This window comes from Streptomyces sp. NPDC104309 (assembly GCF_055584025.1).
Map to the genome: position 1 here is coordinate 56,773 of NZ_JBVJMV010000005.1, position 390,795 is coordinate 447,567.

Consider the following 390,795-nt stretch of genomic DNA (forward strand, 5'->3'; position numbering starts at 1 on the left):
AAGAGGTCGAGGAACCCGTTCACCCAGATCCCGACGAACACGATCGCCAGGAGCGCGCAGCCCACGGCAGCCAGGGACCGCCGCAACGACCCGGCCTCCGGCGCGTCGCCCCGCACCTTGGCGAGGGTGTCCCACGTGACCGGGTGGCCGAGGGCCTTGGAGGCTGCGGTCCGAACGGTTGCCAACTGCTCCTCGACGAAGGGGGAGTCGGCCGCCGATTCCGGGCCTTGCCAGGCCAGGGCGCGCATCCGGCGCACCGGGTCGCCGTACCTCTTCTCGAAAGCGGCGACCTCGTCCGGGAGCCTGTCCTCTTCGAGGTACGTCCAACGGCCGGCCTCGGCCGGGTCGCCGTACATCCGGTAGATGTCGGCCAGGCGTCGGCGCGGAGCCGGGTAGTGCGGGTAGGACGAGACCAGTCCGCGCAGCCGTTGGCGCGCCATGGGTACGCGTCCCGCCGCGAGATCCGCGTCGACGCGCTCCAGTGTCTCCTTCAGTGCCATGCGTACATCATCGGATTTACCCGCCGGCGTGTGTAAGCGAATTTCAAGGTGTCCCGGGGAGCGGTCGGTTGCGGCTTCGGTCGAGGGTCGGGAATGCGCTCGACGTGACCGTGGACGGTCCGACGACGAGGGCGCACAAGCGCAGAGGGAGGTGGTCGGTGCGATGCCAGGGCGGCAGGACTTCCCGCATCGACTCGCGACGCATCGCGTCGCGCTGCCCAGAGACGTTCCTGGCGCACGTCCGTGACAGCGCGGCGGCAGCCCCGGTGATCACTGCCGCTGTCAGTCCCTCGTGCCAGGCTGTCGCCCATGAGCACTCCCGACCGCGTCATGCCACCCCTGGACGCCGATGAGCGGACTTCCCTGGCGAGCTGGCTGGACTTCTACCGCACCACCCTTGCCCAGAAGTGCGACGGCCTCGACGACGAGCGGTTGCGTGAGGCATCCGTGGAGCCCTCGCCGATCAGCCTGCTCGGCCTTGTCCAGCACATGGCGGAGGTCGAGCGGAACTGGTTCCGCCGGGTCCTGGTTCAGGAGGACGCGCCGCCGATCTTCACCCCCGACGCCGAACCGTCGGGGCACGACGGCGGGTTCGACCTCGTCGAGGGGGTCGGCTACGAAGAGGCGCTGTCGATCTGGCGGGCCGAGGTGGAGCGGGCCAGGGCGAACTGCGCCGCCCGGTCGCTCGACGACACCAGCCCGTTCATGGGCGGGCAGGTCACCCTGCGCTGGATCTACACGCACATGATCGGTGAGTACGCCCGCCACTGCGGGCACGCCGACCTCGTCCGCGAGCGCATCGACGGCCGGACGGGGGTCTGAATGCCGGCCTGACCGGCCGGGAGAAGCTGCCCGACGTGCCGGACGTGGTGAAGGTGGACTATGTGAAGCCGTACTGAAGCGGCGGTCCGGCCGGTCGCGGCGTGAGTGGGCGAGGAGGCGTGATGCGAACCAGCGACGAGATCTATCACCGGGTCCGCTGGGATCCGTGGTTCGACCCGGCCCGGTTCGTGCTGGGGATCAGCCAGCGCGGGGATGCCTGCAAACGCATCCCGCTGCCTTCATTCGTGCCCGGGGGCGACATCCCGTGGCACCGGGTGGTGTTCATCGAGGCGGACGGCGAAGTGGTCTGGGACCGGGCCACGGGCGTGGACCGCATCGATGCGTCGGGCGCCGGCCGGGTGCGGGACCCGCAGACGGACCCGAGCTTCGATACGAGCTCCGGCATGGGCGATCCTGTCGGCATCCTCGACGTGCCCCCGACGGCCCGCACTGCGGTGGCCTGGATCCCGCCTGCGGAGCTGTGGCCGCCGATCCAGGACATCCGCCGGGATTACGATCCGCAGATCCACCGATGGCCGCCGCACGTCAATGTGCTCTTCGGCTTCGTGCCGGAGTCCGACTTCGAGCGGGCCGCCCCGCTGCTTGCCGCGGCGACGGCCGAGACGCCGGTCTTCACCGCCCGGCTGGACGGGGTGCGCACCTTCCGGCACAGGGCGTACTCCACCGTGTGGCTCGACCCGACGGCAGCCGGCCAGGCGCCGTGGGCCGACCTGCACCGCCTGCTGCAGCAGCGGTTCCCGCGCTGCAGCGGGCCCGCCGAGAACTTCACCCCACATCTGTCCCTGGGCCGGACCCGGGATCCGCGGCGAGTCACCGCCGACTGTGTCACCCGGCTCGACACCATGGCGGCGACAGTCTGGGAACTCGTCCTGCTCTCACGCAGGGGCGACGAGCCGATGCGGCCACGGGCCACGGTCGCCCTGGGAACGGGCGAGGTCCGGCGGCTGCCCGCGCCCGGCCTCGGAGCGCCGGGCCCGGAGGACACGGCGTGGCTCTCCGGGATCACCGACAGATGAGGCCATGGCCGGCTGGGGCAGAGCGCCGCCGGACAGCAGCTTCCCAAGGCGTTCCGACAACGCGGCGAGGCGCCGTAGCTGTCGTCGTGCGCCCGCCAGGGATTACGGGACGGCCGCGACGCACCGCAACTCCGGGCTGAACCGGGCCGGCAGGCGGATGTCCGCCACCAGTTACCAGACCCGTGGCACGGCTGCCTCGACATGGACAACACTGTGCACGCTCGGACCATCGGCGGATGCCAAGGCGTCCTCCTCGCACCGGAGTTGCTGATCATTCCGATCCTGGACCCTGGTCGCAACAGGCCCTGGCCCGGATGTTTTCCCGGCGGTCCGGGCAGCGCCGCTCAGGCGCCGTCACCACAGGAAACGGGCGGCCTCCGAGGCCGGGGATGCGTTGTCGGTGGGAACCGATAGCGTCGGACCATGTCCAACATGGCCGTCCTCGAAGGTGTGCTGGAGCGGATACCACATCACCAAACCAACGTGACCTGCGTCACGAGGGGGTGAGATCCTCTCTTGGGGAGACGCTGGGAGACGGCACTCCTGCCGCTGTACACGCGGACTGCGGTTGGTTCTCCATGGCCAGTTCCCTGACGGTGACCGCAGGCTTTGGCTTGCCGTCCAGTGCGACCTCGAAGGCGAAGCACCCCGTCACAGATGTCTCGCTGGTGAGGAATACTCCCGGCCCGATGCCCAGCAGTTCTGCCGTCACCACGAGATCAGGGCCCTGCCGCTCGATGCTGACCAGGCCCTGAGCCGGCTTTCCCCGTGGGAAAATCCGAGCGATCTCGCTGTCGTCCAGCACACCGTCGGCCGCTGCCTCGACGAGCCTCTCCTGCCGAGTCTCAGCAGCACTCCGCACACCAGCGCGGGCCTTTCCCTCGGCGCGGTCATCCGCCGTGGCCGCCCAGACCCACAGTCCGATGAAGCACACAAGAAGCAGCACGAGCACAGCCAGACAACCGTTGAACAGGCATCCCCCGGCCGTTCTGCTGCGCACCCCGTCGCGTCTCCCCATGGCCCGAGCATGCCGGTGCCCGGACGGGCCAGGGGGTCACGAGTCCAAGCCGTTACTCACTCCACGTCTGCCCGAAACCACTCGCCCCGAGCTCGAACGATTCAGGAAGGGTCGCCGCTGTGCCCGAAGATGAGCGCGGCGTTGACCGTGCCGAGATGGTATGGGCATGAGAAGTAGATCTTGCGCTTCCTGAACAGGCCGCGCGAGGTGGATGTCCGGTGTGTGGCGCCGGCCGGGCTGTTCGTGAGATTCCTGACGTCAGCGTGTACGAAGGTGCAGCCGATGGCGTCGCAGGGAGGTGGGCCATCCGGTCCGGGTCGATCAGGTACCAGCCCATGGACAGCACGTCGCGGGGTGTGATTCGAGACGTCCTCATGTCCTGAGGTGACATGAGGACGATTTCCTGGGTGACGGCTGTGCGGCCGTGGGTGAGCTCTTGGCTGGGCGGACCTATTCACGGAGCGAAGCCTCGCGGAACATGATCGAGTCCGCTCTGTCGGTGGCGGGCGATAGCCTCCCAGGGACTGCGGATACCGGATGAGCAGGTGGGGCTGTGCCCAGTAGAGGAGCTGACGCCAAGCGGGGCGGCCGCGAAGGTGTTTGCGAAGTGACTGGTGTCCTTGAGCGCATCACGTACGCCAACGAGGAGAACGGGTACACGGTCGCGCGCGTCGACACGGGGCGTGGTGCCAACGATCTGCTGACCGTGGTCGGTTCGCTGCTCGGTGCGCAACCCGGTGAATCGCTGCGCATGGAAGGGCGCTGGGGTTCGCACTCGCAGTACGGCAAGCAGTTCGTCGTCGAGAACTACACGACGATTCTCCCCGCCACCATCCAGGGCATCCGCCGCTATCTCGGCTCCGGCCTGATCAAGGGCATCGGCCCGGTCATGGCGGACCGGATCACCACGCACTTCGGCGTCGACACCCTCGACATCATCGAGCAGGAGCCGAAGCGGCTGGTGGAGGTCCCCGGGCTCGGGCCGAAGCGGACGAAGATGATCGCCGCCGCCTGGGAGGAGCAGAAGGCGATCAAGGAGGTGATGGTCTTCCTCCAGGGTGTCGGTGTCTCCACCTCCATCGCCGTCCGTATCTACAAGAAGTACGAGGACGCCTCGATCTCCGTGGTGAAGAACCAGCCCTACCGGCTGGCCGCCGACGTCTGGGGCATCGGCTTCCTCACCGCCGACAAGATCGCCCAGGCCGTCGGCATCCCGCACGACAGCCCGGAGCGGGTCAAGGCCGGTCTGCAGTACGCGCTGTCGCAATCCACCGACCAGGGGCACTGCTTCCTCCCCGAGGAGCGGCTGATCGCCGACGGCGTGAAGCTGCTCCAGGTCGATACGGGGCTGGTCATCGAGTGCCTCGCCGAACTGGCCGAGGACCCGGAGGGCGTCGTACGGGAGAAGGTGCCGTCGCCCGAGGGCGGCGAACTGGTCACGGCGATCTACCTCGTGCCGTTCCACCGTGCCGAAGTCGCCCTCGCCGCTCAGGTGCAGCGGCTGCTGCGGACGCCGGAGGAGCGGATGCCGGCCTTCGCGGACGTGGACTGGGACAAGGCGCTGGCCTGGCTCGCCACGCGTACGGGGGCGAATCTGGCCCCCGAGCAGAAGGCCGCGGTACGGCTCGCGCTCAGTCGCAAGGTCGCCGTCCTGACCGGGGGGCCCGGCTGCGGGAAGTCGTTCACCGTCCGGTCCATCGTGGAGCTGGCCCGCGCCAAGAAGGCCAAGGTGGTGCTGGCCGCGCCCACCGGTCGGGCGGCCAAGCGGCTCTCCGAGCTGACCGGCGCCGAGGCCTCGACCGTGCACCGGCTGCTGGAGCTCAAGCCGGGGGGTGACGCGGCGTACGACCGGGACCGCCCGCTGGACGCCGACCTCGTCGTCGTCGACGAGGCCTCGATGCTGGATCTGCTGCTCGCGAACAAACTGCTGAAGGCGGTGGCACCCGGTGCCCACCTCCTGCTCGTCGGGGACGTCGACCAGCTGCCGTCGGTCGGCGCGGGGGAGGTGTTGCGCGATCTGCTGGCCGAGGGCGGCCCCGTGCCGGCGGTCCGGCTGACCACGATCTTCCGCCAGGCCCAGCAGTCCGGGGTCGTCACCAACGCCCACCGGATCAACTCCGGCGTACCGCCTCTCACTCAGGGCCTCAAGGACTTCTTCCTCTTCGTGGAGGACGAGACGGAGGACGCGGGCGTACTCGCGGTGGATGTCGCCGCCCGCCGCATTCCGGCCAAGTTCGGGCTGGACGCGCGGCGTGACGTACAGGTCCTCGCCCCGATGCACCGCGGCCCGGCCGGCGCGGGCACGCTCAACGGACTCCTCCAGCAGGCCATCACTCCGGGGCGGCCGAACCTGCCCGAGAAGCGGTTCGGCGGCCGGGTCTTCCGGGTCGGCGACAAGGTCACCCAGATCCGCAACAACTACGACAAGGGGGAGAACGGCGTCTTCAACGGCACGGTCGGCGTCGTCACCGCCCTTGACCTGGACGAACAGAAGCTGACGGTCCTCACGGACGAGGACGAGGAGATCTCCTACGACTTCGACGAGCTGGACGAGCTGGCCCACGCGTACGCCATGACGATCCACCGCTCCCAGGGCAGCGAGTACCCGGCCGTCGTCATCCCCGTCACCAAGAGCGCCTGGATGATGCTTCAGCGGAACCTGCTGTACACCGCCGTCACCAGGGCCAAGAAGCTCGTCGTGCTGGTCGGCTCACGGCAGGCGATCGGCCAGGCGGTCCGCACGGTTTCCGCAGGCAGGCGCTGTACGGCGCTGGATTACCGGCTGTCAGGGGGGCAGGGCGGAGGATCCCCGGAAAAAAATGATCGATCAAATCGGTGGGAAACATCACGGAGGCCTTCCGGAACCGGATTCGAGGGGGCAGGATGAGTAAGCTCGCGGCACTCAGTGCCGCGAGTAGGTCCAATGGACGACCCCGAGTGCACTCTCCTGAGCCAAATGGGGGAGGGTGGAGACAGTCAGGGAACCTCAAAGAAGAGGCACTACGTCGGTGAGGGATGACGTGAGCGACAACTCTGTAGTACTGCGGTACGGCGACGGCGAGTACACCTACCCGGTGATCGACAGCACCGTCGGCGACAAGGGCTTCGACATCGGGAAGCTTCGGTCCAATACCGGTCTTGTGACGCTGGACAGCGGATATGGCAACACCGCAGCCTATAAATCCGCCATCACCTACCTCGACGGTGAGCAGGGCATCCTGCGCTACCGCGGTTACCCCATCGAGCAGCTCGCCGAGCGCTCGACGTTCCTTGAGGTCGCGTACACCCTCATCAACGGCGAGCTTCCCAAGGTCGACGAGCTGTCGGCCTTCAAGAACGAGATCACCCAGCACACGCTGCTGCACGAGGACGTCAAGCGGTTCTTCGACGGCTTCCCGCGCGACGCCCACCCGATGGCCATGCTGTCCTCGGTCGTCAGCGCGCTGTCCACGTTCTACCAGGACAGCCACAACCCGTTCGACGAGGAGCAGCGCCACCTCTCGACGATCCGGCTGCTGGCCAAGCTGCCGACGATCGCCGCGTACGCGTACAAGAAGTCGATCGGCCACCCCTTCGTCTACCCGCGCAACGACCTCGGGTACGTCGAGAACTTCCTGCGCATGACCTTCTCGGTCCCCGCCCAGGAGTACGACCTGGACCCGGTCGTCGTCTCCGCGCTCGACAAGCTGCTCATCCTGCACGCGGACCACGAGCAGAACTGTTCGACCTCCACCGTGCGTCTGGTCGGCTCCTCGCAGGCGAACATGTTCGCCTCGATCTCCGCCGGTATCTCGGCGCTGTGGGGTCCGCTGCACGGTGGCGCCAACCAGTCGGTGCTGGAGATGCTCGAAGGCATCCAGGCCAACGGCGGCGACGTCGACTCCTTCATCCGCAAGGTGAAGAACAAGGAGGACGGCGTCCGGCTGATGGGCTTCGGACACCGCGTCTACAAGTCCTTCGACCCGCGCGCCAAGATCATCAAGGCCGCGGCCCACGACGTGCTGTCCGCGCTCGGCAAGTCCGACGAGCTGCTCGACATCGCGCTGAAGCTGGAGGAGCACGCGCTCTCCGACGAGTACTTCGTCTCGCGCAACCTCTACCCCAACGTGGACTTCTACACGGGTCTGATCTACCGGGCCATGGGCTTCCCGACCGAGATGTTCACCGTGCTCTTCGCGCTCGGCCGGCTTCCCGGCTGGATCGCCCAGTGGCACGAGATGATCAAGGAGCCGGGTTCCCGTATCGGCCGCCCGCGTCAGATCTACACCGGCGAGGTCCTGCGCGACTTCGTCCCGGTCGAGGGCCGCTGACCTCGTACCACCCCGCACTGCCCCGGCCGCCGAGGCCGGTTGTCTTCGCCCCGTGTACCGCGCCTTCGCACAGAGCGCGGTGTCCGGGGCGATTTGCATGCCCGGCTCTGCCGTGTTTGCGCGGTCGGCCCGCACGCCCCGGTCGGACCTGCGCGCCTCCCCGGCCCCGTACGCGCCGGGCGGACCTGTGCACGCCCCCGGCTCCGTACACCCGTGGACCTGCGCGCCTGCTGCCGCTCCCTGAGGCTCCCCGCTCGCCCCTCCCCGCGTCCCCGCGTCCCCGGTCCTGCCGGGGCGGACAGCGAGAAGCGCCCCGCCATCGATCCCCCCACGGGCCGACAGCGAGGCGCTTCCCATATCCCGGAGCGGATTCCCCCCACGGGATCCGGCCGGGCGTCTGTGGGAGCCGAAGCTCCTGGGCGTTCCTCACCCACTGCGAACTGCGCTCTTCACTTGTACTTCCAGTGCGGTCCGCCGGGGTACGTACGCACGGGAGGGCCGCTCAAAGCTCCCCGGTGCACGTGCCCCGGCCAACGCTTGCCCGAAGCATCCCCCAAGACACTTCGACGGACATCCCCCAAGACATCCTTGGCATCGCACTCTAAGACTCGCGAACCCGCCAGATGGTTACCCTGAAACCGGTGTGATCTAAATCTCTTTGTGGAAGTTACGTGAAGGCGCGCAACCGCAGGCTGTTCGTCACGACGAAGACCGATGAGAAGGCCATCGCCGCTCCCGCAATCATAGGGTTGAGCAGGCCAAATGCCGCAAGGGGTAGGGCAGCAACGTTATAACCGAATGCCCAGAACAGGTTGCCCCTGATGGTGGCCAGGGTGCGCCGGGAGAGCCGGATCGCGTCTGCCGCCACCTTGAGATCTCCACGAACGAGGGTGAGATCGCTCGCCTGGATCGCGGCGTCCGTACCGGTCCCCATCGCCAGGCCGAGGTCGGCGGTGGCAAGGGCGGCCGCGTCGTTGACCCCGTCACCGACCATGGCGACGGAGCGCCCCCGGGCCCGGAGCCGCTCGATGACGTGGACCTTCTCCTCGGGCAGAACCCCGGCGTGGACCTCGTCGATCCCGACGGCGTGGGCCACGGCGTCCGCCACGGCCCGGTTGTCGCCGGTCAGCAGAACGGGACGGAGTCCGAGCGCGCGCAGTTCGGCGACGGCCGACGCGCTGGACTCCTTGACCGCGTCGGCGACGGCGAGGACGCCGCGCGCCTGCCCGTCCCAGGCGACCGCGATCGCGGTACGGCCACGGGCCGCCGCGTCGGCCACGGCGCCGGACAGGCTGTCGGGGACATCGATGCCCGCGTCGGCGAGCAGCTGCGGACGGCCGACCAGCACTTGGTGCCCGTCGACCGTGCCGCGCACGCCGAGCCCCGCGATGTTGGCGAAGTCCTCGGGGGTGGGGAGGGGGCCGCCGGTGCGTTCGGCCGCGCCGGCGGCGACGGCGCGGGCGACGGGGTGCTCGGAGGAGTGTTCCAGCGCTCCGGCCAGCCGCAGCAGCCGGTTCTCATCGGTGCCGGGCACGGGCCGGACGTCCTGCAGGGTCATCCGGCCGGTGGTGACGGTGCCGGTCTTGTCGAGGACGATCGTGTCGATGCGATGCGTGGCCTCCAGGACCTCCGGTCCCTTGATCAGGATCCCGAGCTGGGCGCCACGTCCCGTGCCGACCATGAGGGCGGTGGGAGTGGCGAGGCCGAGGGCGCAGGGGCAGGCGATGATCAGTACGGCCACGGCGGCGGTGAAGGCGGCGGTCACGTCGTCCGTGATGAGCAGCCATGCGATCAGGGTGGCCAGGGCGAGCACCAGCACCACGGGGACGAAGACCGCGGAGATCCGGTCGGCGAGGCGCTGCACCTCGGCCTTGCCGTTCTGGGCGTCCTCGACGAGCTTCGCCATCCGTGCCAGCTGGGTGTCGGCGCCGACCCGGGTCGCCGCCACGACGAGCCGGCCCGAGGTGTTCACGGTGGCCCCGGTGACGGGGTCGCCCACGCCCACGTCGACCGGCACGGACTCGCCGGTGAGCATGGACGCGTCCACGGCGGAGACGCCCCCGACGACGGTCCCGTCGGTGGCGATCTTCTCGCCGGGACGGACGACGAAACGGTCGCCCACGGCGAGCCGGGCGACGGGGATGCGTACCTCCGTACCGCCCCGCAGGACGGTGACGTCCTTCGCGCCCAGGTGCATCAGCGCGCGCAGCGCGGAACCGGCCTTCCGCTTGGACTTCGCCTCCAGATAGCGGCCCAGCAGGATGAAGGTGACGACGCCGGCGGCGACCTCCAGATAGATGGTGGAGGAGGCTCCGGCGCGCGAGACGGTGAAGTCGAAGCCGTGCCGCATCCCGGTCATGCCCGCGTCACCGAAGAACAGCGCCCACAGGGACCAGCCGAAGGCGGCGAGGGTTCCGACCGAGACCAGGGTGTCCATGGTGGCCGCGCCGTGCCGGAGATTGGTCCAGGTGGCGCGGTGGAAGGGCAGCCCGCCCCAGACGACCACGGGGGCGGCGAGGGTGAGGGAGAGCCACTGCCAGTTGTCGAACTGGAGGGCCGGGACCATCGCGAGCACCACGACGGGGAGGGCGAGGAGGGCCGACACGAGCAGGCGTTGCCGCAGTGCGGCGAGGGCGAGGGCCGCGCTCCGTTCGGCGGGGTCGGTGCTCGGCTCGGAGAGGTCGGCGGCGACTGCGGTTTCGACTCCGACTCCGCCGCCGGTGCCTGCCTCAACGTCGGCCTGGACGTCGCTGCCGGTGGCGGTCGGGTTCTCGGCGGTTCGGGCGGCTCGGGTGTTGCCGCTGCGTGGGCTGCCGTCCTCGGGCATGTCCGCCACGGTGTCCGTGCGTGTGACCGGCGCGCCGCCCGAAGTGGCCGACACCGGCATGGCGGCCGACGCGGGCGTGGCCTGCGGCGGGGCGGGAGGCGCCGGGTCGGGACGGTGTACGGGCTGCGCCGTGTATCCGGTCTTCTCGACCGTGGTGATCAGATCCGCGAGGGCGATCCCGGGACCGAAGGAGACGCGGGCCTTCTCGGTCGCGTAATTGACGGTGGCGGTGACGCCGTCCATCCGATTGAGCTTCTTCTCGACGCGGGCCGCGCAGGAGGCGCAGGTCATCCCACCGATCGCGAGTTCGGTCCGAGAACTCCCCGCTGTCGGGGTCCCGGCATCTGTGGCGCTGTGCATGTCCGAACTCCTGTAACGCCGACCGGGCCGTACCCCACCAGTATCTACTGGTCGGTCCGGCCCGGCGATAAAGGGGGGTGATACGGGTGATACGGCCGATTCGGCGTATCTGGTGTATCTGGTGTATCGGGCGTGTCCCGATGGCGTTCAGGCCTGACCGGCGAGCTCGTAGCCGGCCTCGTCGACCGCGGCGCGCACGGCGTCCTCGGCCAGCGGGGCCCGGGAGGTCACGGTCACCTGGCCGGTGGAGGCGACGGCCTTCACCGCGGTGACCCCCTCGATGCCGGAGATCTCCTCGGAGACGGCGCCTTCGCAGTGCCCACAGGTCATGCCGGACACCTGGTAGACGGTGGTCACGCCGTCCGCCGCCCGGTCGCCGGTGTCCGCGCTGTCGTGGCAGGAACCGCTGGGCGAGCAGCAGGAGCCGGTGGCCTGGGGGAGCTGGGTCTCGGTGGTCATGGTGTTCTCCTCTTCGACGAGTACAAAAGGGTGTGGTGTCGGGGTCCGGGAGGCCCGGTGTGCCCGACGCTCATCACACTATACCCCTAGGGGGTATGAATGCGAGCGCCCCGCTCTCCCTTGCGAGCGCCCCCTTGTCTGCTGCGCGCGCTCCGCGCCAGTGATCGCAGCCAGGCCAGTGCGACGAGCGTGATCACGACGAGACCGCCCACCGAGAACAGCGTGAACAGATGCTGCTGCTCCTCGGTGGGGGCCGGGATGTACCCCTGCGCGAAGAGCGCGCGGCTCAGGCCGGTGTCGGTGACCCGGGCGACCAGCCAGATCGCGATGCCGTGCATCGAGTCCCAGAGCGAGTGCAGCACGGCGACGCCGAGGTAGGTGGCGATCACGGGGGCGGCGAAGTGGAAGCGCCCGTTCGGTCTCCGGAAGGAGAGCAGGACTCCACCGGCGATCGCCGTCCAGAGGCCGTGCCCGAACGGTGCGAGCACCCCGCGCAGTACCTCGGTCTCCAGCAGGGCGCGCAGATCGATGCCCTTCATGGTGACGGCGGCGTTGAAGGCGTAGCCCGCGCTCTCGAAGGCGGCGAACCCGAATCCGACCGTCGCGCCGAGCACCAGTCCGGCTCGCATGCCGTGGATGTGGGTGTGGCGGCGGAGTACGAACATCAGCGCCGCGAGCTTCACGGCCTCCTCGATCAGCCCGACGCCCAGGAACATCCAGAGCGACGGATTGACTAGGTAGTACTCCATGACGGAGGCGCCGAGCACGCCCAGGATTCCGCCCGTCAGGAAGCACCCGAGGATGAGGTTCACCCCGAGGTCGCGACCCTGCCGTTCGTACGCCCACAGGACGAAGGCGGCCGGGACCAGGAAGCTGCCGAGCAGGATGAGGGTCGGCAGCAGGGTGGTGTTCTGGGTGGCGTACGTGACGATCGCGGTCAGGATCCAGAGGGCTATGCCGCCCCACAGGCACCGTTTCCAGAGTCCGGGGCGCGGCTGCGGTGGCTCCGGTGGGGCCTGGGGGTGCGGTGAAGTGGGCCCTGGCTTCCGGTCGGAAGGGGTGGCAGGTGACGGGTTGCCGGGATCGGTGTGCCAGTTCACGCGTACTCCCTATACATATCTCCTAATTTGTCCGAATCTTATGGGGTGTGGGGTTATCGGGCATTCGGGGGAGTCGGGAGCGGGGCGTCACCGACCAGCGGCTCCAGGTAGCGGAGCAGCGCGGTCTTCAACTCCCTGGCGTACGCGTCCCGCTCCTCGCCCTCGTGAGCCATGATCAGGTCGAGCCCGCCCTTGAAGAGGATGAAGATCATGTTGGCGATGCGGGTGATCTGGGCGGGCGGAGTGTCCGGCAGGTAGCCGCCGAGGATCGTTTCGACGCGGTTGAGCATGGTCATGTGCAGTGCGTCGTGCCCCTGGGTGATCATTCCGGGCATCTCCGAGCCGTGCATCAGGACGTTGAACGCCGGGTTCTCGCAGTTGAAGGTGATCAGCGGGTCGAGGATGGCGTCCAGCATCCGGTCCAGCGGGAGCGTCAGGTGGTCGGGAAGGAACGCGGCGCCGTACGTCTCCCGCCAGCGGTGGAGGAGTTGGTCGCCGAGCTCGACGGCGATGGCCTCCTTGTTGGGGAAGAACTGGTAGAGCGTGCCCGGCGAGACACCGGCTTCGCGAGCGATGGCGTTGGTGCTCGCGGCGGTGTAGCCGGTGGTGCAGAAGACGCTGGCCGCCGCTTTGAGGAGCTGGGCGATACGGGCTTCACCGCGGGCCTGGCGGCGGCGGGGGCGGGGGGCGCCGGCGGTCGTTTCGGCGCCCTCTGCGATGGCTGCTTCCGCGGTCGCTCCGGGGGGTGCGGTGGAGGCGCCGCCCGTGTCGACTCCGGTGGTCCTGGCGCCTCTGGCGCCTCCGGCATCCCGTGAATCTCCGGCGTCCCGTGAACCTCCGAAGCCTTTCGCGTTCCTGGAGCCTCCGCCGTCCCTCGCGTCCTTGGCGCCTCCGGCGTCCTTCGTGCCTCCGGTGTGCCTCGCTCTGGCCTCCGACACGGTCCATCCCCAGCTTTCATGGCGCGGTTGACAAACGCGAGTGGTCGCTCGCATTCTTGATGAAACGCGAGCGATGACTCGTGTTTGCCAGTCTAATCGGCAACGACTGATCCATGCTGCCCTGCGCCGCCGCCCCGCGTGGCCGCCGCACGCCGTCGGATCCGGGGGGAAGGGGACACCGCGCCATGCCTGAAGTGAACGGTCCGCAGCGTCTGGGGGGCTGGACGCGACTCGTCACCGCGCGACCACGGCTCGCGCTGCTCGCGGCCCTGGCGATCACGATGCTCGCCGTGTTCGCCGGCAGTGGGGTGGCCGGCCGGATGGGCAGTGGGGGGTGGGAGGCACCGGACGCCGAATCGACCTATACGACCAAGGCGCTGGAGCGCGAATTCCCCGCGTCCCAGCCGAATCTGCTGTTGCTCGTGGACAGTGGCGGCACATCGGTCGACGATCCCGCGGTGGCCGCCGAGGCGGCCCGGCTGACCGAGCGGCTGACCGGCGAGAAGGGCATCACCGGTGTCGGCTCGTACTGGCAGACCAAGTCACCCGCACTGCGTGCCGAGGACGGGCGGGAGGCGTTGATCGCCGCCCGGATCGAGGGTGACGACAAGGCGACGGGCGAGGTCCTGGACCGGATAGCTCCCGCCTACCGGGGCGTACACGGGCCGGTGGAAGTCTCGGTCGGTGGCCCGGTCGCCGTTCGGCACGAGATGCAGACGATCATCCAGGAAGACCTGCTGCGGGCCGAGATGATCGCCCTGCCGGTGACACTCGTGCTGCTGGTCATGGTCTTCGGCAGTGCGATCGCCGCCCTGCTGCCGCTCGGTGTGGGCATCGTCGCGATCCTGGGGACCAATGCCGTGCTGCGCGGCATCACCGAATTCACCGATGTCTCGGTCTTCGCCCAGAACCTCACCACCGCCCTCGGCCTCGGCCTGGCCATCGACTACGCGCTGTTCATCGTGCGCCGGTTCAGGGAGGAGCTCTCGGCCGGGGCGGACACCCGGGAGGCCGTCGGGGCGACGCTGCGCACCGCAGGCCGCACGGTGCTGTTCTCCGCGCTGACCGTCGCGGTTTCGCTCGCCGCGATGCTGGTCTTCCCGCAGTACTTCCTGCGCTCGTTCGCCTACGCGGGGATCGCCGTGGTGCTGCTGGCGGCCGCCGCCGCGCTCGTGCTGCTCCCGGCCGCCCTGATGCTGCTCGGACCACGGGTGAACTCCCTGGATCTGCGCCGGCTGCTGCGACGTGGTGACGGGCGCGCGAGCGGGCGCTCGGTCGAGGGCACCGGCGGAGTCGTGCGAGGGCGTCCGGGCGGACATGACGAGCCGTCCGAATCCGCCGCACCGGCCGAGGCCGGGTCCGGCCGCGGGTGGGGCCGGTTCGCGGCCCTGGTGATGCGTCGGGCGCCGGTCTTCGCCGCCGCCACCGCTGTGGGACTCGTCCTGCTCGGGCTGCCGTTCCTCGGGGTGAAGTTCGGTACGGCGGACGATCGCCAGCTGCCCGCGTCCGCCGAATCGCATGTCGTGCAGCAGCACATTCGGGACGGATTCCCAGGCAGTCCGGGCGGCGGCCTCGAAGTGCTCGCGGAGGGTGCGGCGACGCCGGCCCAGTACGGCGAATACCGCAACAGGATCGCCGGACTTCCCGGTGTGCTGCGGGTCGACGGACCGGTCACTGCGGGGCGGTTCGGCTACTTCAGTGTGCTGCCCGAGGGCGAGGCCGTGGGCGAGGAGACCCAACGGCTCGTCCAGGACCTCCGGGCCGCGCCCGCCCCCTTTGACACCTCGGTGACGGGCACGGCGGCCGTCCTGGTCGATTCCAAGCACGCCATCGCCGACCGGCTGCCCTGGGCGGTGGGCATCATCGTCGTGGTGACGCTGCTCCTGGTCTTCCTGCTCACCGGGAGTGTGCTGATCCCCCTTCAGGCGGTCGTACTCAACGCGCTGAGTCTCACGGCGATGTTCGGAGCGGTCGTCTGGGTCTTCCAGGACGGGCATCTGTCCGGGCTGCTCTCCTTCACCAGCACGGGGGACATAGAGACGACACTGCCCGTGCTCATGTTCTGCGTCGCCTTCGGACTCTCCATGGACTACGGGGTCTTCCTGCTCTCCCGGATCAAGGAGGAGTACGACCGCACCGGGGACCACGAGCGGTCGGTGACCTTCGGGTTGCGGCACACCGGCGGGCTGATCACCGCGGCAGCCGTGATCCTGGCGGTGGTGATGGTCGCCATCGGCACATCACGGGTGGCCAACACCAAAATGCTGGGCCTCGGCATCGCCCTGGCCGTGCTGATGGACGCCATGGTCGTGCGCAGCCTGCTGGTTCCTTCCGTGATGAAGCTGATGGGCAGGGTCACCTGGTGGGCGCCCGCCCCGCTGCGGGCCTTCCACCGGCGGTTCGGCCTGAGCGAGGGGGAGTCCGTGCCGGTTCCGGCCGAGGAGATATCGAAGGACGCCCCGGAGCGGGACAGGGTCACCAGCGGAGCGTAGATTCGCCCGGCTGCCCGGCTGCCCGGCTGCCCGGCTGCCCGGCTGCCCGGCTGCCCGGCTGCCCGTGGCCCAAGTGAGCGGCCAGAGGGCGGAGATCCTCGCCGGCCACGGCATGTCCGCGCACACATAGCAGCCGCTGATGAACATGGTCCTGGCAGGGGGTCCTGGCAGCGGGTCCTGGCATGGGGCCTCCCGTCCAACCCCGCCCCATCCCGGCCGACCTCCCGGCACGCCTCATTCCGGCCTCCCGCCCAGCCCCGGCGAAGGAGCGGGAGTCCCGTGCGGCGGCGGGTGGGGACCGCTCGCCGTACGGGACCGGAGGCGTCAGTGACCGCGCCCTCGGTTGCCGGGTCTTGAGGCGACCCAGGCGCGGATGGTGTCCGCGTACCAGTAGGGCTTGCCGCCCTCCACATGGTCGGGCGACGGGAGGAGACCGTGTTTGCGGTAGGAGCGGACGGTGTCCGGCTGCACCCGGATGTGCGCGGCAATGTCCTTGTAGGACCAGAGTCTTCTGTCCGTCATAAGTGACACCTCTCTGCACCGCGGCGGCAGCCGGGGGAGGCCGCCAGGGGGAGCCGCGGTACGGACGCTGACGATCACTCAGTCAGTGTCCGGTGCAACGAAAGGGAGTGAGTTCCGGAGAGGGGGTGTCGAGCGCCTGTGACGGAAGTCCCGCGTACTGAAGACACATGTGACGAGGGTGGGATCTCTGTGACAGAAGAAGTACTTGGTGTTCGAAGGGATGACGAGAGAGGGGCCGGGCGTGTGGAGTTACGCCGGCGGATAGGGGAGAGGGGTGGTGCGAGTCGGTCCCGCGTGCTGGAGCGCCGACCAGGTGGCCGGGGTGACCAGGCCGTTCGGTGCGAGCGGCGGGTGGTCCGCCTGGAAGCGCTGTACGGCGAGGAGGGTCTGCGGTCCGAACGTTCCGTCGAGCGCGGACCACGGCAGATAGTGGCGGTTGGCCAGCACGCACTGCACCTGGGAGACCCGCTCGCCGCGCGCCCCGAAGAAGGTCGGTCCGTCACCGTCGTAGAAGGCGCAGACGGGGCTGGAGCCGGGCGGGGGCGGCGGGTTGTGCACGTCGGCGCAGGCGGCGTCCGGGGCTGTGGCGAGGGCTGCGGCCAGGGCGACAGCGGCCAGGGCCGAGGCCCCGGCCGTCCTGCGGAACGACAGCATCTTTCGGATCACGGTGAGTTGCTCCTCGTGCGGTGGTGGGGCGTGCGGCGGCGGGCGCGGCCGGGACCGCGAACCGGCGCCTCATCGAGCACAACACCGCGCACCGTCACTACGTCACTTCCCTGGCCCCTTCGGCGTGTCCGGGACCTGGCGGGGGTCAGCGGCGCGCGGGGCACCGCAGGAGCGGAGGAACTCGCGGGTGCGGCGGGCGATGGGGAGGGGCTTGTCGGGCGGGCACGGATACATGTCCTGCTCGACGATGGCGAAGAGGTCCACGTCCAGTTTGCGGGCGGCGGCGAGTACGGGTTCCAGTGCGGGTACCCCGCCCGGCGGTTCGCACATCACGCCGCGCGCCACGGCCGGCCCGAACGGCACCTCGTGCGCCACGACTTCGGCCAGGATCTCCGGGTCGACCTGCTTGAGGTGCAGATAGCCGATCCGTTCGCCGTAGGTCTCGATCAGCTTGACGCTGTCGCCGTCGCAGTAGGCGTAGTGGCCGGTGTCGAGGCAGAGCGAGACCAGGTCGGGATCGGTGGCGTCGAGGAAGCGGCTGACGTTCTCCTCGCTGTCGATGTGCGTGTCGGCATGGGGATGGACGACGATGCGCAGCCCGAAGCGGTCCCGTACCTCGCGGGCCAGCCGTTCCGTCTGGGTGGTGAGGTCGCGCCACTGCTCCGCGGTGAGGCTGCGGTCCTCCAGGACCTCGCCCGTCCTGTCGTCGCGCCAGAACGACGGGATGACCACCAGATGCCCTGCACCCATCGCCCGGGTGAGTGCCGCGATGTCGGCGACATGCGCCCAGGTCCGGTCCCAGACGGCCGGTCCATGGTGCAATCCGGTGAAAACGGTCCCGGCCGAGACCGTGAGTCCGCGGCGGCCGGTCTCGTCGGCGAGGCGGGCAGGGTCGGTCGGGAGGTAGCCGTACGGGCCGAGCTCGATCCACTCGTAACCCGCCGCGGAGACTTCGTCGAGGAAGCGCTGCCAGGGCACTTGCCGGGGATCGTCGGGGAACCACACCCCCCACGAGTCGGGTGCCGAACCGATACGGATACGGGCCGGAGCCAATGCGGAGGAGGTCATGCCGTCCAGCCTCCCGGCCCCGGGGGCGAGTGTCAATCATTCGTCCTTATGTCCGGACAAACCATTGACAGGGTTCCGGGGGAGGGCTAGACCTGGGAGCAGCCGCCCCGGTCGCCGGTCGAAGGGATGCGTATGCCTGAGCAGTACGACGTGATCACCATGGGCCGGATCGGCGTGGACCTCTACCCCCTGCAGACCGGTCTGCCGCTGGCCGGGGTCGACACCTTCGGAAAGTTCCTCGGTGGTTCACCCACCAATGTCGCCGTCGCGGCGGCCCGGCTCGGCCGACGGACGGCGGTGGTGACGCGCACCGGCCGGGACGCCTTCGGGGAGTATCTGCACCACCAGTTGCGGGAGTTCGGGGTCGACGACCGGTGGGTGACGCCCGTCGACGCCTGGCCGACGCCCCTCACCTTCTGCGAGCTCTTCCCGCCCGACGACTTCCCGCTCTACTTCTACCGGCAGCCCAAGGCCCCCGACCTGGAGATCCACGCGTCCGAACTGGACCTTGACGCGGTGCGGTCCGCCCGGGTCTTCTGGATGACGGGCACCGGTCTGTGCGCCGAGCCGAGCCGCACCGCGACCCTCGCCGCACTCCGCGCCCGCGACCGGTCCGGCATCACCGTCTTCGACCTCGACTGGCGCCCGATGTTCTGGGACACCACGGAGGATTCCGCGTCCCGCCCCGTTCCGGCCGCCCGTTACCGGGAGGCCCTGGCCCATGCCACCGTCGCCGTCGGCAACCTCGACGAGTGCGAGATCGCTACGGGTGAGCGCGAACCCTACGCGGCCGCCCGCGCCCTGATCGCCGCGGGCATCGAACTGGCCGTCGTCAAGCGGGGCCCCAAGGGCGTTCTCGCCGTCCACCGCGACGGCTCGGTGGCCGATGTGCCGCCGCTGCCCGTCGAGGTCGTCAACGGCCTGGGAGCCGGTGACGCCTTCGGCGGGGCGCTCTGCCACGGACTGCTCGCCGGCTGGGAGACGGAGCGCGTCATGCGGTACGCCAACGCGGCCGGTGCGATCGTCGCCTCCCGGCTCGCCTGCTCCTCCGCCATGCCGTTCCCGCACGAAGTCGAAACGGCCCTGGCCGAAGGCGCCGTCACCTCCCGCCCCACCGGAGCCACCCCATGACGCCCGCGGCCGCCTCGGTCTCCGAACTCGTCCAACTGCGCGTGCGCCACCCCGAGGCCGTCGCCGAAGCCGCGGCGCGACGCCGCAGACGCCCCCTCGTCGGCAGCGGCGGGCGACTGATGATCATCGCGGCGGACCATCCGGCCCGTGGCTCCCTGGCCGTCGGCGACCGTGAACTGGCCATGGCCAACCGCTTCGAGCTGCTGGAACGGCTCCGCCTCGCCCTCTCCCGCCCCGGCGTCGACGGAGTCCTGGCCACCGCCGACATCCTCGACGACCTGTTGCTCCTCGGCGCGCTGGAGAACAAGGTCGTCGTCGGTTCGATGAACCGCGGCGGGCTCGCGGGCGCGGCCTTCGAACTCGACGACCGTTTCACCGGCCACCGCCCCGAGGACCTCGCCCGTCTCCGCTTCGACGCGGGCAAACTGCTGCTCCGTATCGACTACGACGACCCCGGCTCGCTCGACACCATGCACGCCACCGCGCGTGCCATCGACGCCATGGCCGCGCACCGGCTGCCGGTCTTCGTCGAGCCGTTCCTCTGCCGCCGCACGGACGGCCATGTCCGCAACGACCTCGGTGCGGAGGCGGTCACCACCTCGATCGCCATCGCCTCGGGGCTCGCCGGGACGTCCGCGTACACCTGGCTCAAGGTCCCCGTCACCGAGAACCCCGACGACATGGCCCGGGTGATGGAGGCCTCCACGCTGCCCGCCGTGCTGCTGGGCGGCGAGGTGCGCGACGACCTGGACGGCGCGTTCGAGAAGTGGCGCACGGCGCTGCGACTGCCGACCGTCCAGGGCCTGGTGGTGGGGCGTTCGCTGCTCTACCCGGCCGACGGAAAGGTGGCGGAAGCCGTCGACACGGCCGTATCGCTGCTGGAGCCGAGAGGAACGGGACAGAGCCCGGCACCGGGTAGGGAGTGGGTATGACGACCGACAACGAACCGCGGTACCACCTTCGCGCCGGGAACGCGGCGAGCGGCCCCTATGCCCTCGACATCGACCCGGAGCGGGCCGGCTGGGACCGGTCGAGCCTGCGTGTGCTGGAGCTGGGACCGGGCGGAATTCACACGCTTGTCACCGGGGAGAGCGAGTGGATCGTTCTGCCGTTGACCGGTGGCTGTACGGTGCACACCTCAGGTGAGATCTTTGAACTGCTGGGCCGGGAAAGCGTGTTCAGCGGGGTATCCGACTTCGCGTACGTACCGCGTGACGCCCATGCACAGATCGCCTCCGGCGCAGGAGGCCGCTTCGCCCTGGCAGGAGCGAAGTGCGAGCGACGACTCCCCGCTCGCTACGGCCCCGCGCCGGAGGTACCCGTCGAGCTGCGCGGCACCGGGAACTGCTCCCGTCAGGTCAACAACTTCGCCGCAGCCGACACCTTCGAGTGCGACCGGCTGATCGCCGTCGAGGTCCTCACCCCCGGTGGCAACTGGTCGTCCTACCCGCCGCACAAGCACGACGAGGACCGCCCCGGAGTCGAGTCCGTGCTGGAGGAGATCTACTACTTCGAGCTGGAGCACGACGGGCTCGGCTACCACCGGGTGTCGCCGTCGAAGGACGGCGGTACGGACGTCCTCGCCGAGGTCCGCAGCGGTGACGCGGTGCTCATCCCCGACGGCTGGCACGGCCCCTCCATCGCGTCCCCCGGCCGCACGCTGTACTACCTCAATGTGATGGCGGGTCCGGGCGAGCAGCGGGAGTGGCTGATCAGCGACCACCCCGACCACGGCTGGATCCGTGACACCTGGCCCTCGCAGCCGGTGGACCCCAGACTTCCGCTGTACGGGAATGTCCCGCCGTACGGTTCGGAGGCGACCTCATGAGCGCACCACGCATCCGCAGGCTGACCACCGCCCAGGCCCTGGTGTCCTTCCTCTCCCGCCAGTACACCGAGCGCGACGGCCGGCGACAGCGCCTGATCAGCGCCACCTGGGGCATCTTCGGCCATGGCAACGTCGCCGGAATCGGTCAGGCTCTCATCGAGTCGAGCCGTGCGATGCCCTATCTCCAGGGCCGCAACGAGCAGGCCATGGTGCACGCCGCCGTCGGCTACGCCCGTCAGTCCGGCAGGCTCTCCGCGCACGCCGTCACCACCTCCATCGGCCCCGGCGCCACCAATCTCGTCACCGGCGCCGCGCTTGCCACGATCAACCACCTCCCCGTCCTCCTCCTGCCCGGGGACACCTTCGCGACCCGGCCCGCCGACCCCGTGCTCCAGCAGCTCGAAGTCCCGTCCGCCGGCGACCTCTCGGTCAACGACTGCCTGCGCCCCGTCTCCCGCTACTTCGACCGGATCACCCGCCCCGAGGCCCTGATCCCGGCCGCCCTCCAGGCCATGCGAACCCTGAGCGACCCGGCGGAGACCGGCGCGGTCACCCTCGCGCTGCCGCAGGACGTGCAGGCCGAGGCGCACGACTGGCCGGAGGAGTTCTTCGCCGAGCGCGTCTGGTACGTACGCCGCCCCGCTCCCGATCCGTACGAGCTCGACCGGGCGGTACGGGCCGTGCGCGGTGCCCGTCGGCCGCTGATCGTGGCCGGCGGCGGCATCCACCACAGCGCGGCGGAGGAGACCCTGGCCGCGTTCGCCGCCGCCACCCGTATCCCCGTCGCCTCGACCCAGGCCGGCAAGGGTTCCCTGCGCCACGACCACCCCGCCGACGTCGGAGGCATCGGCCACACCGGCACCGCGACCGCCGACGAGCTGGCCCGCACCGCCGACCTGGTCATCGGTATCGGCACCCGCTACTCCGACTTCACCACGGCCTCCGCCACGCTCTTCTCGAACCCGGCGGTCCGCTTCCTCAACCTCAACATCACCGGCTTCGACGCCCACAAACTCGGCGCACTCCCGCTCGTCGCCGACGCCCGTACCGCCCTCGAAGCCCTCACCGCCGAGCTCGCCGCACGCGGCCACCGCGTCGAGCCGTCCTACGAGACCGAGTACACCGAGGCCAAGGAGGAATGGGAGCAGCGGGTCACCGCCGCGTTCACCGCCGACGACCCGCACGCCCGCCCCACCCAGGCCCAGGTCCTGGGCCTCCTCGACACCCTGGTCACCGAGGACGACATCGTGATCAACGCGGCCGGTTCGCTCCCCGGCGACCTGCACAAGCTCTGGCGGGCCCGCTCCCCGCGGCAGTACCACGTCGAGTACGGCTACTCCTGCATGGGCTACGAGATCCCGGCCGCGATCGGGGTCCAGCTGGCCGCCCCCGGCCGCCCCGTCTGGGCCCTCGTCGGCGACGGCACGTACCTGATGAATCCCACCGAGATCGTCACCGCGGTGCAGCAGGAGCTCCCGGTGAAGCTGGTCGTCCTCCAGAACCACGGCTACGCGTCCATCGGCGGTCTCTCCGAGGCGGTCGGCGGCGAGCGCTTCGGCACGGCCTACCGTCACCGCGCCGCGGACGGCACCTTCACCGGCCCCCCGCTCCCCGTCGACCTCGCGGCCAACGCGGGCTCGCTGGGGATGCGGGTGCTCCGTGCCAAGACCGTGCGTGACCTGCGCGAAGCCCTTGCCGAGGCACGCGCCGCGGACCGTCCCACTTGTGTCTACGTCGAGACCGAAACGGCAGACACAGTGTCGGGGCCCCCTCCGGCGCAGGCATGGTGGGATGTTCCCGTAGCCGAAACGGCCACCCGGCCGTCGGCCGTGAAAGCCCGCGAAGAGTACGACCGACACGTCGCCGACCGACGCCGCCACCTCTGAAGACGCCACTGAAGGAGTTCTGTCATGAAGACCGTCAACCACTGGATCGGTGGCAAGACCGTCGAGGGCGCGTCGGGCAACTACGGCCCGGTCACCGACCCGGCCACCGGCGCCGTCACCACGCAGGTCGCGCTCGCCTCCCTCGAAGAGGTCGACGCCGCGGTCGCCGCCGCCAAGGACGCCTACGCCACCTGGGGCACGTCCTCGCTGGCCGCCCGCACCGCGGTCCTCTTCCGCTACCGCGCGCTGCTGGACGCCCACCGCGACGAGATCGCCGCGCTGATCACCGCCGAGCACGGCAAGGTGCACTCGGACGCGCTGGGCGAGGTCGCCCGCGGTCTGGAGATCGTCGAGCTGGCCTGCGGCATCACCACCCAGCTCAAGGGCGAGCTGTCCACCCAGGTCTCCAGCCGGGTCGACGTCTCCTCGATCCGCCAGTCGCTCGGTGTCGTCGCGGGCATCACCCCGTTCAACTTCCCGGCCATGGTGCCGATGTGGATGTTCCCGCTCGCCATCGCCTGCGGAAACACCTTTGTGCTCAAGCCCAGCGAGAAGGACCCGTCGACCGCCAACCGGCTGGCCGAGCTGGCCTCCGAGGCCGGTCTGCCGGACGGTGTGCTGAACGTCCTGCACGGTGACAAGGTCGCCGTCGACGGGCTCCTCGCCCACCCCGACGTGGCCGCGGTCTCCTTCGTGGGCTCCACCCCGATCGCCCGTCACATCCACACCACCGCCACCGCCAACGGCAAGCGGGTCCAGGCGCTCGGCGGTGCGAAGAACCACATGCTGGTGCTGCCGGACGCGGACCTCGACGCCGCGGCCGACGCCGCCGTCTCCGCCGCGTACGGCTCCGCCGGTGAGCGCTGCATGGCGATCTCCGCGGTCGTCGCGGTCGGCTCCATCGCCGACGAGCTCGTCGCCAAGATCAAGGAGCGCGCCGAGAAGATCAAGATCGGCCCGGGTAACGACCCGACGTCCGAGATGGGCCCGCTGATCACCGCCGCCCACCGCGACAAGGTCGCCTCCTACGTCACGGGCGCGGCCGCCCAGGGCGCCGATGTCGTCCTCGACGGCACGGGCTTCACGGTCGAGGGCTTCGAGGACGGCCACTGGATCGGCCTCTCCCTCCTCGACAACGTGTCCACCGACTCGGACGCGTACAAGGACGAGATCTTCGGCCCGGTCCTGTGCGTCCTGCGCACCGAGACGTACGAGGAGGGCGTCGCCCTCATGAACGCCTCCCCGTTCGGCAACGGCACCGCGATCTTCACCCGCGACGGCGGCGCCGCCCGCCGCTTCCAGCTGGAGATCGAGGCCGGCATGGTCGGCGTCAACGTGCCGATTCCGGTGCCGGTCGGCTACCACTCCTTCGGTGGCTGGAAGGACTCCCTCTTCGGCGACCACCACATCTACGGCAACGACGGCGTGCACTTCTACACCCGCGGCAAGGTAGTCACCACCCGCTGGCCGGACCCGGCCGACGCCCCGGCGGGCGTGGACCTGGGCTTCCCCCGCAACCACTGACCCGTAGCCCCACCCGACGGCCCGTACGGACACTGTGTCCGTACGGGCCGTCGCCGTGTCCGCGGCACCCCAAGGGCCGTCCCGTAACCCCTGGCGGGCGCGCGACGCCAGCTACTTCCCCAAGCTCTCGGCTGCGCTCGAACAGGGGAGGCCCCATCCTCGCCGCGTTGTCGGAACGTCCGCATACATCCGGTATGCGGACGTCCCTCCGCCTTGCGATGCACCGCACCCGACGCCGCGCGCTGCTCCACCAGGGATGACGGGACGGCCCTTGGCGCTGACGTGGCGCTGACGGCGCGGGCACATGGCCGTACCGCCGGTCCGACGGCGCTGGACTGCCCTCGTGCTCGTCGACTGGAATGGATCCGGCACCCACGAAGCACGGTACGGGGGCTCTTGCGGAGGCTCGACGTGGTGGAGGCGATGGCAGTGAGTGCGGTGGACGAACGCCCTTCGGGGCCCGAGACGATGGACGCCACCACGGTCGTGGACGACCTGCTCGATCTCGCCCGGTCCGAGCGGCGGCAGGCCCTGGAGGACCTCGTCGTCGCCGAGTTCAAGATCGCGCTGCTCATGGAGGACCATGACGAACTCCCCATGGACGAGAGCTATTTCGACCTGGGGCTCACCTCGCTGACGATCACCGATCTGAAGCAGAGCCTGGAGTCGATGATCGGGCACGAACTCAGCGCGAACCTGCTGTTCAACAGCCCCACCGTGGGTCAGCTGATGGACCACATCTGCGACGAGCTGCTCCCCGGCCTGTTCCGCCCCGCCCGCGCGTCCGCGCCCGGCGACGGGACCACGTCCGGCGCCGTCCCCGGCCCCCGCGCCGCCGCCGACCCTTCGGCGGACGATCTGGTCGACGAAGCCCTCAAGAACCTCTACCAGGGACAGGGGTAGGAGACATGGCAGACCTGGACGACGCGACCACCGCCGACGCCCTGGCGCAGGCCAGGGAGGATCTGCGCAGGCAGCGTGAGCTCCTGAAGGAGCTGCTGCGGGAGAAGTACGAACCGATCGCGATCGTGGGCGTCGGCCTGCGCTTTCCCGGCGGGAACAACTCCCTGGAGGAATTCACCGAGTTCCTGCGCGAGGGACGCAGCGCCATCGGCCCGCTCCCGAAGGACCGCTGGGACGTCGAGGCATACGCGTCCGGTGAGGGCCGCGGCGTCATCCGGACCACGGGCGGCGGCTTTCTCGACGGCCTCGAACGGTTCGACCCCAAGTTCTTCAGGACGGCCCCGGCCGAGGCGCACTGTCTGGACCCGCAACAGCGGCTGGTGCTGGAGACGGCGTGGGAGTCCCTCGAACACGCCGGAATCGACCCGACCGCACTGCGGCACGGCAATGGCGGCATCTACGTGGGCGCCAGCTCCCTCGACTACGTGATGGAGATGGACGAGCTCCCCGACGACGAACTGGACGGCCGGATCGCGGCCGGGGTCTCGCACGCGGGCATCTGCGGCAGACTCTCGTACTTCCTCGGCTGGCGCGGGCCCTCCATCACCGTGGACACCGCCTGCTCGGCCTCCCTCGTCGCGCTCCACCTCGCCGTCCAGGGGCTGCGCCGCCGCGAGTGCGACATCGCCCTGGCCGGCGGGGTCAACGCCATCCACCACCCCCGGAGCACCGCGCTCTTCTCCGATCTGACCGCGCTCTCGCCCGACGGCCTCTGCAAGACCTTCGACGACGCGGCCGACGGCTACGGCCGGGCCGAGGGCTGCGGCATGATCGTGCTGAAGCGGCTCTCGGACGCCCGGCGCGACGGCGACACCGTCCTGGCACTCGTCCGTGGCAGCGCCGTCGGGCAGGACGGCGAGAGCGCCGGGCTCACCGTGCCCAACGGCGCCGCGCAGGAGACCCTGTTGCGGCGGGCGCTCAGCAGCGCCCGGCTGGAGCCCGGCGACGTCCAGTACGTGGAGGCGCACGGCACCGGAACCCCTCTCGGGGACCCGATCGAGATCGGTGCGATCAGCGAGGTCTTCGCGGACTCGCACAGCAGGAACGATCCGGTGATCGTCGGCTCGGCCAAGACCAATCTCGGACACATGGAGCCGGCCGCGGGGATCGGCGGGGTCATCAAGGCCGTCGCCCAGCTGCGCAGCGGGGAGATCTTCCCCCACCTCAACTTCGAGAAGCCGTCGTCACGCATTCCCTGGGAGGTCTCCCCGGTCGAGATCCCCACGGAGACCCGCCCCTGGACGTCCGGCACCCGACGCGCGATGGTCAACTCCTTCGGCTTCGCCGGAACTCTGGCGTCCGCGGTCCTCGAAGAGGCACCCGCCGCCGCGGACGCCCCCGCCCGCGAGCAGGCGGTCCCGACCGGGGACGCGAGCCGAGAGGCCGATGGCGGCTCCGGGGACGCGAGCCGCGCCGGCCGGTCCGGGGACGCGAGCCGTGAGGCGGACGGGCGGCCCGACGGCAGCGGCCGGGAAGGCGGTCACGTCTTCACGCTGTCCGCGAAGTCGGCCCGCTCCCTCGCCCTGCAGATCGAGCGCTACCAGCGGCTGCTGGCCGACCGGCCCGACCTGCCCGTCGACGCCGTCTGCTACACCGGCAACACCGGTCGCGCCCACTTCGACCACCGGATCGCCGGAGTCGTCCGCGACCACGCCGGTCTCTCCGCCCTGCTCGCCGACCGGGCCGACAGGCCCGTGGCCGACAGGCCGGAGGCCGTACGCAAGACCGTCTTCCTGTTCACCGGACAGGGCGCGCAGCACCCGGGCATGGGCCTCGCCCTGTACGGGCGCCACCCGCTCTTCCGCCGGACCGTCGACGAGCTGGACGAGCTGTTCGCCCCGCATCTGGGCCGCTCCATCAGGGAGTTGATGTTCGGCCGTACCGAGGACGCCGAGGAACTGCATCGCACCCGGTACACCCAGCCCGCCCTGTTCGTCCTGGAGTACGCGCTGGCGCGGCTGTGGCTCTCCTGGGGCGTGCGGCCCTCCGCCGTCATCGGACACAGCATCGGCGAGGTGGTCGCCGCGACCGTCGCCGGACTCTTCACCGTGGCCGACGCGGTCCGGCTGGTGGCGGTCCGGGCCCGGCTGATGGACTCGGTCACCGCTCCCGGCGGCATGGCGGCCGTCGGGGCCGCCGCCGAAACGGTGAACGCCCTGGTGGAGCCGTACGAGGACCTCGCCGTCGCCGCGTACAACGCACCCACGCAGTGCGTCATCTCGGGAGGCGCCGCCTCGCTGGACGCGGCGACCACCGAGCTGGCCGCCAAGGGCGTGCGGGTCAAGCGGCTGCCCGTCTCGCACGCCTTCCACTCGCCGCTGATGGGCGCGGTCACCGAGGAGTTCCGTGCGGCCTTCGACGACATCGTCTTCCACGAGCCCGAGTTCACTCTGATCTCCAACCTCACGGGCCAGGTGGCCCGTTGGCGGGACATCTCCAAGCCCGACTACTGGGTCCGGCACATCGCCGAACCCGTGGACTTCGCGGCCGGGATGCGCACCGTGGCCCGGCGCGGCAGGCACACGTACATCGAGATCGGGCCGTCCGCCACGCTGTCCTCGCTGGCCCGGGAGAACCTCGACGCCCCGGGTGACATCTGGCTGCCCAGCCTGCGCCCGGCCCAGCAGGACGACCTGGCGCTGCTGTCGTCGGCGGCCAAGCTGTACGCCGCCGGATACCCGGTGTCCTGGACCGGCTTCCACGCGGAGCGGCGGATGCGGCGGGTGGTACTGCCGGGCTACGCCTTCGACCGCCAGGAGTACTGGCTCCGGTCGGCGAACCCGCGCCGCTTCTCGCCCGGGACCGGAGCGGGTGCCCGGCCGAACACCGCACCGGACGCCCCGGCGACCGGGCCCGTCGCCACCGCCCCGGCGGAGCTGGACACCGGGCGACTGCTCTCCATGGGCCACGACGAACGGCTCGCCGCCCTCACCGGACACATCCGTGCGCTGATGGCCGCCGAGCTCCAGTTCGACGACCCCGCGGAGATCGAGCCGGGCGCGCACTTCCTCGACCTGGGCCTGGACTCGCTGGCCGCCGCCCGGCTCAGCGGGCAGCTGGGCACGGCCCTGGGCCGCAGGACCACGGTGTCCGAGGTTCTGGACCACCCCAGCGCACGCTCCCTGGCCGAGTTCGCCGAGCAACGGCTGACCTCGGACTGAACCCCGCGCCGCACCCGGCCGGGCAGCAACCTCCCGATCAGCCGGACCTGTTGATGGAGAGATCATGGACGAGGCCACGCCAGAGACACTCGCCGCCATCCCCGGACACCACGCCGCCGTCCGGCCCGATCATGTCGCCATGATCCACCTCGACACCGAGGTGACGTACGCCGAACTCGACCGTGAGAGCAACCGCGCCGCGCACGCCCTGCTCGCCGCGGGGCTCGCTCCCGGCGACCGGGTCGCGTTCCTCGGCATGGAGTCGCAGTACTACTACGAGATCGCCTTCGCCTGCGCCAAGAGCGGCACCGTCCTGGTACCGGTCAACTGGCGGCTCACCGAGAGCGAGGTCGAGCACCAACTGCGCGACTCCTGCGCCCGGCTGCTCTTCGTGGAGGAGGAGTACCGCGCCACCGCCGAGCAGATCGAGGCCGAACTGCCGGAGCTGAAAACGGTCGTCGGCATGGACGCCCGGGGACGGCGCGGCGCGGGCTACGCGGACTGGAAGTCCGCCTTCCCGGACTCCGGCACCGGATACCGTCCAGATCCCGCCCAGCCCGTCGCCCAGATGTACACGAGCGGCACCACCGGACTGCCCAAGGGGGTGGTCCTGCCCCACCGGAGCTTCTTCGCGCTGGGCCGCGCCATGGACGACAACGGTCTGGACTGGGTGGACTGGAAACCCGACGACAAGAGCCTGATCGGGCTGCCGGGACTGCACATCGCCGGGCTCTCCTGGTCCATGCAGGGGTTCACCGCCGGTGTGACGAACGTGATCATGCGGATGTTCGTCGCGCAGGAAGCGGTCGCCCTGATCAGGGACGTGGGCGTCACCACCACGTTCGTCGCCCCGGCCATGCTCCAGATGATGCTGGCCGAGCCCGCCGCGTCCAAGGAGACCTTCGCGACGCTGCGCAAGGCGGTCTACGGCGGCTCGCCGATCGCGGAGGAGTTGCTGGTCCGCTCCCTCGACGTGCTGGAGGCCGATCTGGTGCAGGCCTACGCCGCCACCGAGACGGGCAACGCGGTGGCCCTGCTGCCGATGCCCGACCACATACCGGGAAGCCCCCGGCTGCGTGCCGCCGGGCGCGCGTGCCCGGGGGTGGAGATACGGATCGTCGCCGACGGCAGGACCTGTGCGACGGGGGAGACCGGTGAGGTGTGGGTGCGGTCGGCCGCGGTCATGCTGGGCTACTGGAACCTGCCGGAGGCCACCGCGCGGACCCTGACGGACGGATGGCTGGGGATGGGTGACGCCGGCTACCTCGACGAGGACGGCTATCTCTATCTCTGCGACCGGATCAAGGACACGATCATCGTCGCCGGGGAGAACGTCTACCCCGGTGAGGTGGAGGAGGCACTCGGCAAGCACCCCGCGGTGGCCGAGGTGGCGGTCATCGGTGCCCCGCACCCTCGTTGGGGCGAGGCGGTGCACGCCTGCGTGGTGCTGAACGAGGGCATGCGGGCGACCCCGAGGGAACTGATGCTGTCCCTGAAGGGGCGGATCGCCGACTTCAAGATCCCCGTCCGGTACGACTTCCTGGACGGCCTGCCCCGCAACTCGACCGGCAAGGTGCTCCGCCGCGAACTTCGGGACAGGTTCTGGGCGGGGCGGACCAGCAAGATCCACTGACGGCTGACGGCTGACGGCTGACGGCTGACGGCTGACGGCTGACGGCCGACGGCGGTACCGGTAGCGGTGCCGAAACCGAAACCGGCATCGGCCCCGGCATAGGCTCCTTCACCGGCCTCGGCACTGGTACCGAAGCCGGTGCCGGCGCCGGGGCCGATGCCGCTGTCAGCCCCGTCGCGGGCCCGCCGCGCCGCGCCGCAGCCGGCGTGCCAGATCCGCGCCCACCGCCATGGCCTGCTCGTAGATGTAGAAGTGACCGCCCGGCAGCTCGTTGAGCCCCAGGAACGTGTCCGCCCGGTCGGCCCACGCGCCCATGGCGCCCCCGCCCAGAAGCGGGTCCGAGGCCCCGCCGTAGGCCACCACCGGGCAGTCGACCCGTGCGCGGTCGTCCGTGTATCCGTTCACCACGGTGAAATCGGCGCGCAGCGTGGGGAGTACGAGGTCGAGCAGCTCACGGTTCCCGGTGACCTCCGGCGGCAGGCCCCCGAACTCCTCGACACGGGCCAGGAATTCCTTGTCGGGGAGCTGGGCGACGGGCACCGGGCTCGGCCGGTGCGCGCCCCCCTCCCATCCGGAGACCGCGAGCAGAGCGGGAGCGGGGGCACCGTCCTTCTGCAGGGCGAGGGTCAACCGGTAGGCGATCAGCGCCCCCATGCTGTGCCCGAAGAACGCGAAGCGACGTCCGTCGAGGTCGTCCTCCAGAGCCTCGTACACGGCCTCGACGAGGTCGTCCAGATCGGTGAACGCGGGAGTGGCGCGGCGGTTCTGCCGACCGGGCAGCTGGACCGCCGCGACCTCCACGTCGTCGGGCAGCATCTGCGCCCAGCGGGCGTACGTCGCGGCCGACCCGCCCGCGTGGTGGAACACGTACAGCCGGCACGCCGCGTCGGGCCGTGCCCGGCCGGTGTGGAACCAAGCGGCGCCGAGCCCCGCGTTCTCCTGGACCATCTGCCCCTCCCGCGCTTGTGCCGCGAGGGACGGGGACCTTGCCGCCACCGCCGCCTCGCGTCCTTACCACTCGACGCTAGGCAGCGGGCAGGGGCCGGACAATTACTTGCCAGGTAATCGACACCCTCTCCACCGCGCGCGGAAGGTGGCGGAACTTGTACTGGTTCGAGCGTGGGGAAGAGCGCTGTGAACGACGCCGACACCGCACCACCGAAAGCGGGCCGCGCCACCTCCGGGGGAACCGGCTCCCTGGCGCTGCCGGTGATCCTGGCCGGCACCTTCATGGTCGTCCTCGACTTCTTCATCGTGAACGTCGCGATCCCCGCGATGCAGACCGAGCTCGGCGCGAGTACGGCCCAGGTCCAGCTGATCGTGGCCGGATACGGACTGGCGTACGCCTGTGGCCTGATCCGCTTCGTGCATTCGCATTCGCACCCGCACCCGGATCCGCTGAGCGCACCCGCAGCCACGGGTGTGCTCAGCGGCCGGTCGGCAGCAGGGGGGAGCCCTCCGGAACCGCGGCGCGCAGATACTCGCTCCAGTGGTGGGAGTGGAGCGTGGCGGCCGTGTGCGTGTCGGCGGGATAGAACGTCTCGATGGTCAGCTCCGCCAGCGTGATGTCGACGGGCGCCACGAAGGCCGTCACGGCGCTGAAGAAACTCAACTCGGTCCCGAGCGCGCGGATGTGCAGCGGAATCGCGATGTGGTGGGCGTCCGCGGGGTCGGGGGAGCCCGGCTCGGACTCCAGCAGACCCGACGGGTACCGGTAGGCGCGGACCTCCTCGTACAGGGAGTCGAGCCGCTCGTCGTTGGTGAACGCGGCATCGCGTCGCAGCCGGCAGAGCAGATGCCGGCGCCACTCGGCGAAGTTGGTGATCCGCCGCGCCATACCCATCGGATGCAGCCCGAGCCGCACGACGTTGACGGGCGGCAGCAGCAGTTCCTCCGCCACACCGTCCAGCAGCGCCATCGCCGACCTGTTGGCGCGGCACAGATCCGAAACGGTGTCGAAGACCAGGGCGGGGTACGGCTCGTGGCCGGTGAGGAGCCGCTCGACGGCCTCATTGGCCTGATCCATGTGGGACGCGCCGATGGGAGTCTCCTCATAGGCCGGCGCATATCCGGCGGCCATGATCAAACGATTGCGCTGACGCACGGGCACGTCCAACTGGTCGCAGAGACGCAGGAGCAGTTCGCGACTCGGCCTGGCGCGCCCGGTCTCTATGAAGCTCAGATGACGGCTGGATGTCTCCGCCATCAGGGCGAGTGCCATTTGGCTCAGATTGCGTCGGTGGCGCCACTCCCGGAGCATGGGGCCGATTCGATTGGGCTTCGTGTGTCCGCTGGGCATCGTGTGTCCGCGCATTTGTCCATGGTAGGCAGGTGGACTTCACCCTTCCCGGCCCGGCCGTGAGCTGTAATAAACTTTGGCCGGAATGATTCGCCCATGGCCGCAGGGCTTTTAATCCCCTGCCCCGGTGTTGGCCTCCTCGTAAATAAACAGCGAATCGACGATAAGAATCCGGACTGTCCTGATCTCGGACGTGTGGCCTCGTGACCGTCCAGTATCCGGATGGGTCAGTCGACCGTCAGGGCCATATCAGTGCCCCCTGCCAGAATCGCCGACGTGCCGAGTCGCGCAGCTTTCGGCCACTTCCGTGTTTCCGCAGCCTTTGTCTCCGCAGCGTCGAGCATCCAGCACCTCGGAAGGAAGACGTCGAATCGTGGAATCTCCCACAGGGACCTTCGGACAAGTCGCCACGAGTGGTTCGCGGCCGTCCCGACCCGTGTTCCTCAGCTACGACTCGTATATCGCCGGACATGAGGTGCCAGCAGAAAGACACGTCTACACGGTGAAGACGTCGTCGATTCTTGACGATGTGTTCAGGAGCCTGACACTCAAGCGGAAACTGGAGCGTGGTAAAGCCGATCCGGCGGACGCGGCGGACTTTGTCGTGGGGCGCTGCGCGCTGGCCGACGACCGCACGGTCGAGGAGGCGTCCCGCGAAGCGGCCGCGGCGGCTCCGGTGTGGGCCCGGTTTCCGCTGGAACGGCGCCTCGCGCTGGGCCGGGGAATCCGCGAACGGCTGCTCCGCCGCCACCTGGAGTTCGTCGACCTGCTCATCGCCGAAGGAAACCCCAGGGCGCTCGCCGAGTGGCAGGTGGCCGGACTGCTGGAGATCTTCAGCGAGGAGACCCTCGGCTGGTGCGCCCGGCAGATGGAGCAGAGCATCGAGCACGCCGGCCGGCGGATGACCGTACGGCGCGTGGCGGACGGCGTGGTCGCCGTCAACCCGCCGCAGAACGCTCCCGCCAGCAGTGCCCTGTTCGGGATCACCCCGTTGATCGCCGGCAACGCCGTGGTCGTACGGGCGCCGCGCAGCGCACCGCTCGGCGTCATGTACGCGATGCGTGAGCTGGTCGCCCCGGCGCTCGACGACATCGGCGCTCCCCCCGGCACGCTCAATGTCTTCTGCTCCCGCCCCGGACCGGCCATCAAGAGCTGGCTGGAGAGCCCGCACATCAACGACATCTTCTACACCGGGGGCGTGACCACCGGCCTGGAGCTGGAGCGGGACTGCGTCGCGCACGGCAAGAAGCCCATCCTCGAACTCGCGGGCAACGACGCCGTGCTGATCTGGCACGACGCCGATCTGGAGGCCGCCTGCGAGGCACTCGTCGAGTGCTTCTTCGGCTCGGGGCAGATCTGCATGGTGCCCAACCAGGTGATCGTGCACCCCGCCGTCGCCGAGCAACTGCTGGAACGCCTGCGGCTGACCGCGTCACTGATCCGCCCGGGACTGCCCGAGGACCCCGGCGCGCTGCTCTCCCCCGTACTGCGCAGCGAGCGCTTCTACGCCTACGTCCAGGACGCACTGGACAAGGGCGCCACCCTCGTCCACGGCGCCCGCCGGATGGAGACCGACGGCACGCCGTCCGACACGGGCCTCTTCCTGGAGCCGACGGTTCTGCGGGTGGACGGCCTCGAACACTGCCGGGACATCGAGGCGGTCGCCGAGGAGACGTTCTTCCCGCTGCTGCCGGTCATCGTGCCCGAGCAGGCCCCCGACGGCGAACTGCTCGACCGGATGCTGGCCTATGTCAACAGCAACCCCTACGGGCTCCGCAACTCGCTGTGGACCAAGGACGAGGCCGTCGCCGACCGCTTCGTGAACGAGGTGTCCAACGGCGGCCTGCTCAAGGTCAACGACTCGCACATCGGTTTCCTGCCCTACCTGCCGACGCACGGCGGCACCGGACGCACCGGCGGCGCCTTCGGTGAGGCCAACTACCCGATGCTGCGCACCACTCATCTGCAGGGCGTCTCCCGCGCCACCGGAGTACGGCCGCGCGAGGCGGTGTTCGGCGCGTACGCCGAGCTCGCCGGGATGCGTCCGGGGCCGCTGCCGACCGCCACGCCGGAAAACAACTCTGAGGAGCAGTAATGCAGTTCATGCAAGCCGACCGCGACACCTGTGACGCGCTGCTGCCCGGCCTGCTGGACCGGCTGGCCGAAGTCCCTTTCGCCGAGCTGGAGTCCGGTGACAGCCCCGCCGTCGGGATCTTCCGCGACCACGGCGGATCCAATCTGCTGGTGCCCGCCGCGTTCGGCGGGGCGGACGCCACCGCGCTCCAGGCGGCCCGGGTGGTGCGCGCCCTGGGCGCCGCGGCCCCCTCCCTCTCCGTGGCGACGGCCATGCACCACTTCTCGATCGGCACGCTCTTCGGTGTCGCCGACACCTTCGCGGACGGCACGGACCTCGACGACCTGCTGCTGAAGCGGGTGTCTGAGGAACGCCTGCTGGTGGCCTCGGCCTTCGCCGAAGGGCGTACCGAACAGGGGATCCTCAGCCCCACCATGGAGGCCCGGCCGGTGGACGGCGGGTATCTGCTGACCGGGTCCAAGAAACCGTGCAGCCTGTCGAAGTCCATGGACCTGATCACCGCGAGCGTCGGGATGCGCCGGCCGGACGGCTCGGTCGACATGGGCTTTCTGATCCTGCCCGCCGACACCCCTGGCATCAGCGTGCATCCCTTCTGGAAGACCAGCGCGCTGCAGGGCACCGAGAGCAACGAGGTGCGTCTGACCGATGTGTTCGTGACCGATCGCCAGATCCTCCAGCCGCCGGCCGAACTGGCCGAGGAGCTCAGCGAGCTCCAGGAGGTCGGACTGATCTGGTTCCAGATGATCGTGTGCGCCGCCTACACCGGCATGGCCAGCTCCCTGGTCGACCGGGTGCTCAAGCGCGGACGCGGCTCCGCCGCCGACCGCGGGGCGCTCGCCGTCGGCATCGAGACCGCGGCCGCGCTCACCGAGGGACTGGCCCGGCGCGTCATGGACGGCGACACCGACAACGACGGGCTCGCGGCCGCCCTGGTCACCCGGTTCGGCGTGCAGAAGCTGATCGCCGAGATCACCTCACAGGCCGTCGAGATGCTCGGCGGCATGGCCTTCATCTCCTCCTCCGACATCGCGTACCTCGCCGCGGCGACCCACGCGATCGCCTTCCACCCGCCGTCGCGCACCAGCACCGTCGACGGCCTGCTCGACTACTACGCCGGCCAGCCGCTGGTCGTGGCATGACACCGGGAGCGTCCACGATGACCACCACGTACACCGACACCGCGCCTGCGCCCGCCAAGGACCCGTACGCCGACCTCGTCACCCGCTACCGCCGTTTCCTGAGCAAGGGCCGCGCCTCGCTCGGCGAGATGTTCGGCGGCGATGTGGAGGTCGCCGCCGAGGGCCCCTGGATCCACACCGCGTCCGGGGGCCGCATCCTCAACTGCGGCGGATACGGCGTCTTCCTGATGGGCGCCCGGCACCCCCGGGTCGTCGCCGAGGTGACCCGGCAGCTCAACACCAACCCGATCGCCACCCGGCTGCTCCTCGAACCCGCCGTCGTCGACGCGGCCGAGGCACTGATCGACGTCGTTCCCGCCGGGCTGCAGAAGGTGCACTTCGCGGGCTCCGGCGCGGAGGCTGTCGAAGGCGCCATCAAGCTGGCGCGCGCCCAGGGCCGCAGCCGTCTGATCTCCATGGACCTCGGCTACCACGGCAAGACCATGGGCGCCCTCAGCCTTACCGCGAAGGACGTCTTCCAGGATCCTTTCCGGCCGTTGCTGCCGCAGGTCTCGCACGTGCCGTACGGCGACGCGGCCGCCCTGGAGGCCGAGCTGGCGCGCTACCCCGGAGAGGGCTGCGTCATCGTCGAGCCGGTGCAGGGCGAGGCCGGTGTGATCGTGCCGCCCGAGGGCTATCTGCGGGACGTCGCCCGGCTCTGCCGGGAGTACGGCGCGCTCTTCGTGCTCGACGAGATCCAGACCGGACTCGGCCGCCTCGGCACCTGGTGGGGCGCCGACCGGGAGGGCGTCGTGCCGGACATCCTCCTGGTGGGCAAGGGGCTGGCCGGCGGTGTGGTGCCGGTCTCGGCGCTGGTGGCGACCCCTCAGGCGTTCCGGCCCTTCGACAAGGACCCGTTCATCCACACCTCGACCTTCTCCGGCAACCCGCTCGCGATGGCCGCCGCCCGCGGGGCGCTCGCCGCCATCAAGGAGGACTCCCTGGTCGAACGGTCCGACGAGCTGGGACGGCTGCTGCTGACCGAGCTGGAGCGGATCGCCCGCGAGGTGCTCGGCCACCGGCTGCTCGAAGTACGCGGAGCGGGTCTGCTCATCGGCCTGGAGTTCACCGTGCCGGGACTGGCCGGGGACCTGCTCCTGGAGCTGATCGGCGCCGGCGTCCTCGCCAACCACTCGCTCAACTCCTCCACCGTCATGCGGCTGACCCCACCGGCGGTGCTCAGCCAGGACGACGTGCAGTTCCTCCTCGACGCCTTCGAGAAGGCCGCCCTCGCCGTCATCGCCTGAGCCACCGGACCGTACGGCCGCCCTTCCCCCTCCGACAACTGGAGCAGAATCACCGTGAGAAGCATTCACCTCCTGGTGGCCCTGGACACCGAGAACCCCTCGGCGGCCTTCGAGACCATCGCGGACTTCACCCGCTTCGCGGACATCGCGGAGGACATCCACGTCGTCGAAACCCATCAGCCCACCGCCCCGGACGCACCCCGTGACAGCGACTGGGAGGTCAACTTCCGGCGCGGCATCATGCGCTGGAACGAGGCGGAGATCGTCGATCCGGAGAAGCTGAGGATCGAATTCGACCAGACCGACGGCGACTTCGAGGAGTTCCGGGGCAGCTGGCAGCTCACCCCGGCCGGTGCCGGCATCGAGGTCCGCTTCGAGGTCACCTACGACTTCGGCATCGAGAGCCTCGTGGGAATCATGGACCCCATCGCCGAACGCGTGATCAAGCGGGCCATCTGCTCCGTACTCGAAGGGCTCTTCGGCTCCATCACGGTGCTGGAGGGCGGCGAGGCGCTCACGGATCTGCCCGGTCCCGCTCCGGAGCCGGCCCACTCGCTCTCCGCCCGAGGAGGCGCCTGATGGACGCGCTCAACCGCTTCGACACCAGGACCACCTACCGGCTGATCCGGCTCGAATACCTCTTCGCCCTCGGTGTCGGCTTCTACTTCTTCTTCCGGCACCTGGGCGACATCCGCTGGTGGCCCTTCGCCCTGCTCTTCGTCTACATCGACCTGATCGGCTACATCCCCGGCGCCATCGCCTATCACCGCAGCAAGACCAAGCGGATACCGAAGGCGTACTACGTGCTGTACAACACCATGCACAGTCTGGCGACCCAGGGCGTCGTCGCCCTGCTCTGGATCCTGCTGATCGGCAACGAGTGGGCGCTGCTCGCCCTCCCCATCCATCTGTGCGGCGACCGGGCCCTGTTCGGCAATTTCCTGAAGCCGTTCGGCGTCAGCTTCGAACCCGTCGTCCACCCACAGTTCGCCGCGCTGGAAGCGGCCGTGGAGCAGGGAACGGGAAGGCCCCAGGCCCCCGCCCCCGCCCCGGCTCCCGCCCGTCAGTCCGCCACCTCATGAGCTCGCCGATCGGCACGGCGCACCGGCCGGTCGTCGAGACCACGGTGTGGAGCGCGGCCCGGAGGTTCCCCACCGGGGTGTCGGTGGTGACCGTGGGCAGCGGGGACGCGGTGCACGGCAGCACGGTCAGCGCGTTCTCCTTCGTCTCCCACGAACCTCCGCTGATCTCCGTCTGTCTGCAGAACGACAGTTCGCTGCTCCCGCGCATCACGCAGCACCGCGACTTCACCGTCAATGTGCTCGCCGCCCACCAGTCCGCGCTGGCCCGGCACTTCGCCAGCCGCTCCAAGAGCGCGGGACGCGCCCAGTTCCAAGGGGTGCAGTGGACACCGGGCGAGGGCGGTGTGCCGAGGCTGCGGTCCGCCCTGAGCTGGCTGCACTGCCGGGTGCACGAATGCGTTCCGGCCGGGGACCACATGGTCGTACTGGCCACCGTGACGGCCTGCGCGGCCGAGGGCGACGGGGCCCCACTGCTGTACTTCGCCGGGCATCTTCACCCCGGTCACATCCGGATCGAGGAGGAAACCACATGACCACGCAGATTCCCGCCGAGGCGGACTGGGACCAGGCCCCCGGGCTGCTCGAAGGCGCCATGGACCTGGAGCTCACCGCGGCGGACTGCAACCTCCGCTACTGGCTGCAGGCAGTACCGCAGGGCATCCTGCGCGGCCGGCCGGACGGACACGACCCCGCGCTCACCGTGGCCCCGTACATGCTGGAGGGGCCGTTCTTCGAGGCCATCACCCAGGAGTACGCCTTCCGGGCACTGGCCGAGGAGAAGGCCACCCGGGTGCTGTCGTACCTCGTCCCGATCGCGCCGGACAACGACACCATGGAGTTCTACGCCACCCAGGTGCTGGACGAGTGCCGGCACGCCATGGTCTTCCGCAACCACCTGCTGGCGCTGGGCATCGCCCCCGAGCGGCTGGTCGAGACCGTCGACACCTTCGCCTCGCCGTACAAGGACAGCGTGCTGAAGCCGCTGGAGCAGCGCAGCCTGGAAATCATGCGTGACGACCGCGACTTCATCGGCGGCGTGGTGATGATGACCATCATCCTGGAGGGCGCCCTCGCCCCCGCCGCCGAACTGAGCGAGCGCAAGTGGCGTCCCCTCGACCCGGCGGCAGCGGAGATCGACAAGGGCGCCGGCATCGACGAGATCCGTCATCTGACGGTCGGGGCGGACATCGCGCGCCGCCATCTGATCGACCACCCGCAGGACAAGGACCGGGTCGTCGAACTCATCCGCCGCGGCATGGACATGTGGGAGGAGCTCCCCACCCACGACATGGTGCACTGGCGCGAGGAGAGGTTCCAGGAGGGGCTGCGCCGCCACGGTGACGTGGTGGGCGACTACGAGATCTGGCCGGGCCGGCGGCTGATCGACACCACCCCGCAGGAGCGGCAGGACACCGCCGACCAGTGGTCCGACGACATGAAGGCCAAGCGCCTGAAGTACATGGGGCTGGAAGAGGCCCTCATATGACGGGCCCGGCCTCGGTGCTGTGCGGGCTCGGCGCCTGGCTGCCGCCCCGCGTGGTGACCAACGAGGAGCTCGTCGCCCGGCTGGACACCTCGGACGAGTGGATCCGGACCCGCACCGGCATCCGGCAGCGCCATGTGATCGAGCCCGGGATGTCCACCGGTTCGCTCGCCGTCGAGGCCGGGGCCAGGGCCCTGAAGTCGGCGCAGCAGGAATCCGTCGGCGCGGTGGTCCTCGCCACCACCACCCCGGACCGCCCGTGCCCGGCGACCGCCCCGGAGGTGGCCGCGCGGCTCGGTCTGGACGGCGTCCCGGCCTTCGACATCGGGGCCGTCTGCGCCGGATTCGTCTACGCGCTGGCGACCGGGGCGGGCCTGATCGCCTCCGGCACCGCGGACGACGTCCTGGTGATCGGCGCGGACACCTACTCGACACTGCTCGATCCCGAGGACCGCACCACCGGTCCGATCTTCGGGGACGGCGCCGGAGCCGTCGTACTGCGCCGTGGCGAGGCGGACGAGCCCGGCGCGCTCGGCGGGTTCGACCTGGGCACCGACGGACACCTCTCCGATCTGATCGAGGTGCCGGGCGGAGGTTCGCGCCAGCGGGGCAGCGGCGTACCGGCCGGGCCCCGTGACCACTACTTCGCCATGCAGGGCAAGCAGGTGTTCCGGCACGCGGTGCTGCGGATGACCGGCTCCGTGCGGAAGGTCGTCGACCGGGCCGGCTGGACCGTGCGGGACCTCGACCGGCTCGCCGCCCACCAGGCCAACTCCCGCATTCTCGACGCCCTGACCGAACAACTCGGGCTGCCGGGGGAACGCGCCCTGTCCAACATCGACCGGGTCGGCAACACCGCGGCGGCGTCCGTCCCGCTGCTGCTGGCCGACTCGGTGGCCGACGGCACCCTGCGCGCCGGCCAGTCGGTGGTGCTCACCTCCTTCGGAGGCGGCCTCGCCTGGGGCTCCACCACGCTGCGCTGGCCGCAGCTGGACGCCGTCTGACCGCAGGCACGAGCACACCGTCCCACCACCCGTCCCGTCCCACCCCCCTGCGTACATCGTTAAGGAGACAGAGATGACCAGCGTTCTCGACCGGATCACCGAGGTTCTCGTCAGCCGGTTCGGAGTCGAGCCGGAGGAGGTCACCGAGGACACCACGATGCGCGATCTCGACCTGGACTCGCTGGCCCTGGTGGAATTCGCCCTGGTCGCCGGTGGTGAGTTCGGCATACAGATCGACGACGAGGAGGTCGGCGCCGAATCGTCGGTCAAGGACCTGATCGCCCTCATCGACAGCAAGAGCGCCGTGCTGTGACCTCCGACCGCGAGAGCGCCGGGGCCTGTGACATCGCGGTCACCGGCCTCGGCCTGGCGACTCCCGCGGGCATCGGGGTGGCGGAGAACTGGACGCGGGTCCTGGACGCCGAACCGACCGCGGCCCGCGATCCCGGTCTGGCGGGGCTGCCGGTCGACTTCAGCTGCCGCGCCGCCGACTTCGACCCGGTGGCCCACTTCGGCAAGCGTCGGGCCTGGCGGCTCGACCGCTACGTGCAACTGGCCCTGATCGCCGCCGCGGAGGCCGTCCACGACAGCGGGCTCGACCCCGCCGACTGGGACGGAGCCCGGGTCGGCGTGGTCCTCGGCAACGCCCTCGGCGGCACCGCCACCTTCGAGCAGCAGGTCCGCACCCTCGACCGGCAGGGGGCGGCATCCGTCTCGCCGATGCTGGTGCCGATGTCCGCGGTCAACATGGTGTCCGGTTACGCGGCCATGGAGTTCGGCGCCCTCGGTCCCAACCTGGTCACCGCCACGGCATGCGCCTCGGGCGCCACCGCCATCGGCACGGCGCGGGACCTGCTGCGGTCCGGCACCTGCGACGTGGTGATCACGGGAGGCACCGAGGCGAGCCTGACCCCGACGGTGCTGACCGGGTTCGCCCGGATGGGAGCACTCTCCAGGCGGAGCGACGATCCGGCCGCGGCCTCCCGCCCGTTCGACACCGACCGGGACGGATTTGTGGCGGCGGAGGGCGCGGGGGTGCTGGTGCTGGAGCGGGAGGCCGACGCCCGCGCCCGCGGCGCCCGGGTGCGGGCCCGGCTGAGCGGGTACGGGGCGTCGGCCGACGCCCATCACGCCACCGCCCCCGACCCCGAGGGGCGCGGCGCCGAACGCGCGATCCGCACGGCGCTGCGCGACGCGGGGGTGGCCCCGGACGAGGTCGACCATGTGAACGCGCACGGCACCTCGACCCCGCTCAACGACCTCACCGAGGCCCGGGTGCTGAAGCGGGTGCTCGGGACGCGCCCCGCGGTGACCTCGGCCAAGGGCGTGACCGGGCACTCGCTCGGCGCCGCGGGAGCCATCGAGGCGGCGCTCACCGTCCTCGCCCTGGAACAGGGGACCGTGCCCCCCACCGCCAACCTCGACAGCGTCGACCCCGCCATCGAGGTCGACATCGTGGCGAAGGCGCCGCGGGCTCTGCCGATCGGAGTCGCGCTGAGCAACTCCTTCGGATTCGGGGGACAGAACGCCGTGCTCGTGTTCACCGCGGCCTGACCGCGGCGCCATTCGGCTCGACATGAAGGAGAACGCTCATGCCTGCCCGACAGGACTCGCTGACCATCTCGCCGACAGGCTCCTTCGAGGAGCTGTCCGAACAGGTCAAGCAGGCCGGGCTGATGGATCCCCGGAAGGACTACTTCACCTTCAAGATAATCTCCAACCTCGTTCTGTTCGGGGCCTGCTGGGCAGCCCTGTTCTGGTTCGGGGACACCTGGTGGCAGCTGGTGACGGCGGTCGTGCTGGGACTGGCCTTCGTGCAGACCGGCTTCATCGCGCACGACACGGGCCACAAGCAGATCAGCAAGGCCAAGGTGCCCTCCGAGGTGCTGGGTGCCATCCACATGAACCTGCTGATGGGCACCGCGTACGGCTGGTGGATCAACCACCACAACCGGCACCACAGCAACCCCAACAACCTCGACCGCGACCCGGACACGATGCGCCGTCAGGTCATCTTCGACGTGGACGAGATGCCGGCGAAGGCGACGAGCGGCTTCAGGCGGTTCGTCATCCGCTTCCAGTCGGTGATGTTCTTCGTGCTGCTGGGACAGGAGGCCTGGCGGCTGCACGCGTCCGGCTTCAAGGCCGCGCGCGCGGGCGGGCTGCGCCGCCCCGTCCTGGAGCTCGGGCTGATCGGGGTGCACGCCGTGGTCTGCCTGGCCGCCGTGTTCACCGTGCTGTCACCACTGACCGGGGTGGTGTTCGTGCTCCTCAACCAGGCGGTGTTCGGCCTGTATCTGGGAGCCGTCTTCGCCCCGAACCACAAGGGCATGGTGGTCTACCGCAGCGATGTCCAGCTCGACTGGCTCCACCGTCAGGTGCTGACGTCACGGAACATCCGGTCCAGCCGGCTGACCGACTTCATGTACGGGGGGTTGAACTACCAGATCGAGCATCACTTGTTCCCCGCCATGCCCCGTGTCAATCTTCGGCATGTGCGGCCGATGGTCATCGACTACTGTGCGGAGCACTCCATCCCGTACCGCGAGGTGTCGGCCTGGGCGTCGTACCGCGAGGTGGCCGCCTTCCTCGGGCAGGTCAGCGACGAGGCCCGCAACGGCGCGGAACCGCAGGCTGCGTGAGTGTCACGGCCGGGTCCGACGGTGCCGGACCGCGCGTCGCCGCGCGGCATCGGGCGCCGCCGGGCCCGTGCGCCGGATGGTACGCGGACGCTCGGTCGTACCGGCCGGCACACAGGTATTCTTGGCTGTTTTTTTGCACAACCCGCCGAGAATGGGTTTATCACGACCCCGGTGCGGCGTCAATTACTGAGTGGGTAATGGACTTCGCCAATTGCCCTCCTGCACAGTTGGTCGAGCGAGGGGCATGCTCGATAAACATTCAACGAGTGGCGGCCCTTCCCGACGGTCAACGGACGATTGGACGCGGGGGGATTCGTGACATTCAGGGTTCTTGGCTCAGTTGGAATAACAAGCGGAACCGGCCTGACCGCTTTACGGGGTGCCCGTCAGTGCACGTTGCTCGCGCTGCTGCTCCTGAAGGCGGGTGAGCCGGTGACCAAGGAGCAGTTCTTCGAGGAGCTGTGGGAGGAAGGAATACCGAGTCAGCCCGGAAACGCATTACAGGCCCAGGTGGCCCGGCTGCGGAAGGTGCTCCGCGCGGAGCTCGGCGACGAGTTCGTCGGCCGGCGGCTCATCACCCGTCCGTCCAGCTACGTGCTGGACGTCGATCCGCTGGAGGTGGACGTCCACCTCTTCGGCTCCCTGACGAAACAGGCGCGCGGGCTGATGCGGAACGATCCGGTCGCCGCGAGGGAACTGTTCGACCGGGCCCTGTCGCTCTGGCACGGTGCGCCCCTGGAAGGCGTCACGGGCGGCCCGATCTGCCAGAGCGCCGCCGCGCAGTTCGAGGAGAACCGGCTCTCGGCCGTGGAAACACGGATACAGCTCGACATCGCGATCGATGGATACGCCCAGGCCGTCAGCGAGTTGAAGATGCTCGCCTACCTCGCCCCTTGGCGGGAGCGGCTGTTCGAGCTGTTGATGGTGTGCCTCTACCGGCTCGGCCGTCAGGCCGAGGCCATACAGACCTACAACCAGTTGCGCAGCCGCTTGGTCGAGGAGTTCGGGATGGAGCCCTCGCCGAGCGTCAAGAGCTGCATGCTGGCGATCCTCAACCAGGACCCGGCGCTGGGCGGTGTCGAACGGCTCGTGGTGGCACGTGCCCCGCTGTGCGGTACCGCGGTCGCGTCCTGACCCGACGCCCCGGCACACCGCTCCCCGCTCCACGCACCCCGGAATGCGATTGTCGATGACGGAGGAATTTCTCGTGACGAAGTCCGACCGGTCCACTTCACCGGATGTGCCGACGACGGAACTCGACGATGTGCGCGATCTGATTCTGCGCTACCCCGGCGTCGCCCGTGCGCGACTGGAGCGGACGGCCGCGGGCCGGCTGACCGCGCGCGTCCAGGGCTGGGACCACGCGAATGACCTCTCACCGGCCGGGCCGCTGAGCGAACTCGCCGAGATCAATCCGCACGAAACGCGCTTTCTCTACGACGAGATATTTTCCGCCGAATCCTACTTGCAGGGCGGCATCACCCTCCGCGAGGACGCCGTGGTCTTCGACGTGGGCGCGAATATCGGAATGTTCAGCCTCTTCGTCGGTGCCCGCTGCCCCTCGGCCAGTGTTTACGCCTACGAACCGGTGCCCGACGTCTTCGACGTGCTGCGCAGCAACGTCGAGCGGCACGGCGTCTCCGCGCGGCTGCTGCCCTTCGGGCTGTCCGACCGGGAGCAGGAGATCGTCTTCAACTTCTATCCGGGCATCTCGATCATGTCGTGCCGCAGTGACTACGCGGACCTGGACAACGAGGTCGACCTGATCAAGCAGTACGTCGCGAACACCCGGGAGACCGGTGCCTCGGGCCGGGACGCCCACCTGGCCCAGGTGGAGGCGCTGGTCGCCAAGGACTTCGAACTCACCGAGCGGCACTGCCGGCTGAGGGCACTCTCCGATGTGATCGAGGAGACCGGAGTGGAGCGCATCGATCTGCTGAAGATCGATGTCCAGCGGGCGGAGCTGGACGTCCTGCGGGGCGTCGACGAGCGTCACTGGCCCGTGATCCAGCAGATCAGCATGGAGGTCCACGACGAGAAGGGCACCCCGACCGAGGGCCGGGTGCAGCTCGTGACGGACCTGCTGACCGAGAACGGTTTCCGGGCCGTCGTGGCCGAGGAGGACCTGCTGCGCGGCACCGGCCGGTACGCCGTACAGGCGGTTCGCCCCGAGTACGCGGACGATCCCCGGCCGGTGGTGGCCTCGGCCGATTCCGGCAAGCCGCGCCTCGACCCCCGGGCCATCCTCGACTGGCTGGCCGAGCACCGGCCCGCCGGACCGGTTCCGGACGAGATCGTGCTGGTCGACGGCCTGCCGCCGCAGGACTGAGTCACCCGGGCCGACGCCCGTACATCGCGCAGGGGCCCGCCGGACCGGATACGGCGGGTCCCTGTTCGACATGCCCGCAGTTCGTCGCGCGTGTTCGCCGCGCCCGCTGTTCGTCGAGCCCGTTGTCCGTCGCCCGCTGTCTGTTGTGTCCGCTGCCTGTCGCCCGTTGTCCGTCGAGCCCGCTGCCTGTCGAGCCCGCTGCCTGTCGTCCGCGGTCTGTTGTGACTGTCCGCCGTGCTCGCTGTCCGCCGTGCTCGCTGTCCGCCGTGCTCGCACGGCCGGGTGCTGGACGGGACACGGTGCGCACAGCGCGGAAGACCCCCTGGACCGGTGGGTCCAGGGGGTCCTGCGGACGGCGAGGGGTGACCGTCCGGCGGTGGTTCTTCGGTCGGCGGCCTGCTCGGCGCCGCGGCTCTTTCAGGCGGGGGCCCGTTCGGGCGCCGTGGCCAGCAGGGCGTCCAGCTCCGTCAGCGCCAGGTCCGCCGCGGCGGCGGCGGAGGCGCTGTCCGGGTCGCCGGCCAGGCCGAAGAAGGTGGTCAGCAGCTGGCCCTCGGCGGCTTCCAGCTGCTCTGGTGTCGGTGCCATGACAAGCTCCCGGGTCTCGGATCGGGTCGGACGGGTGGGGCACCGCCTCAGACGGCGTTGGCCGCCTTGAAGATGTGCAGGAGTCCGCTCAGCCGGGCCTCGCCCTGGAAGGCCACGTACTCCGGCAGCACCAGCGGCGCCCACTTGTGCTTGTAGGCCAGCTGCGTCTGAGCCGGGTACACGGCCGCGCCATTGGCCAGCAGCCACCGCATGAACCAGGCGAACCCCTTGCTGGCGCCCGGCACTTCGTACTCCTCGTCCAGCCCGGTGAACGGCGTGAACCCGAAGTGCAGCCAGTCGGCCCCTTCGGAGGCGAAGGTGTCGATGGCCGTCCTGTTGATGGCCTCCATGATGCCCGGCACCTTGTCCGGCAGCCGGCGGCTGAGGTCGTGCAGCCAGCCGCTGCGGCTGCCGTGGGCGGGGGAGTAGGAGATGTACCCGACGGGCTTGCCGTCGATCCGGCCCACGAAGAGACGGCGCAGTGCCTGTGCCTCACCGCCCAGTTCACCCACCAGGAACTCCAGCGGCTTGGCGTGCTCGCCCTTGCTGCCCAGCCAGGCGCGGTCGACCTCCGCCACCGCCTCCGCGCAGTCCGCCAGGGGACTCTCCGCCACCGTGAGCCCGGCCCGGAACGAGCGGGCGATCTTGTTCCGCAGCTGCATGAAGCGCGTGCCGCGCAGGCTGAAGTCGGCCAGGTCGATGGCGTACGACGCGCCCACCTGGTTCACGGTGAAGCCGTGCTCGGCGTACAGGCCGGTCTCCGCCCGCTGGAGCTGGACCGACACGACCAGACGATCCTGCGCGGCGGCGAACTCCAGAAAGCCCTTCAACAGCCGGCTCGCGGCGTCCGGGGGAGAGAAAGGGCCGCCGAACTGCACCAGATAGGGACCGGAGGTCCGGTACACGATCACTCCGGGTACACCCGGCAGTGAGAAGCGGGAATTACCGCTGCTGAGGGCCAGGAACGCGCTGGGATTGTCGCTGAACTCCGCCATGGCGCGGAGCGTGTTGTCGAAGTCGATGCTGTCTGCTGTGACACTGGAAGTCATCCTGCACGCCCCACGAGAATAGACGGGTAATGCGGTCTGCCGCCGCGCAGCGGGAAGTCAGACAGATCCGGCCCTGCTCCTGGTGGAGTGCAGGGCCGGATCCATTGCTGCGTGCTGCGGAGAGGGCAGGATTCGAACCTGCGTGGACCTTTGCGGGCCCGACCTTGCTTGCGCGCGGTCCCCGATAAACCACTCCGGGCACCTCTCCGTGTTCCCGGTCCGGTTTCCCGTCCCGTTCACAAGTAAGAGTCTGCCAGAGGGTCCTGACATGGCCCTGACGTCCCGCTGATGGTGTGCCGGCCCGGTCCGCCCCGGCCCGGCACACCCTCACATGCGCCGCAGACCCGCGTACTGGAGCGCACCCATGGCCGCCACCACCAGGCCCTGGAACACGATCCATCCGTTGCCGATGCCCGTCGCGCTCAGCGAGTCCATGGCGACCGTCGCGACGCTGAGCACGGCCCAGGCCACGTTCATGGTGATGATGACCGAGACCGCGCCGCGGTTGATGTTCTCCTGGCGGGAGACGACCAGCACCCACAGGGCGTACACCGTGAGGAACACGCCCACCGGGTACTGCACCGCGAGGCGCACGCCCAGGAACGAGTCCAGGACCGTGGCGAGTGCGAGGTAGCCGATGCCGTTCGCACCGGTGAGGACCACGTCCGCCACGAGGGCGAACCGCAGGAGGCTGTCGGAACGGGCGGCGCCCGTCGCCGGGACCGTACCCGCGTTCTGGGACGACGTCATGAGGTCTTCCTTTCGTTGTCGTGCTGCTGATCCGGAGGTGTGTGCAGGGTGGAGCCGGTCGTGCCCCCGGCGTCGGGGAACACCGGGGTGGGTGAACCGAGGAGGACCCGGGTCTCGGTGTTCGCCGGAAGGAACGATTCGAGTGCGATGCCGCTCAGCGGACCGCAGGGGAGATCGGAGAACAGGGTGCCGGGGCGCTCACCGAACGAGGTGACGATGTGGAAGAAGGTCAGGAGGCGCCCCTCCCGGTTCAGTTCGATGGGCAGAAGCAGACGGTCCGCCTCACCGGAATCGGTGAATTCCGACTCCTCGGAGGCGGGGAATTCCGTGCCCTTCTTCTCCAGAAGGCCTTCTATGGACGCTTCCAATTCCCGCAGGCGGCCGTCCCCGGTGATTTCGCTCCAGCGTCGGAGCATGCGTATGACGTGGTAGCGAACCTGGGCGAGATTGGTCAGGTGCGGCGCCAGTCCATCCGGGTGCAGAATGATGCGGAGGAAATTGGCGGGTGCCAGGAGATGGCCCGGGACATCGCTCATCAGCATTTCCATCGTGTGATTGAGGGCCACGATGTTCCAGCAACTGTCGGTGACCATGGCCGGATACGGTTCATGACCGGTCAGCACCTTCTCCAGAACCGGGCGGACGTCATCCGGTAGCGGAGGGACGCTGTCGTACCAGCGCAGCCTTCCCGCCGCGGCCGCGCGGGCGACGAGTTGCTGTCGGTGCGCGGGCGGCAGCCCGAGCGCCTGGGCGATGTGGAGAACCGTCTCGGCGTCGGGGGTCTGCTCGCAGGCCTCGATTCGCCTCAGATGGTTCAGGGAAAAACCGGCCCGCTCGGCAAGCATCTGCTTGCTGAGCGATTTCTGGCGCCGCAGGTCACGCAGAAGCAGCCCCAGGACGCCGTCGTCTTCGGAGGAACGCATGCCCATACGGGGACCGTAATGACCGGTGCGCGGCCATCTCAATTACCTCTCAGGTAATCGTCGCCCGCTCGGTCGAGGGAGTTCGGACCGGCTCGGCGGCACCGGCTCCCCTTCGTCGCTCCCTCACCGCCATGGCCGGAGCGGGAACACGCGGGAGCGGGCCTGTTCGCGGTGAGGGGCTCGCGGTCTGTGGCGGGCCCGTCCGCCGTAGCCGGAAAGCGGCCGGAAAGCAGCCGGAAGGCGGCTGGAAATCGGCCGGGGAACAGCAGAAAAAGGGGGAGCCGCGAAAGCGGCTCCCCCTCTCGGTCCCACCGTGTCACCGGGCGACGTCCGTGGTCCTCCCGGCGCCGACCGCCTCGTCGATCATCCGCTCCATGGGGACGGCGCCGACCCGCCCCGAGACCAGGAACGCGAGCACCAGCGTCGCCACCATGATCACCGTGCCGAGCCACACCATCGTGTCCACCGGAACCGTGTACGCGCCCACGGTCCGTACGACGCACTCACCCAGCAGCGCCGCGCCCCACACCGCCGAGAACCGCACTTCCGCCCGCCGGAACGCCGCCGACTCCAGCGAAAGGCGTTGCCAGGCGGCGCCCTTGGCCGCGTCACCCTTGACCAGCCACGGCCGCAGGCCCGCGCTCATCATCGGCTGCCCCTTCAGCGCGGTCACCAGGATGACGATCCCGATGATGCTGCTCACCCCGCTGTCCTTGGCGAGCATCAGCCGAGGGTCACCGACCAGCAGGCTCGTCAGCAGCCCGACCGTGTCGACCGTCACCATCAGCGCCGCCGGCCCGTTGAGCCGACGCTCGCGCACCACCCCCCACACGGTGCGCACGGCCGGCAGCACGCTGCTCCAGGCCAGCGCGGCGAACGTGCCCGTGCCCGCCGCCTTCAACGCGTAGTACGAGGCGAGCGGCACCCCCACATCCACGAGCAGCGGCATCATGTTGTCCAGCAGCGCCTTACGAGGAGCGAACGGGGCGGCGACCGGAGCATCTGCGACAGGGGCGGTGGCTGTGGCGGCCGGGCTGGTCATGACGGGTTCCTCTCCCGTACCGGCGGGCACCTTCGCGGCCCCGCTCCCGATACGCACAGACTGGCCGCCGGGCCCCGTTGCCCGGCAGAGCCGCGTGTACCGAGGTCCGTATGACGAATGTCAGCCGTCGCCGATGACGCGACCGCCGGCCGACGCGGCTCACCCGGAGGGGTGCGACCGCCCCAGGGCGTGCGCGCGCGACAGCCGCCGCTGCCCCGTCCGGTGGTGACTTCCTTATTTGCGTATCGACGCAATAAGCGGCACACTTCTCACGTCGGACCCCGGTGTGCGCCGCACGCCGAGGCGGAACCGCATCACGAACGGAGGCAGCCATGGGTGCAGACCCTCCCAGTCCGCGCTGCCCCCTGGGCAGCCACTGACGCTCTCCGTCCCCACACGCTCCCGGCACACGCTTCCGTGATGCCGCGGTGACCGCTGTCCCGAGCGTGTTCCACCCTTTCTGTTGCTCCACACTGGCGGGCCCGTCCTGCCTCGTTCCCGCGGCGTGCCGTTCGCGGGGCGGGGTGCGGCGGCATGCGCAGAGTGTGGGCGGAGGTCATTTGTGATGTCGTTCCGCACGAACAATGCCCCCTCGCGCACGGCACTGCCGGCCCCTCTTCCCGGGCGCAGGCCGCGCCTGTCCTGGGTGGACCTGGTGGTCGCCGCCGCTGTGCTGGTCCTGCTGTACGTGACGCTGCGCGTCGGGCAGGGAACCACGGTCTCCTTCCACCCCAACCAGTCGGTGGAGGTGGACACCGACCCCTCGCGGCTGCCCTACGACGCGGCGCGCAGCCTGCTGCGCATGTTCATCGCGCTCGCCGTCGCCACCGCCTTCACCTTCGTCTACGCCTGTGCGGCGGCCAAGAGCCGGCGGCTCGAACGCATCCTGATCCCGGCGCTGGACATCCTGCAGTCGGTGCCGGTGCTGGGCTTTCTGAGCGTGGCGGTGACCGGGTTCATCGCGCTGTTCCCCGGTTCGATGCTGGGACTGGAGTGCGCGTCGATCTTCGCGATCTTCACCTCGCAGGCGTGGAACATGACGTTCGGCTTCTATCACTCGCTGATCTCACTGCCTCGTGAACTCGACGAGCTCTCCCGCTCGTTCCGCTTCACCCGGTGGATGCGGTTCTGGAAGGTGGAACTGCCGTCCGGGGCGATCGGCCTGGTGTGGAACGGCATGATGAGTTTCGGCGGCGGCTGGTTCTTCCTCGTGGCCTCCGAGGCGATCAGCGTCAACAACAAGAACTACGCGCTGCCCGGCGTCGGGTCCTACGCCGGTGCCGCGATCGTCGACGGCGACCTGGGCAGGGTCGGCTGGGCGATCGCCACCATGGCCGTCATGGTCATCGGCGTGAACTTCCTGTTCTGGCGCCCGCTGACCGCGTGGGCCGAGCGGTTCAAGAACGAGCAGTCCGAAGCCACCGAGGTGCAGCGCTCCGTCGTGCTGGACTTCCTGCGCCGCTCCAACTGGCCGCAGCTGCTGGGCCGGGCGCTGCGCCCGGCCGGGCGGGTCATCAACCGCGCGGGCCGGATCTTCGGCACCGACGACCGGCCGCTGGTCATCGACGCAACACGGCGACGCACCGCCGACCTCGTCTTCGCGCTGCTGGCGAGCGGGCTGATCGCGTGGGGCCTCTTCGACCTCGGCCGCTATCTCCACGACCGTACGGGACTCGGGGTCTTCGGCGAACCGCTGCTGCTGGGCCTTGCCACCCTCGCCCGGGTCGTCGTCCTCGTGGTGGTCGCGACGGTGATCTGGGTGCCGATCGGGGTATGGATCGGCTTCTCGCCGAAGCTGACGCGCATCGCCCAGCCCCTCGTCCAGATCTTGGCCAGCTTCCCCGCCAACTTCCTCTTCCCGCTCGCGGTCTGGTTCTTCCTCAGGACGGGACTGTCCATCGACGTCGGCGGCATCCTGCTGATGGCGCTCGGTGCCCAGTGGTACATCCTGTTCAACGCCATCGCCGGTGCCATGTCGATCCCCAGCGACCTGCGCGAAGCCATGGACGACCTGGGAGTACGCGGCCGGCAGCGCTGGAAGCGGCTGATCATCCCCGGAATCTTCCCGTCGTACGTGACCGGTGGCATCACCGCCTCCGGCGGCGCCTGGAACGCCTCCATCGTCGCCGAGGTCGTCACCTTCGGCACCACCACGCTCACCGCCACCGGCCTGGGCGCGTACATCGCCCAGGCCACCGAGAGCGGCGACTTCCCGCATCTGCTGGCCGGGGTCGCGGTGATGAGCCTGTACGTCGTCGCGCTCAACCGTCTGGTGTGGCACCGCCTGTACCGGCTGGCGGAGACCCGCTACGCCCTCTGACCTCCCCCGTACCCTCCGCGAATTCCCTGGAGCCCCTCATGGTTCTCAACACGCTGCGCAACCTGCGCGCCCACCGCTCCGCCGCCGCCTTCCGTACCGCCGCGTCCTCGCGGCCCGCCGACGGCGACCTCCTGCTGGAGACCATCGGCCTCACCAAGACCTACGCGGGTGCCGACGGCGAACTCCCGGTCCTGGGCGGCATCGACCTGAAGGTCCGTGCCGGGGAGATCGTCGCCCTGCTCGGCAAGTCGGGCTCCGGCAAGTCCACCCTGCTGCGGTGCCTGGCCGGCCTCATTCCGCCCAGCTCCGGCACGGCCACCTATCGCGGCGAGCCGCTGACCGGCGCCAATCCCGGTACCGCGATGGTCTTCCAGACATTCGCCCTGCTGCCCTGGCTCACCGTGCAGCAGAACGTCGAACTCGGCCTGGAAGCCCGGAACGTCCCCGCCGACCGGCGTGCCGAGGCCGCCCTCCAGGCCATCGACCTGATCGGCCTGGACGGCTTCGAGTCCGCCTACCCGAAGGAGCTGTCCGGCGGCATGCGCCAGCGGGTCGGCTTCGCCCGCGCCCTGGTCGTCGAGCCCGATGTCCTGATGATGGACGAGCCGTTCTCCGCCCTGGACGTGCTGACCGCGGAGAACCTGCGCGGTGAGCTGATGGAGCTGTGGGAGTCGGGTCAGTTCCCCACCCGCGCCATCGTGCTGGTGACCCACAACATCGAGGAGGCGGTCCTGATGGCCGACCGGATCGTCGTACTCGGCTCCCGCCCCTACGGCACCATCCGGGAGACCTTCGAGGTCGGCCTGGACCGCCCGCGCGACCGTAACTCCGCCGCCTTCGACGAGCTCATCGACCGCGTCTACCGCACGATGACCGGACGCCCCAAGGAGACCCGGCTGCCCGGCCGCCCCGAAGGCGTCGGGCCGGACAAGCGGACGGCCGCCAACACCCCCCTGCCCACGGCCGGTGTCGACGGCCTGTCCGGTCTCGCCGAAATGGTGCTGCACCGGGGCGGCAGCTGCGACCTCGCCGACCTCGCCGACCGCCTCGGCCTGGAGATCGACGACATCCTGCCGCTGGTCGACGCCCTCGATCTGCTCGGCTTCGCGAAGATCAGCGGCGACGACCTGCTCCTCACCGACGCCGGCACCGCCTACGCGGGAGCCGATGTCCAGCAGTCCAAGACCATCTTCGCCGAGGCCGCCCTCGGTGCCCCCCTGGTGAGGCTGATCACCACCAGCCTGCGGCAGAACCCCGACGGCACCCTGCGCGCCGGATTCTTCCGCGACGTCCTGGCCCACCACTTCACCAGCGAGCAGGTCACCCGGCAACTGGAAGTGGCCACCGACTGGGGCCGCTACGCCGAGCTGTACTCCTACGACGCCGAACCGCAGGAGTACCACCTCGACGAGGACGCCCCGCACACCGGCGTCGCTCCTGGCGTGTAGTGCTGTGAGCGGAAAGGTTCACCGGTGCGGGGCGCGCCCGGACGGTGCGTCTACCGCCCGGTCGCCGGCCGGAGCCGGGCCGGTACCGGTACGGGACGAACCCGGGCCGGCTGCTCCTGCGCGGTCGCGTCCGGCGCCTCCTGCGGGACCGCGGAACCGGCCGCACGCCCGGTCTCGTCCACCACCAGCGACGCCTCCTCCAGCAGTGCCCGGACATGTGTCCCGGCCGCCCGGTAGAAGATGCGGGTGCCTTCGCGCCGGGACGTGACCAGACCGGCCGACCGCAGCCTCGCCAGATGCTGGGAGGTCGCGGCGACGTGCGCGCCCAGCATGGTCGCGAGCGTGCTCACCGGCAGCTCCCGCTGGCTCAACGTCCACAACAGCCGGTAGCGCGTCGGATCGGCCACCGCCTTCAGTACCGCCACCACCCGGTCGGCACCGGCCGCGTCCCACGGCGTAACTTGCGTTCCCATGCAAATAGCCTAACCGCTGGTTCCGTCGGGTGCCGGACCACGGTGACGGCCCACGGACCCCCGGCCGGGCCCGCGCGGGGCGCACCGGGCCGCGAGAACTCCAAGGCCCCGGTGACGGGGCCCGACTGCCGCGCGCGCGGTGGGGTGACCCAAGGCACGGAAGGCCGCCGCCGCGACCCGCACCGACTGCCGCGCGCACGGGGCGGTAACTCGCTCGCCGTACCCGGCCGGCCGATGCTGTGATGGGGTCATGACCGCCCCGACCAGGCCGCAGCACGAGATCCGCGCCCAGTACACGGACACGACCATCACCGTCTACCAGGCGTACGCCCCGCACATCGGCCTCCCCGCCGCGCGCGACGGGCGCTTCCCGGACGTCTGGAAGCGCGACCGCATGACATGGATCAAGCCGAGCTTCCTGTGGATGATGTACCGCTGCGGCTGGGCCACGAAGGAGGGTCAGGAGACCGTCCTGGCCGTCGAGATCAGCCGTGAGGGCTTCGACTGGTCCCTGGCCAACTCTGAACTGTCCCACTATGTAAGGGGAGTTCACCCCGACCGTGCCACCTGGCAGCGCAGCCTGCGCCGGAGCTCGGCCCGCGTCCAGTGGGACCCCGAGCGCGACCTCCGCCTGGACCGGCTCCCGTACCGCTCCCTCCAGCTCGGGCTCTCCGGCGAGGCGGCGCGGCGTTACGCGGACGAGTGGACGGTGTCCATCGCCGACGTCACCCCGCTCGCCCGGCGGATCCATGAACGGGTGTCGGCCGGGCGGCTCGACGACGCGGCGGGACTCCTGCCGCCGGAGTCGCCGTATCCGTCGGCCAACGCCCCGCTCCCCACGGGGGCCACGATCTGACCCCGTGACCCGGGCAGAAGAGTTAATGCCCGATAAGGGGCATATCCGGCGATACGCTCCGCGCATGATCCACCATGCCATCTCCCTGGCGGCAACCGGCCTGAAGATCGACTGGGCCAGGATGCCGACGTACAACACGATCATGTCGGTGGCCGCCGGTGCCGGGCTGTTGCTCGTGGTGGTGTTGGGGCGTCAGCTCCTCACGCCCGGACGCGTCATCACCCCCGAGGGCTGGGTGCTGGCTTTCGGCGCCATCGGCTTCACCCTGGTCACCACTGGCCTCCACATGACCCTGACCTGGCCGCTCGCCGGACAGGGCTTCCCGTTCGACAACGTCATCTTCGGCGAACCGGCACTCGCCTTCGGCGTCTTCCTTCTCGCCGCGAGCTTCTACCTCTGGAAACGCGGCGCCGAACTCAACAGCGCCGATCGCATCGTCCGTACGGCCCGCGTCGCCTCGCCCATCTCCGTCTTCGTGTTCGGCCTCGGGCTCGCATGTTTCGGGATCGCCGCCGCGGGCTGGAAGTACACCCTCTTCGCCGCTCCGCCCGAGGAACCCATCTCCGGGGAGTTCGCGAAGTGGCCGATGCTGGAAGCGAGCTTCATGTCCGGGCTCTACGTCCTGGTGGGCATCGGCGCGCTCCTGTTCCCGTTCGCGCTGCGTCGGCCCAGAGGCTGGATGAGCCCGGTCATCGGGGTCGTCTGGGGTCTGGCCGGACTGGCGTTCCTGCTCTTCGGGGGGCTGAACTACTTCACCCACATCGGACTCATCGTCAACACCATGTGAACCGCCCCGGATGCTGCTCGGACAGCGGACAGCGGACAGCGGACAGCGGACAGCGGACGGCGGGCAGGGGCCGGGTCGACCTGCGCACATGCCTTCCCTTCGTGGATCGCCGCCGGTACTCACTCACCGGCTCCCGGCGCGGGTGCGGCCCGGTGGTGCCGTCCGGCGAAGAGGGCCCGATGCGCGCCCTCTTCGTAGCGCCGCCTCGCAGGAGGGTGCCGCCTTCACGGCGAGAACGCAGTCCCGGCCGCCCCGGCCGGATTCGCCCATCCCGTCACGGCCACCACTTCGCGCGCGATGTCCGTGACCTTCCGGCCGTCCGTCGCCAGCCGGACCGTGTCCGCCGGTGAACGCTCGTCCAGGAGACGGGCCTTGCGGACGCTGTTCGCCACCTCGCGGTCGAGTTCCGAGCCGATCTCGCGGCCCGCGAGCCGGCCGTACGTCGTGGTGTCGGAGGCGGTGAGCAGGACCCGGACGATCCGTACGTCCGCACCCATCGCACGCTCGAACATCGCCGCCGACTCCGGCAGCACACTCACCGTGTTCGTATAGATCAGGCGCCGGTAGCCGAGGTCCGCGAAGTTGGACCAGACCGCCGTCAGGTTGCGTTCGGTGATCCCCGCCCGGTGCGGATCGCCCTCCGGCGCGGGATGGACCTGGCCCATCAGATCGCCCTCCACCACCGCGTGCGCCGCCTCGACGGCCCGTAGCTGCGCCGAAACCTCCCAGGCCACCGTCGACTTGCCTACGCCCGCGCGCCCGCCGATGAGCAGTACCTCTGCGTGATCCATGTCGGCAGGGTGCCAGCCCATGCGGTCTCCCGCGACGCGATTGCGCGGGCGCGCCGGGCGGGGCCGCCCGAACGCGCCCGCCCGAGCGGCACGGCATACCGCGTCCGGAGTACGGGGGAGGGACGCCCTACGCCGCAAGGAGGCGGGAGAGTTCGCCCTGGCGGCTGCCCGCACAAGGCGAACGCCCGCTTAGAGTCGGGAACCATGGAGACCCCTGATGCGCGTACGTCCCGGTGGTGGCGACCGCCGCCTCGTCAACGCGGCCGATGGGCCGCGGCACTCGCGGTGCTCGTCGTGCTGGCCGGTGCGGGGGTCTGGACCGCCGCGGCCGACGACGGCGGGCCCGCCGTGCACCGCCAGGACCGGATGATGCGGGTCGACGGGGTGTCCATCGACACCTCGTACTTCACCACCGGGGGCACGGAGCGCCGGCCGGCCGTGCTGATCGGGCACGGGTTCGGCGGCAGCAAGAACGATGTGCGGGCGCAGGCCGAGCAACTGGCCGGCGCCGGATACGCCGTGCTGACCTGGTCCGCCCGCGGGTTCGGGAAGTCGGGCGGGAAGATCTCGCTCAACGCCCCCGACCGCGAGGTCAAGGACGTGTCCCGGCTGATCGACTGGCTGGCGGACCGGCCCGAGGTGGAGCTCGACGCGGAGGGCGACCCACGGGTCGGGGTCACCGGGGCCTCCTACGGCGGAGCCGTCTCGCTCCTCGCCGCCGGGTACGACAAGCGCGTCGACGCCATCGCACCGCAGATCACCTACTGGAACCTGGCCGACGCGCTGTTCCCCGACGGGGTCTTCAAGAAGCTCTGGGCCGGAGTCTTCATCACCACCGGCGGCGGCTGCCAGAAGTTCGAGCCGCGGCTCTGCGCGATGTACGAACGGGTCGCCGCCGACGGAAAGCCGGACGCCGCCGCGCGTGCGCTGCTGACCGAGCGTTCCCCGAGCGCCGTCGCCGACCGCATCAAGGTGCCCGCGCTCATCGTCCAGGGTCAGAGCGACTCCCTCTTCCCGCTCGGCCAGGCCGACGCCATGGCCAAGGCGATCAGCGGCAACGGCGCACCGGTCGCCGTCGACTGGATCGCCGGCGGCCACGACAGCGGTGAGACGGAGACCGACCGGGTGCGGCAGCGGATCGGCGAGTGGTTCGACCGTTACCTGAAGGGCGACAAGGGCGCCGACACCGGCCCCGGATTCCGCGTCACCCGGACCGGCGGTGTCGACTCCACCGACGGGGCCGTGCTCACCCGCGGGGCCACCAGCGATACGTACCCGGGGCTGACCGGCGGCGCGGAGACCTTCGGCCTCGGACATCGGACCCAGACGTTCCGTAACCCCGCCGGGGCCAACCCGCCCGCCATCTCCGCCGTTCCCGGCATCGGCGGCGGGCTCTCCCGGCTGTCCTCCCTCGGCGTCGGCCTCTCGCTCGACTTCCCCGGACAGTTCGCCCGCTTCGACTCGGCCCCGCTGGACACGTCCCTGCGCGTCACCGGCTCCCCGACCGTGCGGGTCCGCGTCGATGCCGGGCGCGGCGACGCCGTGCTGTTCGGCAAGGTGTACGACGTGTCGCCGGACGGCAGACAGCAGGTGCTGCCCTCCCAGCTGGTCGCACCCTTCCGGATCACCCCGGACCGACAGGGCGGACCCGTGACCCTGACCCTGCCCGCCATCGACCACTCGTTCGACGCGGGACACCGGCTCCGCCTGGTCTTCTCCGCCACCGACCTCGGTTACGCCTCACCGGCCGAGCCGACGACGTACAAGGTGACCGCGCTCGGCCCGCTGACCGTCCCCACCGACCCCGCCCTGAAGACCGCGCCGGCCACCCTGCCCTGGTGGACCTGGGGGCTCCCGGCCGCCGCCGTAGTGATCGCCGCCCTGCTGCTGCTCACCGCCCGCCGCCGTACCGCCACCCCCGCACCCGACCCGGCGCTCGCCGAGGTGCCCCTCCAGATCACCGGCCTGTCGAAGAAGTACGCCAGGTCCGCCGACAGGTATGCCGTGAAGGAACTGTCCTTCCGGGTCGAGAAGGGACAGGTGCTCGGGCTCCTCGGACCCAACGGCGCGGGCAAGACCACGACCCTGCGCATGCTGATGGGCCTCATCACGCCCGACGACGGCGAGATCCGCGTCTTCGGGCAGGCCATCCGGCCGGGCGCGCCCGTGCTGTCCCGCGTCGGGTCGTTCGTCGAAGGGGCCGGCTTCCTGCCGCACCTGTCCGGGCGCGCCAATCTGGAGCTGTACTGGCAGGCCACAGGGCGCCCCGCCGAGGACGCGCACATCGAGGGGGCCCTGGAGATCGCCGGGCTCGGCGACGCCCTGGCCCGCGCCGTCCGTACGTACTCGCAGGGCATGCGGCAACGGCTCGCCATCGCCCAGGCCATGCTCGGCATGCCGGACCTGCTCATCCTCGACGAACCGACCAATGGACTCGATCCGCCCCAGATCCGCGAGATGCGCGACGTGATGATCCGGTACGCGGCCGGGGGCCGGACCGTCATCGTCTCCAGCCACCTCCTCTCCGAGGTCGAACAGTCCTGCACCCACCTCGTGGTCATGGACCGCGGCCGGCTCGTCCAGGCGGGCCCCGTCGCCGAGATCACCGGCTCCGGCGAGATGCTGCTCGTCACCAGCGCGCAGGACCTGGCCGAACCCCTCGTGGAGAAGGTCGCCGCACTGCCGGGGATCGGCTCGGCCGTCCGCACGGACGACGGCCGTGGGCTGCTCGTCCGGCTCGACGGCGCCACCTCGTCCCAGCTGATCGCCGAACTGGTCCGACTGGACGTGCCATTGACCGGTGTCGGCCCCCACCGCCGCCTGGAGGACGCGTTCCTCACCCTGATCTCCGGAGGCTCCGCATGAGTGCCGCAGCCGATCTCGCCGAAGCCGCCGAGGCCCCCGGCTACCGCGCCCGGCGCACCCTGCCGCTGCGCGTCGAGGCGGTGCGTCAGCTGCGCAGACGCCGCACCCTGCTCATGGGCGGGGTGCTGGCCGCGCTGCCGTTCATCCTGATCGCCGCGTTCGCGATCGGCGGCACGCCGTCCTCACGGGGCGGCGGCGACCGGATCACGCTGATGGACACCGCGACCGCGTCCGCCGCGAACTTCGCCGCGACCTGCCTGTTCGTGTCCGCCGGGTTCCTGCTCGTCGTACCGGTGGCACTGTTCTGCGGGGACACCGTCGCCTCCGAGGCCAGTTGGTCGTCGCTGCGCTATCTGCTGGCGGCGCCCGTGCCACGGGCCAGGCTGCTGTGGAGCAAGCTCGTCGTGGCACTCGGCTTCAGCCTGGCCGCGATGGTGCTGCTGCCGCTGGTCGCACTGGCCGCGGGAGCCGCCGCGTACGGCTGGGGGCCGCTCGAACTCCCCACCGGCGGCGCGCTCGCGACCTCGGCCACCGTGCCACGCCTCGCCCTCGTCGTCGCGTTCGTCTTCGTCTCCCAGCTCGTCACCGCCGGGCTGGCGTTCTGGCTGTCCACGAAGACCGACGCCCCGCTGGGGGCGGTCGGCGGTGCGGTCGGACTGACCATCGTCGGCAATGTGCTGGACGCCGTCACCGCGCTCGGCTCCTGGCGCGAATTCCTTCCGGCGCACTGGCAGTTCGCCTGGGCGGACGCGCTCCAGCCCGATCTGGAGTGGGGCGGCATGGCGAAGGGCGCGGCGATCTCGGTGACGTATGCCCTGATCCTGTTCGCCTTCGCCTTCCGGGGGTTCAGTCGTAAGGACATCGTGTCCTGAGCTTGACGTTCCGCCGATTTCCCGGCCTTCGTTGCCGCATCGAGATTCATCCGCAACGTCCTCGTCTGCTCCCCGGCACCGTCTCGCACGTCACATTCACAAGTGCTGACACGACGACGTTGGGGGCTGGGCATGGAACGCCGGACCGGGAAGTACGCGGTGAAGTACGTACGGGCATGGCAACGGGCACTCGGTGGGCTGCTGATGGGCGGGGTGCTGCTCACCGGGTGCTCGGGCACGTCGACCGAACAGCGTTCCGCCACCGACCGCCGGGGCGCACCCGCCCCCGCCCCGGCACCCGCCGCGTCGGGCGGCGCCGCCGACCGCGACGGCGCCAAGAAGCGGGACGGGCTGCGGGAGTCCGCTCCCCCCGACTACCTGTCCACCTTCGCCCTGGACGTCGACACGGCCTCGTACGGCTACGCGCGACGCACCCTCGCCGACGGCAACCTGCCGGATCCGGGCACCGTGCGGCCCGAGGAGTTCGTCAACAGCTTCCGCCAGGGCTACCGGCGCCCGGCCGGCAACGGGTTCGCCGTGAACCTCGACGGGGCCCGGGCCGGAGCCGACGGCTGGTCGCTGATACGGGTCGGGCTGGCCACCCGGGCCGCCCCCGCCCGTGCCGAACGCCCGCCCGCCGCGCTCACCTTCGTCGTCGACATCTCCGGCTCGATGGCCGAGCCGGGCCGCCTCGACCTGGTGAAGAAGTCCCTGGGCATCCTCACCGACGAACTCCGCGACGACGACTCGGTCTCTCTGGTCACCTTCAGCGACGAGGCGAAGACGCTGCTGCCGATGACGCGGCTGCGGGACCACCGCGGCACGATCCGCGACCGGGTCGACTCCATGGAACCCACCGACTCCACCAACCTGGAGGCGGGTGTCCGTCGTGGGTACGACGAGGCGGTCCATGGTCGCGTCGAGGGTGCCAACAACCGGGTCGTCCTGCTCTCCGACGCCCTCGCCAACACCGGTGCGACCGATGCCGAAGCCATCCTCGAACGTATCGGCACCGCCCGCCGCGAGTACGGCATCACCCTCTTCGGCGTCGGTGTGGGCAGTGACTACGGCGACGCGCTGATGGAGCAGCTCACCGACAAGGGCGACGGCCACACCACGTACATCGCCGACGAGACCCAGGCCCGGAAGGTCTTCGTCGACCAGTTGCCCGCGCATCTCCGACTGACGGCGCGCGACGCCAAGGCCCAGGTCGCCTTCGACCCCGAGACCGTCGAGCGGTTCAAGCTGATCGGTTACGAGGACCGGAAGGTCGCCGACGAGGACTTCCGCAACGACCGTGTCGACGGCGGAGAGGTCGGCCCCGGCCACACGGTGACGGCGCTCTACGCCGTACACCTCAGGGACGGCGCCGAGGGACATGTGGCCACCGCGACCGTGCGCTGGCTGGACCCCAGGACCCGGGCGCCGCACGAGCAGACGGGTTCGGTCGAGACGAACGCGATCGACGGGCCGCTGTGGGGCGGCGCCGGCAAGCGGCTCCAAGTGACCGCGGTCGCCGCCTACTTCGCCGACGCACTGCGCGGCGGCGGGCTGCCGGGCGAGCCCGGCCTCGCAGAACTCGCCGCGCGGGCGGACAAGCTGGCGTCCGCGACCGAGGACGAGTCGGTACGGGAGCTGGCGACCGCGATCGGACAGGCGGACCGGCTGAAGGGCGGCACGGACGGCAACGGGTCCGGGGGCGCGCGGGAGGGCGAGATGGACTGACCGAAGGGGACCACGGCCCTTCCGGCCCGCTGGACGGCCGCGCGGACGGGGGAGACGACGGCCCGTTCCGGCCCGCTGGACGGCCGCGCGGACCGGGAAAGGGGCGGTCCGGAACGGCGCCGGTCGCACAGACCTGCGAAAGTCGGCTGTGCGGCCCGCCCGCCGACGCCATGATGTGCACCATGTCCTCCCTGTTTCTGGCGCTCGCCGTGATCACGACCGGCCTCTACGCGGGATTCCTGCTGACGTTCCTGATCGCGGTCATGCCCGGCATCGCGGTACTGCCCGACGAGCGGTTCACGGCCGCGATGCGCCGCTTCAACGAGAAGGTGCCCGGACCGGTCTTCCTGATCCTCTTCCTCGGCGTGATCGCCTTCCCGGCCGCCGCGGTGGTCGGTGGGGGCGGCGGCACCGGCCGACTGCTCGCCGCGGCGGCGCTGGTCTGCGCGGTCGGCAGTCACCTGATCACGATCGCCGGGAACATCCCGCTGAACAAACAGCTCGCGGATTCCGAGGGCGGCGACGACAGCGCCGCCCGCGCGGCGTTCGAGTCCCCCTGGAACAACCTCCACCGGATCCGGACGGTCCTGTCCCTCGCCGCGTTCGCGCTGCTGGCCGTGGCCGCCGCGTAGGACGAGGGTCCCGTGCGGGACGGCGCCCGCGTAGGACGAGGGCTCCGAGCGGGACGGCGGGCCGGTCCCTTCCCGTGAAGGGGCCGGCCCGCCGTGTGTCACGCGAGGTGGAAGACCCTCGGTCGGCGGGACCATCGCCTCGTCCGCCGTCTCCGGCTGCTCGAAGAGGAGCTGTGATGGTTCATGCCGGGAACGCAACCCTCGGCCGCGCGCGCCGGTCTGAGTCTGCACGGTGCCCAGTGCGCCGCACCCCCCATCCCTGAACGAACGAAGGAGTCCACGTGGCACACCGTGTTCTCGGAACCACCGTGGTCCTCGCCATCACCGTGGCGACCGCCGTGATCACCCTCCCCACCGCCCAGGCGTCGACGCCCGCCCCCGTCACGGCCTCGGCGTCCCCCGCGGGGGCCGTGCCCGCCCCGGCCCCGCGACGCGACGACTTCAACGGGGACGGCTACCCGGACGTGGCGTTCACCGCGCCCGGTGCCACCGTCGGCGGGAAGGCCGGAGCCGGGTACGTGGGTGTGGTGTACGGCTCCAAGACCGGTCTGCAGACCTCCACCAAGCAGGTCTTCACCCAGGACTCGGCCGGAATCCCGGACACCGCCGAGGCCGGTGACGCGTTCGGCAGCTCGATGGTCTCCGCGGACCTGGACCGGGACGGGTACAGCGACCTCGTGGTCGGCGCCGGGACCGAGAAGGTCGGCACGGCCGACGCCGCCGGTTCGCTCACCGTGATCTGGGGCGCCCCGCAGGGGCTGTCCGGCGGCGCGACCCTGCTGACCGGCGACGAGCGGTACGCGGGGATCGGCGCCAAGACCGTCGTCGGCGACTTCGACGGCGACGGAGCCATGGACATCGTCACCCTCGGCATGGGCGACCTCCAGGTCCTGTCCGGTCCGTTCAAGCGCGACGGCAGCGCCGCGGCCCCCGTCCGGGTGATCCGGGACATGGACGATCTGCGTCATCTCGACTTCGCCGCAGGCGACTTCAACGGGGACGGCCGCGACGACCTGGCCGCCGTCGTCCACGACGGCGACGAGTTCGACGCCCGGCGCATCCACATCCGCAACGGCGGAGCCAAGGGCCTTGCCGAGAAGTACACCGTCGTCAACCGGCCGAACGGCTACCGCCTCCAGGGCGGCGAGACCATAGCGGCCGGGCAGATCAACGGTGACAAGTACGCCGACCTCGTCGTGGGCCGCACGATCGAGGGCTACGACAGCGACCTGGACTATCCGCTCGCCCTGGGCGGCATGATCACCTACGTACCGGGCAGCGCCACCGGCCCGCGGGGCGACCGGGCCAAGGTCTTCAACCAGGACACCTCCGGTGTCCCCGGTGTCGCCGAAGTCCACGACGGGTTCGGCGCGTCACTGTCGATCGGCGACGTGAACGGCGACGGCTACGGCGACATCGCCGTCGGCGTCCCCTACGAGGACCTGGGCACGACGAAGAACGCCGGCTCCGTCCTGGTCCTGCCCGGCACCGCGTCCGGCCCCACCGGGAAGGGCACCGTGGGCTTCAACCAGGACACGCCGAACGTTCCCGGCGTGGCGGAGGCGAACGACCAGTTCGGCGGAGCCGTCGGACTGGTCGACGCCAACCGCGACGGCCGCGCCGAACTGGTGGTCGGCGCCCCCGGCGAGAACGCGGACGCGGGCTCCCTGTGGGTCTTCCCGGCCACGGTCTCCGGTGTGACGGCCAAGGGCTCGTTCACGTTCGGCCACGGCGCGCTGGGCACGGTGGCGAAGGCCGCGAGGCTGGGCTCCTCCTTCAACCGCTGACCGGGCCGTGTCGGGCGCGCCGCGAGCACGGCCCGGGGGCCGGCCGGTCCCTGTCGTCGGACCGCCGCATGCCGTACGGCGTCCGGCGGCAGGGACCGGCCCCGTGCCGCGAGGCCGTTCACGGCGATGGAGGAGGCCATCGCCGGGCCGCTTCTCCCCGTTCCGCAGCCACGACGGCCGCCTTTCGGCTGTGCGTCGAGGGCGCTGTCGCCCTGGGGGAAGACGGCGTTCCGGCGTACCGCGACGACGCGGATCGCTGTTCACGACGCGACGCCATGCACACGGACTGATCACCGCCGCACCAGATCTCCCGCTGAGCGGAAGCTCTCTCCCGCCGCCCGGGTCCGCGCTGTTAGGAATGCCCGGTCGCCAACGGATGCAGAGGACGCGCCGATGAAGAATCCATCCACAGCACCCGATCCCTCCCGCCCTTCCCACGACCTCGACCTGACCGGACGGGTCGCCGTGGTCACCGGGGCCGCCCGTGGCCAGGGAGCACAGCACGCCCGCACACTCGCCGCCGCGGGAGCCTCGGTCGTCCTCTCCGACCTCGACGAGCGGGCCGGTGCCGTGCGGGCCACGGAGACATGCCGGGAGGCGGGACGCGAGGACGCGGCGTTCTTCGTTCCCCACGACGTCTCCTCCGGCGAGGACTGGTCCCGTGTCGTCTCGCTCGCGCGGGAGCGCTTCGGCCGGGTGGACATCCTGGTCAACAACGCGGCACTGTGGCGCACCGCGCCCGTCTCGGAGGAGTCCGAGGAGCAGTTCCGCACCCTGCTCTCCGTCAATCTCCTCGGCCCCTTCCTGGGCATCCGGGCCGTACTGCCCGCGATGCGCGCGGTGGGCGGGGGATCGATCATCAACATCTCCTCGACCGCGGGCCTGAAGGGCATCGCGGGCCATTCCGCCTATGGAGCGACGAAGTTCGGCCTTCGCGGCCTGACGAAGTCGGCCGCGCTGGACGTCGCCGCCGAGGGCATCCGGATCAACTCCGTCCACCCCGGCGTGATCGACACACCGATGATCGCGGCCGTGACGGGGGACGGGGACGCCGCTCTGCAGGAGTGGCCGCACGTTCCCGCGCGGCGGATCGGTACCCCGCAGGACGTCGCGGGCATCGTGCTCTTCCTCGCCTCCGACGCCTCCTCGTACGTGACGGGCGCGGAGTTCGCGGTCGACGGCGGGCTGGCAGCGCAATGAGCCGCCCTTCCCTGACTCCCGAGGCGCGCCGGATCGCCGACCTCCTGGCCGACGGCTTTCCCGTCCTCGGCCCCGACACGGACGTGGCGGCCGTCCGCCGCGCCATGGCCCACGAGCCCCTGCGCCTGCCCGCACTGGCCTCGGTCACCGACCGGACGATTCCGGGCCCTGCCGGAGCGCCGCCGCTGCCCGTGCGGATCTACCAGCCGCACGAGGAGACCGGCCGGGACCGGCGGAGCGGGGCGCCGCTGCCGCTCGTCCTCTTCTTCCACGGCGGCGGGTTCGTGCTGTGCGGGCTGGACTCGCACGACGGCCTGTGCCGCACACTGTCCGCGGGGGTGAACGCGGTAGTCGTCTCCGTCGACTACCGCCTGGCCCCCGAACACCGGGCCCCGGCGGCGGCGGAGGACGCCTGCGCCGCGCTGCGGTGGGCCGCGGCCCACGCCGGAGAGCTGAACTGCGATCCGGCCCGCCTCGCCGTGGCGGGCGACAGCTCCGGTGGAAACCTCGCGGCGGTGGCCTGTCTGCTGGCCCGCGAACGCGGTGGCCCGCTTCCCGCGGCCCAACTGCTGATCTACCCCGCACTGGACCCCCGGCTGGATTCCGAGTCGATGCGGACCTTCGGGGAAGGCCACTTCCTCACCGCCGCCCACATGCGGTGGTACTGGGAGCAGTACCTGGCCGGAGCCGAGGCGACGGAACATGAATCACCCCTGCTGGCACCGGACTTGACCGGTCTGCCGCCCGCGCTGCTGGTGGAGGCCGAGTGCGACCCGCTGCGCGACGAAGGCCGGGCCTACGCGGCCCGGCTCCCCGGGGCCGAGATCCACTCGGCCCCGGGGATGTTCCACGGCTTCTTCGACTTCACCGAGCAGCTTCCACAAGCGGCGGCGGCGCAGGAGTGGGCCGTGGGCCGGCTGCGGGAGCTTCTCGGCGGCTGAGGTCCCCGTTTCGGGAGCCCAGGACCGTGTCTGCCGGCCGCACTCGTTCGCGGGCGCTCGTTCGTGATGTTCGGCCCAGAAAACGGGGACTGTCTCCCCGAAGGCGTAAAGCCAACGGAGAGACAGCCCCTGCTATTTCGACGGGATGCCGCCCCGGCAGCGGCGGGGTCCGCGACCCGGTAGCGGGGACGCGCGTGGTCGATGCGGTGGACCTCGGCCGCGCAGCCGGCGTGGACGCCGGGTTGAAGAGCAGGGGCTGCGTGGGTATGGCGGTCACCTCCCCGCAGGCACGCGGAAGTGCGGGATGACCCGCTCGCCCCACTGCCGGATGGTCTCCATGCACGCCTCCTGCGGCACCGTGCCCATCTGCACGAGGCACATCACCTCGTCCACCCCGATCTCACGGAGCTGCTCGACGTAGGCGATGGCCGTCTCGGCGCTGCCGTAGGCGTGATCGGGGTTGTAGGTGCCGGTGCTGTTCGGCGTCACCGGGATCTCCGCCTCGTGGAGCCTGGCGACGAGGTCCTTCCTGCCCCGGTCCAGGGCGGCCCGGTCGTCGCCCGCGTCCGTGCGCTGGTCCGGCACCGGACCGTTGCCGTACCAGTGGGCGATGGACTCGGCGAAGAACCGCTGGCCGCGCAGACCGATCCGGCGGGCCCGCTCGGCGTCGTCGAGGACGATGGTGGGGCAGAGCGCGGAGAAGTGGTCGTTGATCTCGGTGGAGACCAGTTTCTCCCCGGTGCGGGCGGCGATGGCCTCGTCGTAGATGGCGCGCTTGGAGCGGATGTTGTCGGCGCCCGCGAAGCCGAGGACGAGGGCGCCGATCCCGTAGTCCGCGGCCGTGCGCAAGGTGTCGTCCTTCGAGCAGGCCATGAAGAGCGGCGGGTGCGGGTCCTGCACGGGCCGGGGGAGGATCGCGCCCGGCCCGATGTCGATCGAGCCGTGCCACTCGAACTGCTCCTCGCGCCAGGCATTCGCGAAGATCCGCAGGGCTTCCTCCATCTGCGGGTACGTGTCCTCGGGCCGGACGCCGTACATGGACATCTCCCGCCGGGTGGCACCGCGGCCGGCTCCGATGTCGACACGCCCTGCGGAGAGCACGTCGAGCATGGCCGCGCGCTCGGCGACCCGTACCGGGTGCTGGTAGCCGAAGGGCATGGTGACGACGCCGTGGCCGATGCGGATCCTGGATGTCCGGGCGGCGACCCAGGTCAGGAAGATCTCGGAGGCGCTCATGTGGGCGTACCAGTTGAGGGCATGGTGCTCGACGGCCCAGACGCGGTCGAAGCCCATCTCCTCGGCGAGGACGGCCTGTTCGACGCAGTCGTTGATCACCTGCCGCTCGTGCTCCGGTGTGGGGTCGGCCATCTGGGCTTCGAAGATCATGGAGAACTTCACGGTCGTGCTCCTGTCTCGGACGAGAAGGGCGAGAAGGGCGAGAAGGGCGAGGAGGGAGGGGAAGGAGGAGAGATGCGGCCAGGAGGGGGTGAGGCGGTGGTCGTGCGCCGGAAGCAGAGAAGAGGGCTCGCATCACGCAGGGCCTGGGCGCGGGTGACCCGGCCGATCGTGATCGTGCGATCGCCGCCCGGGAGTTCTTGCGCGCCATGCCGGCGACGCGGACCGAGGCGGTGCCGACCGCTGGCGGATCGCGACGGGGGTGCACCCGCGTCGATGGTTCTGACGTCCGCTTCCGTGGCGCCGTGAGCGTTCATGTGGTGTCCTCCACACGCTGGGATGACGGCTTCGGCCGGTGCCGGTGCCGCCGAGTCTCCGGCGGTGGCCGAGGGGCGGCCAAGAAGGCTCCCGCTGACCGGGAAAGAAGCGGGGGCAGGCTTCGGCGGGGGCACCGGCAAGAGGCGCGGGCAAGAGGCGCGGGCAAGAGATGCGGGCAAGAGATGCGGGCAAGAGACGCCGGCAAGAGACGCCGGCAAGAGACGCCGGCAAGAGACGCCGGCAAGAGACGCCGGAAAGAGATGCCGGAAAGGGGCGCCGGGCAGCCGACCGGTTCGATCGGACCGGCTTTCGGCGGTGCTTCCCGCGTGTGACGGGTTGCGCATAACCTTCCGACACGAGACGCCGATGCCTCGCCGGGTTCATGATGGGCGGTCGACATGGACAGAAGGACGCACGCACAGGCCCCGCAGGTCCCGCCGGTCTCGCAGACCTCGCCGGTCTCGATGATCGACCGGATCGTGAAGATCTTCGATGTTCTCGGGGAAGCGGACGGGCTCACCCTGACTCAGGTCGCACGCCGCACAGGTCTGCCGCGCTCATCGGCCCACCGGATACTCGAACACCTCGTGGAAGTCCGCTTCCTGCGCAGGGACGAGCACACCTACCGGCTCGGCATGCGGATCATGGAACTCGGCTCCTCGATGTACCACCGGGACCAGGTCCGTGTCGCCGCGGTGCCCTACCTCCATCAACTCCACGCGTCCACCGGCCTGGTGGTCCAGCTGAACGTGCTCGACGAGGGACAGGTCGTCTGCCTCGTCCAGGTCGGCAACTACTCCGGTGCGCCGGCGCACCCCCCGGCGGGCATGCGACTGCCCGCCTCCCGGACCGTGGTGGGCAAGGCGCTGCTGGCCCACGCGCCGTGCCTGAACCTGGGCGACCACCCGGACATCTCGAAGGAACTCCGGGCCGAGCTCGCCGACATCCGTGAGCGGGGGGTCGCCTGCGACCGCGAGGAAACCGTTCAGGGCACCGGCTGCGTCGCGGCCCCGGTCATCGGGGTCCGCGACACGTCGGCCCCCGCGGCGGTCTCGGTCAGCGGACCGATCGTCCGCATGCACTTCGCCCGACTGGCCCAGATGGTCCGACGGGTCGCCGCGAGTGTGCGGATCGGGGCGGAAGGCCTCACCTGACGCGTGCGGGCTCCGTCCTGTCCGGCGTCGCGGGGGCGGCGGCGTCGGTCCTGCGATCATGGCGACGAAGTCGGAAGGCACGGCAGAGGGGGGGCACTGTGATTTCTGAACCGGAGATGGCGGGGGAGTTCGATGCGGTCGAAACCCGAGAGGTGATGGGCGGCTTCGACCGGGAGCGCGCCGGGGGCCGTCGGCCACGAAGACCGTGGCTGTGGGCGCTGGGCGGGGCGGTGACGGCGTCGGCCCTCTGCGCGGCGGCGCTGTTCCTGTACGGCCAGGGCGACCGAGAGCCCGACCTGCACGGGTACCGGCTGGACCGGGACCCTTGCCCGTCCCTGCGGCTGAAGTCGATCGGCGCGGCGATCGCGCCGAGGGAGCGCACCACCGTGGCCGACTCGGAGGTGTTGCACCACGCCGTCCTCGATCAGACCCAGTGCTTCATCCCTCTCCGCTCCCGGGCCGGGGCGGAGCGGGACGGGGACGGGAAGGGCTGGTCCACCCACTACACCGTCGGAATCACGGTGGCGCTGCACAAGAGGACCGACCCCGGCGCCGAATTCGAGGCGCGGCGACAGGTGACCGAGATCGGATTCGATCCCGAAGCGAAGCTGGAGGCGGTTCCGGACCTCGGCGACAAGGCGTATCTGCTGACCGGGGACGTCGGCAACGCGGAGCTGCGGGTGCTGGAGGGCGGAGCGGTCTTCTCGCTGAGCCTCTCCTCCTTCACGCAGCAGCTGGGCGACGGCGCGGGCGAGGACGACGGCGAGGGCACGCTCGCCGACGGGCCGGACAACACGGACCTTTCCCCGTACCAGTCGGCCATGATCAGTGATATGCGCGACCTGATGTCGAGCCTCAAGCACTGAGTCCGGGGCCGAACCTCTGCGGTCCGCAGTCGGGTCGGCGCCTGCCGGCCTCACGCACGGGACTGCGGGAACGACCACGGGCGCGGCCCCCGACGGTTGCTGACACCTGCCGCCGACGGCCCCGGGCGCGGCCACCCCGGCCGGGCAGACCCCCGGCCGGGCAGACCGCACCCCCTACCAGCACGTCCACAAAGTCTTACGCCACCACTACGCCATGCTCGCTAGCGTGCCTCCGGCCGCGAAAAAGGCCCTCCGGGCGGAGGGCCTCGCAGTCGTACGGGCAAAGCGCCCCCGGCAGGACTCGAACCTGCGGCCAAGCGCTTAGAAGGCGCCTGCTCTATCCACTGAGCTACGGGGGCCGGATGGTGGCCTCGGCGGCCTGGAGCCCTGGGGCCGGGCCGGTCGGTGACCTGCCGGGACAAGGATAGGGCTCCGATCGCCTCGACCCGGTTGCTTCACCTGCGTGGCACGATGTGGAGGTTCGGTGAAGCGAACCGATAATCGCAGGTAGGTGGGATTCGCGCATCGCTTTTGACGCCTCGCGCCCCCGGGTGTTGTGCACTCGTTATGCCTGCGCCCCACTCGTCCCCTCTGTCCGGACTCCGTCCCAAGGGGAGAACCGGCGCGCAGAGGCGGCTATACGCTTCAAAAAGGCTTCAAAATTGGGCATTCTTCGCATGTGGTGACCTTGGACGTACGGCCTCAGCTCATCGACGCACTTTCCGCCCTGCGCGACCGTGTCGCTGCCGTGCGTCTTCCACTTCCGCTGCCGGGCGCCCCACGCGCTCGCCAGACCCGGAGCGAGCTGCTCGCCCAGCTCGACGACTATCTGCTTCCCCGGCTCAGGGATCCTGAAGCGCCCCTGCTCGCGGTGATCGGCGGCTCCACCGGGGCCGGGAAGTCGACGCTCGTCAATTCGCTGGTGGGACGGCTGGTCAGCGAGGCCGGGGTGCTGCGGCCGACCACGCGGACACCCGTGGTCGTCTGCCATCCGGACGATCACCACTGGTTCGCCGGGGGCCGTGTGCTGCCACAGCTCACCCGGGTCTGGCTGCCGCCGGAGGAGTCGGGGGATCAGGGCCGGTGCGACGAGCGGGACGACCTCGACGGGAGCGAGGACGAGGACGGCACCGTGCTGCGCGTCGAGACCGCCACCGGGTTGCCGCGCGGGCTCGCGCTGCTCGACGCTCCCGACATCGACTCGCTCGTGGTACGCAACCGGGTGCTGGCCGCCGAGCTGATCTCCGCCGCTGACGTGTGGGTCATGGTGACCACGGCCTCCCGGTACGCGGACGCGGTGCCGTGGCATCTGCTGCGTACCGCCAAGGAGTACGACGCCTCGCTCGTCATCGTCCTCGACCGGGTGCCGCACCAGGTGATCGCCGAGGTCTCGCGGCAGTACGGGGCGCTGCTCACCAAGGCGGGCCTCGGTGAGGTGCCTCGCTTCACCATTCCCGAACTGCCCGAATCGGCCGGCGGCGGCAGCGGGCTGCTTCCCACCACCGCGGTCGCCCCGTTGCGGGCCTGGCTCACCCACCGCGCCCAGGACCCGGCGGCCCGCCAGCAGGCGGTCGGGCGCACGGCGGCCGGGGTCGTCGACTCGCTGGACGTGCGGATGCCCGCGCTGGCCGGGGCCGTCGCGGCGCAGCACGCGGCCGCCGTGCGGCTGACCGGCGTGGTCGAGGACGCGTACCGCACGGAGGGCGCCCGGGTCCGGCGGCGTCTGGCCAACGGTGGTGTGCTCGCCGGGGACGCCCGCACCCGATGGCGCGGATACCCGCTGTACAGCACCTCCGAGGAACTCCTCGAAGCGCTGGTGGAGAGTCTCGCCGCACTTCTGCAGTGCGCCGTGGCAGCCGCCGACGAACAGATCCGCACGACCTGGCGGCGCGAGCCCGCGGCCGGGGTCTTCGGTTTCGAGGACGTCGGCCGGGAGGCCGGGGGGTGGGGGCCCGCCGAGGACATCCGGGGCCGGATCGCCATGGCCGTACGACGCTGGTGGCGGGTGCTGGAGGAACTCTCCGAGGAAGAGGTGCGCCGACTCGAACGCAACGCCGCGCCGGACGCCGAGACCGTGACGGCGCTGCTGGCCGCCGCACTGCTCGGCGGCCGGCGCACCCGCGGCGCCGGCGAACAGCTTGCCGAACGGATCGGTGCCCAGGGTGCGCTGCGGCTGCGCGACAAGGGCGGCGCCCTGCTCACCGACTGCCTCGACCGGGTGCTGGACGGCGAGCGCGACCGGCGGCTCGCGCCGCTCGACGCACTCGACGTGGCGCCGGAGCCGCAGGCCGAACTGATCGCCGCCCTGTCCGTACTGCAGAAGGAGAGGTGGCAGCGATGACTGCCGTCATTGACGAGGGGCCCGGCCGGGGCGAGAGTCCCGCCTCTCACGAGGACCGTGACCAGGACCGCCCGGCCCGGGGCCGGGCGCCCCAGGCGCGCGGCGACTGGAACGACGGGCTCATCGCCCGGCGCGCGGCCGTCAAGGCGGCGAACTCCGAGCACGGTGCCGCCCCGGACGACGACGTACGTCCGCCGCAGGTCGAGGCGTACGTACCCTCCGGCGGTCCGCTCGGGCCGCGGCTCGACGCGCTGCGTGAACTCGTCGGACTGTCCAGGGCCAGGCTCGACCGGGCCACCCTCGCCGAAGCGGGGCGCGTGCTCGACGAAGCGGCGGCCCGTCGGCGGCTCTCCTCCCGGCACACCGTCGTCGCCATCGCCGGAGCGACCGGCAGCGGCAAGTCGACGCTCTTCAACTCCCTCGCGGGCGTCCAGATCTCCGACACCGGGCTGCGCAGGCCGACCACCGCCGCCCCCATCGCCTGCTCCTGGACCGACGGGGCCGCCGGACTGCTGGACCGGCTCGCCATCCCCGGACGGCTCCGGCGCAGGCCGCAGCAGGGCGGTCCGGACGCCGACGAGGCGCTCCAGGGGCTCGTCCTCGTCGACCTGCCCGACCACGACTCGGCGGCGACCGGGCACCGTGATCAGGTCGACCGGGTGCTCGCGCTGGTCGATGCGGTGATCTGGGTCGTCGACCCGGAGAAGTACGCGGACGCGGCCCTGCACGAACGCTACTTGCGACCGCTCGCCGGGCATGCCGAGATCACCTTCGTCGTGCTCAACCAGATCGACCGGCTGCCCGGCGACGCCGCCGACCAGATCCTCGACGATCTGCGCCGGCTGCTCGACGAGGACGGCATGGCGCTCGGCGAACACGGCGAACCGGGCGCCACCGTCATGTCCCTGTCCGCGCTCACCGGCGAAGGCATGGGCGAACTGCGCGAGGTGCTCGGCCGGTTCGTCCAGGAGCGCACGGCCGCCGCACGCAGGCTCTCCGCGGACGTGGACGCCGCCGCGGCCAGGCTGCGTCCGTTGTACGTCGCCGAGGGGCGCCCCGGTCTGGGCGAACGCGCCCGCGAGGAGTTCGCCGACCGGCTCGCGGAAGCCGTCGGAGCGGGCGCGGCGGGCCAGGCGGCCGAGCGCGAATGGCGCAGGAACGCCGGACGGGCGTGCGGCACACCGTGGTTGCGGCTGTGGCGCTGGTACGAGTCCACCCGGCGACCGGGAAGCCTGGAGTGCCCGGCGCGGCCCGCACCCCCCGAGGAACGGCTCACCGCCCGGCAACGCGTCGAACAGGCGGTGCGGACGGTGGCGGACGGGGCCGCCGACGGACTGCCCGGTCCCTGGGCCCAGGCGGTCCGCGAGGCCGCGGTGAAGGGTGCCGAGGGGCTGCCGGAGGCGCTCGACGAACTGGCGGAGAGGGCCGGCGCCGCGGACGGGCGCGGACGGCCGCAGGGCGGTGCCGGGGACATGGGCGGCGGCGCCGGTGAGGCGGGTGGCGTGCGCGGTGCGGCGGGTCCGGGCGGTTCGACGGTCGTGGCGACCGGGGTGGCCGGGGCCTCCGGTGTGGCGCACAGCGGTCGCGTGGGCGGGAGGCCGCCGCGGCCCAGGTGGTGGCCCGCCGCCGTGCTGGCACAGGCATCGATGACGCTGCTGCAGATCTTCGGCGGACTCTGGCTGGTCGGCCAGATCGTCGGGGTACTCGCACCCGGGTTCCTCACGCCCGCCCTGGTGATGCTGGCCGGGGTCGTCGGAGGCCCGCTGGTGGAGTGGTCGTGCGCGGCCGCGGCCCGGGGGCCCGCGCGACGGTACGGACAGGAGGCCGAGCGGCAACTGCGCGAGGCGGCGGCGGCCTGCGGCCGGGCGCGGGTGCTCGATCCGGTGGCCGCGGAACTCGTGCGCTACCGCGAGGTGCGGGAGCGGTACGTGGCGGTGACGGAGTTTTCCACAACTGTCCGGTAGTCCACAGGCATCAGCGGCATTTCCGCCTTCCCTTCAACCTGGGACAAGCGACCGCACCCGCGCGGTCACTGGAGCCGAAGGCCGAAGGGGAGGCGGAGTCATGAACGACACCTTGGTGACACTGGTGGGAAACGCGGCGACGGGCGTGGAGTTCCGGGAGACGGCGACCGGCGGAATGGCGCGATTCAGGTTCGCGGTGACACCACGCCGTTGGGATCGCGAGAAACAGCTCTGGACGGACGGGCACACCAGCTTCTACACCGTGTGGGCCTGGCGGACTCTGGCGTCGAATCTGACCGCTTCCGTCTCGGTCGGGGAACCACTCGTCGTGCACGGCAGGTTGAAGGTCCGCGAGGAGGAACGGGAGGGCCGGCGCCGGACGTTCGTGGACATCGAGGCGGTTGCCGTGGGACACGATCTGACCCGGGGGACGGCCGCGTTCCGGCGGGTGGTGAGGAGCGAGCCGGGGCCGTCGGCACGCCGGGGGAGTGCGGACGGCGCGGTGGACCAGGCCGACGGACCGGGGCGCCCGGACGAGCCGGACTGGTCGGGCGGCCCCGCGCGGGAGACGCGGGAAGCACGGGAGGTGGGCGAGGCGCGGCCGGGTGGTTCGCGCGAGGCGTCACGGGGCGCGGGGGACGAGCGGGAGGGAGGGGGCGAACAGGCCGAGCAGCCCGAGCAGCCCGAGCAGGCCGAGCAGGCCGAGCAGGCCGAACGGGCCGAACGGGTCGGCCGACAGCGGGTGCGGCGGCCGACGGTGCGTCAGAAGCGTGCTCAGGAACTCGCGTCGGTGTCATGACCGGACCGGAGCGAGGGGGCGGATCTGACGGGAAGTCGGATCGAGGGGCGTCGAGGCGCCGCGCGCGATACCGGCGATAACGATTCCGATTCGGAATGGTTGTACGACGGTATGAAGGGGGATTGTTCATCTCTTCCTCCTTAGGATTCCCCCGTACTCACGGGGTACTTGAGTCGACTGGCGAGACAGTCCCCACACGCGCATCAGGCGCGGAGGGTCTCGCCCGGAGGGGAATTCTGTGTTTTCTGCTTCTTCAGCGACCGTTTCGTCGTCCATGGAGACGACCCGTACTCCACGGCGGCGGGGCATGGCCCGGCTGGCCGCATCGGTGGTGGCATCCGGTCTGGTCATGGCAGGCACCCTTGTCGGTGCGGGCAGCGCGGTCGCCGATGAGGCGCCGCAGCATCAAGGTGGCGCGGCAGCGGTCCTGGACGGGTTGAAGACCTACGACCGCGCCGTGCTCCACGCGGGCGGCAGGAACGAGCCGGTGCCCGCCGGGCTCTTCGAGATGACCGTCGACGGCGGCGGCAAGCTCAAGACGTACTGCATCGACATCCACAACCCCACCCAGGACCAGGCGAAGTACCTGGAGACCCCCTGGAACCAGACCTCGCTCGGCAGCAACAAGAACGCGGGCAAGATCCGCTGGATCCTGGAGCACTCCTACCCGCAGGTCGACGACCTCGCGGCGCTCGCCCAGCAGGCCGGCACCGGACCGCTCACCGAGAAGACCGCGGCGGCGGGCACCCAGGTCGCGATCTGGCGCTACTCGGACGACGCCGATGTCGACGCGACCGACAGCCAGGCCGAGAAGCTCGCCGACTGGCTGGAGCAGAACGCCGCCGACCAGGCCGAGCCCAAGGCGTCCCTCGCCCTGGACCCGGCCGCGGTCTCCGGCAAGTCCGGCGAGCGGCTCGGCCCGATCACCGTCCACACCAACGCGGGTCAGGTCTCCGTGACCCCGCCCGCCGACGCCGCCAGCGGTGTCAAGGTCACCGACAAGGCCGGCAAGCCCGTGACGGCCGCGGTCGACGGTGCCCAGCTCTACTTCGACGTTCCGGCGGGCGCCGCCGACGGCTCGGCCTCGCTGACCGTCCAGGCCACCACGTCGGTGCCGGTCGGCAGGGTCTTCGCCGGGGTGACCAAGAGCCAGACCATGATCCTGGCCGGCTCCAGCGAGTCCACGGTCTCCGCGACCGCCAACGCGACCTGGGCCAAGCAGGGCGCGATCCCGGCCGTGTCGGCCAAGAAGAACTGCGTCAAGGGCGGCGTGGACGTCACCGCGACCAACCAGGGCGACGAGGCGTTCACCTTCGAGCTGGCCGGAGCGGAGCACACCGTCGAGGCGGGCAAGTCCGAGACCGTGACCGTCCCGGTCGCCGAGGACCAGGCGTACGACATCACGGTGACCGGCCCCGGTGGCTTCAGCAAGACGTTCAAGGGCGTCCTGGACTGCAAGACCAGCGGCAGCGGCACCGGCGGCGGCACCGGCACCGACACCCAGACCGGCGGTGACAAGCCCGCCCCGGCCACGACCGGTGGCGGCTCGACCGGTGGCTCGGGTGACCTCGCCGAGACCGGTGGCTCCAGCGCCACCCCGGTCATCGCGGGCGTCGCGATCGCCCTCGTCGTCGTCGGCGGCGGCGCGGTCTTCATGCTCCGCAAGCGCAAGACGCAGTCCTCCGCCCAGTGATCAGCAGCTGACCACGGAGTGACGAACGGTGGGCGGACCGTCACACCCGCCCGACCTCGGCCCCGGTGCGCAATGGCGTACCGGGGCCGACGCGTGCCGGGACGCGGGAGGCGGCGCGTGCCATGAGCCGCGGAAGGCGTACCACGAACCGGACTGGTTTCCGTCCCGGGATGGACGTCAGGCAAGATGGGGTGTATCTGCCCACACATCGATAGCCGGACGGTTTCTCTTGGCTGAGTACATCTACAGCATGCGCAAGACGCGCAAGGCGCACGGCGACAAGGTGATCCTTGATGACGTCAATCTGAACTTCCTGCCCGGGGCGAAGATCGGTGTGGTGGGCCCCAACGGCGCCGGTAAGTCCACGGTGCTGAAGATCATGGCGGGCCTGGAGCAGCCGTCCAACGGTGACGCGTTCCTGTCGCCCGGTTTCAGCGTCGGCATCCTCATGCAGGAGCCGCAGCTCGACGAGTCGAAGACGGTCCTGGAGAACGTCCAGGACGGCGCCGCCGAGATCATGGGCAAGCTCAAGCGCTTCAACGAGGTCGCCGAGCTCATGGCGACCGACTACTCCGACGCGCTGATGGAGGAGATGGGCAAGCTCCAGGAGGACCTGGACCACGCGGGCGCGTGGGACCTGGACGCCCAGCTGGAGCAGGCCATGGACGCCCTGGGCTGCCCGCCCGGCGACTGGCCGGTCGTCAACCTCTCCGGTGGCGAGAAGCGCCGCGTCGCGCTCTGCAAGCTGCTGATCGAGGCCCCGGACCTGCTCCTCCTCGACGAGCCCACCAACCACCTCGACGCCGAGTCGGTCAACTGGCTGGAGCAGCACCTCTCGAAGTACGCGGGCGCCGTGGTCGCGGTCACCCACGACCGCTACTTCCTGAACAACGTCGCCGAGTGGATCCTCGAACTCGACCGCGGCCGTGCCCTGCCCTACGAGGGCAACTACTCCACGTACCTCGACAAGAAGGCCACCCGCCTCAAGGTCGAGGGCCGCAAGGACGAGAAGCGCGCCAAGCGGCTCAAGGAAGAGCTGGAGTGGGTCCGCTCCAACGCCAAGGGCCGGCAGACCAAGTCCAAGGCACGTCTCGCCCGTTACGAGGAGATGGCGGCCGAGGCGGACAAGATGCGGAAGCTGGACTTCGAGGAGATCCAGATTCCGCCGGGCCCGCGGCTCGGTTCCATCGTCGTCGAGGTCGAGAACCTCTCGAAGGCCTTCGGCGACAAGGTCCTCATCGACGACCTGTCGTTCACGCTGCCGCGCAACGGCATCGTCGGCGTCATCGGTCCGAACGGCGCGGGCAAGACCACGCTGTTCAAGATGATCCAGGGCCTGGAGACCCCGGACACCGGCTCCATCAAGATCGGTGACACGGTCAAGATCTCCTACGTCGACCAGTCCCGTGCCAACATCGACCCGAAGAAGACCCTCTGGGCCGTCGTCTCGGACGAGCTGGACTACATCAACGTCGGCCAGGTCGAGATGCCCTCGCGGGCCTACGTCTCCGCGTTCGGCTTCAAGGGCCCGGACCAGCAGAAGCCGGCCGGCGTCCTGTCCGGTGGTGAGCGCAACCGCCTCAACCTCGCGCTGACGCTCAAGGAGGGCGGCAACCTGCTGCTCCTCGACGAGCCCACCAACGACCTCGACGTCGAGACCCTGTCCTCGCTGGAGAACGCGCTGCTGGAGTTCCCGGGCGCCGCGGTGGTCATCTCCCACGACCGCTGGTTCCTGGACCGCGTCGCCACGCACATCCTGGCGTACGAGGGCGACTCCAAGTGGTACTGGTTCGAGGGCAACTTCGAGTCGTACGAGAAGAACAAGGTCGACCGCCTCGGTGCGGACGCGGCCCGTCCGCACCGTGCCACGTACAAGAAGCTCACGCGAGGCTGATCGTCTTGGCACGTCACATCTACAACTGCCCGCTGCGCTGGTCGGACATGGACGCCTTCGGCCACGTCAACAACGTGGTCTTCCTCCGCTATCTGGAGGAGGCGCGCATCGACTTCATGTTCCGGCTGGCGCCGGGGGACGGTTCGCCGTCCTTCTCGGGCGGGTCCGTCGTGGCCCGGCACGAGATCGACTACGTACGGCCGCTGGTCCACCGGCACGAGCCGGTGACCGTCGAGTCCTGGGTCACGAAGATCGGCGCCGCGTCGCTGACGATCGCGTACGAGATCAAGGACCCGGACCAGGTGTACGTGCGCGCCACGACCGTCGTCGTGCCGTACAACCTGACGGAGGAGCGGCCGCGGCGGATCTCCGCCGAGGAGAAGCTCTTCCTCCAGCAGTACCTGGCCGAGGAGCCCGCCGCAGCATGACGGTGCCCGTGAGGACGCTGGAGTTCGCCGACACGAGGGAGGCCGCGGATCTCGCGGGCTTCCTCGGTCGGCTGCTCCACTACGACCGCGCCGCCGCCGTGCGGATGCAGGCGGGCGGCGGCGCGCTGGCCGTGTTCGGCAGGCCGCCGTCGTTCGAGGTGCTGGCGATCCGGGCGGCGCGGCTGGCCGGATCGCACGAGTTCGACGTCACGGTGTCCGCCGGTGAGCTCCTCGAATCCCTCGACGTCGAGGGCGTGGCAGCCGGTTCGGGCGCCCTGCCCGCACCGGTCACCGGGCCGCCGTGGACGGGTGTCCTGCCGCCCCGCGGTGGCTGGCACGAAGTGTCCGGCCTGCCCGACCCGGTCTCCCTGCGCACGGCGGTCACCGGGGCGGTGGCGGAGTTCCGCTCCCGCGACGAGGCACTGCCCGAGGACCGCCGCACCCGGGCGGAGCGGGACCTGATCGGCCGCGAGATCTGGTCGCGCACGGTCGGCTCCACCGAGCTTCCGTTGAGGGCCGTCCACGCCGCCCAGTCCCTGGGCTTCCTCCGCCCGGCGCCGGACTTCCCCGTCGCCCTGCTCGCGGCCGGGTCCTGGCTGCGGCTGCGTACCCCGTTCGGCTCGATCGCCCTGCGCGGTCCGCGCAGCGGACTCGGCACGCTCGCGGTGACGGTGGGCGCGGGCTGAGCCCCGGCCCGACGACCGGAGCCGTCGCTCCCGGCCACCGGGCGCCAGGCGATGCCCAGTCCGTATCGGACCCCCGGCGCCGCGATCCAGCCCTCGGCCGCGACCGTCTCCTTCATCGCCGCCGGCTGCGCCGGGCGCAGCAGCCGGCTGGAGGGCGAGCGTGGCCGTGAAGGTCTTGGTGTCGCTGCCGATCCGGTAGTAGGCGTCCCGGGGGACCGGGTGGTGCGGGGCCCACAGGTCGGCGGAGCCGGCGCGGGCGGCCGTCCGGCCGTGGGCGCTCTGCACCCCGGCCAGTACGCCGGTGGCTCCGGTGGCCAGGATCGCGTCCACGTCGCTCTGGAGACGCCTGCGGAGCCCGCGGGCGTGACGGGGTGCGGCGGCCGTCGCCGCGGGGCCGGACGCCGCGGTGAACAGGGCCGCCGCCGTGGCCGCCAGGCCCGTACGTCTGCTGATCAGCGGTCCTCCCCGGTGCGCGGGCAGGTCAGGTCGGCGGCGGGCAGCGTGTTGTCGCGCAGATAGTCGTCGACGGCTGCGTCGGCGCAGGGGACGGGGGTGAGGCCGTCGAGTCCGCGCCCGTACACCCCGTGCGAGCGGATGTCCGCCGTCACCAGCCGTGAACCGGCCAGGCGGCGGTGCAGCGCCAGCGCCCCCTCGTACGGGACGTTGTTGTCGCGCCGGGCCTGGAGCATCAGTACGGGCACGTCGTTGCCGATCACCGTGGCGGGCTCGCGGGACGTGCTCGGCCAGAACGCGCACGGGGCCATCATGCTGTTGACGATCGGGCCGAAGACGGGCTGGACGGCGCGGCTGCGCTCCATGTTCTTCCAGTACGTCTCCGGGTCGCTCGGCCAGCCACCGGCCGGCCAGCCGCTGTCACCGCACATGAACAGGGCCCCGCCCAGCATGCTGTCCGCCAGCTCGGGCGAGGCGAGCAGCTCCAGTATGGCGGCGAGCTCGGGGCCGGGCTCGACCGGCCTGCCCGCGGCGGCGTCGGCCAGGTCGCGCACGGTACCGGCGAGCGCCGGGTCGTACTCCTCGTGCTGGATGAGCTGCCTCAGCACCAGCCGCAGCAACGGCGCGTCGAGCCGTACGCCCGAGACGGTGACCGGGCGCCGCTCCGCCCCGTCGAGCAACTGCTGCACGCTCGACCGCACTCGGGCGGGCGTGCCGCCGAGCCGGTAGGTGGCGTCGTGCCCGGCGGCCCACCCGGCCCAGGCGTCCAGGGCCTCTTCGAGCGGCTTGCCCGCCCGCTGGAAGAGTTCGTACTGGGTGGCGGACGGGTCGGTCGAGGAGTCGAGGACGACGCGGTCGGCGCGGCGGGGGAACATCTGGGTGTAGACGGCCCCCAGGTCGGCACCGTACGAGACGCCGTAATACGACAGCCTGCGCTCGCCCAGTGCCGCGCGAATCGCGTCCATGTCGCGGGCGACGTTGCGGGACGTGGCGTGCGGCAGGAGCCGTGCGTTGTCCCCGTGGTCCCGGCAGCGGCGCGCGGTGTCACGGGCGGACCGCACCGACCGCTCGAAGTCCTCGCGGCGAGTGGTGGTCGGGCCGGGCGCGGGCGTCGGGGCGGCGGGGTCGCAGGCGATGGGCGTGGACTCGCCGAGGAAACGGGGATCGAAGCCGATCAGGTCGTAGCGGTCGGCCACGTCCTTCAAGGCGGGCCGCAGAAGCAGGGTGCTGGCGAGTCCGGTGCCGCCCGGTCCGCCCGGATTCGACAGCAGGATGCCCCGCCGCTTCCCGTGCCCGGTACCGGCCTTGATACGGGAGACGGCGATCCGGATCGTCGCTCCGCCGGGATCGGAGTAATCGAGGGGGACGGTCACCTTCGCGCACTGCGCGCCCGCCTCGTTCAGCTCCCGCTGCTGCGGCGAGCAGGGGCCCCAGACGAGCCGTTGGTGGGTGGGGGTGGCAGGGGCGGCTGGGACGGCCGTCGCGGGCACCGTGCCCGCGAGTAAACAGGTCAGGCCCAGGCCGGCGGTGCCCAGTGCGGTGGTGCCGCGCATCGTGCTCCTCGGGATCAGGTGGATGACTCCCGCACGACGCTAGGGGCGTACGCGGCGCGGGAACATCGGGCCACCCGGCCGGAGCGACCTGGGGCCAGCACCACCAACACCCGTCACGGGCGCGGCTGGTCGTCCGGCCAGACCCCGATGTGGTCCTGCTCCAGCTCCAGCATCACGCGGTGCTCCATCCCGAGGGCCTCCGTGTAGTCGGCGGGCAGTTGCAGGCGGCCCGCGCGGTCGAGCATCGCGTACTCGCGCGCCACCTGGGACTCCAGGCCCGTCGCCGCGTCGACCTCGGTGCGGCGCAGCACCTCGGAGGACGTACGGCCGTCCCGGATGGCGACCGTACGACGGACCTCGCTCGCCACCGCCTGGTCGTGCGTGACGATCACGATCGTGGTGCCGAGCTCCTCGTTGGCACGGCGGAACGCGGCGAAGACCTGCTCGCCGGAGGCCGAGTCGAGTTCGCCGGTCGGCTCGTCGGCGAGCAGCACCGAAGGACGGTTGGCGAGCGCGACGGCGATGGCCACCCGCTGCTGCTGGCCGCCGGAGAGCTGCTGCGGGCGCCGGTCGCGGCACTCCTCCAGCCCCAGCATCCGGAGCAACGACTCGGCGCGTTCGGCCCGTTCACGGTTGCGGCCCCGGCCGCGCAGCTGCATCGGCAGGGTGATGTTCTGTACGGCGGTGAGGTACGGGAGCAGATTGCGGGCGGTCTGCTGCCAGACGAACCCGACGATGTCCCGGCGGTAGCGGAGCCGTTCCTTCGGGCCCATCGACAGCAGATCGCAGCCAGAGACCTTCGCCGACCCGGCCGTGGGCACGTCGAGGCCCGCCAGGATGTTCATCAGGGTCGACTTGCCGCTGCCGGACGCGCCGACGAGGGCCATCAACTCGCCCTCGGCGACCAGCAGATCGAGGCCCTGGAGGGCCTGCACCTCGACCCCGTCCGCGGAAAAGATGCGGACCAGACGGTCGCAGGCGATCAGCGCGTCGTGCCCGTACGAGGGCCGGTCGCGGCGGGCGGCGGCCCGCTGTTCGAGTTCGGCCAGTGTGGTGTCGGTCGACGGCGACGTCATCGGGGGTCTCCTGCCCTGAGTTCGGTGATCGATCCGCGGCGGCCGGTCCACCAGGCCTGGACGGTGGCCACCGCGGCGGTGAGGACGACCACGCCGAGCGCCGGGAGCGTCAGTGACCACGGGTCGGTCCGCAGCGGGACGGTGTCGGGTGCGGCGGCTGCGGATCCGGTGGAGAGCGCGAGGCCCACCAGGTCGATGCCCGGCGCCAGCAGGGCGGTCGTCGCCCAGCCGACGAGCAGCCCGCCGACGGCGGCCAGCAGCGCCTGAGGCATCGCTTCGAGTCCGAGGAGCCGTCTGCCCTGCCGGGAGGTGAGGCCCATGACCCGCAGCCGGGCCAGCAGGGCGGTGCGTTCCGGGGCGGTCTGCAGCAACGACAGCAGGACGGCCAGCAGGGCGTAGCCCGCCCCGGCCACGATCGCCGCCGCGTAGATCTTCCCGGCACCCCGCTGCACGGGGGTGTCGACGAACGTCTCGCGTTCCTCGGTGCGCAGCCGCACGGTGACGTCCTTGCCCGCGCGGTGCGCCGCCGTGCGCAACGCCTCCGCGTCCAGGGAGCCGCCGGTGACCAGCAGGGTGGTGGTCCGCGGGCGGCTGAGCGACGCGGCGTCGACGATCAGGAAGTCGCTGCCGGGAACGGCGGGAGTGCGGGTGACGACACCCGCCACCCGCGCGCTGAAGTTCCCGGCCGACGTGGAGAAATCGCGCGTCCGGTCACCGAGCCGCTGGGCGACGGACGGCGACGCGATGACGGGCAGCACCCGGTCCCGCGACGGCGCCGACGCCTTCCGCGCCGCGGGGCCGGAGGCCCCCAACCGGTCGGCGGAGAAAGCCCCGAGGCCGGTCGAGCGGGCCAGCCGGGCATACGTCGCCGGGTCGACGGCCACCAGGGTGGCGTTCTTCGTGTGCGGGTCCCCGGTCCCGTCGAGCGGCAGCAGGACGTCGTACTCGATCCCCACAGCCGCCACCTCCCGCACGCCGCCCGCTCCCCGCACCTCCCGGATCAGACGGTCCCGCAGCGGCACGGAGTTGCCGGGGCCGCTGATGCGGGCGTCCGCGCCGATCGCACGCACCGCCGCGTCGTCCCGCGCGTCCGCGATGCCCGCGAGCACCGAGCCGCCGAACGCCGTCGTGGTCAGCGCGAGCAGCAGCGCGAGCAGCGGCAGCGCGCCGCCCGCCGAGGCGCGCCCGGCACGGGCCAGTGACAGGAAACCGACCGTGCCGCGTCGCCGGGCGACGGAGCGCTGGGCCAGACGCAGCGGCACCGGCAGCAGCCGGACGAGGACCAGGGCGGCGATCAGACCGACCAGCACGGGGGCGGCGCTGATCAGCAGGTCGCCGTCGCCGGAGCCCGTACCGCGCCGGCGCAGGGCGACGACCGCGCCGACGGCCAGCACCAGCCCGGTGAGTTCGGCGACCGTGCGCCGCCGCGACGGGCGGGCGCTCATCAGATCGTCGCGGGCGCCGTGCGCCTGCGGTCTGCGGTGCGGCAGCGTCGTACGCAGCGGCAGGGCGACGCAGACGAACACGGCGACGGCGACCGCGCCGGTGACCGAGGGCCACGGCCGGGCGTCCCCGATGGTCAGTACGGCGAGCAGCAGACCCAGCGCCGCCGCGGGCACCGTGGTCACCGTCGTCTCGGCGAGCAGCCGGCCGCCGATGCCGCGCAGCGATCCACCGCGCGCACGCAGCAGGGCCAGTTCGCCGCGGCGCCGCCCGGCCATCAGCCCGACCGTCATCAGCAGGACGACGGCGGCGACCGCTCCGATGCCCACGGCGGCGACCGTGACGACCGGGCCGATCGCCTCGCGCAGGGTGTCGTACCTGCTGAGGATCGTGTCCAGGTCGGTCTTGAGCGCGGCGTTCTCGCCGGCCGCGGCACGCAGCTTCACCAGCCCGGGACCGCCCTCCAGCGAGGCGATCGACGAGCGCAGTGCCGGCACGTCGGTGGCGGTGAGAGGGGAGGCGTCCGGCGCGATCCGCCAGAACGCCTCCGGCTGACCGGCGGTGGCGAGCAGCGCGGGCGCGGCGTCCGGTGGCAGCAGGACGGCCGCGATCCAGTAGTAACGGGGGTCGATGGCCCCGGGTTTGGCCACGAGCGACGGGGTCCGGAGCAGTGGCTGGGCCGACCAGTAGGTGGCCTCGGGGCGCTCCGGGGCGACGATGCCGGTGACGCGTACGGTCAGCGGTGTGCCGCCCTGGGTCGGTACGGAGATGGTCGAGCCGACCTTGATCCGCAGCGCCTTCGCCGTCTCCTCGGTGACCGCGCCCTCCACCTGCGGTGTGTCCGCCGTGACCGTGCCGTGCGCGGTGGGCCAGGCCCCGGCGCGCAGGGTGGCGTGGTCCGGGAGGGCCGACACGGTCGAGTACGTCAGCTGCGGGTCGATGAGGTAGGGCCGCGGCAGCCAGCCCTCCCCGGCGGGGATCGGCGTCGTGGTACGGAAGCCGTACGCGGACTGGGCGGTGTCGGGCCGCACCACGCCGGGCAGCCCGGACAGCACCGTGCGATGGACGGACGCCAGCGACGCCGTGCGCACCGCTTCCTCGCGCAGCGGCTGGGGCACCTCCAGACCGGGCTGCGGTGTGGTCAGCTCCAGAACGCTGAGCCCGGGGTCCGCGGCGGCGATGGCACGGCGCAGTCCCTCGTTCTCGTAACGGTCGACGGCACGCGGGAAGGCGGCGGCGAGGAACGCCGTCAGCAGCACCAGCAGCCCGAGCGCCCAGGCCGTGCCGGGAGCGGTACGCAGCCGGGTACGGACCCAGGGCGCGCAGGCGGTCGTGGCGCGACGGTCTCGGACGAAGCGCGGACTCATGTCAGTTGTCCCCCTGGTGGCGCAGCGAGGTCGCGGGGTCGGCGCCGCGCCAGGCGAGGGACACGACGATCAGCAGCGGCAGCGCGGCGACTCCCGCCAGCAGCGCGGCGACCTGCCCGGCTGGCAATTGCACCAGCACCGGGGGCACCGGCGCGGTGGCCTGTCCGGTCAGCACGATGAGCGGCACGACGGCACGGTTCAGTACGGCCCCGAGCGCGGTCCCGACCAGCAGCGCGATCGCGATCAGCAGGCCCTGCTCGGCGGCGATCATCCGGGTCAGCCGTCGGCGCGGCGTCCCCAGTGCCCGCAGCACGGCGAACTCCGCGGTCCGTTCGCGCTGCGCGCCGGCGGCGTTCACCGCGAAGCCGACCGCGGCCAGGGCCGCGGCGACGACCGCCACCGCGGGCAGCGCGGACTGCGGCCCGGCGCCCAGCGGATCGCCGACCAGTTCCCGCGCGATCTCGTCGCGCACCAGGACCTGCGCCGGATCGGTGTACGGCTGTGCCCGCAGCGCGGCGGCGACCTTTCCGGCCTGTCCGGGGGCGGTGCTCAGCCACCACTCGACGGGGGTCAGCACCGCCCCCGGGCGGTGCGCGAGGACCTGGCCGACAGCCCTGAGGTCGAGCAGCAGGGCGCCGCCGTCCCGCTGCCGGTCGGCGCTGGTGACGACGGAGGCGTCGGGCCCGGTACCGGGGCCCGTGGTCGGCAGGCGGTGCACCGTCCGCACGATCTTCACCCGGACCGTCTCGCCGGCCAGCGTGACGTCGACGCTCTGCCCTTCCTTCGCCCCGGCGGCGCGCAGGTACGCGTCGGTGGCCACCGCGTTCAGCGCCGGAGCCCGGGGACGGGGCGCGGCGGCCCGTACGGAGAAGGAAGGCGTCGATTCCCCCAGGTCCGCGTTGGCTCCGGTGTCGTATCCGAAGGCCAGCAGACTCTTCGCGGAGACCCTCGCGTCCACCGGATCGCCGGGGCCCGCCTCACCGGATCCGGTGGCGGTCTGCGTGGCGTCCCAGCCGAACCCGTCGGGCACCGGGACCTGCTGCTCGGTGCCGTCGGCCGTCACGGTCCCGAGGGCGCTGATCTCGACCCGATGGGACTCGCTCCGGGCGGCCGGCCGGTTGCCGTCCAGCTCGAACCCGGTCACCGCGAGATCGCCCCCGGCCGCCACGGCGAACGTGAACGGGTGCGTTCTCCCGTCGACGGGGACGGTTCCGGCCGGTACCCGGTACGGAAAGCCGTAACGGTCCTCCAGCAGCACGGTGACGAGCGGCGCGGCGCCGGACGGCGACGTCCGCGCGGGTGCTCCGGCCGCCGTGATGCGCACGTCGAACCGGACCTTCTCGGCGAGCCGCGGCAACGGCAGTCCGGCCCGCGCGGTCCCCGGCGGGGCGAGCGATTCGAACAGCCGCTCCCGCGGCCGGTCACCGAGGTCGCCGCGCATCAGCATCCGCTCATCGGCGTGCGCGGTGTCCAGGGCGAGGATCTCGGCCGTGCGTTCATCGGAGAGGTCCGAGGTCGTACGGAACGCCGGCGCCGCCTCCCGCACGCCCGGCAGTCGCGCGTACGCGCCCGCCTGCGCCGGATCGTTCTCGACACTGCCCACCACGCGCACCGACGCACCGGCTCTGAAGTCCGCCTGGTCGCCCTGCGAACGGTCCCAGGAGGCGCGCTGCCCGACCGCCAGCATGCCCATGGCGACCGACAGCACCAGCAGCAGCACCGGTCCGGCATTGCGCAGCGGACGCCGGCTGAACTGCCAGCCGGCCAGTGCCGTGACCAGCCCCCGGCCGCCCGCCGCGCGGCGCTCCGCGAGCCTGGCCGCGGGCGGCAGCAGACGCAGCGTCAGCACGGTGCCCGCGAGCAGCAACAGGGCGGGGGCCGCGACAAGCAGCGGATCGACGCCGAGACCGCCCTGCCGGTCACCGCTCAGCGCACCGCTGCCGGAGCCCGTGGTCTGGCGGTCGAGCTGCCAGTACGCCACCGCCGCGATCACCAGCAGGCCGATGTCGGCGCCCGCCCGGAGCGGCGCGGGCAGCGCGGCGGCACGGCGGGGGCGACGCTCCCCGGCGCCGGCCGCCAGCGCGGGCGTCACGACGGCCAGCGCACATGTCAGCGCGGCGACGGCGGAGACCAGCCACACGGTGGCCGTCGCGCCCGCGTCGAGCCGCAATCCGATCCGGGACAGCGCGCCGCTGTCCGCGAGCAGCCGGGTCAGCGGCCCGGCGAGCAGCGGGGCGAGCAGCGCGGCGGGCAGCGCGAGCAGCAGCGCCTCGATCGCGGCGAACCCGGTGATACGGCCGCGCGACCCGCCCCGGGCCCGCAACAGCCGGGTCTCCCCGTCGCGTTCACTGCTCAGCAGCCGGGCCACCAGCAGCAGCGCGTAACCGGCGAGCATCACCAGCTGGACGGCCACGATCATCAGCGTGGAGCGGGAGACCAGCAGCGCCCGGTCGATCTGCTCCAGCACCTGGGGGAGCGAGGTCCGCACGGTGGCCCCGCTGCTGAACCCGGGGACGGTCCGCAGCTTCTTCGGAGCAGCCGTGGCGGCGTTGTGCAGGGTGTCCATCCGCCCCGTGGTGACCGCGCGGAACTCGGCGGCGGCCAGCCAGGACAGCGTGCCGGAACTCACCCGTCCCGAACCGAGCACCGCAGGGTCGGCGAGCAGCGGACCGTATGTGGTGAAGGCGACCGTGCGGATGCCGCGACCGCCGAGCTCGTCCAACTGCCAGTACGGGTCGGTCCGGTCGGAGGCCTCGTACACGCCCGTGATCAGGACGCGCACCGGCTTGTCGTCCAGCCGGTCGGTGAGGGTGATCCGTGAGCCCGGCCTCAGCTTCAGGACCCCGGCGGCGGTGTGCGGCAGGGCGACCTGGACGGGATCGCCGGCCCGTCCGCTCCCGGCCGCCGGCATACGGCCCGCGGTCAGCCGGACGCGGCTGCGGTCGAGTGAGGCGAAGTGGGTGAGGTCCAGGTCGCCGCCCCGGACGCCCGGAGGCCGCAGACCGTCCGGCAGCGCGTACGAACCCGACGTCTCCAGGGTCCGGACGGTCACGGGAAGGCCGTCGAAGGTGTCGCGCGCACTCTTGTGGACGGCCGCGTCGGCCGCGTCCCGCTGCGCGGACGCCACCTGGGCGGACACGACGAGCGAGGCGGCCGACGCCGACCGATGGGCGAGGGCGTGGCGCAGCGCGGCATCGCCGACGGAACCGGAGAACGCGGTGAGCGCGGCGAGTACCGAGGTGGTCAGCAGGATGGCGAGGACAGCGGCGGCGAGCAGGAGCCGGTAGGCCCTCACCCGCAGAAAGACGAACCCCGTCACACGTGCCCCCCTGAACCCTCACCGCACACACGCCCCCCGGCGTTCTACGGATGCTGTCAGGACATACACGCTCTTGGAAACCGCTTGTGCCTGCACCTTGATGGGATCGTGATCGTTAATCGGCGACGAGGGAACGCATTTCGCACCTGGCGCGGGGGAACAGCGGGCGTTCTCAGCCGTCGGTGTTCACCATCGAGGCGGCCGCGTAGGCGAGGTAGTCCCACAGCTGCCGCTCGTGCTCCGGCGCCAGTCCGAGCTCGTCGAGGGCGACCCGCATATGGCTCAGCCACGCGTCGTGCGCCGCCCGGTCCACCTGGAACGGAACGTGCCGCATCCGCAGCCGCGGATGTCCACGCCGCTCACTGTAGGTGCGGGGACCGCCCCAGTACTGCATCAGGAACAGCCTGAACCGCTCCTCGGCGGGCCCCAGATCCTCCTCCGGGTACATCGGCCGGAGCAGCGGGTCCTCGGCAACCCCCTGGTAGAAGCGGTGCACCAGGCGCCGGAAGGTCTCCTCGCCGCCGACCTGCTCGTAGAAGGTCTGCTCCTGCAGCGTGTCGCGCGGAATCTCAGTCACCCGTCCATGGTCGCAGACGCACCGGCCGAGGACCGGGGTCCTAGGTCCTGACCTGTCGATCTTCGTGGATCAGCCCGGGGCGTCTGGTGTGGTGCGTCGCGAGGCGGAGGTTCGTCCTCGTACTGGACGTACTTGGGCGACTCCGACAACGCGGCGAGGTGCCGTGCCAGACGCCCCGGGCCCGCGAAGACCGGCAGGACAGGGCCTGGGTCCTGCGGTCCTCTCGCCCACCGCGCGGTGTCCGGAGAGACGGCCCGGACCCGGCCCGGTTCCTGGCCCCGGGGCCCCCGGCGCAGCAAGGTGGAGGTATGGACGACGCGCAGCCGGATCCGTTCGCCGCGTCCGCCGCCGAGGAGCGGTGGGCGATGGTGCGCGGGATCGTGGCCGGCGGGGCGCTCGGTGCCCCGGAATGGCTGGCCGCGTTCGAGGCGGTGCCACGGCATCTGTTCGTGCCGTACTACTTCGTGGGCGGCGGACGGGACCGCCTGTGGTGCGAGGACCCCGACCCGGTCAGGCGGGCACAGTGGCTGCACGGGGCGTACGCGGACGGGGCGCTGGCCACCCGGATCCGGGACGGCGAGCTGATCTCGTCGAGCAGCCAGCCGTCGCTGATGGCCCGGATGCTCGAAGAGCTGGACGTACGGGACGGACAGCGCGTCCTGGAGATCGGCGCGGGCAGCGGCTACAACGCGGCACTGCTCGCGCACCGGCTCGGTGACGACGCCGTGACCACCGTCGACCTCGACCCGGAGATCACCGAGTCGGCCCGCCGGCACCTGACGGCGGCCGGATACCACCCGGCCGTGATCACCGGGGACGGCACACGGGGCTGGCCCCCGCGCGGACCGTACGACCGGATCATCGTGACCTGCACCCTGCCGTGCGTACCGCAGGCCTGGCTGGACCAGTGCACGCCGGGCGCACTGATACTGGCGCCGTTCGCCACCGGGCTGATCGTGCTGCGGGTACGGGAGTCGGCGCACGGGAAGTACGCCGAGGGCCGGTTCCTGCACACGCCCGCGTACTTCGTGCCGCTGCGCGGCACACCACCGGGATCCGCACGACGCCCGCACACCGGCGCACTGCCCAGGCGCGTCAGCGAGAACGAGCTCTTCCGGTTCCTGCTGACGCTGACCGAGGCCACCCTCGACCCCCGCGAGGCCCTCTCCCTCTGGCAGCGCGAGCGGCGCCCCGGGCGGGAGAGGTTCGGCATCACGGTCCGGGACGGGCGGCAGTGGGCCTGGCTGGACGACCCCGAGGGGCCGTACGCCTGGCCACTGCCCGACGGATAGCGCCGCTCAGAGCCTGTCGGGTGACCTTCGATCGGAGAGCGGACGCGGCGTGGTGCGTGCGATTCCAAGGCGCCGGGATGGCCTCGGATGGGGTCTCCCCTGCTCCTTGAGAGCTTGGGGAAGGAGCTACCAGGGCATTTCCGCAACGCTGGAAGCGTGCGTGCCACGCCGTGGCTGCCGATCAGAGGCTGCCCGACAGGCTCTCAGTCCCGGCGGATCGTGATCGTCGTCCACGCCCCGACATGGACCCGGTCGCCGTCCTGGAGCGGGACGGGGACATAGGGCTGGATCGGGTCCTCGGCACCGTTGAGCGTGGTGCCGTTGGTGGAGTTCTGGTCGACCACGGCCCAGGCGCCGTCGGGCTGCTGCACCAGCACGGCGTGCTGGTGCGAGACGCCCGGGTCCTCCGGCGGCACGGACAGATCGATGTCGGGGGACTCGCCGGTGCTCTGCCTGCGGCGACCGACGGTGACCTGGCCGCCGGTGAGCGGAAGCTGCTGCTCGGGGGAGTACGCGGGCAGATTGAGCCCGGTCGCCTCGGGACCGCTGCGCTGCATCATCGCCAGGAAGTACTCACGGTCGGGGGCGATGACCGCGGTCCAGCTCGCGGGCGGCTCGTTCTGCTCCCGGACCGGGAACGGCGGTTGCTGCTGCGGGCCCGACGGCTGGGGAGCCTGGGTGCGGGACGGCGGCGACAGCATCCAGTCGTCGTCGCCACCGGCCTGCGGCCCCTGCGGGGCGGGCGGACCCGGCCGCTCGAACGAGGGCGGCGCCGACTGCTGCTGGAACATCGGCGGTGCGGACTGCTGCTGGAACGGCGAGGGCGGCGCCGACTGCTGGAAGGACGGTACAGGCGGCGGCCCCTGCTGCTGGAACGGCGGCGGCGACTGCGGACCCGGCGCCGGGGGGCCGGGGCGGCTTCCCGGCTCGGGGGAGAGCGGCTCGGCCGGGCGGTTCATCTGCGAGGGCCGCGAGGCCTGGTACTCGAACGGATCGCGCTGCTGCTGCGGGCCCGGCGGCTGCTGCGCCTGGAAGCCGGGCGGCAGGTTGAGGCCGGGCGGAGGGCCGGGAACGCTGTGGGACGGGGCCAGCGGCGTGTACGACGTCGCGGTGTTCGTGAGGAAGTTCCAGCGGCACTCCTCGCAGAACGGCGCCATCGCCTCGCGCGGTGTGCGGCACTGCGGGCAGAGTTCGGCCTGCTGGGTCGCGTCCGGGCCGGGGCCCTGCGGGTGGCCGAAGCCGGGAGCGGGCGGCGGAGGCGGCGGCGGGGGGACCGCACCCGCGGGCGTGCCCGCCCCGGCCATGCGATGGCCACAGACCTCGCACCAGTCATCGGAACCCGACTGGTGTCCGTTCGGGCAGGTCGGCATGTCGGCGCTTCCCCCTCTCCTCGTCCGGCCCCGGGGCCGTCGTTCGCTGTTGCTCTTCGCCACCCGGCGGATCACTCCGGCGGGCGGCCCGACTGTGCGACTGTGCGGTTATTTCTTGACGCGGACGGTCTTGGTGGAGCGCGTTTCGAGTGTCATCGAGTCGGCCTCCGCGACCTTCGCCTTCAGTCGCACAGTACCGGTCGCGGCATCGACGACGTCCACCACCTTCGAAAGCAGTTTCGCAGTGTCCTCGTTCCCGGACGCCGACGCCAGCTGCACGGCACGGCCCAGTTTCGCGGTCGCGCCGTCGAAGTCTCCCGACTTGCGGGCATCGAGCCCCTGCTGGATGACTTGTGCCAGTTCCGCCTGGCCGGTGTAGTGCGCGACCTGTGGGTTGATCGAGGTGGACGCCACCATGTCCTCGGTCCACACCGCTCGTACCAGGCCCTGCGAAAGCGGCTGCGACGCCCCGCCCGACGGGTCGGGGAGGATCAGCGAGACCCGGGACGCCAGCATCTCCTGCCCGATCCCGGCCTCCGGCACCAGTACGCACACGTGGTAGTCGCGGGACTCGTCGCCCCAGGAACCCGTGGGGTAGTCCCCGGCGCGGGGACCCGCCTCGGTGCGGCGGCCGGTCAGATCGACGACCGTCGGGGCGACCTGCTTCACGAACTTGATCTCGACCCCGACGGGCGTCCAGAGCCGCAGCGCGACATCCGCGACCTCCTTGCCCATCGCGCTCTCCATCATCTGCGTGAAGTCCGTGGCCAGCCCCGCCGGGTCGGCGACGATGTCGGCCGTACCGAGCAGCGCGGAGGCGACGGCTGTGACCTCTTTCACTTCCCAGTCCGTGCCGACACCGCGGGCGTCACAGGTGAAGCGGCCCGCGCAGGATTCGAGCGCGGCCCGCAGATCCTCCGGTGCCTCGTGCTCGTTGCGGCCGTCGGTGAGGAGGATGCCGTGCCGGATCTCCACATCGGCGGCGCCGAGCAGCCGGTCGGCCAGCCGCAGCCAGGTGCCGATCGCCGTACCGCCACCGGCGCTGAGCGCGCGCAGGGCATCCTTCGCGCGGGCCCTGGTCCGGGCGTCGGCGACGGCGAGCCTCCCGTTGCCCGGGTAGACCTCCTTGGCGATGTGCGTACCGCCGACCACGGCGAACCGGGTGCCGTCGCGCAGGGTGTCGATCGCCGCGGCCGTCGCGTCGCGGGCGTTGCGCATCTTCGTCGGCGGATAGTCCATCGAGCCGGAGCAGTCGACCATGATCACCACGGCGGCGTCCGGTGCCTGCCCCGGCACGCGCGTGGGCGTCGCCGCCGCCCCGGACAGCGGGACGCCGCCGGTGGTGCCGCCCCCGGTCGAGGTGACCGTGACGATCGCGTTGACCTCGCGACCGCCTTCCGGCAGATATTCGTTCTGGTACACCTCGACGGAGAACTGGGGCACGTTCGACTTGGAGAAGTTGGCCATCTGATCGGCTCCTTGAGACTCCAGGTGTCAGATGAAGACAGCTGTGAGAGAAGAAAAACGGGTGAAGGCGGTCGAAGGCGGCGGGGGCGGAAGGGGCGGACGGAACTGGAACCAAGCGTTACGGAACGGGACTCATGTGGTGCCGCAGGCCGATCCTGCCCCCTGCGGCGGCACGGCGAACGGCAGCAGAGCCACTGTTACGTTGTCGTGGCCCCCACCGTCGAGTGCGTGACCCACCAGCACCTGGGCGCCGTGCAGCGGCCGCGACTGCGCGTCGGCCGGCACCGCCGCGGCCATCTGGGCCGCCGACTCGGCGTAGTTCCACAGCCCGTCCGTGCACACCACCACGAGACCGGACCGGTCCGGTTTGAAGGACGCGGTGTGCGGCTCCAGTTCGTACGCGTCGGCGCCGAGCCACCCCGTGATGGCGTGGGCGCGCTCGTCCGCGTAGGCCTCGGCCTCGTTCATCAGGCCCGCCGCCACCATCTGCGCGGCCCAGGAGTCGTCCTCGGTCAGCCGGGCGGGCGGGCTGGTGCGGTCGTCCGGCACCCAGTAGACGCGGCTGTCGCCGACCCAGCCGACGACCAGCAGACCGGCCGCCATGATCGCGCCCACCAGCGTGCACGCCGGGGCGTTCTGATGGCGGTGCGGATCGTGCTCCATGGCCCGACGGGCCTCCTGGGCCAGGGAGTTGACCGACTCGGCGGCGGCGACGATCGCCTCGTGCATCGCCTGCTGGGGATGAGTGCCGCGCGGCAGCGACTCCAGGAGCGCCTCGTTGGCGGCGCTCGCGGCCGCAGCCGACGCCTCGTCGGGGCGGCTCGACGAGGAGACACCGTCGCAGACGATCGCGACGACGGCCGGTGAACCGTCGGGCAGGGCGGTGGTCGACACCGCGAACGAGTCCTCGTTGCGGTGATGACGCAGACCCCGGTCGCTGACGGCGGCCACCGAACCGAGCTCCTGCTCCATGTGGTCGCGCTCGCGCGGCTGGGCGTGACCGCAGTTCTCGCAGTAGCCGTCGGTGTCGACCCGGCCGGCGCGGCAGGCCACGCACAGCTTGGTGCCACCCGGCGGCGGTGCGGAGAGGCCGGCGGCGGACGTACGGGGGTCCGGCGCGGGCACCGATGCCTCGGAGACCGGTGCGGGCGCGGGCGCCGCCCCGGGTGCGGCCAGTTCGAAGTCGCCCGATCCGCCCGGTTCATCGGACCGGACCTCGGCCGGCCGGGCCGTCGCGCCGTTCTCCGCCGGCACGGTCATGGCGACCGTCGGGCGGTCCTGAGGCGGCGCGGGCACGGCCGAGAGGTCGTACCCGCACGCACCGCAGAACAGGTCCCCCGGCTCCAGCGGCTCCTCGCAGCCGGGGCACTTCGACACGGCCGTCTCCTGGGGCTTCTGCGACATTTTCACACCCACGTCCGGGGGCGGAAACGGTTGGCCCGCTCCACCAGTTCGATCCTCTCGTCGCCGGGCTCCGCAAGCCGGGCGAGCATCCGGTACGAGCGCTCCAGCCCGAAACGCAGGCCGCGCTCGTCCACCTCACTGCCGAGCAGCGTTCTCGGCCCGTTCGACCCGGCAGGCGCGTGCGACTGCGGGGCCGAGGACCGAGCCGCGGGACTCCCGGAGAGTACCCAGTCGAGCGCCTTCCCCAGCACCTCGGTCGACAACTGCTCGCGACGCACCGCGTCCAGGCCGAAACCGGCCAGTCCCGAGATCTGTTCGGCGGCGGCCGTCAGATCGGTGATCAACGGCTCGTCCGGGGCCCGTTCACGCAGCCGCGCCCGTACCGCCGCGACCCGGGCCGCCGTGTAATGGATCGACGCCTCCGGCACGGACTCCAGCGTCGTCACGGCCCCGGTGCGGTCCCCGGCGGCGATCTGCACCCGGGCCAGGCCGAACGCGGCGCTGACGAAGCTCGGATCGGTCGTCCACACCAGGCGGTAGTACTCGGCCGAGTTGTCCAGCTGGCCCAGCACCTCCGCGCAGATCCCCAGCGCCAGCTTGGGCGCCGGCTCACCGGGGAACGCGTCGTACACCGCGTCGAAGGAGAGCGCCGCGTTCTCGTGGTCGCCGATGACCAGCGAGGTGATTCCGCGGTACCAGACGACCCGCCAGTCGTCCGGGAACCGGTCCTCCAGCTCCGCCAGTGTCTGCCCCGCGGCCCCGAGTTCGTTCATCTCCAGACGGGCGCGCAGTTCACGCAGCCGGGTCTCCAGCGACGCCGCGGGTACGGCGTCGAGCGCGGCGATCAGTTCGGCGGGAGCGGTGGCCATCAGCCCGGCGAGGAAGCCCGCGTTGGGGTCGCTCGCGTCGACCCGGGGCACGGGCAGCGCGAGCGAGGTGGCCCGTGCGTCGAGCCCGGCCGGCCGGGGGACGTCCGGGACGTACGGCCCCGACGGCGCACCGGGATCGGCGACCGGGACACGAGGGCCCGGAATCGCGGCCCGGGTCTGCGCGTACGGGAGTGCCGCGCCGCCGGGGCCCGTCCCGTTGCCGGACCGCACGTGTGTGGGCGGCGCGGCCGCGCCCGCCGCCGGATACCCGGGCACGGCCGGCGCACCCGCGGGCAGCGCGCCCGGCCCCGGCCCCACGCCCGGCACGGGGGCCGTGCCCGGCTGCGCGCCGGTCCCCGCCCCCTTCCGCCGCCGCCCGAAGCGCCCGGACGACGCGGGAGCGGCAGACCGCGCCCCCAGCCGTGACACATCGTCCGTCAGCTCGGCGAACAACTGCGTGTCCGTGACCCGCACTTCCGTGCCGAACAGCGTCGACAGCGCGGGCCGCGGCCGTCCGGTCTGCAGCGACACCACCTCGCGCAGCACACCCGTCAGCTGCTCCGCCATCTCCGCCGCCGAGGCGAACCGCCGCGCCGGATCCGGGTCGGTGGCCCGCACCAGCAGCCGGTAGAACGACTCGTAGCTCCGGAACACCTCGATGTTGTCCGGGTCCGGCAACGAGTCCACGAAGACGTTGGTGTAGCCCTGGAAGTCGAAGGTGAGCACCGCGAGCGTCCGCGCGACCGTGTACAGGTCGGAGGCGACCGACGGGCCGACCTCCGCGACCTCCGGCGCCTGGTACCCCACCGTGCCGTAGATGGCCGACTCCTCGTCGTCCATCCTGCGGACCGCGCCCATGTCGATCAGCTTCAGCTGGTCCTCGGTCTGGATCGCGTTGTCGACCTTGAAGTCGCAGTACAGCAGGTTGCGGCTGTGCAGATGACCGAGCGCCTCCAGCGCCTCGATGCCGTACGCGCACGCCTGCTCGACCGGCAGCGGATCGCGCTTCCCGGCCGGGGTGCGGCGCTCGTTCGCGATCTCCTTGAGCGCCTTGCCGCCGACGTACTCCATCACGATGTAGCCGTCGAGCGAGCCGGTGCGCTGGTCGAGATGCTCGACGAAGTTGTAGATCCGGACGATGTTGGAGTGCTCGATCTCGGCGAGGAAACGGCGCTCCGAGATGGCGGCCGCCATGGCGTCCTGGTCACCGGTGTCGAGCAGGCCCTTGAGGACCACCCAGCGGTCCGACACCGCGCGGTCGACCGCGAGATAGACCCAGCCGAGCCCGCCGTGCGCCAGACAGCCCGCGACCTCGTACTGACCGTGCACGATGTCGCCCTCGTGCAGCTTGGGCACGAAGGAGTACGGATGGCCGCACTTGGTGCAGAACCCCTCCGTGCGGCCCGCCCGTTCACCGCGGGCCCGGCCCACCGGGGCCCCGCAGTCGGAACGAGAACAGAAACGCTTGCGCTCCGGCACCTCGGGGTTCTCCATCACCGCCGAGCGCGGGTCGGGACGCGGCACGTCCGGCACCTGCACCAGCCCCGCGCCCAGCCTGCCCCGGCCGGACGCGCCCGAGGAAGAACCGGAGGAACGCACCGACACCGAAGGGGACGTGGCGCCACCGGACAACGCGCGCGAGAGCCGCCCCGAAACGGAACGCCGCGAGGTCGACGAACGGGACGAGGACCGCGAGGAGGCCCGGGAACTGTTGCTGCTGCTGCCTCTGCTGCCCCTGCTGCTCGCACCGCCGCCCGCGATCCCGGTGGGCGGCGAACTCACCATGCCACTCGGGGAGACGACCGGAGCGAGACCGCAGGTGTCGCAGTACAGCTCACCGCCGCCCACGTCCTCGTAACCGCCCTCGCACGCGGGGCGCTGGCACTGCGTACTCATGGTCCGTCCCCCTGTTCGCCCCGCCGCCGCGGCGGCCCGTCCACCTTGCGCACACCTGAACTCATCACCGGTCCTCCGGTCCCGGGGTCCGGCGCTGCGACAGCAGTTCGGCCGCCGCCTCCTGATAGCGCAGCACCGCCTGCGTGGCGACCCGCAGATCGCACGGCGCGCTCCACAGCATCCGGCGCGCCGCGTCGTACCGCTCGATCAGCAGCGGGTCCTCGGCCAGACCGTGCCGGGCGACCTTCGCCTTGTACGCGTCGAGCCTGCCGCGCAGCTCCGCCCGCACGGCCAGCGGCGCCGTGACCGCGGTCAGCGACTCACGGGCCCGCAACAACTCCTCCTCGGCCTCCCGTTCCAGCGTCTCCAGGAGCGGGGAGAGCCGGTGCCACTGGGCATGCCTGCGGTACTCCGAAGCGGCGGCCAGCCGCTCCTGGAGCGCGGTCGCCGGACCGCTGACCGCGGGCACCTCGGAGGCGGCGATCTTCGCCAGTACTTCGCCGCGCGCCGACCGGGCCTCGGTCAGGGTCCGGTCCGCGCGGGAGAGGACGTCACGCAACTGGACCAGGCGCTGTTCGGCGTCCTGCCGGACCGCGAGCACCGCCTCGATCTCGCGGCGTACGTCGTCCAGGGCGCGGGCCGCCCGGTCGTAGCGCGTCGTGTCGGGGCGCCCGCCGCCGGGCGCCGAACTGCCGGGGCCCGACAGCCAGAAGGCCAGCGGATCGGAGATCACCTGCACCCGCAGCGTGGTCAGTTCATGGGTGATCGCCTCCAGATCGTCACCCGCCGGGTGCTCCCCGGGCCGTACGCCGACGGAGTGCGCCAGCGAGCGGGTGCGGTGCAGCTCGGCGGCGAGCAGATCTATCCGGGCGGGCAGCGCCGACCACACCGAGTCGGAGGCGACGACCATGTCCAGCGAGCGGGCGTACAGCTCGTTCATCCGGGCGACCAGCTCCTCCAGCGTGAACCGCTCGGAGAGCTTGGCCGGGCCGGTGACCGACGGATCGGGGCGGCCGGCCGCGTGCGCCACGGTGACCCCCTGGCCGCGCAGCAGCTCGGTGAGGGCCACCAGATCGTCCCGGTTGGGGTGGCGCCGGCGGGCCCGCACCGCGCGGGCCTCGGCCAGCGCCCCCGCGTAGGCGTCGAAATACCCCCACAGCAGCGTGATCGACTGCTCGGTGGAGGCCCAGCGTTCCTTGGTGACACCGGTCAGATCGGCGCCCTCCAGGAGCCGGCGGCCCGCGTGGTCCTGCAGGGCGAGGAGCGAGGTCTCGATCGCCTCGTGCTCCGCGCCCAGCCGGGCCAGCGCACGGTCCGCCTCGTCCCGGTCCATGACCGGGCCGGGGAGCCTCCCCGCGTGGCCGGGGAAGGGGCCCGCGACGCCCATCGATCACCTCTCCGCTCTTCCTGCCGGGACGGGCCCGGCGGGATCAGTGCCACTGCCTCGCCGACCGGGACCGCGCCGTCGCGCACCCCGGCCGGCCCGGCACTAGTTGCTCCGGTACTTGGGTGCCGGCGGCGCCGATATCCCCGGCAGACCGGCCTCCAGCCACTTCCGGTACGACTTCATCCAGCTACCACCACTGCGGTAGTCGACCAGCACCTGGTTGACCCGGGCCACCAGATCGTCCGCACCGCGCTTCGTCGCCACGCCGTAGTACTCGGTGGTGAACGGCTTGTCGCCCTTGAGCTCGACCGCCGGGTCCTGGGCGGCCTGGCCGGCCGCCAGCGCGTTGTCCGTGACGATCGCGTCGACCTCACCCAACTGGAGCCGCACCAGGCAGTCCAGCTGGTTGGGGACGGTGAGCTGGTCCTCGTCCGCGTCGGTGCCGTCGTGTTCGTCCTTGAAGACCGCGCCGAACGACTGCTTCTGCAGCGCCTCGTACGCGGTGGAGCCCTCGGCGGTGCAGACCCGCTTGCCGGCCAGGGACTTGTTGTACCCGGTGATCGACGAGTCCTTCGGCGCCAGGACCTGCTGCCCGGCCTGGAAGTAGGCGGTGGAGAACGAGACCTGCTTCAGCCGGGCGCAGTTGATCGTCATCGTCCGGACGACGACATCGACCTTCTCGTTCTCCAGGGCGGCGATCCGCTGGTTGGTGGGGATGGCCCGGAAGATCACCGCGTCGGGATCGCCCAGGATGTCCTTGGCGACGGCCCGCACCAGATCGATGTCGAAGCCTTCGAGCTCGCGGTTCTCCGGATTGCGGTAACCCCAGCTGAAGCTGTTCTGGTCGACGCCCGCGATCAGCTTTCCGCGCGCCTTGATCTTCGCGATGCTCGGGCCGTCGGCGCTCGACGGCGGCAGGCTCGCCTCCGGGTCCGTGCAGTCGCCGGACCGGGTCTGCACGGCCTGTGCCGTACCCGGTCCCGCGGTGTCCCCGACGAAGGCGTCGGCGCCGCCGCGGGAGAGCGGCAGCAGGGTGAGCGAGGCCGTCACCGCACAGGCCACGGCCATGGCCGTCACCCCGCCCCAGCCGCGCAGCCTGCCGCGGGCGGACCCAGGTCCCGTGCCGAGCTTCCCACCGGGCTCGCGGAGTCCGGGGCCTCCGCCTGTGCGCTTCCTGGTCATCGCTCCCCCTCTCACCGGTACTCCGAGAGCCTGCGGTTGACCCCGACGATCGCGGCGAGGGCACCCAGCGCGGCGAGTGCGGCGGCCCCGGCCGGAAGCCCGCCCAGCGCCCCGCGCCCGTTCTCCGCGGCCCGGCTGAACTGGCCCTGCTCATGGGCGAGCGCCTGCTTCAGCGCCTCGTCCACCCGGTTGAAGGACTCACCCGTCGAGTCCTTCGGCCCGATGATCTGCTTCAGCGCGCCCTCGTAGTCGCCGCTGTCGTCGGTCGTGCGGGCGGTCCGGTGGCGGCCCTGCCACTCGGAGACACCGTTGATGGCGTTCGCCACCGGCCCGCTCCCCTGGGAGTCGTCGGCGAGCTTCCTGGCTTTCCCCAGCTCTTCACCGAGGGCCTTTATGCCCGTGTTGTAGTCGGTCTCGTACTTGTCGTTCCTGCCGTCCGGGGTGAGCACCGCGCCGCGGGCGACGAGAGTGAGGTTCTCATTGGCGCGCGCCTTGAGCGAGTCGATCCGCGCGTGGTTGAGAACATCGAGTGACTGCTGTCCGTGCACATCGGCGCTGCGCAGTTCGGACCGTGCCACCGTGTGCCCCACCGCGAGCCACAGCAGCACCACGGTGGACGAGGCCGTCGCGACGAGCAGCCCGTGGTTGAAGACCCGGTTCGTCCGGCGGTAGTTGCGCCGCTGCGCCCAGAGCAGTCCGCCCAGTGTCACGACACCGAGCCCGAGCGAGAAGAACGGCCAGGCCCTGGCCGAATCGTTGTCCTGGCCCAGCCGGCCGGTCTCCGCCGTGTACAGCCGCTCGGCGGCCGGCAGCAGGACGCTGGTCATCTTCTGGTTCGCGTACCGGAGATAGGCACCGCCCAGCGGCAGGCCCTGCCGGTTGTTGGCACGGGCCCGCTCGATCAGCCCCGTGTACCGGGGGAGCTCCTCGTTGAGCGTGGTGATCTCGTGCCCGGACGTCGTCGAGGCGTCCGTGTTGGCCGCGGCCTTCACCAGCAGGCGGGAGGCCTCCTTGATGTCCTTGTCGTACCGGTCGTGGACAGCGCGCGGCTCCTGCGCCCCGGCCAGGAAGCCGCTCGCCGCCGCGGTGTCGGCGTCGGCCAGCGAGCGGTAGATGTCCGCAGCGTCGGCGCTCAGCGGCTGGCTGCGGCTCACCACGTCGTCGGCGGCGGCCGCCCGGTCGGCGATCTCGAAGGCCGTCACGGCCCCGAACGCGACGACGAGCAGGGCCAGTACGGCCCCGATGATCTGGAGCCTGCCCGGTTCGGTCGTCGCCGCGGCCCGGAGCCGTTCGGACGTCACGGACCAGGTGCCGCGCCGGGGCGGAACGGATGCGGTCGCGGGCGCGGGCGGTTGCGACCGCGCGTGGTCAGGCGCCGTGCGCACATTCGGCGGGTATGTCACTCGACCTCCCCCTCGGTCATGGACGGTGGCCCGGCCCCCGGCCGATCGGGGGACTGGTACCCGGCCAGAAGTATGGCCGCAGGGACCGACCTCCACACCAGGAACGCCTGGATCCTGCGTCGATCCACGGATACGTCCCTTCGCATTCGATCAAGGCCCGCGCCGCCGATCAAGCCGATCGGCGGATCAATCCCCTGAGCGGACCGAACTCCCCACCCATGAACACGTCCGGGACAACTGATCGGTTCCCTTGCACAAGGGGCGTCCGCGGCGCGAAACGCCGCGGACGCCCCTGGGAGGAGACGGGCCGGATCAGCTGTACTGCGCACGCAGCCTCTCGTGCACCGGGGAGCCCGCCCCGATGCGGTCCAGGCCGAGCAGCGCGGCGCCGAGCACCGGTGGCTCCGTCACCACCCGGACCACCGCCTTCGGGGCACGTACCGCGAGGAGTTCGGCGATCCTGCCGTCCAGCTGCGGGTGACGGGCCGCCAGCACCCCGCCGCCCAGTACCACCGGCGCCTCCTCGTCCAGCAGACCGAGCCGGCCCAGCGCGACCGACGCCATCGCGACGACCTCCTGCGCCAGCCGGTCCACCAGCGCGCCCGCCACCGGGTCACCGGCCGCCGCGGTCGCGAAGAGCACCGGAGCCAGCTCGTGCCGCCGTTCGAACTCGACGTGCCCCAGATGCAGCGCCTCGATCAGCGCGTACATCGAGCCGAGGCCGAAGTGTCCGGGCAGCGTGCGGGCCAGCTCGGTCGGCTCACCGCGGCCGTCCTCGGCCCGCGAGGCGAACCACATCGCCTCCTCGGCCAGCCCCGCACCGCCGCCCCAGTCACCGGATATCCGGCCTATGGCCGGGAAGCGCGCGGTCCGCCCGTCCGGCACCATGCCGACACAGTTGATCCCCGCGCCGCAGACGACGGCCACACCCCGCGGCTCGTCCACCCCCGCCCGCAGGATCGCGAAGGTGTCGTTGCGCACCTCGACCGTGGCACCCCAGCCACGCGCCCCCAGCGCCTCGGCCAACTGCTCCTCCTCCACCGGGAGGTCGGCGTTGGCGAGACAGGCCGAGACATGCGCGACGGCACCGGCCGGTACGCCGGACAGCTCCAGCGCCTGTCCGACGGCCGCGCCGAGAACGTCGACGGCCGCCTCGATCCCGACGACCGGCGGCTGGAAGCCACCGCCTCGGCCCGTCGACAGAATGGTCCCGTCCGCACCGATCAGGGCCACGTCGGTCTTGCTGTTCCCCGCGTCGATCGCGAGGACCGAAGCGTTCACGCCCACGCCAGGTGCTCCCGGTTGTGCGCGATCAGCTTGTCGGTGAGCGCCTCGGCGTACTCGAACTGACCGATCAGCGGGTGCGCGAGCAGTGCCTTGAACACCCGGTCCCGACCACCGCGCAGCGCCGCCTCCAGGGCGAGGTCCTCGTACGCCGTCACGTGGGCGATCAGACCGGCGTACAGCGGGTCCAGCTCCGGTACGGCGAGCGGTGTGGCACCCGTGCCGTCGACCCGGGCCTGCACCTCGATCACCGCGTCGTCCGGCAGGAACGGCAGCGTCCCCTTGTTGTGGGTGTTGACCACCTGCACCGGGGAACCGCCCGAGCCGAGCAGCGAGGACGCCAGGTCGACGGCCGCCTCGGAGTAGAAGGCGCCGCCGCGCTTGGCGAGCAGCGCGGGCTTCTCGTCCAGCGCCGGGTCGCCGTACATGGCGAGGAGTTCCTTCTCCATCGCGGCCACCTCGGCCGCCCGGGACGGCTTGGTGCCGAGTTCCCGTACGACCTCGTCGTGCGCGTAGAAGTAGCGCAGGTAGTACGAGGGGACGACGCCGAGCCGGTCGACGATCGCGCGCGGCATGCGCAGATCGCCCGCGATGGTGTCGCCGTGCTCGGCGAGCAGCTTCGGCAGGACGTTCTCGCCGTCCGGGCCGCCGAGGCGGACACCGAGCTCCCAGGTCAGGTGGTTGAGCCCGACGTGGTCGAGATGCACCTCGGCGGGCGTGACGTCGAGGAGCCGGGCGAACTTCCGTTGGAAGCCGATCGCCACGTTGCACAGGCCGACGGCCTTGTGCCCGGCCTGGAGCAGCGCCCGGGTGACGATGCCGACCGGGTTGGTGAAGTCGATGATCCAGGCGTTCGGATTGGTGCGGCGGACCCGCTCGGCGATGTCCAGGACGACCGGGACGGTGCGCAGCGCCTTGGCGAGACCACCGGCCCCGGTGGTCTCCTGGCCGACGCAGCCGCACTCCAGCGGCCAGGTCTCGTCCTGGTTGCGGGCGGCCTGGCCGCCGACGCGCAGCTGGAGCAGGACGGCGTCGGCGTCGGCGACGCCCGCGTCGAGGTCCGAGGTGGTGACGATCCGCCCCGGGTGGCCCTGCTTGGCGAAGATCCGCCGGGCGAGGCCGCCGACGAGTTCGAGGCGGTCGGCCGCCGGATCGACGAGCACGAGCTCCTCGATGGGCAGCGTGTCCCGCAGCCGGGCGAAGCCGTCGATCAGTTCAGGTGTGTAGGTGGACCCGCCACCAACTACTGCGAGCTTCATAGGTCAGCCCTTTACTCCGGTCAGTGTGACGCCCTCGACGAAAGCCTTCTGGGCGAAGAAGAAGACGAGGATCACGGGGGCCATGACCAGTACGGTCGCGGCCATGGTCAGGTTCCAGTCGGTGTGGTGCGCGCCCTTGAAGGACTCCAGGCCGTAACTGAGCGTCCAGGCGGCCGGGTTCTCGGAGGCGTAGATCTGCGGGCCGAAGTAGTCGTTCCAGGCGTAGAAGAACTGGAAGAGGGCGACAGCGGCGATGCCCGGCTTGGCCATCGGCACGACGACCTTCATCAGCGTGCGGAACTCACCGCAGCCGTCGACCTTCGCCGCGTCGAGGTACTCGTTCGGGATGGTCAGCAGGAACTGCCGCAGCAGGAAGATGGAGAACGCGTCGCCGAAGGCCATCGGGATGATCAGCGGCCAGAGCGTGCCGGACATGTCCAGCTGCTTCGCCCAGAACAGATACATCGGGATGACGACGACCTGCGGCGGCAGCATCATCATCGAGATGACGAGCATCAGCGACAGCTGCCGCCCCCGGAAGCGGAACTTGGCGAGCGCGTAGGCCACGGGCAGCGACGACACGACGGTGAGTACGGTGCCGAGCCCCGCGTACAGCAGGGTGTTCTTCCACCAGGTCAGAAAGCCCGGGGTGTCGAAGACCTTCTGGTAGTTGCTCCACTCGAAGGGGTGCGGCCACAGCTCGCGGGTCAGCGCCTGCTGGTCGCTCATCAGCGAGGTGAGCAGAAGGAAGACGAACGGCAGCACGAAGAAGAGCGCGGCCGCGACGCCGAGCGCGTGCACGGCGATCCAGTTCAGCAGCGCCTTGCGGCGTGCCGTGCGTTCGGCCGGGGTGGCCGGTTCGGCCGCCCGGTCGGCCGCCTTCAGGGTGTCGAGAGCCTGCGCCACGTCACTCACCTGCCTGGATCAGCCCGCTGCGGCGCCGCATCAGCAGTGCGGTGAACGCCATGGCGAGTACGAAGAGAACGAGCGCGACCACGCAGGCCGAGCCGTAGTCGAAGCGCTGGAAGCCGAGGTTGTAGACGAGCTGCGGGAGCGTCAGTGTCGACTTGTCGGGATAGCCTGGCTCGAACTGCTGCCCGGATCCCCCCATCACGCCCGAGGCGACCTTCCCGGCCACGAGTGGCTGGGTGTAGTACTGCATCGTCTGGATGATCCCGGTGACCACGGCGAACAACACGATCGGCGAGATGTTCGGCAGGGTGACGAAGCGGAACCGCTGGAACGAGGACGCCCCGTCCAGCTCCGCCGCCTCGTACTGCTCCTTGGGTACGTCGAGCAGCGCGGCCATGAAGATCACCATCAGGTCGCCCACCCCCCACACCGCGAGCGCGGTGAGTGCCGGCTTGGACCAGGTGGCGTCGGTGAACCAGCCCGGCGTGGGCAGCCCCAGATCGCCGAGGATCGAATTGACCGGACCCGTCCCCGGGTTGAGCAGGAAGACGAAGCCGAGGGTCGCCGCGACCGGCGGGGCCAGATACGGCAGGTAGAACAGGGTCCGGAAGACCCCGGTACCCGTCTTGATCTTGGTGATCAGCATCCCGACGCCGAGGCCGAACACCACCCGGCAGGTCACCATGACCACGACCAGCCAGAGCGTGTTGCGCAGCGCGGGCCAGAACAGCGGGTAGTCGTCGAAGACGTACGACCAGTTCTTCAGCCCGCTGAACTCCGGGGCCGCGAAACCGTCGTAGCTGGTGAAGGAGAAGTAGAGCGTGGAGATCAGCGGGTAGGCGAAGAAGACACAGAACCCGATCAGCCACGGCGACATGAAGGCCGCCGTCCGAAGGGCCGACCGGCGGCGCTTCGAGCGCAGTGTGTACGTGCTCATCGCTGTTCTACTTCGCCTGTGCGATGGCCGCGTCGATTTCCTTGGCGGTCTTCTCCAGACCCGCCTTGACGTCCGTCTGCTTGCCCTTCTCGATGTCGAATCCGAGGTTCTGCAGGGACACCAGGAACGCGCCGCCGTTCACCGAGGGCGGGGTGGTGGTGCTGTTCGGGTTCGCGGCGATGTCCAGGAAGGTCTTGAACCGCGGGTCGTACTTCAGCTTCGGCGACTTCAGCGCCTCCAGCGTGGACGGCACATTGTGAATGGCGTTGGCGAAGCCGACCACCGCGTCGGTGTCGGTCGTCATGAACTTCACCAGCTCCCACGCCGCGTTCTGCTTCTGCGAGGTGGCGGCGATGCCGGCGATGGTGCCGGTCAGATAACCCTTGCCGTAGGTGTCGGCCTCGTCGTCGGCGACGGGCATCGGGGCGACCCCGATCTCGAACTTCGGCTTGGTCTCCTCGGCCATCCCGAGCCGCCACTCGCCGTCCAGCTGCATGGCCACCTGACCGGTGTGGAACGGGTGCTTGGCGCCCCACTCGTCACCGAACGCCGTACGGTACTTCTCCAGCTTCTCGTAGCCGCCCAGGTCGTCGACCAGCTTCTTCTGGGCGGTGAGCATGGTGGCGAACGCCGGGTCCTTGGCGATGTTCGACTTGCCGTCCGCGTCGAAGTACTCCGGGTCCCAGCTGCCGAGGTAGTGCTCGGTCGTCGTCTCGTAGCCGTGGTAGTTCGGCATGAAGCCGAGCTGCTCGTACGAGTCGCCCTTGGTCTTCGTCAGCTTCTTGGCGTCCGCGGCCAACTCCGACCAGGTTTTCGGCGGGTTGCTGATGCCGGCGGCCTCGAACGCGTCCTTGTTGTAGTAGAGGCCGTACGCGTCACCGAGCAACGGCACGGTGCAGCGCACCCCGTCGAACTGCGTGTACTCGTTCATCGCCTTCGGGAAGGTCTTGTCCGGGTCGATCCCGTCCTTCTTCAGGAAGGGGTTCAGATCGACGAACGCCTTCGACGAGCAGAACTTGCCGACATTGTTCGTGGTGAACGACGAGATGACGTCCGGGGCGTTCGAACCGCCCGCCCGCAGCGCCTGGTTGATCTTGTCGTCGGTCATATTGCCGACGATCTTCACATGGATGTTGGGGTGCGCCTTCGTGAAGGCGTCGACCGTGGCCTTGATTCCCGCGACCTCGTTCGGGGCGCTCCAGCCGTGCCAGAAGTTGATGGTCGTGTCCTTGGACGCGTCATCACTGGCACCGGAGTTGCTCTGGCCCGTACAGGCGGAGGCGAACAGCGATAGCGCGGCGGCCGTGGCGAGCGCGGCGGCCGACTTCCGGCGGTTTCCGGACATGGCGGTGTCTCCCGATGAAGGTGGGGAAGGAGCAGGGCGAGAGGGAAGGAAGTGGTGGAAAAGGGGTCAGCGCGACGTGTCGAAGACTTCGTCACGGGTGGTGGCGAGCGCGCTCTCCAGTGCGCCGCGCAGTACGGGGCGGCGCGTCACCTCACCGGTGATCAGCCGGGGCCGGGAGGCGGCCAGCTCGACGAGTTCCGACTCGACCCGCCCGCGCAGCTGTTCCCCGCCGGCCGCGAGCAGCTCGCCGGACAGCACGACGAGTTCCGGGTCCAGCACGGCGATCATGGAGGCGAGGCCGGTCGCGAGTCCGGTGGCGAACAGATCCAGCAGCCGGGGGTACGGGCCGTCCTCGCCCGACTCCGCGGCTTCGGCGGCCCGGGTGACGAGCCGGGCCGCGACCTCGTGATGCGTGCCCGAGCCCCGGCTCAGCTCGTCGTCGATGCCGAGCTCCCGGGCCAGCCGGGACAGCACCTGGGCGCCCGCCAGCTCCTGGAACCCGCCCGCGTTCACCTTGGTGACCTGGCGGACCAGCGGGGCTCCCGGCACCGGGAGGAAGCCGACCTCGCCGGCGCCGCCGGTGAAACCGCGGTGCAGCCGCCCGTTGATGACGAGGGCGGCACCGAGCCCCTCCTCGTTCCACAACAGGACGAAGTCGTCGTGCCCGCGCGCCGCGCCGCGCCGTTGTTCGGCCACCGCGACCAGGTTCACGTCGTTCTCGTACTCGACCGGCATCGGCAGGAAGGCCGCCAGCTCGTCCAGCAGCGTGGGGGAGTGCCAGCCGGGCAGGTGCGAGGCGTAGCGCAGCCGCCCGGTACCGGGGTCGAAGGCGCCCGGGGTGCCGATGACGACCCGGTGCACATCGGAGCGGGTGAGTCCGGCGTCCTTGACCGCCCCGTCCAGCGCGTCCGCCACCTGTCGCACCACGGAGTCGGCGCGCCGCCCCGGGGTGCGCAGCTCGAACTCCCCGACCGTCTCTCCGGTCACATCGGCGACGGCGGCCACGATCCGGTGGGCGCTGACGTCCAGCCCCGCGACATGGGCGGCCCGCGCGTTCACCGCGTACAGCTGGGCGTTGGGCCCCGGCCGTCCCGCCACGGTCCCGGTCGCGACGACCAGGCCGGCCGCCTCCAGCCGCGCCAGCAGCTGCGACGCGGTGGGCTTGGAGAGCCCGGTCAGCTTCCCGATCCTGGTCCGGGACAGGGGCCCGTGCTCCAGCAGCAGATCGAGGGCGGCCCGGTCGTTCATGGCCCGCAGAACGCGGGGGGTACCCGGTGTGGTTCCGGCCATGAGCACTGCACCTGCCCTCTGTTAGGAAAGTTTCCTATTCGGTGAGAGGACGGTATGCGCACGTCACCGGGCCGTCAATGGGCAGCGCTCCGGTGGCTACCAAAGCGTTACCCGAGCGGCGTGCGGAATACGGGGATCCTTCCCGGCGCCTTCCCAACCAGGGTATGGGGGAACCGAGTTGCGGTCACGCCGCCTCGCTCACGGACATACGGACGAGGGGCACCCCGCAGACCTCGCGGGGTGCCCCTCACTCGCCCGGCCGAACGCGCACGGCCCGGCCGGTCCTACTTCGAGATGTTCGGCGGCGGGATCGGAGTCGTGGCCAGGGACTGCGGCGAGGTCGCCGAAGCGTACGCGGACGGGGCCGCCATCGCGGCCGTCGGGTCGGCCGCGGAGGGCTCGTCCGCCGGGGCCGGGACGCCGGCCATCCGGATGCCCGCCTCGTCGAAGGCCCGCTTGATCCGCCAGCGCAACTCGCGCTCCACGCCCAGCGCCTTGCCCGGCATCGTCTTCGCGGTCAGCCGGACCGTCATCGAGTCCAGGAGCACGGAGTCCAGGCCCAGGATCTCCACGGGGCCCCACAGCCGCTCGTTCCACGGGTCCTCCTTGGCCATCGCCGCGGCGGCCTCGTCGATGACCGTACGGACCCTGTCGAGGTCCTCCGTGGGGCGCACCGTCACATCGACGCCCGCCGTCGACCAGCCCTGGCTCAGGTTGCCGATCCGCTTCACCTCGCCGTTGCGGACGTACCAGATCTCACCGTTGTCGCCGCGCAGCTTGGTGACCCGCAGCCCGACCTCGATGACCTCGCCGGAGGCGACGCCCGCGTCGACGGTGTCGCCCACGCCGTACTGGTCCTCCAGGATCATGAAGACACCGGAGAGGAAGTCGGTGACCAGGTTGCGCGCACCGAAACCGAGCGCCACACCGGCCACACCGGCGGAGGCGAGCAGCGGCGCCAGATTGATCTGGAACGCGCCCAGGATCATCAGGGCGGCCGTGCCGAGGATCAGGAACGACGCGACGGAGCGGAGTACGGAACCGATCGCCTCGGAGCGCTGACGGCGGCGTTCCGCATTGACCAGCAGCCCGCCCAGCGCGGTGCCCTCCACCGCCTGGGCGCTGCGGTTCATCCGGTCGATGAGCTTGGTGAGAGCACGGCGGATCGCGATGCGCAACACGACCGCGACCGCGGCGATGAGCACGATGCGCAGACCGGTGCTCAGCCAGGTGGACCAGTTCTCCTCCACCCAGCCCGCGGCGTTCCCGGCCTGCTCGGCGGCCTCGTCCAACGAGGTCCCGGCCCCGGGTGACGGAGCTGCGGCCAACAGGGCGGACAGGGACACGGTGGAACCTCCAGGTGGACGACGGCGGCCCGACCACACTAACGGGGCATCGGGAGTGCTCCATTGCCGTGATCAAGGGGAGAGACACGCTCAGGAAGGGGAAACGGGAGAGGAGAAGAGGTAAAGGGACCGGGCCCGTACGGGTGGTGTGTGGCCGATCGCACATCGGGCCGGGGCCGCCCCGACCGGGGCCCCGAAGCGCCTGCTGGGCCGGGCGAAGGCGGTGCGGGCGACGGCGAGCGGGAAAAATCCTCCCGGCCCGTTACCCGTACGTGGTGGCGCTTCGACCAGGCGTGAGGAGAAACTGAGATCGGATCGTCCCGGCGCGAGCCACGCGCCGCCGGCGTACAAGGAGGCATCCACCGTGCCGCATGTCCTGGTTCTCAACGCGTCGTACGAGCCGCTCGGCGTCGTACCGCTCCGCCGCGCGCTCGTCCTCGTGCTCGAAAACAAGGCCATCTGTCTTGAGGAGTCGGGCGCCTTCATGCACAGTGCCACCCGGGCCGTTCCGGCCCCCAGCGTCGTCCGCCTGAAGCGGTTCGTACGGGTTCCCTACCGGGGGCCCGTACCGCTGACCCGCAGGGCGCTGTTCGCCCGGGACGGGGGGCGCTGCATGTACTGCGGCGCCGCCGCGACCAGTGTCGACCACGTCATTCCGCGCAGTCGCGGCGGACAGCACGCCTGGGACAACGTGGTGGCGGCCTGCCGCCGCTGCAATCACGTCAAGGCGGACCGGCACCTGCCGGAGCTCGGCTGGCGGCTGCACCAGCAGCCCGCCCCGCCGACGGGCCTCGCCTGGCGCATCATCGGGACGGGACATCGCGACCCGCGCTGGTTGCCGTACTTGCAACCCTTCGGCGCGGACGACGCCATGGCCCGGATCGACGGCATTTCAGCCTGAGAGATCCGGGCCTCTGTCGTCCCCGGGGCCGTACCGGGGCCTTCGGGGACGACAGAGCCGGGCCCGGGACCTTCGGGGACGGACGTGCGCCGCCGGGGCGGTCACGACCCGGTGCGCGACGGCGAGCGGGCTCCCGACGCCCTGCGGCTGCGCCTCGGACGCGAAGCCGCGTGATGCCGCTCGCCGGTCCGCTCCCTGTCGTGTGCCGGGGCGTTACTCCGTCGCGGCGACGGCGTACGCCTGAACCGACCAGAGGGAGTAGCCGAACTCGGTGGCCCGGCCGTCGCCCTGGATCCTGAGGTAGCGGGTGTCCTTCGCGTCCATCCGGACCGACTCGCGCCCGCCCCGCCCGTCGCGCACGGTCGCCGCCGTGCGCCAGTTGCGGCCGTCCGCGGAGACCTGGACGCGGTAGCGGGAGGCGTACGCGTCCTGCCAGTGCAGCACCACCTGGCCGATCCGGGCCGGCTGCGGGAGTTCCGCCTGCCACCAGGCGCCGTCCTCGACCGGTGAGGACCAGCGGGTCTCCGGATCGCCGTCGGAGGCGGCCGACGCCGGGAAGTCCGGGGTCTCGTCGCCGGAGGAGGAGGCGGTGGCGGTGCGCACCAGGTCGGGGCCCGCCGTGCGCGGGTACGCCCGGACGGTGAGCGTGCTGCGCTCGTCGCCGAAGCTGAACGGCACCTCGTACTCACCGGCCGGGGTGCCCGCGGGGACCGTGATCTCGACGGGAACATCGGTACGGGAACCACGCGGCACCCTCGTCTGCTTCGGCACGCTCACCTCGATGCCCTCGGGCGCCCGCGCGGTGAGCGCGCCGCGCACCTCGGCGGGGCGCCGGGCCGCCAGCCGCGCCTCGACCCGCTGCGGTTCGCCACCGATCTCGGCGTCCGTCTCGTCGCGCGCCAGGTCGAGCCGGGCGGCGGGCTCGTCGCCGAACCACGGCACGAGCGCGCGCACCCGCGGGATCCGGGCCGACGCGTTCCCCGGAGCGCCGGCTCCCGTCCGGCCTCCCGGGACGAACGGCGACCTCGGGCCCGTGAGCACCGACGGCGCGGACGGGCCGTCGGTGCTCACGGGCCGGCTGATCCGGATCGCGTCGGCCCGCAGCCCCCTGGCCGGCGTCTGGGTCCAGCCGGTCGCCGACAGCGTGCCGAGGCGGCGCCAGCCCTCGCCGGGCACATGGGCCTCCAGCGTCGCACCGGCCGCCGAGCCGCCGGGCACGGTCATCGCCGTCACGGTCTCCACCGGGCGCGACCGGTTCAGCCGGACCGTGTGGCTGCCCGGGGCCTCGGTCACCGTACCGACGTCACGGTCCGCGCCCGTCCAGGCGTCCGCCTCCTTGCGCACCCGGTCCAGGAACGGGCCCAGCACGCCCTCGCCGACCGTCGCACCGCTCGCCTTCGTGGCCCCGCGCACCGGCTCCAGCGCCAGCGACGCCCGCCACGCGGAGGCACCGTCACCGCGCGACTGGGCCTCCAGCAGGTCGACGGCCAGTTCGCCCGCGCGGCCGTACCGGGACAACTGCTCCGTCCACGGCCGCACCTCGGCGTCGAGGCGGCCGTCGCCCAGCCCCTTCAGCCGCTGCGGGGTCTCCCGCATCACGGTGAAGGCCTCGCGCAGCGCGCGCGCCGCATCGGCCCGCGCCGTGGCGTCGGTCGTCGCACGGGACTTCCAGAACGCGGCCAGCAGCGGCCGCAGATACGCCGACTCGTCACCGCCCAGGACGGACGTCGCGCTGTTCCCGGCCAGCGCGCGCAGCGCGTCCCGGGTGCGGGCGTCGCCGCCCGCCAGATCGTCGATCGCCGCCTGCCAGGATTCCCGCGGCCGGTAGCCCTGCGGGTTCCAGGCGAAGTCGGCGGCGGTGAACAGCGGAATGCGGGACGCGGACGACTGTTCCATCGCATTGGCCAGCAGTGCCGCGGAACCCGCCGCCACCGCCGGGTCCCGGCCGGTGTACGGGCCGAGGAAGATGCGGTCCTGCGCGTAGTCGTTGACCGGGTAGTTGTCCATCGTGACCAGCGGATGCCGGAACGCGGCACGGGCACCGGCCAGTTCCGCGCCGGTGATGGTCCGCGGCACGACCCCGACACCGGTCCAGGCGACCTGGACCCGGTCGTCCAGCTCCTTGGCGAGCGCCGTGCGGTAGTCGGTCGCCCCGTCCTGGTAGAACTCCGTCGGCATCACCGACAGCGGCTCCGCCCCCGGATGACGGTCCGCGAGATGCCGCGCCACCTCGCTCGCCACCCGCGCCTGCGCGCGGGCCGCCGCCTCGGGGCCGCTGCCGAAGGCGTCGGCGTCGCCGTCGCAGTGCCACTCGCTGTAGCTGACGTCCTGGAACTGCAGCTGGAATGCGCGCACGCCCAGTGCCCACATCGCGTCGAGCTTTCGCGTCAGCGCCCTGACGTCGTCGTCGGACGACATGCACATGGCCTGGCCGGGGGCGACGGCCCAGCCGAGCGTCACGTGCTCGGCGCGGGCCCGCTCGGCCAGCGCCCGGAAGTCGGCGCGCCGGTCGGCGGGGTACGGGTCGCGCCAGCGGGCCTGCCGGTACGGGTCGTCGCCCGCCGCGTACAGATACCTGTTCTGCTTCGTACGCCCCATGAAGCCGATCTGCGCCAGCCGTTCCGCCCGGGTCCACGGCTGCCCGTAGAAGCCCTCGGTCATCCCGCGGACGGCGGTGCCGGGCCAGTCCCTGACGGTGACCCCGGCGACGTCTCCGTCCCGGATCAGCTGACGCAGCGTCTGCACGCCGTGGAAGAGACCGTCCTCGCCGACGCCGTCCACGGCGACCGTGTCCCGGCCCGCGAACCGGCCGACCGCGAGGCGGTAGCCGCCGGAGGGCAGATCCCCGCGCTCAGGAGCGTGCAGCGTGCGCAGGGCGTCCCGGGCGCCGTCGGCGCCGAGCCGGATGACGGGGCCGCGGCCCGGCAACGCCTCGTGGACGGTGCGTACGCCCGCGTCCCGCAGGACCTGACGCAGCGTGTCCACGGCGTACGGATCGGCGTGCGCGTCGGCCACGAGCGTGACCTCGCCGGCGAGCGGCACGGACGGCCCGGACGCCTTGATGGACCGGGGCCGGGGCCACACCGGGGGCACGGCGCCGTCGTCGGCGCGGTCGGGAGTGGTGATGGTGGGGGAGCCGGGCGCCGAAGGGGCCGCGACGGCCGCCGGAGCGCCCGCGGAGAGCAGACCGCCGAGCACGGCGACCGCGACGGCCGTTGCCTGCTTTCCGCGCCTGAGCCGCATCGCTCTTCTCCCTCGCTTTCGCCGCATGGGCTCCGAGCCCACCACCCGCGCGCGAGGGTGTCAATGCGGGTGGTTGTTGTGCCGTAAATGCCCGATGAGGCAGGTGGGGTGAGGGATGGCCGAGAGTCGGCGGCGACGCCAAAGATGACGCCGAATGGCCGAAAAGAGCGGACAACTTAGACCGACCGGCAAATGGGGGGTGGAAGAAGGAGCGGGGCTGGGTGCGTGCAGTTGCAAGGCGGAGGATTGAGGCATGGCGGAGCCATGGTGATTGACGACAACGCGGCAGATGCGCGTGCCCAGCCCCGCGACGCCGCCCCCCATTTGCCGGTCGGTCTTACGGAGAACCGGCCGCCGGGGAACGGAATGTGACCCAGGGCACGTTGAACTCGTTGTGGTAACGCCTACGTCTGCGGCCGAGTCCGCTGGGTAGGCGCGCTGTGTCCTGTTCCGCCACGGCCAGGAGGCCGCCATGCCCGCTGCCGCGCAGCTTCTGCTCTCCGCCCTCTCCAAGCAGGCGTCCGGTCCCACCCCGCTGCCCGCCGCCTTCCCCGGCCCCGCGACCGGCCCCGGTCCGCTGACGAGCGAGCCGCCGCTCGCCGACGCGATACCGCTCACCAGCGAGCCTCCGCTCGCCGACGCCACGCCGCTGACCAGCGAACCCCCGCTCGCCGTCAACGCCCCGCTGACCAGCGAACCGGCCTCGTCCGGCAACGCGTGGGGCATGGAGTCCCCAGGAGTCTGAATGGGCCTGTCCCGGCTCGCCGCACTGCACGGCGTCGCCACCTCCTACTCCCCGTCCGCCGATGTCACGGTGGCGGTCCCCGACGACACGGTCGTCGCCGTGCTCGCCGCGCTCGGGGTGGACGCCGCCACACCCGAAGCGGTACGGGAATCGCTGGCCGCCGCCGAGGACTCGGCCGCGGCCCGGCTGCTCCCGCCGACGCTGGTGGTGTGGACCGGGGAGCCGCTGCCCCGGGCCCTGACCGCCCTGCCGTCCGGCGCCACGCTGCACATCGGACTGGAGGACGCCGGATCGCCCCCGCTCCCGCGGATGTGTGTCCGGCCCGACCGACCGGAACCGGCCGTTTCGGGACGGGCGACCGCCGACGCGGGTGCGGGCGGGGGCTCGGGCGGCAACACGGGCGCGGACGTGGGCGCCGAGCCGGGCGCGGATACCCTCACCGGCGCGGGCGCCGTGCCGGGTGCGGGCGCGTCCCCGACCCCGGCCTGGTGGGTCGGACCGCCCTTCGGGGTGCACCGGCTGACCGTACGGGTACCGGGCGGCCGGGACGCGAGCTGCACGCTCGTCGTCGCCCCGCCCCGGGTGCCGCAGCCGCCCGCGCGCAGCCACGGCTTCCTCGTCCAGCTCTACTCCCTGCTCTCCGCCCGCTCCTGGGGCATGGGGGACCTCGGGGACCTCGCGGATCTCGCTGCCTGGTCCGGGCGGACCCTCGGCGCCGGGTTCGTCCAGGTCAACCCGCTCCATGCCGCCGTGCTCGGCGACCCCACCGACCCGTCCCCGTACCGCCCGTCGTCACGGCGCTTCCCCGACCCCGTCCACCTGCACGTCGAGTCCGTGCCCGAGTACGGGCATGTGCCGGACCGGGGCGCGCTCGACGATCTGCGGCAGGACGCGGCGACCCTCAGCGACACCGTCCTGAACAAGGGCGCCCTGATCGACCGGGACGCCGTCTGGGAACTCAAGCGCCAGGCCCTCGGACTCGTGGTGGACGTGCCCCTCACCCCGGGCCGCCGCGCCGCGTACTGCGACTTCCTGGCCGAGCAGGGACAGGCTCTTGAGGACCACGCCCTGTGGTGCGCCCTCGCCGAGCTGCACGGCTCCGACTGGCACAGCTGGCCGGCCGCGCTCCGCGACCCCCGCTCCCAGGCGACCGCCCGCGCCCGCCGCGAGCTGATGGACCGGGTCGACTTCCACTGCCGGCTCGCCTGGCTGACCGACAGCCAGCTCGCCGCCGCCCAGCGCGCCGCCCTGGACGCCGGAATGGCCGTCGGCATCGTCCACGACCTCGCCGTCGGCGTGCACCCCGGCGGCGCCGACGCCTGGGCCCAGCAGGACGCCCTCGCGCACGGCATGTCCGTCGGCGCGCCCCCGGACGCCTTCAACGCCCACGGTCAGGACTGGGGCCTGCCGCCCTGGCGCCCCGACGCCCTCGCCGCGTCCGGCTACGCCCCGTTCCGCGGGCTGCTGCGCGGGCTCCTCGCCCACGCGGGCGCCCTGCGCATCGACCACGTCATGGGCCTGTTCCGGCTCTGGTGGGTGCCTGAGGGGCGCCCGCCCACCGAGGGCACCTACGTCGCTCACGACGCCGAGGCGATGCTCGCCGTCCTCGTCCTGGAGGCGCACCGGGCCGGCGCGGTCGTCATGGGGGAGGACCTCGGCACCGTCGAACCGGGGGTGCGCGAGGCGCTGGCGCGGCGCGGCGTGCTCGGCACCTCCGTGCTCTGGTTCGAACGGGACTGGGCGGGCTCGGGGCGTCCCCTGGCCCCCGAGGAGTGGCGCGAGGACTGCCTGGCCACCGTCACCACGCACGATCTGCCGTCCACCGCCGCCCGGCTGACCGGCGACCACGTGAGACTGCGCCACCGCCTCGGCCTGCTCACCGGCGGTCTCGCGGAGGAACTGACGGCCGACGCGACCGACACCGCCGAGTGGCTGGGGTATCTCGCCCGGCTCGGCCTGCTTCCGGAGGGGGAGGGCGACGAGGAGGGCGCCGTCCGCGCCGTGCACCGCTTCCTGCTGCGCACCCGCGCCCGCATGGTCGGGGTCTGGCTGCCCGACACGCTCGGCGACCGCCGCCCGCAGAATCTCCCCGGCACCTGGGACCAGTATCCCAACTGGCGTCTGCCCGTGGCCGACGCGGAAGACCGGCCGGTCACCCTGGAGGAGCTGGCCGTCGCACCCCGTCTCCACCGGCTGATGGAGGCCCTCGCGCCCCGCGAGGCACCCCCGGAATCCCGCCCGGAATCCCGCCTGGAATCCCGCCCGGAATCCCGGCTGGAACCCCGCCCGTGACTGCGTACGGCACCCCCCGGGCGCGCGCCCGTTCCGGGCGCGCGCTACGTTTGCACCGTGGACAAGAAGAACGCTATGCGCGCCGGCGCCGTCGCGGCCGGAACGACGCTGATGATGCTGCTCATGTCGTCCCCCGCGCTCGCGCTCACCCGCGACGCCGGTGACGACCCCGGTCCGGGCCTGAGCGTGATGGAGACCATCGGTCTGTACGTCGTGGCCCCCATCGCCCTGTTCGTGGTCATCGCGGGCCTGGTCATGATCCTCGACAAGTCCAAGAAGCAGGCCTAGGAAGGCACTGGAGATCCTGGCCGGGCTCGCGCCACGCTCTTCAGTACACCCCTGGCACCGAGGCTCTTCCCGTGTGCGCCGCAGGTACCCCGTACCGTGCGGCGCACACGCGTGTCCGGCCCCGGGTGCCCCGTCCCGGGGCCCGGGTAGGTTGCGGCCATGATCGAGTGGGACGTCAAGAAGCTCCGCATCCTCCGCACCCTGCGTGACCGGGGCACGGTCACCGCGACCGCACAGGCCCTGCTGATGACCCCGTCCGCGGTCTCGCAGCAGTTGTCCAACCTGTCGGGACAGCTGGGTGTACCGCTGCTGGAGGCGCAGGGCCGGCGGGTCCGTCTCACCGATGCCGCGCATCTCGTGCTGCGCCACGCCGAGGCCGTCTTCGCCCAACTGGAGCGCGCCGACGCCGAACTGACCGGCTACCTGCGCGGCGAGGCCGGAGAGGTACGGATCGGGGCGTTCGCCACGGCGGTGCCCGCCCTCGTCGTGCCCGCGATCCAGCGGCTGCGCGCCGAGGAACGTCCGGGACCGGACGTACGGGTGCGGGAGGCGGAGGCCGCGCAGGCGTACGAACTCCTGGTCGCCGGTGAGGTGGACCTCGCGCTGTCCCTCGCCGCGCACGCCCCGACGGCCCGCGACCCCCGGTTCGCCGTGCTGCCTCTGCTGGCGGATCCGCTGGACGTGGCGCTGCCCGCGGACCACCACCTCGCCGCGGCCCCCGCCCTCCGGCTGGCGGACCTGTCCGGCGACCCCTGGATCTACGGTGGCTCCGGACCCTGGTCGCAGATCACGACGGCCGCCTGCGAGGCCGCCGGATTCGTACCCGAGCAGGCGCACAGCGCCTCCGGCTGGACGGCGATCCTGGCCATGGTCGAGGCGGGCATGGGGGTCGCCCTGATCCCGCGCATGGCGTCGGCGGAACGGCGGAACCGGGGTGGCGTGGTGATGCGCGCCCTCGAAGCCGATCAGCCGCGACGCCATGTGGTGGCGGCCGTACGGCAGGGGGCCGAGCAGGGACCGGCGGTGGCCCGAGTCCTGGCGGCGCTCACCGAGACAGCCAAATCGTTCAGTTCGGCTGAATAGATGATGCAAAAACTTTCGATGGACCTAATGGGTTGTTCGCCGCGACAGTAGAGGCATGACCTTCGACGAGAACGAGAACCAGCAGGAGAACCCTCACGCCAACGACGCGGCCCCGTACGGCGGTGGTGACCCGTACGCCGACTACCGCACCACCGACCTCCCCTTCACCGAACTCGTCGACCTCGCCGACCGCCGCCTCGGCGCGGGCGTGATCGCCGCCAACGACGAGTTCTTCGCCGAGCGCGAGAACCTCCTCGTCCGCGAGCGCGCGGTCTTCGACCCTGAGCACTTCGGCCACAAGGGCAAGATCATGGACGGCTGGGAGACCCGCCGCCGACGCGGGGCGGACGCGGCCCACCCGTTCCCGGCCCCCGAGGAGCACGACTGGGCCCTGATCCGTCTCGGCGCCCCCGGCGTCATCCGCGGCATCGTCGTCGACACCGCCCACTTCCGCGGCAACTACCCGCAGCGCGTCTCGATCCAGGCCACGGCGGTCGAGGGCTCGCCGAGCCCCGCCGACCTCCTCGCGGACGACGTGAAGTGGGAGGAGATCGTCCCGCCGACCCCGGTACGCGGCCACGCCGCCAACGGCTTCGAGATCACCGGCGGTCGCCGCTACACCCACGTCCGCCTCTGCCAGCACCCCGACGGCGGCATCGCCCGCCTCCGCGTCCACGGCGAGGTCCTCCCCGACCCGTCCTGGCTCGCCACCCTCGGCACGTTCGACCTGATCTCGGTCCTGAACGGCGGCAGCTACGAGGACGCGTCCGACCGCTTCTACTCCTCGCCGACCCAGATCATCCTGCCCGGCACCTCCCGCAAGATGGACGACGGCTGGGAGAACCGCCGCCGCCGGGTCCGCGACACGAACGACTGGGTCCGCTTCCGCCTCCCCGCCCAGGGCGCAGTCCGCGCGGTCGAGATCGACACGGCCTACCTCAAGGGCAACGCGGCCGGCTGGATCGCCCTCCAGGGCCGCAACGGCGAGACCGGCGAGTGGTTCGAGATCATCCCCCGCACCAGGCTCCAGCCCGACACCCTCCACCGCTTCCCCCTGCGCGCCCAGGCGATCGTCACCCACGTCCGTCTCGACGCCTTCCCGGACGGCGGCGTCGCCCGGATGCGCCTGCACGGCAGCCTGACGGAGACGGGCGCCGCCGAACTGACCCGGCGCTACGAGGAGTCGGGCGCGTAAGACCGTCCGGCCGATCGGGGCCGGAGGCCCTCACCCGTTCCTCCGGGACCTCCTCGCCCCGGCACCCGTCTCCTCCCCGCATCCCCTTCTGCCCCCGCCCGTCGGACGGTTGCGCATCGGCGCCCGCCCGACGGGCGGTTTCCATACGCGCCCACGGCGGCCCCGGCATGCCTCCCTGCCCCGCCCCGCCCGGTCAGGGGGCCCTTCGTGTGAAAGCGGTCCGTCCGGTTTTGTCAGGCCGTGATGGCCCGGCGCAGAGCTTGACCGGGCGCGCGAAGACGCAGGCGGCATGGCGGACGGAGGCGGTGATGTTGTCGTGGCCGTTTTGCCGGGGGACGCCGATGGCGAGGTTGCTCAAGTACGCCGTCGTGCGGGGCAGTTGTCCAGTGCGGACCTTGGAGTCGTCCTCGCCGAAGATGAGGGTGCAGGCACGGATTCGCTCGGTGTTCACGGGCCTCCAAACCCGCGTGATCACCACGGCCGTGCCCTGCACTGCTTTGCGGACCCCTCATCTCGAACCGGATGTGACGACACATCAATGCTGTTTCTGGCGAACCGGATCACCACGGAACTCTGCGAAGGCCCCTGCCTCTGACGCTGACGCCGGAGTCCAGGCGATGCCCTCGCCATGCCTGCTCCCGTGTGCCCTCAGCGGCAATCATTCGATCGTTCCACGGCGTCCGTGAAGTGGGTAATGAGGTCTTTCATGGCGTTGGCATCCCGATGTTTGGAACCATCGGCGAAAAACCTGGTGAACATCGCGTACTCGTCGGTGCCTATAGTGCGCGTGCAGTTCTTCGTTTTCCCGAACGCCATATAGTCCGAATATATGAATCTTTCGTCGTCGGTCCAGTGGTCCGGCGTGAACCCCGGCCTGTTGGCGTACCAATCCGTTGATTTATTGCCGGTCAACCACTGGCGCCTGGTACTAACGGCGAGTTTGCCGTCAACGAGGACGTTGCACTGCTCGGACAAATGATCGTAAAGGTACTCCTTGTGCGTGGTGAGTTCCTTCCCTGGTGGGAGGAACGCGTCGAGTGCATCGCGGTCGACAGGAGTGCCGCAGAGCTTGTCCGGGACCTCATATTCCCGCTGTGCCTTTGACGTTCCTGACGAGCAGGCGGTCAAGGCCAGGCCAACGGCCAGGAGGCCACAGATGAGGGCCAAGGAGGAGTGGGGGCGGGTGTGTGTCATCGGCTTCGATTTCACGTTAGGGGATTTCGGTTTCGAGGTCTTTGGACGTGCGTCGCGCAATCGTCGTGGCGTCGTTGAGGCCGTCCTCGGTACCAGAGGACGCCCACCCGGAAATCTGGCTTGCGTCCTTGAGGCCGTACTTCTCGGCTGCCTGCACGTTCAGCTTGATATTCTGACTCTCGGTGTTGTCCCAGAGTCGCCCCACTTCCACACCGCTCCCCTTCAGTTCATCGCCCGAGACGTCGCGGAACAATTCTCCGAGCACGAAACTGCTGACCCCGCGGCCGCCGCTCACCAGGGACAGCGGCGCCCCGGACCATGCGTACTGTGCACACGGTCCGGGGCTCCACCGCTCTTCCTGTCTGCCCGGTCGTTACGCCCTGGCCGCCGCCGCGTCCGCCGTCTGGGCCTTCAGGGCACGCTCCACGCCCGCGCGCGACTCGGACATCAGGCGGCGCAGGGCCGCGGTCGGCTCCGCCGAGGACAGCCAGGCGTCCGTGGTGTCCAGGGTGGCCTGCGAGACCTGGAGGGCCGGGTACAGGCCCACGGCGATCTGCTGCGCCATCTCGTGGCTGCGCGCCTCCCAGACGTCCTTGACCGCCGCGAAGAACTTCTCCGTGTACGGGGCCAGCAGCTCGCGCTGGTCGGTCTGGACGAAGCCGGCGATGACCGCCTCCTGGAGGGAGTTCGGCAGCTTGTCGGACTCGACGACCGAGGCCCACGCCTCCGCCTTCGCCTCCTCCGTGGGGCGTGCCGCGCGGGCGGTCGCCGCGTGGCGCTCGCCCGCCGCCGTCCTGTCGCGCTCGTACTCGGCGGCGATCTCGTCCTCTTCGAGCAGGCCGGCCGCGGCGAGCCGCTCCACGAACGCCCAGCGCAGCTCCGTGTCGACGGCCAGGCCCTCGACCGTCTCCTTGCCGTCGAGCAGCGACTGCAGCAGGTCCGTCTGCTGCGGGGTGCGGGCCGTCGCCGCGAAGGCGCGGGCCCAGGCCAGCTGGTGGTCGCTGCCCGGCTCCGCCGCGCGCAGGTGCGCGAGCGTGGCCTCGGTCCACTGTGTCAGCCCGGCCTCGCGCCACTCCGGCGCCGCGTACAGGTCCAGCGCCAGCTTCACCTGGCGGTGCAGCGACTGGACGACGCCGATGTCCGACTCCTTGCCGATGCCGGAGAGCACCAGGGAGAGGTAGTCCCGGGTCGCCAGCTCGCCGTCGCGGGTCATGTCCCAGGCGGAGGCCCAGCACAGGGCGCGCGGCAGGGACTCGGTGAAGTCGCCGAGGTGCTCGGTGACGACACGCAGCGACTCCTCGTCGAGGCGGACCTTCGCGTACGAGAGGTCGTCGTCGTTGAGCAGGACCACGGCGGGACGGGCGGTGCCGGCCGGGAACGGCACGGTCGTGCGCGCGCCGTCGACGTCCAGCTCGATCCGGTTCGTACGGACCAGCTTGCCGTTCGCGTCGAGGTCGTAGCAGCCGATCGCGATGCGGTGGGGCCGCAGCGTCGGCTCGCCCTTCGCACCGGCGGGGAGGGCCGGGGCCTCCTGGAGGACGGTGAAGGACGTGACGTGACCGTTGTCGTCCGTCTCGATCTCCGGGCGCAGGATGTTGATGCCCGCCGTCTCCAGCCACGCCTTCGACCAGGTCTTCAGGTCGCGGCCGGAGGTCTCCTCCAGCGCGCCCAGCAGATCGGACAGCCGGGTGTTGCCGAACGCGTGAGCCTTGAAGTACGCCTGGACGCCCTTGAAGAACTCGTCCATGCCGACGTACGCCACCAGCTGCTTCAGGACCGAGGCGCCCTTGGCGTACGTGATCCCGTCGAAGTTGACCAGCACGTCGTCCAGGTCACGGATGTCCGCCATGATCGGGTGCGTGGACGGCAGCTGGTCCTGGCGGTAGGCCCAGGTCTTCTCGGTGTTGGCGAACGTGGTCCACGCGTTCGGCCACTTCGAGCCCTGCGCGTACGCCTGGCAGGCGACCGAGGTGTACGTGGCGAACGACTCGTTCAGCCACAGGTCGTTCCACCACTCCATGGTGACGAGGTCGCCGAACCACATGTGCGCCAGCTCGTGCAGGATGGTCTCCGCACGCCGCTCGTACGCCGCGTCCGTCACCTTCGAACGGAACACGTACTGGTCGCGGATGGTGACCGCGCCCGCGTTCTCCATCGCGCCGGCGTTGAACTCCGGGACGAACAGCTGGTCGTACTTGGCGAAGGGGTAGGCGTAGTCGAACTTCTCCTGGAACCAGTCGAAGCCCTGCCGCGTGACGTCGAAGATCTCGTCCGCGTCGAGGTACTCGGCCAGCGACGGCCGGCAGTAGATGCCGAGCGGAACGGACTGGCCGTCCTTCTCGTAGCTGCTGTGCACCGAGTGGTACGGGCCGACGATCAGCGCCGTGATGTACGTCGAGATGCGCGGCGTCGGCTCGAAGGTCCAGACGTCGTCCTGCGGCTCGGGCGTCGGGGAGTTCGAGATGACCGTCCAGCCGTGCGGCGCCTTCACCGTGAACTGGAACGTCGCCTTCAGGTCGGGCTGCTCGAAGCTCGCGAACACGCGGCGCGCGTCCGGTACCTCGAACTGGGTGTAGAGGTAGGCCTGCTGGTCGACCGGGTCGACGAAGCGGTGCAGGCCCTCACCCGTGTTGGTGTACGAGCAGTCGGCGACGACCTTCAGCTCGTTGGAGCCCGCGACCAGGTGCGGGAGCGCGATGCGCGAGTCGCGGAAGACGGCCGCGACATCCAGCGCCCTGCCGTTCAGCTCGACCTCGTGCACGGCCGGGGCGACCAGGTCGATGAAGGTCTCCGCACCGGCTTCGGCGGAGTCGAAGCGCACGGTGGTGACGGACCGGTAGGTGCCGCCCTCCTGCGCTCCGGAGAGGTCGAGTTCGATCTCGTACGCGTCCACGGTCAGCAGGCGCGCCCGCTCCTGTGCCTCTTCGCGGGTCAGATTGGTGCCAGGCACGCGGTCATCTCCTTCGTATGTGACGTTTCCGGTCATCCTTCCATGCGACCTGTGCGCAGCGCGATGTCCGTTTTTCGCCGGACCGTTCCTGCGCGGCGGGCCACGCTCGACGCATGACCACATATGAGGCCCGCCCGATCGACCCGGCCACGCTCAAGGAGCTCCGCGACACCGACGACGCGGGCCGTCCCTGCGCTCCGTACACCGCCACCGACAGCGGCGACCCGCTGCGCTGCTGCCTGCGCGGGAGCGAGGCGGGGGAGCGGATCGCCCTCGTCTCGTACGCGCCGCTGCGCCGCTGGGCGTCCGAGACGTGGGCGAGGCCGGGGGCGTACGACGAGCAGGGCCCGGTCTTCATCCATGCCGAGGAGTGCGGGGGGCCCGCGGCCGACCGGTCCGGATACCCCTTCTCCCGGGCGGGAGCGTTGCGTACCGTCCGGCGCTACGACGCGGAAGGCCACATCGTCGGCGGCCGGCTGCTGGAGATCCCGGCCGACGAGGAGCGGGGGTACGACGAGGCCTTCGACGAGGCCTTCGCCGATCCGGCGGTGGCGCTGGTGCACGTCAGGGCCGTGGAGTACGGCTGCCTGCACTTCGAGGTGCGCCGCCCCTGAGAGGCTGCCGGCCGGCCTCCGAGCGGCGCCCGGGGCCCCGCCCGGGGCCCCGCTCCTCGATCGCCGAAGGGGCCGAACGGGTCAGCCGTTCAGCTCGGCCGCCACCAGCTCCGCGATCTGCACCGCGTTCAGCGCCGCGCCCTTGCGCAGGTTGTCGTTGGAGACGAAGAGCGCGAGGCCGTTCTCCACGGTCTCGTCGACCCGGATCCGGCCGACGAACGAGGCGTCCTTGCCGGCCGCCTGCAGCGGGGTGGGGATCTCGGAGATCTCGACGCCCGGGGCGTCCTTCAGCAGCTCATAGGCACGCTCGACGCTGACCGGACGGGCGAAACGGGCGTTGATCTGGAGCGAGTGGCCGGAGAAGACCGGCACCCGGACACAGGTGCCGGACACCTTGAGCTCCGGGATCTCCAGGATCTTGCGGGACTCGTTGCGGAGCTTCTGCTCCTCGTCCGTCTCGAAGGAGCCGTCGTCGACGATCGAGCCGGCCAGCGGCAGCACGTTGAAGGCGATCGGACGCTTGTAGACGCCCGGCTCGGGGAAGTCGACGGCCTCGCCGTCATGGGTGAGCCGGTCGGCTTCGGCGACGACCTTGGACGCCTGGCCGTGCAGCTCGGCGACGCCGGCCAGACCGGAGCCGGACACCGCCTGGTAGGTGGCGACGGTCAGCGCCTGGAGGCCGGCCTCGTCATGGAGCGGGCGCAGCACGGGCATGGCGGCCATCGTGGTGCAGTTCGGGTTGGCGATGATGCCCTTGGGGCGGTTCGCGATCGCGCGCGCGTTGACCTCGGAGACGACCAACGGGACCTCGGGGTCCTTGCGCCAGGCGGAGGAGTTGTCGATCACGACGGCGCCCTGCGAGGCGACCTTCTCGGCGAGCGCCTTCGAGGTCGCGCCACCGGCCGAGAACAGCACGATGTCCAGCCCGGTGTAATCGGCCGTCGAGGCGTCCTCGACGGTGATCTCCCGGCCCTGCCACTCGATCGTGGAGCCCGCGGAGCGCGCGGAGGCGAACAGCCGCAGCTCGTCGGCCGGGAACTTCCGCTCGGCCAGGATCCTGCGCATGACTGTGCCGACCTGACCGGTGGCGCCGACGATTCCGACCTTCACAGGGACTCCTTCGAACGTACGAACTGGCACGGTTGCCGCTCCATGATGCGTATGTCCACGGCTTCCTTGTCCAATCCATTGTCCGCGCTGCGGACACCTCCCGCCCGGCCGGGCGGGCAGAGCAGTGGGGCGGGAGCTCCATCGAGCACCCGCCCCACTGTCGTACGGATCACGCGGTGACCGCGGTCACCCTGTGATCACGGGCTCCGCTACGGCGTGACCTTCTCGATCACGACGCTGCCGGTGCCCGCCGCGGTCCCGTGGCTGTTCACCAGGCGGACCTCGCCGAAGAACTGCCGGCCCTCGGGGGCCGCCCCGGCCACCGAGACCTCGGCACCGATCTGGGCCGAGGCGCCGTTGGCCAGGTTCACGGCCTTCGACTCGTCGACCTTGATCGTGCCGAGCGACGGTGCGTAGTACACGTCGCGGTAGTCGTACGTGGTGGTCCCGGCCGGAACGCTGTAGCCGTCGATCACGACGGTGTACGTACCGGCGGCCGGCTTCACCAGGCTGACCGACTCCTCGGAGCCGGCCGTGGTGGACTTGCCGACCTGGGTGTTGCCCCGGAAGACGTACAGGTCGAGGTCGGCGTTGGCGTCCGACGTTCCGCCGATGGCGATGTCCAGCTTCTCGACGCCCTCACCGATGGTGACCTCGAACTGCTGCTCGTCGCCCGTCTTGATAGACGGCTTGGCGACCTTGGCCGAGCCCAGCGAGCCGCCCTTGAGGGTGCCCTCCAGGTCGCCCGCGTTGTTGGTGGCCTTCCAGCTCACCGGGGCGGGCGTGCCGATCTTCGCCTCGGCGATGGTCTGCACCGCCGGGTCGAAGGTCGCGCCGAGCAGCGAGACATCCAGCTTGTACGGGTTGTCCAGCAGCGGCGACGTACGCCGTGCCTCGACCTCGATCTCCCAGACGCCCGGCTGCGGGTCCTTGTAGGAGCGCACGTCGGGGCGGCAGGTGTTGGTCGGGTTGTCGTAGTTCGGGTAGCAGAACGGCGTTCCGCTGTCCTCCATCTGCACCCCGTACGGGTGGATGGAGATGAAGCGGGTCTGGCTGCCCGAGCGCAGCGCGCCGAGGGACACCTCAAGGGTCTTGGCGCCCTCCGGAACGGTCACGAAGTACGACGTGGTGCTGTTGCGCTGCACCGAGCCGGACGCCTTGAACGTGTAGGTGGGCTTCGCGAGCTCCTTGGAGACGACCACCGTGGTGAGGATCTGCTGGTCCACGCCGACGGTCTTGCTGTCGTCCACCCGCAGGATCGCGCTGTGCACGCCCGCGCTGCCCGGCTTCGCCTCGACCTTGACGGTCACCGGCTTGCCCAGCGGCAGGGAGACCGTGCCCGGACCGGCCAGCTTGAAGGTGCCGTCGTTGTTCTTCCACGACAGCTGGTGCTTGACGGCCTTGTCCGGTCCCGTGGTGCGGGTGATCGTGACGTCGTACGACTTCTTCTGGCCGACCTTCAGACCGCCCTCGCGGTCGTACAGACCGGTGCCGAAGCCGGGGGTCTTGAGCGCGAAGTCGATCGCGGTGTCGACCGGGGCCTTCACCGAGTACTCGTGCGCCGGGGCGCCCTGCTTCTCGATCTGCTTCCAGGCATCGACGATGTTGATCAGACCGGAGCCCTGGGCGTGCGCGGGCACGTCCTTGATGTGGGTGGCGGTGCTGGTCAGCGCGGTGCGCAGATCGGCCGGGGGCAGCTCGATGTGCTTCTGCTTCGCGGCGGAGAGCAGCAGCGCGGTCGCGCCGGCGGCCTGCGGCGAGGCCATCGAGGTGCCCTGCAGCATGGAGTAACCGGCCGGCAGGGTGTAACCCGACTCCTTGACCGGGCTGCCGGGCAGCCAGGTCTGGGTGGTGTTGATCGCGGCACCCGGGGCCGACAGGGTCGGCGTGAAGCCGCCGTCCTCACGCGGGCCGCGCGAGGAGAACGGCATCATGTCGTACTTCTTGGTGACGTTCGAGCCGTAGTTGGCGGCCCACGTCTCTTTGGAGATCGACGCGCCGACGGAGATGACGTGGTCGGCGAGGCCGGGGTCACCGATCGTGTTGACACCCGGGCCGTCGTTTCCGGCCGAGATGACCAGCTGGACGCCGTAGATGTCGATGAGCCGCTTGTAGAGCTCGGCGCGGGCGTTGTTGCCGTCGTTGAGCGGCGGCAGGCCACCGATCGACATGTTGACGACATCGACACCGCGGTTCACGACGAGGTCGATCATGCCCTCGGTGAGCGCGATGTTGGTGCAGCCGCCGGACCAGGTGCAGGCACGCGAGGAGACGATCTTCGCACCCGGCGCGGCACCGTTCATCTTGCCGCCGAACAGGCCGTTCGCGGAGGTGATGCCCGCGACGTGGGTGCCGTGCTCGCTCTCGATGACGCCGATGTTCACGTAGTCGGACGTGGCGCCGGCCGCGTTGTAGACGACGTTCTTGCGCGTCTCCACGGTGAACGGAATGCGCTCGACGACATCCGTCCGCGGGTCGTCCTTGCCGAAGTAGGAGACCTGGTGCTTCTCCTTGTACGGCTTCATGGCGGTTTCGTTGGTGAAGTCGCCGTCGTTGTCCAGGTCGACGCGCACGGTGCCGGTGACCGGGTCGTAGAGCACGGCCCAGACGTCGGTGGTGTCACCGTCGCGGTTCAGGTCGCCCTTCATGTCGCCGCCCTTGGTGGCGGCCTCGGCGAACAGCTTGATCTTGTACGAGCCCTCGGGCGCCTTGTAGGTGCGGCCCTGGTACGTGAACGTCGGGCCGGACACGGCGTCCGTCATCCGCAGCCAGGTGCCGTCGCCGTCGCTGACCGGGTCGGTGGCGGTCACCCAGTCGACGATCTTGCGCTCGCCCGTGGTGGTCTTCTGCAGCGCCGGGTGGCCGAGGTCGACACCCGAGTCGAGGATGCCGATGGTCACCCCGCGCCCGTCGGCCTTCGGGTGCTGCTGGACGAAGTCGACCGCACCCGTCTCGAAGGACGGGTTGTACGGGTTCTTCGCCGGGGTCTTCTTGCCCGGCGCCGGGTAGGAGCCGGTGGCCTTCGTCTTCGCCGTGGTCCCGGCCGCGCGGTCGGCCGCGGGCGTCGGGTCGTCCAGCTTGATCTCCTGCTTGAGATCGATGCCGTGGACGGACGACAGCTTGGAGGCCGCCTTGATGGTCGCCTCGGCGGACGCGGTGGGCACGGTGACCCGTACGTAGCCGAGCTTGTCGTACGCACGTCCCAGCACGGACCCCTCGACGGCGTCCAGTTGCTTGGTGACCTGCGCGGTCGCACCGGGAGCGGTGGCGACCATCATGGTGATGTTCTTCTCGCCCTTGGCCTTGGCCTTGGCCAGGAGCTCGGCGTCGGCCGTGCCGAGCTTGTCGGCCGTCGCGTCCTTGGCGGCGGACTTGACGGGGGCGGGGGCGGGGTCGTCTGCGGCGAAGACCGGGGTGGCGCCGGTGGCGGCCAGCGCGGCCACCAGGCCGGCGGCAGCCGCGACTCGGGCCGCGCGTCTCGCCCCGGGTATGGAACTGGGGGACTCGGTGGTCATCAGCATCCCTGAAGTGAAAGAGAAAGTCCGGAATTCGGTACCGGATGACCGCTCACCCTTTCGTAAATGACAGGGGTTTGTGGAGAGTTGCAGGGGGCGAGATGTGGACATGGCGGGCTTCCGCCAGTGGGGCTGATGTGCCATCAGGAACGAAACGGGAGATAAGTGGCCCCTGAGACCCGGCTTCAGCGGGGCAGGATCATCACGTACGCGGCCGGCTCGCGATCGGCCGCCGCCTTCAGCGCCGTACGCACCACGACGGCCTGCTGCTCCCGCGCGTCCCGGAGCTTCGTCGGCGAGAGGTGGACGACGGTGACGCCGAGCCGCTCCAGATGCTCCCGCTCGGCGACGTACGAGGACCACTGCGCGTCGTGCTCCTCCTGGCTCCGGTCGTCGTCGAGCCTGCTGTGCCGGGGCGCCCTGGTGTCGAGCACCACGGCGACCGCCTGCTCGGGCCAGTAGGCGTCCACCCCGCCGAGATGCGGGCCGCCGGGCAGCCGCAGGTCCACGTTCCACAGCGGCTCCGACAGGCCGTGCGACCGCACCATGTCGTACAGCCGGCTCTCCGCCAGCGCCCGGCCCTCGGCGAGCAGCGAGTCGATGGCGTTCACCACCTGGGGGCGGCCCAGCAGCCCGGCCCGGCTCAGCTCTCGTACGACCGCGGCCGGCTCGCAATGCCCGCCGCGGACCGCCTCGGTGAGCAGGCGGCGTACGGCCGGGGCGCCCTCCAGTCCGGCCACCGCGTCCACGAGCGCCCGCTCCACCGGCGCCACCGGCAGGCCCTCCACCTGCACGGGCCGGGGCGGCTCGGCGGCCCGCACGAGATGGACGAACCGCACCGAGCGCAGCCGCCGGGTGCGCGGCACCAGCACATCGATCCTGGCCGACGGGGCGGGCGTCGGCGCGACCGCGAACCCGTGCAGGGCGAGCGCGGCAAGCCCGGTGATCATGGCCTCGCCGTACCCGGACTCCGTGCCCGGCCCCGACTGTGCGGGCAGCTCCCGGCGGCCCGAGGCCGACGGCCGTCCGGCGTACAGCAGGGCGGAACGCAGCCGTTCCTCGGCGGTGGGCGGCCCCGGGTGCAGGACGTACACGCCGGGCAGCGGCTGCTGCCACGGCCCACCGGCCCCGCACTGCGCGGCGGCCTTGGCCACGGACACGCCGTGCGCCCTCAACTGCGCGGCGGACAGCACACGTTGACGGGCGTCACCGGCGACGGGGAGGTGACAGGGGGAGAGCGGGGAGTTCTGGGTCATGCTCCGGGGTATCCCGCAGGCGGCACCGCCGCTAACCCCTGTTACACGCCCGTCGACAATTCGGGACAACGCCGCCCTAAAGTACGCACGTTCGACAACCGAAAAGCTCGTCCCACCAGGGATTGTCCGGCCGCCTCACCCGACGGAGTGCCGGTACGGCAGCCAGGCCGGGCGCCCCGCGAGGCCCCCGCCCCGGACGGGTGTGAAGACCGAGCCCGTCCGGGGCGGTGACGAGGCCGGGGGCGTGCCCGGCCCGGAGCATCCGTCAGACCGCGGTCCCCGCGGCGGCCACCGCGTCGCACTGCTGCGCCCGCAGCGACCGGGCCAGATCGTCCCGGGCCTCCAGCACCAGCCTCCGCAGCGCCGGCGCCGCGTCCTCGTGCGCGGTCAGCCACGCGTCCGTCGCCGCGAGCGTCGACGGATCGTCCTGGAGCGCCGGGAACAGGCCCTTGACCACGATCACGCCGATCTGGATCGACCGCTCGGCCCACACCCGCTCGATCGCGTCGAAGTACGTGGCCGTGTACGGCGCGAGCAACTCCCGCTGCGACGCCTGCGCGAAGCCCGTGATCGTCGCCTCCACCAACGCGTTGGACAGCGCGTCCGACTCCACGACGCCGGCCCACGCCTGTGCCTTGACCGCCGCCGACGGCCGGGAGGCCAGGCAGCGGACCTGGTGCCGCTTCCCGGACGCCGTGTCGTCGCGGGCCAGTTCGGCGTCGATCGCCGACTCGTCGGCCACACCGTGCGCGGCCAGCGGCGACAGGAACGCCCAGCGCAGCTCCTGGTCGACATCGAGCCCGTCGATCCGGGCCGAGCCGTCGAGCAGCCCGGAGAGCAGCTGGAAGTCCGTGTCCGAGTCGGCGACCGAGGCGAAGAACCGCGCCCACGCCAGCTGGTGCTCGCTGCCGGGCCCGGCGATCCGCAGCTCCCGCAACGCGGCCTCGGCCAGCGCCCGGCCGCCCTCCTCGCGCCACCCCGGCGCCGCGTAGTGCGTGAGCGCGGTCCGGGTCCAGATGTGCAGCATCTGCAGCACGCCGATGTCGGACTCCCGGCCGGAGAAGGCCAGCACGAGGGAGACGAAGTCACGGGCCGGCATCAGCCCGTCCCGGGTCAGGTTCCACAGCGCGGACCAGCACAGTGCCCGCGCGAGAGGATCGGTCATGTCTCCCAGGTGCGCGCGCAGCGTGGCCAGGGACACCTCGTCGAAGCGGACCTTGCAGTACGTGAGGTCGTCGTCGTTGACCAGGATCAGCTCGGGCCGCTCGGCGCCGGCCAGCTCCGTGATGACCGTGCGCGGCCCCGCCACGTCCGCCTCGGCGCGCGCGTACCGCACCAGGTCGCCGTCGGCGGCGCGCCGGTACAGCCCGACCGCGATCCGGTGCGGCCGCAGCTCCGGCTGGGAACCGTCCGCCTCCTGGAGGACCGCCAGCTCCGTGATCCGGTCCGCCGAGTCGTACGTCGCCACCGGCGTCAGCGAGTTGACGCCCGCGGTCTGCAGCCACGACCGCGACCAGGCGGTCATGTCGCGCCCGGACGTCTCGGCCAGGACCGACAGCAGATCGCCCAGCTGCGTGTTGCCGTAGGCGTGCTTCTTGAAGTAGCGCCGGGCGCCCTCCAGGAACGCGTCCCGCCCCACGTACGCCACCAGTTGCTTCAGCACCGAGGCGCCCTTGGCGTAGGTGATGCCGTCGAAGTTGAGCTTGGCGTCCTCCAGGTCACGGATGTCGGCCGTGATCGGGTGCGTGGAGGGCAGCTGGTCGGCGCGGTACGCCCAGGACTTGCGGTTGTTGGCGAAGGTGATCCAGCCGTCCTCGAACCGGGTCGACTCCACCATCGCGAAGACGCCCATGAAGTCGGCGAACGACTCCTTCAGCCACAGGTCGTCCCACCACTGCATGGTGACGAGGTCACCGAACCACATGTGCGCCATCTCGTGCAGGATGACGTTGGCCCGGCTCTCGTACGCCGCCTGCGTCACCTTGCCGCGGAAGATGTACTCCTCGCGGAACGTGACACAGCCCGGGTTCTCCATCGCGCCGAGGTTGTACTCGGGCACGAACGCCTGGTCGTACTTCCCGAACGGATACGGGTAGTCGAAGTTGTCGTGGAAGAAGTCCAGACCCTGCTTGGTGACGAGGAAGACGTCGTCCGCGTCGAAGTGCCGGGCGAGTCCCTTGCGGCACAGCGCGCCGAGCGGGATCTCCAGCTTCGTACCGTCGTCGAACGTACGGCTGTAGGAGTCGGTGACGTAGTGGTACGGACCGGCCACGATCGCCGTGATGTACGTCGAGATCGGCTTCGTCTCGACGAACCGCCACACCTCGCCGTCCCGCGACTCCTCGGCCCCGTTGCTCCAGACCGTCCAGCCCTCGGGCGCCGTCACCTCGAAGCGGAAGGGTGCCTTCAGGTCGGGCTGCTCGAAGTTCGCGAAGACCCGCCGCGAGTCGGCCGGCTCGTACTGCGTGTAGAGGTAGACCTCGCCGTCCTCCGGGTCGACGAACCGGTGCAGGCCCTCGCCGGTCCGGCTGTACGCGCACTGCGCGTCGACCACGAGAACGTTGTCGCCCTCCGGCAGCTCCGCCAGCGCCACCCGTGTGCCGTCGAAGACGACGGCCGGGTCGAGCGGCTGCCCGTTCAGCGTCACCGCGTTCACGCTCGGCGCCACCAGATCCGCGAAGGTCGACGCCCCCGCCCGCGCGGTGCGGAACCGGATCGTGGTCACCGAGCGGAAGGTCCGCGGGCCCGAAGAGGTCCCGTCGCCGTCCCCGTCGGGCCCACCGACGGCGGAACGCAGATCGAGAGCGACCTCGTAGCCGTCGACGCTCAGCAGCTCGGCCCGCGCACGGGCCTCGTCGCGGGACAGGTTCTCACCGGGCACGGCACACTCCTTTGTGTCACGTTCGAATAGTTTGATCCTCCCATGTCGCCCCTCGGCCCGGGGTACGGGAATGGCCGGTGCACCCGGAGGCGTTCTCGCGCACAGGTGCGAACGCCCTCATGAGGAGAGACATGTCTGACAACAGCACGGCGACCGGCAAGACCCCTGTCGATTTCTGGTTCGACCCGCTCTGCCCCTGGGCCTGGATGACCTCCCGCTGGATGCTGGAGGTGGAGAAGGTCCGTGACGTCGAGGTCCGCTGGCATGTGATGAGCCTCGCCGTGCTCAACGAGGACAAGCTCGACGAGCTGCCCGAGGAGTACCGCGACCTCCTGGAGAAGGCGTGGGCCCCGGTCCGCGTAGTCATCGCCGCCCAGCAGAAGCACGGCGACGAGATCGTCGGCCCGCTCTACACCGCGCTCGGCAGCCGCTTCCACAACCAGGGCGAGGGTCCCACCCGCGAGGCGATCGTGGGCGCGCTTCAGGACGTCGGCCTGCCGGCCGAGCTGGCGGACTTCGCGGACTCGGACGTGTACGACGCCGAGCTGCGTGCCTCCCACAAGGAGGGCATCGACAAGGTCGGCCAGGACGTCGGCACCCCGGTCATCGCCGTCCCGGGCGCGGACGGCGAGCAGATCGCCTTCTTCGGCCCGGTCGTCACCCCCGCCCCGAAGGGCGAGGAGGCGGCGAAGCTGTGGGACGGCACGCTGCTGGTGGCGTCGATCCCCGGCTTCTACGAGATCAAGCGGACCCGCACGCAGGGCCCGATCTTCGACTGATCGCACACGGCTCGGTGCGGGGTCCGGTCGCCGTCCGTACCCCGCACCCCTCCGGCTCACGCGTAGAGGCGCGCTGTACGCGTACAGCGCGCCTCTACGCGTACAGCGCGGTCAGCTCGGGCAGCCGCGACGCCACCCGCTCCGTGTCCTCGAAGTCGAAGTTCCACTCCGGGTCCAGGGCGGGGTAGCGGATCGTGAACGAACCGCCGGGCAGCTTCTCGCCCGTCGCCGCCAGATGTGCGTCCCAGGCGATCCCGAGCATCCGCTCGCACTCCACTTCCTCCCTCTCCTGCGCCCCGGCCCGGATCACCGGCAGCTCGGCCAGCGTGTCCGGATCGGCGACGACCCGCTCGAACACCTCTCGCCCCTGCGCTATCAGCCAGCCCCGGAAGTAGTCGAAGCCGTCGTCGGAACAGCCGCCGTTGATCGTGTACGCGGCCGCCCAGAGCGGTGCCCGGTAGGAAGCGGCCATCAGGTCCCAGAGCAACTGCTGCGCGGCGACGATCTCCTCCCGCGGCCGGGCGGCGAGCAGTTCGCAGGCATGCCCGACGACGGCCTCGGCGTCCGCCGGGTCGGCGACCCGGGCGCGGGCGTCGTCGATCAGATTCCAGAAGTCCATGGTGTCCATGCGGTGCAGCATGCCGGAGCGGTCTGACAGTCGGGCGACTGCGAAGGCACCCCGATTCGTGTGGCGCGTGTCATAAGAGCCCGCGCAGATAGGCGGCGGGCGGACCTAGTACTCCAGTCGGCCCCGGAAGCTGAGACGGCATCAGGGATCCATCAGGGTGCTATCGGGGGCGATCCCTGATTCGTCGCACCGCGGCTGTGCGGCACGGTCGTGGGCATGACTTTCAAGCCTCCTTCCTCCAAAGCCGGGACCGCGACGACAGCGGGCCGACGCAGGCGGGTACCGATGGCGGCGCTCGCCTGCGCGGTGCTCGGCGCGGTGGCGCTGGGCACGGCCGTCCCGGCGGTCGCGGCGCCCGCCGCGCGGCCTGCCGCCGCGGCCGACACCACCGGCGACCGGTTGCCGGAGCTGGATCCGCAGGCGTTGCAGCATGCCCTGTCGAGCGCGCCCGACCGCGTCACGGGCGTGCTGGCACGCGTGAGCGGGCCGGACGGCCACTGGACCGGGACGTACGGCACCGCCGACATCATGACCGGCGCGCCGGTGCCGGTGGACGGCCGGTTCCGTCTCGGCAGCGTCACCAAGACCTTTATCGCCACCGTGATGCTGCAACTGGCCGCCGAGGACCGCGTCGACCTCGACCAGCCCGTCCAGCGGTACCTGCCGGACGTCCTGCCCGACAGCTATCCGCCGATCCCCATCCGCACCCTGCTCAACTTCACCAGCAGCCTGCCCGAACTGACCCCGGACGACCTGCCCACCACCCCGGACGGCATCGTCGAGCACCGCTTCGACAACCACCCGCTCTCCGAACTCGTCGCCAAGGCCGTCCGGCACGAACGCCCCTTCACCGAGCCCGGTTGCATGCAGGTCTACGGGGCCACCGGCTACTACGTCGCCGCCATGCTCGTCGAGAACCTCACCGGACACACCTACCAGCAGGAGATCACCACCCGGATCCTGCAACCGCTGCACCTGCGTGACACCACCGCCCCGCAGGCCGACACCACGATCCCCGGCCCCCACTCCCACGGCTACATCGCCGTACCTCGGCCGGACGGCGGATCGCAGCTGGTCGACATCACCGAACAGAATCCCGGCGCCGGCGGCATGATCTCCACCACCGCCGACCTCGACCGTTTCCTGACCGCACTCTTCCGGGGACGACTGCTGCCCCCGACCGAACAGGCGGAACTGTTCGACGTCCCCGACGTCCCCTACCTCGGCGGCACCGCCGACGACCCGGGACAGGGCAGCGCCTACTACGCCGCCGGCCTGATGCGCGTGACCCTGCCCAACGGCGTGACGGTGTGGGGCAAGACCGGCACCACCTTCGGCTACACCAACGGCATGTTCACCACCCGCGACCTGCGCCGCCGCCTGGTGTACTCCTTCAACCCCACCAGCGGCGGCGGCAACGACCTCGCCCTGGTCACCCGGACCCTGTCCGCGGCCTTCGCCCCGTGAGCGTCACACCTCATGGCTGACGATCGCCTTGCCGAACGTGGCTCCTGACGCTTAGGCCCTATCCGGCCGACCTTGCCGGGCGCCCGACGCCGCGCGCCGATCCGACAAGATCGACCGGGCAGGGCCTAGTTGGCAGACGGGACACGCACAGGTCCGGTGATCATGGAGTTGCGACGCTCTGTGATCACTGGGGAGACCTGTGCCTGTACTGCCATCATGGCTGACCGAACCGCTCTGGGACCAATTCGACGCCCTGCTGCCGCAGCGGCCCAAGTTCGATCCCGCCCACCCGCTGGGCTGCCACCGGCGCCGGATTGGTGACCGGATCGTCTTCGACAAGTTGCTGCAAGTCCTTCGGTTCGGCTGCTCGTACGAAGCGATCGCGGACGCCACCTGCTCGGCCAGCACGATCCGCAACCGCCGCGACGAGTGGATACAGCTCGGGCTGTTCACCCGGCTGAAGCAGATCACCCTCGACGCCTACGACCGCATCGTCGGCCTCGTCCTCGACCAGATCGCCGTGGACGGCGCTATCACCAAGGCCCCCGGCGGGGGTGAAGCAGCCGGACGGTCGCCCGTCGACCGGGGCAAGCAGGGCATGAAACGCTCAGGCATCACCGACGGCTACGGCATCCCGCTTGGCCGCGTCCTGAGCGGAGCCAACTGCCACGACTCGCCACTTCTGGCACCAACTCTCGACGTCCTGGCTGGACTTGGACCACTGCCCGACGAAATCACCGTGCACCTCGACGCGGGCTACGACTCGGCCAAGTCGCGCGCCGTGCTCGGGGAGCGGGGCCTGCGTGGCCGGATCGCCCACAAGGGAACCAAGGCACCGGTCCAGGCCACTCAGCGGTGGCATGTCGAGCGCACCCACGCCTGGCAGAACGCCTTCCAGCGGCTGGCGCGCTGCTACGAACGGCGGATCAGCGTCATCGGAGCCTTCTTCGACCTCGCCGACACAATCATCACCGTCCGTAGCCTGATCCGCCGAGCCTGGACCACCCACCGCTGAGGTACACGACCTCGCCGCCGACCATGACCAGCCGCCAATCTGCGCTGGCTCTAAGTCGTTGGTGAACCGGTCGGCCCGCCCCGGACGACGAAGGGGTGTGCGCCGTATGAGCCCCGCCACCCCCGCCACCCCCGTCGCGGTGCTCCGCGCGCTCCTGCGCCCCGACCTGCGCGCGGCCCGCACCCGCCCCTGCCGGCAGCCGGAACGGCGGGGCCGGCCGTCACGGCCGGCCCCGCCGCGTTCCACACCCACATCGAACCGGCCTCGGCTGCGCTGCTGCTGCGGTTCGCCACCGTGCTCGGCACCCTCGGACTCGCCTTTTTTAATGACAGGTTTTCCCTCTGTCGACTCGGGGTTCGCGGAAACCGGTCGGGGCGCCTGAACGGAGGAGGCGCTGGAGCCAGCGGGTACGGGCCTCGCGTGCGTCCCGGCTGAGGGCCGCCTGCGGCGCCATGCCGTCGAAGCCGTGGTAGGCACCGGGCCATACATGCAGTTCAGCCTGGCCGCCGGCGCGCCAGATCGCGTTCGCGTAAGCCACGTCCTCGTCCCGGAACATCTCGGCCGACCCGACCTCGATATAGGCCGGAGGGAGTCCGGAAAGGTCCGTGGCGCGGGAGGGGGCCGCGTAGGGCGGCAGGTCCGCAGCACCGTAGCGGTCACCCAGCAGTGCCTTCCACACGGTCGCGTTGGAGGTGAGGTCCCACACGTCCAGGCCCGTCATCTGATGACTGGAGAAGGTGCTGCCGCGGTCGTCGAGCATCGGGCTCAGCAGCAGTTGCCCCAGTGGCCCCGGACCGCCGCGGTCACGGGCCAGCAGGGCGAGGGCCGCGGCGAGCCCGCCGCCGGCGCTCTTCCCTCCGATGATGATGCGGTCCGCGTCGATGCCCAGTTCGGCCGCCTGGCCGGCCGCCCAGACGAGTCCGGCGTAGCAGTCCTCCAGCGGGCCCGGGTACTGCGTCCGCGGCGCCAACCGGTACTCGACCGAGAGGACAGCCAGCTCCAGCGGGAGGGCCCACTCGCGAAGAATCCGCGGAAGTACGGACCACGCGTTGCCCATGACCATCGCGCCTCCGTGCATGTAGTACAGCAGAGGCAGCGGCCCGACGAGCCCGGACGGCCGCGCGCACACGAGCGTGACATCCGGTCCGTCCGGCGGTCCTGGCACACAGAACTCCGTCACCTCGAAACGGCCGTCGGCGCGGAGGTCCTCGGCCGTCGGCCTGGGCCGGGTCGCGGCATCCCGCTCCTGCCGGGCCTCAAGATTGTCCGGGGTGACCGGCTCCCTCGCCTCCTTGCCCAAGGCCGCGAGCACGACGCTCAGTTCGGGGTCGAAGGGGGGCGCTGCCCTCGGTGCCGGGACAGGGCCGGATTCCGAAGGCGCTCGGTGGACACTCATGACCCACCCCCCGGTCGGACAGCGGCACACCGTCCGCCGTCCCCGCTGAAGCGGCTCGGCTGCATACACGTGCACCCAGGGAACACTCGCCTGAGACCCATACGGCGTAGCCAATCACACACGTCCAGGGGAGGAGTCTCATGCGCGGCCACGGGAGTCTCATGCACGGCAACTATCGAGTGCCGGCGCCGTCCGAAGCCCTCAGGCGCGCCCCGCCGTACACCGCCCCCGCAGCCCGGCGCCCCGTCGCGACGAGGGCCAGGGACACGGCGAGGGAGGCCGCTGCCATCACCGTCATCGCCGTCCCCGGCGAGGTCCGCTGGGCGATGGCACCCGCGAGCGTGGCGGCGACGCCCTGCATGGTGAGCATGCCGGAGGAGTGCAGCCCGAGCGCCTGACCGGTGATCTCGTGCGGGGTCAGGGCCATCAGCCGCTCCTGGAACAGCAGACTCGCCGAGAACCCGACCGAGGCGAGCGTGGTCAGAGCGAACGCCACCGGCAGCGCCGGGTGCGCGGCGAAGAGCAGATACGGGGCGGCCAGGAGCAGTTGCAGCGGGGTCACCAGCCGCCCCCGCCAGTGCCGGGCGATGAACCGGCCCGCCACCGTGTCCCCGATGAGCATCCCCAGTGCGCCGCATGCGAAGAGGAGCCCCGCGTGCTCCGGGGAGTACGGGACGAACAGCGACTCGCAGCCCACGATCAGCCCGTTCGGCACCCAGAGCGCGAGATAGACCCGGCGGCGCGGGCCCGAGGACCACAGCACGGCGTTGGTCCGCCAGGTCTCGGCGACCGACGGCCGCCCGGCGGCGCGCGGCGGGCGGCGCACCAGCCCGAACCGGGCGACGACCGCACCGGTCAGATACAGGGCCGCGGCGACCAGCAGCGTCCCGCGCGCGGACAGCGTCGTCACCAGAAGCCCGCCGAGCGCGAACCCGCCGATCTGCATCAGGCCGACGCACATGTTCAGCATCGAACGCCCCAGCAGGTAACCGTCCTTGGGCAGCACCTCATTGAGCAGGCCGTACCGCGCGCCGCCGCCCACCGCGGCGATCACGCCCTCGATCAGGATGATCGCGAAGACGGCCGGCAGCGGAAGCCCGGGGACGGCGAGGACGGCGGTGGCCAGCCCGAAGGCGAGTGCCATGCCGGTCATCGCCGCCCGTGGCGGCAGCCGGTCCGCCGCCGACATCAGCGCGGTCGCCCCGATCACCTGGGCGAGGGAGGAGCCGAACATGGAGAGGGCCGCGAGCAGCGGCGAGTCGGTCGCGGCATAGACGAGGGTGCCGAGGGCCAGCCCGCTCATCGTCGACCCGGCCACCTGGACGGCGCTGGTCGCGAAGAGCGGTCCGAACTGCGGCGTTCGGAAGAGTTCCCGGTAGGTGCGCATGCCGGGAGTGTCGGGGGCCGTTCGCGGCGACCGTTACTCTTTCGCGCGGAGGCGAAACGTCATGGGCATGTGGCAGATCAACACGGACACGCTCGCGGGGAGCCGGTTCGTCGTCTCGCCCCTCGCCGAGACCGTCTCCGCGCTGAACGCCCTGGAAAGGGGCCGGCCCGAGCACCCCGGCGAGGGGGCCTGGCTCGACGCCCATCTCGCGGCCTACCGCGAACGGCAGGCCGCCGACCCCGTGGCCGCCCGCCTCGTACCGGCGGCGCTCGGCGGCAGCTGGAACGCGGACTTCATCACCCCCACACCGACGGGCGAGGGCGCGCCTTCCTTCGAGGAGGAGCTGGCGCCCGTCCGGGCGACCACGTCCGAGCGCGCCCGAGCGGACCTGGAGGTGTCCATCGGCGGCCGTCCGCTCCCGGCACTCCTGGACCGCGACGACCTGGCCCAGCGCGCCGCCGACGTCCTGCAGTGGGTCTGGGACCGGACCGTACTGCCCAACTGGCCGCGCCGCCGCCGGATCATCGAGGCGGACATCGTCGCGCGGACCGGACAGCTGAGCCAGGGCGGCTGGGCCGCCGCCCTGAGCGGCCTGCGCCCGGGAATGCGATGGCTCGGCGGAAGCCTGCTCCAGATCAACGCGCACGACTACCCGCCGAAGCGACTGGCCGGTGTGCGGCTGCTGTTCGTGCCGGTCACCCAGCGCACGGGCTGGGTCTCCTGGGCCGACGACGCCGAGCGGTACGCGGTCGTCTACCCGTGCTCGGGCGCCCTGGCCGATGCGGGGCGGGCACAGGTGCCCGACAGCCTGGGCCGCCTGCTCGGCCCCGCGCGGGCGGCGGTCCTCGTCCTCCTCGCCGACCCGAAGAGCACCACCCAGCTGGTGGCCCTGACCGGCCAGGGGCTGGGGTCGGTCGGCCGCCACCTCAAGGTCCTGCTGGACAGCGGACTGGCCGGCCGCCGAAGGGCCGGGCGTTCGGTGCTGTACTTCCGCACGGACGTGGGTGACGTACTGGTGGCGGCCCAGCGGGGCGGCTGAGGGGTGCACCTGTGCCAAGGGCGCCGCCGATGAGATCCCGTGGGACGAGGTCACCCGGCTGACCGTGGACGACCACCGGATCGCCATCACCGGTCCCCATTTCCGGCGTCGCATGGAAGGCATCACGCTCAAGGCGGACGGCCACCGGGACAACTACCGGGTCGGCGGGGACAACGCCCTGTACATCGAGACCAAGGGCCTGAGCAGCTGCCGCAACGCGATCATCTGGGCCGTCATGGCCCACTTCGCGGAATCCCTCGGCACGGAAGCGCGGTGACCGTCGCTACGGGCAGGGCCCGCACGGGGCGCGCGGACCAGGCGATCACGGTGACGCCCGCCCGTGCGGTGTAGGCGTACGGTTCGCCGGCCCTGAGCCGTATGACGGCCTCCCACTGGCCGTGGTCGAGCCAGCGGAAGGTGCGGTCGTGGTCCCCGGCGTCGAACCCGGAGAGCAGAGTCCGTACGGAGACCCGCATCCAGATCAGCGCCTGCGTGGGGGTGGCGGCGTGCTCGGCCCGTACGAGCAGGCCGTCGGCGGTGACCTCACACCGCCAGACGTTCCTGAGGAGCTGCGGCCTCATGGTGACTCCGCCCGGCCGATGGACAGGTGGGCCCACACCGTCTTTCCGGGGTCGCGCGGCCGTACGCCCCACTTCTCGGCGATCGCGTCCACGATGACCAGGCCCCGGCCGGAGAGGTCGTCGAGGGTGGGGGTGCGGAGCTCGGGCATCTGCCACTGGTACGAGTCGGACACCTCCAGGACGAGCGTGCCGTTGCGGCGGCGTAACCCCAGCTCGAAGTAGTCACCGGTGCCCTTGGCATGGTTGATGACGTTGGTGCTCAACTCGCTGACGATCAGGGCGGTTTCGTCGATGAGGCCGCCGAGTCTCCACTCGGTGAGGATGTTCTCGGCGTGGTGCCGGGCAGCGGGGACGGAGTCCCTGCGAGCCCGGAATCTCTTGATGTGTGTGCGCCCGGACATGGGTCCCCCAAGGTCGTGGGTGGGCAGGCGAGATCGTGGTCACGGAGTGTGCTCGATTGGCGTCATGGTGTGACGCAAGCCACGCTAGAGTTAGGTTCCGTCGAAAAGCAAGCGGCTCACAAGTGCAAGCTTGCATTCACTCTTGAGTGGCAAGTTGCTGGTGCCCACGGGTAATTCGTGGGCAGACTGGCTTGGAGAGTGAGGGGGACGTATGCCCGCAGGTGGGAAGCCCACGGTTCGCAGTCGCCGGTTGGGGGCGGCGTTGAAGCGCCTGCGCCTGAACGCGCTCCTCGACCAGGAGCACGCCGCGGAGGCGGTGGCCTGTTCGACGGCGAAGATCAGCCGGATCGAGTCGGGAGCCGTCAGCGCCCGGGTGGGCGATGTGCGCGTGTTGCTCGACCTGTACGAGGTTGAGGACGAGGCCGAGCGCAAGCTGTTGGAGAAGCTGGCCCGTGACAGCAACAAGCGTGGCTGGTGGATGGACTTCGACGCGGGGCAACCCATGCGGGAGATCCTGGGCGACTTCCTCTCGCTGGAGTCCGACGCGACGTACATCCGCACGTGGCAGCCGCTGCTGGTGCCGGGTCTGCTTCAAACCCCCGGCTACACACGAGCCTTGACCGACGCCAGTCCGGACGTCGTTGATGACGCGGCGGCCGACCTGGTCGTCAAGGTTCGGCAGGAGCGTCGCCGGGTGTTCGAGGAGAGCGGTGCGCGCTTCGCTGCTGTCATCTGGGAGCCGGCCCTCAGCGGGCCGATGCCCGACCCGACGGTCCACCGGGAGCAGTTGGCCCATCTCATCAGGATGGCCAAGCAACCGAACGTGACCGTTCAGGTCTTGCCCAGCAGTGAATGGAGCGCGGCCAGGGTGTCACCGCCGTTCGTCGGGCTCTCGTACGCGAACGAGACGACCCCGGAAGTCGTGGTTCTCGATGCCGTGTCCAATTGCGTCATCCTTGAGGAACGCGAAGTCATGGCTGGCTACGTCCATGCCTTTGACACCCTCAGGTCCGCCGCACTTACCCCGACCAAGAGCGTCGCCTTCATCCGGGCGAGGATGGACGGCCTGGCCATAGAGAACGAGGAATTGTGAGCAGTCGGACCATCATCACCCGTTTCGTGAAGTCGTCGTACTCCTCCGGAGGGCAGGGCACCGAATGCCTGGAGGTCGCCCACACCGCCGACGGCGGCCGGGCCGTCCGGGACAGCAAGAACCCTGACGGTGGGCTCCAGTTCTACGCCCCCGAGGGGTGGGCCGCGTTCATCGACGGGGTGAAGGGCGGGGACTTCACGGGCTGAGCCGGTCCGCGACCTCGGCCACGTCCTCGACGCTCACCACGCCCTCGCATGCCACCGCGTTCTTCGTGCCGAAGCTCACCTTGTTCTTGTACTCCGGCTCGCGCCGGTACGTCGCAAGGGTCCGGACCGGTGCCGGGCCCCGGCGGCGGCCGGTCGTCCGGTGGAAGTCCGTCCGCAGGTCCACACCACCGCTCCCGTGGTTCGGCGTCCGGCGGGTGGGGGCATTGTCGTCGGCGTGGGTGAGACCGGTGCGATGTCCGACCGGGTGGGCCGGTCACTCGGTCGATCACCAATCGGTGAGATCCACCACGTACGTGCAGTGCGGGTCGTCCGCGCCCGCGGATGTGCGCCACTCCTCGCCGAGCAGTGAGGGCAGAGCGGCCAGCAGGGCGGTCAGCGCGCCACCCGGGTGTACGTCGGCGGCGATCACGCCGGACACATCCTCGCTGTCCAGATACAGACGCAGCGGGCCTCGTTCCATGAACAGGAACCCACGCAAACGCGCCGCGTGCCGCTCTTCGGCTGACGGATATGCCAAGCATCTCAGGAGAGTGAAGGACCAGTCGTCAGGCGTGAACGGAGCTGCCTCGACAGTCGTCGGATCCACGCGGAGCAGGGGCATCCCCATGGTCGAGCCGACTCTGCTCCGAGGGTAAATGTGTGTTCCGGTGTGCGCGCTGCGCAGGATGCCGACAATGTCGTGAGCGGTGAGCAGTTCATCGCCCAGACGGAGAGGGATTTCATAGGCGGTCAGCCGGTCGGGGGCGCGTTCGCCGTTGTCACCGAGAGCGACGCGGACCGCTGCGGCTGCCGAGGGCGCGGGCAGAACCCCCCGCACGTGCTGATCATCGACCAGAGGCGCGTAGACCAGGTGCAGCAGAAGGGCTGCGATATCAGCCTGCAGCTCCTCGATCTCTTCCGTGTCTTCACTCACCGTGTTACTCATTCACCCAGTTCGGGCACTTACGCATGCCATTGCAATATGCCGTGATCACACCGACTGTTTGCCCGCGCCCTGCGTCGTACCGTCCGTCGTCCGTCTTGCGGGCGTACCGGACCTTGACAATGATCTTCACCCTGCCGTACTGACGATTCGAGGCGTACCCCCAGTATTGGAGGTTCGCGCCATCCTTCTTGTCGACCTTGTCCGACAGCGGGATGCTGACAAGCGCGCACTTCTTGATGTTGTGCTTTCCGGAGAAATGATTCCAGCCCAGCTCGCCGTTACCGATGCGCGTGGGGATGTGTCGGCCGTCCGGGTCGGTTGCTTTGCACTTGATGCTCTTGTTCCACCATGGACCTGCGTGGGCTGGGGTGGCGAAGCCGACGAGGAGCACTGTCGCCATGGCGACAGGCGGCGCGAACGCAGTGATCTTCTTCACGTGGTGACTATGGCATCGGCGAGAAGGGTATGTGGGGCGCCGAAATCCCATTTACCTCTATGGAGTTACATATCCGACTATGGTTCAGGTGTGATCTCTGATTTCGGGGTCCTGCTTCTCCGGGGGCTGGGTGAGGCCGGCATCGACGGTGCGAAGGCCGGGGCCTTCAGTGACGGAGCCACTCCGCGACCTCGGCCACGTCCCCGACGGTCACCACGCCCTCGCAGACCACCGCGTTCTTCGCGCCGAAGCTCACCTTGTTCTTGTACTCCGGCTCGCGCCGGTACGTGGCCAGGGTCCGGATCGGTTCCGGGCCCGCGCGGCGGCCGGTGCGCTGGTCGACGAGCGGGACGTTGCACCGCATCGCCCGTACCGAATGGGCAAGCTCCACGGAACCGAGGACCATCCGGCGCACCCGGTCCTCGAAGTGGGGTTCGTCGTGGCCGGTCAGGACGATGTTGGGGCGGAAGCGGTCCATCGGGACGGGGGCCGCGTCGCCCCGGGCGGTGATGCGGGCGTTGAGGTCGTCCAGGGAGGCCGTCGAGGCGACCAGCACCGCGTGCGCGTCGGCGAAGTTGACCTTGCCGGGGGTGTCGCCCCAGCCGTCCCGGTCGAAGCCGGGGGCCACCCGTACCAGACGGGACTTGGCGCCGAGCGCGTCGGAGAACCATTCCGCGACCTCGTCCCCCTGGTCGACGGCCGCGCCGAGCGGCCGGTCGAACATGCTGACCTCGCGGCGCGGACCGTCCCGGTCGATGTCCAGACGCAGCGGCTCGACGCCCTCGGCGGACAGGGTCAACACGGCTCCGGCATCCAGGACTTCGACCCTGACCGCGGCCATCGAGGGGTGCGTGCGCTGGCTGCGGAAGGCGCCGTCCGCCGCGTCCACCACCATGAACGTCCGGTCGTGTTCGAGGCCGGTCCCGAGGACCTGCACAGAATCGACCATGGTCCCGGCGCAGCCCTTGACCGGGTAGTACGCCAGCGCTCGGACGGTGATCGTCATGATGTCCCCTCCGGGGCAGCCGCTTCGAGGTCGTCGACGCTGCCGGACATGATGGTGCGGATGTGTCGGGTGAGGTGCTCGGTGGGCCAGTCCCACCAGGCGATGGCGAGGAGCCGGGCAACGGTCTTCTCGTCGTACCGGGTGCGGATCAGTCGGGCCGGATTGCCGCCGACGATGCCGTAGTCCGGTACGTCGGCGGTGACGACCGATCCGGCGCCGATGATCGCGCCGTGCCCGATCCGTACGCCCGGCATCACCATGGAGTTGTAGCCGAACCAGACGTCGTTGCCGACGACCGTGTCTCCCCTGCCCGGCAGCCCGGTCAGCAGGTCGAAATGCTCGGCCCAGGAGCCGCCCATGGTGGGAAACGGGAACGTGGACGGGCCGTCCATCCGGTGGTTGGCGCCGTTCATGATGAACCGCACCCCCGTTCCCAGCGCGCAGAACTTCCCGATGACGAGCTTTTCCGGGCCGTAGTGGTACAGCACGTTGCGGGTCTCGAACGCGGTCGCGTCGTCGGGGTCGTCGTAGTACGAGTAGTCCCCGACCTCGATCAGATCGGACTTCACCAGCGGCTTCAGCTGCACGACCCGGGGCTGGCCGGGCATCGGATGGAGAACGGCGGGGTCGGCGGGGGCGGGATGCATGGCGCCCATCATTGCATTCACCTCGCATGAGGTAAGTTCCCTTTGGGAACTCACGTGATGCCGAGAGAGGAACATGCCATGACACAGGCGCGGTGGACCGAGGTCGACGACTACTTCAACGGCCTGCTGGTGGGCGCGGACGAAGCGCTGGACGCGGCCGTGGAGGCCAGTGACGAGGCCGGGCTCCCGGCGATCCAGGTCGCCGCCAACCAGGGCAAGCTCCTGAATCTGCTGGCCCGGCTCCAGGGGGCGCGCACCGTGCTGGAGATCGGCACCCTGGGCGGCTACAGCACCATCTGGCTGGCCCGCGCGCTGCCCGAGGGCGGCAGGCTCGTGACGCTCGAATCCGATCCGGAGTGCGCCGAGGTGGCGCGCGGGAACATCGAGCGCGCCGGCCTGTCGGAGGTCGTCGAGATCCGGGTCGGCCGGGCCCTCGACACGCTGCCGGAGCTCGCGGAGGAGGGGTACGGGCCGTTCGACGTCGTGTTCATCGACGCCGACAAGCCGAGCAACCCCGACTACCTGGCCTGGTCGCTGAAGCTGACCCGGCCCGGCAGCCTGATCGTCGCCGACAACGTCGTACGCGACGGCGAGGTGGTCGACGGTGCCAGCGACGACCCCAAGGTGCAGGGTGTACGCCGGTTCACCGAACTCGTCGCGGCCGAACCGAGGTTGACCGCGACCGCGTTGCAGACCGTCGGGAGCAAGGGCTACGACGGGCTGATGATGGCGCTGGTCACCGGCTGACATCCGCTGTCATCGGCCAAGATGCCCGCGATGAGCGGGGCGCCGGCCGGTCGGGGGAGTGTTCCCGCCCCCGCGCGCGACGAGACAGGAGGGTCCTCGCCCGTCCCGTTCGGACAAGGGCCCCTTCACCTCGCCTGCCCGGTGCCCTCCTCCGGACCGGGCAGCCGCCATCCGTAGGGGAAGAAGTCCCCGCCCCATCGGGACGGGTCGCCCAGCTCGTCGGCGGCGTCGGGGGCTCTCAGGGGGCAGCGGTGGCGCAGGAGTTCGCGCCGTTCAGCCGGAGTCAGCAGCCGCTCCTCGTCGCCGAGGTGCGCCGGGTCGTCGATATCCGTGTGCTCGATCACATTGAGACGCGTGGATGTGGGTGTCCGGTAGTCGAGACGGAGATCGGTCCCCCACTGCGAATTGCTTCCCCAGCCGTGGGACAGGTCGACGGTCGGGCGGTACCGGCGCAGATACGTCCAGTACAGCGGGGAGCAGTCGGCGATGCCGCGCCGGGCGTGGTGAGCCCCGGCCCGGACCCGGACGCCGGCCCGGCTGAAGAGCAGCTGCCCGAGCATCAGCCCCGGCCACACCACTTCCGTGATCCGGATCGGCTCGTCCGGATCGTCGCTCTGCTCCACCTCGGTGATCTCGTGCCGGAACGGGTCGAAGCCGGTGCCGTCGAACGGACTCATGCCCAGGGTGGTGAACAACTCCAGGTATTCGGCGGGGGAGACCACCGGCCATCCGTCGTACGTACTGAGCGCACCGGCCCACGGTCGTGTGCCGTCCGGGTCCGGCGCGGGCTGGAAGTGGTGGAGGAGGACATCGCTGACGCGACTGAGGGCGTAGAGCTCGTGGCGGAGATAGAGATCCGGCCGCTCGGGCACCTTCTCGCCGGTGCGCCAGGCGCCGTCGGCGGAGGCACGCGCGATCGCGTCGCGGTAGTTCCGTCCGGCCTTTGCCAGCCACGGTACGACCACCTGGCCGAAGGCATCCGATCCTTCGTGGTCGACCAGGGTGCGGAAGAGTTCGCGGGCGTTGGTCTCGTCCTCGTACATGCGCAGAGCCTAGGAGCGAACAACGGGCCGGTCGACGGATTGACGCCTCGACGTCCTGGCCGGAGAGGTGTGCGGCCCGAAGCGCGCCTCGCGCGGGAACCAGGCGTCGGCGGTCCCGCGCCGCCCGAAGTGGTGGAAAGCCTCCAAGAGCGGCTGAGCATTACTGTGCCTGACGAGGCGACCGTCCGTGTTCGCGCGGTCGCAGACTTGCAGGGTGTGGTGCGGGCCTCCGCGCCGCCACCTCCATTCGTGACGACCCGAAGGGCCCGAGCCCATGAGCGAACGTGTCATCGTCCCCAAGAACCGTGGCTTCCTCTTCCTCGACTCCCACCCGGCCGGCTGCGAGCGCCTGGTGAAGGACATGTGGCAGGCCGTCCCCGCGCCCTCCCGGGTGCCGGACCGGGCACCCGTGGCACTGGTCATCGGCTCCTCCGCCGGGTACGGGCTGGCCGCGACGATCGCCGGTCTCGCCCGTGCCGGTATCCGTGGGATCGGGGTCTGCTTCGAGAAGGCCCCCGGACGGCGCACGGGTACGGCCGGCTGGTACCGCACGGCCGCGACCGCCGAACTCGCCCGTCGGCACGGCCACGACATGGTGTTCCTCAACGGGGACGCGTTCTCCGACGAGATGAAGCACCAGGTCGCCCAAGTGCTGGAGGAGCGTTTCGGCGGCCGTCTGGACCACCTGATCTACTCGGTGGCCGCCCCGCGCCGCACCGACCCCGACACCGGGACCACCTACGCGTCCGTCCTCAAGCCTGTCGGCGAGGCGTACAGCACCAAGACCCTCGTCTTCGACGACCGGGGCGCCGGCGAGGTGCGGGAGGTCGAGACGCAGCCCGCCGACGGCGACGACATCGAGCAGACCGTCGCCGTCATGGGCGGAACCGACTGGGAGCGGTGGATCGACCATCTCGCCGACCGCGGGCTGCTCGCCGATGGATTCAGCACCGCCGCCCTCTCCTACATCGGCTCCCCCCTGACGGCCGCGATCTACCGGCAGGGCACCATTGGCGCCGCCAAGTCCCACCTCGAACAGACCGCCCGCACCCTCGACGAGCGGCTCGCGAAGCTGGTCGACGGACGCGCGGTCACCTCTGTCAACGCGGCCGCCGTCACCCAGTCCTCGACCGCGATCCCCGGCATCGGCCTCTACGTCGGGTTGCTCCGCGGCGTCCTCGGCGACGCCATGGTCCCGCCGATCGGGCAGCTCACCGACCTGTGGGACCAGCTCACCGGCGTCCGCCCGCTCGACCTCGACGACGAAGGACGCGTGCGCCTGGACACCTGGGAACTCGATCCTGCCGTCCAGGCGGCCGTCACCGAGCGGTGGAACGCCGCCACCACCGAGAACATCACCGAACTCGCCGACCTCGACTGGTTCCACGCCGAAGTGCAGCGCCTGTACGGGTTCGCCGTGCCCGGCATCGACTACGCCGCGCCGGTCGAGACCGACATCGCCTGGCCGGACGCCGTCACCCTCTGAGCCGCACCGACGACTGCGCTGGTCACGGGCCATGGCTCCCCTGACATGCTTGTAGCGATCATGACGAGCAGTCGAAGAGGTGGGGTGTGTCCAGGGTGGGGATCGCGAGAAGGACATGGGCGGCGCTGTTCGCCGTCGCGATGATGGGCGGGATGACAGGGTGCGGTGCGGGGAACGACAGTGGGGCCGGGGCGGAAGGCGGGGCGTCCGCCTCGGCCCCCGTGAGTGACGTGCGGGCGCTGGAACTGCCCTTCGAGTGAACGGATAGTAGTCGGCGGGGGCGGTCCCTGCCTGCCCGGACCGGACCGCCCCGGGGCGGGTGCGCGGGTAAAGAGTTCGACGGGCCGGGCGGATCCGGTCATGATCGGACGCATGACTTTGCACGTGATCGACCCGGTTCGTATCGGTACCGAACAGCTGCCGGGAGGGCGGCAGCTGGGCTGGGCCGAGTGGGGACCGGCGGACGGGGTGCCGGTGCTGCTGTCGCCGGGGGCGGCCACCAGCAGGCATCTGGGGTTCGGTGACGACGTGGCGGCCGACCTCGGCGTGCGGCTGATCTCGCTCGACCGTCCGGGGCTGGGTGTTTCCTCGCCCCTGCCGGGCCGTACCTTCGACGACTTCGCCGACGACATCCGCGCGTTCGCCGCCCTGCGCGGCCTGGGGCGGCCCCTGATGGTCGGCAACTCGCAGGGTGCGCCGTTCGCGCTGGCGTGCGCCGCTGCCGGAGCGGTCGGCGCGCTCGCGGTGGTCTCCGGCGCGGACGAGGTCGCCGAGCCGTGCTTCGCCGACGCGCTGCCGGAGGAGCTGCGCCGACTCGTCGACCTGGCGGTGTCCGATCCGGCCGCCGCCGAGCAGGTCTTCGCCGGGTTCACCGCGCAGGCGATGTGGGACATGGTCATGTCCGGGAGTCCGGAGTGCGACCTCGCCGTCTATCAGCAGCCCGCGTTCGCGGCCGCCTACCGCCAGGCCCTCGACGAAGCCTTCGCGCAGGGAGCGGCCGGTTACGCCCGGGACACCGTCCTGGCCATGGGGCACTGGGGGATCGGGCTGTCGGACATCGCCGTACCCGTCGACCTCTGGTACGGGGGGAAGGACACCGGTCACTCGCCGGATCAAGGGGCCCGGCTGGCCTCGCGCATCCCGGGCGCGGTCCGGCACCTGGTACCGGAGGCCGGCGGGGCGGTGCTCTGGACCCACGCCGGGCAGGTGCTGAGCACGCTGCTGGGGCGCGCCGCAGGCCGTTGAGCCGCCGGGCGCACAGAAGGGCCCCCGCCTGCACGTCCAGGCGGGGGTCCTTCCTTCATCCGCCTGCCCGGTGAAGGTTGAGAAGACGATCACGAGGCAGGACGTTCAGGTGTCTCCCGGTCAGGGGGCGAGCAGCAGCACGTCGGCGCGCTCCTTGGCGGCCGCGTAACGCTTCGCCACGTCCTGCCAGTTGACGACGGCCCACATCGCCTCGATGAAGTCGACCTTCTGGTTCTTGTACTGGAGGTAGAAGGCGTGCTCCCAGGCGTCGAAGACCAGGACCGGGACGGAGCCCTGGCCGACATTGCCCTGGTGGTCGTAGACCTGCTCGACGATCAGCTTTCCGCTGACCGGCTCGTAGGCGAGGACGCCCCAGCCGGAACCCTGCGTGGTGGCCGCGGCCTTCGTCAGCTGGGACTTGAAACCGGCGAACGAGCCGAACGACTCGGTGATCGCGTCCGCCAGGTCACCGACACCGTCGGCCGCGAGGGGCTCGCCGCCGCCGTCGCCGGTCATGTTGTGCCAGTAGATCGAGTGCAGGATGTGGCCGGAGAGGTGGAACGCGAGGTTCTTCTGGAGCCCGTTGATCGCCCCCCAGGCATCCTTGTCGCGCGCCTCCGCCAGCTGCTCCAGGGTGTCGTTCGCACCCTTCACATAGGCGGCGTGGTGCTTGTCGTGGTGGAGCTCGATGATCTGCGGATTGATGACCGGTTCGAGCGCCGCGTAGTCGTACGGGAGTTCCGGGAGCGTGTACGTGGCCATGTGGTCGAACCCTCCAGCTGCTGTCCTGTTGTTATTGCAACCTATATGCAAGAGCAGGCTAACAGGAGGAGGGGGAGAAGGTGATCAGCCCTTCGGCTTAGGACCGGGGGTGCGTCGTCACGCGTGGGCGCGGCCGGGCACGCACCGCTCCGTCACGCACGGGCCCGCGCACGGGCCTCGGTGAGCCGGGCCAGATGGTCCTCGTACGCCTTCGCGTAGAACACCGCCCGCGCCGGGTCCGGTTCGACCACCGTCGTCGGGGCCGTCCAGGCGGCCGTGTCCAGCTCCGCGCCGAAGCGCCGCGCCGCCGCGAGCACCGCGCCCCGCGCACCGACCTCGCCCTCCACGATCCGGACCGGCCGGCCCAGTACGTCCGCGAACAGGCGCATCCAGGCGGGGGAGCGGGTGCCGCCGCCGCACAGGGCGAGGGTGCCGGTGAGGCCCGCGGCCTCCAGGCAGTGGCGGGCGGCGAAGCCGATGCCCTCGCAGACCGCGCGGATCAGATCCGCCGGGGTGGTCTCCAGGGACACACCGGTGAGCTCGGCGCGCAGCCGCGGCTCGACGAACGGGGCGCGCTCGCCGGACGGGGCGAAGTAGGGGAGTACCCGGACACCGTTCGCCCCGGGCGCAGTGGCGGCGAGCAGGGAGTCGACCTCCGTGTGACGTACGCCCGTGGTGTTCAGGACCCAGTCGAGGGCCGCGGTACCGACCATCGCGGGCATGGCACGCAGCCAGTGGCCGGGTCGGTCGGTGGAGATGTGCAGACCGGCGGGCTCGCCGTCCAGGTCGAGCCGCTCGGTGGCCACCAGGGCGGCCAGGCAGGTGCCGACGATCAGCAGACCGTCACCGGGCCGGGTGACGCCCGCGCCGAGGGCGCAGGCCGGCAGATCGTACGGGCCGTTGGAGATCCGTACCCCGGAGGAGAGTTCGGCGGTGGCGACCGGGTCGCTGACCGGGGCGAGGAGCGAGGCCCGGTGGTCGAGGCCGAGCGCGGCCACCACGTCGGAGGAGTACGTACGGGTCATCGGGTCCAGGAACGGCATCGACGCGTCGGACACGTCCGTGGCACGCACCCCGGTCAGCCGCTGGAACACCATGTCCTTGCAGTACAGCGCGGTCGTCGCCGCGTCGAGCGAGGCCGGGTCGTGACGGTCGAGCCAGGCCAGCAACGGGCCCGGACAGCCCGGGAACATCGCGCTGCCGGTGCGCCGGTACACCGCCCCGAAGACACCGGACGCCTGCCAGGCGTCGACCAGCTCATGGGCGCGGCCGTCCATCCAGGAGATCGCCGTACGGACCGGCCGTCCCGCCGCGTCGACCAGCCAGACCCCGTCGCCCTGGCCGGTGAGACCGGCGAACGCGACCCCGTCGGAGCCCAGCGCGGCCAGGACCTCGCAGACCGCCCCGTACACCTCGTCCATGTCCTGTTCCACGCAACCGCCGTGGATCGTGAGTCCCACCGGGCGGGACTCGACGGCCAGCGTGCGCCCGCGCGGGTCGAAGGCCGCGGCCTTCACCACGGAGGTGCCGACATCGATGCCGATGTATCGCGTCATGGGTCCGGTCATGGTTCCGGCCCTCCTCACAGCGCGTGGGCGAGAGGTTCGTCCCGCACATAGCGCGCCACCTCGGCCGCGGCGATCCGGGCCGCCTTCCGCGCGACGGCCCGGCTGGCGCCCGCCACGTGCGGGGTCATCAGCAGACGCGGGGTGCGGAAGAGCCGCGACTCGGCCGGAGGCGGTTCCTGCTCGTACGTGTCCAGCGCCGCGGCCCGCAACCGCCCCGAGTCCAGGGCGTCGCACAGCGCCTCCGTGTCCAGCAGCCCGCCGCGGGCCGCGTTGACCAGAACCGCGCCGCGCGGCAGCAGGGCCAGCTCGCGGGCGCCGATGAGATGCCGGGTCTCCGGGGTGAGCCTGGCGTGCAGGGTGAGGACACGGGAGCGGTCCAGGAGCGCCTCCAGCGAGGGGGCGCGCATGCCGTGGACGTCGCCGCGCACATACGGGTCGTACACCTCGACCTCGGCGCCGAACGCGGAGAGCACCCGGGCGACCCGGCTGCCCACCGCCCCGTAGCCGATCAGGCCGACGGGGGTGTCCTCCAGCTCCAGGCCGCAGTTCTCGTAGGTGTAGTGGGAGGCGTCCCAGCGGCCGTCGGCGGCGAGGGAGCGGTGGGCCTCGGGGATGCGGCGCAGGGCGCAGAGCATCAGTCCCACGGTGAACTCCGCGGTCGCCGCCGCGTTGCGGCCGGGCGCGAAGCAGACCCGCACCCCCCGGGCCCGTGCCGCGGCCGCGTTCACATTGACCGGGCCGCCCCGGCAGACCACGACCAGCCGCAGATCGGGTGCGGCGGCCAGGACCCGCTCGGTGAACGGGCCCATCTGCGTCACGCACACCTCCACCCCGTCCAGGGCGGCGATCAGCGCGTCCTCGGCGTCGCTCGCCTCGTCGACCTCGGCGACCTTGCCGAAGGGCTCCAGGGGCCAGGGGAGGGTGAGTTCGGTGAGGCGAGGCTCCGTGCCGAGAGGGCCGAGGGCGTGTTGCAGGGCTTCGGCGATCAGGGAGTTGCGGACGAAATGGTCACCGGCGACCAGAATTCTCGTCGTGGGGCGGACCGTCGTGGGGCGGTTCATCGCAGAGCGTCTCCTGTCCGGGCGTCGAAGACATGGATGTGCCGGGGATCGGCGGTGATGCGTACGCTGTCGTCCCGGTCGAGCCGTACCTCCGGACCGGTCACGGCGACCAGGGGCTCCGCCACCCCGTCGAGCGAGAGCGTGGCGATGCCGGATTCCAGCAGGGGTTCATGGGCGGCGACCCGGGCCCGTACACCGGTGTCGTCCAGGCGCAGGTCCTCCGGGCGGATGCCGAGCACCACCGCGCGTCCCGCCGCCGGGCGGTGCGGTACGGGGATGCGCACGGAGTCCGAGAGCCGCACCCCGCCCGCCCCGTCGGCCGTGCCCGGCAGCAGATTGATCGCCGGTTCCCCGACGAAGTCGGCGACGAACAGATTCACCGGCGCGTCGTAGATCTCCTCGGGGGTGTCCAGCTGCTGGATCTCGCCGTCCCGCATCACCGCGATCCGGTCGGCGAGCGACAGCGCCTCCTCCTGATCGTGCGTGACGAGGATGGTGGTGTGGCCGCTGTCGCGCTGGATGCGCTTCAACTCCCGTCGGGTGGTGTCGCGCTGGGCGGCGTCCAGATGGGACAGCGGCTCGTCGAGCAGCAGCACGTCCGGGGCGCGGATCAGGGCGCGGGCCAGGGCGACCCGCTGCTTCTGGCCGCTGGAGAGCCCGGCGGGGCGGGCGTCCAGCAGTTCCGTGATCCCGATGCGTGCGGCCATGTCGGCGACCCGGCGGCGGATCTCGGCCCGCCCGTGGCGGCGCCGGGCGGCGAGTCCGAATCCGAGGTTCTCCGCGACCGTCAGCGGCGGGTACAGGGCGTAGTTCTCGAACGCCACCCCGATGTTGCGCCGCTGGGCGGGGAGCCCCACCACCGAGGTGCCGCCGATGAGGATGTCGCCGCCGGTGACCGGCTCCAGTCCGGCGATCATCCGTAAGGTGGTGGACTTGCCGCAGCCGGACGGGCCGAGCAGCCCCAGCAGTTCGCCGGAGCGCAGCTCGATGTCGAGGGAGCGGACCGCTTCGACGGCGGCCCGGCCACGTCCGGTGTAGGTCTTGCGCAGTGCGCGCAGGACCAGTTCAGTCATCCGTCATCGCCGCCTCCCGTTCCGGACTCGCGGCCGGTGCCGCAGACCTCGTAGGGCACCTTGTGCTCGTCGAGTTCACGCAGGTCCCGCTCGGACGCCCCGTCGTCGACCAGCAGCAGATCGAACCGGGAGAGCGGGGCGAGCCGGTGCAGGGCGACCCGGCCCAGCTTGGAGTGGTCGAGCAGCAGCACATTGCGGCTCGCCGAGTCGAGCATCGCCCGCTTCACGGAGACGATGTGCTGCTCCTGGTGGTAGGCGTAACCGCCGGACGCGGCCGAGGTGGAGGTGAAGCAGATGTCGACCTGGAGCGACTGCACCGCCTCCACGCACGAGACGCCGAGGAAGGAGGAGTGCAGCGGGTCGAAATCGCCACCGAGGCCCATCAGATGGATGCCGCGCTCCTGCGACAGCAGGTTGATCGCCTCCAGGAAGTTGGTGACGACGGTCAGCGGGGTGATCGAGCGCAGTCTGCGCGCTATCTCCAGGGTGGACGTCGAGTCGTCGAGCATCACCGCCATGCCCGGCTCTATGAGCCGCAGGGCCCGTTCGGCGACGGCGGCCTTCTCGGCGCGCATCGTCTTCAGCCGGTAGGAGACGTTCGACTCGAAGACCCCGGACGGCTGGGCGGTGACACCGCCGCGGAACTTGCGGACGATGCCCTGCCGTTCCAGCTCGTCCAGATCCCGGTGGATGGTCATCAGACTGACGTCGAAGCGTTCCGCCAGCTCGGCGGCGCTCACCTCGCCCTGTGCGAGGACGTACTCGGCTATGGATGCCTGGCGCGGGGCGGGGCCCCGCTGCGGAACGTTGCTCACGTGCTGATCCTTCGTCCTGGACGTGCCGGCCGGTCGGCCTCGAACAGCAGCAGACTCTCAGGCGGTACGGAGAGCCGGACCGGGCGGTCGGGGCTCAGGCCCGCCGCGTCGGCGCGCGGGACGACGAGGGACAGCCGCTGTCCGCCGATCCGGACGGTGACCTCGGTGGCCCGGCCCAGCAGCTCGGTCACATGGACGGCCCCGGTCAGTGCCAGGCCCTCGCACCTGCCGGCGCCGGCCGGCCGCGCACCGGGGCCCTTGTCGGTACCGGTCCTCGCCAGGGACGGGTCCTCGCCGGTCGGCTCAGGGCCGGGGCCGGTGTCAGCCGGTCCCGCACCCGGGCCCTCGCCGGGCCCCAGGAGCCGGATGTCCCGCGGCCGTACGCCCAGTTGGACCGCGGTTCCGGGCGGTGCGGGCACCCTCAGCGGCAGCTCGTACGCCCCGTCCGGCGATCGGAAGTGCCCCTCGGGCGTCACCGTGCCCGGCAGCAGATTGATCCGGGGTCTGCCGAAAGACCGGGCGACGAAGGTGTCGTACGGGCGGTGCCACAGCTCCTCGCGGGTGCCGGTCTGCACCATGCGCCCGTCGCTGATCACCCCGATCCGGTCCCCGAGCGCCAGCGCCTCCACCGAGTCGTGGGTGACGTACAGCGTGGTCGTGCTCCGGACCGAGCCGATCGCCTTCAGCTCCGCGCGCATCGCCTGCCGCAGCTTCGCGTCGAGATGCGACAGCGGCTCGTCGAGCAGGAACGCGCGGGCCGGCCGGACCAGCACCCGGCCGAGCGCCACCCGCTGCCGCTGACCGTTGGAGAGCCGACCCACCGGACGGTCCAACAGGGCTCCGATCCCGAGGAGTTCGGCGACCTCCCCGATCCGCTCGCGCGCCTCGTGCGCGGGGAGGCGGTGGCGCGGCGAGCGGAGCGGGGAGGCGAGATTGTCGTACGCGGTGCGGTGCGGGTACAGGGCGTACGACTCGAAACACATGGCCACGCCCCGGTCGTACGGCTCCACGCCCGCCATGTCCGTCCCGCCCAGCTCGACCGTCCCGGCCTGTGGCACCTCCAGGCCCGCGATCGTCTTGAGCGTGGTCGTCTTCCCGGCGCCGGAGGGGCCGAGCAGGCAGAAGAACTCGCCCTCGGCCACCTCCAGGTCCATACCGTCGAGCGCGGTGTTCCTCCCGTACCGCTTGCTGACCCCGCGCAGCGTGATCGCCGCCGGGCCGCTCACGACTTCACCGCCCCGAACGACAGCCCGCGCACCAGATACCGCTGGATGGTGAGCGCCAGCAGCAGCGGCGGGACCACCGAGACCAGGGCCGCCGCGGCTGTGAGGTTGTACTTGGGCCGGTCGCCGCCGAGGAAGGACAGCGCGCCGACCGTCACCGTCTGGGCGTTCGACGAGGTGAGGATCAGCGGGAAGACGAAGTTGTTCCACGCGAAGATGAACGCCAGCAGCGAGACGGCCGCGATGCCCGGTTTCACCAGCGGCAGCGCGACCTTGAAGAATGCCTGCTTGCGGGTGTAGCCGTCCAGCAGGGCCGCCTGCTCCAGTTCGGGGGACAGGTCGGAGAAGTACGACCGCGTGATCCAGACGATCAGCGGGAGGGTCACCAGTTGCAGCACCCACACCATGCCGACATACGTGTCGAAGAGCCCGAGCTTCTGGTAGAGCACGAACAGCGGGATGATGACGGTGAGTTCGGGTGCGAAGCGGAACGAGAGCAGGGTGAACATCAGGTTCTCCGAGCCGCGGAACCGCCACCGCGCGGCGGCGTACGCGGCGGGCAGCCCGATCACCAGTGACAGCGCGACCGCGCCCAGCGACACGACCAGGCTGTTCACGAAGAACCGCACGAACGGCACGCCCTGGTCGTCCCCGGCGCCGAGGACCGTGCGGTAGGAGTCCAAGGTCGGGGTGAACGAGAAGTACGTACTGAACAGCTCGTTCGTCGGCTTCAGCGACAGGATCACCATCCAGGCGACCGGGAACAGCGCGAAGACGAAGTAGAGGATCAGCGCCAGGTCGGCGGCGACGGCGAGCACCCTGCGCCTCATGCCGGCACCTCCGCGTCCGGCCCCCTTACGTCCGCGTCTCATCCCGGCACCTCCGCCGCCCGGTTCTGGATCCGGCCCAGATAGCGCACCAGCACCATCGTGACCAGGTACACCACGGCCCAGAGCACGATCATGTAGCTGATCCCGAACGAGTAGCGCTGGAAGCGGATCGCCTCCAGATAGGCCCGGATCTGGAGGACCATCGTGGAGTCACCGGGGCCGCCCTCGGTCAGCGCGTAGATGATGTCGAAGACCTTCAGCGAGTCCATGAACCGGAAGATCACGGCGACCAGGACGTACGGCCACAGCATCGGCAGGGTGAGGCGCCGGAAGGTGAACCACCAGCCCGCCCCGTCGACCGCCGCCGCCTCGAACGGCGAGGCGGGCAGCGAGCGCAGTCCGGCCAGCGCGAGGATCGCGACGAACGGGGTGTAGACCCACACGTCCACGGCGATCGACGACAGCAGCGCGCCCGTCGGGGTGTCCGTCCACTGCACACCACCGAGGCCGAACGGCTTGAGCAGATGGTTGATGACGCCGACCGACGGCTGGAGCATCAGCTTCCACATGATCGCGGCGATCACCGGCGCGATCATCAGCGGCAGGATCAGGATCTTCTCCAGCACCCGGCCGACGAGGCTCGCCCGGTGCAGCAGCAGGGCCACGGCCACTCCGAGCACGGTCTCGACGGCCGCGGCGCCGAGTGCGTACAGCGTCGTCACCCGCGCCGAGTCCCAGAACGAGGGCTGGGTGAGGATCCGCCGGTAGTTCTCGATGCCGACCAGGTCCGGCCGCGGTTTGCTCGCCGCGAAGTCGAACACCGTGTAGTAGAGGCCGAGTCCGAACGGGTAGAGGATGCCGCCGGTCAGCAGCAGCGCGGGCACGATCAGCAGATACGGCCGCAGCGAGCGGCGCCACGCCGGTACCGCCCGCGCCGCCCGCTTCCCGTCCCCTGTGCCGGAGGCCGCCCCGTGGTCGGTCTCCGGCACGGCCGTCGCGCGTCCGGACATCGGTCAGCCGACCTTGGACGCCAGATCGCCGGCCAGGGAGTTCAGCACGGACGAGGCGTTCTTCCCGCCGTAGATCTCCTGGAGCGCGGCGGCCCAGCTGGTCGTCGCGTCGAAGAACTGCTCCTGCGGGGTGAACTGGATCTTCGTCTGGTCGACGACCGTCTCGAACGTCTCGATGAAGCCGGGGATGGCCCGCATCTTCTCCTTGTACGCGGGGTCCTGGCTGACCGACCTGCGTACCGGATCGATGTGGTTGTGCTCGATCGCGCCCTTGCGCAGATGCTCCTTGCCGGTTGCCCACTGGAGGAACAGCCAGGCCGCGGACTTGTTGCGGCTCCTGGCGTTCATGCCGAGCGACCAGATCCACATGTTCGTGGCGAGCGAGCCGTCGGGACCCTTGGGACCGGGGTGGAAGGCGATCTTCCCGGAGGCCGGGGAGGCCCCCTTCACCGCCTGGAAGTAGGCGGCGGTGTCCGCGTCGAAGAGCATCCCCGCCTTCTTCGCGCCGAGGTCGCTGGAGCACTGGTACCAGGTGTACGAGGTCCAGGACGGCGGCCCGCCCTTCCTGACCATCTCCGCCCAGTCCCGGGTGAACGCGATCGCCTCCGGGGAGTTCATCGCGGGCTTCACCCCACCGCCCTCGACGGTGAAGTCCTTCAGGCCGTTGCGGGCGTACATAGTCATGAAGCCCGGGTGGATCGTCGCCCAGCTGCGCGAGCCGCGCACCGCGACCCCGTACATCCCGTCGAAGCCGGCCCCCGGCGCCCTGCGGGTGATGGCCCCGGCCACCTCGCGCAGTTCGTCGAAGGTCTCGGCCGGCTTCAGGCCCAGCTTCTCGAACACCTCGGTGTTGTACGCGACCACATTGGTCTCCCAGCCCCACGGCAGTGCGTACTGCCCGCCCTGCCCGAGCGGAGCGCCCGCCTTCAGCGACCACTGGTCCGCCCGGAGCAGGTTGGGGAAGAAGTCCGCCTGGTCCCATTCGGCCCCGGTCGCCGAGGAGTTGCGCATCCAGGGGCCGAGATCCTCCAGCCAGCCCGGTGGCCCGTACTGCCACACCATGTACGCGCCCAGCATGAACACGTCGTAGGAGGCGCGTCCGCTGGAGAGGTCGACGGTGAGCTTGTCGAAGTAGTTGTCCTCGGGGAAGACGTCGTACTCGACCTTGATGCCGGTCTTCTCGGTGAACGCCTTCAGATCGGCGATCAGGGCATCGGTGTACGGATGCTTGTTGAGCAGCGCCTTGACCGTTCTGCCCTTGGCCCGCTTCCAGTCGAAGGAGCCGGTGACGTCGTCGGCCGCGGAGCCGCCGCCCTTGCTGTCGCCACCGCCGAAGCCCGCGCCGCAGGCGGTGAGCAGCGGGGCGGCGGACGCGGCCGTCGCCGCACCGAGGGCGAGGAACCGCCGCCGGTCGTGCGCGTGCATGTCCATCCGTGACCTCCACGGTCCGGCCGGAGATGGGTGGGGGGAGGGAGCGATGCCGTTCACACGTCGAGTCGACTGGTTAACAGAGCTTGGAACAACGGAAGTTGGCCGTCAATCCCTCGCGCAACGGAAATTCTCGGTGCAGAGTGAGAACTTCACAAGGAGGGCCGATATGTGGATGGGCATCGATCTCGGCACGCAGAGCGTCCGTGCGGTGGTGGCGGGGGACCGTGGTGAGATCCTCGGCAGCGGCTCCGCCCCGCTCGCCGGCAGACGCGACGGGGTACGGCATGAGCAGAGCCCCCTCGACTGGTGGACGGCCGTCTGCGCGGCCAGCCGCCAGGCGCTGCGCGACTGCCCCCCGCCGCGTGCGCTCGCCGTCTGCGCCACCTCCGGCACCGTTCTGCTCGGCAACCGGACCGGCCGGCCGCTGACCCCGGGGGTGATGTACGACGACGGGCGCGCCGTGAGGGAGGCGGCCAGGGCCCGGACCCCGCCGAGCTGGGCGCTGCCCAAGGTGATGTGGCTGCTGAAGGAGTACGGGGGAGGGGCGGGCGGCGCCGTACGGGTCATGCACCAGGCCGACGTGGTGCTGGCGCGGCTCGCCGGGACTCCTCTGCCCACCGACTCCAGCCATGCCCTGAAGACCGGCTACGACCTGGAGCGGGACGCCTGGCCGTACCGGAGGTTCGGAAAGCTCGGCCTGCCCGACGGGCTGTTTCCGGACGTGGTGCGGCCGGGAACGCGGATCGGCGAGGTGGGGCGGGCTGCGGCCGAGGAGACCGGGATTCCGGCGGGCACGCTCCTGGTGGCCGGGATGACGGACGGATGCGCGGCGCAGATCGCCTCCGGTTCGCTCACCGTCGGCTCCTGGAATTCGGTGCTGGGCACGACGCTGGTCCTGAAGGGAGTCACCTCGTCGCCGGTGCAGGACCGGGCCGGGGTCGTCTACAACCACCGGGCTCCGGACGGGAGCTGGCTGCCGGGCGGGGCCTCGGGCGTCGGCGGCGGGGCGCTGACCGCCGCCTTCCCGGCTGTGGACCCGGCCCGGATGGACGCGCTGGCTCGCGAGCACGAGCCCGCGCGCGTGGTGGCGTATCCCCTGGTGGCGACGGGGGAGCGCTTCCCCTTCGTCGCGCCGGAGGCCACCGGCTTCCTGCTCGGCGAGCCCGCCACCGACGCCGAGCACTGGGTGGCCCTGCTCACCGGCGTGGGCCTGGTCGAACGGCTCTGCCTCGACTACCTCGACCTGCTCGGTGCCCAGGTGTACGACCGGCTCACCTTCACCGGCGGCGCGGTCCGCAGCGGCTACTGGAGCCGGCTGCGCGCCGACATCCTGGGCCGGCCCGTGTACATCCCGCAGTACAGCGAGCCGGCTCTCGGCATGGCCGTCATGGCCGCGTACGGGGCGCGAGCCACGACCACGCTGCAGGGGGCGGCGGGCCGGATGGTGCGACTGCGGCACGTGCTGCGCCCGCATCCGGTGCGGATGGCGTGGTACACCGAGCCGTACCTCACGCTGGTGGACGAGCTGGAGCGACGGGGCTGGCTCCCGGGCCCGGTCGCCGCCCACGCCCGTACGCGAGCGGAGGCGTCGTGACCTGACCGGACCCGAACGGGGAAGCCGTGATCCGCCCGGACCTGAACGGGGAAGCCGTGATCCGCCCGGGCCTGAACGGGGAAGCCGTGATCCGCCCGGACCTGAACGGGGAAGGCGTGACCCGTCCCTGGGTGCTCGGCGACACCCTGCCCGCCCGTGTCCGAACGGAGAAGCCGTGATCCGCCCATGGGCGTCCGGAGCCGCCTTGGCCCGCCCGTGTCCGACGGCGACACCCCGACCCGCCCGTACCCGACGGCGACACCCCGACCCGCTCGTACCCGAACGGAGAAGTCATGACCACTCGCACCCGAACGGAGAAGCCATGACCGGGAGACCGGCCGCCCTGCTGCTCGTCCGCCACGGGCAGACCGTCTGGCACGCGGAGAACCGCTACGCCGGGGTCAGCGACATCGCCCTCACCGACGAAGGACGTCGCCAGGCCGAGCGGCTGGGCGAGTGGGCGGTCCAGCACCCGGTCGACGCGATCTGGACCTCGCCGCTCACGCGCGCCATCGAGACGGCGGAGCCCGCCTCCTGGGCGCTCGGTCTCGTCCCCCGGCTCGAATACGACCTGCGCGAATGCGATTTCGGCGAGGTGGAGGGGCGCACTCTGACGGAGTTCGCGGCCGAGCACCCGGAGCGGGCCCGGCGGTACCGCGCGGATCCGGTGGCCCACCCCTTCCCCGGGGCCGAGGACCCCCGGGCGGCGGCGGCCCGGGGGGCGGTGGCGCTGCGCCGGATCGCGGACGGGCACCCGGGGCAGCGGGTCCTCGTCGTCGCCCACAACACCCTGCTCCGGCTCGTGCTGTGCGAACTGCTGTCGATCCCGCTGGGCGCCTACCGCAGGGTCTTCCCGCAGTTGCGCAACGGGGCGGTCAGCGAGCTGCGGATCGGGGAGCAGGGCGGTGCGCTGCTCTCCCTCAACGTGCCGTGCGTGCCCGACGTCAGCCCTTGACGGCCGCGGACCGCCGCTGCCGTACGAGACCGATCGCCGCCAGCACGACGGTCAGGGCGCCGGACGCCAACAGCTGGTCACGCGTGCCGGGCTGGCGCAGCATCAGGAAGAAGATGCCGAGCATGGCCAGGAGCGCCACGACCGTCAGGACCGGGAAGAGCCACATCCGTACGACGAGCTTCTCCGGTGCCTCGCGTTCCAGTCGGCCGCGCAGGATCAGCTGGGAGAGGGCGATGAAGATCCAGACGACCAGGATCACCGCGCCGATCATGTTGAGCAGCCACGGGAAGACGTCATCGGGACGCCAGTAGCTGAGCAGCACGCACAGGAAGCCGAACACGGAGGAGACCAGGACGGCCGCGCGCGGGACGCCCGAGGAGATCCTGCCGAGCCGCTTCGGGCCCTGGCCGCGGGCGACGAGCGAACAGGCCATGCGCGAGGCGCCGTAGATGTTGGCGTTCATCGCGGAGAGCAGGGCGACCAGGATGACCACGTTCATGATCTCCGCGGCGCCGCTGATGCCGAGGTGGTTCAGAGCCGCGTAGAACGGGCCGACCTTCACGACCTCCGGGTCGTCCCACGGGACCAGTGTGACGACGACGGCCATCGAGCCGACGTAGAAGAGCGCGATCCGCCACATCGCCGTCCGCACGGCCTTCGCCACACCCTGCACCGGGTTCTCGGACTCGGCCGCGGCGATGGTGACGGTCTCCAGACCGCCGTACGCGAAGACGGAGGCGAGCAGCCCGATCACCAGGCCCTCGGCGCCGTTCGGCATGAAGCCGCCCTCGCCGCTGAGGTTGGCGGTGCCGGGGGCGTTCGTACCGGGCAGCACACCGAGGATCGCCAGCACGCCCAGGACCAGGAAGAGCGTGATCGCCACGACCTTGAGGGTGGCGAACCAGAATTCGAACTCCCCGAACTTCTTCACCGAGGCCAGGTTCGTGCCCAGGAAGACCACCATGAACAGCGCGACCCAGGCCCACTCCGGCGTGCCGGGCAGCCAGCCGGTGACGATCTTCGCGGCACCGATGCCCTCCAGGCCGACGGCGACACAGAGCAGCACCCAGAACGCCCAGCCCGCGGTGAACCCCGCCCACGGCCCGATCGCCCGCTCCGCGTGGACGGAGAAGGAACCGGAGGCCGGGTTCGCGGCCGACATCTCACCGAGCATCCGCATCACGAGCATGACCAGCAGCCCGGAGACGGCGTACGCGACGACGATCGACGGGCCCGCGGCGGCGATACCCGCACCCGAGCCGACGAAGAGCCCGGCGCCGATGACACCGCCGAGGGCGATCATCGAGAGATGGCGCTGCTTGAGCCCGTGGGTGAGCGTCGAATCGGCCCCGGTGCCGGAGACGGCGACCGGGGCGTCGGTGGGGGGAGACGCGGAATTCCGAGACATGGACAAGCTCTGTTCGGTAGGTGAGGCACGGTGCACGCGAGAGCCGTGTGGGGACGTGCAGGGGCCGGAGCGGGTGTGGGGGTATGGGGGGACGGACCTGCGCGGACAGTCTGAGCACGCATTCCGCCCACAGGGAACCACTGTCCGCCATACGGGCACGATGCTCACACAAGGTGCACACCCGGGCACGCGCCGAGGACCGGGAGGCGTCCCGGGCGGTTCGGGCGCGGGCCCCGGGCGGGCCGGGAGCAGTCCCGGCGGCGCGGGAGCAGTCGCCCGGGGGCCTGGGCGGCTCGAACCGTTTTGGCGAGAACCTACAGTCCCTCCCGGCCGCCCCTCCCGGCAAAGTATGAGCCGATCCGTCCTCACCTCAGTGACGAGCATCACGCCGCCGCGTGATTGCGCGGCTCTCTTTGTGTGAACCCCACCAACGCCTCGACCACCGCTTTGTGGGCCACTGATGGTGATCGGGCGTTGACCCGTGGGCTAACGTCACCCGACAGGCTCTCAGTCTGTCCCCACCTGCCCTCACCCCGCGGAGTCCCGATGAGTACTGCTGCCGCCGCCCCTGCCCGTACCGGAGCGGTCCTCGCCGACCTGCTGCCCGCCGCCAGGCACCGTTACGCCGTCGACACGGCCCTGGTCCTCGGTGGTGCCGCGCTCACCGGCATCGCCGCCCAGATCGCCGTTCCGGTCCCCGGCTCTCCGGTCCCGGTCACCGGCCAGACCTTCGCCGCGCTCCTCGTCGGCACCGCGCTCGGCGCCCGCCGCGGCTTCCTCTCCCTCGCCGTGTACGCGCTCGTCGGCATGGCGGGCATGCCCTGGTTCTCCGAGGGCACCTCCGGCGCGGGCTTCCCCTCGTTCGGCTACGTCCTCGGCATGCTGCTCGCCGCCACCGTGGTCGGCGGCCTCGCCCGCCGCGGCGGCGACCGCTCCGTGCTGCGCACCGCGGGCACGATGGTGCTGGGCTCCGCGATCATCTACGCGGTCGGCGTCCCGTACCTGGCCCTGGCCACCGGCATGTCGGCGAGCGCCGCGATCGCGGCCGGCCTGGTGCCGTTCCTGCTCGGTGACGCGCTGAAGGCGGCGCTGGCGATGGGCGCGCTGCCCGCGGCCTGGAAGCTCATCGGCCGTCGCGGCTGATGCCGTAGCTCCCTCCGAAGAGGCTCGCCGGGTCGTGTCGCGACACCAGACCGGCGAGCCTCTGCTGTGTCCGCGCGTCGTGGAAACCCTCGGTGCGGTCCCCGCCGCCGAAGGAGAAGTTCAGCGAACGGCCCAGGGCGTGCGGGGCGAGCACCCCGGCCACCTCCGCGTACAGGGCCCGTACCGACGCCACGTCCGTACCGTCGAGCGGCGACAGCAGCCGCAGCAGGAATCCGGCCTCGCGGTACGGCACCGCGTTGTCGACGGCGGGCCGGGCGGCCAGCGCGCCGCCCAGGTGGTTGAGCTGGACCACGGTCATCATCGGCGCCTTCGGCCCGGTCAGCTCCAGCGTGCGCACGGCGCGCCCCGCGTCCAGATCGCCGAGCACCACGCCGTCGCCGTAGTAGGCGTGCGGGAACGGCGGATCGTTGTGAATGGTGTGGCTGTCGGTGTACGGCATCTCCCGCAGCGAGTCCGTGAGCGCGGGCCCGATCGCCCGCAGCGGCGCGACCAGCCGCTCGCCCTCGGCGGCGCTGCCGGTGTACGCGACGCGCACCGAGACCACGTACCGGCCGCGCATCGGCTCCGGCAGCTGGGGGCTGTCGGGGAACCGCAGCGCGGACAGTGAGGACGTCAGCGTGTCGGGGACGGTCCGGGTCCACTCCAGATAGCGGCGGATCACGCGGTCGCCGACCCCGGCCCCGTCCCCGTCGAAGGCGATCGACCCGCCGTACAGCCGCCCGGCCTCGACCAGGCCGATCTCCATACCGGTCACGACACCGAGCCGGTGCCCGCCGCCGCGCAGCGCCCAGAAGAGCTCGGGCTCGCTGTCCGGGGAGACGTGGCGCGAGGTGCCGTCGGCGGTCACCACGTCGAGCGAGCGGACCCGGTCGGCGGCGTAGCCGAACTCCCTGGCCAGGATGGGCAGCCCGCCGCCGAGGGTGTACGAGACGGCGCCGACGCCCGGTGCGGAGCCGTTCAGCGGGGCGAGCCCGTGCGGTGCGGCGGCCTCGATCACCTGGCCCCAGGTCACGCCCGCGCCGAGGCGTGCGGTGCGGCGCACCGGATCGATCTCGACGGAGTCCATCCGGCGGGTGCTGATCAGCACCCCGCCCTCGACGGCCCCGGACAGCCCGTGGCCGGTGGCGTGGACGCGGACGGGCAGGCCGCGCGCGGCGGCGTCGGCCACGGCGGTCCGCACGTCCTCGGCATGGGCGGCCTCGACGACGAGGTCGGGACGGACGGCGAAGCCGGTCTGGAAACCGGTGGGGACACGGGCGGGGGCGGATGTCATGAGGAGGCTCTCCGGTCGTTCGCTCGGTGGCGTTGCGACGGAGAGCCTCCCCGGTATACCTGACATCCGCCGTCAGGTATTGGTGTGGCCGATGGCCTTCCGCTGCCGGACCTCACGCACCAGCGAGATCGCCACCACCAGCGCCGCGACGAGCAGCGAGAGCAGCACCTGCTGGCGTCCGCCGTCGTCGGTCAGCATGTAGACGAGAACGAACGAGATCATCGCGATGGTCGCCCAGGTCAGATACGGGAAGAGCCACATCCGTACGACCAGCTTCTCCGGCGACTCGCGCAGGATGATGCCGCGCATCCGCAGCTGCGTGAAGCAGATGACCAGCCAGACGAACAGGGCGACCGCGCCGGAGGAGTTCAGCAGGAACTGGAAGACGGTGTCGGGCCACTGGTAGTTGAAGAAGACAGCGACGAAGCCGAAGACGACGGACGAGAGGATCGCCGCCTGCGGCACACCCCGCTTGTTCACCCGGGCGAAGGCCTTGGGCGCGTCCCCGCGGCCACCGAGCGAGAAGGCCATCCGCGAGGCGGTGTAGAGGCCGGAGTTGAGGCAGGACAGCACGGCGGTGAGGACGATGACGTTCATCACCTGGCCGGCGTGCGGAATGCCGATGGAGTTGAGGGCGGCGACGTAGCTGCCGTCCTTCAGGATCGACTTGTCGTTCCACGGCAGCAGGGTGAGCACGATGAAGATCGAGCCCAGGTAGAAGACGGCGATCCGCCAGATCACGCTGTTGGTGGCCTTCTGGACGGCACGCTGCGGGTTCTCGGACTCGCCGGCCGCCAGCGTGACGATCTCGCTGCCCATGAAGGAGAAGACGACCATCAGCACACCGGTGAGGATGGCGCCGGGCCCCTTGGGGAAGAACCCGCCGGTGTCGGTGAGATGCGCGAGCCCCGCGCCGGGGTTGTCCGAGCCGGGCAGCACCCCGAAGACGGCGAGCAGTCCGACGACCACGAACGCGCCGATCGCCACGACCTTGATCCCGGCGAACCAGAACTCGAACTCGCCGTACGAGCCGACCGAGACCAGGTTCGTCGCGGTCAGTACGACCATCACGATCAGCGCCCACGCCCACTGCGGGACGCCCGGCACCCAGCCCTCCAGGATCTTGGCACCCGCCGTCGCCTCGACGGCGAGCACCACGACCCAGAAGAACCAGTACAGCCAGCCGATCGAGAAGCCGGCCCAGCGGCCCAGCGCCTGGTCGGCGTAGGCGGAGAAGGAGCCCGAGCTGGGGCGGGCCGCGGCCATCTCGCCGAGCATCCGCATCACGAAGACGACCATCAGGCCGACCAGGGCGTAGGACAGCAGGATGGCCGGTCCCGCGGCGGCGATACCGGCGCCGGAGCCCACGAAGAGGCCCGCGCCGATCACCCCGCCGATGGCGATCATCGAGAGATGGCGGTTCTTGAGGCCTGCCTGGAGTCCGCCGGATGAGCCCGTGGTGTCCGGCCCGTTCGGCCCGTCCGGCTTGCGGGGCTGGTGGCCCGGCCCGGCCGTAGTCGTCTGCGACGTCATGGATCGAATCCTTACGTTCTCGGATCACGCGATGCGTGTCCGGCCGCCGCAGTGGGGTGCGGCAGCGAGTGATGCATTGAAGCCCGCCGGACCACTAAAGCGGAACCCCTTCTTCCGAATCTGCCCGAGTGGCGTCGGCCACACAGGGCCCGCACATGGAGCCCCCATGCGGTCCCACCCCCCGTCGGGGCGGACCGGCCGGAGGGTCCCGACCCCGATGGCGGCTACCCCGTGTCGCACGTGCCACACTCGGAACATGCGCGTGTACCTCGGCTCGGACCATGCCGGTTATGAACTCAAGAACCACCTCGTCGAGTGGCTCACGGCCCAGGGCCACGAGGCCGTCGACTGTGGCCCCCACATCTACGACGCCCAGGACGACTACCCGCCGTTCTGCCTGCGTGCCGCGGAGAAGACGGCCGCGGACCCGGACAGCCTCGGCATCGTGATCGGCGGCTCCGGCAACGGCGAGCAGATCGCCGCCAACAAGGTCAAGGGGGTGCGCGCGGCACTCGCCTGGAGCGAGCAGACCGCGGCCCTGGGCCGCGAGCACAACAACGCCAATGTGGTCGCCATCGGTGGCCGGATGCACTCGGTGGAGGAGTCCACCAAGTTCGTCGAGATCTTCCTCGCCACCCCGTACTCGGGTGAGGAGCGTCACACCCGCCGGATCGAGATGCTCACGGCGTACGAGACGACCGGCGAGCTCCCCCCGATCCCGGCCCACCACCCGCAGCAGGGCTGACCGGCTTCCGTTCCTGTGCCGCCGGTACCCCCGGCGGCACAGCCATTTCCGCACGTCACCACGTCCGCACGCCATCGAGGAGAGCAGCCGTCGTGCCCGAGGGACATACGATCCACCGCCTCGCGGCGGACCACCGGGACAGGTTCGCCGGCCGGCCGGTGCGGGTGAGCAGCCCGCAGGGCAAGTTCTCCGACAGCGCCGCGCTGCTCGACGGCCGGACGTTCACCGGCGTCGACGCCCACGGCAAGCACCTCTTCCTCGGCTTCGAGGACGCCGGCTGGGTTCACATCCACCTGGGCCTCTTCGGCAAGCTCGGCTTCGGTACGGCCCCGGCCCCGCCGCCCACCGGGACGGTCCGGCTGCGCCTGGTGAACGACGGCCACCACGCGGATCTGCGCGGCCCCACCACGTGTGCGCTGATCACCGACCCCGAGAAGCGCGCGATACACGACCGGCTCGGCCCGGACCCGCTGCGGACCCACGAGGACGGTGAGCGGGCGTGGCGGCGTGTCTCCCGCAGCCGGATCACCGTCGCGGCCCTGCTGATGGACCAGAAGGTCATCGCGGGGGTCGGCAACGTCTACCGCGCGGAGGTGCTGTTCCGGCACGGGATAGACCCGTACCGGCTGGGCAAGGACCTCGGGCGTGCGGAGTGGGACGCGATCTGGGCCGACCTGGCGGTGCTGATGCGCGAGGGCGTGCGGAACAACCGGATCGACACGGTCCGCCCCGAGCACATGCCGGAGGCGATGGGACGCCCGCCACGGGTCGACGACCACGGCGGCGAGGTGTACGTGTACCGCAGGGCCCGGCAGGCCTGCCACATCTGTGGCGGCGAGATCCGCACCGCCGATCTCGCCGCCCGCAACCTCTTCTGGTGCCCGGGGTGCCAGCGCGCCTAGGCGCATTCGTTCGGATCAGGCCGGGGCACGCGAGCCGGCACCGGTGGTGTGACCGGACGTGCCGCCGCCCCGGGGCGGTCACGGTGCCGGGGCACGCGAGCCCGGCAGGATCCGAACGAGAGGCCCTAGAACCCGCGCGGCAGCCACGGTGCCGTGTCGGACAGGAACGCCGACGACGCCTCCGCCAGCGCGCCCGCCCGCAGCTCCCGCACCCGCCCGGCCAGACCCAGCGAGCTCAGCGACTCGCCGCCCAGATACGCGGAGCCCAACTCCCGTACCGTCAGCGCCAGGTCGGCCGACTCGTCGGTCCGGCGGCAGGTCGCCGTCCCCTTCGCGTCGGACGTGAGCCGCCAGCGCCCCGCGTTCCAGGGACAGAACGCGTCCTCCACCTCGAACACCACGTCCAGCGGGCCCCGGTACGTCCGGGCCTCCAGCGCCGCCCCCAGCTCCACCAGCCGCACGTGCAGCGAGTCCCGGATCCGGATGTTGCACCGCCGCACGTCCGACACCAGGTGCAGCACCGCGTCGTCGACCGGCCGGTTGCGCGCCTCGACCGTCGAGGTCAGATCGATCTCGAAGACGAACCGCCACAGCGCCGCGTACGCCGCGGGGTCGAGCGCGGCCAGATCGTTCACCGTCACCTTGCCCTTGGGGCCGGACAGCTCCCAGTCGGGTTTGATGTGATACGTCACATAGCCGACGATCTGCCCGTTCAGCTCCGCCAGCACGCACTGCTGCGCCGAACCGCCCTGCCGTGAACTCACCGGGTCCACCATCGGCTTGCGTTCCCAGCCGGGGCCGTGGGCCGGTGTGCCGGGCCGGCCGGCCACCAGCCGGTCGTACACGGCCTCGCACGCCGCCATCGCCTCGTCCGGCTTCGCGTGACGCAGCCGCACCTCGTCCGTGCCCGGCGGAACCGTCAGCCGCACCCGGTCCGTGTCGATCGTCAACGACATCTGACGCGAGGCCGCGCCGTACCCGAACCGGCCGTAGATCGCCGGTTCCGAAGCCGTCAGGACCGCGATCGGCTCACCCAGCGCCCGGACGTCGTCGAGCTGCCGACGCATCATCGAGGTCAGCAACCCCCGCCTGCGGTGGGTGGACGCGACACTCACCATCGTGACCCCCGCTGCGGGCACCAGCGTCCCGCCGGGCACGGCGAGCCGGAAGCTGAACGCCCCCGCCGTGGCGACGACGTCGGAACCGTCCCAGATCCCGATCGACCGTTCGTACTCGGTCAGCTGTTCGGCCAGCTCGCGCTGTTCGGGAGGCTCTGCGACACCGCCGAATGCGAGCTCCAGACACTCGAACCATTCGTTCCATTCGGACGGCGTCAATACGCGAAGCTCAGTAGTCATGGGCCATCCCTATCAGCGGCGCGGCGGCCGGTCGACCCGATTTCGAACACATTGTCACGGGGTCCCCCTGCACCGGAGGCCGTCGGGTGGATAAAGTCCCCGCAATGGCCCGACGCGCAGGAGCAGACTCGTACCCGGCCCGATTGCGGAAATCGGCGCACCGGGCGCGCATCGCGCTGCGCAAGTCCGGTGTCGACTACTTCCGCGGCGACGGTTCGGACTGGATCGCGCTGGCCGGTCTGCTGCTCACCATCCCGGCCATCACCTGCGCCACCCTGTTCGACCCGGTGTGGTGCTCACCGGCCGCGCTCGTCCTGCCGATCGTCGCGGGCGGTCTGCTGCTGCGGCCCGCGAGCCTGCTGGGTCTGTACGCGACCGCCGCCACGGCCCTGATCGTGGAGTCGCTCGCACTCGGCCCGTACGAGCACGGCCCGGCCCGGGTGACCCCCGGCATCGTCCTGGTGGTCGCGGCCTGTGGCTTCTTCGGACTGGTCCTCGCCCAGTTCCGGGCCAGGGTCGGTGTGCCGTGGCGGCGCGGCGGCACCATGCTCTTCGACCTGCGCGAACGCATCAGGGTGCAGAGCGCCCTGCCCCGGCTGCCGCAGGGCTGGCACCGCGAGATGGCGCTGCGCCCGGCGGGCGGGCAGTCCTTCTCCGGTGACTTCGTCGTCGCCGCCCGTACCAACGGCGGGCGGACGCTGGAGGCGGTCCTCACCGATGTCTCCGGCAAGGGCATGGACGCGGGCTCCCGTGCCCTGCTGCTGTCCGGTGCCTTCGGCGGGCTCCTCGGCTCGCTGCCCCCGCACGGCTTCCTCCCGGCGGCCAACGGCTATCTGCTGCGCCAGGACTGGGACGAGGGATTCGCCACCTCGATCCATCTGGTCCTGGACCTCGAATCGGGTGACTACGAACTCCTCTCGGCGGGACACCCGCCGGCCCTGCAACTCCACTCGGGCAGCGGCCAGTGGGAGGAGAAGGCGGCGGAGGGTCCGCTGCTCGGGGTGTACGACGGGGCTCAGTTCGACGCCGTGAAGGGCTCGTTGGCCCCCGGTGACGTGCTGATGCTGTTCACGGACGGCCTGGTGGAGGCGTCCGACCGCGACATCGCGGAGGGCATCGACCGGCTGACCGGTGAGGCCGACCGCTACGTCGCCACCGGTTTCGAGGGCGCGGCCTGGCATCTGATCGAGGCATGCGCCAAGGACGTCAACGACGACCGGGCGCTGCTGCTGTTGTCACGCCGATCCTGAACCGTACGGATACGGCTCGAACCGGGCGTACGTCAATGGATGCCGGCCATTCACCGGAACGTGGTCCTCGGCAGGTCCGGGCAGCCGGCGTGATGCCGGTGCCCGGACCTGTCGGCCGTCGTCTCAGGCCGGGACCGAGATCTGTCCGGCGCCGGCGTCGCTGTCACTGCCCTCACCCCGGCCCCGCCCGCCCGGCAGGACGCGGGCCAGCCAGTGCGACCGTCCGGCGGCCAGGGGTGCGAGGACCGCGAGGAGGAGGACGTATCCGGCGATGAACGGGGAGAGCCGTTCGTCCAGTCCCGCGGCTGCCGCCATCGTGGCGAGGATCAGGGCGAACTCGCCGCGGGCCACCAGCGTGGTGGAGATGTTCGCCGTGGCCTGCGGACCGAACGCGTACACCTTGGCGGCGGCGATCCCGGCGAGGACGTTCATGGCGAGAGTCACCGCGACGGCGGCCAGCACCGGCCACAGGACGGTCGGCAGGTCGCCCGGGTCGATGGAGAGACCGAAGGCGAAGAAGAAGATCGCGCCGAAGGCGTCCCGCAGCGGGTGGACCAGCTTGAGGATGCGGACGCCGGAGGACGTGCTGCCGAGCATCAGGCCGACCATGAAGGCGCCGATCGCGTCCGCGACCCCGAACCACTCCGAGACTCCCGCCACGAAGACCGCGGCACCGAGGAAGGAGATGACGAGGAGTTCGTCGTCACGGGTGTTGATCAGCTTGCCGATGACCCGGGTGCCGTACCGGGCGATCAGGGCGAGCAGCAGCAGGAAGCCGAAGGCCTTGCCACCGTCGACCGCCGCGGCGGAGAGGCTTTCGGCGCCCGACAGGATCGGCTGGAGAGCGGCCAGATAGAGGGCGAGGAACACGTCCTCGACGACGATGATGCCGAGGATCGGCTTGGTCTCCGGATTGCCGATGCGGCCCAGGTCGACCAGGACTTTGGTGACGATGGCCGACGACGAGATGCCGAGCACACCGGCGAGGACCAGCGCCTCGGACGTGCCCCAGCCCAGTGCGAAGCCGAAGCCGAGCCCGGCGCCGACGTTCAGGGCGAGATAGGTGCCGCCGGCGATGGCCATCTTGCGGCCGCCGGCTTTGAGGTCGTCGAGATGGAATTCGAGACCGAGGTAGAAGAGCAGCAGCACCAGGCCGAGCGCGGAGAGCATCTCCAGCTCGTGCGGGTCGGCGACGAGCACGATGCCGGGTGTGTGCGGGCCGAGCAGGATTCCGGCCAGGATGAACAGGGGGATGGTCGGCAGTCCGATGCGGCTGCCGACGCGGGCGAGGACGGCGGCGGCGAGGAAGGCGCCGCCCATGGCGATGAGCGTGTCTGCGTGTCCGATGAGCCTGATCCTTCGGTAGGTCAAGAGTGCGTCAAGGAATCGTCAGTAATTAGTTTACCGAATGATTGAGGTTGCAAGTATGGGCACCTCGACAGCCCGAAGACCGGCCCCCTCCCGCAGCACCGGGGAACCGCCCCCCGTACCCCCGACCGCTGTCCCGCCTCCGACAGCGCCCCGAAGCCCGCCCGCCCGTCCGAGGGACCCCGGGGCCCGCCCGCCCCCGGCAGCGCCCTGGGGTTTCCCCCACCTCCGATCCGCCAGCAGCCGCCATGGTCCGGACCCACCCGTGATCCGTACGTTCGGGATACCGGCCGGGATACCGGCCGGGAGCAACCGAAAGGCAGGACACCATGGGGCTGCGACGCACCAGGCAGGGCGCGCAGGACAGGCAGTTCACGGCAGGCGTCCCTCATGGGCCCGGCCCCTCGGACCTCGCCGTCGAACTGCGCGGCGTCCGTCGGCAGTACGGCCGCGGCAGCTCCGCCGTCCACGCCCTGCGGGGCATCGACCTCGCCCTTTCGCGCTCCAGTTTCACCGCGGTCATGGGCCCGTCCGGCTCCGGAAAGTCGACCTTCCTGCAGTGCGCGGCGGGACTCGACCGCCCCACCGAAGGCTCCGTACGCCTCGGCGGCACCGAGATCACCGGCATGAGCGAGAACCGGCTCACCGAACTGCGCCGCACCCGCCTCGGCTTCGTCTTCCAGGCATTCAATCTGCTCCCGTCCCTCACGGTCGAGCAGAACGTCGTCCTGCCCATGCGCCTGGCGGGACAGCGCACCGGCTCCGCCCGCAGCCGCCGCGAAGCCGCCGAGATGCTCGGCCGGGTCGGTCTCGGCGACAAGGGCGACCGCCGCCCCAGCCAGCTCTCCGGCGGCCAGCAGCAGCGCGTCGCCGTCGCCCGCGCCCTGGTCACCCGCCCCGACGTGGTCTTCGCCGACGAACCGACCGGCGCCCTCGACACCACCACCGCCGCCGAGATCCTCGCCCTCCTCCGGCACGCGGTGGACAGCCTCGGCGCCACCGTCGTCATGGTCACCCACGACCCGGTGGCCGCCGCCTATGCCGACCGGGTGCTCTTCCTCGCCGACGGCGCGATCGCGGACAGCCTGCCGCGCGCCGGCGCCGCGCAGATCGCGGCCCGGATGACCGCTCTGACCGCCAGGACCACCCCCGCCCACGCAGGAGCAGCAGCCTGATGTTCAGCCCGCGCGTCCCCAACGGCCTCGCCCGCGCGGCCGTCCGATTCAAACCCGCGTCGTTCGCCGGGACCTTCGTCGCGCTCCTGCTGGCCGCGGCGATCGTCTCCGCCTGCGGCATCCTGCTGGAGACCGGCGTGCGTGCCTCCGTACCGGCGGAGCGCTACGCCAAGGCGCCCGTGGTCGTCTCCGCCGACCAGCAGGCCCATATGACGGTCGGCCGCGGCGACGGGAAGTACGACGCCGCCACCCCCGTACCGGATGCCGCGCGGCTCCCCGAATCCCTGGTGGGCAAGGTCGCCTCGGCCCCCGGCGCCGCAGCCGCGATCGGGGACGTCAGCTACCTGGTACGGCAGGACGACACCCTCCTCACCGCCCACGGCTGGGGCTCCACCGCCCTCACCGGCACGCGGCTGCTCACCGGCGACGCGCCCGGGACCGGCGAAGTCGTCGTCCCCACCGGCACCGGGGCCCGGGTCGGGGAGAAGATCACCCTCGACACCCCCACGGGCATGAGGGAGTTCCGCGTCGCGGGCACCACCGCCACCGACGCCACCGTCTGGTTCGCCGACCGGCAGGCCGTACAGCTCTCCGGCCACCCCGGCCGGGTCGACGCCATCGCCGTGCTCGCCGCCCGCTCCACCCCCACCGCCGCCCTCGCCGACCAGGTGCGCGAGGCCGTCGGCCACACCGCCGGGGCCCAGATCCACACCGGTGACGGCCGGGGCGCCGTCGAGGACGCGGAACTCGCGGGCGCCAAGGAACTCCTCACCGGCCTCGGCGGCTCCTTCGGCGGCGTCGCCACCATGGTCGCCGTCTTCACCGCCGCCGGTACGGTCGCCCTCTCCGTCGGCCAGCGCAGCCGCGAGTTCGCCCTGCTGCGCGCCATCGGGGCCACCCCTCGCCAGCTGCGCCGCACCATCGCCACCGAGTCCCTGCTCGTCGCACCGTTCGCCGGAGCGCTCGGCTGTCTGCCCGGAATCGCCCTGGCCCGCTGGTGGTTCGGTCAGCTCCAGGACAGGGGAGCCATCCCCGAAGCCGTCGCTCTGCGGGTGTCCTGGCTGCCGCTGGTCATCGCCGCGGCCGTCACGATGCTCACCGCGCTGAGCGCCGGATACTTCGCCGCCCGCCGGCCCTCGAAGACCAAGCCGGGCCTGGCTCTCGCGCAGTCCGCGGTGGAACGCCCGCCGTTCGGCTGGATCCGCACCCCGCTCGGCATCGCCGCCCTCGCCGGTGGCGTGGCCTTCGCGAGCGTCGCGGCATCCACGAGCGGCGAGGACGCGGCGAACGCCGCACTCGGCGTCGTCATGTTCTTCATGCTCGCGGTCGGCCTGCTCGGCCCGCTGATCGCCCGGATCTGCGCCGCCGTCATCGGCTTCCCGCTGCGTGCCGCCGGCGCGCCGGGCTCGCTGGCCGCCGCCAACTCCCGGACGAACTCGCGCCGCCTGGCCTCCGCGATCACGCCGATCGTGCTCGCCATGGCCTTCTCCTCCACGCTCGTCTTCATGCACACCAGCGAGAACCGGGTGATCGCACACCAGCAGCGCGACTCCGTCATCGCCGACCACATCGTCTCCGCCCCTGCCGGACTCGCCTCCGACGCGACCGAACGCGCCGCCGCCACACCCGGCGTCACGACCGCCGTCGGGCTGCTCCGCGGGTCCGTCCTGGTGCCCACCGGATCGGGCGGGGAACGGCGGCTCCAGACCACCTCGGCCCAGGGGATCATCGGCTCCGGCCACGACCTCACCGAGGTCCAGGACCTCGACGTCCGGACAGGATCGCTGACCCGCCTGCGCCCCGGCACCGTCGCCATCGACACCACCCTCGCCGGATCCACGAAACTCGGCACCGGCGACCGGCTGGCCCTGCGTCTCCCGGACGGCACTCAGGCGGCTCCGAAGATCGTCGCCGTCTACGGCCGCGGCCTGGGCACCGGTCTGGTCACACTGCCCGCCGCCGACCTCGGCGCCCATGTCACCTCGCCGTACGCCACCGACCTGCTGGTACGGGCCACACCCGCCGGCGCACGGAAGCTCGCCGCGCTCGGCACCGTCACCGACCGGACCGGCTACGTCGCCGCACAGGACCAGGACCGTGAACTCAACGCCTGGGCCAACACCGTCATGGCCGCGGTCCTCGGCGGATTCGCCGCGGTCGCCGCGGTCAACACCCTGGTGATGACCGTCCTCGACCGGCGCCGCGAACTGACCATGCTCCGGCTCGTCGGCTCCACCCGCCGCCAGGTCATGGGGATGATCCGCTGGGAGGCGCTGCTCGTCACGGTCGCCGGGGCCGCGCTCGGCACCGCCATCGCACTGGCCACACTGGTCCCGATGATGAGGGGACTCACGGGCGAATCGCCTTATATCCCGCCGGCCTTGTACGGGTCCTTCCTCGCCGCGACCATCGGACTCGGCCTGGCCGCCGTGACGGTCCCGGCCCGTGCTGCCCTGCGGGGGACCACCGAGCGTCCGTAGAGTCGGGCCATGCCCACCCCACGCGCACAGCTGACCCTGGCCGAAGTCGAGTCGATCGCCCGCGAGGCCCACGCGGACCAGCGGGACAAAGCGGGACGCCCGTACACCGAGCATCTCGCCGCGGTCGCCGAGGGCGTACGGATCAGGGGCGGCAGCGACGAACAGATCGCCGCGGCCTGGCTGCATGACGCCGTCGAGGACGACGCGCTGTCGCAGCAGTGGCTGGCCGGTGCCGCGCTGCCGCAGCGGGTCAAGGACATGGTCCTCGCCGTCACCAAACGTGACGGCGAGGACCTCGGTTCCTACACCCGGCGCATCCTCGACACCCCGGGCGCGCTGCTGATCAAGGAGTCCGACCTGGCGCACAACGCCGATCCGGCCCGCCTCGCCGTGCTGGAACCGGCGACCCGTACCCGGCTGACCGAAAAGTATGCGCAGGTACGGCGGCTGCTCGGGCTCACCCCAGGTGGATCGCCCGCCGAGCAATCGGTTCAAGCCAACACGACGCAGGACTGAGTCACCGGATCAGCGCCCGGCCGTGTCCCGTCGGAACGCCCAGTCCATGTCCGGCTCGGTCACCGCACGCAGCGCCCGCCGGACAGGCGGCGTACACATCAGCGTCACCGCCCCGGCCGCGACCAGGGAGACGAGGACCAGTCCGCCGGGCGCCGAGAGCCACTCGTAGGTGTCGAACAGCCCGGCGTATTCGGCGCCCTTGATCAGGAACCCGTGCAGCAGATAGCCGCAGATCGTCCCGGCGCCGAGCACGGTGAACCACATGGGGCGCCGAGGCACCCAGGACAGGAACCCGATGGTGAGCAGCAGCGCGCAGCCGAACATGGCCAGCGTCATCACGGCACCGGACCACCACGGGGCGCCCATCTCCTGCGCGCTGTTGCTGCGGTAGAACCAGCCCAGCTGCATCCGCGACGCCGCCCAGTACGCGAACACCAGGGCCCCGGCGAACAGCGGGAGCGCGAGCATCCGCACCTCGCGCCGGCGGACCATCTCGAAGTGCTCGGGCTTCAACTGGAGCCCCAGGACGAAGAACGGCAGGAACTGCAGAACGCGCTGGAGATCGAGATCGTCGCCGATCGTCGGGGAGAAGGAGGCGAGCACGGCGATGACGAGCGCCACCGGCAGCGGATGGCGCAGTGACTGCCAGATCGGCGTGGTGATGCGCCAGATGAACAGCGCGACCAGGAACCAGGTGAGATACCAGGGGTCGATCAGGCTGATCGGATGATCGGGCGAGTCGTCCGCGTACCGCTTGAACAGCGAATACGCCGTCTCGAACACCACGTACGGCACGGCGACGCCGGTGACCAGGCGCTTTACCTTGACGGCGGACATGTCGAACGAGCGGGAGAAATAGCCGGAGACGATGATGAAGGCCGGCATGTGAAAGGTGTAGGCCACCATGTACAGCGCACGGGCGGTCCGGCTGCCGTCCATCACCGGTTCCCATGAGTGCGCGACCGCGACGAGCACGATGGCCAGATATTTGACGTTGTCGAAGTAGGCGTCCCGCCTCTTCGCCGGCGCGGTCGCCGGAGGCTTGTTCGCCACCGGTGCGGCGGGTGCGGCGGTGGCGGTCACCGTCCCTCGGTGTCTGGGCTCCGACTCCCGGGTCGCCGGTGGGAGCGGGGCCCTCTGAAATACGTTCGGAGCGGGAAACATCTAAAGCACCTTAGACGCCTCGATTGCAATTCGTAAAACCGCTCACGGATATCTCGTGTTCGCGTCCAATCAAAAGCGAAACCATCAAGAACCGCCCGCTATGCCCAGATTCATCACCATTAAATGGGGCATATCGCCGGTCTGTTGAGGAGTTTATATTCTGTTGCATGCCTGTCTCGGAATTGCATGTGAATGAAGTGTGTGGATATGGAAACCGTCACATTCGCACGTCGTTGTGATTGTTTGATTCACAGCTCGCTCACAGGTGTGCGGGGCCTTGCCGGAGCCCGTGGCGCCCCTCGTGTGCGGTCGTGCGCCCCCCGGCGCACGTGGGGCGCAAGGATGGCGCGATCCCGTCACTTCGATCCGTCACCTGGCAGCGACCACAGGGGAGTTGGTGGCACGATGGACGGAATGGAGGAGTGCTCGGCCGGACACCTCCGGGCCGGCAAGGCGGACCGACCAAGGGTGTGATCAGTTGTGGCCATTTCACTGTCTGTGGTGCTGATGTTGGCGATCATCCTGGTGGTCCTGATCCGGGGCGGCTCCATCAAGGCCGGTCCCGCGATCGTCGCGGCGCTCTTCGGCTTCTTCCTGGCGTCGACGGGCATGGCGCCGTCGATCAACAGGTTCATGAACTCGATAGCCGAGACCATCAACCAGATCAGCTTCTGATCCGGCTGCCCCGCGCCCCGGCGCGGGAGATCACCGGCGGAGCACGGCCGGCGGAACGCGAGCAGAGCGAAAAAGGCCCGGTCCGACAGAACGCAAGAGGCCCGGTCCGACAGGCAATTCGTCGGACCGGGCCCAAGCATGGAGCGGGCGACGGGAATCGAACCCGCGTAGCTAGTTTGGAAGACTAGGGCTCTACCATTGAGCTACGCCCGCAAGCAACGCACCGCAGGTCCGGGGACCGCGGTACGAGAAGCATCGTAGCGGTTCGCGGGCGCTGCCCGCACACCCGATTGCGGCCACACGGTGTCGCGTTCGGTGCCGCCCGGGCAAAGCGGCCGATGCACCGCCTCTCTGCATGTACCCTACGTGTCGCACCGACGGGGTGTGGCGCAGCTTGGTAGCGCGTCCGCTTTGGGAGCGGAAGGTCGTCGGTTCGAATCCGGCCACCCCGACCACCGGCAAGATCACGGACCACTCGTGGGATCGCGGACCACCGGCACGATCGCATTGTGGGAGTCCGTCTCCTTGCCGTTACTATGCAAAATGCGTGCCCGTGTGTCTGATGTACCGGGCTCGGTCCGCGAAGCCGCCTCCCGTGCGGCGGAGCAGAACCCCAAGAAGTCAGCCACAAGGAGACCGAACCGTGAAGAGCGCCGTGGAGACCCTGAACCCGACCCGGGTTCGGCTCACTGTCGAGGTGCCCTTCGAGGAGCTCAAGGACAGCCTCGACGCGGCGTACAAGAAGATCAACCAGCAGGTCACGGTGAAGGGCTTCCGTAAGGGCAAGATCCCCGCCCGGGTCATCGACCAGCGCTTCGGCCGTGGTGCGGTGCTGGAGGAGGCCGTCAACGACGCCCTCCCGAAGTTCTACACCGAGGCCGTCAACGAGGGTGAGCTCAACGTCCTCGGGCAGCCCGAGGTCGATATCACCGAGCTGAAGGACGGCGAGCTGCTGGCCTTCACCGCCGAGGTTGACGTACGCCCCGAGATCGAGATTCCGGACTACTCCGGCATCGAGGTCACCGTCGACGCCCTTGAGGTCAGCGACGAGGACGTCGAGAAGGCCGTGGAGCAGCTCCGTGAGCGCTTCGCCTCCACCAACCCGGTCGAGCGCGCCGCCGCCGAGGGCGACGTCGTGACGATCGACCTGCAGGCCAAGGTCGACGGCGAGGTCCTGGAGGACGGCGTGGCCGAGGGTGTCTCGTACACCATCGGTTCCGGCGAGCTCCTCGACGGCATCGACGCCGCCGTCACCGGCCTGGAGGCGGGTGGCGAGGCCACCTTCACCTCCGAGCTGAAGGGCGGCTCGGCCGAGGGCAAGGAGGCCGAGGTCACCGTCAAGGTCACCGCGGTTGCCGCCCGCGAGCTCCCCGAGCTGGACGACGAGTTCGCCCAGATGGCGAGCGAGTTCGACACCTTCGACGAGCTGAAGGCGGACAGCCGCAAGCGCCTGGAGAACACCAAGCAGTACGACCAGGCCACCCAGGCCCAGGAGCGTGTCCTGGACGAGCTGCTCAAGCTCGCCGAGGTCCCGATCCCGGAGAAGCTGCTCGCGGACGAGGTCCAGACCCGCAAGCACAACCTGGAGCACCACCAGCTCGGTCAGATGGGTCTGACCCTCGACAAGTACCTGGAGACCCAGGGCAAGACGGTCGAGGAGTTCGAGGCCGAGACCTCCGAGCAGGCGATCAAGGGCATCAAGACCCAGTTCATCCTGGACGAGCTCGTCAACAAGGAGAAGCTGAACGTCAACCAGGAGGAGCTCACCGAGCACCTCATGCGGCGTGCCGCTTCCTCCGGCATGAGCCCGGACCAGTTCGCCCAGGCCGTCGTCGAGGGCGGCCAGGTGCCGATGCTCGTCGGCGAGGTCGCCCGCGGCAAGGCGCTGGCCGTGGTCGTCGAGGCCGCCAAGGTCGTCGACACCAACGGTGAGGTCGTCGACCTGGAGGACGACGAGGAGGAGGCCATCGAGACGGTCGAGGCCGTCGAGGGCACCACCGAGGCCGCCGAGGAGAAGAACGAGGCCTGAGCCTCGCGCTGAACCCGTACGACGGGCTCCGGACGCTGTGCGTTCGGAGCCCGTCGTCTTAGAGCCTGCCGGGTGACCTCTGATCGGGCGGCCACGCCCTGGCACGCACCAGACCGCGTCCGCTATCCGGTCGAAGGCCACCCGACAGGCTCTTGGACCGACCGGCAAATGAGGCGGCATCGCGGGGCTGGGCACGCGCATCTGCCGCGTTGTCGTCGATCATCATGGCCCCGCCATGTCTCCATCCTTCGCCTCGCAGCTGCACGCACCCGGCCGCGCTCCTTCTCCCACCCCCCATTTGCCGGTCGGTCTTATGGCGTACGGTGCCCCACAACCCTTGTGCGGACTGCGGAGCTTGCGCTCCCAGCGAACAGTTGCGGAAGCGGGATGGCGTTGTCCTACCTGCGCGTTAGGGTCCATGAATAGGAAGGGCAGGGGAGTCCCCGCCCACCCGGTACGAAGACGCTGAGACGGCCGGAGCCGTCAGAGACGAGCAGGTGGATACGTGACGAATCTGATGCCCTACGCCGCCGGAGAGCCGTCCCTCGGTGGAGGCCTCGGTGACCAGGTCTACAGCCGACTGCTCGGCGAGCGCATCATCTTCCTCGGTCAGCAGGTCGACGATGAGATCGCCAACAAGATCACGGCGCAGCTGCTTCTCCTTGCCGCCGAGCCGGACAAGGACATCTACCTCTACATCAACAGCCCCGGCGGCTCGGTGACGGCCGGCATGGCGGTCTACGACACCATGCAGTACATCCCGAACGACGTGGTCACCATCGGTATGGGCATGGCGGCCTCGATGGGTCAGTTCCTGCTCACCGGCGGCACCGCGGGCAAGCGCTTCGCGCTCCCGAACACGGACATCCTCATGCACCAGGGTTCGGCCGGCATCGGCGGTACGGCCTCGGACATCAAGATCCAGGCCCAGTACCTGCTGCGCACCAAGCAGCGGATGGCGGAGATCACCGCCCGCCACTCCGGCCAGACGGTCGAGACGATCATCCGCGACGGCGACCGCGACCGCTGGTACACCGCGGACGAGGCCAAGGAGTACGGCCTCATCGACGAGATCATCACGGTCGCATCGGGCGTTCCGGGCGGCGGCGGCACCGGCGCCTGATCCGGTACCCACCGGTTCGGGCTCCACCGCCCCGCGCACCTCTCGTACGCCGAGACACCCAGCCACAGAACGCCACCAGGATGGTGAACACCCACATGAACAACTTCCCCGGCGCCTCCGCGAGCGGCCTCTACACCGGCCCGCAGGTGGACAACCGCTACATCGTGCCGCGCTTCGTGGAGCGCACCTCGCAGGGCGTGCGTGAGTACGACCCGTACGCGAAGCTCTTCGAGGAGCGCGTGATCTTCCTCGGCGTGCAGATCGACGACGCCTCGGCCAATGACGTCATGGCGCAGCTGCTGTGCCTGGAGTCGATGGACCCGGACCGGGACATCTCGATCTACATCAACAGCCCCGGCGGCTCCTTCACCGCGCTCACCGCGATCTACGACACGATGCAGTTCGTGAAGCCGGACATCCAGACGGTCTGCATGGGCCAGGCGGCCTCCGCCGCGGCCGTGCTGCTCGCCGCGGGTACGCCCGGCAAGCGGATGGCGCTGCCCAACGCCCGTGTGCTGATCCACCAGCCGTCCTCGCAGACCGGCCGGGAGCAGCTGTCCGACCTGGAGATCGCGGCCAACGAGATCCTTCGGATGCGCACCCAGCTGGAGGAGATGCTGGCCAAGCACTCCACCACGCCGATCGACAAGATCCGCGACGACATCGAGCGCGACAAGATCCTGACCGCCGAGGACGCCCTCGCCTACGGTCTCGTCGACCAGATCGTGTCGACCCGCAAGCAGGCGGCCACGGCCGTCTGACGTCGGCCTTCACCCCTTGGCACGGCGAGTTTGCACCGCATCGGCCGTGTGAACCGTGCCAAGGGGGGCCCGAACGGGGGGCAAGGCAAGGTACCGTCGGATAGAGGCACCAGGAGCCGCTGAACCAGGCTGCTCCCAGGCGAAGGGGAAGCACCTCGTGGCACGCATCGGTGATGGCGGCGATCTGCTCAAGTGCTCGTTCTGCGGAAAGAGCCAGAAGCAGGTGAAGAAGCTCATCGCGGGACCCGGTGTGTACATCTGCGACGAGTGCATCGATCTCTGCAACGAGATCATCGAGGAGGAGCTCGCGGAGACCTCCGAAGTGCGGTGGGAGGAACTCCCCAAGCCGCGCGAGATCTACGAGTTCCTCGAGGGCTACGTGGTCGGGCAGGAGCCCGCCAAGAAGGCCCTCTCGGTCGCTGTGTACAACCACTACAAGCGGGTCCAGGCCGGCGAGAACGGCGGCGCGCAGGGCCGGGACGACGCCATCGAGCTGGCCAAGTCCAACATCCTCCTGCTGGGCCCCACGGGCTCCGGCAAGACGCTGCTCGCGCAGACCCTGGCCCGCATGCTCAACGTCCCGTTCGCCATCGCCGACGCGACCGCGCTGACGGAGGCCGGGTATGTCGGCGAGGACGTCGAGAACATCCTGCTGAAGCTGATCCAGGCCGCGGACTACGACGTCAAGAAGGCCGAGACCGGGATCATCTACATCGACGAGATCGACAAGGTCGCCCGCAAGAGCGAGAACCCGTCGATCACCCGCGATGTCTCCGGCGAGGGCGTCCAGCAGGCCCTGTTGAAGATCCTGGAGGGCACCACCGCCTCCGTACCGCCGCAGGGCGGCCGGAAGCACCCGCACCAGGAGTTCATCCAGATCGACACGACGAACGTGCTGTTCATCGTGGGCGGTGCCTTCTCCGGTCTGGAGAGGATCATCGAGTCGCGGGCGGGCGCCAAGGGCATCGGCTTCGGCGCGACGATCCGCTCCAAGCGCGAGATCGAGGCGAGCGACCAGTTCCAGGAGGTCATGCCGGAGGACCTGGTGAAGTTCGGGATGATCCCGGAGTTCATCGGCCGGCTGCCCGTCCTCACCTCGGTCCACAACCTGGACCGCGAGGCGCTGCTGCAGATCCTCGTCGAGCCGCGCAACGCGCTGGTGAAGCAGTACCAACGACTGTTCGAACTCGACGGTGTGGAGCTGGACTTCGACCGCCCCGCCCTGGAGGCCATCGCCGACCAGGCGATCCTGCGCGGCACCGGCGCGCGTGGCCTGCGGGCCATCATGGAAGAGGTCCTCCAGTCCGTGATGTACGAGGTGCCGTCCCGCAAGGACGTCGCCCGGGTCGTCATCACGGCGGACGTCGTCCGCAACAACGTGAACCCGACGCTGGTCCCGCGCGAGCCGCGGACGATCGGGAACGGCGACGGCGGGCGGCACGAGAAGTCCGCGTAGAGGCATGTGAACGCAGACGGAAGGGGCGCCCGGCCAGGTGGACTGGCGGGGCGCCCCTTCCGACGTCGTGACGCGATCAGATCTTGGTGCGGGACGTGTTGTAGAGCTTGGCGGTCAGGGTGGCCACGTCGTCCTGGTTCATGCCCTTGCCGGACATCGCGAGTCCCATGTCGACGCCGTAGACGACGCCGACCGTGCTGTAGTCGGCCCAGACGCAGATGGGGATCGTGAACTCCTTCGGGCCCTTCGCGGGGGTTCCGTCGGCTTCCTTGTTGACCACCTTCATGTCCTGGCACTTCATCAGCGCGCCCTTGAACCCGGACGGGGTCACGGACTTGGGGCTGCCGACGAGCTGGGCGTCCATGCCCTGACCGCCCTTCTTCATTTCCGCCGCGGTGTTGTCGAAAGAGTTGTCGATGACCTTGGCGGGGTCGGTGACGTCGCCCCAGAGGCCCGCGAAACTGAGCCTCTTGGCGGTGAGCAGCTCCTCCTTGGAGCCGGACTGGTACTGAGCGCTGGCCTGCTGGGCATCTTTGATCCCCAGGTTCTCGGCGTTGGTCTTCTGAGCGCCGGTCACCGGCCCTGACGGAGAGCTGGTGCTCTTCTTGTAGTCGTCCACCGCGGCGGCCGGTGTCAGCTTGTACCCCTTGGTGGAGTCCGCCACATCACTGTTGCTGGCACCCCCGCCCGACGTCAGGAAGTACGCCCCGCCCGCGATGACCGCCAGTGCCACGACCGCGCCACCGATGATCAGGCCCGTCTTCTTCTTCGGCTGGGCCGGGGGGAACGGGGGCTGGCCGCCGTACGGGGGCGTGGGCGGCTGCTGGCCGTAGGGGCCCGGCTGCTGGGCCTGCGGGTAGCCGTAGCCCGGCTGGGGCTGCTGCGGCGGGACACCCTGGGGAGCCTGCTGCGGGTACCCGTAACCGGGCTGGCCCTGCGGCGGCTGCTGGCCGTACGGTCCGGGCTGGCCCTGCGGCGGCTGGCCGCCGTACGGGCCCGGCTGCTGGCCGTACGGGCCGGGCTGGCCCTGCGGAGGCTGGCCGCCGTACGGGCCGGGCTGGCCCTGGGGAGGCTGGCCGCCGTACGGTCCGGGCTGGCCCTGCGGAGGCTGGCCGCCGTACGGGCCCGGCTGGTTGTAGCTCATCTGCGGTGTCCCCTGTTCGGAAGTGCTCATCGGAATGCTTATGCGTTCCGAACATCCTGACGGAAGGTCCACCCCTGTGGACCACTGGGAGGCGCACCGTTACTGAACAATCCCGTTTCAGTGCACGACTGTGACGGCCCTAAACTGTCCCCCGTGACCGAGAACACTCAGCAGACGCCAGCCAGCAACCCCGAACTGCCGACCCAGTACGCACCGGCCGAGGTAGAGGGGAAGCTGTATGAGCGCTGGGTAGAACGTGGTTACTTCACCGCCGACGCGAAGAGCGACAAGCCCCCGTACACGATCGTCATTCCGCCGCCGAACGTCACCGGTGCGCTCCACCTGGGCCATGCCTTCCAGGTCACGCTCATGGATGCCCTCACACGGCGCAAGCGCATGCAGGGCTTCGAGACGCTGTGGCTGCCGGGCATGGACCACGCGGGCATCGCCACCCAGAACAAGGTCGAACAGCAGCTCGCCGAGGAAGGGAAGTCGCGGCAGGATCTCGGCCGCGAGGCGTTCACCGAGCGCGTCTGGCAGTGGAAGGACGAGTACGGCGGCCGGATCCTGGGCCAGCTGAAGCGCCTCGGTGCAGGGCTCGACTGGTCGCGTGAGCGGTTCACCATGGACGAGGGGCTCTCCAAGGCCGTCCAGACGATCTTCAAGAAGCTCTATGACGACGAGCTGATCTACCGCGCCGAGCGCATCATCAACTGGTGCCCGCGCTGCCTGACCGCGATCTCCGACATCGAGGTCGACTACCAGGACGACGACGGTGAGCTCGTCTCGCTGAAGTACGGCGAGGGCGACGAGACCGTCGTCGTGGCCACCACCCGGGTCGAGACCATGCTCGGCGACACGGCCGTCGCTGTTCACCCCGACGACGAGCGGTACGCGCACCTCGTCGGCAAGCGGATCAAGCTGCCGCTGACCGACCGGACGATCCCGGTCGTCGCCGACACCCACGTCGACCCCGAGTTCGGCACGGGTGCCGTCAAGGTGACGCCCGCTCACGACCCGAACGACTTCGCGATCGGTCAGCGCCACGACCTCGAGTTCACGACGATCATGGACGAGCGCGGTGTCATCACCGTGCACGGCCCCTTTCAGGGACTCGACCGCTTCGAGGCGCGCTCCGCGATCGTTGCCGCCATGAGCGAGCAGGGCCGCGTCGTCGCCGAGAAGCGCCCGTACGTCCACTCCGTCGGTCACTGCTCGCGCTGCAAGACGACCGTCGAGCCCCGCCTCTCCCTCCAGTGGTGGGTCAAGGTCGAGACGCTCGCCAAGGCCGCGGGCGACGCGGTCCGCGACGACCGGGTCGCGCTCCACCCGAAGGACATGGAGAAGCGGTACTTCGACTGGGTCGACAACCTCAACGACTGGTGCATCTCACGGCAGTTGTGGTGGGGCCACCGGATTCCCGTCTGGTACGGGCCGAACGGCGAAATGGTCTGCGTCGGCCCCGACGACGAGGCGCCCACCGGCGAGGGCTGGGTCCAGGACGAGGATGTCCTCGACACCTGGTTCTCGTCCGGTCTTTGGCCGTTCTCGACGCTCGGCTGGCCGGAGGAGACCCCGGACCTCGAGAAGTTCTACTCGACCGATGTCCTGGTTACCGGGCACGACATCATCTTCTTCTGGGTCGTCCGGATGATGATGTTCGGTCTGTACGCGATGGACGGTGAGGTCCCCTTCAAGACCGTCGCGCTTACCGGCCTGGTCCGGGACGAGTTCGGCAAGAAGATGTCGAAGTCCAACCCGAACGCGGTGGATCCGATCGACTGGATGGACGCGTACGGCTCGGACGCCGTGAGGTTCACGCTCGCCACGGGTGCCAACCCGGGCGCGGACGTGCCGATCGGAGAGGACTGGGTCAAGGCCTCCCGTAACTTCGCCAACAAGATCTGGAACGCCACCCGCTTCGCGCTGATGAACGGCGCGACCGTGGAGGGCGAGCTGCCGCCCGTCGAGCAGCTGTCGGCGACCGACCGGTGGATCTTGTCGCGGCTGAACAAGACGGTCGCCGAAGTCGACGCGTTCTACGACGACTTCCAGTTCGCGAAGCTCTCCGATGCCCTCTACCACTTCGCGTGGGACGAGGTCTTCGACTGGTACGTCGAGCTGTCGAAGACGACCTTCTTCGCAGGCGGCGAGGGCGCCAAGGTCTCAGGCCGGGTCCTCGGCGAGGTCCTGGACGTGATGCTGCGCGTGCTGCACCCGATCGTCCCGTTCGTCACCGAGACGCTGTGGACCACGCTCACTGGCAAGGAGACCCTGGTCACCGCCGACTGGCCGAAGGACTCCGGCTTCCGCGACGACGCGGCCGAGCGGGAGATCGGGCTCGTCCAGCAGGTGGTCACCGAGGTCCGCCGGTTCCGCTCCGACCAGGGCCTGCAGCCCGGCCAGAAGGTTCCGGCCGAGCTCACCCTGACCGGCACGCCGCTCGCCCCGCACGAGGCGGCCATCCGCCAGCTGCTGCGGCTGCAGCCCGCCGAAGAGGGCTTCCACGCCACCGCGTCGCTGCCGGTCGCCGGGGCCACGGTCGCCCTCGACCTGTCCGGCACGATCGACGTCGAGGCCGAGCGCAAGCGCCTGACGAAGGACCTGGGCGCCGCCGAGAAGGAGAAGGCCCAGGCCAACGGCAAGCTCTCCAACGAGGCGTTCCTCGGCAAGGCCCCGGACAACGTGGTCGACAAGATCCGTGGCCGGCTCGCCAAGGCCGAGGCGGACATCGAGCGGATCACCACCCAGCTGGCGAACCTGCCGCAGGGCTGATCACCCGACGAGGCGAAGCCCCCGTACCCCCGCCGCCGGGAGTACGGGGGCTTCGCCGTTCCCGGGTGCGGTCAGGACTCCGGCGCCGTCGGCCCGGCCACTGGCGGCTCCGCGTCTTCGCCCAGCCGGAGCGGCCGCGCAGCATGCGGACGAAGGCCCGCGCCGAAACGACGAACAGGTGGTACGCGTACAGCCACAGCGCCGCGCCCCACAGCACCGGCTTCGCACCGGGCGCCGCGCACGATGTCCGTGCCCATCCGTAGACTGGCCCCGTGAGTGAGCCCCGCCCTTCCGACCGGCACGACGCCTCCGATCCCGACGAGACCTTCGCGGAGATCGTCGACGAAGCGACCCAGCGCGACCCCGACCTGGCGGTGATCGAGGCCGGGAGCCGTACGCTGCGCACCCGCTCGGGACCGCCGCAGGGCCAGGACGTCCCGGCCCGCCCCGCCGACCCCGAGGTGGACAAGGCGCTCCGCGCGGTGGAGCAGGAGCTCGCCGGCCGCTGGGGCGAGACCAAGCTGGAGCCCTCCGTCGCGCGCATCGCCGCGCTGATGGACGTGCTCGGCGAGCCGCAGCGCGCCTACCCCTCGATCCACATCACCGGGACCAACGGCAAGACGAGCACGGCCCGCATGATCGAGGCGCTGCTCGGCGCCTTCGACCTGCGCACCGGCCGCTACACCTCGCCGCACGTCCAGTCGATCACCGAGCGGATCAGCCTGGACGGCTTCCCGATCGATCTCGAGCGGTTCATCGAGGCGTACCAGGACATCAAGCCGTACGTGGAGATGGTCGACGCCCAGCAGCCGTACCGGCTCTCCTTCTTCGAGGTGCTGACGGGCATGGCGTACGCGGCCTTCGCCGACGCGCCGGTCGATGTCGCCGTCGTCGAGGTCGGCATGGGCGGCAGCTGGGACGCGACGAACGTGATCGACTCCTCGGTCGCCGTCGTCACCCCCATCTCGCTGGACCACACCGACCGGCTCGGCGCCACGCCCGCCGAGATCGCCGGTGAGAAGTCCGGGATCATCAAGCAGGGGGCCACGGTCGTCCTGGCGCAGCAGCCGGTCGACGCCGCGCAGGTCATGCTGAAAAAGGCCGTCGAGGTCGACGCCACGGTCGCCCGCGAGGGCATGGAGTTCGGCGTCCTCTCGCGCGAGATCGCCGTCGGCGGGCAGCTGCTGACGCTGCGCGGTCTCGGCGGTGAGTACGCCGAGGTCTTCCTCCCGTTGTACGGCGCCCACCAGGCGCACAACGCGGCGGTGGCGCTCTGCGCCGTGGAGGCGTTCTTCGGGATCGGCGCCGAGCAGCCCGGCGCACTCGACATCGACACGGTCCGCCGGGCCTTCGCCTCGGTGATCTCGCCGGGGCGCCTCGAAGTGGTCCGCTCCAGCCCGACCGTGGTCCTGGACGCGGCCCACAACCCGGCGGGCGCCCGCGCCACCGCCGACGGGATCTCCGAGGCGTTCGGTTTCTCCCGGCTGATCGGTGTGGTCGGCGCCAGCGGCGACAAGGACGTCAAGGGGCTTCTGGAAGCCTTCGAGCCGATCTTCGCCGAGGTCGTCATCACCCAGAACTCCAGCGGGCGCGCGATGGACGCCGACGAGCTGGCCGCCGTCGCGGTCGAGGTCTTCGGCCACGACCGCGTCCAGGTCGAGCCGCGTCTCGACGACGCCCTGGAGGCGGCGATCACCCTCGCCGAAGAAGAGGACGAGTACGCGGGCGCCGGCGTCCTGGTGACGGGTTCCGTGATCACGGTCGGCGAGGCCCGGCTGCTCCTGGGGAGGCACTGACCGAAGTGCGTACGCTCTGTGCGTCGACGTTGATCGGCGAGTTCTTCGTGATCGGTTTCGCCGGTCTCGTCGCGATGAAGTCGGACGATCTCTCCGACACCACGGTCTGGACGGTCTGCGGCATCGGCATGCTGCTCTCCGTGCTGCTCTGCGGGATGATCACCCGCCCCGGCGGGATCCAGCTCGGCTGGGCGCTGCAGATCGCCCTGGTGCTGAGCGGCTTCGTCGTCCCGATGATGTTCATCCTCGGTGTGATCTTCGGCGGCCTGTGGTGGGCCTCGGTCCACTACGGCCGCAAGATCGACGAGGCGAAGGCCCGCTGGGCGGCCGCACAGGAGGCGGCCGAGGCCGCGGCCGGTGGCTGATCCCGTGCCTCGTGGCCTTGGACCGACCGGCACATGGGGGGCGGCGTCGCGGGGCTGGGTGCGCACATCTGCCGCGTTGTCGTCAATCACCAACGCACCGCGTTGCCTCAATCCTCCGCCTTGCAGCTGCACGCACCCAGCCCCGCTCCTTCTCCCACCCCCCATGTGCCGGTCGGTCCAACCCGGCCGCGGGCCCGTTCCCGTACCCCTGTAGCCTCGCCTCACCGCACCCGCATGCCTGCAAGGAGCCGCACACCATGACCCAGCGCACCCTCGTTCTGCTCAAGCCCGACGCCGTCCGGCGCGGACTGGTCGGCGAGATCGTCGGGCGGATCGAGCGCAAGGCCGGCTGGCGGATCACCGCGCTGGAGCTGCGTACCCTCGACCGCGCCACGCTGGAGCAGCACTACGCCGAACACGTCGGCCGCCCCTTCTACGAGCCGCTCGTCGAGTTCATGCAGTCCGGCCCGATCGTGGCACTGGTCGCCGAGGGCGAGCGGGTCATCGAGGGCATCCGTACGCTCGCCGGACCCACCGACCCGATCGCCGCCGCGCCCGGCTCCATCCGCGGTGACTTCGGCACGATCACCCGGGAGAACCTCATCCACGCCTCGGACTCCGAGGAGTCCGCGGAGCGGGAACTGAAGCTCTTCTTCCCGGGACTTTCCTGACCTCGGATCAGCCGAACAGCGCTCATGACCTGGGGCGACCGAATTAATTCGGTCGCCCTTCGGTATAGGGTCCCGGATCGCGGGAACGCATCACCCCGACGTAACGTCACCATGAGTGGAACGGCCACCCGTTCCGCCCACAAAGGCGAAGGACCCTCGCGCGGTGTCCGTGCATACGGCACTACGATGGAATCTTCCACGCCCGCAGCGCCCACCTCGCCGACCAGAACAAGCCATCATCGCTTGTCCGGAAGGCCCGACGCATCCTCATGGGGAACAAGGGGAACTCAATGTCGTTCATCGGCCGTGACATGGCTATCGACCTCGGGACTGCCAACACGCTGGTGTACGTCAGGGGGCGCGGCATCGTTCTCAACGAGCCGTCCGTCGTGGCCATCAACACCAACACCGGCGGCATCCTCGCGGTCGGCTCCGAGGCCAAGAAGATGATCGGGCGTACACCGGGCAACATCGTTGCCGTGCGGCCACTGAAGGACGGCGTGATCGCCGACTTCGAGATCACCGAGCGGATGCTCCGCTACTTCATCCTGAAGATCCACAAGCGTCGCTACCTGGCCCGCCCGCGGGTCGTCGTCTGCGTGCCCTCCGGCATCACCGGGGTCGAGCGACGCGCCGTCATCGAGGCGTCGACGCAGGCCGGCGCGCGCCAGGTGCACATCATCGAGGAGCCCATGGCGGCGGCCATCGGGTCCGGGCTGCCGGTTCACGAGGCCACCGGCAACATGGTCGTCGACATCGGCGGCGGTACCACCGAGGTCGCGGTCATCTCGCTCGGCGGAATCGTCACTGCCCAGTCGATCCGGGTCGCCGGTGACGAGCTGGACAACGCGATCATCCAGCACATCAAGAAGGAGTACTCGCTCCTCCTCGGTGAGCGCAGCGCCGAACAGATCAAGATCACGATCGGTTCGGCGTACGACCTGGACAAGGACGAGCACACCGAGATCCGCGGCCGGGACCTGGTCTCCGGGCTGCCCAAGACCGTGGTCATCTCGGCCGCCGAGGTCCGCAAGGCCATCGAGGAGCCGGTCAACGCGATCGTCGACGCGGTGAAGACCACGCTCGACAAGTGCCCGCCGGAGCTCTCCGGCGACGTCATGGACCGCGGCATCGTCCTCACCGGCGGCGGCGCGCTGCTGCGCGGGCTGGACGAGCGGCTGCGCCGCGAGACCGGCATGCCGATCCATATCGCCGAGGACCCGCTGGACTCGGTGGCGCTCGGATCGGGCAAGTGCGTCGAGGAGTTCGAGGCACTCCAGCAGGTGCTGGACGCCCAGCCCCGCCGGTAGCCGGCACGGGCCGGCCCGCAGGTACACAACCCATCAGTCTGCTGTACGGACCACTGCGGATCCGTACGCCGGATCGTTGATATACAGGCACGAACATTCCGACGAGGAAGGCACGGCCGCCGCACGTGAGGGACACACGAGAGAGCCGGCTGCTCCTGGTGCTGCTGATCGCCATCGCATTCGCGCTGATCACGGTGGACATCCGCGGCGGCGAGGAGTCACCGGTGGACGGTGCCCGGCGGGCCGCCGCCACCGTCTTCGGGCCGGTCGAGAACGGCGTCGCGGCGGCGGTCGACCCGGTGGGCAACGCCATAGGAGCGGTACGCGACTCCGGCACCCGGCACAACCGGATCGCTGAACTGGAGCAGCAGAACGCCGCGCTCAAGACGAGGCTCGGCAGCAACGACCAGAACCGCAACCGGGTGCGCGAGCTGGACCGGATGCTGAAGAAGTCGGCCGCCGGACAGTACGGCATCAAGGGCGCCGAGGTCATCGCCATAGGAGCGGCCCAGGGCTTCTCCTGGACGGTCACCATCGACGCGGGCTCCAACGACGGCATCAAGCGCGACATGACCGTCATCAACGGCGACGGGCTCGTCGGCCGGGTCACCACCGTCGGCCCGGACACCGCCACGGTGCTCCTCGCCAACGACCCCGACTTCACCGTCGGCACCCGTATGGAGAAGACCGACGAACTGGGCTTCGCCACCGGCCAGGGCTCCCGGCCGCTGTCCGTGCAGTTCCTCAACGGCAAGGCCAAGGTGGAGAAGGGCGACCGGCTGGTTACCTTCGGCTCCAGCAAGGACAAGCCGTTCGTGCCCGGCGTCCCGGTCGGCGAGGTCGTCCGCGTCGACCCGTCCGGCGGCGGCCTGACCCGTACCGTCTACGTCCGCCCGTACGTCGGGTTCACCAAGCTCGACATCGTCGGCGTCGTCGTCCAGGCCCCGCGCGAGGACCCCCGCGACATGGTCCTGCCGAAGGAACCGGCCAAGCCCGCCAAGCCGAAGCCCACCCCGACCGTCACCGTGACCATCTCGCCCAACGGAGACATCGTCGACACCAACGGCAACGTCGTCGGGAACATCCACGAGAGCCCGGACCCCAGCGGAAGCCCGGACCCGAGCGGCAGTCCGGGCGCCACACCGAACACCGGCACCGCGGTCAACGAGCAGAGGTAGAGCTGATTCCCATGCGTCTGAACCGGATTCTGCTCTCCGCCGTCCTGGTCGTGGTCGCCCTGGTCGTCCAGGTCTCGGTGTTCGCCCGGCTCCAACTCCCCGGCGCCGTGCCCGACCTGCTGCTCCTCGTCGTCCTCGGCCTCGCGTTCGTGTACGGGCACGTCAGCGGCGCGCTCATCGGCTTCGGCGCGGGACTGCTCGCCGACCTGGCGCCGCCCGCCGACCACGCCGCCGGGCGCTACGCCCTGGTGCTCTGTGTCATCGGCTACCTCGCCGGACTGGTCAAGCCGGAGACCGGGCAGCTCAAGTCGGCGTTCGTCCCGATGGTCGCGGTCGTGGCCGCGGCGATCGGATCGACCCTGCTGTACGCGCTCGTCGGCGCGCTCGTCGGGGACACGGCGGCCCGTCACGTGGGTCTCGGCAGCCTGCTGTTCACCGCCGCCGTCTACGACCTGCTCCTCGCGCCGTTCGTCGTGCCCCTGATCATGGCGGTCGCCAGACGCACGGTGAACGATCCGCTCGCCGACTCGTCCGGCGGCGGCGACGTCGCCGCGGGCTGGCTGTCCTCCGGCACCGGACTGCGGATCGGCGGCCAGCGCGGCGGACTGCGCGTCAAGGTCGCCCGCAACCGGGCGGCACGCGCCGGACGGATCAAGGGAGTCAAGCGACTGTGAGGCCGCACCACCGGGAGGACACCCCCCGTACCTCCGGCCCGACCACCACCGGGGGCGCCCCGTGAGCAACATCCCCGAGACCGGCCGGACCCAACGGGTCCAGATCCGTCTCGTCGTCATCCAGGTCCTCGTCTTCTCCCTGCTGTTCACGCTCGGCGGGCGCCTCTGGTACCTCCAGATCCGCAACGGCCAGGAGTACAGCGACGAGGCGAAGAACAACCACGTCCAGCAGGTCGTCCAGCCCGCCGTCCGCGGCTCCATCCTCGACGCGCGCGGCGTGCCCCTCGCCGACAACGAGACCCGTCTGGTCGTCTCCGCCAGCCGCACCGAGCTGCTGAAGATGAAGGACGACGGCAAGAGCGTCCTGACCCGGCTCGCCGGCGTCCTCGGCATGGCGCCCAAGGAGGTCCTCGACAAGGTCCGGCTCTGCGACGCGAAGACGCCGCAGCCCTGCTGGAACGGTTCTCCGTACCAGCCGATCCCGGTCACCGACGAGGCCACCACCCAGCAGGCCCTCCAGATCCGCGAACGTGCCGAGGACTTCCCCGGCATCACCGCCGAGCCCACCGCCGTACGCCGCTACGCCGAGCCCGGCAAGGCCAACACCGCCCAGGTCCTCGGCTACCTCTCGCCCGTCACCGACGAAGAGATCACCAAGGCCCAGCACACCGACTCGCCGTACCTGCGCTCCGACCAGGTCGGCCGCTCCGGGCTGGAGCGCACCTACGACAAGGAACTGCGCGGCAAGGCCGGGGTCACCCGTTACGAGGTCGACAACCTCGGCCGGGTCATCGGCGAGGCGAAGAACGACGAGGCGGAGCCCGGCTCCAGCGTCGTCACCTCCATCGACGCCCGGGTCCAGGCCGTCGCCGAGTACGAGCTCAACGAGGCGATGAAGACGGCCCGTCAGTCGTTCGACAAGAACACCGGTGAGAACTACAAGGCCGACTCCGGCGCCGTCGTCGTCATGGAGGCCAAGACCGGCCGCGTCGTCGCGATGGCCTCCCTGCCGAACTACGACCCCAACGCCTGGGTCGGCGGCATCTCCGCCAAGGACTACGCCAAGCTCACCGGCAAGAACTCCAACTTCCCGCTGCTGAACCGGGCCATCCAGGGCCAGGCCGCCCCCGGCTCGATCTTCAAGGTCATCTCCTCGACCGCGGCGGTCAACGCCGGCTACCCCTTCGACGGCCACTACCCCTGCCCCAGCTCGTACAACGTCGGCGGCCAGACCTTCAAGAACTACGAGTCCCAGGGCTACGGGGACATCACCATCGGCCGCGCCCTCGAAGTCTCCTGCGACACCGTGTACTACGGCATCGCGCACAAGGAGTGGCTGAAGGACGGCGGCATCAACCCGAAGAAGCACCCCAAGGACTGGTTCTACAAGACCGCCCACCAGTTCGGCCTCGGCAAGGAGACCGGCATCGACCTCCCCAACGAGGTCAGCGGCCGCGTCCCCGACCGCAAGTGGAAGCAGAACTTCTACAAGGCGAACAAGGACGCCTGGTGCAAACAGGGCAAGAAGGACGGCTCGTACGTCGAGAAGATCGCGTACGAGAACTGTCTCGAAGGCGACAAGATGCGCGCCGGTGACTCCGTCAACTACTCCATCGGCCAGGGCGACACCCTCGTCACCCCGATCCAGATGGCCACCATCTACGCCGCGATCTCCAACGGCGGCACCCTCTACGACCCCACCGTCGGCAAGGCGATCGTCAGCGGCGACGGCAAGAGCGTCCAGGAGATCGCGCCCAAGTCGCACGGCAAGCTGCCGTTCTCCCGCAAGACCCGCAACGAGATCGACGGCGCCCTCGCGGGAGTCGCGACCCGCGGTTCGGCGGCCTGGCGGTTCGGCGGCTGGCCGCAGGACAAGATCCCGATGCACGCCAAGACGGGCACGGCGGAGGTCTACGGCAAACAGACGACCTCCTGGTTCGCCACGTACACCAAGGACTACTCGATCGTCATGACGATCTCTCAGGGCGGTACGGGCTCCGGCGCGTCCGGGCCGGCCGTGCGCAACATCTACGACGCCCTCTACGGTCTCGACGACTCCGGCAAGCAGGATCTGAAGAAGGCACTGCTGCCCACCCCGCAGAAGTCCCTGCCGAAGATCCAGCGGGACGGCTCGATCGACGCCCCGGAGATCAAGCCGTACGACCCGAACTCGCAGAAGACTCCGGAGGAACAGACCCTCGCGGCGGCCCTGGGGAGGCGCGACTGATGGCCGGCTTCTCCGTCTCGCGGTACGCCCCCGAGCGCTCCGCCTGGGGCAAACTCGTCGCCCGCGACTCCGTCGTGCGCAAACTCGACTGGCCGCTGCTCGGGTCCGCGATCGCGCTCTCCTTCATCGGCTCGCTGCTGGTCTACTCCGCGACCCGGGGCCGCCACGCGCTCACTCACGGCGACCCGTACTACTTCCTCTTCCGGCACGCCCTCAACACCGGCATCGGCTTCGGCCTGATGATCGGCACGATCTGGCTCGGCCACCGCACCCTGCGCGGCGCCGTCCCGATCCTCTACGGCCTCTCGGTGATCCTCGTACTGGCGGTCCTCACCCCGCTCGGCGCCACCGTCAACGGTGCCCACGCCTGGATCATCATCGGCGGTGGCTTCTCGCTCCAGCCGTCCGAGTTCACCAAGATCACCATCATCCTGATCATGGCGATGCTGCTCGCCGAGCGCGTCGACGCTGGTGACCAGCTCCACCCCGATCACCGGACCGTCGCCAAGGCGCTGGGCCTGGCGTCCGTGCCGATGATTGTCGTCATGGGGATGCCGGACCTCGGCTCCGTGATGGTCATGGTCGTCATCGTGCTCGGTGTGCTCCTCGCCTCCGGCGCGTCGAACCGCTGGATCTTCGGCCTGCTCGGCGCGGGCGTGGTCGGCGCGATCGCGATCTGGAAGCTCGGCCTGCTCGACGAGTATCAGATCGCCCGCTTCGCCGCCTTCGCCAACCCCGCGCTCGACCCGGCGGGCGTCGGCTACAACACCAACCAGGCCCGCATCGCGATCGGCTCCGGCGGCCTCACCGGAACGGGCCTCTTCCAGGGCACCCAGACCACCGGCCAGTTCGTCCCCGAGCAGCAGACCGACTTCGTCTTCACCGTCGCCGGCGAGGAGCTCGGCTTCCTCGGCGCCGGGCTGATCCTCGTCCTGCTCGGCATCGTCCTGTGGCGCGCCTGCCGGATCGCCCGCGAGACGACCGAGCTGTACGGCACGATCGTCGCCGGCGGAATCATCGCCTGGTTCGCCTTCCAGGCCTTCGAGAACATCGGGATGACGCTCGGCATCATGCCGGTCGCCGGGCTTCCGCTGCCGTTCGTGTCGTACGGAGGATCCTCGATGTTCGCCGTCTGGGTGGCCGTCGGACTGCTCCAGTCGATCAGGGTGCAACGACCGATAAGCGCCTGAGCCGGTGCGGGAGCACTGCCCATCCTCGGACAACACGTCTAGATTCGGTTCATGGCGGACTCGAAGCGTGAGATCGAGCGGAAGTACGAAGCCACCGCGGAGACCCGGCTCCCCGATCTGAGCCGGGTGGCCGGTGTCTCGGCCGTCGTCCACCGGGGCGTCAGAGAGCTGGACGCCGTCTACTACGACACCGAGGACCTGCGGCTGGCGGCCGGCTCCCTCACCCTGCGCCGCCGCACCGGGGGGAGCGACGCCGGCTGGCACCTCAAGTTCCCCGTCGCCTCCGGTATCCGGGACGAGCTCCGGGAACCGCTCTCCGACACCCTGCCGCGCTCCTTCGCCGGGCTGCTCCGGTCCCGGCTCCGGGGGAGCGAGCTCGCCCCCGTCGTCCGGCTGCGCACCGCCCGTGACGTCCACCACCTGGTCGACGCCGAAGGCGCGCCGCTTGCCGAGGTCGCCCTCGACACCGTGCGGGCCGAACGGCTGACGGGCGGCGACGGCACGGCCGCCTGGACCGAGATCGAGGTGGAACTCGCCGACGACGGAGACCCGGCCCTCCTGGACGCCGTCGAACGACGGCTGCGCAGAGCCGGCGTCCGCCCGTCCGCACTGCCGTCCAAGCTGGCCAGGGCGCTCGCCGAGACCGCGCCGGAACCGAACCGGAGGAAGGAGGCCGGCGGCACCACCCCACGACGCACCGCGGGCGACCACGTCCTCGCGTACATCCACCGGCAGGCCGAGGCGATCGTCGCCCTCGACCCCGCCGTACGCCGTGAGCTCCCCGACTCCGTGCATCAGATGCGGGTCGCCACCCGCAGGCTCCGCAGCGCCCTGCGGACGTACCGCAGGATCCTCGACCGGAGCGTCACCGACCCGGTCGGCGACGAGCTGAAGTGGCTGGCCGCCGAGCTCGGCATCGACCGCGACCAGGAGGTTCTCGACGCCCGCCTGCGCGCCTGCCTCGACGCTCTGCCCCGCACCCTGGTCCTCGGGCCCGTCCACAGCCGTCTGCGGATCTGGTCGGTCGCCCACCGGGGCGGCTCCCGGCACCGGACCGTCGCCGTGCTCGACGGGAAGCGGTACCTGGCACTCCTGGAACGCCTCGACGCCCTGCTCGCCGCCCCGCCGCTGCTGCCCGCCGCGTCCCGCGCCCCCGAGCGGGCACTGGCCCGCGCCGTGCTGAAGGAGTACGCGCGCCTCGCGAGCCGCGTCGGCCGCGCCCTGGAGCTCCCGCCCGGTCACGACCGCGATCTCGCCCTGCACGACGCCCGCAAGGCCGCCAAGCGCGCCCGTTACGCGGCGGAGGCGGCCCGGCCCGCGCTCGGGAAGCCCGCCAAGCGGTTCACCAAACGGATGAAGGCCGTGCAGACCCTCCTGGGCGACCACCAGGACAGCGTGGTGGCCCGCGACGCCCTGCGCACCCTGGCCGCGCAGGCACACGCGGCAGGGGAGTCCGCGTTCACCTGGGGACTGCTGTACGGGCGCGAGGAGGCGGCCGCCGCCGCCGGTGAGCGGGAGCTGCCGGATGTCTGGGAGCGGGCGTCCCGGCCGCAGGTGCGGGCGGCGCTGGGAGGCTGAGCGCCGGGGTACGCTGGATGGTCACCCTTGCCGGCTCTCGAAAGTTCGCGATGTCTGTCGATTCGGTCTTCCCACAGCTCGAAGCTCTGCTCCCGCATGTGCAGAAGCCCATCCAGTACGTCGGCGGTGAGCTGAACTCCACCGTCAAGCCGTGGGACGAATGCGATGTCCGCTGGGCGCTGATGTACCCGGACGCGTACGAGGTCGGACTCCCCAACCAGGGCGTCATGATCCTCTACGAGGTGCTCAACGAGCGCCAGGGCGTCCTCGCCGAGCGCACCTACAGCGTGTGGCCGGACCTCGAAGAGCTGATGCGCGAGCACCGGGTCCCGCAGTTCACCGTGGACAGCCACCGCCCGGTCAAGGCGTTCGACGTCTTCGGACTGAGCTTCTCCACCGAGCTCGGCTACACCAACATGCTCACCGCCCTGGATCTCGCGGGCATTCCGCTGGACGCCAGGGACCGCACCGTCGACGACCCGATCGTGCTGGCCGGCGGCCACGCCGCGTTCAACCCCGAGCCCATCGCGGAGTTCATCGACTGCGCGGTCATCGGCGACGGCGAGCAGGCCGTCCTGGAGATCACCGAGATCATCCGCGCCTGGAAGGCCGAGGGCCGCCCCGGCGGTCGTGAAGAGGTGCTCTTCCGCCTCGCGAAGACCGGCGGCGTCTACGTCCCGGGCTTCTACGACGTCGAGTACCTCCCGGACGGGCGCATCGGCCGTGTCGTGCCCAACAAGTCGGGCGTGCCGTGGCGGGTGTCCAAGCACACGGTGATGGACCTCGACGAGTGGCCCTACCCGAAGCAGCCCCTCGTGCCCCTCGCCGAGACCGTCCACGAGCGGATGTCCGTCGAGATCTTCCGCGGCTGCACCCGCGGCTGCCGTTTCTGCCAGGCCGGCATGATCACGCGCCCCGTGCGGGAGCGAAGCATCACCGGCATCGGCGAGATGGTCGAGAAGGGTCTCAAGGCGACCGGCTTCGAGGAGGTCGGACTGCTCTCGCTCTCCTCCGCGGACCACACCGAGATCGGCGAGATCGCCAAGGGCCTCGCCGACCGGTACACCGAGGACAAGATCGGCCTCTCGCTGCCCTCCACCCGCGTCGACGCGTTCAATGTGGACCTGGCCAACGAGCTGACCCGCAACGGCCGTCGCTCCGGTCTCACCTTCGCCCCCGAGGGCGGCTCCGAGCGCATGCGCAAGGTCATCAACAAGATGGTCTCGGAAGAGGACCTCATCCGCACCGTCGCCACCGCGTACGGCAACGGCTGGCGTCAGGTGAAGCTGTACTTCATGTGCGGTCTGCCCACCGAGACCGACGAGGATGTCCTCCAGATCGGTGACATGGCGGTCAACGTGATCGCCAAGGGCCGTGAGGTCTCCGGCCAGAACGACATCCGCTGCACCGTCTCCATCGGCGGCTTCGTGCCCAAGCCGCACACGCCGTTCCAGTGGGCCCCGCAGCTCGGCGCCGAAGAGACCGACGCGCGGCTGGCCAAGCTCCGCGACAAGATCCGCGGCGACAAGAAGTACGGCCGCTCCATCGGCTTCCGCTACCACGACGGCAAGCCCGGCATCGTCGAGGGCCTGCTCTCGCGCGGCGACCGCCGTGTCGGCTCCGTCATCCGCGCGGTCTACGAGTCCGGCGGCCGCTTCGACGGCTGGCGCGAGCACTTCAGCTACGACCGCTGGATGACCGCCGCCGAGAAGACGCTGCCCGAGTACGGCGTGGACGTCGACTGGTACACCACCCGCGAGCGGACCTACGAGGAGGTCCTGCCCTGGGACCACCTGGACTCCGGCCTCGACAAGGACTGGCTCTGGGAGGACTGGCAGGACTCGCTCGACGAGACCGAGGTCGAGGACTGCCGCTGGACCCCGTGCTTCGACTGCGGCGTCTGCCCGCAGATGGACACCAGCATCCAGATCGGTCCGACCGGCAAGAAGCTGCTGCCGTTGTCGGTCGTGAAGTAGCGGCCTCGGGTGAGTCCGTCCGGGTGACGGCTCGGTGACGAAGGCCCGGACCGGGAAACCCCGGTCCGGGCCTTCGCGTCATGTTCGGCATGGAGTACGACAAGCACCAGGCCCCCGCGCGGTACGAAGCCGCAGAGGGCTGTCTGACGACGCTGATCAGGATCCCGGTACGGATCGTGGTGCTGGTGATCGTCCTGCCCGTGCGGTTGGTCTGGGACGCCCTGGTCGTGGGCGCCCGCGCCGCCGACCGCCTTCTGCTGCGCCCCCTGGGCCGGGCCCTGTCCCGGTTGTTCCGGACCGTGGTGCTGATCCCCGCGGTGTGGCTGTACGAGACGGTGCTCACCCCGCTCGGCCATGCGCTGCGGTGGCTGGCCGCGGCGCTCCTCATCTGGCCATGGGTCGCGCTCTGGCGGTACGCGCTGGTGCCGGTGGTGCGCTACGGGCTCGTGGTGCCGGCGGTGTGGCTGTACGAGGCGGTGCTCACCCCGATCGGCCACGGGCTGCGCCGGGTGTACCGGGAGTTGCTCGTCCCGGCCGGGCGGGGGATCGGCGTCGCGGTCGGCCGGGTGCTCACCGCCCTGTTGGTCTGGCCGGTCGTCGGCCTGTGGCGGTACGTCCTGACGCCCCTCGCGCTCGCCGCCACATGGCTGGTGGAACACCTGCTCGTACGGCCGTCGGCCTGGACGTACCGGCAACTGCTCACCCCGCTCGGCCACGCCGTCACCTGGCTGCTCGAACGGATGGCGCGCGGAATCACGGCGGTGGGGAGCGGGCTGTGGGCAGCGGTGGTGTGGCTGGTTCTGACGCTGCTCGTCGCACCGCTCGGATGGCTGTACCGGCGGGTACTTGCCCCGGTCGGCCGGGAGATCGCTGCCGCGTTCGGTGTCGCCTGGCGCATCGCGGGCTTCATCTCGCGGGCCGTCGGCAGGGCCGTCGCCTGGCTGGCATGGCATCTCGTCGGGGCGCCGGTCGCCTGGGCCTGGCGCACGGTGTGCACGCCGGTGGGACATTTCGTACGTGACGCCGTCCTGGCTCCCGCCAGGCGGGCCGCGGTCGGGACGGGACGCGCGGTCCGGGCGGCGCTGCGCTCGGCACGCGAGACGGTGGCCCAGGCGCGTCGTGACGCCTGGCGGGCGCTGGTCGGCGGGCCGCGGGCGCCCGAGCCCCGGGAACCGGGAAGCCCCCTTGCGCGTACTCTGGGTAGTACAAGGACTGTGCCCTGCGCGGCGCCCGGACCAGAGATCTCCTCGCTCGGAGAGAAGAACGCCGAGCGGGGGTGAGCCGGACCGGACACCCCGGGCCACCCGCATCTCGTGGGCGGCGTGCCAGCGCGTCCGCCCCGCACCGAGGAGAAGAACCACTGGGCAAGCGACAGCCCGAAGGCCCGCCGCCCGCACCGGCGGTGCAGCGCATCCGACTGCGCTACACCAAGCGCGGCCGCCTCCGGTTCACCAGCCACCGTGACTTCCAGCGTGCCTTCGAGCGGGCACTGCGCCGCTCCCAGGTGCCCATGGCCTACTCGGCCGGCTTCACCCCGCACCCGAAGGTGTCGTACGCCAATGCCGCCCCCACCGGCACGGGCAGTGAGGCCGAGTTCCTGGAGATCGCCCTCACCGAGGTCCGGGATCCGGGCGTCCTGCGCGAGCTGCTCAACGCCTCGCTGCCGGACGGTCTCGACGTCACCGACGCCGTGGAGGCCCGCACCTCGGGCCTCGCCGAGCGGCTGACCGCCTCCGTCTGGGAGCTGCGTCTCGACGGAGTCACCGCCGAGGAGGCCGACAAGGCCGTGGCCGCCTTCAACGCCGCTGAGACCGTCGAGGTCCAGCGCCGTGCGAAGAACGGCATGCGGACCTTCGACGCCCGTGCCGCCGTGGTCGACCTGCAGGCCCTTGATCCACAGGCTGATAGGCCCGAGGACAGGCCCTGTGCGATACTGCGGCTGGTTGTTCGGCACGTGACACCTGCCGTGCGACCTGACGACGTCCTGTCCGGTCTCCGCGTTGTGGCCGACCTGGCGCCGCCGGTCCCCGCAGCGGTGACCAGGCTGGCGCAGGGGCTCTTCGACGAGGAGTCCGGCACGGTGACCGACCCGCTCGCGCCCGACCGCGAGGCAGCCCCGGCCGCTCCACACACGGCCGCCGGGACCGCCGTCGCGACGGCGCCGGAAGGTGCAGGTTCCGCGTAAGGCGGTCGTTGCAGCGCAGCCCTCCGACTCGGGAGCCACCTGGGCCGGGCCGCGCGATGACCCATAAGACTTTCGCCAGGCCGTACGCACGGAGCGTACGGAACCGGCGAGCCAGACATTGAGCTCCCGTGCGGCGCCCGCGCCCCGGACGGCGGTCCCGCGTACATCACGCGGACCGTGCCGGACCGGAACCAGACGCGGCGCCCGGGAGCCTGACGGGAGAACCGCCCGCATGCCCCAGCCCAACGAACCCGGTACGACCGGGAACGACGAAGAGAACAACGCACCTGGCGACAAGCTGCCGCCGCGCCGCAGGCGCCGCGCCGCGTCCCGCCCGGCAGGCCCGCCGGTGGCGGATGCCCAGGGTGCCGCCGCGCCGGCCATACCGGCCGTTGACGCCGCAGTGTCCGACAGCACCGTTGGCGAAGCCGGGAGTACCCCGGAGGCGGAGGCCGCACCGCCCGCGCGTACGCGTCGTCGTGCGGTTCGCAAGGCGACCGCTCCGGCGGGTGCGCCGCAGGCCGCCGAGGCCGTGGAGATCGTGGAGCCCGCCGCCGAGCCCGTAGCCGCCGCCGAGGCCGAGGTCGTGGAGGCGGCGCCCGCGCGTGCGCGTCGTCGTGCGGTTCGCAAGGCGACCGCTCCGGCGGGTGCGCCGCAGGCCGCCGAGGCCGTGGTCGAGCCCGAGCCCGTTGTCGAGGCCGAGGCGGAGGCCGAGGTCGTGGAGGCGCCGCCCGCGCGTGCGCGTCGTCGTGCGGTCCGCAAGGCGACCGCTCCGGCAGGTGCGCCGACGGCCGCCGAGCCCGTCGAGATCGTCGAGGAAGCCACGGCCGTGGTGAGTGCCGAGCCCGAGTCGGCCGTGGTCGCCGAGCCCGAGCCCGCCGCGCCGCGCGGCCGCACCCGGCGCAGGGCATCCGCTCCGGCGGGTGCGCCGCAGGCCGCCGAGGCCGTGGTCGAGCCCGAGCCGGTTGTCGAGGCCGAGGCCGAGGCCGAGGCGGAGGCCGAGGTCGTGGAGGCGCCGCCCGCGCGTGCGCGTCGTCGTGCGGTTCGCAAGGCGACCGCTCCGGCGGGTGCGCCGCAGGCCGCCGAGACGATTGTCGAGGCCGAGGAGCCGGTCGCCGAGACCGCTGAGGTCGTCGAGCCGACCGAGACCGTCGAGCCCACCGAGGCCGAGGACACCGCACCGCGCGGTCGCCAGCGCCGCCGGGCCACCGCAGCCGCCGGCCGGCCCGAGTTCACCGGCAAGGTCGAGGAGCCCGTACGCAAGAGCCGTGGTGCGACGCGCCCCGCCGTGGCTGTGTTCCAGGCACCGGTCTTCGCCGAGCCGATGTTCCAGACTCCGGAGACGGCGGCCGCCGCCGCTGCCGCTTCGCGTCGCGAAGAGATCGAGGAAGAGCCCGAGACGGTCGAGGAGCCGACCGCCACGACCGAGGCCCCGGCCGCCGAGGCCGCGCCGCAGGCGGGTTCGCGCCGCCGTCGCCGCCGTCGCGGTGAGGCCGCCGAGCCCGAGCCGGCCGCCGCTCCCGCGGCGGAGGAGCATGCCGAGGACGAGCCCGAGCCCGAGAGCGAAGCCGAGCACGAGGGCGAGGGCGAGGAGACGGACGAGTACGGGGACCGGCCCTCGCGTCGTCGCCGTCGAGGTGGTCGTCGCCGCCGTCGTGGCGAGATGAACGAGGGCGACGAGGGCGCCGAGCAGCACGGTGACGAGACCGCCGCCGACTATTCCGAGGACGATCAGGAGCGCGCTCAGGAGTCCGAGGAGGAGGAGGACGAGGAGCACGAGGCGTCCGCCGCCGGATCCAGCAGCAGCCGACGTCGTCGTCGCCGTCGTCGTCGCAGCGGTGACGTCGCGTCCGACGCCGAGACCGGTGCGGACGACCCGGAGCGTACGGTCGTCAAGGTCCGCGAGCCCCGCAGGAAGGAAGAGCGGGAGGCCGGCACCGGCTTCGACGAGGTCCAGTCCATCAAGGGCTCGACCCGTATGGAGGCGAAGAAGCAGCGCCGCCGCGAGGGCCGTGAGCAGGGTCGTCGCCGCGTCCCGATCATCACCGAGGCCGAGTTCCTGGCCCGCCGCGAGGCCGTGGAGCGGGTCATGGTCGTCCGCCAGAACGGCGAGCGCACCCAGATCGGTGTCCTTGAGGACAACGTGCTCGTCGAGCACTACGTCAACAAGGAGCAGGCCACCAGCTACGTCGGCAACGTCTACCTGGGCAAGGTGCAGAACGTACTGCCGTCCATGGAGGCCGCCTTCGTCGACATCGGCAAGGGCCGCAACGCCGTCCTGTACGCCGGTGAGGTGAACTTCGAGGCGCTCGGCATGGCCCACGGGCCGCGTCGTATCGAGACAGCGCTCAAGTCCGGCCAGTCCGTCCTCGTCCAGGTGACCAAGGACCCGATCGGCCACAAGGGCGCCCGCCTGACCAGCCAGGTCTCGCTGCCCGGCCGTTACCTGGTCTATGTGCCCGAGGGCTCGATGACCGGTATCAGCCGCAAGCTGCCCGACACCGAGCGGGCCCGGCTGAAGACCATCCTGAAGAAGATCGTTCCCGAGGACGCGGGCGTCATCGTCCGTACCGCGGCTGAGGGTGCGAGCGAGGACGAGCTGCGCCGCGATGTCGAGCGGCTTCAGCAGCAGTGGGAGGACATCCAGAAGAAGTCCAAGAGCACCGGCAGCTCCAACGCGCCGACGCTGCTCTACGGCGAGCCGGACATGACCGTCCGGGTCGTCCGCGACATCTTCAACGAGGACTTCTCCAAGGTCATCGTCAGCGGCGACGACGCGTGGGAGACCATCCACGGCTACGTCTCGCACGTGGCGCCCGACCTGACGGACCGTCTGTCGCGATGGACCTCCGAGGTCGACATCTTCGCGACGTACCGGATCGACGAGCAGCTGATGAAGGCGCTGGACCGGAAGGTCTACCTGCCGAGCGGCGGTTCGCTGGTGATCGACAAGACCGAGGCGATGGTCGTCGTCGACGTCAACACCGGCAAGTTCACCGGTCAGGGCGGCAACCTCGAAGAGACCGTCACCAAGAACAACCTGGAGGCGGCCGAGGAGATCGTGCGCCAGCTGCGGCTGCGCGACCTCGGTGGCATCGTCGTCGTCGACTTCATCGACATGGTGCTGGAGTCCAACCGGGACCTGGTGCTGCGCCGTCTGCTGGAGTGCCTGGGACGCGACCGTACGAAGCACCAGGTCGCCGAGGTCACCTCGCTGGGCCTGGTCCAGATGACCCGCAAGCGGGTGGGCCAGGGTCTGCTGGAGTCCTTCTCCGAGACCTGTGTCCACTGCAACGGGCGCGGCGTGATCGTGCACATGGAGCAGCCGACCACGGTCGGTGGCGGCGGCAACGGCAAGCGTTCCAAGAAGCGCGGCCGGGGCGGCGTGGGCCACGAGCACGAGCAGATCGTCGAGCAGGACCACGAGCACATCGCGGAGGGCGAGACCGAGGCCGAGGTGGCCGCGGAGGTGGCCGCCCCGGTGGCACTGCCCGAGCCGGAGTTCGTCCCGGACGAGGAGCTGTACAGCAGCCCGGCCGAGGCCGAGGCAGCCGCTTCGCGTGGCCGTGGCAGGCGCCGTGCGACCCGTAAGGCATCGGCTCCGGCCGGCGCCCCGAAGGCCGCAGCCCCTGCCCCGGTCGTCGAGCCGGAGCCGGTGGTGGAGGCCGTGGAGCCGGAACCGGTGGTGGAGCCCGAGCCGGCGGCCGAGGCCCCTCAGGGCCGTACGCGCCGTCGTGCGACCCGTAAGGCCACCGCTCCGGCGGGCTCGCCTGCCCCGGTCGAGCAGGTCGAGCAGGTCGAGGAGCCGGTGCCGGCTGTGGCCCCGGTCGTCGAGGTGGCCCCGGTCGCCGAGGCCCCCGGGCCCGAGGCGGCACCCGAGGAGGTGGTCCCCGAGGCCGCCCCGCCGCGTGCCCGCCGCCGGGTGACCCGCAAGGTCACCGCCCCCGCGGGTTCGCCCGCCGGTGCGGACGCGGCGGAGGTCGTCGTGGTGACCGGCTCCACCGAGCCGGCCGGGACCGCCGAAGCCTTGGAAGCCCCGGAGGCCCCCAAGGCTGAGGCCCCGGCCAAGAAGACGGCGCGCAAGACGGCCAAGAAGGCCACCGCCAAGAAGGCAGCCACCAAGAAGACGGCTGCCAAGAAGACCGCCGCGAAGAAGACGACGGCCAAGAAGGCGGCGGCGAAGAAGACGGTCGCCGCGGAACCGTCGCCGCAGGCCGTCCCGGCCGGTACCGAGGCGTAGGCGGCAGCGCGGTACGGCCGTGGAGGGACCTCCTCCGCGGCCGTACGGCACGACACGACGGCCGGTGGGCCGCACCTCGACAGAGAGTGCGGCCCACCGGCCGTCGTGCTCCCGGTGACCGCCCAGGACCGTCCACCGGTCCACTGGCCCACCGGCGCGGCGTACGGCCTCTCAGGCGCCTGGGGGCTCTGCGAGGCGCCCCCACACCGCCGACGGCCGGTCAGGCGGCCGTCGGCGGCGTCAGTGGGTCCTCCGCGGCCGGACGGGGGCAGCCGATGGGCCCGGGAAGGAATGAGCCGGAGAACGCGGGGTAGGACACAGGGCCCGGTTTGACCCTCCGGTCGGAGGCCCGTAACCTTGCCCATCGGCGTGTTTCCGTATGCGCCTGTCCCTGAGCAACCCCCTCCCGTCATCGGTGAGAGGCCGCTCGTCCATTCGGATCACCTCGGGCCCCGGCCCGTGTGAGCGGCTGGCTTCAGGGGCTCCGTTCCGAGCGAGAGAGAGATCCGCGTGTACGCCATCGTGCGCAGCGGTGGCCGCCAGCACAAGGTTGCTGTCGGTGACATCGTTGAGGTTGACAAGATTTCCACTGCCCAGGTTGGCGACACGGTCGAGCTCTCGACCCTGCTCGTGGTCGACGGCGACGCCGTGACCAGCGACCCGTGGGTGCTGGCCGGGATCAAGGTCCAGGCCGAGGTCGTGGACCACCACAAGGGCGCGAAGATCGACATCCTTCGCTACAAGAACAAGACCGGCTACCGCCGTCGCCAGGGTCACCGTCAGCAGTACACGGCGATCAAGGTCACCGGTATCCCCGCGGCTGCGAAGTAAGGGACTGAGGAGACATGGCACACAAGAAGGGCGCATCGTCCACCCGGAACGGGCGCGATTCCAATGCTCAGCGGCTCGGCGTGAAGCGCTTCGGCGGTCAGGCCGTCAACGCCGGTGAGATCCTGGTCCGCCAGCGCGGCACCCACTTCCACCCGGGCACGGGCGTCGGCCGTGGCGGCGACGACACGCTGTTCGCACTCGCCGCCGGTGCGGTCGAGTTCGGCACGCACCGTGGCCGCAAGGTCGTGAACATCGTTCCGATCGCCGGCTGATTTTCGGCGCTCGTCGAGCGGTTTCTGCGGAGGCGGACCTCACTTCCCGTACGGGAAGCGGGTCCGCCTTTCGCGTGTTTCTCCCATGAGAGACGGCTTTCTCCTATGCGGGACAGCACGAGTGAGACATTTCTGCATGTATGTAACTGGAGGTTCCCACCATGACCACCTTCGTGGACCGCGTCGAACTGCATGTCGCCGCGGGTAACGGGGGCCACGGCTGCGCCTCCGTACACCGTGAGAAGTTCAAACCGCTCGGCGGCCCGGACGGCGGCAACGGCGGCCGTGGCGGCGATGTGACCCTGGTCGTCGACCAGGACATCACCACGCTCCTCGACTACCACCACAGTCCCCACCGCAAGGCCACCAACGGCCAGCCCGGCGCGGGCGACCACCGCTCCGGCAAGGACGGCCAGGACCTCGTCCTGCCGGTGCCCGACGGCACGGTCGTGCTCGACCGGAACGGCAACGTGCTGGCCGACCTGGTCGGCCAGGGCACCACGTTCGTCGCCGGCCAGGGCGGCCGCGGCGGCCTCGGCAACGCCGCGCTGGCCTCTGCCCGGCGCAAGGCCCCCGGCTTCGCGCTGCTCGGCGAGCCCGGTGAGGCCCGGGACATCGTCCTGGAGCTCAAGACCGTCGCCGATGTCGCGCTGGTGGGCTACCCGAGCGCCGGGAAGTCCTCGCTGATCTCCGTCCTCTCCGCGGCCAGGCCGAAGATCGCCGACTACCCCTTCACGACCCTCGTCCCGAATCTCGGCGTGGTCACCGCGGGCAGCACCGTCTACACCATCGCCGACGTTCCGGGTCTGATCCCCGGTGCCAGCCAGGGCCGCGGTCTCGGCCTGGAGTTCCTGCGGCACGTGGAGCGCTGCTCGGTGCTCGTGCACGTGCTGGACACCGCGACGCTGGAGTCCGACCGTGATCCCGTCTCCGACCTCGACATGATCGAGGAGGAGCTGAAGCAGTACGGCGGACTGGAGGACCGGCCCCGCATCGTCGTCCTCAACAAGATCGACATCCCGGACGGTCAGGACCTCGCCGACATGATCCGCCCGGACCTGGAGGCGCGCGGCTACCGGGTCTTCGAGGTGTCCGCGGTCGCCCGTACCGGACTGAAGGAGCTCTCCTTCGCGCTCGCCGGGGTCATCGCCGAGGCGCGTGCGGCCAAGCCCGTGGAAGTGGCGACCCGTATCGTGATCCGCCCGAAGGCCGTCGACGACGCGGGCTTCACCGTCACCAAGGAGGAGGACGGCCTCTACCGGGTGCGCGGCGAGAAGCCGGAACGCTGGGTCCGGCAGACCGACTTCAACAACGACGAGGCCGTCGGCTACCTGGCGGACCGGCTCAACCGCCTCGGTGTCGAGGACGAGTTGATGAAGGCCGGTGCCCGTGCGGGCGACGGTGTGGCCATCGGGGCCGAGGACAACGCGGTCGTCTTCGACTGGGAGCCCACCCTGGCGGCGGGCGCGGAGATGCTCGGCCGGCGTGGCGAGGACCACCGTCTCGAAGCGCCGCGCCCGGCGGCGCAACGCCGCCGCGACCGTGAGACCGAACGCGACGAGGTCCAGCGCGAGTTCGACGACTTCAACCCGTTCTAAGGGCTGTCCCGTAACCCCTGGCGGGCGCGACGACCGCTGCTTCCCCAAGCTCTCGGCTGCGCTCGAACAGGGGAGGCCCCATCCCCGCCGCGTTGTCGGGACGTCCGCATACATCCAGCATGCGGACGTCCCTCCGCCGTGCGATGCACCGCATCCGACGCCGCGCGCTGATCCACCACGGATGAGTTGATCCACCACGGATGACGGGACAGCCCTCGGGGCCTCTCTCGTCGCGTCAGCCCCTCTCCGGGCTGTTCCGCCGCGGTCGACTCCGCCGGACGGGCCTGCTCCACCGGCCCGTCCGGCGGTCCGGCATGCCCTCCACGTCGCGCAAACGGGGGAGCCGAACCCGCTCAAGGGTGATTCATGCCGCTCAACCGTGTGGTGTCGGTCACCCGGCCGGAACGGAGCAATTCGGTTATTCGCCCTGATCGCAAGGCACCACAAGGTTTCAACAGGGCATGCGGCGGCCGACGTCCACCTTGCGAGACGGTAACGGAGAGTGCAACCATCGCTGTATCTCCCAGCCCTCGCAAGGTAGGTCGTCTGTGTCTGCTCAGCACATAGCCAAAGCCCGAACCACAGCAGTCGTGCTCGCCGGCGGTACCGGCCAGCGCGTGGGACTGTCGATCCCCAAGCAGCTGCTGAAGATCGCAGGCAAGGCTGTCATCGAGCACACGCTGTCGATCTTCCAGCAGGCCGACTCCATCGACGACGTCATCGTGCTGATGGCGCCGGGCTATGTGCCCGACGTGGAGAAGATCGTCGCGAAGGCCGGGCTCACCAAGGTCACCAAGGTGATCGAGGGCGGCTCCACCCGCAACGAGACCACCGAGCGCGCCATCGCTGCCCTCGGCGAGGGCCTGGCCGAGGGCGAGGACCGCAACGTCCTGTTCCACGACGCCGTGCGCCCCCTGCTCTCGCAGCGGGTCATCAAGGACTGCGTCGACGCCCTGGGCCGCTACCAGGCGGTGGACGTCGCCATTCCGTCCGCGGACACGATCATCGTGACCCGCACCCACGGCGGCGACGGCGAGTTCATCACCGACGTGCCCGACCGCTCCCGGCTGCGCCGGGGCCAGACGCCGCAGGCCTTCAAGCTCTCCACGATCCGCCGGGCCTACGAGGTCGCCGCGGGCGACCCGAACTTCCAGGCCACCGACGACTGCTCGGTCGTCCTGAAGTACCTCCCCGACGTGCCGATCTACGTCGTCGCGGGCGACGAGTACAACATGAAGGTCACCCAGCCGGTCGACGTCTTCATCGCGGACAAGCTCTTCCAGCTGGCCTCCACGGCCGTTCCGCAGCCGACGGACGACGCCGCCTACCGTGAGCTGCTCACCGGCAAGACCCTCGTCGTCTTCGGCGGCTCGTACGGCATCGGCGCGGACATCGCGACGCTCGCCGAGTCCTACGGCGCCACCGTCTACGCCCTGGGCCGCTCCACCACCGGTACGCACGTGGAGAACCCGGAGCACGTCGACGACGCGCTCTCCAAGGCGTACGCGGACACCGGCCGCATCGACTACGTGATCAACACCGCGGGCGTGCTCCGCATCGGCAAGCTGGCCGAGACGGACAACACGACCATCCAGGAAGCGCTGAACGTCAACTACCTGGCGCCCGTGCAGATCGCCCGTGCTTCCTACAAGTACCTCGCGGAGACCAAGGGCCAGCTGCTGCTCTACACCTCCAGCAGCTACACCCGGGGCCGCGCGGAGTACAGCCTCTACTCGTCCACCAAGGCCGCCATGGTGAACCTCACCCAGGCGCTTTCGGACGAGTGGGCGGGCGACGGAGTACGGGTGAACTGTGTGAACCCGGAGCGCACCGCCACCCCGATGCGCACCAAGGCGTTCGGCGACGAGCCCGCCGGCACGTTGCTCTCCTCCGAGGCGGTCGCCAGGACCTCCCTCGACGTCCTGCTCTCCGAGATGACCGGCCATGTCATCGACGTCCGGCAGCAGGACCCGACCCGCGGTGCCTCCGAGGCGTCGGGCTTCGAGCAGGCACTGGCCGCTGTCCTGGACCGACAGGCCGATGTGTAATACTTCTTGGTAATCGACTATTCGGACCCCTGCAGTTCGCCGTGTGCGAACTGCAGGGGTCCGAATTCGTGAAGCTCTGGCTTCACATTTCCCTCGCAAGGTATCAGTCGGCATCCTCGGAAGCGGTACTTCGTGATTTCGAAAGCCATGCGCTTGGCTCGGGTGGGCAGTGGTTCGGAACTGGCCGCCGCTCTCCTGGTGGCTGTGGGGTTCCCGTGCGTCATGCTCGCGGCGATAATCCCCAATCTCTGGTTCTTTGCCGCGGCGACCGCGGTCACCTATCTCGCGGACCGATATCTGCACCACTGCGGCAGCTATCTGATCAACCGGCTCGCCGCGGTCCGTGCCGGACTGTCGATCCGCTTTCTCGTCCGTCAGCTGCTGCTCATCCTGCTGCTCTCCCGCATGGGATACGGCGAGCAGACACTCTTCTACGTGACGGTCGCCTGCCTGCTGGCCTTCTACGGACTCCAGGCACCGCAGAGCGCGATGGTCACCCTCATCAGGCTGCGTCGCAAGCTTCCGGTGGTCACCCGGAACATCGACCTCAGGGCGGTGCGGATAGGGGATGCGCCGCCGCAGATGCTGATGAGCAGGCCCGCGGAGAAGATGCTGCACCTGGACATCTTCTCGATGGTGGGGGTGCTGGTCGCGGTCGAGACCGACAGGTACGCCATCGCCTATGCCGGCCTGGGCCTCACGCTCGTTCTCGCGGTCGGCTATCTGGCGGCGCTCCTGCCGTACGTCCGGCCGAGCCGGCTCGTACCGCCGGAGACCAAGGTCCTCAACGCGGTGGGCGACTGGCTCGCCGAGTACCGGCCGACCGTGATGCTGTACTTCTCCGGTTCCAAGGACTCGGCCTACCAGGTCAACATGTGGCTGGAGACGATGGCCCAGCTCGGCGGACGGCCGCTGATCTGCCTGCGTGAGCGCAACATCGTCCCGCAGCTCGCCGGCACATCGGTGCCCGTGCTCTGCGTGCCCGGTGGTGTGCACCTCATGAACCTGGACCTCTCGACGGTACGGGTCGCGCTCTACGCGGCCAACGTCGGCAAGAACATCCATCTGCTCCGGGTGCCGACGATCAAGCACGTCTTCATCGGTCACGGCGACAGCGACAAGCTCGCCAGCGTCAACCCGTACAGCAAGGCCTACGACGAGGTGTGGACCGCGGGCCGGGCCGGCCGCGACCGTTACGCGCTCGCCGACGTCGGCGTGCGAGACGAGGACATCGTCGAGGTGGGCCGCCCGCAGCTGGCCGCCATCCAGCCGTGGTCCGGTGCGCCGCGGAACCCGATTCCGACCGTGCTGTACGCCCCCACCTGGGAGGGCTGGGACGACAACCCGGGTAACACCTCGCTGCTGCTGGCCGGCGAGAACATCGTCAAGCGGCTGCTGAACTCCGAGCAGCCGATCCGTCTGCTCTACAAGCCGCATCCCTTCACCGGTACCCGCAGCGCCAAGGCCAAGGCGGTGCACCTGCGCATCACGGAGATGATCGAGCGGGCCGCCGCCGAGCGCGCCACCGACCCCCGCTGGGCGCGGGAATCGTCCGCGCTGCGGGGCGAGCAGGCCGAGGCGCGGGCCGAGATGGCCCGTATCGAGGCGCGGCTGGCCGAACTCTCCAGCAGCGGTCGCACCGCCCGGGACGAGGCGGAGCTGTCCCGGGACTCGCTGGCCGACCCGGCGCGCGAGGCCGAGACCGCAAGGCTCAAGGACGAGTGGAACGCCGCGTCCTGGCGTGCCCGGGGCTGGTGGGAGCACCGGGTCATCACCGGTGCCCAGATGCGGCTGTACGACTGCTTCAACGAGTCGGACGCCATGGTCTCGGACATCTCCAGCGTGGTGTCGGACTTCATCGCGAGCGGCAAGCCGTACGCGGTCACCGACTCGGCGGAGCTGGGCGAGGACGAGTTCCGCCGGCAGAACACCGCGGTGCGCGCCGCGGTGATCCTCTCCAACTCGGCGGTCGAGCTGGATGCCCTGCTCGGCGCGGTGACGGACCCCGGTGCGGACACCCTCGCCGAGGACCGGCGCGAGCTCAAGCAGTACCTCCTCGGCCCGGACGAGCCCACGTCCCTCATGCAGTTCGACGCGGCCGTGAAGGCGCTCGCGGCCAAGTCCGAGGCGCGTAACACCGGGGTGGCGCAGAGCCTGGGTGAGCCCGTGAGCGGCTGAGGAGCCGACTGATTCGCTTACACGATTCAACAGGCCCGGCACAGCCCAAAAGGGTTGTGCCGGGCCTTTTGTGATAAGGGTCACTCTTCGGCTGTGCGATGTCGGGCAACCAACGCGCGAGGGCGACTGTCTTCTGTTGATGTGAACGAGATACCAATTCCTGACGTGACCGTGGTCGTCGGCGCGTATGAAGCAATGCCCTATCTCATACGCTGTCTCGAATCGGTGGAGTCGCAGACCATCGGGGCCCATCGAATCGAGATCGTGGCAGTCGATGACGGTTCGACCGATGGCACCGGTGAGTACTTGGAGGAGTTCGCGGCCCGATCCGCGGTTCCGACCAGGGTGGTCAGGCAGGAGAATTCCGGCGGCCCCAGTGGGCCGCGCAATGTGGGTCTCGGTATGGCGAGGGGGCGCTATGTGTTCTTCCTCGACGCGGACGACTACTTCGGCGACGAGGCCCTGGAGCGCATGGTCGCCATGGCCGACCGGGCGCACACCGATGTGGTGCTCGGCAAGGTGGTCGGGGTCAATCGTGGGGCACCCCGGTCGATGTGGACAGCGACCAAGGAGCGGGTCAATGTATACAATTCCAAGGTCATTTACACGCTGAGCGCACAGAAACTCTTCCGGCGCGAACTGCTGGAGCGAATTGGTCTGAGATTTGATGAGGGGCTCAAGACCGGTGAGGACGCGCTCTTCACTATGGAGGCGTATCTGAGGGGCGCCGGAGTCTCCGTGATCTCCAATTACACCTGCTATTACCTGGTCGGCCGCGACGACGGAAAGCATGTGACGAAGAGCGGTACCTATGTGTGGCGCTTCGATTCCATGCGGGCCATGATGGAGCTCATTCACCGGCTCGAACCGGCCGGGCCGAAGCGGGACTTCCTGATGATTCGGCCCTTCACGGTCGGGACGCTGCAGCAGTTCGGCCCCAACTTCCTCCGGGACTCGGAGGAGGTCCGGCGCCACAAGATGGAGCTTGCGGCGCCGCTCATGGACATGTACTGGAACGACGAGGTGGCGCGCCTGATCAAGGTCGCCGAGAGGCTGCGGCTCGCCGCCGTCGCGGCGGGCCGGGCCGACGTGCTGGTGGACATACTGACGTATCTGCGGGAGAAGACTGTTCCGGATGTGGTCGGTTCACGAAAGGGGGACAAGCTCTTCCTTGCGTATCCGCACTTCCGGCACCGTTCGAGCGGTCTCTCGGAGTCCGATTTCGAGGTCACCGTGCCCGACTGGCACGACGGCAAGCGCATCGAGAAACCCGAGGTCGTGGCCCGCAAGGCGTCACTGTCGCGGCGCGTCGCCCGGCGTATGCGGCGGGACGTACGACGCTGGAAGGCGAGGCTGAGCGTGGGCTGACCGGACCCGCCCCATCCGGACCCATACGTGTGTTCGCCTCTCGTTCGCGGGGTTGACGCACGACGGATCGCGCAGCAGTTTTCAGTAGAGTCGCCCCGCAGGTCGTAGTTGCGACAAGACCGACATCTCAAACCATGAGGACTGGTCACGTGAAGGCTCTCGTACTGTCCGGAGGGGCCGGCACCCGCCTGCGTCCCATCACCCACACCTCGGCCAAGCAACTGGTGCCGGTGGCGAACAAGCCCGTGCTGTTCTACGGCCTGGAAGCCATCGCCGAAGCGGGCATCACCGAGGTCGGCATCATCGTGGGCGACACCGCCCAGGAGATCCGCGAGGCGGTCGGCGACGGTTCCCGGCTCGGCATCGCGGTCACGTACATCCCGCAGGACGAGCCGCTCGGCCTCGCCCACGCGGTGCTGATCGCCCGTGACTTCCTGGGGGACGACGACTTCGTCATGTACCTCGGTGACAACTTCATCGTCGGCGGGATCACCGGCCTGGTGGAGGAGTTCCGCACGGACAGGCCCGATGCGCAGATTCTGCTGACCCAGGTGCCGAACCCGACCTCCTTCGGGGTCGCGGAACTCGACGCCCACGGCCGGGTCGCGGCCCTGGAGGAGAAGCCGAAGGAGCCCAAGAGCGATCTGGCGCTCGTCGGCGTCTACCTCTTCACCCCCGCGGTCCACGAGGCCGTCCGCTCGATCGAGCCCTCCTGGCGCGGCGAGCTGGAGATCACGCACGCCATCCAGTGGCTGATCGACCAGAAGCGCGACGTCCGCTCCACCACGATCCGCGGCTACTGGAAGGACACCGGCAACGTCACCGACATGCTGGAGGTCAACCGGACCGTCCTGGAGACCATCGAGCCGTCCCACGAGGAGGCCGAGGTCGACGAGGAGAGCGAGATCATCGGCCGGGTACGCATCGAGGCGGGGGCCAAGGTCAGCGGCAGCCGCATCGTCGGGCCCGCGATCATCGGCGCCCGGTCGGTGATCAGCGGCGCGTACGTCGGTCCGTTCACCTCGGTCTCCGAGGACTGCCGGATCGAGGACAGCGAGATCGAGTACTCCATCGTCCTGCGGGGCGCCTCCATCGCCGGCGTCCGCCGCGTGGAGGCGTCGCTCATCGGACATGACGTCGAAGTGACCCCCGCGCCGCGTTCCCCGTCCGCCCACCGACTCGTGCTCGGCGACCACAGCAAGGTGCAGATCTCTTCATGACCACCAACATCCTGGTGACCGGCGGAGCCGGCTTCATCGGCTCGCACTACGTGCGTACGGTGCTCGGCCCCGAGGGCCCCGGCGAGATCGCCGTCACCGTCCTCGACAAGCTCACCTACGCGGGCAACCCGGCCAACCTCGACGAGGTGCGCGACCACCCCGGCTTCAGGTTCGTACAGGGCGACATCTGCGACCCCGAGCTGGTCTCCGAGCTGATGGCCGAGCACGACCAGGTGGTGCACTTCGCCGCCGAGTCCCACGTGGACCGCTCCATCGACGGCGGCGCCGAGTTCGTCCGTACGAACGTCGTGGGCACCCACACCCTGATCCACGCCGCGCACCTGGCCGGCATCAAGACCTTCGTGCACATCTCCACCGACGAGGTCTACGGCTCCATCGACGAGGGCTCCTGGCCCGAGACCGACCCGCTCGCGCCCAACTCGCCGTACTCCGCGGCCAAGGCGTCCAGCGATCTGATCGCGCTCTCCTACCACCGCACCCACGGCCTGGATGTGCGGGTGACGCGCTGCTCCAACAACTACGGGCACCACCACTTCCCCGAGAAGGTCATCCCGCTGTTCGTCACGAACCTGCTGGATGGCAGGACGGTCCCGCTCTACGGCGACGGCGCCAACGTCCGTGACTGGCTGCACATCGACGACCACGTCCAGGGCATCGAGCTGGTCCGCACGAAGGGCCGGGCCGGCGAGGTGTACAACATCGGCGGCGGCACCGAGCTCTCCAACAAGGAGCTCACCGGCCTGCTGCTGGACGCCTGCGGCGCCGACTGGGACACCAGCGTCACCTACGTCGAGGACCGCAAGGGCCACGACCGTCGCTACTCGGTCGACTGCACCAAGATCCGCGAGGAGCTCGGCTACGAGCCCCGCAAGGACTTCCGCACCGGACTCGCCGAGACCGTGCGGTGGTACCGCGACAACCGCTCCTGGTGGGAGCCGCTGAAGGGCCGGGCCGCGCTGTGAGCGCCGTCTGGCTCGTCACCGGAGCCGCCGGGATGCTGGGCCAGGACGTCCTGGCCCGGCTCGCCGGTGAGGACGTCACCGCGGTCGCCGCGGACCGGGCGGCCATGGACATCGCGGACCCCGGGTCGGTGCGCGCCGGCTTCGAGAAGCATCGCCCCGCCGTCGTGGTGAACTGCGCCGCCTGGACCGCTGTCGACGACGCCGAGTCCCAGGAGGACGCCGCGCTGCGGGTCAACGGCACGGGCCCCGAGGTCCTCGCCGCGGCCTGCCTCGAACACGGGGCCGTCCTCCTCCAGGTCTCCACCGACTACGTCTTCGCCGGGGACGGCGAGAAGCCGTACGCCGAGGACGACCCCACCGGACCGCGCAGCGCCTACGGCCGCACCAAACTGGCCGGAGAGCGGGCCGTGCTGGACACCCTTCCTGACACCGGTTACGTGGTCCGTACCGCCTGGCTGTACGGCGCGGGCGGGGGAAACTTCGTCCGTACGATGATCAAGCTGGAGGGCGTCAAGGACACCCTCGACGTGGTGGACGACCAGCGCGGACAGCCCACCTGGACCGTCGATCTGGCCGACCGGCTGGTCCGGCTCGGACAGGCCGCCCTCGCGGGCACCGCGCCCGCCGGCGTCTACCACGGCACCAGCGGCGGCGAGACGACCTGGTTCGGCTTCACCCGGGAGATCTTCCGGCTGCTCGGCACCGACCCGGAGCGCGTCCGCCCCACGACCAGTGAGGCCTTCGTACGGCCGGCAGCCCGGCCCGCTTTCAGCGTGCTGGGACACGACCGCTGGGCGGCGGCCGGGATCGAATCGATCCGGGACTGGCGGGCGGCGCTGGAAGAGGCATTTCCGGCACTTGTCACAGCACAGAGATCGTGATCATCGAATGATCGTATTGGCGGTCGACTCCATTTGAATTTCAAAGAAATGAACAACGAAGGTTTACATAGGGGAGAACGCTTACATCACAGCGCGGTCATGGGGTAACTTCGCCGGGGACCAGACCAGTTGGTTTTCTCCGAAGGGCTGCTCCACGTGAACCGCCATGACTTTCTGCGTCATTTGCACCGTGTCTACCGTCCTCGCAACTATTTGGAGATCGGGGTCAACGACGGCAGGAGCCTGGCCCTCTCGCGAGTGCCCTCCGTCGCCGTCGACCCCGCCTTCAGAGTGGTGACGGACATCAGTTGCGACGTCCACCTGGTCAAGGCGACGAGCGACGACTTCTTCGCCCGCAAGGACCCGCTGCTGCACCTGCGCAACGGCCGCAACCCGTTCCGCGCCCTGGCCCGCCGCGACCCGCTCAATGTGCTCGGCGGCGACCCGAAGCTGGAGCTCGCCTTCATCGACGGCATGCACCTCTTCGAGTACGCCCTGCGTGACTTCATGAACGTCGAGAAGCACTCCCGCTGGTCGAGCGTGATCGTGCTGGACGACATGCTGCCGCGCGATGTCGACGAGGCGGCCCGCGACCGGCACACCAAGTACTGGACCGGCGACGTGTACAAGGTGGTGCAGGTGCTGCGCCGCTTCCGCCCCGATCTGGTCGTCGTCGAGGTGGACACGGCGCCGACCGGAGTCGTCGCCGTGTTCGGCGCCAACCCGGAGAGCGACGTCCTGAAGAACGCGTACGACAAGATCATCGAGGAGTACGTCGTTCCCGATCCGCAGGACGTTCCCGACGAGGTTCTGGTGCGCAAGAACGCCGTCCAGCCCGAGACACTGCTCGGCGCCGACTTCTGGCCGGCCCTGGCACGCGCACGCAACCTGCGCCGCCCGCGCTCGGCGTTCGCGCCGCTGCGCAAGCGCATCGAGGCCGTGACGGGCTGAGCCCGGACCCGGACCGTACGAAGCCCCCGTGATCCGTACGGACCACGGGGGCTTCGGCGAGCCCTTGGCTCAGCCGCGGGCGCGCAGCTCGGCGTAGTAGGCCTGGCAGTCCTCGTAGGAGGGCAGCAGGCCCTGCGCCTCGGCCTCGGCCAGCGAGGGGGCCGCGGCGTCCTTCTCGGACAGCAGCGGGGTGATCCCCTCCGGCCACTCGATGCCGAGCTCGGGGTCGAGCGGGTTGACGCCGTGCTCGCGGCCGGGCGCGTAGCCCTCGGAGCAGAGATAGACGACCGACGCGTCGTCCGTCAGGGCCATGAAGGCGTGGCCGAGCCCCTCGGAGAGATAGACGGCGTGATGGTCCGCGTCGTCGAGGCGGACGGCCTCCCACTGCTTGTACGTGGGGGAGCCGACCCGGATGTCCACGATGACGTCGAGCACCGCGCCGCGTACGCACTTGACGTACTTCGCCTGGCTCGGCGGCACATCGGCGAAGTGGACACCGCGCAGGGTGCCCCGGCCGGAGACGGAGAAGTTGGCCTGCGCGAGCTCAAGCGTGTGCCCGACGGCGTCGCTGAGTTCCGACGCCTTGAACCACTCGTGGAAGCTGCCGCGACTGTCCGGGAAGACCTTGGGTTCGTGCACCCAGGCCCCTGTGATGGAGAGCTGCCGCATGCGATCACGTCCTTGTTCCGATGTGTGTGGTGCTGGTGCAGACGGGACCGCCGCGTCAGCGGTCACGACGGATGCGCGGGTGTGGATCAGCCGGCGAGGCGGGCGGCGAGGCGGCGCGCGCGCTTCCGGCCCTGCGGGGGGAGCCTGCGCACGACGGGCCCACCGACCGTGCGCAGGGCGCGATGCAGAGTCGCCTTCCGGCGTTGCGCGACCACGCCGACCATGACCGTGTCCGCGGCCGCGGGCAGCTTTGGATCCAGTTGGATCCTGCCGCCCTTGCTGACGGTGACGTCGCAGAGACTAAGTACGGGGTCCTCCGCGCCGTCGAGCCGGACGGAGAGTTTCCAGGCGCCCGCTGCGACGCGGGGAGCGCGGCGGGGCACGATGAGGTGGGCCCGGCCCGTTGCCGGGTGCAGCACGGTGGGCAGCGTGTGCACGACCGAGCCGGTGCCGTCGGCCGGGCTCAGAACCAGTTGGGCGTCCGAGGCGACGGTGGTGGTGGCGGTGAACAGCTCCAGCCGGAGTTCGGGCCGACGGCCCGGGGTCCGCAGGACCGTACGGCCGTCCAGATAGGCGGCGAGCTTCTTGCTGCGGCGGCCCGCATCGAGCGTGAGGTTGCCGTGCGGGTCGGTGAAGTACGGGATGACGGCACGGGCGGGCGAGCCGAGCGATGCCGGCAGGCAGGCGGGGTCCACGTCCGGATCACGGTCGGCGCCCAGCCTGGCCTTGCGGACCAGGCCCAGGCCGCGCAGCGGCACCCAGATGTCCCAGAAGCCGCGGGAGACCCGACCGCGGCCCTTGACCGCCTCCGAAGTGACATGGCCGTGGCCGTGCAGGACGATCTCGCAAGCCCCGTCGCCGAGTTCCTCGACGCGCGTGATGAACGTCGCGGGGCAGGGCCACTCGACGGCCGTCTCGCGGTTGCGCAGGGCCAGCTCGGCGGAGAAGCCGTCGAAGTCATCGGTGACGTCCAGGAGTTCGTTCTCCGCCAGCAGCCCGCCGCCGATGTCCGGGTGCAGGAAGTAGCGGCCGTCCTTGCGCAGCAGCTTCACCGGCGCCTCGTCGTCGCCGTGGACCAGCCGCGCGGTCACGGTCAGGGCGACGCGGCCGTCCGGCTGCCAGGCGAACTCCTCCAGACGGGCCGACGCCTTGACCGAGCCGGCGAACCGGGCGATCCGGAGCAGCCCCTCCCGGTCGTCCCTGCGCAGGAGCGTGGACCGGGTCCGCAGCAGCGGACCGAGGCCGTCGTGGGCACCGTCACCCATGAAGTCGATGGCCAGCGGCCTGATCGCGTCGCACATTTCTTCGAAGAACTCGGGCTCGTACGTGACCACCGCGGGTTCGCTGAGCCGACTCAACATCTCGACCCGGTAGAAGCGGCGGAGCAGCAGATCCCGGAACCGGCCCGGCTCGGTGTTGGCCACGACGACGTCCAGGACTTCGCGGAGGTTCCCGTAATAGTTGGCCGGGACGATCCTGGTCGACCCGGCGTTCTTGCCGTCGTCGCGCCGGGAATAGAAGTAGCAGGTGTAGTTGCCGAGGATCGAGACGACCTCGGCGGGGAAGTACGCCTGCATCATGTAGAGCTGGTCTTCGAGCCGGCGCTTGCCCTCGGGGTAGGCGATCTTGTTCTCGCGGAGGAACTCCGTACGGAACATTTTGTGCGGCGTGAGGCTGTCGTAGAGGGGCGCGTCGCGCAGGGTGCACTTCTCGCGGTTCTTCTTGAACACGCCGTGCGGCACACCGCGGAAGTTGCTCGCCACCTTGCCGATGACGATGTCCGAGCCGTTGCGGTGCCCCATCTCGTAGAGCCGGCGCAGGGCATCGGAGGCGAGATGGTCGTCCTGGTCGACGAACTGGACGTACTCGCCCTTCGCTTCGGCCACACCGATGTTGCGGGGCTTTCCGGGCCATCCGGAGTTGGGGATGGTGATCACCCGGAAATGCGGGTGGTCCACCGCCAGCTTTTCGAGCCGTTCGGGGGTGTCGTCGGTGGACCCGTCGTTCACGAAGAGAACTTCGAAATCCTCCGCGGGGAGGGACTGTCTCAGGAGGGAGTCGATGCAGGGGTCGATGTACTTGCCCGGGTTGTATACCGGAATGACGACACTTACTTTGACTGGCATCGATGCTGTCCCATGTCTGGTAGGTCCCTGGAGATGGTGGCAGATACGGGGCCGACACTGCCACTGCCGAATGTGGGGGAGAGCCGTCGCCACGCACCCTATCGGCTGTTAGATGAGCGAGACGTTCTGATGGTTGCACCAGCCGGCGCGCATTGATATTCCCCGTCTCATCGCCGGGGGCGGGTGCATGGCGTCGAGAAGTTGATCATTTGATATGTGTAATGAATGTGACTGCCGACGCGGCTGTCGATCTCACTGGCAGAGCGGCAGAGCGGCTGGGTGGCCGGGCGGAGACGGGAACGGGACCGTCCCTGCGTCCACGGGGCGAAACGCACGGGCGCCTCTTCCCCCGCTCGCGTAGATTGCGAGGTCTGGGCGAGGCCGAATCATTGGGGATGTACGTGTCAGGGGCAAGGCAGGGCGTCACAGAGGCCCGCAGGATCGTGGTCAAGGTCGGTTCCTCATCCCTCACCACCGCGGCGGGCGGCCTCGACGCGGACCGCGTCGACGCGCTCGTGGACGTACTGGCCAAGGTGCGAAGCGGCGGGGAGCGCGAGATCGTGCTCGTCTCCAGCGGCGCCATCGCGGCCGGACTCGCCCCGCTCGGCCTGCACCGCCGGCCCAAGGACCTGGCCAGACAGCAGGCGGCGGCCAGCGTCGGCCAAGGACTGCTCGTCGCCCGCTACACCGCCTCCTTCGCGCGTTACGGCGTACGCGTCGGCCAGGTACTGCTCACCAGCAACGACACCAGCCGCCGCGCCCACTACCGCAACGCCTACCGCACCCTCGACCAGCTGCTGGACATGGGCGCGCTGCCGATCGTCAACGAGAACGACACCGTTGCCACCGACGAGATCCGGTTCGGCGACAACGACCGGCTCGCCGCGCTCGTCGCCCATCTCGTCCGCGCCGATCTGCTGGTCCTCCTCTCGGACGTGGACGGCCTCTACGACGGCGACCCCAGCAGGCCGGGCACGTCGCGGGTCGCCGAGGTGGCCGGCCCCGAGGACCTCGCGGGCGTCACCATCGGCAGCGCCGGGAAGGCGGGCGTCGGCACCGGCGGGATGGTGACCAAGGTCGAGGCCGCCCGGATCGCCACGGCCGCCGGAGTCCCGGTCGTCCTCACTTCCGCGAGCCGGGCCGCCGACGCCCTGGCCGGACGTGACACCGGTACGTACTTCCACCGCACCGGACGCCGTTCGGCGGACCGGCTGCTCTGGCTCGCCCACGCCTCCACCCCGCAGGGCTCACTGACCCTGGACGACGGGGCCGTCCAGGCGGTCGTCGAGCGGCACAGCTCGCTGCTGCCCGCCGGAATCGCGTCGGTCGAGGGCGAGTTCAGCGCGGGCGACCCGGTGGAACTGCGCGACCTCGAAGGCCGCCCTGTGGCCCGCGGGCTGGTCAACTTCGACGCCAAGGAGATCCCGCAGCTGCTCGGCCGCTCCACCCGCGACCTGGCGCGGGAACTCGGTCCGGCATATGAGCGCGAGGTCGTACACAGGGACGATCTCGTCGTCCTGCACCCCTGACAGACCCCCTGAAACGGCTGAAAGTCCAGCCTCAGGACGGAGACCTTCACCAAAACCGCCCCATTCTCGGCCGCGGACTGGTCAACTTTGTAACGGGGACACAGCGGGGTACAGCACAGCGAACGCATTCACAGGAGGCCGCCGGTGAGACGAGCGCGCCCGGGGGCGCCACCCCGAGGAACGGGTGGCCGGGCCCTGACCAGCGTGGGAGCAGGTGCCGGCTTCGACGGGAGCCGGTCCGTGGACCGCAGGGACGACCGGACCACCGGACCCGAGCCGACGGCGGCGGGGGAGGAACGCACCCCGTCGAGACTCTGGCACATCACGCTCAGTGTCTCGGGCGCCGCGATTCCGCTGAAGGAGGTCAGACGCGGTCTCGAACAACTCGCGCACGACCACCCCTTCCTGTTGACCAGCCGATACGCCGACGACCGCGCGGAGATCCGGTACTGGGAGGAGGCGCGCGATCTGCACGACGCGGCGGCTGTCGCGCTGCGGCTGTGGGGAGAACACCGCTCCACCGCCGGGCTTCCGCCCTGGGAGATCGTCGGCCTGGAGGTCATCGACCGCGAGACGTACCACCAGCGCGTCGCCGAGGGATACGGGCCGCCCCCGGCGGCCCCGGTCGGCGTCCACCCGTACTGAGCGCGGAGAAGGTCCCGGGGAGACGGCTCTGGACAGTTGTCTCGCATCACGGGATACGTGACGGATGCCCGCAGTGTGCGCACTACTCTGCGGGCATGACCACGCTCTCGCCGTACGACAACATGTCCCCGGTCGCCCAGGCCGCCTACCGGGCCCGCTCCGCCGCCGCCGACATCGCGCCGCTGCCGCGCGCGGCGAAGGACGACGCGCTGCTGGCGATCGCGGACGCGCTGGAGGTGCGGACGGCCGAGATCGTCGAGGCCAACGCCGAGGACGTCGCCCGCGCCCGCGAGGCCGGGACCAGCGAGTCGATCGTCGACCGGCTCACCCTCACCCCGGAGCGGATCCGCGCCATCGCCGCCGACGTGCGGGACGTGGCGGCGCTGCCCGACCCGGTCGGCGAGATCGTCCGCGGCTCGACCCTGCCCAACGGCATCGACCTGCGACAGGTCCGGGTGCCGCTCGGCGTCGTGGGGATCATCTACGAGGCCCGGCCCAATGTGACGGTCGACGCCGCGGCCCTCTGCCTGAAGTCGGGCAACGCCGTCCTGCTGCGCGGCTCGTCCTCGGCGTACGCCTCCAACGTCGCGCTGGTCCGGGTGTTGCGCGACGCGGTCGGTGGATCCGGTCTCCCGGCCGACGCGGTGCAACTGGTGCCGGGCGAGAACCGCGATTCGGTACGGGAACTGATGCGGGCCCGCGGCCTCGTCGACGTCCTCATTCCGCGCGGCGGTGCCTCGCTGATCCGTACAGTGGTCGAGGAATCAACCGTTCCGGTCATCGAGACGGGCACCGGAAACTGCCATGTGTACGTGGACGCGCAGACCGATCTCGACATGGCCGTCGACATCCTGATCAACTCCAAGGCGCAACGCCCGAGCGTCTGCAACGCGGCCGAGACGCTCCTGGTCCACAAGGACGTCGCCGCGCAGTTCCTGCCCCGCGCCCTGGACGCGCTGGCCGAGGCCGGGGTGACCGTGCACGGCGACGAGCGAGTCCTCGAACACGCCGAGGGGTCCAAGGCCACCGTGGTGGCGGCCACGCCGGAGGACTGGGAGACCGAGTACCTCTCGTACGACATCGCCGCGGCCGTCGTCGAGTCGCTGGACGCGGCGGTCGCGCACATCCGGCTCTGGTCCTCCGGGCACACCGAGGTGATCGTGACCACCTCCCAGGCCGCGGCCCGACGCTTCACCCAGTTGGTGGACTCCACGACGGTGGCCGTGAACGCTTCCACCCGCTTCACCGACGGCGGTCAGTTCGGCTTCGGTGCCGAGATCGGCATCTCCACGCAGAAGCTGCACGCCAGGGGCCCGATGGGGCTGCCGGAGCTGACCTCGACGAAGTACATCGTCACGGGCGACGGCCACGTGCGGTGACTGTCCGGGTGCGGTGAATGTTGCGGGCTCCCTGCCCAGAACGACCCGGCGGGGCTAGTCTGGGGCCGTGCCGGACGACGTGGGGGGCAGGCCGTTCCCGGACGGCTGGGAGCCCGACGACGACCGCGGGGGCGCGGACGAGGACTTCGCCTCCGTGGTGTTCGACGAGGACTTCGTACGGGCCGCCGCGTTCCATGAACCCACCGCGGTGGAGCGGCTGCTGGCGGCCGCGCAGGCGCGCGCCGAGGCCGAGGCGTCCCGTGCGCGGGCGGGCGGCGGCCCGCTGGACGACGAACTCCACGACGAGAGATACGGGCCGGGCGGCCTGTACGGCCGCGGGAGCGCCTATGGCGACCCGCTGGACCCGGACGACGACGCGTACGGCAGCGGCCCTTACGGACGTCACGGCGGTGTTCTGCGCCCCTACCGGGGTGCGGCGCGCTGGCACCGGCCGGTGGCGTGGCTGCTCGCCGTGCTGATGGGCATCGGAATGGTCGCGCTGGCCTTCAGCGCCGTCTACCGCAACACCTCGGGCAGCCGTCAGGACCCCGCCCCGCCGCCCGCCACCACGGGCGTGGACAGCGCCCCGGGACCCGTTCCCAGCGCCATCCCGTCGACCTCGGTCGGACATCTCCGTCCCACGGTCTCGGCGGTTCCCCGCACCGGCTGAGGACGTGGGTCCCGTCGGCGGAGATTCCGGCCCGACGACGCGTCTCCCGCGGAGGCCCGCGCATGGCGCGTCTCCCGCGCGACGCGCATGGCGCGCCCCACGTGGGCCCGCCGCGCCCGCGTTCCCAGGGCCCCACGACGTTCTCCGGCTCCTGCTCCGACCGTCAGGAGAGCGTTCGGAGGGCGGCTCCCCGGGCTCCGGGGCAACTCTCTGGTGGTTCCCTTGCTGCTCGGCGTTTACCCAGGTCCCAATCGACCTACCCTGAAGGTGTGACCCCTCTCTCCGAGGGGGCTTCTCACTCGTCCGTATGCGTAGGCGTGCGACGTCATGCGAGTTCATGACGGGCGGGCCCTGTCCGAAGCCATTCGGCCGAAGCAGAGCGAAGCGTTTCGGCCCCGGTCGGTGACGTGGAGTCGGGAGAAGTCATGGCAGACCGCGGAGAACCACCAGAAGGTCCGCCCGAGAACGCGCCGGGCGGCGGTGAGGACGAGTACAGGTCACTCGTCTTCGACGAGTCGTTCGTGCGTGCTGCCCGGCTGAAGGAGTTCTCCGCCGAGGAGCGCATGGAGGACCATGCCCGCGCCGTACGCAGTCTTCCGCCCCGGAGCCTGCGAGCGGGCTCCAGGGCCGTCATCGCCCTGGTCCTCCTCATCGCCCTGGCCTTCGGAACGGCCGTGTACATGGGCTTCCGCCACCCCTACCCCGCGCCCGTCGGCCGAAGGGCCGAGTTTCTGAGGTCGACCGTCGTACCCCTGGCACCCCGGGACGCCGTGCCTGGCGGAACCGCTGCCGGCCTCCTCGCGCGGAGCCCCGCCGCACAGTTCGCACATGGTGCCGCAGGCATCAATCTGCCGGCGATCCGGGGGACGGACCACTTCTCGGACAGCGAGGTGGCGGCGGCCCTGACCACGGTCAAGGACTACCTGGTGGCGTCCTCGCTCGACCCCGACGTCCTCACCGGAAACGCCGTGCGGCCGGTGGAACTCCTGCTCGACCCGGACCAGATGGCTCAGTTCAACCGCAGTATGAGCCGACCGGACGACGACGGACAGCACGCCGCGACCGGCTGGCTGGTCCGGTTCGACCCGGCGAAGGTGGCGCTGGCCGGTCCGGACATACGGGTCCGGGGCACCCTGAGCTACACCGAGACAGGGTCCGACACCCTGGAGGTGGTGTCCGACCACACCTTCACCTACACGCTCCGCCCGGCCACCTCGGGGCCCCAACGTGCGGGCGGTGCCTCGCTCTTCACGGTGCGGCGCGAGCTGCACTTCCGCTTCGACCGGGAAGACCTGCGGCTGCACCGGCTGGAGCTGCGCACCAGCTACGTCCAGGCCGGACCGGAGGCGTGCCCGACGGACACCACCGGTGCGCTGCGGCCGCTGCTCGCCGGGCAGCGGGGCCCCTCTCAGGGTCCCGCGGGCACCGACCCGTACGCGACGGGCCGGCCCACGGCGGCGGTCTGCGGGATGCTGGCGGTCAGCTCTCCGGGGACCCCGGCTCAGGCTGATCAGGGTTCCGGGGCTCCTCCGGCCGCGCAGAGCCCGCGGAGCCGTCCGTAGCGCCGCCCTTGCCGGTGGCTCCGCCGCCCTGGCCGGTGAATTTGTCGCGGAGCTTGCCGCCGAGGTCCCCGGCGCCGCCCGCTATGTCGCCGACCAGCTTCATCAACGGATCCTTGCTGGTCCGCACCGAGTCCGCGTAGTGGGCCGCGGACTGGCGGAAGGAGTCCGTCACCGAGGTGTCCTTGTCCTCGTCGCGCCGCGGGTAGTGACCGTCCATGATCCGCTGGTAGTCGCGGGTCTCGGACCACTTCTTCAGCTCGGCGGCGCGCACCGTGGTGAAGGGGTGCGAGCGGGGCAGCAGATTGAGGATCTTGAGCACGGAGTCGCGCAGATCGCCGCCCTTCTCGTACTCGTCGGCCTGGGCGAGGAAGGCGTCCACATTCATCTCGTGCAGATGATTGCCGCCCGCGATCTTCATCAGACCGCGCATCGATGCCTGCAGGTCCTGGCCGACGAGCAGTCCCGCCCGGTCGGCCGACAGCTCCGACTTGCGGAACCACTCGCGCAGCGCCGTCACGATCGCCATGATCGCCACATTGCCGAGCGGGATCCAGGCGACCTTCAGCGCGATACTGGTGAGGAACAGCAGGATCGTGCGGTACACGGCGTGGCCGGAGAGGGCGTGCCCCACCTCGTGGCCGATGACGGCCCGCATCTCCTCCTCGTCGAGCAGCTCCACCAGCCCCGTCGTCACCACGATGATCGGTTCGTCGAGACCGATGCACATGGCGTTGGGCTGCGGGTCCTGGTTGACATACATCGGCGGGACCTTCTCCAGGTCCAGGATGTAACAGGCGTCCCGCAACATGTCGTTGAGATGGGTGAACTGCGCGTCGCTCACCCGGACGGAGTCGGAGAGGAAGAGCAGTCGCAGGCTGCGCTCCGGCAGCAGACCGCTCAATGTCTTGAACACGGTGTCGAAACCGCTCAGCTTGCGCAGGGCCACCAGGGCCGAGCGATCCGCCGGGTGTTCGTAGGCCCGGGACGAGATTCCGGCGAATCGCCTGCGCTGCCTGCTCGGCACGCTCTCGTGACTCTCGTGGCTGCGTTCGGTCATGAATTGGGCCCCCTGTTCGTACGAGACGTCGCTCGCCCCCCTGACAAATCCCAGCGTAGGTGCTGGGGCTACGGTGTGCGGGGGGCTGTGGATAACTGAGGAGACGCCCGACATGCCACACACCGTTGCTCTGCTCGCCGCCGCATCCGGGGACCAGGGGCCCGGCAACACGCTCCGTATCGTGCTGCTCGCCTCGCTCGTCGGAGCCGGCCTGCTCGCCTGGTTCCTGCTCCGCGGATACCGCAACGACGACAACAACGACTGAGTCGGCGTGAGCGTGCCCGGGGCGCCCGCATACGATGTGCGCGACGTCTCCCTTCCGACTCCCGATCGATAGGTCCTGCCGAAGATGAGCCTCACGAGCACCGCGCACCAGCTGGTCACTCTCGCCGCCGAGGGCGGCGAGCACGGTGGCAACCACGAAAGCCTCAGCCCGTACGTCACCGGGGGCGGTGCGTTCGCCGTGCTGCTGCTCCTGTTGTGGATCACCACTCGCTTCAACCGCGACCGCTGAGGCAAAGGCGTACAGCTGTGCCAGTAGGCTCTGCACGCATGGGAGAGCAGGAAATGCCTACCGGCCGGGAAAAGCGCCGAATCGGCGTGATGGGCGGGACGTTCGACCCGATTCATCATGGACACCTGGTGGCGGCCAGCGAAGTGGCCGCCCAGTTCCACCTCGACGAGGTGATCTTCGTTCCGACCGGGCAGCCGTGGCAGAAGAGTCACAAGAACGTCTCCCCGGCCGAGGACCGCTATCTGATGACGGTCATCGCGACGGCGTCCAACCCGCAGTTCTCGGTCAGCCGGAGCGACATCGACCGGAGCGGGCCGACGTACACCATCGATACGCTGCGGGACCTGCGCGCGATCCACGGCGACGCGGACCTCTTCTTCATCACCGGCGCCGACGCGCTCTCCCAGATCCTCACCTGGCGGGACGCCGACGAGCTGTTCTCGCTCTCCCATTTCATCGGTGTGACCCGACCGGGACATGTGCTCGCGGACCCCGGGCTGCCGGAGGGCGGGGTCTCCCTCGTGGAGGTTCCCGCGCTCGCGATCTCGTCCACGGACTGCCGTGAGAGGGTCGCGCAGGGGGATCCGGTCTGGTACTTGGTGCCGGACGGTGTGGTCCGCTACATCGACAAGCGCCAGCTGTACCGCGGCGAATGAGCCACGCAGAGGGGCACCGGTGAACGACCGACAGAACCCGTACGACCCGTACTACCAGCAGCCGCAGATCGTCGGCTACGACGAGTACGGGCAGCCGGTGTACCAGCAGCAGCCCGGACAGCAGGCGTACGACCCGTATGCGCCTCAGCAGCCGCAGCAGCAGTCACATCAGGCCGATCAGGGGTACGGATACGACCCGTACGCGCAGCCTCAGCAGCCGCAACCCGTGCAGCCGCAGCAGCAGTACGACCCGTACGGCTCCCAGCAGCCCCAGCAGCCCCAGCAGCAGGCGTACGGCGGTTATGAGGGCTACAGCTACGACACCGGCAGGCAGCCCGCCGCGGTCGACACCACCCAGCAGTGGAACATCCCGCAGCAGGCCGCCGCGCAGCAGGCCCCGCCCGCGCCGACGCCGGTCACGCCGGAGCCCCGGCCGGAGCCCGACGCCGGGACTGAGCCGGAACCGGCTGTTCCAGGGCAGCGCCGCGCCGAATACCGCACCGAACAGTTCTCCTTCATCGAAGAGCCCGACGAGGACTCCGAAGACGTCATCGACTGGCTGAAGTTCACCGAGAGCCGCAGTGAGCGGCGCGAGGAGGCACGACGTCGCGGCCGCAACCGCATGGTCGCACTGATAGTTGTGGTGGCCCTGGTGGTGGTCGGCGGTGTCGGCTACCTCTGGTCCGCCGGAAAGCTCCCGGGCCTCTCCGGCTCGGAGAAGGACAACGCGGCCTCGACGGGCCCGCAGCAGCGGGACGTCATCGTGGTCCATCTGCACAACACCAAGAAGGGCGGCACTTCCACGGCGCTGCTCGTCGACAATGTGACGACCAAACAGGGGACCACCGTCCTGCTCCCCAACTCGCTCGTGGTCTCCGACGACGAAGGTGTCACGACCCTCGGCAAGTCCGTCGAGGACGACGGCACCACCGGTACCCGCGACTCCATCGACACACTGCTCGGCACCAGGATCAGCGGTACGTGGCGGCTCGACACCCCCTATCTGGAGACCCTCGTCGATCTGGTCGGCAGCATCGAGATCGACACCGACACCGAGGTGCCCGACACGAAGAAGGGTGCTTCCCCGCTGGTGAAGAAGGGCGAGGGGCAGACGCTGAGCGGTCAGATGGCCGTCGCGTACGCCACCTACCGGGCGCCCGGTGAGGCCGAGACGAAGCAGCTCATGCGGTTCGGAGAGGTTCTGCGGGGCGTTCTGCGGAAGATCTCGGACGACCCGAAGACCGCCACGGTCACCGTGCAGACGCTGGGCCAGATCCTCGACCCGTCCCTCCCGGAGAAGGATCTCGGCGCCTCACTGGCGAAGCTCGCGCAGCGCGCCAAGATCGGCGACTACAAGACGGCACTCCTGCCGGTACAGGCCGACGGCACGCTCACCGAAGCGGCCACCGAGAGCGTCGTCAAGGACATCCTCGGCGGCACGGTGAAGGCCCCGGACGCCGGCGCGGCGGTGCGGGTCGCAGTCAAGAACGCCACCGGTGACAAGGACGGCACGGAGTCCGCCCGGATCAAGCTGGTCAACGGCGGCTATGCCTTCGTCGGCGGCGGAACGGCCGAGACCGTGGCGCTGTCCGAGGTCGTCTACAAGACCGCGGCGGACAAGGACAAGGCGACGCAGACCGCGAAGACCCTGGGCCTGCCGACGAGCGCGGTGAAGCAGGGCAAGCCCGCCGCGAACGCCGATGTGTCCGTCGTGATCGGCCAGGACTACACGATCAAATGACCGGGTCCGCACCGCTCGGATGACGTCGATTCGATCGTCGAACGTTCGCTGCGTGGGCTGTCGGCGGTCCGTGAGACCCTAGAGGTTGATCTGACCGCCGACGAAAGCCTGCTTGTGACCGCCACGGACCGCTCCATCGAGCTCATCAACGCCGCCGCCCAGGCGGCCGCCGACCGGCTCGCGCACGACATCATCGCGTACGACGTCAGCGACGTGCTGTCGATCACGGACGCCTTCCTGCTGGCCTCGGCCCCCAATGACCGCCAGGTCAAGTCGATCGTCGACGAGATCGAGGAACGGCTCCAGAAGGAGCTCGGCGCCAAGCCGGTACGCCGTGAGGGCGACCGCGACGCGCGCTGGATCCTCCTCGACTACGTCGACATCGTCATCCACGTCCAGCACAGCGAGGAGCGGGTCTTCTACGCGCTGGAGCGCCTCTGGAAGGACTGCCCCGAGATCGCGCTTCCCGAGGACGCCGTCAAGACCCGCGGCAAGGCCGAGGAGCACGCCAGGCTCACCGGCGGCACGGAAGGTGAGCAGAGCTGAACGGCACCGGAAGCGGCAGGGGCCGCAGGATCGTTCTCTGGCGGCACGGCCAGACGGCATGGAATCTGGAGCGCCGGTTCCAGGGCTCCACGGACATCGGGCTCACCGAGACCGGTGTCGGACAGGCTGAGCGGGCCGCCCGGTTGCTCGCCTCGCTGAAGCCGGACGCGATCGTCGCCTCCGATCTGCAGCGTGCGGCGGCCACGGCCGCCGAGCTCGCGGCGATCACCGGCCTCGAAGTCGCGCACGACGCGGGACTGCGTGAGACCTACGCGGGCGCCTGGCAGGGCCTCACGCACGAGGAGATCGTCGGGCAGTACGGGGAGCAGTACGCCGCGTGGAAGCGCGGCGAGCCCGTGCGCCGCGGCGGCGGTGAGCTGGAGACCGAGGTCGCCGACCGGGCCGCCCCGGTCGTGCTCGGACACGCCGACAAGCTGCCCGACAGAGGCACGCTCGTCGTGGTCAGCCACGGCGGCACCATCCGCACCACCATCGGTCGGCTGCTGGGCCTGGAGTCGCACCACTGGGAAGGACTCGGCGGGCTCTCCAACTGCTGTTGGTCGGTGCTGGGTGAGGGGGCGCGCGGCTGGCGACTGCTGGAGCACAACGCCGGCACTCTGCCCGAGCCGGTGCTCGGCGACGACACCTAGGGTCTTTCCTCCGGATCTTGCCGGGCTCGCGCGCCCCGGTGCCGTGCCTCGCCGTGTTGTCGTCGGTCGCCATGGCTCTGCCATGCCTCCCTCCTCCGCCTCGCGATCCACGGCACCGGACCCCGCTCCCTGATCCGGCCTGATCCAAACGAAAGACCCTGGTGCTGTGGCCAGTGGGGCCACCTCGGAAGTGCCGGGAGCGCCGTGGAGGAGGGCCGGGGCCTGTCTTCCGGTGATCGGGGGCGGCGCTCGGAGGCCACCTCCGGGCGGCGTCGGCCGGATTTCACTTTCTGGCTGGTCACAGGCTAAAGTTCTTCTTGTTCGCAGCGCGGAAACGCAGAGAAACACAGCGAACAGCGGGGCTATAGCTCAGTTGGTAGAGCGCCTGCATGGCATGCAGGAGGTCAGGAGTTCAATTCTCCTTAGCTCCACAATCAAGATCCCGTCCTCATCAGAGGGCGGGATCTTCGTTTCCCCCGACCGCACTCCACCCCGACCACACTCCAGGTCACACCTCCCAGTGCCACCGCCTGCTGTCGGCTCTCCTCGTCGGCCGAGGTGCGGACCGCGATCCGGCACTCCGGCAACCCGTTGACGGTGAGTGGCACTGAAGTCATCGGGCAGCCCGTTGACGGTCAGTGGCGTCGATGTCATCCCCTCATGGCGGTCGCCGCTCGGCAACTCCTCGCGGCCGGCCGCACCATCGCGTACGCCTGCCACTCGGCGCCGACGGCGGACTTGGTGACCGCATGGACATGGCCGGACCCACCTGATCGGACTCGCCACTCTCAAGGAGCCCTGCTTCCGGGCGGGTTCGGCCAATGGCCGTCGACGCGGTGGCCGTCGGTCCGGTGATCCGTGGCGGCGACGACGGGCCCCGGGGCCGTATGCGGCCTTCGCGACGACGGGCAGGCGGGATGGCACCGGGCTACGGTCCCACCCGCACGGGCGTGTTGGCGCATGCACGTCCTGAAGATGCTGCCGACGTGAGCGGTGTCCTGGTGACCGTCACTCAGGTGGGTCGGCTGACGGGTGCCGTGACATTCGGCTCGCGTCGGCTCAACCGCCTTGATGCGTCCGGGAGACAGAGGTCGGGGCATGCCTGGCGGGATGCGGTCCCGCGCTACCGGGGGCCGCGACGGCAGGTGCGTCGGCGGGTCTTGTGCGGCGTCGGCGACCGGCCGGACATCGGGCGGGCTGACCCCCTTGCGGGGTCATGGCAGAATCGGACCGCCGGAGGGGGCGACGGACCGAACGGGAGGGAGCGCGCGATGCCTGCGAGCCGCCACGAGGTCCCGGACCTGCTCCTTGTTCCCCAACGCCGCGCCAGCACCGGCCGTCCTGCCGTCGGCCCGTCCCACGCGGCCCGCGTGCTCGGCGGGAACGGCGGAGCCCTCTGCGTGTGCACTGCCCGCGGCCAAAGCCGGAGCTGACTCATGGGTGCCCACAGGCGGAAATGCGACTGGTGCGGCAGCGGTACGCCCATCGTCAGGGACATGGATCCGATCAATCCGGAGTACCAGTACTGGTGCGAGGAGTGTGCGCGGGCGCTGGTCATAAAGGGTGACCCGATCGAAACCTACCGCGAGCTGGAGGGGGAGCCGATCTACGGACGGCTGCTGGAGGAGCACTGCACCCTCAAACGCTTCTACTCCTTCGCCACTGCCTGAGACCCTGCCTCAGCGCATGGCCGAGGTGCCGCAAATCGGTTAAATCGGGCCGGGCTGGAATGGATTTGGTGGAGGGGTGGGGTCACCGGTAATGTTCTCGATGTCGCCAGGGGGAACCGGGCGGCACACGGCACGGGGCTATAGCTCAGTTGGTAGAGCGCCTGCATGGCATGCAGGAGGTCAGGAGTTCAATTCTCCTTAGCTCCACAGTGAAGAAATGAGAAGCGGGTCATCCTCCGAGGATGACCCGCTTCTTTTGTATACGTGTCAATTGCGGCCGTTGCCGCGAGCCTTCACTTGGCGCGCTGTGCCTTCAGGGGCGCGGTCGAGCCGACCTTGCCCGGAAGGCCCTGCGCGGCGCACCGGTCGCGGCGATGACCTCCATCGGCAGGACCGTGCGGCGAGCCGAATCCGATCAGCTCCGCCGTCCGTCGCGCGCTCAGCGGGACGCAGGTAGGCGCGTGCCGATCCGGTCACGGAGCGGCCGTGTCCGGACCGGCTCCGGGTCCGTGCGGTACCCTGGCGCCATGCGTGCCGTACGCCTTCTGCTTAGCGAGCCGCGCTGATCAGTCCCGACCGGTGAGAATGCCTGGTCGGAATCGGCGCGGCGTCCCCTCCTGTGCGAGGGGATTTTTCGTTTCCGTAGACGCGTGTCCGTAGACGTGGGCGCCGGCAGATGACGATCGATGGAGCTTTGAGGATCATGAGCGAGACGAATTCCGCAGCCGAGACGGCTGCGCCGCACCGCTACACGGCGGCGATGGCCGCCGACATCGAGGCACGCTGGCAGGACTTCTGGGACGCCGAGGGCACGTACGAGGCGCCGAATCCGACCGGTGACCTGGCGGACGATCCGGAACTGGCCGCCAAGCCGAAGAAGTTCATCATGGACATGTTCCCGTACCCCTCGGGTGCGGGGCTGCACGTCGGTCACCCCCTGGGCTACATCGCCACCGATGTCTTCGCCCGTCACCAGCGGATGACCGGGCACAACGTGCTGCACACCCTGGGCTTCGACGCCTTCGGCCTGCCCGCGGAGCAGTACGCCGTGCAGACCGGCACGCACCCGCGGGTCTCCACCAAGGCGAACATCGAGAACATGACCGCACAGCTGCGCCGGCTGGGTCTGGGGCACGACAAGCGCCGCTCGTTCGCCACGATCGAGTCGGAGTACTACAAGTGGACCCAGTGGATCTTCCTGCAGATCTTCAACTCCTGGTACGACACCGAGGCCGACCGGGCGCGTCCGATCGACGAGCTGGTCGCACAGTTCGAGAGCGGTGCGCGTGCCACCCCGGACGGCCGTGACTGGAGCGCGCTGAGTGCCGCCGAGCGCGCGGACGTCCTGGGCGGGTACCGCCTGGCGTACGCCTCCGACGCGCCCGTCAACTGGTCGCCGGGTCTGGGCACCGTCCTGGCCAATGAGGAGGTGACGGCCGACGGACGCTCCGAGCGCGGAAACTTCCCCGTCTTCAAGGCCAAGCTGCGCCAGTGGAACATGCGCATCACCGCCTACGCCGACCGGCTGCTGAACGACCTGGACGGGCTGGACTGGCCCGAGGCCATCAAGCTGCAGCAGCGCAACTGGATCGGGCGTTCCGAGGGGGCGCGCGTCGACTTCCCGGTCGACGGCGCGGGTGACATCACCGTCTTCACCACCCGCCAGGACACCCTGTTCGGTGCCACCTACATGGTGCTGGCGCCCGAGCACGAGCTGGTCGAGCGGATCATTCCGGCCGCCTGGCCCGAGGGCACCCACCCGGTGTGGACCGGCGGACACGCGTCCCCGGCCGAGGCCGTCACCGCGTACCGCAAGCTGGCCGCCGCCAAGTCCGACGTGGAACGGCAGGCCGAGGCCAAGGACAAGACCGGTGTCTTCACCGGTGCGTACGCGACCAACCCGGTCAGCGGCGAGAAGGTGCCCGTATTCATCGCGGACTACGTCCTGATGGGCTACGGCACCGGCGCGATCATGGCCGTACCGGCGCACGATGCGCGCGACTTCGCCTTCGCGCGCGCCTTCGAGCTGCCGATGCGCTGTGTCGTCGAGCCGTCGGACGACCGTGGCACGGACCCCTCGACCTGGGACGAAGCCTTCGCCTCGTACGAAGCGAAGCTGGTCAACTCCGCCAATGACGAGATCTCGCTGGACGGCCTGGGCGTCGTCGACGCCAAGGCGGAGATCACCGAGTGGCTGAAGGCGCACGGTGTCGGCGAGGGCACCGTCAACTTCCGGCTGCGCGACTGGCTGTTCAGCCGTCAGCGCTACTGGGGAGAGCCCTTCCCGATCGTCTACGACGAGGACGGCATCGCCCACCCGCTGCCCGAGTCGATGCTGCCCCTGGAACTGCCGGAAGTCGACGACTACTCGCCGCGTACCTTCGATCCCGAGGACGCCGACACCCAGCCCGAGACCCCGCTGTCGCGGAACGCCGACTGGGTCAACGTCACCCTGGACCTGGGCGACGGCAACGGTCCCAGGAAGTACCGCCGCGAGACCAACACCATGCCCAACTGGGCCGGCTCCTGCTGGTACGAGCTGCGCTACCTGGACCCGAACAACGACCGGAAGCTGGTCGACCCGGAGATCGAGCAGTACTGGATGGGCCCGCGAGAGGGGCAGCCGACGGGTGGCGTCGACCTGTACGTCGGCGGCGCCGAGCACGCCGTGCTGCACCTGCTGTACGCCCGTTTCTGGTCCAAGGTGCTGCACGACCTGGGGCACGTCTCGTCCGCGGAGCCGTTCCACAAGCTGTACAACCAGGGCATGATCCAGGCGTTCGTCTACCGGGACAGCCGCGGCATCGCGGTCCCGGCGGCGGACGTCGAGGAGCGCGACGGAAAGTTCTACTACCGGGACGAGAAGGTCAGCCGCGTCCTGGGCAAGATGGGCAAGTCCCTGAAGAACGCCGTCACGCCGGACGAGATCTGCGCCGAGTACGGGGCGGACACGCTGCGCCTGTACGAGATGGCGATGGGCCCCCTGGACGTGTCGCGGCCGTGGGACACGCGTGCCGTCGTCGGCCAGTACCGACTGCTGCAGCGGCTGTGGCGCAATGTCGTCGACGAGGAGACCGGCGAGGTCACCGTCGTCGACACGGAGCCGGGCGAGGAGACGCTGCGGGCGCTGCACAAGGCGATCGACGGGGTGGGTCAGGACATGGCCGGGATGCGCTTCAACACGGCCATCGCCAAGGTCACCGAGCTGAACAACCACCTGACCAAGGCGGGCGGCCCGCTGTCCCGGAGCGTCGCCGAGTCGCTGGTGCGGCTGGTGGCACCGCTGGCGCCGCACATCGCCGAGGAGCTGTGGCGGCGACTGGGCCACACCGAGTCGGTCGTGCACGAGGACTTCCCGGTCGCGAACCCGGCATACGTCGTGGACGAGGCCGTGACCTGTGTCGTGCAGGTCAAGGGCAAGGTCAAGGCACGCCTGGAGATCTCCCCGTCGATCACCGACGAGGAGCTGGAAGCACTGGCCCTGGCCGACCCGGCCGTGGTTGCGGCGCTGGACGGTGCGGGCATCCGCAAGGTGATCGTGCGCGCTCCGAAGCTGGTCAACATCGTCCCGGCGTGACGGCGCCGACGGTCGCCGCGTGAGGGTGTCCACCGTTCTCGCGTGACGTTCGTCGCGTAACCGCGCCTGCCGTACGGCGATGTGGGGGCGTTCCCCTACGGGCAGGTTGGGGGTTCCGAAGGAACCCGCAGCCTGCCCTTTCCGTTTACCGTGGAGGGGCCGGCACCCGGCAGCCGAAACGACATCCGAGGGGCGCTCATGGAAGCCGTGATCCTGATTCTGGGGTTGCTCTTTTTCGCGTTCGTGGCCCTGGGCGTCTACGCGGGCGTCAAGGCCATCGGCGCGGCGAAGCGGGGCGTGGATCGCACGATCACCCAGGCACGCCGCACTGTCGAGGACACCACGCTGCGGGCGAAGAGCTACGGCCAGCCGGGCGTGGCCGGTGAGCTGGCACAGCTGCGGCTCGCGCTGCGCACGTCCATGCGGGCCACACAGGAGGCGCTGCAGACGGGCGTCGTGGAGGATGCCTCGCTCTCGGAGTCGCTGGGCCTCTTCCAGCGGCTGAGTGCTCACGGTCGGGAGCTGGACGACGACCTGAAGCGACTGGAGCGCGAACCCGACCGCGCGACGGTCGCCTCGCTGCTGCCGACCCTGAAGCAGCGTACGGAGCGGATCACGCACTCGGCGGATTCGCTGCGCTGGGCCGCGCGCGACCGGGCGCGGCGGTTCATCGAGGACGATCTGGACGCGCTGAACGCGCAGATCGACGTGGAGGCGGGGGCGCTGCGGCACTGGACGGTGGAGCCGGACGAGCCGGCCCGCGGACAGGGACAGCCACAGGGCGAGGGGCAAGAGCCGGGGAGCCGGCTGGGGCAGGGACCGGGGCAGGCGCAGGGGAGCCGACGGGGGCAGGGGGCCGGGTCGGCCGATGAAGCGGCACAGGCGATCACGGCTCCGGATCCGCGACGGCAGACCGCGTACCCGTGGCAGAAGGCGGCCCGGCCGGAAACGACGAACTGAGCCCGGCCCGGAACGACGAACGAACCCAGACGTTCGTCGACCGGCGGCGACAGGATGCGGTCCGAAGGGATCGGGAGCGATCATTCGGTCGGGGTCGGACTGCCGAGCCGCGGACTCGCCAGGTAACCTCCCGCTCATGTCCCGCCATGTCGCGATCGTCACCGATTCCACGGCCTACCTGCCGCCCGAGGCGATGGAGCGGCACGGCATCACCACGGTGCCGCTGACCGTCGTCCTCGGTGATCAGGCCCTGGAGGACGGCACCGAGATCTCGGCCCGCTCCCTCGCACTGGCACTCCAGAAGCGTCGCTCCGTGACGACCTCCCGGCCCAGCCCGGAAGTCTTCGCCGCCGCGTACCGGGCGGCCGCCGAGGCGGGAGCCGACGGCATCGTCTCGCTGCACCTCTCGGCCGAGATCTCGGGTACGTACGACGCCGCTCTGCTCGCGGCGAAGGACGCGCCGGTCCCGGTACGGGTCGTCGATTCCGGGATGGTCGCCATGGCCCTTGGATTCTGCGCCCTGGCGGCTGCGGAGACTGCCGAGGCGGGCGGAAGCCTGGACGAGGCCGTCGCGGCGGCGGAGAAGCGTGCCGCGGGCACCTCCGCGTACTTCTACGTCGACACGCTGGACTATCTGCGCCGCGGCGGCCGTATCGGGGCCGCGCAGGCACTGCTGGGTTCGGCGCTCGCCGTGAAGCCGCTGCTCCAGCTGGACGGAGGCCGCATCGAGCTGCTGGAGAAGGTACGGACGGCCTCGAAGGCGATCGCGCGCCTGGAGGAGATCGTCACGGAGCGGGCGGGCGGTGACCGGGTGGACATCGCGGTGCATCACCTGGCGGCACCCGAGCGGGCCGAGCGGCTTGCCGAGCGGTTGCGCGAGCGGGTGCCCGGTCTCGTCGAACTGCATGTCAGCGAGGTGGGCGCGGTGATCGGAGCGCACACCGGGCCCGGTCTGCTCGGAGCCGTGGTCTCGCCGCGCTGAAGTCGGTCCGACAACCCCGCTCATCGGCTTTCACTCATCGGGGTGGTCGAGTTGTCCACAACTGGTCGGTTGTCCACCGGAATTGAGCCCGCTCGGCGAGTCCGGACGGATGTGCCTACCGTCGTGAGGCATGGCTCCCCGATCACATCGTGCAACCAGCGGAAGCGGCAGCGGTCCCGGCCGCGCCGGTAGCGGCCCCGGTCTGGGCCCCGGACGACGACGGTCCTCGCGTGGGCGCGCGGAGGACATAGCGGCGGCTTCGCGGCGCCGGGCGGAGGCCCTCATGGCAGGCGCGCCCGGCGGACGAGTGGCGCGGCCCGCATCGGGGATGGCAGTGGCTCCGGTTTCGGCCCCCGCCTCCGCCTCGGCGCCCTTCTCCGCTTCGGCCCCCGCTTCCGTCTCTGCCTCCGCTGCGGCACCTGCGCCCTCTTCCTTCTCTGTCCCTGCTGGAGCTTCCGCTTCTGCTTCCGCCCCGGTTCGAACCCCGGGCCCGACCCCGACGTCAAGTTCCGCTGCCGGCAGGACTGTGGCCATGACCGCGGTGACAGCCACGTCTTCCACATCGCCCCCGGCGGCTGTCCCGGTGTCGGTCTCGACGGCCACCCCGACGCCGCCCCCGGTGCCCGGCTCCGGAGAGCCGGGGCGATGGGAGCGGATGGTTCCCGCGTTGCGGGAGCGGATTCCGGTGTGGCTGCAGCTCAGATGCGGCGTCGAGCCGCGGACCCTCGCCGCACTGGCCGTTGTCCTGGTCGTGGCCGCGGTCTTTGCCGCGGTGCACTTCTGGTCCGCACGCCCACACTCCGTACGCGTTCCTGATCCGGTCAACGAGGCTGCGCGCAACCGGACTTCGGAATCGGCGACGGCGGGCGGCGCGATGCCCGAACCGTCACCCGGGGCGCCACTTGCGACAGGGCCGGACGGGCACGTCGTCGTCGATGTGAGTGGAAAGGTCCGCAGGCCGGGAGTCCTTCGACTGCCGTCCGGCTCAAGGGTCACCGATGCGCTGCGAGCCGCGGGCGGAGCCAGGCCCGGCGCCGATCTCGCGGGTCTCAACCGGGCTCGCGTGCTCATGGACGGTGAGCAGATCGTGGTGGGTGTCGCACCCGGCGCCCCTGGCACCGGCGGTACGGGAGGAGTCGCTCCGGGGGCCGGCAGCGGCCCCGTGGCCGGACCGGTCAGTCTCAATCAGGCGACCGTCGAACAGCTCGACACCCTGCCCGGTGTCGGTCCGGTTCTCGCCCAGCGCATCATCGATTACCGCACACAGCACGGCGGCTTCCGGTCCGTCGATGAACTCCGCGAGGTCAACGGGATCGGCGACCGCCGGTTCGCCGACCTCCGGCCGCTGGTGGGGCCGTGAGTCCCCCGGACGTCCATGCGGCGTCGGGCCGGCGGTTGGGTATCTCCGACCCGCGGCAGGAGGGCCCGCTCGACCTCCGGCTGGTCCCGCCGGCCATGGCGGCCTGGGCCGGAGCGTCGCTCGCGCTGAGCACGCCGGGGCGGTGGACGGCGGTGGGCGTGATGCTCTGCGTCGGAGCGGCCATGGTGCTCCTGGCGATGCCGGGAGTTTCGGCGACCCGTGCGATGCGCAGGTGGCCGGCCGCTACCGGGGGAGGGGCTGCGCGGGGCGAAGGCGCGCGCAGCCGGCGGCCGCGCAGCAACGCGACCACAACCGTGACGGCCGCGGCTGCGGCACTCCTCTGCGCGGCGGCCGGGGCCGCGTCGGCCGGGTTGCACCGCGCCGATGCACGGCAGGGGCCGGTCCTGGGGCTGGCCCAGCGGTTCGCGAGGGTCGAGGCGGAGGTCACGGTGACGTCCGACGCCCGGTGGACCCTGCCCCGGGTGCGCGGCGATCACAGCGCGCCCGCGTCGCTTCTCATGGACGCCGAGATCACAGCGCTGACCGGGCCAGACGGAGCGGTCACCCGGTTGAGCACGCCGGTGCTGCTCATCGTCCAGCCCGGCCGATCGACGGCCCAGTGGCAGCAGTTGCTCCCTGCCACACGACTGCGCGTCGGCGGTCGGCTGGCGCCTTCGCTGCACGACGGGGAGCGCAATGCCGCCGTGCTGCGGCCGGAGGGCAAAGGCCCGCCCCGCGTCACCGGGCCGCCCTCCTCGGTCCAGCGCACGGCGGGTGCCCTGCGTGAGGGTCTGCGGCAGGCGACCGAGCGGCTCGATCCCGATGCGCGGGCTCTGCTGCCGGGCCTGGTGGTCGGCGACACCTCACGGGTCACCCCGGAACTGCACGATGCCTTCCGGGCGGCCGACCTCACCCACCTGATGGCGGTCTCCGGTGCCAACCTGGCGATCCTGCTCGTCCTTCTGATCGGACCGCCGGGCACGGCGACGCGCGCAGAACGCCGAGGCCTGGCCCCCAGGTTGGGCATCTCGCTGCGGATGACCGCGTTGCTCGGCGGCGGGCTCACGCTCGCCTTCGTCATCGTCTGCAGACCCGAGCCGAGCGTGTTGCGGGCCGCGGCCTGCGGACTGATCACGCTGCTTGCCATCGGCACGGGACGCCGCAGGTCACTGATCCCCGCGCTGGCCGCCGCGGTCCTCCTGCTGGTGCTGTACGACCCGTGGATGGCGCGCAGTTACGGCTTCGTCCTCTCCGTCCTGGCCACCGGAGCCCTGCTCACCATCGCCCCGAAATGGAGCGACGCGCTGCAGCGGCGTCGAGTTCCGCCCCGGCTCGCCGAGGCGCTGGCCGCGGCCGCCGCTGCGCAGGCGGTGTGCGCGCCGGTGGTCGTCCTGCTCGCCTCCCGGGTCAGCCTGGTGGCGATCCCGTGCAATCTGCTGGCGGAGTTCGCGGTGGCGCCCGCCACGGTTCTCGGTTTCGCCGCACTCGCCCTGGCACCGGTGGCCATGCCGGTGGCAGAGCTGCTCGCCCGGATCGCGGGGTGGCCGGCCGGGTGGATCGCCTCGGTGGCCCGCACCGGGGAGGCCCTGCCCGGTGCGGAGATCGACTGGCCCGACGGCGGGAGGGGCGCGCTGCTGCTCGCCGCGCTGACGGCTCTCTTGGTGCTGTGCGCCCGTCGTATCGTGCGCCGTCCCTGGGTCTGTTCGGCCGCCGTGCTACTGCTGCTCCTCGCGGTGTTGCGCCCGGTCCCGCTCACCCGGGTGCTGTCCGGATGGCCGCCGCCGGACTGGGCGTTCGCGATGTGTGTGATCTTCCCTGTTGAATGAACGTGTTGAAGCCGAAGCGAGAGGGTGAGTTGTGACTGACTGGCGCATATTTTGGGTGCCGAGGAACCGTGCCGTCGATGCCGGGCGGGTGCCCGAGTTGACGGGTTGGGGGGACCTGACCGCGAGGGAGGAGCGGACGGGAATCCATGCTGGGGATCCGATCCTGTTGTCGCCTGACTTCCGAATTGACGAATTGCTGAGTCTGTATCTGTGCCGGTCTTCCTTTGCCCGGCTGGCGACTGAGACCAAGCGGAATTACACCGACGACTACGTAATCTTCTTCGATTTCCTATGGGCCAGGGGCAAGGTGTGGGACGAGGCCACGGCTGACGATCTGTGGGATTTTGAGGATTGGCGCACGCGTTCGCCGCGAAACCCGCAGAAGATCGGTGCCGCACGGTGGAACCGAGGCCTTGCTGCTTTGACCCGCCTGTACAAGTGGGCGGTTGCCACCGAAAACATGGTGGACAACCCGATCCTGATGCACTCCGTGGCCGGCTATCAAGGTGCCGCGGTGCAGTCGCCGGAGGCCCGGGCCAAGGATGCCAAGTCCAGTGATGTGCACTGGCTGACTCCGCGAATGTTCCGGCTGTGGGTGGACGTGGGCCTGCGCGGCTACACGGCGGCGGGCCTCCCGGCGCCGGGGTGGTGGGGACGGCTGGAGGTCCGCAATGTCGCCTTCGCCAATCTGTTGTTCTCCTCTGGGATGCGGCTGACCGAAGGGGCATCGCTGCTGACGATCGAGGTGCCGAGACTGCGACTGGGAGGCGCGCGCTACTACACGGGGCGGCTTGCGAAGAGGGTGACGAAGTCCAGGCGGGCCCGCACCTATTACGTGGCATCGCCCGTGGTCGGCGAGGTGGAGAGCTACATGGAGTCGCTGCGGGCCCGGGTGATCCGGCGCGCGCAAACTGTGGGCCGCTATGACGCGCTGGAGGAGATGCGTCTGGTCACGCGGGTCACGGGGCGCCGCAAGAAGGTCCTGAACTGGGTCGACCGGAATGGGGTGGTGGGGCAGACAGCTCTGACGGACGCGTCAGTGGAGGAGCGGTTGACGTACTTCACCGAGGGTCCGGCGGGCCCGGAACCACTGTGGCTGTGGCTGAACGAGCAGGGCCTTCCGTTCCAGCCTGCGTCGTGGGAGGGGGTATTCCGCACGGCCTCGGATCGGTGCGAGGAGGTTCTGGGGCCGGTTATGGCGGAGCCGCCGTTCTGCACGCCGCACATGTGCCGGCATTCCTTTGCCCTCTACATGCTGGTGGTGCTGCACCACGTCATGGACGTGCGGATGGGGCTCACCCCCGAGGAGAGACGGGACTTCCGTCTTCTCTACGGCGATCCGTGGCGCATGGTGCAGGATCTGCTGGGTCATCGGGACATCGATCTGACTCGCAAGATTTACCTGGCTCCCGTCTCGGACCTGCAGATCCGGGCCCTGATGGCGGACCCTGCGCCGCGCGATGAGGGTGGTGAGCTGTCGGTGTCGGAGACGCGGGTCACCTCGTTGCTGGCCCGCATCGCGGAGGAGAGCGACGGCATCCAGGACCTCGACACGCTGCTGGAGACGACGTGAGCCGGCGGGGCCGCAAAGCGGCTCTTCCCGAGGCCGGGCATCAGCGTCCGGTGGTCCTGGACGCATCCGGGCTGGTGGTGCGCCACCGCAGCAAGATGGGCACCGACAAGGATTTCGACTTTGCTGAGTTGTCATTCGCACCGGCGATGCGTCGGTCCCTGGCCGCGCTGTTCGCCGCCAAGTGCGCTCCCGGCGGCGGCTGGAACACCCACGACACGTCCGTCCATATGTGGCGGCTGCTGAAACCGTTCGGCGAATTCCTCGGCGAAGCTGACCAGCAGCCACAGGACATACCGGACGTGACCGCCGCGACGTGGATGGCCTGGCGGCTGAGCCGCCCGCTCACCCAGATGGGGTATGTCCAGATCACCGCCGTGGCGGGCTTCCTGCAGCTGGACCCGCGCCTGCCGCAGCCGGTCCGGGCGGCCATGGCCAAGCGGGTGCCCCGGGTGAAGGTCGAGGAACATGCCTTCGCACCTGCTGAGTTCGAGGAGGTCCGCCGCTCGGCCCGGCAGGTCTTCCGCTCCGCGCTGCTGCGGATCCGCGAGAACGTCCAGCTGCTCGAGTCCTGGCGCGCTGGCGCTATCCCCCACCAGGACCAGCAGAACTGGCTGATCGGTGAGGCGCTGGACTGCCTCGCCCGCACCGGTCACATTCCCCGCTACGAACGAGGCGACGGCCGGATGCGGCCGGTCTTCCGCTTCTCCAGGGCCATGGGCGGTGACGGCGCGCAGTATACCTGGAAGCGGCTCTATCTCTCCCGCCTGGAGGCCACCGCGCTCGGGGTCCTGTTCGCCGCGGCTCACGGCCTGAACGCCACCAGTGTCGGCGAGTTGCGCACTCCCAGGGCGACGCCGGACTCGGGTGAGGGACGGTTCCCGATCTACCGGATGGAGTCGGAGAAGCGCCGCAAGGGCGAGGCCGACCACTTCGAGACCCGCAACCTCGCCGACTTCGGTGCCGATTCACCAGGCCGCCTGATCACCGAGGCACTGGAGGCCACCGCCCCCGCCCGCGCCTACCTGGAGTCCGTGGCCTGCACCGGGGACAGGTTGCTGATCTGGCACGAAGCACGACCTCGCCACTGGCAGCAGAACGAGGCACTGCTGCGGGAAGGCCCTTTCGGCTTGGGCCTGACCAAGCCGGACTTTGATGACTACGGGACACGCTTCGGGCCCAACGGGGGCGGCGGCGTCATGCGCCGGACCCGCAAGACGGCGAACGTGGTGCACCGGCGCGAGCCGGGACAAAACAGTCAGGACACCCACGACAGCATTTACGTCATTCCCGAACCGCAGGCCCAGCAGGCCGCCATCCCGGTGATTGCCGAGGGGGCCATGGACGCGCTGGAGGCCGCCCGCCGCACCGTGTTCGCAGCCCAGCTCACCGATATTCCCGAGGACGGTGAGGTAGAGACCGCCACCAACGGCTGCGCGGACTACGAGAACAGCCCCATCACCGGGCCCGGCACCGGCTGTGAAGCATCGTTTCTGCTTTGCACTGCATGCCCCAACGCCCGCGTCCACCCCGCCCATCACCCGCGGCTGGCCCACCTGCACCGGGCCCTTGAGGAACTGCGGGACGTGCTGCCCTCGCCGGTCTGGGACGCGGACTGGTCCGAGCCCTGCGCCCGTCTGTCAGATCTGAAGAGACGCCTGGGGCCAGCACTCTGGCGCCGCGCCCTCACGAACGTCACCGCAGCGGACCGCGAGGCCGTCGGCGACCTGTTGAACGGACTCTACGACCTATGACCATCGCGCTACTTGACCTGCCCTTCCGCCCGGGGCCCGATACGCCCGTCGTTGCCGCTGACCTGATCGTCGACCGGGACGCTCCCAACGCCCGATACGGCGATATGGTCTGGCCGCTGTCTCCCCTCAACGGGAACCCGAGCGCCGGTCGGCAGGCACTGCACTGGGGCTCCTTCCCCGCACCGCTGCACGAGGAGTTCTGCTATCTGGCCTGGTCGATGATCAACCGGGCCCTGCCGGACGACTTCATGGTCGGCCGTGTCCCTACCTGGCGGACCCGCCAGAGCAGCGGCAAGCTCTACGCCACCGTGATGCGCTGGCGAGCCCTGGCCGAGTGGCTGGTCAAGCGGGACATCACCAGCCTCGCGGAGTGCACCTCGGAGGACTTGAGGGCGTTCGCGCTGGACAACCTGCGCACCCCGAAGTCACGTGAGTACGCGGGGTCGTTCCTGACCGCGATCACGCGGCTGTGGGCCTTCGATTCCTACGACGTCCAACCGCTGGGGATCGGAGAACCCCCGTGGAACCGGGAGGGGATCGACGACTTCCTGCCTGCGGCGACCTCGCGCGGTGAGAACGCGGCAGATCCGATCACCGCGGCCACGATGGGACCGCTGCTGATCTGGGCTCTGCGGGTGGTCGACGACTTCGCCGAGGACATCATGACGGCCTGGGAGACGGTCGTTGAGATGACCGGCCGGGCTGAGGCCACGGTCACCAACAATCTCGGCCTGGCCCGCATCAAGGAGTACGTCGATGCCCGCCGGGAGCGGGGCGAGCCCATCCCCAGCTGGGTCCGCTCCGGGAAACAGGCCGCCTGCCTGCCCTACATCTCAGCCCTGACCGGTGCCTCCCTGGGGCAGGTCGAAAATGTGCTCAGGCGGGGTTACCGGAGCCAGTACGTCCGTGCGAACCTCGGCCCCAGCCCGCTGAAACGCAAGGTCAAGGGCCGCATCGACGGCGACCGGTGGACCGAGGCGATCGACTTCGACGACGCCGAGCCGTTGATGCGTCACCTGGGCACGGCCTGCTTCATCGTGCTGGCCTACCTGACCGGCATGCGGCCGGGCGAGGTGCTGAGCCTGCGGAGCGGATGCTGCCCCGAGCCTGATTCGGGACCCCATCTGATCTACGGAAACGTCTACAAGACCGCCCGGGACGAGGACGGCAACCATCTGTCCGAGGGGATCTTGCGCGAGATGCCGTGGGTTGCCATCGCCCCCGTGGTCAGAGTCATCCGTGTCCTGGAGCAGATCGTCCCCGAAGGTGCCTTGCTGTTCGACTCGGCCGCCCACGACTTCGCCCTGCGGCGCAACTTCACCGGGTCCATCACCTACGCGACAATGAGCGAGCGGATCGAGCGGTTCGCTACCTGGGCGTCGGCCCAGGCAGCACGGTTGCAGCGGCCGCATGAGACCGTCCCTGCCGATCCGCACGGCGCGATCGGCACCGAACGGTTCAGGCGGACGCTGGCCTGGCACATCGCCCGCCGCCCCGGAGGACTGGTGGCCCTGGCGATCCAGTACGGACACATGCGCACTCTGGTCAGTGCCGGCTATGCCTCGCGCAGCCGTGACGGCATTCACGACCTTCTCGATGTCGAAACCGCCCGGGCGACCGTCGACACCCTGGCCACGCTGAACGCCGACTTGAGCGAGGGGGTGGGCATCTCCGGACCTGCGGCCCGCCGCGCCGTCAATGCAGCCGCCCACGCACCGGAGTTCGTCGGCGCCGTGATGACTGTCCGGGCAGCAAAGGACATCTTGGACAACCCGCAGCTGTCCGTCTACGACAACCCCGGCAGCCACCTGATGTGTGTCTACAACCGGGACAAGGCCCTATGTCACCGCCTTGAGGGCCAGCAGGAGGCCCCCAGCCTGGACCGCTGCCAGTCCTCCTGCGCGAACATCACACGCACCGACCACCACGCCGACAAACTCCTCTCCCTGGCCAAGTCCTTGGAGAAGCAGGCCGGCTCCGAACTCGTCCCCCTCCCGCTGGCCGACCGGTTCCGCCGCCGCGCAACCCGTCTTCGAGCCCTCGCCGACGAGCACTTCCGCAACCGCGTCACCGTCCAGGAGGAGAAACAGTCATGAGCCCTGCCCCCGATGAACGCGACCGCATCCGAGCCGCCATGGACAGGATCCTGGCCGGCACCCCTGAACATTCCAGCGGCGCCTTGACCATCGTGGCCCTCGCCCAGGAAGCCCAGGTGCCCCGCAACGCACTCACCCAGCGACACCCGGACCTGAAGAACGACTTCTACGACAAGGTCCGCGCCCGCGGCGCTATGCCGGACAGTGAGAAACGACTGCGCCGCCAAGTGACCAAACTCAAGGAACTGCGGGCCGCAGACGCCAAAGAGCTCACAGCGCTGCGATCCGACGTTGAAGCCCTGGTCGGCGCCCTGCACCAGGCACAGATGGAGAACCGGCAGTTCCGTCAGCGACTCGCAGCCCCGGACGCCAAAGTGCGCTCGCTTCCCACCCAACCCCGGCCGCGAGTTCCCCAGGGAACTACCTGAACCGGCGGCACGAGCAGCCGGGCAGGCGGCGCACGTCAAGCCGTAGGTACTTCAGCACTTGGGCTGTACGTGACTGGCGACGTGCTCTCACCCTTCCTCAAGGACAGGAGCGTCCCGCCGCTGCGCATCCGCAGACAGCTGCTTGGCCTGCGGGGCCCTCCGCCTGAGCCACGTCGCTGCTGTCAGCAGGAACGTGGTGCCGGTGGCGATGAGGACCGCGGTGTCGGGAGTGGTGACGGTGAGCAGGAGACCAGTGGCGGCAGCACTGAGGCCGTAGCCGATGCCGCTGCCTGCGTACAGGACGGAGTAGCCGACGGGGTGAAGATCGGCGGGCAGTTGCTCGCGGAGGGTGAGGTTACGGGTGATCAGTACGGCCGCCTGCAGGAGACCGGTGAGAGCGAGGAGAGCGGCGATCACGGTCCAGGTGGAGGCGAGTGCGGTGGCAGCGACGCCCGCGATCATGATGACGAGCAGAAGGGTGCTCTGACGTTGCACACTGCCGGGCCAGGTGCGCGCGCCATAGACGAGGCCGCCCAGGATACTCGCGAGCGCGAAGCAGGTGAGGATCGGACCGCTGTAGGAAACGGGCAGCTCCCGGTGCTGGAGCAGGGCGGGCAGTGTGAGCTCGATGCTGGCCAGCAGGTACATGGCCGCGATGCTGGTCAGGTAGACGGGCCAGGCCGTCAGAGCTTGCTTGAGCGGGGCGCGCTGTCCGCCGTCCGTAGCGCCGGTCTTGTCGGGCAGCAGCCACAGCGCGGCGGTGGCGGCACACGTGGCTAGCGCGGCGAGGAGGAACGGGGTCTGCGGGCCGGACTCGAGCGCGAGTAATGACACCAGGGCCGGTGAGGCGGCCCAGGCAGCCATGTTGAGCGTGGATTCCAGGCTGAGGGCAGCGTGGAGGCGCTTCGGGGGGGCGAGGTCCTCAGCCATGGTGCGCAGTGCACCGGGAGCGGCAGCTGCGGCGGCGCCGGCAGATGCGGCGAGGATCACGGCAAGCACGGTGCCAGGGGCGGGAAGGAAAGCGAGCAGGGCGAAGGCGACGGCGGACAGTCCGAGTCCAGCGGTGATCTCCCGGCGGTAGGGGCGCGTGCGCAGGCGCATGCTGAGAAGCGGGGCGCCTATCGCTTCCGCGATGGCGTACGCGGCGGCCATAGCGGCGCCTCCGCTGTAACCGGCGTCCGTACCGCGCCCGTAGAAGAGGAAGGCGAGCGGCGCCATCGCCACCGGCAGGCGGCTGGCCGTGACGACCGCGGCCCAGATCGAGACGTGCTTGGTGAACAGGCCGCGGTACGACACGCGTAGTGATCCTAACTGTCGTGCTGGGCCAGGAGGCCGGTCAGTTGGTCTTCGAGGTCACTGGCTTCTTCGTGGTTGTGCGCCAGGACTACGTACTCGATGTTGCCGGTGGCGGCGGTGTCATCGGAGGCGATGACGATGCCACGACCGTGCCGGGAATCCCAAGTGAGCCCGTGTTCTCGCATGACGCGCAGAAGCTCGGCGAGCGCCGGTGCCCGGACGTTGAACCTGCTGATCAGGACATGGCTGTCCGTCCAGTCCGGGCCGACAAGAGTCTCGGCGATGTGATGCAGGTGGGTACTGCCGCCCAGACGCGCGTTTACCTCGTTGAACCATAGGTTGCCGACCTGGTCGATCACCGCGTCGATGCTGGCCAGACCGTGATAACCCAGGCTCTGCATGAAGCGGGCCATCCGCAAGGCCTCGCTGGTGAAGTGCTCCCACGCCGGTCCGGGCACGCTCCGGGGCGGCAGCGCGAGTCCGGCGAGGACCGGCGGATGCTGGTCGGTACGAAGCTGCCCTCCGTTGAGTACGACAGCTTCACCGTGTTCGGGGCAGTCCACCTCGACGTACACGGACGTGCAGCCTGGGTGGAACACCTCCAGGACTATCTCACCCTGCGGGGCATGGGTGGTGGTCAACCCAGCTTCCTTGAGGACCTGTTCGCTATCGGTCGGATCGCCGAGGACGATCGTGCGCTGGGCTCCTGTGCCTTCCAGGTCCGGGTCGGTGGTGATCACGGTGTTGCCGTGGCCGCCGACGGCGCGGTCGCGTTTGAGGATGACGTCCGGGTGCTTGGCCAAGAGCCGACGCAGCGTGCGCAGCAGATCCTCAGTGGTGCGACACGGGATGCCGTCGGGGACGGCGAACCCGGCCCCCGCGGCCAGGGCACGGAAGACAACCTTACTGTTGAGCAGTTCCGCACCGCCTTCCGCGACGAACCGTGATCTGGTGACGAGGCCGAGCTCGTGCGCGAACACCTCGGCGCCCCGGTCGTGGATGTACGGACAGAACTCCCAGTCAGGAGTGACCAGTTCCCTCAGACGGCCGATGATCTCCTTGGAGTGGAGCAAGTCCTGAGTGAGGAGGTCTGCGTCCGGCGCGATCACGTGGATGAGGGCCGGGGAGATACCCGTGTGCTGGGCGACATGATGCAGGAAGTCGGCAGGCACCGGTCGGGGCAGGACGAGGGCATCGCCGTCCCGCATCAGCCACACCAGGCGCTTCATCGCGAACAGGATGCCATCGAAGTCATCTTGCGTGAGCAGGTCCATGCGGTCGACCATGTGCTCGGTGCAGGCGTTGCCGAGCCAGAGGCGGGGCATCAGAACTCGGCCTTTCCGCCGATAGCGTCCAAGTACCACACCTGCAGGAACCCGTTGTCGTCGACGCGGGCATTTTCGGGAAGCTGCCAGCCGGGGACCCAGGACATCCTCTCCTCGTACCGGTAGGCGGTCTGTATCAGCATCCGGTTGTGCTCGTCCCGGCCGATGATGGACTCTTCGTACAACGGCACCTTGCCGACATCCGTCATCAGCGTGAAGTGCGGTCGTACACGGCCGGATGTCAGCCCCGATGCTCCCAGCCGGCGATGCAGTTCGAGGCCCTCCTCGACGGACGTGCGATGGTGGTCCATGCCGCGGATCGGGACGCAGTGGAACAGGTAGTGCGCCTCGATTCCCATGTAGCGCAGCTCGTCGAAGAGCCCGACGAGGGTGTCGAGGCTGTCGTTGAGCCCGCGCAGCAGGACCGTCTGGTCGTAGATGCGTGCACCGGCCTCCTGCAGCGCCGTATACGCCTCCCTAATACTCCAGCTGTAGATCGTGATCTCGCCGCCAGGTAGGCCCTACTCGTTCGCGCCGTGCCCCGGTGGCCACCCGATGACGCCTTCCGCTTGAACGTTGCGCAAGGACGCTCCTTCGAACCGGGCACCGGTGACGTAGGTCAGCCCGAGCGGGGGCACGCCAGTGTTCACGCTTCCGAACTTGGCGTCGGTCAGATCGGTGTCGCGCAGGTCAGCACCCCGCAGATCGCATCCGGCCAGGCTGACCTCGCGCAGTGAAGCCCCGCGCAGGTCTGCGTCGCTGAAGTCACAGAACTTGAACCAACACCCGTCCAGGGTGGCGTGGCGTAGATCGGCCCCGATGAACGAGCAGCGGGTGAACCGCAGCCGCGACGTGCGAGCGGAAGCCAGGTTCTGGCCGGTGAAGTCCTCACCGTTCACGGCCGCATGGCTGTGGAGCGCGGCGAGTCGTTGTCTCGCGGTCAGTGGCGTGGTCATGTGCGCCAGCGTGTCAGCCGGGTCGGTGGCCGTCGCCCGGATTTCCGGCAGTTCGCCGTCCGTCAGCCGGTCACACCGGTCCGGGCTGGTGCGGGAGCAGGTGCGGCCACCGGTGATCATCGGTGTGTGAAGACAGAAGATCAGACGGTGGCCGCAGGTCACAGCATAGATCCCGTCCGTTGGCGGGAGGCGTTCGAGGTGGCCACGGGGCGTATCGCGGGCCGGTTCGCCCGGGTCGAACCCCGGCGGCGGGTCGGGCGATTGGTGCTGGGACTGCTGGCGGACCTGCCGCGCAAGAACTGCTGGACGATCGCGGAGTGGGCCGGGGACGCGAATCCGCATGGCATGCAGCATCTGCTGTGCCGGGCGGTCTGGGACGCCGATGCCGTCCGCGACGATGTGCGCGAGTACGTCGTGGAGCATCTGCACGACGAGGCCGCGGTGCTGGTCGTGGACGAGACCGGCGACGTGAAGAAGGGCACCCACACCGTTGGGGTCCAGCGCCAATACACCGGCACCGCCGGCCGGATCGAGAACTCCCAGGTTGCCGTCTACCTTGTCTACGCCGGCGCCCGCGGGCACGCAGCGGTGGACCGCGAGCTGTACATCCCGCGCTCCTGGATCTCTGACCCCGACCGCTGCCGGGCGGCCGGACTCGGCGAGGACACCGACTTTGCGACCAAGCCGGAGCTGGCCCGCGTGATGATCGAACGGTTCCTGGACGCCGGACACCGTGTCGGCTGGGTGACCGGCGACGAGGTCTATGGCGGCAACCCGAAACTGCGGTCCGCTCTGGAGGAACGTGGCATGGGCTACGTGCTCGCAGTGGCCTGCTCGGCCGAAGCGGCCACCGGGGCAGGCAAGTTCCGTGCGGATGCCCTGGCTGCCAAGCTGCCCCGGCGGGCCTGGCAGAAGCTGTCCGCCGGACAGGGAGCGAAGGGACAGCGTTTCTACGACTGGGCCGTGATCGATCTGGTCGCCACGGGATCAGGAGGGCGCCAGCTGCTGATCCGCCGCAACCGAGCCACCGGCGAACTGGCCTACTACCGCTGCCATTCCGCCCAACCGGTGCCGCTGAACACCCTGGTAAGGATCGCCGGTTCCAGGTGGCGAGTGGAGGAAACCTTCCAGGCCGGGAAGGGCCTGGCCGGGCTCGACGAGCACCAGGTCCGCCGCTACCCCTCCTGGAGCCGCTGGGTCACCCTCGCCATGCTCGCCCACGCCTTCCTCGCCGTCGTCCGAGCCGACGAGCATGCCCACCGGCCGGAACCCGACGGTCTGATCCCGCTGACCTGCAATGAGATCCAGCGACTGTTCATCACCGTTGCCGTCCGGCCTCTTCACGATCTGGCCCACCGGCTCGGCTGGTCCGACTGGCGACGCCGCCACCAGGCACGGTCACGGACCAGCCATTACCTACGACAAGCCGCATCCCAGACATGAAGATCACGATCTACAGCTGGAGTACTAACCTCGGGAAACAGTTCGCCTTTGTGGTTGATGTGCGTGGCGATCTCGACCCGGAACGTCGAACGGCGTCGCAGTGCGTGCTGCATGCGGGCATCGACCCGACGCGGGTCCTGGAGCGGCACCCGGGTAGCGATGCGCACGATCTGGACCTGGGGTGCGTGTTCTTCCAGCGCGTCCAGCAGCCATTCGATCCGGTCGACCAGGATCAGTGGGTCGCCACCGGTAACGAGCACTTCACGAACATCCTGGTTCTCCGGAGCCGTCCCGCAGTAGCGGGCGATGAGTTCGAGATCCTCACGAGAGAGCGTGGCGGTGTCGTACTGTCCGCGGATGCACCAGCGGCAGTGGGCGGCACAGATCGTTGTGGGCTCGACCAGCAGGGTCCGCCGGTACAACTTCTCGACGCCACGCACTTCACGGCCCTCGAAGAGGGTTCTCATTTCCGACTGGTAGTGACGGGCGACTTCGAAGGTCTGCTCGACAGCCTCAGAAGGGTCAACGGCGTACTGGATGTCGAGGAACGGGAGTGACCCACCAGCTTCCTCGATCTTCTTGCGTAAGTACGGGGAGATCTTCTCGGCGAAGACGCCGTTCTTGGCTCCGGCCATGACTGTAGGGCCTGTCCTCTCAGGATCGCTGAACGGGAAATGGGCCTTACCGTTGAAGAAGGGCAAGGCACCCAGGCCCACTGAACCGGATTGAGTGACCGGCTCGGCAGCCTGACGGCGCGGCAATCACCCTGCATGTCAGGTTGATGACAGGAAGTTACCGGCGCCCATCAGAACACATGCCAGATGCATTGGATATGGCGCACGTCACGTTTCAATACGTTGAGGAGCTGAGCGCAAGCAATCAGTGGCCGAGTGAGGAATCCTGAACTGTCAGGACCCGGTGAGCTGTTTGGCCAGCCATATCGGGCGATTCTGCGACCACTCCGCCGACAACGCAGTGGACGGCATCCGAGCCACCCAGGACAGCAGTCCCAGCCGGACCTCAATCTTCAACATGTAGAACTTGACAGAGAAGACGTGGGGCAGGGCGACTCGCTGGTGCTGGCCGCGGGGGACGGCGCGGGCGTGGTCGTCGACACCGGCCCCGATCCCCGGCTCGCCGACCGGTGCCTGCGCGACCTGGGCATCACCGAGGTGCCGCTCCTGGTACTCACGCACTTCCACGCGGACCACGTGCGGGGCCTGCCCGGTGTGCTGCGGGGCCGAGCGGTGGGGGCGATCCAGACGACGAGCCTGGACGAACCGCCGGACCAGGTCGCGTTCGTACGGAGAACCGCTGCCGTGTCGCACGTCCCTCTGGTGCGGGCCGTTCCCGGTGAGCGCCGCCGGATCGGGCCGCTCGACTGGCAGGTCCTCTGGCCGACGGGCGGTACGGGGGCGGGCGCGGTCGGGGCGGGTGGTCCATCGGCGGTCCCGGGGGCCGGGCCCGTACCGCAGGAGCCGAACGACGCCAGCGTCACCCTGTACGTCCGGACCGGCGGGCTGACCCTGTTGCTCCTGGGCGACCTCGAACCTCCCGCCCAGCAGGGGTTGTTGCGCAGCTTTCCTGCGCTGCCTCGGGTGGACGTCCTCAAGGTCGCCCATCACGGCTCCGCGCATCAGGACCCCGCTCTGCTGCGCAGCGCGCACCCGAGGCTGGCCCTGGTGAGCGTCGGCAGGGACAACCCGTACGGTCACCCGGCCCCGCGCACCGTCGACGCGCTCAGAGCAGGCGGTGCGGTGGTGCTGCGCACGGATACGGACGGCGCGATCGCCGTGACGGGCGCCGGGGCCGGGCTGAGGGCGGTGAACCGGTCGTGAGCCCCACTCAGGCGGCGGTCGCCTGTACGGCCGCGCGTACGGCTGCGCAGGCGGACAGTTGCCGCGGCTCAGTCCAGCCAGACCCCGTCGGCCATGAGGTCCCGCCCGGCCAGTTCGTTCTCCTCCCGCCACGCCTTGACCGCGTACGGGGTGAAACGGAGGTAGACCCACGTGGTGCGGCCCCGCAGATCCCAGTTCAGTTTTGTCGCGAAGGCGTCGCCCGATGTCACAGAGAGGTCCGCCCCCTCGACGACCTCGGCCGTCGCCTCGATGAGCACCACGTCACGTGTGTGACCGAGGCTGATCCTGGCCCGCCCGGCCGGAGTCACATTGGCCGCGGTGGGGTTGGTGCGCCGGGTGGCCATCAGCAGTGTTCCGGCGTCCCACACGAACGACAGCGGCACCAGACTCGGTTCCCCGTCGGCCGAAGCGGTCGCCACCCATGCGTCCTCGTCCTTCTCCAGACGGTCGAGTACATCCTGCTTGCGCTGCTCCCGGCTGCGCGCCGGCGCTGGATTCGTCATGCTCCGTACGCTAGCGCCATGACGGGAAAGGTTCACCGGCCGGCGATGCCAGCACGGGCGGGACGCGACAGACCGGTGACGCGCATGAGTGCAACGGCCAATTCGGACCTTCGGTAACACCTCTACTCAAGCCCCTGCGAGCCGCTCTGTTTGCCTCGAACGGCACAAGAGTGATCGAATACATGCTCGTCGGTGGGCCGCTGCTCCGACGAGGACGTCCAGCCGCCAGGCCCCAAGGTGAATCACCCCCGGGGGTTTGTGGAAGATGTTCGGCCGTTGGCTGGGAAACAAGGGAGCGGCGGGTGCCGCGCGCGGCAACGCCCTCTCCGGACTTGAGGTGCCGCGCACCGCCGGAGTGCTCAGTTGCCGAGTGCTCGACCCGGTCAACGAGAGAGTGCCGCAGGCCGAGTTCGTCGTCACGGACAGCGCGGGCCGCAAGGTCGTCGGCGGTGAGACGGACCCGTACGGCAGCGTCCTCGCCACGGTCCCGGCCGGCGAGTACCGACTGGCCGTCACGGCTGAGGGCTTCACCCCGTTCCACGGCGCGGCCGCGGTCGTCGAGGGCGGCCACGCGAGCCTCGGCGATGTGACCCTGCAACTGTCCACACCCCCGCAACTGCCCGACCCGGGGGAGTGGGAGGTCGAGCCGATGCACTCGCAGATCGGTTTCACGGCCCGGCACATCGGCATGGCGCGCATCCACGGCCGGTTCAACACCTTCGCCGGTGCCGTCCGGATCGCCGACCGCATGGAGGACTCGGCGATGCACGTGATCATCGACGCGGCGTCGATCGACACGAACGTCCAGATGCGTGACGACCACCTGCGCTCCAGCGACTTCCTCGATGTGGGCCGCTACCCGACGCTCGAGTTCTACAGCGACCGCTTCGTCCACCGCGGCGGTACCCGCTGGGGCGTGACCGGCGCGCTCACGCTGCACGGCGTCAGCCGCACGGTCACGCTCGACACCCAGTACCTCGGTCTGGGCAACGGCCTGGAAGGCGAGACCCGCGCCGCCTGCCGGGCCACCACGGAACTGCACCGCGAGGACTTCACTCTCACCTGGCAGACCATGCTGGCACGCGGTATCGCGGCCGTCGGCTCCAGCATCTCCATCGACATGGACATCCAGATCGTCCCCAAGAGCTGAGCCGAGGTTCCCGGTGCCTGTCTAAGGCGCTTCGAGCCAGCCCTCGTACTCGGCGGCGAACGCGTCCAGCACCGAGGCGTCCAGCCGTCGCGACGGGTCCTCCACGACCACCAGCCACTGGGCGTCCTCGGCATCGTCCTCACCGGCCAGCGCGTCGCGTACGAGTTGGGGCTCCTCGGCAACCCCGAAACGGTCGGCGAGCTCTCCGGCCACCTCCTCCGCGGCCTCGCGGTCGGGCAGCACCAGCACATGTCTCACATCGCTCACCTGCCCATTCTCCCGTACGGCGTACACCGCGCCGTCCGGTCGGCGCCGCCCCGCAGGGCGCCTAAGGGCTGTCCCGTAATCCCTGGCGGGCGCGCGACGACAGCTACGGCACCTCGCCGCGTTGTCGGAACATCCGCATACATCCAGTATGCGGACGTCCCTCCGCCTTGCGATGCACCGCATCTGACGCCGCGCGCTGATCCACCACGGATTGCGGGACAGCCCTTAGCGGCCGTTCATGTGCATGACGCTCTCGGGGGTATCGCGTACCGGCGACCACCGAAGGCGGCAGCGCGGTGTCCAGGCGTCACAGCTCGTCCGGGCCCAGTGCGAGTTCCGTGGCGGCGAGGTTCTCCTCCAGCGTCGTTCTGCGCTTCGTGCCGGGGATGGGCGTGATGTCGTCTCCCTTGTGCAGCAGCCAGGTGAGCGATACCTGCGCCGGAGTCGCATCGCGCCCACGGGCGACATCCCGGACCACGTCGGCAGCCGCGGAATCGATCCTGAAGTTGTCACCCTGGAATCGCGGATCATGTCTGCGGTAGTCGCCTCCCGGAGGTTCTTCCGCGCGGACCGCCGTGCCGGTCAGGAATCCGCGACCCAGTGGTGAAGACCCCGTGGCGAATAGGGGACAAGACCGATTCCCGGATCAGCGGAAGAATCTCCTGTTCCAGATGGCGTTCCCAGAGGAAGTATTCCGTCCGCAGAACTGCGACGCGACAGACGTCGTGACCCCGCCGGATGGTGCCCGGACCGGCCTCCGAGAGTCCGAAGTGCAGAACCTTTCCGGCTTCGATGAGTTCGCGCACCGTTCCCGCCACGTCCTCGATCGGCACCTCCAGGTCCACCCGGTGTTGATGCAGAACGTCGATCCGGTCCGTGCCCAGCCTCCTCAGGCTGGTGTCGACCGCTCGGCGGATGTGCTCGGACCGGCTGTTGAGCCCGCCGCGCCGGGTTCCCTCGTACTCCCAGCCGAGCTTCGTCGCGACGATCGCGCCGTCCCTGCGGCCCCGCAGCGCCCTTCCTAAGAGCGCCTCGTTGACGAACGGGCCGTAGGACTCCGCGGTGTCGAAGAAATTGCAGCCGAGTTCGAGAGCGCGATGGATTGTCCTGATGAATTCCTCGTCGCTCGGAGTCCCATGGGTTCGACTCATTCCCATGCAGCCCACCCGAGAGCGGAGACTTCCGGAACGCTCCCGCCGAGTCGACGGTACGGAATCACGGGCGATTTCACTGTCGGAACCTTTCCCCGTATGCGCTGGATCTCGTGAAGCGGCCGAGAGCGTAGCGGCGCGCCGAAGCTCCCGGCCTGCCGAGTGACGAAATCCAGGATCTACGGTCCTCGGTGGTCGGATGCCCGAAACGAGCGCGCCCGGCGTCCAGGCCCCCCGGCCTCCGAGCTCCCCAGGCGCACGCGGAAGGCAGCTGCCGAGCGGCACGGGTCGGGCAAGGGAGCCCGGTGGCTGTCAGTGGCCCGTGGGATGCTGGACGGCGATGGCCACCAGAAGGAATTCCACCGACGACCCGCTCGCCTCCGTCACGCTCGCCGTGGGACAGGAGGACCTGCTCCTCGACCGTGCCGTGCAACAGGTGGTGGCGGCGGCCCGTGCCTCCGATCCCGACACGGACGTCCGCGACCTCACCTCCGACCAGCTCCAGCCCGGCACCCTCGCCGAGCTGACGAGCCCGTCGCTCTTCGCCGAGCGCAAGGTGGTGATCGTGCGCAACGCGCAGGATCTCTCCGCCGACACGGTCAAGGACGTCAAGGTGTACCTGGGCGATCAGGTCGAGGAGATCACCCTCGTTCTGCTGCACGCCGGCGGCGCCAAGGGCAAGGGGCTGCTGGACGCGGCGCGCAAGGCCGGGGCACGGGAGGTCGCGTGCCCGAAGACGACCAAGCCGGCCGAGCGACTGTCGTTCGTACGGTCGGAGTTCCGGGCACTGGGGCGCTCGGCGACCCCCGAGGCGTGCCAGGCGCTGGTCGACTCCATCGGCAGCGATCTGCGGGAGCTGGCGAGCGCTGTCTCGCAGCTCGTCGCGGATGTCGAGGGCACGATCGACGAGGCGGTCGTGGCCCGTTACTACACGGGCCGTGCGGAGGCTTCGAGCTTCACGGTCGCCGACCGCGCGGTGGAGGGGCGGGCAGCGGAGGCGCTGGAGGCCTTGCGTTGGTCGCTGTCGACCGGGGTGGCGCCCGTGCTGATCACCAGTGCGCTGGCGCAGGGCGTACGCGCGATCGGCAAGCTGTCGTCGGCGCGCGGGGGACGGCCCGCGGACCTCGCGCGTGAGCTGGGCATGCCTCCGTGGAAGATCGACCGGGTGCGCCAGCAGATGCGCGGCTGGACGCCGGACGGTGTGGCGGTGGCGCTACGGGCGGTCGCGGACGCGGACGCGGGCGTCAAGGGGGGCGGAGATGATCCGGAGTACGCGTTGGAGAAGGCCGTGGTCGCGGTGGCGCGCGCGGCTCGGTCGGGGCGGTAGGTCGCGTTGTCGAACCGCCGTCGTCCGGCCGGAGGCCGGGCCGTGCGGTGTCCGGCGCGGAGGATCGCCCTCGTACTGGAGGCGGAGGATCGCCCTCGTACTGGACGTGCATGGACGAGTCCGGCAACGCGGCGAGCATGCGCTCCGGGCGTTGCACGGCGGACGGCGGACGGCGGTTCGACGACACGACCTGGTCCGGGCGGCTCCGTGGTCCGGGCGGCCCGGTGACGGCGGCGGCCGGGGGACGGGGCGCCGGGGCGGCGGCCGGGAGGTGAGGGCGCCCGGCGGCGTCAGCGGTTGTTCCGGCTGATCAGGGCTGGGACGGGCTGATGCGGTCGTCCGCGCTGATCAGGGTCGGACGGGGCTGATGCGGTCGTCCGCGCCGACCGGCACGGGCTGCCCGCCGCCCGGTGCCGTACGGGCGGACTCGGTGGTTCACTCCGCCCACTGATCCATGGCGGGCGGCTCGGACAGGAACCCCGCACGCCGAAGGCCCCGGCCTCGCTCTGGGGAGAGCGGAGATCGGGGCCTTCGGTTCACACTTTGGTGCGCCGCACCCGCGTGGCGAACGCAGGTTCGGTGTGCGGCGCGGGGGCCGGGCAGGGGCGGGAGAGAGGGCCCACTGGTCCGTTCCGGCGGTTACATCAGAAATGCTCAGCCCTGGAGGGAGGCAACCTTGGAGGCCAGCGCCGACTTCTTGTTGGCGGCGGCGTTCTTGTGGATGACACCCTTCGAGACGGCCTTGTCGAGCGCGCGGGAGGCGTCGCGAGCGGCCGTGGTGGCCTTCTCGACGTCACCGGCGACGGCAGCCTCACGGGCCTTGCGGATAGCGGTCTTGAGCGAGGACTTGACGGCCTTGTTGCGCAGGCGCGCCTTCTCGTTCGTCTTGTTCCGCTTGATCTGGGACTTGATGTTCGCCACGAAAGAGCCTTTTCAGGTTCGTTGGATCTTCGATGTGCGCCCCATGGCCCGAGAGGGTCGCGAGGCACAGCTGTCAACGGTACCAGCACCGCTCCGACCGGCCCAAACCGGTCTCCGCCCCACAACCATGGGACGATGGAGGCTACGTATCGATCCGACCGAACCGACATCGACCCGAGACACGGCGTTCGGCGTCTCAAGAATCAGGACCCTGCGTGCCCGCGACTCCTACCCACGTGCCCGAGCCGAGCCGTACCGACCCGGCGCTGATCCGCAACTTCTGCATCATCGCGCACATCGACCACGGCAAGTCGACCCTTGCCGACCGGATGCTTCAGCTGACGGGCGTGGTCGACCAGCGGCAGATGCGCGCCCAGTACCTCGACCGGATGGACATCGAGCGCGAGCGCGGCATCACCATCAAGTCCCAGGCGGTGCGTCTGCCCTGGGCGCCCGAAACGGGTGCGGACCAGGGCCGCACCCATGTCCTCAACATGATCGACACCCCGGGCCACGTGGACTTCACCTACGAGGTCTCCCGCTCGCTCGCCGCCTGCGAGGGCACGGTCCTGCTGGTCGACGCCGCGCAGGGCATCGAGGCCCAGACGCTGGCCAACCTCTACCTGGCGATGGAGAACGACCTCACCATCGTCCCGGTCCTCAACAAGATCGACCTGCCGGCCGCGCAGCCGGAGAAGTTCTCCGAGGAACTGGCCAACCTCATCGGCTGCCAGCCGGAGGACGTGCTCAAGGTCTCGGCGAAGACCGGCCTCGGTGTGGAGGCGCTGCTCGACCGCGTGGTCAAGGACGTCCCGGCCCCGGTCGGCAAGGCCGACGCCCCCGCCCGCGCGATGATCTTCGACTCGGTCTACGACTCGTACCGCGGTGTCGTCACGTACGTCCGTGTTGTCGACGGCCAGCTCAACAAGCGCGAGCGCATCAGGATGATGTCCACCGGCGCCACCCACGAGCTGCTGGAGATCGGGGTCTCCTCCCCGGAGATGACCCCGGCCGACGGCCTCGGCGTGGGCGAGGTGGGCTACATCATCACCGGGGTGAAGGACGTCCGGCAGTCCAAGGTCGGTGACACCATCACCTCCCTGAACAAGGGCGCGACCGAGGCGCTGGGCGGCTACAAGGACCCCAAGCCGATGGTGTTCTCGGGCCTGTACCCGCTGGACGGCTCGGACTACCCGGACCTGCGCGAGGCGCTCGACAAGCTCCAGCTCAACGACGCCGCCCTGGTGTACGAGCCGGAGACCTCCGCCGCGCTCGGCTTCGGCTTCCGTGTCGGCTTCCTCGGCCTGCTCCACCTCGACGTGATTCGCGAGCGGCTGGAGCGCGAGTTCGGTCTCGAACTCATCGCCACCGCCCCCAACGTGGTCTACCGCGTCGAGATGGAGGACGGCACCGAGCACACCGTCACCAACCCGAGCGAATTCCCCGAAGGCAAGATCGACAAGGTGCACGAGCCCGTCGTGCGCGCCACGGTCCTGGCCCCCAGCGAGTTCATCGGCGCGATCATGGAGCTCTGCCAGAACCGGCGCGGCACCCTCCTCGGCATGGACTACCTCTCCGAGGACCGGGTCGAGATCCGCTACACCCTGCCGCTCGCCGAGATCGTCTTCGACTTCTTCGACCAGCTGAAGTCCAAGACCCGGGGCTACGCCTCCCTCGACTACGAGCCCACCGGCGAGCAGTCCGCCCAGCTCGTCAAGGTCGACATCCTGCTGCACGGCGACAAGGTCGACGCGTTCTCCGCGGTCACGCACAAGGACAAGGCGTACGCGTACGGCGTGCGGCTCGTCGCCAAGCTGCGCGAGCTGATCCCGCGGCAGAACTTCGAGGTGCCGATCCAGGCCGCCATCGGCTCCCGGGTCATCGCCCGTGAGACGGTCCGCGCCATCCGCAAGGACGTCCTCGCCAAGTGCTACGGCGGTGACATCTCCCGTAAGCGGAAGCTGCTGGAGAAGCAGAAGGAAGGCAAGAAGCGGATGAAGATGGTCGGCAATGTGGAGGTGCCGCAGGAGGCCTTCATCGCCGTGCTGTCGACGGACGAGTCGGGCGGGGAGGGCAAGGGCAAGAAGTAGCGTCCACCGCGGGGCCGAGGAATCCCTTCCGTCCCGGCTCCGTCCCCCGCCCCTACCCGGTGGTAGCCCAACGGGCCCCTGTGTCGCACCGCGCCGCGACACGGGGGCCCGTTCGTTATGAAGCGGCGGCCCATTGCCCCTTACGCGGCGGACGCGGGCGCTCTACCCTGATCACGGCCTCGTAGTTACTCGCCAGTTAAACAAGCGGGATCGAGCACCGCAGGACCGAACACAGGCGTACAGCCGAACACACGGACGTACACAGGAACGCGCGCAGGAACCTCGTAGGAACACTCGTAGGAACAAGCAGCAACCAGCAGCCGGTCGTGAAGCACTGCCGCAGGCCCGGAGGATGTCGTGAGCGACACACAGACCTTGATCGAGAACCGACCGCCCTCCGTGGCGAACCTCTTCGTCGACCGCGTGGCGGCCACCCCGGACGAGGAGGCCTACCGCTACCCCGTCCCCGCGGCCACCGGCGAGGGGCCCGACGAGTGGAAGTCGCTGAGCTGGGGGCAGGCCGCCGAGCGGGTGTACGCCGTCGCGGCCGGGCTGATCGGTCTGGGCGTGCGGCCGGAGGAGCGCATCGCGCTCGCCGCCGGTACCCGGGTGGAATGGATCCTCGTCGACCTCGGTGTGATGTGCGCGGGCGCCGCCACCACCACGATCTACCCGTCGACCAACGCCGAGGAGTCGGCGTTCATCCTCTCCGACTCCGAGAGCCGGGTGCTGATCGCCGAGGACGCCGGCCAACTGGCCAAGGCCCGCGAGCGCCGCGCCGAGCTGCCGAACCTCGCCCATGTCGTCGTCATCGACCCCGAGGGCGCCGGACCCGCCGAGGGCGACCCGGAGGACTGGGTCCTGACCCTCGCCGACCTGGAGGCCCGCGGCGCCGAGCACCTGGCGAAGCACCCCGACGCGGTCAAGGAGCGGGTCGCCGCCATCACGGCCGACCAGCTCGCCACGCTGATCTACACCTCGGGCACCACCGGCCGCCCCAAGGGCGTGCGCCTGCCGCACGACAACTGGTCGTACATGGCCAAGGCCACCGTGGCGACCGGCATGATCACCAAGGACGACGTCCAGTACCTCTGGCTGCCGCTCGCGCACGTCTTCGGCAAGGTCCTCACCTCCGGCCAGATCGAGGTCGGTCACGTCACCGCCGTCGACGGCCGGGTCGACAAGATCATCGAGAATCTGCCGGTGGTCCAGCCGACGTACATGGCCGCCGTCCCCCGCATCTTCGAGAAGGTCTACAACGGTGTCGCCGCCAAGGCGCGAGCCGGTGGCGGGGCCAAGTACAAGATCTTCCAGTGGGCGGCCGGGGTCGCCCGCGAGTACGCGACGGTCTCGCAGGACAACTTCCGGCGCACCGGCACGGCCTCCGTCCCGTTTGCACTCGGTGCCAAGCACAAGGTCGCCGACGCCCTTGTCTTCGCCAAGATCCGGGAGGCCTTCGGCGGCCGGCTGCGTGCCTGTATCTCCGGCTCCGCGGCACTCGCCCCCGACATCGGCTACTTCTTCGCGGGCGCCGGGATCCACATCCTGGAGGGCTACGGCCTCACCGAGACCAGCGCCGCCTCCTTCGTCAACCCGGGCGAGGCCTACCGCACCGGCACCGTGGGCAAGCCGCTCCCCGGTACCGAGGTACGGATCGCCGACGACGGCGAGATCCTGCTGCGCGGCCCCGGCCTGATGGAGGGCTACCAGGGGCTGCCGGAGAAGACCGCCGAGGTGCTGGAGGCGGACGGCTGGTTCCACACCGGCGACATCGGAGAGCTGTCCGTGGACGGCTATCTGCGGATCACCGACCGCAAGAAGGACCTGATCAAGACGTCCGGCGGCAAGTACATCGCCCCGGCGGAGGTCGAGGGACAGTTCAAGGCGGTCTGCCCGTTCGTCTCCAACATCCTGGTGCACGGCGCGGACCGCAACTTCTGCACCGCCCTGATCGCGCTCGACGGGCCGACCATCCTCGGCTGGGCCGCCGAGAACGGCCTGGGCGGGAAGCCGTATGCCGAAGTGGTGGCCTCCGCACAGGTCGTCGAGCTGATCGCGGGCTACGTGAAGCGGCTCAACGAGGGACTGCAGCGCTGGCAGACAATCAAGAAGTTCCGGCTGCTGCCCCGTGATCTCGACATCGAGCACGGCGAACTGACGCCCAGTCTGAAGCTGAAGCGGCCGGTCGTGGAGCGTGAGTACAAGGACCTCATCGACGACATGTACGTGGGGGCCCGCGAGGCTTAAGGTCTTTCATCTGGATCAGGCCGGGCTCGCGTGCTCCGGCCTGATCCGAACGAGAGGCCCCGGTACGGGTCCTGGCTGACCGGTCGCACGGTGCGGCGGCCTCGGTTCCTCTCCGCTCACTTTCTCTGCTCACTTCGGCAACTCGTCGCTTATGGGCATGGTCCATCTGTCACTCTGTCGGTGTCGTCAGCGGCGCCCAGCGAGAACACACAGAACGAGAACAGACAGAGCGAGAACAGGTCAGGAGCCGCACCGTGGGGCCCATTCCCTTGCAGCGGGACATAGTTCAGCGTCCCGGTACCACCGCCGATCCTGCGGACGCACGACCGGTCGCCCGTACGTCCCTGCCCGGAAACCTCCTCGCACCCTCCGCCGGCCGCCGCTTCGTGCGGGCCGCTCTCACCGAGTGGACCGGGCTCGGACTGCCGGCGGCCGTGGGCTTCAGCGAGCGCCTGGCCGATGACGCGGAGGTCGTCGTCAGCGAACTCGTCACCAACGCGGTCGTACACGCCGGGACCAACGTCGAGCTGCTCTGCCGGCTGGAGGAGACCACCGAGGCCGAGGCGGCGGCCCTGGTACTGGAGGTCTCCGACCACCACCCGGCCCGCGCCGTGCGCAGCGAACGCAAGGAGGACGACGGCGGCACGACGGACGCGACGCAGGACGGGGCCCTCACCGTCTCCGACGGGCCCGCCGAGTACGGCCGCGGGCTCCAGCTCGTCGGCACCCTCGCCGAGCGCTGGGGCATCACCTACCGCACCGGCCTCAAGACCGTCTGGGCGCGCCTGCCCGTCGACGACTGGAACCCGTTCCCCGAATCGTCCACCGACCCGGGCTTCCAGCAGGGGCTGCGGGCCGCCGAACTGCTCGCCCCCACCGCCCGGCGGGCTTTGCGCGACAACGCGGACTGGGCCGGCCGCGGCGCGCTGTCGTTCCTGGCCGAGGCCTCGGACCTGCTCGCCGGCCAGCTCGACGAGGACATCGTGGCGGCGCTGGCCGGACAGTTACTCGTGCCCAGACTCGCCGACTGGTGCGCGGTCTGGTTGGAGCCCGAGAACGGCGGTCCCGCGGCCGTCCCCCGGCTCGCCAGCGTCTGGCACCGGGACGAGGCCGAGACCGGGCCGCTGCGTATGGCGCTGGAACAGGATCCGATCCGGCTGCCCGAACGGGTGGGCACCGGACCCGTCTCCATGCCCTGGCCCGGCGGCGAGGAGGACGGCGGGGAATCCGCGGGACGTGCCGGGTCCGCCCTCGCCTACCGGATCACATCGGGCGGCCGGACACTCGGCGCCGTGCTCCTGGGCCGGGAGGGGCTGGCACGCGTCCCCGACGAAGTGACCGCCCTGATCGAGGACTTCGTACGCCGCGTCGGCCTCGCCGTCGGCGCCGCCCGCGCCTACACCCGGCAGGCCACCATCAGCCGCATCCTGCAACGCGCGCTGCTGCCCGGCAAGGTCGCCGACATACCGGGCGTCACCAGCTCCCTGGTCTACGAACCCAGCGACGACGGGGTCGTCGGCGGTGACTTCTACGACATCTTCCCGTGCCCCGGCGACCGCTGGTGCTTCGTCCTCGGCGACGTCCAGGGCAGCGGCCCGGAAGCCGCCGTCGTCACCGGCCTCGCCCGCCCCTGGCTCCGGCTGCTGGCCCGTGAGGGGTTCGGCGTCGGCGAGGTGCTCGACCGGCTCAACCGGCTGCTCCTCGACGATGCGATGGAGGCCGCCGAGGCGGCCGCGCTGATGGTGGCCGCGGCGGGCGGCCAGCAGACGGCGGACACCGGGCAGTCCCGCTTTCTCTCCCTGCTGTACGGGGAACTCGTGCCGCTGCCCGACGGCGGCGTGCGCTGCACCCTGGCCAGCGCGGGCCACCCGCTGCCGTTGCTGCTGCGTCCCGACGGCGAGGTGCGCCCGGCCGCCGAGCCGCAGATGCTGCTCGGGATCTTCGACGACGTCGCCTACGAGAGCCAGAGCTTCGAGCTGGCGCCCGGCGACAGCCTGCTGTGTGTCACGGACGGCGTGACGGAGCGGCGCTCCGGGCCGCTCATGTTCGACGACGGGGACGGTCTGGCCCTTGCGCTCGCCGGCTGTGCCGGGCTGTCGGCGGACGGGATCGCGGACCGGATCAAGCGGGCCGTGCACGAATTCGCCGAGCGGCCGCCCGACGACGATCTGGCACTGCTGGTGCTCCAGGCGGGGTGAGGACGAGAACGAGGGGACGAGGGGGAGGACCAGGGGGGAGCGGGACGGGACGCGACGGTGCGGTCGCTGAGCGAGCCGTGCGGTCCGTGGGCGCCGTCGCTCGGTGTTCACGGGCGTGGCTCGGGGATTCCGGGCGGCGAGCGACAATGGGCGGTATGCCTTCCGTACTGCCCGATGGTGAACCCGTACCCGACGACGGGGCGCTGCCCCGCCATGCCCTGGAAGGCGCCGCCGACCGGCCGCTCGGCTTCTACCTGCACGTGCCCTACTGCGCGACCCGCTGCGGCTACTGCGACTTCAACACCTACACCGCCACCGAGCTGCGCGGCTCCGGCGGCGCCCTGGCCTCCCGGGACAACTACGCGGCCCATCTGATCGGCGAGGTCCGCCAGGCCCGCAAGGTCCTGGGCGACGATCCGCGTCCGGTCCGTACGGTCTTCGTCGGCGGCGGTACGCCGACCCTGCTGGCCGCCGCGGACCTGGTGCGGATGCTGGGGGCGATCCGCGAGGAGTTCGGGCTGGCGGACGACGCCGAGATCACCACCGAGGCCAATCCGGAGTCCGTCGGTCCGGCGTATCTGGCCGAGCTGCGGGACGGCGGCTTCAACCGGATCTCCTTCGGGATGCAGAGCGCGCGGCAGCATGTGCTGAAGATCCTGGACCGTACGCACACGCCGGGGCGGCCGGAGGCGTGCGTCGCCGAGGCGCGGGAGGCGGGCTTCGAGCACATCAACCTCGACCTGATCTACGGCACGCCCGGGGAGTCCGACGACGACTGGCGGGCCTCGCTGGACGCGGCGATCGGAGCGGGGCCGGACCATGTGTCGGCGTACGCGCTGATCGTCGAGGAGGGTACGCAGCTGGCCCGCCGGATCCGGCGCGGCGAGATCCCGATGACCGATGACGACGCCCACGCGGACCGGTACCTGATCGCGGACGAGGCGATGGCCGCGGCGGGCTTCTCCTGGTACGAGGTGTCGAACTGGGCCCGTACGCCCGAGGGGCGCTGCCTGCACAACGAGCTGTACTGGCGCGGCGCCGACTGGTGGGGCGCCGGTCCCGGGGCGCACAGCCATGTCGGCGGGGTGCGCTGGTGGAACGTCAAGCATCCGGGGGCGTACGCGCAGGCTCTGGCCGAGGGACGATCGCCCGGCGCCGGGCGCGAGATCCTCTCCGCGGAGGACCGGCGGGTCGAGCGGATCCTGCTGGAGCTGCGGCTCGTGGACGGCTGCCCGCTGTCGCTGCTGGCACCGGCGGGGCTGGCCGCGGCGGGACGGGCGGTGGAGGACGGGCTGCTGGAACGCGGGCCGTACGGGGAGGGGCGGGCGGTGCTGACCTTGCGCGGGCGGTTGCTGGCGGACGCGGTGGTGCGGGACCTGGTGGACTGAGGGGCGGGGCTGAGGGGCGGGGCTGAGGGGCGGGGCCCGGCCCCGCTCCCGCCCCGGACGCCGGAGAAGCTACGCGGGCGGCGCCGTCACGAAATCGATCAAATGCTCCACCGAGCCCAGCAGCTCCGGCTCCAGGTCCCGGTACGAGCGCACCGTGGAAAGGATCCCCTGCCAGGCCGCCCCCGTGTTCTCCGGCCAGCCCAGCGAGCGGCACACGCCCGTCTTCCAGTCCTGGCCGCGCGGCACCACCGGCCAGGCCGGAATGCCCACGGACGACGGCTTCACCGCCTCCCACACATCGATGTAGGGGTGGCCGACCACCAGCACGTTCGCGTCCGAGACCTGGTCCGCGATCCGGGACTCCTTGGAGCCGGGGACCAGGTGGTCGACCAGGACGCCGAGCCTGGCATCCGGGCCGGGGGAGAACTCGCGCACGATCGCCGGGAGGTCGTCGATGCCCTCCAGGTACTCGACGACCACGCCCTCGATCCGCAGGTCGTCACCCCAGACCCGCTCGACCAGCTCCGCGTCGTGGCGGCCCTCCACATAGATGCGGCCCGCCCGCGCCACCCGGGCGCGGGCCCCGGGGACCGCGACCGAACCCGAGGCCGTACGCGTGGGGCGCACGGGACCGGCGGCCGACGGGCGCACCAGCGTGACCACCCGGCCCTCCAGCAGGAAGCCGCGGGGTTCCATCGGGAACACCCGGTGCTTGCCGAAACGGTCCTCCAGGGTCACGGTCGGCCCCTGGGCGGTCTTCTCACAGCGGATCACCGCACCGCAGAATCCGGTGGAGACCTCCTCCACGACCAGATCGGGCTCGGCGGGGACCTCGGGAACGGGGACGGACCTCTTCCACGGCGGGGTCAGGTCCGGCTGGTAGCTGCGCATCGGATGACGATAGGACGACAGCACCTCACGACACGCCGAAGAGGGCGGCCAGCCGGTCGCGCTGGGCCCTGACGAACGCCGCGTCCACCACCGCCCCGTGCCCCGGGACGTACACCGCGTCCTCGCCGCCGAGCCCCAGCAGCCGGTCCAGCGCGGCCGGCCAGCGGGACGGCAGCGCGTCCCGGCCCGCCTGCGGTTCGCCGGACTCCTCGACCAGGTCGCCGCAGAGCACCACCGTCGGGGAGCCGGGGACGAGCGCCACCAGGTCGTGGCCGCTGTGGGCGGGGCCCACATTCGCCAGCAGCACCTGACGGCCGCCGCCCAGATCGAGGGTCCACTCGCCGCACACCTCGTGGTGCGGCGCCACCAGCACACCGGTGGCCTCCACCGCGTCGCGCTCGGACACCCCGTGGCGCACCGCGTCGGCGCACAGCTCGTCCGCCCCGCGCTTCAGCAGCCCGGTCATGCCGACCGCTCCGTACACCTGGGTGCCGGAGAACGCCGCGGTGCCCAGCACATGGTCGAAGTGGGGGTGGCTGAGTGCGATATGCGTCACCCTCCGGCCGAGCAGGGCCTGTGCCTGGGCCCGCACTTCCGCCCCCTCGCGGAGCGTCGATCCGGTGTCGTAGAGCAGCGCGCCGTCCGTTCCGGCCACCAGCGCGACCGTCGCATCCCACCCGGGAAGCCGCCGCCGGCCCACTCCGTGACCGAGTCGCTCCCAGCCGAACTCTTCCCAAGACGCGTTCATACCGCGACGCTATCCGCAGAAGACCTGCACGGTCTCGCGGCAGCGTGGCCGGTTGCCCTTGCTAGGCCCCCACTCGGCCGCCGTACACTGGCCGGGGGATTACTGGCACTCACGTCGACAGAGTGCCAGGAAGATTCCTGGGAAAGAAAACAGGAACGGCCCGAGAACCACCGAGGACAGCTGGAGGTGTGCGCGATGCTCAGCGAACGCAGACTCGAAGTGCTGCGCGCCATCGTCCAGGACTATGTCGGCACCGAGGAGCCCGTCGGCTCCAAGGCGCTCACCGAACGGCACAAGCTGGGGGTCTCCCCGGCCACTGTCCGCAACGACATGGCGGTGCTGGAGGACGAGGGTTTCATCGCCCAACCCCACACCAGCGCGGGACGCATCCCGACGGACAAGGGCTACCGGCTCTTCGTCGACAAGCTCGCGGGCGTCAAGCCCCTCTCGTCGCCGGAACGTCGCGCCATTCACAATTTCCTCGACGGCGCGGTCGACCTCGACGACGTCGTGGGCCGCACCGTTCGACTGCTCGCGCAGCTGACCCGGCAGGTCGCCATCGTGCAGTACCCCTCGCTGACCCGGTCCACGGTGCGGCATGTGGAACTGCTCTCGCTGGCATCCGCCCGGCTGATGCTCGTGCTGATCACGGACACCGGCCGGGTCGAACAGCGCATGATCGACTGCCCCGCTCCGTTCGGTGAGACCTCTCTCGCCGATCTGCGGGCCCGGCTCAACAGCCGGGTCGTCGGACGCCGTTTCACGGACGTCCCGCAGCTGGTGCAGGACCTGCCGGAATCCTTCGAGAGCGAGGACCGGGGAACCGTGTCCACCGTGCTCTCCACCCTGCTCGAAACCCTCGTCGAGGAGACGGAGGAGCGGCTGATGATCGGCGGCACCTCCAACCTCACCCGGTTCGGGCACGACTTCCCCGTGATGATCCGGCCGGTGCTGGAGGCATTGGAGGAGCAGGTCGTGCTGCTGAAGCTGCTCGGCGAGGCCAAGGACTCGGGCATGACCGTACGAATCGGGCACGAGAACGCCCACGAGGGGCTCAACTCCACGTCCGTCGTCGCGGTCGGCTACGGTTCGGGCGACGAGGCAGTCGCCAAACTCGGCGTGGTCGGACCGACCCGCATGGACTACCCCGGAACGATGGGAGCGGTACGCGCAGTGGCACGTTACGTCGGACAGATCCTGGCGGAGTCGTAAGTGGCCACGGACTACTACGCCGTACTCGGCGTGCGCCGCGACGCATCTCAGGACGAGATCAAGAAGGCATTCCGGCGGCTCGCCCGTGAGCTGCATCCGGATGTGAACCCCGATCCGAAGACCCAGGAGCGGTTCAAGGAGATCAACGCCGCCTACGAGGTGCTGTCGGACCCGCAGAAGAAGCAGGTCTACGACCTCGGTGGCGATCCGCTGTCCGCCTCCGGCGGCGGTGGCGCGGGCGGCTTCGGACAGGGCGGCTTCGGCAACTTCTCCGACATCATGGACGCGTTCTTCGGTACGTCGTCGCAGCGCGGGCCCCGTTCGCGCACCCGGCGCGGCCAGGACGCGATGATCCGGCTGGAGATCGATCTCGCGGAGGCCGCGTTCGGCACCACCAAGGACATCCAGGTCGACACGGCCGTCGTCTGCGCGACCTGCAACGGCGAGGGCGCCGCGCCCGGCACCTCCGCGCAGACCTGTGACATGTGCCGCGGTCGCGGTGAGGTCTCCCAGGTCACCCGGTCCTTCCTGGGCCAGGTCATGACCTCGCGGCCGTGCCCGCAGTGCCAGGGCTTCGGCACCGTCGTGCCGACCCCCTGCCCGGAGTGCGCCGGTGACGGCCGCATCCGCTCGCGGCGCACGCTCACCGTGAAGATCCCCGCCGGTGTCGACAACGGCACCCGCATCCAGCTCGCGGGCGAGGGCGAGGTCGGCCCCGGCGGCGGCCCGGCCGGCGATCTGTACGTGGAGATCCACGAGCTGCCGCATTTGGTGTTCCAGCGCCGCGGCGACGATCTGCACTGCACGGTCACCATCCCCATGACGGCGGGCGCGCTCGGCACCAAGGTGCCGCTGGAGACGCTCGACGGCCTGGAGGAGGTCGACATCAGGCCCGGCACCCAGTCCGGTCAGTCCGTCCCGTTGCACGGACGCGGCATCACGCATCTGCGGGGCGGCGGGCGCGGCGATCTGATCGTGCACGTCGAGGTGATGACCCCGACGAAGCTGGACCCGGAGCAGGAGCGACTGCTGCGGGACCTGTCGAAGCTGCGCGGCGAGGAGCGGCCCACCGGCCAGTTCCAGCCCGGACAGCAGGGGCTCTTCTCCCGGCTGAAGGACGCCTTCAACGGCCGCTGACGGTCCCCGCACACCGTTCCTGACCGCCGGACGGGCTCGCTCGCCGAGCCCGTCCGGCGTTTAAGGGCAAAATGGACCGCAGGCCGCGCACGCCGAGGCGTGCTTGACGTGACACGATGCGGTCATGTCATCCGTGTTGACCGATCTCTGCCGGTATCCGATCGTGCAGGCCCCGATGGCGGGTGGCGCGTCCTGTCCCCAGCTCGTCGCCGCCGTCGCCGAAGCGGGCGGGCTGGGTTTCCTCGCCGCCGGGTACAAGACCGCGGACGGCATGTACAACGAGATCAAACAGCTGCGCGGGCTGACCGGTCAGCCCTTCGGCGTCAATCTCTTCATGCCGCAGCCGGGGCTCGCCGACCCGAGCGCCGTCGAGGTGTACCGGCACCAGCTCGCCGGTGAGGCCGCCTGGTACGAGACTCCGCTCGGTGAACCGGACTCCGGCGGCGACGACGGCTACGAGGCGAAACTCGCCATCCTCCTGGAGGACCCGGTCCCGGCCGTCTCGTTCACCTTCGGCTGCCCGACCCGCGACACCCTCGACGCGTTCGCCGGAGTCGGCACGTACACGGTGGTGACGGTCACCACGCCCGAGGAGGCCCAGACCGCGCAGTGGGCGGGCGCCGACGCGGTCTGCGTCCAGGGCATGGAGGCGGGCGGCCACCAGTCCACCCACTGGGACGATCCGCAGACCGACGGCACCGGGATAGGACTGCTCTCCCTGGTGGCCCAGGTCCGTGAGACGGTACAGGTACCGGTCATCGCCACGGGCGGGCTGATGCGCGGATCCCAGATCGCCGCGGTGCTCGCCGCGGGCGCGGAGGCGGCGCAGCTCGGCACGGCCTTCCTCGTCTGCCCCGAGTCCGGGGCGCATCTGCTGCACAAGCAGGCGCTGACCAACCCGCTGTTCGTACGGACCGACCTGACCCGGGCGTTCTCCGGACGCCCGGCCCGGGGCCTGGTCAACCGCTTCATGCGTGAGCACGGCCCGTACGCCCCGGCCGCCTACCCGCAGGTCCACTATCTGACCGCCGGGCTGCGCCAGGCGGCGGCCAGGGCCGGGGACGCCCAGGGCATGGCGCTGTGGGCGGGGCAGGGGCACCGGATGGCACGCGAGCTGCCCGCCGGCCGGCTGGTCGGCCTGCTCGCCGAAGAACTGGACGCCGCACGGACGGCAGTGAGCACAGGGAGTACGCAGTGACCGCACCGGTCTTCGTCGTCGAAAAGGTTCCCGACGGGCCCGAGTTCGTCCTGGAAGGAGCCGAGGGGCGCCACGCCGTCTCGGTGAAGCGGCTGCGCGCGGGTGAGGACGTCGTGCTGACGGACGGCCACGGCCGTTGGACGGAAGGTGTCGTCCGGGCCGCCGAGGGAAAGGACCGGCTCATGGTCACCGACCTGGTGGCCGTCCACGAGGAGCCCCGGCCCACCCCCCGTATCACCGTCGTCCAGGCCCTGCCCAAGGGCGACCGCGGCGAGGTCGCCGTCGAGACGATGACGGAGACCGGTGTCGACGCGATCGTGCCCTGGCAGGCGTCGCGCTGCATCACGCAGTGGAAGGGCGACCGCGGCCTCAAGTCCCTGGCGAAATGGCGCAACACCGCCCGGGAGGCGGGCAAGCAGTCGCGCCGGGTCCGCTTCCCGGAGGTCGCGGACGCGCTGACGACCAAACAGGTCGCCGCGCTTCTGGCCACGGCGGACCTCGCCGCCGTCCTGCACGAGGAGCGGGGGTACGACAGCGAGCCGCTGGCCGCCGCCCAACTCCCCACCCAGGGCGAGATCGTGCTGGTCGTCGGCCCCGAGGGCGGGGTGTCGCCGGACGAACTGGAGGCCTTCGCCGCGGCGGGCGCCCGGATCTGCCGGCTCGGAACGAGCGTCCTGCGCACCTCGACGGCCGGCACGGCGGCGACGGCGCTGCTGCTGGGGCGCACCGGCCGCTGGTCGTGAGACCGCCCCGTCCGAGCCCCCTTCCGTGCGCCGGAGCCACCCCCGGTGTGGCCGTAAGCCGTCTACCGCCCCGAGGGGGGACGGTGGGAAGCTGCCCGTATGGGGACATCAAGGGCATGGGGTCAGGGAAGTATCCGTCGCTTTCTGGCCGCGTCCGCACTCGCGGGCGCGGCGGTCGCAGGTGTCGCGGCCTGTGAACCCGCGGGCGGCCTGAACTCCGCATCCATCGCCGTGACCACCGACCGGACCGGCACCGGCGCCCTGGAGCGCAACGGGGTCGATGTCCAGTGGTTGAGCTGCACGGCCGACGTCGTGGGGGACCGGTTCGGGGGCGCGTCGCCCTCCGCCTCCGCGCGCCGGATCGCGGACGTCGACTGCACTGGGAGGACCGGAAAGGGCAAGGCCATCACGATCGCCGGACAGGTGACCCAGGCGCTCGACGGGCGGTGCGTGCGCGGGGACCTGACCGGGAAGGCCGATGGGAAGGTCGTCTTCCGGGCAGATGTGCTCGGCAACTGCAACGCCGCCCCGTCGACCGGTGCCGTGATTCCGGCCCTCGGCAGCGGCAACGGCGGCGCCCGGCCGACGGTCACCGTGACGGTCACGGTGACCGAAACGCCCTGGGGCAAGTGATCGCGTCCGCCGTCCGGCCGCCCGGCGGACTCCGGCCAACTCGGTTCCGCGGAGCACGCCCGCGGCCTAGGGTGATCGGTGTGACGCAGCCTGCCTACCTCCGATACCCCCATGTCCAGGGCGATTTGATCGCCTTCACCGCCGAGGACGATGTCTGGCTGGCGCCGCTGGACGGCGGCCGAGCCTGGCGTGCCAGCGCCGACAACCGACCGGTCACCAACCCGCGGATATCTCCCGACGGAACCCGGGTCGCCTGGACGTCCACCCGGGACGGGGCCCCGGAGGTACACATCGCGCCGGTCGACGGCGGCCCCTCCGAGCGGCTCACGTACTGGGGCGACGGCCGGACCTCCGTCCGCGGCTGGACACCCGAGGGCGACGTACTGGTCATCAGCGCCCAGGGGCAGGCGTCGATGCGGCGCAGCTGGGCCAGGGCCGTCCCGGTCGACGGCGGTCCCGCGCGGACCCTGCCGTACGGGCCGGTCGGCTCCCTCGCGTACGGGCCCGGCGGACGGATCCTGCTGCTCTCGGCCACGATGGGGCGCGAGGCCGCCACCTGGAAGCGCTACCGGGGCGGCACCGCGGGCAAGTTGTGGATCGCGGAAGAGGGCGCGAGCGACGGCCCGGCGGAGTTCGTACGGCTGCACGAGGACCTCGACGGGAACATCGAATCCCCGATGTGGGTGGGCGGCGGGGCCTCCTCCGCCCGACCGGAGTCGCGCACGCCGGAACGGGTCGCGTTCCTCTCCGACCACGAAGGGGTCGGCGCGGTCTACTCCTCGCTCCCCGACGGTTCGGACCTGCGCCGCCACACCGGCGTCGAAGGCTTCTACGCCCGTCACGCGACCACCGACGGCACCCGCGTCTGCTACGCCTCGGCCGGTGAACTCTGGCTGCTGGACGACCTCGAAGGAGCCGGACCCCGCCGCCTCGACATCCGGCTCGGCGGCCAGCGCGCCGACCTCCAGCCGCACTCCGTGCACGCGGGCAGCCACCTCGACTCCGCGTCCCCGGACCGTACGGGACGCGGCAGCGCCGTCGGGACGCGCGGTGCCGTCCACTGGGTCACCCACCGCGAGGGCCCGGCCCGCGCACTCGCCGTCGAACCGGGGGTACGGGCCAGGATGCCCCGCGCCTTCCAGGCGGACGGCGACCAGCACGCCGTCTGGGTCACCGACGCCGAGGGGGACGACGCCCTGGAGTGCGCACCCGCCACCGGCACCGCACCGGGCGCCGTACCGCGTCGCCTCGCCGCGGGCCGTATCGGCAGGGTCCTCGACCTCGCCGCGGCCCCGGACGGCAGCCGGTTCGCCGTCGCCGCGCACGACGGACGGGTACTGATCGTCGAGCGGGAGAGCGGCGAGGTCCACGAGGTGGACCGCAGCGAGCACGGCGACGTCTCCGGTCTCGTCTTCTCGCCCGACTCCTCCTGGCTCGCCTGGTCGCACCCCGGACCCGAACCGCTCAGGCAGCTCAAGCTCGCGCACCTCGCGGATCTGTCCGTCGCCGAGGCCACCCCGCTGCGTTTCCGGGACTTCGCCCCCGCGTTCACCACCGACGGCAAGCACCTCGCGTTCCTCTCCGAGCGGTCCTTCGACCCGGTCTACGACGCCCACGTCTTCGACCTGGCGTTCATCGGCTCCTGCCGTCCGCATCTGCTGACGCTCGCCGCCACCACGCCCTCTCCGTTCGGGCCGCAGCGCCACGGCCGCCCGACCGAGAAGGAGAAGAGCGGCGACGGCGAGGACAACCCGACCGCGCTGCCCGTCACCCGGATCGACCTCGAAGGACTCGCCGACCGGATCGTGCCGCTGCCCGTCGAGGCCGCCAGCTACTCCACGCTCAGGGCCGCCAGGGACGGCCTGCTGTGGCTGAGCCACCCGGTGACCGGGGTACTCGGTACGAGCGGCGCCACGCCCGACTCCCGCCGCCCCGAGACGGTCCTCGAACGGTACGACCTGGAGAAGCTGCGCTGCGAGGAACTCGCCTCGGACGTCGGCGGTTTCGCGGTCAGCGGCGACGGCAAGCGGATCGTCCTGCGGACCCGGGGCAAGCTGCGGGTCGCACCGTCCGACAGTCGCGTACCGGCCGGTGACGACGACCACGACGGCGACAGCAGTGTCACCGTCGACCTCTCCCGGATCCGCCGGATCCTCGACCCGGCCGCCGAGTGGCGCCAGATGTACGACGAGGCCGGGCGCATCATGCGGGACAACTTCTGGCGTCCCGACATGGGCGGGATCGACTGGGACGGAGTCCTGGACCGCTACCGCCCGGTGCTGGAGCGCGTCGCCACCCACGACGACCTGGTGGACCTGCTGTGGGAGGTGCAGGGAGAGCTCGGCACCTCGCACGCCTATGTGACGCCGCCCGGCGGATGGCGCGACGAATCGACCCGGCAGGGACAGCTCGGCGCGGACATCTCCCGTACGGACGAGGGCAGTTGGCGCATCGACCGCATCCTGCCCTCCGAGACCTCCGACCCGGCGGCCCGGTCGCCGCTGGCCGCACCCGGGGTGGCGATGCGCGTCGGGGACGCGATTCTCGCCGTCGACGGGCAGCCGGTCGACCCGGTGACCGGACCCGGGCCGCTGCTCACCGGCTCGGCCGGCAAGCCGGTCGAGCTGACCGTTTCGCCGGTGGACGGCGGCGGCCCGCGCCATGTCGTCGTCGTACCGGTCGGCGACGAGGAGGCGCTGCGCTACCACGCGTGGGTCGCCGACCGGCGGGCCTACGTCCACGAGCACTCCGGCGGACGCCTCGGCTACCTCCACGTGCCCGACATGGTCGGCTCCGGCTGGGCCCAGCTCCACCGCGATCTGCGCCTCGAAGTGGCCCGCGAGGGGCTGGTCGTGGACGTCCGCGAGAACCGCGGCGGCCACACCTCGCAGCTGATCGTGGAGAAGCTCGCCCGGCGCATCGTCGGCTGGGACATGCCGCGCGGGATGCGGCCGTACAGCTACCCGGAGGACGCGCCGCGCGGCCCCGTGGTGGCCGTCGCCGACGAGTTCTCCGGCTCGGACGGTGACATCGTGAACGCCGCGATCAAGGCCCTGCGCATCGGGCCGGTGGTCGGTACGCGGACCTGGGGCGGCGTGGTCGGCATCGACAGCCGCTACAAGCTCGTCGACGGGACGTCGGTCACTCAGCCCAAGTACGCGTTCTGGTTCGAGGGTTACGGCTGGGGCGTGGAGAACCACGGGGTCGATCCCGATGTCGAGGTCGTGGTCAGGCCCCAGGACCATGCGGCGGGCCGCGATCCGCAGCTGGACGAGGCGATCCGGATCGCGCTGGCGTCGCTGGCACAGACGCCGGCGAAGCGGGCGCCGGAGCCGCCGGGGATGTAGGGGGCGGACGCGGGAGGGGGGCGGGTGCGCCGGCGGAGGGCCGGCTCCCCGCCCGCCCCTACCCGGGACGGGGGACGAGCCCGCCGCCGGCGCCCCGATACCATGCCGTACAACGATCACCACCGACCGAGGAGCCGACCCCATGGCGGGAGAACCGCAGCCCGACTGCCTGTTCTGCAAGATCGTCTCGGGTGACATCCCGGCGACCATCGTCCGGGAGACCGACACCACCGTCGCCTTCCGGGACATAAACCCGCAGGCTCCCACCCACGTGCTCGTCATCCCCCGCGTCCACCACCCCGACGCCGCCGCCCTCGCGGCGGCCGAGCCGGGAATCGCCGCCGACATACTGCGCGAGGCCGGACACGTGGCCGCCGACGAGAAGATCGTGGACACCGGCTACCGGGTCGTCTTCAACACCGGCTCCGGCGCCGGCCAGACCGTCTTCCACGCGCACGCCCACGTCCTGGGCGGCCGTGGACTGCAGTGGCCCCCCGGCTAGAACGGCCGATCGCACACCGTGTCCGTACGCGAACTCGTGGTCCTCGGCACCGCCAGCCAGGTCCCGACCAGGCACCGCAACCACAACGGCTATCTGCTGCGCTGGGACGGCGAGGGCATCCTCTTCGACCCGGGTGAGGGGACCCAGCGCCAGATGCTGCGGGCCGGTGTCGCCGCGCACGACATCGACCGGATCTGCGTCACGCACTTCCACGGCGACCACTCGCTCGGCCTGGCCGGGGTGATCCAGCGGATCAACCTCGACCAGGTCCCGCACCCGGTCACCGCGCACTACCCGGCGAGCGGACAGCACTTCTTCGAGCGGCTGCGGTACGCGACCGCCTACCGCGAGTCCGTCGAGCTGACCGAGGCCCCGGTCGCGACCGACGGGGTGCTCGCGGCCACGGACGCGTACACGCTCAGCGGCCACCGGCTCTCGCACCCCGTCGAGTCGTACGGCTACCGGCTGGTCGAACCCGACGGGCGCCGCATGCTGCCCGCCAAGCTCGCCGAGCACGGCATCAAGGGGCCCGATGTCGGCCGGATCCAGCGCGAGGGCTCCCTCGGGGGCGTCACGCTCGACGACGTCTCCGAGCGCAGGCGCGGCCAGCGGTTCGCGTTCATCATGGACACGAGGCTCTGCGACGGCGTGCACGTGCTCGCCGAGGGATGCGACCTGCTGGTCATCGAGTCGACCTTCCTCGACGAGGACGAACGACTCGCCACCGACCACGGCCATCTCACCGCCGGCCAGGCGGGCCGGGTGGCCCGGGACGCGGGCGTACGGCACCTGGTGCTGACCCATTTCTCGCAGCGCTACGACGACCCGGCCGTCTTCGAGGCCCAGGCCCGTGCCGCGGGGTTCGAGGGCGAACTGACCGTCGCCCGCGACCTCGGCCGGGTTCCCGTGCCCACCCGACACCTCTGACCAGGGCATCCACCCCGGCACCTCTGACCAGGGCCTCCACCCCGGTATCCCTGAAGAGGGCGGCCATCCCGTCACCTCCGAACACGGGTGCCCACCCGGCGCCCTTGAACACATCAGCACCACCCCTTGTGAGCGTGAAAGACCGTGCATCTCCCCAAAGCCGAACTCCACCTCCACATCGAAGGCACCCTCGAACCCGAGCTGGCCTTCGCGCTCGCCGAACGCAACGGCGTGACGCTGCCGTACGCGGACACCGAAGAGCTGCGCACCGCCTACCTCTTCGACGATCTGCAGACCTTCCTCGATCTGTACTACGCCCTGATGGCGGTGCTCCAAACCGAGGAGGACTTCGAGCAGCTCGCCGACGCGTACCTCACCCGCGCCGCGGCCCAGGGCGTCCGGCACGCGGAGATCTTCTTCGACCCGCAGGCGCACACCGCCCGCGGCGTCCCGATCGGCACCGTCGTCGAAGGGCTCGGCCGGGCGCTGGACCGCAGCGAGGAGAAGCACGGCATCTCCACCCAGCTGATCATGTGCTTCCTGCGCGACCAGTCCGCCGAGTCGGCGCTGGAGACCCTGGAGGCCGCGAAGCCGTATCTGCACCGGATCAGCGCGGTCGGCCTGGACTCGGCGGAGGTCGGGCATCCGCCCGTGAAGTTCCGCGAGGTGTACGAGGCGGCCGGGGCGCTCGGGCTGCGCAAGGTCGCCCACGCCGGTGAGGAAGGCCCGCCCGCGTACATCCGCGAGGCCCTGGACACGCTCGGGGTCGAGCGCATCGACCACGGGCTGCGCTGCATGGAGGACGCGGACCTGGTGAGGCGGCTCGTCGCCGACCGGGTGCCGCTCACCCTGTGCCCGCTGTCCAACGTACGGCTGCGCGCCGTCGACACCCTGGAGGACCACCCGCTGCGGGCCATGCTGGACGCCGGGCTGCTCTGCACGGTGAACTCCGACGACCCCGCCTACTTCGGCGGGTACGTCGGGGACACCTTCCGCGCCGTCCACGAGGCGCTCGGTCTGGACCACGAGCAGCTGCGCACGCTGGCCCGCAACTCCTTCGAGGCGGCCTTCCTCGACCACGACGAGGAGCGCAGGGCGCGCTATCTCTCCGAGGTCGAGGCGTACGCGTTCGACTGACCGGCCTCGCCGGACGGGCCGGCCGTCCGGAACGCGTTCCTGGCCGGGCGCCTGCGGCGCAGCGCGGGCAGGCTGATCTCCGTGACGGCCTGCTCGGGCGCGCCCAGCTTGGGCACGGCGCCGGGCACCGCTCCGGAGGTGACGGCGAGCAGCGCGGCGGGGGCACCGCCCCTGCGCCGCACCGATCCCGGCACCAGCGGCCGGCCACCGGTGTGCAGGGCGACGGCTGTGACCGGGGCGGCGACCAGGAGCGTGACGGCGCCGAGGATCAGACCCATGACCGGGTAGCCGGCCTGCTCGGACAGCACACTGCCCAGGACCGGTCCGCAGGCAACCCCGACGGATGAGGCCGAACCCGCGAGGACCGCCCAGCGGCCGCGCACGTCCAGGGAAGCGGCCAGCCCGATCAGATACGACAGGACCACCGGGTAGACCGTGTTCCAGAGGATCTCGCCGGTCGCGAACGAGCCGAGGCTCCCGGCCGACGAGCTGAGCACGATGCTCGCCGCGATGATCACGGTGCCCAGGCCGATCGGCACCGCCCGGCCGAGCCGGGCGCCCAGCACCCCGGCGCCCATCACACCGAGCAGACCCGCACCGAGCGCGGCGGCGAACACCGCGCCGATGGTGACCTCGGAGAGGCCGGCCTGGACCGCGCCGATCCGGCTGCTGACGCCCCACAGCGCGTTCTGCGCCATGGACCAGACGAGCATGCCGCCCGCCAGCACCAGACCGGAGCGCCGGTGCGGCAGCCGGCCGACGACGGGGGCCGCGGGACCGCTGGGCGCGGGGCCGCCGAGCCGTGCGGTGGCGGGCCAGACGAGCAGGGCGACCAGGGCGATTGAGGCGAACGGCAGCCGGTGTCCGCCGCCGAGGTGCGGAATCGTCAGATAGAGGGCGCCCGCCGTCGCGGAGACGCTGAGCAGACCGAGCGACGAGGTCCGGTGCGGATCGCGCTGGGCCGCGATGCCCGCCGCGGCCACGGCGGTGGCCGTACCCGAGCCGAAGCCGCCGATCATCGCGCCCACGACCACCAGCGGCACGGAGCCCGCCAGCGCGGCGCAGCCGTACCCCGCCATGGCCAGCATCAGCCCGATCCGCGCCGGGCGCCGCGGCCCGTACGTCTCGACCCGGCCCGCCAGCGTGAATCCGGCTGTCGCGGAGCTCAGCAGCAGGGCGCTGCCCACCAGACCGGCCTGGGCGGTACTGAGGCCCAGATGGACGGAGAGCCGCCCGACGATGGTGGGGAGCAGATAGGCGGCGAGGTAACCGGCGGTGAACACGGCGACCAGGGGCCACGCGGCGCGAGGGCGCGAGGACATGGGCGTTCCTGAAGACATGCCGAAGGAGGCAGAGAAGGCAGGGGAGGGCAATGCGGGACATACGGGGGAGACGGTGCACACGTCGGCAAGTGCCGCCAACGGGGCTCGCGGGCCAATTTGTATCAACTGCGTCCAGCCGACCGAAAGCCGCCCCGGCGTGATCTGGATCACATAGGCGTTTGCGTCTCGGATGTCCGGGTAGTCGCCCTCATTTATGCAGGTCAGCGCCCTTGGGTGCGGAGCCGGCGCGAGCCCCGGTGAAGGGGCGGCGCGGACCCTCCGGTTACGGGAGTGGATCGGGCACACTGGCCGCATCTGCCACGACCGGGGAGCGCAAGGTGAGCACGGACATTCCAGCCATCGACCCACTGGACGGGCTGCGTGCCCCGCAGGACCCGGACTGCGACGTCTTCCTCACCGGCACGGTCTTCCTCGACATCATCTTCACCGGCCTGGACAGCGCCCCGGTGCGCGGCACCGAGTCCTGGGCACGCGGCATGGGCTCCAGCCCCGGCGGGGTCGCCAACATGGCCACCGCGCTGGCCCGGCTGGGCCTGCACACCTCACTGGCCGCGGCGTTCGGCGACGACCACTACGGGGAGTACTGCTGGGATGCCCTGGAGCAGGGCGAGGGCATCGACCTGTCCATGTCGCACACCGTCCCCGGCTGGCACTCGCCGGTGACCGTCTCCATGGCGTACGAGGGCGAACGGACGATGGTCTCGCACGGCCACGAGGCCCCGGGCCCGGAAGGAACCCCCGGCGCCGTGCTCCCCGCGGAGGAGTCCGTCTTCCCGCGCTGTCCGCCCCGCGCGCGGGCCGCGATCGCCTCGCTCGTCCCCGGGCGCAGGGAGCCCTGGGTCGCCAAGGCCGCCGGGAACGGCGCCCGGATCTTCGCCGACGTCGGCTGGGACGAGACCGGGCGCTGGGACCTGGACGCCCTGGCCGACCTGGAACACTGCGAGGCGTTCCTGCCCAACGCCGAGGAGGCGATGCGCTACACCCGCACCGGCTGCCCGCGCGCCGCCGCCCACGCCCTGGCCGAACGGGTGCCGCTTGCCGTGGTCACCCTGGGCCCGGAGGGCGCGTACGCGGTGGACGCGGCGACCGGGGCGAGCGCCGAGGTGCCCGCCATCGAGGTCGAGGCGCTGGATCCGACCGGTGCGGGCGATGTCTTCGTCGCCGGCTTCGTCACCGGCACCCTGGCGGACTGGCCGCTGGCCGACCGGCTGGCCTTCGCCGGACTGACCGCGGCGCTCTCGGTGCAGGAGTTCGGCGGTTCGTTGTCGGCACCGGACTGGGAGGAGATCGCTGCCTGGTGGCAGCAGGTGCGCACCTTCGCGGACCAGGACCCCGCGGCGCTCCAGCGGTACGCCTTCCTGGAGGAACTGCTGCCCGCGGCCGCCCGGCCGTGGCCGCTGCGCCGCGCCGTCCCGACGATCGGCTTCCGCCGTCCGGCCTGAACGGGGGCAGGCGTGTTCGCAGCCCTGTGCGAAAAAGCCCTCGGTGTTGTCGGCGCGGAGTCGTAGGCTTGGTAATCCAGAGGTTGTCGATCAGCGAGAACCCTGCAACAGGAGGTATGTGCAGGCCACAGAGCCGGCCCATGACTCAGACACCCACAGCCCAGACTCCGGCGCCGGGGCAGGCGCGAGCCCAGTTCACCGTTCCGGCCAAGCATCCGATGGTGACCGTCCTGGGCTCCGGTGACGCCCTGCTGCGCGTGATCGAAACGGCCTTCCCGGCGGCCGACATCCATGTCCGGGGAAACAAGGTCAGCGCCGCCGGGGACGCGACGGAAGTCGCCCTGATCCAGCGCCTGTTCGACGAGATGATGCTGGTGCTCCGCACCGGTCAGCCGATGACGGAGGACGCAGTGGAACGCTCGATCGCCATGCTCAGGGCGAGTGAGAGCGGCGAGGGGGACGGTCAGGAGACGCCGGCCGAGGTGCTCACCCAGAACATCCTCTCCAGCCGCGGTCGCACCATCCGTCCCAAGACGCTCAACCAGAAGCGGTACGTCGACGCGATCGACAAGCACACGGTCGTCTTCGGTATCGGCCCCGCGGGGACCGGCAAGACCTATCTCGCCATGGCGAAGGCGGTCCAGGCCCTGCAGTCCAAGCAGGTCAACCGGATCATCCTGACCCGGCCCGCCGTCGAGGCGGGCGAGCGGCTCGGCTTCCTGCCGGGCACGCTCTACGAGAAGATCGACCCGTATCTGCGTCCGCTCTACGACGCCCTGCACGACATGCTCGACCCCGACTCGATCCCGCGGCTGATGGCGGCGGGCACGATCGAGGTGGCGCCGCTGGCCTATATGCGTGGCCGCACGCTCAACGACGCGTTCATCATCCTCGACGAGGCGCAGAACACCAGCGCCGAGCAGATGAAGATGTTCCTGACCCGGCTCGGCTTCGACTCGAAGATCGTCGTCACCGGTGACGTCACCCAGGTCGACCTGCCGAACGGGACCAAGAGCGGTCTGCGTCAGGTCCAGGACATCCTGGACGGCGTCCAGGACGTCCACTTCTCCAGGCTCACCTCCCAGGATGTCGTCCGGCACAAGCTGGTCGGCCGTATCGTCGACGCGTACGAGAAGTACGACAGCCGAGACAGCCACAACGGGAAGTAGTCGCAGCGCACCATGTCGATCGACGTCAACAACGAGTCCGGAACCGAGGTCGACGAGCAGGCGATCCTCGACATCGCCCGCTACGCGCTCGCACGGATGCGGATCCACCCGCTCTCCGAACTCTCGGTGATCGTGGTGGACACCGACGCCATGGAGCAGCTCCACATTCAGTGGATGGATCTGCCGGGGCCGACGGATGTCATGTCCTTCCCGATGGACGAACTCCGTCCGCCGTCCAAGGACGACGAGGAGCCCCCGCAGGGGCTCCTCGGTGACATCGTGCTCTGCCCGGAGGTCGCCGAGAAGCAGGGTGAGGACGCGGAGACCCGGCACTCCATGGACGAGGAGCTCCAGCTCCTCACCGTCCACGGAGTGCTGCATCTGCTCGGGTACGACCACGAGGAGCCGGACGAGAAGGCCGAGATGTTCGGCCTCCAGGCCGCGATCGTCGACGGCTGGCGCGCCGAACGCGGCCTGACCGGTCCCTCGCCCGCGCCCACCGTCTCGTGAGCGTTCCTCTCGTTCTCGGTGCCGTGCTGCTGGTCGTCGTCGGCTGGCTGGCGGCCTGCGCGGAGGCGGGCATCGCCCGTGTGTCCAGCTTCCGGGCCGCCGAGGCCGTCCGGTCGGGGCGGCGCGGCAGCCAGAAGCTCGAACAGGTCGCGGCCGATCCGACCCGGTATCTCAACGTCGCCCTGCTGGTGCGGGTCGCCTGCGAGATGTCGGCCGGTGTGCTCGTCACGTACGCCTGTCTGAAGGAGTTCCCGGAGACCTGGGAGGCGCTGGCCGTCGCCATGGCCGTGATGGTCCTCGTCTCCTACGTCGCCATCGGCGTGTCACCGCGCACCATCGGCCGCCAGCACCCGCTGAACACGGCCACCGCCGCCGCCTACGTGCTGCTGCCGCTGGCCAGGGTCATGGGCCCGATCCCGCAGCTGCTGATCCTCATCGGCAACGCGGTGACGCCCGGCAAGGGGTTCCGCAAGGGACCGTTCGCCAGCGAGGCCGAACTGCGGGCGCTGGTCGACCTCGCCGAGGCGGAGTCGCTGATCGAGGACGAGGAGCGCCGCATGGTGCACTCCGTCTTCGAGCTCGGTGACACGCTCGTGCGCGAGGTCATGGTGCCGCGGACCGACCTGGTCTGCATCGAGCGTTACAAGACGATCCGGCAGGCGCTGACCCTGGCGCTGCGTTCCGGTTTCTCGCGGATCCCGGTCACCGGGGAGAACGAGGACGACATAGTCGGCATCGTGTACCTCAAGGACCTGGTCCGCAAGACGCACATCAACCGGGAGTCGGAGGCCGATCTGGTCTCCACGGCGATGCGGCCGGCGGCGTTCGTGCCCGACACGAAGAACGCCGGCGATCTCCTGCGCGAGATGCAGCAGGAGCGCAGCCATGTCGCCGTCGTGATCGACGAGTACGGCGGCACCGCGGGCATCGTCACCATCGAGGACATCCTCGAAGAGATCGTCGGCGAGATCACCGACGAGTACGACCGTGAACTCCCGCCGGTCCAGGAGCTGGAGAACGGCTGCTTCCGGGTGACCGCGCGGCTGGACATCGGCGACCTGGGGGAGCTGTTCGGCCTCGACGAGTTCGACGACGAGGACGTGGAGACGGTCGGCGGACTCCTGGCGAAGGCGCTGGGGCGGGTTCCGATCGCCGGTGCGTCCTCGCCGGTCGACCTGCCCGACGGCCGCCGGATCCGGCTGACCGCGGAGTCCCCGGCGGGCCGCCGGAACAAGATCGTCACGGTGCTGGTGGAGCCGGAGGGGGTGGAGGCGGGGTGACTCCGCAGCAGCTGAGGGCGTTCTGCCTGGAGTTCAACGCGAGCGTCGAGGAGTTCCCGTTCGGGCCGGAGGCGTCCGTCTTCAAGGTGCTCGGCAAGATGTTCGCGCTCAGCGCGCTGGACGCGCGTCCGCTGACGGTGAACCTCAAGTGCGATCCGGACGAGGCGGCGCGGCTCCGCGAGGAGTACGACGCGGTGGTGCCGGGCTGGCACATGAACAAGCGGCACTGGAACACGGTGACGGTGTCCGGGGTGCCGAACCGGGTGCTCCGTGAGCTCATCGAGGACTCCTACGACCTGGTGGTGGCCGGCCTGCCCAAGGCGGAACGGCTGCGACTGGACCGGGCGTAGGGCGCTGCGGGGCCTTCGGCGTGCGGTCGGTCACGGGAAGGGGCGGGGCGGGGAACGGGCCCTTCGGTTCGTATGCTCGGCACATGACTGAGAGCACCGACCTCGGCCCCGAGGACCGCAAGATCGTCACGCTGGCGCGCAGCGCCCGCGCCCGCAACGGCGTGCCGGAGGGCGCGGCCGTACGGGACGAGACCGGACGGACGTATGTCGCGGGCACCGTCCGACTGGAGTCGCTGAAGCTCAGCGCCCTGCAGACCGCCGTGGCGATGGCCGTGGCCAGCGGCGCCACCTCGCTGGAGGCGGCCGCGGTCGTCTCCGAGGCGCAGACCCCGTCGGACGCGGACCGCGCCGCGGTACGGGACCTGGGCGGCCCGGACACCCCGGTCCTGCTCGCCGGGCCCGACGGCACACTGCGGGTCAGCGTGACGGCGGGCTGACGGCGACAGAATCCACACACGGCGTACGAACGCCCCGCACCCCACCGGCGCGGGGCGTTCGCACGCCAGGTGAGAGGAATGCGGATCTTGACACTATCTGATGGTCCATCAGTCAGTGGGTTTCGCTTCCATTGACTTCTTTTCGGCCGGAGTCGTCAATGGGCCCCCTGCCGGCGCAGAAGAGCCGCTGCGCCGCATCCGGCAGGAGGGGGCTCCATGCGTCCGACCGTTCGAAGCATCAGCATGCGAAGATCCGGCGCGCGAAGACGTTCCGGGCGCGGCCGTCGCTGGGGCGCCGCACTGGGCGTGGGCGCGCTCGTCGTGGCCGCGGGCGGGGCACTCGCGGCCCCCGCGCAGGCCATGGTGACGGCCTCCGTGCCGGTGGACTTCCCCACCCACTGCATCCCGCCGGCCATCGCGGGCATCCCCCCGATCGACGGGCCGACGAAGGCCGAGATCACCGTCGACAACGCCGTACCCAAGGTGGGCGACACCGTCACGGTCACGTACACCGTCGTCAAGCCCGCCGCGGGCAACCCGGTCGATCTGGCCCTGCCCGCCGACATCATGACGCCGACCGGGAAGGTCACCGTCGGCGGCGCGCAGTCCGCGAGCGTCACCGTCACGGGCCCGAAGAAGAACGCCCCGGTACCCGGCAAGGGCGACTTCCCGTCGTTCTCGATGACCGGCACCTTCACGGTCACCGCGCCCGGACAGATCACTCTGTCGCCCGGCGACTACAACATCCACACCAGCTACATCATGGAGCTGGACACCCCCTGCACGGTGACAGATCCGCCCGCCCCCGTCTCCGAGACGATCCTCGCGACGGACGGCGGCGGCCAGGTCAACGAGCGCGCCATCCAGCTCGGGGCGGCGTCCGGCAAGGCGGGCGACGCGGTCACCGTGACCGGGTCGAAGTTCACCGCGGGCGCGGACGTCACGCTGGCGGGCCGGGCCGGGGACAAGCAGACCGCCGACACGGCCACCGTCAAGGCGGACGGCTCCGGCGGCTTCAGCGGCCGGCTCACCGTCAACGATCCGGCGACCACCGGCATCGTCGCCTACGAGGGCGGTGGCTGGGACGCGGCCAAGGGCGCGGGCCCGCAGGCCTACACCGTCACCGGGGGCGGCGGTGAGATCCCGGACGGCAGCCAGCGGCTCAACTCGTCCGTGAAGGCGGGCACGCTGTCCATGGTCCAGGCCGGGGACACGGTCGAGATGTCGGCGGTCGACTTCGGCAGGGGCGGCGCGTCCCGCGGCTCCCTGCAGACGGTGACGGTCGAGGACTACCGCGGCGGCCCCGCCGGCTGGTCCCTGACCGGAAAGGTCACCGACTTCAAGGGCCCCGGCGGCGCCACGATCGGGGCGTCCGAACTCGGCTGGACCCCGGTCTGCGCGACGAAGGCCGGAAGTCCCAGCACCTGTGCGGCCGGTTCCCAGGGACCGGTCGGCAGCGCGGGCGCCACGCTGGCGTCCACGCCGAACGGGACCTTCACCGGCGGCGAGTTCACCGTCGACGCCCGGCTCGCGCTGAACGTACCGGCGTACACCGCCCCCGGCGCGTACTCCGGCGTGCTCACCCTCACCCTCACATGAGCGAGCAGTCCTGACCGATCCGGTGGACCGGGCGCGCACCCGCCCGGACCACCTCGACACGACCACCCGGGGGTCCCGCACCGTGCGCAAGCTGTCCGTACTCCTCCTGGCCGGCGCCCTGCTGCTGAGCGGCGCCCCCGCGGCCCACGCCGCGGACAACGGCAGCTGGTCGGTCTACCCGGCCACCGCACAGGCCGGTCAGCGCCCGTACTTCTACCTCTCCGCCGACCCCGGCGCCACGCTCGACGACCGGGTCACCGTCACCAACAAGACGGACCGGCCGCAGACCTTCCGGCTGTACGCCGCCGACGCCTACAACACCCCGCGCGACGGGGGCTTCGCCGTCCGGGCCCAGAACGAGAAACAGCGCTCGGTCGGCGCCTGGGCGAAGACCGACCGCGACCGGATCACGGTTCGGCCGCACGGCTCGGTCACCGTGCCGGTCACCATCACCGTCCCCGAGGACGCCGAGCCGGGCGACCACCCCGGCGCGCTCGTCGCCCTCGACGAACGCATCGACCCCGCCGACGCGTCAGCCGTCGCCGTCGGCATCCGCAAGGCGGTCGGCGCCCGGATCTATCTGCGGGTGAACGGACCGACCATGCCCGCGCTCTCCGTCGACGACGTGAAGGTCGAGCACACCCAGCCACTGGTCCCGGGCACCGGGAAGAGCCGGGCCGTGATCTCGTACACGCTCCACAACCGGGGCAACGTCACCCTCAACCCCAAGGTCGCCCTCAAGGCCGAGGGCCTCTTCGGCCGCACCCTGCTCGCCCGCGACCTGAAGAGGATTCCCTCCGAACTGCTGCCCCGCCAGCAGGTCCGGCTGACCGAACAGTGGGCGGACGCGCCCCAGCTGGAGTGGGGCGAGATCGAGGTGACCGCGAGCGCCCGCGACACCCGCGAGTCCGCCGCCGTCGGGTACTTCGCCCTGCCCTGGCTGGTGGCCGGGGTCCTGCTGATGATCGTCGGCACAGGCGCGGGACTGTGGATCCGGGCCCGTCGGAGCCGTGCCGGCACGGCTCGGGACGACGCGCGACAGGCCCCGTCGCGCCCCTTGGTACGGCGGGGCCGCCAGGATCGGGGACAATGGGCGCCATGAGCGTTCGACCTGACACAGAAGCCGCTGCACAGCAGACTGCGAACAACGCCCCCCACCGGGCCGGCTTCGCCTGCTTCGTGGGCCGCCCCAACGCGGGCAAGTCCACCCTCACGAACGCTCTGGTCGGCCAGAAGGTGGCGATCACCTCCAACCGGCCGCAGACCACCCGGCACACCGTGCGCGGCATCGTGCACCGCGAGGACGCGCAGCTGATCCTGGTCGACACCCCGGGCCTCCACAAGCCGCGCACCCTGCTCGGCGAGCGTCTCAACGACGTCGTGCGCACCACGTGGGCCGAGGTCGACGTGATCGGCTTCTGCCTGCCGGCCGACCAGAAGCTGGGCCCCGGCGACAAGTACATCGTCAAGGAACTCGCGGGCATCAAGAAGACCCCGAAGATCGCTGTCATCACCAAGACCGACCTGGTCGACTCCAAGCAGCTCGCCGAACAGCTGCTCGCTGTCTCCCGCCTCGGCGAGGAGCTCGGTTTCGAGTGGGCCGAGATCATCCCGGTCTCCGCGGTGAAGGACAAGCAGGTGGACCTGCTGGCCGACCTGATCGCCCCCCTGCTGCCCCAGAGCCCGCCGCTCTACCCGGAGGGCGACCTCACCGACGAGCCCGAGATGGTCATGGTCGCGGAGCTGATCCGCGAGGCCGCGCTGGAAGGCGTACGGGACGAGCTGCCGCACTCCATCGCGGTCGTCGTCGAGGAGATGCTGCCGCGCGAGGACCGCCCCGCGGACAAGCCGCTGCTCGACATCCACGCCAACGTCTACATCGAGCGTCCCAGCCAGAAGGGCATCATCATCGGCCCGAAGGGCAAGCGGCTGAAGGACGTCGGCACGAAGTCGCGCAAGCACATCGAGGCGCTGCTCGGCACGCCGGTCTTCCTGGACCTGCACGTGAAGGTGGCCAAGGACTGGCAGCGCGATCCGAAGCAGCTGCGCAAGCTCGGGTTCTGACCCGGGTCGGGCACACGCCCGGGCTCCGGCAGCAGGACGGGGACATACGGGGGTTCCGGCTGCGGCTCGGGCACACGCCGGGGTTCCGGCCGCGGGTCGGGGACACGCCGAGGGTCCGGCCGCGGCTCGGGCACATGAGGGCGTTCCGGCCGAGGCTCGGGGGCACGCGGGCGTTCCGGCCGCGGCTCAAGCACACACCGGCGTTCCGGCCGCGGGTCGGGGACACGCCGGGGCTCCGGCCCGCGGCTCGGGGACATGCGGGGGTGTTCGCCGCGGTTCAGGCGCGCGCCCGTCTCACGCGCCCTCCTTCAGGACGCGTGAGATCAGTGCGCGCTGGGCGTCGGTCAGCCGGGGGTCCGCGCAGTGGACGGTCCGGTCATCGACCGTGATCCGGTACCGGAAACCGTCCGGGACGCCGCGGGGCGGGGTGTCGTGACCCGAGACGAGCGCCGAGCGGGCCAGCGCCTCCCACTCCGCGGCGTCGGCCCGACCGGCGGTGTCGACCTCGCCTTGGCGTGCGATGCCGGCGAAGCCGCCGGTCCTGCTGACCTGAATCCGCATGCGGTGTCCTCCATCGCCGGACGGGCCGGGAAATGTCCTACGCGGTCGGTACGCCCACCTCCGACCATGCCTTCAGGACGGCCTCCGCCTCGTCGCCCTCTCCGAAGCGGCTGCGGGCCGCGGCCACGGTCAGCCGGGCGAAGGACGCGAAGTCCGCGTCCACGGCCAGTCGACCACCTGTGAGCACATCGAACCAGAGCTGCCCGGCGCGTTCCCACGCGTTCCCGCCGAGGGCCGTCGCCAGCAGACAGAACGCCCGGTTCGGGATGCCGGAATTGAGATGCACTCCTCCGTTGTCCTCGCTGGTGTGGATGTAGTCCTCCATCGACGCGGGCTGCGGGTCCTTGCCGAGCACGTCGTCGTCGTACGCCGTTCCCGGTGCCTTCATCGAGCGCAACGCCTTGCCCTGGACGCCGGGGGCCAGCAGCCCGGCGCCGATCAGCCAGTCTGCCTGGCCGGCGCTCTGGCCCAGCGAGTACTGCTTGACCAGGGAGCCGAAGACGTCGGACATCGATTCGTTGAGCGCGCCGGACTGGCCGTAGTAGCTCAGATTGGCGGTGTACTGGGTCAGGCCGTGCGTCAGCTCGTGGGCGATCACGTCGATCGCGACGGTGAAGTCCAGGAAGATCTCCCCGTCCCCGTCGCCGAAGACCATCTGCTCGCCGTCGAAGAAGGCGTTGTTGTACTTCTCGTCGTAGTGCACGGAACCGATCAGCGGGAGCCCGTTGCCGTCGATCGAACGGCGGCCGTACGCCTTGAGCAGCAGTTCGAAGGTGGCGCCGAGTCCCGCGTACGCGCGGTTGACGCTCGCGTCCTTCGTCGGCTCCTGGCCTTCGGCGCGGACCTTGGTGCCGGGCAGCCGGGTGCGGTGACGGCAGTCGTACAGCGTCCGGTCGGGCTTGTCGGACGCCTCTGCGTCGGCCGCGGGGGCGGCGGGCACGGTGACGACGGTGGCCATCTGGCGGCGGGTGCGGCGGGCGGCGTCGCTCTCCAGGGTGCGACGGGCGGGGCCCGCGAGGTCGGGGTTGTCGGACTGCGACAGCTTGTCGAGGACATGGGGCGGCACGATGGTGCAGAAGACGGGGCGGAACCCGTGCTGAGACTGAGGCTGCATACAACCGACTGTGGCACCGGGTAACCGACATGTCACTGGTTGCGACCAGGATTGACGAAATGGAGTGATCGATCACTCTTGGGCGTTTCCGGCGCCCGGTCCCGCATACTGATACGGGACGGACGCCTCAGGCGCCTCTCGGCTAGTCTCGTCGCATCATGCGTTTCGGGCTGCTTCTCCTTAGCTGCCGCGGCGAGGGCCTGTAGTCGTAGGCCGACCCCCTCCCCGCGGAGTCTGGTGCTGCAGCGACACAGTCGGCCGTCCCATTGGTTGGACCACCGAGGAGCCGTACGCCATGACCGCCGCAAATCCCGCCCGGACCTCTGCCGAGACCGCTGTCGGCCGCCCCACGCCGATCACCAACGCCACTCAGCTGCAGAAGCCGTCCGGGATGCCGATCCACAAGTACGGCCGGTACGAGGCCGTCGAGATCCCCGACCGCACCTGGCCGGACAACCGGATCACCGTCGCGCCCCGCTGGCTGTCCACCGATCTGCGCGACGGCAACCAGGCCCTGATCGACCCGATGTCGCCGGCCCGCAAGCGCGAGATGTTCGACCTGCTCGTACGCATGGGCTACAAGGAGATCGAGGTCGGGTTCCCGTCCTCCGGCGAGACCGACTTCGCGTTCGTCCGCTCCATCATCGAAGAGGGCGCGATCCCCGAGGACGTGACGATCTCCGTCCTGACGCAGGCCCGTGAGGACCTGATCGAGCGGACCGTCGAGTCCGTCGTCGGCGCCCACCGCGCGACCGTGCACCTGTACAACGCGACGGCGCCCACCTTCCGCCGGGTCGTCTTCCGCGGCTCGAAGGACGAGATCAAGCAGATCGCCGTGGACGGCACCCGGCTGGTCATGGAGTACGCGGAGAAGCTGCTGGGCCCGGAGACGATCTTCGGCTACCAGTACAGCCCCGAGATCTTCACCGACACCGAGCTGGACTTCGCCCTGGAGGTCTGCGAGGCGGTCTGTGACGTCTGGCAGCCGGAGGAGGGCCGCGAGATCATCCTCAACCTGCCCGCCACCGTGGAGCGTTCGACCCCCTCCACGCACGCGGACCGGTTCGAGTGGATGTCGCGCAACCTGTCGCGCCGCGAGTTCGTCTGCCTGTCGGTCCACCCGCACAACGACCGCGGCACCGCCGTCGCCGCCGCCGAACTGGCCATCATGGCCGGTGCGGACCGGATCGAGGGCTGCCTGTTCGGCCAGGGCGAGCGCACCGGCAACGTCGACCTGGTCACGCTGGGCATGAACCTGTTCTCGCAGGGCGTCGACCCGCAGATCGACTTCTCGCAGATCGACGAGATCCGCCGCACCAGCGAGTACTGCAACCAGATGGAGGTCCACCCGCGCCACCCCTACGCGGGCGACCTGGTCTACACCGCCTTCTCCGGCTCCCACCAGGACGCCATCAAGAAGGGCTTCGACGCCATGGAGGCCGACGCGGCCGCCCAGGGCAGGACGGTCGACGAGATCGAGTGGGCGGTGCCGTACCTGCCGATCGACCCGAAGGACGTCGGCCGCAGTTACGAGGCCGTCATCCGCGTCAACTCGCAGTCCGGCAAGGGCGGAATCGCCTACGTCCTGAAGAACGACCACAAGCTGGACCTGCCGCGCCGGATGCAGATCGAGTTCTCCCGGATCATTCAGGCCAAGACCGACGCCGAGGGCGGCGAGGTCACGCCGACGCAGATCTGGTCCACGTTCCGGGACGAGTACCTGCCCAACCCGGACAACGCCTGGGGGCGCGTACAGATCCGCTCCGGTCAGACCACGACCGGCTCCGACGGCCAGGACACGATCACCGTCGAGGCGACCGTGGACGGTACGGACACCGTGCTGACCGGTACCGGGAACGGACCGATCTCCGCGTTCTTCGAAGCGCTGCAGGCCATCGGCATCGATGCCCGTCTGCTGGACTACACCGAGCACACCATGAGCGAGGGTGCCAGCTCCCAGGCCGCCTCGTACATCGAGTGCGCGATCGACGGCAGGGTCCTGTGGGGCATCGGCATCGACGCCAACACCACGCGTGCCTCGCTGAAGGCGGTCGTCTCCGCCGTCAACCGCGCCACCCGCTGACCCGGCGCCCGGAAGGGCATGGAGCCGCACGGCCGAGGACCCCGTCCACCCGCATCCAGGGGGCGGGGTTCGGCCATCTCCGGCGGTTGTGACGATCGAGGTGCTGACGCCACATCGTGACTGTGGTTAACATCACGTCGACACGGCAATGTTGCCGGAGTGTTACGGAGGTGTGCGACGTGCGGTCAGCCCTGGGACAACGCGCCATGAAGCTGCGTATCTGCGGCATCCGCACCATCTGGGACACCGTCGGTGACGGGGAGTTCTTCTGCCCCGGCTGCGGCGGCGACCGCAACTACCGTCGGCTCACCGGCCGTCGCCGTTTCGCGGTGCTCGGCGTGCCGATGCTGCGGCGCGGCACCACGGGACCCGTCGTCGAATGCGCCGCCTGCCGGGACCGGTTCGACACCGATGTGCTGGACCACCCCACCACCACCCGCTTCTCCACGATGCTCCGGGACGCCGTCCACACGGTCGCGCTCGGCGTCCTTGCGGCCGGCGGCACCGCCTCCCGCACGGCACTGGAGGCCGCGGCCGCCCTCGTGCGCGACGCCGGATTCGACGACTGCACGGAGGAACAGCTCTCCACCGTCGTCGAGGTCCTCTCCGCCGACATCGGCCACGGCGCCGCCTTCGACCCGGCGGCCGAGGCCTGCGGCGCGGCCCTCGCCATCGAACTGCACGAGGCACTGGAACCCCTCGCCCCGCATCTGGCCCCCGCCGGGCGCGAATCGATCCTGCTGCAGGGGGCCAGGATCGCGCTCGCCGACGGCCCGTACGGGGCGGCGGAGCGCGAGGTGCTGACCATGGTCGGCGGGGCGCTGCAGCTCTGCGCCGAGGACACCGCCCGACTGCTCGCGGCGGCTGCGCGCACCCCCTCCTGAACGGCCCCGTCCGCACCGGGCGGGTACTCCCGCGGGAGTAATCGGGCCCGCGGGCCCACTGCGGCAGTAGCCGCGAACTCGGCCCCGGGCGCGACGTATCGGGCGCTTTTCGCCAGGAGTCTGGACAGGAACCAGACACCCGGCGGAAGGGGGCCCGTCATGAGGGCCGCAGTGGAATCGAGCGGTACGCGTTCACGGCCGCGCAACCGGCGGCGCGTGCTGCCCTGGGCGGTCCTCGCCCTCTGGGTCGCCGCGATCGCGCTCGCCGGCCCACTGGCGGGCAAGCTCGGCGGTGTACAGACCAACCGCGCCGTCGACTACCTCCCGGCGAGCGCCGACTCCACCCAGGTGGCGAGGATCCAGGACGAGCTGCCCGGCGGCGAGGCCACCGAACTCGTCCTCGTCTACCACCGCGACGGCGGACTGACCGCCGCGGACCGGGCCCTGGCCGCCGCGCAGACCGCCGAGATCGCCCGCGGCCACGCACTCACCGGGACGCCACGCCCCGTGCCGTCCGAGGACGGCACGACCCTGATGTACCCGGTCTCCACCACCGAGCCGGGACAGGACGACGACGCCAGAACCGCCTTCGTCGACGAGGTGCGCGCGGTCGCCGAGGGCGGCGGCGGACTGAGCGTGGACGTCGGCGGCCCGGGAGCGCTCGATGTCGACGCGAAGAAGGTCTACGGATCCGTCGGCGGCCCGCTGCTCTACACGACCGTCGCCGTCGTCGCGATCCTGCTGATCCTCATCTACCGCAGCCCGATGCTGTGGTTGGTGCCGCTCGTCGTCGCGGGGGTCGCCGACATGCTGTCCATGGCCGTCGTGTACGGACTTCACCAGGGCTTCGACATCACCGTCACCAGCCAGAGCTCCGCAGTGATGACCATCCTCGTCTTCGGCGCGGGCACCGACTACGCGCTGCTGCTCGTCTCCCGGTACCGGGAGGAGCTGAGCCGCTTCGAGAGGCCGTACGACGCGATGACGGCCGCCCTGCGGGGCTGCGGGCCCGCGATCGGCGCCTCCTCCGGAACCGTCGCCGCCGGCATGCTGTGCCTGCTCGCCGCCGATCTCACCAGCAGCAGGGGCATGGGCCCCATCGCGGCCGTCGGGGTGCTCTGCGCGCTGCTCGCCATGACGACGCTGCTGCCGGCGCTGCTGGTGCTGCTCGGTCGCCGGCTGTTCTGGCCGCTCGTTCCCACGTACGGCGGTGTGCCCTGGCAGCGCGGTGCGCTCTTCGCCGCGATGGGTGGCTCGGCCGGGCGCAGGCCGGTGACCGTGCTCGCCTGCGGGGGAGTGCTGCTGGGCGCGCTGGCACTCGGTGCGTTCAACCTGCCCGGCGATCTCAAACAGGAGGACTCCTTCACCAGCAAGCCGGACTCGATCGCGGCGATGGGGACCCTCGCCGCCGCCTACCCCGGCCGCTCCACCCAGCCGATCGACGTGATCACCCCCACCGAACGGGCCGGGGCGACTTTGGCGAAGGTCCGTGCCACCGAGGGCGTCGCAGCCGTCGAACGCGGTCGCAGCGGCGGCGGCTGGACCGAACTGTCCGTGGTCGCCACCGACCGGCCCGAGTCCGCAGGGGAGCGGGTGACCATCGAGGCCCTGCGCGACTCCCTGGACGGCAGCCACGTCGGCGGGCCCAGCGCCCAGCAGATGGACGCGGAGACGGCCAACGCCCGGGACCTCAGGACCGTCGTCCCGCTCGTCCTGATCTCCGTCCTGCTGATCCTGATCGCGCTGCTGCGCAGCCTCGTCGCTCCACTGCTACTGGCCGCCGCCGTCGTCGCGGTGTGGGGCGCCTCGCTCGGTATCGGCGGACTCGTCTTCGAACCGCTCCTCGGAATGAAGGGCACCGACCCCGGGCTGCCGCTGCTGTCCTTCGTCTTCCTGGTGGCACTCGGCGTGGACTACGGCATCTTCCTGATGCACCGGGTCCGCGAGGAGGCCCTCTCCGGCACCGCACCGACAGCCGCCGCACTCACCGCACTGCGCACCACGGGCGGGGTGATCGCCTCGGCGGGCCTGGTGCTCGCGGCCACCTTCACGGTCCTGCTGAACATGCCGATCGTGAGCCTGGTCCAGATGGGCTTCGTCGTCGCCGTCGGCGTACTCCTCGACACCTTCCTCGTCCGCACCTACCTGGTCACCTCGGCGAGCGTGGCACTCCAGCGGAAGATCTGGTGGCCCGGCGCACTCAGCCGGACCCGCGCCGCACCGGACGGCCCGCGCGAACCCGAACTCCTCACAACCGTCTGACGATTCACCCACCCGTACCGGAGGATGGCAGCGTGTCCCGAACCACGCGCCGACGCGAACGCATCATGGCCGTCGTCAACCGCGACCCCATGGAAGCGCCGCACAAGACGCGCACCGACGCCCTCGTAGCCGGGGGCGCCGGTGCGCTCTCCGTCGTGCTCGCCCTTCTCACCGCCCCCGCGCGGTCGCCCGACGCGCTCGGCTGGACGCTGCTGCTCGCGAGCGCGGTGCCGCTCGTGTGGCGGCGGCGCAACCCGCTGCTCGCACTGCTCGCCATGATCCCGCTCCTCGCCCCGTACCACGCGCTCGACAACGCGCACACGGCGCCGATACCGCAGACCTGGATCATGCTCTACACGGTCGCGGTGACGGGCCGGCCGCTGCGCACGGTACTGACCGGGATCGGCGTCCTGTCCGTCATGCTGACCGTGGTGCTCAGCATCAACGCCCATCAGGGCCTGGAGTTGCTGCGCATCTCCGGCTGGGTCGTCGCCGTGCTGTTCTGCGGCGTCGACATGCGTGTCTACCGTCAGTACATGGCCTCCGTGCTGGATCGCGCCGAGCGCGCCGAGCGCACCAGGGAGGAGGAGGCCCGGCGGCGGGTCGCCGAGGAACGGCTGCGGATCGCCCGTGATCTGCACGATCTGCTGGCCCACAGCATCACCCTCATCGGCGTGCAGACCTCGGTCGCCTCGCACATCCTGACCGTTGACCCGGACCGGCTCGACCGGAGTGCGATCGCCGCGTCACTGGAGGACATCGCCGACACCTGCCGGGAGGCCAGGGCCGAACTGCGCACCACGCTGGAGGTGCTGCGCGACGTCCGGCCCGACCGCAGCGACCGGGACGAGGCCGAGGGCCCGCTGCCCGACCTGGCGTCGCTGCCCGCTCTCGTACGGGCCGCCGAGGCGGCCGGAGCCCGGGTCGACCTCGCGGTTCGCGAGCCGGCCGGCCGGCTCACCCCGGCGACCGGCGCGGCCGCGTACCGCATCGTGCAGGAGTCGCTGACCAACGCGGTACGCCACGCAGGCACCGGCGTCCGGGTCAGGGTCGCCGTGGCGCCGGACGGCGGCAGCGCGCTGCGGGTCACCGTCACCGACGACGGCGCGGGCCCCCCGAGGGACGGCCCCACCCCCGGCTTCGGCATCGTGGGCATGCGGGAGAGGGCCCGCAGCACGGGCGGCACGCTGGACGCCGGGCCCCGCACCGGAGGAGGCTTCGAGGTCCTGGCTCTGTTGCCGCTACAGGAGAAGGGGACCGCACCGTGATCAGCGTCCTGCTCGCCGACGACCAGACCCTGGTACGGGCGGCCTTCGCGATGCTCGTCGGGTCCGACCGGGAGATGGAGGTCGTCGCCCAGGCGGGCACCGGCCTCGAAGCCGTCGAGCTGACCCGTGCCCACCGGCCCGACCTCGTCGTCATGGACATCCGGATGCCCGATCTCGACGGCATCGAGGCGACCCGCCGCATCGCCGCCGACGAGCGGCTCGCCGGGGTGAAGGTGCTGGTCCTGACCACGTACGACACCGATGAACACGTCGTCGAGGCACTGCGTGCGGGCGCCTCCGGCTTCTTGGTCAAGGACACCAGGCCCGCCGAACTCCTGGCCGCGATCAGGACCGTCGCGGCGGGCGAGTCCCTGCTCTCACCGGGGCCGACCGCCCGGCTCATCGCCCGGGTGCTGAGCAGCCCCCGGACCCCGCCCGCGGGAGCGCCCGGCGGCCCGGACCGCCTGTCCGAACGGGAGCGCCAGGTGCTCTGCCTGGTCGGGCGCGGGCTGAACAACGCGGAGATCGCCGAGACCCTCGGCCTCAGCCCGCTCACCGCGAAGACCCATGTCAGCCGGATCATGGGCAAGGTCGGCGCCCGCGACCGGGCCCAGCTGGTGATCGTCGCGTACGAATCGGGGCTGGTCGTACCGGCCGCGGGCGGGGCGGACGGAAAGTAGTGCTGTGACCGGAAGGGTTTACCGGCTCGCGGCGTCCGGCACGGCACCTCGCCGCGTTGTCGCATCGCCCGCGTGCGTCCGGCACGAGGGCGATCCTCCGCCTTGCGACGCGCCGCACCGGATGCCGCGAGCTTCCCGGCAGACCTTTCCGGCCACAGCACCGGGCGGCCCCGGCCCGGGGGGCGGGCCCGACGAGCCGTTCCGTACCGGACAGCGGGCCCGACGAGCCGTTCCGTACCGGACAATGGACGCATGAGCTTGTTCCGGGACGACGGCGTGGTGCTGCGCACGCAGAAGCTGGGCGAGGCCGACCGGATCATCACGATCCTGACCCGCGGCCACGGCCGGGTGCGGGCCGTCGCCCGCGGCGTGCGGCGTACGAAGTCCAAATTCGGGGCACGGCTGGAACCCTTCTCCCACGTCGACGTGCAGTTCTTCGCCCGGGGCAGCGAACTGATCGGCCGCGGCCTGCCGCTCTGCACCCAGAGCGAGACGATCGCTCCGTACGGCGGCGCCATCGTCACCGACTACGCCCGCTACACCGCGGGCACCGCGATGCTGGAGACCGCCGAGCGGTTCACCGACCACGAGGGCGAGCCCGCGGTCCAGCAGTACCTGCTGCTCGTCGGGGGGCTGCGCACCCTCGCCCGCGGCGAGCACGAGCCGCATCTCATTCTCGACGCCTTCCTGCTGCGGTCGCTCGCCGTCAACGGCTACGCACCCAGCTTCGAGGACTGCGCGAAGTGCGGAATGCCCGGACCGAACCGTTTCTTCTCCGTCGCGGCGGGCGGAGTCATATGCGGCGACTGCCGGGTACCCGGCAGCGTCGTACCCTCGGCTGAGGCCGTCACCCTGTTGAGCGCGCTGCTCACCGGCGACTGGGAGACAGCGGACGCGTGCGAGGCGCGTCATGCCAGGGAGGGGAGCGGACTGGTGTCCGCCTATCTGCACTGGCATCTGGAGCGCGGACTGCGCTCACTGCGGTACGTAGAGAAGTGACACAGGCAGATCAGGCAGAGGGAGCGAGACAGTTCATGGCAGTACGCGGGATGCTCGGCGGCCGTAACCGGCACGACTACAAGACCCCGGAGCCGCACCCCTCCGGAGCCACGCCCCCGAAGATCCCCGGCGAGCTGGTGCCCAAGCACATCGCCGTCGTGATGGACGGCAACGGCCGCTGGGCCAAGGAACGCGGCCTCCCGCGCACCGAGGGCCACAAGGTCGGCGAGGGCGTCGTCATGGACGTCCTCAAGGGCTGCATCGAGATGGGCGTCAAGAACCTCTCGCTGTACGCGTTCTCCACCGAGAACTGGAAGCGGTCCCCTGAGGAAGTGAAGTTCCTGATGAACTTCAACCGGGACGTCATCCGCCGCCGCCGTGACGAGATGGACGAACTGGGCATCCGCATCCGCTGGGTGGGGCGCATGCCCAAGCTGTGGAAGTCCGTCGTCCAGGAGCTCCAGGTCGCCCAGGAGCAGACGAAGGACAACGACAAGATGACGCTGTACTTCTGCGTCAACTACGGCGGCCGGGCCGAGATCGCCGACGCCGCGCAGCGCCTCGCGCAGGACGTCGCGGCCGGGAAGCTGGACCCGTCGAAGGTCAACGAGAAGACGTTCGCGAAGTACATCTACTACCCGGACATGCCGGACGTCGACCTCTTCGTCCGCCCCAGCGGTGAGCAGCGCACGTCCAACTACCTGATCTGGCAGAGCGCCTACGCCGAAATGGTCTTCCAGGACGTGCTCTGGCCGGACTTCGACCGCCGCGACCTGTGGCGGGCCTGCCTGGAGTACGCCCAGCGGGACCGGCGGTTCGGCGGCGCGGTGGAAGCGGCCCAGGAGCCGAAGGGCTGAGGAAGGGGGGTCCGGGGGCGCCGCCCCCGGACCGTCAGCCCTTCGCGCTCGCGCACTCCGCGCAGGTTCCGAAGATCTCCACCGTGTGCGCGACGTTCACATACCCGTGCTGCGCGGCGATCGTCTCCGCCCACTGCTCCACCGCGGGCCCCTCGACCTCCACGGCCTTGCCGCACATCCGGCACACCAGGTGGTGGTGGTGGTCCCCGGTCGAGCAGCGCCGGTACACGGACTCGCCGTCCGTGGTGCGCAGCACATCGACCTCGCCGGCGTCGGCGAGGGACTGAAGGGTGCGGTAGACGGTGGTCAGCCCGACCGAGTCACCGCGGTGCTTGAGCACGTCGTGCAGCTCCTGGGCGCTGCGGAACTCGTCCACCTCGTCGAGCGCCGCCGCCACCGCCGCCCGCTGCCGGGTCGACCGGCCGCGTACCGGGGCCGCGTTCGTTCCACTGATCGGCGCCGTCGCCACAGCAGCCTCCTCGTGTCGCCCGTACCTGTGTCGGGCCATTGTGCCAGCCCGTCCGGGCGTCGCGGTCAAACCCGGAGCTCGTCCGTGGCCGGACGGGAGGCCGGTACCTCAAGAGTGCACTCCCCGGACGCCGCTTCGCTCTGCCGGGCGCGCCTTCTGGCCAGCGGGGTCGCGAGCAGCGTCAGGCCGACGAAGACCACGATGGCCAGCAGCACGATCGTCGCGCCGGGCGGGACGTCCTGGTAGTACGAGGTCACGGTGCCCGCCAGGGTCACCGCCGTACCGATGACGACCGACAGCACGAACGTCAGCTTGAAGGATCTGGAGATCTGCTGCGCCGCCGCGACCGGCACCACCATCAGCGCGCTGACCAGCAGCAGCCCGACGACCCGCATCGCCACGGTGACGGTCACCGCCGCCGTCACGGCGACCAGCAGGTTCAGTGCGCGCACCGGCAGGCCGGTGACCCGGGCGAATTCCTCGTCCTGGCTGACGGCGAAGAGCTGCCTGCGCAGCCCCAGCGTCACCAGCAGCACGAAGGCGGCCAGCAGACAGATCGCGGTGATGTCCTCGGTGGAGACCGTGGACAGGGAGCCGAAGAGGTACGAGGTGAGGTTGGCGTTGGAGCCGGTGTCGGAGAGGTTGATCAGCAGGACACCGCCCGCCATGCCGCCGTAGAACAGCATGGCCAGTGCGATGTCGCCGCGGGTGCGCCCGTACCAGCGGATCAGCTCCATCGCGACGGCGCCGACGACGGCGACCGCCGTGGCCATCCACACCGGGCTGGTGGAGAGCAGGAAGCCGAGGCCGACACCGGTCATCGCGATATGGCCGATGCCGTCGCCCATCAGGGCCTGGCGGCGCTGGACGAGGTAGATGCCGACGGCGGGGGCGATGACGCCGACCAGTACGGCGGCGAGCAGGGCCCGCTGCATGAACGGAGGGTCGAGGAATTCCATGATCAGCTCAGTAGTCCCGTCCGGACGGGCTCGGAGGCCGCGTGGGGGTGTACATGGTCGTGTCCGGGCAGGGCGTGCTGCCCCAGCGCCTTCGGGGGCGGCCCGTCGTGCATCACACAGCCGTCGCGCAGCACGATCGCGCGGTCGATGAGCGGCTCCAGCGGGCCGAGCTCGTGCAGGACGAGCAGCACCGTGGTGCCGGCCGCGACCTGTTCACGGAGCGTCGCCGCGAGGATCTCCTGGCTGGCCAGGTCGACGCCGGCCATCGGCTCGTCCATGATCAGGAGCTCCGGTTCGGCGGCCAGCGCACGGGCTATCAGCACCCTCTGGTGCTGTCCGCCGGAGAGCGCGTCCACCGAGTCCTTGGCCCGGTCGGCGAGGCCGACGAGCTCGATGGCCCGGTCGACGGCCGCCCGGTCGGCCTTGCGCAGCAGCCCGAGCTTCGTACGGGACAGCCGCCCGGAGGAGACGACCTCACGGATCGTGGCGGGGACGCCGCCGGCCGCCGTGGTGCGCTGGGGGACGTAACCGACACGCGCCCAGGTGCGGAAGCGGCGCAGCGAGGTGCCGAACAGCTCGACGGATCCGCCGGTGAGCGGGACCTGGCCGATGACGGAGCGTACGGCGGTCGACTTGCCCGAGCCGTTGGCGCCGAGCAGGGCGACGACCTCGCCGCGGTGGACGGTCAGGTCGATGCCGCGCAGCACCACACGCGCGCCGAGTGCGGCCGTGGCGCCCCGCAGGGCTATGACGGGCTCCGTCGAGGTGCTCCCGGACTCGGGCATGAGTGCCTCCGATACTGCTGTGGCTGGTGTTGCGTGGATCACTTCGCGCCGAGCGCCTTCTGCAGGGCGGCGAGGTTGGACCGCATGACCGCGATGTAGTCAGCGCCCTTGGACTTGTCGGTGATTCCCTCCAGCGGGTCCAGGACGTCGGTCCTCAGCCCGGTGTCCTTGGCGAGGGTCTTCGCGGTCCTGTCGCTGGCGAGCGTCTCGAAGAATACGGTGCTGACCTTGTTCTTCTTCGCGATGGCGTGGATCTCGTTGATCCGGGCGGGGCTGGGCTCGGCCTCGGGGTCGACGCCGGCGATGCCCTCCTGGGTCAGACCGTAGCGCTCGGCGAGGTAGCCGAAGGCGGAGTGGGTGGTGATGAAGGTCTTGGTCGCGGTGTTCTTCAGCCCGTTCGCGTACGCGGTGTTCAGGCCGTCGAGCTTGGTGACCAGCGCGTCCGTGTTCTTGCGGTAGTCCGCGGCGTGGTCCGGGTCGGTCTTCTCCAGCGACTTCCCGACGCCCTCGGCGACCTCGGCGTACTTCACGGGGTCCAGCCAGATGTGGGGGTCGGCTCCGGCCTCGTCACCGTGGTGCTCATGACCGTGTTCGTCGGCTCCGGTCTCGGTGCCGTGGTCCTCCAGCACGGTGAGCTTCGAGGCGTCGACGACGTGCTTCGCGCCGGACTGCTTGATGGCGTCGTCGACGGCGGGCTGGATGCCCTTGAGGTACAGGACGTAGTCGGCGTCACCGAGTCCGCCGATCTGCCGCGGGGTGAGCTCCAGATCGTGCGGCTCGACGCCCGGCTTGGTCAGCGTGGTGACGGAGACGTGCTTCCCGCCGATCTGCTCGGCGAGGAACTGCATCGGATAGAACGAGGCCACCACGTTCAGTTTGCCGCCGTTCTTGTGATCGGCGGCGTTCGAGCCGGAGCAGGCGGTGAGCGCCGTGAGGCCGAGGACGGCTGCTCCGGCGACGGCGGCGGTGGGTATGAGGCGGCGTACGTTCATGACAGTCATTTTCAACAAAAATGGAAACGATTGTCAACAAGCGTGATGAGGTGACCGCGCGACCGTCCGCGCCGATACCGATTTGATCGAAGGGGCGTGCCCGCCGGTAATCTGAAGCATTCGCCCGCCCGTCTCCCCACCACCCCCCACCGAGGCGCTTCGCGCCACCCCTGTCCAATTTCGTCGTCGTAATGAAGAGAGCACCGTGGCCGCCGACAAGATCGACTCCATCGTCAGCCTGAGCAAGCGCCGTGGCTTCGTCTATCCCTGCAGTGAGATCTACGGAGGCCAGAAGGCCGCCTGGGACTACGGGCCGCTGGGCGTCGAGATGAAGGAGAACCTCAAGCGCCAGTGGTGGCGCTACATGGTCACCTCGCGCGAGGACGTGGTCGGTCTCGACTCGTCGGTCATCCTGGCCCCCGAGGTGTGGGTGGCCTCCGGTCACGTCGCCACGTTCACCGACCCGCTGACCGAGTGCACCTCCTGCCACAAGCGCTTCCGCGCCGACCACCTGGAGGAGGCGTACGAGGAGAAGCACGGTCACGCGCCCGTGAACGGCCTGGCCGAGCTCAACTGCCCGAACTGCGGCAACAAGGGCACGTTCACCGAGCCCAAGCAGTTCTCGGGTCTGCTCTCCACCCACCTCGGCCCGACCCAGGACTCCGGCTCGGTCGCCTATCTGCGTCCCGAAACCGCGCAGGGCATCTTCACCAACTTCGGCCAGGTGCAGCAGACCTCGCGCAAGAAGCCGCCGTTCGGCATCGCCCAGATGGGCAAGTCCTTCCGGAACGAGATCACTCCGGGCAACTTCATCTTCCGCACCCGCGAGTTCGAGCAGATGGAGATGGAGTTCTTCGTCAAGCCGGGCGAGGACGAGGAGTGGCAGCAGTACTGGATGGACCAGCGCTGGAACTGGTACACGGACCTGGGCATGCGCGAGGAGAACATGCGCTGGTACGACCACCCGAAGGAGAAGCTCTCCCACTACTCCAAGCGCACCGCGGACATCGAGTACCGCTTCCGCTTCGGCGGCAGTGAGTGGGGCGAGCTGGAGGGTGTCGCCAACCGCACGGACTACGACCTCAAGGCGCACTCCAAGGCCTCGGGCACGGACCTCTCGTTCTTCGACCAGGAGGCCGGCGAGCGCTGGACCCCCTACGTCATCGAGCCGGCGGCCGGTGTCGGCCGCGCGATGCTCGCCTTCCTCCTCGACGCGTACATCGAGGACGAGGCGCCCAACGCCAAGGGCGTCATGGAGAAGCGCACCGTGATGCGTCTCGACCCGCGCCTCGCGCCGGTCAAGGTCGCCGTCCTGCCGCTGTCCCGTAACCCGCAGCTGTCGCCGAAGGCCAAGGGGCTCGCCACCGACCTGCGGAAGAACTGGAACATCGAGTTCGACGACGCGGGTGCCATCGGCCGCCGCTACCGCCGGCAGGACGAGATCGGTACGCCGTTCTGCGTCACCGTCGACTTCGACACGCTCGACGACAACGCGGTCACCGTGCGCGAGCGCGACACCATGAAGCAGGAGCGCGTCTCCCTGGACCAGATCCAGGCCTACCTCGGCGCCCGACTGCTGGGCTGCTGACGCACCACGATTCGACGACGAAGCCCTCGGTTCCCCGTACGGAACCGGGGGCTTCGTTGCACACTGTCCACGCCGAGCGGTCGCGTCCGCGCGCCCACGCGTCCAGCAGGAGGCTCCGATGCCGTCCATGACCACGAGCAAGGTCAGCAGATGGGATCAGCACGGCCGTGAACACGTCGTCCACGTGACGAAGTCGGGGACGCAGCGGCAGCTGAGCTGCGACACCTGCGGCTGGCGCAAGGGGGTGCAGTTCCTGCCCTGGCTCAAGGCCGGGGAACATCTCGCCGAGGCCCACCAGGCGACGGTCGACCCGACCGCCTGAGCGGGCCGCCCGTGCCCCTGCCGTCGTGCGCGGGCCCATCGCGCGCGGGAGCGTCACCGCAGGGCCGTCGCACGCGCGGGCCGCGCGGCAGCGGCTCCGGCACGCCGGTGGACCCGGCCGTGACGGCGGGGTCCTGCCGGGGCACGCGGAAAATCGGGTGCCCGGCCCGATCCGGCCGGGGTACGGTTCCGGCATGTATTCGTTCTTCCAGATCTACGAGTGAGCGCGCGGCGGGCCCCACCACCCGCCGCCCATCGGATCGATTCCAGGTCGCTTCAGACCTCACTTCTCACCATGAATGGGAGAACGCCGTGGCCAAGAGCCGCAACAACCTCCTCGGTGTGGGCGGACAGCGCAAGAAGCTGTCCCGCGCCGAGCAGCAGGGCGTGGGCCCTGCGCACAACGCCGACCGCAAGACCGCTGCCGACCAGAAGCAGGAGCTGCTGCGCAAGATGCGTGAGCGCGCGCAGCCGGGACCGGCCTCCGCACAGGCCGAGTCCGCCGCGCGGACCGGGCCGGCGTCGGACGGCTCCGCGCAGCCGAGCGCGTCCGGGCAGGACACCCCGGCACAGAGCTGACACCTCCTCATCATCCGTACGACCGGGGGCCCGGATCACCAGAAGTGATCCGGGCCCCCGCCTCTGTCCGGGCCCCGTCGTCCCGCGTGCTCACGCCACTCTGCGCGGCAGCCGCAGGCTCAGCAGCGTCGTCGGCACCACGGCGGCCGGCTGCACCAGCAGCGTCACGGCCGACGCGTCCCGCATCCCGGAACCCGGGACCAGAGAGCGGAACAGCGTGCCGGGCGTGGCCACCCCCAGGTCCGGCGCGGCCTGCTGACTGGTCGTCATCACCCCGCCACCCACACCGGCCCGCGCGGCCGGTACGCCGGAGAGCACGATGCGGAACAGGACGGGCAGCTGCGGCCCCTGTCCGAACCCCGCGATCGCGACCCCCGGCGTCAGCCCCAGCATGCCGAGGCCCGACCACCGCTGCCACACGGTGAACGCGAGCACCAGTACGCCCACCGCCTGGATCACCCCGCCCGCCGTCACGACCCGGCTGTACACCCCCGCCGACGACGAGACCGCGCAGCGGCTGCGGGGCCTTCAGGCCCTGGAGCTCGCCGAAGCCTGATCCCCGACCGGGGCATCGGTCGGCGCTTCCAGCCGCTCCGCGGTCCGACGTGCCGTCTCCCGCGCCCAGCGCCCGCTGGTCAGCGCCCCCACCAGCAGGACGCACACCCCGCACCCCGTGAGGACCCACCAGGCGGGCTTGCTCGCGTCCACGAAGGCCGTCGCGTACGCGGCGCCCCGCGGGGACCCGGTACCGGCCACACCGGCCGCCAGCACCGCACCGATCACGGCGACCCCGAGCGTTCCGCCGACCTGCCGGCTGGTCGAGGCGACCGCCGCCGCCACACCGGCCTGCGAGCGGGGCATCCCGGAGACGGCCGTATTGGTGATCGGGGCGTTCACCATGCCGAAGCCGAGGCCGAACAGCACATAGCCGGTGAACAGCAGGGCGTTGTCCGTCTCCGCGTCGAACGCGGCGAACAACAGCCCGCACGCCGTCATGGTCACTCCCGCGACGAGCAGCGGCAGCCGCGGTCCCCGACTGCCGACCAGCCGCCCGGACAGGGGCGCGCAGACAAAGGTCAGGGCCGCCATCGGGAGCATGTACAGACCGGCGTGCAGCGCGCTCAGACCGCGCACGTTCTGCAGGTACAGCGTGTTGAGGAAGAGGAACCCGCTCAGCGCGGCGAACGCGCAGACCGCTATGACGGTGGCCCCGCTGAACGGGGCGCTGTGGAAGAACCGCAGATCGATGAGCGGCTCGGCGCGCCTGGGCTCGTACAACAGGAGCCCGACGACCGCGCAGGCGGCGAGCGCGGCGAACGTCAGGATGCGTGGCGAGGCCCAGCCCGCCGAGGGCGCCTCGATGATCGCGTACGTCAGTGAACCGAGCAGCGCGATCACCAGCAGCTGCCCCACGGGGTCGGGACGGCGCGGCTTCGGGGCGCGCGACTCGGGGACGTACCGCCAGGTGAGCAGCAGCGCGACGAGACCGACCGGCAGATTGATCCAGAAGATCGACCGCCAGCCGACCGAGTCCACCAGCAGACCGCCGACCACCGGGCCCGCCGCCATGGAGATGCCGACGACACCGCCCCACACCCCGATGGCGCGGGCCCGCTCGCGCGGGTCGGTGAAGGTGTTGGTGATGATCGACATCGCGACGGGATTCAGCATCGAGCCGCCCACCGCCTGCACCATCCGGAACGCCACCAGCGACTCCAGGTTCGGCGCCAGGGAGCAGAGGACCGAGCCGAGGGTGAAGAGGACGAGCCCGATCTTGAAGATCTTCCGGCGCCCGATCCGGTCGGCGGTGGAGCCCGCGAGCATCAGCAGCGACGCGAGGACGAGGGTGTAGGCGTCGATCGTCCACTGCATGCCCGCCACGGAGGCGTGCAGTTCCTTCTGCATGGACGGCAGGGCGACATTGAGGACGGTGTTGTCGAGGCTGACGATCAGCAGGCTCATACAGCAGATCGCCAGTACCAACTGCCGTCGGCGGGGGCTCAGCTCGGGCATACATGGATAGTACGGTTAACTAACGAACTCTGCCGGCGAGCCACTCCGCGCCGTACGCGACAATGGAGCAATGACCACGCTCGCCCCTTCGCCCCCGCTGCTCCGGATCGGCCCGCACACGGTGCAGCCGCCGGTGGTGCTCGCGCCCATGGCCGGCATCACCAACGCCCCGTTCCGCACCCTGTGCCGGGAGTTCTCCGGCGGCAAGGGGCTGTTCGTCAGCGAGATGATCACCACGCGCGCGCTGGTCGAGCGCAACGAGAAGACCATGCAGCTCGTCCACTTCGACGAGAGCGAGACCCCGCGCTCGATCCAGCTGTACGGAGTGGACCCGGTCACCGTCGGCAAGGCCGTCCGCATGATCGTCGACGAGAACCTCGCCGACCACATCGACCTGAACTTCGGCTGCCCGGTCCCCAAGGTGACCCGCAAGGGCGGCGGCTCGGCGCTTCCGTACAAGCGGCCCCTGCTGCGCGCGATCCTCAACCAGGCGGTCTCCAACGCGGGCGGGCTGCCGGTCACCATCAAGATGCGCAAGGGCATCGACGACGACCACACCACCTACCTCGACGCGGGCCGGATCGCCGTGGAGGAAGGCGTCACGGCCGTCGCCCTGCACGGCAGGACGGCCGCGCAGCACTACGGCGGCACCGCCGACTGGGACGCCATCGCCCGGCTCAAGGAGCACGTCCCGGAGATCCCCGTCCTCGGCAACGGTGACATCTGGAGCGCGGACGACGCCCGCCGGATGATGCGCGAGACCGGCTGCGACGGAGTGGTCGTGGGGCGCGGCTGCCTGGGCCGCCCCTGGCTCTTCGGCGACCTGGTGAGCGCGTTCGAGGGTACGCAAACACGGCGCGCGCCGGCTCTCCGCGAGGTCGCCGACGTCATGCTGCGGCACGCGACGCTGCTGGGGGAGTGGATCGGTGACGAGACCCGCGGCGTGATCGACTTCCGCAAGCACGTCGCCTGGTACCTCAAGGGCTTCTCGGTCGGCTCCGAGATGCGCAAGAAGCTGGCGATCACCTCGTCGCTGGACGAGCTGGGCGGGCAGCTGCGGGAGCTGGACCTGGACCAGGCGTGGCCGGACGGCGCGGACGGGCCGCGCGGGCGCACCTCGGGCAACAACCGGGTCGTGCTGCCGGACGGCTGGCTGAAGGACCCGTACGACTGCGCGGGAGTGAGCGCGGACGCGGAGCTGGACACCTCGGGCGGCTGAAGAGGCGCCCCCGGGAGCCTGAGGGGCCCGAGGGGACTGTGAGGGGCCTGAGGGGCCCGACCGTGCCCCGGTCGGGCCCCTCAGGTCTTTCCGGACCCTTCGGGGTTTTCCGGGCCCTCGGGCCCCTCAGGGCCCTCAGGAGGCACGTGGCGCCAGAGGCACCGCGTGCCTCTACATTTGCGCCGCTCATCTGAGCGCAATATTCGGCCGGATTCAGCGATATCGAGCCAAGTGGCGGTCCCTATGGGTCCGCATCATGCGCTGTGTGTCGGATCCACTCACGCTGAGCTGCCGTTTGATGATCACCCGGTGACCAGTCGTCACCGTACAGGCGTCCGGATGGTGACATCTGAGCGTCGATCGTAGAGTGATTCTCGCCACCCTGAGAGTCATGTCGCTCAGATGAGCGTGAAGTTGGGAGCTGCATTTCTCAAATGATGGCACTCGGTGCCAAGTGGCTCCACTTTGATCGATCGACGCTTGCCTTGCGCTGTGTGGTCAATGTGAGAACCTTTCGTTACGTTGAGTGCTTTTTCATTCAAGAAGTGAACGCAGTCCCTCGATCGAGGGACAGGTCCCATCACTTTCGATCTGCTGGCGGACGGGTGGTTGAGGCCTCATGACGCGCAAGTGGACGTACCCAGGCACCTTCGATCTGGGTATGTTCCTCGCCGTCAGGGCAGCCACCGCGTCCTCGAGGAGTCGAGACCCGTGTCGGAAAACAAAGATCCCCACGTATCCACCCCGGAATCCCGGGAGCCGCAGGGGCAGAAGTTCGTCTACGACTTCACCGAGGGCAACAAGGATCTGAAGGACCTGCTCGGCGGGAAGGGCGCCAACCTCGCCGAGATGACCAATCTCGGGCTCCCCGTCCCTCCGGGCTTCACGATCACCACCGAGGCGTGCAAGGTCTACCTCGGCAGTGGTGAGGAGCCGACGGAGCTGCGAGCCGAGGTCAGCGCGCATCTCGAAGCCCTTGAGGCCCGGATGGGCAAGAAGCTCGGCCAGGCGGACGATCCGCTGCTGGTCTCGGTCCGCTCCGGCGCGAAGTTCTCGATGCCCGGCATGATGGACACGGTCCTCAACATCGGCCTCTCCGACAAGTCCGTGGCCGGTCTCACCGCCCAGGCCGGTGACGAGCGGTTCGCCTGGGACTCCTACCGCCGTCTCATCCAGATGTTCGGCAAGACCGTCCTCGGTGTCGACGGCGACCTCTTCGAGGAGGCGCTGGAGGCGGCGAAGGAGGCCAAGGGCGTCACGGTCGACGTGGACCTCGACGCGGCCGACCTGAAGAAGCTGGTCAAGCAGTTCAAGAAGATCGTCTCGCGGGACGCCGGACGTGACTTCCCGCAGGACCCGCGCGAGCAGATGGACCTGGCCATAAAGGCCGTCTTCGACTCGTGGAACACCGACCGGGCCAAGCTCTACCGCCGCCAGGAGCGCATCCCCGGCGACCTCGGCACGGCCGTCAACGTCTGCTCGATGGTCTTCGGCAACCTGGGCCCGGACTCCGGTACGGGCGTCGCGTTCACCCGCGACCCGGCCAGCGGCCACCAGGGCGTCTACGGCGACTACCTGCAGAACGCGCAGGGCGAGGACGTCGTCGCCGGCATCCGCAACACCGTGCCGCTCGCCGAGCTGGAGTCGATCGACAAGAAGTCGTACGACCAGCTGATGCAGATCATGGAGACCCTCGAAACGCACTACAAGGACCTGTGCGACATCGAGTTCACCATCGAGCGCGGCCGGCTCTGGATGCTCCAGACCCGGGTCGGCAAGCGCACCGCCGGTGCCGCCTTCCGGATCGCCACCCAGCTCGTCGACCAGGGGCTGATCGACGAGGCCGAGGCGCTCCAGCGGGTCAACGGGGCGCAGCTGGCGCAGCTGATGTTCCCGCGTTTCGACGACGAAGCCGCCACCGATCTGCTGGGCCGGGGCATCGCCGCCTCGCCGGGCGCCGCGGTCGGCAAGGCCGTCTTCGACTCGTACACCGCGGTGAAGTGGTCCCGCTCCGGCGAGAAGGTCATTCTCATCCGCCGTGAGACCAACCCCGACGACCTCGACGGCATGATCGCGGCCGAGGGCATCCTGACCTCGCGCGGCGGCAAGACCTCGCACGCCGCCGTCGTCGCCCGCGGCATGGGCAAGACCTGTGTCTGCGGCGCCGAGGACCTCGAAGTCGACACCAAGCGCCGCCGGATGACGGTGGGCGGACGGGTCATCGAGGAGGGGGACGTCGTCTCCATCGACGGCTCCACCGGCAAGGTGTACCTCGGTGAGGTCCCCGTCGTGCCGTCCCCGGTCGTCGAGTACTTCGAGGGCCGGATGCACGCGGGCGCCGACGACGCCGACGAGCTGGTCGCCGCCGTGCACCGGATCATGGCGTACGCGGACCGGGTGCGCCGGCTGCGGGTGCGGGCCAACGCCGACAACGCCGAGGACGCGCTGCGGGCCCGCCGCTTCGGCGCCCAGGGCATCGGCCTGTGCCGTACCGAGCACATGTTCCTCGGTGAGCGCCGCGAGATGGTCGAGAAGCTGATCCTCGCGGACACCGACGCCGAGCGCGAGGCCGCGCTGGAAGAGCTGCTGCCGCTCCAGAAGGCCGACTTCATCGAGCTGTTCGAGGCGATGGACGGACTGCCCGTCACCGTACGGCTGCTCGACCCGCCGCTGCACGAGTTCCTGCCCGACATCACCGAGCTCTCGGTACGTGTCGCGCTCGCCGAGTCCCGCAAGGACGCCAACGAGAACGACCTGCGACTGCTCCAGGCCGTCCACAAGCTGCACGAGCAGAACCCGATGCTCGGTCTGCGCGGCGTCCGTCTCGGTCTCGTCATCCCCGGCCTGTTCGCCATGCAGGTCCGGGCGATCGCCGAGGCCGCCGCCGAGCGCAAGAACGCCAAGGGCGACCCGCGCGCCGAGATCATGATTCCGCTCGTCGGTACGGTCCAGGAGCTGGAGATCGTCCGCGAGGAGGCCGACCAGGTCATCGCCCAGGTCGAGGCCGCCACCGGCACCCGGCTGAAGCTGACCATCGGCACCATGATCGAGCTGCCGCGTGCCGCGCTGACCGCCGCTCAGATCGCCGAGGCCGCGCAGTTCTTCTCCTTCGGCACGAACGACCTGACGCAGACGGTGTGGGGCTTCTCCCGCGACGACGTGGAGGCCTCGTTCTTCACCGCGTACCTGGAGAAGGGCATCTTCGGGGTGTCGCCGTTCGAGACGATCGACAAGGACGGCGTCGGCTCACTGGTCCGCAGCGCCGTCGCGGCCGGCCGGGCCACCCGCCCGGACCTGAAGCTCGGCGTCTGCGGCGAGCACGGCGGCGACCCGGAGTCGGTGCACTTCTTCCACGAGGTGGGCCTGGACTACGTGTCCTGCTCGCCGTTCCGCATCCCCGTCGCCCGCCTGGAGGCGGGCCGGGCGGCGGCGGACTCGACGGGCAGCGACAGCCGCTGACCCGGCGCACCGGGCCCCGGGGCCGCCGCCGGCTCACTCGTACCCTCACCGACCCGACGGCGCCCCCGGAACCACCGAAGGCGGCGGCACCCCGTGCGGGGGTGCCGCCGCCTCGTTTTGTTCTGGGGAAAAGCGTTGTTCGGCGTTGTGCCTTTTCTTCGCCCCCACACGCACTTCCATACGCAAAGTTCGTTTAATACGCAAAGACATGGGCCGGTATCGAACCGGGGTGCGGTCCATGGATCCCCATCCATGGACCGCACCCGGCTTACCCCCGCCGGGCACGGAGCCGCACCGTCGCCGACCGCCGCCGAACGAGCAAAACCCCCCACGGCCTTCACTCGATCTTCCGGTGGCTCCGGATTCGCACCCGACGTCGTACAGCTTTTCGGGTGATGGCACCCGCGGGCGAGACGTTTCACCTCTGGCCGAAACCCCGTGGTGACGCGCTGTTATGGGTCGCATACCCTGGGGTGGGGGCAATTGCAGGTGCAACAGGTGGGGGTTCGGTGCTGCGCATCCACATGTCCGGGGTGGACCTTTCCAAGGTGCGGATGGCCACCCGGCCGGATGCGCTGTGGGAAACCATTCTGAGTTTCCACCGGCTGAGGGACCGCCGTGGTTCCACGGTGTTCGGGGAATGGCGTAAGGAAACCCGGCCCAGGTTGAATGGTGAAGTACGCCCACTGGCCGCCGTGATTCCAGCACGCGGCTATTTCCCGGACTTTCTGACGCCTTCTCAGGAAAGTGGTGAGCCGTACGGCATCGGCGCCGGAATGGAGGCGCTGCGCGACACCCCGCCCCGGCGGATCCGCGCCGAACTCGCCCTGCTGAGTGCCGAACGCCGCGAGGCGGGCCGCGTCCCCCACGGGCGCGTCGAGTCGCTCGACCGGCTCATCGGCGCCCTGCGCGGCTACCACCGCGCCGCGATCGAACCGTACTGGCCGCACATCCAGGCCAGCGTCGAGGCCGACCGCGCCGTCCGCGGCCGCGCACTCCTGGACGGCGGGGCGGAAGAGCTGCTGGCCTCCCTCCCGCCGATGATCCGCTGGCGGGCCCCCGTGCTGGAGGCGGACTACCCCGTCGACCGCGAGCTCCACCTCGACGGCCGGGGGCTGCTGCTCCAGCCGTCCTTCTTCTGCCGGGTCACCCCGGTCGTCCTCCGCGACCCGCGACTTCCGCCGGTCCTGGTCTACCCGGTCACCCACTCCCGCGCCCCGGTCTTCGCGGAACCGGGGCCCTGGCTCGGTCGGCTCCTCGGCCACACCCGCTCCACGGTCCTGAGCGCCATCGGCAACGGCTGCACGACCAGCGAACTCGCCCGCCGGGCCGGAGTCTCCCTCGCCTCGGCGAGCCAGCACGCCTGTGTGCTGCGCGAGGCCGGCCTGATCCACACGCTGCGGCACGGCAGCTCGGTCCTGCATACGCTGACCCCGCTGGGCGGATCGCTGCTCCGGGGCGGCGCGCCGCTCGCCATGTCCTGAATCCGAGGGCGGAAGATTTCCTCGCCGGTACCGATGAGTTCCGTGCCGCCCCGTCGTCTACCTGTCGTAAAGCGTTCGAACACCAGAGGGATTCGAACCCCAGAGAGAACGGAACGGCCATGCCTCAGATGATCTTCGTGAACCTGCCGGTCAAGAACCTTGAGACGACCAAGGCCTTCTTCGGCAAGCTCGGCTTCTCGTGCAACCCGCAGTTCAGCGACGAGAACACCGCGTGTCTCGTCATCAGCGACACCATCTTCGCCATGCTCCTCACCGAGCCCCGCTTCAAGGAGTTCACCAAGAAGGAGGTCGCCGACGCCTCGAAGTCCACCGAGGTGATCCTCGCGCTGAGCGCGGAGAGCCGCGAGAAGGTGGACGAACTGGTCGACACCGCCCTGGCCTCCGGAGGGTCGCCCGCCAACGAGACGATCGACTTCGGTCACATGTACGGCCGTTCCTTCCAGGACCCGGACCACCACATCTGGGAGGTCATGTGGATGGACCCCGCGGCCGTCGAGGGGCAGCAGGCCTGAGGCCGACGGCGGTCGGCGGGCCGCCGGGTCTCAGGACCCGAGGCCCGGATACGTCACCCCCGTGAGCTGCTCGGACGCCACCCAGAGCCGCTCGCTCGCCACGTCGTCGAGCGTCCAGCCCGCCCGCCACGACGGGGCGGGCGCACCGCGCCAGCCCAGCAGCCTCGGCCCGGTGAACGAGTCGGGGCGCACGCCGGGCGCGGTGGCCGCGTACAGGGTGGGCAGCGCTCCGGACGACGCGGGCTGGGCGATGATCCGGTTGCCGAGCTCGAAGACCCGCTCCGCCGCCTTGCGGCTCTCCATCCGGACGCCCGCCGTCTGCAGATTGGTCGCCGCGTATCCGGGGTGCGCCGCGGCGGCCACCACCCCGGAACCGGCCGCCGACAGCCGCCGTGCCAGCTCGTGGACGAAGAGCAGATTGGCGGTCTTCGAGCGGCCGTAGGCGATCCAACGGCGGTAGTTCCGCTCGCTGTTGAGATCCCCGATGTCGATGTTGGACAGGGCGTGCATCCCGCTGGAGACGCTCACCACACGCGCCCCCGGGGTGTCGAGAAGCTTCGGGAGCAGCAGCCCGGTGAGGGCGAAGTGCCCGAGATGGTTGACGCCGAACTGCCTCTCGAAGCCGTCGGTCGTCCTCCCGTACGGCAGCGCCATCACACCCGCGTTGTTGATCAGCAGATCGATCCGGCCGGGCGCGTGGACCGCGGCGAACTCGCGTACGGAATCCAGATCGGCCAGATCGAGCGGTACGGACTCCACGTCCGCGCCGGTCACGGCCGTCCGGATCCGGGACTCGGCCTCCTTGCCGCGTATCTCGTCGCGGCAGGCGAGCAGCACCCGCGCGCCGCGCCGGGCCAGCTCCCGTGCCGTGATCAGCCCGATCCCGCTGTTGGCTCCGGTGACCACGGCGGTACGGCCGCTCTGGTCGGGGATGTCGCTCGCGTTCCAGCCCTGGCTCATGGACCCCAGCGTACGACCGGGGCGCGCGGAGAGAACGGGCCGGTCGGATCCCGAACGCATGACCCGTGGAGGCCGTTGGGGGTCCGGAGGTCCGCCAACCTCAGTGTTGGCTCAACTTTCCCACGATCCGGCCAAAGCGGTTGGACGGGGCAGCTATCTCGTCCTTAGGGTCGCGATCATGCCCGACATAGCGCTCACCACACTGGTTGTCCTCTGCCTCGCCGCAGCCGCGGCGGGCTGGATCGACGCGGTGGTCGGCGGCGGCGGGCTGCTCCTGCTGCCCGCCCTGCTGCTGGGCCTGCCGCACGTCCCGGCCGCGCACGTCCTCGGCACCAACAAGGCGGTCGCGATCGTCGGAACGTCGGGCGCCGCCGTGACGTACGTGCGCAAGGCTCCGGTGAAGGTCGGGGTCGCCCTGCGGATCGGGCTCGCGGCGCTGGCCGGATCGATGACCGGTGCGTTCTTCGCGGCCGGAATCAGCAGCGAGGTGCTGCGACCCGTGATCATGGTGGTGCTGCTGACGGTCGCGGCGTTCGTGATGCTGAGGCCCTCGTTCGGCGCGGCGACGGACGAGGGGGCCCGGCACGAGATCACCCGGGCCCGTACCGTCACCGCGATCGTGCTGGTCGGCGGCGGCATCGGTCTCTACGACGGACTGTTCGGCCCCGGTACCGGAACGTTCCTGGTGCTGGCGCTGACCGCGGTGCTCCACCTCGATCTGGTGACGGCGTCCGCCACCGCCAAGATCGTCAACGTGTGCACCAACGGCGGGGCGCTGGCGATGTTCGCCTACCAGGGCAGTGTGCTGTGGCAACTGGCCGCGCTGATGGCGGTGTTCAACCTGGCCGGCGGGCTGATCGGGGCGCGGATGGCGCTCAGGAAGGGCAGCGGGTTCGTTCGCGGGGTGCTGCTGGTCGTGGTGTTCTCGCTGGTCGCGAAGCTGGCCTTCGACCAGTGGACGGCATGAGCGACCGGCGCCGGAGGGCAGGGCTCACCGCACCTCGGTGAGGTGCGCGTACGCCACCACATTGCCCTCGTAACCCGTCGTCTTCGAGAAGCCGCCGCCGCAGGTGATCAGCCGCAGCGAGGCGTAGGGCGAGGCCCCGTACACCCGCTTGTCGGGGAAGTTCCGGCTTTCGTAGACCTCGATCGCGTCGAGTGAGAAGACGGCGGTACGCCCGTCCTGACGGACCACCTCGACCTTGCTGCCCTTCTGTAGGGCGCCCAGGTCGTAGAAGACCGACCGCCCCTGCGCGTTGTCGACATGACCGGCGACGATCGCGCTGCCCTTGGAGCCGGGGGAAGTGCCGTTCCGGTACCAGCCGACGACATTGCGGTTCCCGGCCGGCGGCACGTCGAGACTGCCGTCGGACCCGAGTCCCAGCCGCATCACCGGGGCGTCCACCCGAATGCTCGGGATGCGGAGCCGCACGGGTGCCGACGGCCCCAGGGGTTCGGCGACCGGGGATCCCGGCTGCGGCCCGGGGCCGCCGGCGAAGGCCTGCGCGGAGGTCGGCTGGGGCGGGATCAGCTGGGCGTCGGCGCCGTGGCGGATCAGCCAGAAACCGGCCAGCGCCGCGATGACCAGCAGCCAGCCCTGGGCCTTCTGGGACACGGTCGTCCTCCGGGTGACGTGGCAGGAGTCAGTACGGGTGAGGGGACGGTCCCGTCCCGGTGGCCGCGCGGCCACCGGGACGGATTCCAGGCGGTACGGAGACGTGAATCCGTCTCCGTCAGCCGGCTTCCTGCGTGCCGCTCGCCCGGCGACGCAGGAGCCAGGCTCCGCCGGCGACGGTCGCGGCGAGTACGCCGGCGCCCGCCGCGATCTGGGAGGTGTCGGGCCGGACACTGCCGCCGACGCCTGTTTTGACGTGCCCGCTGGGGGTGTTGCGCGCGGACGAATCGCCCTGTCCGGACGAGTTGTCGCGGCCGGACGAATCCTGTCCCGCGCTGTCCCGCCCGGAGCTGTCACGTCCGGAGTTGTCGCGTCCGGACGAGGAGTCGTTGTGCCCGGACGAACTGTTCTGCCCCGACGAACTGTCGTGCCTGCCCGAGCCCCCGTCCCCGGACTGGTTGCGATCCCCGCTCCCACGCTCGTTCGAGCCTTCCCTGGAGGGAGTGCTGAGCCCGGAGAAGGCGTTGAACCCGCCGACGGAGTCGAGGAGTGAGGGGACGTTGAGGCCGAAGGGGGTGTTGAGCCCGGATCCGGAGGAGTTGTTCGCTCCGTCCCCGTCGCGGCCGTGCCCCTCCTGGTCGCCGTTGGCCCGTGGCGCGCCCGCCGGGCTGATCCGCAGAGTGCCGGTATCACCCGCGTACGCGGGCGGTCCTGCGGAGAAGAGGCCGAGCGTGGCTATGGTGACCGCGGAAGCGGCGGTACCGGTCACTAGGCGGGCAGGACGCATGGGGGGTTCCTCCGGCAACTGCGCGAGTAGGTGTGTCCTGACCCCGAGCTAACGGGCGGCTCGCCCTCCACGCCTGTTGACACCAAGTCAGCTTTCACCCGAACGGCCCGGCGCGGCATCCTTGCCAAGCGATATGTGTGCAGGTCACGGCGGTGATCGAAGCGAGGATGACCGGTCCTTTACCGACCGGTGCCGAACGGGTGACACCCTCCCGGAGGAAAGTGGCGCACATCACATGCATGACCTTGTGGGCGTCGGGCACACGTCTGACACCCCCCACGGGACGGTGCACCGGGCCGCTCCCGGCCGCCGCCCTCACCGGACCCACCCCCCTGGGTCCGGTGAGGGCGGTTTTGCGTCGGGAGTCCCGGGGCGCGGTGCTCTCACATCGGCGCGGCGGTGGACCGGCCGACGGCGGGCAAAGACACCCGGGCACGGAGCGCCGGCGTCCGGGAGAGGGGCGGTCCCGATGTGGATCCGTATGCCCCATGCCGCCCCGGCGGGCAGCGCCGGGTGGGCCACGGGTGCCCGGCGTGAGCCAGGAGGCGTCAGATCGTGTCCCACGGCGTGCCGTCGTAGGCCCGGCCGATCCGCTTCATCAGCTCCTCGTCCACCGTGAACGCGATGTCGTCGATCCGCCGGACCGGTGCGATGCCCTGCGAGTTGGTGAGGAAGGCCGCCCCGAACGCGCCGATCCCGTCCAGTGCCACCCGGCGACGTACGGACTCCAGCCCCACGCCGGGCAGTTCCTGTTCCAGCAGTGCCATGGTGATGCCGCGCAGGCAGGGGGCGTCCGGCCAGACGACCGAAGTGCCGTCCCAGAAGCCGATGTTGGTGATCGCCCCCTCCGTCACCGCGCCGTCCGGCGCGGTCAGCAGGGCCTCGTCGAAACCGGCTCGGGCGGCGAGCGTCGCGTAGTACGTCTGGCCGAACTCGCCGGGACGCTTGATGTGCGGAACGGTCCGGGCGTAGGGAACGGACATCAGGTCGTGCGGTTCGGCGGACTTCCGCGCCGGCCCGCGCACCGTGACCATGACGGTGGTCTCCGCGTCGCCCGGCGGCAGGAAGCAGTACACCCGGGACGAGGCGTCCCGTACCCCCGCACCGTCCAGCGCGTGCCGGATCAGCTCGCGCACGCGCTCCCCGTCCAGGGCGCGCTCGAACAGCTCCCGGTTGGCGGAGTCCAGCCGGGCCAGATGCAGGGCGAGGCCGCGTACCTTTCCGTCCCTGACCTGCATGGCCGTGAAATGGCCGTAGTTGAGGAAGGCGGGAATCCGCAGATCCGCCTCGGTGGCCGGGTGCCTGTTGAACTCCGCGTACGGGAAGGGCGCGGGAGGGGGAGTCGTCATGGGGTCCACGGTATGCCGCGAGGTGCGAGGTGCGAGGTGCGAGGTGGGAGGTGCGGACGTCGATGGACGGGGCTTGACCTCAACTATGGTTGACATACGAGCCTCTCCGCATGGACCTCACCACAGCAGCCTCATCCATGGCGGTCGCCACCGCCTCCACCGCGTCCCTGAAGGTCGCGGTCATTCTCGCCAGCAATCGCGAAGGACGGTTCGCCCCCGTCGTCTCCGACTGGTTCCTCTCGCACACCGCCCATCGGCCCGGCATCGAGACCGACCTGATCGACATCGCGGAGCTCGATCTCCCGATCGCCCTCTCCTACCGGCCCGACGCCGATGCGCGGGCGCAACTGGGCGCCGTGTCGCCCAGGTTGGCGGCGGCCGACGCCTTCGTCGTCATCACCCCCGAGTACAACCACTCGTACCCGGCCCCGCTGAAGAACCTCATCGACTGGCACCACGCCGAGTGGCAGGCCAAGCCCGTGGCCTTCGTCTCGTACGGCGGGGTCTCCGGCGGTCTGCGCGCGGTCGAACACCTGAGGCAGGTCTTCGCGGAGCTGCATGGCGTCGGCATCCGCGAAACCGTGTCGTTCCACAACGCGGGTGCCCTCTTCGACGAGGAGGGCAGGCCCAAGGACCCCTCGGGCTGCGACGCGGCGGCCAGGACACTGCTCGACCAGCTCGACTGGTGGGGGCGCGCGCTGCGTGACGCCAAGGCCGTCCGTCCGTACGGCGTCTGACCGCGGGACACTGCGCCGCGCCGGTCTGCCCCCGACAATCGACGAGGGGTGCGAGGACACCCCGTAACCGACAGTGAGGAGCCCGAAGGTGACGACGCCGGCATGGCTGACCGTACTGACCACGACGGACAGCGAGGAGAAGGCCCATGCGCTGGCGCAGGGCGCGGTGGAGGCGCGGCTCGCCGCCTGCGTACAGATCTCCGCGCCCGTCACCTCGGTCTACCGCTGGGACAACGCCATCGAGACCACCGAGGAGTGGCAGCTGCTGCTCAAGACGACGGCGGAGCGGTACGACGAACTGGAGGCCCATCTCCTGGCGGCGCACGACTACGGGACACCGGAGGTCATCGCGGTCCCGGTGGTACGGGGCAGCGCCCGCTACCTCGACTGGGTCTCCTCCGAGACCACCCCGGACGCCCCTCTCTAGAGCGGGCGGCCGCGCCGGCCCCGGTGCGGGCAGTCGCGCCGGGGCGTCCCCCTATCGCTCGTCCGCCGCCAGGGCCTCCCCGATGCCGGGCTCCTTCGGGCCCAGGAAGTGCGGTTCGCGCTTGAACGTGGACTCCAGCACCGCCTTCCCCGCCGCGAACATCTCCCGTGTTCCGCCGTAGTACCAGCTCGCATCGTGTACGGCGTCGACGCCGACGCCGTACACGTCGATCCCGGCGCTCCGGCACAGCGCGATCGCACGCCGGATGTGGAACCCCTGGCTCACCAGCACCGCGCGGTCGACCCCGAAGATCTTCTTGGCGCGGACGCACGAGTCCCAGGTGTCGAACCCGGCGAAGTCGCTCACGATGCGCTTGTCCGGCACGCCGTGCGCCTTCAGGTACGTACGCATGGCGTCGGGCTCGTCGTACTCCTTCCGGCTGTTGTCACCGGTCACGAGCACGACCTTCACCTTTCCGTCCCGGTACAGCTCGGCGGCGGTGTTCAGCCGGTTCGCCAGATACGGCGACGGCTTGCCGTGCCAGAGCCCGGCTCCGAACACCACGGCGACCTGCTGCGCGGGCGCGTCCGCGGTCGTCCTGACCCGGGCGTCGGCGACGGAGTACAGATAGGTCGCGGGCGTCAGTGCCACCACAGAGGCGACCATCACCCCCTGGACGAGGCGCCGCTGTCCGCGCCGCGTCCGCGGCCACCGCGGCCGGAACCGCCCGAGCCGCGCCGCCCGTCCCGGCTGCTTCTCCTCCATGGGTGCCCCCTGCTCGTGCCGTGTGCCTTGCTGTCCCACATGATCGGACGACCGCTGAGGGGAAAGGGTTCTCCATCTCCCGGTTTCGTTTATTTCGTTACCGTTTCCGATCCGGCCGCGGACGTGTCGCAGATCGATCGGCTCTTCGGCGGCGCGGCCTGTTCCTCACCGAGAGCTCCCCCCGCCCTCTCCGGCCCCCGGCCCCGGCCCGGCCGCTCGACGCGCCCGTGGACAGGACCCGTCACCCTCACGCAACGGTGCGGCAACCTCGGGCCCGCACCATCGGTCCATGACGGAGTCGGCACCGGCACATCCCGATGAGTCCCTGCCCCTCGACAGCACGGCGCAACTGTTGACTCGCATCACCGCACAGCTCGGCACCCAGCTCGGGCTCGTCTCCCTGAACGGAACCCGGCGGCACGGACAGGTCGCCACCCCGGGGCCGGTCCGGCGGATGGTGGCCGAAGTCGCGACGACCGCGTAGTTCCGCCGCCGGGCCGGTCGGCGCGCATCCGCCTGGGCCGCGCTGTCAGCCGGGACGTTTACTGTCGGAACCATGGACGGCATGGACGGCACGCAGGAAGCACAAGGCGCAGACGACACGCAGTGCACACACGACACGCAGTGCACACACGACACGCAGTGCGCGCACGGCACACAGGACCACGGCTCGGCCCCCTACCGCGCGGCCGACGCCGAACGCTGGGACACCGAGCCGGACAAGCGGCCCGGCCGTACCGCGTTCCAGCGCGACCGCGCCCGTGTGCTGCACTCCGCCGCACTGCGCCGGCTCGCGGGCAAGACCCAGGTCGTCACCCCCGGTACCCGCAGCCACGCCTGGGACGCCAGCCCGCGGACCCGGCTCACCCACTCCCTGGAATGCGCCCAGGTCGGCCGCGAGCTCGGGGCGGCGCTCGGCTGCGACCCCGATCTGGTCGAGACGGCCTGCCTCGCCCACGACCTCGGCCACCCGCCGTTCGGACACAACGGGGAGCAGGCGCTCAACGACTTCGCGTCGGACTGCGGGGGCTTCGAGGGCAACGCGCAGTCGCTGCGCCTGCTGACCCGGCTCGAACCGAAGCGGTTCGTCCCCGACACCCGCACCGGCGAGCTGGCCAGCGTCGGACTCAATCTGACCCGCGCCGCCCTGGACGCCGCCACCAAGTACCCGTGGCCGCGCGGCGGCCACCCCTTCGACCCGGACTCCCCGAAATTCGGGGTGTATGAGGACGACCTGCCCGTCTTCGAGTGGGCCCGCAGGGGCGCCCCGAAGGACCGCAAGTGCTTCGAGGCCCAGGTCATGGACTGGTCCGACGACGTCGCGTACTCGGTGCACGACTTCGAGGACGGGCTGCACGCCGGGCACATCGATCCGAACTGCCTCTACGCCGAGCCCGAGCGGAACGCGATCTGGGCGGTCGCCATCGGACGCTACGTCCCGGCGGACACCGATCCCGAGGAGCTGGCCGACGCCCTCGACCGGCTCATCGGCCAGGAGTGGTGGCCGGACAACTACGACGGTTCGGCCGTCGCCCAGGCCCGGCTGAAGGACGCGACGAGCCAGCTGATCGGCCGGTTCTGTCTGGCGGCCGAGAGCGGCACCCGGCAGGCTTACGGGACGGGCCGGCTCAGCCGGTACGCGGCCGAGCTGGTCGTGCCCCGCGAGGCACGCAACGAATGCGCCGTGCTCAAGGCGGTCGCCGACCGCTACGTCATGCAGCGCGCCGAGCAGGAGGCCATCCGCGCCGATCAGCGGATCGTCATCGCGGAGCTGGCCGCCGCGCTGACCGCACGCGCCCCGGAGGGACTGGAACCGCAGTTCCGGGCGCTGTTCGACGCCGCCTGCGACGACCGGGCCCGCAAGCGGGTCCTCGTCGATCAGATCGCCGCCCTGACCGACGCCTCGGCACGCTCCCTGCACGCCTCGCTCACCGGACCCCGCCGCTGACCGGCCGAGGCCTCGCCCCCGGCCGGTCACCCGGCCGTGTCGTCACCGTCGGGCGTTCCCGCGCTTGCGGCTCCTCCGGCGTGGGAGGCCCGTTCCCCACCGCCGCGCGGGGTCGTCCGCGACCCTGTCCGCGAGCCGCGCGGACTTGCCTGTGACCACGGGGTGTGACCTGATCGGTGTACACCCTCTTTCGCCATCACGCTGCGTGCGGGACGCTCGCAGTCGGGCCCCGCGCAGCAAGCACCGAGGAGGCATCAAGTGGTCGACGCACATCGGACGTTCGTCATCGTCGGCGGAGGACTGGCAGGAGCGAAGGCGGCCGAGACACTCCGGGCGGAGGGTTTCAGCGGCCGGGTGATCCTCCTCGGCGATGAACGCGATCATCCGTACGAACGGCCGCCGCTCTCCAAGGGCTATCTGTCCGGCAAGGAGGAGCGGGACAGCCTCTTCGTCCACGAGACCGCCTGGTACGCGGGCGCCGACATCGAGCTGCACCTGGGCCAGCCCGTCACCTCCCTCGACCGGCACGCCCGCTCCGTACAGCTCGGCGACGGCACCGTCGTCCACTACGACAAGCTGCTGCTCACCACCGGGGCCGAGCCGCGCCGCCTGCCCATCCCGGGTACGGACCTGGCCGGTGTCCACCATCTGCGCCGTCTGGCCCACGCCGACCGGCTGCGCAACGTACTGACCGCCCTCGGCCGCGACAACGGCCATCTGGTGATCGCCGGGGCGGGCTGGATCGGCCTGGAGGTCGCGGCGGCGGCGCGCGGGTACGGTGCCGAGGTCACCGTCGTCGAGCCGGAGCCGACCCCGTTGCACCAGGTCGTCGGCCCCGAGCTCGGCCAGATCTTCACCGATCTGCACACCGACCACGGGGTCCGCTTCCACTTCGGCGTCCGCCTCACCGAGATCATCGGCCAGGACGGCCTGGTCCTCGCGGTCCGCACCGACGACGGCGAGGAGCACCCCGCCCACGACGTGCTCGCGGCGATCGGTGCCGCCCCCCGCACCGCACTGGCCGAAGCGGCGGGGCTCGCCATGGCCGCGCGCAAGGACGGTGGAGGCATCGCCGTCGACGCCTCCCTGCGCACCTCCGACCCGCACATCTTCGCGGCCGGTGACGTCGCCAATATGGCCCATCCGCTGCTCGGCATCCGGCTGCGCGTGGAGCACTGGGCGAACGCGCTGAACAGCGGCCCGGCGGCGGCCCTCGCCATGCTCGGCAAGGAGGTCGGCTACGACCGGGTGCCGTACTTCTTCTCCGACCAGTACGACCTCGGTCTCGAATACTCGGGCTGGGCGCCGCCGGGCAGCTACGACCAGGTGGTCATCCGCGGCGACGCGGGAAAGCGCGAGTTCATCGCCTTCTGGCTGAAGGACCGCCGGGTGCTGGCCGGGATGAACGTCAACGTGTGGGACGTCACCGAGGACGTGCAGCAGTTGGTCCGGTCCGGCAGGCAGATCGACCCGGACGCGCTGGCCGACCCGTCGGTACCGCTGGCCGCCCTGAGGTGACCCGCGGAACCGAGCCGGACCGTCCGGACCGTGCCGCGACCGAGCCGTGCCTGACCGAACCGCGCTGGACCGAACCGCGCTGGACCGAACCGCGCCGGGCCGAGCCGGCCCGAACCGCGCCGGACTGAGCCCGGACCGGGCCGAGCCGAACCGGCCCGAACCGCGCCCGGCCGAGCCGCGGGACGCTGCGGGACTTCGCCCGGCCGCCGCGTCGGTGGTCCCGGACGGGAGCGTCCGGCCGTACCGCGCGCGGCAGGCGAACTCGTCCCCGGGTTCCCCGGATCACATCGGCACGCGGCACGGCTGTCGTACCCCACCCGTAGACTTCACCCGTGGCAGGCAGGATCAATGACGACGACGTGAAGGCGGTGCGGGACGCGGTCCCGATCGACGCCGTCGTTTCCGAGTATCTCCAGCTGCGCAACGCGGGCGGTGGCAACCTCAAGGGGCTCTGCCCGTTCCACGACGAGAAGTCCCCCTCCTTCCAGGTCAGTCCGAGCAAGGGTCTCTTCCACTGCTTCGGCTGCCAGGAGGGCGGTGACACGATCGCCTTCGTGATGAAGATCGACCATCTCTCGTTCTCCGAGACGGTCGAGCGGCTCGCCGCCAAGGCGGGCATCACCCTGCGCTACGAGGAGGGCGGGTACAACCCCTCCCACCAGCGCGGTGAGCGCATCCGGCTGGTCGAGGCCCACAAGGTGGCCGCCCAGTTCTATGTCGAGCAGCTGGACGGCCCCGAGGCGGAGATCGGCCGCAAGTTCCTCGCCGAGCGCGGCTTCGACCAGGCGGCGGCCGCCCATTTCGGTGTCGGCTACAGCCCGGCGGGCTGGGACCACCTCACCCGCTATCTGCGCGGCAAGGGCTTCAGCGACAAGGAGCTGATCACCTCCGGCCTCTCCCAGGACGGCAGGCGCGGCCCGATCGACCGCTTCCGCGGCCGGCTGATGTGGCCGATCAGCGACACCTCCGGCGACGTCGTCGGCTTCGGCGCCCGCAAGCTGCGCGACGACGACAACGGACCGAAGTACCTCAACACCCCCGAGACCGCGATCTACAAGAAGTCGCAGGTGCTGTACGGCATCGACCTGGCGAAGAAGGACATCGCGAAGGCCAGCAGGGCCGTGGTCGTCGAGGGTTACACCGACGTCATGGCCTGCCATCTCGCCGGGATCACCACCGCCATCGCCACCTGCGGTACGGCCTTCGGCGGGGACCACATCAAGATCCTGCGCCGCCTCCTGATGGACAACGGCAGCGCCCGGGTGATCTTCACCTTCGACGGTGACGCGGCCGGGCAGAAGGCCGCCCTGCGCGCCTTCGAGGACGACCAGAAGTTCGCCGCCGAGACGTACATCGCGATCGCCCCGGACAACATGGACCCGTGCGATCTGCGCCTGGTCAAGGGCGACGAGGCCGTCCGCGACCTGGTCGAGCCCCGTACCCCGCTCTTCGAGTTCGCGCTCCGCCAGATCGTCGCCCGGTACGACCTGGAGACCCCGGCGGGCCGCGGTGCCGCGCTCGACGAGGCGGCGCCCGTCGTCGCCCGGATCAAGAACAGCTCCTCGCAGCACGAGGTGGCCGTCCAGCTGGCCGGCATGCTCGGCATCCTGGACACCCAGTTCGTGGTCAAGCGCGTCGGCCAGCTCGCCCGCTGGGCCCGCGAGCGGGGTGACCAGCGGGGCGCCGCGCAGGCCCCGCCCCGCGGCGGCCCCCGGCACGAACAGGTCCAGGCGCCGACCGCCCCCTCCGGCCCCGCCCTCAACCTCCGCAGTCCCGCCCACCGCACCGAGCGCGAGCTGCTGAAGCTCGCCCTGCAGAAGCCCGCTCTCGTCTCTCCGGCCTTCGACGCCTACGGGGTCGACGAGTTCACCGCCCCGCCGTACGCGGCGGTCCGGCAGTGCATCGCGGAGGCGGGCGGCGCTGATATGGGCGTCCCCGAGACCCGCGAATACCTGGTCCAGGTCCTGGAGGTGGCCCCCGACGACAGGGTGCGCAATCTGGTCACCGAGCTTGCCGTCGAGGTCTTCCACGGCAAGACCATCGACGAGACCTACGCGGGCATGCAGCTCGTCCAGGTCCGGCTGCGCGCCGTCGACCGCCGGATCAACGACGTCCAGGGCAGCCTCGCCCGCCTCGGCAGCAATGTCGCCCCCGACCAGCTGGCCGCCGCGCAGAACGAGGTCTGGGTCCTCCAGCAGTACGCCGAGTCGCTGCGCAACAACGGCGCCGACGCGCTCTGACCCGAGGCCGGGGCGAGGTGCCGGCGGTGCTGCGGTGACGGCGCACCGGGCGCGTTCGGCCCTCGCTCCGTCGTCCGTCGCCGGGCGGGCTCGAAACTCCCGCCCCTCCCCGTCCGCGTATCCGCTCGGTCACGGACCGGACCCAGAAAGTCCCCGCACGCCCCTCGTGGCAGCGATGTGTCTTCCCCCACACTGGGGGGCGGTGCCTGAGTCATCGGAGCGCGGCCGGTCCACCGGACCGTGATCCGCCATCCCCGCGATCCGGCAGCGATCACCTGGAGGTCGCCCCCGTGCAGACCCGGACCCTGACCGAAACCGAGCATGTCTCGGCCATCCCCGCGCAGAACCGGGCCGTGCGTCATCCGGAGGCCGTGGCGGAGCCGCAGAAGCCGTCCGATCCACCCGACCCCCCCGAGGCACTCATGGAGGAGCCACCGGAGGCGCCCGACCCCCCGGAGCCGCGGGGCCGACCGGAGACGGCCGGTCCGTCCTCCGATCTGTTCCGCCAGTATCTGCGGGAGATCGGCCGGATCCCGCTGCTCACCGCCGCCGACGAGGTGGAGCTCGCCCGCCGGGTCGAGGCAGGTCTCTTCGCCGAGGAGCGGCTCGCGAGCACCCCGGACCCGGACAGCCGACTGGCCGTCGATCTGGACCGGCTGGTGGTCATGGGGCGGACGGCGAAGCGCCGGCTCATCGAGGCCAACCTCCGCCTCGTCGTCTCCGTCGCCAAACGCTACGTCGGCCGCGGGCTGACCATGCTCGATCTGGTCCAGGAGGGAAACCTCGGACTGATCAGGGCGGTCGAGAAGTTCGACTACGCGCGGGGGTACAAGTTCTCGACGTACGCGACCTGGTGGATCCGTCAGGCCATGTCCCGCGCCCTCGCCGACCAGGCGCGGACCATCCGGGTCCCGGTCCATGTCGTCGAACTGATCAACCGCGTCGTACGGGTCCAGCGCCGGATGCTCCAGGAACGCGGCTACGAGCCGACGCCCGAGGAGGTCGCCGACCAGCTCGACGTCACCCCGGAGCGCGTCGGCGAAGTCCTGCGGCTCGCCCTGGAACCCGTCTCGCTGCACGCCCCGGTCGGTGAGGAGGACGACGTCGCACTCGGCGATCTGATCGAGGACGGCGACGCCGCGTCCCCGGTCGAGTCCGCCGCGTTCCTGCTGCTGCGCGAACATCTGGAAGCGGTGCTCTCCACGCTCAACGAGCGTGAGCGCAAGGTGGTCCAGCTGCGCTACGGGCTGGCGGACGGGCGGCCCCGCACGCTGGAGGAGATCGGCAGGATCTTCGGCGTGACACGCGAACGCATCCGCCAGATCGAGTCCAAGACCCTCAACAAGCTGCGGGACCACGCCTTCGCCGACCAGCTGCGCGGCTACCTCGACTGAACCCGGCACCGTGGATGGGCAGACGGGCAGACGGGCAGACGGACACCCGGGCCGGACCGGATCCGTGGGGCCGTCGCCCGGGAGCGGACGGCCCGTCACCCGCCGTCGGCCGAAGCGCGTCGTGGCGGCCACCGCCCTCACCGGCCGCCCGGCTGCCGACGGGTTCGCGGACGGCCCCGGACGGAAGGAGCCCGTACCGCCGACCGGCGGTACGGGCCCCGTCACGTGCCGCGCTCGCGTCAGTCGACCTCGGCGACCGCCTGCGCGAACTGCGCCGAATACAACCGGGCGTACGCGCCCTCGGCATCCAGCAGCTCGTCGTGCGTGCCCTGTTCGACGATCGAGCCGTTCTCCATCACCAGGATGACGTCGGCATCCCGGATGGTGGAGAGCCGGTGCGCGATCACAAAGCTCGTACGGCCGTGCGCCAGGCGCGCCATCGCCTTCTGGATCAGCACCTCGGTACGGGTGTCGACGGAACTCGTCGCCTCGTCGAGCACCAGTATCACCGGGTCGGACAGGAACGCCCGCGCGATGGTGATGAGCTGCTTCTCGCCCGCGCTGACACCGGAGCCCTCGTCGTCGATCACCGTGTCGTAACCGTCCGGCAGGGTACGGATGAAGCGGTCGGCGTGGGCCGCCTTCGCCGCCTCCTCGATCTCCTCCCGGCTGACCTCGCGCGAAGCGCCGTACGCGATGTTCTCCGCGATGGACCCGCCGAACAGCCAGGTGTCCTGGAGGACCATGCCGATCCCCGAGCGCAGGTCGTCGCGCGACATGTTCGTCACGTCGACCCCGTCGAGGGTGATCCGGCCGCCCGTCACCTCGTAGAACCGCATCAGCAGATTGACGAGCGTGGTCTTGCCGGCGCCGGTCGGCCCGACGATCGCGACCGTGTGACCCGGCTCGACGTTCAGCGACAGGCTCTCGATGAGCGGCTTCTCCGGGTCGTAACGGAACGACACCTTCTCCAGCGAGACGCTGCCCCGCAGCTCCTCCGGGCGCTCGCCCGTGCCCGGCGCGGGGTCGGCGCCCTGCTCCTCGGCGTCCAGCAGCTCGAAGATCCGCTCGGCCGACGCGACACCCGACTGCACCAGGTTCGCCATCGAGGCGACCTGGGTCAGCGGCATCGAGAACTGCCGCGAGTACTGGATGAACGCCTGCACATCACCGATCGACAGTGATCCCGAAGCGACCCGCAGACCACCGACGACGGCGATCAGCACATAGTTCAGGTTGGAGACGAACATCATCAGCGGCTGCATGATCCCGCTGTTGAACTGCGCCTTGAAGCCCGCCTCGTACAGCGCGTCGTTCTGCTCGGCGAAGTCCTTCGCGGACTCCTCCTGCCGCCCGAAGACCTTCACCAGGGTGTGCCCGGTGTACATCTCCTCGATATGGGCGTTGAGCTTGCCCGTCACCTTCCACTGCTGCACGAACTGGGGCTGCGAGCGCTTGCCGACCTTCGTCGCCACGACCACCGAGAGCGGCACCGTCACCAGGGCGACCAGCGCCAGCAGCGGTGAGATCCAGAACATCATGATCAGCACACCGATGATGGTGAGCAGGGAGTTGATGAGCTGGCCCATCGTCTGCTGCATCGTCTGCGAGATGTTGTCGATGTCGTTCGTCGCCCGGCTGAGCACCTCGCCGCGCTTGGCCTGGTCGAAGTAGGACAGCGGCAGCCGCGACAGCTTGGTCTGGATGTCCTCGCGCAGCCGGAACACGACCCGGTTGATGATCCGGATCGACAGCCGTGTCGACACCAGCATCAGCAGCCCGGCACCGACGTAGACCGCCAGCGCCACCAGCAGCACGTCGCCCACCGCACCGAAGTCGATGCCGTGACCGGGGACGAAGTCCACTCCGGAGAGCATGTCGGCCAGGCCGCTGCTGCTCCTGCGCAGGCCCTCGATGGCCTGTTCCTTGGTCGTCCCCTCCGGCAGCCGCCGGCCGATGACCCCGGCGAACACCAGGTCGGTCGCCCTGCCGAGGATCTTCGGCCCGACCACCGAGAGGGCGACGCTCAGCACACCGGCCGCCAGCATCGCGTACAGCGACGTCTTCTCCGTGGCGAAGCGCTTCAGCAGCCGCTTCGAGGACCCCTTGAAGTCCATGGACCGGTCGGTCGGAGCCCCGCCCGCCATCATGCGTCCGCCAGGCCCGGCCATTACGCGGCCTCCGCTTCCGTCAGCTGGGAGAGCACGATCTCCCGGTATGTTTCATTGCCGTCCATCAGCTCGTGATGGGTGCCGGAGCCGACGACCCGGCCCTCGTCCAGCACCAGGATGCGGTCGGCGTCACGGATGGTGGACACCCGCTGGGCCACGATCACCACGGTCGCCTCGGCCGTCTCCTGCGAGAGCGCCCCGCGCAGCGCGGCGTCGGTCGCGTAGTCGAGCGCGGAGAACGAGTCGTCGAAGAGATAGATCTCCGGTCGCTGCACCAGCGTCCTGGCGATCGACAGACGCTGGCGCTGCCCGCCGGAGACATTGGTGCCGCCCTGCGCGATCGGCGCGTGCAGGCCGTGCTCCAGCGCCTCGACGAACTCCTTGGCCTGCGCGACCTCCAGCGCGTGCCACAGCTCCTCGTCGGTGGCGTCCGGGTTTCCGTACCGCAGATTCGTCGCCACCGTCCCGGAGAACAGATACGGCTTCTGCGGAACGAGACTCACGGTCTTCGCCAGCAGCGCCGGCTCCAGCGTCCGTACGTCCGTGCCGTCGACCAGTACCTGGCCGTCCGTCACATCGAACAGCCGCGGTACGAGTCCGAGCAGCGTCGACTTCCCGCTGCCCGTCGACCCGATGATCGCGGTGGTCTCGCCGGGACGGGCCACCAGATCCACCGACCGCAGCACCGGCTCCTCGGCGCCCGGGTAGCGGAAGTCCGCGCCGCGGACCTCCAGATGACCGTGGGCACGCAGTTCGCGGACCGGCTCGACGGGCGGAACCACGCTCGACTCGGTCTCCAGGACCTCCTGGACGCGCTCGGCACAGACCTCGGCGCGCGGCACCATCATGAACATGAAGGTGGCCATCATGACCGACATGACGATCTGCATCAGATAGGCGAGGAACGCGGTCAGCGCGCCGATCTCCATGCCGCCGCTGTCGATGCGGTGGGCACCGAACCAGACCACGGCAATCGACGACACGTTGACGACCGTCATCACGGTGGGGAACATCAGCGCCATCAGCCGGCCGGTGGACAGCGCCACATCGGTCAGCTCGTTGTTGGCGCCGCGGAACCGTTCCTCCTCGTAACGGTCGCGGACGAACGCGCGGATGACCCGGTTGCCGGTGATCTGCTCGCGCAGTACCCGGTTCACGGTGTCGACCCGCTCCTGCATGGTGCGGAACAGCGGCCGCATCCGCTTGACGATCAGGCTCACCGCGATGCCGAGCACCGGCACCACCGCGAGCAGCACCGCCGACAGCTTGACGTCCTGGCCGAGCGCCATGATGATCCCGCCGACACACATGATCGGCGCCGACACCATCAGCGTGAACGTCATCAGCACCAGCATCTGGATCTGCTGGACGTCATTGGTCGTCCGCGTGATCAGCGAGGGAGCGCCGAACCGTCCGACCTCACGGGCCGAGAACGACTGCACCCGGTCGAAGACCGACGCCCTGACATCACGGCCCAGGGCGGAGGCGGTGCGGGCGCCGTAGTAGACGGCCCCGATGTTGCAGAGCACCTGGACGATGCTGACGGCGATCATGATGCCGCCGAACTCAAGGATGTACCCCGTGTCCCCCTCGACGACGCCGTTGTCGATGATGTCGGCGTTCAGGGTGGGCAGATAGAGGGTGGCGCAGGTCTGCAGGAGTTGGAGGAGGACCAGCAGCAGGATGGGTTTCTTGTACGGACCGAGATAGGCCCGCAGTAGTTTTATGAGCACGCGTGTCTCTCGGAGTCGGCAGAGGTCGGGAGTCGACCCATTTTCCGGCACCGCGCGCGGCGACCGCGAACGTTTTTATTCAAGGCCGAGTAAAAAAACAGACCGAGTACACGTGTTGAGGGCCGCCCTCTGTCAGCCGTACCCGGTCAGGTCACCCAGGGTGTGCGGATGAGGGCGCGGAGTCGAAGGCTCCCGGATGGATCTGGTCCCGCGTCGCCACGTACTGCTGGCGCACCGCCTGCCCGACCGTCAGCTCCTCGCCCGGCTCCAGCACCTGCGCCGCGGCCCCCTGCCAGGCCGGGGGAGTGTGCGGATCGGCCGTCCCCTGCGAGACCCCCAGCGCCCAGGCCGCCTGCCGGGCCGCGCCAAGCGCCGCGTACTCGGCGGGCTGCGGCACGACCACCTGCGTGCCGAACAGCGCGGGCGCGAGCCCCTGCACGGCGGGCAGTTCGGCCGCCGCCCCCAGCAGGAACACCCGTCGCACCTCCACGCCGCGGCCGCGCAGCACATCGAGCGCGTCGGCCAGCGAGCACAGCATCCCCTCGAAGGCGGCCCGCGCCAGATGCTCCGGCTTCATCGACTCGCGCCGCAGCCCGCACAGCGTCCCGGCCGTGTGCGGCAGGTGCGGGGTGCGCTCGCCCTCCAGATACGGCAGGAGCACGAGCCCGGAGGCGCCCGGCGTCGACTTCAGAGCCAGCGCGGACAGCTCCTCCAGCCCCTCCGCGCCCAGCATGTCGGCGGTCCCGCGCAGCCCGCGTACCGCGTTCGACGTGTACACCACCGGCAGATGCATCCCGGTCGCGTCCGCGAACGAGGTGATCATTCCGTTCGGATCGGAGAGCGCCTCGTGGTGCACCGCCATGACCGAACCGGAAGCGCCCAGCGACACCACCGCGTCGCCGACCCCGACCCCCAGCCCGAAGGCCGCCGCCATCGTCTCGCCGGTCCCCGCGGAGATCAGCAGTCCCTCGGGCGTCGTCCCGGCCGCGTCGGAGGGGCCGAGCACCTCGGGCAGCGTGGCCTGGTGGCCGAGCGCGAGCTCCACCAGGTCGGGCCGGTAGGAGCCGCTGCCCGCCGACCAGTAACCGGTGCCGGACGCGGCACCCCGGTCGGTGGTCCGCCGGGCCGGCCGCCCCAGCAACTGCCACACCAGCCAGTCGTGCGGCTGCAGCACCGAGGCCACGCGCCGGGCCGCCTCCGGCTCGGTCCGCGCCAGCCAGCGCAGCTTCGACACCGGCTGCGCGGCCTGCGGCACCGTGCCGACCGCCTCGGCCCAGGACTGCCGCCCGCCGAGTGCGTCGATCAGGTCGGCGGCGGCGACCTGTGCCCGCTTGTCGTTGCCGAGGAGCGCCGGACGCACGAGATTGCCCTGGTGGTCGAGCGGCACCAGACCGTGCTGCTGTGCGGAGACGCCGATGGCCTGCACACCTTCGAGCAGCCCGTCGGTGGCGGCCTCACCCAGCGAGAGCAGCCATGCCTGCGGGTCGACCTCGGTGGCCTTCGCCTCGACGGGGTGTGCGGCGTACCCCCGGCGCAGCACGGCGCCCGTGTCCGTATCGCAGACCACGATGTGCGTGAAGGCGGAAGAACTGTCCAAGCCGGCGACTATGCCCATGCCCAAGATTCTGCCGCACCGCCGGAGCTTTTCCGTACCGGTGGTGCGGCAGTGGGAGGACGGGGCCGGCAACACGGCGGGGCCCGGTGCCGGACCCCGCGAGCCCGGCAGGATCCGGAAGAGGTCTTACGTGTTGCTGGTGCCCCAGTCGTCCTCGCCGTTCCGGCCGCGTGCCCGCAGGGAGCGCACCCGGTCGGTCACCGAGGCGGGCACCTTCTCGCCGACCTTGTCGCTCACCGTGCGGTACGCCTTGCCGGCCAGATCGCGGCCGCTCTGCGCCGCGGACTCGGCGGTGTTGCGCACGGCCGGATTCTGGGCGAACTGGCGTGCGGACTTCTTCATCTGCTCGTAGCGCTCGCGCCCGGCCCGCGTGCCGATCACGTATCCGAGAGCCAGTCCGGCGATGAACGTGAGCCGGTACCGCATGGCTGCCACCCTTCCTTGCCTCAGTGCGACGCTCAGTCTGACGTGTGCTGCCCGCCTACCCGCGGGCACCCGAGATCACCCCGGGCGATACCGATTGGCAAAGCACCCCCCTGCTTGCGCTAATGTATGTGTCGCAGCGAACGCGCGCCGCCCGGCAGAGCCAGGCAGGTAGGGTTCGGTGCAAACGCAGCAATCCCCTGTAGCTCAATTGGCAGAGCAGCCGGCTGTTAACCGGCAGGTTACTGGTTCGAGTCCAGTCGGGGGAGCGCGATCCCCTGTAGCTCAATTGGCAGAGCATTCGGCTGTTAACCGGAGGGTTACTGGTTCGAGTCCAGTCGGGGGAGCGGAACGGAAGAGGACCCCGCGGGGTCCTTTTTCGCGTGCCCGCGGCTGCCCGTCCCCGTGGTGCGGGTGGGGTTCACGTGACTCTTTCGCGTGTACTTCGCGCCATCCGGAACCGGGCAGGGGGGGATGCGGTCTTCATGGTCAGGTGAAGCCGACCATCCGGAGCGAGAGATCGTATGACCGGCTATGCTGCGGCAGACGGCGCGCACACTTGTACGCGCCACGCCGATAAGGGGCGGTAGCTCAGCCGGTTAGAGCAGCGGACTCATAATCCGTCGGCCGTGGGTTCGAGTCCCACCCGCCCCACTCCAGCAGAAACGTCGTGACCTGCGGAAATGCCGTTGCGACGGTAGCCGGTCCACGGCGTTCGCTGCACGAACGCTGCACCGACCCGCCGTAGGCTCCTCCGTATGGCTTACGGCAGGACCAATGAACGCCTGAACGGCGACCCCTCGTACTGAGATGACCCCTGTGGTGTGGACACGCCGACAACGGATCTTGCAGATCCGAGGAAGGGTGTCCTGGTGGGACGTAAGTCTCCGTATCCGGTGGAGTTCAGGAACGATGCCGTCGCGCTGTACCGCGCGGCGGGCGGGAAGCGCACGTATGCGGCGGTCGCGGCGGATGTCGGGGTGACCGACGAGGCCCTGCGGAGCTGAGTGTGCCAGGCCGACGAGAGCGCGGGTTCTCCGCGCTCCGGCCGCGGCGAGCAGAGCGCGGAGAGCCGGGATGAGGCACTGGCCCGGCTGCGCGCGGAGAACGGCCGGCTGCGCAAGGCAGGCGCCACAGCGCCCTCAACTACCTCTCGCCAGCCGAGTTCGAACAACAACAGCAGAGAGCACGTGAGCTCACACGCGCAGCATGAGCTCCGTGTCCACGCTCCGGGGGACGCCTCAGGTGAGACGCGTCACCGGGATAGGTTCGAGACGAGAAAGCCGAAACCTGCGTCGCGGGCGACGTCGGTGATCGGCGGCCGTCATCTGAGCTTGCCCGCGACCGCCTTCACGAGCTGCGTCTTCGCCACGGTCAGTGCGAACCGCTTGCCGGCGTCGGACGCCGGCTTCGCGTACCAGGGCAGGCCCCAGCGGCGCCACTTGGCGGGCTCCAGGTCCTTGGGGAGGGCAGGCAGGGGCACCGACCAGGCGCCGAGGCGGAGTTCCCCGCTCCATACGCCCGGGGCGAGGTCGCAGACGGGCACGTGGACGGAGAACAGGTCCGTGTGCGGGGAGCGGGTGACGGGGAAGAGGGCGGTGGCCCCGCCGTCACCGGTGAGGGCCGCGACGAGCGGGGCGGCCGTGGGGGAGGCGCCGAGGGTGCAGCGCCCGTTGATCAGCAGCTCGGTGGGGGAGCCGGCGTTCCAGCGGACGGCCCCGAACGTGAAGTGGGACCGTATACGGTGCTTCTTCTCGCCGAGGTCGAGGGTGTAGTTGCCGTGCGGCTTGGTGGTGTAGAGGGTGACGGCACGGGCGCCGCGTGCGCTCTCCACTATTCGTGTGTCCGGCTCGCCGGACAGCTGCTCGGCGCGCTTGCTGCCGATCCGCACCTCGCGGATCAGCCCCTGGGCACCCACGGCCAGCGAGACGTCCCACAGCCCGTCGCCGAGCGGGGCGCCCCCGGCGGCGGTGTCGATGTCGACGGCGGCCTCGAACCCGGCCTTCTCGTACGCGTACCGCCCCGCGTCCTCGTCGGTGCCGAGCCCGGGGGTCGCGGTGTGCGTGACGGGCAGCCGGTGCTCGGTCCCGCTGCCGCGTTCCCGCAGCACCAGCTCGGTGGTGACGTCATCGGTGGCGACCCGGTGCAGATACGCGTGCCCGGCCAGCCGCAGCTCGGTGCCGCGCAGTTCGGCCCGTGCGACATGGTGCCGCACGCCGACCTGGGCGGTGACGTCGTAGCACGCGTCGGGCACGGCTGCGGCGGGGTCGCGGAAGAAGGGGTACTGGGCGTAGGCGCGGCCCTGCTCGACGACGAGCGGGGTGGCGGACGCGGACTTGGCCAGCTGCTTCTCGAAGGCGGTGAGTTCGAGGATCTCGTCGAGCATCTGGTGGCGCACGAGGTGCAGCCGCAGCCGTGCCATCGCCGAGAGCCGGTCGGCCAGGCCGTCGTGCCAGAGGGGTTCGATGATCTCGGCGAGCCGCCTCAGCGTCTTGACCTGTGTCTCGCGGGGTTCCCACACCAGGTGCCCGCCGAGCAGTTGCTGGACCTCGACGGTCAGGTGGCGGTGGGCCAGGTGGTCGCGGCCGGGACCCGGCGGCACGTTCTCGAGGATCATGTCGACGACGCGGGGCAGGAAGCGCAGTCGGGGCTCCGAGCCCGAGGTCCGCTTGGTGATGTTGCCGTTGTCGTCCCGCTCGACCCAGAACAGGCAGTCGTAGTCGGCCAGTACGGAGATGCCGGAGGCGTGGATGTACGCCGGGCCGACGAACAGCTGGTCCTCGCCGATCTTCAGGTCTGTCGGGAACCGCAGCCGGTGCCGTTCCAGCAGCTCGCGGCGGAACAGCTTCATGGGATTGAGCGTCCAGTAGACGCGCGACGAGTAGACGTCGGTCTTCGGCTGGTTGCGCCGGAACATCGAGGTGGGCGCACCACGGCCCCCGACGCCGACCATTTTGCCGAGGACGACGTCGGTGTTGTTCTCCTCGGCCAGGGCGACCATGCGCTCCAGCGCCTCGGGCCCGAGATAGTCGTCGGCGTCGAGGAAGAAGATGAACTGTCCCCGGGCGTGGCCGAGGCCGACATTGCGGGGCGCGGACGGGCCGCCGGAGTTCTCCTGGTGGATGACGCGCAGAAGGCCCGGGTGGACGCCGGTCAGCCGCTCGAGTTCCTGGGGCGTTCCGTCGGTCGACCCGTCGTTGACGACGATGACCTCCAGGGCGTCCCGTCCGATGCTCTGCTCGGCGACGGACGTGATGCACCGCGTCAGATAGGGCATCGCGTTGTACGCAGCGATAATCACCGAAACGGTGGGGCCGGCCATCGTCATGCTCTCCAAAATGATGCGGGGCACGGCCCATTTCACCGGCTGTGATGCCGCTGTCGCCGTTCGCGCATGGGTACGATGCCAGTAAGTATGTGAAAATACCATGAGTTGTTGGTGTGTTCAGGGTGAATGATCGATGTGGTAAGGCCGCGCCGGGCGTTCAGCCGGAGCGTGTACGGCGTGCCGTAGCCCGCGTGGCGCGCGATCACCGACACGGAATCCTCCGTGTCGCGGAGCCGCGCGGGGGCTGGGGCGGGGCGCCACCATGTGAGGTACGTCACGGGCGGGCGCCCGACCAGGGACGTGGCCACCCACTACCGCCGGCTGCGTCCGGCGCCACCACGTCGGCCCCGCAAGCCGCAGGTCCAGTCCTCGGCGCTGACGGCCGAAGAGCGGTACGCGGTAATGAAGTTGATGAACTGCGACGAGTACGCCGAACTTCCGCCCGCCCAGATCTGGGCCCGCGAGCTGGATGTGCACGATCTCGGGCGTCATCCCGTTCCGGGCGATGGCCTTACGGTCAACTCCTCGGCACGCTGGGCTGATTCGGCGCATTCGACGGTGTGGCCGACGATCTGGCGGCTGAAGATGTCGATGACGTAGGCGTGATACCAGAAGCCCGTGATGGCGGAGGCGGCGGCACGACGCGGACCCGCAGCGAAGTAGGGCTGTCCGTTCCGGTTCTGGTCTGTTCCGCGTGCGCGGAGCGGGGTGTGACGCCTGGGGCGATGGAGCCGCTGGTCGGGGTGTGAACACGAACGCGACGCACGCCGCCGCCCCCTCGCCCGCCTACCTCGCGGTACTGCGCTCACCGATCGGTCTGGGACTGGCCGCTTCTCTTCTGCTCGTCGCCGTGATCGTCGGGGATGTGCTGTCGCTCGCCTCGGGGGGATATCTGTACGCACTGCTGCGCGGCGCGGCGGACCCCGAAGCGGCGCTGCTCGCGGTTCCCGGCATCGAGGACAGGCAACTCGTCCACAGCCTCTTCGGCCTGCTCCAGAGCCTGCTCTACCTCACCACCGGAGTCGTGTACGTGTGCTGGTTCTACCGCCTGCGCGACAACGCCGAAATCTTCGCTCCGGGCACTCACCGACGGGGCCGCAGCTGGACCGGCTGGGGCTGGCTCATCCCGGTCGTCAACCTGTGGTTCCCGCGTCGGATCAGCCTCGACATCTGGAACGCGAGCCGTCCTGAGGGACCGTATGCGCCCGACCGGCCGGGCCGTGGGCTGATCAACCTCTGGTGGGGATTCTGGCTCGCTCAGGGCCTCTTCGCCCTGGTCGGCGGAGCGGTCTACGACATGGCCGAATCAATCGGCACGACGAGCGCGGGACTCGGCCTGCTCACGCTGGCCGACCTCCTCGACATCGTCTGCGCCGTCCTCGCCATACGACTCGTCCGCACCCTGACGCACATGCAGCACATCAAGGCCATGCACGGGCCGGTCGCCCGGTCGGGAGAACCCGTCGGCTGAGGGCGAGCCGGAGAAGGGCCGATGTGTGCCTGCCGTGCCATTCGGTTGGGCCCCAGGCGGCCCCATGCCACCCCAGGTCCCCGGTCCACCTCAGCCGGCGAACCCCGGCACCACCAGACCGGACTCGTACGCGATCACCACCGCGTGGGTCCGGTTCTGCGCGCCGAGCTTGGTCAGCACGTTCCCGACATGGGTCTTCACCGTCTCCAGGCTCACCGTGAGCGACTCGGCGATCTCCGGGTTGGACAGACCGGTGGCCATCAATCGCAGCACCTCCTCCTCCCGCCCCGTCAGCGCCGCCTTCGGCAACGCCTCGGCGGAGCCCAGCGGGCGGGCGGCGACCATCCGGCGCAGTGCCGCCGGGAAGAGGATCGCCTCCCCCGCCGCCACCACCCGCACCGCCTCCGCGATCTGCTGGACCGGAAGCCGCTTGAGCACGAACCCGCTGGCCCCCGCGCTGAGCGCGGCGGTGACGTAGCCGTCGTTCTCGAAGGTGGTGATCACCACGACCTTCGGCGGTTCGGCGGACTCGGCAAGGAGTCGCCGGGTGGCCTCGATCCCGTTGAGACGCGGCATCCGCACATCCATCAGGACCACGTCCGGCCGTAGCCGCCGCACCTGCTCGACCGCCTCGACGCCGTCGGCGGCCTCTCCGACCACCGTGATTCCCGGCCGTGCCGCGAGCAACAGGCGCAGACCGCTGCGGGTCACCTCGTCGTCGTCCGCGATCAGGAGTGTGACGGGGGTGCCGGCAGGGCTGTTGGTGGTGGCGGGGCCGGCGTCGGCGCCGGTCATGACGGCTGAGCTCGTGTCAGGGCCGGTCGCGACGGCTTCGCTCGCGTCAGGGCCGATCATGCCGGCAACCGTACCGGCAGCCGGACCGCCAACCGCCAGTGCTGCGGCCCGTCCGGGCCGGCCTCGATCTCACCGTGCAGCAGTCTCACGCGCTCGGCCAGCCCGGGAAGGCCGTGCCCGGACGTAGGAAAGGCACCCGTGCCCGAGCCTTTACCCGTGCCCGCCCCGGTCCGGTTGACCACACTGAGCTCCAGCCCGTCCGGCGCGGTTGTCACCCGGACCTCGATCGGACCGCCCGCCCCGTGCCGCAACGCGTTCGTCAACCCCTCCTGCAGGATCCGGTACGCCGCCCGGGAGAGCGTCCCCTGGACCTGTGCCGGCTCGCCCGAGAGCTCCAGCCCCACCACCGCGCCCGCGTGCCGCAACCGGTCCAGCAGCTCGGGCAGGTCGGCCAAGGTCCGGGTCGGCGCTGCCTCCGCCTTCTCCTCGCGCAGCACGCCCAGCACGTAGTCCAGGTCCTCCAACGCGGCGCGGGCCGACTCCTCGATGCTGCGCAGGGCGGCCCGCGCCGTCACCGGATCGGCGCAGAGCATCTCGCCCGCCACCGCCGCCTGGATCGTGGCCGCGGTCAGTGTGTGCCCGATCGAGTCGTGCAACTCGTGGGCCAGCCGGTTGCGTTCGGCCAGCCGCAGCTCCCGCTCGGCCGCCAGCGCGAGCAGCTCGGCCGACGACGGCCCCAACAGCCGCGGCGCCAACCACCGCAGAGCGCTGGTCACCCCCACGCACACAGCCGCCGCCAGCAGCACGCAGCCGAGCGCCACCACCCAGCTCTCCCAGCCACCCGCCACCCGCACCGACCGGCCGAACAGACTCAGCCCGGCCTCGGCGCGGAACCGACCCACCGGGAGGGTCAGGCCCGCGAGGATCAGCACACCGCTCACCATCGCTCCCGCCCACCCCAGCGCCACGTGCAGCAGCAGCCAGACGGGGGTCCGCCAGCGGTCGGCGCCGGACGGCACGGCGGGCGCCGGCGCGACGGGGGCCGGCCCAGTGCTGGGTGAGCTCGCGGACTTGGACCGACCGGCACATGGGGGGGCGGCGTCGCGGGGCTGGGCACGCGCATCTGCGGCGTTGTCGTCAGTCGACAACGCTCCGCGTTGCCTCCCTCCTCCGCCTTGCAGCTGCACGCACCCAGCCCCGCTCCTTCTCCCACCCCCCATGTGCCGGTCGGTCTTACGTACGGCCACCGGATCCGGCAACGGCACCCTCAGCAGTCGACGGGCGCACGCGATCAGCACCCGCCGCGTGGTGCGGGCCAGCCCGACCACGCCGATCAGTGCTGCCCAGACCAGCAGGGACAGAACGATCCGCACCCCCTCGGGTGCGGAGCTCCACGCGAGCACCGGCAGCACAGCGAAAGGCAGCAGTGGCAGGCTCGCCAACGCGCCGCAATAGGCGAACAGCGCACCCGCGTACGTGGAGCCGCGCAGCAACGGCCGGATTTGCCTGGTCATGATCGGCCAGTATGACCTGACGGCTCACCGGTGACCTCCCCCGATAGAGGGAGCGATTTCTCCCGCCTTCCCGCGATGCGCACCCGAGACCCCGCAGACCAGGATCGGGTCCTGCCCATCTGACGGGAGGACGGATGATGAACACGCAAGGGACGCAGACGTCGCCGAATCACACGGCGCCGACTGAGGCCGTGTCGACTCGGACGACATCAACGCCGAGTCGGGCGGCGCAGAGTCGGACGGCATCGACCTCGGTCGCCGGGTCAGATCCATATGAGCCCTGCCCCCAGGGCCCCGGCCACGGCATGCGGCCGCCGGCCGGCGGGAACGGCCTGGCCGTGGCCGCCATGGCGCTGGGCCTCATCAGCTTGATGACCTCGATCGTCTTCGTCGGCGGCCTGCTCGGCGGCATCGGCCTGATCCTGGGCGTCGTCGGCGTGAAGACGGCCAAGCGGACCGGCATCGGCCGGGGCAAGGCCATCACCGGCCTGGTGACGTCGTCCCTCGCGATCGTGGTGTCCGTCCTGGTCGCCGTCTTCATGGTCTGGTACGCCAACAAGACGCAGGAGTGCTACCAGCCAGAGAGCATCCAGCAGTACAAGCAGTGCGTCCACCAGCAACTCACCGGGCACTGACCGGGCACTGACCGGCGGTCGGCAGCACAGCCGGCGCCGCCCCCGGCCTCGGCGCACCACCCGGGCGGCCCCCCACCAGGCCCCGGGCCACGACGTCGAAGATCAGCACGACGCCGTGAGTCGGACAGCGAATCCCATCCTGGCGATGGATTCACCGCCCTCCCGCGCGCAAAAAGGCGGTAGGGCCAGTCACCTCTCCCGAGCAAGGACGAGCATCACTATGCGAAACGGACGAATAGCATCTCTTCTGGCCGTCGGTGCCGTGGCGACTTTCGTTTCGGCGCCTGCACCCGCAGTGGCCTCCGCCTCATCTCAGTCCTCTGCTGCCAAGGCCCCTCTGCTCCAGTACACGCAGCAGAAACCCCAGTGGCAGCGCTGCGACGCGGGGAGCCCCGCCACCTATCAGTGCATGACGCTCAAGGTGCCGCTGGACTACAGCGATCCCGGCGGCAAGAAGATCGACATCGCGGTATCCCGGCTGAAGGCGAGCAGCGCGAAGGAACGCCGCGGCGTTCTGCTGCTCAACCCCGGCGGCCCCGGTGGGCCGGGCCTGGATATGCCTGTCACCCCGGAACTGGACTTCCCCGAGGAGGTGAAGAGCCACTACGACCTCATCGGGTTCGACCCGAGGGGGGTCGGGCAGAGCTCTCCCGTCAGCTGCGGATTGACCGACGACGAACAGAACTTTGAGCGCCCTTACAGGGCCGGGACATTCGCGAAGGATGTGGAGTGGGCACGTACGGTGGCCGACAAGTGCCGGGCCAAGGGGGGTGATGCACTGCGGCACCTCACCACCCGCAACACCGCCCGCGACATGGACGTCATCCGCGCCGTGCTGGGGGAGAAGAAGATCTCCTACCTGGGGTTCTCCTACGGTACCTACCTCGGCGCCGTCTACACGCAGATGTTCCCCCGGCGAACCGACCGGTTCGTGCTGGACAGTGCAACCGACCCCGCACGGATCTGGCGGGGCATGTTCCAGGAGATGGCGGAGGGGACCGAGCCCGCCTTCACGCGATGGAGCGATTGGACTGCCCGGCGACACACGACATACGAACTGGGCGATACCCCGGCCGAGGTCCGCAAGACCTTCTGGGACCTGGTCGCCCAGGCCGACCGCGAGCCCATCGACGCCGACGGGGAGCCCCTCACCGGTGACGGCATCCGTGCTCAGCACGCCGCGTTCTTCCACGTTCAGGACGCCGCCGAATGGGTCGCCGGGCTGAAGAAGGCGGCCGAGGTCAAGAAGGCGGCCGAGGTCAAGGAGGCGGCCGGGGACGAGAAGCCGGCCCCGTCGTCCGGTACGCCCCGGCGGACCCCGAGCCCCGTCCCGTCGGCGTTCGCCCATGACGTTCCCCCGGACAATGACGCCGCGAGTGCTTGGGCTGTCCTGTGCGCCGACACCCGTACGTGGCCGCGCGATCCCGAGCAGTACCGCCGCGACGCGATCCGCGACAAGGCCCGGTATCCGCTGTACGGCGATTTCGCGTCCAACATCAAGCCGTGTGCCTTCTGGAAGCAGGGCAACGAGCCCGCGACAACGGTGAACAACAAGGTCGGTGCGCTGATCCTGCAGAACGAGTGGGACCCCGGAACGCCCCTGGCCGGCGGCCAGGCCATGCACCGGGCCCTGCGCGGCTCCCGGATGGTCACCGTCGTCGGGGGAGAGGGACACATCGTCCACGGCTCCAACTCCTGTGCGGACAAGAGCCGCACGGTCTATCTGACCACGGGCAGGCTCCCGGCCGAGGATCTGACCTGCCAGGCACCGGGCGGGCAGTAGGAGAAATACCGGAAGCTTCCTGTCCCGACACCCCCGGGAACGCGCAACCACTTCTGACCCTTCGCGGGGTCGGGTCACCCACCGTACGACCGTCGGCCGGGTTCACCAGCGCGTCCCGGCGCCGCCGACAGGCGAGGTCGGACATGCCCGTATGGTGCTCGGCCGGACCCGGTCGGCCGTCCGGCCCCCGTGCCCGGTGCGGCAGGTCGGTCATGGCTCCGTCCCCGGCCGCACTCGCGGGCCGTCGCGGTGCAAACGCGCCGCCGTGCGCCACGCACCTCGAAGCGGTTCGTGCGGCCGGCACGGCGGGACGAACCGCGGGGCTTGAGGGAGGGGTGCGGCGAACGCCTCACCCGAACAGACCAACGGAACAGAGGGGTATGCAGTCGGACGCAAAGGGATAGACAGATCCGGTCCTTCGGTAAACCCGCAGGTGACATGCGTCGCCGGGGCGCGTTCGAGTCCCCTTTCCACAGCCGCTGATCCGGTGGAGACGTCATGACCTGCGCATACGCGGGCGACCGGGTTCACATGGATTCCATGGGGCCCTCACCCCATGGCCCTGGACCAGAACCAAGTGGCCGCGCCGCGTCCCGGCGGGTCGTCAGTCCGGCCTCCCACACCGTCAGAGGCGGTACGTTCGGCCACGATTGTGTGCGACGGGCATGGCCGCAGGGAGGCGCTGTGAGACCGTCGCCCGGACCCGTCACGCGAGGGATCCGTTCGCCTTCCGGCGTGGTGTCCGGAGAGTCACTCATGGCAACGCTCTGAAGGTTTGCGGTGCTTCGTGAGTTTTATCCGGATTGCGGCTTGTACGACTTGTTGGTCGTGAGGGGTCGTCGTAGTGTCGGAAGTGCCGCAGCAGGAACAAGGAGCGGCACAGCGACATCCTCCAAAGGAGGCGAAGATGAAGGTCAGCAACATCTTCGACCACGGTGGCAGGGGCCGCGGCGGACGCGGCGGACGTGGCGACTTCGGACGTGGCGGACGTGGCGGACGCGGCGACTTCGGACGCGGCGACTTCGGACGCGGCGGACGTGGCGGCGGACGTGGCGGCGGCTATGGCGGCGGCTACGGCGGCGGCTACGGCGGCGGCTACTACTGACCCGACACCCCTGACTCCATCCCCGATTCGAGGCCGACCCGCGCCCGGGCGCGGGTCGGCTCTCGCAGTTTTGGGGTCCGCGCCTATGGAGATGTTCCATAGTCCGAGCACCTCTGTGACGTGACGCCCATGCGCCTGCGCAGCTCGCTCCCGGGCCCAGTGCCCCCCGAGGAGACTTCTCAGGAGTCGGTGACGGATGTACCGATCCGCACCGACCCCATCAGCGTTCTGGTGGCGTTCCGGCGCTTCTGGCCTCTGACCAGGGGTGACCGGCGCTGGCTCGTTCTCATCTTCCTGTGTGCCGTCCTGGCGGCCATCGCCGAGACCATCACCGTCCTGCTCTTCGCCGAACTCACCGACTCCGCTCTGCAGAAGGGCTCGGTCAGCGCTTTCTGGAAACCTGCCGGTCAGTGGCTCGCCGTGGCCGTCATCGGCGCGGTGGTGGGATATCTGGGCCACTCGGTCGCGGCCTGGGTCGCCGAACGGTTCGTGCTACGCCTGCGGGCCCGTGTCTTCAGCCATCTCCAGACGCTCCCGCCGCACTTCTACCAACGCAATCGCCGGGGTGACCTGGTGGAGCGGCTGACGGGCGACGTGGAGGCCATCGAGGCGCTCGTGGTCTCCGGCATCGTCGGGGCGGCCTCGGCCTTGTTCAGCACGCTCTTCTACGCCGCCGCCGCCCTGTGGCTGCGCTGGGACCTGGCCCTCGCGACCTTCGTGATGGTGCCGCTCTTCTGGTTCACGACCCGTCGATTCGCCGGCCCGCTGCGCGCGGTCTCCCGGCGGGGCCGCGCGGCGGACGGTGCCATCACGGCGGTGGTCGAGGAGACGTTGGTCAACGTCGTCATGACCCAGGCGTACAACCGGCAGCAGGACGAGGAGGCGCGGCTGCTCAGCAAGGCGCGCATCCGGCTGAAGGCGGCGGTGAAGGCCGTCCGTCTCACCGAGCTCTACGAGCAACTGGTCGAGGTACTCGAAACGTTGTGCGTCCTGACCATCATCGGCCTGGGGGCGTGGGAGATCGCCGCGGGACGGATGACCCTCGGACAGCTCCTCGCCTTCGCCGCCTTCATCGGCTACCTCTATCCGCCGATCCGCTCACTGGGTCAGCTCGGCCTGACGGCCACCGCCGCGACCGCGGGTGCCGAACGACTGCTGGAAATCCTCGACGCCCGGCCCGCCGTCACCGATCCGGCCGGCTCTGTGCCCGCCCCGCCCCGCGCCCGCGCGCTCGGCGAGGTGGAGGCGAGGGAGGTCTTCTTCCACTACCCCGGCAGCACCGAGCCGGTGCTCCGGAATCTCTCGTTCACCGCGAGCCCGGGGGAGTTGCTGGTCATCACCGGCCCCAGCGGCGCCGGTAAGTCCACCCTGGCGGCTCTGCTGCTGAGGTTCTACGACCCGGACTCCGGCAGCATCCGGCTGGACGGTGTGTCGGTGGACCGGCTGCCGCTGACCCACCTGCGCCGCGACATCACGCTGCTGCCCCAGGACACGCTCGTCCTGCACGACACCATCGAGGAGAACATCGGTTGCGGGCGCACCGATGTGAGCCACCGTGACGTCGTGGAGGCCGCGAAGGCGGCCGACGCCCACGGGTTCATCCGCACTCTGCCGGAGGGATATGACACAGTCATATCCACAGGCACCTCGCGGCTCTCCGGGGGCCAGTTGCAGCGCATCGCGATCGCCCGCGCCATGCTGCGGGACGCCCCCGTTCTCCTCCTCGACGAACCCACCACCGGGCTGGACAGACTGGCCGCGCAGCGGATCATCGCCCCGCTGCGGCGTCTCGCCGAAGGGCGCACCACCATCGTGATCACACACGATCTGGCCCTCGCCGCGGACGCCGACCGCATCCTGGTGCTGGACGGGGGGCGCCTGGTGGAGTCGGGCACGCACACCCAACTCCTGGACCGGAAGGGTCTGTACGCCACGCTGTTCGAGCGCCGTGCCCAACCCACGAACGGCACGGTGTACCGGACCGCCCGCCCGACGGGAATCCACTGGCGGTAGGCGGGCGGGAGCGACGCCGGACCGTGTGGGCGCCCGCACGTCCTGACGCGGAGGGCCGCCGGGACGGGCCGTATCCGACGGCGGCCGGACCGCCGGTCGTTACCATCCGCTGTGACCGAAACAGCCGAGACGGCCGAAGAACCCATACGCCGCGCACGCATACTCGCCGACCTGACACCGCTGCGGACCTCCCCCGACTACCGGCGGCTCTGGTTCGGGAACACGGTCTCCTGGATCGGGCAGGGGATGACGGCGCTCGCCGTATCGCTCCAGGTCTACGACATCACCGGGTCCGCCTTCTCGGTCGGGCTCATCGGGGTCTGCTCGTTCCTGCCGCTGGTCGTCTTCGGGCTGTACGGCGGGGCGGTCGCGGACACCATCGACCGGCGGAAGCTGGGGCTGGCCAGCTCCGCGGGGTCGTTCGTGCTCTCCGTCGCGCTGGTCGCCGCCACCGTCGCCGGGGTGGAACAGGTGGGGCCGCTGTACGTGATCGTCGCCCTGCAGGCGGCCTGCTTCGCGGTCAACGCACCGGCCCGCAGCTCGATGATCGCCCGGCTGCTGCCGGCCGAGCAACTGCCCGCCGCGAACGCGCTCACCTCCATGACCAGCACCACCGGCACACTGGTCGGGCCGATGCTCGGCGGGCTCGTCGTCGGCTGGTGGGGATACCGGGCCGCGTACACCGTCGACGCCGTCACGTTCACCGCCTCGCTGTACGCGATGTGGCGGCTGCCCTCGATGCTGCCGGAGCGGGAGGAGGGCGCGGGCGACAAACGGGCGTCCGTCGCGGACGGGCTGCGTTTCCTCGGGACCAGGCCCAATCTGCGGATGACCTTCTTCACCGACATGTGCGCCATGGTGCTGGCCCATCCCCGGGCGCTGTTCCCCGTCGTCGCCGTGGTCTGGTTCGGCGGTGACGCGAAGACCACCGGGCTGCTCGTCGCCGCTCCGGCGACAGGGGCGCTGCTCGGCGGGGTGTTCTCCGGCTGGCTGGGTCGCGTCCGCCGCCAGGGCCTCGTCGTGCTCCTCGCCGTCGCCTCCTGGGGCACCGCCATCGCGCTCTTCGGGCTGACCCGTCAGCTCTGGCTCGGGCTGATCCTCCTGGCGCTCGCCGGATGCGCGGACAACACCTCGATGGTCTTCCGGAACACCATGCTCCAGACGGCCGTTCCGGACGAGATGCGAGGACGGCTGCAGGGCGTGTTCATCGTCGTCGTGGCGGGCGGACCGAGGCTCGGGGAGTTCGTGGCCGGATCGGTCGCCGATCTGACCACGCCCGGCGTGGCGGTGACCGGCGGCGGGATCGCCTGTGTCGTCGCCGTGTCGCTGCTGGCGCTGCGGTGGCGCGGGTTCGCACGGTACGACGCGAAGAACCCGCAGCCCTGAGAGCCTGTCGGGTGACCTCGGATCGGATGGCGGACGAGGTCTGGTGCGTGCGATTCCAAGGCGGAGGAGGGAGTCGACGCGGAGCGTCGGCGACCGACGACAACGCGGGAAGCGTGCGTGCCAGGGCGTGACCGCCCGGTCGGAGGTCATCCGACAGGCTCTGAGCCTCAGTCCCGCGACGGCCGGGGTCCCACGACGCTCCGGGCGATGCCCAGTTCCACCAGGTCCTGGGGGCGAAGCCGCAGCTGGTCGGCGGTGGCACGCACCTCGTCCGGGCCGCGCTTCAGGATCGCCGCCGCCAGTTCCGGGGCGATGACCGAGAAATAGCTGTCCGGGGTGACATGGGTGTTCCCCGGTGACGCGAGCGCCAGCGCGCCGCCCGAACCGCCCTCGCCGATCAGCAGGGTCGTGACCGGGACCCGGGCCCCGGCTATCGCGGCGAAGGCGTCCGCGATGCCCGCGCCCGCGCCCGCCCGTTCCGCCTCGGCGTCGTTCGCCGCGCCCGGGGTGTCGATCAGGGTCAGCACGGGCACGCCGAGCCGGTCGGCCAGCCGGATCACCCGGGCCGCCGTGCGATAGCCGGCCGGACGGGTCGCGGTGCCGCACTGGGCGACGTACGCGATCGTCCGCCCGTCGCGCCGCCCGAAACCGCAGCGCAGCCCCGGATCCGTACCGCCGCAGCGGTCGCCGCCGAGCGGCAGCAACTGGTCGAAGTACGCGTCCAGATACGCCTCGGCGCGAGGCCGGGAAGGGGAGCGGGCCTGCCGGACCGCCTCCCAGCCGGTCACCGGGAGGTCCGTGGCGGACAGGGCGTCCGGCACGGGAGCGGGGTCGGGGGCCCCGGAACCGCCGGTGTGGAGTGCCCGCAGCCAGCCGGCCACCGTCCGTGGGAGCTCCTCCAGGGGGACGACCGCGTCGATCTGGCCCGCGGCCAGCTGGCCCTCGGCGGTGTAGGCCTGCGGATCCGCGTCCACGGGCCGCACCCGGGAACCGGCGAACCCGACCTGGGCGCCCGGCAGCGCCAGGATCACATCGGCGCCGGCCCCCAGCGTGGCCCAGCCGCCGCCCGTCGTCGGGTCGCGCAGGACCGCGAGCTGCGCGGGACCGGCTGCCCGCAGCCGTGCCGAGGCGCGGGCCACGCGGTGCAGCTGGGTCAGCGCGACCATGCCTTCCTGCATCCGGCTGCCGCCCGTCGCGATGAGCGAGACCAGCGGAAGCCCCGAGGTCCGGGCGGCGTCGTAGGCGGCCTCCAGCCGGTCCCCGGTGCACCGGCCCAGCGAGCCGCCCAGGAAACCGAACTCGAACGAGACCAGGACACAGCGCACGCCGCCCACGGAGGCCAGGCCGTGGACGACCGACTCCGCCTCGCCGGTACGGGCGGCGGCGCGGGCCCGGGAGTCCGCGTACCCGGCCCAGGAGAGGGGGCCGTCCCCGGCGGTGTCGCGGCCGGGGACGGCGGATTCGGTGAACTCCTCGAACTCGGTGGTGACGGCCGCGATCGCCGCCCGCGCCGTCAGCCGCTCAGACACCGAGCGACCGCTTCATGATCTTGCCCAGGTCGTTGCGGGGCAGCGCCTCCAGATAGCGGACCGTACGCGGGCGCTTGTGCGGGGCCAGCTGGGCGGCCACATGGTCCGCGAGTTCGTCCTCGGCCGGGGGCGCGGCGGGGTCGGCCGGTACCACCCAGGCGACGATCCGCTCGCCCAGATCCGGATCCGGCTCACCGGTGACGGCGGCCTCGCGGACGCCCGGGTGATCCAGGAGCGCGTTCTCGATCTCACCGGCGCCGATCTTGTACCCGCCGCTCTTGATCAGATCGGTGGCCTTGCGGCCGACGATCCGTACGTAGCCGTCGGGGTCGCGGGTGGCCATGTCGCCTGTCCGGAACCAGCCGTCCCCGGTGAGCGCGGCGGCCGTGGCGTCGGGGCGGTTGAGATAGCCGGTGAAGAGGTTGGGGCCGCGCACCTGGATCTCGCCGATGGCGTCGGGGTCGGTGAGGACGGTGCCGTCCTCCTCGACCAGACGGAGCTCCACGCCGCGCAGGGGTGTGCCGACCGTGCCGGGGCGCGGCTCGCCGTCGGCCCGGACACCGGTGTTCATCAGGGTCTCCGTCATGCCGTACCGCTCGACGACCCGGCGGCCGGTCGCCGCCGCGATCCGCTCGTGGTCGTGGACCGGCAGCGCGGCCGACCCGGACACCAGCAGCCGGGCCCCGGCCAGCGCCTTCGCCAGCCCGGCCGCGCCGGGGCCGGGCTCGTCGAGGGCCTCCGCCAGCCGGTGGTACATGGTCGGCACGCCGAAGAGCATCGTGCCGCCGGACGACAGCTCCCGGGCCACCCCATCGGGGGAGAACCTGCCCAGGTGCCGCACCGATCCGCCCCGGCGCAGCGGCCCGAGCACGCCCAGGATCAGACCGTGCACATGGAACAGCGGCAGGGCGTGGACGAGCACGTCGTCGCCGGTCCACTGCCAGGCGTCCTCCAGCGCGTCCAGCGACGCGGCGATGGCCCGGCGCGGCAGGATCGCCCCCTTGGGCGGGCCCGTGGTGCCGGAGGTGTAGACGATCAGCGCCGGGGACTCGGGGGAGGGCTCGGGGAGCGCGGCGCCCTCCTCCCCGTCCGGGGCGGTGTCGACGTCGATGCGGTCCAGGGCGGCCAGCGTCGGCGGGAGCACGTCCCCCGCGCCGGCCAGTACCACGCCCGGTTCGCTGTCGGCCACGATGTGCCCGAGCTCGCGCGTCCCCGTCCTCGGGTTGAGCGGCACCGCCGGCACCCCGGCCAGCAGCGCCGCCACCACGGCGACCACGGTCCCGGGCGTGGGCGTGGCCCAGACGGCGACCCGTCCGGCGCCGGTCAGACGGGCGGCGAGCGCGGTCGAGGCGGTGGCCAACCGGGCGTACGTCATGGAGTGTTCGCCGAACCGGGTGGCCTCCCGGACGGAAGCGTCGGCCGGTACGCACAGAAGAGGAGTCATCCACCGCACCCTAACGGCCTGCCCCACGACAGGGGGCGGGCTTCCTCCGCCCTGCGACATCGTTTGCGGCGCGGTCGTCGGTCGACGACACCGGCCCTCGATCCCTTCCTCCGCCTTGCCGTCGAAGCCGCACGGCCGGAACCCTGCGGCGGGGTGCCCTAAGGGCTGTCCCGTAATCCCTGGCGGGCGCGTCTTTACTCCCGCTGAAGCCCCCGCATGCGCCCGTACGCGTACACGCACCCCGCCAGCGCCAGATCCGACAGCAGCATGAAACCGATCGAGTACGACCCCTTCGTGCTGTAGATCGCCCCCATCACCAGCGGCGGAACGAAGCCGCCCAGGCCCCCCGTCGCACCGACGATCCCCGTCACGCTGCCCACCTTCGCCTGCGGTGTCACCTGTGAGACCAGGGCGAAGACGCTGCCACTCGCGGTGCCCAGGCCCGCCGCCATGCAGAGCAGCGCGATCGTGCCGCCCGGCGCCAGGGCCGGGTCGAAGGCCTGGACGATCGCCGTCAGGGCGGCCAGGCCGAGCGCCGCCGCCGTGACCACGGCCGGGTGGACGCGGTCCGAGAGCCAGCCGCCGATCGGCCGGAAGACGACCGTGACCAGGGCGAACCCGGCCGCCTTCGTTCCGGCGTCGGTCGGTGAGAGGCCGTACCAGGTCTTCAGATACGTGGGCAGGTAGACACCGAACGCGACGATTCCGCCGAAGCCGATCGCGTACAGCGCCGACAGCTCCCAGGTGACCCGCAGCCGCCCCGCCGCACCCAGCCGGTGGGCCAGTGAGCCGGTCGGCACCGGGCGGTCCGGGCGGTCGCGGACCAGCACCGCGGCCAGCGCCGCGTACCCCACGAGCGCCGCCGCGACGACCAGGAACGGCAGGTTGTCGCCGTGCGCGGCGATCCGCGGGGTGAAGTACCCGGACAGGGCGACGCCGCCCATGCCCATGCCGAACACCCCGAGCGCGAGCCCCCGTTGCGCGGGCGGGAACCACGAGTTGACCAGCGGGATGCCGATCGCGAACGTCGTACCGCCCAGGCCCAGCAGAAAGCCCACGACGAGCATCGCGCCGTAGGAGCCCTTCGCGGGGATCAGCAGCAGCACGGGCACCACGGTCAGCGCCGAGACCAGCGGGAACATCAGCCGCGCACCGTACTTGTCGGTGAGCGCGCCCACCGGGATCCGGCCCAGCGAACCGACCAGCACCGGAATCGCGACCAGCAACGACTGCTCGAACGAGGTCAGCCCCAGCCGCTCCTTGTACTCCGAGGACATGGGCGCGATCAGATTCCAGGCCCAGAAGGTCAGCCCGAAACCGATCGTGGCCATCACGAGGTTGCGATAGGCGGCGGAGGATTTCGCGTCGACCGGCGCTGAGGACTGCTTGACGGCTGTATCCACCCCTTCAGTCAAGGGCGGGCGGCAGCCGCGGGCCCGCCGGGATGCGCCATGCGAGGCAGTGCCACGGGGTACCGCTCGGGAGAGCGGGGACGCCCCGGACCCGCTCCGGACGCGACGCGCGAAGCCACAAACCGGACAAAGCTGCGACAATCGCGGTATGGACCGGCTGGACAGGGAAATCCTCGGCATCCTGCAGGAGGATGCCCGGATCTCGTACCGCGATCTGGGCGTGCGGGTGGGGCTCAGCGCGAACGCCGCGGCCGACCGGGTGCGGCGGCTGCGGCGCGACGGTGTCATCCGCGGCTTCACCGTGATCATCGATCCGGCCGCCGACACCCGTACGGGCCTGGTCGTCTTCATCGATGTGACGCTGCGGCTCGACACGACGAACGAGGTGTTCGAACGGTCGGTGCTCGCCCTGCCCGGCATCACCGAAGTGATCCATGTGACCGGCGGCCACGACTATCTCGTACGGGCCACCGTCGCCGACACGGCGGCGCTGGACGGACTGCTGCGCAGGCTGAAACGGGAGGCCGGTGTCGCCCACTCCAACACCCGCGTCGCGCTCAGAGCGGCGCCTGCCAGATGACGGTCGACGAGCGTGAGCCGTCCTCGTCGCGGCCGTCGTCGGCCACGGCCAGCCGGACGCAGGCCCGCCCGTCCGGCAGCACCGCCGTCGCGTCCACCTCCACCTCGATGGCCGACACCCCCGCCCGCCGGTGCGCGGCGGCGAGCGCGCCGCGCAGCGCGGCGAGGAGCTGCTGGTCCACGGGCTCCCGGACCAATGCGTCGACCGCCCCGTTGAAGTGCACCGAGGGCTGGAAGCCGAGGACGGCCGCGGCGCCCCCGGTCTCCCGCAGCACCAGTCCGCGGAAGGTGGCGGGGGACTCGGCGGGCGGCTGCTGGAGGGCGAAGATCGCCGTCCGTACTTCCTGAATGGTCGAGTCCAGCTCGTCGACGGCCCTGCCGAGCAGCTCGTCGGTCTCCGGGGCGGCGGCCCTGCGGCGGGTCGACTCCAGCATCATCTCGGTCGCGAACAGCCGCTGGACGACCAGGTCGTGCAGATCCCGGGCGATCCGGTCCCGGTCCTCGTACACCGCGAGCTGTTCCCGGTTGTGCTGGGCGTCCGCCAGGACCAGGGCGAGCGCGGCCTGCGAGGCGAACTGCGAAGCCAGCTGCCGGTCCACGGCCGTGTACGGGCGGGCGCCGCGCCGCCGGGGCAGGGCGAGGGTGCCGATCAGCCGCCCGCCGCTCTGCAGCGGCAGCATCATGCTGGGGCCGAACCGCGACCGCACATGCGTCGTCATCCGGGGGTCGGTCGCCGAGTCCTCGATGAACACCGGCTCCCCGCCCAGCAGTTGGATCAGAACGGCGGAGCCGGGCTCGATGGTCGTACCGACGATCCCGGCCGGGTCGTCGAGCGTGGACGCGGTGACGATCTCCATCCCGCCCTCCTCGGTCGGCTGGAGGATCACCCCGGCACTGGCGTCGGCGAGCGTTCTGGCCCCTTCGGCGACGGTCATCAGCGCGTCGGCCGCGTTCCCGCCCGTCAGCAGGGTGGTGGTGACGGCGGCCGCCCCTTCGATCCAGCGCTCCCGCTGCCGGGCCGCCTCGTACAGCCGGGCGTTGCCGATCGCGATTCCGGCCTGCGAGGCCAGCACCCGCAGCAGCGCCATGTCCGTGTCGGTGAAGCGTCCGGTGCGTTTCTCGGTGAGGTAGAGGTTCCCGAAGACCTGGCTCTGCACCCGGATCGGCGCCCCGAGGAAGGAGTGCGCGGGCGGATGGCCGGGCGGCACCCCGCAGGAGCGCGGGTCGGCGGACAGGTCGTCGCAGCGCAGCGGCTGGGCCTCGTCGATGAGGACGCCGAGCACCCCCGAGTGCCCGTCCGGGAGGCGGCCGATGCGCCGGCGCTCCGCGTCGTCGAGGCCCGAGGTGAAGAGCTCGCTGATGGTGCCGAGTTCGGGGTCGAGCACGCCGAGCGCACCGTACCGGGCGTCGGTCAGCGCGGTGGCGGTCTCCACGAGCTGCTGGAGAGTGGCCCGCAGTTCGAGGTCGGTGCCGACGCTCAGCACCGCTTCCAGGAGCAACGGCAGCCGGGGCGACCGCGAGGCGCCGGACGGGGCGGCCGTTCCCTCGCCCGAGGACCCCGCGGCCGGGTTCGCCGCGTCTTCGGTCATGGGCCGCACCCCCTGAGGTGTTCAGCAGGCGAGCGGGTTGAGGACCAGCGGCTGGATCCGGCCGTCCAGCATCGCGCCGAGCCCCAGCACGGAGGACACGTCGGGCCGCTCCGCGATGTGCACGGGCACGCCCGTGGCCTCCCGCAGCATGTGGTCGAGACCGGGCAGCAGCGCGCTGCCGCCGACCATCACGATCCCGCAGTCGGCGATGTCGGCGACCAGGTCGGGCGGGCAGTCCCGCAGGATCTTGCCGAGACCGTCGAGCACCGCGGTCAGCGGGGCATGGATGGCCTGGCGCACGGCGGCGGTGTCGACGTGCACGGAGCGGGCCAGACCGGTCGCCACGTCACGGCCGTGGATCTCGGTCGTGGCGGGTCCGCGCGCGCTCAGACCGCTGCTGCTGAGCGTCACTTGCAGCGGGCGTACGGACTGGCTCGGCAGCATCAGCTCGTGGTGCTGGCGCAGATGCTGGATCACCGCGTGGTCGATGGCGTCGCCGCCGATCGGGATGCGTACGGCGGTCACGATCGAACCGAGGGAGAGCACGGCGATCTGGGTGGTCGCCGCCCCGCACACCATGATCATGGAGGCGGTCGGCTGCTCGACGGGGAGCCCGCAGCCGACGGCCGCCGCGATCAGTGTGTCGACCAGCTCGACCCGCCGGGCACCCAGCCCGACCAGGGTTTCGACGGTGGCCCGCTGGGCGAGCGGATCGCTGTCGTGCGGGGTGCAGGCGGCGGCCCGCAGCCGGGGCTTGCGGCGCAGCTGGCGGCGGAGCTTCTCGCCGAGCAACTGGCGCAGCATGCGCTGGGCCATCTCGATGTCGATGACCGTTCCGCCGGTCACCGGGCGGACCACCCGGATGTAGTCGGGGGTGCGGCCCGTCATCTGTTCGGCGAGTTCGCCGACGGCGATGAGTGAGCCGGTACGGGTGTTCACGGCGGCGGCGCTGGGTTCGTCGACGACGAGTCCGGGCCCCTTGACGTACACACGGGTCCGGGCGGCCCCGAGGTCGACGGCGACATGGCAACGGCGCAATTGCTCAAGGCTGACGGTCACGGCGGGTTCTCCCGAGAGCGCGGATGGGGGTACCGGCGGCAGCCGGCTCTCCTGGCATCGTGCGCCGTTCGGAGTCATCGCGCGCGTCGGGATGAGCCGTAGGAGGGACGGGGCTGACGGGGTGACAGAGGAGCGGGGTACCCGGAGGTCAGCCGGGCAGCAGTCGCTGGAACAGTCCCCAGGTGAATTCGGCGACATGGCATTCACCCGTTCCGGGCGCGGTGATCGCGAGCGCCCACCGGGTCGGCGCGCCGCCCTCCATCGGGCGGGCCGGTGCGAAGGCCCGCGCGACCTCGTCCACCGTGCCCGACCAGGGACGCAGATCCTCGACCGCGCGCAGCTCGGGACCCGGCCTCCCCGGCGCCCGGACCAGCCATTCGTTCCAAACGGCCCCGCCCGGCGCGACCATCACCTCGAACCGCAGATCGGGCCAGAGCGGTACCGGCCACAGCAGCGCGTCGCACTCCAGGTCGCCGATCGTGCGGCGCGTGGACGATTCGGGCTCGCCGAGCACCGAACGGTAGCGGCGCAGGGCGCCCCGCCTGCGGGGTGCCCGCACCATGGCCTGCCAGCGGCGGTTGGCCTCGCGCATCTCGGCGAGCGAGGCACCCAGCTCCTGCCGGGCGTCGGCTACGAGATCCGGCTGATGGTCGGCCATCCGGCGCAGCAGGACGAGCTGGAACTCACGAGGGCCGAAAGGCGGGTTCGCGGTCACGGAATCAACAGTTCCACACAGAACCCTCACACGAGCGGCTTTCTACCTTGTCCTACAGGCATCTAATCTGCGGGCGCCATGGATTATTGCCACCCGTGTCAGCGGCATCTCAACGGTGCCCTGGCCTGTGCCGGATGCGGAACCCCCGTCGAGGCGCTGAGCCCGTACGTCACGCCCGCGCTCTCCGGTCACGAGCCGGACGTGGGGCACGAGACGCCCGCACCGCCCCGTCCCGGCGGCCGACGCCGCCGGGGGCGCGGTGCCGACCGGCCCGCGCGCGCCGCCCACGGACCCCGTGGGGCGGACCGGCGGGACGGGGGAGAGGAGCGCGCCGTCCGGGAGGGGCGCGGCCGGCGCGCGCACCGCCGCCGCGGCCGGACGGCCCTGTTCGCCGTCCTCGGCGTGGTGCTCGCCGCCGGGGCGCTGAGCCTGGCCGAGCTGGCCACCGAGCCGAAGGGCGACGACCGCGCCTCGGACTACGTACGCGAATCGATCGAGGTCACGTCCGAACCGGCCCCGGAGCCCTCGGCGAGCGACGCGCCCGAGCGGCCCGGTCCGGTGGACGGCTCCTCTGTGCACCCGGCCACCGATGCGCATCCCGCCGATGCCGACGCCGACGCCGCGGGCGTGGGCGCGGGCAAGGCCACCGGCGACGCCCGCCCCGAGGGCTCCGGCGCCGAGCCCGGCCCGGCCTCCGCCGCGCCCCCGGCCGCCACGGATCCGTCGCCCGGCCCCGACCCCGACCACGACGAGGGAACGCCCGTCGACCCCTCGGACCCCGCCCGGCCCGGCGGTGGCCCGACCCGGTCGGCACCGGCGGCGTCGCCCAGTCCCAGCCCGAGCCCCACCCCGGCGCCGACCCCGTCCGAGACGTGCTGGTTCCTGTGGTTCTGTTCGTGAGCGGTCCGCCCGGTCGCGCGGCCCGCGGCCGCGCCGTGTCCTCAGTCGCCGGACGGGCCTGACTCGCCCAGCATCCGCCGCAGCAGGTCCCGCAGCGTGGCCCGGTCCCTGTCCGACAGCTCGGCCAGGGGCTCCCGGGCGAAGGTGAGCGAATCGCGCAGCTGCTGAGCCGTGCGGGCACCCTTCTCCGTCGGGGCGGCCAGCTTCACCCGCCGGTCGGCCGGATCCGGCCTGCGCTCGACCAGACCGCGGGACTCCAGCCGGTCGACGATCCCGGTGACGTTCGACGGCTCGCACTTCAGCTTCTTGGCGATCCTGCGCATGGGCATCGGCTCCAGGGAGAGCAGCCCCAGGACGCGCGCCTGGGCGCCGGTGAGCGAGTGGGCCGCCGCGGCCTCGTCGTACTCCTCGTAGTAGCGCGCCACGACGGTGCCGATGAGTTCGACGACTTCGAGGGTCAGCGGGTCTGTCCGGGGGGTGGCCATGACACCCAGGATATCCGGTTACTTGACAATATGAAATATTCAGGAGCATGGTTGTTTCACATCATGAAGCATTTTCGGTTTCCCGGTCGGCCCCGTCCGGCCGGCGAAGCCTCCCCCACCCCGTGAGGCATTGAGGAGACCCCGAGCCCATGTCTGCAGCACTTCCCACGTCCGGCCGCGAATGGCACCTGGTCGCCCGCCCGCACGGCTGGCCGAAGGCCGAGGACTTCGCGCTGCGTGAGGCCCCGGTCACCGCCCCCGGCGAGGGCCGCGTCCTGGTCCGCAATCTGCACTTCTCGGTCGACCCCTACATGAGGGGAAGGATGAACGACGTGAAGTCGTACACCCCGCCCTTCCAGCTCGACCACCCCATGGACGGCGGCGCGGTCGGCGAGGTCATCGCCTCGAACGCGGAGGGCATCGCGGTCGGCGACCACGTCCTGCACGGCCTCGGCTGGCGCGAGTACGCCGAGGTCCCGGCCGAGCGCGCCGTGAAGGTCGATCCGTCGCTCGCCCCGCTCTCCGCCTATCTCGGTGTGCTCGGCATGACCGGACTCACCGCCTACGCGGGGCTGTTCGAGGTCGCCTCGTTCAAGGCGGGCGACGCCGTCTTCGTCTCCGGCGCGGCCGGTGCGGTCGGCAGCCAGGTCGGCCAGATGGCGAAGCTCAAGGGCGCCTCGCGGGTCATCGGCTCGGCCGGTTCCGACGAGAAGGTCAAGCTCCTCGTGGAGGAGTACGGCTTCGACGCGGCCTTCAACTACAAGAACGGCCCGGTCGCCGAGCAGCTGCGCGAGGCCGCCCCCGACGGCATCGACGTCTACTTCGACAATGTCGGCGGCGAGCACCTCGAAGCGGCGATCTCCTCGCTCAAGGTGCACGGCCGCGTCACCGTCTGCGGAATGATCGCCCAGTACAACGCCACCGAACCGACCCCCGCCCCGCGCAACCTCGCGCTGGTCATCGGCAAGCGGCTGCGCATCCAGGGCATGCTCGTCAACGATCACTCCGCGCTCCAGCCGCAGTTCGTCCAGGAGGTCGCCGGCTGGCTGGCCTCGGGCGAGCTGAAGTACCGCGAGACCTTCGTCGAGGGCATCGAGCACGGCTTCGACGCCTTCCTCGGTCTGCTGCGCGGCGAGAACACCGGAAAGATGATCGTTTCCCTCGCCTGACAGCCGCTCCGGCGCACGCGTTAGGCTCATCGACAGGCCGTCGCGATCGTGGGCGCGAGTCGCGGCGCACAGCAGAAGGATATTTCGGACATGGCTCTTCAGGACATCACCGTTGCCTACACCGCCGTCGCCACCGCCGAGAACGGCCGTGACGGCCGCGTCTCGTCCGACGACGGCAACCTCGATGTCATCGTCAACCCGCCCAAGGCCATGGGCGGCAGCGGTGCCGGCACCAACCCGGAGCAGCTCTTCGCGGCCGGTTACAGCGCCTGCTTCCAGGGCGCCCTCGGGGTCGTGGCCCGCCAGGAGAAGGCCGACATCTCCGGCTCCACGGTGACCGCCGCGGTCTCCATCGGCAAGACCGCCGAGGGCGGCTTCGGCCTGGAGGTCGCGATCAGCGCCACCATCCCGAACGTCGACGCCGCCACCGCGCAGTCGCTCGTCGAGAAGGCCCACCAGGTGTGCCCGTACTCGAACGCCACGCGCGGCAACATCAAGGTCGAGCTGTCGGTCGCCTGACCGCTCACCACCGACCGAGGGCCGCACCCCGCCGGGGTGCGGCCCTCGGCCGTGCGCCCGCCGCACCGTGGCGGGAGCGGTCCGGCCCCGCCAGTACGCTGACGCCATGCGTGATGTGGGGGCGGGCTTCGGCTACTTGATAAAGGGACAGCGCTGGGTGGGCCGGCACGGCCGCTGGTTCGGCTTCGGGCTGCTGCCCGGCCTCATCACCCTCGTGCTGTACGTGGCGGCGCTCGTCGGCCTCGGTTACGGCGCCGACGATCTGGTGGCCTGGGCGACGCCCTTCGCCGACGACTGGTCCTCGTCCTGGGCCGGTCTGCTCCGCACCACCCTGACCGTGCTGGTCTTCGCCCTCGGGCTCTTCCTCGCGGTGATCACGTTCACCGCGGTGACGCTGCTGGTCGGCCAGCCCTTCTACGAGTCGCTGTCCGAGCAGGTCGACCGTACGGAGGGCGGCGAGGTCCCCGAGTCCGGGCTGTCGCTCGGGCGCGAGCTGTGGATCTCCGCCCGCGACAGCATCCGCATCCTGGTGCGGGTGGGGCTGTACTCGGTGCTGCTCTTCGCCCTCGGATTCATTCCGGTCGTCGGCCAGACGGTCGTCCCGGTGATCGGCTTCTGCGTCACCGGCCACTTCCTCTCCGAGGAGCTCACCGCCGTCGCGCTCCAGCGCCGCGGCATGGTCCTGAAGGACCGCCTCGACCTGCTGCGCGGCCGTCGCATGCTGACCCTCGGCTTCGGCGTACCGCTGGGGCTCGCCTTCCTGGTCCCGTTCGTCGCCGTCCTCCTGATGCCGGGCGCCGTCGCCGGGGCCACGCTGCTGGCCCGGGACCTGGTGGCGCCCGACGAGGACGAGGGCGCGGCCACGGCCCCGTACACCCTCGACAAGAGCTGAGGAGCTCCGCCGCCATGACCGAGATCATCGCCGTCGCCGTCATCACCGTCCTCGCCGTCATCAGTCCGGGCGCGGACTTCGCGATGGTCGTCCGCAACAGCTGCCTGTACGGCCGTACGACGGGACTGCTGGCCGCCGTCGGAGTCGCCGCGGGTGTGCTCGTCCACGTCACGTACACGATGCTCGGCGTGGGGCTGCTGATCGCCTCGTCCACCGCCCTGTTCACCGCGATCAAGCTGGTCGGCGCGGCCTATCTCGTCTACGTCGGGGTACGGACCTTCCTCGCCCGCGACGATCTCGGGATCGACCTGGACTCGAAGCCGCGGCTGACCCGGCTCGCGGCCCTGCGCACCGGTTTCCTCACCAACGCGCTGAACCCCAAGACCACGCTCTTCGTCGTGTCGACCTTCACCCAGGTCGTCGGGCCCACCACCGGCCTGTGGGAGCAGGCCGGTTACGGGTTGTTCATGTCCGTCGCGCATCTCGGCTGGTTCGGCCTGGTCGCGCTGTTCTTCTCGAACGCGCGGCTGCGCACCGCGATGCTGCGGTGGCAGAAGGCCCTCAACCGGGGCATCGGATCAGTGCTCGTCGGACTGGGCGTCACTCTGGGCCTGGCCCGCTGAGCGACGCCCGCCCGACCGGGGTCAGCTGGTGTGCACCTCCAGCGCGGACCGGACCGCGGACTCCAACGCCCCTTCGATCCAGGCCGGCTTGATCGAGGTGTGGCAGCCGGCGAAGTGCAGCGGCCCCTCGACCGACCGCACATCGGCGAACAGCTCGGTGTGCTGGCCCGGCAGCAGCACCGACGCCTCGCCGTACGCGTACGGATCGCGCATCCACGACTGGGTGGCGCCGACGCCGGTGTAGAAGACCTCGACGCGCTGCCCGTACACGTCCTGCACCCCGCCCAGGGCGTGCGGATAGCGCTCGTCGTCGTCCAGCGAGTCCCACTTCAGCGCGTCGTCGGCCCAGCTGTACGAGGCGAGGACCACGCCGCCCGCGCTCTTCTCGACCGGGTGGGACGGCTGGAACATGAAGCGGTTGGGGTTGTCGGTGACCGATCCGCCGCCGATGACGTGCGCCGCCGCGGGCTGGTTGCGGGCGTCGGCGCGGTACGCCGCGTAGTGCACGCGCTGGTTGGGCGGGAGGTGCCCGGGGGGTACGGAGGGGTGGGCGCCCAGCAGCGAGCCGTCGGCCGGTGCTTTGCCCCGACGGTAGGCGTCGTACAGGCCGGGCCTGATCCTCTCCAGCTCGGTCTTCCAGTCCTTCTCCTCGAACTCCCACCAGCGGCGGCTGAATTCGAGCAGCACCTTGGTCGCCGCGTCGTAGTGGATCTCGGTGATCGCGCGCCGCTTGCCGTACGAGAGCGCGGGAGCGACCGGGATGTGGCGCAGCCCGGAGAACGGCACGGTGATGATCGCCCGGTCGCCGGTGAACGTCTCGCGCACGAGCGGCTTGCCGTCGCGGCCCTCGGACACCGTCTCGACCCGGACACCGTCCGTGCCGTGGCTGATCCTGGTGGCCCGGCGGTTCAGCCGCACGATGTCCTTGACCCGCTCGTACATCGCGTCGGCGAGCGTCGCCGTGCCGCCCGGCAGCTCGAAGAACGCGGTGTCCGGGCTGATCAGCGAGGCACCGATGAAGCTGTGCACAAAGGCGAGATGGAGCCGTGAGGTGAGGTTCTCGACCGTGCCGACGAGGTCGATGGTCCGCTCGTCGAGTTTGGCGGCCTCGGTCAGGAAGCGGTACATCGACCAGTGCCCGTACCGCTGGATCACCCGCGCCCAGCCCTGGACGAGCTCGCTGCCCTCCTTGCCCTCGAACTCCTTGCGCACGGGCGCGAAGGCCTCGCGCACGATCGTCGCGGCGGTCTTGTTCTCGAACTCCGCGGGAACGCCGAACGAGCGGTTGACCGCCTGCGGCTTCGCCGCGTAGTCGGCCTTGCGCATCCGGACGCCGTTGACGTGGATCCAGGTGCGGTTGGCCGGCCGGCCCTCGGCGTCGACATCGACCAGGTAGAAGCGGCGGCGCTTCAGGTCGAAGCTGTCGATGAGCCCGGTGACCAGCGGGTGGCTGTCGGGGATCCGCATGGCGCCGGCTTCGGCGTACTGGTTCGGGTCCGCGAACGGCGCCTTCGCGTTCTCGTGGCCGCCCTTGCGGAAGGTCTTGATCCGGCCGCCGACGCGGTTGCCGTTGGCCTCGATCACGGTGACGGTGTGTCCGGCGCTGCGGAGCAGATGGGCGGCGGTGAGCCCGGCCGGGCCCGCGCCGACGACCAGCACCTTCCTGGGGGCCTTGCGGCTGCGGGGCAGGCCCTTGGACAGCAGGATGTCGCGGTAGTGCGGGACCAGCGGCTGGTCCTGTTCGTCGCGTACGAGGATGGCGCGGGCGATGGTCAGGCAGGCCGCCCAGTCCGATCCGGTGGCCGCCGGGGCGAGCGCGGTGCCGGATGCGGCGGTGGCGTCAACGGCACGGGGAGCGGCGGCACTTGCGGCGCCGACGGCGGTCGAGGCAAGGACGGCGGCACCGGCGGCGGCTCCGGTGATCATGGTGCGTCGGGAGGGCGGGCCGGAAGAAGGTCCGGCGGTCTCGGAAGTCATGCGCCCCACCCTGGGGCGCCCCGGACGGCGCCTGTGCCCGGACGCGCGTAGACCACTCGGAAATCACCCGGAGGTGACGTTCATCGATCTTGTCGTACTGGTTTCGTCGCAGGCCGTGTCATGCTTGGGGGTTCTCCGGAACGTGTGGTTCCGGCGACTCCAGCAGTGTCAGGAAATCCTGGAACGCCACGGACATGTCCACCGAGTCCGGGTCCAGCAGCCACTGGTACTGAAGCCCGTCCATCACCGCCACCAGCAGTGGCGCCGCGCGCTCCGGCGTCAGGCCGCCCGGCAGTCGCTCGCCGTACTCCGCGCGCAGCGTCGTCGCCATGCTCGCCCGGACCTGGGTGTAGCGGCGGGTGAAGAACTCCCGCGCGGGATGACCCTCCGTCACACTCTCGCCGAGCAGTGCCGAGAACGTCTGGACGATACCGGGCCGCATCGCGTTGTACTCGACGAGCGAGGTCAGCAGATCGATCCGCCATCTGCCGTCGCTCCGGGTCCCGCCGCCGGTGTCCCACTGGTCGCGCTCCTCCAGCACGGCGACGAGCAGCGCCTCCTTGGTCGGGAAGTAGTGCAGGAGCCCCTGCTGGCTGAGGCCGACCCGCTCGGCGACGGCGCTCAGCGAGGCGCCGCGGTAGCCGCGCTCGGCGATCACTTCGAGAGCGGCGCGGAGAATCTCCGCCCGCCGCTCCGCGCTTCTGGCCCGCGCCATCGCCCCGGCCCCTTTCGGTGCTCCATCGGTCCCGCACCGAGGACCGTACGCCATCCCGGGTAAATCACAGACTGGTAACGAACCCTACTGCTCTACCGGTCATGCGGTCACTATGGAGATATTCAGTGCAGTAACCGACAAGGAGGTACGGCCGTGGCAGGCGCGTCCACACCCACCCACCCCGATGCGGCCCGCGAGGCCGCGGTCGAAGCGGCCCTGTCCGCACTCGGGCTCGACGACAAGACGCGGCTGCTGGCCGGGCAGGACATGTGGTCGCTGCCCGCGCTGCCCGCCGTCGGGCTGCGCTCCCTGGTGATGTCCGACGGGCCGATCGGTGTCCGCGGGGTCGCCTGGAGCGCCGACGACCCCTCCGTCGCGCTGCCCTCGCCCACCGCGCTCGCCGCGACCTGGGACCCGGCCCTGGCCCGCCGGGCCGGCCGGCTGCTGGCCCAGGAGGCCCGCCGCAAGGGAGTCCACGTCCTCCTCGCCCCGACCGTGAACCTCCACCGTTCCCCGCTCGGCGGACGCCACTTCGAGACGTACAGCGAGGACCCGTTCCTCACCGGCGAGATCGGCACCGGCTATGTGCGGGGTGTGCAGGACGGCGGTGTCGGCACCACTGTCAAGCACTTCGTCGCCAACGACGCCGAGACCGAGCGCTTCACCGTCGACAACCTCGTCGCCCCGCGCACCCTGCGCGAGATCTATCTCGCCCCGTTCGAACGCATCGTCAAGAACGCCCACCCCTGGGGCATCATGGCCGCCTACAACCGGGTCAACGGCTCCACCATGACCGAGCACCGCTATCTGCAGAACGCGGTGCTGCGCGGCGAGTGGGGCTTCGACGGCTACATCGTCTCCGACTGGCTGGCCGCCCGCTCCACCGTCGCCGCCGCCGAGGGCGGCCTCGACGTCGCCATGCCGGGCCCGAAGACCGTCTACGGCAAGGCGCTCGCCGACGCGGTGCGCGCCGGTGAGGTCGAGGAGTCCGTCGTCGACGGGGCCGTGCGGAACGTGCTGCGGCTGGCCGCCCGCGTCGGCGTCCTGGACGGCGCCCCGCCCGTCGTCGACGAGGCGGCGCACCCCGCGACCGTCGACGGCGACGCGCTGGCCCGCGAGATCGCCCGCCGCTCCTTCGTCCTCGTGCGCAACGAACGCGCCGCGCTCCCCGTCGACCCGGCCGCCGTGCGCAAGGTCGCGCTCAGCGGGGCGCTCGCCCGGGACGCCCGGGTCCTCGGCGGCGGTTCCGCCCAGGTCTTCCCGCACCACATCGTCTCGCCGCTGGACGGCCTCACCGCCGCCCTCCCCGAGGGCGTGCTCGACTACCGGGTCGGCGCCGACCCGAACGACGAACTCAGCCCCGCCGAGAAGGGCTTCGAGCTGAGGGCCGTCTGCTACGACACCTCCGGCACCGTCATCGGCTCGGCCCCGCTGCGTGGCGGCAGCCTCCAGTGGATCGGCGACGACCTTCCCGAGGGCGTGACCCTCACGACGCTGCACAGCGTCGAGATCACCGGCACCTTCGTCCCGCGCGACGGCGGCGAGCACGTCTTCGGCACCCGCGGCACCGGAGCGCTCACCCTCACCGTCGCGGGCGAGACGCTGTACGACGAGGTCCACCGGGTCACCGGCTCCACCGACCCCGGCGAGGCGTTCTTCGGCAACCCCCTGGAGCGCGGCCGGATCACCCTCACCGCGGGCGAACCCGTCGAGGTGTCGCTGCGACAGGTCCCCGACACCCTGGGCGAGGACGCGCCGATCCCCGGCGTCTCGTTCTCCCTGTGCCACCTCGGCCCGCGCCGCGACCCCCGGGAGCTGATCGCCGAGGCGGTCGAGGCGGCCCGTGCCGCGGACACCGCGATCGTCGTCGTCGGCACCACCGAACGCGTCGAGTCGGAAGGCTTCGACCGCACCGACCTCAGGCTCCCCGGCCACCAGGACGACCTGGTCAGGGCCGTCGCCGCCGCCAACCCGAACACCGTCGTGATCGTCAACTCCGGTTCCCCGGTCGAGCTTCCGTGGCGTGAGGAGGTCGCCGCGGTCCTGCTCAGCTGGTTCCCCGGCCAGGAGGCCGGCCACGCGCTGGCCGACGTCCTGCTCGGCGCCGAGGAGCCCGGCGGCCGCCTCCCCACCACCTGGCCGGTCGCGCTCGCCGACGTCCCGGTCTCGAACACCACCCCCACCGACGGCGAACTTTGCTACGAGGAGGGCGTCTTCGTCGGCTACCGGGCCTGGGAGAAGGCAGGCACCGCGCCCGCCTACCCCTTCGGCCACGGACTCGGCTACACCACCTGGGAGTACGAGAGCCTGACAGCCGGCCCCGACAGCGCCACGGTCCGCCTGCGCAACACCGGTACCCGGCCGGGCGCCGAGACCGTCCAGCTGTACCTGGCGCCCCGGGACGACACCGCCGAACGCCCGGTCCGCTGGCTGGCCGGTTTCGCGCGGGTCGAGGCGGCGCCCGGCGAGAGCGCCGAAGCGGTGATCGCGCTGGAGCGGCGCGCGTACGAGATCTGGGACGAGACGGCGTACGACTGGACGCTCGTCCCCGGCACGTACGAGGTGCAGGCGGCCCGTTCGCTCGGTGACGTGCGCCTGACGGCGGCCGTGGAGATCAAGGAGTAGCGGGCCGGGGGAACCGGAGAGCCCCGCAGCGGCATCTGACGCCGCTGCGGGGCCCTTCCTCCGCTCCTGCGCTCAGCGCACCGCGAATCCGTACACCGTCGTCGAGACGTACTCCTCGCCCGGCCGCAGCACCGTGCTCGGGAAATCGGGCCGGTTCGGGGAGTCCGGGAAGTGCTGGGTCTCCAGCGCGATCCCGGCGCACGGGCCGAACGGCCGGCCGTCGAAGTGGTCCGCCGTGTACAGCTGCATGCCCGGTTCCGTCGTGGTGACGGTCAGGACCCGCCCCGACGCCGCGTCGTACAGCTCGGCCGCGGGCCCCGCCCCGGCCCCGTCCAGCACGAAGTTGTGGTCGTAGCCCGCCCCGACCGGCTTCGGCTCACGGAAGTCGAACCGGGTCCCGTCCACCGGCAGGAACTCGCCCGTCGGCAGCGATTCGGCGTCCGCCGGGGTGATCCGCCCGGCCGCGATCCGCAGCACCTGCCCGAGCGCGCTGCCGCTGTCGGCACCCGCGAGATTCCAGTACGTGTGATTCGTCAGGTTCAGCACCGTCGGGGCGTCCGTCGTCGCCCGGTACGCGATCCGCAGCGCCCCGCCCGCGTCCAGCGTGTACGTCGCGGACACCGTCAGACGCCCCGGGAAGCCCTCCTCGCCGTCCTCGGAGACCAGGGACAGTTCGACGCCGTCCGCCACCTCCCGCGCCCGCCACACGCGCTTGTCGAAGCCTCTGGCCCCGCCGTGCACCTGGTTGCGCCCCTCGTTCCGCGTCAACCGGTGCGTGTGCCCGTCCAGCTCGAAGCAGGCACCGCCGATCCGGTTCGCGTACCGCCCGACCAGCGCCCCGAAGTAGGGGCCGGGGAACGTCTCGTACCCGGCGAGATCCGGCAGCCCGAGGGCGATGTCCGCCCGCGCCCCGTCCCGGCCCGGCACCTCGACCGACTGCACGATGCCGCCGTACGTCAGGACACGCACCCGCGTACCGTCCCGCTCCAGGGTCCAGCGGTGCACGACGGCACCGTTCACGAGGGCGCCGAACTCTTCCGTACGCAGCTCTGTGCTCGAACCCGTGTCCATGATCACGGAGCCTACGCGGGCGGCCGGGCCGCGGTGACATTGCGGTAGGCGATCTCCGCCAGCCGCGCCTGTCCGTTGCGCCCGGGATGGAACCAGTCCCACTGGCTGAGCTGCTTGCCGGTGAACCGGTAGTCGTAGACCGCCCCGCCGTCGTAACGGCAGCGCAGATCCTTCGCGCAGACCTCCCGCAGCACCCCGTTGTACGCCACGACCCGCTCCTGCACCGAGGCGCGCCGGGCCACGGCGCCCGCGCCCATGTCGTCCGCGTCGCCCAGCATCGACTGACAGAGCCCCAGCTTCCAGATCTGCTTGCCCAGCGCGTTGCCGCGTCCCGTCTGCCAGAGCCGCATGAGATCCGGCACGCTCGACACGTACACCTGTGCCTTCGGCGCACCGGCACGCAACTGACGCATCGCCGCCTCGAAGGACGACCGGAAATCCGCCACCGGAGTCATGATCCGCGCCGAGTCCCGGCAGGCGTCATTGGCGCCGATCATCACCGTCACCAGCTCCGGCTTCTCCTTCGCCGCCAGCGCCATCTGCTCCGGCAGCTGAGCGATCCTGGCCCCCGTCGCGGCGTGGTTCCAGCTGTGCTCGGCGGCCCCCGACTCACCGAGCAGCCGCACGGCGAGGCTGCGCACCTCGCTGTCCGTGCCGGTCGCCCAGGACACCTCGGGGCAGTCCGCCAGCACCGAACAGGCGTCGAAGCCGCGCGTGATGGAGTCGCCGACGGCGGCCACCGACCCCGGACTGCGGTCCCAGACCGGACCGGGCCTGACGGACGGCTGCCGCTGCCCGGACGCCGCCCCCTTCGTCGTCCCGTCCCGGTCGGTGTCGCAGCCGGTCAGCGCGGCGGCGCCGAGCAGCGAGAGCGCCGCCAGGACAGCGGTGGCGGTGCGCGAACGGTGACGGGCGGAACGATCCTGCATCCCTTGGTTCCCCTCGTTTATGCCCCCGGCAACCCCGTGCGGCACCGGCTGGAAGGCCCGGGTGCCCCGCAGGGTGAAAGCTGAGCGAATGAAGTGCCCAGGACCGACCGTACGTCACACCTCGACCGCCGCCGCGCGGTAGCTTTTCCTCGTCGAACCAGCGCCGCATGCCCTCGCCCGGCTCCACTCGGGTGGCTTTCTGTAAATCACATCACGTCACATACTGTCCCTTTTCAGGAGTTTCACCCCGATGCTGTTTACTGATGACAACCTCGGGAGCCGGCCGAGAAGTGACGGTACGGGCGCGAGGCCGCTGGGGAAGGCGAACTTCGTCCCACACTGGAGGTCCCGGTGACGACACGTGGAGTTCTGTACGTTCACTCCGCACCGCGCGCGCTCTGCCCCCATGTCGAATGGGCGGTGGCGGGCGTCCTCGGTGTGCGCGTCCAGCTCGACTGGATCAGACAGCCGGCCGCGCCCGGCACCTGGCGGTCCGAGTTCTCCTGGCAGGCCCGCCCCGGCACGGCGTCGAAACTGGCCTCCGCGCTGCGCGGCTGGGATCTGCTGCGCTTCGAGGTGACGGCGGAGCCCAGCCCCACCACGGAGGGCGAGCGCTACAGCTCCACGCCCGAACTGGGCATCTTTCACGCCGTCACCGGCATGCACGGCGACATCCTGGTGCCCGAGGACCGGCTGCGGGCCGCGCTGGCGCGCTCCGTCCGGGGCGAGACCGACCTGGAGGCCGAGATCGCCAAGCTGCTCGGCAAGCCGTGGGACGACGAACTGGAGCCCTTCCGTCACGCGGGCGAGGGCGCACCCGTGCGGTGGCTGCACCAGGTGGTGTGAGGGCGCGAAATTCAGCCCCTCCGGCGATTGAGGAGCGGGGGTCCGGGGGCGGAGCCCCCGAAGCGCCCCGTGCAACGGACGAAGCCCGCCTCCCCGAGTGGGGAGGCGGGCTTCGTCGTACCCGGACCGCGGGCCGCGGGTCAGACGCTGCGGAACGCCAGGACCACGTTGTGCCCGCCGAACCCGAACGAGTTGTTGATCGCGGCGATCGGCCCCTCCGGCAGCGGTCGAGGCGTGTCGCGCACGATGTCCGCCTCCACCTCCTCGTCGAGGTGTTCCACGTTGATCGTCGGCGGAGCCATCCGGTGGTGCAGCGCCAGGACCGTCGCGACGGTCTCGATGCCACCTGCGCCACCGAGGAGATGACCGGTCATCGACTTCGTCGCGGAGATCGCGACATGGTCGAGGTCGTCGCCCAGAACCTTGCGCAGTGCCTTCAGCTCGGCGACGTCGCCCTGCGGCGTCGACGTGGCGTGCGCGTTCAGGTGCACGACCTCGGACGGCTTGAGGTCGGTCTGGTCCAGCAGGTTCTGCATCGCGGCGGCGATGCCGCGACCCGTCGGCTCGGGCTGCGCGATGTGGTGGGCGTCCGCGGACAGCCCCTGGCCCAGCACCTCGCAGTAGACCTTGGCGCCACGCGCGGCGGCGTGCTCCGCGGACTCCAGCACGACGACGCCGGCACCCTCGCCGAGCACGAAGCCGTCACGGCCCGTGTCGTACGGACGGGAGGCCTTCTCGGGCTCCTCGTTGTGCTTGGACATCGCCATCATGTTGGCGAACGCGGCGATCGGCAGCGGGTGGATCGCCGCCTCGGTGCCACCGGCGAGGACCACATCGGCACGGCCGGTGCGGATCATCTCGACGGCGTACCCGATCGCCTCGGCGCCCGAGGCGCAGGCGGAGACCGGAGTGTGCACACCGGCCTGGGCGTTGACCTCCAGGCCGACGTTGGCGGCCGGGCCGTTGGGCATGAGCATGGGCACGGTGTGCGGGGAGACGCGGCGTACGCCCTTCTCCTTGAGCACGTCGTACTGGTCGAGCAGGGTGATCACACCGCCGATACCGGAGGCGATGACCGTGCCCAGCCGCTCGGGCCGGACCGCGTCGTCCTCACCGGCCTTGCCGGTGAAGCCGGCGTCCGCCCAGGCCTCGCGGGCCGCGATCAGCGCGAACTGCGCCGAGCGGTCCAGCTTGCGGGCGAGCGGGCGGGGCAGGACGTCGCCCGGGTCGACCGCCGCGAGCGCGGCGATCTTGACGGGCAACTCGGCGAAACGTTCGCCCTCAAGAGGCTTGACGCCGGAACGACCGGCCATCAGACCTTCCCAGGTCGACGCCGAGTCGCCACCCAGCGGAGTGGTTGCGCCGATACCGGTGACGACCACGGTGCGATTGGTCGAGTTCACTGGAAAATCTTCTCCACGTGTAGAGGGTCGTGAATCAGCGGCGCCACCGCCGGGTGGCGACACAGAGCCGGCCTGATCAGGCCTGGTGCTTGAGGATGTACTCGGCGGCGTCGCCGACCGTCTTGAGGTTCTTGACGTCCTCGTCGGGGATCTTGACGTCGAAGCGCTCCTCGGCGGCGACGACGACCTCGACCATGGACAGCGAGTCGACGTCCAGGTCGTCGGTGAAGGACTTGTCCAGCTGGACGTCCTCGACCGGGATACCGGCGATCTCGTTGACGATCTCGGCGAGACCGGTGACGATCTCTTCCTGAGTGGCGGCCATGTTGGCGCTCCTTCGGTGTTTATCTGCAGGGTTCTGGCGTCCGGGCCGAAATGGCCTGGTGTGCCTAGGGGAGGGTAACGACCGTCGCGGCGTAGACGAGACCCGCCCCGAAGCCGATGACGAGCGCGGTGTCGCCGCTCTTCGCCTGACCGGTCGCCAGGAGCCGCTCCATGGCGAGCGGAATCGAGGCGGCGGAGGTGTTGCCGGTGGTCTCCACGTCACGGGCGACCATGACGTTCTCCGGCAGCTTCAGGGTCTTCACCATCGAGTCGATGATCCGCATGTTGGCCTGGTGCGGAATGAAGACGTCCAGGTCTTCCGGGGCGATCCCGGCCGCGTCCAGCGCCTGCTGGGCGACCTTCGCCATCTCGAAGACGGCCCAGCGGAAGACCGCCTGGCCCTCCTGCGTGATGGCCGGGAACTTGACATTGCCCTGGGAGTCGAGCGGCAGCTGCGACACGTCGCCGATGTGGAACTTGTCCCAGGACACGGTCTGCTTGATCGTGCCGGCCTTGTCGCCCTCGGAACCCCACACGGTCGGGCCGATCGCGGGCTCCTTGGACGGGCCGACCACGACGGCGCCCGCGCCGTCACCGAACAGGAAGGCCGTCGCCCGGTCCTCCAGGTCGGTCAGGTCGGACAGCCGCTCCACGCCGATGACCAGGACGTACTCCGCGGAGCCCTCCACGATCATGCCCTTGGCGAGGGTCAGCCCGTAGCCGAAGCCGGCGCAGCCGGCCGAGATGTCGAACGCGGCGGCCTTGTCGGTGCCCAGCTTGTCGGCGATCTCGGTGGCGATGGCGGGTGTCTGGGCGAAGTGCGAGACGGTGGAGACGACCACGGCGCCGATCTGGTCGGCGCTTATCCCGGCGTCGGCGATGGCCTTGCCGGACGCCTCGATCGACATCGCGGCGACGGTCTCCTCGTCGTTCGCCCAGTGGCGGGTGACGATGCCGGAGCGCGAGCGGATCCACTCGTCGGACGAGTCGATCGTTTCGAGGATCACCTCGTTGGGCACGATCCGGGTCGGGCGGTAGCCGCCGACACCCATGATGCGTGCGTACGGGGCGCCCTTGCTGGGCTTGATCTTCGACATGCTCTCGGGCTCCTTAGGCGCCTGCGTGCTCGATGACGAGCGCGCGGGCGGCGTCGAGGTCGTCGGGGGTCTTGAGCGCGAGCGTCTGCACACCGGGCAGCGCGCGCTTGGCGAGACCCGTGAGTGTGCCACCCGGGCACGCCTCGATGAGAGCCGTGACGCCCATTTCCTTGAAGGTCTCCATGCACAGGTCCCAGCGGACCGGGTTGGCCACCTGGCCGACCAGCCGCGAGATGACCTCGTCGCCGATGGCAACGGCCTTCCCGTCGGCGTTCGAGACGTACGTCACGGTCGGGTCGGCGATCTTCAGCGCCGTCGCGGCCTCGCGCAGCCGGTCGACGGCGGGCGCCATGTGGCGCGTGTGGAAGGCACCGGCGACCTTGAGCGGAACCACGCGGCGCACGCCCTCGGGCATGTCCTCGGTCAGCGCGGCGATCTGCGCGGCAGTGCCGGCGGCGACGATCTGGCCGCCCCCGTTGACGTTCGCCGGGGTCAGCCCGAGCTTCTCCAGGTGAGGGATCGTCACCTCGGGGTCGCCGCCGAGCAGCGCCGCCATACCGGTCTCGATGACCGCGGCGGCGTCGGCCATGGCGAGCCCACGCGTACGGACGAGACGCAGCGCCGTCTCGTCGCCGATGACTCCGGCGAGGGCGGCTGCGGTGATCTCCCCAACGCTGTGACCTGCGACGATGTCCGGCGATGCGTTGAGTGCGGCGGCGGACAGCAGACCGGCGGCGACCAGCAGCGGCTGCGCCACCGCGGTGTCACGGATCTCCTCCGCGTCGGCCTTGGTGCCGTAGTGGGCGAGATCGAGCCCGATGGCGTCGGACCAGGCCGCGATGCGGTCGGTGGCACCGGGGAGGTCGAGCCAGGGAGTCAGGAAGCCGGGCGTCTGAGCGCCTTGGCCGGGAGCGACGAGTACGAGCACCCTCACACTCTCTCTTGTGAATGGTCCGGAACGCCCGTGGGGACAGGGACGAAGAACCGTGTGGGGAATTGTTGATGTCCGACAAAAGTCTAGGACTGCGGATCCCTGGCGGCCAGACGCCCCAGAATCAGGGCGATTCGCAGAGTGAACGCCGAGCGTACGTCGGAGGGTGACCATCCGGTGACGTCTGTCACACGTCGGAGCCGGTAGCGCACGGTGTTGGGGTGGACGAAGAGCATCCTGGCCGCGCCTTCCAGGCTGCTCGCCTGTTCCAGATACACACTCAGCGTTTCCAGGAGCGCGGAACCCGCTTCTTCCAGCGGTCTGTAGATCTCCTCCACCAATTGGTCCCGTGCGGCGGGGTCACCCGCCATCGCGCGCTCCGGCAGCAGATCGTCGGCCAGCACCGGCCGCGGGGCGTCCTGCCAGGCACAGCACGCCTTCAGCCCGGCGGCCGCGGCCTGCGCGGACCGGGTGGCCGCCAGCAGATCGGGCACCACGGGCCCGGCGACGACGGGGCCCGCCGCGTACGGGCCGATCAGCGCCTTCGCGACGTGCAGCGGGTTGTCGCTGCCGCCCGCGATGACGACCAGCCGGTTGCCGAGCACCCCGGTCAGGACCTGGAGCTTCGCGTGCCGGGCGGCCCGGCGGATCGCCTCCACGGTCAGTTCGCTGTCGCCGTCCGGGGCCGTACCGAGCACCACGCAGACGTGTTCGGGGGAGTTCCAGCCGAGCGCCGCGGCGCGCGACACGGCGCCCTCGTCGGCCTCGCCGGACAGCACCGCGTTCACCACCAGCGATTCCAGCCGGGCGTCCCAGGCGCCGCGCGCCTCGGCGGCCTGCGCGTACACCTGGGCGGTCGCGAACGCGATCTCCCGCGCGTAGACCAGCAGCGCCTCCCGCAGCACCGACTCGTCGCCGGGCGCGGCGACCTCCTCGATCGCGGCCTCCATGACCTCGATCGTCGTCCGCACCATCTCGACGGTCTGCCGCAGGGTGATCGCCCGGGTCAGCTCGCGCGGAGCCGTGCCGAACACATCGGTGGAGATGGCCTGCGGGGTCTCCGGATGCCGGAACCACTCGGTGAACGCCGCGATTCCGGCCTGGGCCACCAGGCCGATCCAGGACCGGTTCTCCGGCGGCATCGCCCGGTACCACGGCAGCGTCTCGTCCATGCGGGCGATCGCGTTGGCGGCCAGGCGGCCGGAGGACTGCTCCAGCCGCTTCAGGGTCGCGGCGTGCAGGTGGGCGTCGTTCGCAGCGGGCTGCTCAGGATCGGGTCGGGGCACGAACACAAGACTGCCTTATCGGACCACGTGCGCGGAGGGCCGGGGCGGTCGCGGGTCTTACCGCCGGGTAGCGACGGGGGGAGTCGCGGGAGCGCGGAGGGCCGCAGGCTCGCGGGCCCGCGGGGGCGGTCCGGCGGCCCGCGCCGGGCTACCGTGGACGGGTGATATCCGTTCAGCGCTCCGACGACCGCTTCACGGGCGGGGACGAGGCCGCCGGCATCGAGTCCCTGCACGCCTTCTCGTTCGGTGCCTTCTACGATCCGGACAACCTCCGGTTCGGCGCGGTCCTGGCCTGCAACGAAGAACGGCTCGCTCCCGGTGCGGGCTTCGACGAGCACCCGCACAGCCATACGGAGATCGTCACCTGGGTCGTCGAGGGCGAGCTGACCCACCGCGATTCGACCGGTCACGCCACGGTCGTACGGGCCGGTGACCTCCAGCACCTCAGCGCCGCGGCCGGTGTGCGCCATGTCGAGCGCAACGACGGCGAACGTCCGCTGACGTTCCTTCAGATGTGGCTGGCACCGCTCGAACCGGGCGGCGAGCCCGCGTACACGATCGTTCCCGGCATCGCCGACTCCACCCCGTACGCCCTCCCTGCCGCCGGTGCGATGCTGCACGTCCGCAGACTCGCCGAGGGAGAGCGCACGGCGGTGGCGGACGCGGCGCGGGTGTACGTCCATGTGGTGGCGGGGCGTGTGGGGATCGGCGACGAGGAACTGGAGCCCGGCGACTCGGTGCAGATCGCCGGGGAGGAGGGACTGGAGCTGGTTGCGGCGGGGGCGGTCGAGGTGCTGATCTGGGAGCTTTCGGCCTGAGCCGGGAGGGCCAGGGGCGGCCCGGATTCCGGTCGGTCGCGGCGCGGCGATGAGTTTGGCCGGCCCGAAGAGTCTGATCACTGTTACCGACGACGCAGGAGGAACGCGTGACCCAGCTACTGAGAGTCCAGAACTTCACTGTTTCCAGTGACGGAATCGGGGCCGGTGAGGACCAGAGCTTCGAGAGTCCGTTCGGCCACGTCGATCCCGAGAGGCTGTTCGCCTGGGCCGGTGCCACGGCGAGCTGGCCCATGCGCACCGACCCCGGGGGGAGCCGGGGGCTCGACGACTACTTCACGCGGGACTACGCCCGCAACATCGGCGCCGAGATCATGGGCCGCAACAAGTTCGGGCCCCAGCGCGGGCCCTGGCAGGACCATGAGTGGCGCGGCTGGTGGGGGGACGAGCCCCCGTTCCGCACTCCGGTGTTCGTCATGACCCACCACGGCCGCCCTTCGTTCACGCTGTCCGACACCACGTTCCACTTCGTCGACGGCGACCCGGCCACGGTCCTTGAGCAGGCGCGGGAAGCGGCACAGGGCAAGGACGTCCGGCTCGGCGGCGGAGCCACCACCATTAGGCAGTTCCTCGACGCCGGCCTCGTCGACACCCTGCATGTGGCGGTCTCGCCGGTGAAGCTCGGATCCGGAGTGCGGCTCTGGGAGTCCCCCGACGAGCTGCTCGACCGGTACCACCTGGAGGTCGTGCCCAGCCCGAGCGGCGTGACGCACCACCTGTTCTGGCGGAGGTGACACGAGGGCGCGCCCGGGGACGCCGGGCGCGCCCGACGCCGGCGTTCCGGTGAAAGGACCACGTGGTCGCGGGCGGGACGCCGGTACGGGCCGCGGTACTCGTCCGCGACCACCGCGCCGCCGCGGGCGGCGGGCCCGCTCGACGGCGAAGCGCTACCGGTCCGCGTCCCGGCGCCACATCGACCACATGGGCGGCCCGGACCGGAACGACATCTCCTGCTGCACCGCGAAGCCGTGCCGCCGGTAGAAGGTCAGGTTGCGGCGGTTGCTCGACTCCAGGAACACCGGCCGCCCGTCCGCGTCCGCCCGCTCCAGCAGCCCGTCCAGCACCTGAGACCCGCGCCCCGTGCCGCGCGCGTCCGCGTGGGTGCCGATGTACTCGACGTACCAGTGCGCGGGGTCGGCGGGGTGGCGGTGCTCCAGCGCGAGCAACCGCATCGCGGTCCGCGGCAGTTGGGCCCGGCCCGCCCGCAGGAGCGTGCCCGCGTTGCGCAGCAGATAGCTCACCGGCAGCTTCCACTTCCCGGGCTCCGCCCACACCGCCGCCACCGTGCGGTCCGGATCGGTCCACACCCGGCCCGCCGGGACCTGCTGCGCCAGATGCGCGGTGAACAGCAGCCGCAGCCGCCGGTCCCGGTCGTGCGGCATCAGCCAGGACCAGACGGGGTCCTCGGCGTAGGCACTGGCGAGTACGGAGGCGAGCGCCGGGACGTCGGAGGCGGTAGCGCGGACTATGTCGGCCATGGCCGAGGAGAGTAGCGGTTCCTCGGGTGCCGAACTCCATCCCAGTCGAGTGATCGGCGCAATCGTCGGCTCAGGCGTGCGTACCTGTGCCGGTGACACCGGTGACGTCCCCATCGTTCACCCCCTGATCGCCGGACTCGAACAGCCGGAACAGCCAGGGGAACGAGCGTGGCCGGCACCACTGACAATCCGACGGGGCTTCGCCCGGGAACGGTGGAAGACACCTCAGGAGGGGCCGATAGTCTCAGGGAATCCTGGTTCGGACATCGCTACGCACGGAGGCCCTGATGATGCGGTTGGAGCGGGGTTCAGGTCGGCTGTACGGCATGATGCTCGTGCTGGCGGCGGTGGTCCTGCTCGCGGACCAGCTCACCAAGATGTGGGCGGTCTCCGCGCTGTCCGACAGCGAGCGCGTCGCCGTGATCCCCCCTCTGATCCACTTCCGGCTGCTGTACAACCCTGGCGCCGCGTTCTCCATCGGCACCGGGGCGACATGGGTGTTCACCTTGGCGACGGCGGCGGCAGCGGTCGGCATCCTCTACACCGCACGCCGACTGGCCTCTGCGGGCTGGGCGCTCGTGCTGGGCGCGCTGCTCGGCGGTGCGGTGTCCCACCTGGGCGATCGACTCTTCCGCGAGCCCGGGGTGGCCCGCGGGCATGTTGTGGACTTCATCGACTACGGCCCGTTCGTGGGTAACGTCGCCGACATCGCGCTCGCCTGCGGGTGCGTCGCTTTGATGCTGCTCAGCCTGCGTGGTGTGCAGCTTGCCAAGGTGCCGGGCGAAGAGTCCGCCCAACCCGGTACCGGCCCCGCGTGATCTCGGCATCTCCCACCACGTTCCGCAGCGCGGACTCGTTCATCAGGCAGAAGAGTTCGGCACCGGCCCGTCCTCGGCAAGGGGTCCCGGGCGAGCCGGGCGGCCCAGGCTCGTGGTGGCGCTGACGGTCTCACCCGTCATCGTGTGTCGCTCCTCCTGTCTTGACCGCGACGTCCAGGCGCGGCTCGTCGGCCCTCTCGTTGCGGCCCTCGTCCTTCGGTCGCGACACGTCCTCGATGCCCGGGTGGCGGCGGGCCGATACGACGAGGCAGGCGATGGCGCCGAGGAAGACCACGACGGAGGTCCAGTTGTTCAGGCGCAGGCCGAGGAACGTGTGGGCTTCGTCGATGCGCAGGTACTCGGTCCAGAACCGGCCGGCCGTGTAGGCGGCGACGTACAGGGCGAAGGCCCTGCCGTGACCGAGTGCGAACCGGCGGGCCGCCCAGAGGACCAGTGCGGCGACGCCGATGTCCCAGAGGGACTCGTAGAGGAAGGTGGGGTGGTACGTCGCGATGTCGAGCATGCCGGACGGACGGTGCGCGCGGTCGATCTCCAGGCCCCAGGGGAGCGTGGTGGGGCGGCCGTAGAGTTCCTGGTTGAACCAGTTGCCCCAGCGGCCGATCGCCTGGGCCAGGGCTGTGCCGGGGGCGACCGCGTCCGCGAAGGCGGGGAAGGGGACGCGGTGGCGACAGCCCGCCCGGTCGAGCGAGCGCTCAGGGCCGACGCCCGAGGGCTGCGCCGAGTGCGGCGATCCAGATCAGCAGCAAGGGCAGTGAGATGAATGCCGTTGGGGTCAAGGTGGTGGACAGGAGGAGGTAACCGATGCCGGAAGCGGTGATCGTTGCGGCGAGGACCCAGCCGACGACGACCTCCCAACGCCGCAGCAGTGTGCCGTGCCGCGAGGCCACGCAGGCGGCCGCGGCGAGCGTGGCGAGCGCGAACATCTTGACACCGTCCGCACGCTGGACCGCCTCGAACAGTGCGCCGGTCCTGCCCGGTGACGCTGGATCGGCTCCGGACACCGCGATCAGTTCCACGACGAGTTGAACGCACGCGAGCGCCCCCGCGACTCTCCCGGCCCATCCGGCCGGGCGAGCCGCGGTGTTGTCGGTACGGCGGGCCCGGTCGAGCAGTCCGGATCCGACGACAAGCAGGCTGACACCTGCCACACCGTGGACGAGCAGCGCCTGGGCGACGACCTGGACGGGCCGGTCGGCGTACGCGGTCGTGATCCCGGTGTGTGTGTCACCGACTTCGGGTGAGGCTCCCCAAGCGGCGGCGAGCCCGAGAATCCACGCCGCGGCGTGTACGTATCCGGCGGCGCGGGCGGTGCTGCCGGTAGCGGGCTCTTCGGCGATTGCGGTCATGTGATGTCCTCCCGGGTCTCGTTTCGGATTGCCCGGGTGAACGCATCGCAGCCGGTGCGCCATGCGGCGTCCAGGTCTGCGCCGGGCGGGAAGCGACCGTCGAGTTCGAGCGCGACCATGCCGTGCGCGAATGCCCAGAACGAGCGCGCGACGTGAATGTCGCCGTGCACCGCGCGGGCCAACGGCGCCGCCGCGCGATCTTCGAGTCCTTCGGGAAGCGCGGTGCGGGCGAGCGGCCGACTGTGGGTGATGCGGTAGAGGTGCGGGCAGGCGAGAGCGTGACGTCGGTAGGCGCGGGCGAGCACGAGCAGGGGCGGTTCGACGCCGATCCCGGCTTCGGCGGCCTCCAGTTCCTCAGCGAGCCGGGTCATCCCCTGCACCTGGAGTCCGGCCTCTACAGCGGCCTTGTCAGGAAAGTGCTTGTACAAGGAAGGCGCCCGGATGCCGACACGCTCGGCGATGCGCCGCATCGACAACGCATCCGGACCTTCGGCGTCGAGCAGTTCCCGGGCGGCGGCCATGATCTGCTGCGCGCGGTCAGTCACGGTGCGCTTCCCCGGGAACCGCCATCGCCCCGCAGAGGAGCGCCGGCGCTTCCCATGCACCCCGGAAGGGCCGGGGCGGGACACTGCTGCACGGGGTGCTGCGGGCTGTGGCGGTGTTCACTGCGGCCCTCTCACGTTGCGACTGACCGACATGGCTGACGACGTTTGCCGCGTGGCGCCAAATTACGGCTAACGGTGTTAGCCGTCAAGCCTGGAGAGTGTCGAACTCCCGCCTGCCGAGCCTCAACGTCTGTGCCCGTTCGGCGAGTTCTGCCTGACCGGCCGTCAATCACCGGCCAGATGGGACTGGCGCTGCGCCCCGCGTCGATTCACGGAAATCGGGGGACGACGTGCTGCGTCGGCATTCCATGGATGCCGACCTCGCGAAGGTCCGGGTCGCGCCTGAAGCGTGTGTCCGCGAGGGCTGGAGGCGTGGCCGTGTGCGGCAACCACCTCAATGTATGCGCTTCCATTCGTGGAGTTCGCATGGGTACCGTTGTCCGAGCGGCGGCGCCGAACCCGGGCCCGCCCAGCCCCCTCCTCATCCCCCCCGGAGCCCCTTCTTGATGGACCTCGCCGTGCGCCGACGCCGTCAGGCACTGTTCCTGTTCTTCTTCCTGCCAGGCATCGCCATGTCGTCGTGGGTGACTCGCACTCCGGACATCCGGGACCGGCTGGAAGTGTCCACCGGCCAGATGGGACTGGTGCTGTTCGGCCTGTCGCTCGGCTCCATGACCGGGATTCTGTGCTCGGGACGCCTGGTGTCCCGGTACGGGACCAGGCCGGTCATCGGCTGGGGGACCGTTCTGCTGATCGTGAGCCTGGTCCTCGTCAGCATCGGCGGTGTCATGGCCTCTGTGCCGATGGTCATGGCGGGACTGTGCGGGTTCGGGGCCGGCATGGGGGCGGGCGATGTGGCCGTCAACATCGACGGCACCGACATCGAGCGGATCAGCGGCACGACCACGCTGCCCACCCTGCACGGCTGCTTCAGTCTGGGCACCGTGATCGGCGCCGGCGCGGGGATGGCCGCCACCGCCACCGGCCTGCCGGTGCACTGGCATCTCGCCGGGGTCGCCCTGATCTCGGCCGCGATCTTCTGGTACGCCATCCGCTCGATCCCCGCAGGCACCGGGAGGCAGGCACCCGACGCCCACGACGACACCGGCGTCGGGCACGCCCGACCGCAGGTCTGGAAGGATCGCAAACTCGTCCTGATCGGTGCGATCGTCCTGGCGATGGCCCTCGCCGAAGGGTCGGCCAACGACTGGTTGCCGCTGCTGATGGTGGACGGACACGGTCTGGACGCGACCCTCGGCTCCCTCGTCTACGCCGGGTTCGCCGCTGCCATGACGATCGGCCGCTTCGGCGGCACCTTCTTCCTGGACCGCTTCGGCCGCACCGCCGTCGTGCGCGTCGGCGCCTTGTCCGGAGCACTCGGACTGATCCTGGTGATCTTCTCCGACAACGCCGCCCTCGCCGGGGCAGCCGTCCTGTTCTGGGGACTCGGCGCATCCCTGGGCTTTCCCGTCGCCCTGTCCGCCGCCGGGGAGTCGGGCCCGGACCAGAACGCCCGTGTCAGCCTCGTGGCCACCATCGGCTACATCGCCTTCCTCGTGGGCCCGCCCGGCCTCGGGTTCCTCGGCGACCACTGGGGCCTGCGCCCGGCCATGCTGGTGGTCCTGGTCTTCGTCGCCTCGGCGGTCCTCCTGGCCCCGGCTGTCGACACACGCCGCCGACTCGCCCCGGCGACGGCCGCACCCCATGAGGACATCGAGCGCTTCCCGATTCCGTGAGACCGACGGGCCCGACGCGGGCGGGTGGCCCCGGCGGCAGACACATCCGGCGCGGTGCCACCCCCTGCGGTCGTGCACGAAGCGGCGCAGTGAGCAGGGAGCCCTGGCGGGACGTGCCTCGGCCCCCGGCGTCCCGCCGACTCGGGGCGCGCCGTCTCCTGAATTCGTGCACGGCGAGTCACCGTCGGGGCAGTGGGCGGCGGCGAACAACGTGGAGATCGCCTACACCCCGACCTGCCAGGGGTCACCGTGCTCCGGACAGGTGGGCCACGGTTCGCGCGCCGCCAGGTCACCACCGACCCGGTACCTCGGCGGACGATCCGCAGCAGCCGCTGCCCCTCGTCGCCATCGATCTGACGCACCCGCACGCGTTCAACCACTCGATCATTCTGAGCACCCTTTCCGGACTGTGGAGTGGGGAGTTCATCGTGAACGGCGACGTGCCACGATCCCGGAATGAACGAACTGACGATTCGTCCTCGCGTCGATGACCACATGCGGGGCTGCGTCCAGGCACTCGCCACGGTCCATGCGGCAGATCGCTATCCAGTGGATTGGCCTGTCGATCCCGAAGGTTGGCTGACTCCCCGAAGCATGCTCGATGCCTGGGTGGCCGTAGATGGCTCGGCTGTCCTGGGTCATCTGGTCCTCGCTCGTCCCGGGGAGGCGCTGGCTATCGCTGTCGGGCTGCCTTCGCAGCGTCTGGTGTCCGTGGCGCGGTTCTTCGTCAGTGCTGGTGCCCGCCGACGAGGGGTGGCCGCGAGGCTGCTGGACAAGGCGATCGAAGTAGCTGCAGCCGACGGACTCAGGCCCGTTCTGGAAGTCGAAGCCGGGGCAACCGCCGCCATCAACCTCTATGAGCGTGCCGGATGGCGCTACGTCGGCAGTTCCGCAGCTGACTGGATGACAGCCGACGGGCGCGTCGCGCAGATGCGTTCCTATGTTGCTCCCTCGGGCGACCAAACCTGATGAGACGGTCATGTGGTGGTGCTTCAGGCCACGGTCCGGTCGGCGCGCAGGTTCCAGGACGTGGCCGGTGTGCCTGGCGAAGACCTCGATGAGACTGCATGCTCGTGCCGCCCGACTCAGCAACCGGACGACAAGTCGCAACGAGGCGAACGTTGCCTGATACGGCACTAGGGCGCGTTTCAGAAGTGGATCAAGGTCATGCGATGATCACGTCTCATGGCTCGGGGAGATCTGGCAGATGCTCAGTGGGAGGTGCTGGAGCCGCTGCTGCCGAAGGGCATCAAGACCGGCCGACCGCCGGTTCACACCAAACGGCAGCTGATCAACGGCATACGGTTCCGCACCCGAACCGGCATACCGTGGCGGGACCTACCCGAACGCTACGGGCCGTGGGAGACGGTGTACGGCCTGTTCCGACGTTGGCAGCGGAACGGCGCCTGGCACCGCATCTTCGAGCAGCTTCAGGCCCGAGCCGACGCGAAGGGCCTGATCACCTGGGACGTCTCGGTGGACTCGACGATCGCCCGCGCTCACCAGCACGCGGCGGGTGCCCGAAAAAAGGGGATCTGCAGGTCGAGCCTCCCGGCGGCGTCTTCGCCGAGCCCGACGACCACGGGCTCGGCCGCTCCCGGGGAGGGCTGACCACCAAGCTGCACCTGGCGGTCGAGCAGGCCCAGAAGCCGATGTCGCTCGTGATCACGGCCGGGCAGCGAGGAGACTCTCCGCAATTCCAGGTCGTCCTGGGCCGCATCCGCGTGCCCCGGCTCGTACCGGGTCGCCCGCGCACCCGGCCGGACAAGGTCCGCGCTGACAAGGCATACGGCTCCCGTGCGAACCGCGCCTACCTTCGCCGACGCGGTATCGGCTGCACGATCCCGGAGAAGCACGACCAGATCGCCAACCGCAAGAAGCGCGGTTCCCGCGGCGGCCGCCCGCCAAAGTTCGACAAGGACGACTACAAAGAGCGCCACGCGGTGGAGTGCGGGATCAATCGCCTGAAGCGCCACCGCGCCGTGGCCACGAGGTACGACAAGCTCGCCGTCCGCTACGAGGCGACCGTTCTGGTCGCGGCCATCAACGAGTGGCTGTGACCAGCACTTTCGAAAGCCGCCTCAGACGAGGGACCAGCTCGGATGCGCCAACATAAACTCGCCGACCAGAAGTGGGAGTTCATGCCGATGCACTTGGACGTGATCCGACTCTATCCTCAGCGAACGCCCGGCGCGTAGGGGCGCCCAACGCTTGCCAGTATGTCTACGATTCCGCAACAGCTCCTTGGTGATCGAGAATGAGGTGTCATGCGAGGACAACCGACCCTGGTCCTGGTGCACAGCCCTCTGGTAGGGGCTTCGGTCTGGCAGCCGGTCGTGAGCGCACTGCGCGCGCAAGGACACGTGACGATTGCGCCCTCCTTGGCGGAGGTGTTCGCAGGTGCTGCACCGTACTATCCAAGCCTTGCTATAACCGTTGCGAACGAAATCGACCGGCACGGTGGTGGCGGCCGGATCGTGCTCGTAGGGCACAGCGGGGCCGGCGCCCTGATGCCCGCTGTCGTCGGCGCAACGACAGCGACGGTCGTCGGCACGATCCTCGTCGATGCCCTCCTACCCCACCCCGGCCGCAGCTGGTTCGACACAGTCCCAGCGGAAATGCGCGAGCAGTTGCGCGGGCTTGCCCGGGACGGGCTTCTGCTGCCCTGGAACGAGTGGTTCCCGCCGGGCACCGTCGAGGAGCTCCTGCCAGACCCGCACGTGCGCGCCCGCTTCTGCGGAGAGCTCCATCGCCTCCCCTTGGCCTACTTCGAGGAGATCGCCCCCGAACTTCCAGGCCCTGTTCCCTCGCACAGTGCCTACCTGCAACTGAGCGATGCGTACACGGCCGAAGCTCACCAGGCTGAGCAAGAAGGCTGGCGGGTCACGCGCCGCACCACACACCATCTGGCCATGCTCACCGAACCGCAAGAGATCAGCGCGACGCTTGGCAAACTGATCGACGGCCTCGCGCACTGACCAAGTCGATGTGCGGTTCACCGATCCCCGGCCAGACCGCCGACTTTGAAAACGGGCCCTAGTACCAAGGGCGGGCGTCATGCGTGGGCAGCGGACGCAGCTTCGGCCAGCGTTCGAGCAGGCGGCTGGCCAGGGCGGAGCTGAGGCGGCCGACGGCGTGCAGGTGATCGTGGTCGCGGGTCATGTCGGCGACCACGCCTAGGCGGTGGACGAGCCGCTCACGGGCGGAGACGTAGCCCCACTCGAAGTCCTCGGCGGGCACCCGAGCGAGCTGGTCGACCGTCCCGCGGTGGGCCCGCTCGACGAGCGCGTCGCCCTGGATCAGCCAGCCTGCACACGCGTCGGCGAGGTCACCCGGCACGTCCTTCCCGGTGAGGCCGTGCCAGGTGGTTCGGTAGACGTCCTCGACCTCCGTGAGCGGGGCCGCGGTGACCGACATGGCACACCAGCAGGTGGGGAAGCCGATGCGGAAGTAGGCGAGTTCGATCAGGCCGTTGCCGAGCGAGGCCCGCTCGAAGTCGACGAAGCGGACGCCGTCGGCGGTGCGCAGATCATTGCCGGGGCAGGGGTCGCCGTGCAGCAGCGCATGGTACGGGGTGGGGTCCAACCGCTCCAGGAGACCGGCGAGTTCATTGGGAACCGTGGACGGTACGGGCACGTCGAGCGCCCTGGCCAGGGTGAGGAAGGACTCCGCGTCGGTGGCCGTGGGCCCCGACCAGACCGGTAGTGCGCCCGCGTCGGCGGGCCCGGTCAGGGCGTGCAGCCGGGCGAGCGACTCGGCGTACCCCGGCATCCAGTCGTCCGTCTTGCCGAGGTCGTCCAAGTGCTCGAGGACCATCACCCGCGAGGGCAGGTCCGTGGCGAGCACCGCGGGGGCCACGGCAGGCCCGGAGGCCCGCCCCGCCAGGCGCAGCCCGGCGACCTCCCGCGCGAAGCGCGTGTTCGCGTCGGCGCCCGTGTCCCCGCCGTCGGTGATCTGCTTGACGATCACCAGCTGCCGGTCGGCCAGCCGCACCCGCCACACCCGTGACCGCGGACTGCTGTCCAGGAGTTTGGTCTGCTTGGGGGTGCCCACGGTGGAGAGCAGCGCCTCATTGAAAGGAACACGGTTCAGCATGCCGACGAGCGTAGCCGTAGCTTCGCACGCGCGAGCGAACGCCCTGGCCCCGCCGAAGTCTTCCTGGGGCGTGTCTTAGAAGTAGCGTCGTCCGCCCGAAGGGTGGGCAGGCGGGACTTCTAAAACACGCCCTAGTACTGCAACGGTGTTTGCTGTGACGGGTGGTCAGTCGGTGGGGCGTGGCCTCGTTGTTTGTAGTGGCTGGTTCGGGCTTGGTGTTGTCGTTTTCGGCGCCAGGTCGACCAGTGCAGGATGTGTTCGACGGGTGCGGGCCGTCGGTTGGTGAGGCGGTGGATCAGGCGTCTGATCTCGGCGAGGCTGAGGTGGATGAGCTGGGAGGATCCGTTTCTGCTTTCCCGGTGTCGAGCTGGCGGGCCCGCAGGACGGT

Annotated in this window: 322 protein-coding genes, 9 tRNA genes and 6 pseudogenes (1 of these 337 only partly in view); 202 read left to right on the forward strand and 135 right to left on the reverse strand. The window is 70.5% G+C overall.

The genetic code is table 11. The features are described 5' to 3' along the window. A protein-coding gene (locus ACZ68L_RS08825) for a DUF6584 family protein (RefSeq protein WP_469575394.1) crosses the window boundary here: on the reverse strand, nt 1–500 show its 5' portion. 7 nt of this gene lie to the left of the window's left edge; the window shows 500 of its 507 coding nt (coding positions 1–500); it begins with the start codon at nt 498–500; the stop codon falls past the left edge of the window. A gap of 309 nt (nt 501–809) precedes the next feature. On the opposite strand from ACZ68L_RS08825, the gene ACZ68L_RS08830 reads away from it, so the two are divergent. Continuing rightward, nucleotides 810–1,322: a DinB family protein gene (locus tag ACZ68L_RS08830; RefSeq protein ID WP_469575395.1), complete on the forward strand. Its 513-nt coding sequence runs from the start codon at nt 810–812 to the stop codon at nt 1,320–1,322. Nucleotides 1,323–1,444: 122 nt separating this feature from the next. Further along, on the forward strand, nt 1,445–2,359 hold the full coding sequence (locus ACZ68L_RS08835; protein WP_469575397.1) for an RNA repair domain-containing protein: 915 nt from the start codon (nt 1,445–1,447) through the stop codon (nt 2,357–2,359). A 493-nt stretch (nt 2,360–2,852) separates the two neighbouring features. On the opposite strand, the gene ACZ68L_RS08840 is transcribed toward ACZ68L_RS08835, so the two are convergent. Next, nucleotides 2,853–3,377 carry a hypothetical protein gene (locus ACZ68L_RS08840; protein ID WP_469575399.1) on the reverse strand — a complete coding sequence of 175 codons (525 nt, stop codon included), beginning with the start codon at nt 3,375–3,377 and terminating at the stop codon, nt 2,853–2,855. Nucleotides 3,378–3,984: 607 nt separating this feature from the next. Between ACZ68L_RS08840 and recD2 the strand changes: the two genes are divergently transcribed. Continuing rightward, nucleotides 3,985–6,264 carry an SF1B family DNA helicase RecD2 gene (gene recD2 / locus ACZ68L_RS08845; protein ID WP_469575401.1) on the forward strand — a complete coding sequence of 760 codons (2,280 nt, stop codon included), beginning with the start codon at nt 3,985–3,987 and terminating at the stop codon, nt 6,262–6,264. 133 nt (nt 6,265–6,397) lie between these two features. After that, a complete protein-coding gene (locus tag ACZ68L_RS08850; protein ID WP_469575402.1) occupies nt 6,398–7,687 on the forward strand; it encodes a citrate synthase in 1,290 nt (429 codons plus the stop codon). 667 nt (nt 7,688–8,354) lie between these two features. Here the strand turns inward: ACZ68L_RS08850 and ACZ68L_RS08855 are convergent. The 4 genes from ACZ68L_RS08855 to ACZ68L_RS08870 form a co-directional block, all read right to left on the reverse strand. Beyond that, nucleotides 8,355–10,874: a heavy metal translocating P-type ATPase gene (locus tag ACZ68L_RS08855; RefSeq protein ID WP_469575403.1), complete on the reverse strand. Its 2,520-nt coding sequence runs from the start codon at nt 10,872–10,874 to the stop codon at nt 8,355–8,357. 147 nt (nt 10,875–11,021) lie between these two features. Continuing rightward, nucleotides 11,022–11,333: a heavy-metal-associated domain-containing protein gene (locus tag ACZ68L_RS08860; protein ID WP_469575406.1), complete on the reverse strand. Its 312-nt coding sequence runs from the start codon at nt 11,331–11,333 to the stop codon at nt 11,022–11,024. Nucleotides 11,334–11,419: 86 nt separating this feature from the next. Then, nucleotides 11,420–12,433, reverse strand: a complete 1,014-nt coding sequence (locus tag ACZ68L_RS08865; RefSeq protein ID WP_469575408.1) for a PrsW family intramembrane metalloprotease — start codon at nt 12,431–12,433, stop codon at nt 11,420–11,422. Between the two features lie 53 nt (nt 12,434–12,486). Then, complete coding sequence (locus tag ACZ68L_RS08870; RefSeq protein WP_469575873.1) at nt 12,487–13,152, reverse strand: TetR/AcrR family transcriptional regulator; 666 nt, start codon at nt 13,150–13,152, stop codon at nt 12,487–12,489. 404 nt (nt 13,153–13,556) lie between these two features. On the opposite strand from ACZ68L_RS08870, the gene ACZ68L_RS08875 reads away from it, so the two are divergent. Continuing rightward, the gene (locus ACZ68L_RS08875; RefSeq protein ID WP_469575410.1) at nt 13,557–15,863 is read left to right on the forward strand and encodes an MMPL family transporter; all 2,307 of its coding nucleotides are present in this window, start codon (nt 13,557–13,559) and stop codon (nt 15,861–15,863) included. Nucleotides 15,864–16,187: 324 nt separating this feature from the next. On the opposite strand, the gene ACZ68L_RS08880 is transcribed toward ACZ68L_RS08875, so the two are convergent. The 3 genes from ACZ68L_RS08880 to ACZ68L_RS08890 all read right to left on the reverse strand — a co-directional run bounded on the left by ACZ68L_RS08880 (nt 16,188) and on the right by ACZ68L_RS08890 (nt 18,119). Further along, nucleotides 16,188–16,385, reverse strand: coding sequence for a helix-turn-helix transcriptional regulator (locus ACZ68L_RS08880; RefSeq protein ID WP_469575412.1), 198 nt, complete (start codon nt 16,383–16,385; stop codon nt 16,188–16,190). Nucleotides 16,386–16,634: 249 nt separating this feature from the next. Next, complete coding sequence (locus ACZ68L_RS08885) at nt 16,635–17,051, reverse strand: peptidoglycan-binding domain-containing protein (RefSeq protein ID WP_469575413.1); 417 nt, start codon at nt 17,049–17,051, stop codon at nt 16,635–16,637. 102 nt (nt 17,052–17,153) lie between these two features. After that, complete coding sequence (locus ACZ68L_RS08890) at nt 17,154–18,119, reverse strand: sugar phosphate isomerase/epimerase family protein (RefSeq protein ID WP_469575414.1); 966 nt, start codon at nt 18,117–18,119, stop codon at nt 17,154–17,156. 132 nt (nt 18,120–18,251) lie between these two features. Here ACZ68L_RS08890 and iolC point away from each other — a divergent pair, with 132 nt between their 5' ends. The 8 genes from iolC to ACZ68L_RS08930 all read left to right on the forward strand — a co-directional run bounded on the left by iolC (nt 18,252) and on the right by ACZ68L_RS08930 (nt 30,245). Then, a complete protein-coding gene (iolC, locus tag ACZ68L_RS08895; protein WP_469575416.1) occupies nt 18,252–19,250 on the forward strand; it encodes a 5-dehydro-2-deoxygluconokinase in 999 nt (332 codons plus the stop codon). Continuing rightward, complete coding sequence (locus ACZ68L_RS08900) at nt 19,247–20,182, forward strand: Cgl0159 family (beta/alpha)8-fold protein (protein WP_469575418.1); 936 nt, start codon at nt 19,247–19,249, stop codon at nt 20,180–20,182. Before iolC ends, ACZ68L_RS08900 begins: the two co-directional genes overlap by 4 nt. After that, nucleotides 20,179–21,078 carry a 5-deoxy-glucuronate isomerase gene (gene iolB / locus ACZ68L_RS08905; RefSeq protein ID WP_469575420.1) on the forward strand — a complete coding sequence of 300 codons (900 nt, stop codon included), beginning with the start codon at nt 20,179–20,181 and terminating at the stop codon, nt 21,076–21,078. The genes ACZ68L_RS08900 and iolB overlap by 4 nt, the downstream gene beginning before the upstream one ends. Further along, the gene (gene iolD / locus ACZ68L_RS08910) at nt 21,075–22,964 is read left to right on the forward strand and encodes a 3D-(3,5/4)-trihydroxycyclohexane-1,2-dione acylhydrolase (decyclizing) (protein WP_469575422.1); all 1,890 of its coding nucleotides are present in this window, start codon (nt 21,075–21,077) and stop codon (nt 22,962–22,964) included. Before iolB ends, iolD begins: the two co-directional genes overlap by 4 nt. A 24-nt stretch (nt 22,965–22,988) precedes the next feature. Then, nucleotides 22,989–24,488: a CoA-acylating methylmalonate-semialdehyde dehydrogenase gene (locus tag ACZ68L_RS08915; RefSeq protein ID WP_469575424.1), complete on the forward strand. Its 1,500-nt coding sequence runs from the start codon at nt 22,989–22,991 to the stop codon at nt 24,486–24,488. Nucleotides 24,489–24,911: 423 nt separating this feature from the next. Then, a complete protein-coding gene (locus ACZ68L_RS08920; protein WP_469575426.1) occupies nt 24,912–25,391 on the forward strand; it encodes an acyl carrier protein in 480 nt (159 codons plus the stop codon). 5 nt (nt 25,392–25,396) lie between these two features. After that, nucleotides 25,397–28,612, forward strand: coding sequence for a type I polyketide synthase (locus ACZ68L_RS08925; protein WP_469575428.1), 3,216 nt, complete (start codon nt 25,397–25,399; stop codon nt 28,610–28,612). 64 nt (nt 28,613–28,676) lie between these two features. Next, nucleotides 28,677–30,245, forward strand: coding sequence for a long-chain-fatty-acid--CoA ligase (locus tag ACZ68L_RS08930; protein WP_469575430.1), 1,569 nt, complete (start codon nt 28,677–28,679; stop codon nt 30,243–30,245). 165 nt (nt 30,246–30,410) lie between these two features. Here the strand turns inward: ACZ68L_RS08930 and ACZ68L_RS08935 are convergent, their stop codons facing one another. Further along, entirely contained in the window at nt 30,411–31,241 is an 831-nt protein-coding gene (locus ACZ68L_RS08935) for a thioesterase II family protein (protein ID WP_469575431.1), read from the reverse strand. Nucleotides 31,242–31,671: 430 nt separating this feature from the next. Further along, the gene (locus ACZ68L_RS08940; RefSeq protein WP_469575433.1) at nt 31,672–32,559 is read right to left on the reverse strand and encodes a helix-turn-helix domain-containing protein; all 888 of its coding nucleotides are present in this window, start codon (nt 32,557–32,559) and stop codon (nt 31,672–31,674) included. A 460-nt stretch (nt 32,560–33,019) separates the two neighbouring features. Between ACZ68L_RS08940 and ACZ68L_RS08945 the strand changes: the two genes are divergently transcribed. From ACZ68L_RS08945 to ACZ68L_RS09005, 13 genes are all read left to right on the forward strand, one after another. Further along, complete coding sequence (locus tag ACZ68L_RS08945; protein WP_469575434.1) at nt 33,020–34,639, forward strand: aldehyde dehydrogenase family protein; 1,620 nt, start codon at nt 33,020–33,022, stop codon at nt 34,637–34,639. Beyond that, the gene (locus ACZ68L_RS08950) at nt 34,639–35,778 is read left to right on the forward strand and encodes an acyl-CoA dehydrogenase (protein ID WP_469575436.1); all 1,140 of its coding nucleotides are present in this window, start codon (nt 34,639–34,641) and stop codon (nt 35,776–35,778) included. Before ACZ68L_RS08945 ends, ACZ68L_RS08950 begins: the two co-directional genes overlap by 1 nt. 17 nt (nt 35,779–35,795) lie before the next feature. Then, nucleotides 35,796–37,064, forward strand: coding sequence for an aspartate aminotransferase family protein (locus ACZ68L_RS08955; RefSeq protein WP_469575437.1), 1,269 nt, complete (start codon nt 35,796–35,798; stop codon nt 37,062–37,064). 54 nt (nt 37,065–37,118) lie between these two features. Continuing rightward, nucleotides 37,119–37,643, forward strand: coding sequence for an SRPBCC family protein (locus tag ACZ68L_RS08960; RefSeq protein WP_469575439.1), 525 nt, complete (start codon nt 37,119–37,121; stop codon nt 37,641–37,643). Next, nucleotides 37,643–38,146, forward strand: a complete 504-nt coding sequence (locus ACZ68L_RS08965) for a hypothetical protein (protein ID WP_469575441.1) — start codon at nt 37,643–37,645, stop codon at nt 38,144–38,146. Before ACZ68L_RS08960 ends, ACZ68L_RS08965 begins: the two co-directional genes overlap by 1 nt. Further along, the gene (locus ACZ68L_RS08970; RefSeq protein ID WP_469575443.1) at nt 38,143–38,679 is read left to right on the forward strand and encodes a flavin reductase family protein; all 537 of its coding nucleotides are present in this window, start codon (nt 38,143–38,145) and stop codon (nt 38,677–38,679) included. The genes ACZ68L_RS08965 and ACZ68L_RS08970 overlap by 4 nt, the downstream gene beginning before the upstream one ends. After that, complete coding sequence (locus ACZ68L_RS08975; protein WP_469575444.1) at nt 38,676–39,632, forward strand: VlmB-like protein; 957 nt, start codon at nt 38,676–38,678, stop codon at nt 39,630–39,632. Before ACZ68L_RS08970 ends, ACZ68L_RS08975 begins: the two co-directional genes overlap by 4 nt. After that, on the forward strand, nt 39,629–40,633 hold the full coding sequence (locus tag ACZ68L_RS08980) for a beta-ketoacyl-ACP synthase III (RefSeq protein ID WP_469575445.1): 1,005 nt from the start codon (nt 39,629–39,631) through the stop codon (nt 40,631–40,633). Before ACZ68L_RS08975 ends, ACZ68L_RS08980 begins: the two co-directional genes overlap by 4 nt. 73 nt (nt 40,634–40,706) lie before the next feature. After that, nucleotides 40,707–40,946 carry an acyl carrier protein gene (locus ACZ68L_RS08985; protein WP_469575447.1) on the forward strand — a complete coding sequence of 80 codons (240 nt, stop codon included), beginning with the start codon at nt 40,707–40,709 and terminating at the stop codon, nt 40,944–40,946. Then, entirely contained in the window at nt 40,943–42,187 is a 1,245-nt protein-coding gene (locus ACZ68L_RS08990) for a beta-ketoacyl-[acyl-carrier-protein] synthase family protein (protein WP_469575449.1), read from the forward strand. Before ACZ68L_RS08985 ends, ACZ68L_RS08990 begins: the two co-directional genes overlap by 4 nt. Before the next feature lie 38 nt (nt 42,188–42,225). Beyond that, nucleotides 42,226–43,275: a fatty acid desaturase family protein gene (locus ACZ68L_RS08995; RefSeq protein ID WP_469575451.1), complete on the forward strand. Its 1,050-nt coding sequence runs from the start codon at nt 42,226–42,228 to the stop codon at nt 43,273–43,275. A gap of 315 nt (nt 43,276–43,590) precedes the next feature. After that, the gene (locus tag ACZ68L_RS09000; RefSeq protein ID WP_469575453.1) at nt 43,591–44,409 is read left to right on the forward strand and encodes an AfsR/SARP family transcriptional regulator; all 819 of its coding nucleotides are present in this window, start codon (nt 43,591–43,593) and stop codon (nt 44,407–44,409) included. Between the two features lie 73 nt (nt 44,410–44,482). Beyond that, nucleotides 44,483–45,604: an FkbM family methyltransferase gene (locus tag ACZ68L_RS09005; RefSeq protein WP_469575454.1), complete on the forward strand. Its 1,122-nt coding sequence runs from the start codon at nt 44,483–44,485 to the stop codon at nt 45,602–45,604. A 417-nt stretch (nt 45,605–46,021) separates the two neighbouring features. Here ACZ68L_RS09005 and ACZ68L_RS09010 read toward each other — a convergent pair whose 3' ends face one another. From ACZ68L_RS09010 to ACZ68L_RS09035, 6 genes are all read right to left on the reverse strand, one after another. After that, a complete protein-coding gene (locus tag ACZ68L_RS09010; RefSeq protein WP_469575456.1) occupies nt 46,022–46,189 on the reverse strand; it encodes an ABC transporter ATP-binding protein in 168 nt (55 codons plus the stop codon). Between the two features lie 47 nt (nt 46,190–46,236). Next, nucleotides 46,237–47,238 carry a DUF2156 domain-containing protein gene (locus ACZ68L_RS09015; RefSeq protein WP_469575458.1) on the reverse strand — a complete coding sequence of 334 codons (1,002 nt, stop codon included), beginning with the start codon at nt 47,236–47,238 and terminating at the stop codon, nt 46,237–46,239. 117 nt (nt 47,239–47,355) lie between these two features. Further along, nucleotides 47,356–47,446: transfer RNA gene (locus ACZ68L_RS09020), tRNA-OTHER, on the reverse strand. A 119-nt stretch (nt 47,447–47,565) separates the two neighbouring features. Beyond that, entirely contained in the window at nt 47,566–47,988 is a 423-nt protein-coding gene (locus tag ACZ68L_RS09025; RefSeq protein WP_351080467.1) for a hypothetical protein, read from the reverse strand. Beyond that, the gene (locus ACZ68L_RS09030) at nt 47,985–48,917 is read right to left on the reverse strand and encodes a helix-turn-helix domain-containing protein (protein ID WP_469575460.1); all 933 of its coding nucleotides are present in this window, start codon (nt 48,915–48,917) and stop codon (nt 47,985–47,987) included. The genes ACZ68L_RS09025 and ACZ68L_RS09030 overlap by 4 nt, the downstream gene beginning before the upstream one ends. A gap of 310 nt (nt 48,918–49,227) precedes the next feature. Beyond that, a complete protein-coding gene (locus tag ACZ68L_RS09035; RefSeq protein ID WP_469575461.1) occupies nt 49,228–49,953 on the reverse strand; it encodes a VC0807 family protein in 726 nt (241 codons plus the stop codon). A gap of 565 nt (nt 49,954–50,518) precedes the next feature. On the opposite strand from ACZ68L_RS09035, the gene ACZ68L_RS09040 reads away from it, so the two are divergent. Then, nucleotides 50,519–52,273, forward strand: a complete 1,755-nt coding sequence (locus ACZ68L_RS09040; protein ID WP_469575463.1) for an ABC transporter permease — start codon at nt 50,519–50,521, stop codon at nt 52,271–52,273. 38 nt (nt 52,274–52,311) lie between these two features. Then, on the forward strand, nt 52,312–53,721 hold the full coding sequence (locus ACZ68L_RS09045; protein WP_469575465.1) for an ABC transporter ATP-binding protein: 1,410 nt from the start codon (nt 52,312–52,314) through the stop codon (nt 53,719–53,721). 50 nt (nt 53,722–53,771) lie between these two features. Here ACZ68L_RS09045 and ACZ68L_RS09050 read toward each other — a convergent pair whose 3' ends face one another. Further along, nucleotides 53,772–54,194 (reverse strand): ArsR/SmtB family transcription factor, encoded by a 423-nt coding sequence (locus ACZ68L_RS09050; protein WP_469575467.1) that lies wholly within the window; start codon nt 54,192–54,194, stop codon nt 53,772–53,774. A 250-nt stretch (nt 54,195–54,444) separates the two neighbouring features. Here ACZ68L_RS09050 and ACZ68L_RS09055 point away from each other — a divergent pair, with 250 nt between their 5' ends. Then, nucleotides 54,445–55,050, forward strand: coding sequence for a DUF4291 domain-containing protein (locus ACZ68L_RS09055; protein ID WP_469575468.1), 606 nt, complete (start codon nt 54,445–54,447; stop codon nt 55,048–55,050). A gap of 64 nt (nt 55,051–55,114) precedes the next feature. Next, entirely contained in the window at nt 55,115–55,837 is a 723-nt protein-coding gene (locus ACZ68L_RS09060; protein ID WP_469575469.1) for a DUF981 domain-containing protein, read from the forward strand. Nucleotides 55,838–56,061: 224 nt separating this feature from the next. On the opposite strand, the gene ACZ68L_RS09065 is transcribed toward ACZ68L_RS09060, so the two are convergent. Continuing rightward, a complete protein-coding gene (locus ACZ68L_RS09065) occupies nt 56,062–56,628 on the reverse strand; it encodes an AAA family ATPase (RefSeq protein ID WP_469575470.1) in 567 nt (188 codons plus the stop codon). Nucleotides 56,629–56,832: 204 nt separating this feature from the next. Here ACZ68L_RS09065 and ACZ68L_RS09070 point away from each other — a divergent pair, with 204 nt between their 5' ends. The 7 genes from ACZ68L_RS09070 to ACZ68L_RS09100 all read left to right on the forward strand — a co-directional run bounded on the left by ACZ68L_RS09070 (nt 56,833) and on the right by ACZ68L_RS09100 (nt 66,650). Continuing rightward, entirely contained in the window at nt 56,833–59,493 is a 2,661-nt protein-coding gene (locus ACZ68L_RS09070; RefSeq protein WP_469575471.1) for an alpha/beta fold hydrolase, read from the forward strand. Beyond that, nucleotides 59,490–60,365, forward strand: a complete 876-nt coding sequence (locus tag ACZ68L_RS09075; RefSeq protein ID WP_469575472.1) for an ABC transporter permease — start codon at nt 59,490–59,492, stop codon at nt 60,363–60,365. Before ACZ68L_RS09070 ends, ACZ68L_RS09075 begins: the two co-directional genes overlap by 4 nt. A 132-nt stretch (nt 60,366–60,497) precedes the next feature. Beyond that, nucleotides 60,498–62,090 carry a vWA domain-containing protein gene (locus ACZ68L_RS09080; protein WP_469575474.1) on the forward strand — a complete coding sequence of 531 codons (1,593 nt, stop codon included), beginning with the start codon at nt 60,498–60,500 and terminating at the stop codon, nt 62,088–62,090. A gap of 182 nt (nt 62,091–62,272) precedes the next feature. Next, the gene (locus tag ACZ68L_RS09085; RefSeq protein WP_469575476.1) at nt 62,273–62,722 is read left to right on the forward strand and encodes an anthrone oxygenase family protein; all 450 of its coding nucleotides are present in this window, start codon (nt 62,273–62,275) and stop codon (nt 62,720–62,722) included. Nucleotides 62,723–63,003: 281 nt separating this feature from the next. Then, nucleotides 63,004–64,509 (forward strand): FG-GAP and VCBS repeat-containing protein, encoded by a 1,506-nt coding sequence (locus ACZ68L_RS09090; RefSeq protein WP_469575478.1) that lies wholly within the window; start codon nt 63,004–63,006, stop codon nt 64,507–64,509. 393 nt (nt 64,510–64,902) lie between these two features. Further along, nucleotides 64,903–65,709, forward strand: coding sequence for an SDR family NAD(P)-dependent oxidoreductase (locus ACZ68L_RS09095; protein ID WP_469575479.1), 807 nt, complete (start codon nt 64,903–64,905; stop codon nt 65,707–65,709). Beyond that, nucleotides 65,706–66,650 carry an alpha/beta hydrolase gene (locus ACZ68L_RS09100; protein ID WP_469575481.1) on the forward strand — a complete coding sequence of 315 codons (945 nt, stop codon included), beginning with the start codon at nt 65,706–65,708 and terminating at the stop codon, nt 66,648–66,650. The genes ACZ68L_RS09095 and ACZ68L_RS09100 overlap by 4 nt, the downstream gene beginning before the upstream one ends. A gap of 273 nt (nt 66,651–66,923) precedes the next feature. Here the strand turns inward: ACZ68L_RS09100 and ACZ68L_RS09105 are convergent, their stop codons facing one another. Then, nucleotides 66,924–68,048: an LLM class flavin-dependent oxidoreductase gene (locus ACZ68L_RS09105; protein ID WP_469575483.1), complete on the reverse strand. Its 1,125-nt coding sequence runs from the start codon at nt 68,046–68,048 to the stop codon at nt 66,924–66,926. Between the two features lie 713 nt (nt 68,049–68,761). Here ACZ68L_RS09105 and ACZ68L_RS09110 point away from each other — a divergent pair. Both ACZ68L_RS09110 and ACZ68L_RS09115 read left to right on the forward strand, forming a co-directional pair. Beyond that, complete coding sequence (locus ACZ68L_RS09110; protein WP_469575485.1) at nt 68,762–69,517, forward strand: IclR family transcriptional regulator; 756 nt, start codon at nt 68,762–68,764, stop codon at nt 69,515–69,517. Between the two features lie 98 nt (nt 69,518–69,615). Then, the gene (locus tag ACZ68L_RS09115) at nt 69,616–70,383 is read left to right on the forward strand and encodes a hypothetical protein (protein ID WP_469575488.1); all 768 of its coding nucleotides are present in this window, start codon (nt 69,616–69,618) and stop codon (nt 70,381–70,383) included. A 286-nt stretch (nt 70,384–70,669) separates the two neighbouring features. On the opposite strand, the gene ACZ68L_RS09120 is transcribed toward ACZ68L_RS09115, so the two are convergent. After that, nucleotides 70,670–70,742, reverse strand: a tRNA-Arg gene (locus tag ACZ68L_RS09120). A 329-nt stretch (nt 70,743–71,071) separates the two neighbouring features. On the opposite strand from ACZ68L_RS09120, the gene ACZ68L_RS09125 reads away from it, so the two are divergent. The 7 genes and pseudogenes from ACZ68L_RS09125 to ACZ68L_RS09155 all read left to right on the forward strand — a co-directional run bounded on the left by ACZ68L_RS09125 (nt 71,072) and on the right by ACZ68L_RS09155 (nt 80,188). Then, nucleotides 71,072–72,724 (forward strand): dynamin family protein, encoded by a 1,653-nt coding sequence (locus ACZ68L_RS09125; RefSeq protein ID WP_469575876.1) that lies wholly within the window; start codon nt 71,072–71,074, stop codon nt 72,722–72,724. Then, the gene (locus tag ACZ68L_RS09130) at nt 72,721–74,688 is read left to right on the forward strand and encodes a GTPase (protein WP_469575489.1); all 1,968 of its coding nucleotides are present in this window, start codon (nt 72,721–72,723) and stop codon (nt 74,686–74,688) included. Before ACZ68L_RS09125 ends, ACZ68L_RS09130 begins: the two co-directional genes overlap by 4 nt. 100 nt (nt 74,689–74,788) lie before the next feature. Continuing rightward, a pseudogene (locus tag ACZ68L_RS09135) lies at nt 74,789–75,154 on the forward strand (single-stranded DNA-binding protein); the annotation flags it as partial. 607 nt (nt 75,155–75,761) lie between these two features. Further along, nucleotides 75,762–77,180 (forward strand): Cys-Gln thioester bond-forming surface protein, encoded by a 1,419-nt coding sequence (locus ACZ68L_RS09140; protein ID WP_469575490.1) that lies wholly within the window; start codon nt 75,762–75,764, stop codon nt 77,178–77,180. Between the two features lie 229 nt (nt 77,181–77,409). After that, nucleotides 77,410–79,074 (forward strand): energy-dependent translational throttle protein EttA, encoded by a 1,665-nt coding sequence (gene ettA / locus ACZ68L_RS09145; RefSeq protein WP_469575491.1) that lies wholly within the window; start codon nt 77,410–77,412, stop codon nt 79,072–79,074. 5 nt (nt 79,075–79,079) lie between these two features. Further along, nucleotides 79,080–79,502, forward strand: a complete 423-nt coding sequence (locus ACZ68L_RS09150; RefSeq protein ID WP_469575493.1) for an acyl-CoA thioesterase — start codon at nt 79,080–79,082, stop codon at nt 79,500–79,502. After that, the gene (locus ACZ68L_RS09155; RefSeq protein WP_469575495.1) at nt 79,499–80,188 is read left to right on the forward strand and encodes a DUF8010 domain-containing protein; all 690 of its coding nucleotides are present in this window, start codon (nt 79,499–79,501) and stop codon (nt 80,186–80,188) included. The genes ACZ68L_RS09150 and ACZ68L_RS09155 overlap by 4 nt, the downstream gene beginning before the upstream one ends. A 452-nt stretch (nt 80,189–80,640) precedes the next feature. Here ACZ68L_RS09155 and ACZ68L_RS09160 read toward each other — a convergent pair whose 3' ends face one another. The 5 genes from ACZ68L_RS09160 to ACZ68L_RS09180 form a co-directional block, all read right to left on the reverse strand. Beyond that, complete coding sequence (locus ACZ68L_RS09160) at nt 80,641–82,194, reverse strand: alpha/beta hydrolase (protein WP_469575496.1); 1,554 nt, start codon at nt 82,192–82,194, stop codon at nt 80,641–80,643. Nucleotides 82,195–82,307: 113 nt separating this feature from the next. After that, on the reverse strand, nt 82,308–83,270 hold the full coding sequence (locus tag ACZ68L_RS09165) for an ABC transporter ATP-binding protein (protein ID WP_469575497.1): 963 nt from the start codon (nt 83,268–83,270) through the stop codon (nt 82,308–82,310). Next, a complete protein-coding gene (locus ACZ68L_RS09170; protein ID WP_469575498.1) occupies nt 83,267–86,080 on the reverse strand; it encodes an FtsX-like permease family protein in 2,814 nt (937 codons plus the stop codon). The genes ACZ68L_RS09165 and ACZ68L_RS09170 overlap by 4 nt, the downstream gene beginning before the upstream one ends. 1 nt (nt 86,081) lies before the next feature. Then, nucleotides 86,082–89,399 (reverse strand): FtsX-like permease family protein, encoded by a 3,318-nt coding sequence (locus tag ACZ68L_RS09175; RefSeq protein ID WP_469575499.1) that lies wholly within the window; start codon nt 89,397–89,399, stop codon nt 86,082–86,084. A 172-nt stretch (nt 89,400–89,571) separates the two neighbouring features. Further along, nucleotides 89,572–89,976, reverse strand: coding sequence for a globin (locus ACZ68L_RS09180; protein WP_469575501.1), 405 nt, complete (start codon nt 89,974–89,976; stop codon nt 89,572–89,574). A gap of 308 nt (nt 89,977–90,284) precedes the next feature. On the opposite strand from ACZ68L_RS09180, the gene ACZ68L_RS09185 reads away from it, so the two are divergent. Beyond that, complete coding sequence (locus ACZ68L_RS09185) at nt 90,285–91,268, forward strand: methyltransferase domain-containing protein (RefSeq protein ID WP_469575503.1); 984 nt, start codon at nt 90,285–90,287, stop codon at nt 91,266–91,268. Nucleotides 91,269–91,471: 203 nt separating this feature from the next. On the opposite strand, the gene ACZ68L_RS09190 is transcribed toward ACZ68L_RS09185, so the two are convergent. The 4 genes from ACZ68L_RS09190 to ACZ68L_RS09205 all read right to left on the reverse strand — a co-directional run bounded on the left by ACZ68L_RS09190 (nt 91,472) and on the right by ACZ68L_RS09205 (nt 97,917). Beyond that, nucleotides 91,472–92,638 (reverse strand): FHA domain-containing protein, encoded by a 1,167-nt coding sequence (locus tag ACZ68L_RS09190; protein ID WP_469575504.1) that lies wholly within the window; start codon nt 92,636–92,638, stop codon nt 91,472–91,474. Between the two features lie 108 nt (nt 92,639–92,746). Next, on the reverse strand, nt 92,747–94,105 hold the full coding sequence (locus tag ACZ68L_RS09195; protein WP_469575506.1) for a vWA domain-containing protein: 1,359 nt from the start codon (nt 94,103–94,105) through the stop codon (nt 92,747–92,749). A 132-nt stretch (nt 94,106–94,237) separates the two neighbouring features. Continuing rightward, nucleotides 94,238–95,509, reverse strand: coding sequence for a protein phosphatase 2C domain-containing protein (locus ACZ68L_RS09200; protein ID WP_469575507.1), 1,272 nt, complete (start codon nt 95,507–95,509; stop codon nt 94,238–94,240). 2 nt (nt 95,510–95,511) lie between these two features. Continuing rightward, nucleotides 95,512–97,917, reverse strand: coding sequence for a serine/threonine-protein kinase (locus tag ACZ68L_RS09205; protein ID WP_469575878.1), 2,406 nt, complete (start codon nt 97,915–97,917; stop codon nt 95,512–95,514). On the opposite strand from ACZ68L_RS09205, the gene ACZ68L_RS09210 reads away from it, so the two are divergent. Then, nucleotides 97,844–98,236 (forward strand): hypothetical protein, encoded by a 393-nt coding sequence (locus ACZ68L_RS09210; RefSeq protein ID WP_469575906.1) that lies wholly within the window; start codon nt 97,844–97,846, stop codon nt 98,234–98,236. The genes ACZ68L_RS09205 and ACZ68L_RS09210 overlap by 74 nt on opposite strands. Nucleotides 98,237–98,338: 102 nt before the next feature. On the opposite strand, the gene ACZ68L_RS09215 is transcribed toward ACZ68L_RS09210, so the two are convergent. The 10 genes from ACZ68L_RS09215 to ACZ68L_RS09260 all read right to left on the reverse strand — a co-directional run bounded on the left by ACZ68L_RS09215 (nt 98,339) and on the right by ACZ68L_RS09260 (nt 110,619). Then, nucleotides 98,339–99,661, reverse strand: a complete 1,323-nt coding sequence (locus ACZ68L_RS09215; protein ID WP_469575509.1) for a hypothetical protein — start codon at nt 99,659–99,661, stop codon at nt 98,339–98,341. Between the two features lie 102 nt (nt 99,662–99,763). Next, nucleotides 99,764–100,843 carry a glutamate ABC transporter substrate-binding protein gene (locus tag ACZ68L_RS09220; RefSeq protein WP_469575510.1) on the reverse strand — a complete coding sequence of 360 codons (1,080 nt, stop codon included), beginning with the start codon at nt 100,841–100,843 and terminating at the stop codon, nt 99,764–99,766. Between the two features lie 11 nt (nt 100,844–100,854). Then, nucleotides 100,855–102,246 (reverse strand): hypothetical protein, encoded by a 1,392-nt coding sequence (locus tag ACZ68L_RS09225; RefSeq protein ID WP_469575511.1) that lies wholly within the window; start codon nt 102,244–102,246, stop codon nt 100,855–100,857. 312 nt (nt 102,247–102,558) lie between these two features. Beyond that, nucleotides 102,559–103,533 (reverse strand): N-acetylglucosamine kinase, encoded by a 975-nt coding sequence (locus ACZ68L_RS09230; protein ID WP_469575512.1) that lies wholly within the window; start codon nt 103,531–103,533, stop codon nt 102,559–102,561. Then, entirely contained in the window at nt 103,524–104,789 is a 1,266-nt protein-coding gene (locus ACZ68L_RS09235) for a 6-phospho-beta-glucosidase (protein WP_469575514.1), read from the reverse strand. The genes ACZ68L_RS09230 and ACZ68L_RS09235 overlap by 10 nt, the downstream gene beginning before the upstream one ends. Nucleotides 104,790–104,792: 3 nt before the next feature. Then, nucleotides 104,793–105,695: a carbohydrate ABC transporter permease gene (locus ACZ68L_RS09240; protein WP_469575516.1), complete on the reverse strand. Its 903-nt coding sequence runs from the start codon at nt 105,693–105,695 to the stop codon at nt 104,793–104,795. 1 nt (nt 105,696) lies between these two features. Further along, nucleotides 105,697–106,638: a carbohydrate ABC transporter permease gene (locus ACZ68L_RS09245; protein WP_469575517.1), complete on the reverse strand. Its 942-nt coding sequence runs from the start codon at nt 106,636–106,638 to the stop codon at nt 105,697–105,699. Nucleotides 106,639–106,645: 7 nt separating this feature from the next. Continuing rightward, nucleotides 106,646–107,983 (reverse strand): ABC transporter substrate-binding protein, encoded by a 1,338-nt coding sequence (locus ACZ68L_RS09250; RefSeq protein WP_469575519.1) that lies wholly within the window; start codon nt 107,981–107,983, stop codon nt 106,646–106,648. 66 nt (nt 107,984–108,049) lie between these two features. Further along, on the reverse strand, nt 108,050–109,273 hold the full coding sequence (locus ACZ68L_RS09255; RefSeq protein WP_469575520.1) for an ROK family transcriptional regulator: 1,224 nt from the start codon (nt 109,271–109,273) through the stop codon (nt 108,050–108,052). Between the two features lie 284 nt (nt 109,274–109,557). Further along, entirely contained in the window at nt 109,558–110,619 is a 1,062-nt protein-coding gene (locus tag ACZ68L_RS09260) for a mechanosensitive ion channel family protein (protein ID WP_469575522.1), read from the reverse strand. A gap of 364 nt (nt 110,620–110,983) precedes the next feature. Between ACZ68L_RS09260 and ACZ68L_RS09265 the strand changes: the two genes are divergently transcribed. After that, complete coding sequence (locus tag ACZ68L_RS09265; RefSeq protein ID WP_018552807.1) at nt 110,984–111,520, forward strand: HNH endonuclease; 537 nt, start codon at nt 110,984–110,986, stop codon at nt 111,518–111,520. Between the two features lie 213 nt (nt 111,521–111,733). Here ACZ68L_RS09265 and ACZ68L_RS09270 read toward each other — a convergent pair whose 3' ends face one another. Continuing rightward, entirely contained in the window at nt 111,734–114,763 is a 3,030-nt protein-coding gene (locus tag ACZ68L_RS09270; protein WP_469575524.1) for a beta-N-acetylglucosaminidase domain-containing protein, read from the reverse strand. Between the two features lie 472 nt (nt 114,764–115,235). Here ACZ68L_RS09270 and ACZ68L_RS09275 point away from each other — a divergent pair, with 472 nt between their 5' ends. From ACZ68L_RS09275 to alc, 5 genes are all read left to right on the forward strand, one after another. Beyond that, on the forward strand, nt 115,236–115,508 hold the full coding sequence (locus ACZ68L_RS09275; RefSeq protein ID WP_469575526.1) for a hypothetical protein: 273 nt from the start codon (nt 115,236–115,238) through the stop codon (nt 115,506–115,508). Further along, on the forward strand, nt 115,509–117,800 hold the full coding sequence (gene malQ / locus ACZ68L_RS09280; protein WP_469575527.1) for a 4-alpha-glucanotransferase: 2,292 nt from the start codon (nt 115,509–115,511) through the stop codon (nt 117,798–117,800). 57 nt (nt 117,801–117,857) lie between these two features. Next, the gene (locus ACZ68L_RS09285) at nt 117,858–118,088 is read left to right on the forward strand and encodes a hypothetical protein (RefSeq protein ID WP_361439949.1); all 231 of its coding nucleotides are present in this window, start codon (nt 117,858–117,860) and stop codon (nt 118,086–118,088) included. Nucleotides 118,089–118,247: 159 nt separating this feature from the next. Beyond that, nucleotides 118,248–119,171 (forward strand): LysR family transcriptional regulator, encoded by a 924-nt coding sequence (locus ACZ68L_RS09290; RefSeq protein ID WP_469575528.1) that lies wholly within the window; start codon nt 118,248–118,250, stop codon nt 119,169–119,171. Between the two features lie 55 nt (nt 119,172–119,226). Further along, nucleotides 119,227–120,366 carry an allantoicase gene (gene alc / locus ACZ68L_RS09295; RefSeq protein ID WP_469575530.1) on the forward strand — a complete coding sequence of 380 codons (1,140 nt, stop codon included), beginning with the start codon at nt 119,227–119,229 and terminating at the stop codon, nt 120,364–120,366. A 193-nt stretch (nt 120,367–120,559) separates the two neighbouring features. Here the strand turns inward: alc and ACZ68L_RS09300 are convergent, their stop codons facing one another. The 4 genes from ACZ68L_RS09300 to pepN (ACZ68L_RS09315) form a co-directional block, all read right to left on the reverse strand. After that, entirely contained in the window at nt 120,560–120,817 is a 258-nt protein-coding gene (locus ACZ68L_RS09300; RefSeq protein ID WP_469575531.1) for a hypothetical protein, read from the reverse strand. 197 nt (nt 120,818–121,014) lie between these two features. After that, complete coding sequence (locus tag ACZ68L_RS09305) at nt 121,015–121,575, reverse strand: hypothetical protein (RefSeq protein ID WP_469575532.1); 561 nt, start codon at nt 121,573–121,575, stop codon at nt 121,015–121,017. Nucleotide 121,576: 1 nt separating this feature from the next. After that, nucleotides 121,577–121,855 (reverse strand): hypothetical protein, encoded by a 279-nt coding sequence (locus ACZ68L_RS09310; protein WP_469575534.1) that lies wholly within the window; start codon nt 121,853–121,855, stop codon nt 121,577–121,579. A gap of 78 nt (nt 121,856–121,933) precedes the next feature. Beyond that, on the reverse strand, nt 121,934–124,510 hold the full coding sequence (gene pepN / locus ACZ68L_RS09315; RefSeq protein ID WP_469575536.1) for an aminopeptidase N: 2,577 nt from the start codon (nt 124,508–124,510) through the stop codon (nt 121,934–121,936). Nucleotides 124,511–124,623: 113 nt separating this feature from the next. On the opposite strand from pepN (ACZ68L_RS09315), the gene ACZ68L_RS09320 reads away from it, so the two are divergent. After that, nucleotides 124,624–125,124 carry a DUF1203 domain-containing protein gene (locus ACZ68L_RS09320; protein ID WP_469575538.1) on the forward strand — a complete coding sequence of 167 codons (501 nt, stop codon included), beginning with the start codon at nt 124,624–124,626 and terminating at the stop codon, nt 125,122–125,124. Nucleotides 125,125–125,205: 81 nt separating this feature from the next. On the opposite strand, the gene ACZ68L_RS09325 is transcribed toward ACZ68L_RS09320, so the two are convergent. The 4 genes from ACZ68L_RS09325 to pepN (ACZ68L_RS09340) form a co-directional block, all read right to left on the reverse strand. After that, complete coding sequence (locus ACZ68L_RS09325) at nt 125,206–126,234, reverse strand: aspartate-semialdehyde dehydrogenase (protein WP_469575539.1); 1,029 nt, start codon at nt 126,232–126,234, stop codon at nt 125,206–125,208. Nucleotides 126,235–126,443: 209 nt separating this feature from the next. Beyond that, nucleotides 126,444–129,755: a S8 family serine peptidase gene (locus tag ACZ68L_RS09330; RefSeq protein ID WP_469575541.1), complete on the reverse strand. Its 3,312-nt coding sequence runs from the start codon at nt 129,753–129,755 to the stop codon at nt 126,444–126,446. A gap of 179 nt (nt 129,756–129,934) precedes the next feature. Continuing rightward, nucleotides 129,935–131,005 carry a hypothetical protein gene (locus ACZ68L_RS09335; protein WP_469575542.1) on the reverse strand — a complete coding sequence of 357 codons (1,071 nt, stop codon included), beginning with the start codon at nt 131,003–131,005 and terminating at the stop codon, nt 129,935–129,937. Between the two features lie 265 nt (nt 131,006–131,270). Further along, nucleotides 131,271–133,886, reverse strand: a complete 2,616-nt coding sequence (pepN, locus tag ACZ68L_RS09340) for an aminopeptidase N (protein WP_469575544.1) — start codon at nt 133,884–133,886, stop codon at nt 131,271–131,273. A 131-nt stretch (nt 133,887–134,017) separates the two neighbouring features. Here pepN (ACZ68L_RS09340) and ACZ68L_RS09345 point away from each other — a divergent pair, with 131 nt between their 5' ends. Then, a complete protein-coding gene (locus ACZ68L_RS09345) occupies nt 134,018–134,665 on the forward strand; it encodes a mycothiol-dependent nitroreductase Rv2466c family protein (protein ID WP_469575545.1) in 648 nt (215 codons plus the stop codon). A 94-nt stretch (nt 134,666–134,759) separates the two neighbouring features. Here ACZ68L_RS09345 and ACZ68L_RS09350 read toward each other — a convergent pair whose 3' ends face one another. Beyond that, entirely contained in the window at nt 134,760–135,293 is a 534-nt protein-coding gene (locus ACZ68L_RS09350; RefSeq protein WP_469575547.1) for a DUF4240 domain-containing protein, read from the reverse strand. A gap of 216 nt (nt 135,294–135,509) precedes the next feature. On the opposite strand from ACZ68L_RS09350, the gene ACZ68L_RS09355 reads away from it, so the two are divergent. Continuing rightward, on the forward strand, nt 135,510–136,760 hold the full coding sequence (locus ACZ68L_RS09355; protein WP_469575548.1) for a serine hydrolase domain-containing protein: 1,251 nt from the start codon (nt 135,510–135,512) through the stop codon (nt 136,758–136,760). Between the two features lie 199 nt (nt 136,761–136,959). Beyond that, nucleotides 136,960–137,775: an IS5 family transposase gene (locus tag ACZ68L_RS09360; protein WP_469575549.1), complete on the forward strand. Its 816-nt coding sequence runs from the start codon at nt 136,960–136,962 to the stop codon at nt 137,773–137,775. 322 nt (nt 137,776–138,097) lie between these two features. Here ACZ68L_RS09360 and ACZ68L_RS09365 read toward each other — a convergent pair whose 3' ends face one another. Then, entirely contained in the window at nt 138,098–139,171 is a 1,074-nt protein-coding gene (locus ACZ68L_RS09365) for an alpha/beta hydrolase (protein ID WP_469575550.1), read from the reverse strand. Nucleotides 139,172–139,343: 172 nt separating this feature from the next. Beyond that, nucleotides 139,344–140,558, reverse strand: coding sequence for an MFS transporter (locus tag ACZ68L_RS09370; protein WP_469575552.1), 1,215 nt, complete (start codon nt 140,556–140,558; stop codon nt 139,344–139,346). A gap of 61 nt (nt 140,559–140,619) precedes the next feature. Here ACZ68L_RS09370 and ACZ68L_RS09375 point away from each other — a divergent pair, with 61 nt between their 5' ends. Next, nucleotides 140,620–141,597 (forward strand): ArsR/SmtB family transcription factor, encoded by a 978-nt coding sequence (locus ACZ68L_RS09375; protein ID WP_469575554.1) that lies wholly within the window; start codon nt 140,620–140,622, stop codon nt 141,595–141,597. Then, the gene (locus ACZ68L_RS09380; RefSeq protein WP_469575556.1) at nt 141,563–141,874 is read left to right on the forward strand and encodes a hypothetical protein; all 312 of its coding nucleotides are present in this window, start codon (nt 141,563–141,565) and stop codon (nt 141,872–141,874) included. The genes ACZ68L_RS09375 and ACZ68L_RS09380 overlap by 35 nt, the downstream gene beginning before the upstream one ends. Here ACZ68L_RS09380 and ACZ68L_RS09385 read toward each other — a convergent pair. Together ACZ68L_RS09385 and ACZ68L_RS09390 are read right to left on the reverse strand one after the other, a co-directional pair. Then, nucleotides 141,831–142,178, reverse strand: coding sequence for a hypothetical protein (locus tag ACZ68L_RS09385; RefSeq protein WP_469575557.1), 348 nt, complete (start codon nt 142,176–142,178; stop codon nt 141,831–141,833). The two genes, ACZ68L_RS09380 and ACZ68L_RS09385, sit on opposite strands and share 44 nt — an antisense overlap. Further along, on the reverse strand, nt 142,175–142,579 hold the full coding sequence (locus ACZ68L_RS09390; RefSeq protein WP_469575559.1) for an ATP-binding protein: 405 nt from the start codon (nt 142,577–142,579) through the stop codon (nt 142,175–142,177). Before ACZ68L_RS09390 ends, ACZ68L_RS09385 begins: the two co-directional genes overlap by 4 nt. Nucleotides 142,580–142,790: 211 nt before the next feature. Between ACZ68L_RS09390 and ACZ68L_RS09395 the strand changes: the two genes are divergently transcribed. Together ACZ68L_RS09395 and ACZ68L_RS09400 are read left to right on the forward strand one after the other, a co-directional pair. Then, the gene (locus ACZ68L_RS09395) at nt 142,791–143,672 is read left to right on the forward strand and encodes a helix-turn-helix domain-containing protein (protein ID WP_469575560.1); all 882 of its coding nucleotides are present in this window, start codon (nt 142,791–142,793) and stop codon (nt 143,670–143,672) included. Next, nucleotides 143,669–143,878 carry a DUF397 domain-containing protein gene (locus tag ACZ68L_RS09400; protein ID WP_469575562.1) on the forward strand — a complete coding sequence of 70 codons (210 nt, stop codon included), beginning with the start codon at nt 143,669–143,671 and terminating at the stop codon, nt 143,876–143,878. The genes ACZ68L_RS09395 and ACZ68L_RS09400 overlap by 4 nt, the downstream gene beginning before the upstream one ends. Here the strand turns inward: ACZ68L_RS09400 and ACZ68L_RS09405 are convergent. The 5 genes from ACZ68L_RS09405 to ACZ68L_RS09425 all read right to left on the reverse strand — a co-directional run bounded on the left by ACZ68L_RS09405 (nt 143,868) and on the right by ACZ68L_RS09425 (nt 146,913). Continuing rightward, nucleotides 143,868–144,062, reverse strand: a complete 195-nt coding sequence (locus ACZ68L_RS09405) for a hypothetical protein (protein WP_469575563.1) — start codon at nt 144,060–144,062, stop codon at nt 143,868–143,870. The two genes, ACZ68L_RS09400 and ACZ68L_RS09405, sit on opposite strands and share 11 nt — an antisense overlap. A gap of 102 nt (nt 144,063–144,164) precedes the next feature. Beyond that, a complete protein-coding gene (locus tag ACZ68L_RS09410) occupies nt 144,165–144,812 on the reverse strand; it encodes a hypothetical protein (RefSeq protein WP_469575565.1) in 648 nt (215 codons plus the stop codon). Nucleotides 144,813–144,816: 4 nt separating this feature from the next. Then, a complete protein-coding gene (locus ACZ68L_RS09415) occupies nt 144,817–145,260 on the reverse strand; it encodes a hypothetical protein (protein ID WP_469575566.1) in 444 nt (147 codons plus the stop codon). Nucleotides 145,261–145,426: 166 nt separating this feature from the next. Next, on the reverse strand, nt 145,427–146,266 hold the full coding sequence (locus tag ACZ68L_RS09420) for an MOSC domain-containing protein (RefSeq protein ID WP_469575568.1): 840 nt from the start codon (nt 146,264–146,266) through the stop codon (nt 145,427–145,429). Next, a complete protein-coding gene (locus tag ACZ68L_RS09425; RefSeq protein ID WP_469575570.1) occupies nt 146,263–146,913 on the reverse strand; it encodes a CatB-related O-acetyltransferase in 651 nt (216 codons plus the stop codon). Before ACZ68L_RS09425 ends, ACZ68L_RS09420 begins: the two co-directional genes overlap by 4 nt. A 78-nt stretch (nt 146,914–146,991) precedes the next feature. On the opposite strand from ACZ68L_RS09425, the gene ACZ68L_RS09430 reads away from it, so the two are divergent. Next, nucleotides 146,992–147,660: an O-methyltransferase gene (locus ACZ68L_RS09430; protein WP_469575572.1), complete on the forward strand. Its 669-nt coding sequence runs from the start codon at nt 146,992–146,994 to the stop codon at nt 147,658–147,660. A 125-nt stretch (nt 147,661–147,785) separates the two neighbouring features. Here the strand turns inward: ACZ68L_RS09430 and ACZ68L_RS09435 are convergent, their stop codons facing one another. Beyond that, the gene (locus tag ACZ68L_RS09435) at nt 147,786–148,703 is read right to left on the reverse strand and encodes a hypothetical protein (RefSeq protein WP_469575573.1); all 918 of its coding nucleotides are present in this window, start codon (nt 148,701–148,703) and stop codon (nt 147,786–147,788) included. Between the two features lie 274 nt (nt 148,704–148,977). Between ACZ68L_RS09435 and fabV the strand changes: the two genes are divergently transcribed. Both fabV and ACZ68L_RS09445 read left to right on the forward strand, forming a co-directional pair. Beyond that, nucleotides 148,978–150,189, forward strand: a complete 1,212-nt coding sequence (gene fabV / locus ACZ68L_RS09440) for an enoyl-[acyl-carrier-protein] reductase FabV (protein WP_469575575.1) — start codon at nt 148,978–148,980, stop codon at nt 150,187–150,189. A gap of 372 nt (nt 150,190–150,561) precedes the next feature. Further along, nucleotides 150,562–151,434 carry an alpha/beta fold hydrolase gene (locus ACZ68L_RS09445; protein ID WP_469575577.1) on the forward strand — a complete coding sequence of 291 codons (873 nt, stop codon included), beginning with the start codon at nt 150,562–150,564 and terminating at the stop codon, nt 151,432–151,434. 120 nt (nt 151,435–151,554) lie between these two features. Here the strand turns inward: ACZ68L_RS09445 and ACZ68L_RS09450 are convergent, their stop codons facing one another. The 9 genes from ACZ68L_RS09450 to ACZ68L_RS09490 all read right to left on the reverse strand — a co-directional run bounded on the left by ACZ68L_RS09450 (nt 151,555) and on the right by ACZ68L_RS09490 (nt 161,207). Continuing rightward, complete coding sequence (locus ACZ68L_RS09450) at nt 151,555–152,196, reverse strand: superoxide dismutase (RefSeq protein ID WP_469575578.1); 642 nt, start codon at nt 152,194–152,196, stop codon at nt 151,555–151,557. 152 nt (nt 152,197–152,348) lie between these two features. Beyond that, entirely contained in the window at nt 152,349–153,764 is a 1,416-nt protein-coding gene (locus ACZ68L_RS09455) for an FGGY family carbohydrate kinase (RefSeq protein ID WP_469575580.1), read from the reverse strand. A 14-nt stretch (nt 153,765–153,778) separates the two neighbouring features. Then, nucleotides 153,779–154,825, reverse strand: a complete 1,047-nt coding sequence (locus tag ACZ68L_RS09460; protein WP_469575581.1) for an NAD(P)-dependent oxidoreductase — start codon at nt 154,823–154,825, stop codon at nt 153,779–153,781. Further along, nucleotides 154,822–155,898 carry an ABC transporter ATP-binding protein gene (locus tag ACZ68L_RS09465; RefSeq protein ID WP_469575582.1) on the reverse strand — a complete coding sequence of 359 codons (1,077 nt, stop codon included), beginning with the start codon at nt 155,896–155,898 and terminating at the stop codon, nt 154,822–154,824. The genes ACZ68L_RS09460 and ACZ68L_RS09465 overlap by 4 nt, the downstream gene beginning before the upstream one ends. Further along, nucleotides 155,895–156,713, reverse strand: coding sequence for a DeoR/GlpR family DNA-binding transcription regulator (locus tag ACZ68L_RS09470; protein ID WP_391740864.1), 819 nt, complete (start codon nt 156,711–156,713; stop codon nt 155,895–155,897). The genes ACZ68L_RS09465 and ACZ68L_RS09470 overlap by 4 nt, the downstream gene beginning before the upstream one ends. Continuing rightward, nucleotides 156,710–157,867 (reverse strand): ABC transporter ATP-binding protein, encoded by a 1,158-nt coding sequence (locus tag ACZ68L_RS09475; protein WP_469575879.1) that lies wholly within the window; start codon nt 157,865–157,867, stop codon nt 156,710–156,712. The genes ACZ68L_RS09470 and ACZ68L_RS09475 overlap by 4 nt, the downstream gene beginning before the upstream one ends. A gap of 68 nt (nt 157,868–157,935) precedes the next feature. Continuing rightward, nucleotides 157,936–158,766: a carbohydrate ABC transporter permease gene (locus ACZ68L_RS09480; RefSeq protein ID WP_469575584.1), complete on the reverse strand. Its 831-nt coding sequence runs from the start codon at nt 158,764–158,766 to the stop codon at nt 157,936–157,938. Nucleotides 158,767–158,804: 38 nt separating this feature from the next. Beyond that, on the reverse strand, nt 158,805–159,776 hold the full coding sequence (locus ACZ68L_RS09485; RefSeq protein ID WP_469575586.1) for a carbohydrate ABC transporter permease: 972 nt from the start codon (nt 159,774–159,776) through the stop codon (nt 158,805–158,807). A gap of 3 nt (nt 159,777–159,779) precedes the next feature. Next, nucleotides 159,780–161,207, reverse strand: coding sequence for an ABC transporter substrate-binding protein (locus ACZ68L_RS09490; protein ID WP_469575587.1), 1,428 nt, complete (start codon nt 161,205–161,207; stop codon nt 159,780–159,782). Between the two features lie 166 nt (nt 161,208–161,373). On the opposite strand from ACZ68L_RS09490, the gene ACZ68L_RS09495 reads away from it, so the two are divergent. From ACZ68L_RS09495 to ACZ68L_RS09505, 3 genes are all read left to right on the forward strand, one after another. After that, on the forward strand, nt 161,374–162,801 hold the full coding sequence (locus ACZ68L_RS09495; protein WP_469575589.1) for an FGGY-family carbohydrate kinase: 1,428 nt from the start codon (nt 161,374–161,376) through the stop codon (nt 162,799–162,801). Nucleotides 162,802–162,827: 26 nt separating this feature from the next. Further along, nucleotides 162,828–162,980 carry a hypothetical protein gene (locus ACZ68L_RS09500; protein WP_469575591.1) on the forward strand — a complete coding sequence of 51 codons (153 nt, stop codon included), beginning with the start codon at nt 162,828–162,830 and terminating at the stop codon, nt 162,978–162,980. A 143-nt stretch (nt 162,981–163,123) separates the two neighbouring features. Beyond that, on the forward strand, nt 163,124–163,756 hold the full coding sequence (locus tag ACZ68L_RS09505) for a histidine phosphatase family protein (protein ID WP_469575592.1): 633 nt from the start codon (nt 163,124–163,126) through the stop codon (nt 163,754–163,756). Here ACZ68L_RS09505 and ACZ68L_RS09510 read toward each other — a convergent pair. Continuing rightward, complete coding sequence (locus ACZ68L_RS09510) at nt 163,746–165,164, reverse strand: amino acid permease (RefSeq protein WP_469575594.1); 1,419 nt, start codon at nt 165,162–165,164, stop codon at nt 163,746–163,748. The genes ACZ68L_RS09505 and ACZ68L_RS09510 overlap by 11 nt on opposite strands. A gap of 546 nt (nt 165,165–165,710) precedes the next feature. Here ACZ68L_RS09510 and ACZ68L_RS09515 point away from each other — a divergent pair. Further along, the gene (locus ACZ68L_RS09515; protein WP_469575596.1) at nt 165,711–166,307 is read left to right on the forward strand and encodes a biotin transporter BioY; all 597 of its coding nucleotides are present in this window, start codon (nt 165,711–165,713) and stop codon (nt 166,305–166,307) included. On the opposite strand, the gene ACZ68L_RS09520 is transcribed toward ACZ68L_RS09515, so the two are convergent. Continuing rightward, nucleotides 166,288–167,601, reverse strand: coding sequence for an FAD-binding oxidoreductase (locus tag ACZ68L_RS09520; RefSeq protein WP_469575598.1), 1,314 nt, complete (start codon nt 167,599–167,601; stop codon nt 166,288–166,290). The two genes, ACZ68L_RS09515 and ACZ68L_RS09520, sit on opposite strands and share 20 nt — an antisense overlap. A gap of 72 nt (nt 167,602–167,673) precedes the next feature. Further along, entirely contained in the window at nt 167,674–169,134 is a 1,461-nt protein-coding gene (locus ACZ68L_RS09525) for an amino acid permease (protein ID WP_469575600.1), read from the reverse strand. A 256-nt stretch (nt 169,135–169,390) separates the two neighbouring features. On the opposite strand from ACZ68L_RS09525, the gene ACZ68L_RS09530 reads away from it, so the two are divergent. Next, nucleotides 169,391–169,879 carry a ribose-5-phosphate isomerase gene (locus tag ACZ68L_RS09530; protein WP_114244495.1) on the forward strand — a complete coding sequence of 163 codons (489 nt, stop codon included), beginning with the start codon at nt 169,391–169,393 and terminating at the stop codon, nt 169,877–169,879. A gap of 92 nt (nt 169,880–169,971) precedes the next feature. After that, nucleotides 169,972–170,781, forward strand: a complete 810-nt coding sequence (locus tag ACZ68L_RS09535; protein WP_469575601.1) for an Fpg/Nei family DNA glycosylase — start codon at nt 169,972–169,974, stop codon at nt 170,779–170,781. 125 nt (nt 170,782–170,906) lie between these two features. On the opposite strand, the gene ACZ68L_RS09540 is transcribed toward ACZ68L_RS09535, so the two are convergent. Next, nucleotides 170,907–172,139, reverse strand: coding sequence for a GNAT family N-acetyltransferase (locus ACZ68L_RS09540; RefSeq protein WP_469575602.1), 1,233 nt, complete (start codon nt 172,137–172,139; stop codon nt 170,907–170,909). Between the two features lie 104 nt (nt 172,140–172,243). On the opposite strand from ACZ68L_RS09540, the gene ACZ68L_RS09545 reads away from it, so the two are divergent. Then, on the forward strand, nt 172,244–173,389 hold the full coding sequence (locus ACZ68L_RS09545) for a SpoIIE family protein phosphatase (protein ID WP_469575604.1): 1,146 nt from the start codon (nt 172,244–172,246) through the stop codon (nt 173,387–173,389). Nucleotides 173,390–173,512: 123 nt separating this feature from the next. Here ACZ68L_RS09545 and ACZ68L_RS09550 read toward each other — a convergent pair whose 3' ends face one another. Further along, nucleotides 173,513–174,709 (reverse strand): cation:proton antiporter, encoded by a 1,197-nt coding sequence (locus ACZ68L_RS09550; protein ID WP_469575606.1) that lies wholly within the window; start codon nt 174,707–174,709, stop codon nt 173,513–173,515. Between the two features lie 377 nt (nt 174,710–175,086). Here ACZ68L_RS09550 and ACZ68L_RS09555 point away from each other — a divergent pair, with 377 nt between their 5' ends. Genes ACZ68L_RS09555 through ACZ68L_RS09565 form a run of 3 tightly spaced genes read left to right on the forward strand, consistent with a single transcriptional unit; the run spans nt 175,087 to nt 178,928 of the window. Continuing rightward, a complete protein-coding gene (locus tag ACZ68L_RS09555) occupies nt 175,087–175,932 on the forward strand; it encodes an ABC transporter ATP-binding protein (protein WP_469575608.1) in 846 nt (281 codons plus the stop codon). After that, nucleotides 175,932–178,412, forward strand: a complete 2,481-nt coding sequence (locus tag ACZ68L_RS09560; protein WP_469575609.1) for an FtsX-like permease family protein — start codon at nt 175,932–175,934, stop codon at nt 178,410–178,412. Before ACZ68L_RS09555 ends, ACZ68L_RS09560 begins: the two co-directional genes overlap by 1 nt. A gap of 9 nt (nt 178,413–178,421) precedes the next feature. Next, entirely contained in the window at nt 178,422–178,928 is a 507-nt protein-coding gene (locus ACZ68L_RS09565; protein WP_469575611.1) for an HD domain-containing protein, read from the forward strand. A gap of 9 nt (nt 178,929–178,937) precedes the next feature. Here ACZ68L_RS09565 and ACZ68L_RS09570 read toward each other — a convergent pair whose 3' ends face one another. Continuing rightward, nucleotides 178,938–180,092 (reverse strand): acyltransferase family protein, encoded by a 1,155-nt coding sequence (locus ACZ68L_RS09570; RefSeq protein ID WP_469575612.1) that lies wholly within the window; start codon nt 180,090–180,092, stop codon nt 178,938–178,940. A gap of 480 nt (nt 180,093–180,572) precedes the next feature. Between ACZ68L_RS09570 and ACZ68L_RS09575 the strand changes: the two genes are divergently transcribed. Continuing rightward, nucleotides 180,573–180,767 carry a hypothetical protein gene (locus tag ACZ68L_RS09575; RefSeq protein ID WP_469575614.1) on the forward strand — a complete coding sequence of 65 codons (195 nt, stop codon included), beginning with the start codon at nt 180,573–180,575 and terminating at the stop codon, nt 180,765–180,767. A gap of 139 nt (nt 180,768–180,906) precedes the next feature. On the opposite strand, the gene ACZ68L_RS09580 is transcribed toward ACZ68L_RS09575, so the two are convergent. Beyond that, nucleotides 180,907–180,980, reverse strand: a tRNA-Gly gene (locus tag ACZ68L_RS09580). Between the two features lie 165 nt (nt 180,981–181,145). Here ACZ68L_RS09580 and ACZ68L_RS09585 point away from each other — a divergent pair. The 5 genes from ACZ68L_RS09585 to clpX all read left to right on the forward strand — a co-directional run bounded on the left by ACZ68L_RS09585 (nt 181,146) and on the right by clpX (nt 186,136). Then, nucleotides 181,146–181,222 (forward strand) — tRNA-Pro (locus ACZ68L_RS09585). 188 nt (nt 181,223–181,410) lie between these two features. Further along, a complete protein-coding gene (gene tig / locus ACZ68L_RS09590; RefSeq protein WP_469575615.1) occupies nt 181,411–182,796 on the forward strand; it encodes a trigger factor in 1,386 nt (461 codons plus the stop codon). A gap of 517 nt (nt 182,797–183,313) precedes the next feature. Further along, complete coding sequence (locus ACZ68L_RS09595; RefSeq protein ID WP_469575881.1) at nt 183,314–183,919, forward strand: ATP-dependent Clp protease proteolytic subunit; 606 nt, start codon at nt 183,314–183,316, stop codon at nt 183,917–183,919. 80 nt (nt 183,920–183,999) lie between these two features. Beyond that, nucleotides 184,000–184,680 (forward strand): ATP-dependent Clp protease proteolytic subunit, encoded by a 681-nt coding sequence (locus ACZ68L_RS09600; protein ID WP_093898221.1) that lies wholly within the window; start codon nt 184,000–184,002, stop codon nt 184,678–184,680. Between the two features lie 157 nt (nt 184,681–184,837). Continuing rightward, nucleotides 184,838–186,136, forward strand: coding sequence for an ATP-dependent Clp protease ATP-binding subunit ClpX (gene clpX / locus ACZ68L_RS09605; RefSeq protein ID WP_148835162.1), 1,299 nt, complete (start codon nt 184,838–184,840; stop codon nt 186,134–186,136). Nucleotides 186,137–186,212: 76 nt separating this feature from the next. Here clpX and ACZ68L_RS09610 read toward each other — a convergent pair whose 3' ends face one another. After that, nucleotides 186,213–187,310, reverse strand: coding sequence for a hypothetical protein (locus tag ACZ68L_RS09610; protein WP_469575617.1), 1,098 nt, complete (start codon nt 187,308–187,310; stop codon nt 186,213–186,215). 123 nt (nt 187,311–187,433) lie between these two features. On the opposite strand from ACZ68L_RS09610, the gene ACZ68L_RS09615 reads away from it, so the two are divergent. From ACZ68L_RS09615 to ACZ68L_RS09730, 24 genes are all read left to right on the forward strand, one after another. After that, complete coding sequence (locus tag ACZ68L_RS09615; protein ID WP_469575619.1) at nt 187,434–190,055, forward strand: valine--tRNA ligase; 2,622 nt, start codon at nt 187,434–187,436, stop codon at nt 190,053–190,055. 272 nt (nt 190,056–190,327) lie between these two features. Then, nucleotides 190,328–191,851 (forward strand): bifunctional tetrahydrofolate synthase/dihydrofolate synthase, encoded by a 1,524-nt coding sequence (gene folC / locus ACZ68L_RS09620; protein ID WP_469575622.1) that lies wholly within the window; start codon nt 190,328–190,330, stop codon nt 191,849–191,851. A gap of 5 nt (nt 191,852–191,856) precedes the next feature. After that, nucleotides 191,857–192,216: a DUF4233 domain-containing protein gene (locus ACZ68L_RS09625; RefSeq protein ID WP_469575623.1), complete on the forward strand. Its 360-nt coding sequence runs from the start codon at nt 191,857–191,859 to the stop codon at nt 192,214–192,216. Between the two features lie 257 nt (nt 192,217–192,473). Then, complete coding sequence (gene ndk, locus ACZ68L_RS09630; RefSeq protein WP_093898216.1) at nt 192,474–192,887, forward strand: nucleoside-diphosphate kinase; 414 nt, start codon at nt 192,474–192,476, stop codon at nt 192,885–192,887. A 290-nt stretch (nt 192,888–193,177) separates the two neighbouring features. Then, entirely contained in the window at nt 193,178–194,197 is a 1,020-nt protein-coding gene (locus tag ACZ68L_RS09635) for a rod shape-determining protein (RefSeq protein WP_469575625.1), read from the forward strand. 125 nt (nt 194,198–194,322) lie between these two features. Further along, complete coding sequence (gene mreC / locus ACZ68L_RS09640) at nt 194,323–195,375, forward strand: rod shape-determining protein MreC (RefSeq protein ID WP_469575627.1); 1,053 nt, start codon at nt 194,323–194,325, stop codon at nt 195,373–195,375. Nucleotides 195,376–195,386: 11 nt separating this feature from the next. Then, the gene (mreD, locus tag ACZ68L_RS09645) at nt 195,387–196,049 is read left to right on the forward strand and encodes a rod shape-determining protein MreD (RefSeq protein ID WP_469575628.1); all 663 of its coding nucleotides are present in this window, start codon (nt 195,387–195,389) and stop codon (nt 196,047–196,049) included. 61 nt (nt 196,050–196,110) lie between these two features. Further along, nucleotides 196,111–198,276: a penicillin-binding protein 2 gene (gene mrdA / locus ACZ68L_RS09650; RefSeq protein WP_469575629.1), complete on the forward strand. Its 2,166-nt coding sequence runs from the start codon at nt 196,111–196,113 to the stop codon at nt 198,274–198,276. Further along, nucleotides 198,276–199,466, forward strand: a complete 1,191-nt coding sequence (gene rodA / locus ACZ68L_RS09655) for a rod shape-determining protein RodA (RefSeq protein ID WP_469575631.1) — start codon at nt 198,276–198,278, stop codon at nt 199,464–199,466. Before mrdA ends, rodA begins: the two co-directional genes overlap by 1 nt. 51 nt (nt 199,467–199,517) lie before the next feature. Beyond that, nucleotides 199,518–201,044 carry a CYTH and CHAD domain-containing protein gene (locus ACZ68L_RS09660; protein WP_469575633.1) on the forward strand — a complete coding sequence of 509 codons (1,527 nt, stop codon included), beginning with the start codon at nt 199,518–199,520 and terminating at the stop codon, nt 201,042–201,044. Between the two features lie 50 nt (nt 201,045–201,094). Beyond that, entirely contained in the window at nt 201,095–203,020 is a 1,926-nt protein-coding gene (locus ACZ68L_RS09665) for a TIGR03960 family B12-binding radical SAM protein (RefSeq protein WP_469575634.1), read from the forward strand. Between the two features lie 89 nt (nt 203,021–203,109). Continuing rightward, nucleotides 203,110–204,300 carry a hypothetical protein gene (locus tag ACZ68L_RS09670; protein ID WP_469575883.1) on the forward strand — a complete coding sequence of 397 codons (1,191 nt, stop codon included), beginning with the start codon at nt 203,110–203,112 and terminating at the stop codon, nt 204,298–204,300. A 122-nt stretch (nt 204,301–204,422) separates the two neighbouring features. Next, on the forward strand, nt 204,423–205,205 hold the full coding sequence (locus tag ACZ68L_RS09675; RefSeq protein ID WP_469575637.1) for a TIGR03936 family radical SAM-associated protein: 783 nt from the start codon (nt 204,423–204,425) through the stop codon (nt 205,203–205,205). Between the two features lie 232 nt (nt 205,206–205,437). Continuing rightward, a complete protein-coding gene (locus tag ACZ68L_RS09680) occupies nt 205,438–209,445 on the forward strand; it encodes an Rne/Rng family ribonuclease (RefSeq protein ID WP_469575639.1) in 4,008 nt (1,335 codons plus the stop codon). Between the two features lie 510 nt (nt 209,446–209,955). Further along, nucleotides 209,956–210,276: a 50S ribosomal protein L21 gene (rplU, locus tag ACZ68L_RS09685; RefSeq protein ID WP_030921216.1), complete on the forward strand. Its 321-nt coding sequence runs from the start codon at nt 209,956–209,958 to the stop codon at nt 210,274–210,276. A gap of 14 nt (nt 210,277–210,290) precedes the next feature. Further along, nucleotides 210,291–210,548, forward strand: coding sequence for a 50S ribosomal protein L27 (rpmA, locus tag ACZ68L_RS09690; RefSeq protein ID WP_018103204.1), 258 nt, complete (start codon nt 210,291–210,293; stop codon nt 210,546–210,548). Nucleotides 210,549–210,709: 161 nt separating this feature from the next. Beyond that, entirely contained in the window at nt 210,710–212,146 is a 1,437-nt protein-coding gene (obgE, locus tag ACZ68L_RS09695; protein WP_469575640.1) for a GTPase ObgE, read from the forward strand. Nucleotides 212,147–212,694: 548 nt separating this feature from the next. Beyond that, a complete protein-coding gene (locus ACZ68L_RS09700; protein ID WP_469575642.1) occupies nt 212,695–214,194 on the forward strand; it encodes an SDR family NAD(P)-dependent oxidoreductase in 1,500 nt (499 codons plus the stop codon). A 147-nt stretch (nt 214,195–214,341) separates the two neighbouring features. Continuing rightward, on the forward strand, nt 214,342–216,372 hold the full coding sequence (locus tag ACZ68L_RS09705) for a hypothetical protein (RefSeq protein ID WP_469575644.1): 2,031 nt from the start codon (nt 214,342–214,344) through the stop codon (nt 216,370–216,372). A 141-nt stretch (nt 216,373–216,513) separates the two neighbouring features. Beyond that, nucleotides 216,514–217,740 carry a glycosyltransferase family 2 protein gene (locus ACZ68L_RS09710; RefSeq protein WP_469575647.1) on the forward strand — a complete coding sequence of 409 codons (1,227 nt, stop codon included), beginning with the start codon at nt 216,514–216,516 and terminating at the stop codon, nt 217,738–217,740. A gap of 149 nt (nt 217,741–217,889) precedes the next feature. Then, a complete protein-coding gene (locus ACZ68L_RS09715; RefSeq protein WP_469575649.1) occupies nt 217,890–218,960 on the forward strand; it encodes a glucose-1-phosphate thymidylyltransferase in 1,071 nt (356 codons plus the stop codon). Next, entirely contained in the window at nt 218,957–219,943 is a 987-nt protein-coding gene (gene rfbB, locus ACZ68L_RS09720; RefSeq protein WP_469575652.1) for a dTDP-glucose 4,6-dehydratase, read from the forward strand. Before ACZ68L_RS09715 ends, rfbB begins: the two co-directional genes overlap by 4 nt. Next, a complete protein-coding gene (rfbD, locus tag ACZ68L_RS09725; RefSeq protein WP_469575654.1) occupies nt 219,940–220,824 on the forward strand; it encodes a dTDP-4-dehydrorhamnose reductase in 885 nt (294 codons plus the stop codon). Before rfbB ends, rfbD begins: the two co-directional genes overlap by 4 nt. Nucleotides 220,825–220,980: 156 nt before the next feature. Beyond that, nucleotides 220,981–221,775: an O-methyltransferase gene (locus tag ACZ68L_RS09730; protein WP_469575656.1), complete on the forward strand. Its 795-nt coding sequence runs from the start codon at nt 220,981–220,983 to the stop codon at nt 221,773–221,775. 69 nt (nt 221,776–221,844) lie between these two features. Here ACZ68L_RS09730 and rfbC read toward each other — a convergent pair whose 3' ends face one another. Beyond that, complete coding sequence (rfbC, locus tag ACZ68L_RS09735; protein WP_469575657.1) at nt 221,845–222,444, reverse strand: dTDP-4-dehydrorhamnose 3,5-epimerase; 600 nt, start codon at nt 222,442–222,444, stop codon at nt 221,845–221,847. Between the two features lie 86 nt (nt 222,445–222,530). Continuing rightward, nucleotides 222,531–224,570 (reverse strand): glycosyltransferase family 2 protein, encoded by a 2,040-nt coding sequence (locus tag ACZ68L_RS09740; RefSeq protein ID WP_469575658.1) that lies wholly within the window; start codon nt 224,568–224,570, stop codon nt 222,531–222,533. Nucleotides 224,571–224,965: 395 nt separating this feature from the next. Between ACZ68L_RS09740 and proB the strand changes: the two genes are divergently transcribed. The 5 genes from proB (at nt 224,966) to ACZ68L_RS09765 (ending at nt 230,355) form a co-directional block, all read left to right on the forward strand. Continuing rightward, nucleotides 224,966–226,099, forward strand: coding sequence for a glutamate 5-kinase (proB, locus tag ACZ68L_RS09745; protein ID WP_469575660.1), 1,134 nt, complete (start codon nt 224,966–224,968; stop codon nt 226,097–226,099). 144 nt (nt 226,100–226,243) lie between these two features. After that, nucleotides 226,244–226,744: a hypothetical protein gene (locus ACZ68L_RS09750; protein WP_469575661.1), complete on the forward strand. Its 501-nt coding sequence runs from the start codon at nt 226,244–226,246 to the stop codon at nt 226,742–226,744. 95 nt (nt 226,745–226,839) lie between these two features. Next, nucleotides 226,840–228,123 carry a glutamate-5-semialdehyde dehydrogenase gene (locus tag ACZ68L_RS09755; RefSeq protein WP_469575663.1) on the forward strand — a complete coding sequence of 428 codons (1,284 nt, stop codon included), beginning with the start codon at nt 226,840–226,842 and terminating at the stop codon, nt 228,121–228,123. 67 nt (nt 228,124–228,190) lie between these two features. Continuing rightward, the gene (locus ACZ68L_RS09760; RefSeq protein ID WP_469575665.1) at nt 228,191–228,793 is read left to right on the forward strand and encodes an SCO2584 family spore wall biosynthesis protein; all 603 of its coding nucleotides are present in this window, start codon (nt 228,191–228,193) and stop codon (nt 228,791–228,793) included. Nucleotides 228,794–229,218: 425 nt separating this feature from the next. Continuing rightward, nucleotides 229,219–230,355: an SCO2583 family membrane protein gene (locus ACZ68L_RS09765; RefSeq protein WP_469575666.1), complete on the forward strand. Its 1,137-nt coding sequence runs from the start codon at nt 229,219–229,221 to the stop codon at nt 230,353–230,355. On the opposite strand, the gene ACZ68L_RS09770 is transcribed toward ACZ68L_RS09765, so the two are convergent. Beyond that, complete coding sequence (locus ACZ68L_RS09770; protein WP_469575668.1) at nt 230,273–231,412, reverse strand: M48 family metallopeptidase; 1,140 nt, start codon at nt 231,410–231,412, stop codon at nt 230,273–230,275. The genes ACZ68L_RS09765 and ACZ68L_RS09770 overlap by 83 nt on opposite strands. A gap of 112 nt (nt 231,413–231,524) precedes the next feature. Here ACZ68L_RS09770 and ACZ68L_RS09775 point away from each other — a divergent pair, with 112 nt between their 5' ends. The 18 genes and pseudogenes from ACZ68L_RS09775 (at nt 231,525) to ACZ68L_RS09860 (ending at nt 251,742) form a co-directional block, all read left to right on the forward strand. After that, nucleotides 231,525–231,677: a hypothetical protein gene (locus ACZ68L_RS09775; protein WP_469575670.1), complete on the forward strand. Its 153-nt coding sequence runs from the start codon at nt 231,525–231,527 to the stop codon at nt 231,675–231,677. Between the two features lie 84 nt (nt 231,678–231,761). Beyond that, complete coding sequence (locus ACZ68L_RS09780; RefSeq protein ID WP_469575672.1) at nt 231,762–231,926, forward strand: hypothetical protein; 165 nt, start codon at nt 231,762–231,764, stop codon at nt 231,924–231,926. Nucleotides 231,927–231,964: 38 nt separating this feature from the next. Then, on the forward strand, nt 231,965–232,582 hold the full coding sequence (nadD, locus tag ACZ68L_RS09785; protein ID WP_469575673.1) for a nicotinate-nucleotide adenylyltransferase: 618 nt from the start codon (nt 231,965–231,967) through the stop codon (nt 232,580–232,582). A 19-nt stretch (nt 232,583–232,601) separates the two neighbouring features. Next, nucleotides 232,602–234,323: an LCP family protein gene (locus ACZ68L_RS09790; protein WP_469575674.1), complete on the forward strand. Its 1,722-nt coding sequence runs from the start codon at nt 232,602–232,604 to the stop codon at nt 234,321–234,323. Between the two features lie 114 nt (nt 234,324–234,437). Continuing rightward, complete coding sequence (rsfS, locus tag ACZ68L_RS09795; RefSeq protein ID WP_342285435.1) at nt 234,438–234,869, forward strand: ribosome silencing factor; 432 nt, start codon at nt 234,438–234,440, stop codon at nt 234,867–234,869. Continuing rightward, a complete protein-coding gene (locus ACZ68L_RS09800; protein ID WP_469575886.1) occupies nt 234,866–235,519 on the forward strand; it encodes a histidine phosphatase family protein in 654 nt (217 codons plus the stop codon). The genes rsfS and ACZ68L_RS09800 overlap by 4 nt, the downstream gene beginning before the upstream one ends. Before the next feature lie 358 nt (nt 235,520–235,877). Beyond that, nucleotides 235,878–235,950: transfer RNA gene (locus ACZ68L_RS09805), tRNA-Ala, on the forward strand. A gap of 1,005 nt (nt 235,951–236,955) precedes the next feature. Next, nucleotides 236,956–237,189 carry a hypothetical protein gene (locus ACZ68L_RS09810; protein ID WP_093897076.1) on the forward strand — a complete coding sequence of 78 codons (234 nt, stop codon included), beginning with the start codon at nt 236,956–236,958 and terminating at the stop codon, nt 237,187–237,189. Nucleotides 237,190–237,323: 134 nt separating this feature from the next. Further along, nucleotides 237,324–237,396 (forward strand) — tRNA-Ala (locus tag ACZ68L_RS09815). Between the two features lie 496 nt (nt 237,397–237,892). After that, complete coding sequence (leuS, locus tag ACZ68L_RS09820) at nt 237,893–240,766, forward strand: leucine--tRNA ligase (RefSeq protein ID WP_469575677.1); 2,874 nt, start codon at nt 237,893–237,895, stop codon at nt 240,764–240,766. Nucleotides 240,767–240,964: 198 nt separating this feature from the next. Beyond that, nucleotides 240,965–241,726 carry a hypothetical protein gene (locus ACZ68L_RS09825; RefSeq protein ID WP_469575678.1) on the forward strand — a complete coding sequence of 254 codons (762 nt, stop codon included), beginning with the start codon at nt 240,965–240,967 and terminating at the stop codon, nt 241,724–241,726. Between the two features lie 136 nt (nt 241,727–241,862). Then, nucleotides 241,863–242,708 (forward strand): DegV family protein, encoded by an 846-nt coding sequence (locus ACZ68L_RS09830; RefSeq protein WP_469575679.1) that lies wholly within the window; start codon nt 241,863–241,865, stop codon nt 242,706–242,708. A gap of 532 nt (nt 242,709–243,240) precedes the next feature. Beyond that, nucleotides 243,241–244,068: a ComEA family DNA-binding protein gene (locus ACZ68L_RS09835; protein ID WP_469575680.1), complete on the forward strand. Its 828-nt coding sequence runs from the start codon at nt 243,241–243,243 to the stop codon at nt 244,066–244,068. After that, a pseudogene (locus ACZ68L_RS09840) lies at nt 244,065–245,873 on the forward strand (ComEC/Rec2 family competence protein); the annotation flags it as partial. The gene ACZ68L_RS09835 and the pseudogene ACZ68L_RS09840, both read left to right, overlap by 4 nt. 52 nt (nt 245,874–245,925) lie before the next feature. Continuing rightward, nucleotides 245,926–247,467: a site-specific integrase gene (locus ACZ68L_RS09845; protein WP_469575682.1), complete on the forward strand. Its 1,542-nt coding sequence runs from the start codon at nt 245,926–245,928 to the stop codon at nt 247,465–247,467. Further along, nucleotides 247,464–249,218 (forward strand): hypothetical protein, encoded by a 1,755-nt coding sequence (locus ACZ68L_RS09850; protein WP_469575685.1) that lies wholly within the window; start codon nt 247,464–247,466, stop codon nt 249,216–249,218. Before ACZ68L_RS09845 ends, ACZ68L_RS09850 begins: the two co-directional genes overlap by 4 nt. Beyond that, nucleotides 249,215–251,314, forward strand: a complete 2,100-nt coding sequence (locus ACZ68L_RS09855; RefSeq protein ID WP_469575687.1) for an integrase — start codon at nt 249,215–249,217, stop codon at nt 251,312–251,314. Before ACZ68L_RS09850 ends, ACZ68L_RS09855 begins: the two co-directional genes overlap by 4 nt. After that, nucleotides 251,311–251,742 carry a hypothetical protein gene (locus ACZ68L_RS09860; RefSeq protein ID WP_469575689.1) on the forward strand — a complete coding sequence of 144 codons (432 nt, stop codon included), beginning with the start codon at nt 251,311–251,313 and terminating at the stop codon, nt 251,740–251,742. Before ACZ68L_RS09855 ends, ACZ68L_RS09860 begins: the two co-directional genes overlap by 4 nt. Before the next feature lie 87 nt (nt 251,743–251,829). Here ACZ68L_RS09860 and ACZ68L_RS09865 read toward each other — a convergent pair whose 3' ends face one another. The 4 genes from ACZ68L_RS09865 to ACZ68L_RS09880 form a co-directional block, all read right to left on the reverse strand. Continuing rightward, nucleotides 251,830–253,038: an MFS transporter gene (locus ACZ68L_RS09865; RefSeq protein ID WP_469575691.1), complete on the reverse strand. Its 1,209-nt coding sequence runs from the start codon at nt 253,036–253,038 to the stop codon at nt 251,830–251,832. A gap of 11 nt (nt 253,039–253,049) precedes the next feature. Continuing rightward, nucleotides 253,050–254,363, reverse strand: a complete 1,314-nt coding sequence (locus ACZ68L_RS09870) for a preATP grasp domain-containing protein (RefSeq protein ID WP_469575693.1) — start codon at nt 254,361–254,363, stop codon at nt 253,050–253,052. Then, a complete protein-coding gene (locus ACZ68L_RS09875) occupies nt 254,363–254,722 on the reverse strand; it encodes a hypothetical protein (RefSeq protein WP_469575695.1) in 360 nt (119 codons plus the stop codon). Before ACZ68L_RS09875 ends, ACZ68L_RS09870 begins: the two co-directional genes overlap by 1 nt. 162 nt (nt 254,723–254,884) lie before the next feature. Further along, complete coding sequence (locus tag ACZ68L_RS09880) at nt 254,885–255,319, reverse strand: pentapeptide repeat-containing protein (RefSeq protein ID WP_469575697.1); 435 nt, start codon at nt 255,317–255,319, stop codon at nt 254,885–254,887. Nucleotides 255,320–255,484: 165 nt separating this feature from the next. Here ACZ68L_RS09880 and ACZ68L_RS09885 point away from each other — a divergent pair, with 165 nt between their 5' ends. Next, on the forward strand, nt 255,485–256,762 hold the full coding sequence (locus ACZ68L_RS09885; RefSeq protein WP_469575888.1) for an IS701 family transposase: 1,278 nt from the start codon (nt 255,485–255,487) through the stop codon (nt 256,760–256,762). On the opposite strand, the gene ACZ68L_RS09890 is transcribed toward ACZ68L_RS09885, so the two are convergent. Beyond that, nucleotides 256,732–257,397, reverse strand: coding sequence for a radical SAM protein (locus ACZ68L_RS09890; protein WP_469575698.1), 666 nt, complete (start codon nt 257,395–257,397; stop codon nt 256,732–256,734). The genes ACZ68L_RS09885 and ACZ68L_RS09890 overlap by 31 nt on opposite strands. Before the next feature lie 273 nt (nt 257,398–257,670). Next, nucleotides 257,671–257,796: a hypothetical protein gene (locus ACZ68L_RS09895; RefSeq protein ID WP_469575909.1), complete on the reverse strand. Its 126-nt coding sequence runs from the start codon at nt 257,794–257,796 to the stop codon at nt 257,671–257,673. A gap of 18 nt (nt 257,797–257,814) precedes the next feature. Between ACZ68L_RS09895 and ACZ68L_RS09900 the strand changes: the two are divergent. Then, nucleotides 257,815–258,600: pseudogene (locus ACZ68L_RS09900) on the forward strand (ComEC/Rec2 family competence protein); the annotation flags it as partial. 68 nt (nt 258,601–258,668) lie between these two features. Here ACZ68L_RS09900 and ACZ68L_RS09905 read toward each other — a convergent pair. Beyond that, on the reverse strand, nt 258,669–259,124 hold the full coding sequence (locus ACZ68L_RS09905) for a pyridoxamine 5'-phosphate oxidase family protein (protein WP_469575701.1): 456 nt from the start codon (nt 259,122–259,124) through the stop codon (nt 258,669–258,671). Nucleotides 259,125–259,389: 265 nt separating this feature from the next. On the opposite strand from ACZ68L_RS09905, the gene ACZ68L_RS09910 reads away from it, so the two are divergent. After that, complete coding sequence (locus tag ACZ68L_RS09910) at nt 259,390–260,274, forward strand: YceI family protein (protein WP_469575703.1); 885 nt, start codon at nt 259,390–259,392, stop codon at nt 260,272–260,274. A 21-nt stretch (nt 260,275–260,295) separates the two neighbouring features. Here ACZ68L_RS09910 and ACZ68L_RS09915 read toward each other — a convergent pair whose 3' ends face one another. The 3 genes from ACZ68L_RS09915 to ACZ68L_RS09925 all read right to left on the reverse strand — a co-directional run bounded on the left by ACZ68L_RS09915 (nt 260,296) and on the right by ACZ68L_RS09925 (nt 261,692). Beyond that, on the reverse strand, nt 260,296–260,541 hold the full coding sequence (locus tag ACZ68L_RS09915) for a hypothetical protein (protein WP_469575704.1): 246 nt from the start codon (nt 260,539–260,541) through the stop codon (nt 260,296–260,298). 307 nt (nt 260,542–260,848) lie between these two features. Further along, on the reverse strand, nt 260,849–261,142 hold the full coding sequence (locus ACZ68L_RS09920; protein WP_469575889.1) for an aldo/keto reductase: 294 nt from the start codon (nt 261,140–261,142) through the stop codon (nt 260,849–260,851). After that, nucleotides 261,069–261,692: an aldo/keto reductase gene (locus tag ACZ68L_RS09925; protein ID WP_469575706.1), complete on the reverse strand. Its 624-nt coding sequence runs from the start codon at nt 261,690–261,692 to the stop codon at nt 261,069–261,071. Before ACZ68L_RS09925 ends, ACZ68L_RS09920 begins: the two co-directional genes overlap by 74 nt. A 340-nt stretch (nt 261,693–262,032) precedes the next feature. Between ACZ68L_RS09925 and holA the strand changes: the two genes are divergently transcribed. Beyond that, nucleotides 262,033–263,019, forward strand: coding sequence for a DNA polymerase III subunit delta (holA, locus tag ACZ68L_RS09930; RefSeq protein ID WP_469575707.1), 987 nt, complete (start codon nt 262,033–262,035; stop codon nt 263,017–263,019). Between the two features lie 654 nt (nt 263,020–263,673). Here the strand turns inward: holA and rpsT are convergent. Beyond that, nucleotides 263,674–263,940 (reverse strand): 30S ribosomal protein S20, encoded by a 267-nt coding sequence (gene rpsT, locus ACZ68L_RS09935; RefSeq protein ID WP_093897085.1) that lies wholly within the window; start codon nt 263,938–263,940, stop codon nt 263,674–263,676. A gap of 215 nt (nt 263,941–264,155) precedes the next feature. Between rpsT and lepA the strand changes: the two genes are divergently transcribed. The 4 genes from lepA (at nt 264,156) to hemW (ending at nt 271,863) form a co-directional block, all read left to right on the forward strand. Then, nucleotides 264,156–266,030 (forward strand): translation elongation factor 4, encoded by a 1,875-nt coding sequence (gene lepA / locus ACZ68L_RS09940; RefSeq protein WP_469575709.1) that lies wholly within the window; start codon nt 264,156–264,158, stop codon nt 266,028–266,030. Between the two features lie 357 nt (nt 266,031–266,387). Then, nucleotides 266,388–268,277: an AMP-dependent synthetase/ligase gene (locus ACZ68L_RS09945; RefSeq protein ID WP_469575710.1), complete on the forward strand. Its 1,890-nt coding sequence runs from the start codon at nt 266,388–266,390 to the stop codon at nt 268,275–268,277. 269 nt (nt 268,278–268,546) lie between these two features. Continuing rightward, nucleotides 268,547–270,475, forward strand: coding sequence for a SpoIIE family protein phosphatase (locus tag ACZ68L_RS09950; protein ID WP_469575890.1), 1,929 nt, complete (start codon nt 268,547–268,549; stop codon nt 270,473–270,475). 146 nt (nt 270,476–270,621) lie between these two features. Then, nucleotides 270,622–271,863, forward strand: coding sequence for a radical SAM family heme chaperone HemW (hemW, locus tag ACZ68L_RS09955; RefSeq protein ID WP_469575712.1), 1,242 nt, complete (start codon nt 270,622–270,624; stop codon nt 271,861–271,863). Between the two features lie 69 nt (nt 271,864–271,932). Here the strand turns inward: hemW and ACZ68L_RS09960 are convergent, their stop codons facing one another. Both ACZ68L_RS09960 and ACZ68L_RS09965 read right to left on the reverse strand, forming a co-directional pair. Further along, nucleotides 271,933–272,754, reverse strand: coding sequence for a DUF3097 domain-containing protein (locus tag ACZ68L_RS09960; protein ID WP_469575715.1), 822 nt, complete (start codon nt 272,752–272,754; stop codon nt 271,933–271,935). A gap of 25 nt (nt 272,755–272,779) precedes the next feature. Further along, the gene (locus ACZ68L_RS09965) at nt 272,780–273,502 is read right to left on the reverse strand and encodes an MBL fold metallo-hydrolase (RefSeq protein ID WP_469575717.1); all 723 of its coding nucleotides are present in this window, start codon (nt 273,500–273,502) and stop codon (nt 272,780–272,782) included. Between the two features lie 195 nt (nt 273,503–273,697). Between ACZ68L_RS09965 and hrcA the strand changes: the two genes are divergently transcribed. The 9 genes from hrcA to ACZ68L_RS10010 all read left to right on the forward strand — a co-directional run bounded on the left by hrcA (nt 273,698) and on the right by ACZ68L_RS10010 (nt 284,338). Then, nucleotides 273,698–274,714 carry a heat-inducible transcriptional repressor HrcA gene (gene hrcA, locus ACZ68L_RS09970; RefSeq protein ID WP_376210749.1) on the forward strand — a complete coding sequence of 339 codons (1,017 nt, stop codon included), beginning with the start codon at nt 273,698–273,700 and terminating at the stop codon, nt 274,712–274,714. Then, nucleotides 274,715–275,851 carry a molecular chaperone DnaJ gene (dnaJ, locus tag ACZ68L_RS09975; protein WP_469575720.1) on the forward strand — a complete coding sequence of 379 codons (1,137 nt, stop codon included), beginning with the start codon at nt 274,715–274,717 and terminating at the stop codon, nt 275,849–275,851. 124 nt (nt 275,852–275,975) lie between these two features. Beyond that, nucleotides 275,976–277,049, forward strand: coding sequence for a nitronate monooxygenase (locus ACZ68L_RS09980; protein ID WP_469575721.1), 1,074 nt, complete (start codon nt 275,976–275,978; stop codon nt 277,047–277,049). Continuing rightward, nucleotides 277,046–277,792 carry a 16S rRNA (uracil(1498)-N(3))-methyltransferase gene (locus tag ACZ68L_RS09985; protein WP_469575723.1) on the forward strand — a complete coding sequence of 249 codons (747 nt, stop codon included), beginning with the start codon at nt 277,046–277,048 and terminating at the stop codon, nt 277,790–277,792. Before ACZ68L_RS09980 ends, ACZ68L_RS09985 begins: the two co-directional genes overlap by 4 nt. Nucleotides 277,793–277,891: 99 nt before the next feature. Further along, nucleotides 277,892–278,425, forward strand: coding sequence for a hypothetical protein (locus ACZ68L_RS09990; RefSeq protein WP_469575724.1), 534 nt, complete (start codon nt 277,892–277,894; stop codon nt 278,423–278,425). An 80-nt stretch (nt 278,426–278,505) separates the two neighbouring features. Further along, nucleotides 278,506–281,772 (forward strand): S41 family peptidase, encoded by a 3,267-nt coding sequence (locus ACZ68L_RS09995; protein ID WP_469575726.1) that lies wholly within the window; start codon nt 278,506–278,508, stop codon nt 281,770–281,772. A 142-nt stretch (nt 281,773–281,914) separates the two neighbouring features. Next, the gene (locus tag ACZ68L_RS10000; RefSeq protein WP_469575727.1) at nt 281,915–282,274 is read left to right on the forward strand and encodes a histidine triad nucleotide-binding protein; all 360 of its coding nucleotides are present in this window, start codon (nt 281,915–281,917) and stop codon (nt 282,272–282,274) included. An 18-nt stretch (nt 282,275–282,292) separates the two neighbouring features. Then, a complete protein-coding gene (locus ACZ68L_RS10005; protein WP_469575729.1) occupies nt 282,293–283,201 on the forward strand; it encodes a ribonuclease Z in 909 nt (302 codons plus the stop codon). Between the two features lie 144 nt (nt 283,202–283,345). Further along, nucleotides 283,346–284,338, forward strand: coding sequence for an adenosine deaminase (locus ACZ68L_RS10010; RefSeq protein WP_469575730.1), 993 nt, complete (start codon nt 283,346–283,348; stop codon nt 284,336–284,338). Here ACZ68L_RS10010 and ACZ68L_RS10015 read toward each other — a convergent pair. Beyond that, nucleotides 284,302–285,660 carry an MFS transporter gene (locus ACZ68L_RS10015; protein WP_469575732.1) on the reverse strand — a complete coding sequence of 453 codons (1,359 nt, stop codon included), beginning with the start codon at nt 285,658–285,660 and terminating at the stop codon, nt 284,302–284,304. The genes ACZ68L_RS10010 and ACZ68L_RS10015 overlap by 37 nt on opposite strands. Before the next feature lie 338 nt (nt 285,661–285,998). Here ACZ68L_RS10015 and ACZ68L_RS10020 point away from each other — a divergent pair, with 338 nt between their 5' ends. From ACZ68L_RS10020 to era, 9 genes are all read left to right on the forward strand, one after another. Continuing rightward, a complete protein-coding gene (locus ACZ68L_RS10020; RefSeq protein ID WP_469575733.1) occupies nt 285,999–287,123 on the forward strand; it encodes a PfkB family carbohydrate kinase in 1,125 nt (374 codons plus the stop codon). A gap of 140 nt (nt 287,124–287,263) precedes the next feature. Further along, entirely contained in the window at nt 287,264–288,292 is a 1,029-nt protein-coding gene (locus ACZ68L_RS10025; protein ID WP_469575735.1) for a PhoH family protein, read from the forward strand. A 12-nt stretch (nt 288,293–288,304) separates the two neighbouring features. Continuing rightward, nucleotides 288,305–288,802, forward strand: a complete 498-nt coding sequence (ybeY, locus tag ACZ68L_RS10030; RefSeq protein WP_376210779.1) for an rRNA maturation RNase YbeY — start codon at nt 288,305–288,307, stop codon at nt 288,800–288,802. Then, entirely contained in the window at nt 288,799–290,082 is a 1,284-nt protein-coding gene (locus ACZ68L_RS10035) for a hemolysin family protein (protein WP_469575736.1), read from the forward strand. Before ybeY ends, ACZ68L_RS10035 begins: the two co-directional genes overlap by 4 nt. Continuing rightward, complete coding sequence (locus tag ACZ68L_RS10040; protein WP_469575737.1) at nt 290,079–290,432, forward strand: MmcQ/YjbR family DNA-binding protein; 354 nt, start codon at nt 290,079–290,081, stop codon at nt 290,430–290,432. The genes ACZ68L_RS10035 and ACZ68L_RS10040 overlap by 4 nt, the downstream gene beginning before the upstream one ends. A gap of 83 nt (nt 290,433–290,515) precedes the next feature. Next, on the forward strand, nt 290,516–290,869 hold the full coding sequence (locus tag ACZ68L_RS10045; RefSeq protein ID WP_351198198.1) for a cytidine deaminase: 354 nt from the start codon (nt 290,516–290,518) through the stop codon (nt 290,867–290,869). A 216-nt stretch (nt 290,870–291,085) separates the two neighbouring features. Then, complete coding sequence (locus ACZ68L_RS10050; RefSeq protein WP_469575738.1) at nt 291,086–292,468, forward strand: WxL domain-containing protein; 1,383 nt, start codon at nt 291,086–291,088, stop codon at nt 292,466–292,468. Between the two features lie 82 nt (nt 292,469–292,550). Continuing rightward, nucleotides 292,551–293,570, forward strand: coding sequence for a WxL protein peptidoglycan domain-containing protein (locus ACZ68L_RS10055; RefSeq protein WP_469575892.1), 1,020 nt, complete (start codon nt 292,551–292,553; stop codon nt 293,568–293,570). Continuing rightward, nucleotides 293,558–294,532 carry a GTPase Era gene (gene era / locus ACZ68L_RS10060; protein WP_469575739.1) on the forward strand — a complete coding sequence of 325 codons (975 nt, stop codon included), beginning with the start codon at nt 293,558–293,560 and terminating at the stop codon, nt 294,530–294,532. Before ACZ68L_RS10055 ends, era begins: the two co-directional genes overlap by 13 nt. A 294-nt stretch (nt 294,533–294,826) precedes the next feature. Here the strand turns inward: era and ACZ68L_RS10065 are convergent, their stop codons facing one another. Beyond that, nucleotides 294,827–295,093 (reverse strand): protealysin inhibitor emfourin, encoded by a 267-nt coding sequence (locus ACZ68L_RS10065; RefSeq protein ID WP_469575741.1) that lies wholly within the window; start codon nt 295,091–295,093, stop codon nt 294,827–294,829. 37 nt (nt 295,094–295,130) lie between these two features. Continuing rightward, on the reverse strand, nt 295,131–296,207 hold the full coding sequence (locus tag ACZ68L_RS10070; protein WP_469575743.1) for a M4 family metallopeptidase: 1,077 nt from the start codon (nt 296,205–296,207) through the stop codon (nt 295,131–295,133). A 295-nt stretch (nt 296,208–296,502) separates the two neighbouring features. Here ACZ68L_RS10070 and leuA point away from each other — a divergent pair, with 295 nt between their 5' ends. From leuA to ACZ68L_RS10105, 7 genes are all read left to right on the forward strand, one after another. Next, nucleotides 296,503–298,290 (forward strand): 2-isopropylmalate synthase, encoded by a 1,788-nt coding sequence (gene leuA, locus ACZ68L_RS10075; protein ID WP_469575745.1) that lies wholly within the window; start codon nt 296,503–296,505, stop codon nt 298,288–298,290. Between the two features lie 206 nt (nt 298,291–298,496). Further along, a complete protein-coding gene (locus ACZ68L_RS10080) occupies nt 298,497–299,174 on the forward strand; it encodes a TerB family tellurite resistance protein (protein ID WP_469575893.1) in 678 nt (225 codons plus the stop codon). A gap of 159 nt (nt 299,175–299,333) precedes the next feature. Beyond that, the gene (locus ACZ68L_RS10085) at nt 299,334–301,436 is read left to right on the forward strand and encodes an MMPL family transporter (RefSeq protein ID WP_469575747.1); all 2,103 of its coding nucleotides are present in this window, start codon (nt 299,334–299,336) and stop codon (nt 301,434–301,436) included. 65 nt (nt 301,437–301,501) lie between these two features. Beyond that, nucleotides 301,502–302,704 carry a sensor histidine kinase gene (locus ACZ68L_RS10090; protein WP_469575895.1) on the forward strand — a complete coding sequence of 401 codons (1,203 nt, stop codon included), beginning with the start codon at nt 301,502–301,504 and terminating at the stop codon, nt 302,702–302,704. After that, nucleotides 302,701–303,384 carry a response regulator transcription factor gene (locus ACZ68L_RS10095; protein WP_469575749.1) on the forward strand — a complete coding sequence of 228 codons (684 nt, stop codon included), beginning with the start codon at nt 302,701–302,703 and terminating at the stop codon, nt 303,382–303,384. The genes ACZ68L_RS10090 and ACZ68L_RS10095 overlap by 4 nt, the downstream gene beginning before the upstream one ends. A gap of 252 nt (nt 303,385–303,636) precedes the next feature. Further along, nucleotides 303,637–304,383 (forward strand): DNA repair protein RecO, encoded by a 747-nt coding sequence (gene recO / locus ACZ68L_RS10100; protein WP_469575751.1) that lies wholly within the window; start codon nt 303,637–303,639, stop codon nt 304,381–304,383. A gap of 35 nt (nt 304,384–304,418) precedes the next feature. Continuing rightward, nucleotides 304,419–305,240, forward strand: a complete 822-nt coding sequence (locus tag ACZ68L_RS10105) for an isoprenyl transferase (protein ID WP_469575752.1) — start codon at nt 304,419–304,421, stop codon at nt 305,238–305,240. A 34-nt stretch (nt 305,241–305,274) separates the two neighbouring features. On the opposite strand, the gene ACZ68L_RS10110 is transcribed toward ACZ68L_RS10105, so the two are convergent. The 4 genes from ACZ68L_RS10110 to ACZ68L_RS10125 form a co-directional block, all read right to left on the reverse strand. Then, complete coding sequence (locus ACZ68L_RS10110) at nt 305,275–305,709, reverse strand: Fur family transcriptional regulator (RefSeq protein WP_266361624.1); 435 nt, start codon at nt 305,707–305,709, stop codon at nt 305,275–305,277. Nucleotides 305,710–305,774: 65 nt separating this feature from the next. Further along, entirely contained in the window at nt 305,775–306,668 is an 894-nt protein-coding gene (locus tag ACZ68L_RS10115) for a metal ABC transporter permease (protein WP_469575754.1), read from the reverse strand. Nucleotides 306,669–306,670: 2 nt separating this feature from the next. Then, complete coding sequence (locus ACZ68L_RS10120) at nt 306,671–307,453, reverse strand: metal ABC transporter ATP-binding protein (RefSeq protein WP_469575757.1); 783 nt, start codon at nt 307,451–307,453, stop codon at nt 306,671–306,673. Nucleotides 307,454–307,491: 38 nt separating this feature from the next. Next, nucleotides 307,492–308,445 carry a metal ABC transporter substrate-binding protein gene (locus ACZ68L_RS10125; protein WP_469575758.1) on the reverse strand — a complete coding sequence of 318 codons (954 nt, stop codon included), beginning with the start codon at nt 308,443–308,445 and terminating at the stop codon, nt 307,492–307,494. A 205-nt stretch (nt 308,446–308,650) separates the two neighbouring features. On the opposite strand from ACZ68L_RS10125, the gene ACZ68L_RS10130 reads away from it, so the two are divergent. The 3 genes from ACZ68L_RS10130 (at nt 308,651) to ACZ68L_RS10140 (ending at nt 310,933) form a co-directional block, all read left to right on the forward strand. Continuing rightward, nucleotides 308,651–310,033 (forward strand): glycine--tRNA ligase, encoded by a 1,383-nt coding sequence (locus ACZ68L_RS10130; RefSeq protein ID WP_469575760.1) that lies wholly within the window; start codon nt 308,651–308,653, stop codon nt 310,031–310,033. A 118-nt stretch (nt 310,034–310,151) separates the two neighbouring features. After that, the gene (locus ACZ68L_RS10135; RefSeq protein WP_469575761.1) at nt 310,152–310,355 is read left to right on the forward strand and encodes a hypothetical protein; all 204 of its coding nucleotides are present in this window, start codon (nt 310,152–310,154) and stop codon (nt 310,353–310,355) included. Between the two features lie 311 nt (nt 310,356–310,666). Beyond that, a complete protein-coding gene (locus ACZ68L_RS10140; RefSeq protein WP_469575763.1) occupies nt 310,667–310,933 on the forward strand; it encodes a DUF6243 family protein in 267 nt (88 codons plus the stop codon). 90 nt (nt 310,934–311,023) lie between these two features. Here ACZ68L_RS10140 and ACZ68L_RS10145 read toward each other — a convergent pair. Then, nucleotides 311,024–311,416: pseudogene (locus ACZ68L_RS10145) on the reverse strand (MFS transporter); the annotation flags it as partial. A gap of 45 nt (nt 311,417–311,461) precedes the next feature. Then, the gene (locus ACZ68L_RS10150) at nt 311,462–312,946 is read right to left on the reverse strand and encodes an MFS transporter (RefSeq protein ID WP_469575765.1); all 1,485 of its coding nucleotides are present in this window, start codon (nt 312,944–312,946) and stop codon (nt 311,462–311,464) included. Between the two features lie 70 nt (nt 312,947–313,016). Between ACZ68L_RS10150 and dusB the strand changes: the two genes are divergently transcribed. The 4 genes from dusB (at nt 313,017) to ACZ68L_RS10170 (ending at nt 319,641) form a co-directional block, all read left to right on the forward strand. Beyond that, a complete protein-coding gene (gene dusB / locus ACZ68L_RS10155) occupies nt 313,017–314,165 on the forward strand; it encodes a tRNA dihydrouridine synthase DusB (protein WP_469575766.1) in 1,149 nt (382 codons plus the stop codon). 711 nt (nt 314,166–314,876) lie between these two features. Next, complete coding sequence (gene ppdK, locus ACZ68L_RS10160) at nt 314,877–317,624, forward strand: pyruvate, phosphate dikinase (protein WP_469575768.1); 2,748 nt, start codon at nt 314,877–314,879, stop codon at nt 317,622–317,624. A gap of 509 nt (nt 317,625–318,133) precedes the next feature. Then, nucleotides 318,134–319,108, forward strand: a complete 975-nt coding sequence (locus ACZ68L_RS10165; RefSeq protein ID WP_469575770.1) for an ArsR/SmtB family transcription factor — start codon at nt 318,134–318,136, stop codon at nt 319,106–319,108. A gap of 119 nt (nt 319,109–319,227) precedes the next feature. Then, nucleotides 319,228–319,641, forward strand: coding sequence for a VOC family protein (locus tag ACZ68L_RS10170; protein ID WP_469575773.1), 414 nt, complete (start codon nt 319,228–319,230; stop codon nt 319,639–319,641). A 30-nt stretch (nt 319,642–319,671) separates the two neighbouring features. Here ACZ68L_RS10170 and ACZ68L_RS10175 read toward each other — a convergent pair whose 3' ends face one another. After that, nucleotides 319,672–320,601 carry an oxidoreductase gene (locus tag ACZ68L_RS10175; RefSeq protein ID WP_469575775.1) on the reverse strand — a complete coding sequence of 310 codons (930 nt, stop codon included), beginning with the start codon at nt 320,599–320,601 and terminating at the stop codon, nt 319,672–319,674. 178 nt (nt 320,602–320,779) lie between these two features. Between ACZ68L_RS10175 and ACZ68L_RS10180 the strand changes: the two genes are divergently transcribed. Beyond that, the gene (locus ACZ68L_RS10180) at nt 320,780–321,568 is read left to right on the forward strand and encodes a sulfite exporter TauE/SafE family protein (protein WP_469575777.1); all 789 of its coding nucleotides are present in this window, start codon (nt 320,780–320,782) and stop codon (nt 321,566–321,568) included. 24 nt (nt 321,569–321,592) lie between these two features. Here ACZ68L_RS10180 and ACZ68L_RS10185 read toward each other — a convergent pair whose 3' ends face one another. From ACZ68L_RS10185 to ACZ68L_RS10195, 3 genes are all read right to left on the reverse strand, one after another. After that, nucleotides 321,593–322,216: a class F sortase gene (locus ACZ68L_RS10185; RefSeq protein WP_469575779.1), complete on the reverse strand. Its 624-nt coding sequence runs from the start codon at nt 322,214–322,216 to the stop codon at nt 321,593–321,595. Nucleotides 322,217–322,334: 118 nt separating this feature from the next. Next, on the reverse strand, nt 322,335–323,003 hold the full coding sequence (locus ACZ68L_RS10190) for a hypothetical protein (protein ID WP_469575780.1): 669 nt from the start codon (nt 323,001–323,003) through the stop codon (nt 322,335–322,337). A gap of 548 nt (nt 323,004–323,551) precedes the next feature. Then, nucleotides 323,552–324,352: an aminotransferase class IV family protein gene (locus tag ACZ68L_RS10195; RefSeq protein ID WP_469575782.1), complete on the reverse strand. Its 801-nt coding sequence runs from the start codon at nt 324,350–324,352 to the stop codon at nt 323,552–323,554. A gap of 110 nt (nt 324,353–324,462) precedes the next feature. Between ACZ68L_RS10195 and ACZ68L_RS10200 the strand changes: the two genes are divergently transcribed. Further along, nucleotides 324,463–325,089 (forward strand): NADPH-dependent FMN reductase, encoded by a 627-nt coding sequence (locus tag ACZ68L_RS10200; RefSeq protein ID WP_469575783.1) that lies wholly within the window; start codon nt 324,463–324,465, stop codon nt 325,087–325,089. 88 nt (nt 325,090–325,177) lie between these two features. Then, nucleotides 325,178–325,516: a divalent-cation tolerance protein CutA gene (cutA, locus tag ACZ68L_RS10205; protein WP_469575784.1), complete on the forward strand. Its 339-nt coding sequence runs from the start codon at nt 325,178–325,180 to the stop codon at nt 325,514–325,516. A 51-nt stretch (nt 325,517–325,567) separates the two neighbouring features. On the opposite strand, the gene ACZ68L_RS10210 is transcribed toward cutA, so the two are convergent. Then, nucleotides 325,568–326,281, reverse strand: a complete 714-nt coding sequence (locus ACZ68L_RS10210; RefSeq protein ID WP_469575785.1) for a SanA/YdcF family protein — start codon at nt 326,279–326,281, stop codon at nt 325,568–325,570. Between the two features lie 289 nt (nt 326,282–326,570). Here ACZ68L_RS10210 and ACZ68L_RS10215 point away from each other — a divergent pair, with 289 nt between their 5' ends. The 5 genes from ACZ68L_RS10215 to ACZ68L_RS10235 all read left to right on the forward strand — a co-directional run bounded on the left by ACZ68L_RS10215 (nt 326,571) and on the right by ACZ68L_RS10235 (nt 333,381). Then, entirely contained in the window at nt 326,571–326,765 is a 195-nt protein-coding gene (locus ACZ68L_RS10215; protein ID WP_469575787.1) for a hypothetical protein, read from the forward strand. A gap of 81 nt (nt 326,766–326,846) precedes the next feature. Beyond that, nucleotides 326,847–328,229, forward strand: a complete 1,383-nt coding sequence (locus ACZ68L_RS10220) for a deoxyguanosinetriphosphate triphosphohydrolase (protein WP_469575898.1) — start codon at nt 326,847–326,849, stop codon at nt 328,227–328,229. A 258-nt stretch (nt 328,230–328,487) separates the two neighbouring features. Further along, entirely contained in the window at nt 328,488–329,747 is a 1,260-nt protein-coding gene (locus tag ACZ68L_RS10225; protein ID WP_469575788.1) for an NAD(P)/FAD-dependent oxidoreductase, read from the forward strand. 332 nt (nt 329,748–330,079) lie between these two features. After that, nucleotides 330,080–331,987 carry a DNA primase gene (gene dnaG / locus ACZ68L_RS10230; protein WP_469575790.1) on the forward strand — a complete coding sequence of 636 codons (1,908 nt, stop codon included), beginning with the start codon at nt 330,080–330,082 and terminating at the stop codon, nt 331,985–331,987. A gap of 290 nt (nt 331,988–332,277) precedes the next feature. Next, complete coding sequence (locus tag ACZ68L_RS10235; protein ID WP_469575792.1) at nt 332,278–333,381, forward strand: RNA polymerase sigma factor; 1,104 nt, start codon at nt 332,278–332,280, stop codon at nt 333,379–333,381. Between the two features lie 239 nt (nt 333,382–333,620). Here the strand turns inward: ACZ68L_RS10235 and ACZ68L_RS10240 are convergent, their stop codons facing one another. The 4 genes from ACZ68L_RS10240 to ACZ68L_RS10255 form a co-directional block, all read right to left on the reverse strand. After that, on the reverse strand, nt 333,621–335,552 hold the full coding sequence (locus ACZ68L_RS10240; protein WP_469575794.1) for an ABC transporter ATP-binding protein: 1,932 nt from the start codon (nt 335,550–335,552) through the stop codon (nt 333,621–333,623). Continuing rightward, the gene (locus tag ACZ68L_RS10245) at nt 335,552–337,285 is read right to left on the reverse strand and encodes an ABC transporter ATP-binding protein (RefSeq protein WP_469575796.1); all 1,734 of its coding nucleotides are present in this window, start codon (nt 337,283–337,285) and stop codon (nt 335,552–335,554) included. The genes ACZ68L_RS10240 and ACZ68L_RS10245 overlap by 1 nt, the downstream gene beginning before the upstream one ends. 151 nt (nt 337,286–337,436) lie before the next feature. Then, a complete protein-coding gene (locus tag ACZ68L_RS10250; RefSeq protein WP_469575797.1) occupies nt 337,437–338,900 on the reverse strand; it encodes an FGGY family carbohydrate kinase in 1,464 nt (487 codons plus the stop codon). Nucleotides 338,901–339,026: 126 nt separating this feature from the next. Beyond that, nucleotides 339,027–339,326 (reverse strand): YtxH domain-containing protein, encoded by a 300-nt coding sequence (locus ACZ68L_RS10255; protein ID WP_469575798.1) that lies wholly within the window; start codon nt 339,324–339,326, stop codon nt 339,027–339,029. 193 nt (nt 339,327–339,519) lie between these two features. Between ACZ68L_RS10255 and ACZ68L_RS10260 the strand changes: the two genes are divergently transcribed. The 4 genes and pseudogenes from ACZ68L_RS10260 to ACZ68L_RS10275 all read left to right on the forward strand — a co-directional run. Continuing rightward, nucleotides 339,520–339,592: transfer RNA gene (locus ACZ68L_RS10260), tRNA-Asn, on the forward strand. A 5-nt stretch (nt 339,593–339,597) separates the two neighbouring features. Then, nucleotides 339,598–339,670 (forward strand) — tRNA-Asn (locus ACZ68L_RS10265). A 233-nt stretch (nt 339,671–339,903) separates the two neighbouring features. Beyond that, nucleotides 339,904–339,977: transfer RNA gene (locus tag ACZ68L_RS10270), tRNA-Ile, on the forward strand. A 218-nt stretch (nt 339,978–340,195) separates the two neighbouring features. Next, nucleotides 340,196–340,327, forward strand: a pseudogene (locus ACZ68L_RS10275) (IS3-like element ISRhosp1 family transposase); the annotation flags it as partial. Between the two features lie 320 nt (nt 340,328–340,647). On the opposite strand, the gene ACZ68L_RS10280 reads toward ACZ68L_RS10275, so the two are convergent. Then, nucleotides 340,648–342,651: a glycosyltransferase family 2 protein gene (locus ACZ68L_RS10280; RefSeq protein ID WP_469575799.1), complete on the reverse strand. Its 2,004-nt coding sequence runs from the start codon at nt 342,649–342,651 to the stop codon at nt 340,648–340,650. A gap of 300 nt (nt 342,652–342,951) precedes the next feature. Here ACZ68L_RS10280 and ACZ68L_RS10285 point away from each other — a divergent pair, with 300 nt between their 5' ends. Beyond that, nucleotides 342,952–343,251, forward strand: coding sequence for a hypothetical protein (locus ACZ68L_RS10285; protein ID WP_469575800.1), 300 nt, complete (start codon nt 342,952–342,954; stop codon nt 343,249–343,251). A gap of 145 nt (nt 343,252–343,396) precedes the next feature. Then, nucleotides 343,397–344,122, forward strand: a complete 726-nt coding sequence (locus ACZ68L_RS10290; protein ID WP_469575802.1) for a DUF4328 domain-containing protein — start codon at nt 343,397–343,399, stop codon at nt 344,120–344,122. A gap of 90 nt (nt 344,123–344,212) precedes the next feature. On the opposite strand, the gene ACZ68L_RS10295 is transcribed toward ACZ68L_RS10290, so the two are convergent. Together ACZ68L_RS10295 and ACZ68L_RS10300 are read right to left on the reverse strand one after the other, a co-directional pair. Continuing rightward, nucleotides 344,213–344,917 carry a response regulator transcription factor gene (locus tag ACZ68L_RS10295; RefSeq protein ID WP_469575900.1) on the reverse strand — a complete coding sequence of 235 codons (705 nt, stop codon included), beginning with the start codon at nt 344,915–344,917 and terminating at the stop codon, nt 344,213–344,215. A 56-nt stretch (nt 344,918–344,973) separates the two neighbouring features. Next, the gene (locus tag ACZ68L_RS10300; protein WP_469575804.1) at nt 344,974–346,431 is read right to left on the reverse strand and encodes a sensor histidine kinase; all 1,458 of its coding nucleotides are present in this window, start codon (nt 346,429–346,431) and stop codon (nt 344,974–344,976) included. 305 nt (nt 346,432–346,736) lie between these two features. On the opposite strand from ACZ68L_RS10300, the gene ACZ68L_RS10305 reads away from it, so the two are divergent. The 5 genes from ACZ68L_RS10305 to ACZ68L_RS10325 all read left to right on the forward strand — a co-directional run bounded on the left by ACZ68L_RS10305 (nt 346,737) and on the right by ACZ68L_RS10325 (nt 353,353). Further along, nucleotides 346,737–347,066, forward strand: a complete 330-nt coding sequence (locus tag ACZ68L_RS10305; RefSeq protein ID WP_469575806.1) for a DUF4190 domain-containing protein — start codon at nt 346,737–346,739, stop codon at nt 347,064–347,066. Nucleotides 347,067–347,286: 220 nt separating this feature from the next. After that, entirely contained in the window at nt 347,287–348,849 is a 1,563-nt protein-coding gene (locus tag ACZ68L_RS10310) for an alpha/beta hydrolase (RefSeq protein ID WP_469575807.1), read from the forward strand. 907 nt (nt 348,850–349,756) lie between these two features. Next, complete coding sequence (locus ACZ68L_RS10315) at nt 349,757–349,954, forward strand: hypothetical protein (protein ID WP_469575808.1); 198 nt, start codon at nt 349,757–349,759, stop codon at nt 349,952–349,954. Between the two features lie 129 nt (nt 349,955–350,083). Further along, nucleotides 350,084–351,967 (forward strand): ABC transporter ATP-binding protein, encoded by a 1,884-nt coding sequence (locus ACZ68L_RS10320; protein WP_469575809.1) that lies wholly within the window; start codon nt 350,084–350,086, stop codon nt 351,965–351,967. A 111-nt stretch (nt 351,968–352,078) separates the two neighbouring features. Further along, entirely contained in the window at nt 352,079–353,353 is a 1,275-nt protein-coding gene (locus tag ACZ68L_RS10325; protein ID WP_469575811.1) for an MFS transporter, read from the forward strand. A gap of 167 nt (nt 353,354–353,520) precedes the next feature. Here ACZ68L_RS10325 and ACZ68L_RS10330 read toward each other — a convergent pair whose 3' ends face one another. The 3 genes from ACZ68L_RS10330 to ACZ68L_RS10340 all read right to left on the reverse strand — a co-directional run bounded on the left by ACZ68L_RS10330 (nt 353,521) and on the right by ACZ68L_RS10340 (nt 357,729). Further along, nucleotides 353,521–354,882, reverse strand: a complete 1,362-nt coding sequence (locus tag ACZ68L_RS10330) for a carboxyl transferase domain-containing protein (protein WP_469575812.1) — start codon at nt 354,880–354,882, stop codon at nt 353,521–353,523. Then, entirely contained in the window at nt 354,875–356,326 is a 1,452-nt protein-coding gene (locus ACZ68L_RS10335; protein WP_469575813.1) for an acyl-CoA synthetase, read from the reverse strand. Before ACZ68L_RS10335 ends, ACZ68L_RS10330 begins: the two co-directional genes overlap by 8 nt. A gap of 194 nt (nt 356,327–356,520) precedes the next feature. Next, nucleotides 356,521–357,729 (reverse strand): MFS transporter, encoded by a 1,209-nt coding sequence (locus ACZ68L_RS10340; protein WP_469575815.1) that lies wholly within the window; start codon nt 357,727–357,729, stop codon nt 356,521–356,523. Between the two features lie 157 nt (nt 357,730–357,886). Between ACZ68L_RS10340 and ACZ68L_RS10345 the strand changes: the two genes are divergently transcribed. Further along, nucleotides 357,887–358,318, forward strand: a complete 432-nt coding sequence (locus ACZ68L_RS10345; protein ID WP_469575816.1) for an Lrp/AsnC family transcriptional regulator — start codon at nt 357,887–357,889, stop codon at nt 358,316–358,318. On the opposite strand, the gene ACZ68L_RS10350 is transcribed toward ACZ68L_RS10345, so the two are convergent. From ACZ68L_RS10350 to ACZ68L_RS10360, 3 genes are all read right to left on the reverse strand, one after another. Continuing rightward, nucleotides 358,296–359,906 carry a GAF domain-containing protein gene (locus ACZ68L_RS10350; protein WP_469575817.1) on the reverse strand — a complete coding sequence of 537 codons (1,611 nt, stop codon included), beginning with the start codon at nt 359,904–359,906 and terminating at the stop codon, nt 358,296–358,298. The genes ACZ68L_RS10345 and ACZ68L_RS10350 overlap by 23 nt on opposite strands. Nucleotides 359,907–359,927: 21 nt before the next feature. Continuing rightward, nucleotides 359,928–360,965 carry a rod shape-determining protein gene (locus ACZ68L_RS10355; protein WP_469575819.1) on the reverse strand — a complete coding sequence of 346 codons (1,038 nt, stop codon included), beginning with the start codon at nt 360,963–360,965 and terminating at the stop codon, nt 359,928–359,930. A 148-nt stretch (nt 360,966–361,113) separates the two neighbouring features. Continuing rightward, complete coding sequence (locus tag ACZ68L_RS10360) at nt 361,114–361,623, reverse strand: hypothetical protein (protein WP_469575902.1); 510 nt, start codon at nt 361,621–361,623, stop codon at nt 361,114–361,116. A gap of 135 nt (nt 361,624–361,758) precedes the next feature. Between ACZ68L_RS10360 and ACZ68L_RS10365 the strand changes: the two genes are divergently transcribed. Next, on the forward strand, nt 361,759–362,580 hold the full coding sequence (locus ACZ68L_RS10365) for an SCO2400 family protein (RefSeq protein ID WP_469575820.1): 822 nt from the start codon (nt 361,759–361,761) through the stop codon (nt 362,578–362,580). A 41-nt stretch (nt 362,581–362,621) separates the two neighbouring features. Here the strand turns inward: ACZ68L_RS10365 and ACZ68L_RS10370 are convergent, their stop codons facing one another. After that, nucleotides 362,622–363,065, reverse strand: coding sequence for a MarR family winged helix-turn-helix transcriptional regulator (locus ACZ68L_RS10370; protein WP_469575821.1), 444 nt, complete (start codon nt 363,063–363,065; stop codon nt 362,622–362,624). A gap of 149 nt (nt 363,066–363,214) precedes the next feature. On the opposite strand from ACZ68L_RS10370, the gene ACZ68L_RS10375 reads away from it, so the two are divergent. The 4 genes from ACZ68L_RS10375 to ACZ68L_RS10390 all read left to right on the forward strand — a co-directional run bounded on the left by ACZ68L_RS10375 (nt 363,215) and on the right by ACZ68L_RS10390 (nt 366,268). Next, a complete protein-coding gene (locus tag ACZ68L_RS10375) occupies nt 363,215–364,234 on the forward strand; it encodes an NADP-dependent oxidoreductase (protein WP_469575823.1) in 1,020 nt (339 codons plus the stop codon). A gap of 90 nt (nt 364,235–364,324) precedes the next feature. Next, a complete protein-coding gene (locus tag ACZ68L_RS10380; RefSeq protein WP_351075695.1) occupies nt 364,325–364,753 on the forward strand; it encodes an organic hydroperoxide resistance protein in 429 nt (142 codons plus the stop codon). A 106-nt stretch (nt 364,754–364,859) separates the two neighbouring features. Then, complete coding sequence (locus ACZ68L_RS10385) at nt 364,860–365,645, forward strand: EI24 domain-containing protein (RefSeq protein ID WP_469575825.1); 786 nt, start codon at nt 364,860–364,862, stop codon at nt 365,643–365,645. A 14-nt stretch (nt 365,646–365,659) separates the two neighbouring features. Then, the gene (locus ACZ68L_RS10390) at nt 365,660–366,268 is read left to right on the forward strand and encodes a LysE family translocator (protein ID WP_469575827.1); all 609 of its coding nucleotides are present in this window, start codon (nt 365,660–365,662) and stop codon (nt 366,266–366,268) included. Between the two features lie 21 nt (nt 366,269–366,289). Here ACZ68L_RS10390 and ACZ68L_RS10395 read toward each other — a convergent pair whose 3' ends face one another. Next, complete coding sequence (locus ACZ68L_RS10395) at nt 366,290–368,245, reverse strand: flavin monoamine oxidase family protein (protein WP_469575829.1); 1,956 nt, start codon at nt 368,243–368,245, stop codon at nt 366,290–366,292. 118 nt (nt 368,246–368,363) lie between these two features. Then, nucleotides 368,364–368,960, reverse strand: a complete 597-nt coding sequence (locus ACZ68L_RS10400; RefSeq protein ID WP_469575832.1) for a TetR/AcrR family transcriptional regulator — start codon at nt 368,958–368,960, stop codon at nt 368,364–368,366. 153 nt (nt 368,961–369,113) lie between these two features. Between ACZ68L_RS10400 and ACZ68L_RS10405 the strand changes: the two genes are divergently transcribed. Further along, on the forward strand, nt 369,114–371,585 hold the full coding sequence (locus ACZ68L_RS10405) for a beta-glucosidase (protein ID WP_469575833.1): 2,472 nt from the start codon (nt 369,114–369,116) through the stop codon (nt 371,583–371,585). A gap of 72 nt (nt 371,586–371,657) precedes the next feature. Here the strand turns inward: ACZ68L_RS10405 and ACZ68L_RS10410 are convergent, their stop codons facing one another. Both ACZ68L_RS10410 and ACZ68L_RS10415 read right to left on the reverse strand, forming a co-directional pair. Continuing rightward, on the reverse strand, nt 371,658–372,656 hold the full coding sequence (locus tag ACZ68L_RS10410) for an aldose epimerase family protein (protein ID WP_469575835.1): 999 nt from the start codon (nt 372,654–372,656) through the stop codon (nt 371,658–371,660). An 11-nt stretch (nt 372,657–372,667) separates the two neighbouring features. After that, on the reverse strand, nt 372,668–373,585 hold the full coding sequence (locus ACZ68L_RS10415) for an SGNH/GDSL hydrolase family protein (protein WP_469575837.1): 918 nt from the start codon (nt 373,583–373,585) through the stop codon (nt 372,668–372,670). A 351-nt stretch (nt 373,586–373,936) separates the two neighbouring features. On the opposite strand from ACZ68L_RS10415, the gene ACZ68L_RS10420 reads away from it, so the two are divergent. After that, nucleotides 373,937–374,431 carry a DUF3145 domain-containing protein gene (locus tag ACZ68L_RS10420; protein WP_351075717.1) on the forward strand — a complete coding sequence of 165 codons (495 nt, stop codon included), beginning with the start codon at nt 373,937–373,939 and terminating at the stop codon, nt 374,429–374,431. A gap of 140 nt (nt 374,432–374,571) precedes the next feature. Here the strand turns inward: ACZ68L_RS10420 and fabF are convergent, their stop codons facing one another. The 5 genes from fabF to ACZ68L_RS10445 all read right to left on the reverse strand — a co-directional run bounded on the left by fabF (nt 374,572) and on the right by ACZ68L_RS10445 (nt 379,472). Continuing rightward, the gene (gene fabF / locus ACZ68L_RS10425) at nt 374,572–375,834 is read right to left on the reverse strand and encodes a beta-ketoacyl-ACP synthase II (protein ID WP_469575841.1); all 1,263 of its coding nucleotides are present in this window, start codon (nt 375,832–375,834) and stop codon (nt 374,572–374,574) included. Nucleotides 375,835–375,910: 76 nt separating this feature from the next. Further along, nucleotides 375,911–376,159, reverse strand: coding sequence for an acyl carrier protein (locus ACZ68L_RS10430; RefSeq protein ID WP_123470715.1), 249 nt, complete (start codon nt 376,157–376,159; stop codon nt 375,911–375,913). 64 nt (nt 376,160–376,223) lie between these two features. Beyond that, nucleotides 376,224–377,255, reverse strand: coding sequence for a beta-ketoacyl-ACP synthase 3 (locus ACZ68L_RS10435; RefSeq protein ID WP_469575843.1), 1,032 nt, complete (start codon nt 377,253–377,255; stop codon nt 376,224–376,226). Nucleotides 377,256–377,268: 13 nt separating this feature from the next. Beyond that, the gene (locus ACZ68L_RS10440; RefSeq protein ID WP_469575904.1) at nt 377,269–378,183 is read right to left on the reverse strand and encodes an ACP S-malonyltransferase; all 915 of its coding nucleotides are present in this window, start codon (nt 378,181–378,183) and stop codon (nt 377,269–377,271) included. Nucleotides 378,184–378,272: 89 nt separating this feature from the next. Beyond that, complete coding sequence (locus ACZ68L_RS10445; protein ID WP_469575845.1) at nt 378,273–379,472, reverse strand: PucR family transcriptional regulator; 1,200 nt, start codon at nt 379,470–379,472, stop codon at nt 378,273–378,275. Nucleotides 379,473–379,633: 161 nt separating this feature from the next. Here ACZ68L_RS10445 and ACZ68L_RS10450 point away from each other — a divergent pair, with 161 nt between their 5' ends. Both ACZ68L_RS10450 and ACZ68L_RS10455 read left to right on the forward strand, forming a co-directional pair. Beyond that, nucleotides 379,634–380,290, forward strand: coding sequence for a pirin family protein (locus tag ACZ68L_RS10450; protein WP_469575847.1), 657 nt, complete (start codon nt 379,634–379,636; stop codon nt 380,288–380,290). Between the two features lie 107 nt (nt 380,291–380,397). After that, nucleotides 380,398–381,042 carry a dihydrofolate reductase family protein gene (locus tag ACZ68L_RS10455; RefSeq protein ID WP_469575849.1) on the forward strand — a complete coding sequence of 215 codons (645 nt, stop codon included), beginning with the start codon at nt 380,398–380,400 and terminating at the stop codon, nt 381,040–381,042. Nucleotides 381,043–381,195: 153 nt separating this feature from the next. On the opposite strand, the gene ACZ68L_RS10460 is transcribed toward ACZ68L_RS10455, so the two are convergent. Beyond that, complete coding sequence (locus tag ACZ68L_RS10460) at nt 381,196–381,786, reverse strand: GNAT family N-acetyltransferase (protein WP_469575851.1); 591 nt, start codon at nt 381,784–381,786, stop codon at nt 381,196–381,198. A gap of 287 nt (nt 381,787–382,073) precedes the next feature. On the opposite strand from ACZ68L_RS10460, the gene ACZ68L_RS10465 reads away from it, so the two are divergent. Continuing rightward, on the forward strand, nt 382,074–382,604 hold the full coding sequence (locus tag ACZ68L_RS10465) for a signal peptidase II (RefSeq protein WP_469575853.1): 531 nt from the start codon (nt 382,074–382,076) through the stop codon (nt 382,602–382,604). A gap of 130 nt (nt 382,605–382,734) precedes the next feature. On the opposite strand, the pseudogene ACZ68L_RS10470 reads toward ACZ68L_RS10465, so the two are convergent. The 3 genes and pseudogenes from ACZ68L_RS10470 to ACZ68L_RS10480 all read right to left on the reverse strand — a co-directional run. Beyond that, nucleotides 382,735–383,298 (reverse strand): annotated as a pseudogene (locus ACZ68L_RS10470) (prolipoprotein diacylglyceryl transferase family protein); the annotation flags it as partial. 19 nt (nt 383,299–383,317) lie between these two features. After that, complete coding sequence (locus ACZ68L_RS10475) at nt 383,318–383,971, reverse strand: hypothetical protein (protein ID WP_469575855.1); 654 nt, start codon at nt 383,969–383,971, stop codon at nt 383,318–383,320. Continuing rightward, nucleotides 383,968–384,516, reverse strand: a complete 549-nt coding sequence (locus ACZ68L_RS10480; RefSeq protein ID WP_469575856.1) for a TetR/AcrR family transcriptional regulator — start codon at nt 384,514–384,516, stop codon at nt 383,968–383,970. Before ACZ68L_RS10480 ends, ACZ68L_RS10475 begins: the two co-directional genes overlap by 4 nt. A gap of 566 nt (nt 384,517–385,082) precedes the next feature. On the opposite strand from ACZ68L_RS10480, the gene ACZ68L_RS10485 reads away from it, so the two are divergent. The 4 genes from ACZ68L_RS10485 to ACZ68L_RS10500 all read left to right on the forward strand — a co-directional run bounded on the left by ACZ68L_RS10485 (nt 385,083) and on the right by ACZ68L_RS10500 (nt 389,290). Beyond that, nucleotides 385,083–386,312 carry an MFS transporter gene (locus ACZ68L_RS10485; RefSeq protein ID WP_469575858.1) on the forward strand — a complete coding sequence of 410 codons (1,230 nt, stop codon included), beginning with the start codon at nt 385,083–385,085 and terminating at the stop codon, nt 386,310–386,312. A gap of 456 nt (nt 386,313–386,768) precedes the next feature. Then, nucleotides 386,769–387,281: a GNAT family N-acetyltransferase gene (locus ACZ68L_RS10490; RefSeq protein WP_469575860.1), complete on the forward strand. Its 513-nt coding sequence runs from the start codon at nt 386,769–386,771 to the stop codon at nt 387,279–387,281. 216 nt (nt 387,282–387,497) lie between these two features. Continuing rightward, nucleotides 387,498–388,372 (forward strand): IS5 family transposase gene (locus tag ACZ68L_RS10495; protein ID WP_469575861.1). Its coding sequence is split into 2 segments (ribosomal slippage): nt 387,498–387,887 and nt 387,890–388,372, totalling 873 coding nucleotides; the frame shifts between segments, so codons are not numbered across the junction. Nucleotides 388,373–388,579: 207 nt separating this feature from the next. Beyond that, nucleotides 388,580–389,290 (forward strand): alpha/beta hydrolase, encoded by a 711-nt coding sequence (locus ACZ68L_RS10500; protein ID WP_469575863.1) that lies wholly within the window; start codon nt 388,580–388,582, stop codon nt 389,288–389,290. Between the two features lie 58 nt (nt 389,291–389,348). Here ACZ68L_RS10500 and ACZ68L_RS10505 read toward each other — a convergent pair whose 3' ends face one another. Then, the gene (locus tag ACZ68L_RS10505) at nt 389,349–390,407 is read right to left on the reverse strand and encodes a phosphotransferase family protein (RefSeq protein ID WP_469575865.1); all 1,059 of its coding nucleotides are present in this window, start codon (nt 390,405–390,407) and stop codon (nt 389,349–389,351) included. Nucleotides 390,408–390,795 lie beyond the last annotated feature (388 nt).

Excerpts from the sequence above, each read along its gene's own strand:
- ACZ68L_RS09520 (WP_469575598.1), bottom strand. The coding sequence starts at position 167,601 with ATGACATCCGCCCCCGCCCGTGTCCCCACCGGTTTCCAGACCGGCTTC.
- ACZ68L_RS10125 (WP_469575758.1), bottom strand. The coding sequence starts at position 308,445 with ATGAACGTACGCCGCCTCATACCCACCGCCGCCGTCGCCGGAGCAGCC.
- ACZ68L_RS09925 (WP_469575706.1), bottom strand. The coding sequence starts at position 261,692 with ATGAGTCGAACCCATGGGACTCCGAGCGACGAGGAATTCATCAGGACA.
- ACZ68L_RS09330 (WP_469575541.1), bottom strand. The coding sequence starts at position 129,755 with ATGCTGATGACCACCGAGTCCCCCAGTTCCATACCCGGGGCGAGACGC.
- ACZ68L_RS10300 (WP_469575804.1), bottom strand. The coding sequence starts at position 346,431 with ATGACCAGGCAAATCCGGCCGTTGCTGCGCGGCTCCACGTACGCGGGT.
- ACZ68L_RS10045 (WP_351198198.1), top strand. The coding sequence starts at position 290,516 with ATGACTGAGAGCACCGACCTCGGCCCCGAGGACCGCAAGATCGTCACG.
- ACZ68L_RS10015 (WP_469575732.1), bottom strand. The coding sequence starts at position 285,660 with ATGTCCTCGCGCCCTCGCGCCGCGTGGCCCCTGGTCGCCGTGTTCACC.
- ACZ68L_RS10080 (WP_469575893.1), top strand. The coding sequence starts at position 298,497 with ATGAAGCTGCGTATCTGCGGCATCCGCACCATCTGGGACACCGTCGGT.
- ACZ68L_RS09250 (WP_469575519.1), bottom strand. The coding sequence starts at position 107,983 with ATGTCCGGAAACCGCCGGAAGTCGGCCGCCGCGCTCGCCACGGCCGCC.
- ACZ68L_RS09245 (WP_469575517.1), bottom strand. The coding sequence starts at position 106,638 with ATGAGCACGTACACACTGCGCTCGAAGCGCCGCCGGTCGGCCCTTCGG.
- ACZ68L_RS09370 (WP_469575552.1), bottom strand. The coding sequence starts at position 140,558 with ATGCGCACCTACCGGGAACTCTTCCGAACGCCGCAGTTCGGACCGCTC.
- nadD (WP_469575673.1), top strand. The coding sequence starts at position 231,965 with ATGGGAGAGCAGGAAATGCCTACCGGCCGGGAAAAGCGCCGAATCGGC.
- ACZ68L_RS10115 (WP_469575754.1), bottom strand. The coding sequence starts at position 306,668 with ATGGAATTCCTCGACCCTCCGTTCATGCAGCGGGCCCTGCTCGCCGCC.
- ACZ68L_RS10335 (WP_469575813.1), bottom strand. The coding sequence starts at position 356,326 with ATGACTCCTCTTCTGTGCGTACCGGCCGACGCTTCCGTCCGGGAGGCC.
- ACZ68L_RS10105 (WP_469575752.1), top strand. The coding sequence starts at position 304,419 with ATGGCAGTACGCGGGATGCTCGGCGGCCGTAACCGGCACGACTACAAG.
- ACZ68L_RS09095 (WP_469575479.1), top strand. The coding sequence starts at position 64,903 with ATGAAGAATCCATCCACAGCACCCGATCCCTCCCGCCCTTCCCACGAC.
- ACZ68L_RS10400 (WP_469575832.1), bottom strand. The coding sequence starts at position 368,960 with ATGGCGCGGGCCAGAAGCGCGGAGCGGCGGGCGGAGATTCTCCGCGCC.
- ACZ68L_RS09770 (WP_469575668.1), bottom strand. The coding sequence starts at position 231,412 with ATGACCGAACGCAGCCACGAGAGTCACGAGAGCGTGCCGAGCAGGCAG.
- ACZ68L_RS10295 (WP_469575900.1), bottom strand. The coding sequence starts at position 344,917 with ATGACCGGCGCCGACGCCGGCCCCGCCACCACCAACAGCCCTGCCGGC.
- ACZ68L_RS09080 (WP_469575474.1), top strand. The coding sequence starts at position 60,498 with ATGGAACGCCGGACCGGGAAGTACGCGGTGAAGTACGTACGGGCATGG.
- ACZ68L_RS09480 (WP_469575584.1), bottom strand. The coding sequence starts at position 158,766 with ATGAGGCGCAGGGTGCTCGCCGTCGCCGCCGACCTGGCGCTGATCCTC.
- ACZ68L_RS10190 (WP_469575780.1), bottom strand. The coding sequence starts at position 323,003 with ATGCGTCCTGCCCGCCTAGTGACCGGTACCGCCGCTTCCGCGGTCACC.
- ACZ68L_RS08950 (WP_469575436.1), top strand. The coding sequence starts at position 34,639 with ATGCAGTTCATGCAAGCCGACCGCGACACCTGTGACGCGCTGCTGCCC.
- ACZ68L_RS09835 (WP_469575680.1), top strand. The coding sequence starts at position 243,241 with ATGACCGCGGTGACAGCCACGTCTTCCACATCGCCCCCGGCGGCTGTC.
- ACZ68L_RS08925 (WP_469575428.1), top strand. The coding sequence starts at position 25,397 with ATGGCAGACCTGGACGACGCGACCACCGCCGACGCCCTGGCGCAGGCC.
- ACZ68L_RS10375 (WP_469575823.1), top strand. The coding sequence starts at position 363,215 with ATGTCTGCAGCACTTCCCACGTCCGGCCGCGAATGGCACCTGGTCGCC.
- malQ (WP_469575527.1), top strand. The coding sequence starts at position 115,509 with ATGGGCCTGTCCCGGCTCGCCGCACTGCACGGCGTCGCCACCTCCTAC.
- ACZ68L_RS09045 (WP_469575465.1), top strand. The coding sequence starts at position 52,312 with ATGGTTCTCAACACGCTGCGCAACCTGCGCGCCCACCGCTCCGCCGCC.
- ACZ68L_RS10305 (WP_469575806.1), top strand. The coding sequence starts at position 346,737 with ATGCGGCCGCCGGCCGGCGGGAACGGCCTGGCCGTGGCCGCCATGGCG.
- ACZ68L_RS09895 (WP_469575909.1), bottom strand. The coding sequence starts at position 257,796 with ATGTTGAAGATTGAGGTCCGGCTGGGACTGCTGTCCTGGGTGGCTCGG.
- ACZ68L_RS09705 (WP_469575644.1), top strand. The coding sequence starts at position 214,342 with ATGCGCTTGGCTCGGGTGGGCAGTGGTTCGGAACTGGCCGCCGCTCTC.
- ACZ68L_RS09635 (WP_469575625.1), top strand. The coding sequence starts at position 193,178 with ATGTCGTTCATCGGCCGTGACATGGCTATCGACCTCGGGACTGCCAAC.
- ACZ68L_RS10435 (WP_469575843.1), bottom strand. The coding sequence starts at position 377,255 with ATGTCGAAGATCAAGCCCAGCAAGGGCGCCCCGTACGCACGCATCATG.
- iolD (WP_469575422.1), top strand. The coding sequence starts at position 21,075 with ATGAGCGCACCACGCATCCGCAGGCTGACCACCGCCCAGGCCCTGGTG.
- ACZ68L_RS09775 (WP_469575670.1), top strand. The coding sequence starts at position 231,525 with ATGCCACACACCGTTGCTCTGCTCGCCGCCGCATCCGGGGACCAGGGG.
- ACZ68L_RS09290 (WP_469575528.1), top strand. The coding sequence starts at position 118,248 with ATGATCGAGTGGGACGTCAAGAAGCTCCGCATCCTCCGCACCCTGCGT.
- ACZ68L_RS09355 (WP_469575548.1), top strand. The coding sequence starts at position 135,510 with ATGACTTTCAAGCCTCCTTCCTCCAAAGCCGGGACCGCGACGACAGCG.
- ACZ68L_RS09350 (WP_469575547.1), bottom strand. The coding sequence starts at position 135,293 with ATGGACACCATGGACTTCTGGAATCTGATCGACGACGCCCGCGCCCGG.
- ACZ68L_RS10370 (WP_469575821.1), bottom strand. The coding sequence starts at position 363,065 with ATGGCCACCCCCCGGACAGACCCGCTGACCCTCGAAGTCGTCGAACTC.
- ACZ68L_RS08965 (WP_469575441.1), top strand. The coding sequence starts at position 37,643 with ATGGACGCGCTCAACCGCTTCGACACCAGGACCACCTACCGGCTGATC.
- ACZ68L_RS09275 (WP_469575526.1), top strand. The coding sequence starts at position 115,236 with ATGCCCGCTGCCGCGCAGCTTCTGCTCTCCGCCCTCTCCAAGCAGGCG.
- ACZ68L_RS09235 (WP_469575514.1), bottom strand. The coding sequence starts at position 104,789 with ATGAAGCTCGCAGTAGTTGGTGGCGGGTCCACCTACACACCTGAACTG.
- ACZ68L_RS09060 (WP_469575469.1), top strand. The coding sequence starts at position 55,115 with ATGATCCACCATGCCATCTCCCTGGCGGCAACCGGCCTGAAGATCGAC.
- rodA (WP_469575631.1), top strand. The coding sequence starts at position 198,276 with ATGGCCGGCTTCTCCGTCTCGCGGTACGCCCCCGAGCGCTCCGCCTGG.
- ACZ68L_RS09190 (WP_469575504.1), bottom strand. The coding sequence starts at position 92,638 with ATGCCGACCTGCCCGAACGGACACCAGTCGGGTTCCGATGACTGGTGC.
- ACZ68L_RS10310 (WP_469575807.1), top strand. The coding sequence starts at position 347,287 with ATGCGAAACGGACGAATAGCATCTCTTCTGGCCGTCGGTGCCGTGGCG.
- ACZ68L_RS09495 (WP_469575589.1), top strand. The coding sequence starts at position 161,374 with ATGTGGATGGGCATCGATCTCGGCACGCAGAGCGTCCGTGCGGTGGTG.
- ACZ68L_RS09960 (WP_469575715.1), bottom strand. The coding sequence starts at position 272,754 with ATGCGCAGCTACCAGCCGGACCTGACCCCGCCGTGGAAGAGGTCCGTC.
- proB (WP_469575660.1), top strand. The coding sequence starts at position 224,966 with ATGTACGTGTCAGGGGCAAGGCAGGGCGTCACAGAGGCCCGCAGGATC.
- hrcA (WP_376210749.1), top strand. The coding sequence starts at position 273,698 with ATGCTCAGCGAACGCAGACTCGAAGTGCTGCGCGCCATCGTCCAGGAC.
- ACZ68L_RS09565 (WP_469575611.1), top strand. The coding sequence starts at position 178,422 with ATGCCCACCCCACGCGCACAGCTGACCCTGGCCGAAGTCGAGTCGATC.
- ACZ68L_RS08835 (WP_469575397.1), top strand. The coding sequence starts at position 1,445 with ATGCGAACCAGCGACGAGATCTATCACCGGGTCCGCTGGGATCCGTGG.
- ACZ68L_RS09160 (WP_469575496.1), bottom strand. The coding sequence starts at position 82,194 with ATGCGCGGCACCACCGCACTGGGCACCGCCGGCCTGGGCCTGACCTGT.
- ACZ68L_RS09130 (WP_469575489.1), top strand. The coding sequence starts at position 72,721 with ATGACTGCCGTCATTGACGAGGGGCCCGGCCGGGGCGAGAGTCCCGCC.
- rpmA (WP_018103204.1), top strand. The coding sequence starts at position 210,291 with ATGGCACACAAGAAGGGCGCATCGTCCACCCGGAACGGGCGCGATTCC.
- ACZ68L_RS09015 (WP_469575458.1), bottom strand. The coding sequence starts at position 47,238 with ATGACTTCCAGTGTCACAGCAGACAGCATCGACTTCGACAACACGCTC.
- alc (WP_469575530.1), top strand. The coding sequence starts at position 119,227 with ATGACCTTCGACGAGAACGAGAACCAGCAGGAGAACCCTCACGCCAAC.
- ACZ68L_RS09510 (WP_469575594.1), bottom strand. The coding sequence starts at position 165,164 with ATGTCTCGGAATTCCGCGTCTCCCCCCACCGACGCCCCGGTCGCCGTC.
- ACZ68L_RS09560 (WP_469575609.1), top strand. The coding sequence starts at position 175,932 with ATGTTCAGCCCGCGCGTCCCCAACGGCCTCGCCCGCGCGGCCGTCCGA.
- ACZ68L_RS09170 (WP_469575498.1), bottom strand. The coding sequence starts at position 86,080 with ATGAGTCCGCGCTTCGTCCGAGACCGTCGCGCCACGACCGCCTGCGCG.
- ACZ68L_RS09570 (WP_469575612.1), bottom strand. The coding sequence starts at position 180,092 with ATGTTTCCCGCTCCGAACGTATTTCAGAGGGCCCCGCTCCCACCGGCG.
- ACZ68L_RS09855 (WP_469575687.1), top strand. The coding sequence starts at position 249,215 with ATGACCATCGCGCTACTTGACCTGCCCTTCCGCCCGGGGCCCGATACG.
- ACZ68L_RS08995 (WP_469575451.1), top strand. The coding sequence starts at position 42,226 with ATGCCTGCCCGACAGGACTCGCTGACCATCTCGCCGACAGGCTCCTTC.
- ACZ68L_RS10025 (WP_469575735.1), top strand. The coding sequence starts at position 287,264 with ATGACTCAGACACCCACAGCCCAGACTCCGGCGCCGGGGCAGGCGCGA.
- ACZ68L_RS10360 (WP_469575902.1), bottom strand. The coding sequence starts at position 361,623 with ATGGCCGACCATCAGCCGGATCTCGTAGCCGACGCCCGGCAGGAGCTG.
- ACZ68L_RS10500 (WP_469575863.1), top strand. The coding sequence starts at position 388,580 with ATGCGAGGACAACCGACCCTGGTCCTGGTGCACAGCCCTCTGGTAGGG.
- ACZ68L_RS10415 (WP_469575837.1), bottom strand. The coding sequence starts at position 373,585 with ATGCAGGATCGTTCCGCCCGTCACCGTTCGCGCACCGCCACCGCTGTC.
- ACZ68L_RS09435 (WP_469575573.1), bottom strand. The coding sequence starts at position 148,703 with ATGTACGAGGACGAGACCAACGCCCGCGAACTCTTCCGCACCCTGGTC.
- rfbC (WP_469575657.1), bottom strand. The coding sequence starts at position 222,444 with ATGCGGCAGCTCTCCATCACAGGGGCCTGGGTGCACGAACCCAAGGTC.
- ACZ68L_RS09545 (WP_469575604.1), top strand. The coding sequence starts at position 172,244 with ATGGCCCGACGCGCAGGAGCAGACTCGTACCCGGCCCGATTGCGGAAA.
- ACZ68L_RS08840 (WP_469575399.1), bottom strand. The coding sequence starts at position 3,377 with ATGGGGAGACGCGACGGGGTGCGCAGCAGAACGGCCGGGGGATGCCTG.
- holA (WP_469575707.1), top strand. The coding sequence starts at position 262,033 with ATGGCCACCAGAAGGAATTCCACCGACGACCCGCTCGCCTCCGTCACG.
- ACZ68L_RS10200 (WP_469575783.1), top strand. The coding sequence starts at position 324,463 with ATGGACCTCACCACAGCAGCCTCATCCATGGCGGTCGCCACCGCCTCC.
- ACZ68L_RS08890 (WP_469575414.1), bottom strand. The coding sequence starts at position 18,119 with ATGACCTCCTCCGCATTGGCTCCGGCCCGTATCCGTATCGGTTCGGCA.
- ACZ68L_RS09430 (WP_469575572.1), top strand. The coding sequence starts at position 146,992 with ATGACACAGGCGCGGTGGACCGAGGTCGACGACTACTTCAACGGCCTG.
- ACZ68L_RS08985 (WP_469575447.1), top strand. The coding sequence starts at position 40,707 with ATGACCAGCGTTCTCGACCGGATCACCGAGGTTCTCGTCAGCCGGTTC.
- ACZ68L_RS10490 (WP_469575860.1), top strand. The coding sequence starts at position 386,769 with ATGAACGAACTGACGATTCGTCCTCGCGTCGATGACCACATGCGGGGC.
- ACZ68L_RS09450 (WP_469575578.1), bottom strand. The coding sequence starts at position 152,196 with ATGGCCACGTACACGCTCCCGGAACTCCCGTACGACTACGCGGCGCTC.
- ACZ68L_RS09030 (WP_469575460.1), bottom strand. The coding sequence starts at position 48,917 with ATGGGCATGCGTTCCTCCGAAGACGACGGCGTCCTGGGGCTGCTTCTG.
- ybeY (WP_376210779.1), top strand. The coding sequence starts at position 288,305 with ATGTCGATCGACGTCAACAACGAGTCCGGAACCGAGGTCGACGAGCAG.
- ACZ68L_RS08880 (WP_469575412.1), bottom strand. The coding sequence starts at position 16,385 with ATGACGGACAGAAGACTCTGGTCCTACAAGGACATTGCCGCGCACATC.
- ACZ68L_RS10380 (WP_351075695.1), top strand. The coding sequence starts at position 364,325 with ATGGCTCTTCAGGACATCACCGTTGCCTACACCGCCGTCGCCACCGCC.
- ACZ68L_RS09155 (WP_469575495.1), top strand. The coding sequence starts at position 79,499 with ATGACGGTGCCCGTGAGGACGCTGGAGTTCGCCGACACGAGGGAGGCC.
- ACZ68L_RS08915 (WP_469575424.1), top strand. The coding sequence starts at position 22,989 with ATGAAGACCGTCAACCACTGGATCGGTGGCAAGACCGTCGAGGGCGCG.
- ACZ68L_RS09530 (WP_114244495.1), top strand. The coding sequence starts at position 169,391 with ATGCGCGTGTACCTCGGCTCGGACCATGCCGGTTATGAACTCAAGAAC.
- leuA (WP_469575745.1), top strand. The coding sequence starts at position 296,503 with ATGACCGCCGCAAATCCCGCCCGGACCTCTGCCGAGACCGCTGTCGGC.
- leuS (WP_469575677.1), top strand. The coding sequence starts at position 237,893 with ATGAGCGAGACGAATTCCGCAGCCGAGACGGCTGCGCCGCACCGCTAC.
- ACZ68L_RS09035 (WP_469575461.1), bottom strand. The coding sequence starts at position 49,953 with ATGACCAGCCCGGCCGCCACAGCCACCGCCCCTGTCGCAGATGCTCCG.
- ACZ68L_RS09660 (WP_469575633.1), top strand. The coding sequence starts at position 199,518 with ATGGCGGACTCGAAGCGTGAGATCGAGCGGAAGTACGAAGCCACCGCG.
- ACZ68L_RS09215 (WP_469575509.1), bottom strand. The coding sequence starts at position 99,661 with ATGGGCGTCGCGGGCCCCTTCCCCGGCCACGCGGGGAGGCTCCCCGGC.
- ACZ68L_RS09755 (WP_469575663.1), top strand. The coding sequence starts at position 226,840 with ATGACCACGCTCTCGCCGTACGACAACATGTCCCCGGTCGCCCAGGCC.
- ACZ68L_RS09455 (WP_469575580.1), bottom strand. The coding sequence starts at position 153,764 with ATGACCGGACCCATGACGCGATACATCGGCATCGATGTCGGCACCTCC.
- ACZ68L_RS09670 (WP_469575883.1), top strand. The coding sequence starts at position 203,110 with ATGGAGTACGACAAGCACCAGGCCCCCGCGCGGTACGAAGCCGCAGAG.
- ACZ68L_RS10070 (WP_469575743.1), bottom strand. The coding sequence starts at position 296,207 with ATGCAGCCTCAGTCTCAGCACGGGTTCCGCCCCGTCTTCTGCACCATC.
- ACZ68L_RS09010 (WP_469575456.1), bottom strand. The coding sequence starts at position 46,189 with ATGGCACCGACACCAGAGCAGCTGGAAGCCGCCGAGGGCCAGCTGCTG.
- ACZ68L_RS09990 (WP_469575724.1), top strand. The coding sequence starts at position 277,892 with ATGGGGACATCAAGGGCATGGGGTCAGGGAAGTATCCGTCGCTTTCTG.
- ACZ68L_RS08955 (WP_469575437.1), top strand. The coding sequence starts at position 35,796 with ATGACCACCACGTACACCGACACCGCGCCTGCGCCCGCCAAGGACCCG.
- ACZ68L_RS08860 (WP_469575406.1), bottom strand. The coding sequence starts at position 11,333 with ATGACCACCGAGACCCAGCTCCCCCAGGCCACCGGCTCCTGCTGCTCG.
- ACZ68L_RS09375 (WP_469575554.1), top strand. The coding sequence starts at position 140,620 with ATGGGCATGTGGCAGATCAACACGGACACGCTCGCGGGGAGCCGGTTC.
- ACZ68L_RS10050 (WP_469575738.1), top strand. The coding sequence starts at position 291,086 with ATGCGTCCGACCGTTCGAAGCATCAGCATGCGAAGATCCGGCGCGCGA.
- ACZ68L_RS10315 (WP_469575808.1), top strand. The coding sequence starts at position 349,757 with ATGAAGGTCAGCAACATCTTCGACCACGGTGGCAGGGGCCGCGGCGGA.
- ACZ68L_RS09320 (WP_469575538.1), top strand. The coding sequence starts at position 124,624 with ATGACCACATATGAGGCCCGCCCGATCGACCCGGCCACGCTCAAGGAG.
- ACZ68L_RS09425 (WP_469575570.1), bottom strand. The coding sequence starts at position 146,913 with ATGCATCCCGCCCCCGCCGACCCCGCCGTTCTCCATCCGATGCCCGGC.
- obgE (WP_469575640.1), top strand. The coding sequence starts at position 210,710 with ATGACCACCTTCGTGGACCGCGTCGAACTGCATGTCGCCGCGGGTAAC.
- ACZ68L_RS10395 (WP_469575829.1), bottom strand. The coding sequence starts at position 368,245 with ATGACTTCCGAGACCGCCGGACCTTCTTCCGGCCCGCCCTCCCGACGC.
- ACZ68L_RS09490 (WP_469575587.1), bottom strand. The coding sequence starts at position 161,207 with ATGGACATGCACGCGCACGACCGGCGGCGGTTCCTCGCCCTCGGTGCG.
- mreD (WP_469575628.1), top strand. The coding sequence starts at position 195,387 with ATGCGTCTGAACCGGATTCTGCTCTCCGCCGTCCTGGTCGTGGTCGCC.
- ACZ68L_RS10345 (WP_469575816.1), top strand. The coding sequence starts at position 357,887 with ATGGACCGGCTGGACAGGGAAATCCTCGGCATCCTGCAGGAGGATGCC.
- ACZ68L_RS10390 (WP_469575827.1), top strand. The coding sequence starts at position 365,660 with ATGACCGAGATCATCGCCGTCGCCGTCATCACCGTCCTCGCCGTCATC.
- ACZ68L_RS09185 (WP_469575503.1), top strand. The coding sequence starts at position 90,285 with ATGGACGACGCGCAGCCGGATCCGTTCGCCGCGTCCGCCGCCGAGGAG.
- ACZ68L_RS09220 (WP_469575510.1), bottom strand. The coding sequence starts at position 100,843 with ATGACCAGGAAGCGCACAGGCGGAGGCCCCGGACTCCGCGAGCCCGGT.
- ACZ68L_RS10485 (WP_469575858.1), top strand. The coding sequence starts at position 385,083 with ATGGACCTCGCCGTGCGCCGACGCCGTCAGGCACTGTTCCTGTTCTTC.
- ACZ68L_RS09485 (WP_469575586.1), bottom strand. The coding sequence starts at position 159,776 with ATGTCCGGACGCGCGACGGCCGTGCCGGAGACCGACCACGGGGCGGCC.
- ACZ68L_RS09830 (WP_469575679.1), top strand. The coding sequence starts at position 241,863 with ATGTCCCGCCATGTCGCGATCGTCACCGATTCCACGGCCTACCTGCCG.
- ACZ68L_RS09740 (WP_469575658.1), bottom strand. The coding sequence starts at position 224,570 with ATGCCAGTCAAAGTAAGTGTCGTCATTCCGGTATACAACCCGGGCAAG.
- ACZ68L_RS09890 (WP_469575698.1), bottom strand. The coding sequence starts at position 257,397 with ATGGCCGGAGCCAAGAACGGCGTCTTCGCCGAGAAGATCTCCCCGTAC.
- ACZ68L_RS09595 (WP_469575881.1), top strand. The coding sequence starts at position 183,314 with ATGCCCTACGCCGCCGGAGAGCCGTCCCTCGGTGGAGGCCTCGGTGAC.
- ACZ68L_RS09860 (WP_469575689.1), top strand. The coding sequence starts at position 251,311 with ATGAGCCCTGCCCCCGATGAACGCGACCGCATCCGAGCCGCCATGGAC.
- ACZ68L_RS09905 (WP_469575701.1), bottom strand. The coding sequence starts at position 259,124 with ATGACGAATCCAGCGCCGGCGCGCAGCCGGGAGCAGCGCAAGCAGGAT.
- ACZ68L_RS09050 (WP_469575467.1), bottom strand. The coding sequence starts at position 54,194 with ATGGGAACGCAAGTTACGCCGTGGGACGCGGCCGGTGCCGACCGGGTG.
- ACZ68L_RS09980 (WP_469575721.1), top strand. The coding sequence starts at position 275,976 with ATGTCATCCGTGTTGACCGATCTCTGCCGGTATCCGATCGTGCAGGCC.
- ACZ68L_RS10430 (WP_123470715.1), bottom strand. The coding sequence starts at position 376,159 with ATGGCCGCCACTCAGGAAGAGATCGTCACCGGTCTCGCCGAGATCGTC.
- ACZ68L_RS09525 (WP_469575600.1), bottom strand. The coding sequence starts at position 169,134 with ATGACGTCGCAGACGACTACGGCCGGGCCGGGCCACCAGCCCCGCAAG.
- ACZ68L_RS08900 (WP_469575418.1), top strand. The coding sequence starts at position 19,247 with ATGACGCCCGCGGCCGCCTCGGTCTCCGAACTCGTCCAACTGCGCGTG.
- ACZ68L_RS09460 (WP_469575581.1), bottom strand. The coding sequence starts at position 154,825 with ATGAACCGCCCCACGACGGTCCGCCCCACGACGAGAATTCTGGTCGCC.
- ACZ68L_RS10085 (WP_469575747.1), top strand. The coding sequence starts at position 299,334 with ATGAGGGCCGCAGTGGAATCGAGCGGTACGCGTTCACGGCCGCGCAAC.
- ACZ68L_RS08855 (WP_469575403.1), bottom strand. The coding sequence starts at position 10,874 with ATGCACAGCGCCACAGATGCCGGGACCCCGACAGCGGGGAGTTCTCGG.
- ACZ68L_RS10175 (WP_469575775.1), bottom strand. The coding sequence starts at position 320,601 with ATGAGCCAGGGCTGGAACGCGAGCGACATCCCCGACCAGAGCGGCCGT.
- ACZ68L_RS09195 (WP_469575506.1), bottom strand. The coding sequence starts at position 94,105 with ATGGCCAACTTCTCCAAGTCGAACGTGCCCCAGTTCTCCGTCGAGGTG.
- hemW (WP_469575712.1), top strand. The coding sequence starts at position 270,622 with ATGGGCGGTATGCCTTCCGTACTGCCCGATGGTGAACCCGTACCCGAC.
- ACZ68L_RS10350 (WP_469575817.1), bottom strand. The coding sequence starts at position 359,906 with ATGACCGAAGACGCGGCGAACCCGGCCGCGGGGTCCTCGGGCGAGGGA.
- ACZ68L_RS09445 (WP_469575577.1), top strand. The coding sequence starts at position 150,562 with ATGACTTTGCACGTGATCGACCCGGTTCGTATCGGTACCGAACAGCTG.
- rfbB (WP_469575652.1), top strand. The coding sequence starts at position 218,957 with ATGACCACCAACATCCTGGTGACCGGCGGAGCCGGCTTCATCGGCTCG.
- ACZ68L_RS09085 (WP_469575476.1), top strand. The coding sequence starts at position 62,273 with ATGTCCTCCCTGTTTCTGGCGCTCGCCGTGATCACGACCGGCCTCTAC.
- ACZ68L_RS08920 (WP_469575426.1), top strand. The coding sequence starts at position 24,912 with ATGGCAGTGAGTGCGGTGGACGAACGCCCTTCGGGGCCCGAGACGATG.
- ACZ68L_RS09165 (WP_469575497.1), bottom strand. The coding sequence starts at position 83,270 with ATGACGTCGCCGTCGACCGACACCACACTGGCCGAACTCGAACAGCGG.
- ACZ68L_RS10255 (WP_469575798.1), bottom strand. The coding sequence starts at position 339,326 with ATGCGGTACCGGCTCACGTTCATCGCCGGACTGGCTCTCGGATACGTG.
- ACZ68L_RS09505 (WP_469575592.1), top strand. The coding sequence starts at position 163,124 with ATGACCGGGAGACCGGCCGCCCTGCTGCTCGTCCGCCACGGGCAGACC.
- ACZ68L_RS08980 (WP_469575445.1), top strand. The coding sequence starts at position 39,629 with ATGACGGGCCCGGCCTCGGTGCTGTGCGGGCTCGGCGCCTGGCTGCCG.
- ACZ68L_RS09140 (WP_469575490.1), top strand. The coding sequence starts at position 75,762 with ATGGAGACGACCCGTACTCCACGGCGGCGGGGCATGGCCCGGCTGGCC.
- ACZ68L_RS10280 (WP_469575799.1), bottom strand. The coding sequence starts at position 342,651 with ATGACGATGGCCGGCCCCACCGTTTCGGTGATTATCGCTGCGTACAAC.
- ACZ68L_RS08970 (WP_469575443.1), top strand. The coding sequence starts at position 38,143 with ATGAGCTCGCCGATCGGCACGGCGCACCGGCCGGTCGTCGAGACCACG.
- ACZ68L_RS08940 (WP_469575433.1), bottom strand. The coding sequence starts at position 32,559 with ATGCGCGGACACACGATGCCCAGCGGACACACGAAGCCCAATCGAATC.
- ACZ68L_RS09965 (WP_469575717.1), bottom strand. The coding sequence starts at position 273,502 with ATGAACGCGTCTTGGGAAGAGTTCGGCTGGGAGCGACTCGGTCACGGA.
- ACZ68L_RS09100 (WP_469575481.1), top strand. The coding sequence starts at position 65,706 with ATGAGCCGCCCTTCCCTGACTCCCGAGGCGCGCCGGATCGCCGACCTC.
- dusB (WP_469575766.1), top strand. The coding sequence starts at position 313,017 with ATGACCACGCTCGCCCCTTCGCCCCCGCTGCTCCGGATCGGCCCGCAC.
- ACZ68L_RS10195 (WP_469575782.1), bottom strand. The coding sequence starts at position 324,352 with ATGACGACTCCCCCTCCCGCGCCCTTCCCGTACGCGGAGTTCAACAGG.
- ACZ68L_RS09810 (WP_093897076.1), top strand. The coding sequence starts at position 236,956 with ATGGGTGCCCACAGGCGGAAATGCGACTGGTGCGGCAGCGGTACGCCC.
- ACZ68L_RS09070 (WP_469575471.1), top strand. The coding sequence starts at position 56,833 with ATGGAGACCCCTGATGCGCGTACGTCCCGGTGGTGGCGACCGCCGCCT.
- ACZ68L_RS08930 (WP_469575430.1), top strand. The coding sequence starts at position 28,677 with ATGGACGAGGCCACGCCAGAGACACTCGCCGCCATCCCCGGACACCAC.
- ACZ68L_RS09395 (WP_469575560.1), top strand. The coding sequence starts at position 142,791 with ATGCCCGCAGGTGGGAAGCCCACGGTTCGCAGTCGCCGGTTGGGGGCG.
- ACZ68L_RS10505 (WP_469575865.1), bottom strand. The coding sequence starts at position 390,407 with ATGCTGAACCGTGTTCCTTTCAATGAGGCGCTGCTCTCCACCGTGGGC.
- ACZ68L_RS09870 (WP_469575693.1), bottom strand. The coding sequence starts at position 254,363 with ATGCCCCGCCTCTGGCTCGGCAACGCCTGCACCGAGCACATGGTCGAC.
- ndk (WP_093898216.1), top strand. The coding sequence starts at position 192,474 with ATGACCCAGCGCACCCTCGTTCTGCTCAAGCCCGACGCCGTCCGGCGC.
- recO (WP_469575751.1), top strand. The coding sequence starts at position 303,637 with ATGAGCTTGTTCCGGGACGACGGCGTGGTGCTGCGCACGCAGAAGCTG.
- ACZ68L_RS09465 (WP_469575582.1), bottom strand. The coding sequence starts at position 155,898 with ATGACTGAACTGGTCCTGCGCGCACTGCGCAAGACCTACACCGGACGT.
- ACZ68L_RS09055 (WP_469575468.1), top strand. The coding sequence starts at position 54,445 with ATGACCGCCCCGACCAGGCCGCAGCACGAGATCCGCGCCCAGTACACG.
- ACZ68L_RS10000 (WP_469575727.1), top strand. The coding sequence starts at position 281,915 with ATGGCGGGAGAACCGCAGCCCGACTGCCTGTTCTGCAAGATCGTCTCG.
- ACZ68L_RS09610 (WP_469575617.1), bottom strand. The coding sequence starts at position 187,310 with ATGAGCACTTCCGAACAGGGGACACCGCAGATGAGCTACAACCAGCCG.
- ACZ68L_RS10215 (WP_469575787.1), top strand. The coding sequence starts at position 326,571 with ATGACGGAGTCGGCACCGGCACATCCCGATGAGTCCCTGCCCCTCGAC.
- ACZ68L_RS09075 (WP_469575472.1), top strand. The coding sequence starts at position 59,490 with ATGAGTGCCGCAGCCGATCTCGCCGAAGCCGCCGAGGCCCCCGGCTAC.
- ACZ68L_RS10460 (WP_469575851.1), bottom strand. The coding sequence starts at position 381,786 with ATGGCCGACATAGTCCGCGCTACCGCCTCCGACGTCCCGGCGCTCGCC.
- ACZ68L_RS10120 (WP_469575757.1), bottom strand. The coding sequence starts at position 307,453 with ATGCCCGAGTCCGGGAGCACCTCGACGGAGCCCGTCATAGCCCTGCGG.
- iolC (WP_469575416.1), top strand. The coding sequence starts at position 18,252 with ATGCCTGAGCAGTACGACGTGATCACCATGGGCCGGATCGGCGTGGAC.
- fabV (WP_469575575.1), top strand. The coding sequence starts at position 148,978 with ATGAGCGAACGTGTCATCGTCCCCAAGAACCGTGGCTTCCTCTTCCTC.
- ACZ68L_RS09475 (WP_469575879.1), bottom strand. The coding sequence starts at position 157,867 with ATGGACCTGGAGGTGGCCGAGGGCGAGTTCTTCTGCCTGCTCGGCCCC.
- ACZ68L_RS09065 (WP_469575470.1), bottom strand. The coding sequence starts at position 56,628 with ATGGATCACGCAGAGGTACTGCTCATCGGCGGGCGCGCGGGCGTAGGC.
- ACZ68L_RS10250 (WP_469575797.1), bottom strand. The coding sequence starts at position 338,900 with ATGGGCATAGTCGCCGGCTTGGACAGTTCTTCCGCCTTCACGCACATC.
- ACZ68L_RS08875 (WP_469575410.1), top strand. The coding sequence starts at position 13,557 with ATGCCTGAAGTGAACGGTCCGCAGCGTCTGGGGGGCTGGACGCGACTC.
- ACZ68L_RS09880 (WP_469575697.1), bottom strand. The coding sequence starts at position 255,319 with ATGACCACGCCACTGACCGCGAGACAACGACTCGCCGCGCTCCACAGC.
- ACZ68L_RS09600 (WP_093898221.1), top strand. The coding sequence starts at position 184,000 with ATGGTGAACACCCACATGAACAACTTCCCCGGCGCCTCCGCGAGCGGC.
- ACZ68L_RS09040 (WP_469575463.1), top strand. The coding sequence starts at position 50,519 with ATGTCGTTCCGCACGAACAATGCCCCCTCGCGCACGGCACTGCCGGCC.
- ACZ68L_RS10320 (WP_469575809.1), top strand. The coding sequence starts at position 350,084 with ATGCGCCTGCGCAGCTCGCTCCCGGGCCCAGTGCCCCCCGAGGAGACT.
- ACZ68L_RS09270 (WP_469575524.1), bottom strand. The coding sequence starts at position 114,763 with ATGCGGCTCAGGCGCGGAAAGCAGGCAACGGCCGTCGCGGTCGCCGTG.
- ACZ68L_RS09910 (WP_469575703.1), top strand. The coding sequence starts at position 259,390 with ATGTTCGGCCGTTGGCTGGGAAACAAGGGAGCGGCGGGTGCCGCGCGC.
- ACZ68L_RS10220 (WP_469575898.1), top strand. The coding sequence starts at position 326,847 with ATGGACGGCACGCAGGAAGCACAAGGCGCAGACGACACGCAGTGCACA.
- ACZ68L_RS10135 (WP_469575761.1), top strand. The coding sequence starts at position 310,152 with ATGCCGTCCATGACCACGAGCAAGGTCAGCAGATGGGATCAGCACGGC.
- ACZ68L_RS09825 (WP_469575678.1), top strand. The coding sequence starts at position 240,965 with ATGGAAGCCGTGATCCTGATTCTGGGGTTGCTCTTTTTCGCGTTCGTG.
- ACZ68L_RS09665 (WP_469575634.1), top strand. The coding sequence starts at position 201,095 with ATGTCTGTCGATTCGGTCTTCCCACAGCTCGAAGCTCTGCTCCCGCAT.
- ACZ68L_RS10090 (WP_469575895.1), top strand. The coding sequence starts at position 301,502 with ATGGCCGTCGTCAACCGCGACCCCATGGAAGCGCCGCACAAGACGCGC.
- ACZ68L_RS10475 (WP_469575855.1), bottom strand. The coding sequence starts at position 383,971 with ATGACCGCAATCGCCGAAGAGCCCGCTACCGGCAGCACCGCCCGCGCC.
- ACZ68L_RS10465 (WP_469575853.1), top strand. The coding sequence starts at position 382,074 with ATGATGCGGTTGGAGCGGGGTTCAGGTCGGCTGTACGGCATGATGCTC.
- ACZ68L_RS09110 (WP_469575485.1), top strand. The coding sequence starts at position 68,762 with ATGGACAGAAGGACGCACGCACAGGCCCCGCAGGTCCCGCCGGTCTCG.
- ACZ68L_RS09680 (WP_469575639.1), top strand. The coding sequence starts at position 205,438 with ATGCCCCAGCCCAACGAACCCGGTACGACCGGGAACGACGAAGAGAAC.
- ACZ68L_RS10150 (WP_469575765.1), bottom strand. The coding sequence starts at position 312,946 with ATGCCCGAGCTGAGCCCCCGCCGACGGCAGTTGGTACTGGCGATCTGC.
- ACZ68L_RS09365 (WP_469575550.1), bottom strand. The coding sequence starts at position 139,171 with ATGAGTGTCCACCGAGCGCCTTCGGAATCCGGCCCTGTCCCGGCACCG.
- ACZ68L_RS08830 (WP_469575395.1), top strand. The coding sequence starts at position 810 with ATGAGCACTCCCGACCGCGTCATGCCACCCCTGGACGCCGATGAGCGG.
- ACZ68L_RS09515 (WP_469575596.1), top strand. The coding sequence starts at position 165,711 with ATGAGTACTGCTGCCGCCGCCCCTGCCCGTACCGGAGCGGTCCTCGCC.
- ACZ68L_RS09540 (WP_469575602.1), bottom strand. The coding sequence starts at position 172,139 with ATGACTACTGAGCTTCGCGTATTGACGCCGTCCGAATGGAACGAATGG.
- ACZ68L_RS10410 (WP_469575835.1), bottom strand. The coding sequence starts at position 372,656 with ATGGACACGGGTTCGAGCACAGAGCTGCGTACGGAAGAGTTCGGCGCC.
- ACZ68L_RS10385 (WP_469575825.1), top strand. The coding sequence starts at position 364,860 with ATGCGTGATGTGGGGGCGGGCTTCGGCTACTTGATAAAGGGACAGCGC.
- ACZ68L_RS09420 (WP_469575568.1), bottom strand. The coding sequence starts at position 146,266 with ATGACGATCACCGTCCGAGCGCTGGCGTACTACCCGGTCAAGGGCTGC.
- ACZ68L_RS09025 (WP_351080467.1), bottom strand. The coding sequence starts at position 47,988 with ATGACGTCGTCCCAGAACGCGGGTACGGTCCCGGCGACGGGCGCCGCC.
- ACZ68L_RS09255 (WP_469575520.1), bottom strand. The coding sequence starts at position 109,273 with ATGGCCGGAACCACACCGGGTACCCCCCGCGTTCTGCGGGCCATGAAC.
- ACZ68L_RS09875 (WP_469575695.1), bottom strand. The coding sequence starts at position 254,722 with ATGGGAATCGAGGCGCACTACCTGTTCCACTGCGTCCCGATCCGCGGC.
- ACZ68L_RS09345 (WP_469575545.1), top strand. The coding sequence starts at position 134,018 with ATGTCTGACAACAGCACGGCGACCGGCAAGACCCCTGTCGATTTCTGG.
- era (WP_469575739.1), top strand. The coding sequence starts at position 293,558 with ATGGGCGCCATGAGCGTTCGACCTGACACAGAAGCCGCTGCACAGCAG.
- ACZ68L_RS09550 (WP_469575606.1), bottom strand. The coding sequence starts at position 174,709 with ATGGGCGGCGCCTTCCTCGCCGCCGCCGTCCTCGCCCGCGTCGGCAGC.
- ACZ68L_RS10180 (WP_469575777.1), top strand. The coding sequence starts at position 320,780 with ATGCCCGACATAGCGCTCACCACACTGGTTGTCCTCTGCCTCGCCGCA.
- ACZ68L_RS10065 (WP_469575741.1), bottom strand. The coding sequence starts at position 295,093 with ATGCGGATTCAGGTCAGCAGGACCGGCGGCTTCGCCGGCATCGCACGC.
- ACZ68L_RS09765 (WP_469575666.1), top strand. The coding sequence starts at position 229,219 with ATGGCAGACCGCGGAGAACCACCAGAAGGTCCGCCCGAGAACGCGCCG.
- ACZ68L_RS09780 (WP_469575672.1), top strand. The coding sequence starts at position 231,762 with ATGAGCCTCACGAGCACCGCGCACCAGCTGGTCACTCTCGCCGCCGAG.
- iolB (WP_469575420.1), top strand. The coding sequence starts at position 20,179 with ATGACGACCGACAACGAACCGCGGTACCACCTTCGCGCCGGGAACGCG.
- ACZ68L_RS10210 (WP_469575785.1), bottom strand. The coding sequence starts at position 326,281 with ATGGAGGAGAAGCAGCCGGGACGGGCGGCGCGGCTCGGGCGGTTCCGG.
- ACZ68L_RS09335 (WP_469575542.1), bottom strand. The coding sequence starts at position 131,005 with ATGACCCAGAACTCCCCGCTCTCCCCCTGTCACCTCCCCGTCGCCGGT.
- ACZ68L_RS09385 (WP_469575557.1), bottom strand. The coding sequence starts at position 142,178 with ATGAGGCCGCAGCTCCTCAGGAACGTCTGGCGGTGTGAGGTCACCGCC.
- ACZ68L_RS10365 (WP_469575820.1), top strand. The coding sequence starts at position 361,759 with ATGGATTATTGCCACCCGTGTCAGCGGCATCTCAACGGTGCCCTGGCC.
- ACZ68L_RS09200 (WP_469575507.1), bottom strand. The coding sequence starts at position 95,509 with ATGTCGCAGAAGCCCCAGGAGACGGCCGTGTCGAAGTGCCCCGGCTGC.
- ACZ68L_RS08975 (WP_469575444.1), top strand. The coding sequence starts at position 38,676 with ATGACCACGCAGATTCCCGCCGAGGCGGACTGGGACCAGGCCCCCGGG.
- ACZ68L_RS09390 (WP_469575559.1), bottom strand. The coding sequence starts at position 142,579 with ATGTCCGGGCGCACACACATCAAGAGATTCCGGGCTCGCAGGGACTCC.
- ACZ68L_RS10240 (WP_469575794.1), bottom strand. The coding sequence starts at position 335,552 with ATGGCCGGGCCTGGCGGACGCATGATGGCGGGCGGGGCTCCGACCGAC.
- ACZ68L_RS10170 (WP_469575773.1), top strand. The coding sequence starts at position 319,228 with ATGCCTCAGATGATCTTCGTGAACCTGCCGGTCAAGAACCTTGAGACG.
- ACZ68L_RS09555 (WP_469575608.1), top strand. The coding sequence starts at position 175,087 with ATGGGGCTGCGACGCACCAGGCAGGGCGCGCAGGACAGGCAGTTCACG.